288 protein-coding genes, 5 tRNA genes and 2 riboswitches (1 of these 295 only partly in view) are annotated in these 343388 nt (G+C 63.9%); of the genes, 203 read left to right on the top strand and 90 right to left on the bottom strand.

From position 1 onward, the window contains the following. The 19 genes from MRBLMU1_RS20855 to MRBLMU1_RS20765 form a co-directional block, all read left to right on the top strand. Window positions 1-1308, top strand: a 1308-nt coding sequence (locus MRBLMU1_RS20855) for a chemotaxis protein CheA (protein ID WP_363505102.1), incomplete at its 5' end; no start/stop codon positions are given. Between the two features lie 225 nt (window positions 1309-1533). Continuing rightward, entirely contained in the window at window positions 1534-2937 is a 1404-nt protein-coding gene (gene leuC, locus MRBLMU1_RS20850) for a 3-isopropylmalate dehydratase large subunit (RefSeq protein WP_363505099.1), read from the top strand. 32 nt (window positions 2938-2969) lie between these two features. Beyond that, window positions 2970-3095, top strand: coding sequence for an entericidin A/B family lipoprotein (locus MRBLMU1_RS20845; protein ID WP_008450980.1), 126 nt, complete (start codon window positions 2970-2972; stop codon window positions 3093-3095). A gap of 52 nt (window positions 3096-3147) precedes the next feature. After that, window positions 3148-3795 (top strand): 3-isopropylmalate dehydratase small subunit, encoded by a 648-nt coding sequence (gene leuD / locus MRBLMU1_RS20840; protein WP_363505095.1) that lies wholly within the window; start codon window positions 3148-3150, stop codon window positions 3793-3795. A gap of 14 nt (window positions 3796-3809) precedes the next feature. Then, window positions 3810-4880: a 3-isopropylmalate dehydrogenase gene (gene leuB, locus MRBLMU1_RS20835; RefSeq protein WP_363505092.1), complete on the top strand. Its 1071-nt coding sequence runs from the start codon at window positions 3810-3812 to the stop codon at window positions 4878-4880. Between the two features lie 19 nt (window positions 4881-4899). After that, window positions 4900-6027 (top strand): aspartate-semialdehyde dehydrogenase, encoded by a 1128-nt coding sequence (gene asd / locus MRBLMU1_RS20830; RefSeq protein WP_363505089.1) that lies wholly within the window; start codon window positions 4900-4902, stop codon window positions 6025-6027. Window positions 6028-6238: 211 nt separating this feature from the next. Further along, the gene (locus MRBLMU1_RS20825; RefSeq protein WP_363505086.1) at window positions 6239-9043 is read left to right on the top strand and encodes a FimV/HubP family polar landmark protein; all 2805 of its coding nucleotides are present in this window, start codon (window positions 6239-6241) and stop codon (window positions 9041-9043) included. 198 nt (window positions 9044-9241) lie between these two features. Next, window positions 9242-10045, top strand: coding sequence for a tRNA pseudouridine(38-40) synthase TruA (truA, locus tag MRBLMU1_RS20820; protein WP_315219280.1), 804 nt, complete (start codon window positions 9242-9244; stop codon window positions 10043-10045). Between the two features lie 14 nt (window positions 10046-10059). After that, window positions 10060-10752 carry a phosphoribosylanthranilate isomerase gene (locus MRBLMU1_RS20815; protein ID WP_363505082.1) on the top strand — a complete coding sequence of 231 codons (693 nt, stop codon included), beginning with the start codon at window positions 10060-10062 and terminating at the stop codon, window positions 10750-10752. Then, window positions 10736-11983, top strand: coding sequence for a tryptophan synthase subunit beta (gene trpB, locus MRBLMU1_RS20810; RefSeq protein WP_363505079.1), 1248 nt, complete (start codon window positions 10736-10738; stop codon window positions 11981-11983). The genes MRBLMU1_RS20815 and trpB overlap by 17 nt, the downstream gene beginning before the upstream one ends. Before the next feature lie 30 nt (window positions 11984-12013). Further along, a complete protein-coding gene (trpA, locus tag MRBLMU1_RS20805) occupies window positions 12014-12811 on the top strand; it encodes a tryptophan synthase subunit alpha (protein WP_363505076.1) in 798 nt (265 codons plus the stop codon). Window positions 12812-12918: 107 nt separating this feature from the next. Next, a complete protein-coding gene (locus MRBLMU1_RS20800; RefSeq protein WP_363505073.1) occupies window positions 12919-13188 on the top strand; it encodes a BrnT family toxin in 270 nt (89 codons plus the stop codon). An 8-nt stretch (window positions 13189-13196) separates the two neighbouring features. After that, complete coding sequence (locus MRBLMU1_RS20795) at window positions 13197-13460, top strand: hypothetical protein (protein WP_363505070.1); 264 nt, start codon at window positions 13197-13199, stop codon at window positions 13458-13460. A 108-nt stretch (window positions 13461-13568) separates the two neighbouring features. Then, window positions 13569-14441: an acetyl-CoA carboxylase, carboxyltransferase subunit beta gene (accD, locus tag MRBLMU1_RS20790; protein ID WP_090314808.1), complete on the top strand. Its 873-nt coding sequence runs from the start codon at window positions 13569-13571 to the stop codon at window positions 14439-14441. Window positions 14442-14529: 88 nt separating this feature from the next. After that, the gene (gene folC / locus MRBLMU1_RS20785) at window positions 14530-15819 is read left to right on the top strand and encodes a bifunctional tetrahydrofolate synthase/dihydrofolate synthase (protein ID WP_363505067.1); all 1290 of its coding nucleotides are present in this window, start codon (window positions 14530-14532) and stop codon (window positions 15817-15819) included. Window positions 15820-15841: 22 nt separating this feature from the next. Then, window positions 15842-16891 carry an SPOR domain-containing protein gene (locus MRBLMU1_RS20780; RefSeq protein WP_363505064.1) on the top strand — a complete coding sequence of 350 codons (1050 nt, stop codon included), beginning with the start codon at window positions 15842-15844 and terminating at the stop codon, window positions 16889-16891. A gap of 15 nt (window positions 16892-16906) precedes the next feature. Then, window positions 16907-17395 (top strand): CvpA family protein, encoded by a 489-nt coding sequence (locus tag MRBLMU1_RS20775; RefSeq protein WP_363505061.1) that lies wholly within the window; start codon window positions 16907-16909, stop codon window positions 17393-17395. Between the two features lie 65 nt (window positions 17396-17460). Next, window positions 17461-18987: an amidophosphoribosyltransferase gene (gene purF / locus MRBLMU1_RS20770; protein ID WP_363505059.1), complete on the top strand. Its 1527-nt coding sequence runs from the start codon at window positions 17461-17463 to the stop codon at window positions 18985-18987. A 55-nt stretch (window positions 18988-19042) separates the two neighbouring features. Then, complete coding sequence (locus MRBLMU1_RS20765; RefSeq protein WP_363505057.1) at window positions 19043-20287, top strand: cystathionine gamma-synthase family protein; 1245 nt, start codon at window positions 19043-19045, stop codon at window positions 20285-20287. A gap of 175 nt (window positions 20288-20462) precedes the next feature. Here MRBLMU1_RS20765 and lexA read toward each other — a convergent pair whose 3' ends face one another. After that, window positions 20463-21101, bottom strand: a complete 639-nt coding sequence (lexA, locus tag MRBLMU1_RS20760) for a transcriptional repressor LexA (RefSeq protein ID WP_209716483.1) — start codon at window positions 21099-21101, stop codon at window positions 20463-20465. A gap of 117 nt (window positions 21102-21218) precedes the next feature. Continuing rightward, complete coding sequence (locus tag MRBLMU1_RS20755) at window positions 21219-23921, bottom strand: DUF5695 domain-containing protein (protein WP_363505053.1); 2703 nt, start codon at window positions 23919-23921, stop codon at window positions 21219-21221. A 158-nt stretch (window positions 23922-24079) separates the two neighbouring features. Between MRBLMU1_RS20755 and rpsF the strand changes: the two genes are divergently transcribed. From rpsF to MRBLMU1_RS20710, 8 genes are all read left to right on the top strand, one after another. After that, window positions 24080-24472: a 30S ribosomal protein S6 gene (rpsF, locus tag MRBLMU1_RS20750; RefSeq protein ID WP_090314787.1), complete on the top strand. Its 393-nt coding sequence runs from the start codon at window positions 24080-24082 to the stop codon at window positions 24470-24472. Window positions 24473-24502: 30 nt separating this feature from the next. Continuing rightward, a complete protein-coding gene (gene priB, locus MRBLMU1_RS20745; protein ID WP_414646099.1) occupies window positions 24503-24808 on the top strand; it encodes a primosomal replication protein N in 306 nt (101 codons plus the stop codon). A 15-nt stretch (window positions 24809-24823) separates the two neighbouring features. Then, on the top strand, window positions 24824-25114 hold the full coding sequence (rpsR, locus tag MRBLMU1_RS20740; protein ID WP_019922639.1) for a 30S ribosomal protein S18: 291 nt from the start codon (window positions 24824-24826) through the stop codon (window positions 25112-25114). A 28-nt stretch (window positions 25115-25142) separates the two neighbouring features. After that, entirely contained in the window at window positions 25143-25595 is a 453-nt protein-coding gene (gene rplI / locus MRBLMU1_RS20735) for a 50S ribosomal protein L9 (protein WP_090314782.1), read from the top strand. A gap of 141 nt (window positions 25596-25736) precedes the next feature. Next, on the top strand, window positions 25737-27122 hold the full coding sequence (locus MRBLMU1_RS20730; protein WP_090314778.1) for a replicative DNA helicase: 1386 nt from the start codon (window positions 25737-25739) through the stop codon (window positions 27120-27122). 115 nt (window positions 27123-27237) lie between these two features. Beyond that, window positions 27238-27864, top strand: coding sequence for a DUF47 domain-containing protein (locus MRBLMU1_RS20725; RefSeq protein WP_315219292.1), 627 nt, complete (start codon window positions 27238-27240; stop codon window positions 27862-27864). A gap of 18 nt (window positions 27865-27882) precedes the next feature. Next, window positions 27883-28896 (top strand): inorganic phosphate transporter, encoded by a 1014-nt coding sequence (locus MRBLMU1_RS20720; RefSeq protein ID WP_363505047.1) that lies wholly within the window; start codon window positions 27883-27885, stop codon window positions 28894-28896. A 463-nt stretch (window positions 28897-29359) separates the two neighbouring features. Further along, complete coding sequence (locus MRBLMU1_RS20710) at window positions 29360-29749, top strand: hypothetical protein (protein ID WP_363505044.1); 390 nt, start codon at window positions 29360-29362, stop codon at window positions 29747-29749. A 134-nt stretch (window positions 29750-29883) separates the two neighbouring features. Here the strand turns inward: MRBLMU1_RS20710 and ycaO are convergent, their stop codons facing one another. After that, window positions 29884-31608, bottom strand: a complete 1725-nt coding sequence (gene ycaO / locus MRBLMU1_RS20705) for a 30S ribosomal protein S12 methylthiotransferase accessory factor YcaO (protein WP_363505041.1) — start codon at window positions 31606-31608, stop codon at window positions 29884-29886. A gap of 149 nt (window positions 31609-31757) precedes the next feature. On the opposite strand from ycaO, the gene MRBLMU1_RS20700 reads away from it, so the two are divergent. The 3 genes from MRBLMU1_RS20700 (at window position 31758) to MRBLMU1_RS20690 (ending at window position 33723) form a co-directional block, all read left to right on the top strand. After that, complete coding sequence (locus MRBLMU1_RS20700) at window positions 31758-32624, top strand: metallophosphoesterase (RefSeq protein ID WP_363505038.1); 867 nt, start codon at window positions 31758-31760, stop codon at window positions 32622-32624. Window positions 32625-32632: 8 nt separating this feature from the next. Beyond that, window positions 32633-33109 (top strand): GNAT family N-acetyltransferase, encoded by a 477-nt coding sequence (locus tag MRBLMU1_RS20695; protein WP_363505035.1) that lies wholly within the window; start codon window positions 32633-32635, stop codon window positions 33107-33109. Window positions 33110-33234: 125 nt separating this feature from the next. Beyond that, window positions 33235-33723 (top strand): cyanophycin synthetase family protein, encoded by a 489-nt coding sequence (locus MRBLMU1_RS20690; RefSeq protein ID WP_363505032.1) that lies wholly within the window; start codon window positions 33235-33237, stop codon window positions 33721-33723. A 77-nt stretch (window positions 33724-33800) separates the two neighbouring features. Here MRBLMU1_RS20690 and MRBLMU1_RS20685 read toward each other — a convergent pair whose 3' ends face one another. Continuing rightward, window positions 33801-34706, bottom strand: coding sequence for an MBL fold metallo-hydrolase (locus MRBLMU1_RS20685; protein ID WP_363505029.1), 906 nt, complete (start codon window positions 34704-34706; stop codon window positions 33801-33803). Window positions 34707-34950: 244 nt separating this feature from the next. On the opposite strand from MRBLMU1_RS20685, the gene MRBLMU1_RS20680 reads away from it, so the two are divergent. From MRBLMU1_RS20680 to MRBLMU1_RS20655, 6 genes are all read left to right on the top strand, one after another. Beyond that, the gene (locus MRBLMU1_RS20680; RefSeq protein WP_363505026.1) at window positions 34951-36579 is read left to right on the top strand and encodes a GAF and HD-GYP domain-containing protein; all 1629 of its coding nucleotides are present in this window, start codon (window positions 34951-34953) and stop codon (window positions 36577-36579) included. Window positions 36580-36651: 72 nt separating this feature from the next. After that, window positions 36652-38862 (top strand): CHASE2 domain-containing protein, encoded by a 2211-nt coding sequence (locus MRBLMU1_RS20675; RefSeq protein WP_414646102.1) that lies wholly within the window; start codon window positions 36652-36654, stop codon window positions 38860-38862. A gap of 270 nt (window positions 38863-39132) precedes the next feature. Further along, a complete protein-coding gene (locus MRBLMU1_RS20670; protein ID WP_363505020.1) occupies window positions 39133-45318 on the top strand; it encodes a YDG domain-containing protein in 6186 nt (2061 codons plus the stop codon). A gap of 169 nt (window positions 45319-45487) precedes the next feature. Next, entirely contained in the window at window positions 45488-47083 is a 1596-nt protein-coding gene (locus MRBLMU1_RS20665) for a ShlB/FhaC/HecB family hemolysin secretion/activation protein (protein ID WP_363505017.1), read from the top strand. Between the two features lie 19 nt (window positions 47084-47102). Continuing rightward, window positions 47103-50978: a filamentous hemagglutinin N-terminal domain-containing protein gene (locus MRBLMU1_RS20660; protein WP_363505014.1), complete on the top strand. Its 3876-nt coding sequence runs from the start codon at window positions 47103-47105 to the stop codon at window positions 50976-50978. Then, window positions 50947-51816, top strand: coding sequence for a FecR family protein (locus MRBLMU1_RS20655; RefSeq protein ID WP_414646098.1), 870 nt, complete (start codon window positions 50947-50949; stop codon window positions 51814-51816). The genes MRBLMU1_RS20660 and MRBLMU1_RS20655 overlap by 32 nt, the downstream gene beginning before the upstream one ends. Here the strand turns inward: MRBLMU1_RS20655 and MRBLMU1_RS20650 are convergent. The 6 genes from MRBLMU1_RS20650 to MRBLMU1_RS20625 all read right to left on the bottom strand — a co-directional run bounded on the left by MRBLMU1_RS20650 (window position 51813) and on the right by MRBLMU1_RS20625 (window position 58248). Continuing rightward, the gene (locus MRBLMU1_RS20650; RefSeq protein ID WP_363505011.1) at window positions 51813-53096 is read right to left on the bottom strand and encodes an MFS transporter; all 1284 of its coding nucleotides are present in this window, start codon (window positions 53094-53096) and stop codon (window positions 51813-51815) included. The two genes, MRBLMU1_RS20655 and MRBLMU1_RS20650, sit on opposite strands and share 4 nt — an antisense overlap. Beyond that, window positions 53093-54301, bottom strand: a complete 1209-nt coding sequence (locus MRBLMU1_RS20645; RefSeq protein WP_414646101.1) for an SLC13 family permease — start codon at window positions 54299-54301, stop codon at window positions 53093-53095. The genes MRBLMU1_RS20650 and MRBLMU1_RS20645 overlap by 4 nt, the downstream gene beginning before the upstream one ends. A gap of 31 nt (window positions 54302-54332) precedes the next feature. Then, window positions 54333-54926, bottom strand: coding sequence for a hypothetical protein (locus MRBLMU1_RS20640; protein ID WP_363505005.1), 594 nt, complete (start codon window positions 54924-54926; stop codon window positions 54333-54335). 139 nt (window positions 54927-55065) lie between these two features. Next, entirely contained in the window at window positions 55066-55419 is a 354-nt protein-coding gene (locus tag MRBLMU1_RS20635) for a hypothetical protein (protein ID WP_363505002.1), read from the bottom strand. A gap of 154 nt (window positions 55420-55573) precedes the next feature. Beyond that, a complete protein-coding gene (locus MRBLMU1_RS20630) occupies window positions 55574-56944 on the bottom strand; it encodes a sigma-54-dependent transcriptional regulator (RefSeq protein WP_363504999.1) in 1371 nt (456 codons plus the stop codon). Further along, window positions 56935-58248, bottom strand: coding sequence for a HAMP domain-containing sensor histidine kinase (locus tag MRBLMU1_RS20625; protein WP_363504996.1), 1314 nt, complete (start codon window positions 58246-58248; stop codon window positions 56935-56937). Before MRBLMU1_RS20625 ends, MRBLMU1_RS20630 begins: the two co-directional genes overlap by 10 nt. 165 nt (window positions 58249-58413) lie before the next feature. Here MRBLMU1_RS20625 and MRBLMU1_RS20620 point away from each other — a divergent pair, with 165 nt between their 5' ends. From MRBLMU1_RS20620 to MRBLMU1_RS20600, 5 genes are all read left to right on the top strand, one after another. Further along, the gene (locus tag MRBLMU1_RS20620; RefSeq protein WP_363504993.1) at window positions 58414-60660 is read left to right on the top strand and encodes a heavy metal translocating P-type ATPase; all 2247 of its coding nucleotides are present in this window, start codon (window positions 58414-58416) and stop codon (window positions 60658-60660) included. Continuing rightward, on the top strand, window positions 60657-61049 hold the full coding sequence (cueR, locus tag MRBLMU1_RS20615) for a Cu(I)-responsive transcriptional regulator (protein WP_363504990.1): 393 nt from the start codon (window positions 60657-60659) through the stop codon (window positions 61047-61049). Before MRBLMU1_RS20620 ends, cueR begins: the two co-directional genes overlap by 4 nt. Window positions 61050-61092: 43 nt before the next feature. After that, window positions 61093-61311, top strand: a riboswitch (cobalamin riboswitch). A 65-nt stretch (window positions 61312-61376) separates the two neighbouring features. Further along, the gene (locus MRBLMU1_RS20610) at window positions 61377-61973 is read left to right on the top strand and encodes a MotA/TolQ/ExbB proton channel family protein (RefSeq protein ID WP_363504987.1); all 597 of its coding nucleotides are present in this window, start codon (window positions 61377-61379) and stop codon (window positions 61971-61973) included. After that, window positions 61973-62308, top strand: a complete 336-nt coding sequence (locus MRBLMU1_RS20605; RefSeq protein WP_363504985.1) for a DUF2149 domain-containing protein — start codon at window positions 61973-61975, stop codon at window positions 62306-62308. Before MRBLMU1_RS20610 ends, MRBLMU1_RS20605 begins: the two co-directional genes overlap by 1 nt. Then, entirely contained in the window at window positions 62295-66398 is a 4104-nt protein-coding gene (locus tag MRBLMU1_RS20600; RefSeq protein WP_363504983.1) for a cobaltochelatase subunit CobN, read from the top strand. Before MRBLMU1_RS20605 ends, MRBLMU1_RS20600 begins: the two co-directional genes overlap by 14 nt. 98 nt (window positions 66399-66496) lie before the next feature. Here MRBLMU1_RS20600 and MRBLMU1_RS20595 read toward each other — a convergent pair whose 3' ends face one another. After that, the gene (locus MRBLMU1_RS20595; RefSeq protein WP_363504980.1) at window positions 66497-67258 is read right to left on the bottom strand and encodes a sulfite exporter TauE/SafE family protein; all 762 of its coding nucleotides are present in this window, start codon (window positions 67256-67258) and stop codon (window positions 66497-66499) included. Between the two features lie 136 nt (window positions 67259-67394). On the opposite strand from MRBLMU1_RS20595, the gene MRBLMU1_RS20590 reads away from it, so the two are divergent. Further along, window positions 67395-68114 carry a glutathione S-transferase gene (locus MRBLMU1_RS20590; RefSeq protein WP_363504977.1) on the top strand — a complete coding sequence of 240 codons (720 nt, stop codon included), beginning with the start codon at window positions 67395-67397 and terminating at the stop codon, window positions 68112-68114. A gap of 34 nt (window positions 68115-68148) precedes the next feature. On the opposite strand, the gene MRBLMU1_RS20585 is transcribed toward MRBLMU1_RS20590, so the two are convergent. From MRBLMU1_RS20585 to MRBLMU1_RS20550, 8 genes are all read right to left on the bottom strand, one after another. Further along, complete coding sequence (locus MRBLMU1_RS20585) at window positions 68149-70128, bottom strand: protease pro-enzyme activation domain-containing protein (protein WP_363504974.1); 1980 nt, start codon at window positions 70126-70128, stop codon at window positions 68149-68151. 291 nt (window positions 70129-70419) lie between these two features. After that, the gene (locus MRBLMU1_RS20580; RefSeq protein WP_363504971.1) at window positions 70420-70674 is read right to left on the bottom strand and encodes a hypothetical protein; all 255 of its coding nucleotides are present in this window, start codon (window positions 70672-70674) and stop codon (window positions 70420-70422) included. A gap of 257 nt (window positions 70675-70931) precedes the next feature. Next, window positions 70932-71132: a heavy-metal-associated domain-containing protein gene (locus MRBLMU1_RS20575; RefSeq protein ID WP_363505132.1), complete on the bottom strand. Its 201-nt coding sequence runs from the start codon at window positions 71130-71132 to the stop codon at window positions 70932-70934. A gap of 173 nt (window positions 71133-71305) precedes the next feature. Continuing rightward, window positions 71306-71590, bottom strand: a complete 285-nt coding sequence (locus MRBLMU1_RS20570; RefSeq protein WP_363504968.1) for a type II toxin-antitoxin system HicB family antitoxin — start codon at window positions 71588-71590, stop codon at window positions 71306-71308. Between the two features lie 208 nt (window positions 71591-71798). Further along, the gene (locus MRBLMU1_RS20565) at window positions 71799-73673 is read right to left on the bottom strand and encodes a PhoH family protein (protein ID WP_363504965.1); all 1875 of its coding nucleotides are present in this window, start codon (window positions 73671-73673) and stop codon (window positions 71799-71801) included. A gap of 283 nt (window positions 73674-73956) precedes the next feature. Next, window positions 73957-74445, bottom strand: coding sequence for a peroxiredoxin (locus tag MRBLMU1_RS20560; RefSeq protein ID WP_363504962.1), 489 nt, complete (start codon window positions 74443-74445; stop codon window positions 73957-73959). 70 nt (window positions 74446-74515) lie between these two features. Further along, window positions 74516-75475 (bottom strand): formyltransferase, encoded by a 960-nt coding sequence (locus MRBLMU1_RS20555; RefSeq protein WP_363504959.1) that lies wholly within the window; start codon window positions 75473-75475, stop codon window positions 74516-74518. Window positions 75476-75494: 19 nt separating this feature from the next. Then, window positions 75495-75887 (bottom strand): Mth938-like domain-containing protein, encoded by a 393-nt coding sequence (locus MRBLMU1_RS20550; protein ID WP_363504956.1) that lies wholly within the window; start codon window positions 75885-75887, stop codon window positions 75495-75497. A gap of 220 nt (window positions 75888-76107) precedes the next feature. Here MRBLMU1_RS20550 and MRBLMU1_RS20545 point away from each other — a divergent pair, with 220 nt between their 5' ends. Both MRBLMU1_RS20545 and MRBLMU1_RS20540 read left to right on the top strand, forming a co-directional pair. Beyond that, on the top strand, window positions 76108-77340 hold the full coding sequence (locus MRBLMU1_RS20545; protein WP_363504953.1) for a pyridoxal phosphate-dependent aminotransferase: 1233 nt from the start codon (window positions 76108-76110) through the stop codon (window positions 77338-77340). A 62-nt stretch (window positions 77341-77402) separates the two neighbouring features. Then, window positions 77403-78725, top strand: a complete 1323-nt coding sequence (locus tag MRBLMU1_RS20540) for a homoserine dehydrogenase (protein WP_363504950.1) — start codon at window positions 77403-77405, stop codon at window positions 78723-78725. A gap of 193 nt (window positions 78726-78918) precedes the next feature. On the opposite strand, the gene MRBLMU1_RS20535 is transcribed toward MRBLMU1_RS20540, so the two are convergent. The 10 genes from MRBLMU1_RS20535 to MRBLMU1_RS20490 all read right to left on the bottom strand — a co-directional run bounded on the left by MRBLMU1_RS20535 (window position 78919) and on the right by MRBLMU1_RS20490 (window position 86951). After that, the gene (locus MRBLMU1_RS20535; protein ID WP_090314725.1) at window positions 78919-79251 is read right to left on the bottom strand and encodes a BON domain-containing protein; all 333 of its coding nucleotides are present in this window, start codon (window positions 79249-79251) and stop codon (window positions 78919-78921) included. A gap of 206 nt (window positions 79252-79457) precedes the next feature. Further along, complete coding sequence (locus MRBLMU1_RS20530; protein WP_363504947.1) at window positions 79458-80906, bottom strand: sigma 54-interacting transcriptional regulator; 1449 nt, start codon at window positions 80904-80906, stop codon at window positions 79458-79460. Next, window positions 80903-81499 (bottom strand): hypothetical protein, encoded by a 597-nt coding sequence (locus MRBLMU1_RS20525; RefSeq protein ID WP_363504944.1) that lies wholly within the window; start codon window positions 81497-81499, stop codon window positions 80903-80905. Before MRBLMU1_RS20525 ends, MRBLMU1_RS20530 begins: the two co-directional genes overlap by 4 nt. Window positions 81500-81515: 16 nt before the next feature. Continuing rightward, the gene (locus tag MRBLMU1_RS20520; RefSeq protein WP_363504942.1) at window positions 81516-82934 is read right to left on the bottom strand and encodes a sensor histidine kinase; all 1419 of its coding nucleotides are present in this window, start codon (window positions 82932-82934) and stop codon (window positions 81516-81518) included. A gap of 109 nt (window positions 82935-83043) precedes the next feature. Then, the gene (locus MRBLMU1_RS20515; protein ID WP_363504939.1) at window positions 83044-83592 is read right to left on the bottom strand and encodes a GNAT family N-acetyltransferase; all 549 of its coding nucleotides are present in this window, start codon (window positions 83590-83592) and stop codon (window positions 83044-83046) included. A gap of 5 nt (window positions 83593-83597) precedes the next feature. Beyond that, window positions 83598-83939: a ribonuclease E inhibitor RraB gene (locus MRBLMU1_RS20510; RefSeq protein ID WP_363504936.1), complete on the bottom strand. Its 342-nt coding sequence runs from the start codon at window positions 83937-83939 to the stop codon at window positions 83598-83600. 10 nt (window positions 83940-83949) lie between these two features. Next, window positions 83950-84273, bottom strand: coding sequence for a nucleotidyltransferase domain-containing protein (locus tag MRBLMU1_RS20505; RefSeq protein ID WP_363504933.1), 324 nt, complete (start codon window positions 84271-84273; stop codon window positions 83950-83952). Then, on the bottom strand, window positions 84263-84673 hold the full coding sequence (locus tag MRBLMU1_RS20500; RefSeq protein WP_363504930.1) for a nucleotidyltransferase substrate binding protein: 411 nt from the start codon (window positions 84671-84673) through the stop codon (window positions 84263-84265). The genes MRBLMU1_RS20505 and MRBLMU1_RS20500 overlap by 11 nt, the downstream gene beginning before the upstream one ends. 70 nt (window positions 84674-84743) lie before the next feature. Next, window positions 84744-86228: a sensor histidine kinase gene (locus MRBLMU1_RS20495; protein ID WP_363504927.1), complete on the bottom strand. Its 1485-nt coding sequence runs from the start codon at window positions 86226-86228 to the stop codon at window positions 84744-84746. 21 nt (window positions 86229-86249) lie between these two features. After that, window positions 86250-86951 carry a response regulator gene (locus MRBLMU1_RS20490; protein ID WP_363504924.1) on the bottom strand — a complete coding sequence of 234 codons (702 nt, stop codon included), beginning with the start codon at window positions 86949-86951 and terminating at the stop codon, window positions 86250-86252. A 227-nt stretch (window positions 86952-87178) separates the two neighbouring features. On the opposite strand from MRBLMU1_RS20490, the gene MRBLMU1_RS20485 reads away from it, so the two are divergent. From MRBLMU1_RS20485 to MRBLMU1_RS20365, 25 genes are all read left to right on the top strand, one after another. After that, a complete protein-coding gene (locus tag MRBLMU1_RS20485) occupies window positions 87179-88246 on the top strand; it encodes a porin (RefSeq protein ID WP_363504921.1) in 1068 nt (355 codons plus the stop codon). 101 nt (window positions 88247-88347) lie between these two features. After that, entirely contained in the window at window positions 88348-89325 is a 978-nt protein-coding gene (locus MRBLMU1_RS20480; protein ID WP_363504919.1) for a Bug family tripartite tricarboxylate transporter substrate binding protein, read from the top strand. Between the two features lie 37 nt (window positions 89326-89362). Next, the gene (locus MRBLMU1_RS20475; RefSeq protein WP_363504916.1) at window positions 89363-90469 is read left to right on the top strand and encodes an ABC transporter substrate-binding protein; all 1107 of its coding nucleotides are present in this window, start codon (window positions 89363-89365) and stop codon (window positions 90467-90469) included. 131 nt (window positions 90470-90600) lie between these two features. Beyond that, complete coding sequence (locus MRBLMU1_RS20470; RefSeq protein WP_363504913.1) at window positions 90601-92376, top strand: ABC transporter permease; 1776 nt, start codon at window positions 90601-90603, stop codon at window positions 92374-92376. Window positions 92377-92404: 28 nt separating this feature from the next. Further along, the gene (locus tag MRBLMU1_RS20465; protein WP_363504910.1) at window positions 92405-93478 is read left to right on the top strand and encodes an ABC transporter ATP-binding protein; all 1074 of its coding nucleotides are present in this window, start codon (window positions 92405-92407) and stop codon (window positions 93476-93478) included. A gap of 288 nt (window positions 93479-93766) precedes the next feature. After that, a complete protein-coding gene (locus tag MRBLMU1_RS20460; protein WP_363504907.1) occupies window positions 93767-94516 on the top strand; it encodes a beta-ketoacyl synthase chain length factor in 750 nt (249 codons plus the stop codon). Beyond that, complete coding sequence (locus MRBLMU1_RS20455) at window positions 94509-95294, top strand: lysophospholipid acyltransferase family protein (RefSeq protein ID WP_363504904.1); 786 nt, start codon at window positions 94509-94511, stop codon at window positions 95292-95294. Before MRBLMU1_RS20460 ends, MRBLMU1_RS20455 begins: the two co-directional genes overlap by 8 nt. Beyond that, a complete protein-coding gene (locus MRBLMU1_RS20450; RefSeq protein WP_363504901.1) occupies window positions 95287-95541 on the top strand; it encodes a phosphopantetheine-binding protein in 255 nt (84 codons plus the stop codon). Before MRBLMU1_RS20455 ends, MRBLMU1_RS20450 begins: the two co-directional genes overlap by 8 nt. Window positions 95542-95552: 11 nt before the next feature. Continuing rightward, entirely contained in the window at window positions 95553-95822 is a 270-nt protein-coding gene (locus tag MRBLMU1_RS20445; protein WP_363504898.1) for an acyl carrier protein, read from the top strand. 5 nt (window positions 95823-95827) lie between these two features. Next, entirely contained in the window at window positions 95828-96373 is a 546-nt protein-coding gene (locus MRBLMU1_RS20440) for a hypothetical protein (RefSeq protein ID WP_363504895.1), read from the top strand. Continuing rightward, window positions 96366-98144: an AMP-binding protein gene (locus tag MRBLMU1_RS20435; RefSeq protein ID WP_363504892.1), complete on the top strand. Its 1779-nt coding sequence runs from the start codon at window positions 96366-96368 to the stop codon at window positions 98142-98144. Before MRBLMU1_RS20440 ends, MRBLMU1_RS20435 begins: the two co-directional genes overlap by 8 nt. After that, on the top strand, window positions 98137-98895 hold the full coding sequence (locus MRBLMU1_RS20430; RefSeq protein ID WP_363504889.1) for a glycosyltransferase family 2 protein: 759 nt from the start codon (window positions 98137-98139) through the stop codon (window positions 98893-98895). Before MRBLMU1_RS20435 ends, MRBLMU1_RS20430 begins: the two co-directional genes overlap by 8 nt. Further along, window positions 98892-99833: an acyltransferase gene (locus MRBLMU1_RS20425; protein WP_363504886.1), complete on the top strand. Its 942-nt coding sequence runs from the start codon at window positions 98892-98894 to the stop codon at window positions 99831-99833. The genes MRBLMU1_RS20430 and MRBLMU1_RS20425 overlap by 4 nt, the downstream gene beginning before the upstream one ends. Next, window positions 99820-101385 carry an HAL/PAL/TAL family ammonia-lyase gene (locus MRBLMU1_RS20420; protein WP_363504883.1) on the top strand — a complete coding sequence of 522 codons (1566 nt, stop codon included), beginning with the start codon at window positions 99820-99822 and terminating at the stop codon, window positions 101383-101385. Before MRBLMU1_RS20425 ends, MRBLMU1_RS20420 begins: the two co-directional genes overlap by 14 nt. Beyond that, entirely contained in the window at window positions 101378-101809 is a 432-nt protein-coding gene (locus MRBLMU1_RS20415) for an acyl-CoA thioesterase (RefSeq protein ID WP_363504880.1), read from the top strand. The genes MRBLMU1_RS20420 and MRBLMU1_RS20415 overlap by 8 nt, the downstream gene beginning before the upstream one ends. Continuing rightward, the gene (locus tag MRBLMU1_RS20410) at window positions 101806-102414 is read left to right on the top strand and encodes an outer membrane lipoprotein carrier protein LolA (protein ID WP_363504877.1); all 609 of its coding nucleotides are present in this window, start codon (window positions 101806-101808) and stop codon (window positions 102412-102414) included. Before MRBLMU1_RS20415 ends, MRBLMU1_RS20410 begins: the two co-directional genes overlap by 4 nt. Next, window positions 102411-104762 (top strand): MMPL family transporter, encoded by a 2352-nt coding sequence (locus tag MRBLMU1_RS20405; protein WP_363504874.1) that lies wholly within the window; start codon window positions 102411-102413, stop codon window positions 104760-104762. Before MRBLMU1_RS20410 ends, MRBLMU1_RS20405 begins: the two co-directional genes overlap by 4 nt. Continuing rightward, window positions 104755-106002: an NAD(P)/FAD-dependent oxidoreductase gene (locus tag MRBLMU1_RS20400; protein ID WP_414646097.1), complete on the top strand. Its 1248-nt coding sequence runs from the start codon at window positions 104755-104757 to the stop codon at window positions 106000-106002. The genes MRBLMU1_RS20405 and MRBLMU1_RS20400 overlap by 8 nt, the downstream gene beginning before the upstream one ends. Further along, the gene (locus tag MRBLMU1_RS20395) at window positions 105987-106565 is read left to right on the top strand and encodes a DUF3261 domain-containing protein (RefSeq protein WP_363504871.1); all 579 of its coding nucleotides are present in this window, start codon (window positions 105987-105989) and stop codon (window positions 106563-106565) included. The genes MRBLMU1_RS20400 and MRBLMU1_RS20395 overlap by 16 nt, the downstream gene beginning before the upstream one ends. Window positions 106566-106602: 37 nt before the next feature. Next, window positions 106603-107805, top strand: a complete 1203-nt coding sequence (locus MRBLMU1_RS20390) for a beta-ketoacyl-ACP synthase (RefSeq protein WP_363504868.1) — start codon at window positions 106603-106605, stop codon at window positions 107803-107805. Beyond that, a complete protein-coding gene (locus MRBLMU1_RS20385) occupies window positions 107802-108281 on the top strand; it encodes a hotdog family protein (protein WP_363504866.1) in 480 nt (159 codons plus the stop codon). The genes MRBLMU1_RS20390 and MRBLMU1_RS20385 overlap by 4 nt, the downstream gene beginning before the upstream one ends. Next, complete coding sequence (gene fabG / locus MRBLMU1_RS20380; protein WP_363504863.1) at window positions 108278-109015, top strand: 3-oxoacyl-ACP reductase FabG; 738 nt, start codon at window positions 108278-108280, stop codon at window positions 109013-109015. The genes MRBLMU1_RS20385 and fabG overlap by 4 nt, the downstream gene beginning before the upstream one ends. After that, window positions 109012-110244, top strand: coding sequence for a beta-ketoacyl-ACP synthase (locus MRBLMU1_RS20375; RefSeq protein WP_363504860.1), 1233 nt, complete (start codon window positions 109012-109014; stop codon window positions 110242-110244). Before fabG ends, MRBLMU1_RS20375 begins: the two co-directional genes overlap by 4 nt. 10 nt (window positions 110245-110254) lie before the next feature. Further along, window positions 110255-110701, top strand: a complete 447-nt coding sequence (locus tag MRBLMU1_RS20370) for an excinuclease ATPase subunit (RefSeq protein ID WP_363504857.1) — start codon at window positions 110255-110257, stop codon at window positions 110699-110701. A gap of 12 nt (window positions 110702-110713) precedes the next feature. Continuing rightward, window positions 110714-111322: a 4'-phosphopantetheinyl transferase family protein gene (locus MRBLMU1_RS20365; RefSeq protein ID WP_363504854.1), complete on the top strand. Its 609-nt coding sequence runs from the start codon at window positions 110714-110716 to the stop codon at window positions 111320-111322. Here MRBLMU1_RS20365 and MRBLMU1_RS20360 read toward each other — a convergent pair whose 3' ends face one another. Continuing rightward, the gene (locus MRBLMU1_RS20360) at window positions 111323-112090 is read right to left on the bottom strand and encodes a polysaccharide deacetylase family protein (RefSeq protein ID WP_363504851.1); all 768 of its coding nucleotides are present in this window, start codon (window positions 112088-112090) and stop codon (window positions 111323-111325) included. Window positions 112091-112300: 210 nt separating this feature from the next. Here MRBLMU1_RS20360 and MRBLMU1_RS20355 point away from each other — a divergent pair, with 210 nt between their 5' ends. The 5 genes from MRBLMU1_RS20355 (at window position 112301) to MRBLMU1_RS20335 (ending at window position 117288) form a co-directional block, all read left to right on the top strand. Next, window positions 112301-113023, top strand: coding sequence for a class I SAM-dependent methyltransferase (locus MRBLMU1_RS20355; protein WP_363504848.1), 723 nt, complete (start codon window positions 112301-112303; stop codon window positions 113021-113023). A 107-nt stretch (window positions 113024-113130) separates the two neighbouring features. Continuing rightward, a complete protein-coding gene (locus tag MRBLMU1_RS20350; RefSeq protein ID WP_363504845.1) occupies window positions 113131-113430 on the top strand; it encodes a hypothetical protein in 300 nt (99 codons plus the stop codon). Then, window positions 113420-113689: a hypothetical protein gene (locus MRBLMU1_RS20345; RefSeq protein ID WP_363504842.1), complete on the top strand. Its 270-nt coding sequence runs from the start codon at window positions 113420-113422 to the stop codon at window positions 113687-113689. Before MRBLMU1_RS20350 ends, MRBLMU1_RS20345 begins: the two co-directional genes overlap by 11 nt. Beyond that, window positions 113686-115257 (top strand): PepSY-associated TM helix domain-containing protein, encoded by a 1572-nt coding sequence (locus MRBLMU1_RS20340; protein ID WP_363504839.1) that lies wholly within the window; start codon window positions 113686-113688, stop codon window positions 115255-115257. Before MRBLMU1_RS20345 ends, MRBLMU1_RS20340 begins: the two co-directional genes overlap by 4 nt. Before the next feature lie 123 nt (window positions 115258-115380). Continuing rightward, window positions 115381-117288, top strand: coding sequence for an MFS transporter (locus MRBLMU1_RS20335; RefSeq protein ID WP_363504836.1), 1908 nt, complete (start codon window positions 115381-115383; stop codon window positions 117286-117288). A gap of 6 nt (window positions 117289-117294) precedes the next feature. On the opposite strand, the gene MRBLMU1_RS20330 is transcribed toward MRBLMU1_RS20335, so the two are convergent. Beyond that, window positions 117295-118245 carry an alpha/beta hydrolase gene (locus MRBLMU1_RS20330; RefSeq protein WP_363504833.1) on the bottom strand — a complete coding sequence of 317 codons (951 nt, stop codon included), beginning with the start codon at window positions 118243-118245 and terminating at the stop codon, window positions 117295-117297. A 44-nt stretch (window positions 118246-118289) separates the two neighbouring features. Further along, entirely contained in the window at window positions 118290-119063 is a 774-nt protein-coding gene (locus tag MRBLMU1_RS20325; RefSeq protein WP_363504830.1) for a MerR family transcriptional regulator, read from the bottom strand. A 204-nt stretch (window positions 119064-119267) separates the two neighbouring features. Between MRBLMU1_RS20325 and MRBLMU1_RS20320 the strand changes: the two genes are divergently transcribed. Continuing rightward, entirely contained in the window at window positions 119268-120032 is a 765-nt protein-coding gene (locus tag MRBLMU1_RS20320) for a hypothetical protein (RefSeq protein WP_363504827.1), read from the top strand. A gap of 23 nt (window positions 120033-120055) precedes the next feature. On the opposite strand, the gene MRBLMU1_RS20315 is transcribed toward MRBLMU1_RS20320, so the two are convergent. The 3 genes from MRBLMU1_RS20315 to MRBLMU1_RS20305 form a co-directional block, all read right to left on the bottom strand. After that, complete coding sequence (locus MRBLMU1_RS20315) at window positions 120056-121597, bottom strand: hybrid sensor histidine kinase/response regulator (RefSeq protein WP_363504824.1); 1542 nt, start codon at window positions 121595-121597, stop codon at window positions 120056-120058. Continuing rightward, a complete protein-coding gene (locus MRBLMU1_RS20310; protein WP_363504821.1) occupies window positions 121590-123098 on the bottom strand; it encodes an ATPase domain-containing protein in 1509 nt (502 codons plus the stop codon). Before MRBLMU1_RS20310 ends, MRBLMU1_RS20315 begins: the two co-directional genes overlap by 8 nt. A gap of 114 nt (window positions 123099-123212) precedes the next feature. Next, window positions 123213-125387 (bottom strand): diguanylate cyclase domain-containing protein, encoded by a 2175-nt coding sequence (locus MRBLMU1_RS20305; RefSeq protein WP_363504818.1) that lies wholly within the window; start codon window positions 125385-125387, stop codon window positions 123213-123215. 265 nt (window positions 125388-125652) lie between these two features. Between MRBLMU1_RS20305 and MRBLMU1_RS20300 the strand changes: the two genes are divergently transcribed. The 5 genes from MRBLMU1_RS20300 to MRBLMU1_RS20280 all read left to right on the top strand — a co-directional run bounded on the left by MRBLMU1_RS20300 (window position 125653) and on the right by MRBLMU1_RS20280 (window position 133045). Continuing rightward, window positions 125653-126864, top strand: a complete 1212-nt coding sequence (locus MRBLMU1_RS20300) for an efflux RND transporter periplasmic adaptor subunit (RefSeq protein WP_363504815.1) — start codon at window positions 125653-125655, stop codon at window positions 126862-126864. A 15-nt stretch (window positions 126865-126879) separates the two neighbouring features. After that, window positions 126880-130023 carry an efflux RND transporter permease subunit gene (locus MRBLMU1_RS20295; RefSeq protein ID WP_363504812.1) on the top strand — a complete coding sequence of 1048 codons (3144 nt, stop codon included), beginning with the start codon at window positions 126880-126882 and terminating at the stop codon, window positions 130021-130023. Window positions 130024-130034: 11 nt separating this feature from the next. Then, the gene (adeC, locus tag MRBLMU1_RS20290) at window positions 130035-131483 is read left to right on the top strand and encodes an AdeC/AdeK/OprM family multidrug efflux complex outer membrane factor (RefSeq protein WP_363504809.1); all 1449 of its coding nucleotides are present in this window, start codon (window positions 130035-130037) and stop codon (window positions 131481-131483) included. Window positions 131484-131627: 144 nt separating this feature from the next. Beyond that, window positions 131628-132239 carry a TetR/AcrR family transcriptional regulator gene (locus MRBLMU1_RS20285; protein WP_363504807.1) on the top strand — a complete coding sequence of 204 codons (612 nt, stop codon included), beginning with the start codon at window positions 131628-131630 and terminating at the stop codon, window positions 132237-132239. A 98-nt stretch (window positions 132240-132337) separates the two neighbouring features. Further along, entirely contained in the window at window positions 132338-133045 is a 708-nt protein-coding gene (locus MRBLMU1_RS20280) for a fumarylacetoacetate hydrolase family protein (RefSeq protein ID WP_363504804.1), read from the top strand. Between the two features lie 5 nt (window positions 133046-133050). Here MRBLMU1_RS20280 and MRBLMU1_RS20275 read toward each other — a convergent pair whose 3' ends face one another. Continuing rightward, window positions 133051-133887 (bottom strand): SIR2 family NAD-dependent protein deacylase, encoded by an 837-nt coding sequence (locus MRBLMU1_RS20275; RefSeq protein WP_363504801.1) that lies wholly within the window; start codon window positions 133885-133887, stop codon window positions 133051-133053. 100 nt (window positions 133888-133987) lie between these two features. On the opposite strand from MRBLMU1_RS20275, the gene MRBLMU1_RS20270 reads away from it, so the two are divergent. Together MRBLMU1_RS20270 and MRBLMU1_RS20265 are read left to right on the top strand one after the other, a co-directional pair. After that, a tRNA-Pro gene (locus MRBLMU1_RS20270) sits at window positions 133988-134064 on the top strand. Between the two features lie 208 nt (window positions 134065-134272). Beyond that, window positions 134273-134566, top strand: a complete 294-nt coding sequence (locus tag MRBLMU1_RS20265; protein WP_363504798.1) for a BPSL0067 family protein — start codon at window positions 134273-134275, stop codon at window positions 134564-134566. 796 nt (window positions 134567-135362) lie between these two features. On the opposite strand, the gene MRBLMU1_RS20260 is transcribed toward MRBLMU1_RS20265, so the two are convergent. The 3 genes from MRBLMU1_RS20260 to MRBLMU1_RS20250 all read right to left on the bottom strand — a co-directional run bounded on the left by MRBLMU1_RS20260 (window position 135363) and on the right by MRBLMU1_RS20250 (window position 140236). Next, window positions 135363-135830, bottom strand: a complete 468-nt coding sequence (locus tag MRBLMU1_RS20260; RefSeq protein ID WP_363504795.1) for a DUF1203 domain-containing protein — start codon at window positions 135828-135830, stop codon at window positions 135363-135365. A gap of 120 nt (window positions 135831-135950) precedes the next feature. Further along, the gene (locus MRBLMU1_RS20255; protein WP_363504793.1) at window positions 135951-138101 is read right to left on the bottom strand and encodes a hypothetical protein; all 2151 of its coding nucleotides are present in this window, start codon (window positions 138099-138101) and stop codon (window positions 135951-135953) included. A gap of 2 nt (window positions 138102-138103) precedes the next feature. Further along, the gene (locus MRBLMU1_RS20250; protein WP_363504790.1) at window positions 138104-140236 is read right to left on the bottom strand and encodes a hypothetical protein; all 2133 of its coding nucleotides are present in this window, start codon (window positions 140234-140236) and stop codon (window positions 138104-138106) included. Window positions 140237-140359: 123 nt separating this feature from the next. Next, a riboswitch (cobalamin riboswitch) is annotated at window positions 140360-140593 on the top strand. Window positions 140594-140759: 166 nt separating this feature from the next. Here MRBLMU1_RS20250 and MRBLMU1_RS20245 point away from each other — a divergent pair. The 9 genes from MRBLMU1_RS20245 (at window position 140760) to MRBLMU1_RS20205 (ending at window position 155126) form a co-directional block, all read left to right on the top strand. Beyond that, the gene (locus MRBLMU1_RS20245; RefSeq protein WP_363504787.1) at window positions 140760-142871 is read left to right on the top strand and encodes a TonB-dependent receptor; all 2112 of its coding nucleotides are present in this window, start codon (window positions 140760-140762) and stop codon (window positions 142869-142871) included. A 108-nt stretch (window positions 142872-142979) separates the two neighbouring features. After that, window positions 142980-143936: a cupin-like domain-containing protein gene (locus MRBLMU1_RS20240; RefSeq protein WP_363504784.1), complete on the top strand. Its 957-nt coding sequence runs from the start codon at window positions 142980-142982 to the stop codon at window positions 143934-143936. Window positions 143937-144053: 117 nt separating this feature from the next. Continuing rightward, on the top strand, window positions 144054-145322 hold the full coding sequence (locus MRBLMU1_RS20235; protein WP_414646096.1) for an ABC transporter substrate-binding protein: 1269 nt from the start codon (window positions 144054-144056) through the stop codon (window positions 145320-145322). A 74-nt stretch (window positions 145323-145396) separates the two neighbouring features. Next, a complete protein-coding gene (locus MRBLMU1_RS20230) occupies window positions 145397-146422 on the top strand; it encodes a LacI family DNA-binding transcriptional regulator (RefSeq protein WP_363504781.1) in 1026 nt (341 codons plus the stop codon). Window positions 146423-146502: 80 nt separating this feature from the next. Next, window positions 146503-147804, top strand: a complete 1302-nt coding sequence (locus MRBLMU1_RS20225; protein ID WP_363504778.1) for a glycoside hydrolase family 5 protein — start codon at window positions 146503-146505, stop codon at window positions 147802-147804. 6 nt (window positions 147805-147810) lie between these two features. Further along, entirely contained in the window at window positions 147811-149202 is a 1392-nt protein-coding gene (locus MRBLMU1_RS20220; RefSeq protein WP_363504775.1) for a GH1 family beta-glucosidase, read from the top strand. Window positions 149203-149218: 16 nt separating this feature from the next. Further along, window positions 149219-151762 carry a glycoside hydrolase family 3 protein gene (locus MRBLMU1_RS20215; protein WP_363504772.1) on the top strand — a complete coding sequence of 848 codons (2544 nt, stop codon included), beginning with the start codon at window positions 149219-149221 and terminating at the stop codon, window positions 151760-151762. A gap of 29 nt (window positions 151763-151791) precedes the next feature. Further along, entirely contained in the window at window positions 151792-153123 is a 1332-nt protein-coding gene (locus tag MRBLMU1_RS20210) for a sugar MFS transporter (protein WP_363504769.1), read from the top strand. 413 nt (window positions 153124-153536) lie between these two features. After that, entirely contained in the window at window positions 153537-155126 is a 1590-nt protein-coding gene (locus MRBLMU1_RS20205; RefSeq protein WP_363505123.1) for an oleate hydratase, read from the top strand. A gap of 52 nt (window positions 155127-155178) precedes the next feature. On the opposite strand, the gene MRBLMU1_RS20200 is transcribed toward MRBLMU1_RS20205, so the two are convergent. The 3 genes from MRBLMU1_RS20200 to MRBLMU1_RS20190 all read right to left on the bottom strand — a co-directional run bounded on the left by MRBLMU1_RS20200 (window position 155179) and on the right by MRBLMU1_RS20190 (window position 158637). Next, window positions 155179-155643, bottom strand: coding sequence for a hypothetical protein (locus MRBLMU1_RS20200; RefSeq protein WP_363504766.1), 465 nt, complete (start codon window positions 155641-155643; stop codon window positions 155179-155181). 226 nt (window positions 155644-155869) lie between these two features. Next, window positions 155870-156340: a DUF1854 domain-containing protein gene (locus MRBLMU1_RS20195; protein WP_363504763.1), complete on the bottom strand. Its 471-nt coding sequence runs from the start codon at window positions 156338-156340 to the stop codon at window positions 155870-155872. 23 nt (window positions 156341-156363) lie between these two features. Next, entirely contained in the window at window positions 156364-158637 is a 2274-nt protein-coding gene (locus MRBLMU1_RS20190; RefSeq protein WP_363504760.1) for an ABC transporter ATP-binding protein, read from the bottom strand. A gap of 345 nt (window positions 158638-158982) precedes the next feature. On the opposite strand from MRBLMU1_RS20190, the gene cphA (MRBLMU1_RS20185) reads away from it, so the two are divergent. The 7 genes from cphA (MRBLMU1_RS20185) to MRBLMU1_RS20155 all read left to right on the top strand — a co-directional run bounded on the left by cphA (MRBLMU1_RS20185) (window position 158983) and on the right by MRBLMU1_RS20155 (window position 168508). Further along, a complete protein-coding gene (gene cphA / locus MRBLMU1_RS20185) occupies window positions 158983-161148 on the top strand; it encodes a cyanophycin synthetase (protein ID WP_363504757.1) in 2166 nt (721 codons plus the stop codon). A 28-nt stretch (window positions 161149-161176) separates the two neighbouring features. Continuing rightward, window positions 161177-163747 (top strand): cyanophycin synthetase, encoded by a 2571-nt coding sequence (gene cphA / locus MRBLMU1_RS20180; RefSeq protein ID WP_363504754.1) that lies wholly within the window; start codon window positions 161177-161179, stop codon window positions 163745-163747. 102 nt (window positions 163748-163849) lie between these two features. Further along, window positions 163850-165313 carry a catalase gene (locus MRBLMU1_RS20175; RefSeq protein ID WP_363504751.1) on the top strand — a complete coding sequence of 488 codons (1464 nt, stop codon included), beginning with the start codon at window positions 163850-163852 and terminating at the stop codon, window positions 165311-165313. 111 nt (window positions 165314-165424) lie between these two features. After that, window positions 165425-166495, top strand: coding sequence for a patatin-like phospholipase family protein (locus tag MRBLMU1_RS20170; RefSeq protein ID WP_414646100.1), 1071 nt, complete (start codon window positions 165425-165427; stop codon window positions 166493-166495). A gap of 84 nt (window positions 166496-166579) precedes the next feature. Further along, entirely contained in the window at window positions 166580-167707 is a 1128-nt protein-coding gene (locus MRBLMU1_RS20165; protein ID WP_363504745.1) for a M14 family metallopeptidase, read from the top strand. Window positions 167708-167709: 2 nt separating this feature from the next. Further along, window positions 167710-168174: a CYTH domain-containing protein gene (locus MRBLMU1_RS20160; protein WP_363504742.1), complete on the top strand. Its 465-nt coding sequence runs from the start codon at window positions 167710-167712 to the stop codon at window positions 168172-168174. A gap of 28 nt (window positions 168175-168202) precedes the next feature. Further along, window positions 168203-168508: a hypothetical protein gene (locus MRBLMU1_RS20155; RefSeq protein WP_363504741.1), complete on the top strand. Its 306-nt coding sequence runs from the start codon at window positions 168203-168205 to the stop codon at window positions 168506-168508. A gap of 32 nt (window positions 168509-168540) precedes the next feature. On the opposite strand, the gene MRBLMU1_RS20150 is transcribed toward MRBLMU1_RS20155, so the two are convergent. Further along, entirely contained in the window at window positions 168541-169812 is a 1272-nt protein-coding gene (locus tag MRBLMU1_RS20150; protein ID WP_363504738.1) for a DUF2863 family protein, read from the bottom strand. 177 nt (window positions 169813-169989) lie between these two features. Beyond that, a complete protein-coding gene (locus tag MRBLMU1_RS20145) occupies window positions 169990-172044 on the bottom strand; it encodes a LamG-like jellyroll fold domain-containing protein (protein ID WP_363504735.1) in 2055 nt (684 codons plus the stop codon). Window positions 172045-172095: 51 nt separating this feature from the next. Between MRBLMU1_RS20145 and MRBLMU1_RS20140 the strand changes: the two genes are divergently transcribed. Then, window positions 172096-172242, top strand: a complete 147-nt coding sequence (locus tag MRBLMU1_RS20140) for a hypothetical protein (protein WP_363504732.1) — start codon at window positions 172096-172098, stop codon at window positions 172240-172242. Here the strand turns inward: MRBLMU1_RS20140 and acnA are convergent, their stop codons facing one another. The 4 genes from acnA to MRBLMU1_RS20120 form a co-directional block, all read right to left on the bottom strand. Next, entirely contained in the window at window positions 172243-174951 is a 2709-nt protein-coding gene (gene acnA / locus MRBLMU1_RS20135) for an aconitate hydratase AcnA (protein WP_363504729.1), read from the bottom strand. Window positions 174952-175051: 100 nt separating this feature from the next. After that, window positions 175052-175570 (bottom strand): hypothetical protein, encoded by a 519-nt coding sequence (locus MRBLMU1_RS20130; RefSeq protein WP_363504726.1) that lies wholly within the window; start codon window positions 175568-175570, stop codon window positions 175052-175054. After that, entirely contained in the window at window positions 175570-176568 is a 999-nt protein-coding gene (locus tag MRBLMU1_RS20125) for an HpcH/HpaI aldolase/citrate lyase family protein (protein ID WP_363504723.1), read from the bottom strand. The genes MRBLMU1_RS20130 and MRBLMU1_RS20125 overlap by 1 nt, the downstream gene beginning before the upstream one ends. Window positions 176569-176727: 159 nt before the next feature. After that, a complete protein-coding gene (locus MRBLMU1_RS20120; RefSeq protein ID WP_363504720.1) occupies window positions 176728-177717 on the bottom strand; it encodes a malate dehydrogenase in 990 nt (329 codons plus the stop codon). 240 nt (window positions 177718-177957) lie between these two features. On the opposite strand from MRBLMU1_RS20120, the gene MRBLMU1_RS20115 reads away from it, so the two are divergent. From MRBLMU1_RS20115 to gltA, 7 genes are all read left to right on the top strand, one after another. After that, window positions 177958-178821, top strand: coding sequence for a GntR family transcriptional regulator (locus tag MRBLMU1_RS20115; protein ID WP_363504717.1), 864 nt, complete (start codon window positions 177958-177960; stop codon window positions 178819-178821). A 269-nt stretch (window positions 178822-179090) separates the two neighbouring features. After that, window positions 179091-179513 carry a succinate dehydrogenase, cytochrome b556 subunit gene (gene sdhC / locus MRBLMU1_RS20110; protein WP_363504714.1) on the top strand — a complete coding sequence of 141 codons (423 nt, stop codon included), beginning with the start codon at window positions 179091-179093 and terminating at the stop codon, window positions 179511-179513. 1 nt (window position 179514) lies between these two features. Next, window positions 179515-179880: a succinate dehydrogenase, hydrophobic membrane anchor protein gene (gene sdhD, locus MRBLMU1_RS20105; protein ID WP_363504711.1), complete on the top strand. Its 366-nt coding sequence runs from the start codon at window positions 179515-179517 to the stop codon at window positions 179878-179880. A gap of 2 nt (window positions 179881-179882) precedes the next feature. Then, window positions 179883-181661: a succinate dehydrogenase flavoprotein subunit gene (sdhA, locus tag MRBLMU1_RS20100; protein ID WP_090314621.1), complete on the top strand. Its 1779-nt coding sequence runs from the start codon at window positions 179883-179885 to the stop codon at window positions 181659-181661. A gap of 9 nt (window positions 181662-181670) precedes the next feature. Further along, window positions 181671-182381 (top strand): succinate dehydrogenase iron-sulfur subunit, encoded by a 711-nt coding sequence (locus MRBLMU1_RS20095; RefSeq protein WP_090314620.1) that lies wholly within the window; start codon window positions 181671-181673, stop codon window positions 182379-182381. A gap of 94 nt (window positions 182382-182475) precedes the next feature. Next, on the top strand, window positions 182476-182757 hold the full coding sequence (locus tag MRBLMU1_RS20090) for a succinate dehydrogenase assembly factor 2 (protein WP_090314619.1): 282 nt from the start codon (window positions 182476-182478) through the stop codon (window positions 182755-182757). Between the two features lie 65 nt (window positions 182758-182822). Continuing rightward, window positions 182823-184124, top strand: coding sequence for a citrate synthase (gene gltA, locus MRBLMU1_RS20085; protein WP_363504706.1), 1302 nt, complete (start codon window positions 182823-182825; stop codon window positions 184122-184124). Window positions 184125-184182: 58 nt separating this feature from the next. Here gltA and MRBLMU1_RS20080 read toward each other — a convergent pair whose 3' ends face one another. The 8 genes from MRBLMU1_RS20080 to MRBLMU1_RS20045 all read right to left on the bottom strand — a co-directional run bounded on the left by MRBLMU1_RS20080 (window position 184183) and on the right by MRBLMU1_RS20045 (window position 190135). Further along, complete coding sequence (locus MRBLMU1_RS20080) at window positions 184183-184371, bottom strand: helix-turn-helix transcriptional regulator (protein WP_363504703.1); 189 nt, start codon at window positions 184369-184371, stop codon at window positions 184183-184185. Continuing rightward, window positions 184368-184787 (bottom strand): hypothetical protein, encoded by a 420-nt coding sequence (locus MRBLMU1_RS20075; protein ID WP_363504701.1) that lies wholly within the window; start codon window positions 184785-184787, stop codon window positions 184368-184370. Before MRBLMU1_RS20075 ends, MRBLMU1_RS20080 begins: the two co-directional genes overlap by 4 nt. 89 nt (window positions 184788-184876) lie before the next feature. After that, window positions 184877-185209, bottom strand: coding sequence for a PilZ domain-containing protein (locus MRBLMU1_RS20070; protein WP_363504698.1), 333 nt, complete (start codon window positions 185207-185209; stop codon window positions 184877-184879). A 122-nt stretch (window positions 185210-185331) separates the two neighbouring features. After that, the gene (locus MRBLMU1_RS20065) at window positions 185332-185739 is read right to left on the bottom strand and encodes a hypothetical protein (protein WP_315217650.1); all 408 of its coding nucleotides are present in this window, start codon (window positions 185737-185739) and stop codon (window positions 185332-185334) included. Window positions 185740-185880: 141 nt separating this feature from the next. After that, window positions 185881-187179, bottom strand: a complete 1299-nt coding sequence (locus MRBLMU1_RS20060; protein WP_363504695.1) for a nucleotide disphospho-sugar-binding domain-containing protein — start codon at window positions 187177-187179, stop codon at window positions 185881-185883. A 284-nt stretch (window positions 187180-187463) separates the two neighbouring features. Continuing rightward, window positions 187464-187844 carry a BlaI/MecI/CopY family transcriptional regulator gene (locus MRBLMU1_RS20055; protein WP_315217644.1) on the bottom strand — a complete coding sequence of 127 codons (381 nt, stop codon included), beginning with the start codon at window positions 187842-187844 and terminating at the stop codon, window positions 187464-187466. Between the two features lie 32 nt (window positions 187845-187876). After that, window positions 187877-189199, bottom strand: coding sequence for a leucine-rich repeat-containing protein kinase family protein (locus MRBLMU1_RS20050; protein ID WP_363504692.1), 1323 nt, complete (start codon window positions 189197-189199; stop codon window positions 187877-187879). A gap of 72 nt (window positions 189200-189271) precedes the next feature. Further along, on the bottom strand, window positions 189272-190135 hold the full coding sequence (locus MRBLMU1_RS20045; RefSeq protein WP_363504689.1) for an MBL fold metallo-hydrolase: 864 nt from the start codon (window positions 190133-190135) through the stop codon (window positions 189272-189274). 100 nt (window positions 190136-190235) lie between these two features. Here MRBLMU1_RS20045 and MRBLMU1_RS20040 point away from each other — a divergent pair, with 100 nt between their 5' ends. From MRBLMU1_RS20040 to MRBLMU1_RS20010, 7 genes are all read left to right on the top strand, one after another. Next, window positions 190236-191135 carry a LysR family transcriptional regulator gene (locus MRBLMU1_RS20040; RefSeq protein WP_363504686.1) on the top strand — a complete coding sequence of 300 codons (900 nt, stop codon included), beginning with the start codon at window positions 190236-190238 and terminating at the stop codon, window positions 191133-191135. Window positions 191136-191529: 394 nt separating this feature from the next. Beyond that, window positions 191530-194382, top strand: a complete 2853-nt coding sequence (locus MRBLMU1_RS20035) for a 2-oxoglutarate dehydrogenase E1 component (RefSeq protein ID WP_315217630.1) — start codon at window positions 191530-191532, stop codon at window positions 194380-194382. Between the two features lie 124 nt (window positions 194383-194506). Beyond that, window positions 194507-195766: a 2-oxoglutarate dehydrogenase complex dihydrolipoyllysine-residue succinyltransferase gene (odhB, locus tag MRBLMU1_RS20030; RefSeq protein ID WP_363504681.1), complete on the top strand. Its 1260-nt coding sequence runs from the start codon at window positions 194507-194509 to the stop codon at window positions 195764-195766. 68 nt (window positions 195767-195834) lie between these two features. Beyond that, window positions 195835-196167: a PspC domain-containing protein gene (locus tag MRBLMU1_RS20025; RefSeq protein ID WP_363504678.1), complete on the top strand. Its 333-nt coding sequence runs from the start codon at window positions 195835-195837 to the stop codon at window positions 196165-196167. Window positions 196168-196170: 3 nt separating this feature from the next. Further along, window positions 196171-197601 carry a dihydrolipoyl dehydrogenase gene (gene lpdA, locus MRBLMU1_RS20020; protein ID WP_363504675.1) on the top strand — a complete coding sequence of 477 codons (1431 nt, stop codon included), beginning with the start codon at window positions 196171-196173 and terminating at the stop codon, window positions 197599-197601. 77 nt (window positions 197602-197678) lie between these two features. After that, a complete protein-coding gene (zapE, locus tag MRBLMU1_RS20015) occupies window positions 197679-198776 on the top strand; it encodes a cell division protein ZapE (protein WP_363504672.1) in 1098 nt (365 codons plus the stop codon). A gap of 16 nt (window positions 198777-198792) precedes the next feature. After that, complete coding sequence (locus MRBLMU1_RS20010) at window positions 198793-199497, top strand: hypothetical protein (protein WP_363504669.1); 705 nt, start codon at window positions 198793-198795, stop codon at window positions 199495-199497. Between the two features lie 32 nt (window positions 199498-199529). Here the strand turns inward: MRBLMU1_RS20010 and MRBLMU1_RS20005 are convergent, their stop codons facing one another. Next, window positions 199530-200303: a PP2C family protein-serine/threonine phosphatase gene (locus MRBLMU1_RS20005; protein WP_363504666.1), complete on the bottom strand. Its 774-nt coding sequence runs from the start codon at window positions 200301-200303 to the stop codon at window positions 199530-199532. Between the two features lie 159 nt (window positions 200304-200462). Between MRBLMU1_RS20005 and MRBLMU1_RS20000 the strand changes: the two genes are divergently transcribed. The 11 genes from MRBLMU1_RS20000 to pbpC all read left to right on the top strand — a co-directional run bounded on the left by MRBLMU1_RS20000 (window position 200463) and on the right by pbpC (window position 218904). Next, on the top strand, window positions 200463-200663 hold the full coding sequence (locus MRBLMU1_RS20000) for a YdcH family protein (RefSeq protein WP_008450659.1): 201 nt from the start codon (window positions 200463-200465) through the stop codon (window positions 200661-200663). 37 nt (window positions 200664-200700) lie between these two features. Next, window positions 200701-202737 carry an ATP-dependent DNA helicase gene (locus MRBLMU1_RS19995; protein WP_363504662.1) on the top strand — a complete coding sequence of 679 codons (2037 nt, stop codon included), beginning with the start codon at window positions 200701-200703 and terminating at the stop codon, window positions 202735-202737. 409 nt (window positions 202738-203146) lie between these two features. Beyond that, complete coding sequence (locus tag MRBLMU1_RS19990; protein ID WP_363504659.1) at window positions 203147-203752, top strand: toll/interleukin-1 receptor domain-containing protein; 606 nt, start codon at window positions 203147-203149, stop codon at window positions 203750-203752. Window positions 203753-203761: 9 nt separating this feature from the next. Then, a complete protein-coding gene (locus MRBLMU1_RS19985) occupies window positions 203762-205741 on the top strand; it encodes a KGGVGR-motif variant AAA ATPase (RefSeq protein ID WP_414646095.1) in 1980 nt (659 codons plus the stop codon). 69 nt (window positions 205742-205810) lie between these two features. Further along, complete coding sequence (surE, locus tag MRBLMU1_RS19980) at window positions 205811-206548, top strand: 5'/3'-nucleotidase SurE (RefSeq protein ID WP_363504653.1); 738 nt, start codon at window positions 205811-205813, stop codon at window positions 206546-206548. After that, window positions 206545-207420, top strand: coding sequence for a protein-L-isoaspartate(D-aspartate) O-methyltransferase (locus MRBLMU1_RS19975; RefSeq protein WP_363504650.1), 876 nt, complete (start codon window positions 206545-206547; stop codon window positions 207418-207420). The genes surE and MRBLMU1_RS19975 overlap by 4 nt, the downstream gene beginning before the upstream one ends. A 55-nt stretch (window positions 207421-207475) precedes the next feature. Beyond that, window positions 207476-208441, top strand: a complete 966-nt coding sequence (locus tag MRBLMU1_RS19970; RefSeq protein WP_363504647.1) for a peptidoglycan DD-metalloendopeptidase family protein — start codon at window positions 207476-207478, stop codon at window positions 208439-208441. A gap of 7 nt (window positions 208442-208448) precedes the next feature. Beyond that, the gene (rpoS, locus tag MRBLMU1_RS19965) at window positions 208449-209471 is read left to right on the top strand and encodes an RNA polymerase sigma factor RpoS (RefSeq protein ID WP_363504644.1); all 1023 of its coding nucleotides are present in this window, start codon (window positions 208449-208451) and stop codon (window positions 209469-209471) included. A gap of 99 nt (window positions 209472-209570) precedes the next feature. After that, window positions 209571-210908 carry a 23S rRNA (uracil(1939)-C(5))-methyltransferase RlmD gene (gene rlmD / locus MRBLMU1_RS19960; protein ID WP_363504641.1) on the top strand — a complete coding sequence of 446 codons (1338 nt, stop codon included), beginning with the start codon at window positions 209571-209573 and terminating at the stop codon, window positions 210906-210908. A gap of 110 nt (window positions 210909-211018) precedes the next feature. Beyond that, window positions 211019-216781: an alpha-2-macroglobulin family protein gene (locus MRBLMU1_RS19955; RefSeq protein ID WP_363504638.1), complete on the top strand. Its 5763-nt coding sequence runs from the start codon at window positions 211019-211021 to the stop codon at window positions 216779-216781. Next, window positions 216778-218904: a penicillin-binding protein 1C gene (pbpC, locus tag MRBLMU1_RS19950; RefSeq protein ID WP_363504635.1), complete on the top strand. Its 2127-nt coding sequence runs from the start codon at window positions 216778-216780 to the stop codon at window positions 218902-218904. Before MRBLMU1_RS19955 ends, pbpC begins: the two co-directional genes overlap by 4 nt. Before the next feature lie 138 nt (window positions 218905-219042). Here the strand turns inward: pbpC and MRBLMU1_RS19945 are convergent, their stop codons facing one another. Beyond that, on the bottom strand, window positions 219043-219726 hold the full coding sequence (locus tag MRBLMU1_RS19945) for a Bax inhibitor-1/YccA family protein (RefSeq protein WP_363504632.1): 684 nt from the start codon (window positions 219724-219726) through the stop codon (window positions 219043-219045). Window positions 219727-220006: 280 nt separating this feature from the next. On the opposite strand from MRBLMU1_RS19945, the gene ndk reads away from it, so the two are divergent. The 13 genes from ndk (at window position 220007) to hflC (ending at window position 233434) form a co-directional block, all read left to right on the top strand. Then, a complete protein-coding gene (gene ndk, locus MRBLMU1_RS19940) occupies window positions 220007-220414 on the top strand; it encodes a nucleoside-diphosphate kinase (protein ID WP_090314593.1) in 408 nt (135 codons plus the stop codon). Window positions 220415-220499: 85 nt separating this feature from the next. Further along, window positions 220500-221672 (top strand): 23S rRNA (adenine(2503)-C(2))-methyltransferase RlmN, encoded by a 1173-nt coding sequence (gene rlmN / locus MRBLMU1_RS19935; protein WP_363504629.1) that lies wholly within the window; start codon window positions 220500-220502, stop codon window positions 221670-221672. After that, window positions 221672-222499, top strand: coding sequence for a type IV pilus biogenesis/stability protein PilW (gene pilW / locus MRBLMU1_RS19930; RefSeq protein ID WP_363504626.1), 828 nt, complete (start codon window positions 221672-221674; stop codon window positions 222497-222499). The genes rlmN and pilW overlap by 1 nt, the downstream gene beginning before the upstream one ends. 13 nt (window positions 222500-222512) lie before the next feature. After that, entirely contained in the window at window positions 222513-223541 is a 1029-nt protein-coding gene (locus tag MRBLMU1_RS19925) for a helix-turn-helix domain-containing protein (RefSeq protein WP_363504623.1), read from the top strand. Between the two features lie 39 nt (window positions 223542-223580). Then, on the top strand, window positions 223581-224852 hold the full coding sequence (gene ispG / locus MRBLMU1_RS19920) for a flavodoxin-dependent (E)-4-hydroxy-3-methylbut-2-enyl-diphosphate synthase (protein WP_363504620.1): 1272 nt from the start codon (window positions 223581-223583) through the stop codon (window positions 224850-224852). Window positions 224853-224864: 12 nt separating this feature from the next. After that, window positions 224865-226217, top strand: a complete 1353-nt coding sequence (hisS, locus tag MRBLMU1_RS19915) for a histidine--tRNA ligase (protein WP_363504617.1) — start codon at window positions 224865-224867, stop codon at window positions 226215-226217. A 58-nt stretch (window positions 226218-226275) separates the two neighbouring features. Further along, on the top strand, window positions 226276-226944 hold the full coding sequence (locus tag MRBLMU1_RS19910; protein WP_363504614.1) for a YfgM family protein: 669 nt from the start codon (window positions 226276-226278) through the stop codon (window positions 226942-226944). 61 nt (window positions 226945-227005) lie between these two features. Beyond that, the gene (gene bamB / locus MRBLMU1_RS19905; protein ID WP_363504611.1) at window positions 227006-228142 is read left to right on the top strand and encodes an outer membrane protein assembly factor BamB; all 1137 of its coding nucleotides are present in this window, start codon (window positions 227006-227008) and stop codon (window positions 228140-228142) included. A 4-nt stretch (window positions 228143-228146) separates the two neighbouring features. Further along, complete coding sequence (gene der / locus MRBLMU1_RS19900; RefSeq protein ID WP_315222098.1) at window positions 228147-229493, top strand: ribosome biogenesis GTPase Der; 1347 nt, start codon at window positions 228147-228149, stop codon at window positions 229491-229493. 202 nt (window positions 229494-229695) lie between these two features. Beyond that, window positions 229696-229932, top strand: a complete 237-nt coding sequence (gene hfq / locus MRBLMU1_RS19895; protein WP_008450615.1) for an RNA chaperone Hfq — start codon at window positions 229696-229698, stop codon at window positions 229930-229932. Window positions 229933-229974: 42 nt separating this feature from the next. After that, complete coding sequence (gene hflX, locus MRBLMU1_RS19890) at window positions 229975-231204, top strand: GTPase HflX (RefSeq protein WP_363504604.1); 1230 nt, start codon at window positions 229975-229977, stop codon at window positions 231202-231204. Window positions 231205-231221: 17 nt separating this feature from the next. Beyond that, window positions 231222-232517 carry an FtsH protease activity modulator HflK gene (hflK, locus tag MRBLMU1_RS19885; protein ID WP_363504601.1) on the top strand — a complete coding sequence of 432 codons (1296 nt, stop codon included), beginning with the start codon at window positions 231222-231224 and terminating at the stop codon, window positions 232515-232517. Then, window positions 232517-233434 carry a protease modulator HflC gene (gene hflC, locus MRBLMU1_RS19880; protein WP_315222105.1) on the top strand — a complete coding sequence of 306 codons (918 nt, stop codon included), beginning with the start codon at window positions 232517-232519 and terminating at the stop codon, window positions 233432-233434. Before hflK ends, hflC begins: the two co-directional genes overlap by 1 nt. Window positions 233435-233518: 84 nt before the next feature. Here hflC and MRBLMU1_RS19875 read toward each other — a convergent pair whose 3' ends face one another. Continuing rightward, window positions 233519-234265, bottom strand: coding sequence for a siderophore-interacting protein (locus MRBLMU1_RS19875; RefSeq protein WP_363504598.1), 747 nt, complete (start codon window positions 234263-234265; stop codon window positions 233519-233521). A 285-nt stretch (window positions 234266-234550) separates the two neighbouring features. Between MRBLMU1_RS19875 and MRBLMU1_RS19870 the strand changes: the two genes are divergently transcribed. From MRBLMU1_RS19870 to MRBLMU1_RS19855, 4 genes are read left to right on the top strand one after another with little or no spacing between them, the layout of a single operon-like run. Next, a complete protein-coding gene (locus MRBLMU1_RS19870; RefSeq protein ID WP_363504596.1) occupies window positions 234551-235711 on the top strand; it encodes an ATP phosphoribosyltransferase regulatory subunit in 1161 nt (386 codons plus the stop codon). Window positions 235712-235715: 4 nt separating this feature from the next. After that, entirely contained in the window at window positions 235716-237026 is a 1311-nt protein-coding gene (locus MRBLMU1_RS19865; RefSeq protein ID WP_363504593.1) for an adenylosuccinate synthase, read from the top strand. A 13-nt stretch (window positions 237027-237039) separates the two neighbouring features. After that, entirely contained in the window at window positions 237040-237585 is a 546-nt protein-coding gene (locus tag MRBLMU1_RS19860; protein WP_315222111.1) for a phosphoribosyltransferase, read from the top strand. A 53-nt stretch (window positions 237586-237638) separates the two neighbouring features. Continuing rightward, window positions 237639-238235 carry a MarC family protein gene (locus MRBLMU1_RS19855; protein WP_090314578.1) on the top strand — a complete coding sequence of 199 codons (597 nt, stop codon included), beginning with the start codon at window positions 237639-237641 and terminating at the stop codon, window positions 238233-238235. Window positions 238236-238238: 3 nt separating this feature from the next. Here MRBLMU1_RS19855 and MRBLMU1_RS19850 read toward each other — a convergent pair whose 3' ends face one another. Together MRBLMU1_RS19850 and MRBLMU1_RS19845 are read right to left on the bottom strand one after the other, a co-directional pair. Continuing rightward, a complete protein-coding gene (locus tag MRBLMU1_RS19850; protein WP_363504588.1) occupies window positions 238239-239009 on the bottom strand; it encodes a LytR/AlgR family response regulator transcription factor in 771 nt (256 codons plus the stop codon). Beyond that, window positions 238978-239838 (bottom strand): sensor histidine kinase, encoded by an 861-nt coding sequence (locus tag MRBLMU1_RS19845; RefSeq protein ID WP_363504585.1) that lies wholly within the window; start codon window positions 239836-239838, stop codon window positions 238978-238980. The genes MRBLMU1_RS19850 and MRBLMU1_RS19845 overlap by 32 nt, the downstream gene beginning before the upstream one ends. A 370-nt stretch (window positions 239839-240208) precedes the next feature. Here MRBLMU1_RS19845 and MRBLMU1_RS19840 point away from each other — a divergent pair, with 370 nt between their 5' ends. The 12 genes from MRBLMU1_RS19840 to MRBLMU1_RS19785 all read left to right on the top strand — a co-directional run bounded on the left by MRBLMU1_RS19840 (window position 240209) and on the right by MRBLMU1_RS19785 (window position 260177). Then, a complete protein-coding gene (locus MRBLMU1_RS19840; protein ID WP_363504582.1) occupies window positions 240209-241048 on the top strand; it encodes a DUF2306 domain-containing protein in 840 nt (279 codons plus the stop codon). 184 nt (window positions 241049-241232) lie between these two features. Next, window positions 241233-242231 (top strand): LacI family DNA-binding transcriptional regulator, encoded by a 999-nt coding sequence (locus tag MRBLMU1_RS19835; protein WP_363504580.1) that lies wholly within the window; start codon window positions 241233-241235, stop codon window positions 242229-242231. A gap of 127 nt (window positions 242232-242358) precedes the next feature. After that, a complete protein-coding gene (locus tag MRBLMU1_RS19830; RefSeq protein WP_363504577.1) occupies window positions 242359-245211 on the top strand; it encodes a TonB-dependent receptor in 2853 nt (950 codons plus the stop codon). A 14-nt stretch (window positions 245212-245225) separates the two neighbouring features. Beyond that, window positions 245226-246698, top strand: coding sequence for a glucoamylase family protein (locus tag MRBLMU1_RS19825; protein ID WP_363504574.1), 1473 nt, complete (start codon window positions 245226-245228; stop codon window positions 246696-246698). Beyond that, on the top strand, window positions 246695-247990 hold the full coding sequence (locus MRBLMU1_RS19820; RefSeq protein ID WP_363504571.1) for a sugar ABC transporter substrate-binding protein: 1296 nt from the start codon (window positions 246695-246697) through the stop codon (window positions 247988-247990). The genes MRBLMU1_RS19825 and MRBLMU1_RS19820 overlap by 4 nt, the downstream gene beginning before the upstream one ends. After that, complete coding sequence (locus MRBLMU1_RS19815) at window positions 247987-248862, top strand: carbohydrate ABC transporter permease (protein ID WP_363504568.1); 876 nt, start codon at window positions 247987-247989, stop codon at window positions 248860-248862. Before MRBLMU1_RS19820 ends, MRBLMU1_RS19815 begins: the two co-directional genes overlap by 4 nt. Next, window positions 248859-249689 (top strand): carbohydrate ABC transporter permease, encoded by an 831-nt coding sequence (locus MRBLMU1_RS19810; RefSeq protein ID WP_363504565.1) that lies wholly within the window; start codon window positions 248859-248861, stop codon window positions 249687-249689. The genes MRBLMU1_RS19815 and MRBLMU1_RS19810 overlap by 4 nt, the downstream gene beginning before the upstream one ends. After that, window positions 249686-252859 (top strand): discoidin domain-containing protein, encoded by a 3174-nt coding sequence (locus tag MRBLMU1_RS19805; RefSeq protein WP_363504562.1) that lies wholly within the window; start codon window positions 249686-249688, stop codon window positions 252857-252859. Before MRBLMU1_RS19810 ends, MRBLMU1_RS19805 begins: the two co-directional genes overlap by 4 nt. A 24-nt stretch (window positions 252860-252883) precedes the next feature. Further along, on the top strand, window positions 252884-254257 hold the full coding sequence (locus tag MRBLMU1_RS19800; RefSeq protein ID WP_363504559.1) for a GH1 family beta-glucosidase: 1374 nt from the start codon (window positions 252884-252886) through the stop codon (window positions 254255-254257). Further along, window positions 254250-258050, top strand: a complete 3801-nt coding sequence (locus MRBLMU1_RS19795; protein ID WP_363504556.1) for a GH36-type glycosyl hydrolase domain-containing protein — start codon at window positions 254250-254252, stop codon at window positions 258048-258050. The genes MRBLMU1_RS19800 and MRBLMU1_RS19795 overlap by 8 nt, the downstream gene beginning before the upstream one ends. A 9-nt stretch (window positions 258051-258059) precedes the next feature. Further along, the gene (locus MRBLMU1_RS19790; RefSeq protein WP_363504553.1) at window positions 258060-259157 is read left to right on the top strand and encodes an ABC transporter ATP-binding protein; all 1098 of its coding nucleotides are present in this window, start codon (window positions 258060-258062) and stop codon (window positions 259155-259157) included. A 72-nt stretch (window positions 259158-259229) separates the two neighbouring features. Beyond that, window positions 259230-260177, top strand: a complete 948-nt coding sequence (locus tag MRBLMU1_RS19785) for an alpha/beta hydrolase (protein WP_363504550.1) — start codon at window positions 259230-259232, stop codon at window positions 260175-260177. Window positions 260178-260183: 6 nt separating this feature from the next. On the opposite strand, the gene MRBLMU1_RS19780 is transcribed toward MRBLMU1_RS19785, so the two are convergent. Together MRBLMU1_RS19780 and uvrB are read right to left on the bottom strand one after the other, a co-directional pair. Then, the gene (locus MRBLMU1_RS19780) at window positions 260184-261206 is read right to left on the bottom strand and encodes a pirin family protein (RefSeq protein WP_363504547.1); all 1023 of its coding nucleotides are present in this window, start codon (window positions 261204-261206) and stop codon (window positions 260184-260186) included. Window positions 261207-261224: 18 nt separating this feature from the next. After that, window positions 261225-263306: an excinuclease ABC subunit UvrB gene (gene uvrB, locus MRBLMU1_RS19775; RefSeq protein WP_363504544.1), complete on the bottom strand. Its 2082-nt coding sequence runs from the start codon at window positions 263304-263306 to the stop codon at window positions 261225-261227. Window positions 263307-263420: 114 nt separating this feature from the next. Between uvrB and MRBLMU1_RS19770 the strand changes: the two genes are divergently transcribed. The 4 genes from MRBLMU1_RS19770 to MRBLMU1_RS19755 all read left to right on the top strand — a co-directional run bounded on the left by MRBLMU1_RS19770 (window position 263421) and on the right by MRBLMU1_RS19755 (window position 265766). After that, window positions 263421-264623, top strand: coding sequence for an amino acid aminotransferase (locus MRBLMU1_RS19770; RefSeq protein ID WP_315222147.1), 1203 nt, complete (start codon window positions 263421-263423; stop codon window positions 264621-264623). A 125-nt stretch (window positions 264624-264748) separates the two neighbouring features. After that, window positions 264749-264824, top strand: a tRNA-Asn gene (locus MRBLMU1_RS19765). A gap of 203 nt (window positions 264825-265027) precedes the next feature. Beyond that, entirely contained in the window at window positions 265028-265636 is a 609-nt protein-coding gene (locus MRBLMU1_RS19760; protein WP_363504541.1) for a choice-of-anchor C family PEP-CTERM protein, read from the top strand. A gap of 54 nt (window positions 265637-265690) precedes the next feature. Next, a tRNA-Asn gene (locus MRBLMU1_RS19755) sits at window positions 265691-265766 on the top strand. Between the two features lie 625 nt (window positions 265767-266391). Here the strand turns inward: MRBLMU1_RS19755 and MRBLMU1_RS19750 are convergent. Next, entirely contained in the window at window positions 266392-267210 is an 819-nt protein-coding gene (locus tag MRBLMU1_RS19750; protein ID WP_363504538.1) for a hypothetical protein, read from the bottom strand. Window positions 267211-267446: 236 nt separating this feature from the next. Between MRBLMU1_RS19750 and MRBLMU1_RS19745 the strand changes: the two genes are divergently transcribed. Beyond that, complete coding sequence (locus MRBLMU1_RS19745) at window positions 267447-267569, top strand: hypothetical protein (protein WP_363504536.1); 123 nt, start codon at window positions 267447-267449, stop codon at window positions 267567-267569. 162 nt (window positions 267570-267731) lie between these two features. Here MRBLMU1_RS19745 and MRBLMU1_RS19740 read toward each other — a convergent pair whose 3' ends face one another. Together MRBLMU1_RS19740 and MRBLMU1_RS19735 are read right to left on the bottom strand one after the other, a co-directional pair. Continuing rightward, window positions 267732-268103, bottom strand: a complete 372-nt coding sequence (locus MRBLMU1_RS19740; protein WP_363504533.1) for a hypothetical protein — start codon at window positions 268101-268103, stop codon at window positions 267732-267734. A 670-nt stretch (window positions 268104-268773) separates the two neighbouring features. Further along, the gene (locus MRBLMU1_RS19735; RefSeq protein ID WP_363504530.1) at window positions 268774-268935 is read right to left on the bottom strand and encodes a hypothetical protein; all 162 of its coding nucleotides are present in this window, start codon (window positions 268933-268935) and stop codon (window positions 268774-268776) included. Window positions 268936-269084: 149 nt separating this feature from the next. Here MRBLMU1_RS19735 and MRBLMU1_RS19730 point away from each other — a divergent pair, with 149 nt between their 5' ends. Both MRBLMU1_RS19730 and MRBLMU1_RS19725 read left to right on the top strand, forming a co-directional pair. Next, window positions 269085-269660, top strand: a complete 576-nt coding sequence (locus MRBLMU1_RS19730) for a hypothetical protein (protein ID WP_363504527.1) — start codon at window positions 269085-269087, stop codon at window positions 269658-269660. 646 nt (window positions 269661-270306) lie between these two features. Then, window positions 270307-271350: a hypothetical protein gene (locus tag MRBLMU1_RS19725; RefSeq protein WP_363504524.1), complete on the top strand. Its 1044-nt coding sequence runs from the start codon at window positions 270307-270309 to the stop codon at window positions 271348-271350. A 522-nt stretch (window positions 271351-271872) separates the two neighbouring features. On the opposite strand, the gene MRBLMU1_RS19720 is transcribed toward MRBLMU1_RS19725, so the two are convergent. Both MRBLMU1_RS19720 and MRBLMU1_RS19715 read right to left on the bottom strand, forming a co-directional pair. Next, complete coding sequence (locus MRBLMU1_RS19720; RefSeq protein ID WP_363504521.1) at window positions 271873-272502, bottom strand: hypothetical protein; 630 nt, start codon at window positions 272500-272502, stop codon at window positions 271873-271875. Between the two features lie 242 nt (window positions 272503-272744). Next, the gene (locus MRBLMU1_RS19715; RefSeq protein WP_363504518.1) at window positions 272745-273983 is read right to left on the bottom strand and encodes a hypothetical protein; all 1239 of its coding nucleotides are present in this window, start codon (window positions 273981-273983) and stop codon (window positions 272745-272747) included. Window positions 273984-274268: 285 nt separating this feature from the next. Between MRBLMU1_RS19715 and MRBLMU1_RS19710 the strand changes: the two genes are divergently transcribed. From MRBLMU1_RS19710 to MRBLMU1_RS19675, 8 genes are all read left to right on the top strand, one after another. Continuing rightward, window positions 274269-274793 (top strand): site-specific integrase, encoded by a 525-nt coding sequence (locus MRBLMU1_RS19710; RefSeq protein ID WP_363504515.1) that lies wholly within the window; start codon window positions 274269-274271, stop codon window positions 274791-274793. A 146-nt stretch (window positions 274794-274939) separates the two neighbouring features. Beyond that, window positions 274940-276538, top strand: coding sequence for a DUF6119 family protein (locus MRBLMU1_RS19705; protein WP_363504512.1), 1599 nt, complete (start codon window positions 274940-274942; stop codon window positions 276536-276538). A 32-nt stretch (window positions 276539-276570) separates the two neighbouring features. Then, a complete protein-coding gene (locus MRBLMU1_RS19700) occupies window positions 276571-276792 on the top strand; it encodes a hypothetical protein (RefSeq protein ID WP_363504509.1) in 222 nt (73 codons plus the stop codon). A 433-nt stretch (window positions 276793-277225) separates the two neighbouring features. After that, complete coding sequence (locus MRBLMU1_RS19695; protein WP_363504506.1) at window positions 277226-277825, top strand: hypothetical protein; 600 nt, start codon at window positions 277226-277228, stop codon at window positions 277823-277825. Continuing rightward, window positions 277822-278853, top strand: coding sequence for a sensor histidine kinase (locus MRBLMU1_RS19690; RefSeq protein WP_363504503.1), 1032 nt, complete (start codon window positions 277822-277824; stop codon window positions 278851-278853). Before MRBLMU1_RS19695 ends, MRBLMU1_RS19690 begins: the two co-directional genes overlap by 4 nt. Before the next feature lie 198 nt (window positions 278854-279051). Then, window positions 279052-279121, top strand: a tRNA-Asn gene (locus tag MRBLMU1_RS19685). A 110-nt stretch (window positions 279122-279231) separates the two neighbouring features. Beyond that, window positions 279232-279729, top strand: coding sequence for a hypothetical protein (locus tag MRBLMU1_RS19680; protein ID WP_363504500.1), 498 nt, complete (start codon window positions 279232-279234; stop codon window positions 279727-279729). Window positions 279730-279846: 117 nt separating this feature from the next. Next, a complete protein-coding gene (locus MRBLMU1_RS19675; protein WP_363504497.1) occupies window positions 279847-280050 on the top strand; it encodes a hypothetical protein in 204 nt (67 codons plus the stop codon). A gap of 108 nt (window positions 280051-280158) precedes the next feature. Here MRBLMU1_RS19675 and MRBLMU1_RS19670 read toward each other — a convergent pair whose 3' ends face one another. Then, window positions 280159-282759 carry a hypothetical protein gene (locus MRBLMU1_RS19670; RefSeq protein WP_363504494.1) on the bottom strand — a complete coding sequence of 867 codons (2601 nt, stop codon included), beginning with the start codon at window positions 282757-282759 and terminating at the stop codon, window positions 280159-280161. A 339-nt stretch (window positions 282760-283098) separates the two neighbouring features. Here MRBLMU1_RS19670 and MRBLMU1_RS19665 point away from each other — a divergent pair, with 339 nt between their 5' ends. Further along, on the top strand, window positions 283099-283797 hold the full coding sequence (locus MRBLMU1_RS19665) for a DUF3334 family protein (protein WP_363504491.1): 699 nt from the start codon (window positions 283099-283101) through the stop codon (window positions 283795-283797). A gap of 8 nt (window positions 283798-283805) precedes the next feature. Here the strand turns inward: MRBLMU1_RS19665 and MRBLMU1_RS19660 are convergent, their stop codons facing one another. After that, on the bottom strand, window positions 283806-285488 hold the full coding sequence (locus tag MRBLMU1_RS19660) for an ArnT family glycosyltransferase (protein ID WP_363504488.1): 1683 nt from the start codon (window positions 285486-285488) through the stop codon (window positions 283806-283808). 453 nt (window positions 285489-285941) lie between these two features. Between MRBLMU1_RS19660 and MRBLMU1_RS19655 the strand changes: the two genes are divergently transcribed. The 3 genes from MRBLMU1_RS19655 to MRBLMU1_RS19645 all read left to right on the top strand — a co-directional run bounded on the left by MRBLMU1_RS19655 (window position 285942) and on the right by MRBLMU1_RS19645 (window position 288864). Then, complete coding sequence (locus MRBLMU1_RS19655) at window positions 285942-288131, top strand: TonB-dependent receptor (RefSeq protein ID WP_363504485.1); 2190 nt, start codon at window positions 285942-285944, stop codon at window positions 288129-288131. A 56-nt stretch (window positions 288132-288187) separates the two neighbouring features. Next, window positions 288188-288263: transfer RNA gene (locus tag MRBLMU1_RS19650), tRNA-Asn, on the top strand. Window positions 288264-288408: 145 nt separating this feature from the next. Then, a complete protein-coding gene (locus tag MRBLMU1_RS19645; RefSeq protein WP_363504482.1) occupies window positions 288409-288864 on the top strand; it encodes an Hsp20/alpha crystallin family protein in 456 nt (151 codons plus the stop codon). A gap of 13 nt (window positions 288865-288877) precedes the next feature. On the opposite strand, the gene MRBLMU1_RS19640 is transcribed toward MRBLMU1_RS19645, so the two are convergent. After that, window positions 288878-289771, bottom strand: coding sequence for a hypothetical protein (locus tag MRBLMU1_RS19640; RefSeq protein ID WP_363504479.1), 894 nt, complete (start codon window positions 289769-289771; stop codon window positions 288878-288880). A gap of 128 nt (window positions 289772-289899) precedes the next feature. Here MRBLMU1_RS19640 and MRBLMU1_RS19635 point away from each other — a divergent pair, with 128 nt between their 5' ends. From MRBLMU1_RS19635 to MRBLMU1_RS19620, 4 genes are all read left to right on the top strand, one after another. After that, window positions 289900-290739 (top strand): M15 family metallopeptidase, encoded by an 840-nt coding sequence (locus MRBLMU1_RS19635; RefSeq protein ID WP_363504476.1) that lies wholly within the window; start codon window positions 289900-289902, stop codon window positions 290737-290739. 114 nt (window positions 290740-290853) lie between these two features. After that, a complete protein-coding gene (gene tssM / locus MRBLMU1_RS19630; RefSeq protein ID WP_363505120.1) occupies window positions 290854-294624 on the top strand; it encodes a type VI secretion system membrane subunit TssM in 3771 nt (1256 codons plus the stop codon). Beyond that, entirely contained in the window at window positions 294621-295589 is a 969-nt protein-coding gene (gene tagF / locus MRBLMU1_RS19625) for a type VI secretion system-associated protein TagF (protein ID WP_363504473.1), read from the top strand. Before tssM ends, tagF begins: the two co-directional genes overlap by 4 nt. Window positions 295590-295628: 39 nt before the next feature. Continuing rightward, window positions 295629-296417: an OmpA family protein gene (locus MRBLMU1_RS19620; protein WP_363504470.1), complete on the top strand. Its 789-nt coding sequence runs from the start codon at window positions 295629-295631 to the stop codon at window positions 296415-296417. A gap of 14 nt (window positions 296418-296431) precedes the next feature. Here the strand turns inward: MRBLMU1_RS19620 and MRBLMU1_RS19615 are convergent, their stop codons facing one another. Genes MRBLMU1_RS19615 through tssJ form a run of 3 tightly spaced genes read right to left on the bottom strand, consistent with a single transcriptional unit; the run spans window position 296432 to window position 299169 of the window. After that, complete coding sequence (locus tag MRBLMU1_RS19615) at window positions 296432-297214, bottom strand: DotU family type IV/VI secretion system protein (protein WP_363504467.1); 783 nt, start codon at window positions 297212-297214, stop codon at window positions 296432-296434. Further along, window positions 297211-298569 carry a type VI secretion system baseplate subunit TssK gene (gene tssK / locus MRBLMU1_RS19610; protein WP_363504464.1) on the bottom strand — a complete coding sequence of 453 codons (1359 nt, stop codon included), beginning with the start codon at window positions 298567-298569 and terminating at the stop codon, window positions 297211-297213. The genes MRBLMU1_RS19615 and tssK overlap by 4 nt, the downstream gene beginning before the upstream one ends. A 15-nt stretch (window positions 298570-298584) precedes the next feature. Further along, window positions 298585-299169, bottom strand: coding sequence for a type VI secretion system lipoprotein TssJ (tssJ, locus tag MRBLMU1_RS19605; protein WP_363504461.1), 585 nt, complete (start codon window positions 299167-299169; stop codon window positions 298585-298587). Window positions 299170-299337: 168 nt separating this feature from the next. On the opposite strand from tssJ, the gene MRBLMU1_RS19600 reads away from it, so the two are divergent. The 9 genes from MRBLMU1_RS19600 (at window position 299338) to MRBLMU1_RS19560 (ending at window position 309106) form a co-directional block, all read left to right on the top strand. Beyond that, a complete protein-coding gene (locus MRBLMU1_RS19600; protein ID WP_363504458.1) occupies window positions 299338-299931 on the top strand; it encodes a tetratricopeptide repeat protein in 594 nt (197 codons plus the stop codon). A gap of 36 nt (window positions 299932-299967) precedes the next feature. Further along, window positions 299968-300477, top strand: coding sequence for a type VI secretion system contractile sheath small subunit (gene tssB / locus MRBLMU1_RS19595; RefSeq protein WP_363504455.1), 510 nt, complete (start codon window positions 299968-299970; stop codon window positions 300475-300477). A 1-nt stretch (window position 300478) separates the two neighbouring features. Then, complete coding sequence (gene tssC / locus MRBLMU1_RS19590) at window positions 300479-301966, top strand: type VI secretion system contractile sheath large subunit (protein ID WP_363504452.1); 1488 nt, start codon at window positions 300479-300481, stop codon at window positions 301964-301966. Between the two features lie 33 nt (window positions 301967-301999). Then, on the top strand, window positions 302000-302491 hold the full coding sequence (locus tag MRBLMU1_RS19585; protein WP_363504449.1) for an Hcp family type VI secretion system effector: 492 nt from the start codon (window positions 302000-302002) through the stop codon (window positions 302489-302491). Between the two features lie 92 nt (window positions 302492-302583). Further along, window positions 302584-303054 (top strand): type VI secretion system baseplate subunit TssE, encoded by a 471-nt coding sequence (gene tssE / locus MRBLMU1_RS19580; protein WP_363504446.1) that lies wholly within the window; start codon window positions 302584-302586, stop codon window positions 303052-303054. A 2-nt stretch (window positions 303055-303056) separates the two neighbouring features. After that, a complete protein-coding gene (gene tssH, locus MRBLMU1_RS19575; protein WP_363504443.1) occupies window positions 303057-305684 on the top strand; it encodes a type VI secretion system ATPase TssH in 2628 nt (875 codons plus the stop codon). An 11-nt stretch (window positions 305685-305695) separates the two neighbouring features. Then, window positions 305696-306574: a type VI secretion system protein TssA gene (tssA, locus tag MRBLMU1_RS19570; protein ID WP_363504440.1), complete on the top strand. Its 879-nt coding sequence runs from the start codon at window positions 305696-305698 to the stop codon at window positions 306572-306574. 128 nt (window positions 306575-306702) lie between these two features. Beyond that, a complete protein-coding gene (locus MRBLMU1_RS19565) occupies window positions 306703-308436 on the top strand; it encodes a methyl-accepting chemotaxis protein (RefSeq protein ID WP_363504437.1) in 1734 nt (577 codons plus the stop codon). 31 nt (window positions 308437-308467) lie between these two features. Next, a complete protein-coding gene (locus tag MRBLMU1_RS19560) occupies window positions 308468-309106 on the top strand; it encodes a tRNA-uridine aminocarboxypropyltransferase (RefSeq protein WP_363504434.1) in 639 nt (212 codons plus the stop codon). Here the strand turns inward: MRBLMU1_RS19560 and MRBLMU1_RS19555 are convergent, their stop codons facing one another. Genes MRBLMU1_RS19555 through MRBLMU1_RS19545 form a run of 3 tightly spaced genes read right to left on the bottom strand, consistent with a single transcriptional unit; the run spans window position 309107 to window position 314459 of the window. After that, the gene (locus tag MRBLMU1_RS19555; RefSeq protein ID WP_363504431.1) at window positions 309107-311998 is read right to left on the bottom strand and encodes an Hsp70 family protein; all 2892 of its coding nucleotides are present in this window, start codon (window positions 311996-311998) and stop codon (window positions 309107-309109) included. It lies immediately after the preceding gene. Window positions 311999-312000: 2 nt separating this feature from the next. After that, entirely contained in the window at window positions 312001-313866 is a 1866-nt protein-coding gene (locus MRBLMU1_RS19550) for an Hsp70 family protein (RefSeq protein WP_363504428.1), read from the bottom strand. Further along, window positions 313863-314459, bottom strand: coding sequence for a DUF2760 domain-containing protein (locus MRBLMU1_RS19545; protein WP_363504425.1), 597 nt, complete (start codon window positions 314457-314459; stop codon window positions 313863-313865). The genes MRBLMU1_RS19550 and MRBLMU1_RS19545 overlap by 4 nt, the downstream gene beginning before the upstream one ends. Window positions 314460-314712: 253 nt before the next feature. On the opposite strand from MRBLMU1_RS19545, the gene MRBLMU1_RS19540 reads away from it, so the two are divergent. Further along, a complete protein-coding gene (locus MRBLMU1_RS19540; RefSeq protein ID WP_363504422.1) occupies window positions 314713-315867 on the top strand; it encodes a PA0069 family radical SAM protein in 1155 nt (384 codons plus the stop codon). On the opposite strand, the gene MRBLMU1_RS19535 is transcribed toward MRBLMU1_RS19540, so the two are convergent. Genes MRBLMU1_RS19535 through MRBLMU1_RS19525 form a run of 3 tightly spaced genes read right to left on the bottom strand, consistent with a single transcriptional unit; the run spans window position 315859 to window position 318027 of the window. Further along, window positions 315859-316470 carry a gamma-glutamylcyclotransferase gene (locus MRBLMU1_RS19535; RefSeq protein ID WP_363504419.1) on the bottom strand — a complete coding sequence of 204 codons (612 nt, stop codon included), beginning with the start codon at window positions 316468-316470 and terminating at the stop codon, window positions 315859-315861. The two genes, MRBLMU1_RS19540 and MRBLMU1_RS19535, sit on opposite strands and share 9 nt — an antisense overlap. A 57-nt stretch (window positions 316471-316527) precedes the next feature. Beyond that, the gene (locus MRBLMU1_RS19530) at window positions 316528-317055 is read right to left on the bottom strand and encodes an NAD(P)H-dependent oxidoreductase (protein ID WP_363504416.1); all 528 of its coding nucleotides are present in this window, start codon (window positions 317053-317055) and stop codon (window positions 316528-316530) included. Window positions 317056-317112: 57 nt separating this feature from the next. After that, a complete protein-coding gene (locus MRBLMU1_RS19525; protein ID WP_363504413.1) occupies window positions 317113-318027 on the bottom strand; it encodes a LysR family transcriptional regulator in 915 nt (304 codons plus the stop codon). Window positions 318028-318118: 91 nt separating this feature from the next. Between MRBLMU1_RS19525 and MRBLMU1_RS19520 the strand changes: the two genes are divergently transcribed. The 3 genes from MRBLMU1_RS19520 to maiA are packed head-to-tail and all read left to right on the top strand — an operon-like array spanning window position 318119 to window position 320324. Next, complete coding sequence (locus MRBLMU1_RS19520) at window positions 318119-318658, top strand: VOC family protein (protein WP_363504411.1); 540 nt, start codon at window positions 318119-318121, stop codon at window positions 318656-318658. Further along, window positions 318655-319680 (top strand): fumarylacetoacetate hydrolase family protein, encoded by a 1026-nt coding sequence (locus MRBLMU1_RS19515; RefSeq protein WP_363504408.1) that lies wholly within the window; start codon window positions 318655-318657, stop codon window positions 319678-319680. Before MRBLMU1_RS19520 ends, MRBLMU1_RS19515 begins: the two co-directional genes overlap by 4 nt. Next, complete coding sequence (gene maiA, locus MRBLMU1_RS19510) at window positions 319677-320324, top strand: maleylacetoacetate isomerase (RefSeq protein WP_363504405.1); 648 nt, start codon at window positions 319677-319679, stop codon at window positions 320322-320324. Before MRBLMU1_RS19515 ends, maiA begins: the two co-directional genes overlap by 4 nt. Before the next feature lie 69 nt (window positions 320325-320393). On the opposite strand, the gene MRBLMU1_RS19505 is transcribed toward maiA, so the two are convergent. From MRBLMU1_RS19505 to MRBLMU1_RS19490, 4 genes are read right to left on the bottom strand one after another with little or no spacing between them, the layout of a single operon-like run. Continuing rightward, window positions 320394-321560, bottom strand: a complete 1167-nt coding sequence (locus MRBLMU1_RS19505; protein WP_363504402.1) for an ABC transporter permease — start codon at window positions 321558-321560, stop codon at window positions 320394-320396. A 7-nt stretch (window positions 321561-321567) separates the two neighbouring features. Beyond that, window positions 321568-322725, bottom strand: a complete 1158-nt coding sequence (locus tag MRBLMU1_RS19500) for an ABC transporter permease (protein ID WP_363504399.1) — start codon at window positions 322723-322725, stop codon at window positions 321568-321570. A gap of 27 nt (window positions 322726-322752) precedes the next feature. Beyond that, entirely contained in the window at window positions 322753-323448 is a 696-nt protein-coding gene (locus tag MRBLMU1_RS19495; protein WP_363504396.1) for an ABC transporter ATP-binding protein, read from the bottom strand. Then, window positions 323445-324719 carry an efflux RND transporter periplasmic adaptor subunit gene (locus MRBLMU1_RS19490; protein WP_363504393.1) on the bottom strand — a complete coding sequence of 425 codons (1275 nt, stop codon included), beginning with the start codon at window positions 324717-324719 and terminating at the stop codon, window positions 323445-323447. The genes MRBLMU1_RS19495 and MRBLMU1_RS19490 overlap by 4 nt, the downstream gene beginning before the upstream one ends. 141 nt (window positions 324720-324860) lie before the next feature. On the opposite strand from MRBLMU1_RS19490, the gene MRBLMU1_RS19485 reads away from it, so the two are divergent. The 13 genes from MRBLMU1_RS19485 to MRBLMU1_RS19425 all read left to right on the top strand — a co-directional run bounded on the left by MRBLMU1_RS19485 (window position 324861) and on the right by MRBLMU1_RS19425 (window position 335535). Continuing rightward, window positions 324861-326207 (top strand): glucoamylase family protein, encoded by a 1347-nt coding sequence (locus MRBLMU1_RS19485; RefSeq protein WP_363504390.1) that lies wholly within the window; start codon window positions 324861-324863, stop codon window positions 326205-326207. Window positions 326208-326272: 65 nt separating this feature from the next. Then, window positions 326273-327052, top strand: a complete 780-nt coding sequence (locus MRBLMU1_RS19480; RefSeq protein ID WP_363504387.1) for a uracil-DNA glycosylase — start codon at window positions 326273-326275, stop codon at window positions 327050-327052. Between the two features lie 130 nt (window positions 327053-327182). Further along, the gene (iscR, locus tag MRBLMU1_RS19475; protein ID WP_090314522.1) at window positions 327183-327659 is read left to right on the top strand and encodes a Fe-S cluster assembly transcriptional regulator IscR; all 477 of its coding nucleotides are present in this window, start codon (window positions 327183-327185) and stop codon (window positions 327657-327659) included. 49 nt (window positions 327660-327708) lie between these two features. Further along, window positions 327709-328965: an IscS subfamily cysteine desulfurase gene (locus tag MRBLMU1_RS19470; RefSeq protein WP_363504384.1), complete on the top strand. Its 1257-nt coding sequence runs from the start codon at window positions 327709-327711 to the stop codon at window positions 328963-328965. A 24-nt stretch (window positions 328966-328989) separates the two neighbouring features. Further along, on the top strand, window positions 328990-329379 hold the full coding sequence (iscU, locus tag MRBLMU1_RS19465) for a Fe-S cluster assembly scaffold IscU (RefSeq protein ID WP_020702063.1): 390 nt from the start codon (window positions 328990-328992) through the stop codon (window positions 329377-329379). Between the two features lie 67 nt (window positions 329380-329446). Beyond that, the gene (gene iscA, locus MRBLMU1_RS19460) at window positions 329447-329770 is read left to right on the top strand and encodes an iron-sulfur cluster assembly protein IscA (protein WP_019920390.1); all 324 of its coding nucleotides are present in this window, start codon (window positions 329447-329449) and stop codon (window positions 329768-329770) included. A 5-nt stretch (window positions 329771-329775) separates the two neighbouring features. After that, window positions 329776-330294, top strand: coding sequence for a Fe-S protein assembly co-chaperone HscB (gene hscB / locus MRBLMU1_RS19455; protein ID WP_363504379.1), 519 nt, complete (start codon window positions 329776-329778; stop codon window positions 330292-330294). 115 nt (window positions 330295-330409) lie between these two features. Beyond that, a complete protein-coding gene (gene hscA / locus MRBLMU1_RS19450) occupies window positions 330410-332290 on the top strand; it encodes a Fe-S protein assembly chaperone HscA (RefSeq protein ID WP_363504376.1) in 1881 nt (626 codons plus the stop codon). 24 nt (window positions 332291-332314) lie between these two features. Beyond that, window positions 332315-332656 carry an ISC system 2Fe-2S type ferredoxin gene (gene fdx, locus MRBLMU1_RS19445; protein ID WP_090314518.1) on the top strand — a complete coding sequence of 114 codons (342 nt, stop codon included), beginning with the start codon at window positions 332315-332317 and terminating at the stop codon, window positions 332654-332656. Between the two features lies 1 nt (window position 332657). Continuing rightward, the gene (gene iscX, locus MRBLMU1_RS19440) at window positions 332658-332852 is read left to right on the top strand and encodes a Fe-S cluster assembly protein IscX (RefSeq protein ID WP_008450499.1); all 195 of its coding nucleotides are present in this window, start codon (window positions 332658-332660) and stop codon (window positions 332850-332852) included. Beyond that, entirely contained in the window at window positions 332839-333750 is a 912-nt protein-coding gene (locus MRBLMU1_RS19435) for a class I SAM-dependent methyltransferase (RefSeq protein WP_363504371.1), read from the top strand. The genes iscX and MRBLMU1_RS19435 overlap by 14 nt, the downstream gene beginning before the upstream one ends. Window positions 333751-333772: 22 nt before the next feature. Next, on the top strand, window positions 333773-334795 hold the full coding sequence (gene ltaE / locus MRBLMU1_RS19430) for a low-specificity L-threonine aldolase (RefSeq protein WP_363504368.1): 1023 nt from the start codon (window positions 333773-333775) through the stop codon (window positions 334793-334795). Next, entirely contained in the window at window positions 334792-335535 is a 744-nt protein-coding gene (locus MRBLMU1_RS19425) for an rRNA pseudouridine synthase (RefSeq protein ID WP_363504365.1), read from the top strand. The genes ltaE and MRBLMU1_RS19425 overlap by 4 nt, the downstream gene beginning before the upstream one ends. Window positions 335536-335542: 7 nt before the next feature. Here MRBLMU1_RS19425 and MRBLMU1_RS19420 read toward each other — a convergent pair whose 3' ends face one another. The 6 genes from MRBLMU1_RS19420 to MRBLMU1_RS19395 all read right to left on the bottom strand — a co-directional run bounded on the left by MRBLMU1_RS19420 (window position 335543) and on the right by MRBLMU1_RS19395 (window position 341184). Continuing rightward, window positions 335543-336574: a PEP-CTERM sorting domain-containing protein gene (locus MRBLMU1_RS19420; RefSeq protein WP_363504362.1), complete on the bottom strand. Its 1032-nt coding sequence runs from the start codon at window positions 336572-336574 to the stop codon at window positions 335543-335545. A gap of 151 nt (window positions 336575-336725) precedes the next feature. Further along, complete coding sequence (locus MRBLMU1_RS19415) at window positions 336726-338873, bottom strand: prolyl oligopeptidase family serine peptidase (protein ID WP_363504359.1); 2148 nt, start codon at window positions 338871-338873, stop codon at window positions 336726-336728. Window positions 338874-338923: 50 nt separating this feature from the next. After that, complete coding sequence (locus tag MRBLMU1_RS19410; protein WP_363504356.1) at window positions 338924-339451, bottom strand: RDD family protein; 528 nt, start codon at window positions 339449-339451, stop codon at window positions 338924-338926. Further along, window positions 339441-340130 (bottom strand): DUF3106 domain-containing protein, encoded by a 690-nt coding sequence (locus MRBLMU1_RS19405; protein ID WP_363504353.1) that lies wholly within the window; start codon window positions 340128-340130, stop codon window positions 339441-339443. Before MRBLMU1_RS19405 ends, MRBLMU1_RS19410 begins: the two co-directional genes overlap by 11 nt. Window positions 340131-340210: 80 nt before the next feature. Next, window positions 340211-340618, bottom strand: coding sequence for a DUF3619 family protein (locus tag MRBLMU1_RS19400; RefSeq protein ID WP_363504349.1), 408 nt, complete (start codon window positions 340616-340618; stop codon window positions 340211-340213). Next, on the bottom strand, window positions 340615-341184 hold the full coding sequence (locus tag MRBLMU1_RS19395) for an RNA polymerase sigma factor (RefSeq protein ID WP_090314509.1): 570 nt from the start codon (window positions 341182-341184) through the stop codon (window positions 340615-340617). Before MRBLMU1_RS19395 ends, MRBLMU1_RS19400 begins: the two co-directional genes overlap by 4 nt. Before the next feature lie 549 nt (window positions 341185-341733). Here MRBLMU1_RS19395 and MRBLMU1_RS19390 point away from each other — a divergent pair. Further along, window positions 341734-343388 carry the 5' portion of an acetolactate synthase 3 catalytic subunit gene (locus MRBLMU1_RS19390; RefSeq protein WP_363504345.1) on the top strand. It continues 97 nt past the right edge of the window, so the window shows 1655 of its 1752 coding nt (coding positions 1-1655); it begins with the start codon at window positions 341734-341736; its stop codon lies beyond the right edge, outside the window.

Here is a 343388-nt window from a genome sequence, read left to right as displayed (position 1 = left end):
GTGCCGGCCGCTGTCGCGGCACCGGCCGCCGCAGCCGCCGCGCCCGCCGCCGGCACGGCCGTGGCCGCCCCGGCCAAGCGCGACGCGCCCGAGAAACGCGAAGAGCGTCCGCATGCGGCCCCGGCCAAAGAAGAGTCGATCCGCGTCGATGCTGTTAAACTGGATGCCTTGCTGGAAGTGGCGGGCGAATCGGTGCAGGCCGCCAACCAGGCCGCCGTGCTGCTCGAGCGCCTGCTGCAATTCAAATTCGAGGGCCAGGCCCAGACCCTGATGGCCACCTTGGCGGAAACGCTGGAGCGGGCGTCGCGGTATTCGACCGAACTGCAGCGCGCCACCCTGGCGACGCGCATGCAACCGGTCGGGCGCCTGTTCCAGAAATTCCCGCGCCTGGTGCGCGAGCTGGCCAAGGACCTGGGCAAGGACGTCGAGCTGACCATCGAGGGCGCCGAGACCGAGGTCGACCGCGTGGTCGTCGACAGCCTGTACGATCCGCTGGTGCACATGCTGCGCAACTCGCTGGACCATGGCGTCGAGTCGCCGGAAGACCGCCTGGCGGCGGGCAAGCCGGCCAAGTCGTTCATCTCGCTCAAGGCATGGCAGGAAGCCAACAGCGTGATGATCGTGCTGCAGGACGACGGCAAGGGCATGGACCCGGTGGTGTTGCGCACCAAGGCCCAGCAGAAGGGGTTGATCAGCGAGTCGGCCAATTTGACCAACGACGAGTGCTTCCAGCTGGTGTTCCTGCCGGGCTTCTCGACCAAGGAAGTGGCGTCGAGCGTGTCCGGCCGCGGCGTCGGCATGGACGTGGTGAAGACCGCCGTGGAGAAGAACCGCGGCGCCATCCACATCGAATCGGCGCTGGGCAAGGGCACCAAGTTCGCCATCCGTCTGCCGATCGAGCTGTCGATCGTGCCGACCATGCTGGTGTCGACCTCGGGCGCCGCGCTGGCGCTGCCGATGGCCGTGGTGCAGCGCGTGGTCGAGTTGCCGGACGTGTTCATGGAAGTGGGCGGCGCCCCGGTCCTCAAGGACCAGGGCCGTCCGCTGCCGGTGCGCTCGCTGGCCGATTCGCTCGGCTACGAGAGCTGCCGCGAGAAGGTCGGTATTGTTGTCGCCGCGCCACAGCCGTATATTCTGGCGGTGGAAGCGGTCGACGGCACCGCCGACCTGGTCATCAAGCCGATGACCGCGATTACCGTCGAGGGCATCACCGGCACCGCGCGCTCGGCCGAGGGCGAACTGGTGCTAGTGGTGGGCCTATCGTTCCTGATGGACGGATGCAGGGGAAGTGTACGCATGGCGGCCTAGTCGAAAGATTAAGCCAACAACACAAAAGCCTGCGTCCACGCAGGCTTTTTTTTCGTTTGCTTTTTTATTTTCAATACCGAATTTTTAAAGGAGTCATAAAAAGTGTATCGGTAGGCGGAACCGCATCGGCTCACGAGGCCCGACAGCGGCGGTCGCTATCGCATTGCACAATATGGCATAATCGAAGTGGATCACTCACACAGGCAGCAGCAGTAAGCACACATCATGATGAAGACGCTTTACGACAAACTCTGGGAATCGCACGTGGTCAAGGCCGAGGAAGACGGCACCACCATCCTCTACATCGACCGCCACCTGGTGCACGAAGTGACCAGCCCGCAGGCCTTCGACGGCCTGCGCGCCGCCAACCGCCAGCCGTGGCGCCTGTCGGCCAACCTGGCCGTGGCCGACCACAACGTGCCGACCACCTCGCGCGCCGACGGCATCGCCGACCCGGTCTCGCGCCTGCAGGTCGAGACCCTGGACAAGAACGCCAAGTCCTACGGCCTGACCTATTTCAACATGAACGACAAGCGCCAGGGCATCGTCCACGTGATCGGGCCGGAGCAGGGCGCCACCTTGCCGGGCATGACGGTCGTCTGCGGCGACTCGCACACGTCGACCCACGGCGCCTTCGGCGCGCTGGCGCACGGCATCGGCACCTCCGAGGTCGAGCACGTGCTGGCCACGCAAACCCTGCTGCAAAAGAAATCCAAATCGATGCTGGTGCAGGTCGACGGCCCGCTGCCGGCCGGCGTCACCGCCAAGGACATCGTGCTGGCCATCATCGGCAAGATCGGCACCGCCGGCGGCACCGGCTACTGTATCGAGTTCGGCGGTTCGACCATCCGCGCGCTGTCGATGGAAGGCCGCATGACCGTCTGTAACATGGCGATCGAGGCCGGCGCGCGCGCCGGCATCATCGGCGTCGACGACACCACGATCAACTACGTCAAGGGCCGTCCGTTCTCGCCCGTCGGCCCGCACTGGGACCGCGCGGTCGCCTACTGGCGCACCCTGCACTCGGACGCCGGCGCCCGCTTCGACCTGGTCGTCACGCTCGACGCCGCCGACGTCAAGCCGCAGGTGACCTGGGGCACGTCGCCGGAGATGGTGACGTCGATCGACGGCCGCGTGCCGGACCCGGACCTGGAAAAGGACAGCGTCAAGCGCGACGCGATGGAAAAGGCGCTGGTCTACATGAACCTCAAGCCGAACACGGCGATCGAGGACATCCGCATCGACAAGGTCTTCATCGGCTCGTGCACCAACTCGCGCATCGAGGACTTGCGCGCGGCGGCCGCCGTGGTGCGCGGCAAGCAGCGCGCCTCCAACGTCAAACTGGCGATGGTGGTGCCGGGTTCCGGGCTGGTCAAGGACCAGGCCGAGCGCGAAGGCCTGGACCGCATCTTCAAGGACGCCGGTTTCGAATGGCGCGAGCCGGGCTGCTCGATGTGCCTGGCGATGAACGCCGACCGCCTGGAACCGGGCGAGCGCTGCGCCTCGACCTCCAACCGTAATTTCGAAGGACGCCAAGGACAGGGCGGACGCACCCATCTGGTGTCGCCCGCGATGGCCGCCGCCGCCGGTATCGCCGGCCACTTCGTCGACGTGCGCACGCTGCGCTGAATTTTTTTGATTGATACCACGAGTACACCAACATGAAAAAACTATTCGCCCTGTCCATCATCGCGCTGATCCTGACCGGCTGCAATACAGTCAACGGCTTCGGCAAGGACGTGAAAAAAGTCGGTGAGTCGCTGGAAGGCGCTTCGACCAAAAAATAACCGCAGTACGGCGGGCCGCGACGGTCCGCCGTCGCACAACCCGAACGAGATCATGGATAAATTTACGATATACGAAGGCCTGGTGGCCCCGCTCGACCGCGCCAACGTCGACACCGACGCCATCATTCCGAAGCAATTCCTGAAGTCCATCCATCGCACCGGCTTCGGCCCCAACCTGTTCGACGAGTGGCGCTATCTCGACCACGGCGAACCCGGCATGGACAACAGCAAACGCCCGCTCAACCCGGACTTCGTGCTCAACGAGCCGCGCTACCAGGGCGCCTCGATCCTGCTGACCCGTAAAAACTTCGGCTGCGGCTCCTCGCGCGAGCACGCGCCGTGGGCGCTCGACCAGTACGGCTTCCGCGCCATCATCGCGCCGTCGTTCGCCGACATCTTCTTCAACAACTGCTACAAGAGCGGCTTGCTGCCCATCGTGATTCCTGAAGCGCAGATCGATCATCTGTTCAACGAAGTCAAGGCCTTCCCCGGTTACCGTCTGGTGGTCGACCTTGAGCAGCAGCGCATTTCCACCAGCAATGGCAGCGTCTCCTATCCCTTCGAGATCGACGCCTTCCGCAAATACTGCCTGATGAACGGACTCGACGATATCGGCCTGACCCTGCGCCACGCCGACACCATCCGCGAATTCGAAGAGCGCCATCTGGCAAACCAACCCTGGTTGGCTAACGTCATCTAATCTCGAAAACTCACATGAAAATCGCAATCCTCCCGGGCGACGGTATCGGCCCGGAAATCGTCGCCCAAGCCGTCAAGGTCCTCAATGTGCTGGGCGAATCGTTCGAGCTGGAGACCGCCCCCGTCGGCGGCGCCGGCTACGCGGCCCACGGCCACCCGCTGCCGGAAGGCACGCTGGCGCTGGCCAAGTCGGCCGACGCGGTGCTGTTCGGCGCCGTCGGCGATTACCAGTACGACACGCTGGAACGCGCGCTGCGTCCCGAACAGGCCATCCTCGGCCTGCGCAAGAACCTGGGTCTGTTCGGCAACCTGCGTCCGGCCATCCTGTACCCGGAACTGGCCGGCGCCTCGACCTTGAAGCCTGAAGTCGTCTCCGGCCTGGACATCCTGATCGTGCGCGAACTGACCGGCGACATCTACTTCGGCCAGCCGCGCGGCGTGCGCGAGTGCCCGGACGGCCCGTTCAAGGGCCAGCGCGAAGGCTACGACACGATGCGCTACGCCGAAGGCGAGATCCGCCGCATCGCCCACGTGGCGTTCCAGGCCGCGCAAAAGCGCGGCAAGCGCCTGACCAGCGTCGACAAGGCCAACGTGCTGGAAACGTTCCAGTTCTGGAAGGACATCGTCACCGACGTCCACAAGGAATATCCGGACGTCGCGCTCGACCACATGTACGTCGACAACGCCGCCATGCAACTGGTGCGCGCGCCGAAGAAGTTCGACGTCATCGTCACCGGCAACATGTTCGGCGACATCCTGAGCGATTGCGCGGCGATGCTGACCGGTTCGATCGGCATGCTGCCGTCGGCCTCGCTGGACGCCAACAACAAGGGACTGTACGAGCCGTCGCACGGTTCGGCGCCTGACATCGCCGGCAAGGGCATCGCCAATCCGCTGGCGACGATCCTGTCGGCCGCGATGATGCTGCGCTACACCTTCAACAAGAACGAGCAGGCCGACCGCATCGAGACCGCCGTCAAGTCCGTGCTGGCGCAGGGCCTGCGCACCGCCGACATCTTCGAACCGGGCACCATCAAGGTGGGCACCGAGGAGATGGGCAACGCGGTCGTCAAGGCCCTGGCTTAAACTATTCAAAGGATAAAAAATGAAACTCGTAGGCTTGGTAGGTTGGCGCGGCATGGTCGGTTCGGTCCTGATGCAGCGCATGCAGGAAGAGGGCGATTTCGCCCACATCGAACCGGTGTTCTTCACGACGTCGAACCCGGGCGGCGACGCCCCGAAGATGGCGAAGAATGAAACCAAACTGAAAAGCGCGACCGACATCGACGAACTGAAAAAGTGCGAGATCATCATCTCGTGCCAGGGCGGCGACTACACCACCGAGGTGTTCCCGAAACTGCGCGCGGCCGGCTGGAACGGCTACTGGATCGACGCCGCGTCGACCCTGCGCATGGAGAAGGACGCCGTCATCGTGCTGGACCCGGTCAACCTGCACGTCATCAAGGACGCGCTGGGCAAGGGCGTGAAGAACTACATCGGCGGCAACTGCACCGTGTCGTGCATGCTGATGGGCCTGGGCGGACTGTTCCAGCACAACCTGGTCGAGTGGATGACGTCGATGACCTACCAGGCGGCATCGGGCGGCGGCGCGCAGCACATGCGCGAGCTGCTGACCCAGTTCGGCACGATCAACGCGTCGGTCAAGGCCCTGTTGGACGATCCGGCTTCGGCGATCCTGGAAATCGACCGCCAGGTGCTGGCGACGCAACATGGACTCTCCCCCGAGGAGACCAGGCAGTTCGGCGCGCCGCTGGCCGGCAACCTGATCCCTTGGATCGACAAGGACCTGGGCAACGGCCAGTCGAAGGAAGAGTGGAAGGGCGGCGCCGAGACCAACAAGATCCTCGGCCTGGGCGCGGACTTCGGCTCGAAGGCGATCCCGGTGGACGGCCTGTGCGTGCGCATCGGCGCCATGCGCAGCCATTCGCAGGCGTTGACCATCAAGCTGAAGAAGGACGTGCCGATCGACGAGATCCACGACATCATCGCCGCCAACAACCAGTGGGTCAAAGTGGTGCCGAACACGCGTGAAGCGTCGGTCAAGGACCTGTCGCCGGCGGCCGCCACCGGCAGCCTGACGATCCCGGTCGGCCGCCTGCGCAAGATGAGCATGGGCGACGATTATCTGTCGGCCTTCACCGTCGGCGACCAGTTGCTGTGGGGCGCGGCCGAACCGCTGCGCCGCATGCTGCGCATCGTGCTGGATAAATAAGCGCCACGCCATCGTGGTAGCAGAAGGGGTTTTCTCTATGTGCTCTCATAGGGAAAACCCCTTTTTTGGTTTAAATTAGGCACAGAGCTGACAACTCCTCATGTATCACTTGAGAAACGGCGTGCAAAGCTTGCATGCTCATGTGCATGGTGATATGTTGATATATCCGGGAAAGTAACATTTTCCCTCTGATAACCTACTGCCGCCCACTATGCCCTTCACCAATCGCACCAGCATCGTTTCGTTCGCGTTGAAAACACTCACCAGCGCGGTCGCCGGTGCGGTGTTGTTGTCCGCCGCCGCGAACGCCGCCGGACTCGGCAAGCTGACCGTCCTGTCCTCGCTGGGCCAGCCGTTGCGGGCGGAGATCGAACTGACCGCCGTCACCCCCGAGGAGGCCAGCGGCCTGGTTGCCCAGTTGGCCTCCGCCGACGCCTTCCGTACCGCCAACATCGATTTCAATCCGGCGCTGACGTCGCTGCGCTTCGAAGTGGAACAACGCAACGGCCGTCAACTGATCCGCGTCTCGTCCACCCAGCCGGTCAACGAACCCTTCGTCGACATGCTGCTGGAACTGAAGTGGAACGGCGGCCGCATGGTGCGCGAATACACCTTCCTGCTCGACCCGCCCGACATGCGCTCGGCCAATTCGCCGCAAGTGGCCGCGCCGGTCGATCTGAGCCGCCAGGCCAACGCTCCGGCCGCAAGCGCGAGCGCAAATCCGGCACCCGCGAGCCCGGCGCCGGCCAGGCCGCAGCCGGCCAAAAAGCCGACCGAGCAGTACACCGTCAAAAAAGGCGATACGCTCAGCCGCATCGCCAGCCAGGTCAAGCCGGGCGACATCTCGCTGGACATGATGCTGGTGGCGCTGTACCGCGCCAACCCGGAGGCGTTTTCCGGCAATAACATGAACCGCCTGAAGTCGGGCCAGATCCTGAAGGTGCCGGATTCGGACGCCGTCCGCTCCATCGTGCCCGAAGGCGAGGCGCGCGGCGTGGTGGTCGCGCACGCGGTCGATTTCAACGCCTACCGCGCCAAGCTGGCCGGCCAGGTCGCCAACAGCACGCCGGCCAAGGAAGCGGAGACGACGCAAAACGTCAAGGGCAAGATCACCGCCAAGGTCGAGGAAAAACCGAACGCCGTCAACGAGGCCAAGGACAAGCTGACCTTGTCCAAATCGACCGCCGCCGCGCCGGTCGCGGGCAAGACGGGCGTGGCGGCCGAAGAGAACATCGCCAAGCAAAAGCAGGTGGACGAAGCGGCCGCCCGCGTCAAGGAACTGGAAAAGAACGTCAATGACCTTGAAAAGCTGATGGCGGTAAAGAACAAGACGATCGCCGAAAAGCCGCCCGTGGCTGCAGCCCCGGCCACTCCGCCGGCCGCCGCGCCGGCGCCGGCCCCGGTCGCCGAGCAAACCCCGCCCAAGCCGAAGCGCACCTTGGCCGTGCCGCCGAGGAAGCCGGTCGAACCGAGCTGGTACGAAGTGATGATGGAGAACATCCAGCTGGTCGGCCTGGGCGTCGCCGCGTTGCTGGCACTGGTCTACGGCATCATCCTCGCGCGCCGCCGCAAGAGCAAGAAATTCGTCGTGGTGCCGGGCGAGATCGTCATGCCGCCCGATCCGACCACCCCGATACAGCCGTTCATCACCGAGGCTGGCGCCCAGAACGTCGACACCAACAACAGCGTATTCAACTCCAACTTCGCGCCATCGGCCAGCCAGCTCGACACCAACGAGGTCGATCCGGTGGCCGAGGCCGACGTCTACATCGCCTACGGCCGCGACGCGCAGGCCGAGGACATCCTCAAGGAAGCGCTGCGCACGCATCCCGAGCGCCATCCCGTGCGCCTCAAACTGCTGGAAATCTACGCCACCCGCAAGGATGCGCGCGCCTTCGAAAGCCAGGCCTCCGAGTTGTATTCGATGACGCGCGGCCAGGGCGATGAATGGGCGCAAGCGTCCGCCATGGGCCAGTCCATCGACCCGACCAATCCGCTGTATTCGGCCGCGCCCGACGGCGCCGGCGGCGCGGCCATGTCGGCCGCCGCCGTGCCGGTCGCGGCCGGCGCAGTGGCCGCCGCTGCCGCCGCCTCGGACTATTCGGCCACCGACTTCGGCAACGACTTTGGCACCGGTGACGATTTCGGCGCCGAGCGGCCGGCCGCGCCTGGCGCCGGCGGCCTCGATCTGGACCTGGGCCTGGATGCGGCGCCCGCCGCGCGCGACAACACGATGGACTTCGGCAGCGATCTGGGCGACATGGAAACGGCGCTGCCGCAACCGGCCGACGCGTCGGTGTCGCCGGCATCGGTGGCCGCGCAATCGGACAACCTGATGGACTTCGACCTGGGCGACATGAACTTCGAGCCGGTCGCCAGCGCCAAGGCGCCGATCGAGATGCCGGCGCCGGCGCGCGAGGAGCCGGCCGACGATCCGTTCGATCTGGCCTTCGATGCGCCTGCCGCATCGGCCCCGGCGGCCGCGCCGGCCGACGACCCGAGCATGGACTTCAGCCTGGATCTGCCGGAAGACACGGCCAAGGCGGCCGAGCCGGCGGAGCGCGTACCGGCGGCCAGCACCGATCCGCTGGACATGGACATCATGGGCTTCGACATTCCGGAAGTGCCGGCCTTGACCGAGCCGCCCAAGGCCGAGCCGAAGGCCATGGACTTCGACGAACCGCTCGAGTTGCCGGAAGACGCCGAATCGATCACGGCCGCCCCGGCGCCCGCGCCCGAGTTCGACCTGTCGGACATCAACCTCGACCTGGACAATGAATTCACCGGCGCGGCGGCGGGCGCGAAGGCGGAGCCAGCGGAGCCGGCGGCGACCCCGGCGCGCGACGATGCCATGTCGGCGCACCACATGGAGATGGACACCAAGCTCGATCTGGCCATCGCCTACCAGGAGATCGGCGACAAGGAAGGCGCGCGCGAGCTGCTGGACGAAGTGCTGCGCGGCGGCAGCGACGACCAGATCGCCAAGGCCAACGCCATGAAAGCGCAGCTGGGGTAGGCCACGGACCGTCGAGTAACGCGGAAACACGTAGGGCGGATTAGCGCAGCGTAATCGGCCATGCGTGCGTCTCGACGGCTCATGCATTGGCCGATTACGGCGTTCCGCCTAATCCGCCCTACGTGATCATGGCCCCGCCGAATCCCGCGACCGTCCCTACGATATAATGCCAGCCTCAAACATCACCTCGGGCAGCAATTGAAACGGATAGCAATCGGCGTCCAGTACGACGGCACCGCCTGGCACGGCTACCAGAAACAGGAAGACGGCCACACGGTCCAGGACAAGCTGGAACAGGCGCTGGAAAAATTCGCCACGGTGCGCCTGGCCACCACCTGCGCCGGCCGCACCGACACCGGCGTGCACGCGCTCGAACAAGTGGTCCACTTCGACACCGACCTGACCCGCGACGCCCATTCCTGGGTGCGCGGCGTCAACGCCTTCCTGCCGCCGTCGATCGCCGTGCGCTGGGCCAAGGAGCTGCCGGGCGACCCCACCGTCGACGACTTCTTCCACGCCCGCTTCAGCGCCCGCGCCCGCACCTACCACTACGTGCTGTACAACAACCCGACCCGCTCGCCGTTGCTGGAGGGACGCGCCGGCTTCTGCTTCCGCCCGCTCGACGTCGAATTGATGCGGCAAGCCGTCCAGCCGCTGCTCGGCTGGCACGACTTCACCGCCTTCCGCGCCGCGCAATGCCAAGCCAAGTCGCCGGTCAAGCTGATGCACGACATCCAGATCAAGCGCGTCGGCGAGCTGGTGGTGTTCACCATCACCGCCAACGCCTTCCTGCACCACATGGTGCGCAATCTGGTCGGTTCGCTGGTCTACATCGGCACCGGGCGCGAAAAGCCGGAGTGGCTGGGCCAACTACTGGAAACCAAAGACCGCCACGCCGCCGCGCCCACTTTCATGCCGGACGGCCTGTACCTGGCGAAGATCGACTACGACCCCAAATGGGAATTGCCGCTGGAGACGACCAGCGCCTTACCTTGGTTCTAAAGAGGAAACATCGCATGCCACGCACCCGTATCAAGATCTGCGGCCTGACCCGCGTGGAAGACGTCCAGGCCGTCGTGGCCGCGGGCGCCGATGCGATCGGTTTCGTGTTCTATCCGAAAAGCCCGCGCTACGTCACCCCGGAGCAAGCGGCCGCGCTGATCGCCGCCGTGCCGCCGTTCATCACCTGCACCGGCTTGTTCGTCAACGCCACGCCGGAGGAGGTGGCCGCCACCGTCAAGGTGGCGCCGATCGCGCTGATCCAGCTGCACGGCGACGAGACGATAGAAGAGTCGGCCGCCATCGCCGCCGCCTGCGGACGACAGTTCATGCGCGTGTTTCGCGTCAAACCCGACACCTCGCCGTCCGATTTGCTAGAATACGAACAACTATGCCGCGCCGCCAGTCCCCTGTTCACCAGTTTGTTGCTGGATACATATGTGGATGCCTACGGTGGCGCAGGAAAGGGTTTTGATTGGTCTCTCATTCCAAAAGATCTCGCGCCTCGGGTCGTTTTAAGTGGTGGCTTGAGCGTACACAACGCGACTGACGCGGTGGCCGGTGTACGCCCCTACGCCGTCGACATCAGCAGTGGTGTCGAAGCGTCCAAGGGGATCAAGGACGCCCGCAAGATCGCCGCCTTCGTCGCGGCGGTGCGGGCCGGAGATGACATGATTGAAAGCGAAACCCACCATGAAAGCACTACCTGAGATCGGCGCCGCCGCGCCCCTGTTCCACGCCAAGGATTACGACCTGCCCAACGCCAGCGGCCACTTCGGCCCGTACGGCGGCTCGTTCGTCGCCGAAACGCTGACCTACGCGCTGGCCGAGCTGAACGAGGCTTACGAGCGCTACAGCAAGGACCCCGAATTCCTCGAGGAATTCCGCTATGAGCTGAAGCATTTCGTCGGCCGTCCATCGCCGATCTACCACGCCAAGCGTTGGTCCGAGCAGGCCGGCGGCGCGCAGATCTACTTCAAGCGCGAAGACCTGAACCACACCGGCGCCCACAAGATCAACAACGTCATCGGCCAGGCCCTGCTGGCCAAGCGCATGGGCAAGCCGCGCGTCATCGCCGAGACCGGCGCCGGCCAGCACGGCGTCGCCACTGCCACCATCTGCGCCCGGTTCGGCCTCGAATGCGTGGTCTACATGGGCAGCGAGGACGTCAAGCGCCAGGCGCAGAACGTCTACCGCATGAAGCTGCTGGGCGCGACCGTCGTGCCTGTCGAGTCCGGCTCCAAGACGCTCAAGGACGCGCTCAACGAGGCGATGCGCGACTGGGTCACCAACATCGAGAACACCTTCTACATCATCGGCACCGTGGCCGGCCCGCATCCTTACCCGATGCTGGTGCGCGACTTCCAGTCGGTGATCGGCGAGGAGTGCCTGGTGCAGATGCCGGAGATGACCGGCCGCCAGCCGGACTACGTGCTGGCCTGCATTGGCGGCGGCTCGAACGCGATGGGGATTTTCTACCCGTACATCGACCAGAAACAGGTGCGCCTGATCGGCGTCGAGGCGGCCGGCGAGGGGCTGGACGGCGTCAAGCACGCGGCCTCGCTGACCAAGGGCTATCCGGGCGTGTTGCATGGCAACCGCACCTACCTGCTGCAGGACGAGAACGGCCAGATCATCGAGACGCATTCGGTCTCGGCCGGCCTGGATTATCCAGGCGTGGGCCCGGAGCACGCCTACCTGAAGGACATCGGCCGCGCCGAGTACGTCTCGATCACCGACGAGGAGGCGCTCAAGGCCTTCCACGATTGTTGTCACATCGAGGGCATCATCCCGGCGCTGGAATCGTCGCACGCGCTGGCGTACGCGGTGAAGCTGGCGGCGACCTTGCCGAAGGACCGGATCATCCTGGCCAACCTGTCCGGCCGTGGCGACAAGGACATGCATACCGTGGCGGAGCGGATGGGTTTGAACTTCAACTAATCCATATAACAACTCTACCAAGGAAAAGCCATGTCCAGAATCGCAGCAACCTTCGCCGCCCTGAAGGCGAACAATAAAACCGCGCTCGTCACCTTCATCACCGCCGGCGATCCCGGTCCCGAGCTGACCGTTCCACTGATGCACGCGCTGGTCGCGGGCGGCGCCGACATCCTCGAGCTCGGCGTGCCGTTCTCCGATCCGATGGCCGAAGGCCCGGTCATCCAGCGCGCCTGCGAGCGGGCGCTGGCGTTCGGCGTCGGCATCCGCGACGTGTTCGGCTACGTGGCGGAGTTCCGCAAGACCAACCAGACCACACCGGTGGTGCTGATGGGCTACGCGAACCCGATCGAGCGCATCGGCGCCGACGCCTTCATCGCCAAATCGAAGGAAGCGGGCGCCGACGGCGCCATCGTGGTCGACTATCCGCCCGAGGAGTGCGAGGAGTTCGCCGCCGCCATGCGCGCGGCCGAGCTCGATCTGATCTTCCTGCTGGCGCCGACCTCGACCGAGGAGCGCATCCGGCAGGTGGCCAAGGTCGGTGGTGGCTTCAGCTATTACGTCTCGCTCAAGGGCGTGACGGGCGCGGGCAACATCGACACGGTGCAGGTGGCCGAGCGTCTGAAGGAAATCCGCAAGCACGTGCAGTTGCCGATCGGCGTGGGCTTCGGCATCCGCGACGGCGCCACCGCGCGCGCGGTGGCCGAGGTGGCCGACGCGGTCGTCATCGGCAGTCGCATCGTCCAGGAGATCGAAAAGCACGGCAAGGAAGGTTCGGTCGCGGCCGTGCAAGCCTTCGTCAGCGGCATCCGCAGCGCCCTCGACGCCTGACCGGTCCTAGGCGACCGTAGCTCCCTCCGGCCGCTTGGCCGCCATCAAATTCCGACCGCTCACCTTGATACATAGTTAAGTACTGACTATGTTGAAGGGGAGCGGTCGTGCGCTTTGAATGGGATCAACGCAAGGCAAAAGACAATCTTCGTAAGCACGGGATTAGTTTTGAGGAAGCGCGCACCGTTTTTGATGACCCGCGTGTCGTCGTCATGGCCGATCTGGCGCATTCTGGTAGTGAGGATAGATTTTGGGCTATCGGACGGGCTGCTTCGTCAAGTATTTTGCTAGTTTGTTATTGTTATCGCGGCTCAGACCGGATCCGTATCTTCTCAGCTCGGAAAGCGACGAGGTCCGAGTCTAAACTTTATAGATGAGGCGAGACATGTGCGACGAAGATTTTGACATGAAAAATTGTGTTGTGGTCGATGCGCCTTGGGTAAAGGGGATAGGCAGGGACGTGCAGCTGAAGTTGTCCTATCGGGTCATCGAGTACTTCGGTGAAATTGGCGAGCGACTGGACCTGCCGCCGGAACGTATCATGGAGATTTACCTTCGTCACATTGCCGATACTGAGTTCAGTATCCCTATCCATACGCCCGCCGCCGACGACGAAACCGGGGCTACGGCAGTAGGGGATTCCCTCTAAATCCCGCCGAATTCCATGACGAAAGCTAAAAATTATTGTATTGCAATGTTCGACAGGCGTACAAGAAACGGCTACACTTCGGCCACAAGTTAGCTGCAAGGAGAATTTATGAGTTGGTTGGAAAAACTGCTGCCCCCAAGAATCCAGCGTTCCGACGTTGCCGCCCGCAAGACGATGCCGGAGGGCCTGTGGGTCAAATGCCCGTCGTGCGAAGCCGTCCTGTACCGCACCGATCTGGAATCGAACCTGCATGTTTGCCCCAAGTGCGACCACCACATGCGCATCCGCGCCCGCGAACGCCTCGACAGCCTGTTCGACGCCGGCGGACGTTATGAAATTGGCATGGATACCTTGCCGGTCGATACGCTGAAGTTCAAAGACAGCAAGAAATACCCCGACCGCCTCAAGCAGGCGATGGAAGCCACCGGCGAGACCGACGCCATGATCGTCATGGGCGGCGCCATCATGAGCATGCCCGTCGTCGTGGCCTGCTTCGAATTCGAATTCATGGGCGGCTCGATGGGCTCCGTGGTCGGCGAGCGCTTCGTGCGCGGCGCGCAAGTGGCCCTGGAACAGAAAGTGCCGTTCATCTGCATCACCGCCACCGGCGGCGCCCGCATGCAAGAGGGCCTGCTGTCGCTGATGCAAATGGCGAAAACCACCGCCATGTTGACCAAGTTGTCCGAGAAGAAGCTGCCGTTCATCAGCGTGCTGACCGATCCGACCATGGGCGGCGTGTCCGCCTCGTTCGCCTTCATGGGCGACGTCGTGATCGCCGAACCGAAGGCGCTGATCGGCTTCGCCGGCCCGCGCGTGATCGAAAACACCGTGCGCGAGAAGCTGCCCGAAGGTTTCCAGCGCTCCGAGTTCCTGGTCACTAAGGGCGCCGTCGACATGATCGTCGACCGCCGCAAGATGCGCGAAGAAATCGCCCGCCTGATGGCATTGTTGCAAAACCAGCCGGCCGAAGTTATCGCATAGTTAATATTGCAGCTTCAATGCCCGGCACGACGGCGCGCAATCGGATATCATCCGGCCTGCGCGCCGTTGCCATTTTCAGAGTCACATCATGTCGAACCTCCCAACCACTTTGCCCGCCTGGCTTGCGCTGCTTGAATCGCGCCACGCCGAAACCGTCATCAACATGGGCCTGGACCGCGTTCTCGCCGTCAAGGAACGCTTGCAGCTGAGCTTTAGCTGCCCGGTCATCATGGTGGCCGGCACCAACGGCAAGGGCTCGACCTGCGCCATGCTGGAATCGGTGCTGCTGCGCGCCGGCTACAAGGTCGGCCTGTACATCAAGCCGCACTTCCTCGACTTCAACGAGCGCGCGCGGATCAACGGCGACCTGGCCAGCGACGAGGTGCTGGTCGACGCCTTCAACACCGTCGAGGCCGCGCGCGGCGACACCCCGCTGACCTATTTCGAATTCACCACGCTGGCCATCATGAAGCTGCTGGCGGGCGCCGGCATGGATGTCGTCATCCTCGAGGTCGGCCTCGGCGGACGCCTGGACGCCGTTAACATAGTCGACGCCGACGTCGCCATCGTCACCAGCGTCGATATCGACCACACCGATTACCTGGGCGACACGCGCGAGAAGATCGGCTTCGAGAAGGCTGGCATCTTCCGCTCCGGCAAGACGGCGATCTGCTCCGATCCGGTGCCGCCGCAGTCGCTGATCGACCACGCCAACGCCATCGGCGCCGACCTGTGGCTGATGGGGCGCGATTTTAATTACTCCGGTGACAAGCAGCAGTGGAACTACGGCGGCCGCTCGCAACGCCGCAATTCGCTCGCCTATCCGAGCCTGCGCGGCGCCAACCAGATCCTCAACGCCAGCGCCGTGCTGGCCGCGCTGGAGGCGCTCAAGCTGGAATTGCCGGTCGGCGCGCAGGAAGTGCGCACCGGCCTGGTCACGGTGGAGCTGCCGGGCCGCTTCCAGGTGCTGCCGGGCCGTCCGACCGTGATCCTCGACGTCGCCCACAACCCGCACGCCGCGTCGGCGCTGAACCAGAACTTGGGCAATATGGGCTTCCACCCGTACACCTACGCCGTGTTCGGCTCCATGCACGACAAGGACATCGACGGCGTCATCGCCGCCATGTCCGAGCATGTCGACCACTGGTGCCTGACGAATCTGCCGTCGCCGCGCGCGGCCAGCGCGTCCGAACTGGCCGCCAAGGTGCAAATCGTGCAAGCCGAGAAACCGGAACGCACCATCAATATCTTCGACGATCCGGCCGCCGCCTATGCAAATGCGATGAGCCGGGCCGGGGAGAATGATAGAATTGTGGTCTTTGGATCTTTCCTCACGGTCGCAGGCGTCATGGCGGCGAGAAAATCCTCACTCCATTGAACGCACAGGACTGAAATCACGCATGGGCTTGTTCTCGAAATTCGGTAAAAACAAGCAAGAGACCGCCGGTCAGGACAGCGGCTATTACACCAGCGCGGATGATCAGGCCGCAGCCGAGCGCGCGCGCTCCAAGCGCGCGTCGTCGGCCGACGGTCCGGCCAAGTCGCGCCGCGCCAAGGATCGCGAGGCGGACGATCCGGTGTTGCCGGAAAAGAAACGCGCGCGCCGCCGCCTGGTCGGCGCCATCGCGCTGGCGCTGGCCGTCGCCGTCGGCTTGCCGATGGTGCTCGATTCCGAGCCGCGTCCGCTGGCGTCCGACATAGAAATCAAGATTCCGGCCAAGGATAAGCCGTCCGCCGCCGGCCGCGCGCCAGCCGCCGCCGTCCCCGCCAGTGCCGCCCTCGACAGCAAGGAAGAAATCGTCGACGACGTCAAGCCGGGCAAACCCGCTGTGGCTGCCGCCCCCGCGCCGTCCGCCGATGAGGTCATCAAGGCCGACAACGCCCGGCAGGAAGCCGAAGCCCAGGCCGATCTGAAGGCCGAGGCCAAGGCCAAGGCGGAAGCCAAGGCCGAGGCGCTGGCCAAGGCCAAGGCCGACCACGAGGCCAAGGCCCGGGCCGACACCGAGGCCAAGGCCAAGCTGGAAGCGGAGCGCAAGCGTGAAACCGAGCGCAAGCTGGCCGAGGCGAAGGCGGAAGCGAAGGCCAAGGCCGATGCCGAGCGCAAGCTGGCCGAAGCGAAAGCGGCGGCCAAACCGGCGCCGGACAAGTCATCCGAGGACGCCCGCGCGCTGGCCATCCTGGAAGGCAAGGGCGCGGCCAAGCCGGCCGCCGCCGCAGCCGAATCGGGCCAGAAATTCGTGCTGCAAGTGGCCGCGCTGAGCGACCAGGGCAAGGTGGACGAGCTGCGCAAGAAACTGAAGGAAGCCGGCATCAGCTCCTTCACGCAGAAAACGCCTTCCGGCGAGATCACCCGCGTGCGCGTGGGGCCGTTCACCAACAAGGAAGAGGCGGAAAAGGTGCGCGCGAAGCTGAGCGGCATGGGCCTGAGTGGCCGCCTGGAAACGATTTGATCCAGGCCGGCTGACGTGACGATTTTCGATTATCTGGTGATCTTCGTGATGGTCGCGTCGGTCATCATCAGCATGCTGCGCGGGCTGGTCAAGGAAGTGCTGTCGCTGGCCGGCTGGGTGGTCGCCTTCGTGGTCGCCAACGCCTACGCCGCCGCGCTCGCCGTGATGTTGCCGGTCGTGGTGCCCGGCGAGGTGTTGCGCCTGATCCTGGCCTTCATCGCCCTGTTCATCGGCGTGCGCATTTTGATGGGCCTGCTGGCCATGGCGCTGGGCGCCTTGCTCGACGCGGGCGGCCTCAGCTTGTTCGACCGGGCGCTCGGCGCCGTGTTCGGCGTCGGCCGCGGCCTTGTAATCGTGCTGACCGCCGTCATCTTGTGTGGGATGACATCGCTCCCACAACAGGATTTCTGGAAGGAAGCGTTGCTCAGCCCGTATGCCGAGACCGGCGCGCGGGTCGTCAAGACCTTCCTTCCCGCTGCGATGGCGCAGCATGTGAACTTTTGAATTTCTTGCATCACCGTTTTTAATCTGCGTCTTTAATCTGTATTACCCAGTCCAGGAGCACCATCATGTGTGGCATCGTCGGCGTCGTTTCCCATCAACCTGTCAATCAACTGCTGTATGACGCCTTGCTGCTGTTGCAGCACCGCGGCCAGGATGCAGCGGGTATCGCGACCAATCACAGCAGCATGTTCGCCATGCACAAGGCCAACGGCCTGGTGCGTGACGTTTTCCGCACCCGCAACATGCGCACCCTGCAAGGCAACTCGGGCATCGGCCACTGCCGCTATCCGACCGCCGGCTCGTCGAGCGAGGAAGAGGCGCAGCCGTTCTACGTCAACGCCCCGTTCGGCATCACCCTGGCGCACAACGGCAACCTGACCAACTGGGAACAGCTCAAGCAAGAGATGTTCAAGAACGACCGCCGCCACATCAACACCGACTCCGATTCGGAAGTGCTGTTGAACGTGCTGGCCCATGAAATCCATATGGCCACCACCGGCATCTCGATCGACGCCGACACCATCTTCGACGCCGTCACGGTGCTGCACCGCCGCGTGCGCGGTGGCTACGCCGCCGTCGCGCAGATCGCCGGCGTCGGCCTGCTGGCCTTCCGCGATCCGTTCGGCATCCGTCCGCTGTGCCTGGGCATCAACGAAACCGAGCAGGGCGCCGAGTACCTGGTCGCCTCCGAATCGGTGGCGCTCGAAGGCATGGGCTTCCGTTTCCTGCGCGACGTCGCGCCGGGCGAGTGCATCTTCGTCGACGCCGACATGCAGCTGCACAGCCGCCAGTGCGCCGACAATCCGTCGCTCAACCCGTGCGTGTTCGAGTTCGTCTACCTGGCCCGTCCCGACTCCGTCATCGACGGCGCCTCGGTCTACGCCACCCGCCTGAAAATGGGCGAGTACCTGGCCGAGAAGATCAAGCGCGAATTCAAGGACGGCGAGATCGACGTCGTCATGCCGATCCCGGACTCGTCGCGCCCGGCGGCGATCCAGCTGGCGCTGGCGCTCAACGTCGAATACCGCGAAGGCTTCATCAAGAACCGCTACATCGGCCGCACCTTCATCATGCCGGGCCAGGCCGCGCGCAAGAAATCGGTGCGCCAGAAACTGAACGCGATCGCCTCCGAGTTCAAGGACAAGGTCGTGCTGCTGGTCGATGACTCCATCGTGCGCGGTACCACCAGCCGCGAGATCGTGCAGATGGCGCGCGAAGCGGGCGCCAAGAAAGTGATCTTCGCCTCGGCCGCGCCGCCGGTGATCTACCCGAACGTGTACGGCATCGACATGCCGACCCGCGACGAGCTGATCGCCTACGGCCGCACCACCGAGGAAGTGTGCCGCGAAATCACCGCCGACCACTTGGTGTACCAGGACATCGAGTCGCTGAAGCGCGCCATCTCCGACGTCAATCCGGAGCTGAAGAACTTCGAAGCCTCGTGCTTCGACGGCATCTACGTGACCGGCGACGTGTCGAAGGAATACCTCGACAAGCTGGAGTACGCGCGCCACCACCCGAAGGCCAAGACCTCGCACGAGGACGCCGGCCGCTCGCAACTGAATCTGAATCTCGCGACCGCCGAAGGCTGATGTCGCGCCCGGTACGGTTCGCCGTACCGGGCTTTTTTTTTGACCATCCAAGCATATGAACGATAAGAAGAACTACGGTTTCACCACCACCATCCTGCACAACGATCGCCTGAAGGGCATCGAGCATGGTTCGCTGCACAAGCCGATCCACACCTCGGTCGCCTTCGGTTACGCCGACGCGCGCCAGCTGGCATCGGTGTTCCAGGGCAAGGAGCCGGGCTTCCGCTACGGCCGCCAAGGCAACCCGACCATCTCCGCGCTCGAGGACAAGGTCAACAAGATGGAGCAGGGCGTCGGCACCTTGTGCTTCGCCACCGGCATGGGCGCGATCGGCGCCGTGTTCCAGGCGCTGCTGCGCGCGGGCGACCACGTCGTCTCGTCGGCCTTCCTGTTCGGTAACACCAACAGCCTGTGGCAGACCACGATGGCGCAGGGCGTCGGCGTGTCGTTCGTCGACGCCACCGACGTTGCCAACGTCGAGGCCGCGATCACCGGGCAGACGCGCGTGGTGTTCGTCGAGACCATCGCCAATCCGCGCACGCAGGTGGCGGACCTCAAGCGCATCGGCGAGCTGTGCAAGGCGCGCGGCATCCTCTACATCGTCGACAACACGATGACCACGCCGTACCTGTTCCGGCCGAAATCGGTCGGGGCAGGGCTGGTGGTCAACGCGCTGACCAAATCGATCGGCGGCCACGGCAACGCGCTGGGCGGCAGCCTGACCGACACCGGCGAATACGACTGGACCCAATTCCCGAATATCTACGAGAACTACAAAAAGGCGGCGCCGCCGCAATGGGGACTGGCGCAGATCCGCGCCAAGGGCCTGCGCGACTTCGGCGCCTCGCTGGGGCCGGAGGCGGCGCACCACATCGCCGTCGGCGCCGAAACGCTGGCGCTGCGCATGGAGCGCACCAGCGGCAACGCGCTGGCGCTGGCCGAGATGCTGGAGGCCGACGAGCGCGTGGCGGCCGTCCACTATCCGGGGTTGACATCGCACCCGCAGCACGGCATCTCGAGCGAGCTGTTCCGTAGGCACGGCTCGCTGCTCAGTTTTGAATTGAAGGACGGGATAGACTGCTTCGACTTCCTGAACCGGCTCAAGCTGGCGATCCCGGCGTCGAACCTGGGCGACACGCGCACCCTGGTGATCCCGGTCGCGCACACGATCTTCTACGAGATGGGCGCCGAGCGGCGCGCCTCGATGGGGATTGCCGAATCGCTGATCCGCGTCTCGGTCGGCATCGAAGACACCGACGACCTGCTCGACGACTTCGCCTGCGCGCTGGAAGGCTGCTAAACCACGGAGACGTGTTAAACCACGGAGGCATGCTAAACCACGGAGACACGTAGGGCGGATTAGCGAAGCGTAATCCGCCATGCATGCTTCGTCGGCGGCTCATAGATGGCGGATTACGGCTTCGCCTAATCCGCCCTACGTGTCTCCACGTTGAATCATCTGCCTGGGGCCTGGCTTAGTGCCAGCTACGCATCAGGCCGACCGCCAGGCCTTCCAGCGCGAACTCGTCCGCCTCCGGGTCGACCTTGATGATCTTGAAGTCCGGATTCTCCGGCAGCAGCTCGACCAGGGTGCCGGTCTTGCGGTAGCGCTTGACCGTGACGTCGTTGCCGATCCGCGCGACGACGATCTGGCCGTTCTTGGCGCTGTCGACTTTCTTCACGGCCAGCAGGTCGCCGTCCATGATGCCGGCGTCGCGCATCGATTCGCCGCGCACCTTGAGCAGGTAATCGGGCTTGGACGAGAACATCGCCGGGTCGACGCTGTAGCTCGTCTCCAGGTTTTCTTGCGCCAGGATGGGCGAGCCGGCGGCCACGCGGCCGATCAACGGCAACGACATCATCAGCGACACCGGCACCTTCGGCGTGGCCGGTTCGGCGTGCACGCCCAGCAAACGGATGCCGCGCGAGGTGCCGGCGGCGATCTCGATGGCGCCCTTGCGCGCCAGCGCCTGCAAGTGCTCCTCGGCCGCGTTGGCGGATTTGAAGCCCAGTTCGTTGGCGATCTCGGCGCGCGTCGGCGGGAAGCCGGTGTTTTCGATGGCATCCTTGATCAGATTGAGAATTTGTTCCTGGCGTGCGGTGAGCTTGATCATGAGTGCGGTTGGGCCTGTGTATATAGACAGTCTGTATTTTTGTACAGTATGGCCCGCAATGCAAGGAAATTTGTTGTGTTCAGCGAAATAAAATGAAAAAAGTTCGTACAACCCCTGTCATCGTGGCTTCAGCAGCACGCGCGTGGTCGCCGCCGTCAGCGGAACCTGGTATCCGCCACGCTCGGCGACCAGGCCCTGCGGCTTGATTTTGCCGCCCGGGCTGTCGATCAGCAGCCTGGCCGCCGGCGTGGCGGCGGTGGCCGGCGCCAGCTCGAGCGTGATGGCGCGGCTTTTCGGATCGTAAGTGGCGCCGTCGATCTTGCCCGCCTCCAAAGTGATCCAGGCGCGCGCCGGCGCCACGAACAGGCGCGTGCGTGCGCTGTCCTTCGGCGTGATCCGCACCATGCCGTTCTTCTCCACTTGCAGGTTGCCGCCGAAGCCGAGCCAGCCGAAGGTCGGGTCCTTGACCACGTACGTGGCGCTGGCGTACGCGTGGCCGTAGAAGCCCATGCCGTAGTCGCCGCTGTAGGCGTCCCAGCGCATCATGTCCGGCCAGGCGTGGAAGGCGGCCGACGAGAAGCCGTCGCGGTCGATGTTGGTGATGCCGCCGAGCAGGCCGCCGTAGGCCACGCGCAGCAGGTGCAGGTCGGCCGGGTTGGCGCGGTAGGCGTCGAACAGCGGCACCGCGTTCAACGTCGAGCCGTAGTGGTGGATCTGGCGCTCGATGCGCGCGGTCTTGCCGCCGTACAGGAAGTCCCAGTAGCGGCGGGCGTTGCCGTTGTAGCCCCAGCTCGGGATCGCCGGGTCGTAGCCGAGGATCACCTCGCGCGTGATGTCGGCCTGCTTGCCGTAGCCGAAGTGGCGCATCCACGCGTAGACCTCGGCCTGGCCGGTCGAATCCCAGGCCATTTCGCTGCCGAACGGATAGGCCAGCGTGCGCCAGTGGTCGGCGCGCCGTTTCATCATGCCCTCCATGTCGGCCGCCTCGGCCGTCATGCCCTCGCGCTGCAGGTCTTTCAAAATATCGAGGAAGACGTCGCCCTCCATCAGGCCGAACTGCGCGTACTCGGGCGCGTCGCGCACCATCGCCACCGTGGTTTGGTAGGCGCGCTGCAAGTACCAGCGCCAGTCGTGCGCGGTGACCAGGCCGACGTGGTTGCGCGCCAGCCGGTACAGCACCCAGTGGCCGATGGCCACGTGCGGATAGTTGTAAGCGCGGCCGAGGTCGTCGGCGTCCTTCTTCGACCACGAGGCCCAGGTGCTCCAGTTGGTCTTCTGGTTGTAGTAGCCCGGGAAGGCTTTCGGGTCGTAGTAGAACAGGCTCTTGCGCACGGCGCCGGCCTGCGGGCCGTCGGCCACCTGCAATTTGCCGACGACGGTTTCATTGACCAGCCGTTCCAGCTTGGCCACCTCGGCGGCGTCCGGATTGTCGAGCTGCTTGCTCATCGCCGCGACCCAGCTGCCGCCGCCTCCCTCGTCGCTCATGCCGGAGATCCACACGCGCGGGTCGTCGGTGACGATGCGCTTGGCGTCGCGGTCGTAGGTGAGGATGGCCGGCGCGCGCTTGAACGGGTCTTTCTTGTCGTCGAACCATTGCTGCGTGGTGGAGAACTTGCCGAGGTCGGCCACCGCCTGCTCCAGCGGCTTGGTGACGAAATAGCTGACCGTCTGCACGCTGCCGTCGGCGTAGGTGATCGACAGGCGCGCCGGTCCCCAGCCGTTGCCGCGCACCGTGTAGCGCGCCCAGCCTTTGGCGCTCGACTTGAGCGGCGTGACGGCCAGCGCGTTCTCGGGCGAGCTGGTGATGCCGACCACTTTTTGCGGACTCTTGAGGAATAGTGTCGCCTCCAGGTCGGTCGGCACCACGTAGCCGGGGATGCCGACGGCGACCGGGCGCTTTTGCGCGATCAGGGCGGCCTCGATGGCGCGGATCGACGGCGCCGTGGCGAAGCGCACGCCGATGTCGCGCCGGGCGCCCGCTTCCAGGGTGATGCTGGTGGGCGTGTTCCACTGCTCGCCGGCATTCTTCCATTCGTTCTCGGCGTAGGCCTTGCTGGCGACGGTCCAGTCGTAAAAGCCTTCGGACGTTTGCGCGCGCGGGCTGCGGTCGGCCAGCGGACGCCACGCTTCGAGCGGCGTGCGCCCGTCCGGCGTGACGATCAGCGCCGGCCCCTGGCCGTTCAGGCGCGTCACCTGCACATAGCCGGCGTCGCGGCCGATATAAGGGTCGGCGAAACTGGCGCTGGCGTGGGCTTGCTCGAGGGTGCGGTCGGTGATGATGTTGTCGAACACCATCGGCATGCCGAGGCCGCCGATTTCCACCGGCGCATTGGAGTTGTTGATCAGCGTAAACCGCAGCACCAGCGCGCCGCCGTCGTTGAGCCAGCGTCGCTCCACCGTCAGCGGCAGGTCCTTGCCCAGGGTGGCGGTGATGTCGGCCGCCGCCAGGATCTTGCCGCCGGCCGGCAGCGGGCTGATCGGACGCCGCGCGGCGGACGAGGAGAATTCCTGCCAGGCCCCGGCGCCACCGCTGCGCACACGCAGGTTGAGGTCGCCTATGTGGGCGTAGCCGTCGTACTGGCGCTCGGCCTCCCTCGGGCCGGGCGTGAAGTCGAAGCCGGGATCGGCGATGGGATCGAGCCGCGCCAGGGTCTGGGTGTCGGTGCGCAGCGCCAGCAGGAACTGCTTGGTGCCGTACGCCTTGGTGGCGATGTCGGGATGGCTGGGTTTGGCGGCGGGGGCGGGCGCTTCGGCGGCGAGGGCGGAGGCCGCGATGAAGAGGGAAAACAGCAAAGGGGACAACGCACGGGTGGGTGGCATATCGGAATCCTGTTGGTTTTACAAGATGTTAGCATTGTCGCGGGGCCGCGAAGGGGTAGATTTTCGGCCAAAAAGCTGATATAGTCGCGGGCTTACCTCTTCCCACACCTGTCTTGACGCCAGGGTGGGCTATATTCACAGTCCTTAAGGGAGTTTGCATGCGTCACTATGAAATAGTATTTATCGTCCATCCGGACCAGAGCGAGCAAGTGCCCGCCATGATCGAACGTTACAAAACCACCGTAACGACCCGCGGCGGCGCCGTGCACCGTGTTGAAGATTGGGGCCGTCGTCAGATGGCTTACTCGATCCAGAAACTGGCTAAAGCACACTACATCTGCCTGAACATCGAATGCGACAACGAGACCCTGGTCGAGCTGGAAACCGCCTTCAAATTCAATGATGCCGTGCTGCGTCACCTGACCGTCAAGATGAAGAAAGCGGAAACCGCTCCTTCGCCGATGATGAAGTCGGTACAACGTGAAGATGCAGCGAAATCGCATCGCACCGAAGCCCCAGCAGCTCCTGTTGCCGCCGCTCCAGCGGCCTAATTGTTGCAAAACCGAGCTGACACAGCTCCAGTGAATCAAAGCCAATTCATTGCCTTGATCGCCGAACGGGACGCCTTGCGCTATACCCCGGCCGGCATGCCGATCGTGAACGCTGTACTCCAGCACCGGTCGCAGCAGATGGAGGCGGGCATAGCCCGGTTGAGCGAGTTTGAGATTTCCGCGGTCGCCGCGGGCGAGATCTCGGGCCGCTTCAGCCAGGCGCCACTGGGCGGGTTGTACCAGTTCACCGGTTTTATCAACAAGAAGACACGCAACAGCAAAAGCCTGGTGTTTCACATCATTGATTTTAGTGCTGTCCCAGACAGCTCAATTTAGATACAGGAGCCTCAAATGGCATTCGGTAAAAAGTTCGACAAAAACAAGCTCAAGCTTAAAGAAAAGCGCAAGCAACAAAATCCACTGTTCAAGCGCAAGAAGTTCTGCCGCTTCACCGCCGCTGGCGTTGAGCAGGTTGACTACAAAGACGTTGATACCCTGAAGGACTTCGTCCAGGAAAACGGCAAGATCATGCCAGCACGTCTGACCGGCACCAAGGCGCACTACCAGCGTCAAGTTGACACCGCCATCAAACGCGCCCGCTACCTCGCGCTGCTGCCTTACACCGATCTGCACCACGCTTAATTGCGTAGTCTAATCCTGGAGAAAAACTATGCAAATCATTCTGTTAGAAAAAGTCGTCAACCTGGGCAACCTGGGTGAAGTCGTTAAAGTTAAAGACGGTTACGCACGTAACTTCCTGATTCCGCAAAAAATGGCCCGTCGCGCTACCGCGTCGGCTGTTGCTGAATTCGAAGTCAAGCGCGCCGAACTGGAAAAAGCCGCTGCCGCCAAACTGGCCGCCGCTCAAGCCCAAGGCGAGAAACTGAACGGCATGACCGTGAACGTTTCGCAAAAAGCTGGCGTCGACGGCCGTCTGTTCGGCTCGGTCACCAACTTCGACATCGCTGAAGCGCTGACCAAAGCTGGTTTCGCTGTAGAAAAAGCTGCCGTGCGCATGCCTACCGGTCCTCTGAAGACCGTTGGCGAGCACCCTGTCAGCGTTGCTCTGCACACCGACGTGGTGGTCGAAGTGACCGTCGCCGTCGTCGGCGAAGCAGCCTAAATTACTTGCACGGGCAGTAATGCCTGTTGTGCTGGTAATAATGGCAAGATATGAAAAAAGCCGGGTTCGCCCGGCTTTTTTCTCGCCAATTTTTTCGCAGCATCGCCTTGGCGGCGGTACTAAGCAGGTATAATTCGCGCCATGAACACCCCCTCCGATCCGCAACTAGATTCACTCCGCGTCCCGCCGCATTCCATCGAAGCAGAACAGTCCGTCATTGGCGGTCTGCTGCGCGACAACCAGGCGTTCGACCGCATCGCGGACATGATGCATTCGGAGGACTTCTACCGTTATGACCACCGCATCATCTTCGAACAGATCGTCAAGATGATCAACGGCTCCAAGCCGGCCGACGTCATCACGGTATTCGAGACCTTGACGCAGATGGGCAAGGCCGAGGACGTCGGCGGCCTGGCCTACCTGAACGCGATGGCGCAGAACACGCCGTCGGCGGCCAACATCCGCCGCTACGCCGAGATCGTGCGCGACCGTTCCATCCTGCGCCAGCTGATCACCGTGGCCGACGAGATTTCCGGCCAGGCGTTCACGCCCCAGGGCAAGGAAGTCAAGCAGATGCTCGACGAGGCCGAGTCGAAGATCTTCGCCATCGCCGAGCAGGGCGCGCGCGGCGCGGCCGGCTGGCTGCCGGTGCAGCCGCTGCTGACCCAGGTGGTCGAGCGCATCGATGAATTGTATTCCCGCGACAACCAGTCCGAGATCACCGGCGTGCCGACCGGCTGGATCGACCTCGACCGTATGACCTCCGGCCTGCAGCCGGGCGACATGGTGGTCGTCGCCGGCCGCCCGTCGATGGGCAAGACCGCGTTCTCGATGAACATCGCCGAGAACGTCGCGGTCGAGGAGGGCCTGCCGGTGGCCGTGTTCTCGATGGAGATGGGCGGCGTGCAGCTGGCCATGCGTATGCTCGGCTCGGTCGGCCAGCTCGACCAGCACCGCCTGCGCACCGGTAAACTGAACGACGAGGATTGGCCGCGCCTGACGCACGCGATCCAGAAAATGAACGACGCCCAGGTGTACATCGACGAGACGCCGGCGCTGAACCCGATCGAGATGCGCGCCCGCGCGCGGCGCCTGTCGCGCCAGTGCGGCAAGCTCGGCCTGATCGTGGTCGACTACCTGCAGCTGATGACCGGCTCGACCCAGGGCGACAACCGCGCCTCCGAGATCTCGGAGATCTCGCGCTCGCTCAAGGGCCTGGCCAAGGAACTGCAGTGCCCGGTGATCGCGCTGTCGCAGCTGAACCGCTCGCTGGAGCAACGCCCCAACAAACGTCCCGTCATGTCCGACCTGCGCGAATCGGGCGCTATCGAGCAGGACGCGGACGTCATCATCTTCCTGTATCGCGACGAGGTCTACAACCCGGACTCGCCCGATAAGGGAACGGCCGAGATCATCATCGGTAAGCAGCGTAACGGCCCGATCGGCTCGGTGCGCCTGACCTGGATCGGCCAATACACCAAGTTCGGCAACTACGCCGGCAACCTGGCGCTGTACCAAGGCGACTAAGACCGGCAACACCACTGGGGCCGCCACAGCAAACAGGGCGGCCCATCATGACGCGGTCCGGGGCACCCGGACGGCGGTCTGTAGCAGTAATCACGACTATGAAACGGAGAAAGACATGTTTGGACGCTTGATGCCCACCGAGGGCAAATTTTTTGACCTGTTCAATCAACACGCCGACCTGTGCGTCAAAGGTGCAAAAGAGATGCTGGGGTTGATGTCCAACTTCGACGACCTGGAAAACCGCGTGCACGCCATCGAGAGCATCGAGAAACAGGCCGACAAGATCACCTACGCCACCGTCGACCTGTTGCACAAGACCTTCATCACGCCGATCGACCGCGACGACATCCACAAGCTCATCACGCGCCAGGACGACATCCTCGATCTGCTCGAAGACGCGGCCCAGACCGTCTCGCTGTACGACCTGCACTCGGTCACGCCGGAAGCCAAGCGCCTGGCCGAGCTGGTGCTCGCCTGCACCGAGAAGGTCAAGGAAGCCGTCTCGCTGCTGCACAACATGGACAACTCGCGCCAGATCGTCGCCATCTGCGAGGAGATCGACCGCCTCGAGTCGGACGCCGACCACGTGATGCGCGCCGCCATGTCCAAGCTGTTCCGCGACGAACCGGACGTGCGCAACCTGATCAAGATGAAGGCCATCTACGAGATTCTGGAAACGGTGACCGACCGCTGCGAGGATGTGGCCAACATCATCGAAGGCATCATCGTCGAAAACGCATAATTACAAAAAGAACAGTCCATGAATACCATAACAATGAGCATCTATGTGCTGGGCATCCTGATCGCCCTGGCCTTGGTGTTTGACTTCATGAACGGCTTCCATGACGCCGCCAACGCGATCGCCACCGTCGTCTCGACCGGTGTGCTCAAGCCGCAAACGGCGGTGGCGATGGCGGCGCTGTTCAATTTCGTCGCCATCTTCGTGTTCCACCAGTTGACCGTGGCCGCCACCGTCGGCAAGGGCACCATCGACCCGGCCGTGGTCGACCAGTACGTCATCTTCGGCGCGCTCGTCGGCGCCATCGTCTGGAACATCGTCACCTGGTATTACGGCATTCCGTCGTCGTCGTCGCACGCGCTGATCGGCGGCCTGGTCGGCGCCGCCGTCGCCAAGAGCGGCACCGGCGCGCTGATCTCGGCCGGCCTGATCAAGACGGTCGCCTTCATCGTGCTGTCGCCGCTGCTCGGCTTCGTGTTCGGCTCGCTGATGATGCTGCTGGTGTCGTGGGTGTTCGTGCGTTCGACGCCGCGCCGGGTCGACAAGTGGTTCCGCCGCCTGCAACTGGTGTCGGCCGCCTCGTACAGCCTCGGCCACGGCGGCAACGACGCGCAAAAAACCATCGGCATCATCTGGATGCTGCTGATCGCCGCCGGCTATTCGCAGTCGACCGACGCGATGCCGCCGCTGTGGGTGATCATCTCGTGCTACACGGCGATCTCGTTCGGCACCTTGTTCGGCGGCTGGCGCATCGTCAAGACCATGGGGCAGAAGATCACCAAGCTCAAACCGGTGGGCGGCTTCTGCGCCGAGACCGGCGGCGCGATCACGTTGTTCACCGCCACCGCGCTCGGCGTGCCGGTGTCGACCACGCACACCATCACTGGCGCCATCGTCGGCGTCGGCTCGGCGCAAAAGATGTCGGCGGTGCGCTGGGGCGTGGCCGGCAACATCGTCTGGGCGTGGATCTTCACCATTCCGGCGTCGGCCTTCGTCGCCGCGATCGCCTGGTGGGTCGGGCGGCATATCATGTAACGCGCAAGGGAGCCGAGGCTCCCTTTTTTATTGCACGCGGGAGTCCTTCGGCTCCGCCTTCCCTAGGAGTTGCCCCTCGCCGGGCGAATGCGTAGCTCGTCGCCGACCCGTTGAATGTCGAGATCGATGTCGGCGCGGCCGTAGGCGATTTCTGGCGGGATCGGGATCGCCTGGAAGTTACCGCTTCGGAAGGCCTTGGTGGTATGGCGGCGCAAAGCGGCAACATCATGCCCAGCGATGCGCCACCGACAGTGGGGCCTATAAAAGCGATTGTATCGGCGTTCTGCAGGCTAACCCGCAGCAGCAATTCGAAAATGGCCATCAGCCATGGAAATATCCATGTAAGAATTCGAAGTTCCATGATCTCTGCCGGGAAGTGGAAGTGGCTAATGTAGCCCTCTGGTGCACAGGCGGCTTGATTTAAGTTGCAGTAGAATCGGATAACATCCCGAATGGACAGAACATGCAAAAGATTGATTTCGGAGCGTTGATGCAGTTGGCGCAGGCGTCCGCCGCAGTAGGCTTGCCTTGTAGCTGCAACCAGGCATCGCTGGCGGCGTGGCAGGCGTTGCCGATGACCTTGGAGTTGGACCGCTTCGAGGACGTCGGCACGTTGATGGAAGATCCGTATGATGAACCGACCTTCGTCGAATTCCATCCGAACGGGACGCGCTACGAAAGCGCGGATGCGCCCATCGCGCCGCGTTACTATCCGTACAACCGCTGTACGGTGTCGCGTTGCATGAATTGCGGCCGCAACTACCTTCGCTATAACGAAGCCGGCGGCTATTTCACCGAGCTGCGCATCCGCGCGTTGCAGCCTGATTTGCTGGTGGACGCGGCAGCCCCGTAAACCACGTAGGGCGGATTAGGCGGGACGCCGTAATCGGCCATGCACGCGCCGCCGGTTACGCATGCATGGCCGATTACGCTGCGCTAATCCGCCCTACGTGATTTAGATGATGCTTGAGTTGTCGGTGGAGGGCTTTACACCGCGTCCGGCGCGAACAGCTTGTCGTAGGCCGCCAGCAGGCTCTGGTGCATGGCGCTGCCTTCGAAGTTCGGCCCCAGCGTCTCCAGGCCGAAGAAGCGCTCGGAGCCATCGAGCAGGGCCTTGGCCATCGCCAGGGTGTCGGCGCCGTACAGCAGCTCCAGCGAGCGGCGGAAGTTCTCCGGCTCCTCCAGCCTGACGATGCTTTCGATGCAGCGGTACACCAGGCGGCGTGGCTTGGGCAGGTCGCCGTAGTGGTGGATCCAGTTGCAGCCCTCCAGCACCGCCTCCTCGTCGCCCACCACCAACGCCAGCAAGGTTTTCAGTTCGCCGATGCGCAGCTGTTTCCACGGCGTGCCGGCCGGGACCGCCAGGCCGAGGATTTCCCACAGCGGCCGCTCGTCGTTCAGGTTCGAGGTCTGCAGCTCCACCAGCAAGGCGGTGCAATCCTGCGCGCTGAGCTCTTGCAGGCGCACCAGCAGCGGACGCAGCGCGTTGCCGACGCTGTTGTTTTCCCACTCCAGGTCCTCGACCGGATAGATTTCCGAGAAACCCGGCACCAGGATGCGGCAGCTGTAGGCGCCTTGCTCGTCGAAGTCGGCCACGTAGATGTCCTTGCCTTCGGCGTGGAGGGCGTCGACCAGCCACTGGTAGTCCTCACCGGTGGTGGTGCTGAAGTTCCAGTCGACGAAGGGATAGTCCGATGTGTCGCTCAGGAAGTCCCACGCGATCACGCCGCTCGAATCGACGAAGTGGGCCTCCAGGTTGTCGACGACGTCGATCTCGCCGGGGTCGAAGCTTGGCTCCGGGAAGCCCTCGAGCGCGTCCAGCGGGCGGCCCTGCAGCAGTTCCGTCATCGCCCGCTCCAGCGCGATCCCCAGGCGCGGGTGCGCGCCGTAGCTGGAGAGCACGCCCTGGTCCTTCGGGTGGATCAGGGTGACGTTCATGACCGGGTATTTGCCGCCCAGCGAGGCGTCCTTGACCAGCACGCCGAAACCGGCCGCGCGCAAGCCTGCGATGCCGGCCTCGATGGCGGGGAAGCGCGCGACGACATCGTCCGGCACCTCCGGCAGGCACAGGGCCTCGGCGATGACGCGGTACTTGATGGCGCGCTCGAAGATCTCCGACAGCGCCTGCACGCGCGCCTCGGTGACGGTGTTGCCGGCGGCCATGCCGTTGCTGACGTACAGGTTGCCGATGATGTTGACCGGGATGTAGGCGGTGGCGCCGTCGCGAAGGCGCTGGTAGGGCAGGGCGCAAATGCCGCGCTCGACGTTGCCCGAGTTGAGGTCGACCAGCACGCCGGCGTCGATGTCGCCCTCCGGATTGTAGAAGGCGTGCAGCTCGGGGTTGAGCATGTCGGACGGCCACGCGCCGTCGGCCGCCGGCGCGAACCATTTTTCCTGCGGATAGTGGACGAAGGGCGCATTGGCGCGCTGCGCGCCCAGGTGGTAGTGGGTCCAGAAGTAGTGGGTGGCGAGACGTTCGACGAACTCGGCGTAGGCGCTGGCGCGCGCGGCCAGCTCGGTGGTGCCCTTGCCGTTCGAGAAGAGCATCGGACAGTCGCCGTCCTTCATGTGCGCCGACCAGATGCCGTCGACCTCGTGCAGCGGCGGCGATTCGGTCAGCCGGAAGCCGCGCCCGGCCAGCTTGGCCTGCAGGGTGGCGATGGTGGTTTCGAGGGCGGCGTCTTTGCCGGGGATGTAGGTTTCAGTAGTCATTGAGCGATCTCGGAAGGGGAGGGGCGGACGGCGCGCGAGCTCTTGCCGCGCCAGCGAGGCTGAATGCTGGCTTCAAGCTTACCACCGCCGGGGCCGCGATGTCGCAAATGCGCTATGATGCCGCCTTTTCCAGATTCACTCAGGCATCAATGACATTACCTCCGGGCAAGACCCCGCGCGGCGGGCGCCACTCCCGGTTCCGGCGTTACACCGAAACGGTCATGAACGCCGCGTTGCTGGGTGGGCTGGTGGCGTCGCTGAGCTACCGTATCGGATTGCATGGCCGCCTGGGCGTGACCCGGTACAGCGTGGCGCTGGCGCCCGAGCGCCGCCTGCCGCGGCCGCTCAAGATCGCCTTCGCCTCCGACTTCCACGCCGGTCCGCCGACCCACGCCGGCATCTTCGCCGACCTGTTCGCGCGCATCGACGCCGAGCGGCCCGATGTGCTGCTGCTGGGCGGCGACTACGTGCACGGCCCGGCGCGCTACGCGGATGCGCTGTGCGCGGCGCTGGCGGCCTGCCGTCCGCCGCTGGGCAAGCTGGCCGTGTTCGGCAACCACGACCTGATCACCGACCACGGGCTGATCGAGCGCATGTTCGCGCGCGCCGGGGTGGAGATGCTGGTCAACCGCGCGCGCGCCTTGCCGGCGCCGTTCGACGGCGTGTCGGTGTGCGGCATGGACGATCCGTGGACCGGCGCGCCCGACGGCCACGCCACCTTCGCCGGCGCCGGCCCCACGCGGGTGCTGCTGATGCACGCGCCGGACGGCCTGCTGCGCCTCGACGGGCACCGCTTCGACGTCGGCTTCGCCGGCCACACCCACGGCGGACAAATCGCCACCGGCGACGGCACGCCGCTGGTGATGCCGCGCGGGCCGCTGTCGCGTCCCTATCATTATGGGCGCTTCCCGGTGCCCGGCAATGGCGAGCTGATCGTCAGTCGTGGCGTGGGGTGCAGCGGCATCCCGGTGCGCATCAACGCCGATCCGGAGCTGGTGATCTGCACTGTGCAATAATCCGTCGTATGAACAAACCGCTCCCAACCATATTGCTCACGCCCGAAGATCCCGGCGCCGCCGAGTGCATGGCGTTGATGGCGGAGTTGTCGACCGTGCTTGAGGAGATCACCGGCAGCAGCGGCAAGGCCTCGTTCGACGCCGACGACGTGCGCGGCCCGATGGCGTGCTTCGTCGTCGCGCGCGACGCCGCCGGCGTGGCGCAGGGCTGCGGCGCCTTCCGGCCGCTGGAGCCGGGCGTGGCCGAGATCAAGCGCATGTATGCGCGCCGCCACAGCAGCGGCATCGGCAGCGCCGTGCTGACCTATTTGGAGCGCGAGGCGGCGGGGCTGGGCTATCAGGCGATCTGGCTCGAGACGCGCCTGGTCAACCGCCGCGCGGTCGACTTCTACACGGCGCGTGGCTACGCGCGCATCGCCAACTACGGCAAGTACATCGGCAATCCGCTCGCTGTTTGCTTTGAGAAACAACTACCCGGAAGCTAACACGCGCGGCTTAGAAACACCTTACGTGTAAGTGTCGTCTTACAAGCGAATGCTCCGGGCTCCGCTTCCGTGCCGGCGCGATGGGGTTCAGAATGTGGCCTGTTTCATCAAAGGCTAGAAAAACCATGCGTATCATCGATCAGCGTTACCTCTCCAGCGACAACCGCTACTCCACCCAACCTTGCCTGCTCAGTATCCTCGAAGTTGACGACGCGTCGGCCACGCCGGCCGCGCTGGCGTCGCTCGACCAGCGTTTGCTGGCGATGCTGCCCGGCGTGCGCAGCCAGGCCGGTTTGGTCGGCATGCGCGGCGACGACGTGCCGCAGATCGTGCGCGTGGTGCAGCAGGTGGCGCTGGAATTGCGCCGCCTGGCGCTCAACGAAGTGACGGTGGGTTTCGTCGGCGTGGTGCCGCGCATGAAGGGGCGTTACCGGCTGGTGCTGCCGTATGCGGCCAAGAACGCCGCCGCGCCGGCGTTGCGCATCGCCACGCAAATGGTCAGCGCGTTGCGCGCCGGCCGCGCCTTCAATCTGCCGGCCGCCGTGGCCCGGTTGCGCGCGCTGGCGGACCGTCGTTTGACGGCACGCCCGGCGGTGGCCGCCGTCGCGGCATAGTTGCCGTCCCGGCGAATGTCATGGAACAGCGATAACCCTACGTGTCTCCCGGTGTTTCACATGCCCGTATCGGCCAATTACGACGTTCCGCCCAACTCGATCTCCATCCCCTCGTACGCCAGCAGGACCTTCAGCCCGCCGAGCAGCGACGCGTGGCGCGCCATCACATCGGCGAACACCGCCTCGAGCTCGTCGTCGCCGCGAGTCGGCTCGTGATGGGTGCAATATAGCGTCCCGGCGCCGGTGCGCAGCGCCAGCGCGAACGCCGAGTCGAACGTGCCATGTCCCCACCCGCGCTTGGCGGGATACTCCTCCCTCGTATACGAACAATCGACGATCAGCGCGTCGACGCCCATGGCCATGGCGTCGATGGCGGCGCTGCGCTCGCGCATCCAGCGCTCGTAGGCCGCGTGCTCCGGGTGGCCGGCCGGATGGATATTATAAAAAGGTTCATGGTCGCCGGTGAAGAACAGCGACTTGCCGTTGCAATCGATGCGGTAGCCCAGGTCGGTCACCGGATGGTTCATCACCACGTTGTTGACGGTGGCGTCGCCCACCCGCACCGGCTGGCCGACCGTCAGCGTGTGGTACTCGATGGTGGCGTCCATCTGCGTTTCGCTGACGGGAAAATAACTATTTTGCAATTGCACGCCCATCACGTGCTCGATGCCGTTGCCGGTGACCGGGTCGGTGACGCCGTGCAGGCGCACCCGGCTGTCGCGCACGAACAGCGGCGTGAAGAACGGCAGCCCGTGGATATGGTCCCAGTGGCTGTGGGTGATGAAAATGTTGGCGTGGATGGCGGTGGTTTTGTTTTGGATCAAGGATTGCGCGAGCGAAAACAGGCCCGTGCCGCCATCGATGATGATCAGCGTGTCATCATCGGTGCGCACTTCGATGCAGGTGGTGTTGCCGCCGTAGCGCGCGGTGCGTGGCCCCGGCGAGGGGATGGAGCCGCGCACGCCCCAAAATCTGAATTTCATGCTCTATCCCTAGTGATTTTTTTGTAATTTTCGCTCGTGCCGGGTGGTTTTTTCGCCCTTCCACCAACGGCCGATGATAGCTTTTTTTTCCCGCGCGGGGGCGAAACAGCACAAGAAACAGCACGGCGAAACGGCAATTGTGTCGCACGATACATTTCTCCATGTACAACAGCTTGCACTACGGCTACACTCGGCAATGCGTCGATGCCAGTCACTTCCCTTAAACGGTAACAAAAAAACAATCATGCAAGAGTTAAATCAAACGCAGATTGCCCAGCGCCTCGACCAGTTGACGGAACTCAGCGTTGAGCTGGGCGGCACCCACGACACCGATTCCCTGCTCGAGCGGATACTGATCGTCGCCAAGAGCATGACCAACGCCGACGGCGGCACCTTGTACCGTCCCAGCGCGGACAAGCGCTTCCTCGATTTCAATATCCTGTGGAACGACACCCTGGGCATCCGCCAGGGCGGCGCCAACGGCGAGCCGGTCAGCGCGCCGTCGATTCCGCTGTACGAGGCCGGCGGCGACAAGAACCTGGCGTCGGTGGCGGCGTACGCGGCCCATTTCGGCGTCTCGGTCAATATCGAGGACGTCTACAAGGCCGACGTCTTCAACTTCTCCGGCATGGTCGATTTCGACCGCCAGCGCAACTACCATTCGCAATCGTTCCTGACCGTGCCGATGAGCGACCACGAGGGCGAGCTGGTCGGCGTACTGCAATTGATCAACGCCATCGACGCCGAGACCGGCGCCATCCGCGCGTTCTCGCCGACCGACCAGCGCTTCATCGAGGCGCTGGCCGCGCAGGCGGCGGTGGCGCTGACGCACCAGCGCCTGATCCGCCAGCTCGAGGAGCTGCTCGAAGCGCTGGTCAACCTGATCAACATCGGCATCGACGAGAAGTCGCCCTACACCGGGCGCCATTGCCAGTTCGTGCCGGAGTTGACGATGATGCTGGCCGAGGCGGTGCACGCCACCGAGACCGGGCCGATGGCCGGCTTCCGCATGACCGACGCCGACCGCAAGGAACTGTGGCTGGCCGGCCTGCTGCACGATTGCGGCAAGATCACCACCCCGGTGCACGTGGTCGACAAGGCCACCAAGCTCGAGACGATCAGCGACCGCATCAACACCATCGACACCCGCTTCGAGGTGCTGCTGCGCGACGCCGAAATCGCCGCGCTCAAGCAGAAGCTGGCCGCCGGCGGCGACCCTGTCCGGCTGGCCGCGATCGACGCCGAGCTGGCGCGCCGCCAGGCCGACCTGCGCGAGGAGCGCGACTTCATCCGCTTCGCCAACGTCGGCGCCGAGGCCATGTCGGCCGAGCACCAGCAGCGCGTGCGCGGGATTGCCGCGCGCCGCTGGACCGGGCCGGACGGCGACGAGCGCGACTTCCTCGACGCCGACGAGGTGCTGAACCTGACCATCCGCTTCGGCACGCTGACCGAGGCCGAGCGCAAGATCATCAACAACCACATCGTGGTGACGATCCGCATGCTCGAGGCGCTGCCGTGGCCCAAGCACCTCAAGAACGTGCCGGAATACGCCGGCGGCCACCACGAGCGCATGGACGGCAAGGGCTATCCGCGCGGCCTGACCGGCGACCAGATGTCGGTGCAGGCGCGGCTGATGGCGATCGCCGACATCTTCGAGGCGCTCACCGCCAAGGACCGTCCCTATAAAAAGGGCAAGATGCTGTCGGAATCGCTGCGCATCCTCGGCCAGTTCTCGCTCAACGGCCACATCGATCCGGACCTGTTCGACATTTTCATCCGCAGCAAGATCTATCTGGAATTCGCGCGCCGGAACATGGACGAGAAGCAGATCGACGTCATCGACGAATCGCTGATTCCCGGCTACACGCCGTAAGGAGCGCCCGTGCCACAGTGGAGCCGTTGGGCCAAAACGCTGCTCAAGTCCGGTCCGCGCTGGCTGCTGGGGATGCTCATCACCGCGCTCGGCGCCACCTATGCGCTCGGTTTCTACGACAACGGCACCGTCGCCCGGCTCGACAGCCTGATCGCCGGCGAGCGCATGAAGCTGCAGGCGCCGGTGCTCGATCCGCGCATCGTTATCGTCGACATCGACGGCAAGGCGCTGACCGAATTCGGCCGTTTCCCGTGGAGCCGCGACATCCAGGCGCGGCTGGTTTCGCAACTGACCCGGCACTACCGGGTGGGCGCGGTCGGCTACGATATCTCCTTCCCCGAGCCGGACACCAGTTCCGGCTACGGCGTGCTGGAGCGGCTGTCGGCCGGCGAGCTGAAGGACGTGCCGGCGCTGCGCGAACGGCTCGAACAGTTGCGCCCGGCGATGGACTACGACGGCCTGTTCGCCGCCGCGCTGCAAGGCCAGCCGGTGGTGCTGGGCTTTAACCTGTCGCCGGACCAGGTCAAGGGCGCGCTGCCGGCGCCGCTGTTCACCGAACAGGATTTGAACGGCCGCGAACTGCTGGCCTATTCGGCCGACGGCTACGAGGCCAACGTGGCGCCGCTGGCGCGCGCCGCCGCCGGCGCCGGCAGCTTCTCGGTGGTCACCGATCCGGACGGCATCGTCCGCACCGCCGGCCTGATCCAGCAGGTCGGCGCCGATTACTACCCGTCGCTGTCCTTGGCCACGGCCGGCGTCTACCTGAAGGCGCGCGCCATCAAACCCTACCTCGACCGCCCGGTCGAGCGCATGTCGCAAAGCCAGCAGGACAGCGGCGGCTACGATTTCCTGTCGTTGTTCCTGCCCGGCGGCCAGCGCCTGATCCCGGTGGGCGAGGCGATGACGACGGTGATCCAGTTCCGCGGCGAGGGCGGGCCGCGCGGCGGCGCGTTCCGCTACGTGTCGGCGGCCGACGTGCTGGCCGGGCGCGCGCCGGCCGACTTGCTCAAGGGCGCGGTGGTGTTGATCGGCACCACCGCGCCCGGCCTGGTCGACCTGCGCGCCACGCCGGTCAATCCCGAGTTTCCCGGGGTCGAGATCCACGCCAACATCATCAAGTCCATCCTCGACGACCAGTTTAAGGCGCGCCCCTACTACGCCTTCATCCTGGAGGCCGGGCTGATTCTGCTGGCCGGCTTGTTGCTGACGTTCGCGCTGCCGGCGCTGGCGCCGTTGCAGGCCATCCTGCTGGGCGCGGTCGCGCTGGGCGCCAGCATCGGCTTCAACTATTACCTGTACAGCGAGCGCGACCTGCTGTTCAACCTGGCCATGCAGCTGATCGTCATCGCCGCCATCTTCGTGTTCAACGTGGCGTGGGGCTACTTCTTCGAGGTGCGCAAGGGCAGGGCGCTGGTGTCGCGCTTCGGCGAATACGTCGCCCCCGAGCTGGTGGCCGAGATGGCCGCCAATCCCGAGCAATACCATATGGACGGCGAAAGCCGCGAGCTGACGGTGCTGTTCGTCGACGTGCGCGGCTTCACCACCATCTCCGAGGGCCTGACGCCGAAGGCGCTGCGCGAATACATCAACCTGTACCTGACGGCGATGTCGGAGGACATCCGCGACAGCCACCGGGGCACGCTCGACAAATACATCGGCGACGCCGTCATGGCGTTCTGGGGCGCGCCGGTGGCCTTCGCCGACCACGCCCGCCGCGCCGTCGCCACCTCGCTGCTGATGCAGGCCAGCGCGCAGCGCCTCAACGACGACTTCATTGCGCGCGGCTGGCCGCCTTTGAAGATCGGCATCGGCCTGAACACCGGCCTGATGCACGTGGGCGACATGGGCTCCAAGATCCGCCGCGCCTATACCGTCATGGGCGACGCGGTCAACCTCGGCGCCCGGCTCGAGGGCATCACCAAGGTCTACGGCGTCGGCATCGCCGTCGGCGCGGCCACGCGCGCGGCGGCGCCGGAGTTCGCCTACCGCGAGCTGGACCTGGTGCGGGTCAAGGGCAAGCGCGAGCCGGTCGCCATCTTCGAGCCGCTGGCGCCGGCAAGCGAGCTGGACGCCGCCACGGCCGAGGGGCTGGCGCGCTGGCACGAGGCGCTGGCCGCCGTGCGGGCGCAACAGTGGGATAGAGCGATGTCAATAATTTCCCAATTGCATGATCTAGACCCCGGCAGCCGCCTGTATTCCTTATACACTGAACGCATCGCCTACTACCGCGCCCATCCACCTGGCGCCGACTGGGACGGCGTCACGACGTTCGAGACGAAGTAGTGTCAAATACGCAAAAATAATCGTTTGCAATGTTGAGCGCGGCGCGCCACAGAAAGCGAGAAATACATGCTTATTTGCAAAAAAAAGCTGGCGGCCGCGCCAAAGCCGACTAAACTTCACGTAATATTTGTTTCCACTGGGATATATCCCAAGGGCTCCGCGTGTCCGTGCCGCGCGAGGTTCACCGTGCCACCCATCCATAGAATACCCGCCCATGGCGCCGTCACCGGCGCGGTGGGCTGACGACCAGCCCCGATAGAGGAAGTCTTCATGACAGCAGATCTTGATTGCCAACGCCGACGCCAACCTCTGCGCGCCGGCTCACCGTTGCGGCGCAAGCTGCTGTCGGTGCTGGTGGCCACCTGCTACGGCGGCGCCCAGGCCGCCCCCGTCAATCCGACCGTGGTGGCGGGCCAGGCCAGCTTCAATTTCCAGGGCAAGACGTATTCGATCACCAACACGCCCAACGCCATCATCAACTGGCAGGGCTTTTCGCTCGGCGCCGACGAGGTGGCGCGCTTCATCCAGCAAAGCGCCGACAGCAAGGTCCTGAACCGCATCACCGGCCAGGACCCCAGCGTCATCCTCGGCTCGCTGCAATCGAACGGCAAGGTGTTCCTGATCAACCCGAACGGGGTGTTGTTCGGCGCCGGTTCGCGGGTCGACGTCAACGGCCTGGTCGCCTCCAGCCTGGCGATCTCCAACGCCGACTTCCTGGCCGGTAAAAACAACTTCGCCGGCGCCGCCGACGCGGGCAAGGTCGTCAACCAGGGCGCGATCACCACGCCCGCCGGCGGTCAGATCTTCCTGATCGCGCCGGCGGTGGAGAACAGCGGCATCCTCTCGTCGCCGAACGGCGACGTGGTGCTGGCGGCCGGACACAGCGTGCAATTGTTCGATACACGCGATCCCAACGTGCAGGTGGTGGTGTCGGCGCCGGCCGACCAGGCGCTCAACCTGGGCAGCATCGTCGCGCAGGGCGGGCGCGTCGGCGTCTACGGCGCACTGGTCAACCAGCGCGGCACGATCAACGCCGACAGCGCCGTCCTGGGCGCCAACGGCAAGATCCTGCTCAAGTCCAGCCGCACCACCTTGCTCGAGGCGGGCAGCACCACCAGCGCCCGTGGCACGGCCGATGGCAACCTCAACACCGGTGGCGACATCGTGCTGCTGGGCGCGCAGGTCGGCCTGACCGGCAACGCCGTGGTCGACGCCAGCGGCGGCGCCGGCGGCGGCACGGTGCTGGTCGGCGGCGATTATCAAGGGAAGAATACCGTGCTGCCGAACGCGCAGCAAACCTATGTCGGCAAGGACAGCGTGATCAAGGCCGACGCCACCGGCCGGGGCGACGGCGGCAAGGTCATCGTCTGGAGCGACCGGGCGACGCAGGTGTTCGGCGCCATTTCCGCGCGCGGCGGCGCGGCCGGCGGCAACGGCGGTTTCGTCGAAACGTCCGGCCATTACCTGGACATGCGGGGCCGGGTCGACACGCGCGCGCCGCTGGGCGCCACCGGCACCTTGCTGCTGGACCCGAGCGACATCTACATCGCCAGCGACATCGCCACGGCCACGGCCGCCGGCATGACGGCCGGCGCCACGCCGCCCAACAACGGCGGCACCTTCCTCGAAACGACGGCCGTGGCCGATTCGCTGCTGCTGACCGGGACGTTGCAGGGCGCGCTGGCGACCACGGACGTCACCGTCTCCACCGCCAACAGCGCCGGCACCGGCGGCGGCAAGATCAGCGTGCTCAGTCCCGTCACGTGGACGTCGGCGCACGGCCTGACCCTGAACGCCGACGCCGGCATCGAGCTGAAGGCGTCGATCGACGGCGCCAACGCGCCGCTGCGCCTGAACGCGGGCGGCGCCATCGTCCAGACCACCAGCCCGATCGACGGCCTGCACGCGGCCAGCCTGGGCGCCCTGGCCGCCGGCAATATCGTGATGGATAACACCGGCAACACCATCACCGGCGTGTCCAAGCTCGATTCGACCGGCGGCAGCGCGTCGCTGACGGCCGCCAGCGTCAACCTCGGCGCCAGTTCGGTGGCCAACACCGGCACCCTGTCGGTGACGGCGGCCAGCGGCGACATCACGCTCGGCCAGACGATGTCCATTTCCGGCGGCCTGACCTTGAACGCCGCGAACAACATCCTTGCACCGAACAGCCTGGAGGTCGGCGGCGCCTTTACGCTCGCCGGCGGCCATTGGTCGCAGACCGGCGCCTTGCCTCTGTTCATCGCGCACGATTTCCGGCTCGATGGCGGCACCTTCGTGCGCGCGACCGGCGGCAACGGCGGCGCGGCCACGCCGTATCTGCTCGACGACATCTATGGCCTGCAAGGCGCCGGCGGCCTGCCAGCGTCCACATGGTTCAGCCTGAACAAGGACATCGACGCCAGCGGCACGATCAACTGGAACGCGGGCCAGGGCTTCGCGCCGCTCGCCAGCACCGATTATCCTTATGCGGGCACCTTCAACGGCAACAACCACGCGATCACCGGCCTGGCCATCGACCGCGCCGGTTCCAACAACGTCGGCCTGTTCTCGCTGCTCGGTGGCGGCACCATCAAAAACCTCACCGTGGGCGGCAGCGTGCGCGGCAATACCAACGTCGGCGGCGTGGTCGGCAGCGCGGTCGCCGGTGCCGGCGGCATCATCGACAACGTCCACTCGTCCGCCAGCGTCACCGGCGTGACCAACGTGGGCGGCCTGGTGGGCGACAACGGCGCGGCGGTCAGCAATGCCGGCGCCAGCGGCGCCGTCACCGGCCTGGCCGGCGCCAACGCCGCCAACGTCGGCGGCCTGGCCGGGCGCAATATTGGCGCCATCAGCGCCTCGTCGGCCGGCGGCGACGTCAACACGACCGGCTTCGGCTATGCGGGCGGACTCGTCGGCAGCAACGCCAACGACGGCGCCCACGTCGGCGCCATCACGGCCTCGCACGCCAGCGGCAATGTGACCGCGACCGGCGAGATCGTCGGCGGCCTGGTGGGCGACAACAACGGCGGCGTCATCAGCATCGCCTATGCCACCGGCGACGTGCAGGGCGGGCGCAACGTCGGCGGCTTGGCCGGGCGCAACAATACGCTCAACGGGTTGGGCGGCACCATCGCCAACGTCTACGCCAGCGGCGACGTCAGCGGCAATCTGCTGGACTTCAGCCTGAACCACGCGAACATGGGCGGGCTGCTTGGCGAGCTGTTCTCCGGCACGGTCGCCAACGGCTACAGCAGCGGCGGCGTCGACGGCCACCTTTTCTCCGGCGGTGTCAGCGGCATGGTCGGAACGTTGGGCAGCGGCACGTTGAGCAACGGCTACTTCAACGCCGATGCCGCCGGCACCGCTTCGGACGCGGCCGGCACGGCGCTGACCGGGAAACAGAGCCAGCAGCAATCGAGCTACGTCGGCTTCGACTTTTCCACCGTCTGGCGCAACTACGACGGCCACACCCTGCCGATGCTGAAGAATTTCCTGACGTCGAAAACGATCGCCGTCAGCGGCGGCAGCGGCGTCACCAAAACCTATGACGGCGCCTCCGCCGCGTTCACCGGCAGCGCCACCGGCGTGGTCGCGGGCATCAACGGCACCCTGGGTTACGACGGCGCCGTCAACGTCGGCACCTACGACGTCGGCGGCTTGTGGTCGACCCAATACGACATCACCTACACCGGCACTAGCGCGCAACTGGTCATCCAGCCGCGCACGGTCACGGCCACCGTCACCGGCACCAAGACCTACGACGGCGTCGCCTACATGGAATTGCCGGCAACCTACACCTTCAGCAATCTGGTCGGCGGCGACACGCTGGGCATCTCCGGCCTGGTCAGTTTCAGCGACAAGAGAGCCGGCAGCGGCAAGGCGATGAGCGTGGCCAACCCCACCCTCACCAACAATGACCTCGGCAATTACGTTCTGGGCGGGGCCGTCAGCGGCAGCGGCAGCATCACCAAGGCGTCGCTGTCGCTGTCGGGCTTGAGCGCCTTGTCGCGCCAGTACGACGGCACCGTCGTGGCCCAGCTGGGCGGCAGCGCGTCGGTGGCCGGTATCAACGGCGACGACGTGGCGCTGGCCGGCGTGGTCAGCGGAACCGCGACCTTCAGCAACAAAAACGTCGGCACCGACAAACTGGTGACGGTCCACACCGGCGGCCTGAGCCTGACCGGCGCCGATGCCGCCAACTATGTGCTGGTCTCGCCGTCGGACCTGAGGGCCGACATCACGCCGGCCACGCTGACGGCGTCCGGCTTCACGGCCAACAACCGTGTCTACAACCTCGACTACGACAGCGCGACGGCCTCCTACGGCCGCCGCGCGACCTTGAACGGTGGCGTGCTGGGCGGCGTGATCGGCGGCGACCAGGTTTCCATCGGCGGCGCCAGCGCCAGCTTCGCCGACAAGAACGCCGGCACCGCCAAGAGCGTGACCGTCAACGGCGTCACCTTGAGCGGTGCCGACAGCGGCAACTATGTGGTGGGCAGCTTGCAGACCGGGCTGACGGCCGATATCACGCCGGCCGCCCTGACGCTGTCGCTGGCCGCGCGCGACTACAACAACAGCGCCGCCGGCACCCTGGCCGGCGCCACCTTGGGCGGGGTGTTGGTTACCGCCGGCGGCGCGACGGACGCCGTCGCGCTGGCCGCCAATGGCGCCACCGCGACCTACGCCGACAAGAACGCCGGCATCGACAAGGTGGTTACCCTGGGCGGGGCGGGCTTGTCCGGCGCCGACGCCGGCAATTACACGCTCGCGGCCGCCAAGGGCACGATCACGCCGCGCGCGCTGGCGACCTGGACGGCGACCGGCGGCGGCCTGTGGAGCGACGCCGGCAATTGGCAGGATGGCATCGCGCCGTCCGGCGCCAACGTGCTGGCGGCGGCGCTGAACAACGCCGGCGGCATCGTCACCTACGACAGCGGCGCCGGCGCCACCACGTTGACGTCGCTGCGCGCGGGCGGGCAGGGCCTGAGCCTGACCGGTGGCGCGCTGACCCTGACCGGCACCGGCGCCGACGCCTCCTACGCCAACGGCGGCGGCCTGATGCTGGGCGGCGGTGCGCTCGTGCTCAACGGCCACATGCAGATCAGCAATCTGGTGTTGAGCGGCGGCTTGCTGTCCGGCACCGGCGGCGCCACCCAGCTGGGCATAGCCGCCCTGTCGCAGAGCGGCGGCGCCATCGATATCGACGGTACGCTTACCGTCGGCAACGGTGGCGATGTCGCGATCGGCAACGCCCGCGCCAAGGCAGGCATCACCTTCAACGCCGCACAGGGCGCGATCACCCAGACCGGCGCGCTGGTCACCGACAGCCTGCATGCGTTCGCCGCCAACGGCATCGCGCTGACCGATGCCGGCAACCAGGTCGGCGCCTTCGAGGCGATCGTCAACGGCAGCGGTAGTATCGCGCTCAACAACACCGTGCCCAGCGGCGAGCTGGCGCTGGGCACCATGACCAGCGGCGGCAACATCGTCATCGACAACACCGGCGGCATCCACACCACCGGCGGCATCGCCGCCGCCGGCGGCCTGGTGTCGATCACCGCGCATAGCCCGATCACGGTCAACCACGCGATCAGCGCCGCCAACATCGTGCTCGACGCCAGCAGCGACATCAGGCTGGGCAACCATTCGGAGTTGAACGCCGGCGCGGCGATCAGCCTGACCGCCGGCCGCGACATCCAGTTGGGCGGCAAGCTGAGGGTGCCGTCCAGCGGGCGCATCACCGCCACCGCCGCCAGGGGCGATATCACGTCCCTGGCGGGGACCACCATCAACAGCGACGGCGGACCGGTGACGCTGACCACCGTGCAAGGCGCGATCAATGTGCCATCGAGCATATTTATCGGCCAGACGACGGCCACGCTGAACGACGGCGCCGCCGACGCGGCCGCCAAGGCCGCGGCCGATGCCGCCGCCAAGGCCGCCGCCGACGCGGCCGCCAAAGCCGCGGCCGACGCCGCAGCCAAAGCCGCCGCCGACGCCGCCGCCAAGGCAGCGGCCGACGCCGCCGCTCAAGCCGCCGCCGACGCCGCAGCCAAAGCCGCAGCCGACGCCGCAGCCAAAGCCGCGTCCGATGCCGCCGCCAAGGCGGCCGCCGACGCCGCAGCCAAAGCCGCGTCCGATGCCGCCGCCAAGGCGGATGCCGATGCAGCGGCTTTGGCGGCAGCGGACGCCGCCGCCAAGGCCGCCGCCGAAGCCGCCGCCGTGGTGGTGGCGACGCAGGGCCGTCCAGGCGAACCGGTGGGGCAGGCGCTCAACACCACGGTCAATGTGATCAACACCGTCGCGGCGACCACCGTCCAGCTCGGAGGGGGCGGGCGGAACGAGGACAAGACGCCGGACACCAAAAATCGCGCCACCGCGCCCGACAAGGACACGGAGCCGGCCGTCGGCGACGGCGGCACCGCCAAGGTCGTCGGTAAGGCCGACGTGGCCAAGAAAATGTATTGCAACTAGAGCGGCCCGAAATCCAACACCCGCGACGGCGATTTAACAGTTGATACTTGCAATTGGGCATCATTCTTGGGCCGAACATGTTAACATCGGAATAGTGAGTGAGCCTGGGCGTGTCGAACAATTAACATTCCCCCGCAGATGACAGCAACAAAAATCCGAAGAGCCGACGATGACCGATAGTTTTCCCCGCTTGCTAGCCAGCGCCATCCTTGCCTTGACCGTGTCCACGGCCTGGGCGGGGGAGCCCGCGAGCGACAGCGCCGCCATTCGTTTCGATATTTCCCGATTCGATGTCCGGGGCAATACGCTGCTGCCAGCGGGGCGGATCGAACAGTTGCTGGCGCCGTTCACGGGCAAAACGCGCGACTTCGGCGATGTCCAGCGCGCGCTCGAGGCGCTGGAGGGGGCCTACCACGCGCTGGGCTACAACGTCGTCACCATCGAGCTGCCCGAGCAGGAACTGAACCGTGGCGTGGTGCTGCTGCGCGTGGTGGAGACCAAAGTCGGCCGTGTCAGCGTCAAGAACAACCAGTACTTCGACGAGGCCAACATCCGCCGCAGCCTGCCCGCGCTACAGGAGGGCCGCACGCCGAATCTGACGGCCGTTTCGGCCAATCTGAAGCAAGGCAACGAGAATCCTTCGAAGCAGGTCACGCTCAAGCTGCAGGGCGGCGAAAAGGATGACGAAGTCGACGCCGTGCTGGAGGTCAAGGACCAGCCGGTCTGGAAGGCGATGGCCAACGTCGACAACACCGGCACCGAGCAGACCGGCAAGACCCATCTGGGCTTCATCCTGCAGAACGCCAACCTGTTCGGCCTCGACCACGTGGCCTCGCTGCAGTACACCACCTCGGCCGAGGAACCGGGCCGGGTCAAGGTCTACGGCGCCGGCTACCACATCCCGCTGTACGCGCTGGGCGATTCGCTGGACTTCTTCGCCAGCTATTCCAACGTCGACTCCGGCACCGTGTCGGCCGGGCTGTTCAACCTGGCCGTCAGCGGCCGGGGCGCCGTCTACGGCGCGCGCTACAACCAGTCGCTGGTCAAGCGCGGCGAGTATGACTCGCACCTGACCTACGGCGTCGACGTCAAGGCGTTCAAGAACAACGTCGAATTGGTGGGCCAGCAGCTGGGCAACCTCGGCAACGACGTCACCGTGCATCCGCTCAGCCTCGCCTACACCGGCAGCCTGCCGCTGAAATCGGGCGAGGTCGGCGGCCAGATCACTTTGCTGCGCAATATCTCCGGCGGCTCCAAGGGCGGCCAGCGCGACTTCACGCTGGCGCGCAGCGGCGCCAAGGCCGACTACACCGTGCTGCGCCTGGGCGGTAGCGTGACGCGGGCGCTGGTCAACGACTGGCAGCTGCGCGCCATCGCCAACGGCCAGTACACCCGCGACGCGCTGATCCCGGGCGAGCAGTTCGGCGCCGGCGGCGCCACCTCGGTGCGCGGCTTCATCGAGCGCGAAGTCTCCAACGACAGCGGCGTCGCCGTCAACCTGGAGGCCTACACCCCCAACCTGTGCGGCCGCCAGGCCTGGAACTGCCGCCTGCTCGGCTTCTTCGACAACGCCTACATCAAGCGCAACCATGCGCTGCCGGGCGAACTGGAAAGCACCTCCATCGGCAGCGCCGGCGTGGGCGCGCGCCTGGTGCTGTCGACCTACGTCAACCTGCAACTCGACTATGGCCACGTGCTGCGCGCCGGCGCCACCGGCCGCGCCGACGCCAACCGCTTGCACCTGCGTTTGGGTCTTGCTTACTGAACGCCCTGGAAAGACCACAATGAACAACCACCATACCCACTCCAGCCGCCATATCGGCCGCCAGCCGTCGTTCGCGAAGCTGCGCCGCAAGGCGTTGGCCGTGCTGGTGGCGGCCGCCTTCGGCAGCGCCCAGGCCAATCCGGTGGCGCCGACCGTGGTGCACGGCGCGGCGACCTTCAACCAGCAGGGCAACCTGTATTCGATCACCAACACGCCCAACACCATCATCGACTGGCGTAGTTTTTCGGTGAACGCGGGCGAGGTCACCCGCTTCATCCAGCAAAGCGCCGACAGCAAGGTCCTCAACCGCATCACCGGGCAGGACCCGAGCCGCATCCTGGGCGCGCTGCAGTCGAACGGCAAGGTGTTCCTGATCAATCCGAACGGTGTGCTGTTCGGCGCCGGTTCGCGGGTCGACGTCAACGGCCTGGTCGCCTCCAGCCTGGCGATTTCCAACGCCGACTTCCTGGCCGGTAAAAACAACTTCGCCGGCGCCGCCGACGCGGGCAAGGTCGTCAACCAGGGCACGCTCACCACGCCGGGTGGCGGCCAGATCTTCCTGATCGCGCCGGCGGTGGAGAACAGCGGCGTCATCTCGTCGCCGAACGGCGACGTGGTGCTGGCGGCCGGGCACAGCGTGCAACTTTTCGATTCCCGCGATCCGAACGTGCAGGTGGTGGTGTCGGCGCCGGCCGACCAGGCGCTCAACCTGGGCAGCATCGTCGCCCGGGGCGGGCGCGTCGGCGTCTACGGCGCGCTGGTCAACCAGCGCGGCACGATCAACGCCGATAGCGCCGTGCTCGGCGAACGCGGCCAGATCATCCTGAAGGCGGCCGGCACAGCCATGCTGGAGGCGGGCAGCGTCACCAGCGCGCGCGGCGCCAATGTCAACACCGGCGGCGACATCGCACTGCTGGGCGAGCGGGTCGGCCTGACCGGCAACGCCGTGGTCGACGCCAGCGGCGGCGCGGGCGGCGGCACGGTGCTGGTGGGCGGCGACTACCAGGGCAAGAACGCCGCGCTGCCGAACGCGCGGCAAACCTTCGTCGGGCGGGATGTGACGATCAGCGCCGACGCCGGCATCAACGGCGACGGCGGCAAGGTCGTCGTCTGGAGCGACGAGGCGACCCGCATGCACGGCGCCGTGTCGGCACATGGCGGCGCGCGGGGCGGCAATGGCGGCCTGATTGAAACCTCGGGCCATTATCTGGATGTGGCGGGCGCCCGCGTGGAAGCCGGCGCCGTGGCCGGCCAGGGCGGCAGGAACGGCACCTGGCTGCTCGATCCCTACGACATTTCCATCATCAAGGATTCCAACATCCCGACCCCGCTGTCGGATCTGACGCCGTTCGGCCAGGCCACCAGCGGCGTGACCGAGGTCGACTCCGGCGCGTTGAGCGGCGCCACCGCCAACGTGGTGCTGCAGGCGCGCCACGATATCACCTTCGGCGCGGCGGTCCACAATGCCAACAGCGGCGTCAGCCTGACGGCGCAGGCGGGCAACAACATCAACCTCAATGCCGAGCTGGCGATGACCGGCGACATCCGGCTGACGGCCAACGACAACGGCGCCGGTACCGCGAGCGGCAGCGGCGCCGTGACGATCGCCTCGCTGGGCAGCGCCACCACGCTCGACAGCCGTGGCCATGGCATCTCGCTGGCCGGCCGCGTCGTCAACGTCTACGGCAAGGTCGATGCCGGCGCCACCGGCAACCTGACGATCGAAGCGACCAGCGTGGCGATGGGCAGCAATGCCACCGTCACCGGCGGCGATATCGGTATCAAGGCTAGTACCCTGGAAATGGGCGGCGGCGCCCGCATCAGCGGGCAGGGCGGCGGGGCCAAAGTGCTGATCTCCTCGGACGGCGATGTCAACGTCGGCACCGGCGCGGCTGGCGGCAACGCGTTGGCGGTGAGCGAGGACACGCTCAAGAAGATCGACAACGCCGACGTCACCATCGCCAGCGCCAGCGCCGACGGGGTAGTCGCGGTGACCGGTTCGCTCGACTTGACCGGTTCGAGCGGCTACGTCCGCAATCTGACCCTGGGCTCGGGCCGCACCGGCAATGTGCTGATCGACGCCGCCACCCGGATCAACGGAACGCTGACCTTGGACGCGCTGGAAGTGAACGTCAACGCTGCGACCCGCGCCGATACGGTGGCGATCGCGGCCAACGCGCTGGACCTGAACGCCAACGTAACGGCCAATCTGGCCAGCGTCCGTCCGTCCGGCGGCGGCTATCATATCGAATTGGGCGGCACCTCCTGCGCCAACGCGGTCAACTGCCTGCTGGTCAGGGATATCCGCTATCTGAAGGTGCCGACCTTGGTGATCGGCAGCCAGGACGCGGAGCACAACGTGGCCGGCATTGCCGTCGCGGGAATCGCCACCACAGGTTCCCTGGCGGCGCAGCGGGACTCGGCCACCACCAGCATCGCGCTGCTGAGCAACGGCGGCGCCATCACGCAAACCGGCGCCATCAACGTGGAGAATCTGGCGGTCGCCAATGGCGGCGACATCACGTTGAACAACGCGGGCAATCGGGTGGTCAACCTGGCGGTGTCGCAACATGGCGCCGGTCATGACCTCGTGTTCAAGAACAGCTCCAGCACGGCCATCGCCACGATGGTCGGCGGCGATATGTATCAGATCAGCGGCATCGATACCGATGGCGACGTGACGCTGGACGCCGACGGCGCCATCACCACGGCCGGCGGTGTCCAAGGCACGCCCATCACCGCCAACCATCTGACGATGTACGCCACGGGCGGCATCGGCTCGACGGCGGCGCCATTGCTGACCAAGGTTTCGCAACTGTCGGCGGTCAATCGCGCGGGCGGCGGCAGCACGGCGGCTATCAACATCGCCAACGTCAACAACACCGCGCATGCGGATACGCTGACGGTGACGAAGGCGCAGCAGCTTTCCGTCGGCGGCGACAACAACGGTGCGATCACCATCGATAATACCGGTGCGATGCTGATCGCTGCGGCGCCGTGGCCGCTGCCGGACGATGGCTGGTATGGGGTGAGGACCAACACCGGCGCGATTACGCTGCAAACCCATAGCCCGTTGACGATCGAGGGGATGGTTAATTCCTACTCCGGCGATATCAGCCTGGTGGCGGGCGACAGCTATGATCTGAGCAATACGATGACTTTCGGTAATGGGGCCATCGTGACATCGGCGGGCGGTTCGGTGACGATGACGGCGACCAGTTTTGACCTGGCCGCCGGCAGCACGATCATTGGTTCGAACGGCAGCTATACGCAGATTACGCAGATGCCGCCGACGCCGACGCCAACGCCAACGCCAACGCCGACGCCAACGCCAACGCCAACGCCGACGCCAACGCCGACGCCAACGCCGACGCCGACGCCAACGCCAACGCCAACGCCAACGCCAACGCCAACGCCAACGCCAACACCGACGCCTACGCCTACGCCGACACCGACGCCTACGCCGACGCCAACGCCTACGCCTACGCCGACGCCGACGCCAACGCCGACGCCGACGCCGACGCCAACGCCAACGCCGATACCTACGCCGACGCCGACGCCGACGCCGACACCGACACCGACACCGACACCTACGCCAACACCGACACCTACGCCAACACCGGTGTCAGCCGATATCTGCACCATCGCGCCGAACTCCGCACTATGTCAGGTATTGTCGCCACCAAGTGCGAGCGAGCCGGCCAAGCCGGTGCAGCTGGCCAGCATAGAAGTGATCAAGACGGTCACGCGCGCCACGGCGTCCGCCCCGTCGCGCGGGGCCGACGACAAAACCGACGAACCATTGTCGAGCGAACCGAAGTCGCAAAGCAGCACCACCACCACCGAAAACACCGGAAAACAAAATGTCCCTGCCAAGAAAACCTACTGCAACTAGGCATGTTGCAACCAAGAGTCTGCTCCAGGGGCTGATGCTGCTGGTGCTGTGTAGCGTGGTCAGCGCCAGTTGGGCGGCGCAGGTGGCCGGCACCATCACGCAGCTCAGCGGTCCCTTGCTCGCCAAGAAAGCCGATGGCGCGGTGCGCGTGCTGTCGCTGCGCTCGGAAGTGGAGAGCGGCGACACGCTGATGACGGAGAAGAACACCTACGCGCTGGTCAAGTTCGTCGACAACAGCGAGATCACGCTCAAGCCGGGGACCACCTTCAAGGTCGAGAACTTCGCCTTCGACGCCGGCAAGCCCGACGGCGACCAGGCCTCGTTCAGCCTGGTCAAAGGGGGGCTGCGCTCGGTCACCGGCCTGCTGGGCAAGCGCAACAAGGAAAAGTTCTCGATGAAGACGCCGAGCGCCACCATCGGCATACGCGGCACCACTTTCATCGCCGATCTGGTCGAGCCGTCGGCCGAGGCGGTGGCCGCGCGCGAAGCGTATCTCATGGCCAGCACGGCGTCGCTGGACGCGCTGGCGCAGCCGCTGCAACCGCTGATGCTGGCGCAGGGACCGGTCTTGCCGCCGCCGTCGAGTCCCCAACTGCCGGCTGGTTTGTATGTCCAGGTTCTCGACGGCCTGATCAATGTCAGCAATACCGCCGGTGCGCAGCAGTTCAGTGCCGGCCAGTTTGGTTACACGCGTAGCACGTTGACGCCGCCGGTGATTATTCCGACCAACCCGGGGCTGAAGTTCTTGCCGCCACCTACGTTCGTCATCAACACGTCGGCGTCGGGCTCGGGCTCGGGCGCCCCCAAGGCGGCGACCGTCGACTGCGAAGTGCGCTAGCGCCCGCGGCCACCGCGCGGCACCGGCAGGAACGCCGCCAGCGCCGCCAGCGCGGCCGCGCCGTGCAGCAGATAGGTGACCGGATAGCCGTAGCGCGTCACCAGATAGCCGGCCACCACGTTGCTGGAGGCCGCGCCCAAACCCTGCACCATCATCACCGCCGCCAACGCCAGATTGAAATGGCCGCTGCCGCGCGTCAGCCGCTCGACCAGGAAAGGCGTCAGGATGCCGAGCAGGCCGACGCCCACGCCATCGAGCAGCTGCACCGGATAAATCATCGCGAAGTCCGAGAACGCCCACGCCAGCACTCCGCGTAGCGGCAAGCTGAGCATGGCCAGCATCACCGCCGCCCGTACCAAACCGCGCCTGATGATCCAGGGCGCAGCCAGCGCTGCGGCCAGCGCCGCCAATTGCGACACCATGGTGATCACCGCCGTGGTTTCGAACGGCTTTTGCATTTGCACCGCGAACTGCTGCGAGATCAGGCGCGCCAGCGGCGCGTTCCCGAAGTGGAACAGCAATAGCGACACGCTCAATAGCAGCAGCGGCAGGTTGCGATACAGCGTGCGCAGCGGCGGCGCCCTGCCGCCGCCTTGCGCGCCGGCGGCCTCGTGGCCGCCCTGCATGCCGCGCGCGGCCGCGTGATCGATCGTCCCCGGCGCGATCGCCAGCGTGGCGGCGATGGCGGCCACCGTGGTGACCAGCATCAGCGCCGCCACGCCGGGCAGTCCGAACCAGACACTGGCGGCCCAGGTGCCGCCCAGCAGCACGATGTTGCCCGCGTGGTTGTAGGCCTCGTTCTTGCCGAGCTGGGCGCCGAAACGGTCCGGCCCCACCACGCCCAGGGTGATGCCGACCAGCGCCGGCATGATCAGCACCCCGGCCACCGCCGCCAAAGCCTGGCTGACGAACACCACCGAGCGCTCCGGCCAGGCGATACACAGGAACGCGCCCAGCGTGATCAGCGCCACCGGCAGCACGATCATCGCCCGCTTGTGGCGGCTGCGATCGGCCAGCGCGCCGGCGGGCAGGCCTGCAAGGAGGCCGATCACGCCGCACGCCGTCGCCAGCAGGCCCAGGTCCATCGGGCGCCAGCCCTTGGTGCTCAGGTAGGCGTCCAGGAAGGGCCCGAGGCCGTCGCGCGCGTCGGCCAGGAAGAAATTCAGCAGCGCCAGCGCCATCAGGCTGGCACCCGCCGGCGCGGTCCCGGCGCTCGCGGCGTTCGCGACGCCTGCCGCGTTGCCGGCCGGGCGGGCGGACAGGGCGCCCGGCGCCGTCATGACCGCACCCACAGCAGCGCCAGGGCCGCGGCCAGACCGGCCGGCATCACCACCGCGCCCAGCGCCAGGAAGCGCCAGGCGCCCACCTGGATGCCCTCGCGCCTGAGCGCCGTCAGCCACAGGATCGTCGCCAACGATCCGCTCACCGACAGATTCGGCCCCAGGTCGATGCCGATCAGGGCCGCCGCGCGCAGTGTGCTGGAGGCGTCGACATGGTCCAGCGTCGCGGCGCCCAGCAGGCCGGCGGGGAGGTTGTTAAAGAGGTTGCAGGCGACGGCCAGCAGCGCGCCTGTGAGATTGCCGGCGTTGTCCGGCCAGCGCGCTTGCAGCGCCTGCAACTGCGCCGCCAGCGCCGCCACCACGCCGTGCTGCTGCAAGGCCTCGATCAGCACGAACAAGCCGGCCACCATCAGCAGCACGTCCCACGACAGCGCGCGCAGCGTCGCTGTCGGGACGACGCGCGTGCTGACGCTGACCAGCAATAGCGTCAGCACAGCCGCCGCCAGCGTGACGGGGCCAAGCGCCATGCCGCGCGCGGAAGCGGCCCCCAGCAGCAGCGCCGCGCCAGCCAGGGCGCCGACGGTGAGGCGGCCGGCCGTTGTCAGGCGCGGTACCTCGATATCGCGTCGGATCGCCGTTGTCAGCTCGCCGCGCAGCAGCAGATACAAGGCGACGCCGGTGGCGGCGATCGCGCCCAGCGACGGCAGCAGGAACAGCGACAGCCATTCTCCCAGTCCGGGCATCTGCTCGCCGAACATCACCAGGTTGGCGGGGTTGGAGACCGGCAGCACGAAGCTGGCGGCGTTGGCGACGAAGGCACAAATGAACAAATACGGCAGCGGAGGGGCGCCGACGGCGCGCGCCACCGCGTACACGGCCGGCGTCAGCACCACGGCGGTGGCGTCGTTCGACAGCAGCACCGTGACGACCGTGCCGGCCAAGTAGACCAGTAAAAACAGGCGGTGGCCGGAGCCGCCGGCGGCGCGCGCGGTATGCGCCGCCAGCCAGTCGAACACGCCGTGGCGGCGTCCCATCTCGGCCAGCAGCATCATGCCGGCCAAAAAGAGATACACGTCCCAGCCGCGCGCGGCGCCGGTGGCGATGCTTGCCGGATCGATCAGTTTGAGCAGTATCAGCGCCAGCACCGCCAGGGTCGCCCATACGGCTTCCGGCACGCGCCAGGGGCGCAGGACGATGCCCGCCATCGTCAAGCCGGTGATGATCCACAATGTATTTTCAGTCGACACGCGCAGGGTACTCCAATGACGGTTGATTGGCCGGCGCGGGGCCGGGTGATGCCGGTGGCGCTGGCCGCGCATGGGGCGTCGTGCGCGCCGTCGCCAAGTCGGCGCCGACCGCTATCGCTTCGAGGGCGCTGCCGGAGGCGCCACGCGTGCCGATGCCGGTGGCGGCGAATGGCTGTCCGGCCACCAGCCGCGCACGGACCAGGTCCGGGCGGAAGTAGATGATGTCGCCGTTGGCGAGGATAACGCCATTGGCTTCGCCGCGCGGCCCGCGCAGCACCACATCGATGGTGCCGGACGCCTCCAGCCTTTGCAGCGGCTGGCGCGCCATCGGCGGGATGGGCGCAGCCGGTGGCTCGTCGTCGATGCTGGCGCCCGAGGTCAGATTCATCAAGGCCATGGCGCGGATGACGCCATCGGCGACCACATGGCCGACGACGCGCACCCGCTGGCCCGGCGCGATGGCGGCGCCGATCCGCGCGCCGAGGTGTGGGGCGAAGAGAACCAGCGTGCCGTCGTTCAGCCGCAGGCCGTTCGGATCGCCGTACGGGGTGGTGAGATAGCGCGCGACCAAACCCTCTGCCACCGGCGCGGGGGCGGTGGCAGAGGGCCCGCGCAATGGGGGCGGTGGCGCCGCCCCGGCCTCGCCGAGGCAAAGGCCGGATAGGGCCACCGCCAGCGCCACTGCGGGTGCCAGCGAAGCCGATGACATTGGCACGATCGGGTTACTGCTGGCCGACCGGCGGTGGTGGCGGTGCTTGGGTTCCCGGCGCCGCCGGTGGCGGTGGCGGCGTATCGAGCGGCCGTTTGCCGGCAGCACCGCGCGGCTTGGGTGGCGGCACGGGCTTGGCGGCGTTGCCTCGGCGGGCCTCCGCCGGCGGGGGCGGCGGCGGCGGCGCGTCCGCGCCTGGCGGTGGCGGGACTGGCGATCCCGGTGGCGGTGCCGGAGGGGCAGGCGGTGGTGGTGCCGGTTGGCCCGCTGGTGGCGGTGGGGCTGGATCGGTTTGCGGCGGGGCGGCGGATGCGGCCGTGGCCAGTGACAGTGCGATCAACAGCATCGGGTATTTAAGAACATTCATGACTATCTCCTTGTGTGATGTCGAGGGGTGGTAGTCATGACTATGCAGATAGCGTGCCAAGCCTCCCAGCCCGCTGTTTACACAGGCGCGCACGCCGGGGTGTCCGCTGGTGTGACACCGGGGTGTCAATAGAACGGACAGCTGTCCGCCGCCGTTACTCCATCTGGTATTGCGCCAGCTTCCGGTACAACTGCTGGCGCGACAGCCCCAGGCGGCGCGCGGCCTCGCTGCGGTTGCCCGCCGCCGCGTCGAGCGCGCGGCGCAGCATCGCCAGCTCGACCTGCGCCAGCGCGCGTTCGAGCGTGCCGTCCCAGTCGATGTCCGTCGCGTTGGTGGTTGCTGTGCCGGGTGGTGCGCCGGCTGGGCGCGAGGCGCCCAGACCGAGGTGTTCGACCTCGATCAGGTCACCTTCGCTGAGGGCGATGGCGCGCTGCATCGTGTTACGCAGCTCGCGAACGTTGCCCGGCCACTCGTGCGCCTCCAGCGCGCGCAACGCCGGCTCGCTCAGACGTTTTCCGTGGCCGCCCGCCTGGCCGCGCAAGAAATGCGCGGCCAGCAGCGTGACGTCGCCCGCGCGGTCGCGCAGCGGCGGCAGCGTGATCGTGATGACCTGCAGCCGATACCACAGGTCGGCCCGGAACGTGCCGGCGGCCACCTCGGCCTCCAGGTCACGGTGGGTGGCGGCGACGATGCGCAAGTCGACCTGCTGGCTGTGGCGCGCCCCCAGCGGCGTCACTTCGCGCTCTTGCAGCACGCGCAGGATCTTGGCCTGGGTCGGGAGCGCCATGTCGCCGATCTCGTCGAGGAACAAGGTGCCGCCGTCGGCTTCGCGGAAGCGTCCGGGCCGATCGGCGGTGGCGCCGGAGAACGCGCCCTTGACATGGCCGAACAGTTCGCTCTCAAGCAGTTCGGCGGGGATCGCCGCGCAGTTGACAGCGACGAACGGCGCTGCCGCCCGGGCGCTGTTCTGATGCAGCGCCTGCGCCACCAGCTCTTTGCCGGTGCCGGTCTCGCCCAGCACCAGCACCGAGTTGGCGCTGTCGGCGACCAGGCCGATGCGCTTGAATATGGCCCGCATCTCCTCGCTGTTGCTCAGCATCTGTTCGCCGGCATGGATGCCGTCGTCCGCTGCCGGCGTGCCAGGCGCTTCGCGCGCCGCTTGGCGGCCGGCCTTGAGCGCTCGGCCCAGCGCCATGGTCAGCGCGTCGCGCCCGAGTGGCTTGGCCAGGTGGTCGAAAGCGCCCAGGCGCATCGCCTCGATGGTGTTGGAGCCGCTGGCGTAGGCCGTCAGCATCAAGCATGGCACACCCGGCGCGATGGACGGGGCCGCGCGCAGGAAGGCCAGTCCGTCGTCGCCGGGCAGGCGCAAATCGACGATGGCGGCGGCTATCCCGCCCTCGGCCAGGGCGCGCAGGCCGGCCTCGCAACTGGCGGCCAGGCGCACGCCGTGGCCCAGGTCCTCCAGCGTCTCGGCCAGGGTGGCGCGGAACGCCGCATCGTCGTCGACTATCAGGATCATGGCCATGGGAGCTCCAGTTCGATGCGGGTGCCGGCGGTGTGCCGGGCGTCCAGCGCCACGCGGCCGCCATGGGCCTGGACCACTTCGCGCACCACGGCCAGTCCCAGGCCGGTGCCGCCATCGCGGCCGGTGACTAACGGATCGAACAGCGTGGCGCGCAGCGCCGACGGGACGCCGCTGCCGTCGTCGGACACCCAGAGACGCAACAGCGCGCCGTCGCGCGCCGCGCCCACTTCGATGTGGCCTCCGGCGGCGGTGTGGGCCAGCGCATTCAATATCAGGTTGTCGATCACGCGCTCCATTTGCGCCGGGTCGAACAGCGCCGTGGCGCGCGCGGCGTCGTCGAGACCCGCTTGCAGGTCGAGGCCCAGCGTCACGCGGAGATCGGCGGCCGCTTCGGCATGCTGCTGGGCGCATTGCGCCAGCCAGTGCGCCAGCGCGACCGGCGCGCGTTGCGGATGGAAGGAGCGGGTCAACGCGAGCAGGCTTGCCACCAGCGTTTCGAGCCGCCGCACCTGCGCCAAGGTGGTGTGCAGGGCCGCCTCGGTGCGCGCCTGGCGCCGCTCCGGCGGTGCCGCCAGCGCGTTGTCCACCTTCATGCGGATGGTGCCGAGCGGATTGCGGATTTCGTGCGCCAGGCCGGCCGCCAGGCCGCCCAGCGCGGCCATGCGTTCGCTGGCCACCAGCAGCGCCGACAGGCGTTGCGCTTCGCGCCCCCAGCGCGTGAGCAGCAGGGCGAAGCCGGCGCCGGCCAGCACCAATGAGCCCAATAACAGGCTCAGGGCCAGGATCAGGTGTCTGAGCGCGCCGTCGGCGATGGTCGCCACCCGGGTCAGGGTCCAGCCGGCGACATTGGCGGCGACGGGACAGGCGCTGTAGACGACCGCCTCGCGCAGTCCCGGCCGCACCTCGTCGACGGCGGCGCCGGCCGCCAGCGCCTGCTCCGACAACGCCGCCAGCCGGGGCAGCTCGGCCGCCGGCACGTCGGTCTTGGCGCCGCTGCCGTCGTAGGTCGGGAAGGCGTAGGCAAACACGCCGCGCCGCCGCTCCCACAGGCCGCCCTCGACGCCGGCGTCCTCGCGCAGGGCCATGTCGACGACGGCGCGCGCCGTCGCGGCATCGCCGCTGGCGCCGACGTCGATGCGTTCGCCGCCGGCGCGCATGATCTGGCACAGCACGGCCGCGCGGGAGCGGGCCGCGGAAATCTGCCAATCGGCGCCCTGGCGGCCCAGCTGCAGCAGCAGCCAGACCAGCAGCACGACCATGGCCGCGATGGCGGTCCATAGCCACAGTAGATCGCGTTTTAACATTCCGCCCAGCGCCACATTGACCCTTTCGTGTCAGGTTGATATCTCGATTGTAGCGACAATCCGGCCGGTTTCTGTGCGCGAGCGGACGCGCGCGCCGAAAAAGTGCTTGACCTTCCAATCGTGGGATACTTGAAGCTAGTGTTAGTACCCGCCAATTGAAGGACCATGATGAATTCAACCGCTGAAAAATCAGTCTCGCAATCGATCAAGATCGAGGGCATGAGCTGCGCGTCCTGCGTCGGGCGCGTGGAGCGCGTGTTGGCCGCCGTGGAGGGCGTCAAACAGGTCAGCGTCAACCTGGCGACCGAGATGGCGCGCGTGGAGTCGGCGCTGCCGATCGATTTCGACGTGCTGCGACAGGCGGTCGACAAGGCCGGCTACCAGGCCAAGCCGCCGCCGGCCCCTTTCTCTCCCCCCGCCCCGGCGGTGGTCGCCCCGGGTGCCAGCGGCTACGCGGTGCTGCTGGCGGCGCTACTGTCGCTGCCGTTGCTGCTGCCGATGCTGCTCGAACTGGCCGGCGTCCACTGGATGCTCGACGGCCGTATTCAATTTTTGCTGGCGACCCCGGTGCAGTTCTGGCTCGGCGCGCGCTTTTATCGGGCCGGCTGGCTGGCCGCGCGTGCCCGCAGCGGCAATATGGATTTGCTGGTCGCGATCGGCACCAGCGCCGCCTACGGTTTGAGCATCTACCAACTGCTGACCGCCACCTCGGCCATGCCGCATCTGTATTTCGAGGCGTCCGCCGTCGTCATCACGCTGGTGTTGCTGGGTAAATGGCTGGAGGCGCGCGCCAAGCGGCAGACCACGTCCGCGATCCGCGCGCTGCAGGTGCTGCGGCCGGAATCGGCGCGCGTGCGGCGCGGCGACCAGGATATCGAGGTGCCGATCGCGCAAGTACTACCCGGAGAAATGGTGGTGGTGCGGCCCGGCGAACGCATCGCCGTCGACGGCGTGGTGGTGGAAGGCGCCAGCCACGTGGACGAAGCGCTGATCACCGGCGAAAGCCTGCCCGTGGCGCGCCATGCCGGCGACCGCGTGACCGGGGGCGCGATCAATGGTGAAGGCATGCTGCTGGTGCGCGTGACTGCGGTCGGCGCCGAAAGCACGCTGGCGCGCATCATCCGCCTGGTGGAGGACGCGCAGGCGGCCAAGGCACCGGTGCAGCATCTGGTGGACCGCGTCAGCGCGGTGTTCGTGCCGGTGGTGCTGGTCTTGGCGCTGCTGACATTGGTGGGCTGGTGGCTGGTGTCCGGCGATGGCGAGACCGCCATCATCAACGCGGTGGCGGTGCTGGTGATCGCCTGTCCGTGCGCACTCGGACTGGCCACGCCCGCCGCCATCATGGCCGGCACCGGCGTGGCCGCGCGCCACGGCATCCTGATCAAGGATGCGGAGGCGCTGGAGCTGGCGCACCGCATCACCACCGTGGCTTTCGATAAGACCGGCACGCTGACCGAAGGCAAACCATCGCTGGCGGTGTGCGAGCCGGCGCCCGGCGCCATCGACGAGGCGCGCCTGCTGCAACTGGCGGCGGCGGTGCAACGGGGCAGCGAGCACGCGCTGGCCCGCGCGGTGCAGCAAGCCGCCGGGGATAGCGCTGCCGGCGCGCCTTTCGTCCCCACCGTCGCCGGCGACATCACCGCCTTGCCCGGACGCGGCGTCGCCGCGACGGTCGACGGCATGCGGTTGCTCCTTGGGAGCACGCGCTTGATGGAGGAGCAGGGCGTCGCGCTCGCCGCGCTGGCGCCGCGCGCCGCCGAACTGGAACAGCAAGGCCTGACCGTCTCGTGGCTTGCCGCGCAGTCGCCGCAACCGGCGCGCTTACTCGGGCTGCTGGCCTTCGGCGACCTTGTCAAGCCGAACGCACGTGCCGCCGTCGAAGCGCTGCACGCTTTGAATATCGAGACCGTGCTGCTGACCGGTGACAACCAGGGCAGCGCCGATCACGTCGGCGCGTCACTCGGCATCCGGAGGGTAGTCGCCAACATGCTGCCGGCCGATAAAGCCGCCGCCATCGGCGCCATGAAGCGGCAGGACAAATGCATCGCCATGGTCGGCGACGGCATCAACGACGCGCCGGCGCTGGCCGCCGCCGATGTCGGCATCGCCATGTCCAGCGGCACCGACGTCGCTATGCACGCCGCCGGCATCACGCTGATGCGCGGCGACCCGGAGCTGGTGGCCGCGGCCATTTCGATCTCGCGCCGCAGCTACGGCAAAATCCGCCAGAATCTATTCTGGGCGTTTATCTATAACCTGGTCGGCATTCCGCTGGCCGCCTTCGGCCTGCTCAACCCCATGGTGGCTGGCGCCGCGATGGCGCTCAGTTCCGTCAGCGTGATCAGCAATGCGCTGCTGCTGCGCCGCTGGAAGCCCCAGGCGCGACCCGCTAGTGAAGGAGTGAAGGTATGAATATCGGACAAGCGGCCAGCGCCTCCGGCGTCTCGGCCAAGATGATCCGCTACTACGAGAGCATCACGCTGATTCCGCCGGGGCGGCGCAGCGAATCCGGCTACCGCATCTATAGCGAGAACGACCTGCATGCGCTGCGCTTCGTCAAGCGCGCCCGCACGCTGGGCTTCTCGCTGGACCAGATCCGGGAGTTGCTGTCGCTTTGGCAGAACAAGGAGCGTGCCAGCGCCGACGTGAAACACATCGCCCTCGGACACGTCGACGAGCTTAACCAGCGCATCGCCGAATTGACCGAAATGCGCGACACGCTGCAAACGCTGGCGCGCTGCTGCAAGGGCAATGACAGGCCGGATTGTCCTATTCTTCAAAGCCTGGCCGATCCAAAGTAGCCCGGGCTATCCGGTGTATCTGTCGGGGCGGGACGGAACCACGTATAATCGCCAGGTTTTGGTGCCCGCGCGTCCGTCTGGATGCGCAGTTAAACGGGAAACATGGCGCTGGCCCAGCCAGCCAACATGTGCTGCCCCCGCAACGGTAAACAAGCGTCGTCGTCGACGACCATCCGCCTCGCTGTGCCACTGTGCTTTTGCATGGGAAGGTCAGGCGGATTTGCTTGCGAGCCCGGATACCGGCCAAAGAGGTGGAAGCGCCCAGGCGCTTCCTTTCAATCCGCTCACGGGGAGGTGAGTGGCTTGCTTCTGTCGCTGGATCATTCAATGCCCAACCTGCCTGCCGACGCGGCCATCCGCTCAATCGAGACGCTGCTGTATTCCATTTCCAACGTGCTGTATCTGCCCGTGCTGCTGGGGATCGCCGCACTGACCTTGTACATGCTGGTGTGCTTCGGCACCTTCGGCGCCGAGTGGATCGAGCGACGGCGCGGCGTGCGCATGCTGGTGGCCACCGCGCGGCACGACATGGCGACCGTGCTGACGGCGCAAGAGGGCGAGCCGGGACTCGATGCGCGCCTCGAACGCGTGGTGCAGCGCGCCGACGCCGCCGGCGTGCGCCGCCTGGACGGCGTTCGCTTCGTGGTGCGGGTCGGTCCGGCGCTAGGTCTGATGGGCACCCTGATCCCGATGGGGATTTCGCTGGCCGGCCTGGCGCAGGGCAATCTGCCGAAGATGGCCGAATCGATGACCACCGCCTTCACCGCCACCGTGGTCGGTCTGGCATGCAGCGTGTGCGCCTATGTTCTGAGCCTGGTGCGCGAACACTGGCTGCGCAGCGACCTGACCGACATCGCCTACGCCGCCGAAACCATGCTGGCGACGCACGGACACAAGCCGCACCTGATCCGCGTGGAGGCCTGATGCGTTTTCTGAACCGCCACCGCTACAGCCGCATCGGCGAGCACACCGAGGACCCGTTGGCCGGCGTGGCCAACCTGTTCGACGCCAGCATCGTCTTCATCGTCGCGATGATGCTGGCGCTGTTCTCGGCCTGGAACATGATGGACCTGCTGGACCCGAATTCGGAAGTCACGATCGCCAAGAAGAGCGCGGACGGCCGCGTCGAGGTGCTGACCAAGAAAGGCGCCGAGATCACGGTGAGCCGCGTCAGCGACAAACCCTTGTCCGGCTCCGGCAAGCGCTTGGGCACCGCCTACCAACTGCCGGACGGGAAGGTCGTATATGTTCCGGAATAAGCGTTTTGGAACACTGGAAGTCGTCTTACTGCTGCTGATCTCCTTCTTCATCGTCGGCTATGTGCATTCGGCGCAGGCGCCGCGCACCCTGGCGCTGATGCTCGGTGACGTCGAGTCCCGGCCCGCGGTGCTGGCGGTGCGCGGTTTGCAGGCGGAGCTGAAGGCGCTCAATGTCGTTATCCGCATCATTCCCAACAACGGCATGACGCAGGCCGACCGCAATGCGTTGGCCAGCGCCGATGTGGCAATCGTCAACGCCAAGGGCAGGCTGGCGATGGCGGGACTCAAGGACGAACTGCAGGCGTTGAGGAAGTCGCGGCATCCGGTGTTCGCCGTCGGCGGCGCCATCGACGACAGTATCCGCGAGATGGGCGTACAGGACGACAAGGCCATCCAGCAGTATCACAGCGAGGGTGGCATCGAGAACATGGGCAACCTGCTGCGCTACATCTTGCGCCAGCATTTCGGTGCGACGCTGGCGGTGGCGCCGGTGCACGCGATGCCGGACGTCGGCCTGTACGACGTCGCGGCCAACCGCACCTACAGCAGCTACGAGCACTATTTGCAGGGTTATGCGAACTACAAGACCGGGGCGCCGTGGATCGCCGTGCCGTTCTACCGCGCCAGCCTGGTGGCGGGACAAACCCTGCCGCTGGCGGCCATCGTCTCGCGGCTCGAGGCGAGCGGTTATAACGTGCTGCCGGTGTTCGGCTATCCATACGACGTGCCGCTGCGCTTCCTGCTCGATGAAAACGGCAAGAGCCGCGTCGACCTGATCGTCGCGCTGGGGATGAAGGTCGGCGGCACCGCCAACACCGGTGCGCTGCTCGACAAGATCGGCGTCCCGGCGATCAACGCCATCACCCTGAGCCAGCACACGGCGGCGCAATGGCGGGAATCGAAGATCGGTCTCGATATCATCGAGCGCACCTGGCAGCTGGCCGGCGCCGAGATGGCCGGACTGATACAGCCGACGGTGGTCGCCAGCCGGGAGCGCATCAGCGATGCGCAGACCGGCCTGGCCTACGTCGAGGAGACGCCGATCGCCGAGCGCATCGAACGGCTCAACGAGCGCGTGGCGGCCTGGCTGGCCTTGCGCCAGAAAGCCAACGGCGACAAGCGCATCGCCATGATTTACTTCAACTACCCGCACGGTTCCGAGACCATCGGCGCGGCGTATCTGAACGTGCTGCCGGAGAGTTTGTGGCAAATCGTCCAGCGCCTGAAACGTGATGGCTATCAGACCGGCGACGCGCTGCCGGCGGGCGAGGCCGAGCTGCAAGGCGAGATCCAGCAGTGGGGGAATTACCCCGGCAAGTCCAAGGGCGACTACATGACCGGCCTGAAGCATCTGGCCGAAAGCGGTCAGGCGCTGCTGGTGCCGCTGGCCGACTATCAGGCATGGTTCACCAAACTGCCGCAAACGCTGCGCGATTCCATTCTGGCGTCGTGGGGCAAGCCGGAAAGCGCGCCGGTGCTGTGGCGCGACGCCAAGGGCGACTCGTTATTCGTCTACCCGGCGCGCCGCTTCGGCAACGTGCTGATGGCGCCGCAGCCCGGCCGCGCTTGGGAGCAGAACCTGGAAAAGCTGCACAACGAAGTGAGCATGCCGCCTAGCCACGAGTACATCGCCTTCTATCTGTGGCTGCAAAAAAGCTTCCAGGCCAACGCGGTCATGCACATCGGTACCCACGGCACGCAGGAATGGCTGACCGGTAAAGAAGCCGGCCTGTCCGAGGACGATCCGACCGAGGCGCTGATCGGCGCCATGCCGAATATTTATCCGTACGTGATGGACGACGTGGGCGAGGGCATACAGGCCAAACGGCGTGGCATGGCCACCATCATCGACCACATGACGCCACCATTCGATATCGCCGGCCTCAATCCCGACCTGCGCGAGCTTGGCGCGCTGCTCAACGACTACCGCGTGGCCGAGCAAAAAAGCCCGCTGCTGGCGCGTAGCCATCTGCTGGCGCTGAACCGCGTCGCGGCCAAAAGCGGCGTGTTGAAGGACATGAAAATGACCGAGCTCAAAACCGAGGCCGATATGGAGGCGCTGGAAGAGTATCTGGACGATACCGGCAACAAGCTGACGCCTTTCGGTCTGCATACCTTCGGCGTGGCGCCGACGGCGGAGCGGCGCAACGCCACGGCGCGCGCGGTGGTCAGCCTCGACACCGGCGCCACCGCCGAACAAAAGACCAAACGTATCGCGCTGCTGGAAAACGATATCGAGCGCAGCGCGGCGCTGGAGCTGGACCGCCTGATGGAGGCGCTGTCGGGCCGCTACATCCCGGCCGGCGCCAGCGCGGACCTGGTGCGCAATCCGGACGCGCTGCCGACCGGCCGCAATTTCTTCGGTCTCGATCCTTCGCGGATTCCCAGCAAGACCACCTACGAGGCGGGCGCCAAACTCGCGCGGCAACTGGTCGACGACTACCGCAAACGCCATGGGGTGTACCCGGACAAATTGAGCATGAACCTGTGGGGTGTGGAGACTTCGCGTCACGAGGGCATCATGGAGGCGCAGGCGATGGCGCTGATGGGCGTGCGTCCGACCTGGGATGAACGCGGCCGTGTGACCGGCGTCGAGGCGCTGACCCGCAAGGAACTGGGGCGTCCGCGCGTCGATGTCACGCTGATTTCGTCGGGCCTGTTCCGCGACCTGTTCGGCAATCTGCTGGCGTTGATGGACAAGGCGGCGCAGCTGGCGCAACAACAGGACGATCTGGGCGCGGCGGCCGACGCCGGCCCCTCGGGCAACGTGATGCAGGAGCATAGCCGCAAGACCGCCGCCGCGTTGCAGGCGAACGGCATCTCCGCCGACGAGGCGCGGCGCATGGCGTCGGTGCGCATTTTCGGCGTGCCGAGCGGCGCCTACGGCACGCAGATCGAAAAGCTGATTCCACTGACGAACGCGTGGAAGAACGAGAAGGAAGTGGCGGACGTGTTCATCAACCGCATGAGCCATCCTTTCGGCGCCGGCTACTGGGGCGACGACAAGGCCGATCCAGCACAGCGGCACGAGTTATTCAAGCAGGCCATCAGCGGCAGCAAGATCGCGCTGCACAGCCGCTCCAGCAATCTGTTCGCGACGCTGGACAACGACGACTTCTTCCAGTACCTGGGCGGCACCGCGATGGCGATCCGCAGCGTGGACGGCAAAACGCCGGAGGTGGTGGTGAGCGATCTGTCCAACCCGCGCAAGCCGGGCCACAAGACGCTGGAGCAGTACATGGGGCAGGAGATGCAGTCGCGCTATCTCAATCCCAAGTGGGCCGACAGCATGCTGAAGGAAGGTTATTCCGGCGCGCGCTACATCAACCGCGTGGTCGATTACCTGTGGGCCTGGCAGGTAACGGTGCCGGAAGTGGTCGACAGCAGCAAATGGCAGCGCATGTACGACACCTACGTGGCCGACCGCCATGGCCTGAAAGTGCGCGAGCGCTTCGCCGCCAGCGGCAACCTGCGCGCGTACCAGGCCGTGACCGACCGCATGCTGAGCGCCATCGAGCGTGGATATTGGCAGCCTGGCGACGCGGTGCGCGACAATCTCACGCGGCAGAACGCGCGGGCGATCAAGGAGGCGGGTGTGTCGTGCAGCGCCGACTCGTGCAGCAAGGCGACGTTGAAGATCGCGCCTGAATTCACCGGCCAGTTCGTGCCGAACGTCGGCTCCAACCCGGCGATCGCGCGCGGGGCGGCCGCCGCCGGCCGTGCCGGCGGCTCGGCGCCGTCGGCGCAACCGGCGGCTGCCGCTCCCGGGCAGCAGCAGGCCAACGACGCCGCGATGCAGGCCGCGCTGGCGGACCTGCAAGTGCTGCAAGCGAAGTCGCAAGAGCTGCAACCGGTGCCGGCGCCGCGCGCCAAAGCCAAGCCGGCCGACCCGGCGCCGGAATCGTTTGTGAAAACCGAGCCGGCGGATGCCAAGGTGAGCGGGTTTGAAATGCAGACGCTGGCCGATTTGAGTCCGGCGCAGAAGACGGTGGGCACGCTGGCCCTGCTGGCGCTGGCCGCCGGCTTGGTGGGCGCAGGCTATATCGGACGGCGCAAAAAGCTGAAGAAGCTGAATGGGATGCTGGATTAAGCTTGCATCTCTAGGACCTCCGGCGGCTCATCGATGGCGGATTACGGCGTTCCGCCTAATCCGCCAAACGCCGTCGGCGGCCAAAGCGTGCCACGGCATCAACGCACAAACATCCAAACCGTCAACGCCGCTCCGACCAGCACCACGAACCCCCGCATCACCTTCTCCGGCAAACGGTGAATCAACCACCCGCCGCACAAGCCGCCGGCGATGCCGCCCACGCACAGCGCCAGCGCCGCCGGCCAGCTGATCAAACCCGACGTCGCGAATATCATCGCCGCCACTGCGTTCATGGCCATCGCCAGCACGTTCTTGGTGGCCGCCGCCATGCGCACCTGCTGCCCCGCGACGGTCAGCGCCGCCAGCATCAAAAAACCGATGCCGCCCCCGAAGTAGCCGCCATAAATCGAGATGCAGCCCTGCGCCAGAACCAGCACCCAGCGCGGCATCCCGCTGGCCGCGTGCAGCGGCTTCTTGCGGAAGCTCCCCCAAGCGAACACGCTGGTGGCGAACAGCACCAGCCAGGGCACCAGCCTTTCGAAGAACGACGCCGGGGTATTCAACAGCAGCACCGCGCCGAATACACCGCCGATGGCGCTGATGATCAGCATCTGGCGGAACGTCAGCGGACCGACGTCGCCCACCAGCTTGCGCCCCGCATAGGCGGACGTGATCTGGCTCGGGAACAGCGCGATGGTCGACGTCATGTTGGCGGCCAGCGGATTCAATCCGGCCAGCAGCAGGGCGGGGAATGTGATGAACGAGCCGCCGCCTGCCAGCGCGTTTTGCACCCCGGCGAGGAATCCGGCGGCGGCGACCATCAGGACGATATGTATTTCAAGCGGTGGGACTGGCGGCATGGGCGGGACGCAGACATGGTTGATGTGGAAGCGGGCGGAACATTAGTTTCCGTTCGATTATAACCGTGGCCTGAAAAGCTTTCCGGGCGCCGCGATTGTGCGACGGGCGTGCGCCGGTGGTGCTACGATATTTCGCATGACGACACCATACCAACTCTATTACTGGGACGGCCTGCAGGGCCGTGGCGAATTCGTGCGGCTGGCGCTGGAGGAGGCGGCCATCCCCTACGACGATGTAGCGCGGCGCAAGAAGGGCATGCCGGCGTTGATGGCGAGCCTGGACGGTGACAAGGTCGATCATCCGTCGTTCGCGCCGCCGGTGCTGCGCGCGGGCGAGTTGCTGATCGGGCAGACGTCCAATATCCTGCTGTTTCTCGGCGCGCGGCATGGCCTGGCGCCACGGGCCGAGGCGGGGCGCTTGTGGGCCAACCAGCTGCAGCTGACCATCGCCGACATCGTCGCCGAGGCGCACGACACGCATCATCCCATCTCCACCAACAAGTACTACGAAGACCAGAAGAAGGAAGCGAAGGCGCGCGCGAAGGATTTCAGGGAGACGCGCATACCGAAGTTCCTGGACTATTTCGAGGGCGTGGTGCGGCGCAATCCGGGACGCGGCGGCTGGACCATCGGCTCGCGCCTGTCGTATGTCGATCTGTCGCTGTTCCAGCTGATCGAAGGCTTGCGCTATGCGTTCCCGAAGACGATGGCGAAGCTCGAGCCGTCTTATCCAGGCCTGGTTTCCTTGCGTGACAAGGTGGCGGCGCGTCCCAATATCGCCGCCTACCTTGGCTCGAAGCGCCGCATTCCCTTCAACGAGGACGGCATCTTCCGCCACTATCCCGAGTTGGAGTAGCGGCGGACGTCACACGCCAATCAAACCCCGTTGGTCACTTGTAGCTGGCCACCAGTGAGACCCCGCTCGACGCCTTGTAACCGTAGACCAGCACGTAGTACGTGCCGGCCGCCGGGGAGGCGATCGAGATGGTCTCGGTGGTGGTCGAACCGTCCGATTTTTGCAGGTATGAGCTGGTCGTCGGTTGCGATCCCAGTTTGACATAGAGGTCGGCGTCGCCGCTGCCGCCGGAGGTCTTGAACGTCAGGCTGGTGGCGCCGGAGGGCACGGCGAAGGTGTACACCTTGCTGCCGCCGGCGGCCACCGAGATGCCGGTCACCGCGACATTGTTGGCCAGCGCGTTCGACGCCGGCGGCGTGGTACCGCCGCTGCCGGCCATGACGCTGGCGAAGTTGGCCACGTTCAGGCTACCGTATCCGCTGGCATAGTCCCAGCCCGCCTTGGCGCTGTAGCCGCCGTTCTTGCCGGAGACGACATCGTGGAACATGCCTGGATTGGCTGCCGCGCGCGCGTACAGGTTGGACGACGGGAAGGGCAGCGAGTTGTTGTTCATCGACTGGACGCGCGCCCAGAAGCCGGTGAACAGCGGCGCGGCCAGGCTGGTGCCGCCGATTTGCTCGGTGGCGCCGTTGATCAGCACGAGCGCGCCGCTGGAAGGATCGGCGTCGAGCGCGATGTCCGGCGTGCCGCGTTTGGTGGAGGTGCCCAGCACGCCGGCGTTGACCTGCCAGCTCGGCGCCGCCTCGGTCAGGCTAGGCCCGCCGCCGGCGCCGCCGTCGGCGCTTTGCTGGCAGGTGGCGCTGCTGCTACAGGCCCACACGGTTTCGGAAGTCCATGTGGTCCCGGTGGTGTTAAGCAGCGTGCCGCCGACCGACACCACCCACGGCGACACCGACGGGTAGCTTTGCGAGGTGCTCGAGCCGCCGCACTCGTAGGAGCCGGAGTCGCCCGAGGAGACGGAGAACGTCTGGCCCTGCGCCACCGCAGCCTGGAAAATCTGGTCGTTGCTGGCCATGATGCCGGAGTTCTTGGCGCTGGTTTCGCATTCGCCCAGCGATACGTTGATGGTCTTGGCGACGTTGTCGCTGACGGCGCGGTTGTAGGTGTCGGTGAGGTCGGCGTCGCTGAGGGTGGTGGCCGTGTAGAGGATCATCTGTTTGATGGTGCCGCCGGCGGCGGCCAGGGCGTCCTGGGTGTCCATGTTCCATTCGCCGACGCCGGCGGTGTCGGTGCTGGCCGCGCCCACCGTCACCGTGCTGACGTTCACCGCCGGATAGCCGGCGCGGCTGGTGAAGGTGTTCAGGTCGGCGATGGTTTGCTTCATGCTGCCCTGGGTGATGATGCCGATGGTGGCGTTGACGGCGCTGGGCAGGCCGCTTGCGTTGTAGATCGCCGGGAAGTCGGTCGGGTTGTGGCCCGTGGTGGCCAGGGTCACGGCCGCCGGCTTGGCCAGCGTGTGGTACATGTGGATGGTTTGCAGGCCGTGGACGGCCATGACGGTGTCGCCGAGCGACTGCGGCACGGCGGCGTCGCTGACGTTGGCGAAGGCGGTGCGGCCGTTGACGTTGTAGTTGCGGAGCTCCGTGTTGAAGGCGGTTTTGACCGAGCCGGCGGTGCCGTCGCCGCTCACCAGCAGGCGGTTGTCGGAGACGGTGACATTGATAAAGCCGCTGCGCTTCAAGTGCTCGACCACCTTTTGCGCCTGGGCGGCGGTCGGCGCGTAGCGTTCCATGAACTGTTCCTTCGTCAGCGGCTGGCCTCCGCGTCCGGCGACGATATCGCCGGTCAGCGCGTCCAGATCGGCCTTGTTGCGCAGCTTGAGCGCGACCACGACGTGGGTCGCTATGCCGGCCTGCATCAGGGCTTGCTGCTGGGTCGTCGCGCCGCTGACGACGGGGGCCTTGGTGGCGGTGGGGACCCAGGCTTCGGCGTGCGCCAGGCCGCTGGTCGCGGTCAGCGCCAGTAAGGTGAGGGAGGCAATGGGCGACAGTTTCATTTGCTCTTTCAAGTTCATGTAGTTCTCCGATTTTTATCAACATGATGTGCGGCGCCGAAGGATCATCGGTGCCGCGCGCTTGCACCACCCCTGAAAGAACGGATGTGTTTTTTTCAGGGCGACACGATCCGTTGGCCGCTCCGGATGGAGTGGCCAAGGCGTGTCTATCTCAACGCGGACCGCCGGTGGGAGGCCGCGTCGCTATTGGGGATACAACGGGGGAGCTAATCCATGGCGGCCATCATGCGCGGGCGTGGCGGTGCTGTTGCAGGCGCGCGTGGTGAAGGCGTGGCAGGGCAGGGGAAGAGCTCAGATGGCGAAGACTGGTGGTGCGTGGGAAGGGGGTGTCAGGAAGGTGGCGGACTGCGTGTTGGAGCGGTACCGCGGCAGATGGGCGGGGTAGGTTTGGGCGGGCGATTCGGGTGTGACGGTCAGGTTGCCGGACGATGGTAGTAGCGGTGCGTCGATGACCAGTTGGCAGGTGGGGCAGTCCGAGTCGTCGTCGGCGATCGCGTGGTTGTGCACACCGATGGCGAACAACTGGACCAGGAAAACGGTCAGCACGATCAGCATCGCCGCCATCCGCTGGACGGATGGTCTGGACCTCGCGCTACTGGTGCTCTCGTCGAGTAACCGCATGCTGATGCATCCCTGTTGATGGGTGGCTTTTATAGCAACCATGGGAAAAGTATAGCAAGCGGTGTCGCGCACGATTGCTTTTTTCCTACATTTGCATCGTGGGTGTTGTTTTCGGGATAGGTGTTGCGTGGTCCGGCGGCGTGCTGCGCACGGGGTGTGCCGGACCAGCTGGGTGTGTTGAATCAGGCGGCGGCGGTGACCGGGTAGCCGGCGTCGGCGATGGCCGATTTCAACGGCGCCAGCGCGGTGGCGCTGTCGATTTTGACAGTCTTGGTGGCCAGGTCGACCTCGACCCTGGCGGCCGCGTCGATCGCCTGCACCGCCTTGGTCACCGCGCCCACGCAGTGACCGCAACTCATGTTTTCCACTTGTAGCTGATACATCGACTTCTCCTTCACGGTTTCGATGATCATACTGTATGCCTTCCAATCGTGGGAAGGTCAAGGGAAACGTCGTCGTATGGGGACGTCATGAGCCGCAGATGGGACTTGGCGGATTACGCTGCGCTAATCCGCCCTACGTGTTTTAGATGGATGCATGTTATTGCGGGCGAAAATCAGGTTTCCGGCGGATCGTCCAGCCTGGCCAGGTCGAGGCTGACCATGGCCCAGATGCCGTCGGCATAGTCGGGCTCGCGCGACAGGTGTTCCACTTCGGATGGTTTGATTTCGAACGATTTGCCCTGCTCGACCAGTTGGCCGACATGGCCGTAGATGGCCTTGGTGGCGTTGCTCATCGCTTTGTCCACCGTCTCGCCGGTGGTCACGCAGCCCGGGATGTCCGGGACCGTCACCCCGTATCGGCTGCCTTCACGCTTCTGGATCAGGATTGGAATGTCCATGGTCTTACCTCAGCTGTGGTCGGAAAGGCGGGCGAAATCAATGACTTGGATGTCAGTGTTATACAGGATGCCACAGGATTCAAGAACTTTCGTGGATGACCACGCTTACTTGTGCATAGGTTGGATGACGGAAACTGTTTACGGAAAAAAGAAGCCCCGCCGGCATCGCTGCGGGCGGGGCTAACAGGTACGTGTTTATTCTACTACATTACAGGACGTCGCTGGCGTGATCGGCCAGGCGCGAGCGTTCGCCGCGCGCCAGGGTCACGTGGCCGCTGTGCGACCAGCCCTTGAAGCGGTCGACCACGTAGGTCAGGCCGCTCGAACCCTCGGTCAGGTACGGCGTGTCGATCTGCGCGATGTTGCCCAGGCAGAGGATCTTAGTACCCGGACCGGCGCGCGTGACCAGGGTCTTGACTTGTTTCGGCGTCAAGTTCTGCGCCTCGTCGATGATCAGGAACTTGTTGACGAAGGTGCGGCCGCGCATGAAGTTGAGCGACTTGATCTTGATGCGCGAGCGGATCAGGTCCTGCGTCGCCGCGCGGCCCCACTCGCCGCCGTCCGAATCGGACTTGTTGAGCACTTCGAGGTTGTCGTCGAAGGCGCCCATCCACGGCGACATCTTCTCTTCCTCCGTGCCCGGCAGGAAACCGATGTCCTCGCCGACCGGCACCGTCACGCGGGTGACGATGATTTCGTTGTAGAGCTTGGTTTCCAGCACCTGCGCCAGGCCGGCCGCCAGCGCCAGCAGGGTCTTGCCGGTGCCGGCCTGGCCGAGCAGGGTGACGAAGTCGCATTCCGGATTCATCAGCAAGTTCAAGGCGAAGTTCTGCTCGCGGTTGCGGGCGGTGACACCCCACACATTGTTCTTGTTGTGGCTGAAGTCGCGCAGGGTTTGCAGCACGGCGGTCTTGCCGTTGATCTGCTTGACCTGGCCATAGAACGGCGCTTCGCCATTCTTCGGCTCCAGGAAGATGAACTGGTTGACCAGCAGCGACGGCACGAACGGACCGGTGACGCGGTAGAACGTCGCGCTCTGGCCGTTTTTATTTTCCTGCCACGATTCCAGGTCCTTGCCGTGCTTGGTCCAGAAGTCGTCCGGCAGCTGGACGATACCCGAGTACAGCAGGTCGGTATCTTCCATCACGTGGTCGTTGAAATAGTCCTCGGCCGGCAGGCCCAGCGCGCGCGCCTTGATGCGCATGTTGATGTCTTTCGACACCAGCACCACCGGACGGCCTTCCTGTTCGGCCTCCAGCGAGCGGACCACCGACAGGATCTGGTTGTCGGCCTTGCCGACCGGCAGGCCCACCGGCAGGTCGGCCGTTTGCATGCGGGTCTGGAAGTACAGGCGGCCCTTGGCGTCCTTGTTGCCCAGCTTGGACAGCGGGATGCCGTTCTCGATGGCGTCGTCGTCGGTGTTGGAGACCAGCGCGTCGAGGGTGCGCGACACCTGGCGGGCGTTGCGCGCCACCTCGGTCATGCCCTTCTTGTGGTTGTCCAATTCCTCCAACGTCATCATCGGCAGGTAGACGTCGTGCTCCTCGAAGCGGAACAGCGACGATGGATCGTGCATCAGCACGTTGGTGTCGAGCACGAACAGCTTGGTCGTGCCGGTCTGGTCGGCGTGACGGCTGGTCGACGACTTGATCGCCACTTCGTTGATCTTGTGCTTGGCCGGGTGTGGCGCCTCGGCGGTGATCGGGGTGACCTTGCCGCGCGCGGCCGGAGCCGGCTTGGCCTTGGCGACCGGCTTGGCGGCCACCGGTGCCGGGGCAGGTGCCGCCTGGGCGGCCTTTAACACGGTCGGCGCGGCCTTCAGCACAGCGGCCACGGCCTTCGACTTGGCGGTGGTTTTCGCTGGCGCCGGGGCGGCCGGGGCGACCTGGACGGCGACCGGCGCCGCCGCTTTGGATTTCGCTACGGGTACTGCTTTGACGGGCGCCGCTTTCTTCGGCGCGGGCGCCGGCGCTATCTCGGCGACCGCCGCAATGGCGGAAACCGGGCGCGGCCCTGTCGCTTTTGGATAATCTTTTGCCAACAGTAAAGTCGCTGGCTTACTAGGTAATTTTGGCAGTGGCATCAGGATCTCAATCGAAAAATAACTGGAGGAATCCGCCCATAGGCGAGCGCGCGTTTCCAGCGATGGAAACGTTCGTGCCCGATGGGGTGGATGCTGGGTGGAACAGGATAGTAGACTGCCGACGGGCGCGCATCTTGCCCGGAGAAAGTACCGCGTGGTGGCCGGCTGGCCACCATGTAGGGTGGGAAGAGTTACAGTGATGACTCAAAATGGTTAACAAAATGGCTGGATGCGCATGATTCTGCTACGGTTGAGCAACTCTGAAAGGCAACGCGCAAACCTGTTAAGCCTGACGCGCCACAAATTCCAGCACTTCATCGACGTGACCCGCTACCTTCACGCCTCTCCATTCTTTCACCAATTGACCAGTAGCGTCAATGACAAACGTGCTGCGCTCGACGCCCCGGACGGTCTTACCGTACATTTGCTTCATTTTCATGACGTTGAACTGCGCGCAGACCGCCTCGTCGGGGTCGGAAATGAGCTCGAAAGGCAGGCCCAGCTTGGCTTTGAAGCTTTCGTGCGAGCGCAGCGAATCGCGGCTGATGCCGTAGATTTCGGTGCCGGCGGCCTGGAATTGCTCGTACAGATCGCGGAACGCCATGTTCTCGGTGGTGCAGCCGGGGGTATTGTCTTTCGGGTAGAAAAACAGCACGGTATGGCGCGCTGGCCGGCCCGACAGCTGGAAAGTCTGGCCGCTGGTCATGGGGGCGGAAAAGTCGGTAACTACGGGTTGGCTATCAGCCACTGGTTTTCTCCTGGAGATGGACATCGACAATATGAGGGCGAGTTTTCACCCTTCAAGACGCCGCGCAAAGTAAATCTTGGCCTGTCAACCTGGCCTATGGCCGCGCCCGCAGGCGCGCCTGCAGCTGCTCGGCCGTGATGGGCTCGCCGTCGGCGGTCAGGCTGGAAATCGTCAGCATGCGGCCGTCGCCGCACACGCCAAAGATGCAATTATCCACTACGGTCAAGCCCGGTGGCAAACCGAGGGCGACGACGTTGCCGAAATTGCCGGACAAGCGGGCGCGCTCGATCACGTAACGGACGCCGGCGATGTCGGTGAACGCGCCGGGGTAGGGCGGCGCGGCGGCGCGGTGCAGGTTGTAGACCTGCCGCGCCGGCTGGCGCCAGTCGATGCGGCCGTCCTCGGGCGTGCGCGGACCGAGGCCGGCGTCCGGCGCGGCGCCGTCGTTGCGCAGGCGCGGCGCCGTGCCGTCCAGCAGCGACGGCAGCACGCGCCACAAGGTCTGCTCGGCCGCGACGGTGACCTTGACGGCCACGTCGAAGGCGGTGTCGTCGGGCAGGATCGGCACCTCCACCTGCGAGACGATGGCGCCGACTCCCGGCTCGGCCGTGATTTCGTGCAGGCTGGCGCCGGTGACGGTGGCGTCGTGCAGCACGGCCCACTCGACCGGCGCGCCGCCACGGAACTCCGGCAGCAGCGAGCCGTGCATGTTGTAGGCGGGTGCGATCGCGAGCACTTCCGCCGGCAGCGCGTGGCGGTAGTCAAAGCTGAACATCAGGTCGGGCATGGCGTCGCGGACCTGTTCTTGCAGCGCGGGCGACTCGGCGTCGTCGGCGGCGATGCAAGGGATGTGTTCTTCGCGGCACAGCGAGCGCACCGATTCGTCGTGGTTGTTTCCGCCCGGGTCGTCACCGTGGGTGACCACCAGCGCGACGTCGACGCCGCCGGCCAGCAGCACCTTCAGGCAGCGCACGCCAAGCTTGCGGTGCGCGAACACGACCGCGCGTTGACGGCGGTCGTGGTCGTTCGTATCGTCGGCGGCGTGGTCGTTCATGGCCGTGCGCCTAGCCGGCTCAGGCGCCCGCCTTGTCGGTGTTGTCGATGATTAGCGCCAGCGTGACCTTGCGGCCTTCGCCCATCAGGATGTTGTAGGTGCGGCAGGCGGCCTGGCTGTCCATGCACTCGACCCCGATGCGGCGCATCGTCAGCGCGGCCGTCAGGCGCGGGTGGATGAAGCGCTGTTTGGCGCCGGTGCCGAGGATGACGACGTCGGGCGCGTCGGCGCCGATGATGTCGAAATGTTCGGCGGTGATGGATTCGAAGGTCGGCGCGTGCCAGGCGCGCGGTTCCGATTCGGGCAGCACGATCAGGCTGTAGTTGTAGCGCTGGGCGTTGATCTCGACGCCGGTTTCATCGTAGCCGGTGACGGTTTGGTACTTTTTGGTGTCGCTTGCGTGGAGCTTCATGGTATTTGTGCGGTGGAGGACGTGCCGACGCGGTTCGTCGAATTTGGTGGTCTAAGTGGCATTGTAGCCTTTTTCAAGGCGCGGTTCGCCGTTTAGCCCTGCCAGAGGTTGATTAAACGGGTGGCTTTCGGCAGAATGGTTCTTTTCGCATTGCAGCACAGGCCGCCAGCGCGTTTTTGGCAGGCCACAGCGGTTTGCCTCACCAAGACAGGATTTTATTTTGCGACCGATTAATAAATCGAACAAACTGGCGGAAGTCTGCTACGAGATCCGCGGCCCGGTGCCGGAAAAAGCCCGGCAAATGGAAGAAGAAGGCCACAAGATCACGAAGTTGAATATCGGCAACCTCGCCGTGTTCGGTTTCGATCCCCCGGACGAGATCGTCCAGGATATGAAAATCAACCTGTCCAACGCGGCCGGCTACACCGATTCCAAGGGCATGTTCGCGCCGCGCAAGGCCGTCATGCACTACACGCAGGGCAAGAACATCGCCGGGGTGTCGATCGACGATATTTACCTGGGCAACGGCGCGTCCGAACTGATCGTCATGTCGATGAACGCGCTGCTCAACACCGGCGACGAGGTGCTGGTGCCGGCGCCCGATTATCCGTTGTGGACCGCCGCCGTGAGCCTGTCCGGCGGCACGCCGGTGCACTACATCTGCGACGAGCAGCAGGATTGGTTCCCGGACATTGAAGACATCCGCCGCAAAATCAACTCGAACACGCGCGCGATCGTCGTCATCAACCCGAACAACCCCACCGGCGCGCTGTACCCGGTCGAGCTGCTGCAGCAGATCATCGAGGTCGCGCGCCAGCACCAGCTGATCATCTACGCCGACGAGATCTACGACAAGGTGCTGTACGACGAGGCCGAGCACGTCTCCATCGCCTCGCTGGCCGACGACGTGCTGTTCGTCACCTTCAACGGCCTGTCGAAGAACTACCGCGCCTGCGGCTACCGTTCCGGCTGGATGGTGGTGTCGGGCGAGAAATCCCATGCGAAAGACTATATCGAGGGCCTCAACATGCTGGCCTCGATGCGCTTGTGCGCCAACGCACCGGGGCAGTTTGCGATCCAGACTGCGCTCGGCGGCTACCAGTCGATAAACGACCTGGTGGGACCGGGCGGGCGCCTCTTGAAGCAACGCGATCTGGCCTACAAGCTGCTGACCGATATCCCGGGCGTCACTTGTGTCAAGCCGAAAGCGGCGCTGTACATGTTCCCGCGCCTCGATCCGAAAATCTATCCGATTGCGGACGACCAGCAGTTCGCCTACGAACTGCTGGCAGAAACGAAAGTGCTGATCGTCCAGGGCAGCGGCTTCAACTGGATCGCGCCGGATCACTTCCGCGTCGTGTTCCTGCCGAACTCGGACGACATGACGGAAGCCTTTGGCCGTATCGCCAAATTCATGGAAGGCTACCGCAAACGCCACGGCGCCAGCTTCTAGACTGTTAAGTTTACAGCCAGCCTCCACGCTCCACCGAACCGCAGATCAATAGAAACGAATATATGAAACCCATCAAAGTAGGCTTGTTAGGCGTCGGCAACGTCGGCTCCGGAACGTTCAACGTGTTGGAACGCAACCAGGAAGAAATCCGCCGCCGCGCCGGCCGCGGCATCGAAGTGGTGGCCGTCTCGGCCCGCAACCTCGAGCGCGCCAAGGAGCGCACCGGCGGCAAGGTCAAAGTGGTCGCCAACCCGTTCGACATCGTCAACGACCCGGACATCGATATCGTCGTCGAGCTCATCGGCGGCTACGACGAGGCCAAGGCGCTGGTGCTGCAGGCCATCGCCAACGGTAAGCACGTGGTCACCGCCAACAAGGCGCTGCTGGCCGTGCACGGCAACGAAATCTTCGCCGCCGCGCAGGAAAAGGGCGTCATGGTCGCGTTCGAGGCGGCCGTGGCCGGTGGCATCCCCATCATCAAGGCGCTGCGCGAAGGCCTGACCGCCAACCGCATCGACTGGCTGGCCGGCATCATCAACGGCACCACGAACTTCATCCTGTCCGAGATGCGCGACAAGGGACTGGACTTCGCCACCGTACTCAAGCAGGCGCAGGAGCTGGGCTACGCCGAAGCCGACCCGACCTTCGATATCGAGGGCGTGGACGCGGCGCACAAGGCCACCATCATGTCGGCCATCGCCTTCGGCATTCCGGTGCAGTTCGACAAGGCGCACGTCGAGGGCATCTCGAAACTGAACGCGATCGACATCCGCTACGCCGAGCAACTGGGCTACCGCATCAAGCTGCTGGGCATCGCCAAGCGCGCCAAGGTCAACGGCGTCGAGGGCGTGGAACTGCGCGTGCATCCGACCCTGATCCCTAGCAAGCGCCTGATCGCCAATGTCGAAGGCGCCATGAACGCGGTGCTGGTGCAGGGCGACGCCGTCGGCGCCACCTTGTACTACGGCAAAGGCGCCGGCGCCGAACCGACCGCCTCGGCCGTGATCGCCGACCTGGTCGATATCACCCGCCTGGCCACGGCCGATCCGGAACACCGCGTGCCGCACCTGGCGTTCCAGCCTAACGCGATGACCAATATCGAGATTTTGCCGATGTCGGAAATCACCACCAGCTACTACCTGCGCATGAACGTCAGCGACCAGCCGGGCGTGCTGGCCGACCTGACCCGCATCCTGGCGGACGCGACGATCTCGATCGACGCCATGCTGCAAAAGGAACCGGCCGAGGGCGAGACCAAGACCGACATCATTTTCCTGACCCACCAGACGCAGGAAAAGAACGTGACGGCGGCCATCGCCAAAATGGAAGGCCTGTCGACCGTATGCGGTAATGTGACGAAGATTCGCCTGGAAAACCTGAGCTGATCGGCGCGAAGGGGAGGGACGCCCGGGATAATCGACCGATGTTGATTGTCTGGCAACTCTTCAGGCAAAAAAAGTCCGGGTAGCGTCTACGCACGCTACCCGGAAAAGGGTCAGTTACTAGGGTGTGTTGCGATACTACGGATACTTCTACTGCAAGGTTTTTACTGCGGGATACTCATTACTGCGGTACTGCTTACTTCGAAGCGACGGTCAGTTCGCTTTTTACTTCTTTAACGCCTGGGACGGCCGATGCCACCTGAATGGCCTTGGTGCCCACTTCAGTGCTTGGAACGGCGCCGCTCAGCACGACCACACCGTCGGTGGTGGTCACGCCAATTTGTTTTTGATCGGCCAGGGAGGCCTTGATCTTGCTGGTAATTGCATCGTCATTGGTGGCGGTGCCGGTCTTGGCGGCTCCAGCCATAGCACCTTCTTGCTGACCCGCGGCGAAGGCGGTACCAGTAGCTGCTGCGGCGGTGAGGGTAGCTGCGACCATCAGGCGGGCGATCAGGTTGGTAGTCATCATGATTTGCTTCCTTTTTCAAGTTTAGGTGAAACGTCTGTGACGTTACCCCATCCTTAGCAATCGGCGTGCCAGCTAATAAAAGCCGTTTAAAATCATGATCTTGCGCTGAAATTACCTGTAGAAAATTGTCAAATCGTGATGTTTACGTCCATATTCCACGAATTTTGTCGTGAAATGGCGACAAGCTATCGGCGCCATTTCATAAGTCATTGATTTTTAAGAGGATCGTCTTGTCGCTCGGAGGCGACAACGGTTGGGTCGGTGCGGAACAGGCTGGCGTCGAGGTCGTATTTCTGCAGCAGGCGGTAGAACTCGGTCCGATTGCGTTCGGCCAGGCGGGCGGCGTCGGCCACGTTGCCGTCGGTCAATTTCAGCAACTGGACCAGATAGTTGCGCTCGAAGCGCTGCTTGGCCTCGGTGTAGCTGAGCACTTCCAGCGACGGCACACGCAGCGCCCGCTGCACCAGCGACAAGGGAATCAGCGGCGCGGTCGCCAGCGCGCACACGTGTTCGACCACGTTGTATAGTTGCCGCACATTGCCCGGCCAGGAGGCCGTGGTCAGCGCTTCCAGCGCGTCGGGCGCGTAGCCGCGCACCGTCTTGCCGTACTTGGCCGCCAGGGTGTGCAGGAACTGGGTCGCCATCGGCGTGATGTCCTCGCGCCGCTGCGACAGCGGCGGCAAGGTCAAGGTGATGACGTTGAGCCGATAATACAGGTCCTCGCGGAACTGGCCCTCCAGCATGGCGGCGTCGAGGTCGCGGTGGGTGGCCGACAGGATGCGCACGTCGACCGGGCGGGGGATGTCCGAGCCCAGCTGGCGTACCACGCGCTCCTGCAGCACCCGCAGCAGCTTAACTTGCAGCAACAGTGGCATATCGCCGATCTCGTCGAGGAACAGGGTGCCGCCGTCGGCGGCCTGCACCAGGCCCTCGCGGCTGCTGACGGCGCCCGTGTAGGCGCCCTTGACGTGGCCGAACAGCTCCGATTCGAGCAGCGCCTCGGGAATCGCGCCGCAGTTGACGGCGATGAAGGGCGCCTTGGCGCGGCGGCTGGCGCGGTGGATGGCGGTGGCCAGCAGCTCCTTGCCAGTGCCGCTTTCGCCACGGATCAGGATGCTGGCGTCGGACGCCGCCACCAGCCGGGCCTCGGCCAGCAGCTCGTCCATGCGCTGGCTGCGGCTGATCAGGCCGGCGCGCCAGGCTTCGTCGCCGTTGGACGGGCTGGCCGCCGGCGCGGACAGGCTCAGCGCCTGGGCGATGCGGTCCAGCAGCAGCTTGGCGTCGAACGGCTTGGTCAGATAGGCGTAGGCGCCCAAGGTGGTGGCCTCGATCGCGTCCGGAATGGTGCCGTGGGCGGTCAGCAGGATGACGGGCAGGGCCGGATAGTTGTGGCGGATCTCCTGGAACAGCGACATGCCGTCGCGGTCCGGCAGGCGGATGTCGCTGATGACCAGACGAGGCAGCTCGATCGACATGCGCGCCAGCGCCGCCTCGGCGCTGCCGACGCCGGTGACCCGGTAGCCGTTGGCGGTCAGCCGCATCGATAGCAGGCGCAGCAGGTCGGCGTCGTCGTCCACGACCAATAAGTGAGCGCCCTTGCCGGCCGGGTTGCGGGCGGCGCCGGCGGCGGCCAATTGCTCGTCGGCCGCGTTCACTTGATGATCCCCTGCGGCGCGCTGGCCGCCGGCCGGACCGGCAAGGTGCGTTCGATGTTTTTCAAGCCCTCCACCATGTCGTTGAGCTGGTCGATGCGGCGCTGGTTGTCCTTTTGTTGCGCCGCCAGCCGGTCGACGTGCTCGGCGAGCCGGCGCGCCTCGGCGCAGTTGCTTGAGAACACCTGTGCCAGCGGCTTGAAGACGGCCGCCTCGCTGTCGTTGGAATTGCCGACGCCGTCGAACAGCGTCTGCGCGCGGGCCAGGTCGCCGCCGCCGCGCGTGAGCATCAGCACCATGCCCATTTGCATGGCCACGCGCGGGCTGCGCTGCTGCTGGTTCAGGCCGCTGAGTTCCTTGAGCAGTTCGCCCTGGCTCATGCGCCGCAGCGACTGGTGATAGCTCAGCAGCGGCCCGAGTTCGTCGAGCGGCGGCGGTGGCGGCGCCAGTTCCACCACCGGTGGCGGCGGTGGCGGCTCCGCCGCCGGCGCCGGCTTGGGCTGGATCTGGGCGCAGGCGGCCAGCACCAGGCATAGCAGCACGCACAGCAGGCGCGCCGGGGCGCGGGAGGGAGCGGATTTTGTGTAAGGCATCATATTAACCATCAGAACTTCAATAAGGTAGTTCAATTCGGAAACGGGCGCCCTGGTCGGAGGGCAACAGCTGCAACACGCCTTGGTGCGCGGCGATATATTCCTGCACGATCGACAGGCCGATGCCGTTGCCGCGACGCGCTCCGGGCGGCTGGCGTTGGCCCTGGTAAAACGGTTCGAAGATGCGCGCGGCGTCGTTCGGCGCCACGCCCGGCCCCTGGTCGGCGCAGTCGATCAGCAGCCGGTCGTTGCGTTCCTCCAGCTTGAAACTGATCACGCCGCCCTGCGGACTGAAACGCACGGCGTTCGACAGCAGGTTGCCGATCGCCACCCCCATCTTGTCGGCATCGACCGTGATCGGCCGCGCCTTGCCCTCGGTGTCGACGGTCAGCTTGGCCGCCTGCCACTGCAGGCGCTGGCTGTCGATGGCGTGCGCCAGCAGGGCCGACATGTCGGTCGGCTCCCGGTGCAGGTGGTGGGCGTCGAACGTGGCTTCGTTGTAGCGCAGCAGCGCCTCGATCTGCGACTGCAGCGCCGCCGTGTTTTGGTTCAGTATACCGGCGATTTCGCGCTGGTTGGGCGATAACGCGCCGGCCACGCCATCTTCCAGCAGGGCAACGCCTTCGCGCAGCGCCGCCAGCGGGGTCTTCAGTTCATGCGAGATGTGGCGCAGGAAACGGGACTTGTCCTCCTCCAGGTTCGACAGGCGCTGGCGCAGCCAGTTCAACTGCTGGCCGACGCGCTGCAGGTCGGCCGGGCCGCGCACCTCGACCGCCTCGTCGAAGCGGTTCTCGCCGAGCCGGTCGATCGCCGATTCGATCTGCGCCAGCGGACGCGACAGCCACAGGCCGAAGCCGCCCGCCAGCAGGGCGGCCACGACGATGGAGGCGATCACCTGCGCCTTGAGCACGGCGCGTCGCTGGTCGAGTTCGGCCAGCAGCGCGATGTTGCGCAGTTCGACCTCCTGTTTGACCTCCTCGGCCAATTGGGCGTTTATGCGCGGCAACAACGCCAGGACCTTCTCCAGCGCCTGCCGGCGGGCGCTGGTGCGCGCGCGGGTGGGCATTTGCAGGATGTCCCAGGCCTGCTCGCCGGCCTGGCGCCAGGTGTCGAAGGCGATATTGGGGGCGTGGGGCAGGCCGCGCTGGACGGCGTCGAGCGCGGCGCGCGCCTCGCGCCAGGCGTCGGCGTAGCGCATGCGGAAGGCGGGGTCGTCGAGCACCAGGTACTGGCGGGCGCTGCGCGTCATCGCCACGCTGCGCTCGGCCAGCTGCTGGGTGTTTTCGGTCAGCGCCAGCGCGTGGTGTCCGCTGTCGCGGCTGTGGAAGGCGAGACGGTCCAGCGTCCACAGCGCGTGCAGGGAGGCGGCACTCAGCAACACAGCGATCAACAGGAAGACGCCCAGCAGCAACTGGCGAAACGAGAGTTTCGAGAGCATCGATGGTCAGTTCAGGAGAAATGACTGAATGATAGGCGAAACCGCGTCCGAGGTGTGTTTAATTGGAAATATTGCGGGGTTGCGGGCGGTGCGCCCGCGCTCGGCCCGCCTAGGGGCGCGCGGTAGGCCCGGGTTGCTCTTCCAGGCCGCCGGGAGCCATATCGAAGGTGGCGACATCCGTGTCATACCAGCGCTCGATGCCTCTGAACCGCATGCCGATGCGCTCCATGACGGCCGACGAGGCCAGGTTTTCCTGGTGGCAGACCGCAAGCAGCCGGCCTGCGCCCAGCCGCTCGAAAGCGAAGCGCGCCATGGCCATCGCCGCCTCGGTAGCGTAGCCCTTACCCTGCTGGTCGGTGCGCAGGCGCCAGCCCAGCTCCAACGGATTGCGCGGGTCGCGTTCGATGTGTTGCACTGCGCCGGTGCCGACGATCTCGCCGCTGTCGCTGGCGATGAAGGCCCACCACGCATGCCCCAGCTCGGCCCACTTTGCCTTGTTGCGGGAGATGAAGGCGGCCGTATCTTCCGGCGTTTCCGGTCGCCCGGTGATGTAGCGCATCACCTCAGCATCACCGTTGATCGCGCGCAAGCCGTCGAAGTGGCGGTCGTCCACCGGCTCCAGCCGCAGGCGCGCGGTGGTGAGGATGTTCGATGGCATCGGCGTCACGCTGCCGGGCCGACGTCCATGCCGTCGTAGGATTCGAGGCCATGCTCTTCGGCGAATTGGTAGAACTGCTGGTTGCGCGCGTGCAAAGTATCGACCGTGTGCTTCTCGACCTTCTCGATGTGCAGCCACCATAGCGCCGGCGCGTCGCCATCGGGTTTGGAGTCGTAGATGCCGACGATCTGGTAGCCCTTGGCCTTCAATGGTGCTTGCACGGCCTCCAGCTTGGCCTTGTCCTGGTCGGCGAAAAAGTAGCCCCACAACAGCGGTTTGTTGCTGTCCCACGGGGCGTTCTGCTTCATGTCGGCGAATAGCTCGACCATTTCTTCTTTGGTGATCATCTGTGTCTTTCTAGCGGCGATAAAAGGAAACGCCAGCGCGTTGAATGTGGGATAACAGTTCTGGGTTGTCGATATGGTCGCGGATCGACAAGTCTATCTTATAGGGAAGTAAAAGGTCGTCCAGGTCGGTATCTATCCTCAGTAGCGCCGGCAACGTCAGGCCGGCGCCGACCAGGCAGAGATCGATATCCGATCCGGGTTTGAAGTTTCCCTTCGCCCGCGAGCCGTAAAGTATGACCTGCTCGACCTCCGGATGCGCGGCGAATACCTTGCCCATCGCGTCGATGACGTCGCGCCGGAGTCCAAACGATGGCGGGACCTTGTCAGTCGCCATCGGCCAGCCCGATCATTTTCTGCTCGAGTGCTTTGAACAGCGAAAAATAGTCGTCGAGAATCAGCCGGGATATTTCATCGGCCGTTTCCTTATTATAGGTATGCGCCGACTGGTTGCGGCTTTTGATCATGCCCATCCAACTATCGCCATCTTCAAGCAATCCCAGCTCGAATGCCTCACGTGTCGCATCGCGCGAGTCATGGATCGCGTGATGTCCCTGGTATTGCAGGTAGTCCTTCAAGACATTCCAGGCGAGCTCGTGTGTGAACTCGAAAGCCTTGATCAGGCCTTGCTGTTCAAGTTCGTTGAGCCGTCCGTGGTCGATGAACTTTTGCAGTTGCGACAGCGCGCGTCGGTAATTCGACAGGCCTTGCTGCCAGCGTATGTCCAACTCGCTCATGGCGTGCCCCTGTAAAACCGTAGTGGTGAAAGTCGGTGGTGTCATTTTACCGCTACCCGCCGCGCCGCGTTCAGGCGCGCGGAAAAGGGAAAAGCACCGCTACTTTCAGGCCCTTGCCGCCGGCCGCGTCGTCGAGCGCGATGGTGGCGCCGTGCAGGCCGGCGATGTCGCGCACGATGGCCAGACCGAGGCCGGCGCCGCCGGGGTTGCGCTCCAGCGTGGAGGCGGCCCGGTAAAACGGTGCGAACACGCGCTCGCGCTCCGCCGCCGCGATGCCAGGACCGCTGTCCTCGACCTCCAGCGCGACGCCATCTTCGCCTTCGGTCACGCGCAGCACCACCTGGCCGCCGGCGGGCGTGTAGCGCAGCGCGTTGTCGACCAGGTTGGCGATCATCTCGTGCAGCAGCAAGGCCTGGCCGCTAACGACGCACTCGCGCTCCGCCTCCAGCGACAGGTCGATGTTCTTGGCCACCGCCGCCATCGCCATCTCCAGCCCGACCTGGCGCGCGATCTCGCGCAGCGATACCGGCTCGGCCTGGGCCGCCGCGCCGTCGGCGTCGCCGCCATGCTCGATGCGCGCCAGTGTCAGCAACCGGTTGGCCAGGTTGACGGTGGAGTCGGTGGTGGCGGCGATGCTGTGGACGATGTGACGCAGCGCCGCCTTGGTTTCCTCGGGCGGCACGCCGGCCCGGTCGCATTCGCGCAGCGCCAGTTCGGCCTGCGTCTTGAGCACCGTCAGCGGCGTGCGCAGTTGGTGCGAGGCGTCGGCGATGAAGCGGCGCTGGCTGCTGATCAACAGCTGCAGCCGCGAGCGGGAACTGTTCATCGCCGCCACCAGCGGCCGCACCTCCTTGTGCACCAGCGCCGGATCGACGTCCGATGAATCGTTCAGACTGCGCGTCTCGACCGCGATCTTCAGCCGCATCAGCGGCTGCAGCACCAGCCGCACCGCGAACCACACCAGCAGCGCGAGCGCCAGCAGCAGCAAGGCCTGCCAGGTCAGGGTGTCGAACAATATCTGGTTCGACAGGCCGCGGCGCGCCTCCAGCGTTTCGCCGACCTGGATCAGCGCGATGCCGCGCATCGAGTCGTCGTACACGGGCTGCAGCAGCGCGGCGATGCGCACCGGCTGGCCGTTGTAGTTGGCGTGATAGAAGCGCACCAGCGCCGGATAGGCCTCCGAGCGCGGCACGTTGGCCGGCACCGCCGGCAGGTCGCCGTAGCCGGACACCGTCTCGCCGTTGATGCCGGTGACCTTGTAGTAGATGCGCCCCAGGGTGTCGGTCTCGAAGCTGTCCAGCGCCACGTAGGGCACGTCGGCCACCACCTTGCCGCCGACGATGGAGACGCGTTCGGCCAGCGCCCGCGTGGACGCCAGCAGCGAGCGGTCGTAGGCGACATCGGCCGCGTCCAGCGCGTTGTGGTAGACCGAAACGGTATTGAGCGCGACCAGTGCCAGCAAGGGCCCCAGCAGCCAGCGCAGCAGCTGGCCGCGCAGGCTGCCCAGCGTGGCGCCGGGGCCGAAGCGTTCGGCGAGCCTGGTCAGTATCGGCATCGGTATTGAGCTCCGCGCGCGTCAGTCGGCGGCGAGCGCCGGACGCGGTTGCAGCAGGTAGCCGATGCCGCGCAAGGTGGTGATGATGGCGGCGTCCGGCGCGGCGATGTCGAGCTTTTTGCGCACCCGATGGATATACAGCTCGATGGCGTCGATGTTGGCGTCGTCGGCCAGCGCGAACACTTCGTCGAACAGCTTTTCCTTCGAGACGGCGCGGCCGGCGCGCGTGATCAAGGTTTCGAGCACCGCGTGCTCGCGCGGCGTCAGCGCCAGCGCGTTGCCGGCGTAGGTGAACATGCGCGTGACGGTGTCGAAACTGAGCGCGCCGCAGTGGTGCACCAGCGCCTCGTTGCCCACGCTGCGGCGCAGCAGCGCCTTGACGCGCGCCTCCAGCTCCGCCAGTTCGAACGGCTTGGCGAGATAGTCGTCGGCGCCCAGGTTCAGGCCCTGCACGCGTTCCTCCAGGCCGCCGCGCGCGGTGAGGATCAGCACCGGCGTCTGGCCGCGCGGCGCGGCGCGCGCGCGCAGGCGCTTGAGCACCTCCAGGCCGTCCATGCGCGGCAAGGTCAGGTCCAGGATCAGCAGCGCGTAATCCTGCGTGTGCAGCAGCGCGTCGGCGTCGGCGCCGTTGTCCGCGCATTCGACGGTGAGGTGGGCGTCGCGCAGCGCTTTGGCCAGCCAGTGCGATAGCTCGGTGTGGTCTTCAACTAACAGTATGCGCATAAATTCTTGCCATGGCGGAAAAAAAAGTTCAGTGTAAGGCCAGAATCATCGTCGCCCGCGCGTTAAAAGGGAAGGCCCATCGGCTTTGTGGTGCGAGGACGACAGGAAACACCCTTCCTGCGGCAGTGAAAGGTAAGTGAAAGGTAATTGAAAGGAAGCGACTCCTATAGTGGCACCCTGATAGCAAATATCAGGCATCACAAATAACTATATCCTCTGGAGACACAATGAAAAAATCCCCAATTAGCCTTGCCATCTTGGCATTGGCAGCCGCCGCCGGCGGCGCCGCGCAGGCCCAATCGAATGTGCAAGTCTATGGTTTGCTGGACGTCGGCGTCGAAAATGCCAATAACTCGAGCGCCACCGGCGGTAGCAACACCCGCGTGATTTCGGGCGGTATGAACACTTCGCGCTGGGGCATCCGGGGCACCGAAGATCTGGGCGGCGGCCTCAAAGCCGTCTTCAATCTGGAAGGCGGGATCTTGATGGACACCGGCGCCCAGGACGGCGCGCTGTTCCGCCGCCAGGCCTACGTGGGCCTGGAAGGCGCCTTCGGCCGCGTGGTCGTCGGCCGTTCGTTCACCAGTGTCTACGACACGGTGATCGGCTACGATCCGATGGGCTTCGCGCCGTACTACTCGTGGGCGACCTCGGGGCCGGCCACCGGTCCAAGCAAATACGGCTTCACCACCGGTTACGACAATCTGATCAAGTACGCGGGCACCTTCGGTAACTTCCGCTTCGGCGCCAACTACGCCGCCGGCGAGCAGACCACCGGCGTGGCCGATAGCGCCAAGATGGGCGCGACCGTCGCCTACAAGTTCGGCCCGGCCAACGTGATGGCCACCTATGAGCGCAACAACGGCAACACCGTGGCGGCCACCGGCAACCGCGATGAAAACACCGTGTGGCACATCGGCGCCAACTACGAAACCGGACCGTTGAAATTCTGGGCCGTCCTGCGCGACTACAACCTGACCGCCGGCCGCGCGGCGACCGCCGACGTCGAAGCGACCACCACCTGGGGCGGCGTGGCGTACAAGCCAAACGAGGTGACCACCATCACCGGCGCGGTCTACCACGTCGATGTCAAGAACGTCGCCGCCAACACCGACGCCGATCCGACCATGTACGTGCTGCGCTACCGCTACGCGCTGTCCAAGCGCACCGACGTCCATATCTCGGGCGCGTACGCCAAGGCCAAGCACGGCCAGCTCACCGGCCTGTCGCGCGACGACGCCGGCTTCGCCAACAGCCAGCGCGGTATCACCGTCGGCATGCAGCACCGCTTCTAAGCCGCTTCGCAACGAAGACCGGGCCGCGTCGATATTTTTCTGAAAGTCGATGCGGCCTGAAAGCGCTTTGAAAGCTTCACCGCTCTAAGATAACTACAAAGATGACTAAAGTTTTGCAGGCTTTGATTGCCGCGCTGTTTTTACTGTGCACGGTGGCGCGGGCGGCAAGCGTGGAGTGCATCGTGCCTTCCAAACCGGGTGGCGCGATGGACCTCACATGCAAGCTGGCGCAAAAAGGCCTGCAGGGCTTGCGCGACGCGCCCAAGCCGCCGCCGTCGGAGATGCGGATCACCTATCTGCCGGGCGGTATCGGCGCGGTGGCCTGGCATTCGCTGGTGTCGCAGCGGCGCCGCGCGGAACCGAACACGCTGGTGGCTTTTTCGGGCGGCTCGCTGCTCAATCTGGCGCAGGGCAAGTTCGGCAAGGCCACCGCGAACGATGTGCGCTGGGTCGCCGCGCTGGGAACGGATTACGGCATGATCGCGGTGCGCGCCGATTCGCCCTACAAGACGCTGACGGAACTGCTGGCGGCGTTGAAGAAGAATCCGCAGAAGGTGCTGATCGGCGTCTCCGGCACCATCGGCAGCCAGGACTGGCTGAAGATGGCGATGGTGTTCAAGACCGCCGGGCTGGATCCTAAGGTGTTGCGCTTCGTGGCGCTGGAGGGCGGCGGCGAGGCCTTCACGGCGATGCATGCGAATTACGTGCAGGTGGTGTCCGGCGACGCCAGCGAGGCCACGCTTTACGCGGCCAGCGGCAACACCCGCGTGCTGGCGGTGCTGTCGGACAAGCGCCTGCCGGGTGTGCTGGCCAACGTGCCGACCGCGCGCGAGCAGGGGATCGATGTGGTGTGGCCGATCATCCGCGGTTTGTGGATGGGCCCACAGGTGCCGGATGCGGATTACCGGCAGTGGGTGGCGGCCTTTGATCGCGTGCTGGCCGATCCGCAGTTCGCGCAGATGCGCGCGGCGTCGGGGTTGTACCCGTTCGGGCTGACCGGCGATGCGCTGAAAGCTTATGTAACAAAGGCCGTAGACGATTACGGCAGGCACGCCGCCGAACTCGGTCTGGTGCGCTGATCACAAAAAAAATATTAAAACAATTGGAGACTAAAAAATGATGTTCAAGACCTCAGTGGCCGCCGCATGCGCGTCCCTCTCGATCGCGCTGCTCGCAACCTCCACCGCCGCCCTGGCGCAAGTGCCGGCCGGCTATCCCGCCGACTACCAGAAGATCATCGACGGCGCCAAGAAAGAGGGCAAACTGGTGGTCTACGGCGCCACCGACAGCAAGGCCACGGCGCCGCTGATCAAGGATTTCAGCGCCCAGTTCCCGGGCATCACCGTCGAATACAACGACATGAATTCGACCGAGGTGTATAACCGCTTCATCTCCGAAGTGGCGGCCGGCGGCAACACCGCCGACGCGGTCTGGTCGTCGGCGATGGACCTGCAGATGCGCCTGGCCTCGGACGGCTACGCGATGAAGTACAAGTCGGTCGAGGCGCCAAAGCTGCCGGCATGGTCGATGTGGGATGACCAGGCCTACGGCACCACCTTCGAGCCGGCCGCCATCGTCTACAACAAGCGCCTGGTCGACGCCAAGGAAGTGCCGCAGACGCACGCCGATTTCGCCAAGCTGATACAGACGCCGAAGTTCAAGGACAAGGTCACCACCTACGACATCGAGAAGTCCGGCGTCGGCTTCATGTTCATGACGCAGGACGCGCGCGAAAATCCGAAGTTCCTCGACATGCTCAACGCCTTCGGCGTCGCCAAGGTGCGCGTGCAGTCGTCGACCGGGACGATGCTCGAGCGGATCTCCTCCGGCGAGAACCTGATCGGCTATAACGTGGTCGGTTCCTATGCGCTGGTGCGCGCCAAGACCGATCCCTCGCTCGGCGTGATCCTGCCGAAGGACTACACGCTGGTGATGTCGCGCGTGCTGTTCATCAGCAAGAGCGCGAAGAACCCCAACGCCGCCAAGCTGTGGCTCGACTACATGCTGTCCCACCGCGGCCAGACCATCATCGCCAACGACTCCAAGCTGTTCGCGATCCGCGCCGACGTCACCGGCGAGACCACCTCGGCGGACCTGATCAAGCAAATCGGCAAGGACAACGTCAAGCCGGTGCCGGTGCATCCGATGGTGCTGCAGTTCCTCGGGCCGGCCAAGCGCATGGCCTTCCTGAAGCAGTGGAAAGAATCGGCCGGCAAGAAGTAATCGCCTGACTTAAAGCGTCACCTTAGGTCCACCGAACCCCGAGCCGACGCGGGGTCGTACCCAGGCGGGTACGACCCCTGCCCGGACCTGCGGGTTGGGTGCCCGCACGCGTTCGTAAAAACGGAATTCCTATGCAAACTATGACTCTATCCGGCTCCGGCCGGCGCAGCCTGAACTGGCCGCGCGGCGTGGTGGTGGTGCTCGCCTCCATCGCCATCTTCCTGCCGCTGTTCCTGATCTTCTACCAAAGCTTTTTGAGCGCGCCGTTCTTCATGCCGGTCAAGGAGCTGGGCCTCGACGCCTACCGCTTCATCTTCGACGACCCCGATTTCACGATGGCGTTCAAGAACGCCTTCTTCCTGGCCACCGGCCTGGCCGCCATCGCCGTGCCGCTGGGCGGCATGTTGGCCTTCCTGATGATCCGCACAGACCTGCCGGCCAAGGGCTTCATCGCGCCGCTGCTGCTGGTGCCGATCTTCGTATCGCCGATGGTGATGGGCTTCGGCTACGTCGTCTCGATGGGCCCCGTCGGCTTCTATTCGCTGTGGGCCAAGGACATCCTCGGCCTGATCCCGTGGAATATCTACTCGTTCACCAGCATCGTGGTGATCGCCGGCCTGACCCACGTGCCGCATGTCTACCTGTACGCCTCGTCCGCGCTGAAAAGCCTGGGCTCGGACGTGGAGGAGGCGGCACGCGTCTCCGGCGCCTCGCCGCTGCAGGTGATGTTCAACGTCTCGCTGCCGATGATCACGCCGGCGCTGGCGTATGCCGGCGTGCTGGTATTCTTCCTCGGCTTCGAGGTGTTCGGCCTGGTGCTGGTGCTGGGGGACCCGGAAGGGCACATGGTGCTGGCCACCTATCTGTACAAACTGACCAACAAACTGGGCACGCCGTCGTACCACCTGATGGCCGCCGTCGCCGTCTGCCTGGTGATGGTGACGATGCCGCTGGTGATGGTGCAGCGCCACCTGCTCAAGTCGGCCAACAAATTCGTCTCGATCAAGGGCAAGGGCGCGCGCTCGAAACCGATGCCGCTCGGCCGCTGGAAGTGGCTGGCCTTCGCGCTGATCTTCGCCTGGCTGATGTTCACCATCATCATGCCGCTGTCGGGCATCGTGCTGCGCTCCTTCGTCCAGTACTGGGGCGAGGGCGTCAAGCTGGCCGAGGTGCTGACGTTGCAGCACTTCCGCGAGATCTTCGAGCAGCCGGCGCTGGTGCGCGGCATTGTCAACACGGTGCTGATCGGCGTGATCGGCGGCGCGCTGGCGGTGATCTGCTACAGCGCCATCGCGCTGGCGATGCACCGCAAGCCGGACGCCATCACCCGCTTCCTCGACTACAGCGTGCTGGTGCCGCGCGCCGTGCCCGGCCTGCTGGCCGGCCTGTCGTTCCTGTGGGTGTTCCTGTTTGTGCCCAGCTGGCTCGATGGCGCCTTGAAGGGCATGGACAATGGCGTGGCGCTGTGGCTGAGCGAGCATGCGATCCCGATGCTGCGCTCCGTGCGCTCGACCATCTTCGCCCTGTGGCTGGCGTATTCGGTGGTGTGGCTGGCCTACGGCATGCGCCTGATCTCGACCGCGCTGCTGCAGGTGGGCCCGGAGCTGGAGGAGGCGGCGCGCGCCGTCGGCGCCAGGCGCGGGCAGGTCACCCGCGACGTCACGCTGCCGCTGGTCAAATACGGCCTGCTGGGCGCCTGGCTGATGGTGTTCCTGATCTTCGAACGCGAATATTCGACCGGCGTGTACCTGCTCACGCCGGGCACGGAGGTGATCGGCGCGATGATCGTGTCGCTGTGGGCGACCGGCTCCACCGATCTGGTGGCGGCGCTATCGTTCATCAATATTTCGCTGGTGGCCATCGGCCTGGGCATCGCCTTGCGCTTCGGCGTGAAGCTCCACAATTAATTCAAATAATATGAAACGAGACATCGCCATGAACGAACTAACCGTCAACGACCTGCACCTGGACTACGGCACCGGCGCCCATGCCAATCAAATTTTGAAGGGCGTGTCGATGCACCTGCAAAAGGGCGAAGTGGTGGCGCTGCTCGGGCCTTCCGGCAGCGGCAAGACCACCCTGCTGCGCGCCGTCGCCGGCCTGGAAAGCGCCAAGCAGGGCACGATCGCCATCGGCGAGCGCACCGTCTACGACGGCTCGAAGAACTTCGAGATGCCGGCCGAGCACCGCAACCTCGGCCTGGTGTTCCAGTCGTACGCGCTGTGGCCGCACAAGACGGTGTTCGAGAACGTCGCCTATGGCCTGAAGCTGCGCAAGATGGGCGCCAGCGACATCAAGGACAAAGTGGCCGACGTGCTGAAAAACCTGGGCCTGGGCCATCTGGCCGATCGCTATCCGCACCAGCTGTCCGGCGGCCAGCAGCAGCGCGTGGCGATCGCCCGCGCGCTGGTCTACAACCCGCCGGTTATCCTGCTCGACGAACCGCTGTCGAACCTGGACGCCAAACTGCGCGAGGAGGCGCGCGCCTTCCTGCGCGAGTTGATCGTGCGACTGGGCCTGTCGGCGCTGATGGTGACCCACGACCAGGCCGAGGCGATGGCGATCTCGGACCGCATCCTGCTGCTCAATAACGGCAAGATCGAGCAGCAAGGCACGCCGCAAAGCATGTACGAAACGCCGGAGACGCTGTTCACCGCCGAGTTCATGGGCAGTAACAACCGCCTGCCGGCCAAGGTGGTGCAGCGGGATGGCGCCCTGGTGAGGCTCGACGTCAACGGCGCCACCGTGACCGGCACCGCCCGCGGCGCCGGCGGCGGCGAGCCGTCGACCATCATCCGCGTCGAGGAAGTGAAAATCAGCCCGACGCCGGTGGATAACGCCATCGAGCTGCCGCTGCTGACCTGCATGTATCTGGGCGACCGCTTCGAATGCCTGTTCAAGAGTCCCGCCGGGGGCGCCGAGTTCGGCCTGCGCGCCTATTCCAAATATAAGCTGGAAGCGGGCAAGTACTGGCTGCAGTTGCCTGTCGACAAGCTTTGGGTGTTCTGAACCGCCAATCCAGAGTAATTTTGTCAATGAAGGGACGAGGATCGCAGTGATGCGGCCTCGTCTTTTTTCTTTTCAGAATCAACAGTGTGACATTTAGCGAGAAATTTATCGCCGAGTTGCACAAAAGTAGAGCTCAATCAGCAAAATAGTTGCCGTGAATCTATTTTTTCGGCGGATTGCCCGTGGCTGTCGTTTATAATTTTAAAAGTACGTCGGCTGGCATTTCCGCGGCATGTGAGCGCGAGTTCGTACCTTCTTCTACCTCAGAACTCTGGATTATTTGTTAACATGCGCACACATGGCGTCACCTTTTCAATCGTCAGTCACGCTGCCTGGGCGCCCGGCCTGACCACGCCCGAGGCGTGGGCGCAGTGGGCGCGCGCGCCGCACCGCATCGTCGCCGGCGAGGAACCCGGCGTCAAGGCGATGCCCGCGATGCTGCGGCGGCGGGCGGGATTTTTGGGGAAGATGGCGCTGGAGGTGGCCTACCGCTGCCTCGATGGACGAGGCGACGGCGCTGGCGACATTCCCACGGTTTTTTGTTCGCGCCACGGCGAAGTGTCGCGCGCGCTCGAGCTATTGAGCGATCTGGCGCGCGGCGAGGCATTGTCGCCGACGGCGTTCAGCATGTCGGTGCACAACGCGACGGCGGGCCTGTTGACCATCGCGCGCGGCGACCGCGCCAACCACATCGCGCTGGCCGCCGGCGCGGCGACGATCGAACATGCGGTGATCGAAGCGTGCGGCCTGCTGGCCGACGGCGCGGAGACGGTGCTGCTGGTGGCTTCCGATTGCCAGCTGCCTGAATTGTTTTTGCCGTTCCAGGAGTGCGAGGAGCAGCCGCACGCGTGGGCATGGCTGATGACGGCCCCCGCCGCCGACGGCGACGCCATCTCCTTGCGCTGGAGCGCGAGCGACGACGCGCCATCGTCCGGCATGCCGGGCGGCCTGGCGGTGGCGGCCTTTCATCTGGGCGGGGCAAGCCGGATGGAGCGCTGCGATGGCCGCATGCGCTGGAGCTGGAGCCGCGATGCTTGATGCGGCGCTGGCCCGGCTGTCGCTGTACTGGCGGGTGTTCGCCACAGGGTTGAGTTTTGCGGTGTTTGGTGTTGGCGGACTGCTGATGCGCATCGTGCTGTTTCCGGCGCTGAACCTGGTGGTGCGGCGCAAGGAGCGTCGCGTGGCGGCGGCGCGCGAGCTGATACGGCTGGCGTTTCGCACCTATGTGGACATGATGCGCGCGTTGGGCGTGCTGCGCTACGAGGTGCGCGGCCTGGAAAAGCTGGAGCGCGGCGGTCTGCTGATACTGGCGAACCATCCGACGCTGATCGATACCGTGTTTTTGATGGCCTTCGTGAGGAACGCCGACTGCATCGTCAAGGGCGCGCTGTGGAACAACCCATTCACGCGCGGGCCGGTGCGGGCGGCGGGCTACATCAACAACGAGGGCGGGGCGGCGCTGGTGGACGATTGCATCGCCTCCCTGCGGCGCGGTAATAACCTGATCGTGTTCCCAGAGGGGACGCGCACGCCGGCCGATGGCGTCATCAGCATGAAGCGCGGCGCGGCCAACATCGCGGTGCGCGGCGGGCGGGCCATGACGCCGGTGCTGATCCGCTGCGAGCCGCTCACGCTGGGCAAGGGCGAGAAGTGGTGGCGAGTGCCGCCACGGCGGGTATTGATACGGATAGACGTCCAGGATGACCTGGCGATCGAGACGTTTACGGGCGGCGGCGCCAGCGAAGTGATGGCCGCGCGCCAGTTGACGGAATTTTTACAAGACTATTTTACCGGGAAGTACCAACGCCATGCTTGAACTGGAAGTGAAAGAACTGATCATCGAAGTGCTGCAGCTGGAAGATATCACGCCGGACGATATCGATAGCGCCGCGCCGTTGTTTGTCGAAGGCCTCGGACTCGATTCGATCGACGCGCTGGAACTGGGCGTCGCGTTGCAGAAGAAGTACGGCATTTCGCTGTCGGCCGATTCGGAGGACACGCGCCGCCATTTCGCGTCGGTGGCCGCGCTGGCGGCGATGATCGAGACCCATAGAAAGAAATAAGGGAGCAGGACATGATAGCTTTGAATGACATGAGCAGGGACCAGCTGCAAGCCTGGGTGATCGATCTGTTGGCCGAGATGTTCGAACTCGATAAAGCGGGACTGACCGCCGATTCGAACCTGTACGCCGATCTCGATATCGACAGCATCGACGCGGTCGACCTGGCCGTCAAGCTGAAGCAACTGACCGGCAAGCGTTTGCAGCCGGAGGTGTTCAAGACCATCCGCACCATCGGCGACGTGGTCGACGCGCTGGCCGGCATGACGGAGCAGGCGGCTTAATCGCGATGCCGATGACTGTATTGACGGCGGCGTTGACGCTGCTGTATCCGTTGGCGATCTGGCTGGGACATGGACAAGTGGAGCCGCGCTGGCTGGCCGGCTTGCTGCTGCTGGCGGTGGCCACGCGCCTGCCCGCGCTGAAGTTGAGCGGTGTCGCGCGCTGGTCGGTCGCGGGCGGCCTGGTGTTGGTCGCCTGCGCGATCTGGAGCAACCTGCTGCTGCCGTTGAAGCTTTACCCGGTGCTGGTGAGCGCCGCGCTGCTGGCGGGCTTCGCCTGGAGCCTGACGACGCCGATGTCCGCCGTCGAGCGCATGGCGCGCCTGCGCGGCGAGGACTTTCCGCCGCCGGCGCAAGCGTATATGCGCTCGGTCACGCAGGTGTGGTGCGTCTTTTTCGTGATCAACGGCGTGATCGCGCTGGCGACCGCGCTGTGGGCCTCCGAGGCCGTGTGGTCGCTGTACACGGGCGTGATTTCGTACGCCCTGATGGCGATCCTGTTCGGCGCCGAGTATCTGGTGCGGATGCGTTTCAAGCGGCTGCACCATGTCTGACCGCATCGAGCATTTGTTCGCCGCGATGCGCGCGCGGCCGGCCGCCGGCATCGTCGGCTGGCTGGCGGGCGAGGGCGTCACCAATGAACAGTTCCTGGCGCGCGCGCGCGCGTGGCACGCGCTGCTGCGCGGCCGCCAGGGGCGCGACTACGCGCTGTACCTGGAAGACAGCATCGAATTCGGCGCTGCCCTGCTGGGCGCCTGGCACGCCGGTAAAACCATCTGGCTGAGCGCCGATACGCTGGAGGCCACGTGCGCCTCGCTGCGCGCCTCGGTCGACGGCTTCCTCGGCGAGTTCCCGGCGCAGCTGGAGCCGTTGCGGCCATCGCCGCTTGCGGACGACGGCGGCGACATGGGCGGCGCGCTCGATCCCAACCTCCCCGCGTTGGTGGTGTTCACCTCCGGCAGCACCGGCGCCGCCCAGGCGATTCCGAAGAAACTGTCGCAAATGGCGAACGAGGTCGAAACGCTCGATCTGCTGTTCGGCGCGGCGGCGGGCGATGCGGCAATCCTGGCGACGGTGTCGCACCAGCACATCTACGGCCTGCTGTTCAAGGTCCTGTGGCCGCTGACGTCCGGCCGCGCCATCCACGCCCTCAGCATCGCCTTCCCGGAGGCGTTGGCGCCTGCGATGGCGGCCGGCCCGTGCGTGCTGGTCGCCAGCCCGGCGCATCTGAAGCGCTTGCCGGATCACCTGGATTGGCGCGGGGCCAGGCATATGCTGCGCGGCGTCTTCTCCTCCGGCGGTCCGCTGGCGCCGGAGACCGCGTTCGCGATGGGCGGGCTGCTGGGCAAGGTTCCGGTGGAAGTCTATGGCAGCTCGGAGACCGGCGGCGTGGCCTGGCGCCAGCGCAGCGCCGGCGCCGATGATTCCTGGCTGCCGTTTCCGACGGTGGCATGGCGCCTCGGCGAGGACGACGGACTGGAAGTGCGCTCGCCGCACCTGCCCGACGACGAGTGGCTGGCCCTGGCCGACCGCGCCGAACGGGCCACCCGCGACGGCGAGCCGCGCTTCCTGTTGCGTGGACGCAGCGACCGCATCGTTAAAATCGAGGAAAAACGCATCTCGCTGAGCGCCATGGAGGCGACGCTGACCGGCACCGGTCTGGCAGCCGAGGCGCGCGTCGTCCTGTGCGATCCGGGCGCCGGCGAACGCCAGCGGGTAGCCGCCTTCGTCGTGCCCACCGCCGCCGGCCGCGCGCTGCTGGCGGCCGGCGGCAAGACCGCGCTTAACGCCCGCTTGCGCACCGCGCTCACGGCGACGGTGGAACTGGTGGCCTTGCCGCGCCGCTGGCGCTATCTGGACCAGATGCCCGCCAACGCGCAGGGCAAAACCACCATGGCGGCCTTGCTGGCGCTGCTGGACAAGGATGACGCGAGCACGGGTGCGGCTGGCGCCGGCGTCGACAATCGTCCGCGCCTGCCGCGCGTGCGCGAGCTGGAACGCACGGGCGACCGCGTGCTGCTGGAAGTGACGGCGCCGTCGAACCTCTATTATTTCGACGGCCACTTCGACGTCGCGCCTATCCTGCCGGGTGTCGTGCAGGTCGACTGGGCGATCCATTACGGCCGCCAGTACTTTCCTTTGCCGGCCATCTTCAAGGGCATCAACGCGCTCAAGTTCCAACAGGTGATACAGCCGGCGCAGCCGGTGCGTCTTGAACTGCTGCATGACGCGGCCAAGGGCAGCCTGCAATTCCGCTACGCGTCCGACGCCGGACAGCACTCCAGCGGCCGCGTCGTGCTGCTGGCGGGGAGTGGTGATGTCTAAGCCGTCGCGGTTCAACCCTTGCATCGTGGTCCCGGTGTACAACCACGAACACGCCATCGGCGCGGTGCTGGCCGGCCTGCTGCGCCACGACACGCCATGCATGCTGGTCGACGACGGCAGCAGCGCGGCCTGCGCCGCCGTGCTGGACGCGCTGGCGCTGGCCAACCCGGACCGGGTGACGCTGGTGCGGCTGGCGGCAAACCAGGGCAAGGGCGCGGCGGTGCTCAGCGGATTTCGCCGCGCGGCGGAGCTGGGCTTCAGCCACGTGCTGCAAATCGACGCCGACGGCCAGCACCGGACCGACGACGTACCCAAGTTCCTTGAGCAAGCGCGCGTTCACCCGGATGCCATCATCGCCGGCCATCCGGTCTACGACGAATCGGTGCCGAAGGCGCGCCTGTACGGCCGCTACGCCACCCACATCTGGGTCTGGATCAATACGCTGTCGTTCGACATCAAGGATTCGATGTGCGGCTTCCGCGTCTATCCGGTGGCGCCGGTCAACGCGCTGGCGGCGCGCCACGCCATCGGCGTACGTATGAACTTCGACACCGACATCCTGGTGCGGCTGTTCTGGGACGGCCTGCAAGTGGTCAATTTTCCGACCCGCGTGTCCTATCCGGCGGACGGCGTGTCGCACTTCCGCGTCTGGCGCGACAATGTGCTGATCACGTGGATGCACACGGCGCTGTTCTTCGGCATGCTGCCGCGCATACCCAAGCTGCTGGCGCGGAAGTGGCGGACACCGTGAGCGCGCGCAGTCTGCACTGGGCCGCGATCAACGAAATCAGTTTTGTCGCCGGCATGCGTTTCCTGTTCTGGATCTGCCGCGTTTTCGGCCGCTGGCCGTTCCGCGTGGTGCTGTATCCGGTGCTGGCGTGGTACGTGCTCACCAAGCCGCTGCCGCGCGGCGCCTCGCGCGATTACCTGCGGCGCATGGAGCGTTTCAGCGGCCGCGCGCAGCCCGGCGTGATGCGCCACTTCGCCGCCTTCGGCGAGAGCATCCTGGACAAAATGCTGTTGTGGGGCGGCTTGTTCGACGTCGACAGCGTCGAGCTGCACGGCGGGGAGCTGATCACCGACGCCGTGGCGCAAGGGCGGGGCGGCCTGATGATCTGCGCCCACCTGGGTAATCTGGAGCTGTGCCGCGTGCTGTCGCGCCAGCGCCACGACATCAAGCTCACGGTGCTGGTGCACACCAAGCACGCCCAAGCCTTCAACGAGATGCTGGGCAACCTCAATCCCGCCAGCCAGCTCAATCTGATGCAGGTGACGGACATGTCGCCGGCCACCGCGATGCTGCTGTCCGAGCGCGTGGCGCGGGGCGAATTCGTCGTCATCGCCGGCGACCGCGTTCCCGTCTCGCACAATCCGCGCGTGGCGGTGGCGGACTTCCTCGGCGCGCCGGCCGCCTTCCCGGTCGGTCCTTATGTGTTGGCCAGTATTTTGCAATGCCCGGTTTACCTGCTGTTCTCGATGCGCCGGGGCGCGCGTTCGGACGTGTATTTCGAACGTTTCCGCGACGCCGTGCGCATCCCGCGCAAGGAGCGCGACGCCGCGCTGGCGCAGCTGGCCGGCGACTACGCCAAACGGCTGGAGCACCACTGCGTGCGGGCGCCGCTGCAATGGTTTAATTTTTACGATTTTTGGCATTTACCCGAATTGGAGCGTTCCGATGTACCCCGCTGACACAGCCCGACCGAATACCGCCGCGCGCACCGTGTGCTTCGATCAGCAGCGCCTGACGATCGAAGACATCGTCGATATCGCGCAAGGACGGGCCGCCGCCGCGCTGTCCGACGACCCCGCGTTCCGCGCCGCCATCGCGCGCGGCGCCGATTTCCTCGAGCGGTTGCTGCGCGAGGACGGCACCATCTATGGCGTCACCACCGGCTATGGCGACTCCTGCACCGTCACCGTGCCACCGGAACTGGTGGCCGAACTGCCGCACCACCTGTACACCTATCACGGCGTCGGCCTGGGCGAGTACTTCACGCCGCAGCAGACGCGCGCCATCCTTGCCTCGCGCCTGGCGTCGCTGAGCAAAGGCTATTCCGGCGTCAGCGTCGAACTGCTGCTGCAGATCACACGTCTGCTGGACGCAGGTCTGCTGCCGCTGATTCCGTCCGAGGGCTCGGTCGGCGCCAGCGGCGACCTGACCCCGCTGTCGTACCTGGCGGCGGTGCTGTGCGGCGAGCGCGAGGTGTGGCGCGACGGCGTGCAAGTGCCGGCCGCGCAGGCGCTGCGCGAAGCGGGCATCACGCCGCTGAAACTGCGTCCGAAGGAGGGGCTGGCGATCATGAACGGCACCGCCGTCATGACCGCGTTGGCCTGCATGGCTTACGACCGCGCCGACTATCTGGTCAAGCTGACCACCCGCATCACGGCGATGGCGTCGTTCGCGATGGACGGCAACGCCCACCACTTCGACGAGGTGCTGTTCTCGGTCAAGCCGCACGGGGGCATGCAGCAGGTGGCGGCATGGCTGCGCGGAGACCTGCCGACCGACCAGTGGGAACGCAACGGCAAGCGCCTGCAGGACCGCTACTCGATCCGCTGCGCGCCGCACGTGATCGGCGTGCTGGCCGACGCGATGCCGTTCTTCCGCACCTCGATCGAGAATGAACTCAATAGCGCCAACGACAATCCGTTGATCGACGCCGAGAACGAACGTGTGCTGCATGGCGGCCATTTTTACGGCGGCCATATCGCCTTCGCCATGGACGGCATGAAGAACGCCGTCGCCAACCTGGCCGACCTGCTGGACCGCCAGATGGCGCTGCTGGTCGACAGCCGCTACAACCACGGCCTGCCTGCCAACCTGTCCGGCGCCACCGGCCCGCGCGCGGCGATCAACCACGGCCTCAAGGCGCTGCAGATCAGCGCCTCGGCGTGGACCGCCGAAGCGCTCAAGCTGACCATGCCGGCGTCGGTGTTCTCGCGTTCGACCGAATGCCACAACCAGGACAAGGTCAGCATGGGCACCATCGCCGCGCGCGACTGCCTGCGCGTGCTGGAATTGACGGAGCAGGTGGTCGCCGCGCTGCTGATCACCGTGCGCCAGGGTGTCTGGCTGCGCTGCCAGGCCAGCCCCGAGCTGCGGCCGCACGCCGCGCTGGCGGTGATGCAGGAGGCGCTGGCCGCCGATATCAAGGCGGTCGAGGAAGACCGCCGCCTGGAACCGGACCTGCGCCTGCTGCTGGAGAGGATCCGCGCCAAGTCATGGAATCTGTATGCGTAAGGCCAAGGAAAGCCGCTGGTTCGCGGAAGTCGAGATGCAGGTGCAGTTCTTCGACCTGGACCCGATGGAAATCGTCTGGCACGGCCGCTACGTCAAGTACCTGGAAGTCGTGCGCTGCGCTTTGCTGGACAAGATAGACTACAACTACCCGCAGATGAAGGCCTCGGGCTATGCGTGGCCGGTGATCGACATGCAGTTGCGTTACGTCGGCTCGGCAACCTTCGGCCAGAAGCTCAAGCTGCGCGCCGATATCGTCGAATGGGAAAACCGTTTGAAGATCGATTATCTGATCACCGACGCGGAAACCGGCAAGCGTCTCAACCGCGCCACCACCACCATGGTCGCCGTCGATATCGCCACCAAGGAGATGTGCTTCGTGTCGCCGCCGGTGCTGTTCGAAAAACTGGGAATCGAGCCTGTATGAATAAAGTGAAAACCGTTTTGCTGGCGGCCGCGCTGGCGATGTTCAATCCCGCGCAGGCCGCCGCGCCGGTCGCGAAGATCCAGGCCATGCTGGCCAAGCCGCCCATCATGTGCGGCCGCTTCGACCAAACCAAGCAGCTGGCCGGCATGAAAAAGCCGCTCGCCTCCAACGGCCGCTTTTGCGTCGTCGCCGGCAAGGGCGTGATGTGGCGCACCTTGCAGCCTTTCCCGAGCACCTTGCGGCTGACGCGCGATGAAATCGTCAACTACCAGGGCGACCGCGTCGCCATGCGCCTGGACGCCAAAACCGAGCCGACCGTCCGCATGATCAACAACGTGCTGTTCTCGCTGCTGTCCGGCGACCTGGGACAACTCGAATCGCTGTTCGAAGTCGATGGCACGGTCGACGCCACCAGCTGGAACGTCGCGCTCAAGGCGCGCCAGGCGGCGCTGGAAAAGGCCATCGGCACCATCAAGCTCGATGGCGGCGCCTACGTCAAGAACATCGTCATGAGCGAGGCGGGCGGCGACAAGACCAGCATCGTCTTCTCCGCCATCCAGACCGGCGAGACGGCGATGACCAAGGAAGAGGCGGCGCTGTTTTGACGCGTACACGACAACTCGCGCTGCTATGGGCGGTGGTGGTGTGCCTGCTGCTTGGGCATAACGCCTATCTGTGGCTGGTGCAGCGCATCGTACCCAACACCGACATCATGGCGCTGTTGCCGGTGCAGGAGCGCGACCCGGTGCTGCAGCAGTCGTTTTCGCACATGGTGGACGCCGCGCAGCAGCGCGTGATCGTGCTGGTCGGCGCCGCCGACTGGGAGGACGCCAAGCGCGCGGCCGACGCCTACAATGCCGTCCTGGCGCCGCGCAAGGACTTGTTCGAGGCCACACGGATCGACGACAAAACGCAGGGCGACTGGCTGTCGCTGTTCCAGCGCCATAGCCTGACTTTGCTGACGGCGCAGCAGGAGGCGCAGTTACGCGCGCAGCCGTCGCAGTTCTGGCTAGAGACGGCGTTGAGCAAATTATATAGCCCCTTCGGCGGACCGAAACTGGGCTCGTGGCAGCAGGATCCTTTCGGCCTGTTCGCCGGCTGGGTGCAGGAGCGCGCGCAGGAGACGCCGGTGCGCCCGCGCGACGGCCATCTGTTCGTCGCCGGCGCGGGGCGCCAATACGCGCTGCTGCCATTGACGCTCAAGGTGCCCGCGCTGTCGATGACCGCGCAGGAGACCGTGCTGCCGTTGCTCAAGCAGGCCGCCGACGCCGCCCGCAAGGCCGCGCCGCAGATGGAGCTGATCCAGGCGGGCGTGATCCTTCACGCCGCCGAAGCCAGCGCGCAGGCCAGCGGCGAGGTGTCGACCATCGGCATCGGCTCGCTGCTGGGCATCATCCTGCTGATGTGGTTTGCCTTCCATTCGTTCAAGCCCATTTCGCTGATCATGCTGTCGATCGGCATCGGCTTCCTCGGCGCCTTGTCGGTGTGCTGGCTGATGTTCGGCCAGATCCATTTACTGACGCTGGTGTTCGGCGCCAGCCTGATAGGCGTGGCGCAGGATTACGGCATCTACTTCCTGTCCAACCGCTTGTCGGCCGACGAAAAACTCGACTCGCCGGCTTTGTTGAAACGCCTGCTGCCGGGACTTGGACTGACCTTGCTGGCGGCGGTGATCGGCTACATGGGATTGGCGTTGACGCCGTTCCCCGGCTTGCGCCAGATGGCGGTATTCTCGGCGCTTGGCCTGGTCTTCGCCTGGTTGACGGTGGTGTTCTGGTTCCCGGCGCTGATCGGCGGCCGCTCGCTCAAGGCCGGCGCCCTGGTGCGCGTGTACGGCGGCGCGTTGCGGCGCTGGCCTTTGCTGCGCCTGAACCGCGCCACCCTCGGGGCGGCGGTGGTTTTCGTGCTGGCGGCGGGCTACGGCATCAGCCGCCTGGGCGCCAACGATGACATCCGCCTGCTGCAAAATCCACCCAAGCACCTGATCGACGATCAGATCAAGTTGAGTAAGCTGACCGACGCGCCGACGCCGGTGCAGTACTTCCTGGTGCGCGGCGCCTCCGCCGAAGAGGTGCTGCAACGCGAGGAGGCGCTCAAGGCGAAGCTGGACAAGTTGATCGCCGGCGGCGGCTTCACAGGCTATCAGGCGGTGTCGAACTGGGTGCCGTCGGCGCGCGCGCAGGCCGCGCGCCGCGCGCTGATCGAACAGAAGCTGTTGGGCGACGACGGCCCGCTGCGAGGATTGGCCGAACAGACGGGCGAGGACGCGCGGTGGATCGCCGCCACCCGCGCCGGATTGCTGGCGGCCGGCACGCCGCTGACGCCGGAGGATTTCCTGAAGTCGCCGGCCAGCGAGCCGTCGCGCCACCTGTGGCTGGGCCAGACCGGCGGCGTCCACGCCAGCATCGTCGCGCTGCGCGGCCTTGGCAGGGCGGCGGTGCCGGAAGTGATGCGGGCGGCCGACGGCTTGCAGGGCGTGCAGTGGGTCGACAAGGTGGCGGAGATTTCCTCGGTGCTGGGACGCTACCGCGAGAACATGAGCTGGGTGGTGCTGGGCGCTTACGCGCTGGTGTTTGCGCTGCTGTTCCCGCGCTATCGCGGCCGCACCTGGCGTGTGCTGGCGCCGACCGCGCTGGCCAGCGTCGCGACCCTGGCGATCCTGGGCTTCGCCTCGCAAAATCTGCAGCTGTTCCATGTGCTGGCCCTGTTGTTGTTGCTGGGCGTGGGCGTCGACTACGGCATCTTCATGCAGGAGCGGCCCGACAATCGCGGCAACGCGGCATGGATGGCGGTCGGAATGTCGGCATCGAGTACGTTTTTGTCGTTCGGGCTACTGGGCTTGAGCAAAACCCCGGCGTTGCAGGCCTTCGGCCTGACCATGCTGCTGGGGATCGCGCTGGCCTGGCTGATCGTTCCCTGTTTTGGCACCATCAAAGAAAGCAAGTATGACTGACGCACTGACTATCGAAACCGTGGAAATTCTGATCGTCGGCGCCGGCCCGGCCGGTTCCGTCGCCGCCGCGCTGCTGCGCCAGCAGGGGCGCCAGGTGCTGGTGATCGAGCGCGAGGAATTTCCACGCTTCTCGATCGGCGAAAGCCTGCTGCCGCAAAGTATGGCCTATCTCGAACAGGCGGGCATGCTGCGGGCGGTGGTGGAGGCGGGCTTCCAGTTCAAGAACGGCGCCGCGTTCATGCGTGACGGCCAGTATACCGACTTCGATTTCCGCGACAAACATTCGGAAGGCTGGGGCACCACCTACCAAGTGCAGCGTGCCCACTTCGATCATATCCTGGCGAAGGAGGCGGCGCGCTTCGGCGCCGAAGTGCGCCACCGCCACGAGGTGCTCAACATCGAACTGGGTGTCGATGGCGCGCCGGCGCTGGTGACCGTCAAGAATCCGGACGGGGAACAGTATCAGGTTCGCGCGGGTTTCATTCTGGACGCCAGCGGCTTTGGCCGCATTCTGCCGCGTATTCTGAAACTGGAGACGCCGTCCAACTTCCCGGTGCGCGGCGCCATCTTCACGCATGTCGAAGACGGCATACGCGGGGGCTTCGACCGCAACAAGATTCGCGTGACGGTGCATCCGAAACACGACGACGTCTGGTTCTGGACCATTCCGTTCGCCGGCGGCCGCTGCTCGCAGGGCGTGGTGGCCGAGACCAGCTTCCTGGACCGCTACGAAGGCACGCCGACCGAGCGGCTGCAGGCCATCCTGGCGGAGGACCCGTCGCTGAGCGCCTTGCTGGCCGACGCCAAGTGGGACACGCCGGCGCGCCAGATCGTCGGCTATTCCGCCAACGTGGAAAAACTGTGGGGGCCGGGCTACGCGCTGCTGGGCAACGCCGGCGAGTTCCTCGATCCGGTGTTCTCGTCGGGCGTGACCATCGCCTTCAAGTCGGCCAGCCTGGCCGCCGCGGCGCTGCAGCGCCAGTTCGCCGGCGAGGCGGTCGACTGGCAGGCCGACTTCGGCGCGCCGCTGCGCAAGGGCGTGGACACGTTCCGCGTCTTTGTCGAGTCGTGGTATGCGGGCGGCTTCCAGAAAGTGATCTTCCACCAGAACCAGCAGCCCGAGGTCAAGCGCATGATCTCCGCCATCCTGGCCGGTTACGCCTGGGATCTGAGTAATCCGTACGTCAAGGAGACGCCGCGCAGGCTCGCCGCCCTGGAGGCCCTATGCACGCCGCAATGATCTGGCACGGGATTCGCCAAGGTCGGCATCTGGCGGTGCTGGCCATCTTTGCGTTGATGGCCGGCTGCGCCACCGCGCCCCCGCCGCAGGCGCGCTTGGGCCTGAAGCTGCCGCCGGCCGCGCTGGGGACGTCGATCAGTGTCCAGCAGCATTTGAAGGTGGAGCGGGCCGGCCGCACCGACGATCTGGATGTGGCGTTGCAGGTGGAACCGGACGCGATCGACGTGGTTGGCCTGGCGTTCGGCCAGCGGGTACTGACCATGCGCTACGACGGCAAGGAACTGACCTCCTGGCGCCACATGATGCTGCCCTCGCAAGTGCGTCCCGAGGACGTGTTGGAGGACATGCAACTGACCCTGTGGCCGGCCGAATCGATCGCCACCGCGCTGCCTGCGGGCTGGCGCATCGCCGAGCAGGAGTTGACGCGCACCTTGTATCTGGAAAATGAGCCTATCATGCGGATTGTCTATAGCGGCAAGCCGCGCTGGAGCGGCACCGTGGTGTTGGAGAATCTGCGTTATCGCTATAAGCTGACGATAGAGTTCGCGCAGGAAGGCCAATGAGCCCACTGAGCGCAGCTACACTGACCGAGACGGAAGCATGTTGAATTTTTATCTGAACGCTTGCGGTATCATCTGCGCGCTTGGCGACAGCCATGCGCAGGTCAAGGCGCGTCTGTACGCCGGCGAGAGCGGCGTGGCGATGACAGGCGACTGGTCGCCGGGCCGCGAGCTGCCGCTGGGCCGCGTGCTTACCGCGCTGCCGTCGGTCGATCATTTACCCGCGCGTAAGCGCAGCCGCAACAATGCGCTGGCGCTGGCCGCGCTGGCGCAGATCCGGCCGGCCGTGGAGGCGGCGGTCGCGCGCTACGGCGCCGATCGTGTCGGTGTGGTGATCGGCACCAGCACCTCCGGCATCGGCGAGACCGAGGAGGCGATACGCGACTACTGCGCCGATGGCGTCCTGCCGCCGCACTTCGTCTACGATCCACAGGAAATGGGTTCGCCCGCCGTCATGCTGGCGCATGAACTGGGCCTGGCCGGCCCCGCCTACGTGCATTCGAGCGCCTGTTCGTCGAGCGCCAAGGCGATGGCCAGCGCGGCGCGCCTGATCAAGATGGGACTATGCGACGCCGTGCTCACCGGCGGCGTCGATTCGCTGTGCACTTTCACGGTGGCCGGTTTCGCATCATTGGAATCGGTCAGCAACGAACAGTGCAACCCGATGAGCGTCAACCGCCATGGCATCAACATCGGCGAGGCCGGCGCGCTGTTCCTGATGAGTGCCGATGCCGGCGATGCCGGGGAGGCCGGCGCGGTGGCCTTGCTGGGCTGGGGCGAGTCGTCGGACGGCCATCACATGTCGGCGCCCGATCCGGCCGGCGTGGGCGCGCGGCTGGCGATGACGCAGGCGCTGGAACGCGCCGGCATCGACGCCGCGCAGATCGATTACGTCAACATGCACGGCACGGCGACGCCGCAAAACGACGCGATGGAGTCGCGTGTGATCGAGTCGCTGTTCGGCCTTGAAGTGCCGGTCAGCTCGACCAAGCCGTTCACCGGCCATACCCTGGGCGCGGCTGCGGCGCTTGAAGCGGCGCTGTGCTGGCTGGCGATGCAGGACGATAATCCGCAGGGCAGGCTGCCGCCGCATCTGTGGGACGGCGCCGCCGATCCCGCCCTGCCGGCGCTCAACCTGGTGCCGCCCGGCGCGGCGCTTGGCCGTCCCTTGCGCCGTGTGCTGAGCAGCTCTTTTGCTTTCGGCGGCTCCAACGCGGCGCTGGTGCTGGGGAGGGCGGCATGATGGCGGGCGCGATGCCCGACGTCGCTACGCTGGTGCCGCATTCCGGCCAGATGGTGCTGCTCGAACGCGTGGTCAGCGCCGACGAGGACAATCTGTGCGCGGAGGTGCGCATCCATGCCGGCAGCGTGCTGGCGACCGAACAGGGCGTGGGCTCGTGGGTCGGCATCGAATACATGGCGCAGGCGATCGCCGCGCACGCGGGCTGGCTGGCGCGGCAACGCGGCGACGCCGTCAAGGTCGGATTCCTGCTTGGCTCGCGAAAGTACGATGCCAGCGTGCCGTATTTCGCGCCCGGCAGCGTGCTGCTGGTGCATGTGCACCGCGTGCTGCAGGCGGAGAATGGCCTGGGCGCCTTCGATTGCCGGATCGTGTCGGCCGGTGCCGATGCCGGTGCCGCCAGCCTGGCCACGGCGACGGTGACTGTTTTCCAGCCCGATAATGTCAATCAATTTCTCAAAGATGGAAACGTAGCATGAATCAGAACAAGTCCATGAGCGTGCTGGTGACGGGATCTTCCCGCGGTATCGGCAAGGCGATCGCGCTGCGCCTGGCGCGCGACGGTTACGACGTGGTGCTCCACTGCCGCAGCCAGCGCGCCGAAGCCGACGCGGTGGCGCAGGAGATCGAGCGGATGGGCCGCGCCGCGCGCGTGCTGCAGTTCGACATCGGCGACCGCACCGCCACCGCCGCCGCGCTGGAGGCGGACATCGAACAACACGGCTGCTACTACGGCGTGGTGTGCAACGCCGGCGTGGCCCGCGACAACGCCTTCCCGGCCATGTCCGGCGAGGACTGGGACATCGTGCTGCAAACGAACCTGGACGGTTTCTACAACGTCCTCAATCCGTTGGTGATGCCGCTGGTGCAGCGGCGCAAGCCGGGCCGCATCGTCACCCTGGCATCGGTGTCGGGCCTGATCGGCAATCGCGGCCAGGTCAATTACAGCGCGGCCAAGGCGGGCATCATCGGCGCCACCAAGGCGCTGGCGCTGGAGCTGGCCAAGCGCGCCATCACCGTCAACTGCGTCGCGCCCGGCTTGATCGAGACCGATATGATCGGCGACGTGCCGATGGAGGAGGCGCTCAAGCTGATACCGGCTCGCCGCGTCGGCAAACCGGAGGAGGTGGCGGCCGCCGTCAGCTTCCTGATCGGCGAGGAGGCGGGCTACATCACGCGCCAGGTCATCTCCGTCAATGGCGGGTTGGCATGAGCCGCCGCGTCGCCGTTACCGGCATGGCAGGCATCAGCCCGATCGGCAACGACTGGGCCGCCGTTCGCCAGCGCCTGGGCGAGTTCCGCAACGCCGTCGTGCACATGGACGACTGGTCCGATTACGAAGGCTTGAACACGCGCCTCGGCGCGCCGGCCGCACCGTTCGAACTGACCGAGCGCTATAACCGCAAGGCCATCCGCAGCATGGGCCGCGTGGCGCTGATGGCGACGCGCGCCACCGAGCTGGCGCTGGCCGACGCCGGCCTGCTCGATCATCCGCTGCTCAAGGGCGGCGACCTGGGGGTGTCGTTCGGCTCCTCGGCCGGCACGCCGAGCGCCATCGGCGACTTCGGCCGCATGATGGAGGAGCGCACCACCAAGGGCATCAACGCCACCACCTACATCAAGATGATGTCGCACACGGCGCCGGTCAACATCGGCGTCTTCTTCGGCATCACCGGACGCGTGATCACCACCTCCAGCGCCTGCACCTCCGGCAGCCAGGGTATCGGCTACGCCTACGAGGCTATCCGCGCCGGCAAGCAAGTGGCGATGGTGGCCGGCGGCGCCGAGGAGCTGTGCGCGACCGAGGCGGCGGTGTTCGACACGCTGTTCGCCACCAGCACCCGCAACGACGCCGGCCACACGACACCGCGTCCGTTCGACGCCGGCCGCGACGGCCTGGTGATCGGCGAAGGCGCCGGCTGCCTGATACTCGAGGATATGGACCATGCGCAGGCGCGCGGCGCGGCGATCCACGCTGAACTGGTGGGCTTCGGGACCAACAGCGACGGCTGCCACGTTACGCAGCCGAATGCGGCGACGATGCAAAAGGCGATGCAACTTGCGCTGAGCGACGCCGGCTTGCAGCCGTCGGACATCGGTTACATCAACGCCCACGGCACCGGCACGCAGCAGGGCGACATCGCCGAATCGCAGGCGACGCTGGCGGTGTTCGGCGACAGGACGCCGATCAGTTCACTGAAAAGCTATATGGGCCACACCCTGGGCGCGTGCGGCGCGCTGGAGGCGTGGATCAGCATCGAGATGATGCGCGAGGGCTGGTTCGCCCCCACCATCAACCTGGAACAGGTCGACGCCGAGTGCGCGCGGCTCGACTACATCGCCGGCGAAGGGCGCGCGCTGCAATGCGAGTACGTGATGTCGAATAACTTCGCCTTCGGCGGCATCAACACTTCTCTGATTTTTAAACGTTACGTTAAATAGGAAGACGACAATGAAAAAAACCATCGTTACCGCAGCCATGCTGGCTGTTTCGCTGACCGCCTCGTTCTCCGCCTCGGCCGAAGACAAGATGATCAAGTTCCCGATCGCCGGCGCCATGGCCGTGAACGACGCGCAGCAGCGCCTGGGCGACTCGGTGAAGTTCTATTTCGCCGACCAGCAAACGCCCAAGGTGGCAAGCAAAATCACCTCCGACAAGACCAGCCAGCGTACCAACGGCTTCGGCAAGTCCGCCGAAAAAGCCTGCAACTGGGTGTTCCTGTCCGCCATGCTGGCCTTGCAGAAGCGCGCCACCGAAGTCGGCGCGGACGCGGTGATCAACATTGTCAGCAATTTCAAGGACCAGGAATTCGCCAGCCAGACCGAGTACGAGTGCGCGGACGGCGCCATCATGGCCGGCGTCGCGCTGAAGGGCGACTTCGTCAAGCTGGCCAAGTGATATCGGGCGCCCATGAGTAAGGCGGCGCTGTGGATGGTGGACGCGGACGCGGTGGTCGATGCGGACCTGCTGCGGTTCCGCGACTGGCTGTCGGCGGGCGAGTTGGCGCGCTATCAGCGCTTTGTCCGCGCGCAGCGGCTGCGCCAGTTCGTGGTGGGCCGCGTGTTGCTGCGCAAGGCGCTGGGCAGCTTGCTGAACGTCGAGGCGCGGGAGATCCAGCTGGAGGAGCAGGTCGGCAAGGCGCCGCTGTTGGTGTCGCCCGTCGTCAAGGGCGGCATGCCCGGTTTCAGCATCGCGCATAGCGGGCGCTGGGTCGCCTGCGCGGTGAGCGCACAGACCGCCCTCGGGCTGGATATCGAGATGCGCGACGCCGGACGCGATCTGGCCGCCCTGGCCGCGCAGACGTTCGACGCGCGCGAGATGGCGCGCTGGGAGGGATTGCCCGAGGCGAGGCGCATCGACGGGTTTTACCGGATGTGGAGCGAGAAGGAAGCGCGTTTCAAGCTGGGGGAGGGCGTTGGCGGACATTATGTCGCCGTGCCGCATGATGAATTGTCGGTGGTGGTGTGCAGCGAATCGCCGCTGGACGAGCCGCCCAGGATAGAAGTCGTCAGCCTGTGATCATTGCCACAGCCAGTTCCACAACCCCGGCAACTGCGGCTTGGCGTTCGGGTTGCTGACGGTGCTGGCCAGCGCTGCGCGTTCCAGTTCGTCGTGGTCGTCGTAGAACGGTTTGGCCGCGAGCGGCACGTCAAGCTCACGCGCGACGTCGATCAGAATGTCCAGGTATTCCTGGATGTGGCGCGAGGTGTAGGTGTTCACGTCGTGGAAGGTGACGACGATCGGCGTGCTGCCGTCGACCACCGGCATGGCGCCCGCCGCCCAGCGCTTGCGCGTCTCGGCCAGGTGCTTCAGCATGTTCGAACGTTTGTGCCAGCTGAAGTTGATGCCGTAGATTTTGCCGTCGTTGGCATTGAGGTCGGTCAGCAGCATGCGCATGCCGTGCTGGCGGTACGACTCCAGCGTCTCGGCGTCGTAGGCCCAGAACGGCGGCCGTACCAGCTTGGGCGCGACGCCGGTGATGCCGGTCAGGTCATTGACACCTTTTTGCATCGATTCGTCCAGCGTCTGTTTGCTCATGAAGCGGTGGTTCGAGTGGAACAGCGTGGCGGTGTGCAGCGCGACGACGTGGCCTTCATCGTGTTCGCGCTTGATCAGCGCGCGGCCGATGTCGGTGCCGCCGCCGTGCCAGGCGCGGGTCTGGGTGAAGAACACGGCCTTGATGTTGTCCTGCAGCGGATTGCTGGCCAGCGTCTCGAGGATATGCACGGTGGGATTGCCGCTGTCGGCGGCGGCGGGACCATCGTCGAAGGTGAGCAGGAAACGCACAGGAGCCGGCACCGGCGCGGGCAAGACTGCGGACGTGTCCTGGCCCGCGGCGGTTGCGCTCAATAGTAGCAATGACAATGTTGCAAGCAGCAGGCGGGGACGAAGGACTAACACGGGGCTTAACGAACGACGAGGGATGGATATTGTACGTGAATTCACGTTGTCGCCGCGCACCCGTAATTTTATTAAACCAACGTAGATGAAGATCTTATGAGCGCCAATTTCGATGTAATGCAGCCGTCCGGCGATCCCCATGTGCCGGAGACGGCGTTCGGCAAATGGTTCCTGCGCACCGAGACCTGGACCGTCCATGTGCTGGAGCGCGCGCTGGTGGATCTGGAGCGCATGATGCCGGCCGGGCGGCGCGGCTACGACGTGGTGGCCGACGTGGGCTGCGGCTTTGGCCGCTCGCTGGGCAAGCTGCACCAGCGCTTCGCGCCCAAGCGCTTGATCGGCATGGACATCGATCCCGAGATGCTGCGGGAATCGGCCAAGGAGATGGCGGCGTTGGATATTCCGGCAGACTTCATTTGCTGTTCCAGCTCGAACATCAAGCTGGAAGACAATTCGGTCGACCTGCTGTTCTGCCATCAGACCTTTCATCACCTGATCGACCAGGAGCGGGCGATCCACGAGTTCTTCCGCGTGCTCAAACCGGGCGGCGTGCTGCTGTTCGCCGAATCGACCAGGCGCTATATCCACTCGTGGATCATCCGCCTGCTGTTCCGCCATCCGATGGATGTGCAGAAGACCGCGCCCGAGTATCTGGCGATGGTGCGCGCGGCCGGCTTTTCGGTGCCGGATAGTTCGGTGTCGTACCCGTTCCTGTGGTGGAGCCGCGAGGACCTCGGTATTCTGGAGACCGCGTTGCGCATCAAACCGAAGGCGGTGCGCGAGGAGACGTTGATCAATCTGGTCGGCGTCAAACCGTAGCATTCCCGGCCCTATCAATGCCAAATCGATAAATTTTACTTGGAATGCAAATCATTCTCATTTAATATCTGTCGTTTATGGGCCGGCAGGCGAAGGGAATGGATGCGGTGAACTGGATCAGCATCGTCGTGGCGGCGTTGGCCGCCCTGTGTTTATATTTGGCCTCGCCGCACCAGGCCCTGTGGCCGGCCGCGCTGGCGCGCCGGTATTTTCTGCGCTGGCTGTCCGCGCCCCTGGCCACCGGCGCCATCGCGGCCGCGGTGCGGGACTATGGCCTCTGGTGCGGCGTGTGCATCGCGCTGTCTGGGTTCATGACGGCGCTGGTCGTGCTGCCTTACGCCGACGCCTGGCTGCGTCGCCGTGGTTCGAGAACGCCGGCCAAACCGGGAGCGCGCCATGTGGGGTAAATCGACGGCCGCCGCCTTCCTCGGATTGCCGCTGGCGGTGGTCGTGGTCGGCATCCTTGCGCTGCTCAGCCGGGACCAGGCGCGCACCACGCTGCCATGGTTGCTGCTGTTCGTCCTGTTCTGGATAGGCGCGATGACGATCGCCTTCCTGTTCCGCACCGGCCTGCGCGCCTGGTTGTGGATGGGCGGCGCCACCTTGCTCGGCTACGCCGTGCTGCACTTGTCGAAGGCCGGCGGCCTGTTGAGGATCGCCGGATGAAATCATCGACGCTGCGCACCTTCATTTCGGTCCACACGTGGGTGGGACTGGTGGCGGGCTTCGGTCTGTTCATCGCTTTCTACGCCGGCTCCATCACCTTGTTCCACTCCGAGCTACACGCGTGGCAGACACCCGTCCCGCAAGTCGCGCCAGCGGCGGCCCGGTTGCAGCCGCAGGCGCTGGTCGACGCGGTGCTCGCCGCGCATCCGGAAGCGGGCAAGATGTTTTACGTGAACCTGCCGTCGGCCTATGAGCCGGAGCTGGTGCTGACCGCCGGCGAACGCCATTTCCGCCTCGACGCCGCCGGCAAGCTTGAGGAGTTCGAGGAGCGCTCGCACCTGATGGACTTCATCTACCGCCTGCATTACTCGGCGGGGCTGCCGGACCGCTTCGGCCTGTACACGCTGGGCGCGGTGTGCGTGTTGTACGGGCTGGCACTGGTGAGCGGCGTGATTATCTATGCGCCCGGCTTCTTCAAGGACCTGTTCGCGCTCAGGATAGGCAAGAACCTCAAGCGGATGTGGCAGGACGCGCACAACGCCATCGGCATCCTGTCGCTGCCGTTCCACATCATGTATGCGTGGAGCAGCGCGATCCTGGGGCTGGGACTGATCCTGCTGGCGCCTTTCCAGTACCTGGTCTTCGACGGCAAGCTGCTTAATCTGGTGGCGGCCGATATCAACGCCGCCGCGCCGCCCACCGCCGCTGGCGTGGCCGCGCCGCTGCTGCCGGTCGCGCAGGTGCTGGTGGTAGCCGAGCGCGCGGCGCCGGGCATGGAGGTCAAGCGCCTGTTCTACCTGGAGGCCGGCGACGCCAACGCGCAGGTGCAGGTGATCGGCGACGTGCGCCAGAACACCGTGTCGAGCAATTCGGCGGTGGTGCTCAACGCCAGCACCGGCCAGGTGCAGCGGGTGCTGGTGCCGGAGAATTTCAGTCCCGGCATGCGCTTCCTGCGCAGTTTGCAGGCGCTCCATTTCGGCCACTTCGGCCACGCGGCGGTGCAGTGGATGTACTTCGTCCTCGGCATCGCCGGCGCCTTCCTGTTCTACAGCGGGAACCTGCTGTGGATCGAGGCGCGCCGTAAGCGTCTTAGCCTGGTGCAGCCGCGCAGCGGGCGGCTGATGGCGCAGGCCACGCTGGGCGTGTGCCTCGGTTGCGTGGCGGGTGTCTCCGCCATGTTCGTGATTAACAAGCTGGCGCCGGCGGCGCCGGGGCAGCTGCCGTTGTGGGAGTCGCGCGGCTACTACGCGGTGTTCTGGCTGGCGCTGGCGTGGGCCTTCGCCCGGCCGCCCGCGCGCGCTGCGTATGAGCTGCTGACCGCGTGCGCCGCGCTGACCGTGGCCATTCCGTTGTCGCACTGGATGGCCACCGGCCTCAATCCGCTGCTGGCGCTGATGCGCGGCGACGGCGTCACCGTCGGCGTGGCGGTGGTGGCACTACTGGCCGCCGCCTTGTACTGGAAGATGGCGCGCGCGGTGCTGCGGCGCGGCGTGCACGGCGATCCGCACAGCGTCTGGTCGCTGCGCGCGCCGCCGGCCAAACAAGACGCGGCGCGGCACGCGGCGTAGGTGCGCCTGCTGTTTGATCTGGCTCACCACTAACTTCCATATCCGCATGCCGGGGCGGGCCGGCATGCGGTTATAATCCGCTCAATCTTTCCGGAATTTCCAGATAGCAAGGATTCGCACGATATGAGCCAGCCCAATCAGTTTTCCCTGTTGACGCAACGCCGCTTCGCGCCGTTCTTCTGGACCCAGTTCCTCGGAGCGTTCAACGACAATCTATTCAAGACCGCGCTGATCGTCATCATCACCTTCGATGCGCTCAGCTGGACCACGCTGTCGCCGTCCACGGTCACCAACCTGATCCCCGGGCTGTTCATCCTGCCCTTCGTGGTGTTTTCCGCCACCGCCGGCCAGCTGGCCGACAAATTCGACAAGGCCCGCCTGACGCGCTTCATCAAGTGGCTGGAGCTGGCCATCATGCTGGTGGCGGGCGTGGGCTGGATGACGCACACCCTGTGGCTGTTGGTGCTGGGCGTGGTCGGCATGGGCATCCATTCGACGCTGTTCGGCCCCGTCAAGTACGCCTACCTGCCGCAGCAGCTCAAACCGGAGGAACTCATCGGCGGCAACGGCGTGACCGAGATGGGCACCTTCGTCGGCATCCTGCTGGGCGAGATCCTCGGCGCCATCCTGGTGGTGCAGCAGCCCCACGGCATCATGCTGGAGGCGGCGGGCACCATCTTCTTCGCGGCCCTCGGTTTGATCGCCGCCTACCGCATTCCCAGCTCGCCGGCGCCGGCGCCCGACCTGAAGATCAACTGGAACTTCGTCGGCGAATCGATCCGCAATATCAATTTCTCGCGCAAGAACCGCACCGTGTTCCTGTCCATGCTGGGCAACTCGTGGTTCTGGTTCTACGGCGCGCTGGTGCTGTCGCAGTTCCCGGTGTTCGCCAAGGACTACCTGCACGGCGACCATAGCGCCTTCGTGCTGCTGCTGACAGTGTTCTCGCTGGGCGTGGGCAGCGGTTCGCTGCTGTGCGAGCGCCTGTCCGGCCGCAAGGTGGAAATCGGCCTGGTGCCGTTCGGCGCCATCGGCCTGACGATCTTCGGCGTCGACCTGTACTTCGCCAGCCTGGCCTACGGCAGCGGCGTGGCCGCGTTGACGGCCGGCCCGCACCTGGACGCGATCGCGCTGCTGGCGCAGCATGGCATGTGGCGCATCCTGTTCGACATCCTGATGATAGGCCTGTTCGGCGGCCTGTTCATCGTGCCGCTGTTCGCGCTGATCCAGACCCGCTGCGACCCGGAACACATTTCGCGCACCATCGCCGGCATGAACATCCTGAACGCGCTGTTCATGGTGGCGGCGGCCGGCCTGGCCATCGTGCTGCTGGGGCAGGGCTTCACGATCCCGCAGCTGTTCCTGGTGACGGCGCTGCTCAACGCGCTGGTGGCGATCTATATCTTCTCGCTGGTGCCGGAGTTCCTGATGCGCTTCCTGGCCTGGTTGCTGATCCACACCGTGCACCGCGTGCGCACCATCGACGCCGAGCGCATTCCGGCCGAAGGGGCGGCGGTATTGGTGTGTAACCATGTGAGCTACGTCGACGCCATCGTCATCGGCGCGGCCAGCCCTCGGCCGATCCGCTTCGTGATGGATCACCGCATTTTCAAGCTGCCGCTGTTGGGGTGGATCTTCCGCACGGCGCGCGCGATTCCGATCGCGCCGGCCAAGGAGGACCCGTGGCTGATGGAGAAGGCGTACATCGATATCGCGCAGGCGCTGCACGAAGGGGATCTGGTGTGTATCTTCCCGGAGGGGCGGTTGACGCACGACGGCGAGATCAACCAGTTCAAGGGCGGTATCGCGAAGATCATCGAGCGCTCCAAGGTGCCCGTGATTCCGATGGCGCTGCGCGGGCTGTGGGGGCATCTGCTTAGTCGCAATGGCGAGAATGTGTTCCAGCGGGCCTTCCGCAACGGACTGCGTTCGCGCTTGGCGCTGGCGGTGGGTTTGCCGGTGCCGCCGCAGGAGGTGACGCCGGAGGGCTTGCAGAAGCAGGTGCTCGATTTGCGCGGGGATTGGAAGTAAGGTGGATTAACCCGGCGCAGGCAACCGGCGCGACCAGCCTGCGATGGCGTCGGCGACCGCCGTGTCGCTTTCCGTGTCCAACATCATCGATTGCATCGGCGGCAGGCCCGCCGGTGTCGTTTTATAGAAGTGGTTCAGCGTCGGGAAGAGGGCCACTTCTGTCGGTAGCCCGCCGCGCCCCGCGCGCAGCGCCTCGGCATGCTCCGGCGGCACCGAAGCGTCCCGCCCTCCCTGGACGATCAACACCGGCTGCCGCACCTTCGCCAGCGCCGCCACCGGGTCGACCCGGTCGGCGCTGCGCAGATAGGCGTGTCCCATCGCCGGCATCGTCGCCAGCATCGCCGTCCGCGGATCGCGCGCCGCCTCGGGAGGCAGTGGAACACCGGCGCGAATCGCCGCCACCGCGCGGTCGAACAGCGTCATGTCCGGCGCCATCGCCGCGATCTGCGCCCGCATGACGGCGAAGATCGGCAACGCCGGGCCGGACAAACCGACCACGCCATCGACCATCCGCCCGTCCGCGCCGCCGGCCAGCAGCGAGGCCACCACCGCGCCCTCGCTATGGCCGGCGACGATGACGGGCCGCGCGCCAACGCTCCCGCGCAGCAGCGCCAGGCCGGCGCCGGCGACCGCCACCCGCGTCAGGAAATCCACATGGGAAGCGGCCAGCATGGCATCGATCGTCTGCGATCCGGTGCCCGGTCCGATCTTGGCCATCCGCAGCACGGCGAAGCCGCGCGCGCTCAAATGCCTCGCCAGATCCGCATACGCATGCGGGCGCATATTCATCGTCGGATAGTTTCCGTCGACGTCGCTGAACAGCGAGCCGGGCACGATCAGCACCGCGCCGGCGGCGTCGCCCTCGGACGGACTGAATCGGCATGCGATCTTCACGCCGGCGACGGTGACGGAAACGTCTCGTTCTTTCGGCGCGGCGCCCGCGCTGTGGTTCGACATGGTCGTTGCTCCTATCAGTGGAAGTGCCAGGAAGTCCCGGCGCTTCACGCTCGCCCCGCGCCGAGTACCCGTTGTGCATAGACAGCCATCGCCTCTGCCAGGAAAGGCGCCAGCCCGGGATGAAGCGCATCGTACATGTCACGGAACTCGGTATGGTCGATGTAGAGCGCGCCCAGCGCCGCGTAGGCATCCGCATCCGGTCGCCATGACCGGCTTACCCATCGATAGTGGCGCGCGGTCTCCACTTGGGCGTCGTCAGAGTCGGGCGGGAGGCCGCGCCCGATCAGCGTCACGAAGCTGGCGTGGATCGCGTCGATTTCCGCCTTGAAGTCGATCATGCCGGCGGGGGAGAGCGCCGCGTGCGCGTCGCGCGATTGCCGGATCGCGTCGGCGGCGGGATCGCCGTAACGGTCCGCCAGCTCGGCCTCCCACGCGGCCTGTTTTTCCGGCGAGACGCCGTCGAACAGGCGTTGCGCGTTCAAGGGTTTGCCGGAGTCGATCAATGCCAGCGTGCGGTCGATGGTCCTGGCCAGGTCGCGGCGGCGCCCGATCTCCGCTTCCACGCGCTGGCGCAGCTCGAGCAGCGCGGCGCGGGTGTTGAAGGCGGGATCGTCGAGCATGCGGCGGATCTCGGCCAGCGCGACGCCCAGTTCGCGGTAGAACAGGATGCGCTGCAGGCGCAGCAGCTCCTGCTGGCCGTAGTAACGATAGCCGTTCGGCCCGATCTCCGGTTTCAGCAGTCCGATCTCGTCGTAATGATGCAGCGCCCGCACGCTGATGCCCGACGCCTTGGCGACCTGTTTGACTGTCTGTTTCATTTGCTCCCTCCATGACACCCCGATTGTGCGGGATGACGCCGCGTGAGGGTCAACAAAAATCCGCCATTACCAAAAAACGGCCATGCTAGAGGTTATAAATTGTAACTTACTAGTCGTTACAAATTACTGATTCAAATTGACAAGTTTTCTTTAGACTGCACGTCGGCGCCTCACGAGGGCGCCTTCTAAAACCAGGGGAAAATAATGTTCAAGAAAACCAGAATCATGTCCATGCTGGCGCTGTCCGGCATGCTTGCCGTGTCGACGTTGACCGCCTGCGGCGGCGGTACCGATGTCATCGTCGGTCCGGCCAAACCGGCCGAGCCGGTGGCGCCGCCCAAGCCTGTCGCCTCGGTCATCACCGTCGATTTCAACGCCGGCATCGATGGCTGGAGCGCCGATGTCGCCGACTTCACCGCCGAGACCAAGCCGGTCGACGTGGCCGCCGCGTGGAAGGATCTGCCGGCGCCGCTGACGGGCAAGGGCTACTACCTGATCTCGACCAACAAGAGCGACGACGTGATGACCTTCGTTAAACGCCAGGTCGCGGGCTTCGTGCCGGGTGCGAAGTACGCGGTGACGTTCGCGATGCGCTACGCCACCGACGCGGGCACCGGTTGCATGGGCGTCGGCGGCTCGCGCGGCGAGAGCATGTGGATGGTGGTCGCGGCCAGCGCCGACGAGCCGAAAGTGGTCAAGCAGGCCAACGATGAACTGCGCCTGAACCTCGATCGCGGCAACCAGGCCGAATCGGGACGCCAGGGCAAGGTGATCGGCCTGCAGGGCGGCGAGGGCCTCGGCTGCAACGGCGGCAAGTGGGCCACGCAGGAACGCAAGTCGGACGAGGCGGTCGAACTGCAGGCCGACAAGGACGGCAAGTTCTGGATCGTGCTGGGCACCGATTCGGGCTTCGAATCGACCAACGCCCTGTATCTGCAAGGCGCGACGATCAACGTCAAGCCGCTGTAACCAGCCGTTGTGACCAAGCCCGGTCAGCGCGCCGCCTGTACTTGTTCGCGGTTTTGGCGCGCGCCGGCCAGGCGGATGATTTGCTCCAGCTCCACCGGCTTGACCAGGTGGTGGTCGAAGCCCGCTTCCACCGTGCGGCGGCGGGCGTCGCTCTGGCCCCAGCCGGTCAGGGCCAGCATCAGGATGCGCTCGGCGCCGGGGCGCTGGCGGATCGCCCGCGCCGTCTCGTAACCGTCCATGCCGGGCATGCCCAGATCCATGATGATCATGTCCGGCTGGCTCTCGGCGCTCAGCGCCACGGCCGCCGCGCCGTCGTAGACGGCGCGCACGTCGAAACCGTCGATCTCCAGCAGCGCCGCCAGCGAATCGGCGGCGTCGGTGTTGTCGTCGACCACCAGCACCTTCATCTTGCGTCCGTCCGCGGCGGCCGGGGAGGCCAGCGGCACCGGCTCGCGCGCGCCGCTGTCGTTGACGACCGGCAGATTGATGATGAACTCGCTGCCCTTGCCGGCCCCCTCGCTGTAGGCGTCGACGGTGCCGCCGTGCATTTCGGCGAACTGGCGCGACAGGCTCAATCCTATCCCCAACCCGCTGGAGAACTGGCCCACCACGGTATTGCTTTGTTCGAACATGCGGAAGATGCGCTGGATCGCCTCGGGCTCCAGGCCGATGCCGCTGTCGCGCAGCGAGACCGTCAGGTTGTTGCGATCGACCACGGCGCGCACCACCACGTTGCCGCCCTGCGGCGTGAATTTGATCGCGTTCGACAGGATGTTGGCGAAGATCTGCACCACGCGCGCGTAGTCGGCGTTGAGCATGATCTCGCTGGCGGGCAGCTGCCAGGCCACGTGGATGCGCTTGGCGCTGGCCGCCTGCGCGCACAGTTCGCTGACATGGTTCATCACCGACGCCAGCGTGACGAGCTGGCGCTGCAGCTTGATCTTGCCGCTGGTGATGCGGGCGACGTCGAGCAGGTCGTCCACCAGGCGCGTCAGCAGGCGCACCTGGCGCTCGACCATGTCGCGGATGCGCGCCACCGGCGCCGCGTCCGGATACAGGTGCGTGAGCAGCGAGACCGAGGTGCGGATCGGCGCCAGCGGGTTGCGCAGCTCGTGGCCCAGGCTGGCGAGGAATTCGTCCTTGCGGCGCGCCACCTCGCGCACCTGGTATTGCTTGTTGCGTGCCCGCAACGTCGAATGCAGCGCGGTGATCAAGGTCAGCGTGCGCACCGGCCGTTCGATGAGGTTCAGGTTGCCCAGGCCCGCCACCGCGTGGCGCACCGTCTGCGAATCGGCGCCGCGATGGGTCAGCAGCACGATCGGCAGGTCCGACCAGTCGGGCTGGCGCGCCACCCAGTCCTGCAGCAGCTTGAAGCCGCCCGGACCCAGCGCCTCCTCCACCGTCAGCACCGCGCCGGCGCCCAGTTCCAGCTGCGCGGCCAGGTCGGCCAGGGTCGCGCAGACGTGGCTGTCGATGTGCGCCATCGCCAGCACCTTGGCCGCCAGCGGCCCGTCCTGGCCGAGCGGCGCGTGGATCAGGATGCGCGTTTCCATCGGGTCAGCCATGGGCGACGTCGACAGCATGGTCCTGGCCGTCGACGTCGCCGGTGTAGGTCGGCACGCCGGTCAGGATGCCGTGGAAATTCTTCAGCACCGCGCCGACCTTGATGCCGCCGCGCGTGACCTGGAAGCGGCGGATCGTGCGCTCGTGCGCGCTGCCGCGCTTCTTGAACACGGAGATTGCCTGCTGCACCTCGCCGGCCGCCTCGAAGTAGCGCAGCATGATGACGTTGTCGGCGATGTAGCTGGCGTCGACCGAGGTGGTCATGCCGGTGCCGATCATGCCCTGCTGGACGCCGACGATGATGCTGACCACGCCGCGCTGGCCCAGATAGGTCAGCAGCTCGTGCAGGTAGATGGTCAGGAAGCGCTCGTCGGGCACCGCGTTCAGGTAGCCGTTCAGGCTGTCGATGACGACGATGCGCACGCCGCGCTCGACCGCCTCGACGATCGCGTGCGCGAACTGGCCCGGCGCCAGCTCGGCCGGGTCGATCTGCTGCACCGTCAGCAGGCCCTTGTCGATGGCGCCGCTCAAGTCCATGCCCAGGTTGGCGCAGCGGTTGAGCATGTTGTTGCGCGCCTCCTCGAACAGGAACATCGCGCTGGCCTCGCCGCGCTGTGCCGCCGCATGGATGAACTGCGCCGCCAGCGACGATTTGCCGGTGCCCGGCGGGCCGGAGATCAGCGTGCTCATGCCTTCCTCGAGGCCGCCGCCGATCAGCTGGTCCAGTTCCGGCAGGCCGCTCGAGAGCTGCCGGCGCAGGCTCTCGACGCGCGTGCCCGCCGCCACCAGGCGCGGATAGACGTGCAGGCCGCCCCGGACGATCTTGTAGTCGTGGGCGCCGCCGTGGAAGGCGATGCCGCGGTACTTGACCACCCGCACGCGGCGCCGCTCGGCGCCGTAGGCCTGGTCGGCCAGCTCCAGGGTCAGCACGGCGTGCGCCACGCTGCGCACCTGCAGGTCGGTCGACAGGGCGGTGCGGTCGTCGAGGAAGATGGTGGTGCAGGAGCGGCTGGTCAGGTACTGCTTGAGCGCGAGTACCTGGCGCCGGTAGCGCAGCGGGCTTTCGGCCAGCAGCTGCAGCTCGGACAAGGAATCGAGCACCACGCGGCGCGGCTTGTATTTTTCGATCGCCGCGACGATGCGCTGGGTGGTGCTGCCCAGTTCGATCTCGGACGGATGGAAGATGGTGTACTGCTGGTCCGGATCGAGCGCGTTCTCGTTGGGGATGATCTCCTCGACCTCGATGCCGTTCATGTCCCAGCCGTGCGACTCGGCCACGCTGCGCAGCTCGACCGCCGTCTCCGCCAAGGTGATGTAGAGCACGGTCTCGCCGTGGCGCGCGCCCTCGTTGAGGAATTGCAGCGCCAACGTGGTCTTGCCGGTGCCCGGCTCGCCTTCGACCAGGTAGAGGCGGTCGCGGGTCAGGCCGCCGGCCAGGACTTCGTCCAGGCCGGGCACGCCGGTGGCGAGAAAAAGATTGGTGACGCTGTTTTGTGCTTCCATGTCCGAATCCAGTGCCTTGAGGTGCTTTAAATATTACCGGAAACGGGAAAAGATGGGTTTTCGATATGAAAGATGCGTACGCTAGCGAACAAAGCGTGGCGCGGCTGGCCGGAACTAACGGCGCGCCAGCCGCTGCGCGCCCTGCTGCTTGTTGACGTACATGGCGCGGTCGGCGCGGCCGAGTAGCATTTCGATATCCTGCGGATCGTCCGGGTGGTAGACGGCGATGCCGATGCTGGCGCCCAGCTGCACCGTGACGGTCTTGAGCGGATACGGACGGCGCAGCAGCGCGAGCAGCTTGTCGGCCGCCTCGCGGGCGTCGGATTCGCAGTGCAGCATCTCGACGATGACGACGAATTCGTCGCCGGCCAGGCGGCCGACGGTGTCGGTCTTGCGCACCGCCCCGCGCACCCGCGCGGCGAACTGGCGCAGCAGCTCGTCGCCTTCGTCGTGGCCGTAGCGGTCGTTGACCTGCTTGAAGCGGTCGAGGTCGAGGAAGTAGACGGCGCAGCACTGGCGCAGGCGGTTGGCGCGCTGCAGCGCCTCGGTCAAAGTCTGTAATAACGCGCGCCGGTTGGGCAGGCCGGTGAGGGTGTCGCGCAGCGCCATCTGCTCCATCGACGCGAACAGTTTTTTGCGCTCGCTGATGTCGTGCAGGAAGGCGATGAACAGGTGGCCGCTGCCGCGCGGCACGTACGCCAGCGAGATCTCGACCGGCAGCTCCTGGCAATCGCGGTTGTGCAGGGTCAGCTCGACGCGGCGGTTGAGCACGGCCGCCTCGCCGGCCGCGCCGACGCCCCCGCTGGCGCCGGCCTCGGCCAGTTGGCGCATGTCGCGCTCGTAGGCGCGGCGCAGCAGCGGCGGCAGCACCATCGCCGCCAGCGGCTGGCCGATCACCTCGGCGCGCGTCCAGCCCAGCAGCTTTTCGGCCTGCCGGTTCCAGTCCAGCACCACGCCGCCCGGATCGAGCGCGATGAAGGCGTCGTGCGCGTTGTCGAGGATGGCGCGCAGTTCGGCCGCGCGCTCGTGCAGCAGCCGCTGCGTGCTGTGCTCCTGGGCCAGCGCGCGCTCCAGCTGCAGCGCCTTGCGGGCGATCTCGCGGGTGCGTTCGCCCACTGTCGACTCGAGCTTTTCGTTGAGCGCGCGCAGCGCGGCCAGGTGGGACTGTTCGTTGTCGAGCATGCGGGCCAGCGCGCTCGACAGCACCTGCACCTCGTGGAAACTGTCGACCCGCACGATTTCCGGCAGGCCGGTGGCGCCGGCCGGCGCCGCCGAGCGCAGCTCGAGGTTGCGGCTGAGCGCGTTGAGCGGACGGGTGTAGCGGCGTCCGACGACGACGGCGGCCGCCGCCATCGCCACCCCGAGGATGGCGCCGAGCAGCAGGATGCGGCGCTCCAGCGCGCGCGCCGAGGCCAGCGCCACGTCCTCCGGCTGGCGCGCGATCACCGACCATTCGAGGGTGGCCGCGTCGCCCGCCGTGCCCGTCCGCGAGTAGCCGCTCAGGTAGCTGCGGCCGTCGGCCCAGGTTTCCCTGACCGCGCCGGTGGCGCCGGTGCGCGACAGTGTCAGGCTCTCGCTGGCCAGCTTGCGCTCCTCCATGCCCTTGGGCCCGAGGATGATGGTGCCGTCGGCGCGCACCACGAAGATGTCGGCCGCGTAGGCCTGGTCGGCCGGCGCCACGATGGTTTGCGCCATGCGCCGCGCCCAGCCCCAGCTCATGTGGACGCACAGCACGCCGCGCGGGCGCCCGTCGGCGCCGGTCACCGGCCCGGCGGCGTCGACGAAGCGCCACGGGTCCGCGCTGGCCGGCAATTTCTTGCCGAGCAGGGTGGCGGGGTGGAAGTCGCCGGCGAACAGCTTGTCGCGTCCGCCCTTGAACCAGTCGCGCGCGCCGACGTCGGCGCCTTCGAGCATGCCCTGGGTGGCGGCGTAGACGCGCCCGTCGGGCGCGGCCAGGCCGATCCAGGCGTAGTCGGGGAAGGCTTTTTGCACGCTCTCGAGCACCGCGCGCACTTCGGCCGGCGAGCTGGCGTCGCGCACCTGGGGCAGGTCGGTCAGCAGCTGGACGTCGCCGGTGGCTTTCTGCACCACGCGGTTGAGGGCGTCGCGCGTCTGCCACGACAGCTGTTGCAGGCGCTGGCCGGCCTCGCGCTCGGCGTAGTGGAAGGCGAAATGGTCGACCAGGATCAGCAGCGAGAGCACGGTCAGCAACACCGTGGCGCTGACACCCGCCGTCACCAGGGTGGTGAGCCGGGGGCGAGCCGTGCGGTGGATAGGCTGCGTGGTCATGACGACAGGTCCTTCGGCCTTGTTTCAGACCTGAAAGATAACTGAAAGAAAGTAATTTTATTGTAGCACCCGACAGTCGGGATAATTCCGTTGTTATAGACAAATTCCTTGTGTGCAACCACAAACCGCCAGCACTCGGGTCCCCGGATGTTTTCTTAAATGCCCCTTAAAGTTGCCACACGAAATTAAATGCCAGCTTGACATAATTAGAATGATCGTTCATTCTATGGTTTGTGCTCATAATTTCTACAGAAAGTCCCAAGCCATGGAAGCTCTTTTCTGCAAACCGTCCCTGCGGACGGCCGGGGCAGCAGCCCTGATCACCGCAACCGTGCTGGTAGCCGGTTGCTCCAAATCCACGACCGTAGCACCTCAAGCGCAGGTGGCGGAAGTGGGCGTTTTTAAGGTGGCGCCGCAAGCGCTGCAGATCACGACCGAACTGCCGGGCCGCACCGCCGCCTTCCAGGTGGCCGAAGTGCGCCCGCAGGTCAACGGACTGATACAAAAACGCCTGTTCGTCGAGGGCGCCGACGTCAAGGCCGGCACCGCCCTCTATCAAATCGACCCGTCGCTGTACCAAGCCAGCGTGAATTCGGCCAAGGCGGCCCTGGCCAAGGCCAAGGCCAACCTGATGACCAGCGGCCCGAAAGTCTCCCGTTATAAGGAGCTGGTCGCCATCGAAGGCGTCAGCCGCCAGGACTACGAGGACGCCGTCGCCGCCGACGCCCAGGCCAAGGCCGATGTGGAATCGGCCGCCGCCGCGCTGGAAGAGGCGCAGATCAATTTGAAATACACCCACGTCTACGCGCCGATCAGCGGCCGTATCAGCCGCTCGACGGTGACCCCGGGCGCGCTGGTGACCGCCAACCAGACCGACGCCCTGACCACCGTGCAGCAGCTCGACCCGATCTACGTCGACATCACGCAATCGAGCGAAGACCTGCTGCGCCTCAAGCGCGACATGGAAAGCGGCAGCCTGAAACAATCGGGCCAGGCCAAGGTGACCCTGATGCTGGCCGACGGCACCAAGTACGCCCAGGAAGGCAAGCTGCAGTTCTCCGGCGTCTCGGTCGACACCAGCACCGGCAACGTCGTGCTGCGCGCCTTGTTCCCGAATCCTAAGAACGACCTGTTGCCGGGGATGTTCGTGCGCGCGGTGGTGGAAGCCGGCGTCGACGAGCAGGCGATCGCTGTGCCGCAGCAGGGCGTGAGCCGCAACCAGAAGGGCCAGGCCACCGCGCTGGTGCTCAACCCGCAGGGCAAGGTCGAACAGCGCGTGCTGGTCACCACCGGCACCCAGGGCGACAAATGGCTGGTCAAGTCCGGCCTGGCCGCCGGCGACCTGCTGATCGTCGAGGGTCTGCAAAAAGTCAAACCGGGCGCGCCGGCCAAGGTGGCCGCCGCCGCCCCCGCCGCCGCTCCGGGCGCTCCCGCCGCCGCAGCCGCCGCCACTCCCGCCGCCAAAAGCGCGCACTAAGACGGGAGCCAGCTTATGTCACGCTTCTTTATTGACCGCCCCATCTTCGCTTGGGTGATCGCCATTGTGATCATGCTCGGCGGGGTACTCGCGATCATGGGACTGCCGATCGCGCAGTACCCAAGCATCGCGCCACCATCGATCTCGATCTCCGGTTCCTACCCTGGCGCCTCGGCTAAAACCGTGGAGGACGCCGTCACCCAGGTCATCGAACAAAAGATGAAGGGTATCGACGGCCTGCGCTACATGAATTCGTCGAGCGATTCGACCGGCGGCATCAGCATCACGCTGACCTTCCGCAGCGGCACCAATCCCGACATCGCGCAGGTGCAGGTGCAGAACAAGCTGCAACTGGCCACACCGCTGCTGCCGGCCGCCGTCACCCAACAGGGCCTGGTGGTCAGCAAGGCCACCAAGAACTTCATGATGGTGCTCGGCTTCATCTCCGAGGACGGCAGCATGAAGCAGGCCGACCTGGGCGACTACGTTGCCGCCAACGTCATCGATCCGATCAGCCGCGTCGAAGGCGTGGGCGACGTCACCGCCTTCGGTTCGCAGTACGCCATGCGCATCTGGCTCGACCCGGCCAAGCTGCAAAGCTATCAACTGACGCCGGCCGACGTCACCACCGCTATCACCGCGCAAAACACCGAGGTCTCCGCCGGTGAACTGGGCGGCCTGCCGGCCGCCAAGGGCCAGCAGCTCAACGCCACCGTGTCGGCGCAGAGCCGTTTGCAAACGGCCGAGCAGTTCGGCGCGATCCTGCTCAAGACCTCGTCCAGCGGCGCCACCGTGCACCTGCGCGACGTCGCCCGCATGGAACTGGGCAGCGAGAACTACGCCGTCCTGTCGCGGTACAACGGCAACGCCGCCACCGGTATGGCCATCAAGCTGGCCACCGGCGCCAACGCGCTCGATACCGCCACCGCCGTCAAGGCCAAGGTCGCGGAACTGGAAAAACTGTTCCCGGCCGGGATGAAGGCCGTCGTCGCCTTCGACACCACGCCGTTCGTCAAGATCTCGATCGAGGAAGTCGTCAAGACCCTGGTCGAGGCGATCGTGCTGGTGTTCCTGGTGATGTACCTGTTCTTGCAGAATTTCCGCGCCACCCTGATCCCGACCATGGCCGTGCCGGTCGTGCTGCTGGGGACCTTCGCCATCCTGTCCGTGCTCGGATATTCGATCAATACACTCACCATGTTCGCGGTGGTGCTGGCGATCGGCCTGCTGGTCGATGACGCCATCGTGGTGGTGGAAAACGTCGAGCGGGTGATGACCGAGGAGGGCTTGTCGCCGCTCGAGGCGACGCGCAAATCGATGACGCAAATTAGCGGCGCGCTGGTCGGCATCGCCATGGTGCTGTCGGCGGTGTTCGTGCCGATGGCCTTCTTCGGCGGCTCCACCGGTGTGATTTACCGCCAGTTCTCGATCACGATCGTCTCGGCGATGGTGCTGTCGGTGATCGTGGCGATGGTGTTCACGCCGGCGCTGTGCGCCACCCTGCTCAAGCCCGTGCCGAAGGGCCACACGGCGATCAATACCGGTTTCTTCGGCTGGTTCAACCGCACTTTTGAAAAGAGCAGCCATAAGTACGAAGGCTTCGTCGGCAAGATCCTGAACCGTGGTGGCCGTTCGCTGGTGGTGTACGCGCTGATCCTCGGCGTGCTGGCCTTCGTGTTCATGCGCCTGCCGACCTCCTTCCTGCCGGAAGAGGACCAGGGCGTGCTGTTCACGCAGATCCAGCTGCCGACCGGCGCCACCCAGGAGCGCACGCTCAAGGTGATCGAAAAGGTCGAACAGCACTTCATGAACAACGAGAAGGAATCCGTGGCATCGGTGTTCGCGGTGGCCGGCTTCAGCTTCGCCGGTAACGGCCAGAACACCGGCATCGCCTTCGTCCGCATGAAGGACTGGTCGGAGCGCAAGGGCGCCGACCACGCCGTCAACGCCATCGTCGGCCGCGCCATGGGCGCGTTCTCGCAGATCAAGGACGCGATGGTGTTCGCCTTCGCCCCGCCTGCGGTGCTGGAGCTGGGTAACGCCTCCGGCTTCGATTTGCAGTTGCAGGACACCGGCGGCGTCGGTCACGAGGCCTTGATGGCCGCGCGTAACCAGATGCTGGGCATGGCCTCGCAGAGCAAGGTGCTGGTCGGCGTCCGTCCGAACGGCCAGGAAGACACGCCGCAGTACAAGATCACCGTCGACCAGCAAAAGGCGATCGCGCTGGGCCTGACCGTGGCCAACGTCAACCAAGTGCTTAGTAACGCCTGGGGCAGCGCCTACGTCAACGACTTCGTCGACCGTGGCCGCGTGAAGAAGGTGTACCTGCAGGGCCAGGCCGAATCGCGCATGGCGCCGGAAGACCTGAAGAAATGGTTCGTCCGTAACGCCGACGGCGAGATGGTGCCTTTCTCGGCCTTCTCGACCGGCGAGTGGATTTACGCCTCGCCGCGCCTGGAGCGCTACAACGGCCTGTCGTCAAGCGAGATCCTGGGCGCCCCGGCGCCGGGCCAAAGCTCGGGCACGGCGATGGCCGAAATCGAAGCCCTGGCGGCGAAGCTGCCGCCGGGTATCGGCTACGAGTGGACCGGCCTGTCGCTCGAAGAGCGCGACTCCGGCTCGCAAACCGTGGCGCTGTACGGCATCTCGATCCTGATCGTGTTCCTGTGCCTGGCCGCGCTGTATGAAAGCTGGTCGATTCCGTTCTCGGTGCTGCTGATCGTGCCGCTGGGCGTGGTCGGTGCGGTGCTGGCGACGTTCCTGTTCAAATTGTCGAACGACGTGTACTTCCAGGTCGGTCTGTTGACCGTGGTCGGCCTGGCGGCGAAGAACGCGATTCTGATCGTGGAATTCGCCAAGGACCTGCAGGAGCAGGGCGTCGAACTGCGTGAGGCGACCTTGCAGGCGGTGCGCCAGCGTCTGCGTCCGATTTTGATGACGTCGATCGCTTTCGGTCTGGGCGTGCTGCCGCTGGCCATCAGCAGCGGCGCCGGTTCGGGCAGCCAGAACGCCATCGGTATCGGTGTGCTGGGCGGGATGCTGACGTCTACGTTCCTGGGCATCTTCTTCGTACCGCTGTTCTTTGTGCTGGTGCGCGGCTTCTTCAGCAAGAAGAAGGTCACGCCACCGGCGCCAACCTCGCACGTGGAGGCGCATTAACCATGAAAACCATGCATAAGTCTTTAATCACCATGGCCGCGCTGGCGCTGCTGGCCGGTTGCAGCCTGGCGCCGGTGTACGAGCGTCCGGCCGCCCCGGTGGGGCAGGCCTGGCCCGCCGGCGAAGCGTACAAGGGCGTGCCGCCTGCGGCCGCCGACGCCAAGCCTGTGTCGGAAATCCAGTGGCGCGAGTACTTCTCCGACGAGCGCCTGCGCAAAGTCATCGAGCTGGCGCTGGCCAACAACCGCGATCTGCGCGTCTCGGTGCTCAACATCGAGCGCGCCCGCGCCGAGTACAACATCCAGACGGCGGCGCTGCTGCCGAAGGTGAACGCGGGCGTCAGCCAGAGCGCCACCCGCACGCCGGCCAACATGACCGGCACCGGCGACGCGGCCATCACGCGCCAATACAGCGGCGGGCTGTCGATGCCGTCGTATGAGCTGGACTTCTTCGGCAAGGTGCGCAATGCCTCCGAGGCGGGATTGCAGACCTACCTAGGCACCGAGGAAGCGCGCCGTACGCAGCAAATCAGCCTGGTGGCCGAAGTGGCCAACGCCTATCTGACCCTGACGGCCGACCAGCAGCGTTTGAAGCTGGCGGCGGAAACCTTGAGCAGCCAGCAGATCACCTATGATCTGAGCCGCAAGCGCTTCGAGAACGGTGTCACTTCCGGCGTCGACATGTACGACGCCGAGACCAGCGTACAGGCCGCGCGCAACGATGTCGCTACCTACACCGCGCAGGTGGCGCTGGACCAGAACGCGCTGAACCTGCTGGTGGGCGGCGCCGTGCCGGCCGACCTGCTGCCGGCCGACGAACTCAATCCGGTCACGCAACTGGCCGCCATCCCGTCCGGACTGCCGTCCGACCTGCTGCGCAACCGTCCGGACGTGCAGCAGGCCGAGCGCACGCTGCGCGCCGCCAACGCCAATATCGGCGTGGCGCGCGCCGCCTTCTTCCCCAGCATTTCGCTGACGGCGTCGGGCGGCAGCGCGAGCCGCAACCTGTCCGGATTGTTCAAGTCCGGGTCGGGCACGTGGAGCTTCGCGCCGCAGATCAACCTGCCGATCTTCGACGGCGGCGTCAATCGCGCCAATCTGAGCATCGCCAAGACCGACCGCGACATCTATGTGGCGCAGTACGAGAAGGCGATTCAGGTCGCCTTCCGCGAGGTGGCCGACGCGCTGGCCACGCGTGGCACCATCGATGAGCGCCTGGCGTCGCAGCAGGCGCTGGTGGACGCTGCCGAGAAGAGCTTCAAGATCAACGATGCCCGCTACCGCAAGGGCGCCGACACGTATCTGAACGCGCTGGTCTCGCAGCGCGCGCTGTATTCGGCCCAGCAGGGCTTGATCAGCACGCGCCTGAACCAGACCAGCAACGCCGTCACCTTGTACAAGGTGCTCGGCGGCGGCTGGCAACCTGAGGTTGCTCAACAGGGCAACCCGCCGCGCGGCTAGACTTCACAGGCGGGCGGTGGGCGCGGCGGCCGTGATACACGGCTGTTGCGCGCCCGCCGCATCGACCCAAGGGTGGATTGACAAACCCGGTCGGCACCGCCACAGTTCCGCCCCAAGGCATAGAGAGATACCCAAGGACATGACATGACTACCCCCGCAAAACGACGCACCGACCCGGAACGTGCGCAGAACCGCCGCAACCAGGTGCTGGAGGCGGCGGCCGTGTGCTTCGCGCGCAGTGGCTTTCACGGCGCCAGCATGTCCGAGATTTCCAAGCAGGCCGGCATGAGCGCCGGCCATATCTACAATTATTTCGACAGCAAGGACGCCATCATCATGGCGATCGTCGAACGCGAGAGCGAGTACGTCACCGGGCTGCTGGTCGACCTGCAAACGCGCGACGATCCATTGCAGGCCATGATCGACGACGCGCGCCGTCATATTGACGAGACGCTCGATCCGCAGCCGTGGCACGTGCCGCTGGAGATGTACGCGGAGGCGTCGCGCAATCCGGTGATCGCCGCCAAACTGCGCGTGCACGAGGAAAACTCGCGCACCCAACTGCGCCTGCTGGTCAAGGCGGGACGCGAGCGCCGCAACCTGCCGGTGGACGATAAGACGCTCGACGGCCGCATCGACACCATCATTTCGTACTTCCAGGGCTTGCCCATCCGCGCGCTGAACCGGCCCGATATGAACCGCGACGGCCTGACGGAAGCCTTCCGCGTCGCGATGACCGCGCTGTTGATGACCTGATTCGGCTGAACGAATTTGTCTCGTAGTGTTTCCGGCCGAGCAGGCCGGTTTTTGTTGTTGTACCATGTCTGATCTCCCATTCCAGCCATCGGAGCATCATGACTTCCTACGTTATTCCCGCCCACGACATCGTCGGCCTGCCGGTCGCCGGCACCGCGGACCTGTTCCCCGTTCGCCGCGTCTACTGCGTCGGCCGCAACTACGCCGCCCACGCGCGCGAGATGGGTTACGACCCGGATCGCGAACCGCCATTCTTCTTCTGCAAACCAAATGACGCCCAGGCGCTGGTGCCGGTCGCGCCGGGGCAGGTGGTGGAGCTGCCGTATCCGCAGGTGACGAACAACCTGCACTACGAGTGCGAACTGGTGGTCGCCATCGGCAAGGGCGGCAGCGACATCGCCGTGGAAGACGCGGCACAGCACATCTTCGGCTATGCGGTGGGCCTGGACATGACGCGCCGCGATTTGCAGTTCAAGATGCGCGACGCCGGACGGCCTTGGGAAATCGGTAAAGCCTTCGACTACTCCGCGCCGATCGGCGTGATCCACCGCGCCGCCGAAGCGGGCGACATCGGCCACGCCGCGATCCAGCTGGACGTCGATGGCGTGACCAAGCAGTCCGCCACCATCGACCATCTGATCTGGTCGATCAGCGAAACCATCGCCAATTTGTCGACCTTGTTCGCGCTGGCGCCGGGCGATCTGATTTTCAGCGGCACGCCGGAAGGCGTGGGCGCCGTGGTACGCGGCCAGACCCTGACCGGCAAGGTCGACGGCCTGTCCGGCATTGTCGTCAAATTGGTGTAAATCGTTTAGAGCAGGGCGTCGATGGCGGTAAGGCCGGCCAGGGCGCCCATCGGCAGGCCGACGTCGCGCGCCCCGGCCACCTGCGGCTCGCGTGGATTGATGCGTATCATGCGGCCGCCGTGCTGCTGGATCACGCGCTGGCCGAAGTGGCGTACCGACGGTATCGCCACGCCGGCGCCCAGCTCCACGACCAGCGGCCTTCGCGCCTTTTCCAGCAATGCGTGCAAGCGCGCCTCCTGCATCGCCGAGCGGCGCTCATTCCATCCCCAGTCGCCGAACATCAGGATGTTCGGCCGCGCCAGCGCGCCGCAGCGGGGGCAGGTCGGCGCCGGGTTCAGTAGCCGGCAGGCGTCGTTGTCGACCACCGGTAGAAAATCGTCGGCGCTCCAGATATCGCCGTTGCAGGGCGTCAGGCATTGCAGGTGATGGATGGAGCCGTGGCATTCGTCGATCCGCTGCGGGTCGAAACCGGCTCGCTGGAATTGGCCATCGACGTTGCTGGTGAAAACGCCATAGCCGTGGTCCATGCGTTCGCCCCATTCCTTGAGCATCGCGAAGCCGGCATGCGGCGCGGTGTCTCGATACAGTTTGAGGCGATGGCCGTAGAAGCCCCAGGCCAGCGACGGATCGGTGCGGAAGGTGTCCGGCGAGGCGACGCTGGTGAATTCCATCCGCGCGCGGGCGAGGGCGGGGTAGGCTTGCCAGAAGCCCTGGTTGCCGCGAAAATCCGGCAAACCCGAGTCGACGCCGATGCCGGCGCCGGCGGCGATGACCAGCAGATCGGCATCGGAGACCAGGGCGGCGGCTTGTTCTAGCAGGTGGTTGGGTGAGGATTCGGACATGGCGGATATCTTAGCCCCGCGCGGGAGGGAATTCTATTCCACTGTGGCGCAAAGCAAACATGACAAATACTTAAAGCGGCTGCTATAATTGCGAATTCGTCGGGGCGTAGCGCAGCCTGGTAGCGTACGTGCATGGGGTGCACGGGGTCGGAGGTTCGAATCCTCTCGCCCCGACCAATAGAATCAAAGACTTAAGCCAATCTTCGGATTGGCTTTTTTCTTGCACGTGAAAATTACCCCTACGTTGACCCCTAGAGATTCGCGGCCTTCAGTGACACGCCTTGCCTGATCTCCCGCAAATGCGCCGGCGCCCAAGCTTGATCCTGTCCAGCGGCCCAGCCCCCCAGCGGCCCAACAATGAGGCTTCTCATTGTCCGGAGGGGCTATGCCGCACATCTATAATGACGTTCAAAAACTGGAAGGTAAGCCGGTTGTGGGTAACGGCGACTGCGTTGCGCTGGTGCAGGCGCTGACCGACGTCGGATGGACGGGAAGCTGGCGCCCATGGGTGCGGGTCATCGATGCCGGGTACATCAGAGTCGGCACCGTTATAGCTACGTTCGACAAGAACGGGCGATATCCCAATAAGCCGACGGGCAACCATGCCGGGTTTTTTCTCGGGATGGGGCCGTTCGATAGCAGGACTGGCTGCCCGGAGTACATCGTTGTCATGGAGTAGTGGAAGGGCCTGGCTGTAATAAAGCAGCGCGCAATCTATAAAAAGGGGCGCTTGGCCCATATCCCTGGAGGCTTAAGTGACTCAAACGTCTACGATAATTTTTGGGTTGTGCAGTAGCGTCTTGTTGCTGGCATCGCATGCCACCGATGTATGCGCGGGTGATGTACCGAATTTCCACTGGCGGACGAGCCTGTGAAACGCGCCTGAAGCGGGCGCGCGGGCGACTAGTCGCGGCCAGCATCTGGTGCGGGTAGCTGTGTCGGCGCCGGCTACTCTGGCGGCGATGTTTATTTTTCTCGCTCTCTCCAGAGGGAGGGCGAGAACTCTCGGTTCGGGTCCTCGTCCAGCTCTTCCGCTCGCTGGCAGTATTGGCAATTTCTGTGCGAGCGGTCGGCGTATGACCAATTGTGCCAACCAACGAAGCATAAGAACTTGCGCAGCGGGAGTGATGTGGCGGAGGCGTGAACGTCTAGCACGTTATTTCCAGGAAGTGCGCTCGTTGAACGCTTGCTTTCATTATATGAAAATTGACAGTTAGAAATCTATCCAATTGCCACTATTTTTCTATGAGCCGAGTCGACGCCGCGACGTCAGCCCAATAAAAGCAAGGCCGGTAAAGAGCAGGGCGAGGGTTTTTACTTCGAGCACGGCTGTGATAGAGGCTCCGACCCACCCCGTTGGAAGCGGAAAATGACTGGATCAATGTCGTAACGTTCGTGGACGGATGGTCCCAGAAAAACTGGATTTCCCCTGTCTGACTGGATTCAACAAGGGGGGCACGATACGGAGAGGGGTGTCACACGCGGTCGATCCGGCCGGCGTAGCAACCCTGCTTGGCGTTGTGGACATGGATATAGCTGACGTCAGGATTTGCAAACAGTTTGACGATGATGGTCTCTATCGCGGTGCCCTGCACGACGTCAGCGGCCAGCATCATGCCGCTGGCATCATAGCCACGCAGCGACAGCAGCCGGATACGCATCGATTGGGGGATTTGATTGACGGCGTCGTAAGCCTTCGTGGCGGCTTCCCGCACGAAAATAGCGTGGGAAGCGCGGTATGGCGTCATCGCTGGCTGACAGACATGATTCAGCAGCAGCACCGTCTCGCCGACTTCCGCTTCCACCATCTCGATACGGTCGGGGAAACCTGGCTTTGCATCGACCACATAACGTTTGATGCCGAGACCTTCCAGTTCCGCGTCCGGCAAGCCGACGTAAGGTTGGAATGCTGACGGCGAAAGGCCGGTGATGCGAAAATTCATGACGGTCTCCTTTATAGTCGGAGCCGACATTAAACCGCTGGCGGAGCGCATAAACTATCCGGTTCTTGCTCTGACATCGACCCTTGGCAACCCGGCATCCGATCCGAATGCCTTCACGGCTTAATCGTCCGACGTGGCCAACTTGGCGGGCTCATCGCCGCGCCGGCAGTTGCGCAGGCCGCTGTTCGTGGCGGCGGCATAGCAGTAACCCGCGCCGCTCGCCCGCCCGTGGGTGTCGATGGCGCCGACGAACACCTCGCCATCGGCGGCCGGCCATACATAGCGGCCGTACAGCCATTTTCCGCGCATGGCCACAGGCTTGAACTTCGGCGTGAAGCTGCCTTCGCCATGCGGTTCGCCGTTCAGAAACTCGCCTTCATACCGGCCGGTGGGTCCCGTCAGGACGCCGCGGCCGGCGGGCTTGCCCAGCGCGACGTCGCCGACGTAGCTGGCGGCGGCCGCGCCGACGTAGCTGGCGGCGGCCGCGCCGCGCGGGTAGCGCAGCGTGCCTTGGCCGCTTGCCACGCCCGCGCTGAACTGGCCTTCGTACTCGCCGCCCCGCTCACTGACCAGCTTGCCGGTCAGCGGCAGGCCGTCGCGGAATGTTCCTTCGAAGTAGCTGCCGTTGACCCGCTCCAGCTTGCCGCCTCCGTCCGGCTTCAGGCCGTTCACCCCGCCCACGTAGCGCGAACCGTTTTTGTAGGCGAGTCCGTCCGGCGTGAGGGTCGGCTTCGCATTGCGCACATCGTTGAGCAGTTCCAGATTGTCGAGCAGGAGCGCGTCTTCGCTATAGCCACCGTCGTTGGCGAAGATGACCGCGTTGCGCAGCGCCGTCAAGCCTTCTTCCGGATGATTGGAGCGCAGCGCCAACGCGGCCAGTCCGCGGAATATTGCCGGGGTCCGCAGGTAAATCGAGGCGGTGTCGAATCCGGCGATGCCTTCTTCCAGTGGTTCGCTGTCGGGCAGGCTGAGATATACCCGGCCGAGGCCGCTGTAGGTGGCGGGGTAGCCGGGATCGGCTTTGACGGCGAGGCGGAATTGAGCGCGCGCCTGGAGTAGAAGCGCCTGCCAACCCGGCAAGCCGCTGGCGCGCATGGCTTCGGCATTGCCGAGTATTGCTTCACCCAGCATCGCCAACACCTGTGCATTGCCGGGGAAGCGCTGGCTCAGCGCGACGAGTGCCGCGCCGTTGTACCCCTTGGGCGAGAAGATGAGCTGGTCGATATTCGCGTCGGCGCTAGTGGGATTGTATTGCAGGTTCTTCGCCACCGCCGCATCGATGGTGTCACGCGGCACCGCGACACGCGTCAGCACGAAGGCAAGGGCTGCCGCGACACGGGGCTGGTCGAGCGCGCCGGCCCGGATTTCCACGGGTGGAAACATGAATGGCCCTTCGGTGGTGGTGAACACGCGTGCGCTCAGGTTGTGGCGCACATACTGGGAGATGTACGAGTCCAGATCTTCGTAGCTGCGCTTGAACGCCAGCCGGGCGGCGCGGTCCTGGCCGATGCCGAGGTTATACAGTCGCACATAGTGCGCCAGCTGGGCGCGCAGTTCCGGCGAGGAGTTGAAATAGTGGATGACGAAACCGGCGCGGGAATAAAATCTGGAGAGCTCCTCCTTGTTCGACCGATTGGTCTTGAGGAAATCCAGTTTGGTTGTGTTGAACAGTTTGGCGGTGTCGATGCTGATGCGGCCCTTGGCGTCGTAAAGGCCTCTAATACGGTGTTGCAGCCCGTCGAGATCGCCGACGCTGACGGAGGTGTTGTTGTAGCGTATGGTCGAAAAATACTCGGCCATGCCTTCGGTGCACCACAGCGGATAGGCCACCGTCTGTTGTGTCATGCGGACCAGGAAGTGGTGGTATTCGTGCAACAACGTCGCGCGGGCGGTGGTCGGCGTGTCGCCGTCGCCGATGTAGCCCAGGACGTTGGCCATCGCCGCGTGGCCGCGCAGGGAGCTGTTGAATATGCCTCCGTAGTTTTCAGACAGCCCGACTTTCACAAAGAATTTCGCGTCGCCCACGGCCAGGACGGTCAGCGGCGTGACCGTTTCGAGCGCGTCGACGCCCAGGGCGCGCAAACTGAAATGGCGCATGCGCTCCAGATCGGTGACCATTCGGCTGGCGGTGTCGGTGCTCTCGTCGGTCACCACGCGAAAGTGCTTGCTTTCGGCCTGCACCCACGATGTGCGATACAGCGCGTCGAGATCGGCGCCAAACGCGGGCAGGCTGCACAGCGCCAGAATGAGTGTGTTCAGAAAAATTCGCATGGTTATTCGTCCGACGTTGGAGGTTGGGCGGGCTCGTTGCCGCGCCGGCACTGGTGCAGTTCGCTGTTTGTGGCGGCAACGTAGCAGTAGCCCGCGCCGCTCGCCCGACCGTTCGCATCGATGGCGCCGACAAACACTTCGCCATCGGCGGCCGGCCACACGTAGCGGCCGTACAGCCACTTGCCGCGCATGGCCACGGGCTTGGCTGCCGGCGTGAAGCTGCCTTCGCCGTGCGGTTCGCCGTTCAAAAAGCCGCCCTCGTAGCGGCCGGTCGGGCCGGTCATCACGCCGCGTCCGGATGGCTTGCCCAGCGCGACGCCGCCCGCGTAGCTGGTGGCCGGCGCCTCCTTCGGATAGCGCAGCGCGCCTTCTCCGCCGGCGATGCCGGCGATGAACTGGCCTTCGTATTCGCCGCCGCGCGCGCTGACCAGCTTGCCGGTCAGCGGCAGGCCGTCGCGGAACGTCCCTTCGATATAGCTGCCGTTGATGCGCTCCAGCTTGCCTGGCCCATCGGGTTTCAGGCCGCTCACCTGGCCCACATAGCGCGTGCCGCTTTTATAGCTCAGCCCGTCCGCCGTGGGCGCGGGCGCGGCGTTGCGCATGTCGTTGAGCAGCTCCAGATTGTCGAGCATGAGCGCGTCCTCGCTGTAGCCGTCCGTCTTGGCGAAGGTGACGGCGCGGCGCAGCGCCGGGATCGCCAGGTCGGTGTTGCCGGTGCGCAGTGCCAGCGTGGCGACGCCGCGGAAATTGTCCGGCGTCGGCTGGAAAATCGAGGCGGTGTCGAATCCTGTGATGCCGTCGTCGAGCGGTTCGCCGTCGGGGAGGAGGAGGTACACCCGGCCGAGGCCGCGATAAGTGGCCGCATAGCTGAAGTCGGCCTTGGTGGCGAGGCGGAATTGCTCGCGCGCCTTGAGCAACTGTGCTTGCCATCCCGGCAGGCCGCTGGCGCGCAGCGCTTCGGCGTGGTTGAGCCACGTGTTCCCCAGCATGTCGAGCAGCGGCGCATTGCCGGGGAAGCGCTCGACCAGCGGCGTCACTTTCGACATAGCGTATCCCTTGGGCGAGAAACGCAACCGGTCGATGTGGGCCTGGGCGCTGTCGGGATTGTCTTGCAGATTTTTTGCCACCACCGCTTCGATGGTGTCGCCCGGCATCCCGACGCGGGTTAGCACGGTGGCCAGCGCGGCCGTGACACGCGGCTGGTCCAGCGTTTGCACCCGGATGTCCACCGGCGGGAATTTGAACGGCCCGTCGGTGGCCGTGAAGATGCGCACACTCATGCGCCGCAGCAGATACTTGGCGATGTCCTTGTCCAGTTCGGCGTAGCTGCGCTTGAAGGCGAGCCGGGCGGCGCGGTCCTGGCCGATGCCGAGGTTGTACAGTCGCAGGTAGTGCGCCAACTGGGCGCGCAGTTCCGGCGACGAATTGAAATAGTGCACGGCGAAGCCGGCCCGTGCATAAAACGCGTTGAGCTCCATTTTGTTGGTGCGGGTGGTCTTGAGGTAGTCGAGCTTGGTGGTGTTGAACAAGGCGGCGCTGTCGATGCTGATGGCGCCGCTGGCGCTGAACAGACCGCCGGCGCGGCTGTTCGTTTCGTCGATGTCGCCGACGCTGACCGAGGTATTGTCGTACCGGAAGGTGGCGAAATACTCCGCCATGCCCTCGTCGCACCACATCGGATAGGCCACGGTCTGCTCCGTCATGCGGATCAGGAAGTGATGGTATTCGTGCAGCAAGACGGTGCGGGCGAAGGTGGGGATGTTGCTGTCGCCGACGTAGCCTTTGACGTTGGCGATCGCCGCGAAGCCTTCCAGGTCGTAGGAGAACACACCGCCGTAGCTTTCCGGCAGACCCAGTTTGTCGAACAGATTGGCGTTGCCGATGGCCAGCACGGTCAGCGGTCCGACGGTATCGAGCGCGTCGATGCCTAGTGCTCGCGAGCTGAAATGACGCATGTGCTCGAGGTCGTTGATCATCAGGCGGGCGGTTTCGGGGTCCTGATCTGTCACCACCCGGAAATGTTTGGTTTCCGCTTGTACCCATTTCGCGCGGAAGAGGGCGTCGATGTTGGCGCCGAAGGCGGGGGCGCTGCACAACGCCGAGGCCAATGCGAGCACGCGCAAAATATTTAACATAAAAACATTGTAAGAATAAAAATTTCTTTATAGTAACAGTAGGCGGTGCTAAATGAAAGGCGGTCAGGCTCTGTCGTCACTAAGCGGTTGATGAGCTGAAGTTGCCATAGTGACCAGCCCGTCGTATCATGGCGGCGTTTTGGTGCTCGCGGCCAGGTTCCTGGCCGCAGTTAAACGGGAAACACGCGCTGGCATGCCGGCGGTAAACGTGTGCTGTCCCCGCAACGGTAAAACAGGCGCCCGCGTTCCCACGGAACGCGCGGCTGGTTGTCTCTGAAGTCCACTGTGCGTCGAGCATGGGAAGGCGAGGCGATCCGACCTGTTAGCCCGGATACCGGCCAAGACGGATGGAAGCAAGCGGCCGGGAGGTGTCGTGTTTTGCGGAGGATGCGGGATCGGCGCCACGGCGCCGGCTTGCGATTTCGTCCGATCGTCGTTGATGGCGCTCGCTTCTTTTTTCACGGTGTGCGGGGATGCGCGCCGTTCAAAAAAAGACCGCCAGCGGTCGTGACAGAAAGTCCTCATGAAGAACAAGAAATCCCCCCAGCCCCAATGGAAGCTGCGCCTGCTTCCGTCCATGCTCCTGCTGGCCGCGCCGGCCTTCGCCAACGATGCCGCCGACACCAGCGCCGACGGCAGCCAGGCCGCGCCGCAGCAGGTACGCGTGTCGGCCAGCCTGATTCCGCTTGGCGTGGCCGATTCCGCCAACCAGGGGACGGTGACGGCCAAGCAGCTGGAAAACCGTCCCTTGCTGCGCACCGGCGAGCTGCTCGAAGCGGTGCCGGGGCTGATCGTGACCCAGCACGCCGGCGACGGCAAGGCCAACCAGTATTTCGCGCGCGGGTTCAATCTCGATCACGGCACCGACTTCCGCACCTCGGTGATGGGCATGCCGGTGAACCTGCCGACCAATGCGCATGGCCAGGGCTATTCGGACCTGAACTTCCTGATACCGGAGCTGGTGAGCACCATCCAATACAAAAAAGGCACGTACTACGCGGAGGAGGGCGACTTCTCGGCGGCCGGCGCGGCGGCCTTCGACTATGTGCGGCGGATGGAGCAGGGTTTGCTGAGCGTGGAGGCTGGCCAGAACCGCTTTACGCGCGTGCTGGTGGCGAATTCGACGCCGCTGGCCGCCGGCACGCTGCTGTATGCGATCGAGCGCGCGGGCCAGGACGGTCCGTGGGATACGCCGGAGGACTACAAGCGCGTGAACGGCGTGCTGTCGTACAGTTTGCGCAGCGGCGACGACGATGTGCGGTTGACCGCGATGGGCATGCATTCGTCGTGGAATTCGACCGACCAGGTGCCGCGCCGCGCGCTGGACAGCGGCTTGATCGGCCGCTATGGCGCGCTCGATCCCAGCGACGGCGGCGAGACGTCGCGTTACAGCGCCTCCGGCGAGTGGACGCGCCAGTATGCCGACGGCTACGGCAAGGTCGCCGCTTATCTGATCAAGTCGCGCCTGGACCTGTTCAGCAATTTCACCTACGTGCTTGACGATCCCGAACACGGCGACCAGTACCACCAGGCCGAGAGCCGCCAGATACTGGGCCTGAACGCGGAGCGCGCCTGGCAGAACAAGCTCGGTCCCTTCGCCTCGGAGACGGTGGTCGGCGCGCAGCTGCGCCAGGACCGTTTGTCGCCGGTCGGACTGTATCTGACCGAGGCGCGCCAGCGCCTGTCGACCGTGCGCGAGGACGAGGTCAAGGAGCGTGCCGCCGCCGTGTACCTGTCCAGCAGCATCGCCTGGGCGCCCTGGCTGCGCACCGTGGCCGGCATTCGGTCGGACCGCTATTCGTTCGACGTCGACAGCAACACCGCTGCTAACTCGGGCAAGGTCGACGCGTCCATCACCAGCCCCAAATTCAGCGCCGTTTTCACGCCTGGTAAAAACGCCGAGGTGTATCTGAATTGGGGACGCGGCTTCCACAGCAACGACGCGCGCGGCGTCACCGGTACGGTCGATCCCAAAACCGGCCTGGCGGTCGATGCCGATGGCGCGCCGATCGAACGCGCCACGCCGCTGGTCAAGGCCACTGGCAAGGAGGCGGGGCTGCGCCTGGTCGGGCTGGTGCCCGGCCTGCAAACGACGCTCGCGGCATGGCGGCTCGATCTCGATTCGGAGCTCATTTTTATCGGCGACGCGGGCAGCACCGAGGCGGGGCGTCCGAGCCGCCGCCACGGCATCGAGCTGGCCAATTTCTACACGCCGGCCAAGGATTGGATCATCGACGCCAACCTGGCATGGTCGCATGCGCGCTTCACCGATAACGATCCGGCGGGGAATTTCATTCCGGGTTCGATCAACCGCACGGCCTCGGTCGGGGTGTCCGGGGAATCCGGCCCGTGGTCGGGCGGCGTCCGATTGCGGTATTTCGGCCAGCGCGCGCTGGTGGAGGATGACTCCGTGCGCTCGCCGTCTTCCACGCTGGTCAACATGAAGCTTGGGTATAAGCTGGCGGCCAACCTCAAGCTCACTTTGGAGGTGCTTAATCTGCTGGATCGCAAGGTAAGCGACATCGATTACTATTACGAGTCGCGCTTGCCCGGCGAGGCGGCGCCGGTGGCCGATATCCATACCCATCCCGGCGAAATGCGCACCTTGCGCGCCGGTCTGGCCTGGCGGTTCTAACGTCCGCGATCGTCTTGCCGGGTTTATGATCCGATCATACTAGCGCGGTTTAAACGGCATGCGTTATGCTGCGCGGCTTGTGAGTGATCGGAATTCAAGGTAAGGCATATGTCAAAAGAGAAAAATCCGACGGCCGGCGGCCCAGTGGCGCCACCGACGCGGACCGCCCCGCGCTCGCCGCCGCCGTTGCAGGCTTCGCGGCCTGCTTCGCCGGAGGAGGCGGCCGCCAAAAAACAGGCGCGCGAGCAAAGGGATGCGCAGGTTCGCGGCGTCACATCCATCCAGAAAATGCGTGACGCGATACGGAGCGCCGCACGCGCGCTGCCTGAAATTTCCGAGGTGCCGCGCTTGCGCGCGCTCGATGCGGCGGCGTTCCGCGCGCGCGCCGCGCAGGGCCTGCCATTCCTGATCACCGGTATCGTCAACCGCTGGCCGCTTTGCGCGCTGACGCCGCAAACGCTGCGCGATCGCTACAGCGAGGTGCAAGTGCGCGCGCGGGTAGGGGACTACATCAACACCGCCTTCGCGGCGGACCGCGCGATGCGGGATATGTCGATGGGGGAGTATCTCGACCTGGTCGCCGTCGAAACACAGGACCTGCCGCCTTACCTGGGCAATCTGGAGCTGCGCGAATTAAACAACATGTGCCACTGGCCGACTTATTTCGACAAAATGGGGCCGCCCCGTTTCTGGATCGGTCCGGCCCGCACGGTGACGCCGCTGCATTGCGACTACGACGATAATATCTTCGCGCAGATTTGGGGCACCAAGCGGATTTTCCTGTCGCCGCCCCATCACGACGAGTTCCTGTACCCGAACGAGGCCAACGCCATCCTGTTTGGTTCCCCGTTCGATCCCGAGGCGCCCGATTTCGACCGTTTTCCCTTGGCGCGCCAAGCGACCATGATCGAGTGCGTCGTCAATCCCGGCGACATGTTGTACGTGCCGGCCGGCTGGTACCACCAGGTCCGCGCGCTGACGTTCTCGCTATCCTCGAACCGGTGGGCCAGGTCGATGCCGTTCGCCTTGAATGGCGACGCGTCCCTGCGGCGCAGCGACGGCTGACAAACGCCGAATACGTTGACACTCAAAATAATTGGGTGATATATTCGTGTTCGTGAATTGGTAACGTTTCCAATCGCGAGCGGCGCGCCGGGCCACTTCGGCGTTCAAGGAGACTGGATGTTCAAGCAAAGAGGGGCACTGGCACGCGCGCGGGCCACCGGCGTGGCGACTTTGATGGCGGCGGGCTTGTTGGCGCCGACGGCGTCCGTCGCTGCGGCGGCCGGACCGAAGGCGGAAGTGATGCACTGGTGGACCTCGAGCAGCGAGTCGGCCGCCGTGCGCAAATTCGCCGACGCCTATCGCGCCGCCGGCGGCGTCTGGGCCGATACGGCGATCGCCGGCGCCGACCAGGCCAAGTCGGTGGCGATCAACCGCATCGTCGGCGGCAACCCGCCGACGGCCGCCCAGTTCAACACCACCAAACAGTTCCGCGACCTGATCGACCAGGGCTCGCTCAACAACGTCGACGACATCGCGCTGCGCGACAAATGGGACCAGCTGATGCCGGCGCCGATCCTGGACGTCATCAAGGTCAACGGACATTTTTACGCGGCGCCGGTCGACATCCACATGTCGACCTGGATCTGGTACTCGAAGCCCGCGTTCAAAAAGGCCGGCATCGCCAAGGAGCCGGCCACGCCGGACGAACTGTTCGCGGCGCTCGACAAGCTCAAGGCGGCCGGCGTGGTCGGCCTGGCGCACGGCGGCCAGCCGTGGCAGGAGAACATCCTGTTCCAGGCCATGCTGGCCAACATCGGCGGCAAGGCGCTGTACCTGTCGGTGCTGCGCGACCGATCGCCGCAGGCGATCAATTCCGAGGCGTTTAAAAAAGTCCTGCTGGCCTTCAAGCGGCTGCAGACCTATGTCGATCCCGGCTCGCCGAACCGTAACTGGAACGATGCCACCGCCATGGTGGTCAGCGGCAAGGCCGGGGTGCAGATCATGGGCGACTGGGCCAAGGGCGAATTCGCGGCCGCCAAACAAACCCCCGGCAAGGACTTCGGCTGCATCGCCGGTCTTGGTCCGAATGTGCCGTATTTAATACAGGGCGATGCCTTCGTTTTCCCGAAAACGAAGAATCCGGAGACGGTCAAGGCGCAAAAGCTGCTGGCGACGACGATGCTGGCGCCAGCCGCGCAACTGGAATTCAACAAGCTGAAAGGCTCGCTGCCCATCCTGAGCAACGCCGACACCTCGTCGATGGACTTGTGCGCGCAGGCCGGCATGGCCATCATGAAGGACAAGTCGCGCCAGGTGGGCATGATCGAGGTGCACCTGACGCCGGACCAGAACGGCGCGCTGCAGGACGTGCTGACGACTTACTGGAACACCCGCATGCCGGTCGAGAAGGCGCAGAAGAGCATCGTGGCCGCGCTGGCGGACTGAATCCGCCCGCTTGTCACCGTCCGGGGCGATGCGGTATGCTGACCGCCGCATAGACTCAACGGATGAGGGAACTCGTGGCAACAATCAAAGACGTCGCCCGGCTGGCGGGAGTGGGGTTGGGCACCGCCTCGCGCGTGGTCAGCGGCAGGGGATCGGTGTCCAAGGCGACGCTCGAGAAGGTGCAAAAGGCAATCGTGGAGCTGGATTTCCGGCCCTCGCACGCGGCGCGCTCGCTGCTGTCCGGCAGTTCGCAGATGATTGGCGTCTACATCCCTTACTTGAGCGGGACGTTTTATACGCCGATCCTGCAGTCGATCTACACGGCGCTGCGGGCGTCGGGGCTGAACATGGTGGTCGCCTTCGGCGTCGGCGACGGCAACGAGCGGCAGCAGGCGATCGACGGCGTGAATTTTTTGATCGAGCGTGGCAGCGATGGTTTGCTCGTCATGAGCAATTCGCTGGAGGACGGGGACTTCGCGGCGCTGGGACCTTTCCAGTCGCGGGTGGCGGTGATCAACCACCGCTACGCCGGCATCGCCGAGCAGTGCTTCACGGTCGACCACAAGGCCGGCGGACGGCTGGCTGCGCGCACGCTGCTGGACAAGAAGCACCGCAAGATCGCCGTCATCGCCGGACGCGCTAGCGCGCCGGACAACCAGGAGCGTCTCGCCGGCTTCATGGCGGAGCTCGACGAGGCGGGCATCGATAGCGGCAAGCTGTGGGTAGCGGACGGTAACTTCACGCCCGAAGGGGGCTGGGAATGCGCCGAGCGGCTGCTGGCGTCGGGCCGGGAGTTCACGGCCGTGTTTTGCGCCAACGATGAAATGGCGGTCGGCGCCTTGTCGTGCTTCCAGCAGGCGGGCGTCGCGGTGCCGGAGCAGGTGTCGGTGCTGGGGTATGACGACACGCACAGCGCGGAATTCACGGCGCCGCGTCTGACCAGCGTTCACATACCGTGGAGCGAGATGACCTTGAACGGGTTGAATTACCTGCTGAACCGGTGCTACGAGACGGACCGCCCGGTCAAGCGAAAATACAAGCTGCACGTGACGGAGCGCGCCTCGCTGGCGAAAGTCCTTTCACGCAAAAGCACTAAATAACGGAGTGCGCGCTGGCCGCGCGCTCTTTTTTTGTAGTATATTGGAAACGATTCCAATCCATGGAGGCGAAGGCGATGCCGATGAACAGATTACTGAGATGTGCCGGATTCGCGGCGGCGTTGATGACAGCGGCGCAGCCTTTCGTCTTCGCTCAAAGCGTATCGCCGGCGCTGCCGATGCTGCACACGGAGGGCACGCGCTGGCTGGCGGCGGACGGCAGCGCCCCGGCGCTGCGGGGCGTCAATCTGGGAAACTACCTGATCCAGGAGTTCTGGATGATGGGGCAGGGCAGCGCCGGCATCGACGACCAGTGCAAGCTGGAGGCGGTGCTCGACAGACGCTTCGGCTATGCGGAGCGCGAGCGTTTGTACGCGCTGTTTCGCGACAACTGGATCAAGCCGCGCGACTGGGACATGCTGCCCAAGCTGAATCTGAATCTGGTGCGCCTGCCGTTCATCTACAGCGTGGTGGAGGACGAAAGGAATCCGCGCCACCTGCGTGCCGACGCGTGGCGCTATCTGGACAACGCCATCGACGAGGCGGAAAAACGCGGCATCTACGTCGTACTGGACCTGCACGGCGCCGTCGGCAGCCAGGGCTGGGAACACCACAGCGGCTGCGCCGGCAAAAACAAGTACTGGGACACGCCGGAGTTCCAGGAGCGCACCATCTGGCTATGGCAGCAGATCGCGGCGCGCTACAAAGACCGTGGCGCGGTCGCCGGCTACAGCGTGCTTAATGAACCCTGGGGCACGACGCCGGAGAACATGGCCGGCGTGGTGGGGGCCTTGTACAAAGCGATCCGCGCGGTCGATACCAACCACGTGATCATCCTGCCGGGCCATGTCAAGAATGGCATCGATTCGTATGGCAAGCCTTCGGACAAAGGCATGAGCAACGTCGCCTTCGAGATGCACCCGTATCCTGGCCACTTCGGCTGGGGCAAGCCGGGACTGGCGGTGCACCGGGGCTGGCTGCAATGCAGCGGCAGCGGCGACACGGTCTGCGCCTGGAAGGAGCGGTTGGCCGGCCTCGACACCGCGTTCTTCATCGGCGAGTTCCAGCCGTGGGCCTTCATGGGCGCGGACGCTGGCGGCCAGGTCACGCGCGTGACCTACGACACCTACGTCGCCAACGGCTGGGCGTCCACCGCCTGGTCCTACAAACTGGTGACCAACAAGGGCGGGCAGGGCAAGGGCACATGGGGCATGGTGGCCAACGCGCCGGGAGCGAGAATTCCCAAGCTCGATTTCAACAAAGCCTCGCTGGAGGAGATCGAAAACCTGTTCCGCCTGTTCGGTAGCGTGCCGTATGAACCGCAGCAAACCGTCATCAAGTGGATGAACGCCAAAGTACCGCCCACCCCTTTCGCAAAACAATAACTTACGATGACCATGACCTTTACCGACTTGACGAAGGCGATAAGCCGCTCGGATTTCGCAGACGACTTCCTGTGGGGCGTGTCGACGTCCGCCTACCAGATCGAAGGCGCCGCCGACGCCGGCGGCCGCGTGCCGTCGATCTGGGACACCTTCAGCGCGACACCGGGCAAGGTGCGCGACGGTTCCACCGGCGCGGTCGCCTGCGATCACTATCACCGCTGGGAGGAGGACCTGGATCTGGCGCGGGCCATGGGACTGAACTCCTACCGTTTTTCGATCGCATGGACGCGCATCTTCAACGGTGTGGACGAACAGCCGAATCCCGAAGGGCTGGCGTTCTATTCGCGCCTGGTCGACGGCATGCTGGCGCGCGGCCTGCAGCCCTGGTGCACGCTGTACCACTGGGACCTGCCGCAGTATCTGCAGGACCAGGGCGGCTGGGCGCAACGCGCCACCATCGATTCCTATCTGCGATACGTGGACGTGATGACCAGGCACCTGGGCGGCCGCGTCAAGCATTGGATCACCCACAACGAGCCGTGGTGCACGGCCATGCATGGCAACTGGGACGGCATGCACGCCCCCGGCAACAGAAGCCTTCCGCTGGCGCTTCAGGTCTGCCACAACGTGCTGGTGTCGCACGGCCTGGCCGTGCCGGTCATCCGCGCCAACGTCCCGGATGCGAAGGTGGGTATCGCTTTGAGCCTGCACCCGATCAAGCCGGCATCCGACAGCGCCGCAGACCGGGAGGCGGTGGTGCGCCACGACGTGCTGCGCAACCGCTGGTTCCTGGATACGCTGTATGGCCGCAGCTATCCCGAGCTGGCGCTGCGGCTGGTGGGCGAGGACGCGCCGGTGGTGGTGCCCGGCGATATGGAAGCCATCGCCGTCCCCTGCGACTTCCTCGGCGTGAACTACTACTTCCCGGAAGTGGTCACCGACGCGCCCGACCAGTACCCGCTACGCACCGCCATCGTTCATCCACAGGACCGCCAGCGCACCGACTTTGGTTGGGAGGTGTCGCCGCAAGGACTGGTCGATTTGCTGGCGCGTGTGGCGCGCGAGTACCCTGCCGGCGATTTGTATGTGACCGAGAACGGTTCATCCTACGACGACCACGTGACCGCCGATGGCGCTGTCAACGATACAGCCCGGCGCGATTACCTGATCCGCCATCTGGTGGCCGTGCGCGACGCGATCGCCGCCGGCGCCAATATCAAAGGCTATTTCGCCTGGAGTTTGCTGGATAACTTCGAATGGTCGGAGGGCTATCTGCGCCGCTTCGGCCTGACCTATGTCGACTATCCGACGCAGCGCCGCATCGTCAAACAAAGCGGCCATTGGTACAGCGCCTTCGTGCGCGGTCAGAACCAAATAAATCAATCACGGAATCAATAACGGAGACTCGCACCGAATGAAGACACGCCACAACCACATCCTGCGCCGCGCCGTCCTGGCTTCCATGCTGGCGCTGGGCGCGCACGCCATCGCCGCCGCTCCGGTTCCGGCTTCAACCCCGCTCACCGACTGGCCACACATCACCAGCGCCGTCAAGCAGGACAAGGCGATGGAGGCGCGGATCGCCGGCATCGTCGCGGGCATGACCTTGGCGCAAAAGATCGGCCAGATGACGCAGCCCGAAATCAAGTTCATCACGCCCGCACAGGTGCGCGAGTTCTACATCGGTTCCGTCCTCAATGGCGGCGGCAGTTGGCCGCAGGGGAACAAGTACGCCACCGCCGCCGACTGGGTCAAGCTGGCGGACGCCTACTACGACGCCTCGATGGGCACCGACATGAAGGTCAAGGTGCCGGTCATCTGGGGCATCGACGCAATGCACGGCAACAGCAATATGTATGGCGCCACGCTGTTCCCGCACAATATCGGTCTCGGTGCGGCGCGCGACAAAAAGCTGGTCGAGCAGATGGCGCGCTCGGTCGCCAGGGCCGTGCGCGCCACCGGCATCGACTGGGTGTTCGCGCCGACGCTGGCGGTGGTGCGCGACGATCGCTGGGGGCGCGCTTACGAGAGCTTCTCGGAGGATCCCGCCATCGTCAAGGATTACGCGGGCGCCTACGTCAAGGGACTGCAGGGCGACTTGAAAGGCGACGGCACCGTGGTCGCCACCGCCAAGCACTTCGTCGGCGACGGCGGCACGGCCGAGGGCAAGGATCGCGGCGTCAACCAAGTCACCAAGGCCGACATGATCAACATCCACGCGCTGGGCTATTATCCCGCGCTGGAAGCGGGCGTGCAGACGGTCATGGCCTCTTTCAATAGCTGGAACGATCTCGAAGGCGGAGTCGATCAGGGAAAAATGCACGGCAGTAAAGCGCTGCTGACCGACGCGCTGAAAACCAAAATGGGCTTCGATGGCCTGATCGTCAGCGACTGGAACGGCATCGCCGAGGTGCCGGGCTGCGCCGAGGACAGCTGCCCGCAGTCGATCAATGCCGGTATCGATGTCATCATGGTGCCGGAGCGCTGGAAGACCTTCATCGCGAACACCATCGCCCAGGTGGAGAAGGGCGAGATCCCCATGGCGCGCATCGACGACGCGGTGACCCGCATCCTGCGCGTGAAGCTGCGCGCCGGCCTGTTCGACGGCAGGAAGCCGTCGCAGAACCGCTACGCCGGCAAACAGGAAGCCTTGCAGGACCGCGCGCTGGCGCGCCGGGCGGTCCGCGAATCGCTGGTGCTGTTGAAGAATAACGGCGGTGTGCTGCCGCTGGCGCGCGGCAAAAAAATCCTCGTGGTCGGCAAGAGCGCCGACAGCATGGCCAACCAGGCGGGCGGCTGGTCGCTGACTTGGCAGGGCACGGACAACAAGAACAGCGACTATCCGATCGGCGACACCATCCTGGCCGGCATACGCGATGCCGCTGGCAAGGACAACGTCACTTTCAGCGAAAACGCCAGCGGCGTCGATGTCGGCAAGTTCGACGCCGTCATCGCCGTCATCGGCGAAACGCCGTACGCTGAGGGCGACGGCGACATCGGTCCATCGGGCACGCTGCGCCTGTCCGGACGCCATCCGGAGGATCTGGCCGTGCTGCGGGCGGTGGCGGGCAAGGGCAAGCCGGTGGTGACTGTGCTGGTGACCGGCCGCCCGTTGTACGCCAACGACATCCTCAACCTGTCGGACAGCTTCGTTTCGGCCTGGCTGCCGGGAACCGAGGGCAAGGGCGTGTCCGATGTCCTGTTCCGCAGGGCGGACGGCAAGGTAAACGCGGACTTCCGTGGCAAGCTGTCGTTCTCGTGGCCGAAGTCGGCGTGCCAGTCGCCGCTCAATGTCGGCGACGCCGGCTACGATCCGCTGTTCAAATACGGTTTTGGCCTGACCTATGCCTCCACGGCCGCCCAGGCGACCCTGCCGGTGCTCGACGCGAGCTTCGCGCCGGGCGGCTGCGGCAAGAGCACGGCCATGCCGGTGTATAGCCCCGCCGACCGCGCCACCTATGGACTCTATGTGGAAAGCGGCGGCCAGAGGACCGCGCTGGGCGCGGACCTGAACGCGGTGTTCAATCTGCCCACGGTGAAGGTCGAGACGGCGCAGGTCAACACACAACAGGATGCAAAAAGGCTAAGTTGGTCCGGTCCTGCTAAACTGTCGGCGCAATCCGGCAAGGCCATGCCGATTCCCGCGATCGCCGGCACCGACGGCGCGCTGCAATTCGACACCATCGTCACCGGCGCCCCACAAGGGAAGGTCGGCATCTGGATGGAAAACGTGGAACTCGACGCCAGCGCCGCGTTCCAGCGCATGGCCGGCAAGGGCAAGCAGACGGTGAAGATACCGCTGTCGTGCTTCGGCGCCAAAGGACTGAAACCCGACGCGTTGTCCACGCCGTTCGCCGTATCGGCGGACGGTCCGTTCGCGGCCACCTTCGCCAACATCCAGATAGTTGGTGGCGCGGCCAAGGACAAGGACGCGTCGGCGTGCGGGGATTTTAAGTAAAAACATAAAATACAAGAGAAAGAGCAAGCATGGAACCACTATCGAAAGCTGCCGGAGTGCCGGACAGCCCGTCGCAGGCCAAGGGCAACACCGGCCCCCTCATCATCATCACGATCCTGTTCTTCATGTGGGGTCTGCTGACGGCGTTGAACGATGTCCTGATCCCGCACCTTAAGTCGATTTACACGCTGACCTATGTGCAGGCCATGCTGGTGCAGTTCTGCTTCTTCGGCGCCTACTTCATCGTCTCGCTGCCGGCCGGCGCGTTGATCAAGCGGATCGGCTACCAGAACGGCGCCGTCGCCGGCCTGACCATCGCCGCCGCCGGTTGCGCGCTGTTCTACCCGGCGTCGACCAGCGGCTACGCGCTGTTCCTGTTGGCTTTCTTCATTCTGGCGGGCGGCATCACCATCCTGCAGGTGGCGGCCAATCCCTACGTGACGATCCTGGGCGACCCGCAGACGGCGTCGAGCCGCCTGACCTTGACCCAGGCCTTCAACTCGCTGGGCACCACAGTGGCGCCGACCCTGGGCGGCATGCTGATTTTGGCAGGAGGGGTGATGAGCACCGCCGATCTGGCCAAGCTGCCGGCCGATCAGGTGGCCGCTTACTACGCCGGCCAGGCGGCCAGCGTGCAAGGTCCGTATCTGGCGCTGGCCGGCGCCTTGCTCGTGCTGGCGATCCTGTTTGCGATGGCGCGCCTGCCCAAGATCGTCGACGCCGAACAACCGGCCGCCCAGGCGGTTGACGGTGGCGGCTGGAAGCAGGTGCTGCAGCATCGTCATCTGGTACTTGGCGTGCTCGGTATCTTCCTGTATGTGGGCGCGGAAGTTTGCGTCGGCAGCTTCCTGATTAACTTCATCGGCGAACCTCATATCGCCGGCCTGCCGGAACACCAGGCGGCGCCCTACGTCAGCTACTTCTGGGGCGGCGCGATGCTGGGCCGTTTCATCGGCTTCGCCGTCATGCGCTACGTCAGCCCGGGCAAGACCTTGGCCTTCAACTCGGCCGCCGCGTTCTCGCTGCTGATGGTGGCGATTTTCGGCGATGGGCATATCGCGATGTGGGCGCTGCTGGGCGTTGGCCTGTTCAATTCCATCATGTTCCCGACCATTTTCTCGATGGCGCTGAACAAACTGGGACCGCTGACGGGGCAGGGCTCCGGCCTGCTGTGCATGGCGATCGTCGGCGGCGCGCTGGTGCCGTTCGCGCAGGGCTTCCTGGCCGATCACGTCAACCTGCAGATCTCGTTCGTGGTGCCTGCGGCGTGCTATGTCTTCGTACTGTATTTCGGGTTGAAGTATGCCGGCATGTATGCGGATGGCGGCGCGGACAAACCGGCCGCGCGCGCCGGACACTGACCGGATTGATGGAATCCCGGCGCGGCAATCGCTCCGGGCCCGGTACTGTTCCGTACCCATAGAAACACGTGGGGCGGATTAGCGGGCGAGGCCCGCTAACCGCCCCGGGGCCCATCGAGGGAACGCCCTACCTGCCGGCAGGGCTCAAGAGCGCAGCGTAATCGGCCATGCATGCGTCTCGACTGCTCATGGCGTGGCCGATTACGGCGTTCCGCCTAATCCGCCCTACGTGTTTTCGTGTTTTTGTGTTTGCTTTCATACTCCGCCGGCGCGATCCACACCGCCACCGAGGCCAACCCTCGAATTTAGCGGGCTTTCTTTTTCGCTATTTTGATCTGGCGCATGGATATGCGTCTTAGAGGGTTTCCTCTCGCGTGCGGCTTGTGCCAGCGAACTATGATGGTCTCATCTCAATCGCAAGAAAGGATGTAGACATGAGTACCATCAAGGCATATCTGGTCGGCGGCGGTATCGGCTCGCTGTCGGCGGCCGCTTTCATGATCCGCGACGCGGGCGTCTCCGGCAGCAATATCACCATCTTCGAGGCGATGCCGCTGGTCGGCGGCAGTCTCGATGGCGGTGGCGATGCGGAGCGCGGCTACACGCTGCGCGGCGGCCGCATGTTCACCACCGATAACTACGAATGTACCTGGGACCTGTTCAAGAGCATTCCGTCTCTGGAGCATCCGGGGCAGACCGTGTACGACGAGACCATCGCCTTCAACGAGATGCACAAATCGCATTCGCAGGCGCGGCTGGTGGACCGCAACCGCTTCAGGGTCGATGTGACGTCGATGGGGTTTTCGATGCAGGACCGCGCCGAGTTGCTGGCCCTGACCGAAGCGGACGAGGAAAAGCTGGGCGACAGCGCGATCACCGACTGGCTGTCGCCGGAGTTCTTCGAGACCAAATTCTGGTACATGTGGGCCACCACGTTCGCTTTCCAGCCGTGGCACAGCGCGGTGGAGTTCAAGCGCTATCTGCATCGCTTCATGATGGAGTTCTCGCGCATCGAAACGCTGGCCGGCGTCAAGCGCACCGTCTACAACCAGTACGATTCGCTGGTGCGGCCTTTGCAGCACTGGCTGCAGGAGCAGGGCGTGCGCATCGTCAGGAACTGCAAGGTCGACGACCTCGATATCATGGAGGAGGGCGGGGTGCTGACCGTGACGGCGCTGCGCTGCACGCGCGAGGGCGTGGCGGAAACGATCGCGGTGGCACCACAGGATCTGGTGTTCTTCCAGAACGGATCGATGACCGACGCCTCAAGTTACGGCACCATGCATAGCGCGCCGCCCAAGCTGGACAAACGTGACAGCCAGGGCTGGGCGCTGTGGGAGAAGCTGGCGGTGGATCGTCCGCAGTTCGGCAATCCGGCCGCTTTCAATTCCAGCATTCCGGAATCGTGGTGGGAGTCGTTCACGGTGACGTTGAAGGACCCGAGGTTTTTCGATCGCATGGAGCGCTTCACCGGCAACGTGGCCGGAACGGGCGGACTGGTGACGTTCAAGGATTCCAACTGGCTGCTGTCGGTGGTGCTGGCGCACCAGCCGCACTTCGCCGGCCAGCCGCAAGGCGTGCAGGTGTTCTGGGGCTACTCGCTGCACCCGGACCGCATCGGCAACTTCGTCGCCAAGCCGATGGCCGATTGCACCGGCGAGGAGATCCTGCGCGAGTTGTGCGGACATCTGAACTTCGACATGGAGGTGATGGAAACAGCCAACTGCATCCCGTGCCGCATGCCGTACATCACCAGCATGTTCATGCCGCGTTTGCGCAGCGACCGTCCGTTGCCCGTCCCGCCGAATTCGCGCAACCTGGCCTTTGTCAGCCAGTTCGTCGAGGTGGCGGAGGACGTGGTGTTCACGGTCGAGTACTCGGTGCGGGCTGCGCAGATGGCGGTGTACCAGCTACTCGACGTCAAGCGCGAGGTGCCGCCGGTCAGTCATCACGACCAGTCGGCCAGGGTCAAGTTCGATGCGCTGATCAAGGCGTTCACGTAGCCTGAATGGCTCAGCCCGTGTAGAAATGGTGGACCTGACCCTGGAGTTGCTGTCAGGCCAGGGCACCCATCAGCTTTTGTATCGGACTTAAGGGAAGTAGCGCTTCCGCCGCGTCGATTTCCAGCACGACGTCGTTGTAGGCGACGGGGCGCAGCGGCTCGATTTCCGCCGTGTCCGAAAGCCGCGCTTCGTCCAGCATCTGCTGAAGCGTAGCGGCGTCCACCGAGTTGACCTTGGCCAGCAATGTGCCGTACTTGCGCACGTCGGCCTCGTTGGCCGCGATCTTGTCCGCCGGGCGCAGCGCCAGATTGATGCAGCCGAAAATCGCGAACACGCCCAGCAGCCATGCCGACGGCACCGGCAGTTGTGCGGCGAGAGTTGCGACGGCGCTACTGCCGGCAAGTAAGCTGATAAAGGTCAGCCAGGTTTGCAGTCGCCGGTAGAAGCGGGCCGTTCGTTGGCAGAGCCGTTGCGCATAGCGCAGGTTGAATTGCAAATCGTTCTTGGTCTCATCCATGGCTATTTCCCTTTTTGCTTGGGACGTGGCACGGGCTCCGGCATCGGCGGCGGCGCGGGCTTGCGCGACTTGCGCTTCCGCTTCGGGGCCGGGCGTGGCGGCTGGTGCGACTTCGGGTCGAGAAATTTCATTGTATGCCTTTCCGCAGCCGCCACCGGCGCACGATTACATCATGCAAGGGGTGATGGCGGCGCATTGAGGCAGGTCAGTAACAAACCCCGGGGTTTTACAGGAAGCGGTCGAGGATTTTCTTGCCGTGCTTGTCGAGCTCGCGCACGTCGCGGATCAGGTAGTGGATGCCGTGGATGTCGGAGATCAGCAGCGTGTCCACCGTCAGCCGGCGGATGTCTTCTTCGCCGCGCAGGACGAATTCGGTGTCGCCACGGTCCGTTTCCACCGTCCATGTGCATGGCGTGGCGAAGCCGGAGACGTTGACGATGCGCGAGATCTCCGGCATGAATTCACGACCCGCCAACTCCTCGCGCACGAGGTCGCCGATTTCCTTCGGCAGGTCCTCGATGCGGTCGATCCATGCCACTTCCTTGCCGTCGCCGCTGACCAGCGCGATGCCGTCCTCCGGCGCCTGCACCGGGAACGCGCGCACCGCCGCCACGCCTTCGTGCACGTCGCCTTCGCCGGTCGTCAGCACCAGCCGGCCGAAGGGATTGCGTACCAGTTCAAATTTTGTCGTCGTCATGTGTGTCTCGGTTGCTTCCCTTGTTATTCCTTGCCGCCGCTGTCGTCCATGTCGGTGTCGACATTGCGGGCTTGCGCCTGATACAGGCGGTAGTAGGCGCCTTCGCGCGCCATCAGCACATCGTGCGAGCCTTCCTCGACCACCACGCCGCGATCCAGCACCACCAGGCGGTCGGCCTTCTGCAAGGTCGACAGGCGGTGGGCGATGGCGATCGTCGTGCGGCCTTTCACCAGGTTTTCCAGCGCGCGCTGGATTTCTTTTTCGGTCTCGGAGTCGACCGACGACGTGGCTTCGTCGAGGATCAGGATCTTCGGATCGATCAGCAGCGCGCGGGCGATCGAGATGCGTTGACGCTCGCCGCCGGACAGGCCTTGTCCGCGCTCGCCGACCATCGAGTCGTACCCCTGCGGCAGGCGCAGGATGAATTCGTGCGCGTGCGCGGCGCGGGCCGCGATGATGATTTCCTCGCGCGTCGCATCCGGTTTGCCGTAGGCGAGATTTTCGGCGATGGTGCCGAAGAACAGGAACGGCTCCTGCAGCACCAGGCCGATGTTGCGGCGGTAATCCGACACCGCGAACGAGCGGATGTCGACGCCGTCGAGCATGATGGCGCCTTCCGAAACGTCGTAGAAACGGCAGATCAAATTGACCAGCGTCGATTTGCCGGAGCCGGAGTGGCCGACCAGGCCGACCATTTCGCCGGCCTTGATATCGAGGCTGATGCCGCGGTTGACGGCGCGGTTACCGTAGCGGAAGCCGACTTCGCGCAAGGTGATGTTGCCGTCGACCTTGGCCAGCTTGACTGGATTGGCCGGCTCCGGCACCGACGAGACGTGATCGAGGATGTCGAAGATGCGCTTGGCGGCCGACGCCGACTTCTGCGTGACCGAGACGATGCGGCTCATCGAATCCAAACGGCCGTAGAAGCGGCTGGAGTAGGCGATGAACGCCGACAGCACACCGACGGTGATGTGGCCTTTCGATACCTGGTAAATGCCGAACACCCAGATCACCAGCAGACCGAGTTCGGTGAGGAACGATACCGTCGGCGAGAACAGCGACCAGATTTTATTGAGCTTGTCGTTGACCGCCAGGTTGTGCTGGTTGGCGGTGCGGAAGCGCGCCGCTTCGCGCGATTCCTGCGCGAAGGCTTTGACCACGCGGATGCCGGGGATGGTGTCGGCCAGCACGTTGGTCACCTCGCCCCATACGCGGTCGATCTTTTCAAAGCCCATGCGCAGGCGGTCGCGCACCACGTGGATCAACCAGGCGATGAAGGGCAGCGGCAGCAAGGTGAAGATCGCCAGCCACGGGTCGATCGAGAACAGGATCACGCCGGTCATGATGATCATCAGGCAGTCGGACGCGAAGTCGAGCAGGTGCAGCGACAGGAACACGCAGATCCTGTCGCTTTCGCTGCCGATGCGCGACATCAGGTCGCCCGTGCGTTTGCCGCCGAAGTATTCCAGCGACAGGCGCAGAAGGTGGTCGTAGGTTTCGGTGCGCAGGTCGGCGCCGATGCGCTCCGATACCAGCGCCAGCACGTAGGTCTTGGCCCAGCCCAGTATCCACGCCATGACCGCCGCGCCCACGAGGCCGGACATGTACAGCGCGACCATCGAGGTGTCGACCGGTTTGCCGTTCTGGTACGGGATCAGCACATTGTCCATCAACGGGATGGTCAGGTAGGGCGGGATCATGTGCGCGCCGGTGCTAAGCAACATCAGCGAGAATCCCAGCGCGAGCTGGAATTTGTACGGCCGGGCGAAGCGCCACAGGCGGAACAGGGTCCACGTCGACGGCGGCGTGTAGATTACTTTCGTGCAGACCGGGCATTCCTCCTGGTCCGGTTCCAGCGGCGCCTTGCAGCTCGGGCAGATGCTCTTTTCTTCGACGATGACCGGCACGCCGGTGGCGTGGCTGTCGAGGTGCGCCGAGAAGGCCTCCACCAGGCGGATGGCGTTGAGGTTCTGGCCCAGCGTGAAGCGCCAGGCCGCGAGGCGTCCGCCGCCGCCGATCAGTTCCAGGTGGCCGACGCCGGCGTGGTCGTGGTGCTTCAGGGTCAGGTCGTGCGAAAACGGCCACGATTGCCATTGATCCTGGCCCGGCGCGCGCGCCAGCAGGCGCGTGGCGGTGACGACGATGACACCCTTGGCGAAACGAAGTTGCTGATCCAGGTCAACCTCCAGGGCACTTACAACGTTTTCCTCTTTGGAAAGCTGTGCCTGTATCTCGGAGCGCCAGCGTTCAGGAAGCTCGCCGAGGCTGGAGACGTTGGAAAGTTGTTGGGTTGTCATCGTGCGGCTTACTCCGGTCGAAAAAATGGTGAAACTAGCATCGGTACTCTACAACAATCGCTTTGCCAATAAGGTGTTGCGGCTGGTATAAGTAATTATTTGCGGTATTCTGTCGTTGCTTAACAGTGGATTCGAAGATTTGAGTCGAATCAATAAAAGCGCAAAAAAGCACCGGGCTTTTGTACTGGCGGCAAGTATAACGCACAGACATCGGGGCCGGTGGACGTGATGAACTTGGTCAAGCTACGGGGTGGGCCAAACAGGATTTGGCGGCAAGCGGTGGTACGGGTTTAAAATACGGCGCAGGCTGGCCACGGCTGATAACAAAGATACAAGAATAGAAACATGACCAAGAAGAAAGACATTGAAGTCCTCCGCGTAACCCATTTGCGCGGTCCCAACATTTGGACCTATCGCCCGGTGATCGAGGCGTGGTTGGATATTGGCGAACTGGAAAAATACCCGTCGAATTTGTTGCCTGGCTTGTATGAGCGCCTCACCGCGATCCTGCCCGGCCTGACCGTCCACCGCTGCGGCGTGGGCGAGGTCGGCGGCTTCCTCGAACGGCTGCGCGACGGCACTTACGCCGGCCACATCCTCGAACACGTGGTGCTGGAGTTGCAGAACCTGGCCGGCATGAAGACCGGCTTCGGCAAGACGCGCCAGATCGGCGAGGACACCGGCTTGTACAAGATGGCGTTCCGCACCCGCCAGGAGCAGGTCGGCCGCGCCGCGCTGGAGGCGGGCCGCGAGCTGCTGATGGCGATGATCGAGGACCGTCCCTACGACCTGGCCGCCAAGGTGGCCGAGCTGACCGACATGGTCGAGTCGCTGTGCCTGGGGCCGAGCACCGCCAACATCGTCGATGCCGCCACCGACCGCAAAATCCCGTCGATCCGTCTGACCGACGGCAACCTGGTGCAGCTTGGCCACGGTGCCGCGCAGCGCCGCATCTGGACCGCCGAAACCGAACAGACCAGCGCCATCGCCGAAGGCATCGCCAGCGACAAGGACCTGACCAAAAGCCTGCTGGCCTCGTGCGGCGTGCCGGTGCCGCAGGGAGAGCTGGTCACCAGCGCCGAAGCGGCGTGGGAAGCGGCCGAGGACATCGGCGTGCCGGTGGTGCTCAAGCCGTACGACGGCAACCATGGACGCGGCGTCTCGCTCAACCTGATGACCCGTGACGACGTGGTGGCCGCCTATGAACTGGCGGCGCGCAAGGGCGGCAGCAAGAGCGTCATCGTCGAGCGCTTCATCCCCGGCGACGAACACCGCCTGCTGGTGGTCGGCAAGCGCCTGATCGCCGCCGCCGCCGGCGAGTCGCTGTGGGTCAGCGGCGACGGCAAGTCGAACATTCTCGAATTGTGCAATACGCAGATCAACACCGATCCGCGCCGTGGCGAAGTCGAGGACGCGCCGCTGGGCGTGGTCAAGCCGCACGAATCGGGCGAGATCATTCTGGAGCTGGCGCGCCAGGGCATGACCTGGCAATCGGTGCCGCTGGACGGCCAGAAGGTGCTGATCCAGCCGAACGGCAACGTCGCCACCGATGTCACCGACAAGGTGCACCCGCAGGTGGCCGCGATGGCGACGCTGGCGGCGCGCGTGGTCGGCCTCGATATCGCCGGCATCGACCTGGTGGCGGCCGACATTTCACGTCCGCTGCACGAGCAGGGCGGCGCCATCATCGAAGTCAACGCCAGCCCCGGCCTGCTGGCGCACCTGAAGCCGGCCAACGGCGAGCCGCGCAACGTCGGCGAGGCGATCGTCGACCACCTGTTCGCGCAGGACGAGAGCGGCCGCATGCCGATCGTCGGCATCACCGGCAAGCACGGGACGACGATGGCTTCGCGCCTGATCGCCTGGCTGCTGCAAATCAGCGGCAAGAAGGTCGGACTGACCTGCGACGACGGCCTGTTCGTCAACGGCCGCCTGCTGCCGCGCGACGGCTTCAGCGACTGGGAAACCGGCGAGCGCCTGCTGCTGAACAAAAACGTCGAGGCGGCGGTGTTCGAATCGAACGCGCGCATGATCCTGACCGAGGGCCTGGCCTACGACAAGTGCGCGGTCGGCGTGGTCACCGACGTCAGCGGCTTCGAGGAGCTGGGCGAGTTCTATATCGACAGCGCCGACAAATTGTATGGCGTGCTGCGCACCCAGGTCGACGTGATCCTGCCGAGCGGCGTGGCTGTGCTCAACGCCGCCGACGCGCAGGTGGTGGACATGGCCCGCCTGTGCGATGGCGAAGTGATTTTCTACGGTGTCGACGAGCACCTGGCGGCCATCGCCGGGCATCGCCAGGACAGCGAGCGCGTGGTGTTCCAGCGCGCGGATTGCATCGTCATGGCCCAGGGACACGACGAGGTGGCGAGCCTGCCGCTGTCGCCGCTGGTGCCGCCGGAAGCCGTGCTGGCCGCGATCGCCGCCGGCTGGGCGCTGGGACTGACGCCGGATCTGATCGGCGCCGGCCTGCGCACCTTCGATGCCAATCCGAAGCGCACCCATCACTGATAACTTCACTGAAAGAACACGAAGATTTATGGAAGTTAAACGCACCCGCGCCCTCCGCGGCCCCAATCTCTGGAGCCACCACACGGCGGTCGAAGTCATCGTCTCCTGTCCGCCTGAAGAGCAGTCGATCGCGCTGCTGCCAGGTTTCGAGCAGCGCCTGCACGCGCGCTTCCCGGCCATCGGCGCGCTGCGCACGACCGGCCGTGCCGACGCCGTGCCGCTGGCCCGCGTGCTGGAGGTGGCGACCCTGAGCCTGCAGGCGCAAGCCGGCTGCCCGGTCACCTTCAGCCGCACCAGCGCCACGCTGGAAGAGGGCATCTACCAGACCGTGGTCGAATACAGCGAGGAGGCGGTGGGACGCCTGGCCGTGACCTTGGCCGAAAACCTGATCAACGCCGCGCTGGCCGACACCCCGTTCGACCTGACCGGCGCGCTGAACGAACTGCGCGACCTCGATGAGGACGTGCGCCTTGGCCCGAGCACCGGCGCCATCGTCAGCGCCGCCGTCGCGCGCGACATCCCGATCCGCCGCCTGACCGAGGGCAGCATGGTGATGTTCGGCTGGGGCTCGAAGCAGCGCCGCATCCAGGCCGCCGAAATGGACAGCACCAGCGCCATCGGCGAATCGATCGCGCAGGACAAGGAACTGACCAAGAAGCTGCTGCACGCGGCCGGCGTGCCCGTGCCCATCGGCCGCTCGGTCGAGGATATCGAGGACGCCTGGGCCGCCGCGCTGGAGATCGGCCTGCCGGTGGTGGTCAAGCCCAAGGACGGCAACCAGGGCAAGGGCGTCACCGTCAACGTGATGACCAAGGAACAGCTGGCGCAGGCCTTCAACACCGCACGCGAATTCCGCGACGACATCATGGTCGAGCGCTACCTGCCTGGCCACGATTTCCGCCTGCTCGTCATCGGCAACAAGCTGATCGCCGCCGCGCGCCGCGATCCGCCGCAAGTGGTCGGCGACGGCACCCACACCGTGCGTGAGCTGGTCAACATCGTCAACGCCGATCCGCGCCGAGGCAGTGGCCATTCGACCTCGCTGACCAAGATCCGCTTCGACGACATCGCCCTGGCGCGCCTGGCGCTGCAGGACCTGGACGCCGATTCCGTGCCGGCCAAGGGCCAGCGCGTCATCCTGCGCAACAACGCCAACCTGTCGACCGGCGGCACCGCCACCGACGTCACCGACGACGTGCATCCGGAAGTGGCGGCGCGCGCGGTCGAGGCGGCGCAGATGATCGGCCTCGATATCTGCGGCGTCGACGTGGTCTGCGAAGGCGTGCTGCAACCGTTCGACAACCAGCGCGGCGGCGTGGTCGAAGTGAACGCCGCCCCCGGCCTGCGCATGCACATCGCGCCGTCGTACGGCAAGGGCCGCGCGGTCGGCGAGGCGATCGTCAACACCATGTTCGCGCCCGGCGAGAACGGCCGCATTCCGGTAGTCGCCGTCACCGGCACCAACGGCAAGACCACCACCGTGCGCCTGATCGCGCATCTGCTGACCGCCAGCGGCCTGCGCACCGGCATGACCAACACCGACGGCGTCTACATTGAAGGCCGCCAGACCGACAGCGGCGACTGCAGCGGTCCGCGCAGCGCCCGCAACGTGCTGCTCCATCCTGATGTGGACGCGGCGGTGTTCGAGACCGCGCGCGGCGGTGTGCTGCGTGAAGGCCTGGCCTTCGACCGTTGCCAGGTGGCCGTGGTCACCAACATCGGCAGCGGCGACCACCTCGGTTTGAACTACATCACCACGGTCGAAGACCTGGCGGTGCTCAAGCGCGTGATCGTGCAGAACGTCTCCGAAAGCGGCTTCGCGGTGCTCAACGCGGTCGATCCGATCGTCGCCGGCATGGCGGCCACCTGCCGTGGCAAGGTGATCTTCTTCGGCGCCGATCGCGGCCATCCGGTGATCGCCACGCACCGCGCGCAGGGCAGCCGCACCGTGTACGTCGAGGACGGCCATATCGTCGCGGCGGAGGGCAAGGAATTGAACAAGATCGCGCTGTCGCAGGTGCCGATCACCCGTAACGGCGCCATCGGCTTCCAGGTGGAGAACGTGATGGCCTCCGTGGCCGCCGCGTGGGGCGTCGGCATCAGCTGGGACGCGATCCGCCTCGGCCTGAAAACCTTCGCCAACGATTCGGACAACGCGCCGGGCCGTTTCAACGTGTTCGATTACAAGGGCGCGACCCTGATCGCCGACTACGGCCACAATCCGGACGCGATTCTGGCGCTGGTGCAGGCGGTGGAAACCATGCCGGCCAAGCGCCGCGCGGTGGTGATCTCGGGGGCCGGCGACCGCCGCGACCAGGACATCACCCAGCAGACCGAGATCCTCGGCCGCGCCTTCGACGATGTGATCCTGTACGAAGACCAGTGCCAGCGCGGGCGGGTCGACGGCGAGGTGGTGGCGTTGCTGCGTTCGGGCCTGAACGGCGCGCCGCGCACCTCGCACGTGCAGGAGATCTACGGCGAGTTCCTGGCCATCGACACGGCGCTGGCGCGCCTGGGCGAGGGCGATTTGTGCCTGATCCTGATCGACCAGGTGGAAGACGCGCTGGCGCACATCGCCAAGCGCATCGCGGAGGTTTAACAGCTTATTGCCTTTGGCTATCAAATCCATAGTTATTTATAGTTTTGAGCTATGGATTTGCCTCGTTACAATAGTCCCATACTATCAACGAGGAGCCAAAGCATGAGCCAGCCACCTATCACCACCGCGTCGGGCATTCCGGTCGCCGACAACCAGAACTCGGTCAGCGCCGGCCGGCGCGGCCCCTTGCTGCTGCAGGACTTCCACCTGATCGAGAAGCTGCAGCACTTCAACCGCGAGCGCATTCCGGAGCGCGTGGTCCACGCCAAGGGTTCGGGCGCCTATGGCACCTTCACCGTCACCCACGACATCACCAGATTCACCAAGGCCAAGCTGTTCTCGGCCATCGGCAAGCAGACCGAAACCTTCGTGCGCTTCTCCACCGTCGGCGGCGAAAAGGGCAGCGCCGACACCGAGCGCGATCCGCGCGGCTTCGCCATGCGCTTCTACACCGAAGAGGGCAATTGGGACCTGGTCGGCAACAACACGCCGATGTTCTTCATCAAGGACGGCATCAAGTTCCCGGACTTCATCCACACGCAAAAGCGCGATCCGCAGACCAATCTGAAATCGCCGACGATGATGTTCGACTTCTGGAGTAAGACGCCGGAAAGCCTGCACCAAGTGACGATGCTGTTCTCGGACCGTGGCACGCCGGACGGCTACCGCCACATGGACGGTTTCGGCAGCCACACCTTCAGCTTGATCAACGAGGCCGGCGAGCGTGTGTACTGCAAATGGCACCTGAAGACCAAGCAAGGCATCAAGAACCTGCCGGCATCCGAGGCGAGCCGCCTGGCCGGTGAAGACCCCGACTACGCGCAGCGCGACCTGTTCGGCGCCATCGCCGCCGGCGATTTCCCGCAGTGGGAAGTGAAGCTGCAGGTGGCCACCGAGGCCGAACTGGCCGCGTGGGAAGCGCGCACCGGCTGGAATCCGTTCGACCTGACCAAGGTGTGGCCGCACAAGGACTTCCCGCTGATCCCCGTCGGCCTGTTCGAGTTGAACCGCAATCCGCTGAACTACCACGCGGAAGTGGAGCAGGCGGCGTTGTCGCCGTCGAACGTGGTGCCGGGCCTGGGCTACTCGCCGGACAAGATGCTGCAGGCGCGCCTGTTCGCCTACCACGACGCCCAGTTGTACCGCGTCGGCACCAACCACCAGCACCTGCCGGTGAACGCGCCGCGCTGCCCGGTCCACAACCAGCAGCGCGACGGAACGATGGCGATCGCCAACGGCGGCTCGGCGCAGAACTACCAGCCGGTCGAATCGGGCGGCAGCGATCCGCAGGGCCTGGGCCATGGAGAACCGGCGCTGGCGCTGGACGGCGGCGCGGCACGCTACGACGGTCGCGGCAAGGAGGACGATTACACGCAGGCCGGTAATCTGTTCCGTTTGCTGCCGACCGAGGAAAAGCTCAACCTGTTCAACAACATCGCCGGTCCGTTGAGCCAGGTGAACGCCGAGATCATCGCCCGCCAGCTGGGCCACTTCGACCAGGCCGATCCGGCCTACGGCGCCGGCGTGCGCGCCGCGCTCAAGGCCAGGGGCGTCAACCTGGCGTGATGCGGGGCGCGGATGGCGGATTGGCGGGCAAGGCCCGCCAATCCGCCATACAATGATGCTATTGACTCGCCGCCGGAGGTTTTTTTGACACACCATGCCGATACCCTCGCCATCCCCGGGCAAACCGTGCTTGTGCTGCAGGGCGGCGGCGCTTTGGGCGCCTACCAGGTCGGCGTCTACCAGGCCATGCATGAAGCGGGGATCGAGCCGGACTGGGTGATCGGCACTTCCATCGGCGCCATCAACGGCGCCATCATCGCCGGCAGTCCACCCGGGCAGCGGCTCGAGCGGCTGCGCCAGTTCTGGCACCGCATGGAGCGCAACGCGCTGGGCTTCACCGCCATGCCGCGCAGCCTGGCCAACGCCGTCACGATGGGGCAGGGCATCCCCGCCTTTTTCGAACCGAATCCCGCCGCGTGGTGGAATCCCGAGGCCCATGTGGGCATCGAGCACGCGTCCTTCTATCAAACCACGCCGCTGCGCGCCACGCTCGACGCGCTGGTCGATTTCGACATCCTCAACAACGGCACCATGCGCATGACGGTTGGCGCGGTCAACGCCCGCAACGGCGCGATGCGCTACTTCGACACGCGGCACGAGACGCTGGGCGCGGTCCACGTGATGGCGTCGGGCGCGTTGCCGCCGGCGTTTCCGGCGGTACGCATCGACGGCGAACCGTATTGGGATGGCGGCATCTATTCGAACACGCCGATCGAGGCGGTGCTCGACGACGAGCCGCGCCGCGATTCGGTGATCTTCTCGGTGCAGGTGTGGAACCCGGACGGCAGCGAGCCGCAAAGCGTGATGCAGGTGCTCGACAAGCAAAAGGAAATCCAGTACGCCAGCCGCGCCAGCCATATCGAGCAGCAGCGCAAGCTGCACCGGCTGCGCCACGTGATCCGCCAGCTGGCGCTGCAGCTACCCAAGTCGGCGGCCGGCACGCCGGAAATGCGCGAACTGGCGCAATGGGGTTGCGGCACCACCATGCACGTCGTGTCGCTCAAGGCGCCGCGCCTGGGTAACGAGGACCATACCAAGGACATCGACTTTAGCGCGGCCGGCATCCGCGCGCGCTGGCAGGCCGGCTACGAGGATGCCGCGCGCATGATCGCGCTGCAACCGTGGCAGCGGCCGGTCGATCCGATTGAGGGCGTCGCCATTCACGAGCTGCCGCCGCCGTAGCCGGCGGCTTGCTTGCCGCTACCACGTGAGCAAGTCGCCCCGGCTGGTAAAATAGCGTCATCGGTATTCACTTATTGGATCGACATGACCATCAAAATCAGCCAGAACTTCGACTCCGGCGCCATCGAGGTGCTGCGCGCCGACAGCGCCGCCACCATCGAACTGAATCTGCGCAAGGACTCGCACGCGGATATCCACCAGTGGTTCCACTTCCGCCTGCAGGGCGCGCGCGGCCAGCAGGTCACGATGCGCTTCCTCAACGCCGGCCAGGCCACCTACCCCAAGGGCTACGAGAACTACCAGGCCGTGGCCAGCTACGACAGCGAGAACTGGTTCCGCGTGCCGACCAGCTTCGACGGCGCCGTCATGACGATCCGCCACACGCCGGACCTGGACAGCGTCTACTACGCCTACTTCGAGCCGTATTCGTTCGAGCGCCATCTGCGCCTGCTGGGCGAAGTGGCTGAGAATCCATCGGCGCGCGTGCTCGACCTGGGCAGCACGGTCGATGGCCGCGACATGAACCTGGTCGTCATCGGCAAGCCGGAAGCGGAAAAGAAAATCTGGTTCATCGCGCGCCAGCATCCGGGGGAGTCGATGGCCGAGTGGTTCATCGAGGGCCTGATCGATACGCTGCTGGACGATTCGAACCCGATCGCGCGCAAGCTGCTGCAACGCTGCGTGTTCTACATCGTGCCGAACATGAATCCGGACGGTTCGGTGCGTGGCAACCTGCGCACCAACGCCGCCGGCGCCAACCTCAATCGCGAGTGGATGACGCCATCGGTGGAGCGCAGCCCGGAAGTGCTGTATGTGAAGCAGAAGATGCACGAGACGGGCATCGACATGTTCTTCGACATCCACGGCGACGAGGCGCTGCCGTACAACTTCGTGGCCGGTAACGAGATGCTGGAGAACTTCAGCGACGAGCGCCGCGTCAAGCAGCAGGCCTTCATCGACCGCTATAAAAACGCCAGCCCGGACTTCCAGGACAAGGTCGGCTACGCGGCCAGCAAGTACAAGGAAGACATGCTGACGCTGGCGTCCAAATACGTCGGCCACCACTTCGGCTGTCTGGCGCTGACGTTGGAGATGCCGTTCAAGGACAACGCCGATCTGCCCGATCCGCACGTGGGCTGGAACGGCTCGCGCAGCGCGGCGCTGGGCGCGGCGATCCTGCAACCGATCCTGCTGTCGCTGGACGATTACTGATCGTGGGCGTCGAGATCGAGCGCAAGTTCCTGGTGCGCGGCGACGCGTGGAAAAGCCTTGGCGAGCCGGTGTTTTTTCGCCAGGGCTATCTGTCGTCGCACAAGGAGCGGGTGGTGCGGGTGCGCATCGAGGGCGACCGGGCGGTGATGACGATCAAGGGCCGCAACGTCGGCGCCACGCGCGGGGAGTGGGAGTATCCGATCCCGATGGCCGATGCGGCCGAGCTGCTCGACGGTTTGTGCGAGCAGCCGCTGATCGAAAAATACCGCCGCCGCATCGACTTCGCCGGCAATGTGTGGGAGGTCGATGAGTTCCTCGGCGCCAATGCCGGGCTGGTGGTGGCGGAGATCGAGCTGGGCTCGGAGGATCAGGTGTTCGACAAGCCGGAGTGGGTGGCCGACGAAGTCACGGATGACCTGCGCTATCTCAATTCCAGCCTGATTAAGCACCCATATTCGGCTTGGTAGCCGGCGGATTTTGGTCTAAGCTAATGGGATGGATAACGAGCGATTCTCAGCGCTTGAGGCGCACTACAACGCGATCTTGCCAACGTTAGCAACGAAGGCGGACATCGAGATGTTGCGTGCCGAAATGCAGAAGATGTCGGCCGACACACATAAGTGGATGGTCGCCAGTCTCATCGGTTTGTTTATCGGTTTCGGCGGTTTGGGAATAACACTGGTACAGATCCTGCAACCCGCGGCGGCGCTGCTGCAGCCACCTTCGCAGCCACAACACTTGCAGCCTGCTCCGCCCGTTATCATTTATTTGCCTCAGCCGCAGTCGGCACCGCCAAAATAACAAAGCCCCGCGAGGGGCTTTGTTATTGTAACTTAATGGAAATGCTCGGTGCCGCTGGGCGCGTCTTCCGGCATCTCGGCGTGCGCCAGTTCGCCGACCGGGTCGGCGAACAGCGGCGCGCCGCAGTCGTCGCAGAACTCGGCCACATAGCGCTCGGCGTGCTTCTTGATCTGCGTGATGCCGGCCGCGTTCAGGTGCGCGACGATCTCTTCCACCGGCGTCACCGGCTTCTGCACCACACCGCCCGGACCGCCTTGCAGCGGACCTTCCGGCGGCGTGCCTTCCTCGTCCTCCTGGCCGTACAGCGGCCACACCACGCCGTAGATCACGTCCGGCGTCGAGCGCTGCGTGAACGCCACGCGGTACTCGTCGATCTGGCCGTCGGCGTTTTCCTCGCCGAAGCCGGCGATCACCGCGCGCAACTCCGACGGTTCGACCGCCAAGGTGTGCGTCAGGTAGTGCACGGCGGCGCGGATCGACACCGGACGGATCAACTTGTCCGCCTCGCGGCAGGCCATGTAGTAGGCCTCAGGCAGCAGCAGCTCGATGCCGCAGCCCGGCAGCAGACGGGTGACCGTCGGCGTGACCTGCTCGCGCCATTGCTCCAGCGCGGTGGCGCGCTCGTTGGCGAAGTTGCCCTGGTTGGAAGGCATCTGCCAGCGGAACAGCGGGGCGCCGGCCGGGGCCACGACCGCCACCAGCAGGTAGCGCGTGTCGGCCAGGAACGGCGCCGTCTCCGGCACCTTGGTGTCGGCCTTGAGCACCGTGCCCTTGATCGCGGCCTGCGCCAGCTTGTGCACCTTGCCGTAGGTCTCGACGTGGCTGCGCGGCAGTTGGTCGATCGAGAACAAGGTCGGCGACATCGCCATGCGCGTGCCGTCGGCCAGCAGGTGGGCGCTGAAATGCGTCGACAGCGTTTGCAGGATGTCGGTCGGGATCGCGCCCGAGGCGATCGAGAAGCGGGTCCACGCCAGGATGGGCGCGGCCACCAGCAGCACGTCGTATTGCTTGGCCACGCCGTCGGCGGTGTCGATGGTGATGCTGCTCGATTCGCTGACCGCTTCGACGCCATCCATCAGCACGTCGTAGGCGTTCAAGTCTTCCTTGAACAGCGCGTTGAGCGTGGCGTCGATGGTGTCCTGGTGGCCGGTCTTGAGGAGTTTCTGGAGCTGTGCATCGAGGTTGTGTTCCCACGACCGCTCTTCAAGCCGGCTGGCCGCCTGACCAACCGCTTGGGCGTAGGTGACGAGACGCTGGCTTTCGACAGACAATTTATGGGATGAATCTTTAGATGGACGACGCATAGCGCAATAAGAGTCTTATAAAAAGTGAAAAAAGCGGATCAGTCATGCAGATGATAACCCTTATGACACGTATTGTAGTTGATTCGCTCAGCTAACCCTTATTAGTTCGGGACTGGGGGGCGTAAATCAAGTCCGCGCGGGGCTGGCAGCGCGCGCGGACGGTCGGGCGCCGATCCGTCAAGCGATCGCCAAGGCCGCGACCTGCGCGGTCGTCATGGCGCCGTTGTAGATGCGGAAATCATCCACCTTGCCGTTGAAGTAGGGATCGGCCGGATACTGCGAGCGGCCGAGCCAGTTGCTCTCGGTGCTACCCAGGCGGAACGGCGCGCGCGTCATCGCGGTGTTGGTGCCGACCGCGCTGCCGTTCACATACAAGGTGGCGGTCGATCCCGACAAGGTGACCGCCACGTGCACCCACTGGCCGGTCGCCAGCGGCGCCGGCGCCGACACCGTCTGGCTGCCGTAGCCACCGTTGTTGGAGATGGTGAAAGCGAGGCCGCCACGGAAGGCGCGCGGCGTCATGAACAGGTATTGGTTCATGCCGGTGCCGAAGTCGAACACCCGTTCCCAGTCGCGCGCGGCGTTCCAGTACACCTTGACGGCGATGGTGAAGTCGGCCAGGTCGGCGGCGACGCCGGCCGGCAGCGCGACGTACTGGTCGACGCCGTTGAAGCTCAACGCCCCCAGCCGGGTCAGCAAGGTCAACGCCGTGTCCGCTTTTACTTCATTGGACGGCGCGCTCTCGCCCGTCGGCGTGGCCGCCGTGACGACATAATAGTAAGCGCCGGCGGCCATGCCGCTGTCGGTGAAGGTCAGCAGGTCGGTAATGCCGCTGGCGACGGTGGTGTACGGGCCGCCGGCCGTGGTGGCGCGTTTGACCGTGTAACCGGTGGCGTAGGCCGAGCCCCACCACGACAGCTCGACCTTGCCGCCGACCAGGCGCGCGGTCAGCCCGCTGGGCGCGGCGCCGGCGGCGATCGGATCGCGGGTGAAGGTCAAGGTGCCGAGGCCGAGCTGGTCGCCGTTGCCGCCGTCGCCCTCGACCCCTATCTTTTTCGTCATCAAGGTGACGTAGGGCGCCGCTAGGCCGAGCCGGTTGACGTAGTGGTTGCGCACCATTTCCCATACCACTCGCGTGGCCGGCAGGCCGGCCGGGGAGATGCCCAGGCCGGTGCCGTGCCGGTTGGTGTAGGGATCGAAGGGCATGGACGTGTAGTACAGGTTGTTGTTGGCGTCGGCCAGGTTGGACTTGGCCACGTACTCGGCGCCGGCCAGGAAGCGGTTGTTGTCGTAGCCGTAGAGGTCGTCGCCCTGGTTCCACGCCATCTCGCAGAAGACGCCGGCCAGGCCGATGCCCAGCGTGCTGTGCCCCTGGTCGCGCGAACTTTCCTGCCATTGACCGAGATGGCCCGGATGGATGAAGCGCACCGCCTGGTTGGAGGCGCCGTTGCCGGCGCCGGTTTTGTAGTAGTCAACCGCTTCGTTGTAGAGGTCTTCGCGGTCGCACAGCACACCGATGGCCAGGATCGAGGCCAGGTTGCACTGGTCCCAGTTGGCCCAGTAGTTGGTGATGTCGGCGCCGTTGTGCTGCGTCAGGAACTGGTGGTTCATCGGATAGAACACGGTCAGCATCATGTTCTGGAAGCGCGCCAGGTCGGCCGGCGCCCAGCCCTCGTAGGTGCGCATGATCTCGGCGGCATTGGCGAACTGGTAGCCGTAGATGCCGGCGGCCAGGAAGCGGTCGGCGTTGCCGGTGATGGCGGTCAGCCTGGCCGACCATTCGTTCAGGTATTGGATCGCCTTGTTGGCGTAGGCGACGTCGTTGGTGACTTTCCAGCGCACCGCGATCTGGTAGGCGCGGGCGGTGTCGATATACAGCTGGGCGAAGTTTTGGCCGTCGCCGCCGCGCACGACGGTGGTCAGCGGACGCGGATCGTTGCCCAGGTGCGAACGGCCAGTGGTAAGCAGCGCGTTCCAGCCGTCGAGCCAGGGTTGCGCGCCGGCGGCGACCTTGGCGCGCATGCGGTCGAAGTCGGCCTCGGTGTGCAACAGGCCGGGATGCTTGAAGACGCGGGCCGCCTGCTGGCCGACCACGGTGCCGCCCGCCAGCAGGCGGGGCGTCCCGGCGGATGGTTCGGCGGTGTCGGCCGAGCCGCCGCCGCAACCGGCCAGCGCGAGGGGGCCAAGGGCCGCCAGACTGAGCGAGCCTGCACAAAAATTTCTACGTTCCAATGCAATTTCCGGCTTCTTCGACATGTTCACCTTTCAGCTCCGGGAGCTCAAATGTTAAAAATAGTCCATCGGGAAGCCGATTATGCGACAAGTAATTTCGATGTGGAAATGTTTTCAATTGTGCGGGATGAAAAAAAACACCCCGCCGCCGAAGCGGGCAGGGTGTTTTTCCGGTATGAAACTAGTTTAAGTGCTTGATTATGCAGCGAGCAGCTGGCGCAGCACGAATGGCAGAATACCGCCGTGCTTGTAGTAATCGACTTCGATCGGGGTGTCGATACGCAGCAACACTTTGACTTCCTGGCTCGAGCCGTCGGCGCGATGGATCACCAAGGTGGCCAGCTGTTGCGGCTTGATCTCGCCTTCCAGGCCCTTCAGGTCGTAGGTTTCCTTGCCGGTGATGCCCAGGGTTTCGACGCTGTCGGTGCCGATGAATTGCAGCGGCAGCACGCCCATGCCGACCAGGTTGGAGCGGTGGATGCGTTCGAACGAACGCACGATCACGGCCTTCACGCCCAGCAGCTGGGTGCCCTTGGCCGCCCAGTCGCGCGACGAGCCGGTGCCGTACTCTTCGCCGCCGAACACCATGGTCGGCGTGCCTTCGGCGACGTACTTCATCGCCGCGTCGTAGATCGACAGCTGTTCGCCCGATGGCTGGTGGATCGTGATGCCGCCCTCGACCGCCGAACCGTCCGCTTTTGGCGGGATCATCTTGTTCTTGATACGCACGTTGGCGAAGGTGCCGCGCATCATGATCTCGTGGTTACCGCGACGCGAGCCGTACGAGTTGAAGTCCGCCTTGAGCACGCCGTTGGCCAGCAGCCATTTGCCCGCCGGGCCGTCTTCCTTGATGGAGCCGGCAGGGGAGATGTGGTCGGTGGTGATCGAGTCGCCGAACACGCCCAGCGCGCGCGCGCCTTCGATGCCGGTGGCGACCGCTTTCGGGGTCATCTCGAAGCCGTCGAAGAACGGTGGCTCGGCGATGTAGGTCGACGCCGGCCAGTTGTACACTTGGCCTTCGGTGGTCGACACGTGTTCCCACAGCTTGCCCGGGTTGCCCTTGACGTCGGCGTAGTTGGTCTTGAACACTTTCGAGTTCATCGCGAACTTCATCAGCTTGGCGATCTCTTTCGAGGTCGGCCAGATGTCGCCCAGGTACACGTCCTTGCCGTTGGTGCCCTTGCCGACCGGTTGGGTCATCAGGTCGACGGTCATGTTGCCGGCGATGGCGTAGGCCACGACCAGCGGTGGCGAGGCCAGGAAGTTCGAACGGATGTTCGGGTGGATCCGCGCTTCGAAGTTGCGGTTACCGGACAGCACGGCCGAGGCGACGATGTCGTTCGCGGTGATGGTGGCGTTCAGTTCCGGGGTCAGGTCGCCGGCGTTGCCGATGCAGGTGGTGCAGCCGTAGGCGGTCACGCCGAAGCCCAGTTGCTCCAGGTATGGCAGCAGGCCGGCGGCGGTCAGGTACTCGGTGACCACGCGCGAGCCGGGGGCCAGCGACGACTTGATGTGCGGGGCGACCGTCAGGCCGGCTTCGACGGCCTTCTTGGCCAGCAGGCCGGCGGCCAGCAGCACGCTCGGGTTCGAGGTGTTGGTGCACGAGGTGATCGCGGCGATCAGCACGTCGCCGTTCTTGACGTTCACGCCGTTGCTGGTGGTGTAGGTCTTCGACAGGTCGTCCGGCTTTTTGTTGAAGCCGTTTTCGGTGGTCGGTTTCGAGAACAGTTCGGTGAAGTTGTTTTTCACGTTGCCGATTTCGATACGGTCCTGTGGACGCTTGGGGCCGGCCAGCGAAGGGGTGACGCTCGTCAGGTTCAGTTCCACCACGCGGGTGTAGTCGATCTCGCCGGCTTTCGATACGCCGTACATGCCCTGCGCCTTGAAATAGGCGGCGAAGGCGTCGATTTCCGCCTTGGTGCGGCCGGTGCCTTCGAAGTATTCGATGGTGGCGTCGTCGACCGGGAAGAAGCCCATCGTCGCGCCGTATTCAGGCGCCATGTTGGCGATGGTGGCGCGGTCGGTGACCGACAGGGTCTCGGTGCCTTCGCCGAAGAACTCGACGAACTTGCCGACGACTTTCTCTTTGCGCAGCAGTTCGGTGATGGTCAGCACCAGGTCGGTCGCGGTGCAGCCTTCGCGCAGCACGCCGGTCAGGTTGACGCCGATCACGTCCGGGGTCAGGAAATAGACCGGCTGGCCCAGCATGCCGGCTTCCGCCTCGATGCCGCCCACGCCCCAGCCGACCACGCCGATGCCGTTGATCATGGTGGTGTGCGAGTCGGTGCCGACCAGCGAATCAGGGTAGTACACGCCGGCAGCATCCTTGTGCACGCCGCGCGCCAGGTATTCCAGGTTGACCTGGTGGACGATGCCGAAGCCCGGCGGCACCACGCCGAAGGTGTCGAACGCTTGCATGCCCCATTTCATGAACTGGTAGCGCTCGTTGTTGCGCGAGAATTCCAGCTTCATGTTCAGGTCCAGCGCGCCCGGCTCGCGGAAGTGGTCGATGGTGACCGAGTGGTCGACCACCAGGTCGACAGGGACCAGCGGTTCGATCTTCTTGGCGTTGATACCCATCTTGTAGGCGACGTTGCGCATCGCGGCCAGGTCGGCCAGCAGCGGCACGCCGGTGAAGTCCTGCAGCACCACGCGGGCGACGACGAACGGGATCTCGTCGGTGCGCTCGCCGGTCGGGCTCCAGTTGGCCAGCTGCTTGATGTGTTCTTCGGTGACTTTTTTGCCGTCGCAGTTGCGCAGCACGGATTCCAGCACAACGCGGATCGATACCGGCAGGCGGGAGATTTTGGCGCCCAGGCTCTTCTCCAGTGCAGGCAGCGAATAGAACTTCGCCTTCTTGCCCGAAATGTTGAAATCCTTAAGCGTGTTCAGAGTGTTGCGGGACATGACCTCTCCTTCAGTGGGTATCGTCTATTTGTTGAAGTACTACGTTGTGCAAGCGCCCGTGGCGGCGCGCCCGTTTTGGAACCGTCGTGTTGAAACCGTATTACTGGATCGTGATCTTGGTGCTGGTCGGCTCGGCCTCGGAGGTCGTGACCGGCTTCAATTGTTCGGCGTTGCGGCATTCGTTGGCCAACTGGCGGTTCAATTTGGAATCGAGCAGCATGCCCTTGGCTGGAATGCCGATCCAGATCAGGCCGTACAATTTGTTTTCGAAGCGCTGGGCGCCGGTGGTCGTGCCCACGCGCGTCAGGCGGTGCAGGCGCTTCTTCCAGCGCAGCGCGATGTGCGACTCGTCGGTGGTGTTGGCGTAGATCGTGATCTTGTTGCCCAGTTCGCAATCGAACTCGGTCACGGCCGAATCGGTGACGACCGGCTCGTCGGCTTCCTCGTCGGGGCCTTTCGGTACGGCTTCCTCCACCGGCTTGGCGGCCTTCTTGGTGGACTTCTTCACCGTCTTTTTGACCGGGGTTTTGGTGGGTTCCGCTGCGGCGTGGGCGCCGGCGGCCAGGGACAGCGAAGCCAGCGCGAGGCTGCAGGCCATGAATAGTTTCGAGATCGACATCAGTTTGTTTCCAGTGGGTGGTCGGCGGGGTTCATCAGCGCGGCCACCGACTCGGGCAAGCTCAGCCCGGCCAGTTTGGCGCGCTGTAAAACGGTCCAATAATATCGGTAGCTGGCGCGGTCGTGCAAGCGCCCGTTCTGTGCGATCGGCCCCCATTGCACGGCAGCCGCCTCGAGCAGGATGGCGGCCGCCTCGTTCACCTCGGACAGGCGCGGCGTGAAGGTCTTGATGATCGGCTTGATCTGGTTCGGGTGGATGCTCCACATGCGCGTGTAGCCGAATTCGGCGGCGGCGCGCTGGGCGTCGTTGGCGGCGACGGCCGTGTCCTTGATCTCGGTGGTGACGTTATGCGACGGCACCTTGCCGTGCGCGTGGCAGGCGGCCGAGATTTCCAGCTTGGCGCGCACCACCAGCGGGTGCGTGAACTGGCCCGGCGTGCGCATGGCCGCGCCGGGGATGGCGCCGTAGTGCGACGAGATGAAGTCCATGATGCCGAACGACAGGCACTGCACCTGCGGAATGGCGGCGATGTCGTAGGCCTGGCGCAGCGCGCCGTGGGTTTCGATCAGCACGTGGACCGGTAAATCGGCGCGGCCGGCCTTGGCCGCGTGCCGGTTGATCAGCGCGATGGCGTCGACGACTTCCTGCGCGCCGTTGACTTTCGGCAGCACCAGGTAGGCCAGGCGCTGGGCGGCGGCGCAGATGATCTCGACGTCCTGGGCGAAGAACGGGCTGCCGACATCGTGCACGCGGGCGCCGATGCGGTTGAATTTGTTGTCGTCGGAGCTCAGCAGCTCGGCCACCAGGCGCGCGTGGGCGGCCTCGTTGCCGGCGCTGGCGCCGTCCTCGCAGTCGAGCGTGATGTCGAACAGCGGGCCAAGTTCTTGTTGCAGAGCGATCGATTTGCGCATCAGCTTTTCGGAGCCGGCGTAGTGGTCGCAGGCCGGCAGCAGCAGCGGCTGGCGATTGCCCTGGAATAAAACCTCGGATGGGTGCATGCGGGTGTGGTCTGGAATGGCGGTTGGCTGGATGGCTGGCGTTTCGGGTGTGGCGGGTAGGGCCGACAAGGGCGGAACAGACGCCGCGCTGCTCTCGGCAGCGCGGCGGGTGCGGCGGATCGGTGGTTTAACCGGTTCCACTTGGCGCGGGAAGGAAGATTACGGCAGCAGGTGCTTGACGCCTTCGCGTTCTTCGGTCAGTTCCTTCAAGGTCAGGTTGATGCGCTCTTGCGAGAAGGCGTCGATTTCCAGGCCCTGGACGATTTTGTATTCGCCGTTTTCGGTGGTGACAGGGAAGCCGAACATGGTGCCTTCAGGGATGCCGTACGAACCATCCGACGGAACGCCCATGGTGGTCCACTTGCCGTTGGTGCCCAGCATCCAGTCGTGGACGTGGTCGATGGCGGCGTTGGCGGCCGACGCGGCCGACGACAGGCCGCGCGCTTCGATGATGGCGGCGCCGCGCTTGCCGACGGTCGGCAGGAACACGTTGGCGTTCCATTCCTGGTCGTTGATCAGGTCCTTGACGGCCTTGCCGCCGACGGTGGCGAAGCGGTAGTCGGCGTACATCGTTGGCGAGTGGTTGCCCCACACGGTCAGCTTCTCGATGTCCTTCACGGCGGTGCCGGTCTTGGCGGCCACTTGCGACAGCGCGCGGTTGTGGTCCAGGCGCAGCATGGCGGTGAAGTTCTTGGCCGGCAGCGACGGCGCCGATTTCATGGCGATGTAGGCGTTGGTGTTGGCAGGGTTGCCGACCACCAGCACTTTGACGTTGCGCGAAGCGACGGCGTCCAGCGCCTTGCCTTGCACGGTGAAGATCTGGGCGTTCGCTTCCAGCAGGTCTTTGCGTTCCATGCCAGGGCCGCGCGGACGGGCGCCGACCAGCACGGCGACATCGACGTCCTTGAAGGCGGTCAGCGGGTCGGAGTGGGCGGTCATCTCGGTCAGCAGCGGGAAGGCGCAGTCGTCGATTTCCATCATGACGCCCTTGAGGGCCTTTTGTGCTTTTTCGTCAGCGATTTCCAGCAGTTGCAGGATGACCGGCTGGTCTTTGCCGAGCATGTCGCCGTTGGCGATGCGGAACAGCAGAGCGTAACCGATTTGACCGGCGGCGCCGGTGACAGCAACACGCATTGGGGTTTTAGCCATGATGAATCTCCAAAGTGGGAATGAAAACGTTCTTGAGCCGCGTTCTTAAACTGGACCGCGCCGGCCCGGGAAAACCTAATCCATAATGATACTGCAAATCCACAGCATATAAGCGCATGGCTGCGGAGTGTAGGCGCGTAACTAGCTTCTGTCAATCCTATCTTATGTCTTATATAAGACAGATAAGTTGTTGCCGGTTTTGCTGGACGGAAGCGGTCGTTTGTGGTGAAATCTCGGTCTATGAATCCCGTCCCGCCCAATCCGAACAGCAGCAGCCCAGCCTCAAGTGCCGGTGGCGCAGCAGGATCGTCGGCGGGTTCGGCGGCCTCGTCGCCAGCCGCGCCGTCGCCGGCGACGACCGGCGCGCCGGGGCTTCCGGCCGGCAGCTCGCCGACATTCTCCCCACTTTACCAGCAAATCAAGGCGCTGATAACTCAGAGCCTGCAATCGGGGGAGTGGAAACCGGGCGAGCTGATCCCCAGCGAGGTCGAGCTGGCCAACCGCTTCAAGGTCAGCCAGGGCACGGTGCGCAAGGCCATCGACGAGCTGGCCGCCGAGAACCTGGTCATGCGCAAGCAGGGCAAGGGCACCTTCGTCGCCACCCACCACGAGGCGCGCGCCCATTTCCGCTTCCTCAAGCTGATGCCCGACGAGGGCGTGCCACACTATCCTGAAAGTAAGTTCATCGAAGTCAAGCGCATGCGCGCGCCCGCCGACGTGGCGCGCCTGCTCGACCTGAAGTCCGGCGACGCCGTCATCTTCATCAAGCGCGTGCAGTCGTTCGACAGCGTGCCCACCATCGTCGAGGAGATGTGGCTGCCCGGCGTGACGTTCAAGGGATTGACCGCCGAGCGGCTGGTCGAATACAAGGGCCCGATGTACGGACTGTTCGAGTCCGAATTCGGCACCCGCATGATCCGGGCGACCGAGAAGATCCGCGCCGTGTGCGCCGACGCCGGCGTGGCCGCGCTGCTGCACATCGCCATCGACACGCCGCTGCTGGCGTCGGAGCGGGTGTCGTTCACCTACGGCGACAAGCCGGTGGAGTTGCGCCGGGGACAGTATCTGACCGAACGCCACCACTATCACAACGAACTGAATTGACTGGTGAGCTGAACCGAATCGAACCCAACGGGTGGAGCAGGAGACCCTGGCATGCGGAACAGCGCGTCAGGTAGCGTACAACAAACCGTGCGTCACACGGCGGTAGCATTGTTGCGCTGATAATACGTTGAGCTGCGGAAAGCGGCCGCCGGACAGTGTTGCAAAACACTATTTTAGTTATATGTAACAATAGATATTGGTTATCGGCGCGGAAATCGGCGAAAATCGCGGTCTAACCAATTTTTGTTTAAGCCTGAGGAGGTCTTGTTATGTCAGAAGCCGTAAGGGAAGTCCCTAAAAAAGAACGGCGGGAATTCCGTAATATCCATATTACCGAAATCCTCAACTATCGCCAGCCCCTGGCCGCCATCGTCTCCATCCTGCACCGCATCAGCGGTGTTCTGATGTGTCTGTTGCTGCCATTCGTGCTGTATTTGCTGCAAGAGAGCCTGCGTTCCGAGATTTCCTTCGCGCACTATCAAGGCTTCATCACCTACCCGCTGGTCAAGCTGATCATCCTGGCGCTGTGCTGGGGCTACTTCCACCACTTCTGCGCCGGCGTCCGCCACCTGGTGATGGATACCCACATCGGCCTGGACAAGGATTCGGCGCGCCGCTCGTCGGCCACCGTGCTGGTCATCAGCGTGACATTGACCGTGCTGGTCGCCCTGAAACTGTTTGGAGTGTTCTGATATGGCTAACAATAACATCGGCCCGAAGCGCATGGTTGTCGGCGCCCACTACGGCATGAAAGACTGGCTGGCCCAGCGCGTGACCGCCGTCATGATGGTGCTCTACACCGCCATCCTGCTGGTGTCGTTCCTGACCGGGCAGAATTTCACCTATGAAGGCTGGGCCGCGCTGTTCGCCCAGCAATGGTTCAAACTGATTTCCGCCGTGACCTTGTTCGGCCTGTTCTATCACGCCTGGGTCGGCATGCGCGACGTCTGGATGGACTACGTCAAAGCCGTCGGCGTTCGCCTGACCCTGCAAATCGCCACGATGCTGTGGTTGATCGCTTGTGCCGTATGGTCGGTACAGATACTCTGGAGTGTGTAATCGTGGCAGCTATTAAAACTGGAATTCCAACCCGCCGCTTTGACGCGGTAATCGTCGGCGCCGGCGGCTCCGGCATGCGCGCCTCGCTGCAACTGGCCGAGGCCGGCCTGAACGTCGCCGTGCTGTCCAAAGTCTTCCCGACCCGCTCGCACACCGTGGCGGCGCAGGGCGGCATCGGCGCCTCGCTGGGCAACATGGCCGAGGACAACTGGTTCTGGCACATGTTCGACACCGTCAAGGGCGGCGACTACCTGGGCGACCAGGACGCGATCGAATTCATGTGCCGCGAAGCACCGAAGGTCGTCTACGAGCTGGAACACTTCGGCATGCCGTTCGACCGCAATCCCGACGGCACCATCTACCAGCGTCCGTTCGGCGGCCACACCGCCAACTTCGGTGAAAAAGCCGTGCAGCGCGCCTGCGCCGCGGCCGACCGCACCGGCCACGCGCTGCTGCACACCCTGTACCAGCGCAATGTCCGCGCCCGCACCCACTTCTTCGTCGAATGGATGGCGCTCGACATCATCCGCGACGCCGAAGGCGACGTCGTCGGCGTGGTGGCCCTGGAAATGGAAACCGGCGAAACGATGATCCTGGAAGCGAAGACCACCATCTTCGCCACCGGCGGCGCCGGCCGCATCTTCGCCGCGTCGACCAACGCCTTCATCAACACCGGCGACGGCATGGGCATGGCCGCGCGCGCCGGCCTGCCGCTGCAGGACATGGAGTTCTGGCAGTTCCACCCGACCGGCGTGGCCGGCGCTGGTGTCCTCATCACCGAGGGCGTGCGCGGCGAGGGCGGTATCCTGATCAACTCCGAAGGCGAACGTTTCATGGAGCGCTACGCGCCGACCTTGAAAGATCTGGCGCCGCGCGACTTCGTCTCGCGCTCGATGGACCAGGAGATCAAGGAAGGCCGCGGCTGCGGTCCGAACAAGGACCACGTGATGCTGGACCTGCGCCACATCGGCGCCGAGACCATCGCCAAGCGCCTGCCGTCGATCCTGGAAATCGGCCACAAGTTCGCCAACGTCGACGCCACCAAGGAACCGATTCCTGTCGTGCCGACGATTCACTACCAGATGGGCGGTATTCCAACCAACATCCACGGCCAGGTCGTCACGCCCAACGGCGACGGCACGCAGAAGATCGTCAACGGCCTGTACGCGATCGGCGAATGCGCCTGCGTCTCGGTGCACGGCGCCAACCGCCTGGGCACCAACTCGCTGCTCGACCTGGTGGTGTTCGGCCGCGCGGCCGGCAACCACGTGGTCGCGTCGAACCTGAAGCAGAAGGAAAACAAGCCGCTGCCGAAGGACGCCTCCGACTACGCGATGGACCGCCTGAACAAACTGGAAACGTCGACCGGTTCGGAACGTGTGCAGAACGTCGCCAACGACATCCGCGCCACGATGCAGAAGTACTGCGGCGTGTTCCGTACCGAAGAGATGATGACCCAGGGCGCCAAGGAAATCATGGTGCTCGACGAGCGCCGCAAGCACGTCTCGTTCAAGGACAAATCCAAGGTGTTCAACACCGCGCGCGTCGAAGCGCTGGAGCTGGACAACCTGATCGAAACGGCCAAGGCGACGATCACGTCGGCCGTGGCCCGCAAGGAATCGCGCGGCGCCCACGCCCACAACGATTTCCCGCAGCGCGACGACGACAACTGGATGAAGCACACCCTGTGGTACTCGGAAGGCAACCGCCTGGATTACAAGGCGGTCGTGACCAAGCCATTGACGGTTGATACCTTCAAACCGAAACCACGTACTTTCTAAGGCTAGAACATGGCACGCACTCTCAAACTGAAAATTTACCGTTACGATCCGGACCAGGACGCCAAGCCGTACATGCAGGACGTGACGGTCGAGCTGAAGGACACCGACAAGATGCTGCTCGACGCGCTGCAGCGCATCAAGTCCGACGTCGACGATTCGCTGGCCCTGCGCCGCTCGTGCCGCGAAGGCGTGTGCGGTTCGGACGCGATGAACATCAACGGCAAGAACGGCCTGGCCTGCACCACCAACCTGAACGAGTTGACCGAGCCTATCGTGCTGCGTCCGCTGCCAGGCCTGCCGGTGATCCGCGACCTGATCGTCGACATGACCCAGTTCTTCAAGCAGTACGATTCGATCAAGCCTTACCTGATCAACGACTCGATCCGTCCCGAAAAGGAACGCCTGCAGTCGCCGACCGAGCGCGAAGAGCTCGACGGCCTGTACGAGTGCATCCTGTGCGCGTGCTGCTCGACGTCGTGCCCGTCGTTCTGGTGGAATCCGGACAAGTTCGTCGGCCCGGCCGGCCTGCTGCAAGCCTACCGCTTCATCGCCGACTCGCGCGACGAGGCGACCGGCGCGCGTCTGGACAACCTGGAAGACCCGTACCGTCTGTTCCGTTGCCACTCGATCATGAACTGCGTCGACGTTTGCCCTAAGGGTTTGAACCCGAACAAGGCGATCGGCAAGATCAAAGAGCTGATGGTACGCCGCGCGATCTAAGTCATCGCATTGGCGGGCGGCGGCAGCGTCGCCCGTTTCGTTTTAGTAGTAGCGCTCCAGCACGATTGGCGCGCGCAGTGTAAAGTAGTGACCCATGACTGAACCGAACCAATCTGCGCATCAGTCGGACCCAGCCAATAGAGCGCGCCTGCGCTGGCGCTCACGCCGGGGTCTGCTGGAAAACGACATCATCCTCACCCGTTTTCTCGATGCGCATGAAACCGAATTGACCGACGAGGAAGTGGACGCGTTCACGCGGCTCCTCGATTTGTCGGACAATGCCCTGATGGATCTGGTACTGGCCCGTAAAGAGCCGGAAGGCGAGGTCGATCTGCCGCACGTGCATGCATTGCTGCAACGACTAAGACTGGCCTGAGACTACGAAGGCAACCAGAATTTTCGCGTTTTATTTACCTTCATCTCCCTAAAAAGGAAGAGTCCATGAATATCTCTGACAACAAAGCCACCCTGTCGTTCTCCGATGGCAGCCCATCGGTGGACTTCCCGATCTACAAGGGCACCGTGGGCCCCGACGTGATCGACATCCGCAAGCTGTACGCCGGCACCGGCAAGTTCACCTACGATCCAGGCTTCATGTCGACCGCCGCCTGCAACTCGACGATCACCTACATCGACGGCGACAAGGGCGAGCTGCTGTACCGCGGCTACCCGATCGAACAGCTGGCCGTGAACGCCGACTTCATGGAATCTTGCTACCTGCTGCTGAACGGCGAACTGCCGAACAGCGTGCAGAAGGACGAGTTCGTTGAAACCGTGACCAAGCACACCATGGTCCACGAGCAAATGCAATTCTTCTTCCGCGGCTTCCGCCGCGACGCCCACCCGATGTCGGTGCTGGTCGGCACCGTCGGCGCGCTGGCGTCGTTCTACCACGACTCGCTCGACATCAACGACGCCAAGCAGCGTGAAATCTCGGCCATCCGCCTGATCGCCAAAATGCCGACCCTGGTCGCCATGGCGTACAAGTACTCGATGGGCCAGCCGTTCATGTATCCGCGCAACGACCTGTCGTACAGCGCCAACTTCATGCGCATGATGTTCGGCAACCCGTGCGAAGAATACAAAGTCAACGACGTGCTGGTGCGCGCCCTCGACCGTATCCTGATCCTGCACGCGGACCACGAGCAGAACGCATCGACCTCGACCGTCCGTCTGGCCGGTTCGTCGGGCGCCAACCCGTTCGCGTGTATCGCCGCCGGTATCGCCTGCCTGTGGGGCCCTGCCCACGGCGGCGCCAACGAAGCCGCGCTGACCATGCTCAAGGAAATCGGCACCGTCGAGAACATTCCTAAGTTCATCGAGCAGGTCAAGGACAAGAACTCCGGCGTCAAGCTGATGGGCTTCGGTCACCGCGTGTACAAGAACTTCGACCCGCGCGCCAAGCTGATGCGCGAGACCTGCTACGAGGTGCTGGAAGAGCTGGGCCTGCAGGACGACCCGCTGTTCAAGCTGGCGATGGAACTGGAAAAGATCGCGCTGAACGACGAATACTTCGTCTCGCGCAAGCTGTACCCGAACGTCGACTTCTACTCGGGCATCGTGCAATCGGCGCTGGGCATTCCGGTGTCGCTGTTCACCGGTATCTTCGCCATGGCCCGCACCATCGGCTGGATCGCCCAGTGGAACGAAATGATCGCCGATCCGGAACAGAAAATCGGCCGTCCACGCCAGCTGTTCGTCGGTTCGACCACCCGCGACGTCAAGCCGCTGGATCAGCGTTAATCTTCGGGTTTCGCAGCAAACAAAAAAACGGGCTTCGGCCCGTTTTTTTTCGTCCGTGTCACGGCGTGAAGATGGTTTCGATCGTCTTGTCGAACAGCCGGGCGATCGCGAAGGCCAGCGGCAGGCTCGGGTCGTAGCGGCCGGTTTCGATGGCGTTGACGGTCTGGCGCGACACCGCGAGCTGGTCGGCCAGGTAGGCTTGGCTCCAGCCGCGCTCGGCCCGCAGTTCGCGGATCGTATTGTTCATCGCCACGTCTTCCAGCAGCGTAACAGCCCGATGATCAGCCACGAACAGCCCATGACGCCCCACACGTAGAACATGCTCAGGCGCGGATAGCCGGCGTTTTCCATGAAGCCGTAGGTGAAAGTCACGGCGGCGGTCAATGCCGCCGCCAGCGCGAACGTCTCCAGCATGACGATGCGCTGGTATTCGTCCATCCGCCCGACCTGGCGCGCGATCGCCCAGATCATCAGCGCAAAACCGATCATCGGACACGTCAGAACGGCGGTCTTGAGCGGCCCCGTCTCCATCGCCTGGCCATAGATGATCGAAAGGACGAGCAGGGCGATGTAGATGGCTATGCCGCCGAACAGCTCGCGCAGATAGGCGGCCCCGGCCTTGCGTTCGGCTGCGGAAAACTTTGGTTCGGCTTGAGTGCGCATCGCTTCCTCCGTGTGTAAAGTATGCTTTACATCTTAGGGCGAGAGAAATTCGATGTCAAGCAAACTTTACATGGTGGTTGGCGCGGCTGTTAGGCGGGCTCTTTGAGCAGTTGGCGGATGACGTCGACGCTGCCGTGGTCGAGTCGGAGGAATTGGACGCCGGTCTTGTAGCCCAACTCGGCGTCCGGGTCGCTGTAGACCACCTGGCCCATCGCCAGCACCTTGTGGGCGCCATCGCTCAATTGCACCTGGAACGACACCGCGCAGTATTGCGCCAGCCGGATCTGGCTGGACGTTTGAAGGCTGACGCCGCCCTGCGACAGGTCCAGCGTGTGGGCCGGAAGGCTGGTTTCGTCGGTCATCGTCAGCGTGGCAGCATGACGGACTTGGTGGCGGCGCGTGACTCGTGCTTTCTGACTCATGGCGCGGACCTCGAATAGTGTAATGTCAACAAGACTATCAGAATTGCGTCCTGGACAGCAAGTTCTTCTCGGCAACTGTGCGCCTTGGGGCTATATCTGTGCGGAATTCCCCGGAGTGGTTCTTATTTCAGTTTGCGCCGGTCCGGTCGCACCACCAGCAGCCACCAGCACAGCACACCCAACGTCAGTTGTGGCAGGTTGAACAGGAATTTGCCAAGGGTGGCGTCGCGCCGCTGCGGCCATGCCGCGTCGGCGGTCTCGACAATTATATTGGTGTGATACAGGCACAGTCCCAGCAGGATCAGCGCGGCCACGCCCCACAGCACCGGCAGGCTGGTGACGCGATGGCGCAGCACGGCCGCGACCGGATAGGCCAGCACGCAGGCGAACACATACGCGAACAGATTGGGCATCAAGTTGGCCAGGTTGGCGTGCGGCAGCACAACGGGCACGGCGCAGATCGCCACGGCGAGCATGACGGCGATGACGGGGTGCGGGTGTTCGGGCCAGGAGTTGAAGCGGCTGATCATTGTGGCGGGCGCGGAAGGAAAAGGGCTCCATTGTAGGGGAAAGGAGCGCGCGGTGCGCCATCGGGCAACTTCGCGGGAACCTGTTGAAATGTCGGCGTTAAAGCGAAACAAGCCTTGCGGTTCTCGCCGCAAGGCCTGTTTTTAGGCGTCGTGGTTTCGCACGGCGCGTTGCAGGAGGTTAAGCAGGTTGGCTTCGGCATCGTGGGCCTCGTACTCGGCCGCCAACGCGTGCGCCTTCTTGCGATAGCTTGGATCGCGCAACGCCGTGCCTATCGCCTCGCGCAACTGTTCGACGGAAGGCGCCTCGGTGCGCAGGTCGATCCCGACTCCGCACCAGGCGATGCGCGCGTTGACATCCTGTTTATCCTCCGTGGTGCCGGCCGCGACCACTGGCACGCCGTTGCTCAGCGCCTGCGTGACCGCGCCATAACCGCCGTTGGTGACCAGCAAGTCGATGTGCGGCATCAGCGCGCCGAACGGGAGGAATTCGGCAGCCAGCGCGTTGTCCGGCAGCGGCCCCGGAATTTCCGTCACGGGCTTGCGGCCGGTGGCGACCAGGACGATCAAATCGTCGCGGTCGGCCAGCGCCGCCAGCGTTGGACCGATCAGTTGCCCCAGGTCGTGATTGGCGACCGTGCCCTGGGTGACCAGCACCAGTTTCCGGCCGTCGGCGACGGCGGCCGCCAGCTCGGGCGTGAGGGGATCGCCGGCGGGGATCGGCAAGGCGCCGATGAAATGCAGGTTGGGTGGCAGCACCATGCAAGGAAATTCGAAGCCGGGCACCGAGGGCTGCAGGAAGAGGTCGGGCAAGCTTGTCATCGCCTCGATATAGGGCATCGGCAGCGGGGACGCGCCCAGGCTTTCCAGGATGGCGTCGACATGCAGGCGCGCCGGATTCAGTACCAGCGTGTCGACCTCGTCGGCGATGCTTCGGTAGGTAGCCACCGTGTCGGCGTCGGTGGCGGGCGGCAAGCCGAGCCCGATGGGCGCGCCGTCCTCGCGGCGGGTCAGCAGGCAGTTGACGCCCAGTCCGACAATGGCCGGGCGGCGCGGGCGCGCGCCCAGCAGGAAGGGCAGGCAGCCGCCATACATGATGTCGGACACGATCAGCTCGGCCGGGAATTCCTGCAGCAGCGTCTCGAGGCCGGAGAACTGCGCCGCGATCGTATTGATAAAAAGGTGCTTCAAATCGAAGGCGAGCATCGGCAAGCCCGGCGCCAGGTTTTTGCGGTCGGCGAAGCGGGTATCGATATCGGACAGGTCCATGTCCGCCCCAAAGGGCAGCGGTGCGAAGCGGGCGCCGGTGGCCTCCACCTTGGCGCGGAAAACGCTGCCGGTAGTGACCAGCACGTCATGCCCGTGATAGACCATGATGCGGGCGACCGCGAGGATGGGGTTCAGGTGGCCCGAGGCCGGCGTCGCGGCCAGGATAATGCGCATGTGTATTCCTTTAAAAGTGCGCGGCGCTTCCCCGCATGCCCGGAGGCGATGGGTGTGTTGCGGCCTTGCGGGCGCGTCGCAAAAAACGAGTGGAACGCTTGCTAAATTTTGGCTAAAAATGAGCAGCGAGTCGGGTTGACCGATAGTTACGGTTATCCATAGCCAGCTTTATTGGCAGGCACGCCAAGCGCGCTTCAGATAAGGTCGGCTGTATGTATGTACGCGAGCGCGTGGGATTTGGACGCGGGGAGGCCGATGAATGGAGCGAGGCGGCGGGGGGATTTCTATTTTTCCTGATCCAGCAATGCCTGGATTTCCGCGCGTTCTTTCTTGCTGACGTGGCCACCGCGCAGGGCGGCCAGCACCAGCGCCTTGCCGGAACCGGAGAAGGCTTTCTGGATCAGGTCCTTCAGCAGGTTGGTCTGAATCGAGTCCTGCTCCTGCGCGGGCGCGTAGATGTGGGCGCGCTGGCTTTCGTCGCGCGTCAGCAGGCCTTTGGTGTGCATCACTTGCAGCAGACGCAGCACGGTGGCGTAGTTCATGTCCGGCCGCGTTTCGAGCGCGGCGGCGTGCACCTGCTTGGCGGTGGCCGGGCCAAGCGCGAACAGCAGGCGCAACATCTCCAGCTCGGAGGCGGTCGGTTTGGGTGGGGCTACGGTGGTCATGGATGTAGAATAAAATATCTAGAACGTCTTGTCTAGTCCTGTTTGAGCGTGCGGAGCCGCGCTTCGATCTCGGCGAACAGCGGGCGCGCCGCGCGGTCGGCATGCAGGCAGGCGTCGCGCAACTGGCGAAGCAGTGCCAATGCGGGCCCTGCCGCCGCCGGGGCGTCGCAGCGCTCGGCCAGCTCGTCCAGCAGGAAGCCGAAGGCGCGCACTTCGAGCCGTTGCAGCGGCGCGGCTTCGGACGACGCGGGATCGTAGAACGATGCTGCGCCGAAGTCGCCCAGCAAGGTTCGGCCCCGTCCGCAATGCATGATGTTGTGTCCGTACAGGTCGCCGTGCATGATGCCGCGCTGGTGCAGGCGGGCGGCGGCGGAGGCGATGCCGTGGGCGATTTCCAGCGTGGACGCGAGGTCGAAGCGCTTGTCCGCGTCGTAGACGTCACGCGTGCAGCTCTCCAGGCTTGGCGGACCGGCCAGGTTGATGAATTCTGGATCGATCAGCGACATCACGAGACCATGCGCGCCATCAGGATGGCGCTCCAGGTGGCCCAGCACCGGGATCAGGTTCGGATGCGCGCCGGCGCCGATGCAGGCGGCCATTTCGCACAGCGGCGAGCCGTCGCTGGTCATGGCGCCTTTGAACAGCTTGACGGCGACGTCTTCCGTCGCGCCGTCGTGCCGGTAGCCGGCGCGGTGGATCACTCCCGATGCGCCTTCGCCCAGCTTTTGTTTTAACGCCAGCTGTTCCCAGCCGATGGCGGCGGACGGTGTGCCTGTCATCGCCGATTCACGCTCCGCGCAGAACGGATTGCCGGCGTAGGCCAGCCAGGTCAGCCGGGGCAGGGCGGGCAGCCATGCGGGAAACTCGGTCAACTGGTTGGCGGCGATGCGCAGCAGTTCGAGCCGGTGCAGTTGCGCCATGGTGGCGGGCAGCGCGCGAAGGCGGTTACCGGCCAGCATCAGCTTTTGCAGCGCCGGACGTTGTCCCAGCTCGGCGGGTAGTTCCTCGATCAGATTGTCCGTCAGCACCAGCCAGCGCAATTGCGCCGGTAGCGACGCCGGCGGGACCGTACTTATCCGATTGGCCTTGAAGCCGACCATCGTCAGGGCGGGGCAGGCGCCCAGCACCGCCGGCAGTTCGGTGAACTGGTTGTCGGAACAGAAGATGATGCGCAGCTTGTGCAGGCGCGGCAGATCGTCGGGCAGCGACGACAGCGCATTGCCGGACAGGTCGAGGATTTCCAGCGACTCGGCCAGATCGAAGATTTCGCGCGGGAATTCGGTGAGGCCGCCGCGCATTTGCAGGCGCCGGACGCCGGTGAGGGCGCCAGCGCGCAACTGCTCTAGGGTATGCATGTCAGGTGGCGGTGAAGGTCAATGTTGAAGTTTATCACCTCCCCGCCGCTCGTCGAGGGCGCTAGCCCCGGCTTACCACTTCATTTCACCCTTGGCCACTTTGGCTCCGGTGTCGAGCCCGCCAGTCAGGCCGGCGTCCGGGTACAGTTCCTTCATGCGGGCGATCAGCGCGGCCGAGTTGGCGGCCTTGGCGGTTTCGGCTTCAAAACGGACCAGATAGTCGCGGGTGAAGGCGACGCTGTCCGGCGTCAGCGGTGCGCCAACTTTGAAGTGGCCCGGCACGACAGTCGCCGGCTTCAGCGAGGCGATGTGGTCCAGCGTGGCCAGCCAGTTCTTGCGCGACTCGGCGCTTTGCGTATCGGCGGTCCACACGTGCAGGCCGTTGAAGACCACCACGCCGCCGGCGATCGCCTTGATCGACGGAATCCAGACATAGCTGCGGTCCGGCGTCGCGCCGTTCAGGCCTTCGATCTTCAGTGTTTCGCCTTCGAGCTTGATGGTGTCGCCTTGCAGCGGCTGCGGCACGATGATGCTCTTGGGCGCGTTGTCTTTCAGAATAGGCGACCAGTAGGCGACTTTGGCGTCTTTCTTCTTTTCAATGCCGGCGATGGTTTGCGGCGTGGCGACGATCTTGGCGTCCGGGAAGGCGGCGTGGATCACGTCGAGGCCGAAGTAGAAATCCGGATCGCTATGGCTGACGTAGACGGTGGTCAGGCGCTTGCCGCTGGCGCGGATCTTTTCGACCAGCTTGAGCGCTTCGCCGCGCGAGAACTGGGCGTCGATCAGCACCGCGTCCTTGGCGCCGGTCACCAGCACCGACGCGACCGGGAAAATGGCGGCTTCGCCAGGATTGAAAACGTCGAGTTTCAGCGGCGCGGCGCCGGCGCCGCCAACGGTTGCGGCCAGGGCTGCGGACATCAATGTGTGTTTGATCATGATCGGCTTTCGTAATAGGTGGGAGTGAGTCCATCATAAATTTCTTTGTTCGGCGGAAAAACAGGTTAATCTGGGCTTGTTAATTGCATGGATCGAGCTAATGGACCGTATCACCGCCGCAAAAGTCTTCGTCGCCATCACCGAGCGCGGCAGCATGATCGCCGCCGCCGACGCGCTCGACATGTCGCGCGCGATGGTCACGCGCTATCTGGCCGAGATGGAGGAGTGGGCCGGCGCCCGGCTGCTGCACCGGAGCACGCGCCGGCTAAGTCTGACCGATGCGGGCGACGTCACGCTGGGCCGCTGCCGCAAGCTGCTGGAGTTGGCCGGCGCGATGGAAGTGGCGGCCGCCGAGGACGATATGCCGAAAGGGCTGTTGCGGATTACCTGCTCGCCATCGCTGGCGCATGCCGAACTGGCGAGGGCGGTGACCGCCTTCCTCAAGCGCTTCCCCCGCACTTCGGTCGATCTGCAGGGCAGCAACCGGGCGGTGAACCTGGTCGAGCAGCGCATCGATTTGGCGTTGCGCATCACGAATGCGTTGGAGCCGAACCTGATCGCGCGGCAGTTGGGATATTGCGATTCGGTGGTGTGCGCGGCGCCGTCGTATGTGGCGGAACGCGGCGCGCCGCAGCGGGTCGAGGATCTGGCGGTCCACAATTGTCTGGCTTACACGTATTTCGGACAAAGCCTCTGGCAGTTCACGCGCAAGGACGGCGAGGAGGTGACGGTGCCGGTTAGCGGCAATTTGTCGGCCAATGACGACCATATACTGCTAAAAGCGGTAGTGGAGGGGGCGGGCATTGCCTTGCAGCCGTTGTACAGCGCCGGGCCGCTGATCGCGCAGGGGCGGCTGGTGGCGTTGCTTCCAGACTACAAAACGCAGCGGATGGGGATTTACGGGATATATACGTCGCGTCAGCACATGTCACCGGCGCTGCGGGCGATGCTGGATTTCTTGCTGGAGTGGTTCTCTCGGACTAGCCTCGGATCCACGTAGGGCGGATTAGCGAAGCGTAATCGGCCAATGCGTGCTTCGCTAGCGGCTTATGGATGGCCGATTACGGCGTTCCGCCTAATCCGCCCTACGTGTATCCGTGGTTCCCGGGGTTCGTTGGTACTGGCGACGTTCGCAGTTGGGAATATGTAAATATTGCTTGCGGCGCAGCCCGCCGTGCGACTTAGGTGAAAATTAATAGTGGCGGTCTCGGTACATAAATGGTTGTTGCGCTACAATACCGGTGCTATCCTGAATGACCGTTTTTTGAACCACTGAAGAACTTTAGCCCTTCCCCACAACTTGATGTGCAATCCGCTAACCGGTCAGGCCGTGTCGCGGAAGGTTAGACTAACCCGCTAATTCCTCGCGAAGCGCGAAGAAAGGTGAGCAGCAAATGCAACAATATACGTCCAACTCCTACCTGTTTGGTGGGAACGCTCCGTACGTCGAAGAACTGTACGAGGCGTATCTCAACAATCCAGGTTCCGTGCCAGATAACTGGCGCTCGTACTTCGATGCCATGCAGCATGTGCCGGCCGTCGATGGCACCAACAAGCCAGACGTCGCTCACGCCTCCGTCATCGCCTCCTTCGCGGAACGCGCTAAATCCGGTCCTATCCGTACCGTCGTGGCCTCGGCCGACGCCGAAATGGGCCGCAAGCGTGTTGCAGCTACGCAACTGATCGCCGCCTACCGCTACTTGGGTTCCCGCTGGGCCAATCTGGACCCGCTGCAACGCCAGGAACGTCCGGCCATCAACGAGCTGGAGCCTAGCTTCTACGGCTTCACCGATGCGGACATGGATACCGTCTTCAACATCAGCAACACCTATTTCGGCCCTGAGACCGCGACCCTGCGCGACCTGCTGAACTACCTGCGCGATACCTACACCCGTTCGATCGGCGCAGAGTACATGTACATCTCCGATCCGACCGAAAAGCGCTGGCTGCAAGAGCGCCTGGAGTCGATCCGTTCGACCCCGAATTTCACGGCGGAAAAGAAAAAGCACATCCTGGAGCGTCTGACCGCGGCCGAAGGCCTGGAACGCTACCTGCACACCAAGTACGTCGGCCAGAAGCGTTTCTCGCTCGAAGGCGGCGAGACCTTCATCGCGTCGATCGATGAGATCATCCAGCGCGCCGGCGAAAAAGGCGTGCAAGAGATCGTGATCGGCATGGCCCACCGCGGCCGCCTGAACGTGCTGGTCAACACCCTCGGCAAGGCGCCTAAAGAGCTGTTCGAAGAATTCGAAGGCAAGCACGGCGACGACCTGCCGGCCGGCGACGTCAAATACCACCAAGGTTTCTCGTCCGACATCTCGACCCAGGGCGGTCCGGTCCACCTGTCGCTGGCGTTCAACCCGTCGCACCTGGAGATCGTCAACCCGGTCGTCGAAGGTTCGGTCAAGGCCCGCATGGATCGCCGCGGCGACCACCTGGGCAAGCAAGTGCTGCCGATTCTGGTGCACGGCGACGCCGCCTTCGCAGGCCAGGGCGTGGTCATGGAAACGCTGAATCTGGCGCAGACCCGTGGCTACGGCACGGGCGGCACGGTGCACATCGTCATCAACAACCAGATCGGTTTCACCACCTCCGACCCGCGCGACGCCCGTTCGACCATCTACTGCTCGGACGTCGTCAAGATGATCGAGGCGCCGGTGCTGCACGTGAACGCCGACGATCCTGAAGCCGTGGTGTTGGCTTCGCAGATCGCGATGGACTACCGCCTCGAGTTCCAAAAAGACATCGTTGTCGACATCATTTGCTACCGCAAACTGGGCCACAACGAGCAAGACACGCCAGCGCTGACCCAGCCGCTGATGTACAAGAAGATCGGCCAGCACCCAGGCACCCGCAAGCTGTACGCGGACAAGCTGGTCGCCCAGACCGTGATTCCAGCCGACGGCGGCGAACAAATGCAAGCCGCCTACCGCGACGCGATGGACGCCGGCAAGCACACCGTCGATCCGGTGATCTCGAACTTCAAGAACAAGTACGCCGTCGATTGGCTGCCGTTCCTGAACCGCAAGTGGACCGACTCGGCCGACACCGCCGTGCCGATGACCGAACTGAAACGCCTGGCCACCCGCATCACCACGGTGCCGGACGGCTTCAAAGTGCACTCGCTGGTCGAGAAAGTACTGGGCGACCGCGCCACCATGGGTCGCGGCGAACTGAACCTGGACTGGGGCATGGGCGAACACCTGGCCTACGCGTCGCTGGTCGCTTCGGGCTACGCAGTGCGCCTGACCGGTCAGGATGCCGGCCGCGGCACCTTCGTGCACCGCCACGCCGTGCTGCACGACCAGAACCGCGAGCGTTGGGACGCGGGCACCTACGTGCCGCTGCAGAACATCGCCGAAGGCCAGGCGCCGTTCACCGTGATCGACTCCGTGCTGTCCGAAGAGGCGGTGCTGGGCTTCGAATACGGTTACTCGACCGCCGAGCCGAACACCCTGACGATCTGGGAAGCCCAGTTCGGCGACTTCGTCAACGGCGCGCAAGTGGTCATCGACCAGTTCATCAGCTCCGGCGAAGTGAAGTGGGGCCGCGCTTCGGGCCTGGTCATGATGCTGCCGCACGGTTACGAAGGCCAGGGTCCCGAGCACTCGTCCGCGCGTCCTGAACGTTTCCTGCAGCTGTGCGCGGACAACAACATGCAAGTCGTGCAGCCGACCACCGCCGCGCAGATCTTCCACGTGCTGCGTCGCCAGATGGTGCGCCAGTTCCGCAAGCCGCTGGTCATCCTGACTCCGAAATCGCTGCTGCGTAACAAGGAAGCGGGCTCGTCGCTGAACGAACTGGCCAAGGGCGCCTTCCAGACCGTCATCGGCGAAGTCGACGAGAAAATCGACGCCAAGAAGGTCAAACGCGTCGTCGCCTGCTCGGGCAAGGTCTACTACGACCTGGTCAACGCACGCAAAACGCGCGGCCAGACCGACACCGCCATCATCCGTGTCGAACAGCTGTATCCGTTCCCGCACAAGTCGTTCGCCGCCGAACTGAAGAAGTTCCCGAACCTGACCGAAGTGGTGTGGGCGCAGGACGAGCCGCAGAATCAGGGCCCATGGTTCCAGATTCAGCACAACATCTTCGAGAGCATGGACGCCGGCCAGCGCCTGGCATACGCCGGTCGTCCGGCGTCGGCATCGCCGGCCGTCGGTTACTACGACAAGCACTATGCCCAGCAAAAAGACCTGCTGGAAACGGCGTTCTCGAAGCTCAAAGGTTTCATCCTGACGAAATAAGCGTTAAGGGGCCGCGCGCTGGGTGCGGCCTCTCCTTACCTCACATAACTTACGGAGCGCCTCCTTGCTCGTTGTGAAAACAACCTTGGGCGGCGCCGCAATAACAAATATACGGAGTTTTACAATGGCACAAATCGAAGTCAAAGTTCCTCAATTGTCGGAATCGGTCGCTGAAGCAACCATGCTGACGTGGCATAAAAAAGTGGGCGACACCGTTGCCCGCGACGAAAACCTGATCGATATCGAAACCGACAAAGTCGTTTTGGAACTGCCCGCGCCCGCAGCCGGCGTGCTGGTCAAGATCATCAAGGGCGACGGTAGCACCGTCGTCGCCGACGAACTGATCGCCGTGATCGACACCGACGCCGCCGCGGCCGCCGCCGCTCCTGTCGCCGCCGCAGCACCAGCTCCAGCCGCCGCACCTGCGCCAGCCGCCGCTCCAGCAGCCGCGACCGGTGGCAGCAAGGGCGATGTCGCCATGCCTGCAGCCGCCAAGATCCTGTCCGAAAAAGGCCTGAGCGCTGGCGATGTCGCCGGTTCGGGCAAAGACGGCCGCGTGACCAAGGGCGACGCCCTGGCCGCTTCCGCACCAGCCGCCACCCCGGCCGTCGCGCCACTGGCCGCGCCAGCCGCCAAGCCAGCGCTGCAGCAAATCGCTTCGCCGACCGTCGCCAGCCTGGGCGAGCGTCCGGAAGAGCGCGTGCCGATGAGCCGTCTGCGCGCCCGTATCGCCGAGCGTCTGCTGCAATCGCAATCGACCAACGCCATCCTGACCACGTTCAATGAAGTAAACATGGCACCAGTGATGGAACTGCGCAACAAGTACAAGGACAAGTTCGAGAAAGAGCACGGCGTCAAGCTGGGCTTCATGTCGTTCTTCGTCAAGGCCGCCGTCGCCGCCCTGAAAAAGTACCCGATCATCAACGCCTCGGTTGACGGCAACGACATCATCTACCACGGCTACTTCGATATCGGTATCGCCGTCGGTTCGCCACGCGGCCTGGTGGTGCCTATCCTGCGCAACGCCGACCAGATGTCGATCGCCGACATCGAGAAGAAAATCGGTGAATTCGGCGCCAAGGCCAAAGAAGGCAAGCTGACCCTGGACGACCTGACCGGCGGCACGTTCTCGATCTCGAACGGCGGCACCTTCGGCTCCATGCTGTCGACCCCGATCATCAACCCGCCACAATCGGCCATCCTGGGCGTGCACGCGACCAAGGACCGCGCTGTTGTCGAAAACGGCCAGATCGTGATCCGTCCGATGAACTACCTGGCGATGTCCTACGACCACCGCATCATCGACGGCCGCGAAGCCGTCCTGGGCCTGGTCGCCATGAAAGAAGCGCTGGAAGATCCGGCACGTCTGCTGCTGGACCTGTAAGGCACCGCCTTCGATACGCCAGTCGTACCCCGGGACCGTTCGGTTCCGGGGAACTCAGAGGACACTCAATGAGCGTTGCTGAAGAAATCAAGCGTTTGCACGAACTGCACCAGGCCGGCGCCCTGTCGGACGCCGAATTCGCCGCCGCCAAGGCGCGCCTGCTGGACAGCGAGCCCTACAAGCCGGGCGACAACATCGGCGAAGACATCACCCGCCTGCGCCGCTCGCGCACCGACCGCTGGCTGGGCGGCGTCTGCGGCGGTCTCGGCCGCGTCTCCGGCATCGAGCCGTGGATCTGGCGCCTGCTGTTCGTGATGTTCGTGCTGACCTTTGGTTTCGGCCTGGCGATCTACATTCTGTTATGGATTTTCGTTCCAGACGAAGAACTGATTGGAAAATAAAAAATGAGTAAACAATTTGACGTAGTAGTCATCGGCGCCGGTCCCGGCGGTTATATCGCCGCCATCCGCGCCGCACAGCTGGGTTTCTCCGTTGCTTGCGTCGACGCATGGGAAAATGAAAAAGGCGGTCCCGCACCGGGCGGCACCTGCACCAACGTCGGTTGCATCCCGTCCAAAGCGCTGCTGCAATCGTCGGAGCACTTCGAGCACGCCGGCCACGCGTTCAAGGACCACGGCATCGATGTCGCCGGCCTGTCGCTGAACCTGCCGCAAATGCTCAAGCGCAAAGACCAGGTCGTCAAGCAGAACAACGACGGCATCCTGTTCCTGTTCAAGAAAAACAAGGTCACCTTCTTCCACGGCCGTGCTTCGTTCGCCGGCGCCGCCACCGCTGAAGGCTACCCGCTGACGATCTCGGCCCCGGCCAACGAGACCATCAACGCCAAGCAAGTCATCATCGCCACCGGTTCCAACGCGCGCGAACTGCCGGGCGCGCCGTTCGACGAGCAACTGATCCTGTCGAACACCGGCGCGCTGGCGATCCAGGGCGTTCCAGCCAAGCTGGGCGTGATCGGCGCCGGCGTGATCGGCCTGGAAATGGGCTCCGTATGGCGCCGCCTGGGTTCGGAAGTGACCGTGCTCGAAGGCCTGCCGGTGTTCCTGGGCGCGGTCGACGAGCAGATCGCCAAGGAAGCCGGCAAGCTGTTCGCCAAGCAAGGCCTGTCGATCAACCTCGGTTGCAAGATCGGCGCGATCACCAAGGGCGACAACAATGTCACCGTGGTGTACGAGAACGCCAAGGGCGAATCCATCACCTCCGTGTTCGACAAGCTGATCGTCTCGATCGGCCGCACCCCGAACACCAATGGCCTGGCCGCCGACAAAGTCGGCCTGTCGCTGGACGAGCGTGGCTTCGTGGCCGTCGACGACGACTGCAAAACCAATCTGCCGGGCGTGTGGGCGATCGGTGACGTGGTGCGCGGCCCGATGCTGGCGCACAAGGCGGAAGAAGAGGGCGTTGCCGTTGCCGAGCGCATGGCCGGCCAGCACGGCCACACCAACTTCAACACCATTCCTTGGGTTATCTACACCTCGCCGGAAATCGCGTGGGTCGGTCAGACCGAGCAGCAGTTGAAGGCCTCGGGCGTCGCCTACAAGGCCGGCACCTTCCCGTTCCTGGCGAACGGGCGCGCACGCGCGCTGGGCGACACCTCGGGCATGGTCAAGTTCCTGGCCGATGCGACCACCGACGAAATCCTCGGCGTGCACATCATCGGACCGATGGCGTCGGAGCTGATCTCGGAAGCGGTCGTGGCGATGGAGTTCAAGGCCTCGGCCGAAGACATCGCACGCATCTGCCACGCGCACCCGTCGCTGTCGGAAGCGACCAAGGAAGCCGCGCTGGCAATTGACAAGCGCACCCTGAACTTCTAAGCCGTACCTACAGGCGGACTGCGGGCGGACTGCGGTCCGCCCGTTTTTGTTTGCGCCGCCCATACAGAATCGAACACATGAACGTCGAAGAGTTTTATCAGCAAGCGCTGGAACAGCGCAATTTCAAGGCCGACGCGGCACAGCGCCGCGCCGTCGACCGTCTGCAGCAATGCTACGACGAATGGGTCGCGTACAAGGGCCAGCGCTCGAGCACGTTCAAGCGCCTGATCAACCGTCCCGAGGTGCCGAAGGGCGTCTACATGTGGGGAGGGGTGGGGCGCGGCAAGTCGTTCCTGATGGATAGCTTCTATTCGGTGGTGCCGCTGGTGCGCAAGACCCGCCTGCACTTCCACGAGTTCATGCGCGGCGTGCATCGCCAGTTGGACGAGCTGACCGGCGTCGCCAATCCGCTCGACGAGGTAGCCAAGCGCATCGCCAAGAAATACCGTTTGATCTGCTTCGACGAATTCCACATCTCCGACGTGGCCGACGCGATGATCATGTACAACCTGCTGAAGGCGCTGTTCGACAACGGCGTGTCCTTCATCATGACGTCGAACTACGATCCGAAACTGCTGTACCCGGACGGCCTGCACCGCGACCGCATCCTGCCGACCATCGAATTGCTGTACGAGAAGCTCGATGTGATGAACATCGACGCCGGCATCGACTATCGCGGCCGCGCGCTGGAGCAGGTCGATTCCTACTACACGCCGATCAACGCCGAGACCGACCGGAAGTTGCGCGACGCTTACACCAGCATCGCCGAGACGGCCGACGAGGACCCGGTGGTGCGCATCGAGGCGCGCGAGATCCGCGCCCTGCGCCGCGCCGGCTCCATCATCTGGTTCGATTTCCACACCTTGTGCGGCGGGCCGCGCTCGCAGAACGACTACCTGGAAATCGCCAGCCGCTTCCATACCGTGATATTGTCCGGGATTCCGATGATGTCGGCGTCGATGTCGTCGGAGGCGCGCCGCTTCACGTGGCTGATCGATGTTTTCTACGACCAGGGCGTGAAGTTGCTGATGTCGGCCGAGGTCGAGCCGGAGGAGTTGTACACCACCGGCACCTTGGCCAACGAATTTCACCGCACGGTGTCGCGCATCGTCGAGATGCAGTCGCGCGAGTACATGGATAAAGAACAGCGGGCCGCAGCCGGTTCGCTGGCCTGAGGTAACGGGAAAAAATATGAGAGCAAGTTTGAAACCGCTGGGCGACATGATCGCCATCGCCGTGCTGGCCGCCGTGGCGGCCGTGGCCTCGGCGCAGGAGGCGACGTCGGTGGCGCCGCCATCGCATTCGGTGGAGGAGGCCGACGCCACCCTGGCCAAAGTGGCCAGGGAACGCGACGCCGTCAACGCCGAGTACGCGGCCCGCGAGGCGGTGTGCAACGAAAAATTCTTCGTCAATAACTGCCTGGACAAGGCCAAGGAACAGCGCCGCGCCGCGCTGGCCAACCTGCGCGTGCTGGAGGTCGAAGCAGAGCATTTCAAGCGCGCCGATTCGGTGGCGCGCCGCGATGCCGACCTGGCCGAGCGCGTGCGCAAGGACGAGGAAGAGCTGGCCCGGCGCGAGGCCTTGCCGCCCAAGCCGGTCAAGGACGTGGAGAACATGCCCGCGCCCACGCCGCCCAAGGGCAGGCGCGTGGCCGAGCGCGAGGCCGACCATGCCGCCAAAATGAAACGCGAGGCGGCCGCGACGGCGGCCGACGCCGACAAGCGCGCCGCCAACGTGGCCCGCTTCGAGCAGAAGAAGATCGACGCCGAGCGGCGTCAGGCCGAAGTCGCCAAGCGGGTGGCGGAGACCGAGCGCAAGGTGGCCGCCAAGGTCGCGGCCGAGAAGAAGAAGGCCGCGGCGGCGGCAGCGGCAGCCGCCGCCGCCGCGAAGAAGTAGTAAGGGGAGCGCCGCCCCGGCTTACCGGTGTTTCAACGGTTGGCGGGCGGGGCGGGCGCCACCAACTTGATGATCGCCATTGTGCAATTGTCGCCCTTGCCCTGCGCGCGCTCGGCGGCCTTGCCGATCAACCGTTCCGCCGCCTGGCGCGGCGTGTTGCGGGCCACCGCCGCCGCCAGTTCCTGGTCGGTGAACCACTGCCACAATCCGTCCGAACACAGCAAAAAAGAATCGCCCGGCTGCAAACCTTCATGCGTGCCCAGCGTCACGAACGGCGCCTTGAAACTGTTCCCCAGCATGTTGCTGAGCAGCTTGGAGTTGCGATGCTTCTTCGCCGCCGCGGGCGGCACCTTGTCGTTCTGCACCAGATGCTCGATGTACGCGTCGTCGTTGCTGCGCGCGACGCTGGTTTCGCCGCTAAAACGGTACACGCGCGTTTCGCCCACATGCGCCCAGACCGCTTGACCGGCCGGGGTGAGCACCAGCATGGCGAGCGCGCTGTGCGGTTCGGCGCTGGCGGCGATCGGGTTCATCTTGATGACTTGATGGGCTTCCAGCACTATCGCGGCGAGCAACTCCTTCAGTCGGGGAAGGCTGGGCACGTCGCCGACGCGGAACTCATCGAACATATGCCTGCCCGTCAGCAGCGCCTGGTCCGAGCCGATGGCGCTGTGGTTGCCGTCGGCCAGCACCGCCAGCACGTAGCCGGGCGCGTTCGGCGACGTGAACAGGGCCACGCGATCGTTTTGCTGCGGCCGGTTGCCGATATGCTGGGCTGTGCCGGCTTCTATTTTATAGGCGCTCATATGGTTGACACTGTATCCTGAACGGCGGGTGAGCGGCGATATTGATCATTGTGTTGGCGGCGGGGCCGCCGTAGATTAAACTATGCACCGTGTCGCAGTTTGTTTGCAATGCGTGTGTTGTTTCGGCGAAACTTTTTGTGTGGGTAGAGACCTAGAAATATGACTGATGTACAAGATATCCAGCGTCGTCTGATCGAACTCGACGTCGAACACCGCGATCTGGACGCGGTGATCGATATGCTCACCCTGGACGGACACCACGATCAGCTGCAACTGCGTCGCCTGAAAAAGCGCAAGCTGCAGCTGAAAGACCACATCACCTTGCTGAAAATGCAATTAGTGCCGGACGTGCCGGCTTAACGTCCCGGCTTCAGCTTCCGCCTCAACTAAGTATATTTTGACCGAACACCTCCCAACGCCCGCCGACGCCACTCCCGCCGTCGTCGGCGCGACCCCAGACCTGCCCCCCGGCAAATACGATTCCGAGGTCGAGCGCCTGTTCGGCGCCGGCGGACCGTTGGGTCCGGCTGTTGGCGACTTCAAGCCGCGCCGCTCGCAGACGGAAATGGCCAAGGCGGTCGCGGCCGCGATTGCCAGCCAGACCACCTTGATCGCCGAGGCGGGCACGGGCACGGGCAAGACCTTCGCCTACCTGGTGCCGGCGCTGCTGTGGGGCGGCAAGACGATCGTCTCGACCGGCACCAAGAACTTGCAGGACCAGCTGTTCCTGCGCGATATCCCGACCGTGCGCGCCGCGTTGCAGGCGCCGGTGTCGGTCGCGCTGCTCAAGGGCCGCTCGAATTACGTCTGCCATTATCACCTGGAACGCACCTTGCAGAACGGCCGCATGACCTCGCGCGACGACGTCGGCCACCTGCGCGAGATTTCGCGTTTCCTGAAAATGACCAGCTCCGGCGACAAGGCCGAGCTCGCGCGCGTGCCGGAAAACGCGCTGATCTGGAACCTGGTGACGTCCACGCGCGACAATTGCATGGGCGCCGAGTGCCAGTATTACCAGGACTGTTTCGTCATGAAGGCGCGCAAGGAAGCGCAGCAGGCCGACGTGGTCGTGGTCAACCACCACCTGTTCTTCGCCGACGTCGCGCTCAAGGATTCCGGCATCGCCGAGCTGCTGCCGTCGGCCAATACCATCATTTTCGATGAGGCGCACCAGCTGCCCGACACCGCCACCTTGTTCTTCGGCGATACCTTTTCGACTTCGCAGATCCTGGAATTGTGCCGCGACGTGCTGGCCGAGGGCTTGTCGAACGCGCGCGACGGCGCCGATTGGGGCAAGGTCGTCACGGTGGTGGAGAAGGCCGCGCGCGACCTCCGGTTGACATTCCCACAAGATATCGTGCGCCTGTCGCTGCCGCAGATCGCGCCATCGAGCGACTTTTTCCCGGCCTTGCAGACGCTGAAGGACGAGTTGGACGGCATGCTGGCCGTGCTCGAGACGCAAGCGGCCCGCGCCGAAACCCTGGAACAGTGCCGCCAGCGCGGCATCGAACTGGCGCAAAAATTGGCTTCTTGGAAATTCGATCCGAAGGCGCGCGTCGAAAAAGGCGAGGAGGCGGTGTTCTGGGTCGAGGCCTACGCGTCCTCCCTGCAGCTGCATAAAACGCCTTTGTCGATCGCGCCGATCTTCAACGGCCAGCGCGAAGGCGTGCCGCGCAGCTGGATTTTCACGTCGGCGACCTTGGCGGTGAAGAATGATTTCAGCCATTTTTCCGAGCAAATGGGGCTGACGGACGAGCCATCGAAGACTTGGCCGAGTCCGTTTAATTACGAAGAGCAAGGCCTTTTATATGTGCCGCAAGGTTTGCCCGACCCGAATTCCATCGGTTATACCGATGCGGTGCTGGATCTGGCGCTGCCGGTGATCGAGGCGGCGGGCGGGAAAACTTTCCTTTTGTGCACGACTTTGCGCGCCGTGAAGCGCGCCGCCGAGCGCCTGCGCGACGAATTCGAGAAGCGCGGCCTACCGTATCCGCTGTTCATCCAGGGTGACAAGGGCCGCACCGAGTTGTTGGACCAGTTCCGCAAGGCGGGAAATGGCGTGCTCATCGGCAGCCAGAGTTTCTGGGAAGGCGTCGACGTGCGCGGCGACGCGCTGTCCTTGGTGATTATCGACAAGCTGCCGTTCGCGCCGCCGGACGATCCTGTGCTGGCGGCGCGCATCGAGGTCATGGAAAAGCAGGGCAAGAACGGCTTCATGCACCATACCTTGCCGGAAGCGATCATCAATTTGAAGCAGGGCGCCGGCCGCCTGATCCGTGACGAAGGCGATCGCGGCGTGCTGATGTTGTGCGACCCGCGCGTCATTTCCAAGCCCTACGGCAAGCGGATTTGGCAGAGTCTGCCGTCCTTCAAACGCACCCGCGAACAGGCGGACGCGGTGGCGTTCTTCCAGAACAAACGTCCGGATCAGTAACTTTTAGTATGTCATTTCCCGCGCGAGGCGGTTCCGCCACGCGCGCCGGGCCGCTCCCGCATGCCTGGCAAGACTCGTCCTGAGCTTGCCTATTGCAATAACCCCACCCGGCACTTCCTTTTTATCACCCAGCCTATGTCGCTCGAGTTTAGACCGTGGGCGAGCATTTTTCGTGGAAATCGTGCCAAAAATTAGCGTGTTTTAGCCAAAATTTGGCTTTATGGCTAATTGTCCGGGCAAGATGGCGGGTGTTTGCTTGCCTAAAACTATCTCCGGGGGCGCACAGCTATCGGAGCGGACGCGACTAAGTTTCATATCGCACTCGTTTGCGTTGGCGCAAAGTGACCGATGAGCGGGTTGTTAGAGTTGGTAAGCGCTGCTCCCCTAAGGAGCAGGATCGGAGGAGGCCATGACTATCCGCCACGGCTGTTTTTTCAGCTATGCACACGGCCAGCATGCATACATGAGCAAATTCAAAAACGATTTGATTGATGCTCTGAAATGTTATCTGGAACCCCACTTCGACAACGAAAACGAATTGTTTGTCGACAGTGAGCAACTCGGCGGAGGCGACGACCTGGACGAGAAAATTGCCAGGGCGATGTGTGAAAGCGTTTGCATGATTGTTATTTATACACCGAAGTACGAAGCCCACGCCTACACCCGGCGTGAGTTTGCAGCGATGCAACTAATTGAGAACGAGCGTAAGAAATGGTACACGCTGCCCAGCCACCTGATCATCCCGGTCATCATGACGCGGCACCCGTCGGGGTTGCCGCCGCAGATTTCCGGGCCGGGCATGTACGTCGATTTTTCGCGGTACACGCTGGCGAGCGGCGACTTGAAGACCAACCCGGATTTTCTACCCGATATAGAAAAGATCGTCCTCCGCATCGCCGAGCACTACCACTACCTGAAACACTGCACGCCGCCCGAGCATGACTGTGGCCGTTTTGTCATGCCGGACATTCCGGCCGAGTGGCGCGCCATCCCTCCTCCCCACTTCCCTCGCTAAAGGTTTGTTATGGAAACCACATCATTGTCTTTGCCACCGCTCACAGCCAACGGCGAAGTGGTTACTTTCTATTCTTACAAGGGTGGGACGGGGCGCACGATGGCCTTGTCCAATCTGGCGGTGTTGTTGGCAAGACAGCAAAACGCGACCACCCCGGTATTGATGATCGATTGGGACATGGAAGCGCCCGGCCTGCATCACTACTTCGAGCACAGCGAGGAGCGAGCGGGCGTGCTCGAATTGTTCGAAGCCTGCCGGGAGCAGCTGCATCGGCGCCGCAAGGGGGCCGACGTGCTCGACGACGAGGAACTGGCGCACGAGGTGCTGGCCGCGGTGGGATGGGAGCAGTACGTCAGCCGGGTCGACCAGAGCAGCCAGCTATATCTGATGCGCGCCGGCCGTTTCGACGACAGCTACGGCGAGCGGCTGGCCGCCATGCACTGGGACGAGCTGTTCGACCGCTGCCCGGCGCTGTTCCGTTGCTTCGCCGACAAGCTGGCGCGCCACTTCCGTTACGTGCTGGTCGATTCGCGCACCGGCCGCACCGACACCGCCGGCATCTGCACCACCTTGCTGCCGCGCAAACTGGTGGTGGTGTTCACGCCCAACCGCCAAAGCCTGGAAGGAGTGCAGGCGTTGGTTACCCGCGCCACGGCGTACCGGCGCAGCCACGAGGACGAACAACGGCCGCTGGTCGTCTACCCGCTGCCGTCGCGCATCGAAATGGGCGACAGCACCCAGCGGGCCCAATGGCGGCGCGGCGACCCGCAGCATAATATAGTGGGCTACCAGCCCATCTTCGAGCGGCTGATGCGCGATTGCTATGGCATGCAGCAAGTGTCGCTGGACAGCTATTTCGACGAGGTCCAGCTACAGCAGACCCGCACCTTCGCCTACGGCGAGCAACTGGCGGTGCGGATGGACCAGGGCGGCGACCGCTTTTCGCTGACGCGCACCTTCGAGGCTTTCCTCGACTGGCTCGGGCCCGGTTATTTCCCGTGGCAGTCCAGCCGCGAGATCCATCTGCTGTCGGCCATCGAGGAGGCGCGCCAGGCGCTGGGCGAGGGCGGCGCGCGCGCCTTGTCGCAGCCGCTGGCGCGCGACCTCAACCTGCTGGGCGAGCTGTATCGCCGCGAAGGCAGGCTGCGCCAGGCGCTGGCCTGTCTGGAGGAAAGCCTGACGTTGCGACAGCGGGGCATGGGCGAAGACCATGTCGACACGCTGATCAGCAAGAGCAACCTGGCCGGTGTGCTGCGCCAGCAGGGGCGGCTGGACGAGGCGCAGTTCCTGGAGGAGTGCGTCGTCGAGGCGCGCGAGCGCCTGCTGGGGCCGGAGCACCTCGACACGCTCGCCGCGCGCGCCAACCTGGCCGCCACCTTGGCCGAGCAGGGCAAGGGCGCCGAGGCGCTGGGCATCCAGGACGGCGTGCTGGACGCCTACCTGCGCATGCTCGGCTCCGAGCATCTGCTGACCCTGTCCTGCAAGGCGGCCCGCGCCGACCTGTTGTTCCAGCGCGGCGACATCGACCAGGCCCGGCGCGAGCAGGAGCAGGTGCTGGCCAAGCGCAAGCGCTTGCTGGGCGCCGAGCACGCCGACACCTTGCGCAGCAAGACCGCGCTGGCCTGCACCCTGCTGGCGCAGAACGAGCAGGAGGCCGCCCGCGTGCTGTTCGACAAGGTCCTGCAGGCGCAGCTGCGCCGGCTGGGACCGGATCACGCGGACACCCGCAAGACGCTGGAGTTGCTCGGCCACGCGCAACCGGGCCGCTACGGCGCGGAGCCCGGTTCGTCGCCGGGGGCGGGGCGGGACGACTGCGCGCCGGTGCGCGAATTGCACCAGGACGCGGCGATGGACGACTACGACGACGCGCTGGGGTTGGCGCCACACCCACGCGCGCCCTTGTCCGTCAACAGCCCGCGCCCGCGCCCCGGCGACGACCTGTTGACGCTCGACGAGCAGCTCGCCAGCGGCCGGCCAGCGTCGCGTTAGCGTAAATTTATCTGGTTGCGACCCGGTCCGGGCGCGCAGTCCGGGCGTTGCTTCAGGTAAAATCTCTGTATGAGAATCCTGATCAGTAATGACGACGGTTACCTGGCCCCGGGCATCAACGCCCTGGCCGACGCGCTGGCGCCCATCGCCGACATCGTCGTCGTGGCGCCGGACAGCAACCGGTCCGGCTCGTCCAATTCGCTGTCGCTGGACCGGCCGCTGTCGGTGCAGCGGGCCGCCAATGGTTTCTATTTTGTTAATGGTACGCCGACCGATTGCGTGCACGTGGCGCTTACCGGCGTACTCGACTACCGGCCCGACCTGGTCGTCTCCGGCATCAACAACGGCCCCAACATGGGCGACGACACGCTGTATTCCGGCACCGTGGCGGCCGCCACCGAGGCCTATCTGTTCGGCATCCCCGCCATTGCCTTTTCCCAGGGCGCGTTCGGCTGGGAGCATATCGATGACGCCGCCCGTCACGCGCGCGACATCATCGAGCGCTATTATGAAACCCTGCCGCGCCCGTATCTGCTCAACGTCAACATCCCCAACCGGCCCTACGCGCAACTGACCCAGGTGGTCGCCACCCGGCTGGGCAAGCGCCACCAGTCGGAACCGGTGATCCGGTCGCAAGATCCGCGCGGCAGGGAAATTTTCTGGATCGGTCCGCCCGGCGCGACCAGGGACGCCGGCGAGGGCACCGACTTTTTTGCCTGCGCCAACGGCCGCACCTCGATCACGCCGCTGCAGGTCGATCTGACCCATAAAACGCAACTCGCGGCACTGGAAAAGGGCCTGGCATGAGCGACAAACCCCGTACCTTTCCGCTGCCGCTGTCGTCGGTAGTGGACAAGGGCGCGAAAAAGACCACCCTGTTCGCGCCGGTGGCCACGCCGCAGACGGCGACCCAGAACGCGGCCCGCCACGTGCCGCCGCAGCACGGTTATCCGGGGCCGCGCCCGGTGGCGGTGCCGTCCAAGGCCCACAGTTACGCGATGGAGCGGGCCCAGCCGGTGGTGGCGCCGGCCCCGCGCCAGAACCCGCTGGTGTCGGACGCGGTGCGCCGCGCCATGGTGCAGCGGGTGGCCAGGCAGGGCGTCAAGGACAACGTCGTGCTCGGCGCGCTGGAAAGCGTGCCGCGCCACATGTTCATGGAGGAGGCGCTGGCCTCCCAGGCCTACATCGACGCCTCGCTGCCGATCGGCCACCAGCAGACCATTTCCCAGCCCTATATCGTCGCCCGCATGATCGAGGTGATGCGCAACGGCGGCCAGCTTAAACGGGTGCTCGAGATCGGCACCGGCTGCGGCTACCAGGCGGCGGTGTTGGCAAGAGTGGCGCAAGAGGTTTATTCTATCGAGCGCATCAAGCCTCTGCATGAGCTCGCCAAGCACAATTTGCGGCCCCTGCGTGTGCCGAATCTACGCTTGCATTACGGAGATGGTATGCTTGGCCTGCCGCAAGCGGCGCCGTTCGATGGCATTATCCTGGCCGCGGCCGGTTTGGAGGTGCCGCAAGCCTTGCTCGAACAGCTGGCCATCGGTGGCCGGCTGGTGGCGCCGGTCGGCGCCCGCGCGCAGCGTCTGGAACTGATTACACGCATCGGCAAGAAGGAATGGACCAGCGAAACGCTGGAAGATTGCCATTTCGTCCCGTTGCGTCCGGGCACGGTGTGATCGTCCACCTGTCCGCATTGCGCTCGTACGCATCAAACTGAAATTTAAGATGAGAATGACAACTAAAAGTAATGTGCTCGTATTGAGCTTGGTGCTCGCTTTCCTGAGCGCCTGCAGCACCACCCCGAACCAGGCCCCGGTGATCGACCGTCCGGTGTCGACCCCGCCAGTGAAATCCGCCACGCCGAGCGAATCGGCGCAAGCGTCGCGCGACGAGCGCGGCCTGTACACGGTCAAAAAGGGCGATACCTTGATCCGCATCGCGCTCGAATACGGCCAGAACTACCGCGATCTGGTGGCTTGGAACAATCTGGCCAACCCGAACGACATCAAGGTCGACCAGGTGCTGCGCGTGTTGCCGCCTGACGCCGCCGGCAACGGCAGTGGCGTGGAGACGGCCGCCGTCGTCATGCCGCCGAGCGACAAGACGCCGCCGCCGGCGCCGGTGGTCAAGAAGACCGGTCCGAAAGGCGAGAAGCGTCCGTACACCGACGCCACCTTGGCCGAGCTGCAACGCGCCGACAATGGCAAGGAGGTCGCGGCCAACGGCGCGGCGGCCCCGGCCACGCCGGCGGCACCCGCCGCGCCGCCGGTGGCGCGTCCGCCGGCCGCGCCCGCGGCCCCGGCGGCAGCTGCGTCCGCCGCCGACGATGAGAAACTGAGCTGGATGTGGCCGTCCGAGGGCAAGGTCATCGCCACCTTCGACGAGGGCAAGAACAAGGGCGTCGACATCGCCGGCAAGGCCGGCCAGCATGTCGTGGCGGCCGGCGCCGGAAAAGTCATGTATGCCGGTAGCGGCATCCGTGGTTATGGTAATCTCGTTATTGTGAAGCACAGTAATAGCTTGTTGTCGGCCTACGCCCATAACCGTACCATCGTGGTCAAGGAAGGCCAGAGCGTGACCAAGGGACAAATGATTGCCGAGATGGGCGATTCGGACGCCGACTCCGTCAAGCTGCACTTTGAGATCAGGCAGCAAGGCAAACCGGTGGACCCGTCCAAATTCCTGCCTAACCGCTAGCTGAGCCATGAAACATACGCCGCACGACCCAATGGATGACGACTCGGCCCCGGAAGATTTCCAGGACGAGTCGAACGATGATGTAGTCATCGACGCCATTGACGGTGCGGACGGCGCGGAGGACGGCGGGCACCTGCCCGGAGCGCCGGCGGTGCTCGAGGTCGACGAACTGAAAAAGGTGCTGGCGGCCGAACTGTCGACCGACACCACCCAGCACTACCTGAACCAGATCGGCACCCGGCCGTTGCTGACGGCGCCGCAGGAGGTGCATTACGCCACCCTGGCCAAGGCCGGCGACTTCAGCGCCCGCCAGACCATGATCGAGCACAATCTGCGGCTCGTGGTCTCCATCGCCAAGCACTACATCAACCGTGGCGTGGTGCTGCTCGACATGATCGAGGAGGGCAACATCGGCCTGATGCGCGCGATCGACAAGTTCGAGCCCGAGCGCGGTTTCCGCTTTTCGACCTATGCCACCTGGTGGATACGCCAGAGCATCGAGCGCGCCATCATGAACCAGGCCCGCACGGTGCGCCTGCCGGTGCACATGGTGCGCGAACTGAATCAAATCCTGCGCGGCAAATACCATCTGGAAGCCCAGCACCACAACGGCAAGGACGCCACCGCCGAGGACATCGCCGAGCTGGTCGGCCGCCCGGTGGAGGAGGTGCAGGACATCCTGGCGCTGTCCGAGCACGCCACCTCGCTCGACGCCCCGCTCGACAACGATCCCCAGTCGTCGCTGATGGACATGCTGCCCGGCGACAGCGAAGACAGTCCCGATGCCCGCGCCGAGCACCACGAAATGACGGTGCTGATGCGCGACTGGCTCACCAAGCTGCCCGACAAGCAACGCATCGTCATCATGCGCCGTTTCGGCCTCGACAACGATGACCCGGCCACCCTGGAAACCCTGGCCGAGGAAATGGGCGTCACCCGCGAGCGCGTGCGCCAGATCCAGCAGGAGGCGCTGGTCAAACTCAAACGGGCCATGGCCGCGCGCGGCGTGGTGCGCGACTCCCTGCTTTAGCCACTCCGCCTTCTGCTATCATACTGGCCCCGGCATGCCCCCGGCCCCCGCTTGACCGGGCGCCCGGCGCCAGCCATTCTTTCTTTAAAATTAAATTTTATGCAAGATATTATCCTCGACATCAAATCGCTCGACATGGACGCCCGTGGCGTCGGCCATTTGCACAATGAAGACGGCTCGCAGGGCAAGGTGGTGTTTGTCGAGGGCGCGCTGCCGGGGGAAAAGGTCAGCTTTTACACCTTTAAAAAGAAGAAGAACTGGGAAATGGCGCGCATGACCGCGCTGCATCGCGAGTCGCCGATGCGGGTCACGCCCAAGTGCAAGCATTTCGACTACTGCGGCGGCTGCTCGATGCAGCATCTGGAGCCGACCGCGCAGGTGGCCATCAAGCAGCGCGTGCTGGAGGACAACCTGCGCCACATCGGCAAGGTCAAGCCGCTGACGGTGATGCGGCCGATGTACGGCCCGACCTGGGGCTACCGCTACCGTGCGCGGCTGTCGGTGCGCCACGTGGTCAAGAAGGGCACGGTGCTGGTCGGCTTCCACGAGAAGAAGTCGGTGTTCGTGGCCGATATCGACAGTTGCGAGATCCTGCCGCGCCACGTGTCGGACCTGCTGCTGCCGCTGCGCGCACTGATCGGCTCGCTGTCCTTGTACGACCAGGTGCCGCAAATCGAAGTGGCGATCGGCGAGGGAGTCACCGCGCTGGTGCTGCGCATCATGGCGCCGCTGACCAAGGACGACGAGGTTAAATTGAAAGCCTTCGCCGACCTGCACACGATCCAATTCTGGCTGCAGACCAAAGGGCCGGAGACGGCCGCGCCATTCTACCCGCTGGACCACGACCTGCATTACCTGCTGCCGGAATTCGGCATCAAGATGCCGTTCAAGCCGGTCGACTTCACGCAGGTCAACCACTACATCAACCGCGTGCTGGTGGGTAAGGCGCTGCGCCTGCTGGAAGTGCAGCCGCAAGACCGCGTCGCCGATCTGTTCTGCGGCCTGGGCAACTTCACCTTGCCGCTGGCGACGCAGGCGCGCGAGGTGGTCGGCATCGAGGGCAGCACCACGTTGTCGGAGCGGGCGCTGGACAACGCCAAGGCCAACGGGCTGTCGGACAAGACCACGTTCTACACGCGCAACCTGTTCGAGGTGACGGCCGACGATCTGATCGCGCTCGGCAAGTTTGACCGCATGCTGATCGACCCGCCGCGCGATGGCGCCATGGCGCTGAGCGAGGCGTTGGTGGCGTTGAGCGCAACGCGCGCGGACCTGCTGCCGAAGCGGATCGTGTATGTGTCTTGCAGCCCGTCGACCCTGGCGCGCGACGCCGGCATCCTGGTCAACGCCGGCTACGTGCTCGACAAGGCGGGCGTGGTCAACATGTTCCCGCACACCTCGCACGTGGAATCGATGGCGGTGTTCAATCTGGGGTGATTGCCGGGACGGTAATGAGCTTTGTATCGTAATGTTTATTTTGTAATGTTATTGACTTTGCCGCAGGCGTTTGCAACACTGGACTGACCCACATAGCATCCGGAGTTGGCATGCGCCTTCTGTCCCGTCTCATCGGCCTCGCCGCGTTCTGCGGCCTGCCGCTCGCCGTTTTCGCCCAAACCACCATCACCTCGTTTTCGCCCACCGGCACCGTCAAAGGCGTGCGCCAGGTGGTGGCGCGCTTCAGCGCGCCCATGGTTCCGCTGGGCGACATGCGCCTGGCCGACCCCTTCACCGTCGACTGCCCCGAGCAGGGTAAGGGACGCTGGATCGACGGCCAAAACTGGAGCTACGATTTCGACAGGGACCTGCCGGCCGGCGTGGCCTGCCGCTTCACCGCCAGGAGCGACGTCAAGGACCTGAGCGGCAAGCCGCTGGCCGGCGAACGCGCCTTCGGCTTCGACACCGGCGGCCCGGCCATCGTCGAATCGCTGCCGTATGAAGGCAGCAACCGCATCGACGAGCAGCAGATCTTCGTGCTCGGTCTCGACGCCCCCGCCAGCGACGCCACCATCGCCGCCAACGCCTGGTGCCGCGCCGACGGCGTGCACGAAAAAATCGGCGTGCGCATCCTCGCCGGCGCCGAGCGCCAGAAGATACTCGATCTGCGCAAGGACTTCGCCAACCGCTATCTGTCGCTGTACTTCAAGGCGCGCGGCGTGGTGTGGCGCGCCACGACGACGGTGCGCAGCAACCGGATCGAGAAGCTGCCGATCGTGGTGCTGCAATGCCAGCGGCCTTTGCCGGCGGAGGCCAACGTGGCGCTGGTCTGGGGCGCCGGCATCGCCGCCGACAGCGGCATCGTCACCGGCCAGGCGCAAACGCTGGCATTCAAGACGCGGCCGGACTTCACTGCCAAACTGAGTTGCGAAAGGCTGGCCGTCAAGGGCGGCTGCATTCCGTTCCTGCCGCTGCGATTGCAGTTCTCCGCACCGGTGCGCACGGCCGATGCGATGGCGGTCAGGGTGACGGCGCCCAACGGCAAAGTCTTCAAGCCGAAACTGGAAAAATACGATGCCAAGGCGGAGGATGTGGCGCACCTGACCATTCCGGGACCGTTCCCGGAAAACGCCAAATTGCTGCTGTCGCTGCCGCCCTCGCTGAAGGACGACGCCGGCCGGCCGTTGATCAATCAGCGGCGCTTCCCGATGGCGGTGCAGACCGCCGCGCAGCCGCCGCTGGTCAAGTTCCCGGCGCGCTTCGGCATCATCGAATCCAAAGGCGACCGCCTGCTGCCGGTCACCGTGCGGAATATCGAGGCCAACGTGGCCGGGCTGAAAACCGCGATCGAAGGCGCGTCCCTGCGGGTCAACGACGCCGGCACGCAGGAGCAGCAGGACCAGCAGATCATCGACTGGCTCAAGCGCATGAGTTATCGCGGCAGCTGGCAGCCGAATGAACTGGGTGGCGAGGCGTTGTACAAGCCGCTGCTGGCCGGCGGTGGAGCCGCCGCGACCCAGCGCTTCACCATGCCCAAGCCGGGCGGCCGGCAAGCGTTCGAGGTGGTCGGCATCCCGCTGCGCAAGCCGGGCTTTTACGTGGTCGAGCTGGCCAGCCCGAAACTGGGCGCGGCCTTGTCCGGCAAGCGCGAAACGGCCTACGTCAGTTCGGCCGCGCTGGTGACCAATCTGGTGGCGCACTTCAAGCGCGGCGCGCAGTCGTCGCTGGTGTGGGTGACGTCGCTCGACAAGGGCAAGCCGGTGGCACAGGCGCAGGTGTCCGTGCGCGACTGCGCCGGCAAGCAGGTGTGGCAGGGCGTCACCAACGGCGACGGCGTCGCGCGCATTGCGCAGGAGCTGGCCGAGAGCGCGTGCGAGCCGCGCGGCGGCTTCTTTGTCAGCGCGCGCAGCGGCGGCGACATGACGTTTACCTTGTCCGATTGGGATCGCGGCATCGAGAACTGGCGCTTCAACCTGCCGACCGAAGGTGAGGGGGCAGACAACGTCATCGCCGCCACGGTATTCGACCGCACCTTGCTGCGCGCCGGCGAGACGGTGCACATGAAGCACTTCCTGCGCCGCCACGTGGAGCAGGGGATCGCGCTGGTCGGCGCGAACGACGCGCCGCGCAAGCAGCGGCCCGCCTACGACACCAACCAGCTGACGGCCGAGCAGCGCAAGGCGCAGCCGTCGAGCATTTTCCTGGTCCACGAGGGCAGCGAGCAGCGCTACGAGTTGCCGATCGCCTGGAGCGCCAACGCCACCGCCGCCAACGACTGGGCGATTCCGGCCGACGCCAAGCAGGGCTGGTATCAGGTGATGCTGGGCGGCCGCGTGGCCGGGCGCTTCCGGGTCGAGCAGTTCCGCGTGCCGACCATGAAGGCCCTGCTGCAAGGACCGAAGGCGCCGGCGGTGCAGGCCACGTCGGTCGACCTGGACGTGCAACTGAGCTACCTGTCCGGCGGTGGCGCCGGCGGGGCGCCGGTGCAACTGCGCACGGTGGTGCAGGACAAGCAGGTCGGCTTCGAGGATTACGAGAACTTCACCTTCAGCAGCGGCGACGTCAAGCTCGGCGTGGAGCGCCAGTCGGGCGCCTTCGATGAGGACGAGGGCGTCTTCGTCGACGGCGGCGAGGATGCCACCGAAGGCGCCGCCACCGGCTTCAAGACGCGCAATCTGACCTTGGACAAGGCCGGCGGCACCCGCGTCACGCTCGACCAGCTGCCCGCCGTCACGGTTCCGCACGAGCTGATGGCGGAGATGTCCTATCAGGACGCCAACGGCGAGACCTTGTCGGTGGCCACCCGCATTCCCCTGTGGCCGTCGAACTACGTGATCGGCATCCAGCCCGACGGCTGGGTGATGAGCAAGGACGCGCTCAAGTTCCAGGTGGTGGTGCTCGACCTGCAGGGCAAGCCGGTGGCCGACGCGCCGGTGTCGGTGGACTTCTTCCAGCGGCAGTCGTACGCGCACCGGCGGCGCTTGATCGGCGGCTTTTACGCCTACGAGAACAGCAGCGAAGTCAAAGCCATGGGCGCCGCCTGCGAAGGCCGGACCGACACCAAGGGGCTGCTGATTTGCCAGGTCAAGGCGCCCGCCTCGGGCAACCTGATCCTGCGCGCGCAAACCCGCGACGGCGGACAGCATGTGGCCATGACCCACCGCGAAATGTGGGTGGCCGACGGCGACGACTGGTGGTTCAGCGCCACCGACAACGACCGCATCGACCTGCTGCCGGAGAAGAAGCGTTACGAACCGGGCGACACCGCCAGCTTCCAGGTGCGCATGCCGTTCCGCGAGGCGACCGCGCTGGTGACGGTGGAGCGCGAAGGCGTGATCGACACGTATGTGCGGCCGCTGACCGCGAGCGAGCCGGTGTTCACGATCCCGGTCAAGAAGGCTTACGCGCCCAACGTCTACGTGTCGGCGCTGGTGGTGCGCGGCCGCGTGGCGAGCGTGCAGCCGACCGCGCTGGTCGATTTGGGCAAGCCGGCCTACAAGCTGGGGATCGCGCCGCTGCGCGTGGGCTGGTCCGCCAATGAGCTGAAGGTGCAGGTGACTGCCGACAAGCAGGTCTACAAGGTGCGCGACAAGGCCAGTGTCAAGGTCAAGGTGACGCGCGCCGATGGTTCGGCGCCGCCGGCCGGCGCCGAGGTGGCGCTGGCGGCGGTCGATGTCGGCCTGCTGGAGTTGATGCCGAACGCCAGCTGGGACCTGCTGGAGACGATGATGCAGCAGCGCAGCCTGCAGGTGCAGACCGCGACCGCGCAGATGCAGGTGGTCGGCAAGCGCCACTTCGGCCGCAAGGCCGTGCCGCACGGCGGCGGCGGCGGCGGCAAGGGCGGCGGCAGGGAACTGTTCGACACGCTGCTGTTCTGGAAGGCGCGCGTGACGCTCGACGCCAACGGCGAAGCCTCGGTGGAGGTGCCGATCAACGATTCGCTGACGGCTTTCCGCATCGTCGCCATCGCCAACGCGCAGGCCGATTTGTTCGGCACCGGCCGCACGGAGGTGCGCAGCTCGCAGGATCTGATCCTGCTATCCGGCCTGCCGGCGGTGGTGCGCGAGGGCGACCGCTTCCGCGCCGGTTTCACCTTGCGCAATACGACCGATGCCGCCGTCAAGGTCACGCTGGGCGCGAGCGCCGCCGGCAAGGCGCTGGCGCGGCAGCAGGTGGCGCTGGAGGCCGGGGAGGCGCGGGAAGTGGGCTGGGATTATGAGGTGCCGCTGGGCGCCTCGTCGCTGGCGTGGGACGTCAGCGCAAGCATTGCTGGCGTAGATGATGCTCCGGCCTCGCGCGACCGCTTGAAGGTCAAGCAGAAAGTCGTGGCGGCGGTGCCGCTGCGTACCACGCAGGCGACCCTGCTCCAGCTGGAGCGCAAGCAGAGCATCCCGGTCAAGCTGCCGGAGGACGCCTTGCCGGGCCGTGGCGGCGTGCAGACGCAATTCGCCACCACCCTGGGCGGCGATATGCCGGGTGTGCGCGACTACATGGCCGCCTATCCTTACCGCTGCTTCGAGCAGGTGGCGTCGCGCGCGATCGCGCTGCACGATCCTTCCATGTGGCAGTCGGCGCTGGAGATCTTGCCCGCGCACTTGGATGCGAATGGCCTCGTCAAGTATTTCGCGAGCATGCAGTCGGGCAGCGATAGCCTGACCGCCTATGTGCTGTCCGCTTCCGACGAAGCCGGCTACGACATCCCGCCGGAGCTGAAAGCGCGCATGGAGTCCGGCTTGCTGGCCTTCGTGCAGGGCAAAGTGGTGCTGCAGTCGGCCCTGCCGACGGCCGATCTGGCGGTGCGCAAGATCGCCGCGCTGGAGGCGCTGTCGCGCTCCAACGGCATCAACGCCAGCGAGCTCGAATCGTTCACGATCGCGCCGAATCTGTGGCCCACGTCGGCCGTCATCGACTGGTATCTGATCCTGCGGCGCTCGGACAAGCTGCCGCAGCGCGTCCAGCGGCTGGCCAGTGCGGAGCAGATTTTGCGTTCGCGCCTGAACCTCCAGGGCACGACGATGGGCTTTTCGACCGAACGCACCGACGATTGGTGGTGGCTGATGGCGTCCGCCGACAGCAACGCCAACCGGCTGCTGCTGGCGATGGCCGACAATCCCGCCTGGCGCGACGACATGGGCCGGCTGGCGCGCGGCGCGCTGGGACGGCAACGCGCCGGCCGCTGGGGCACGACGGTGGCCAATGCCTGGGGCGTGCTGGCGCTGGACCGCTTCGCGCAAAAGTTCGAGAGCCAGAAGGTGACGGGCACCGCCAGCGCTACCCTGGGACAGGCCAGCAAGAGCATCGCCTTCGGCGGCGACGCCAGCGGCGGCAAAGCCATGCTGCCGTGGCCGCGCGGCGGCAGCGGCAACCTGGAACTGGATCACGCCGGCGCCGGCAAGCCGTGGGTGACCTTGCAGACCATCGCGGCGTTGCCGCTCAAGGCGCCGCTGTCGAGCGGCTACAAGATCGCCAAGACCATCACGCCGGTCGAGCAGGCGGTCAAGGGCGTGTGGTCGCGCGGCGATGTCTATCGGGTGCGGCTGGATCTGGAGGCGCAATCGGACATGACCTGGGTGGTGGTGGACGATCCGATCCCGGCCAGCGCCACGGTGCTCGGCTCGGGATTGGGCCGCGATTCGGCGCTGCTGGACGCGGGCAACCGCCGCACCGGCTGGGTCGAACCGGCGTTCGAGGAGCGCACGTTCGAGGGCTTCCATTCGTTCTATCAGTTCGTACCGAAAGGCAAGTGGAGCGTCGAGTACACGGTGCGGCTGAATAACGCGGGCCAGTTCAATCTGCCGCCGACCCGCGTCGAAGCGATGTACAGCCCGGAGATGTTCGGCGAGTCGCCTAACGCGCCGTTGAGGGTGAAATGAGATCGATCTTGTTTGTCATGCTGGCGCTGGCCGGCGCCGCCCACGCCGCCGGTCCGCAGGCGCAGGAGGTGCCGACACCGGAACAGGTGCGCGCCGGCTACCGCTCGTCCGAGGCGGCGCTGCTGGACCGCCACGGCGAGCCGGTGCAGTCGCTGCGCATCGACATGGCGGTGCGCCGGCTGCCCTGGGTGGAGTTGAAGGACATCTCTCCCGCGCTGCCGGGGGCGATTTTGCAGGCGGAGGACCAGCGCTTCTATCAACACGATGGCGTCGACTGGAGCGCCGCCGCCAAGGCGGCCTGGGATAACCTGTTCCGTGACCGGCCGCGCGGGGCGTCGACCATCACCATGCAATTGGCCGCGCTGCTGCATCCCGATCTGCGGCCGAGCGCAAAGGGCCGCAGCTGGGGCCAGAAGTGGGATCAGATCAAGGCCGCGCGCCAGCTCGACGCCACCTGGAGCAAGCAGCAGATCATCGAGGCGTACCTGAACCTGGTGTCCTATCGCGGCGAGCTGCAAGGCGTCGGCGCGGCGTCGCGCATCCTGTTCGGCAAGGCGCCCTCTGGCCTGAACCAGTCCGAATCGGTGATACTCGCCAGCCTGCTGCGCGGGCCGTCGGCCTCGCCCAAGATCGTCTCCCAGCGCGCCTGCGCGTTGGGGCGCGAGTTGAAAATGCCCGCGACTTGCAGCGATATCGAGCTGCGCATCCTGGTCGCGTTGGGGCGTCCGCAGCTGGCTGTCGATTTGCCGCCCGCGCCGCAGGTCGCGCAGCAACTGCTGACCGGTGGCGGACAATCGGTCCGCAGCACCCTGGACGGGGAGTTGCAGCGGTATGCGCAGACCGTCCTGCGCCAGCAGTTGATGTCGCTGCAAGGGCGTAACGTCCACGATGGCGCCGTGGTGGTGCTCGACAACGCCAGCGGCGACATCCTCGCCTATGTCGGCAATGCCGGCGACGGCGAGGTCGATGGCGTGGCGGCGCTGCGGCAGGCCGGGTCCACGCTGAAACCATTTTTGTACGAGCTGGCGATCGAGCGCAAGCTGATCACCGCCGCCTCGCTGATGGACGACACGGCGATCGATATCTCCACGCCGTCCGGCCTGTACGTTCCGCAGAATTACGACAAGGATTTCAAGGGCTATGTCAGCGTCAGGACCAGCCTTGCCAGTTCGTTGAACGTGCCGGCGGTGCGCACCTTGGTGATGACGGGATTGGAGCGCTTCCACGAGCGGCTGCGCGACGTGGGCCTGAGCAGCTTGACGCAATCGGCCGATTACTATGGCTACTCGCTGGCGTTGGGTTCCGCCGAGGTGTCGCTGCTGGAGTTGAGCAATGCCTACCGCGTGCTGGCCAATGGCGGCATGGCGGGGCCGGCGCGGTTGTCGTTGGCCGCCGCGCCGGGAGAGGCGCCGCGCCGCGTGCTCGATCAGCGCGCCAGCTTCATCGTCGGCGATATCTTGGCCGATCGGGGCGCGCGCAGCCTGACCTTCGGCCTGAAGAACGAACTGGCGACGACCTTCTGGAGCGCCGTCAAAACCGGCACCAGCAAGGACATGCGCGATAACTGGTGTGTCGGTTACACGGACCGCTACACGGTCGGGGTCTGGGTCGGCAATTTCGACGGCCAGCCGATGTGGGATGTGTCCGGGGTGACGGGGGCGGCGCCGGTGTGGCGGGATGTCGTCGACTATTTGCATCGCGGCCGGCCGAGCGGGGCGCCGAAAGCGCCGCCCGGGGTGGCGCGCCAGCAGATCGTCTATCAACCGGCGCTGGAGACGGCGCGCGGCGAGTGGTTCCTGGCCGGGACCGAAAGTCCGGTCATCGCGCTGGTCGGCGATGCTGGGAGGGCGCCGAAGATACTCTATCCGGGCGATACGGGGATTATCGCGCTCGATCCGGATATCCCGAAGAGTATCGAGCGGGTGTTTTTCCACGCGCAGGGCGGGCGAGGGCTGCGATGGCGGCTGGACGGCACGGCGCTGGGCGGGGCGGACAGGGATTACGCTTGGCATCCGGTGGCGGGACAGCATGAGCTGGCGCTGGTGGATGGCGAGGACAAGGTCGTCGCCAGCAGCCGCTTCCAGGTGCGAGGCAACGCCGAGTCAAACCCATCACCGTTTTAACGACATGCCGGCGATGCGTCTTTGGGGTCGTACCCCTTGGGGTACGACCCCGATTGGCCGTGCGGGTTTGCCTGGCTGCCAGGACCAATAAAAAAGCCGGCGCGAGGCCGGCTTTCTGGATGCTACCAACTAACGATCTTAATCGCGGCTGCCGCCGGCGATACCCAGCAGCGACAACAGGCTGGTGAAGATGTTGTACACGTCGAGGTACAAACGCAGCGTGGCGCTGATGTAGTTGGTCTCGCCGCCGTTGATGATCTGCTGCACGTCATACAGGATGTACGCGGAGAAGATCGCGATCGCCACTACCGAGATGACGATGCCCAGTGCCGGGATGTTCAGGAAGATGTTGGCAAGCGACGCCAAAATCAGCACGATGACACCGGCGAACAGCCACGTGGCCATGCCCGAGAAATCACGCTTGGAGACCGTGGCGATCGATGCCAGCACCGCGAACACCGAGGCCGTGCCACCGAAGGCCGCCATGATCAGGAAGCCGCCGTTGGAGAAGCCCAGGATGCGCGACAGCAGAGGCGTCAACATCAGACCCATGAAGAACGTGAAGCCCAGCAGCAGGGCCACGCCCATGCCGGAATCCTTGTTCTTTTCAATCGCCCAGATGAAACCGAAGGCGCCGGCCAGGAACACCAGTGCCATCAGGCCGCCGCCCAGCGGCAGGTGCAGGGACACGCCCAGCGCCGCGCCAAACACGGTCGGTATCATCGACAACGCGAGCAGCCAGTACGTGTTGCGCAGCACGTTGTGCTGTACGGCACGACGACTGCCTGCCGACAGATCGTAAGTTTTTTCCATATTAATCATAGTGCCTCCCTCAAAGTGATTCGGTTTACCGCTTGTTAAAAGCATAGCACGTACCAGCCGAAATACCCAAAAACATGTACCAAAAGCACTTAATCCGGGCTTAAACGCTCGCAACCCCGTCAAAACCGGGAGTTTTCGCCCCGAAACGGGGCATTCGCCTGGCCGCTTGCAGCCTTATCTGGTGCCCTTGCTCGGAATATGGGGTGTTCTATGGTAAAATCAAAGGTTGATTGAGCTATCAATTTTGTTTTAAACCTTTCTTTTTATTGGAGTTTTTCAAATGGCAATCGAACGCACCCTGTCGATCATCAAACCAGACGCAGTTGCAAAAAACGTTATCGGCCAAATCTACAGCCGTTTCGAAGGCGCTGGCCTGAAGATCGTTGCTGCTCAAATGAAGCAGCTGTCGCGTGAAGAGGCTGAAGGTTTCTACGCCGCGCACAAAGAGCGCGGCTTCTTCAAAGACCTGGTCGATTTCATGGTCTCGGGCCCAGTCATGATCCAGGCACTGGAAGGCGAAAACGCCGTCCTGAAAAACCGCGAACTGATGGGCGCCACCGATCCTAAGAAGGCTGAAAAAGGCACCATCCGTGCTGACTTCGCCGACTCGATCGACGCCAACGCCGTTCACGGTTCCGACGCTGTCGAAGCCGCTGCAGTTGAAATTGCCTACTTCTTCGGCAAGTAATTCGCGGTAAGTAATTCGTGCAATACCCCCGTTTCCGCCCCCGCGCGGGAACGGAGTTTTTTTTAGAACTGTTTTGAACCTGACTATGAACGCACCTCACACCAACTTGCTGGACTTCGATCCCGCGCAGCTCATCGCTTATTGCGCCGAGTTGGGGGAGAAGCCGTTCCGCGCCAAGCAACTGCAACGCTGGATCCATCAATTCGGGGCGTCGGACTTCGACGCCATGACTGATCTGGCCAAGTCGCTGCGCGACAAACTGAAAACCCGAGCCCACGTCACGGCGCCGGCCATCATCAGCGACCACACGTCCACCGACGGCACGCGCAAATGGCTGGTCGACGTCGGCAACGGCAACGCGGTCGAAACCGTGTTCATCCCGGAAGAAAACCGTGGCACCCTGTGCATTTCCACCCAGGCCGGCTGCGCCGTCAACTGCCGTTTCTGCTCGACCGGCAAGCAGGGCTTTTCCCGCAACCTGACCGTCGGCGAGATCATCGGCCAGCTGTGGATGGCCGAGTTCGAACTGCGCCGCACCAAGGGCATCGAGCCGGGGCCGAAGGGCGAGCGCCAGATCACCAACGTCGTCATGATGGGCATGGGCGAGCCGCTGCTGAACTTCGAGCCGACCGCCACCGCCCTCAAGCTGATGCTCGACGATAACGCCTACGGCCTGTCGCGCCGCCGCGTGACCCTGTCGACCTCCGGCGTCGTGCCGATGATGGACAAGCTGTCGCAGGAAGTGCCGGTGGCGCTGGCCGTGTCGCTGCACGCGTCCAACGACGAGCTGCGCAACAGCCTGATCCCGCTGAACAAAAAGTATCCGCTCAAGGAGCTGATGGCCGCCTGCAAGCGCTATCTGGAATTCGCCCCGCGCGACTTCATCACCTTCGAATACTGCATGCTCGACGGCGTCAACGACTCCGACGAGAACGCCCGTGAACTGATCGCGCTGGTGCAGGACCGCCAGTTCGGCGTCAACTGCAAGTTCAACCTGATTCCGTTCAATCCGTTCCCGGAGTCCGGCCTGCTGCGCTCGAAAAATCCGCGCATCAAGGCCTTCGCCCAGATCCTGGTCGACGCCGGCATCGTCACCACCATCCGCAAGACGCGCGGCGACGATATCGACGCCGCCTGCGGCCAGTTGGCCGGCGAGGTCCAGGACCGCACCAAGGTGGCGCAGCGGATGGAAAAGATGGCCGAGTACCAGCAAAAGTTCGGCGCCAATTTCGGCAAGATCGTGGAGATCACTTCCTGATGACGCTCCTGGCGCAGCGTAGCCGGCGGCTCGTCGCGCTCGGGTTGATCCCGGCGCTGGCGGGGACGTTGGCCGGTTGCGCCTCGGCGCCGGAACCCGGCAACAGCGGCAAGGCCGAGCTGACCACGGCGTCGGACCAGACCAGCGCCCAGCGCAAGGTCGAGATCCGCATGCAGCTGGCGGTCGGTTATTACGAGCAGGGCCAGTATCCGTTCGCGCTCGACGAGGTCAAGATGGCGTTGTTGGCCGATCCGCAGTACGCCGACGCCTACGGCATGCGCGGCCTGATTTATCAGGCCATGGGGGAGAACGGCCTGGCCGAGGATAACTTTGTCCGCGCGCGCAAACTTGCGCCGGGCAATCCGGATCTGGCCAACAATTATGGTTCTTTCCTGTGCCAGAACGGCCGGGTGGCGGAGGCGATGCCGCTGTTCGACGCCGCGCTGGGCAACCGCGGCTACCGTTCGCCGGCGTCGGCCGCGAACAACGCCGGGTCGTGCGCGTTGAAGACCAAGGATTACGCCAGCGCGGAGCGTTATCTGCTGCAAGCCTTGCAGTTGACGCCCGACCTGCCGGCCACCAACGCCAATCTGGCGCGGGTATATTTTGAAAAGCGCGATTATGTGCGCGCCAATTTCTTCATTACCCGTCTGAACAAGGTGGCAAAGATGGAGAGCCTGACGGCCGATGTGCTGTGGCTCGGGATTAAGGTGCAGCATAAGGTGGGCGATAAGGGGGCTGAAGCTGGTTGGGCGACGCAATTGCGCCGCCACCACCCCGGCTCGACCGAATATGCTGCTTATCAACGTGGGGCGTTTGATGAGTGAGACAGGGATACCAATGAATTCAGAGTGGGCAGAACCGCCGAAAAAAGACCAGGGCAGCAGCAGCCTGGCCACGCCCGGAGCACAACTGGCCGCCCAGCGCGAAGCGATGGGCATGTCGGTGGAACAGATCGCGGACCAGCTGAAGCTGGCGCCGCGCCAGGTCGTCGCGCTCGAAGCGGGCGATTACGCCTCCTTGCCGAATATGGCGGTGGTGCGTGGGTTCGTCCGCGCCTACGCCAAGGTCGTCAAGCTGGACCCCACGCCGCTGGTGGCGATGATCGAGGTGATCTCGCCGACCAGCCCCGAGGCCGCGCCGCCGCGCAGGGAGCGGGCCGCCGAGTTTTCGGAGTCGCGCTTCCCGCTGATGACCGACCGTTCGTCCGGCCGTGGCGGCTGGATGGTGGGCGCCGTCGTGGTGGCCGCCGCCTTGATCGGCGGGGGCGTGTACGCCTACCAGAGCGGGTTGATTTCGACCTCGATGTTCGAGCGCGCCAGCGGTGACGGCGCCTCCAGCGCCAGCGCCGTGACCGAGCTGCCCAAGCCGATCGATTCGACCATGCCGCTGGAGACCACCCTGGTCAAGCCGGGCCAGGAAACGGCGCCGCTGCAGTCGCCGAACGTGCCGCTGATTTCGGTGCCGCCGCCAGGCACGAGCACCAACCCGGCCGACGCCGCGAGCGCGCCTGCGGCCGCGGGCGCACCCGCCGCGCCAGCCGCACCAGCCGCCGCGACGACCACCGCGCCGACGACCGCCGCGCCGGCAGCGCAGGTGTTGCCGCCTGCGGCCGCTCCGGCAGCGGCCACCGGCACCCAGCTGGTGCTGGAAGTGACGAGCGATTCGTGGGTGGAGATTCGCCGGCCCGGCACCAAGCCGCTGATTTCGCGCCTGGTCAAGGCGGGCAGCACCGAGACCTTCGATATCAAGGACCCGGCGCTGCTGATCATCGGCAAACCGGACGGCGTGAAGGCGACCCTGGGCGGCGCGCCGCTGGCGCTGCCACCGGTTGCCGGCGGCACGATCTCCCGCGTCAATATCAAGTAAGTTAAAACAAGTTAAACCAGCCAGCACGAGCAAACAGCCATGTCTTCTACGCAAACAGCTATTCCTTCGGGACCGTCGAATCGCCGCGCCAGCCGCAGCGTGCTGGTCGCGCACGGCCAGCGCAAGATCTGGGTCGGCGGCGACGCCCCCGTGGTGGTGCAGTCGATGACCAACACCGACACCGCCAACGCGATCGAGACGGCGATCCAGATCCGCGACCTGGCGCGCGCCGGTTCGGAGCTGGTGCGCCTGACGGTGGACCGTCCGGAGGCCGCCGAGGCGGTGCCGTACATCCGCGAACAGTTGGACAAGATGGAAATCGACGTGCCGCTGGTGGGCGACTTCCACTACAACGGCCACACGCTGCTGAACGACTATCCGGAGTGCGCCAAGGCGCTGTCGAAGTACCGCATCAACCCGGGCAACGTCGGCAAGGGCGCCAAGCGCGATACCCAGTTCGCGCAGATGATCGAAGTGGCCGCGCGCTACGACAAGCCGGTGCGCATCGGCGTCAACTGGGGCAGCCTGGATCAGGCGCTGCTGGCGCGCATCATGGACGAAAACGCCGGCCGCGCCGAGCCGTGGAGCGCGCAGGCGGTGATGTACGAGGCGCTGATCACCTCCGCCATCGAGAACGCCGTGCGCGCCGAGGAACTGGGCCTGGGCCGCGACAAGATCATCCTGTCGTGTAAAGTCTCCGGCGTGCAGGACCTGATCGCCGTCTACCGCGAGCTGGCCAAGCGCTGCGACTATCCTCTGCACCTGGGCCTGACCGAGGCCGGCATGGGCAGCAAGGGCATCGTCGCCTCGACGGCGGCGCTGTCGGTGCTGCTGCAAGAGGGCATCGGCGACACCATCCGCATTTCGCTGACGCCGGAGCCGGGCGGCGACCGCACCAAGGAGGTGGTGGTTGGCCAGGAGATTTTGCAGACCATGGGCCTGCGCAAATTCACGCCGATGGTGATCGCCTGCCCGGGTTGCGGCCGCACCACCTCGACCACGTTCCAGGAACTGGCCGACAACATCCAGACCTATCTGCGCGAGCAGATGCCGGAGTGGAAAAAGACCTATCCGGGCGTGGAGGCGATGAACGTGGCCGTCATGGGCTGCATCGTCAACGGTCCGGGCGAATCGAAGCACGCCAACATCGGCATCAGTTTGCCGGGCACCGGCGAATCGCCGGCGGCGCCGGTGTTCGTCGACGGCGCCAAGTTCGCGACCCTGCGCGGTGAGCGCATCGTCGAGGAATTCCAGGAAATCGTATTGAACTACGTGAAGAACAACTACGGCAAACAAGCCGCCGAAGCATAAGAAGAAATCGAAATGTCCGAAAACAAAAAAGCTGAAAAGATCACCGCCGTCAAAGGCATGAACGATATCCTGCCGACCGATTCGCATCTGTGGCAGCTGTTTGAAAACACCGCGCAATCGGTCGTGCAAAGCTACGGATTCCAGCAGATCCGCACGCCGATCGTCGAAGACACCGCGCTGTTCAAGCGCGCCATCGGCGCCGTGACCGACATCGTTGAAAAGGAAATGTACTCGTTCACCGATTCGATGAACGGCGACGAGCTGACCCTGCGCCCCGAAGGCACGGCCGGCGCGGTGCGCGCGGTGATCGAGCACAATCTGGTGTACGAAGGCCCGAAACGCCTGTGGTACACCGGTCCGATGTTCCGCCACGAGCGTCCGCAGCGCGGCCGCTATCGCCAGTTCTACCAGTTCGGCTGCGAGGCCGTCGGCTTCAACGGCCCGGACGTGGACGCGGAACTGATCATGATGTGCCGCCGCCTGTGGGATGACCTGGGCCTGGAAAACATCCGCCTCGAACTGAACTCGATCGGCGACGCCGAAGAGCGCGCGCGCCACCGCGTCGACCTGATCGCCTACCTGGAAAAGCACGAGGATATCCTCGACGCCGAAGCCAAGCGCCGCCTGCACAGCAACCCGCTGCGCATCCTGGACACCAAGAATCCGGCGATGCAGGAGATGGTCAACGGCGCGCCCAAGCTGATGGAGTACCTGGGCGAGGAATCGCTGGCACACTTCAACGGCGTGCGCAAGATCCTCGACCATAACAACATCCCGTACGTGATCAACAACCGCCTGGTGCGCGGCCTCGATTACTACAACCGCACCGTGTTCGAATGGGTCACCGACGCACTGGGCTCGCAGGGCACCGTGTGCGCCGGCGGCCGTTACGATCCGCTGATCGCCTCGTTCGGCGGCAAGCCGACACCGGCCGTCGGTTTCGCCATGGGCATCGAACGCCTGCTGGAACTGATGAAGGAAGCCGGCGAGCCGGAACAACCGAACCAGTGCGACGTCTACCTGGTGCACCAGGGCGAGGCCGCCCAGCTGCAAGCGTTCGTGCTGGGCGAGCGTATCCGCGACGCGGGCCTCGATGTCGTCATGCACGCCTCGACCGCCAACGGTCCCGGCAGCTTCAAGACGCAGATGAAAAAGGCCGACGGCAGCGGCGCCTCGTTCGCCGTCATCATCGGCGAGGACGAAGTGGCCAACCACACCGCCACCGTCAAGGCGATGCGCGCGGAGGAGGGCGACATGCAGCAATCGACGGTGCCGTTCGACGACGTCGTCGACTTCCTGGTCGACCAGATCACCGGCAGCGGCGATCACCACCATCACGTGCACGACGAGCATTGCAATCACTAAGCTAACACCGAGCCGTTTTTTTTAACGCATTCATTAATCCTCTAGCAGACGAACTGACATGGCATACGATCTCGAAGAACAAGAACAACTCGCTACCCTTAAAGCCTGGTGGGAAAAATACGGCAACCTGACCTCGTGGGTGCTGATCGCCGGCCTGGCCGCCTATTCCGGTTGGGCGGGTTGGAACTACTACCAGCGCAACCAGTCGAACCAGGCCTCGGCGCTGTACGAGGAACTGCAAACGGCCGTGCAAGCCAAGGACAACGCCAAGGTGCTGCGCGCCGCCGGCGACATGGAATCGAAATTCGGCAGCACCACCTACGCGCCGATGGCCGCGCTGGTGGCCGCCAAGAGCAGCTTCGACGCCAACGACGTCAAGTCGGCCAAGGCGCAGCTGCAGTGGGCGATCGACCATGGCGGCGACGAGTTCAAGGCCCTGGCCAAGATCCGCCTGGCCGGCATCCTGCTGGACGAAAAAGCCTATGACGACGCGCTGAAGGCGTTGTCCGGCGACGTGGCTCCGCAATTCGCCGGCGCCGTCGCCGACCGCAAGGGCGACATCCTGGCCGCGCAGAACAAGATCGCCGAAGCCCGCGCCGCCTACCAGGCCGCGCTCGACGCGACCGACAAGAAGAACCCTGGCCGCCAGCTGATCCAGCTGAAGTTTGAAGCCATCGGCGGCTCCGTGCCGGCCGATGCCGCCAAAGACGCCAAAAGCCCCGCCTAAATAACGTCACGCCGCAAGGGCGCCACGGCGCCCGCTTAGCTCTCCAGATCAAGGTTAAAAAATGCGTATTACCGAAAAAGTTATTGCTGCAAGTGTGTTCGCGATGTTGGCCGGTTGTTCCTTGTTTGGCTCGAAAGACACCAAGAACCAGCCGGCGCCGCTGGTGGAGCTCAAGGGCGGCATGGTGCCCAAGACCGTTTGGAAGTACTCGATGAACAAGGCCGGCACCGCCGTCTTCACGCCGGCGCTGGCGGGCGAGAGCCTGTACGTGGCCGACGGCGACGGCGTGCTGGCGCGCCTGAACGCGGCCACCGGCAAGGAAGCCTGGCGCGTCAAGACCGGCGTCGACCTGACCGCCGGCGTGGGTAGCGATGGTGAAGTGGTCGTCGTCGGCGGCAAAAAAGGCGTGATCCTGGCCTACGACGCCAACGGCAAGGAACTGTGGAAGGGCCAGGCCAGCAGCGAAGTGCTGTCCTCCCCGGTGGTGGGCGGCGGTGTGGTGGTGGTGCGCAGCGTCGACAACCTGATCACCGCGTACGACGCCAAGACCGGCGTCAAAAAATGGAGCGTGGCGCGCACCACGCCGGCCCTGACCCTGCGCAACGCGCCGGGCATGGTGATCAACGGCCCCAACGTGTACGTCGCCCAGCCGGGCGGCAAGCTGCTGGTGCTGGCCCTGGCCGGCGGCCTGCAGCGCTTCGAACTGGTGGTGGGCGAGCCGCGCGGCGCGACCGAGCTGGAACGGGTCACCGACATCGCCGGCGCCCCGGTGATCTTCGAAAAAGATGTTTGCGCCGTGTCGTACCAGGGCCGCGTGGCCTGCTTCGACGCCACCACCGGCGCGCCGCACTGGAGCAAGCCGACTTCGTCCGACGTGGGCGTGGCGGTGGACCAGCGTTTCGTATTCGTCTCCGACGACAAAGGCGAAGTTGCAGCCTACAGCCGCGAAAGCGGCGGCAACGCCTGGAAGAACGACAAGATGTCGTATCGCCGCCTGTCGACCCCCGTGTCGTTCGGCCGCGCTGTGGCCGTCGGCGACTACCAGGGTTACGTCCACTTCCTGTCGCGGGAAGATGGTTCGTACATAGGTCGTGCCGCGACCGACGGAAGCCCGATCCAATCGGACCCCGTCATCGCCGGCTCGAATTTGATTTTTCAAACCCAATCAGGGACAGTGACCGCTCTCGCGGTCGAGTAATACAATGAAGCCGGTAATCGCACTAGTGGGTCGACCCAATGTAGGGAAATCGACCTTGTTTAATCGTCTGACCCGCTCGCGCGATGCGCTGGTGGCGGACTTGCCTGGGTTGACGCGAGATCGTCACTATGGCGAGGGCCGTGTCGGCGAACGTCCCTTCCTCGTCATCGACACGGGCGGCTTCGAGCCGGTCGCCAAGGAAGGCATCATGCATCAGATGGCCAAGCAGACCAAGCAGGCCGTGGCCGAAGCCGACATCGTCGTCTTCTTGGTCGACGGCCGCCAGGGCCTGACGCCGCATGACAAAACCATCACCGACTTCCTGCGTAAAAGCGGCCGTCCGGTCATGCTCGTCGTGAACAAGTCCGAGGGCATGCGCTACACCGCCGTCGTCGCCGACTTCTACGAGCTGGGACTGGGCGAGCCGTACTCGATCTCGTCGGCCCACGGCGACGGCGTCGCCGACCTGGTGGAGGAGGCGCTGAACCTGGCCTTCGCCCAGCGTCCGGAAGACCCGGAGGAGCTCGACAAGGCCGACCACGGCATCAAGATCGCGCTGGTGGGCCGTCCGAACGTGGGCAAGTCGACCCTGATCAACACCCTGGTCGGCGAAGAGCGCGTCATCGCTTTCGACATGCCAGGCACCACCCGCGACTCGATCGAGATTCCGTTCGAGCGCGAAGGCAAGCAGTACACGCTGATCGACACGGCCGGTATCCGCCGCCGCGGCAAGGTGTTCGAGGCGATCGAGAAGTTCTCGGTCGTCAAGACGCTGCAGTCGATCTCGGAGGCCAACGTGGTCGTGCTGATGCTCGACGCCCAGCAGGACATCTCCGAGCAGGACGCCCACATCGCCGGCTTCGTGCTGGAGACGGGCCGCGCGCTGGTGATCGCCGTCAACAAGTGGGACGGCTTGCGCACCGATGAGCGCGACGAGATCAAGATCGACATCGACCGCAAGCTCGACTTCTTGTCGTTCGCCAAGATGCACTTCATCTCGGCCTTGAAATCGCAGGGCATCGGCCCGCTGATGAAGTCGGTCGACGCGGCCTACGCCGCCGCCACGGCCAACCTGTCGACGCCGAAGCTGACCCGCGCCCTGATCGAGGCGGTGGAAAAGCAGGAGCCGCGCCGCAAGGGTTCGATCCGTCCGAAGCTGCGCTACGCGCACCAGGGCGGTATGAATCCACCGGTGATCGTTATCCACGGCAACGCTTTGGACGCCGTCGGCGAGCCCTACAAGCGTTACCTGGAAAAACATTTCCGCGACACGTTCCAGCTGGTGGGCACGCCTTTGCGCATCGAGCTGCGCACCGGTAAAAACCCGTTCTCCAAGACGCCGGCCAAATAAGAAAAAAATAAGGGAATTTTGGCTTTTTTGTACGGGACTCCCCTGCAAAAATTGTCAAAACAGGTTACAGTGGCTTAGAAGCACCATTCCCGGCGTGGCGAGCGGTGTTTCAGCGGAAATCATTTGACTTTCGCTGGGCCACGTACTTGAAATTAAGCGTTTCGCCTCCAATTCCAACACAACAACATAAAATGGAGCTGTTATGAGCAACAAAGGGCAACTGTTACAAGACCCATTCCTCAATGCCTTGCGCAAAGAGCATGTTCCTGTCTCGATCTATCTGGTCAACGGCATCAAGCTGCAGGGCCATATTGAATCGTTCGACCAGTACGTCGTACTGCTGCGCAACACCGTGACCCAGATGGTCTACAAACACGCCATCTCCACGGTAGTGCCGGCACGCGCCGTCAATCTCAACATTGAATCCGAAGCGGAATAAGCGCTTGCATCTCGGCTTCTTCCCAACTTGCCTGACCGTCTTATGCGCGCAGCTCTAGTCGGTATCGATTTCGGTCAGGGCGACTTTGCCGCCAGCGTCGAGGAACTGCAACTGCTGGCCCGTTCAGCAGGCGCGGAGCCTGTCACGACGATCACGGCAAAGCGTTCATCTCCTGACGCGGCGTATTTCGTTGGCAGCGGCAAGGCCGACGAAATCGGTCTCGCCGTGCTCGATCACGCCATCGAAATCGTCATCTTCAACCACGCGCTGTCGCCCGCCCAGCAACGCAACCTGGAAAAGCGCCTGCAGATCCGGGTGCTCGACCGTACCAGCCTGATACTCGACATTTTCGCCCAGCGCGCCGCCTCCCACGAGGGCAAGCTGCAGGTGGAACTGGCGCAGCTGCAGCATCTGGCCACGCGCCTGATCCGCGGCTGGACCCACCTTGAACGGCAAAAGGGCGGTATCGGCTTGCGCGGTCCGGGTGAAACGCAGCTTGAAACCGACCGCCGTTTGATCGGCGAGCGGGTCAAAGCGCTGCGCGCGCGTCTCGGCAAGCTGCGCAAGCAGCACGAGACGCAGCGCCGCTCGCGCGGACGCAGCCAGACGTTCTCGGTGTCGCTGGTCGGCTATACCAATGCCGGCAAATCGACCTTGTTCAACGCGGTCACCAAGGCCGGCGTCTACGTCGCCGACCAGTTGTTCGCCACGCTGGACACGACCTCGCGCCGCGTCTACATGGGGCAGGAAGTGGGCAACGTGGTGTTCTCGGACACGGTCGGTTTCGTGCGCGAGCTGCCGCACCAGCTGGTGGCGGCGTTCCGCGCCACGCTGGAGGAGACCATCCACGCCGATTTGCTGCTGCACGTCGTCGACGCCTCGTCGCCGGTGCGCATGGAGCAGATCGAGCAGGTCAACCTGGTGCTCAAGGAGATCGGCGCCGATCATATTCCGCAGATTCTGGTGTGGAACAAGATCGACGCGGCCGGCCTGGAGCCGTCTGTGGAAAGGGATGAATATGCTAAAATTTCCCGCGTTTTCCTCAGCGCGCGCACCGGCCAGGGCGTCGATCTGCTGCGCGAGGCGGTGGTCGAATGGGCCAAGGCGGCACCCGGCGCAAGGCTGAACCAGGCCTACCCGACAGGCGACATGGAAGAATTCGAAGAAGCGGATCGAGCGGACGACTGGGAGGCAGCCGATGGCGACGCCCACCAGGTCTCCGACTCCGAAGCAGATAGCAGTCCCACCCCTAATCACGTTGGATCACACTGATGCGTGTCTCCTCAATTATGAAACGTCTTGGCCTCAAGCCGTCGCTGAACGATCCCCGCTGGGGCTCGGACAAGAAGGACGGCGAGCCGCAAGCGAACGAAGGCAAAAAGCCCGGCGAAGGACCTCCCGACATGGAGCAGCTGTGGCGCGATTTCAATCAGCGCCTCAATAGCTTCTTCGGCCAGAAGAAAGGTCCCGAGGGTCCCAATAACGGCGGTCCCGCCGGTCCAGGCGGGCCGCGTCCCGACATGGCCGGCATGCGCGCCACGGCCGGCGCCATCGGCGTCGTCGCCGCGCTGATCTGGCTCGCCAGCGGTTCCTTCATCGTGCAGGAGGGCCAGACCGGTATCGTCTACACCTTCGGTAAAGTGAGCCACACCACCGGTTCCGGTTTCAACTGGCGCTGGCCGTATCCGTTCCAGAGCGACGAAACGGTCAAGGTATCGCAGATGCGGATGGTCGAAATCGGCTACCGCGGCAACGTCAAGAACAAGCAGGCGCGCGAATCGCTGATGCTGACCGACGATGAAAACATCATCGACATGCAGTTCGCCGTGCAGTTCAAACTGAAGGATCCCGTGGCCTGGCTGATGAACAACCGCGACGAGGAGGACACCGTGCGCCAGGTGGCCGAGACCTCGATCCGCGAAATCGTCGGCAAGAACAAGATGGACTTCGTGCTGTACGAGGGCCGCGACAAGGTGGCCTACGAGACGCAGCAGCTGATGCAGCTGATCCTCGACCGCTATGCCTCCGGCGTGCTGATTTCGAACGTGACCCTGCAGGCGGTGCAACCGCCGGAGCAGGTGCAAGTCGCCTTCGACGACGCCGTCAAGGCCGGCCAGGATCTGGAACGCCAGAAGAATGAAGGCCAGGCTTACGCCAACGACGTGATTCCGAAGGCGCGCGGTTACGCTTCGCGCCTGCTGCAGGAGGCCGAAGCCTATCGTTCGATGGTCACCGAGAACGCCACCGGTAACGCCGCCCGCTTCAAACAGGTGCTGACCGAGTACCAGAAGGCGCCGGGCGTGACGCGCGACCGCATGTATCTGGAAACGATGCAGCAGATTTATTCGAGCGCCAGCAAGGTGATGGTCGACGCCAAGAGCGGCAGCAACCTGCTGTATCTGCCGTTGGACAAGCTGATCGCCCAGGTGGCGGCGACCGACGCGTCGGCGGCCCAGGCCAAGGCGGCGCAGGCTTCGCCACCGCCGGTGGCAACCTTGCCGTCGGAGATCATGCCATCGGTTGAAGTAACCCGCCAGCGCGATTCGCGCTCGCGAGATTCCGGACGTGACCGGGAGGGTCGTTAATGAATCGCATAGCCAGTTCCCTCATTGCTGTTTTCGTCGTGCTGCTGTTGCTGTCGTCGATGGTGTTCGTGGTCGACCAGCGCAAGTACGCGATCGTCTTCGCGCTGGGTCAGATCAAGGAAGTGATACGCGAGCCGGGGCTGCATTTCAAACTGCCGCCGCCGTTCCAGAATGTGCTGTATCTGGATAACCGCATCCTGACCATTGAATCGGCCGACGCCGAGCGCTTCATCACCGCCGAGAAGATGAACATCCTGGTCGACAGCTTCGTCAAGTGGCGCATCGGCCGCAACGAAGGCCAGGCCAAGCTGTACTACGTCACCTTCGGCGGCGACGAGACCCGCGCGCGCGACCGCATGTCGGTCATCGTCAAGGCAGCGCTGAACGAGGAAATCACCAAGCACACCGTGAGCGAAGTCATTTCGGGCAAGCGCGGCAAGGTGATGGAGGCGATCCGCACCAAGGTGGTTCAGGAAGCCGCGCAGATCGGCGTCGAGATCATCGACGTGCGCCTGAAGCGCGTCGAATACGTCGAGCAGATCAACAACTCGGTGTACGACCGCATGAAGGCCGAGCGCCTGCGCGTGGCCAACGAACTGCGTTCGACCGGTTCGGCCGAATCGGAGAAGATCCGCGCCGACGCCGACCGCCAGCGCGCCGTGATCCTGGCCGAGGCCTATCGCGAAGCGGAAACGATGCGCGGCGAGGGCGACGCCAAGGCGTCGGCCATCTACGCCGAGGCGTTCGGCCGCAATCCGGAGTTCTACAAGTTCTACCGCAGCCTGGAAGCCTACCGCGCCACGTTCAAGAATCACGGCGACGTGATGGTGATGGATTCGAGCTCGGACTTCTTCAAGTACTTCAAGAGCTCGGGCACCGGCGGCGCGCCGTCGGCGCCGGCCGCGCCGAAGAAGTAAGCCGGCGACGGCAAAAAGAAGGGCGGATACCTGCGGGTATCCGCCCTTTTTGCATTCGCGGTCCGTTTTAAAGCGGTTAAGCGTTTAATCGAGCCCGGTTTTGCCGGGCGCCCAATACGCTTTGCTCTGGCGCCGGCCGGCGGCCAGGTTTTCGCGCTTCAGCACTTTGCCCATGTGCTGGATGGCGCCCGCGCGGCCGGTCAGGACGACGTCCGCCTCCGGGTGCGCCCGCAACAGCGCCGTCATGCGCGCTTCCAGTTCGGTGAAATGGCCGTCGTTCTCAAGGCGGGCACAGAGCGCGGCCCCTTGCATGTCCAGCCGTTCCATCACGGGCGCGGTGTCGCCGGGCCGCGAGACTTCGAACAGTCCCAGCACGGCTGGCGCGGCCGCCTGGTCGGCCAGCGCCGCCGCCAGGCCCAGTGAGGTCTCGTCGCCGAACACGATGACGGTCGATTGCGGCCGCGCCAGGCGCACCGACTTGCGCGGGCCGAAGACGACGCAGTCTTCGCCCTTGCGCAGCGCGCGCGCCCATTGGGCGCCAGGGCCGCCTGCGGCATGCAGGTAGGCCAGGATGCGGGTGCGTCCGCCGTCGGCGTCCCAGCCCATCGGCGTGTAAGTGCGCTGGGTCCAGCCGCCCAGCTGGATCTGGATCTTGTCCCCGGGCGTCCAGGCGGCATCGCGCAACGTCTCGCCGCCCAGCGTGACGATGCGGAAGGCGTCGCCGACATCCTCGATCTCCAGCACCCGCGCGCTGCGCGTGAACAGCTTTAATAGCGCCGATTCCAGCAGGCCGGCGCGGTTTTTCAGGGGAGGGATGGCGGGGTCGTTCATTGCAAGTGCTCCGTGTGGTTGTCGAGGTGGATCGGGGAAGGGGCGCGCGCGGCGCGAATATCGTATCGATACCGATGTAGACGTATCAGCGGCCGGATTTATTATGGGCGCGCGCCGCGGCCATGCCGGTCGCCCGCCGCGGGAGCTCCCGGCCCTCCGGCGGGCGGCGATTTTTTCCCGCCCATCGGTCATTTCGCGTAAAATATCAGGTTCGGCCCGCCGCTTTTATGGCAGCGCCACGTTCGCCGCATTATTCGTTTTTTAATTTTTCCGTATCAGTTTCCCATGCCGAATTGGCTTTTGCCCGAGAACATCGCCGACGTTTTGCCGTCGGAAGCCCGCAAGATCGAAGAGTTGCGTCGTCTGATGCTGGATAATTTCCGTCTGTACGGTTATGAACTGGTCATGCCGCCGCTGCTCGAGTACGTCGAATCGCTGCTGGCCGGCGCCGGCAAGGACACCGATCTGCGCACCTTCAAGCTGGTCGACCAGATTTCCGGCCGCATGCTGGGCATCCGCGCCGACATGACGACGCAGGTGGCGCGTATCGACGCCCATCTGTTGAACCGCGACTCGGTCACGCGCCTGTGCTACGTCGGCAGCGTGCTGCACACCCGTCCTTCGGGCCTGCACACCACCCGCGAGCCGCTGCAGATCGGCGCCGAGATTTACGGCCACGCCGGCCTGGAAGCCGACGCCGAGATCCTCGAGCTGTCGCTGGCCTCCCTGGCGCTGGCCGGTTTCAACGAGGTGCGGCTGGACCTGGCCCACGCCGGCGTGCTGCGCGTGATCCTCGACGGCGACGCCAACGCGGCCAGGGACGAGGCGGCCCTGTACGCGCTGCTGCGCTCCAAGGACGTGCCGGGCCTGCAGGCGATCACCGCCAACTACGCGCCGCAGGTGCGCGAGGCCTTGCTGGCGCTGCCGAACCTGTACGGCGACGTCGAAGTATTGAAGAAGGCGCGCGAGACGCTGCCCGACTTGCCGGGCATGGCCAAGGCGCTGGCCGAACTGGCCGCGCTGGCCGCGTCCGCGCTGGGCCGCGCCGAAGTGGCGATCGACCTGGCCGACCTGCGCGGCTACCAGTACGAAAGCGGCGCGATGTTCGCGCTGTATGTGCCAGGCTTGCCGAACGCGGTGGCGCGCGGCGGCCGTTACGATCACGTAGGCGAAGCCTTCGGCCGGGCGCGTCCCGCCACCGGCTTCTCGCTCGACCTGCGCGAGCTGGCGCGCCTGTTGCCGACCGCGGAGCGCAAGCAGTCGATCCGCGCTCCATGGGGCAACGCGCCGGAATTGAAGGAAAAAATCGCCGAGCTGCGCAAGTCCGGCGAAGTCGTGATCCAAAGTATGCCGGGTCACAGCAACGAGCTGGACGAGTTCGAGTGCGACCGCGCTCTGGTACTCGACGATAGTGGTAGCAACTGGATTCTTAAAAACTTAGGTTAGTGTGATGTCAAAGAAAAACGCAAAGAACGTCGTCGTCATCGGTACCCAGTGGGGCGATGAGGGCAAGGGCAAGATCGTCGACTGGTTGACCGATCATGCACAAGGTGTGGTCCGCTTCCAGGGCGGCCACAACGCCGGCCATACGCTGGTCATCGGCGGCGTCAAGACCGCGCTGCAGCTGATCCCGTCGGGCATCATGCGTCCGGGCGTGGCCTGCTACATCGGTAACGGTGTGGTGGTGTCGGTGCCGGACGTGCTGCGCGAAATCGACAAGCTGGAAAAAGTCGGGGTCGAAGTCGCGTCGCGCCTGAAGGTGTCGGACGCCGCTCCCGTGATCCTGCCGTACCACGCCGCGCTGGACCTGGCCCGTGAAGCCGCCCGTGGCGAAGCCAAAATCGGCACCACCGGCAAGGGCATCGGCCCGGCCTACGAAGACAAGGTGGCGCGCCGCGCCATCCGCGTCGCCGACCTGCTGAACGAAAAGCGCTTCGCCGAAAAGCTGGCCGAGAACCTCGACTACCACAACTTCGTGCTGGAGCACTACCTCAAGGCCCCGCGCATCGAATACCAGAAGACCCTGGACGACGCGCTGGCCTACGTGCCGCGCCTGCGCCCGATGGTGACCGACGTTTCGAGCGCGCTGTACGCCGCGCACAAGGCCGGCGCCAACCTGCTGTTCGAAGGCGCGCAAGGCTCGCTGCTGGACGTCGACCACGGCACCTATCCGTTCGTCACCTCGTCGAACTGCGTGGCCGGCAACGCCGCCGCCGGCTCCGGCGTCGGTCCGAACATGCTGCACTACATCATGGGCATCACCAAGGCCTACACCACCCGCGTCGGTTCCGGCCCGTTCCCTTCGGAGCTGCCGACCGATGCAGGCGTCGGCCACCACTTGGCGCAAGTGGGCCACGAGTTCGGCACCGTCACGGGCCGCGCGCGCCGCTGCGGCTGGTTCGACGCCGCGCTGCTGCGCCGCTCGGTCCAGATCAACGGCGTCACCGGCATGTGCCTGACCAAGCTGGATGTATTGGACGGCCTGGAATCGCTCAAGCTGTGCACCGGCTACACCATCGACGGCGTGGCCGTCGACATCTTCCCGTCGGGCGCCGAGGAAGCCGCGCGCTGCGTGCCGGTCTACGAAGAGATGCCGGGTTGGACCGAAAGCACCGTCGGCGCGAAATCGCTGGCCGCGCTGCCGGCCACCGCGCGCGCTTACATCAAACGTATCGAAGAGTTGGTCGGCGTGCCGGTCGACATGGTATCGACCGGTCCGGATCGTGAAGAAACGATCGTTCTGCGTCATCCGTTCGAGTAATCAAGGAATCATCATGAGCGAACCGCAATCGAACGAAAAACACCTGTGGGTATCCTGGGACGAATACCACCGCCTGATCGAGCGCCTCGCGCTGAAGGTCCATGAATCGGGCTGGAAGTTCGACATGGTCCTGTGCCTGGCGCGCGGCGGCGTGCGTCCGGGCGACGTCTTCTCGCGAATCTTCGACGTGCCGCTGGCGATCCTCTCGACCAGCAGCTATCGTGAAGAAGCGGGCACCGTGCGCGGTGACCTGGACATCGCCAAGTACATGACGATGACCAAGGGCCCGTTGAGCGGCAAGATCCTGCTGGTGGACGACCTGGCCGATTCCGGCGTCACCCTGATCAAGGTGATGAAGCATTTGAAGGACAACTTCGAAGGCGTCACCGATGTGAAATCGGCCGTGATCTGGACCAAGGGCAGCTCGGCCTTCAAGCCGGACTACCAGATGGAGGAACTGCCGCACAATCCGTGGATCCACCAGCCGTTCGAGGACTACGACGGTCTGCGTCCGCATCAACTGGCGGCATGGATCAAAAAAGGCGAAGCGGCTCAATAAGCTGTTCGACCAAGGGAGCTTCGGCTCCCTTTTTTATTCAATAAAAAAAACACATGACTCAAGACTTCTTCCAGACCTTCATTTTGCTGGTTCTCGTGACCGACCCTTTCGGCAACGTGCCGCTGTTCGCCAGCGTGCTCAATCCGGTGCCGCCGGCGCGCCGTTCGCGCATCGTGATTCGCGAATGCGCGATCGCGTTCGTGCTGCTGTTGATTTTCATGTTCTTCGGGCGGCACTTCCTGGCGGCGCTGCATTTGTCGGAAGTGGCGCTGCGCATCGGCGGCGCCGTGATCCTGCTGCTGATTTCTATTCGCATGATCTTCCCGCATCCGGACGGCGTGTTGGGTCGCACCGATGGCGGAGAGCCGTTCATCGTGCCGCTGGCGATTCCTGCATTGGCCGGGCCGTCGGCCCTGGCCACGGTGCTGCTGTTTTCCAGCGAGAGCACCGGCGAGGTGATGGTGCACGTGGCGGCGCTGGCGGCGGTGGCGGTGGTGTGGCTGCTGGTGTTCCTCAGCGCCGAGCGCTTGCAGAAGGTGCTCGGTCCGCAGGTGATGACGGCGTTCGAGCGCCTGATGGGCCTGATCCTGACGGCGATGTCGGTCGAGATGCTGTTGAGCGGTATTCGGGAATTCGTCAAGACCCTGTAAATCCTACATCTGCCGGAAGTGGTGCAGGTAGCTGCGACTGACCGGCAGCACCTCGCCACGTCCGCGCAGCTTCAGGTCCGCCGTCTCATTGACACCCCGGACCACTTCCGCGACATGCGCGAGGTTGACGATCACCGAGCGGTGCGTCTGCACGAAGCGCTCCGGGTCGAGCTGCTCCGCCAGCTCCCGGATACTCTTGCGTATCAGCGCCTCGCCTTCCTCCCACACCACCAGCGTGTATTTCTCCTCGGCCTTCAGATAGCACACCTGCTCGACCGGAATCAGCCTCACGCTCGTCCCCACCGACGCCTTGATCCACTGCAGCCAGCGCCGCGCTTCGACGCGCTGCCCCAGCCGCCCGGCCAACTGGTCCAGCATCGCATCGAGCGCGGCGCCCCCCGGCAAAGGCCCATCCAACTGCCGGCGCAGGCGCTGCACGGTGTCCGCCAGGCGCGCCGGATCGATTGGCTTGACCAGATAGTCGACCGCGCCGTGCTCGAAGGCCTGCAACGCGTACTGCTCATACGCGGTGACAAACACAAGATGCGCGCGCCGGCCCAGCGCGCGTGCCGCCTCGATGCCGCTCATGCCCGGCATGTGGATGTCCAAAAACACCACCTGCGGCTGGTGTAGCTCGAACAGTTCAAGCGCCTCGCTGCCGTTGCGGGCGTCGTCCAGCACGCGCAGCTCCGGCCACAGCGTGGCAAGGTGGCTGCGCAGGCGTTCGCGCAGCAGCGGCTCGTCATCGGCGATCAGGGCTGTTGGCTGCTTCACGTTTTTCTCCAGGCTGAAAATGCAGTTCGATCCGCATGCCATGCGGCGTTTCCTCATGCAGATCAAGGCGCGCATCGGCGCCGTAAAAGCCATGCAGGCGGCTGCGCAGGTTGGACAGGCCGGTGCCCGGCTGCGCCGTCTCCGACATGCCGACGCCGCTGTCGGCGACCCACAGCACCACCTTGCCGTCGGCGGTGTCGTAACGTCCGCCGACGTCGATATGTCCTCCGGAAGGGGACGGATCGATGCCGTGGCGGACCGCGTTTTCGACCAAGGTCAATAACGCCATGGCGGGAAACCGCATCGACTCCAGCGCCGGCAAGCTGGCGACGGAAAATCGCAGCCGGTCCGGCATGCGCATGTGCATCAGCTCCAGATAGGCGCGCACCAGTTGCAGTTCGGTGCCGAGGGTGGCGTCGGCGTCGCCCAGGCGCGGCATGGCCGCGCGCAGGTAGGCGATCAGGTGGCGCAGCACCGGCCCGGCGTTCGGCGAACCGGCGGCCACCAGCGCTTCGACATTGGCCAGGGTGTTGAACAGGAAGTGCGGTTCGATCTGCGCCTGCAGCAGCCGCAGGCGGGCGTCGACCAGTTCGCGCTCGAGCGTGTTCTTTTCGAGTTCGACCTGCAGCCGGTCGGCCCGCTCGCGCTCCCTGCGTTCGGCGCGCATGGCCACCAGCGAGAAGGTCACCCCGAAGATCACGCCCAATACCACCATCATGACGTAGCCGGACAGTGTTTTAATATCGCTCAGATAGGTGACGAAGTGGCGGCCTTGGGTGCCTATCGCGGTCAGCAACGCCGCCAACGGCGCGGCCAGGACCACCGCCATTAGCCGCGCTTTGCCGGTCGATAACCACCGTGGCCGCAGCCGGTCCGCCGACGAATACGCGAACAAAAGCACAGCGCCGATAAATCCGATATGTCCGAACACGGTGGGATACGGCGTGCGGCTCATTTTGTGCAAAAGCCACGACAGCAACAACGTGAACACGGCGACCACGAGCGCCTGCCGCGCGGTCGGCAAGAACCTGGCTGGGCGGGGAAGGGGAGCGTTCGGCGTCATCGCCTAACGATAACCGCTCGCAGGTCGTCGTTCAAGCCCTAAAAACCGCCGTTGGTCGCATCGATCGCGCCGGCGCGTTGGTGGGCGGTTGAAGGCTGGCTATCTTGATGGCTACATAACAGCCGGGGAGCAAACCATGACGTCCGCACTTTCCATCGATTCCACGCCGCCGCGCAGGCGCACGGCCGACGCCTGGGCGGCGCTCGCGCTGACCGCCGCCGCGCGATTCTGGTTCGTCGCCACAGTCGCGGGGCAGCTGGTGTTCGCCGCGTACATCGTGTCGCTTTACGGCGGCGCCGCCGTCGACGGCAATTTGAATGGCTGGAACAAGGTCATGACGCACGGCTTCGTGCGCGCCGACCTGGCGGGAAATATCGTCACCGCCGTCCACCTGCTGCTGGCGGCGGTGATCATGGGCGGCGGAACGCTGCAGCTGATACCTCAACTACGTGCGCGCGCGCCGTCCTTCCATCGCTGGAACGGGCGGCTCTACCTCGCCGGCGCCGTCGTGGCGGCGTTGAGCGGCTTGTATATGATGTGGTTCCGGGGTGCCGTCGGCGACATGGTGCAGCACCTCGGCACCAGTCTCAACTCGGTGCTGGTCGTCGCGTGCGCCGGCATGACGTTGCGGCGCGCGCTATCGCGCGACTTCGCCGCGCACCGGCGTTGGGCGCTGCGGCTGTTCCTGTGCGTGAGCGGCGTGTGGTTCTTCCGCGTGGGCTTGATGTTCTGGCTCGCCGTGAACGGTGGTCCGGCGGGCTTCGATATCAACACCTTCACCGGGCCGTTTCTGAGCTTCCTGTCGTTCGCCCAGTATCTGCTGCCGCTTGCGATGCTTGAACTGTATCTGCGCTGTGGTGCCGGCGGCGGGGCGGTTGCGCGCGGCGGCACCGCGTTGCTGTTGGTGGCGCTGACGCTGGCGATGACGGTCGGCATCTCGGTGGCAACCATGGGTATGTGGTTGCCGAGGATGTGACGGGGCGTTCACCTCGTCCTTCGGGCGCGTGAACAGAAAAGTTGTGGAAAAGTCTTTACAGTGCGCAGCGAACGCGAGTAGACTTTTCAAAACACCAATGTAACCGGTTACATTCGCATCAAAGTAATCGGTTATATTTTTTAACGCAAATGTAACCGGTTACATTTTCCTGAAGGCAGCAAGAATGGCGATAACGATCAAGGACGTGGCGCAAGAGGCTGGCGTGTCGGTGGCGTCGGTGTCGCGCGCGCTCAACGGCCACGCCAGCATCACCGACGACACCCGCAAACACATTCTGGCGGTGGTCAAGCGGATGCGCTACATGCCGCACGTCGGCGCCCGCAGCCTGACCACCAGCTTCACCAACACCATCGGCGTGCTGCTGCCGGACCTGTACGGCGAGTTCTTCTCCGAGATCATTCGCGGCATCGACGTCGCCGCGCGCGCCCGTGGCCTGCACCTGATGGTATCGAGCTTGCACGGCGACGCCGATGAAGTGGCGTTGTCGATCCGCGCCATGCGCGGCCGCGTCGACGGCCTGCTGGTGATGTCGCCGCACGTGGACGCGGCGCTGCTGTCCGATAACCTGCCCGAAGACCTGCCGATCGTTTTGATGAGCACCGCCGCCGGCGGCACGCAGTACGCCTCCATCTCGTTCGATAACTACAGCGGCGCCTACGCGATGGTGGCGCACCTGGTGGGGCAGGGCTATGGGCGCATCGCCTTCCTCGCCGGCCCGGCCGGCAACTTCGAGGCGCAGGAGCGGCTGCGCGGCTACCACGCGGCGTTGGCCGCGCTGGCGCCGCAGGCGGTGGCGCAAGTGTTTGAAGGCGACTTCTCCGAAGAGTCGGGGCAGCGCGTCGGCAAGGCGCTGGCGCTTGCGGCCGACCGCCCGGACGCGCTGTTCGCGGCCAACGACATGATGGCCATAGGCGCGCTGCTGGAGCTGCGCCAGCAAGGCCTGGAGCTGCCGCGCGATATCGCGCTGGCCGGCTTCGATGATATTCGTATTGCGCGGTACGTCAGTCCGGCACTGACGACCGTTCGAGTCCCGATCGTCGATCTGGGTGTGCAGGCGTTGGAGCGCCTGCATGCGCAAATCGGCCAACCCGGGAGCATGCCGGCCACCGCGCAGACACTGGCCGCCGAATTGGTGATACGCGCATCGACCGGAGGCATCTGAATCATCCACTGAACCACGTAGGGCGGATTAGCGAAGCGTAATCGGCCAAACACCAGCGGCACCAGCAGCACCCGTTTCATGCCTTAGTAGTACAACAAAAAAGTACACAAAAAAACAGGAGACAACCATGAACAACACCCAACGGCACACGCCGTCCCTACGCCTGTCCGCAATGGCCGCAGCATTCGCCGCAGCACTGCTGACAGCCATCCCGGCGCACGCGCAACTGAGCAGCGCCACCATCCAGGGCCAGGTCACCAGCGGCACCGCACCGTCGGCCGGCAGCGCCGTCACCGCCACCAACCAGTTGAACGGCTATGTCTACAACACCGTCACGCGCGCCGACGGCAGTTACGTGCTGACCGGCGTCGCCCCCGGCACCTACCAGATCAAGGTCGGTGAACAGAAGTCCGAACTGGTGACGGTCAGCGTCGGCCAGACCAGCCAGGTCAACCTGGCGTTGCAAGGCGGCGTGCAGCAGGTGGTGATCACCGGTTCCGCGTCGCGTCGCGATGTCGCCGGCTCGGAGGTCGGCACCTCCGTCTCGCGTGAACAGATCGAGAAGCTGCCGCAGGTCACCCGCAACTTTCTGTCCTTCGCCGATCTGGCGCCGGGCGTGCGCTTCAGCGTCGACAACAGCGGCAACGTCAAGCTGCAGTCCGGGTCGCAGAACCAGGACAACGTCAATGTCTTCATCGACGGCGTCAGCCAGAAGAACAACATCCTGCGCGGCGGCGTATCCGGCCTGGATACAAGCCGTGGCAATCCGTTCCCGCAGTCCGCGATCGCCGAGTACAAGGTGATCGCGCAGAACTACAAGGCCGAATTCGACCAGGTGTCGAGCGCCGCGATCACCGCGATCACCAAATCCGGCGGCAACGAGCTGCATGGCGACGCGTTCTGGGATCACACAGGCACCAATCTCACGGCCAAGGATCCGTTCCAGAAGGAGTCGGAAGAACGGGGTGTCGGTCGTCCGAAATCGTCGCAGGACCAATATGGCATGACCTTGGGCGGTCCGATCAAGCAGGACGTCGCGCACTTCTTCCTGGCGTACGAGGGCAAGAAGATCGACAGCCCGCGCCAGGTGATCGCCCAACGCACCGATCTGCTGCCCAACGCCGGCATCGTTCCGTCGCTGTTGTCGCAGCAGGGTTCGGCCGTATCGAAGTTCAAGGAAGACCTGTTCCTGTTGAAGGTGGATGCACAGATCGCGAAGAACCAGCGTGTGGAAGCGACCGCGCGCATCCGGCGCGAGACCGACATGATCCCGGAGGATTTAAAACTGAGCGTGCCGGAGAACTCGGTCAATCGCAGCAACGACGAGGACCGGCTGGACTTCAAGCATGAGTGGAGCAATGATAACTTCCTCAACGAGGCCCGCATCGGCTACGAGAAGTACAGCTGGAACCCGCATTCGAACGCAAACACGCCCTACATTAAATACCAGGTCTCGCCCAGCAATACGGACAACAACGTCGTCGACGTGATCATCGTCGGCGGATCGCCGAACAACCAGTTCCGCGAACAAAGCGGGTTGCTGTTCCAGGACGACCTGACCTACACTGGCAAGAGCGGACACACGATGAAGGCCGGCTTCAAAGTCAAGCACATCACCTACGACTTGTCGGGCACTGCTCTCGCCGTCGATAAGCGTATCGAGCGGATTGACACCGTTACAGGCCTGCCGAGTTTAATCCGCGTCGAAACGGCGATACCTCCCAGTGGCGTGGAGTTCTCCAACAACCAGTACGGCATCTACTTCCAGGACGACTGGCAGGCCAGCGAGAAGTTGTTGCTCAATCTCGGCATGCGCTATGACTACGAGGACAATATGCTGAACGACAGCTATGCGACGCCCGCCGACCGCGTGGCGCTGTTCGGCCAGCAGGACCCGAGGGCCGGCGCTCCCGCCGGACAGACCTACGCACAGTCCCTGGCCAAGGGCGGTATCAATATCGCCGACTACATCAGCACCGGCAATAGCCGCAAGCCGTTCAAGAAGGCCTTTGCGCCACGCCTTGGACTTTCATACGACATCAATGGAGACCGCGCCTCGGTACTGTTCGCCGGCTGGGGCAGGGCATACGACCGCACCATCGCCAACCATGCGTTGGATGAAGCGCAGAAAAATGCGCAGGCCAGGGGTGAAATCTGGATGATCAAGAACGATCACAAGATGGCTTATACCGACCAATGGAGCTTTGGGCTGCGCCAGGCGCTGGGTATCTGGAACGGCGAGGCGGGCTATACCAATTCGCGCAGCCGTAACCAATTCAACTGGTTCGGCGGCAATCGCGATCCGCAAGGGGGCTGGGGCGACGCCAGCCCGATCGATCCGTACTGGGGATCTGTGTCCGGCTACGGTACGCTGGTATTGGGAGACTTCGTCTCGCAGGCCAAGACCGAGTCGGCGTATCTGAAGATGGATAAGCCGTATAGCAAGTCTTCGACTTGGAGCTTGGGCGCGACCTACACCTACAGCCGCGGCGAGACCACCAACAAGGAGTGGACGAACGACATCTTCAACTGGACCCATGGCCGCTACGCCTCCGCATGGAATCCGTCGACCGACGTTGAACGTCACCGCCTGGTCGTGGCGGGCGTATCCGATGGCTGGTTGCCGTGGGGGCTGATGTTGTCCGGGAAGGTGACCGTCGGTTCGGGCCTGCCCTACCGTATGACCAATTGCTCGACCGGCTTCACGCAATGCGTGTCCGCTAAAGGCGATGGCGACGCCTTCCACCAGGTGGATGTGGGACTGTCGAAGGAGGTCGGGTTCCGCTTCGGCCGCGTGTCTCTGCGCGCTGACGTGCTCAATCTGTTCAACAGCATTAATTACGGCGGCTACGATGGCTGGGTCGGTGGTCCGGGCAATCCGCAGAATCGTCTCGGTGGCGACAACAGTAACCTCGGCAAGCCGAATTCGATGGGCGGCCAGATGCGCACACTGAAGTTCAGCGCGCGCTACGCGTTCTAAGGAGGCCCGTGTTCATGACCGTATTTTCCAAGCCTCGCGCCCTGCACGCCGCCGCCAGCCTGGCGATCGCCGTTTCCGCCTTGTTCGCCGGCGCAGGCGTCGCGCAGGCGCGCGATGCCGCGCTCCCGCCGATGTTCGACGATCTGCAGCGCCGTACCTTCGACTTTTTCTGGGAAACAGCCAACCCGGCCAATGGCCTGGTGCCGGACCGCTATCCGACGCCGTCGTTCTCCAGCGTGGCGGCGGTCGGTTTCGGCCTGACCGCGTATCCAATTGGCGTCGAGCGCGGCTACGTCACGCGCCAGCAGGCGCGCGACCGCGTGCTGGCTACCTTGCGCTTCTTCCGCAACGCGCCCCAGGGCGACGCCAAAGGCACGTCCACCAGCGGCTACAAGGGTTTCTTCTATCATTTCCTCGATATGAAGACCGGCCTGCGGCACGATAAGGTCGAGCTGTCGACCGTCGACACGGCACTGTTCCTGGCCGGCGCGCTGTTCTGCCAATCTTATTTCGACGGCGACGATCCGGCCGAGAAGGAGATCCGCAAGCTGGCGGCCGAGATCTACGAGCGCGTCGACTGGACCTGGGCGCAGGCGCGCAAACCTTCGATCGCGCTGGGCTGGCATCCCGAATCCGGCTTCATACCCTACGATTGGAAAGGCTACAACGAGGCGATGCTGGTCTACGTGCTGGCGCTGGGATCGCCGACGCATCCGGTGCAGCCCGATGCCTGGAAGGCCTGGACCAGCACCTACGGGAACAGCCTGGAAGGCAAGGGAGACAAGGAGTATCTCGGCTATCCGTCGCTGTTCATCCACCAGTACAGTCATGTGTGGATCGACTTCCGGGGCATCCGCGACGAGTACATGGGCAAACGCGGGTACGACTATTTCGAGAACAGCCGCCGCGCCACCTATGCGCAGCAGGCTTACGCGATCGCCAATCCGCTGCGTTGCAAGGGTTACGGCGCCAATGTCTGGGGCATCACCGCCAGTGACGGCCCGGTGGACAAGACGCTCGATTATGGCGGCATCAAGCTGCCATTCCGAACCTACACGGCGCGCGGCATCGGCGGCCTGAAACACTACGACGATTGCACGCTGGCGCCGACGGCGGCCGCGTCGTCGCTGCCGTTCGCGCCGGAGATCGTGGTGCCGGCGGTGCTGGAGATGAAGAAGCGCTACGGCGACTGGATCTATGGCCGCTACGGCTTCCTGGATGCCTTCAATCCAAGCTTCGACTATGACATCCCCGTCTCGCAAGGACGTACGATCAAAGGCAAGGGCTGGGTCGACAATGACTATCTCGGCATCGACCAGGGTCCGATCATCGCCATGACGGAAAACTATCGCAGCGATTTCGTGTGGCGCGTGATGCGGAACCACCCTGTGATCCGGCGCGGACTGGAACGTGCGGGCTTCACAGGTGGTTGGTTGCGGCAGCCGGAGAAGGCCAAGCCGGCGGCAGAGATGGCGCCCGCCCAATGATGCGAGACTTGTCACCGCGCCGGCACTTTTCGCGCGCGATGCCGACGCTGTTGTTATTGCTGGCCTGCGGCCTGCTGGCATCGTGCGCGCCCCGCAAGGAGCAGGGCGTGGTGCTCAAGTTCTGGGCCATGGGGCGAGAGGGCGAGGTGGTCACCGCGTTGATGCCGGAGTTCGAACGCACCCACCCGGGCGTACGGGTCGAAGTCCAGCAACTGCCGTGGACCGCCGCGCACGAAAAGCTGCTGACAGCATTCGCCGGCGACGTCATGCCCGACATTTTCCAGCTTGGGAATACGTGGGTGCCGGAGTTCGCGGTGTTGGGCGCGCTGCTGCCGCTCGACGCGCAAGTCGCCGCCTCGAAGCTGGTGACACCAGCCGACTACTTCCCCGGCATATGGGATACCAACATCGTCGACGGCAAGCTGTGGGGGGCGCCGTGGTATATCGACACCCGCGTGTTGTTCTACCGGCGCGACATGCTGGCGCAAGCCGGTTACGCCAAGCCGCCGCAGACCTGGGCCGAATGGATGAAGGCGATGAGCGCCATCAAGCGCCGTGTCGGGCCGGACAACTACGCGATCCTGCTGCCGAGCGAAGAATTCGAGCCGCTGCTAGCGCTGGCCCTGCAGAACGACGAGCCGTTGCTGCGTGACGGCGGCCGGTATGGCAATTTCCGCAGCGCCGGTTTCCGCCGCAGCCTGCAACTGTACGCCGACATGTACGCGCAGAAGCTGGCCCCGATGAACCGCATCACCAACGTCTATCACGAATTCGGCATGGGCTACGTGTCCTTCTACATTTCCGGGCCCTGGAATATGGGCGAGTTCAAACGCCGTCTACCGGCCGACCAGCAGGAGAACTGGATGACGGCGATCTTGCCCGGGCCTTCCGGTCCCGCGGCTTCGATCGCCGGCGGTTCCAGTCTGGCGCTGTCGGCGTCGTCCAAACACCCGCGCGAAGCCTGGCAACTGATCGAATACCTGTCCCGCACCGATACGGCGGCGCGCTTCCACGAGTTGACGGGCGATCTGCCGCCGCGCCGCAGCAACTGGAACGCGCCCCGTCTTGCCAACGATGTCTATGCCCAGGCGTTCCGGCAGCAGTTCGAACGCGTGAAGCCGGCCCCCAAGGTGCCCGAGTGGGAACGCATCGCCACCGAAATGCGGCTGGTGGCCGAGCGCGTTACGCACGGCGAGCTGACGGTCGATGAGGCGGTGGTGGCGCTGGACGCGAAGGCGGACCATATCCTGGAAAAGCGCCGCTGGATGCTGGCGCGGAAGGAGGGGCGATGAACTCGCGCCGCGCCGCCTGGTGCTTCGCCGGTCCCGCGCTGCTGGTGATCGGCGTGTTCTTCTTCCTGCCGGTGCTGGCCGCGCTGGTGATGAGCCTTACCGACTTCGATATCTACGGGCTGGCGAATCTGGACAATCTGCGCTTCGTCGGACTGCGCAACTACGCCGAGCTGCTGCAAACGCCGCTGTTCTGGCAGGCGCTGGGCAATACGCTGTATTTCGTCGTGGTTGGCGTGCCACTGTCGATCGCCGCATCGCTCGGCGCGGCCTTGCTGCTCAATTCCCGTCTCACCTGGTTCAAGGGCCTGTTCCGCACCGCCTTCTTTGCACCGGTGGTGACGTCGCTGGTGGCGGTGGCGGTGATCTGGCGCTACCTGCTGCACACGCGCTACGGCATGATCAATCACGGCCTCGATCAATTGGGCATATCGCCGGTGGATTGGCTGAACGATCCCGATTGGGCGATGCCGGCGATTATCCTGTTCGCGGTCTGGAAAAACTTCGGCTACAACATGATCATCTTCCTCGCCGGCCTGCAAAGCATTCCGGACGATCTGTACGAAGCGGCGGGGCTGGACGGCGCCGGTGTATGGGGCCAGTTCCGCTTCATCACCTGGCCGATGCTCGGACCGACGATGCTGATGGTGAGTATCCTGAGCATGTCGGGCTACTTCCAGCTGTTCGCCGAACCGTATGTGATGACGCAGGGCGGGCCGGTGCAGAGCACCGTCAGCGTGCTGTATTTCATGTACGAGCAGGGGTTCAAGTGGTGGAACCTGGGTGCGGCGTCGGCGGTGGCCTTCGTGCTGTTCGCGATCATGTTTGGCGTCACGCTGCTGCAACTGCGCTTTGCCAAAGGAGCGGACGCATGATCGCCTTCTCCTGGAAACCGCGCGCGTTGGCGCTCAATGGCTTGATGCTCGTGGCCGGCGCGCTGACCTTGTTCCCGCTGCTATGGATGCTGTCGGTGTCGTTGATGGAACCTGGCGAATCAAGCGCGTTCCCTCTGCCGCTGGTGCCGCGCGCCGCGACCCTGCACAACTACCGCGAATTGTTCAGCCATGCCGGCATCGGCCAGTATCTGCTCAATAGTTTGCTGCTGTCGTGCGCCGCGACGGTGTTGTCGCTGCTGTTCAACGTCAGCGCGGGATACGCCTTCGCCAAGCTCCGGTTCCGGGGACGCGACCGGATTTTCAAGGTCATGCTCGGCGCGCTGGTGATCCCCAGCCAGGTGGCGATGCTGCCGCTGTTCCTGTTGCTGAAGTATCTGGGTCTGGTCAACACCTACGGCGCGGTGCTGGTCCCGGCGATGGCTGGCATCTTCGGCATCTTCCTGGTGCGGCAGTACGCGCTGACGATACCGGATGCGCTGCTGGAGGCGGCGCGCATGGACGGCGCCAGCGAATTCCGTATCTTCCGCGTGATCGTGCTGCCGCTGCTTACGCCGATCCTGGTCACGCTTGGAATCTTCACCTTCCTCGGCACGTGGAACGACTTCATGTGGCCGTTGATCGTGCTGACCGATAAAGACCTTTATACCTTGCCGGTGGCGTTGGCATCGCTGTCGCGCGAACACGTCCAGGATAACGAGTTGATGATGGCCGGCTCGGTGCTGACCATTCTGCCGGTGCTGCTGTTGTTCCTCGGTTTGCAGCGGTACTATATCCAGGGCCTGCTGGTGGGGAGCGTAAAAGGATGAAGCTCATACATATGCTGGCTGCGGGCCTGGTCGCCGCGTTGATGTCGACGGCTATCGCGGCGGAGCCGCCGCGGGTGCTGGATGACTTTTCGTCTGTCGACGCGTGGCAGGCGCAGGCCTCCGATGGCGTGCGTGCCGCCGCCAGCGGCACCGATGGCGGCCTGCGGCTGGATTTCGATTTCGCCGGCAAAGGTGGTTACGCCTTCGTGCGCCGGGCGCTGCCGCTGGACCTGCCGGAAAATTACGAGATCTCGTTTTACGTGCGCGCCGACGCGCCTGTTAATCATTTCGAGTTCAAGATGACCGACGCCAGTGGCGATAATGTCTGGTGGTTCCCACAGCAGAATTACATCTTCCCCAAAGAGTGGCAACTGGTGCGCATCAAGAAGCGTCAGGTATTGTTCGCATGGGGACCGACGAAGGATCGCGTGCTCAAACATGCGGACCGCATCGAGTTTGTCGTCAGCGCCGGCAGCGGCGGTGGCAAAGGTTCGATCTATCTTAAGCAGCTGACAATACGCGCGCTGCCGCCGGTCCCGGATACCTGGCCGAAGCCGGTCGCGCAGGCGTCGTCACGAATGCCTGGCGGAGCAGCCGCGCTGGCGGTCGATGGCGATGCCGGTACGGCGTGGATCGGAAAGAAGATTAAAAGTGCGCCGCAGCGGCTGACGATCGATCTTGGCGTGGAGCGCGAGTTCGGCGGCCTTGTGCTGCACTGGCAAGGCCGCCGCTACGCGAGCAGCTACGATATCGAACTCTCGTCCGATGGCAGCCGGTGGCGGTTGGTGCGCCGTGTCGTCGCAGGCAACGGCGGTGACGATCCGTTGCGATTGGCGGAGTCCGAAGCGCGCTATATCCGGCTGGTGCTGCGCGATGGCCCGTCCGCGGCTTACGCGCTGGCGCAAGTCGATCTGAAGGATCTGGCCTGGGGAGCGACACCGAACCAGTTTATCGAAGGCGTTGCACGGACCGCTCAGCGGGGGCTGTATCCACGGGGCTTCTCCGGCCAGCAGTCTTACTGGACGCTGGTGGGCGTCGATGGCGGCGGCGACCACAGCGCGCTTATTTCCGAGGATGGCGCACTGGAGGCGAAGCAGGGAGGTTTTTCCATCGAACCATTTGTGCGTGACGGAGAGCGGTTAGTCACGTGGGCCGATGTGAAGGTGAGCCAGAGTTTGAGGGACGGTTATCTGCCCGTACCGTCGGTACTATGGCGGCATCCGGATTGGACGATGTCCGTTACCGCCGCCGCCGATGGCACCCCCGCTTCATCGCGACTGCTGGCGAAGTACGAGTTGAAAAACCTCGGCGCGACCGCGCGGCGCATGCAATTGGTTCTGGCGGTGCGCCCGTTCCAGGTCAACGCCCCGCGCCAGTTCCTCAATACACCTGGCGGCTTCAGTGCCATTAACGATCTGCGCTGGGATGGCAACGCGATCACCGTAAACGGCGATAGCAAGATCTATCCTTTGCAAGTGCCAGACGGCGTGGCCTTGTCATCGGTCGACGGCGGCCTGCTGCCCATCGCCCATCGCGGCGCATCCGGCGCGTTTGCGGCGCGGAGCCTGCATGACGCAACAGGCATGGCCTCGGCGGCGCTGACTTATGACGTCACGCTGCCGCCGTATGGCAGCGCTGTGATCGGTACCGTGCTGCCGATGGCAGGCGGCTCGGCGGGGTTCGCCATTCCTCCGTCCGACCGCAACGCCGCCGCATGGCTGTCCGGCCGACAGGATGCGGTATCGGCCGAGTGGCGCGGCAAACTGAATCGGGTCACGCTCAAGGTGCCGGAAGCGGGCCGGCACATGGCCGACACGCTGCGCTCGTCGCTGGCGCACATGCTGATGACGCGCGAAGGCGCGTCGCTGCAACCTGGCACTCGCTCCTACCGACGCTCCTGGATACGCGATGGCGCGATGATGTCGGAGGCGCTACTGCGACTCGGACAGGCCGACATCGCGGCCGAGTACCTGCGCTGGTATGCGCCGTACCAGTTCGATAACGGAAAAGTACCATGCTGCGTCGACCGCCGTGGCGCCGATCCGGTGCCGGAAAACGATAGCCATGGCCAGTTGATCTTCCTCGCGGCGGAACTGCACCGCTACACGCAGGACAAGACCGCGCTTGCCGAAGCCTGGCCGCGTATCGACGCCGCCGTGCGCTACATGGAAACCTTGCGTCAATCCGAGCGTGTCGAGGCAAACCGAACGCCGGAGCGCCGTGCGTTTTATGGTCTGATGCCGGCCTCGATCAGCCACGAGGGATATTCGGAAAAGCCGATGCATTCGTACTGGGATGATTTTTGGGCCATGCGGGGCTACAAGGACGCGGTCCATATCGCCGCGGCGCTGGGCAAAACCGATGACGAACGGCGCCTGGCGGTGGCGCGCGACGAGTTCCGGCGCGACCTCTATGCATCACTGGACGCCGCCACCGCCGTCCACGGCATCGACTACCTTCCCGGCGCGGCGGAACTGGGCGACTTCGATCCCACGTCGTCGACCATTGCGCTCACGCCCGGCGGCGAGCAGCAGTTCCTGCCGCCGGCGATGCTGAAGGCCACCTACGATAAATACTGGGACTTCTTCCTGGCTCGCCGCGACGGCCGCAAGGCTTGGGAGGACTACACGCCCTATGAACTACGCAATGTCAGCGCCTTCGTGCGCCTGGGTTGGCGCGAACGGGCGGCCAAGCTGCTGGATTACTTCTACACCGACCAGCGTCCGGCCAAATGGAACCAGTGGGCCGAAGTCGTCGGCCGCGACATGCGCCAGCCGCGCTTTGTCGGCGACATGCCGCACGGCTGGATATCGTCCGACTACATCCGCGCGGCGCTCGACTCGTTCGCCTACGAGCGCGAGTCGGATCAAGCGTTGTTGCTGGCAGAAGGCGTGCCGGTGGATTGGCTGCGCGGAGAGGGAATCGGCCTTCACGGACTGCGCACGCCGTATGGTCCGATCAGCTACAAGCTGGCCGCTGCCAATGGCACGCTCTCCTTGAATGTCGAGACCATGCAACGTACGCCTCCCGGAGGGGTGGTCTTTACCTGGCCGTGGCACACGGCGCCCGGCGCGGCCACGCTAAATGGCAAACAGGTGGCATGGCAAAACCGGCAGATCAGGATCGATAGCCTGCCGGCGGTACTGAAAATTAATGGCGCACCGTTATAACTTCGAGATCACAAGGATCATCAAATGAGCAAATCCATCCAGTTTCCCGCCGACTTCCTGTGGGGCAGCGCGACGTCGGCGTATCAGATCGAAGGCTCGCCGCTGGCCGACGGCGCCGGGCCGAGCATCTGGCAGCGCTTCTGCGCGGTGCCGGGCAATGTGCGCGACGGCGACAACGGCGACGTCGCCTGCGACCATTACAACCGCTATAAGGAGGACGTCGCGCTGATGGTGAAGCTCGGGCTGAAAGCCTATCGCTTCAGCGTTTCGTGGAGCCGCATCCTGCCGCAAGGGCGGGGCGCCGTGAATCAGGCAGGTCTGGATTTCTACAGCCGCCTGATCGACGAGCTGCTCGCCAATGGCATCGAGCCTATGCTCACGCTGTACCACTGGGATTTGCCCGCCGCGCTGGACGACCGGGGCGGCTGGCTCAATCCCGACATCGCCGACTGGTTCACCGACTATGCGCGCATACTGTTCCAGGCCTTCGATGGGCGGGTCAAGTCGTGGGCCACGCTCAACGAGCCATGGGTGGTCACCGACGGTGGGTACATGCATGGCACCCTGGCGCCGGGCCATCGCAGTGTGCACGAGGCGGCGCTGGCCAGTCATAACCTGATGCGCGCGCACGGCAGCGCCGTCAAGGCTTATCGGGAGGTGGGGAAGCATCAAATCGGTATCGTCGTCAACATCGAACCTAAATATCCGGCCAGCCAGTCGCAGGCCGATCTCGACGCCACGCGGCGCGCCGATGCCTACATGAACCGCCAGTACCTCGATCCGATCTTCCTGGGCGCCTATCCGCCGGAGCTCAAGCAGATGTTCGGCGACGCCTGGCCGGACTGGCCCGCCGCCGACTTCGAGTTGATCGGCCAGAAGCTGGACTTCGTCGGCATCAACTACTACACCCGCAGCGTGGTGCGCGATGAGCCCTCCAACTGGCCGCTGAAAGTGGCGCCGGTCCGTCAGACCCAGGCGACCTACACCGAGACAGGGTGGGAGGTGTTCCCGCAGGGGCTGACGGATACGCTGGTCAATTTCAAACGCCTGTACGGCGACACGCCGCTGTATGTGATGGAAAACGGCTCGGCGTTCTATGACCCGCCGCAGGCCGAGGGCGGGCGGGTGCACGATCCGCTGCGCGTTGATTGCCTGCGCAAGAATATGGGCGCCATCAGCGCCGCGCTGGAAGCGGGCGTCGACCTGCGCGGCTACATGGTATGGTCGCTGCTGGACAATCTGGAGTGGTCGCTGGGCTTTTCCAAGCGCTTCGGCATCATCCACGTTAATTTTGAAACGCAGCAGCGCACGTTGAAAGACAGCGCAATGCTGTATGCCGATATCGTCGCCAGCAATGGTTCCTGCCTCAATCAAGCCGCCGGAAAGCATCATGAATAATCGTTTAGAAAACACCTTTGCGCGTGAAACGCGGCTGCTCTCCAACGGCAGCTTCACCACGTTGATCACCGGCGCCGGCATGGGTTTCAGCCAGGTCGGCGATATGGCCCTGTCGCGCTGGAGCGGCGACCGCGTCGAGGACGGCGAGGGCTATTTTGTCTATCTGCGCGACACCGTCAGCGGCGATGTCTGGTCGCTGGGCTTGCAGCCCGGCGGCCCGGGGGACGCGGTCAGGACCTCCGGCGGCGAGGCTGGAAGCTTCTGGATTGGCGTATCGGCGCACGGCATCGCGGCGCATATGGAGATCGCCGTCGATCCCGCGCGGGACCTCGAACTGCGCAGCGTGGTGCTCAAGAACACCGGCTCTACCGAGCGCCATATCGAGGTGACCAGCTATCTGGAAGTGGTGTTGAATCGACAGGCGGATGAAGCCTCTCATCCGGCTTTCTCCAAATTGTTCGTGCAGACCGAGCACGACGCCGCCACAGGCGCCTTGCTGGCACGGCGCAGACCGCGCGGCGAGGGCGATGCGGCGCTGTGGATGGTGCATGTCGCCGCCGGTGGCGACGCCGCCGGCTTTGAGACCGATCGCACGCGCTTTGTCGGACGCGGACGCGAGTTGCGCTCGCCGGCCGGCATGGACGGAGAACTTTCCGGCACGGCCGGAAATGTGCTCGATCCAGCGTTTAGCTTGCGCCGCGCGGTAACGCTGGCGCCCGGGACGCACGCCAGCGTGGCATTTATCCTGGGCGCGGCGGGCAGTCGCGAGCACGCGCTCGCGTTAGCCGCCGGCCTGGAACCGACAGATCGTGCGCCGATCAATGCCGCCCGCGCCGCCCAGCAGGCGCTGGAGCAGCGATTGGGTTTGAGTCCGGACGAGGCGAGTTATTTGCAGCGGTTGGCGGGTGCGATGCTGTATGGCGAGCCGGCGGTACGCGCACCGCGCCATACCGCGCGTGAGGTCGAGGCTTCCGCCGATATTGGTTCCGTTCTTTCTTCCCACGCTCTTCCGGCCGGGCCGTTGGCCGTCCTGTGGGTCGATGGCGCGGACGATGCCAACGCGCGTTTGCTGCTGCGTGCCCGCGCTTATTGGGCCGCGCACGGCTGGATGGTCGATCTTTTACTGCTAGATCGTGACGGCTCTTACAAGGATGCGGAAGGCGTCCATGTGCGCAAACCTGAAAAGTTCAAAAAGCAGGATCTCGCGTTGATTGAAATGACCGCGCTATTGGTTGTTCGCGGCCGGATGCCGGTGCTGGATACCGACGTCGGCGCGGCCGCCTCCCAGCCGCCGGCCATGGGTACTGCGCAACAGGATGGACCGGAGACGGTGCCTGGCCGCGCCGTGCTGCATCACTTCAATGGTTATGGCGGGTTTACCGATGCCGGCGACGAGTATGTGATTCGCATGGATTGGAACGCGACCGATGGACTGCGCCGCCCGCCGCTGGCCTGGACCAACGCGATATCGAACGAGGGATTCGGCTTCTTGGTCAGCGAAAGTGGCGCCGGCTACACCTGGAGCCGCAACAGCCGCATATACCGCTTGACGCCATGGTCCAACGATCCGATACGCGATCCGCACGGCGAGGCGCTGTATCTGCGCGACGAGGACACTGGCCAGTACTGGTCACCGGTGCCCGGTCCGGCCCCGGCGCGCGCGGGATACGAGGCGGCGCATGGCTTCGGTTATACGCGCTTCAATCATTTTAGCCATGGCCTGGAACAGGAAACGGTGATGTTCGTGCCGCGCCATGATCCGGTCAAGATCGTGCGCGTGCGCGTGACCAACCGCGACGCGGTTGTGCGCCGCCTGTCGCTGTTCTCGTACCAGCGGCTGGTGCTGGGCGGTACGCCGGCCGATAGCAGCCGGTTCGTCATCACCGAGTGGGATGCATCCGGCGCGCTGCTGGCGACCAATCCTCTCGCTGGCCAGTTCGCGGACGGCGTCACGTTTACTGCCGCTTTGCCGGGCGATGGCGCGGCGGTGCATCACAGCGCCGACCGTGAGGCGTTCATCGGCCGGCACGGCGACCTTGCCAAGCCTGCCGCGCTGGCCGCCGCTCAATTGAATGGCGCCACCGGCGCGGGCCTCGATCCATGCGCCGCGTTCCAGACGACGCATGAACTGGCGCCGGGAGCGACCCTGGAATGGGTTGTGCTGCTGGGCGAGACGCAGGAACGCGCGGCGGCGCTTGACCTGGTGCGGCGCTACGCAGCCCCCGGCGCGGTGCAGCGGGCGCTCGACGAGATCACCGCTTTCTGGCGCCACACCGTCGGCGCCGTGCAGGTACGCACGCCGGTGCCGGCCATCGATTTGATGCAGAACGGCTGGCTGGCCTACCAGAACCTCAGTTGCCGTATCTGGGGACGTTCGGCGTTCTACCAGTCCGGCGGCGCGTTGGGTTACCGCGACCAGTTGCAGGATTCGAGCGCGATGATCTACGCGCGTCCCGACTTGACACGCCAGCAGATCCGCATCCATGCGGCGCACCAGTTTGTCGAAGGCGATGTGCTGCACTGGTGGCATACGGCGCCGCTGGAACGCGGGCTGCGCACGCGCTTCTCCGACGATCTTCTGTGGCTGCCGTACGTCGCGGCCTTCTACATCAAGACCACCGGCGACTGGAGCGTGCTCGACGAAGTCGAACCATTCCTGACGGCGCCGTTGCTGGAGGAGGGCGAGGACGAGGTCTATTTGAAGCCGTCGCTGTCTGGTGAAAGCGCAGACGTCTACGAGCATTGCTGCCGCGCGCTGGACCGCTCGCTGACGCAGGGCGCCCACGGCCTGCCGCTGATGGGCACCGGCGACTGGAACGACGGCATGAACCGCGTGGGCCGCGAAGGACGCGGCGAAAGCGTATGGATGGGATTTTTCCTGTCGCGCATCATCAAGGATTTCCTGCCGATCTGCGAGCGGCGTGGCGATACCGCGCGCATCGCCATTTACAGCGCGTATCACGATCATCTGGACCAGGCGCTGAACGATGGCGGCTGGGACGGCGAATGGTATCGCCGCGCCTATTACGACAACGGCGCCGTCATCGGCTCCAAGGACAGCGACGAGTGTCAGATCGATGCGCTGGCGCAGGCCTGGGCCGTGATCTCCGAGGCGGCGCCGCCGGCAAGGGCGGCGCAGGCGCTGGACGCGCTGGAGCAGCGGTTGGTGTCCGAGCAGGATGGCCTGATACGGCTGCTGACGCCTGCTTTCGTCAATACGCCCAACGATCCGGGATACATCAAGGGCTATGTGGCGGGCGTGCGCGAAAACGGCGGCCAGTACACCCATGCGGCGTGCTGGGTGGTGCGGGCGATGGCCGAAGCGGGACGCCGCGACCGCGCCGCGCCGCTGCTGGAGATGCTCAGCCCAGTGACCCACGCGCGCGACATGGCGGCGGTGGGGGTGTATCAGGTCGAGCCGTATGTCATCGCGGCCGATGTCTACGGCGAGGCGCCGCATGTGGGGCGCGGCGGCTGGACCTGGTACACGGGATCGTCCGGCTGGATGTATCGGGTGGGGCTGGAGTCCGTACTGGGCTTCAGCATCGAAGGCGGCGACACGATCGTAATGGCGCCGCGCATCCCGGACGATTGGCCCGGGTTCAGCATCCTCCATCAGTTGCCCGATGGCGGCGGCAGCTACGAGATCAAGGTGCTCAATCCCGGCCATAGCGCCAAGGATGTCGTATCGGTTACCCTTGACGGCACGGCGCTCGCGGCCGACGACGGCGTGGCGCGCATTCCGCTGCTGCGCGATGGCGCGGTCCATCGCGTCGAACTGGTTTTGGGCTGAGGGGAAGTCATGGCAGGAGTAGACATTCGCGGCATACGCAAGGGTTTCGGCCAGCAGCCTATCCTGCGCGGCATTGACCTGAGCATCGCCGACGGCGAGTTCGTGGTGTTCGTGGGGCCATCCGGTTGCGGAAAATCGACCTTGTTGCGCACGATCTGCGGCCTGGAAGACGCGGACGAAGGCACGGTGACCATCGGCGGCCGCAACATGACGCACGTGACACCCGCCGCGCGCGGCATCGCGATGGTGTTTCAAAGCTATGCGCTGTATCCGCACATGACGGTGTTCGACAACATGGGCTTCGCGCTGAAAATGGCGGGACTGTCGCGCGATGAGATCCGCGTCAAGGTGGAACAGGCGGCGGCGACGTTGCGCATCGAGCCGCTGTTGCAGCGCAAGCCCAAGGAGCTGTCGGGCGGGCAGCGCCAGCGGGTGGCGATCGGCCGCGCGATCGTGCGCCAGCCGGAGGTGTTCCTGTTCGACGAACCGCTGTCCAATCTCGACGCGTCGCTGCGGGTGCAGATGCGCATCGAGCTGAAAAACCTGCACCGCACCTTGGGCAGCACGATGATCTACGTGACGCACGACCAGGTGGAGGCGATGACCTTGGCCGACCGCATCGTGGTGCTGCGAGGCGGGCGTGTGGAACAGGTCGGCGCGCCGCTGGAGCTGTATCAGCGGCCGGCCAATATGTTCGTCGCCGGCTTCCTCGGTTCGCCGGCGATGAACTTCCTGACCGGCGTGGTGGAGCTGCTGGCCGGGCAGGCGATGGCGGTGCGGCTGTCCGGCGGCGCGCTGGTGCCGATCGGCGCGCGCGACGGACTGGTTCCCGGATCGCCGGTGTCGCTGGGCGTGCGCGCCGAGCACATGGCGCTGGCGCCGCACGATCCGGCCGGCGGCGGTGCCGCCGGTATTCCGGTCACGGTGCAGGCGGCGGAATTGCTCGGCGACGCCAGCTACATTTATCTGACACCCGACGATGGCGCGACCCAGTTGATCGCAAGGGTGGACGCCGAAGCGCGCTGGCAGGGCGGCCAGACGGCGGTCATTCGCGTCGAGGCGGCGCGCTGGCACGTCTTCGACGCGGACGGACTAGCCGTTTATTGAGCGTGCAGCGGGCGACTTCGCTGGCGCTGTCCGGTATCATAGGCCTTACCGATACCGATCAGGGAGTTGCGAATGCGCTGTAAATTTTTGCTGTCATTGCTGGTGCTGTCCTGTGCCGCCCATGCTGGCAGCTATACCGAACGTTCCGTTACACAGACCGTCCCGGGCGGAGCGTTGTACGGCACCGAGCTGGTACCGGAGGGCGGCGCCAAAGTGCCGGTGGTGCTGCTGCATTCGGGCTCCGGCCCGACGGACCGCGATGGCAACAGCGCGCCGGCTTCCTTGCTGAATAACTCCCTGCGCATGCTGGCCGAAGCGCTCGCGCAGCAGGGCATCGCGACGGTGCGCTACGACAAGCGCGGGGTCGCCTCCAGCGCCGGCGCGGCGAAGGAGGAATCCGATCTGCGCCTGGATACGTACATCGATGACGCCGTGGTCTGGATGCGCCAACTGCGCGCCGACCAGCGTTTCTCCCGTGTGGTGATGGCGGGGCACAGCGAGGGAGCGCTGATCGCCCTGGTGGCTTGCCAGCGCGCCAAGGCCGATGGCTGCGTGTCGATCTCCGGCGCCGGCCACCCGCTGGCCGACATCCTGCGCGACCAGCTAAAACCCAAGCTCCCGCCCGCGCTGGCCGGCGCGAACGAACGCATACTGGTCGCGCTGGAGCAGGGCAAGCAGGTCGAGGATGTGCCGCCGGAGCTGATGATGCTGTACCGGCCATCGGTCCAGCCGTATTTGATCTCGTCCTTCAAGACCGATCCGCGCAAGGCGATCGCCGCGCTGAAAATGCCGGTGCTGATCGTGCAGGGAACGACCGACATCCAGGTCTCGGTGAAAGAGGCACAGGCGCTATCGGCCGCCGCGCCGGCGGCCAAGCTGGTGACCATCGAGGGTATGAATCACGTGCTGAAAATGGTTCCCGCCGATCCTGCGCGGCAAATGGCATCGTACAGCGACGCCAGCCTGCCGCTGGCCCCGCAGTTAAGCGAGGCCGTCGCGGCCTTTGTCAAACAGCGCTGACGGGGCCTAGCCCCCGCGCCGTTCGACCTTGCCATCGGTGTGGCGGGCGAAGCGCGTGGGGTCGGCGCCGTGCACCGGGGCGCCATCCGGCCACGGCCAGCCACCGAAGCCGGTCTGCCGGTAGTCGGCGTGGGCCTGGCGGATCTCCTGCTCGCTGTTCATCACGAACGGGCCCGATTGCACCACCGGTTCGCCGATCGGCCGTCCTTGCAGGACCAGGAACTGCGCCTTGCCGGCGGCGCCATTCACCAGCGGCAGGGGCGTGTCGGTGCGCACGTCGTTGACGCTGCGCGACGCCAGCGGCTGGCCGCCAAGGCTGGCGCCTTCGCCATCGAAATAATACAGCGCCCGTTTGGTGCCGGCGCCGCGCGCCGGCGGCAGGATCCACTGCGCTCCGGGCTCCATCGTTATTACCCAGATCGCGACGTCGCTGTCCTCGGCGGCGGCCCAGGAATCCGGCGGCGGGGGCAGGGCGTCGACACCGCCCACGCGACCGGCAACGCAGACCACTTCCGTGCGTGCGCCGGTGGCGTCGGTGACGGTTTCGCGGGGAACGTCCTCGGACCACAGCATGGTGAAGTGCGGCTCGGCGAACTTGCTGCGGGCCGGCAGGTTGAGCCAGATCTGGAACAGTTCGAGCGGATTGCCGTCCTCCGTCTTCAGCAGCGGGAACATCTCCGAGTGGACGATGCCGCGTCCAGCCGTCAGCCACTGCACATCGCCGGCGCCGAAGCGCGCGGCCGCGCCCAGCGAATCGGCGTGATCGATCACACCATGGCGCACGATGGTCACCGTCTCGAAGCCTCGGTGCGGGTGGCCGGGAAAGCCCGGCACCTGTTCGCCGTGGTACATATTCCAGCCGTCGATATTCATGAAGTCCTGGCCGAGGCGGCGCCCCGCCAGGGACGTGGCCGGACCGAATTTGCCGTCGCCCTTGGGGTAGTTGTCCACGTGGTGGACGCAAAACAGGAACGGGTCCATGGTCGCCCACGGGAAGCCCAGCGGGCCGCTGCTTAAAATCGGATTCATCGTCGCTCTTTGTATTGGTCAGGCCGGGGTGGGCGGCGTGTCCGCGCCCGGGGCGCCGAACAGCTGCTGCTTGAGTCCATGCAGCTGGTCGCGCACCTGCGCGGCTTTTTCGAACTCCAGGTTCTTGGCGTGATCGAGCATGGCCTTCTCCAGGCGCTTGATCTCCTTGCTGATCTGCTTCTCGCTCATCGACTCGTACTTGGCCGCCTCCTGCGCCACCTGCAGGTTCTCGCGCGCGTCCTGCGGGCTGTAGACGCCGTCGATCATGTCCTTGATGATCTTGCTCACACCGCGCGGTATGATGCCGTTGGCGGCGTTGAAGGCGATCTGCTTGGCGCGCCGGCGCTCGGTCTCGCCGATGGCGCGCTCCATCGAATCGGTCATGCGGTCCGCGTACAGCAGCGCCACGCCGTTGAGGTTACGCGCGGCGCGGCCGATGGTCTGGATCAGCGAGCGTTCGGAGCGCAGGAAGCCTTCCTTGTCGGCGTCCAGGATCGCCACCAGCGAGACCTCCGGCAAGTCGAGGCCCTCACGCAGCAGGTTGATCCCGACCAGCACGTCGAAGGTACCGATGCGCAGGTCGCGCAGCAGTTCGACCCGTTCCACCGTTTCGATATCGCTGTGCAGGTAGCGCACCTTGATGCCATGGTCGCTCAGGTATTCGGTTAGCTGCTCGGACATGCGCTTGGTCAGCGTGGTCACCAGCACGCGCTCGTTCTTGGCGACGCGGTCGGTGATCTCGGACATCAGGTCCTCCACCTGCGAACGGGCGGGGCGCACGATGATCAGCGGATCGACCAGGCCGGTCGGCCGCACCACCTGCTCGACCACCTGGTCGGCGTGCGAGTTTTCGTAGTCGGCCGGCGTGGCGGAGACGAATATCGTCTGCCGCATCTTCTGCTCGAATTCCTCGAATTTCAACGGCCGGTTGTCCAGCGCCGACGGCAGCCGGAAACCGTAGTCCACCAAGTTGGTCTTGCGCGAGCGGTCGCCGTTGTACATGGCGCTCAGCTGCCCGATCAACACGTGCGACTCGTCGAGGAACATCAGCGCGTCCTTCGGCAGGTAGTCGACCAGGGTCGGCGGCGGTTCGCCCGGCATGGCGCCGCTCAGGTGGCGCGAGTAGTTCTCGATACCCTTGGTGAAGCCGATTTCGGCCATCATCTCCAGATCGAAGCGGGTGCGCTGCTCGAGGCGCTGTTCCTCAATGAGCTTGTTCTCCTTGCGGAAGAACTCCAGGCGGTCGCGCAGTTCGAGCTTGATCGTTTCGATCGCCCGCAGCACGGTCGATCGCGGCGTGACGTAGTGCGAGCCGGGATAGACGGTGAAGCGCGGGATCTTCTGCTTGACGCGGCCTGTCAGCGGGTCGAACAGCTGGATCGATTCCAGCTCGTCGCCGAACATGTCGAGGCGCACCGCCAGCTCCGCATTCTCGGCCGGGAAGATGTCGAGCGTGTCGCCGCGCACGCGGAACGTGCCGCGGCCGAAATCGACCTCGTTGCGCGTGTACTGCATCTGGATCAGGCGCGCGATGATGTCGCGCTGCGAGACGCGGTCCTTCTGGCGCAAGGTCAGGATCATCTGGTGGTATTCGTTGGGATTCCCGATACCGTAGATGGCCGACACGGTGGCGACGATGACGACGTCGCGCCGCTCCATCAGCGACTTGGTGCACGACAGGCGCATCTGCTCGATGTGCTCATTGATGGACGAATCCTTTTCGATGAACAGGTCGCGCTGCGGCACGTAGGCTTCCGGCTGATAGTAATCGTAGTACGAGACGAAGTACTCGACCGCGTTCTCGGGGAAGAACTCGCGGAACTCCGAGTACAGCTGCGCGGCCAGCGTTTTATTCGGCGCGAACACGATCGCCGGACGGCCCTTGCGGGCGATAACGTTGGCCATCGTGTACGTCTTGCCGGAGCCGGTCACGCCGAGCAGCGTCTGGAAGAACAGGCCGTCGTCGATGCCTTCGCACAGCTTGTCGATCGCCACCGGCTGGTCGCCGGCGGGCGGGAAGGGCTGGTGCAACTTGAACGGCGAATCCGGGAAGGTAACAACCGTTGCCTTGGGGGTATCTACTACTGGTAATTCAGCCATCGTGGTCCGACCTTTGTTAGAATAATGGCCTGCCAGCGGCCTGAAGTAGTTTTTTGAGGGGCGCTGTCTACGTTCATCCGCTGCGAAACGCTTCCAATCGAATCCAATCTTATCATGACGAATCCTAGCTTGTTCAGCGCCATCGACATGGCACCACGCGACCCGATCCTGGGTATCACCGAAGCCTTCAACGCCGACCAAAACCCAGCCAAAATCAATCTGGGCGTCGGCGTTTATTATGACGACAACGGCAAAGTGCCTCTGCTGTCTTGCGTACAGAAGGCGGAAGAAATCCTGATCGCGACGCCAGCGCCGCGCACCTACCTGCCGATCGAAGGCTTGGCTGCCTACGACAAGGCGGTGCAAGAGCTGGTATTTGGCGCCGACAGCGCGGTAATTCAAGAGAAACGTGCGGTCACCGTGCAAGCGATCGGCGGCACCGGCGCGCTGAAGATCGGCGCCGACTTCCTCAAGCGCTTCGCGCCCGATTCGCAAGTCTACATCAGCGATCCAAGCTGGGAGAACCACCGCGCGCTGTTCGAAAGCGCCGGCTTCACCGTCAATAACTACGCCTACTACGATCCTGCCACCCACGGCGTCGATTTCGCCGGCATGCTGGCCGCGTTGAAGGCCATGCCGCGTGGCTCCATCGTGCTGCTGCACGCGTGCTGCCACAACCCGACCGGCGCCGATCTGACCTCGGCCCAGTGGGATGAGGTCATCGCGGCCGTCACCGGCGGCGGCCTGGTGCCGTTCCTCGACATGGCGTACCAGGGCTTCGGCGCCGGTATCGCCGAAGACGGCGCCGTGGTGCGCCGCTTCGCCGACGCCGGCGGCCCGCTGCTGGTGTCGAACTCGTTCTCGAAATCGTTCTCGCTGTACGGCGAGCGCGTCGGCGCGCTGAGCGTGGTCGCCGCCAGCGGCGAGGAGGCGAGCCGTCTGATGTCGCAGTTGAAGCGCGTCGTGCGCACCAACTACTCCAACCCGCCTGTGCACGGCGGCAAGGTCGTCGCCACCGTGCTGACCACGCCGGAACTGCGTCAGATGTGGGAAGACGAGCTGGCCGGCATGCGCGTGCGCATCAAGGAAATGCGCGAAGCCTTCGTCGAGAAGCTGAAGGCCAAGGCGCCCGCCCACGATTTCGCCTTCGTGCGCGACCAGGTTGGCATGTTCTCGTACTCGGGCCTGACCAAGGCGCAGGTCGAGCAGCTGCGCGGGCAGTCGATCTACGCGGTCGACACCGGCCGCATTTGCGTGGCGGCGTTGAATTCGCGCAATATCGACATCGTTATTGACGCCATCGCCAAAGTGCTCTAAACTCTTGCTTCTTCGGGTTGAGCAGTTGCTTGATCCGGAAGGCAGCACGGTATGTTGTTGGAAGTTGCGCTGATGGAAATCTTTCTTGATGGCGCGAACGAAACAGTATAAAATGTTGCCTCTAATCCCTGATAGCTCAGTTGGTAGAGCGACGGACTGTTAATCCGCAGGTCCCTGGTTCGAGTCCAGGTCGGGGAGCCAGAATTTAAAAGCCTCATGTGTGCTTGCAACGCTTAAGATCGTTGCGATGCCACATGGGGCTTTTTTCATTCGCATGGCCGTTCATGTCGCATCCATTTTGTTTCTAAAATGTAATTCTTGATGTTTGCTTGTTATGGCGTATAGTTATCGAGTTGATACTAAGAAATTCTCGTTTAATCTAGATAACTATAACGGGGTGTGAAATGTCCAGAATAAAAGCCTTAGCCGCCATCGCAGCCTTCGCCGTTCTCAGCCCCGCAGCGCAGGCGTCGGTCGAGCTGATTCACAACGGCGGCTTCGAGTCCGCCGGCGGCTTCAGCGGCGGTTTCGAAACCATCGGCTCCGGCCTGGACGGCTGGACCATCGGCGGTACGGTCGACTTGATCAACACCTATTGGACGCCGGCGTCAGGCAGCTACAGCCTCGACTTGAATGGCGGCGGGGCGGGATCGATCTCGCAATCGTTCGCCACGGTCGTGGGGCAGACATACAACGTCAGCTTCAGCCTGGCCGGCAATCCCGTCGGCGGCGGCGACAAGTTCTTCTACGCTAGCGTGACCGCGCCGATTACCTACACTTTCGATATCGACGGCAAGACACTCAGCAATATGGGCTGGGTCAGGAAGAGCTTCAGCTTTGTCGCCGTATCGGACACGAGCACGTTGAGCTTTGTGGGTGATCCTTATCATAGTTACTATGGCGCCGCGTTGGATGATATCTCGGTGATGGCCGCAGTGCCGGAGCCCGCGACGTATGGCATGTTGCTGGTCGGATTGGCGATGGCGGGTGGCTTGGCGCGTCGGCGAAAATAGTTGTTTTTTGGACTGGGCAAATCAAAGATGCGCGGCTATAATTCTGGCCTCAATTCCCTGATAGCTCAGTCGGTAGAGCGACGGACTGTTAATCCGCAGGTCCCTGGTTCGAGTCCAGGTCGGGGAGCCACCGATTCGTAGTATCTCAAAAACCCAGCCCTAACCCGGTTGGGTTTTTGCGTTTAGGGCCAGTTTATTTGAGCGTAGTAGCCCCAGGTGAGGCTGTTAGGACGTGAGGATGAGCTACCCCTTAGTCCGGGCTCGCGCCGCACAGGCGGCCACTCTGCAGGCCGGTCGATGGTGGCTGGGACGCGAGCTCGGGGCGACGGAACTGATGCAGCGGGCCGGCAGGTCAACTCGGTAAGTTACTCTTTTAGGACTGCGTCCTCGAATTCCTGCGAGTCTACAAACGAGCCTAATTTCGCGCTGGAGAGTTCTAATGCCTTGCTGAAGCGGTCTCTATTGTGATTGCTGGATTAGTCATCTTGAGGTTTACGAGGTGGCACTTTCAGGAATACTACTCTAGTCCTCGACGACATCGAGAACTGGTCGGCGCGGGATAACTCTCGATGCAAATTGTTGTGCTGAATTGGCGATCTGCTGAGGCGGGGGGGGCGGGGGGGGGCGGGAATTTTGCGGCGTAACTCCAATGCCGCGTACATGAACCAAGTTTAAATGCATTCGATTGCGTTCGAACTGTCGAATATACAGAGCTCGGTATATCCCTCGTTTTTGAGTGTACAGAAGGAAATTTTTTAATTATCTCTGCGAATTTGCGATGCCGAGAATGATTTTTCGCTGCTGACACTGCCATTAATGATGTCTCGGACGACCAGCTGATCACTGGTAACTTGATATTCCAATTTGCTGTCCCTGGGATCGAAACCGTACCATCGGGCGCCAGCAATAGAATCGTCCAACGTAAGAATTAGGCCCAGATGGAGTTTGCAGCGGTAGCTCATGGCCTTGCCGTCGGTCTGGCGGGTGTATTTCACTTGCACTTGGCCGCCGTTCACTGTCGCGGACATGATGCCAGTATCCCTACCATAAACCAAGGATAGGCCTGCTTTACAAATCTGGCTGAGGCTGAATTGGCCAGTTTCAGGTGGTGCGAAATTGGATGGTGTTGGAGGGGATTTCGGCTGAGTGGCGACGCACATGGCTAGGGAATGTTTCTGACCAGCCGCTGAATCAATAAGCTGTGCCGATGCAATGGCAATCCCAGTTTCTCGTAGCCGTGCTTGGAGTGCATCGGTGCAATACATCCGCTGCCACTTTTCCGTGATCGCTAGGTTCTTTTCATAGGCATACTTGTCTCCATCGTTGCCGATGGACGTTAACATCGCGGGGGTGTTGGTGAAGAACTGTGTCACGTAGGACAGCGGAGTCTCCAGTGTTTGAATCGGCGCGGAATGGCCATGAATTTCGGGCTTGTGCTGTTTTACTAACTCGGTAGCGAAGCGATCAAGCACAGCCGAAGGTGTGATCTTCTTGGTCGGGGCGGCCTCTTTTCCGCATGCAGTCAGCGCGGCAACGAGGCAGAGACGCGTAATCGGATGGTGGTAATTTCTCATCGGTGCGTAGTCCTTAATTTGCAAACCCTTAGGAATAGTGGGAAAGGAGTTCTAGGGCCGCTGGTTTTCAGAAAGTGAATAAATCAGCATTTTCCTAGCGCGTATGGGAAATTCGAACAATATTAGGTACCAATTAATTTTCGGTGGGAATTTGTGAGATTTGGTCAAGTTCCGTTCGGCTATGATAATGCTATCTATCAACACTTAGTTGTAGGTTTTCCGCGAAGGACGCGCTTATGAAATTTCTTGCTCAGCTGGCGCTATTTGGCATAGGCGCGTATTTCCTCATTTCTGCCATAGGTTTCGGATGGCTGCTTTTTGGGTTGTTGATTCTTGTTCTTGTCGGTTTGGCGAAGTAACCATAATTTTGAGGAAAACAATATCCTGTGCGCGACGCGACGCGACGCGTCGCTTAGCGTAGTAGTCATGGTATGGCTAGTTATCTCCGCACTAGCCGATTGCCCGTCACGTCGCGATACTTGGTATAAAGAAGAAAATTACTTTAGTTCTCTGTGCTAAAACTACGATCTGCTCATTAAAATTGCGAGGGGAATCTTAAAAAAATCGGAAACAGCTTCGCTGAACGATTTAGACGGGAAATCGACAATTTCCTTCCCTCGTTTTTGTCGAATTTTGTTGGCTAATTCATGAATATCATTAACTTCTTTTCCATGCAGTAGCTTGCCATTCATTCCTCCCATCATTCCGGCAGAATCAATCGCGTCTAAGTCAACGAAGTAAGCCTTTTTTTGATCCAAATTCATATAAAGTATCTGTTTTTGTATTGAATCTTTCACAGTGTATTCATTTTCCGCATTCCAATCGAAGTCGATGAAAGCCATAAAAGAACAAAAAGCAAAATAAATAAAGAACGCAGTGAATATTTTTTTCATAATTTATTTTAAAATAATTTAGGTATCATCTGAAAATAAAGAATGGTTCGACACTTTATGATCAGATGCCCTCCCTTAGAGACATTTATCAACGATAGCAGATTTTTCCATAGGGAAAAATCACACATTGTCACATGGCATCTCATTGGCTAACCCACCGTCATCGGTAGGCACTCTGCGGGTGAGCTACCCCTTAGACTGGGCTCGGGTGGCACAGCGGGGCACTCTGCAGGCCGGTCGATGGTGGACTGGGACGCGAGGGCAGGGCTACCGAACTCGTGCAGCGGTTGGTTGGGGATAGGCTCGGCGGCGAGTGCGTTTATTTGCGCATAGCGGGCCATGGTGGAGCCGCCGGGGTGTGGGGTTAGCCCCTACGATTGGCCTTGCGTCGGGCTAGTTCGTGTAAAGGCACGGTTGTCTGGGTAGTGTGATGATGGCGAGTCAGTATGCTACCCAAAATATCTTCCGGTTTCAGAGCGGACATCGCGTAGTAGCACCAAGCTTTGCAGCCTTATTGATGCCGCAGTGCGTAAAACATCATAGAATTTCATCAGCTCCCCGGTCACTTTCTCATAACTAGAGTTGTGCGTTGCCGTGAAAGCGCATCCAGTAAAAAGCAGCCGGGGCCGAGCATGTCGCGGTGTGCTAGCTCGGAGTCGGCGTTTTGCCGCTAGGGGAGTTGCTGGCGGGCGTAGTGCAGGAAGATGCCCGGCTGCGAAATGATCACGCTTTGCAGGCCGATCTTGACGAAGGGCGGCGAGGTGCTCGCTGGTGCTGCTTCACGGCGGGGCTCGCAGAAATGGCAGCTGTCAACACAACGATGGGGAACCACATACGTGCTCCCGTCAGTCTGGCTTGTTTTTCAAATTATACCCAGAATGTCCCGGTGCTCCGTGGCGGATAAAACTTGCTGAAATTATCACTCTATGGCATGTTGATGTTTTAAAATCGTCAATAATCTAGCTAAGGCGGAGGGTCCGAATGAATCGCACCGTGTTCTCGATCATACTTGTGCTTTTATTGTCGACAGTTTCCTTTACTGCTGGATCATTCTTTTTGACCGCTGCGCTTAGAAACCCACCCGAGGTTCGGTCATGTACTGATCAGACAACTAGGCAGGCCTATTCGCGAGATGAAAGCAAAGAGTTCTGGGCGTGTCGTAAGGCACTGGCCGATACATTTCAAAAGTATGACTACGCCGAGTCAAAAGACCTCGCGAAGTCATTCTTGACAATTCTGGTTGCTGTCTTTGTCGCATCGATCACCTTTTCCGAAAAAATTGCTGGCATTGCTATTGCCGGAATCTGGACCAAGACCTTCATGATCACATGCTGGGTTGCGCTTCTCGTCGCTATCGTGTTCTGTGGCTGTGGGCTTGCGCTAATGAGCATTGCCGTTGGATGGGCGGCACATTCCCCACATACCAACTTTTTCCTGTTTGAATTTGATGCAGCAAGATTGTTCGTGATGAGTGGACTCTTTTTCGGCGGCGGCTTGGCCGCCATGCTCGCCACTGGAATTATTTCGTTTATACACCCGCCCTCACCACGACAGTGAAGGTAGCACCAGTGCCGATATAGTACGTAGGTTTGGGCCCATAAGTGTGCTGTCTGGGATAGCCACAGAGGTCTATCGCTGTGTTCCTAAGCAGGACGTCAAGTAGTCAGTTAGTGCAATAGGCGTACGCCTTAGTTTCAAGTTGGCCTTCTCACCATTTGGTGGGCGGGCCATTTTTTTGTCCCATGAAAGGAGTGTTATGAGCATACCCACCACCAAGCATGTCAACTTCACGATCATCGTAAACTGGAACCGCGCCAGTTGCAGTATGTACAGGCCTTGGCACAGCCGAATCCCCGCTCCTTACCTCATCAGTTTACCTCGGGTTGCCTGACCGGTAGTTTTGAAAATCCTGATAATTTTTGGTGGTGCTTAAAAATGACCGCTGAAAATGAACTGCGCGCTTACACTTGGCGAGTGTGGAAGAGGTAGCCTGATTGCCTGCTAAGCAAGTAGCCTTCAGAACTTTTAATCCGCAGGTCCCTGATTCGAGTCCATGCGGGGGGAGTCGGAATTGAGGAAAGCCCAGTCTTCGGATTGGACTCTTTGCGGTTCTAGGGTTAGTTATCTTGCATAAAGATATAGTTATTTTTTGCAATATTTAGTGTATAATTGGATTGTTAATAATCTAGCAAATTGAAAATTTATGAATGATCTTCTGCATCTACAAAGCCATCCGAATGGTCATTCGCTGGTGATCCCAGTCGATCCCGAGTCTTTAGGGAGTTTTATTAGTGGACTTTTGGGACGCCCTCAGACAATAGAAAAGAGGATATTTGGCGAATTTGATTTAAACAAGGCACATCTCATCGATCTTTTTTGCTTGGTTGATCAGCGGATTAGCCAGCAAAATAAAGGGCAGCTCATTCAATTTAGCCTGAATATTATTTATTCTGATGATTCATCAGTTCTCCTTAACGGCCTTTCTGATTTCGAGTCGTACCGAGATGTTAATGATAAAATTTCGGTGGCTGCCGAGCTTGCATGGACCTATCTTATAAAATTCGAAGATAAGCAGACCGCTGAAAAACAGTCAATCGAACTTTCTATAAATACAGCTCGAAAAGAATCGATGTTTTCTGATGCCTCAATAAACCTTCTCTTTCCATCCATCCGCTACCTTCGCAATTCATTCCACCTGCGTATCCAACACACTGCGAGGACGTGGGGCACGGACATCGAGCATTTGATAACAGGAAAGCTTAATACGTTCGTAAAAAAGGAACATTGGCTCCCAAGAATAATTCATACATACAACGGTCTTGTTGGTCTTGCATTGGCCCTGATTTTTCTTGGCCTTGCTATTTACGGTATTTATGCGGTTTCTGCGCCATTCTCACTGACTCATTCCGAGGCGGCAAAATATGCCCAAGCGCTTACAATGGATCAGAAACTAAATTATTTAATAGACGAAATTTCCTCTCCAAGTTGGAAACGCATAGAAAGCTTGCGACTAACATTTGGTTTTGTGGCGTTTTTACTGTCCGTGGTAGTCGGCATAGTCGCGGCTGCGCTTGCAAACAATCCACCCAAAAGCTATCTTGCTTTATCGAGTGCAGCCGAAGCTGAACGAGAGGAATTCATCAAAGCTCGGAAACTTGACTGGATGTATTTTATCGTCTCAGCTGTTGTATCCACATCTGCAGGCGTAGCTTCCCGCTATATATATAGGGTCTTTTTTGAAAGCTAATGAAGCGGTTGCCCCTGTTTCATACTCCGAGAGTATAATTTGGGAAAGCCCAAACCTTCGAACGGATTGGCCTGGCAAAAAAAATAAGTTGTTTCTTCCCTGCGGTAAGGGTTGTGCTTACATCCGGATTTACTACCCTCAAAGTGGCAAGCAAACCGACATCGTCGTATAGTTTTGTTGCGAAGCCATACAGCATTGAGTCAGTAATCCACCTTGTCCTCGGGGTGCACAGGCGGCCACTCTGCGGGACGTCGACGGTGGGTTGGAACGCGAGTGCAGAGCGACCGACTCATGCTGCGGCCGGGTGGGGGGGGGGTGGGCACGGCGGCAAGTACGTTTATTTGCGCATAGTGGGCCGTGGTGAAGCCGTCGGGGCGAGGGGATGACCTACCCCTACCGCTGAGCTAGTGTAGAACATGAGGGCAGGGCAAGGCCTAGGCTGGAAGGCCGTCTGCCAGCCCCTTCATGCAGGACGGGACGCCGAGGACAGCGACCGAACTCGCGTGAGTAGCGCATTGCACTTTAGGCGACTTGGTGTAATTCGTTTGAGCACCCATTGAATAGATACACTTGAGCAAAATTTCCAGCTTCAATTCCCCCCGTTTCATCGACCGCCTCGTAGAGTAACTTCCACCAACCACGACCTCTCAGGCGCATATCCTCAAAAGCGACCAGTAGGACGGTTCCTGATGCATATTTCTTTTGTAGCTTTTTCTGCACACATGTATTTATCGATGCCCCCAATGTTTTTATTGGCGCGTAATAATCTTGGGCCTCCATAGTTGCAATGATCTTCTTCGTCTTCTTGTCCATTTCAATTGGACCAGCTCCAGGGGCAAAGCCCTGCTGAGCCATCAGAGCGGATCGTAACGCTTCTTTCTCGCCATAACCCGCGAAAGTCACTTGTACGTCGAAGTCTCTGACTAGATAACCGGACAGCCAAATATGCCCGTCGGCCCGACCGCTGTTTTCGTAGGCCTCGATATCTACTGCGAGCCCCGGCTGCTTGAGTTGGAGCGCTAGCCGAGAAAGAGGATATAACTCTTCAATCAATCGTTTTACCGTGCGAGGACGGTTGTGATATTGCTCTGTCGAAAGCGCTTCGATTCGCTTCTCGATGGATAAAGCAAATTCAAATGCGGTAGTTTTCATCGGTTGGTGGTAAGAATGTTGTTCTTGGCGGGGGAGGAGACTGTGCCGTCCATTGGCATTACTCCACTTAGCCTTGTGCCAATCGTACAATGGAAGCCCGCGTTCTTGATTAAGTTCCTCGTGGCGGAGTCCTGCTCGAAGCGTTTCTAAAAGCGCTTGCCCAAGGCTCATGGTAAAAATAATGATAAGTTTGTTGAACTCTATTCGCTCGAACCTTTATTGCTATTCGGTTATATGAGACGTCACTTGCGCTGGGTGGGCACGTCAAATGCCATAACAGTGATGTACAACTCGCGATTCCGGTCATCTCGACTGGCAAACAAGTATCGAAAAACGGTGTCTGTTGATCCTTGCATATCTTTTTTGTATTGTGGATGCGCTCGGACCGTCTCTGGGATTGCTGCCAATACTTTTGAGAAGTCGCGGTTACGATTGAAAATAACCACTGCGGTCTTTGTATCTCTCCAAGAACTATAGCCAAGCAACTGATCTATTGTCGAAGATAGCATCTTTGGTCCAGACCAAAACTTGCACTCTGCAATAAATATATTGCGCCCCTCTGATCGAATCAGGATGTCGGTCTTACCCTCGTAATTGAAGGTTTCTCCAGTGGCTTGACCCTGATAGTGCCCATTGAGCTGAACAAGAAAGTGTGAGCGCAAGGCTTCTTCGTCTACCTCATAGAACGCCGAGGGACTAAGTTCCATCACTTGAGTCATTCCATGCATGACTCCAAGAATATGCTCGTAGTCCGTTTCACCTATTGCTGGTTCTGGCTTGTAGGACGCAGAGCTTGCAGTCGGCATTACCGGAGTGATCTTCTTTCGGACCTCGGGCGGTAAATATGTTTTTGGCGCATCCTGACGTTCTTTCATCCTAAACCCAAGGGCTGCAACGGTATTACGATTTGTGAGCAGCTTGTTTCGTCGAGCCTCAATTGTGCTACGAGCTTCTCCTGTAAGTTGACTGTTCAATCCACTAACATTACTGCGAAGATTTTTCAGATATGACTGTATTTCTTCTACAGTCCGTTCAATCTGAGTTCGTACCTGCGACGCATCGAGGGTTGTACCTGATATTGAAAAAGTCAGCATGCTCCCCCGAACGCTAGCCCGAGGAGGACTTAAAGTATATGGGTTCGGCTGAATCTTGAAGGCTTCCGCCTCGCCAGTGAACGGAATCTCCACCTCTATTTCGGAGCCCGTGATATAGAACGGCCCACTTCTGTCGCTGATGTATCTATCGGGGTCTCTACTAACGTCGATCTGCTTTTCTCGTTGGTCAACCACTAAATTTTCATCATCAAGCACGGGCACATCAATGCTGTATTTCTTAGAGAAATAAGCTGCCAGATCTTCCATCGATGTATTCAGCAGTCGGTCCGGATCGACCTTCTCAATCTCAGCAGCCATTTGCTGGCGCTGATTCCGATCGACCGAGTGCCAATCGACTCCCACAAATAGGTAGTCCTCACGAGCCACGTGCCCCTCCTCTCAGTTCCTAAAAATCATATGGACAGTCTCGCTGAAAGACAAAATTCCTGCTGCAAGCCTCGTGACCAGAGGTAATTAGCCGGTTTCCGTTGTTGACAGGATAGCATGTTGCATGACGAGAATATACGCAGATTGTCACAGTCCAATGCTGATGGCCCTTTTTCGATTACTGTGACCAGGCTCGCGTTCGACTGCATTACTTCCCAGAGATCCCGAACCAGGGCCTGAGCTGCGCGCTCTGCTGGGTCCAGGCGAGGGGGCACCGGCTGCGGCGTGAGGGGCGTTTATTTGTGCATAGAAAGCCGTGGTGATGCCGTTGGGGGTGGGGAAGGCGAACCCCTAGTGCTGGGTTCGCACTGCACAGTCGGGCACTCTGCAAGCCGGTCGCCGGCGACCAACTCCAAGTCTAAGCGGGTGCGCGCGATCCCCTTGAATGACCATGCAATCGAAGTATTGGATCGCTTGGGCACGGAGGGGAAGTCGGCTCACCTGTTCATCAACCTTAAGACCGGCGAGCGGTTGACGGCTGTGAATAAAGTCTGGGGGCGATTGCGGGTGAAGGCCGGTCTGCCGCATCTCAGGCTGCATGATCTTCGACATCAGTTCGCTTCGTTCTTGGTCAACGCCGGTCACACCATCTACGAGGTCCAAAAGATCCTTGGACACTCGGACAAGGTTACTGAACGATACGCGCACTTGTCATTGAAGACGCTGGAGAAGGCCTCAGGAAGCGCGTCCAATGCGTTGATGGGGGCTGGTCGTGGAGTTGTTGTGCCCGAGGATTTGGAAGCGGCATAGGGGGGGGCGGGCGGACCTGTATTGGCCGCCTGTTACTTTATTGTATTCGTTGCATAGTGATAATTTGTGTATTTTTCGATTGGGCAAGATGCTATCCTGACCACATCTGTTAATTTTTGAGATTTATGTTAGTCACGAGGGGCGTCATGCACAATACTTACAACATATATAAAATTCGCCATGAACGATTAAATGATCTCAAACAAAAGTTGGACGCTGTCGGCCTTGTAGAGCAGAAAACGTTGAAGTCTAAAGACTACTCCATGACATTTTACTTCTCTGAAAAAGTGGAAGGAAATCCCATTTGGTGGTGGCAAACGTACCAGGATTTTTTCAAGGATGGAATTGAGGAACCTAAGAACTATTTTTATTTTGGCGTGCTACTTTGCTCAGATGCCAAGAACGCGGAACGGATATACGCCGTTAGCTTAGGTAAAGCTCATTTTTATTTAGCTAAATTTATTAATGCCGATTTCGGTATTAATTTGGCGGTTCGTATGGCAGACGAGAATACAATTCTTTTAAAGAAGAGCCGATATTTTGCGGGTTCGAAACGACAAGACGTTTCGTCGTACGAAAGATTTCAAAAGGATAGTTATGAGCCAGGGGAATCGGTCGATCATTTAAAACTGAAGGCCTCGGATAAGGAAATATGGGGAAAGAAAAATATAATTTTTGCTGACTCCATTCAAATGGATATGGACATTCATCCGTTGAATCTATCATCTGTTTTCGAGCAAATTGATGCGCATGCGGTAAAGGATGAGATAATTCAGCTGCCAAAACTTGAGCAGGTGGAAAGTGAATTGGGTGGCGAGTTAGATGGCTTATTGCTCGCCTCTCTGAGGGATGAAAATGGGAAAGTAAATGTTGAGGAATTTACCGTTCATGGAGTAGCCATTTGCTTCAGCTTTCATGATTACGAATATAGATTGTCTGCGAAAAAGTCGGGGCAAGATAAATATCATAAAAAAAATATTGGGAATGTACTGGAAATTTCTGCTATTCGGGAATTTCTTGAAGAGTACACGGATGTAGTTGATGTCAATTCGATTCGGGTACAATTTCATAATGATGAACTTGGTAGCTTTAGCAAAGGACTGAAGGAGGTTCTGGATCTTCCTGTGCTTCATGATAATTCGCACTATTTTCTAAAAAATGGGGAATGGTACAAGTTTAATCAGATTTTCATGGATTATCTTAAGCGGTCGCTTGAGAACATTGAGTTGATTAAAACCGTCGCTTTGAGTGAGAAAGATTACCTCGCGTGGAAAACTGAGAAGGAAAGGAAAATTTTAGCCGAAGAGGAAGTTGATGATAAAGTGCTATATCGAGAAAGCTATTTCAATAAAAAACTATGTGTTGACCATGGCTATACATTGCTGGATCGGCAATTGACGCAAATACAGTCCTTGAGTGAAGGTAGGCAAAAATATAAAGTGGAGATCGCGGATCTATATAAAAATGAAGAGATAATTTCTGTTAAAATATCCGAGGCAAATCATGATCTTATTTATAATATCGAGCAATCCAAAGATTCGGTTGAGTTGATAATGAGAAATGCTATTGAGTTCGAACATCAACTAACTTCGGCAGGATTGTGGTTTGTGTTCGAGGGTGACGTCGAAAAAATTACAGATTTCAATTCGGTTCAGTTTTTATTGGCAATAGAAGCTTGGCGAAAATTGGTGCAAAGCTTTAATCTTAAGCCGAAAATTTACATCTCGAAACATGACCTTGCATAGAATTCTAAAAGCTGAAATTTTGAGAGGTTGAGATGAGCTCGGGCAAATACTACATTCACAATGACTATATTTATGGCCCTAAGATGCCTGGACAGTTTTACATTCGCAACGGATATATTTATGGTCCGCAGCATAGTGGTGAATACTATATCCAAGGCGGTTACATCTATGGACCTAAGAAGAGTGGGGAATTTTACATTGCTAATAACTATATTTATGGACCGGATGATGAGCTACCTTGGCTGGAAAATTGATAAACATTAGCTTGCGCACGCTGTCGGCCATACCATCTACGAGGTTCAAAAGATCTTGGGCACTTGGGCACGAAGGTGACTAAACGGTAGTACTTGTCGCTGAAGGCGCTGCAGTCGCTGCAGGGGCTGCTAACAGTGCGTCGGTGGCGGGGTGGGGGCGGGCCAGGCGGTGGTCGGGGTGCAGGAGATGCCAGACGTGTCGGATGCGGCGTAGGAGGCGGGGCGGGCGCTTGTATTGGCCGCCCACAGTGACTGCCCGTGGTGCCCATGAGCCGAGAAAAATTAGCGTTGGTTTAATTGTGCAATTACCACTTCGCAAGTTCTAGTGTTTCAGGTAAGTAACATGATATCCTTGGCAATGAATAATTCCGATCGCATAGCGTTTCTGTTTAAAATGCATTTTAATCCGACAACACAAAAGAGATAAATCGTTATGTCTGAAATTACATTAGATACATCCGAAAAAATTATTTCAGCTATCGCTGGTATTATTGCCATCGGAAGTGCGCTTTTCTGGTTCTTTCGTCGGCGTACAAATGATGAAAATGTTGTCTCTGCCTCACCTGTTACGAACAATGCAAACCAGACGGTAACGGTGAATGTCGCTACTGAATCATCGCCAAACGACCGTCCCGGAGCTTTTGATATTATGGAGCTCAAACGGAAGACGCATATCCTGTTTGTTGATGATGATCGAGGTTTTAAAATTGTTGGTGTGCTTAAAAAAATGGGATGGGAAAATACAAAGCTCGTTACCGATATATCTTCGCTAGAACAAGGACAGCTTTTAGCGGCGGATGTTATATTCGTTGATATACAAGGCGTTGGACGCGCTATGCAATATAGTGATGAAGGTCTCGGACTGTCGCTAGCAATCAAGCGACGCCATCCTATAAAAAAAGTAATTATCTATTCAGCTGAAGAAAATGGTGCGCGTTTTCACGAAGCGTTACAAGAAGCAGATTATTCCCTTCCTAAGACGGCGGAGCCAATCCGATTTGAGGACACTATTGTAAAGGTGTTGACTAAGTGAGCGCATCAACTCTAGTTACTATATGGAGCTCTAACCGTACGGAGCCCCTTCTGAGCCAGATTCCGGAATCCATAGTAAATAAGTTACTTGAGCAACTACCAGCTGCCGGTACGATCGTTACTTTTATTGATGGCAAGAGGTGTCGGATGCTTCGAAAAAGTTTAGGAGACTATAGCGCAATTGCATTCTCTGATAATTTAGATCAAGTCAAGAGTAAAAAAACGCTTGAAGCTGAGGTTGCGGTCTTTTTGGCGGCAGCGCCAGCGATATATGCTGCTTTAGAGCGTGCCGAGCGAAGAACTCGGAGATTGCTTCATAATTTAAAGTCGCTGACAGCTAAGACTTCTCAGGAAATATTTTATATTGCTCAGCAGAATCGGCTGCTAGGTAATCCTAGAGAAATTATTCCATATCTTTCCTCTGAGATTAGAGACGATGTCGAGGGCACGGCCAAAGCTTTGCTCGAAATATTAAAGCATCAAGCAGCTCAGAAGGCTGAGTATACTGCTTTTGATCGTCTCTCTGGAGTGATTCAACAAGGAAAATTTGAACTACATGATGTACACAGAGTGTTGATGAATGTTTTCTATTTATTTTTTGGCGAATTTGTTGAAAAAAAAGTACGTGTCGATGTCGGGGCGACTCAAGTTCAAGCTTGGTTTGATTACGATTCAATACATGTATGTATATATTACGTCGTGGAAAATGCAGTAAAATATACTCGGCATAATAGTGATCTTTCTGTCTCTGTAATAAAGAATAGTGATGGATTGGTCGATATTAGATTTTCTATGGAAAGTCTTTCTATCAAACCAGATGAGAAGGAGAGGATCTTTGAAGAGGAGTATTCAGGTGCGAATGCCAAAAATGCGAAGCTGAGTGGAGCTGGGATTGGTCTTTATCTAGCTAGATCTATGGCAAAGATGAACGCAGGAAGTCTCAATGTTCATCCCGGTCCACCGCTTGGTGGTTCTCAATATTCTAGAAATACATTTGTGCTAACATTGCCCGCGAGGAAGCTGCCATAATCGTCTCTGCGGCGTTTCAATTTGGCGTTTCGACAGTCTCGGCGCCTGTTCGGTGTTCGGCAGCGCTAAGCCTTTGACTTGCATCAACTTTTCGCCAGCGATGCCACGGCAGCAGCCATACTGTCTCGGTATTAGATCGGTCCTTGAGGGCCACGGCGGCAGAGGCTGAAAAACCCGTTGCGTTTCTTCGACTTGGTGCCCATAGGCTTCGGGGAGCCTCGTTCTGTTAATCCGCAGGTCCCTGGTTCGAGTCCAGGTCGGGGAGCCAGAATTCAGCAAGATCAAAAAGCCCAACCTTTACCGGTTGGGCTTTTTGCTTTCAGAGTCCGGGTTATTGGCGTACATTGGCCCCACGGCTGAGATAAATGGAGGGTTTCAATGCGGGGTTTATGTGGTCTTAAGCGTGCGATTGCTGTTGTCGTACTGTCGGCCATTTCTTATACAAGCTTCGCTCAGACTTTATGGCGGGAAAATAGTTACGGAATGAGTTTGGACGAGGTGAAAAAGGCCAACCCGGCGGCGATTGTGCCAGCTAAGCCTGCAGGTTTAGGGACGGGAGCGATCGGGCTGCTTGAGCTCCCAGGCGTCGAGTTGGCCGGAATCCCGTTCACCGCCCGTTTCTTCTTTATTGATGGAAAGCTGCAACAGGTTACGCTGGAGCTTGGCGGGGGCTATACGAGTGCCGAGGTTGGGCTCATCCACAATCAGCTGGATGCCGCGCTCACCAAAAAATACGGTGAACACGCGAGGCGCCCATGGGGGAATATGCTAAATACCATCTCTTGGCAGCCCGGCCACATCGGCGTCACCCTGTTCTCTATGGAACTAGAGGGCAAAGCGCAGCTTCGCGTCTCGTATCACCCACCCAAATCCTAGGTTGCCTAGGGCTCGAGTTGGATACTGTCTTCTTCGCCCGCTGGGTTGGGTAACGAACAGTGGCCGTCGTGGCAACGCTGTACTGTTGATGCTCACTCCTCGAGAGCAGGTGCCGATATGAAAAATCCATTCATGAGTATGTTCCTCAGTCAAGCCAACCGCGTTGCAAATCAGGTTGCGGGCTCGGCCAGGGCCCAGGCCACAGCCGCAGTCAAACGTGAGACGGCAAAGAATACGGCCCAGATGACCAAGGTTTGGACGGATGCCTTTTTCCCGCTTGCTCAGCCGCCGAAACGCAAGAAGCGCCGGGCTTCCAAATAAGTCGTTGCGGGCGGGATGCCGTCGTCGGCCCACGCGGGCGCCGTCGACGGCTGGTCGATGGCGGATTACGCTTCGCTAATCCGCCCTACGTGGTTTAGATGTAGTGAGTCACCAGACCGTGTTCGCCCAGTCGTTCCACACCTTCAGTCGCGTCGGCTCGGCGCCCATTTGCGTGGCTTTCCAGATGCCGTATTGCTCCGTCTGCTCTGTGGTGGTTTGATACAGCGCGTTCGACGTCATGAAGCGCCCGCCGTTGCTGTACGTGCCCAGCGGTGTTTTCACCTGATCCAGGCAGTACCGGAAGCCGGCGACGTTTTCCGGCTCGCCCAGCTGTGTGTTGGCCGGGTCGCAGCGCCGCCAGGCGCCGATCGGCTGCTGCGTGTACAGCGTGTTGAACTGCTGGATCGCGCCGTTGACTGTCTTCAAATACAGCCCCGCCTGCAATTCGTCGAGGAACCGATACTTCGACGGATTGACGCCGTCGCGGTTTGCGTTGTCGAGGAAGTTGGCCACCGTCAGGTGCTTGGCGATTTGTCCGCGTCCGTAACGCCCCCGGTTGTTGACCAGACTCGGTTCGTTCGGGTCGTACAGCGGAATGTCATTATTGACGTATTGCGCCGATTTGATGCGCGCCTGGAGCAGACGCACGTAGTGGCTGCTTTGCAGCGCGCGCGCCGCAGCCGAGTCCGATCCGACCTTGTTGGCGATGTATTCGTCGAACGCGGTCAGGTAGGGCCAGTCCATCGGGAAATTGACCCAGTCGCTCTGGCCGCCCGGGTTGACCGTCATCTGCAACTGATACCACTGGTTGCTGCGGTAGTACGAGGCGACGATGTTGTCCGCCTCCCACGCGGTATACCACTCGCGCGAGATCTGCCCGGAGGCGTTCTTGTCTTCCTGGTAGACCATGTGCGGCGCGAGGAAGAACAGGCTGACGGTGTTGAACGGCCAGCCGTGCGCTTCGCCCCGGCCTTTCCAGGCGCCGGTGGTCTTGTCCTTATCGCCGATAAACCAGGTCTGGTTGCCTTCGAGCGAATAGTCCTGCGCCAGTTCCCATTGCTTGACCGTGTTCCAGTGCAGCATGCTGGCGACCGCGCGCTCGATGAAGGCGTTGGTGGTGAAGGCGCCGGGCTTGCCCGCCGCCATCGTGGCGTTGGACGCCAGCGATTGCAGGTGCGCGGCGCCCGTTTGCGCGCCGTAGGTGCCGGACTGCGCGATGTGATTGCCGCGTCCGCCGCCGAGGAAGGTGTAGGCATCCCAGCCGGTGACGTTGAACATGGCGTTGATCTGCACGCGCAAATCCGGAATCAGATGGCTCCAGTCGGCCATGTTGCCGTTCGGGTTTTTATGCTGCTTGAACCACTCGATCAGATCGAGATAACGCCTGTTCGGATTCTGCAGGCCGTTGGTCGGATGCTGGATGCCGTTGGTGAAGCCGCTGCCGTCGGCCTGCGTCGGCCAGACGTCGAGCGGGTGGATGGTCGGCAGCCAAGCGTTCCAGTCGGGGAACTGCATCGGGATCGCGGTTTCGCGCACGTTCATGGTCGCGTTCGGATTCATGATGCCGTCGACATCGGCCTGCGTCACCGACAACGGCGCATCCAAGGGCGTGCCGAACAATGCCTTGACCGCGTCCGACGGCGTGTTCAGCACCGCTTCCAGGCCGGCCCCGGCGGCCCAGCGCGTGGCGCAATCGGCGCTGTTGCAATCGAGGCCGGGACCGGGCTGGTACGGCGGATTCCAGGGCCGCGCCTGGCCGACATAGGCGACGTCCTTCAGCGACAAGCGCAGGAAGGCGGCGATCTGCTTGCCCTGCGTTTCGCTCAGGCCGTGGAAGCGGCTGCGCTGGACGATGGCGTTGTTCGAGTAGTTGAAATACTGCAGGTCGCGGCCGTTGTCGGCGTGGCACGAGGCGCAGGCCGCCTGCAGGGTGCGCGTGACGATGGCCGATTTGGTGATGGTGCCGTGGGCGTACCACAGCGCCTTGCCGGCGGTGGCGTCCGCCGCCGTGATGGCGCTGGTGTCGCGCTCGCTGATCGGGTCGAAGCGCGCGGTCGGGGTGGTGTCGAGCTGGACGGCGCCGGCGTTTTGCAACTGCAGGTTCAGCACGCGGTAGCCGTTCGATTCGCCGTCGGTGCCATTGAAGCGGAACTGGATGCGGTTGTATTGTGGCAGCGCCACAAGGCGCGCCTTGGCGGCGGCGTCGAGCGTAAAGGTGATGCGGGTGGTGTAGAAGCCGCCGTTGACGCCGCCATGCAGCCGCTCGTCGTCGGCCAGGGTCATGGTGGCGTCGGTGACGTCGGTCCATGGCACGGCGCCCTCGTCGGCGGCGCCGGCGCCGCCGAGGAAGCGGAGGCTGGCCTTGATCCGGGTCGGCGGGGCGGTGGTGGCCTCGAACTCGGGCGCGCCGTAGAAGCCGCAGCGGTGGCATTGGAACCACAGCTGGTTCACGCCCGAAAGCTTGTCCGCCGCGACGCCGAGCCGGGCTTCGGCGACCACCGGTTCGGCCGGGGCGCCGTTGCCGAGTACTTCGAGCGGCAGCGTCAGGACGGCGGCGGGGGCGGCGTTGACGCTGCGGAAGGAGGCGAGGGAGGCGGTCTTGTTATGTTGCGGGGTGTCGTTGCCGGAGCCGCAGGCGGCTAGCAGGGCGGCGATGGTCAGTGCGCAGGCGGCCTTCATGCCGCGCCGGTCTGGTCGAAAATCAATCATGCGTTTCCCCTGGGGCGAGTGGGTGAAATTGCTAAAGAGACACCATTGTGCAAACGGTATCGCCCCTGGATGCTACTGTGATCCCCGGCCCGGTTCCTCCCCCATTGGTCCGGGTTGCGGCTTCGGGGTTTTGCATTTTGGCACTGAAATTTGACGTAAATGTGTGAATCAGGTGGACGGGAATCTTGCGCCTCGGCATACTCAATAGTATTGATTTTATTTCGGCTACGGAATGGAAAGATGAGGTCGCCCGCTTGCTGAGCGAGGTGGCCATGTTTCGTTTGGCGCTGAACCATGAAACAGCGCCGTCATCGATAAAAAGTAAATAGAGGTTGCCCCATGAGCGAAGAAAAGGATGTTGTGTACGGTACAGAAGATTTGTTGATAAGTTTGTGTAATTCGGTGACCCGGGTGCTGAATGTCGCCACGCAAAGCAAAGTGAATTATTCCGGGATGGTGCAAAGGATTACCAAGACCGGCCTGAAGCCCGATATCGGTTGCTTCGTGATGTTCGATGGCGGCTTCACCGGCCTGGTGGTGCTGAACTTCGCCGCCGACACGGCGATGGAGATCTACGAGCGCTACATGCTGCACATGGGCATGCCCAAGTCCGAGCTGGCCAGTTCGCACACGTCGGACGAGGTGTCCAACATCATGGGCGAGCTGATGAACCAGATCGTCGGCGACTTCACCGGCAAGGTGCGGCGCGAACTACAGACCAACATCACGCAGAACCAGCCGAAGATGCTGGTACTGACCAAGCAGGTGATGCTGAGCGTCGACACGCCGCTGGACCGTCCGGAAATGCGCCGCGTGACGTTCTACACCGAAAAGAGCAACATCTTCTACCTGGAGCTGGCCATCGACCGCACCGAATTCATCCGGCTGCACGATTTCGATGCGAGCGAGGTGACCGATCCGGACGCGCTGATGGACCAGGAGCGCGGCAATCAGGGCGCGGCCGCTTCCGCGGCGGACGCTGCGGCGTCGGCGGAGGACGAGGCCCAGGACGCGCTGCTCAAGTCGCTGGGCATGTAACAGGCGGCTTACCGGCCGGTTGGGTTGGACAGGGCGGCGCCCTTGGCGGGGATGCCCAACTGGCGGACGGCGCCGATGTTGGCATGGGCGTCGCCGGTGAACGCGTAGACTTCGGTGACGCCTGCGCGGTGGCGGTGGGGCAGCGACATTACGCGACGGAACGGCGCCCCCGGCAGCTGCAATGCGGCCGCCAGTTGCGCGCTGTGCGGGAAGGGCGTTTCATGGCCCAGCCGCACCAGCACGACATAGCGTGCGCCCAGCCGCGACAGCTCATCGAGCACCTGTTGCGGGTGCCGGTATTTGAGCGCGTAGCGCGTGCCCATGAAATCGGACGCGGCCAGCAGCTTGGAGGCACGCACCGCGTAGTGGCGCAGCGCCGGATCGCGCACCGCCAGCTCGGCGATCAGCGCGCCTTCCGCGCCGCTGGTGCCGTCGATGATCCAGACCGCCGGCGCCACCGTCGGCGCCAGCGCCGGCAGGTCGGCCGCGCGCATGTCCACTTTGGGGCCGTGCCCGGCCAAATGGGCGACGCCGGGCGCCAGCATGGCCAGCATCAGCAGGGCGCCCGCGGCCAGCACCACCCGGTCGCGCGCCGGTGGCGCCATCGCCGCGCGCCGCGCCAGCCAGCCACGCAGCGCGTTGGCGACGTGGAGCACGCCCAAGGCAGCCAGTGCCGTGTAGGCGGGCAGCGCCGGCGCCAGATAGCGGTCGTCGATGGCGACAGGCACCAGCGATTGCAGCGTCAGCGTCGCCAGCACCAGGCTGATGGCGATGCTGACGGCCGCCCAGCGCAGCGGCGCTTCCCGGCGCCGCCGGAACTCCACAACGACGGCGATCAGCGCCAACAGCGCGCCCACGTAGCCGAGGTTGCGCAGCAGCGTGTGCAGGTTGGCCGTGAGCGCCAGCCAGCCGTAGCGCAACCCGGCCTGATAGTTAAAGCCGTCCGCCGCGATCGACGAAGTCAGCCAGTACCACGGCACAACGACCAGCCCGGCGGCCAGCGCCGCCAGATAGAGATGCGGCAGCGCCAGCAGCCGCCAGCCGCGCGTGAGCAGCATGTGGAACAGCGGCACCAGCACGATCAGCCAGCCATTGCCCTTGATGAGCACCGCGCCCGCGCACAATGCCGCGAACACGGCGGCGCGGGCCAGCCCCGGGCGCCGCGTGTAGGCCAGCCAGGCGATGGCGGCGGCGCCGCAGCACGCGGTCAGGGCCTGGTCCAGCATGAAGAAGGCCTGGCCCTCCACCGCCAGCGGCGTTAGCGCGTAGATGGCGCAGCCGGCCAGCGCGACGCGGCGGTCCGCCAGCCACGCCAGTGCGCCGCCCAGCTCGGCGGCGGGCAACGCGCCGACCAGCAGGTTGATGGCGAAGGCCGCTTGCGGCGTCGCCGGCAGCACCAGCAAAAGCAAGCCCAGCAAGCCGTAGTAGGCCGGCGGCCAGTGACCGATGGAGATCTTGGGATAGTGCAGGTAGTACTCGACCGCATACGCCATTGGGTTTGTGCCGGCGTGGTCATGCAGGTAGCTGCTGACGAACACGCCGTTGAGGAAGTGGGCCGGCTCGTCCGCGCCCGAGAAGCCGGCCTGATAGGCCCACAGGTGCGCCAGCACCAGCGCGCCCGCCAGCAGGGCCAGCGCGTAGCCACCGAGCGCGATCCACGCCATGTTGCGATGCTGATGCCGGGTCATCATTGCCGTCCGTTTGTGTGCCAGCTTTCGTTGATCATATCGCAGCGGGGGCAAACGGGGCGATGAGGTGGCCCGAGGACCGCCAGGGCGCGTGAAATGTGGTTTTTTTCATACACTTGCCACGGCAAATCCCTCCGCCGGCGAGGTTGGATGGCGGAACGGCAAGATTGTGATTCCGATCAAGAAGCGGCGGCCGCGCCGGGGCGCCGTGCCCACTATTATTCAGTCGGCTCACATCTTGAACCAAATTTCTAACACTTAATTCCATTTCATATATATACGGCTTGCAATACATGGTATCAATGAAAGAAAATACCGCCTTTCTTACGGACGGTGCATTCTAGACATCCACCGGTTGTCGTCACGGCCCCATCAGAGGACCGGACGCGTCACGAAAAGAGAGAACAGGAGACGCTGTTTTTTACTCTTTGCATTACATTTAAATCGGGAAATTGAATGATCAAATTGTCTAAGATGCACAAGCGCCTGCTGGCGTTGAGCGCCGTTATGCCTATCGGTTCCGCCTTCGCGCAAAGCGCCGCGACCGACGCGCAACTGGAAACCGTTGTCGTGACGGCCCAGCGCCGCGCCGAGAACATCAAGGATGTGCCGGTGTCGGTCACCCTGCTGAAGGACGAGAAGCTCGACGTGCTGCTGTCCGGCGGCCAGGACATCCGCCTGCTGGCCGGTAAAGTGGCCTCGCTGAACGTCGAATCGTCGAACGGCCGCACCTTCCCGCGCTTCTACATCCGCGGCTACGGCAACACCGACTTCAGCACCTTCGCCTCGCAACCGGTGTCGCTGGTGTATGACGACGTGGTGCAGGAAAACGGCATCCTCAAAGGTTTCCCGATGTTCGACATGGCCGGCGTGGAAGTGCTGCGCGGCCCGCAGGGCACCTTGTTCGGCCGTAACACCCCGGCCGGCGTGGTCAAGTTCGAATCGGCCCGCCCGAACCTGAAACAGGTCGAGGGCTACTACAGCCTGTCGTGGGCCTCGCACAACACCGTCAACCTCGAAGCGGCCGCCAACGTGCCGCTGTCGAGCGAGTGGGCGATGCGCGTATCGACGCTGCGCCAGCACCGCGACGACTTCGTCGACAACACCTTCACCGGCGCCAAAGATTCGCTGGAAGGCTACAACGAACACGCCGAGCGCGTGCAGTTCCTGTACAGCCCGAGCACGACCTTCAACGCCCTGTTCAACGTGCACGCGCGTTCGACCAGCGGCAGCGCGCGCCTGTTCCGCGCCAACATCATCAAGAAGGGCACCAACGACTTCGCCGATGGCTACAACTTCAACCAGATCAGCACCAACGGCCAGAACGGCCAGGAACTGAGCACCAACGGCGCCAACGCCCGCCTGACCTGGGACCTCGGTTCGGTCAAGCTGTTCTCGATCACCGGCTATGAAGGCGTGGACAACTACTACAGCCGTGGCGACATCGACGGCGGCACGCCGGCCGGCCCTGGCTTCATTCCGTTCCAGGTTGAAACCGGTGGCGGGCTGAGCGGCCTGCACCAGTACAGCCAGGAATTCCGCGTCGAATCGAAGAACGCGGGCCCGCTGAACTGGCAGACCGGCGTTTACTACTTCAAGGAAAGCGCCGACGGCTTCAGCAACAACTACAACAGCACCACCGGCGCGCAAACGTCGCACCTGGCCAGCCACCAGACCAACAAGGCCGCTGCCGTGTTCGGCTCGGTGACCTACGACCTGGCCCAGGACCTGATCCTGCGCGGCGGCCTGCGCTACACCAACGACAAGAAGGACTTCTACACCGTGGAAGCCCAGAACGTCGTGCTGGCCGGCCCGCAGTCGGTCGACGAGAGCAAGAGCAAAGCCAGCTGGGATCTGAGCCTGACCTACAAGATCAACCCGGATGTGAGCTCGTACGCCCGCGTGGCGACCGGCTTCCGCGCGCCGAGTATCGCCGCCGCCTCGGCGTCGGTGCCGATCACCGTGGCCGACGCCGAAACCATCACCTCGTACGAAGCCGGCGTCAAGGCCGACCTGTTCAACCGCCGTGCGCGCGCCTCGCTCAGCGTCTACAACTACGAAGTGAAGAACCAGCAGTTGACCGTGGTTGGTGGTAACTCCAACGTCACCCGACTGATCAACGCCGCCAAGACCGCCGGTCGCGGCGTCGAGGCGGACTTCGAGGCGTTCATCACGCCGGCGTTCAAGGTCTCGGCTGGCGGTTCGTACAACTTCACCAAGATCAAGGACCCGAGCCTGTCCGTGGCCAAGTGCGGTTCGTGCACCGTGACCGATCCGCTCAACGCGGCCGGCCGCGTCGACATCAACGGCAACCCGCTGCCGCAGGCGCCGAAGTACATCCTGAACGCGACCGCGCGCTACAACTGGGCGCTGGAGAACGGCAACCTGTTCGTGCTGACCGACTGGTCGTATCGCAGCAAGATCAACTTCTTCCTGTACGAAGCCAAGGAATTTACCGGCAAGTCCATGGTTGAAGGCGGCCTGCGCGTCGGCTACAACTGGGATGGCGGCAAGTACGAAGTGGCCGCTTTCGCGCGCAACATCACCGACACCCAGCGCATCATCGGCGCCATCGACTTCAACAACCTGACCGGCATGGTCAACGAGCCGCGTCAGTTCGGTGTGCAGTTCAAGGGCGGTTTCTGATTTTTGCCCGCTAGCCTAGACAGCTAGAAATTGGCCGTATATAATGCGGCCTCTTTTCCCTGATAGCTCAGTTGGTAGAGCGACGGACTGTTAATCCGCAGGTCCCTGGTTCGAGTCCAGGTCGGGGAGCCAGAATTTAAAAGCCTCATGTGTGCTTGCAACGCTCAAAATCGTTGCAATGCCACATGGGGCTTTTTCCATTTGACGCAGATCAAACGCGGCGCCGGAGCGCTTCCTACCATATTGGTTTGTTCAACCACTATCCAAGGAGGATATTATGGCTAACAGTCTGATGCGTCTCGATCCCTTCCGCGACATTGCCCGCTTCGATCCCTTCCGCGATATGGATGAGTTGTTCCGTGACTTCTCGCCGCCCGTGTGGCGCCAGGAGCAGAACCCGCGCATGCGCATGGACGTGACCGAGACGGACAAGGAGTACACCGTCAAGGCCGAGATTCCCGGCGTGCAGAAGGCGGACATCAAGGTCGCCATCAATGGCAACCAGGTCTCGCTGACGGCGGAAATCAAGGAGGAGAAGAGTGCGGACGCTGGCGGCGCCGGCGGTAGCGGTACCTTGCGCAGCGAGCGCTACTACGGCCAGGTGCATCGCAGCTTTACGTTGCCGCAGGAGGTCGATGACGACCAGGCCGGTGCGCGTTATGAGAACGGCGTGCTGACGTTGACGTTGCCGAAAAAAGTCGGCACCGGCGGCAAGCAGCTGGCGATTCAATAACGCCCGTCCGGTGTCAATTGGCCGGCGCGCGGCAGGTGGCGTCCGATTCCCAGCGCCCGGAGCAGATGCGCGAGCGGCACAGCATGCCTTCGATGAGGCCGAGCTGCTTGCAGCGCGCCAGCAGGTCCGTCGTGCTGTCGCCATCGCGCCGCTCGACGATATCGCGGCTGCGCTCCGGCGCCACGACGGCGGGCTTGCCGGCGTGCGCGACGAGGGCGGTGAGCAGGGCGACGTCGGTGTCGTTGGCGGGCGCCGCCGCCTTGTCGCGTGATGCCGCAGTCGCGGCCGGGGTGGCGCGCGCTGTTGCGGCGCTGGCGGTTTTGATGCTGCTGTTGTATTTGCCGACGGCGCCGTTGCTGGCAGAGGCCGACGCGGCGCGCGCCGTCTCGACGGGCAATGTCGCCGGTCCGGGCGTTGGCGTGCCGGCCACGGAATCCGGCGGCGTGTAGCCGGTCGGCCCGATCGCGCGCGGCCCCGTCATTGCTTGAGTCTCAGTCCTGTTTTGCATCCGCTGCGCCGCCGGATCGTTGACGATCGCTGCCGGCAGTTCAGCCGGCTCTATGATCACTTCCCCGGGTTCCAGTAGGGCTCTTTCCAATCGCGTGCTCGCCTGTATATGCTCGTCCTTTCGCTCATGCCGCGGCGATGTGCGCGTGCTGCCGTAGCTTGCCTTGAAACCGCTTGGCGAGGCGCTTTTTTCATGCATCAGCCAGGCGATGCCGCACATCGCCAACAGCAGCAGGCCCAGACCCAAGGTCCAGCCGTCGATCGCCCATCTGGCGGCGCGCGCCGGCTTGGAGGCGGGCAGTCGCGCGCCGTGTTCCAGATGCGCGAGGATGCGCTTGGCGCCGTCCGTCTGTGCGCCCGGCGCTCCCATCAAGTCCGGCTTGCGTTTCGATGTGTCCACAATATTCCCTTCGAATTTGATCTGGTCTTTCACGCCGATCGCTGATCGGGCCTACGATGAAACGTTATTGACCCGGTCGCTTGCCAGTGTCCATCCGGCCGCCAGACCCTGCTTTGACGGAGCGCACCATGTTTCTCTTTTCTGTGTTGATGTTTTTCGTGTTCGCGTGTGTTGGCGCCTGGCTGCTGCTGTTTCCGGCGGGACGCGACTTGATGACGCAGTCGGCCAGCGCGATCGGGCGCCGTCTTGAGCAGCGTTTGCGGCGCGATTACCAACAAGGCACGCAAAAGGCGGCGGCGCTGGGACGCGGCGCGCGCGGCGGCGTCGGCAGCGCAGTGCGATTCGTGCAGCGGCGCTATCCGTTGATACTGGCCGCGTCGGTGTTGATGACGGTGCCGCCGCTGCTGGCGCTGATGCTCAGTGGGCGCGACATGCTGGGCGGGTATGACGGCGGCGGCCATGTCACCAATGACCAGGTGGCCGATCTGCTTAAGGGCGAGCAACTGGCGACGCCGGCGCCATTGCCGCCGCTGACGTTTACGACCGCCGAAGTGACCCTGGTGCGGCCCATGCTCGACAGCGCCAACCGCAACTGGCAATTGCTCGACCCGGACTTTTCCCGCCGCATGCTGCTGGTGTTTCGGCTCATGAAGGAGCGCCACGGCTACGACATGGCGATCCTGGAAGGCTACCGCAGCCCGGAGCGGCAGAACTCGCTGGCGGCGGCCGGTTCCAATGTCACCAACGCCAAGGCCTTCCAGAGCTATCACCAGTTCGGGCTGGCGGCCGACTGCGCGTTCCTGCGTGACGGCAAGCTGGTGATCTCTGAGAAAGATCCGTGGGCGATGCGCGGCTACCGCCTGTACGGCGAGGTTGCCGAATCGGTCGGCCTGACCTGGGGTGGACGCTGGACGATGATGGATTTCGGCCACACGGAACTGCGTGTTCCCGGCACCGTGCGCAAATAGAACAGGGCGCGGCCATCATTGTGCCCGCTCAAGAATTCGAGTCATGATTGGTGGCAACATTGATCGGTCCGCCTTCCTTTCAAGCGCTGTCGTCTAAGCCCTGACCGAACCATGATGCGAAAAATTTGGCACTTCCTGACCGATAGCCGTCACCTGACGATTTTTGGTTTGGCCGCGATGGCGGCGATATTCTATTTAGGCGCGCAAGTGCTGGAGCTGGCGCTGATCTGGGCACTGGGCGCGACCGCCGTGATGCTGGCGCTGGCGGGCCTGGTCTGGCTGTGGCGACGGTCGGCCGCCAAGCGGGATTCCGAGAAGCTGGCCGATGCCATCGGCACCAAGACCGCCACCGAGGAGCCGCCGAAGGACCAGGCGGGCGCCGAGGTCAAGGCCATCCGCGAGAGCCTGCTGAAGGCCATCGAAACCATCAAGGGCTCCAAGCTGGGCATCGTCTCCGGCACGCGCGCGTTGTACGAACTGCCGTGGTATATGATCATCGGGAATCCGGCCGCCGGCAAAAGCACGGCGATCACTAACTCAGGCTTGCAGTTTCCTTTCGCCGACGGCAAGGTGGTGCAGGGCGTCGGCGGCACCCGCAACTGCGACTGGTTCTTCACGCCGGACGGCATCCTGCTCGACACGGCCGGCCGCTACTCGGTCATGGACGAACACCGCGCCGAGTGGTTCGGCTTTCTAGATTTGCTGAAGAAGTACCGCCGCCGCGCGCCGATCAACGGCATCCTGATCGCCGTCAGCATCGCGGAGCTGCGCGGGGATGATCCGGAGGCCGGCATCAAGCTCGCGCTCAGTTTGCGCAAGCGGGTGCAGGACCTGATCGAGCGGCTGGAGGTGTTCGCGCCGGTGTACGTGGTGTTCACCAAGGCCGATCTGATCGCCGGCTTTGGCGAGTTTTTCGCCAAGGCCGAACGCTCGGAGCGCGAGCGCGTGTGGGGCGCGACCATGCCGTACAAGCGCAAGGCGACCAGCCAGCAGTTGATGGCGTTCTTCGACCAGAGTTTCGCGGAGCTGTGCGACGGCTTGAAGGAGCTTAGCCTGGCCAATATGAGCCAGCAGCGCCGCGAACGCATGGAGCCCGGCGTGTTCACCTTCCCGCTGGAGTTCGCGACGATCAGGGCGCCGTTGCGGGCGTTTCTGGCCACGCTGTTCGAGGAAAATCCATTCCAGTTCAAACCCGTGTTTCGCGGTTTTTATTTCACCAGCGCGCTGCAGGAGGGCATGCCGGTCAGCGAGCAATCGCAAAGGGTGGCCAAACGCTTCGCGCTGTCGGTGCCGGATGCGCCGGCCGTCGCCGGAGCGGGGCAGTCGGGCTTCTTCCTGCAGAATCTATTCCGCAAGGTGATCTTCGCCGACAAGGACCTGGTGTCCCAGTACGCCAGCAAGCATAAGGTGCGGCTGACGTATGCCGCCTTCTTCGGCGCGGTGCTGCTACTGGGCGCGTCGTTGGGCGGGTGGAGCTGGTCCTATCTGGGCAATCGCCAGTTGGTCAGCAATGTGCAGGCCGACCTGGATAAGGTGATCAAGCTGCAGGACAAGCGGCTCGATTTGCAGTCGCGGCTCGAGGCACTGGAGATCCTGCAGGACCGCATCGAGCAACTGGACAAGTATCGCGACGAGCGGCCATGGTCGCTGCGCATGGGCCTTTACCAAGGCGGGCTGCTGGAGCGGAAGCTGCGCGAGGAATACTTCTCCGGCGTGCGGGAGGTGATGATCAAGCCGGTCGTCGCCAATCTGGAGACGCTGCTGTCCGAGATGAACGCACGCGCCGACGAACTGCAGGCGCCGGGCGCGGCCCCCGCGCAGCCTGTGGGCGAAACCGCCGCCGCTCCCGTGGCCCCGGTCGGCCGCCAGTTCCAGCAAGCCTCCCCCGCCAACGTGGAAGACGCCTACAACGCCCTGAAAAGCTACTTGATGCTGGTCGATAAATCGCATGCGGAGCCCAGCCACCTGAACGACCAGTTGACCCGCCACTGGCGCGTGTGGCTCGAGAACCACCGGGGCGCGATGCCGCGCGAGCAGATGATCCACAGCGCCGAACGGCTGATGACCTTCTACTTGGCGCAGATCGCCGATCCGTCGTGGCCGCGCGTGGAGCCCAAGCTGGCGCTGATCGACCAGGCGCGCGAGAATCTTAAACGCGTGGTGCGCGGCATGCCGGCGCGCGAACGCGTCTACGCCGACATCCGTGCCCGCGCCAATACCCGCTTCCCGGCGATGACGGTGGCGCGCATGGTCGGCGAGCAGGACCAGGCGCTGGTCACCGGCAGTCACGCGATCGCCGGCGCCTACACGCGCGAGGCATGGGAGAAGTATGTGCAGGGCGCCTTCCGAGAGGCGGCCACGCGCGAATTGCAAAGCGCGGACTGGGTGCTGAAGACCGCCGCGCGCGACGACCTGACGCTGGAAGGCAGCCCGGAACAAATCGAGAAGGGCCTGACCGATTTGTACAAGGCCGACTACGCGCGCGAATGGCAGAAATTCGTGCAAGGGGTGACCATCGCGAATCTGAACGGCTTCGATGCCGCCGTCGTCGCCATGAACCGCTTGGGCGATCCGCAATCGTCGCCGATATCGAAGCTGCTCACCACCATCTACCAGCAGACATCGTGGGACAACCCGGCGGTGATGAGCACCGAGATGAAAGAGGCGCAATCGGGCTTCGTCAATTGGGTCAAGAACACCGTGATGCGGCGCGGGTCGTCGCAGATCAACGTCAACGTGCAGCTGGACCAGACCCGCGCCGACAGGCCGATGGGACCTATCGGCCGCGAATTCGCCGGCGTCGGCAAGCTGGTTGCCGCCAAGGACAAGGATGCGTCGCTGATGCGCGCCTACATGGACACCTTGTCCAAGTTGCGCAGCCGTTTGAATCAGTTGAAGAACCAGGGCGATCCCGGTCCCGGCGCGCGCCAGTTCATGCAGCAGACGCTCGAAGGCACCGGCTCCGAGCTGGCCGACGCGCTGCGCTACGTCGACGAGCAAATGTTGACCGGGATGAGCGACTCGCAGAAACAGGCGATCCGTCCCATCCTGGTGCGGCCGCTGATGCAGACCTTCGCGGTGCTGATCGGACCCGCCGAGGCGGAGATCAACAAGACCTGGCTGGCACAGGTTTATGAACCGTTCCAGCAATCGCTGGCCAACAAATATCCGTTCTCGCCCAATGCACGCATCGAAGCCGCCAGCACCGAGATCGCCCAGTTCTTCGGCCCCGACGGGTTGATCGCGAAATTCGCCACGACCGCGATGGGACCTTTGGTGCTGCGTCGTGGCGACGTGCTGGCGCCGCGCACCTGGGCCGACATGGGTATCAAGCTGGCGCCGCAGACGGTGGCGCGCTTCCCCGGCTGGATAGCGCCGGTCGGCGCCGGCGGCGTCGCCGCGGCATCGGCCTCCGCGCAAACCGTGTTCCAGCTCCAGCCGATGCCGGCACCGGGCACCCTGGAATACACGGTCGATATCGACGGCCAGCAGATCCGCTACCGCAACACGCCGGCGCAATGGACCAATATGGTCCACCCCGGCCCCCAGGGCGGGGCTGGCGCGCGCATCACGGCGGTGTCGTTCGACGGCCGCAGCGTCGAAGTGTTCAACGAGCCCGGGCAGTTCGGCCTTAAACGCATGATCGACGCGGCGGCCAAGCAAAAGCGCGAAGGCGGCGTGTTCGAGCTGCGCTGGACCAACGGCGGCATCGCCGTCGCCATGGGCCTGAAGATCATCAGTAGCCCGGAAAGCAGTGGCAACGCCAGCGCCCCGCAGGAGCAGGGCTTCCGAGGCATGCGTCTGCCGGAAACCATCGTCGGCGCCCCCGCCGCCCCAATCACCCCCGCCGCCACCGCGATCGCCACCATCGGAGCGCCACAATGAAACGCCTCCCACAGAATGTACGTATCGGCTACTTCGGCAAGCTTCCCTCCCGGGGCGACTTTATCAAGGCCACCAATAATCTGGCGCTGGCCAATCTGCTTGACGGCTGGCTGGCGGAGGTGATGAATCTGTTAAGCACCGATCCGCGCTGGAAGATCAACTACGACGCGATGCGCCCGTTGCAGTTCGCCTTCGTCGGCACGCGCAGCCGACGCGCGATAGCCGGCCATCTGGCGGCCAGCAGCGACGCCTCGTTGCGGCGCTATCCGTTTTTGAGCATGACCGCCATCGAGGTCGAGTCGCCACGCACCTTCCTGGCACTGAGCCCCGTGGTATTGGCGCCGCTGTGGAACGAGCTGGAACGACTGGCCGCCGATGTGCTGGACGCGGAAGACCCCGACCCCGCGCTGCAGGCATTGGCGGCCACCACCTTCGATATCGAACCTGGGGCGGCGGAGCACGAAATCGCGTTCGTCGATTTCCTCGACCGTCACAACATCGCCAGCCTGGAGGCGATGCTGGGCCGCGACTCCGCGCGCCGCATGATACTGGCCGTCGGGCTGCTACTTCAGCCGGTGCGGCGCAGCACCGAGGCGCGCCTGGAAAAGAGCTTGGCGCTGCCGTTGCCGCAGTCTGCGCGTCAGCGCTATCTGGTCGCGGCGTTCTGGCTGGATCTGATCGCGCCGTTCCTGCACCAGGCGGATTTCGAACTGTGTGTGTTCGTTGCCGATATCCGCGAGCAGCCGTCGCTGGTGATCGGTTTTGGCGGCGCCGCTCCCGAAACACTGCAGGCCATCATCGATCCGGCATGCGCCGCCGACCATCAGATCAACTTCGATTATGCCGGCTGGGTCGATGAATTGATCGCAATTGACGCGCGGGTGCAGAAGCTGTCGGCCTATCTGGAGCAGGGCCAGTTGTCGCTGCGCTCCGTGCAGGCGCTGTTCCACGAGACTTTCGTCTGATTTCCTACACTTCGATTCCATCCAAAGAGGAGCTTTTCGATGCGCCAGCGGACCATCTGGCCGGCGGTGATGCCGGCATTGTTATCGACATCGATCTACTGTGCGGCGCAGACTCCCGCTCCAGCGACGCCCCGTCCCGGCCAGGTGCTGGTCAGCGGCTCGGTGCCGGACGAGGCCAGCAAGGCAGCCATGCTCGCCCGCGTGCGGGAGCTGTATGGCGCCGATCGCGTGGTCGACCAGGTGTCGATCGCGCCGGTGTCGCTGCCGCCCAACTGGAACGGCTACGTGCAAAAGCTGATCGGCCCCAATCTGAAGTTGATCAGCAAGGGGGAAATCAAGATCGACGGCACCAACGTCACCCTGCGCGGCGAGGTTGCCAACGAGGCGCAGCGTCAGCAGATCGCGAGCGACTTCGCCACCAGCCTCAATCCCAGCTACACGGTCAACAACGGCCTGCGCGTGAGCGCGGCCGAACAAAACCTGCTCGACGAGACGCTGGCCAAGCGCATCATCGAGTTCGAGAGCGGCAAGGCGACGCTGACCGACTCCGGCAAAGGCATCCTGGACGAGATGGCGGCGGCGATGCGGAAGGTGAAAGGTAAAAAGGTGGAGGTCATAGGGCACACCGACAACGTCGGTCTGCGCGACAGCAATCTGGCCTTGAGCCACGCGCGCGCGCAGGCGGTGCGCAGCTACCTGGCCGACAGGGGTATCAGCCAGGATATGGTGATGGTTTCGGGGCAGGGGCCGGATCGTCCGGTGGCCGAGAACAGCACTGCCGACGGCCGCGCGCGCAACCGTCGTATCGAATTCCGCATCGCCCAGTAAAAAACGCTGCCCGGTCAGGGCAGCGTGATCGTCACATACGCCGGCCGCGGCGCCAGCTTGACCAGATCCGAGTAGCCCGCCAGCGTATTCTGCGTGTCGTGCGACAGCGAAGACTCCAATCCAATGTAGGCCGCCAGGCCGATCACCGCGAACAGCGCGCACAGTGCCCACAACGGCGTATTGCTGCGCAGTTTATTGACGATTTGGTCCGGCCGTTCGGCCTGCGGCGCGAAGCCCTTGCTCTTGCCTTGGATGTGTGCGATCTCGTCGCCCAGGCGTGCGGTCATGTAGGCCAGCTTGTCGGCGGCGTCCAGCGCGTACTTGCCGCGAAAGCCGATCAGCAAACACATATGGAACACCTGCAGCGCCGGCAGCCGCGCGCCACCGGTGGTGCGCAGGGCTTCCAGACGGTCGAAGAAGTGTTCTCCGGCCAATTGGTCGCCGAAGATCACCAGTTGCAGCGGACGGCGCTCCCACGCGAAGCGCATCGGGAACTGCGACCCCAGTATGATCTCGTCGAGCGCGGCGCAGAAGGCGTACTTGGCGTCGTCGATATCCTCGCCTTGCGCGCGCAGCTTGCGGGCCTCGCTGTCGAATTCCGCCAGGTAGGCGGTAATGGTGTCCAGGAAGGCCGCTTCGCCCGGCGGGGCGCTGCCGTTCTTCAGCATGAACAGCAGGTAGAAGCCTTCCTGCAGCAGGTCGAGCAGGGTTTGCACATGGCCGTAGCCCGGCTGGATCTGCCGGCGCTGGCCGCCCATCAGCGTAGGGATCGCGCGGCGTTCGACTTGGGGCGTCATGCTGTCACCGCGATCAGGTTGATGCGCAGGTCGCGTATGCCGCTCGGTACATAGATCGAGATCGACTGCGCCTTGAGCATTTGTTCATACAACATGCCTTTGCTTTCCAGCGCAAAGTAGTAGGTATCCGGTTGAACCGGAATCGCCGCCGGCACCTGCGGCGCGTGGGTGATCTTCACCCCCGGCATGGCCGTCAGCACGCACTTCTCCACGTCGTCCGGCGCGCCGGCCTTGACGCGCAGCGGCACGATCTCCACCAGCTCCAGCGCGGACAGCGAGGCGCTGACCGCCAGATAGAGCGTTGTGCGTTGATCGATTTTCCCGGAATCGAGCTTGCCCAGATGGTAGCTCGGCTTCTCTTCCGCCAGCGCGATGGAGAAGTACTTGGTCGAGATCACGGTATCGAGCAAATCGCGGATGATGTCATCGAGGCCGGAGAAGCACGACGCCATGTCGTCATGCCTGTAGCAGGGCAGGTGAACCAGCGAATACTGCTTCGAGTAGGTCATCAGGGCGCCGGCCAGTGCAAGCAGGGATTCGAACAGGCGCTCGGGATGCAGCTGGGGATTGCGCACGTAGTGCATCAACGACGCGGCCGATGTGCTGACCGTGTGCAGCAGCCAGAACGAGGAGACGTCGCCGGAACGGAATTCTATGACGTTGCGGCTGGGCTCACGCATGTGGCCCTGCAAAGACTGTACCTTGGCTTGTAACGCGTCCATCAGACGGTCCAGCATCGCCTTCAGCGCCGGCGTGCTGGCGATCGACAGGCCGGGCGGGATGAAGCTCGGATCGGGTTCGAAGCCGCCTGTGACCAGACGTCGCAGGCGTATCACCGGCACGCAGTCGTAGGCGCCAAGCGGTTCCTGGTCGGACACCAGCCGTACCGATTTTTTCAGATAGCAGACCTCCGCGCTGACGGCTCGTGTGTACAGATCCGGCGTTTCACTGGTCGACTGGCGATAGCGGGCACCGGCCTGCTGTTCGTCTTTTTGCGGGCCGTTCGGCGTCGCGTTGCCGCCGCCGGGAGCCAACGCGGGCAGTGCGGCGTACCAGGTGACTTCCTGCAGGTTTGGGGGCAGGGTGGACAGATCGATCGCCACCGGCAGCGGTTCGCTCGACGGCGCGTCGGCGATCTCGCCATCCTGGAAGATGATGGACAGCGCTTGCAGGCGCAAGCGATCGGCCTTCAGCGCGTCGTGATCCCACTCGATGCGCCGCACGCCCCACAGGTAGGGATGCAGCGCCTGCGCGGTCTGGTGCAGCCGTGCCTCGTGATACTGGTCCTGCTGCTGGAAGTGCTGTGGACGCAGGAACACGCCTTCGCCCCACAGGACCTTGGATGGAATGCTCATGTTGACTCCTTCAGGTTATTGGCAGCGCACTGCCGCCAGAGGCTTGCCGGTTTCATTGACGGCCGTTGTTGCGTGGGCGCCCGCGCCCACGCTCATCGCGCAGGCATGCAAGCCAACGGTGATGCCGGATTTTTCCGCGTCTGCCGCGACGAACGATAGGCGCCATCGCTGCTCGGCCGGCGCCTGAAACAACGCGACGACGCCGATGAAGTACGCCTCCCGCGTGACTTTCTCGACCACCTCGTAACGCTGGCCGGGAATCAGCATCACCTCTTTGACATCCAGCAGATCGTTACCGAGTAGTTCGCGTTCGGTTTGCGCATTGAGAAAAGCGTTGAAGTTCATTTGCTGGAAGGCGGCGGTCTGACGCAGCTTGTAGATCCGCGTCGCCAACGCCATGGGCTGCACTGCCTTGCCGGCGTTGAGGTTCTGCGCCGCGTGCAGCCGGATCGCCACATTGCGCGGCGGCTTTTGCGCGTCGGGCAGCTCCGGCGGCTTTTGGGCGCCGGCGATTTGGAGTGCCGCGCCGGCGATGGAACCGGCCGCGCAGCCTTGTAGGGCAAGCATTCCCGCTATCACGATCATAGTTGTTCCGTTCATGTTTTCTCCAGACGATCCATGCATTAGAACGAAAGCCGCAGGGATCGAATTTGCGGCGGCGCAAGCAATTTTGAAGGGGAGGGAAAATTGATTAGACGCAACTAGTTATGCCAGCGGTTCATGAATAATGGCTCTCTCGTATCTGGTTTCGCAAACAAGGAGAGAGTGATGAACATCGCAAGAACATGGTTGCCCTGCGTGGCGGGTCTGATCCTGTTGTCGGGCTGTGCGACTGACGGCGACATGGTCCGCAACAAAAAGCCGCAGGCTTCCACGCTGGAGCAGGCGCTGACCGAGGCCGGTACCGCGCTGGCCGCCGGCGAAGGCGATAAGGCACAGGGCATCCTGAAAACCGCCGCCACCAACTACCCCGCCGAGAAGGCGCCGTGGCTGCATATGGCGCAAATCAAATTCGACCGCGCCAGCTACGGCGAGGCGATCACCAATGCGCTGGAAGCGCTGCAGCGCGATCCGAACGACAAGCTTGGGAACAGCATCGTCGCCGTCAGCGGCCTGCGTCTGTCGACCAAGGCGTTGTCGGACCTGAGCCGGCAAAACAATTTGAACGGCTCGCTGCGTTCGGAAGCGCAGGAACTGGCCAAACTGCTGCGCGGAAGCCTGGGTGAGGACGTGTTGGTGCCATCGTCCGCCTCGCGCAAAGCTCCTCCCGCCAAGAAAAGCACAGTCGTCGCGCCCGCGAAGGGCAACGGCCCGACCAACAGCCAGACCAACAGCAGCGATCCTTTCGGCGGCTTGAAGTAAGCCGCTTTCCTTGTTCCCCTTTTTGATGGAGTTTGTATGGCAAATGGTGACAGTGTCCAAAAGCGCCTGAACAAAATGCGTCCACCACGCGTGCAGATGACGTATGACGTGGAGATCGGCGACGCGATGGAAAACAAGGAGTTGCCGTTCGTGGTCGGCGTGGTCGGAGATTTCGGCGGCAACTCGGAGGTGGAGAAGAAGCGTCTGAAGGACCGCAAGTTCGTCGGCATCGATAGTGATAACTTCGACGAAGTCCTGAGCGGCGTGGAGCCGGTCGCGCGCTTCAAGGTGCCGAACCAGCTGGCCGGCGACGACACCAGCTTTAATGTGGAACTGCACTTCAAGGCGATGTCGGACTTCCGGCCGGAAGCCGTGGTGCGCCAGGTCGAACCGCTCAGCCGCCTGTTGGAAGCGCGCGGCAAGCTGGCGGACTTGCGCAATAAACTGGCCGGCAACGACAAGCTGGAGGACATCCTGAGCGAGGTCCTGAGCAGCACCGACAAACTGGCGAAGCTGAAATCGGCCAAGCCGGCGAAGGGAGACTGACATGTCGGCACAAATCAACCAACTGCAGGACGCCGCCGTCACGACCGAAGACGCCAACCTGCTGGACCAGATCGTCGAGCAAAGCAAAGTCGCCAAGTCGACGGTGGAACACGAACGCGCCAAAGATCTCATCTCGGAGCTGGTCAGCCAGGTCCTGGACGGAACGGTGGTCATGTCCAACAACCTGTCGGCGACGCTCGATGCCCGCGTCGCGGAGCTGGACCGGCTCATCTCCAGCCAGTTGAGTGCCATCATGCACGCGCCGGCGTTCCAGAAGCTCGAGCAAAGCTGGACCGGCCTGCACTACCTGGTCAAGAATTCCGCCACCGGCCAGGGTCTGAAAATCCGCATGCTCAACGCCACCAAGCGGGAACTGGTCAAGGACTTCCAATCCGCGCTGGAATTCGACCAGAGCTCGATGTTCAAGAAGGTCTACGAAGAGGAATTCGGCACCTTCGGTGGCGCGCCCTACGCGGCGCTGCTGGGAGATTTCGAAATCTCGCGCCAGCCGGAAGACATGTACTTCGTCGAGCAGATGTCTCACGTGGCGGCGGCATCGCACGCGCCGTTCATCGCCTCCGCCTCGCCCGAGTTGTTCGGGTTGGAGAGCTACGGCGATCTGGGCAAACCGCGCGACCTGTCCAAGGTGTTCGACACCGTGGAATACGCCAAGTGGAAGGCCTTCCGCGAATCGGAAGACTCACGATACGTCGGCCTGGCGTTGCCGCGCTTCCTGGGGCGCCTGCCATTCAATCCGGTGGACGGCACCACGGTCGAGGGCTTCAACTTCGTCGAGGAAGTGGACGGTACCGATCATCAGAAGTACCTGTGGTGTAACGCCGCCTACGCCTTCGGCGCCAAGCTGACCAAGGCCTTCGACGATTTCGGCTGGTGCGCGGCGATACGCGGCGTCGAAGGCGGTGGCCTAGTGGATGACCTGCCCACGCATACCTTCAAGACCGACGACGGCGAGGTGGCGCTCAAGTGTCCGACCGAGGTGGCCATCACCGACCGCCGCGAGAAGGAACTGAGCGATCTGGGATTCATCTCGCTGGTGCACTGCAAGAACACCTCTTACGCCGCGTTCTTCGGCGCCCAGTCGGCGCAGAAGGCGAAGAAATACAGCTCGGAGGCAGCCAACGCCAACGCTGTGTTGTCGTCGCAGCTGCAGTACATCTTCGCCGTGTCGCGTATTGCCCACTACATGAAAGCCATGATGCGCGACAAAGTCGGCAGCTTTGCCTCGGCCTCGAACGTCGAGGATTTCCTCAACCGCTGGCTGATGCGATACGTTCTGCTGGACGACAACGCCAGCCAGGAACAAAAGGCGCAGTTCCCGTTGCGCGAGGCGTCGGTCCAGGTGCACGAGGTGCAAGGACGTCCCGGAGTCTATCGCGCCGTCTCCTTCCTGCGGCCGCACTTCCAGCTCGACGAGCTGTCCGTTTCCCTCCGACTGGTCGCGGAGCTTCCGCAGTCGACCAATAGCTAATTTTTTCACCACAACCTGAGACTGGAGCATGCAATGGCAATCGACGTCTATCTTCACATTGAGGGCATCAAAGGCGAGTCGACCGACGACCGCCACAAGGATTGGATCGAGTGTAAATCGGTCACTTTCGGCGTCGACCAGCCGAAATCGGCCACCGCGTCCACCGGTGGCGGCCATACGGCCGAGCGCTGCGAACACCGCGATATCGTTTTTTCAAAACTGGCCGACCTGTCCACGCCGATACTGCTGCAGACCTGTTCCGCCGGCCGCACCATCCCGAAGGCCCGGATGGAATTCATGCGGGCGGACGCCCAGGGCGAGCGCGTTAAGTACTTCGAGATCGAAATCGAAAATGTGCTCATTGGCGCCGTGTCGCCGGCGGTGCACGAAGGCGACATCCTGACCGAGGAAGTCGCTCTGAAATTCTCCAAGATCAAGTGGCGCTACACGCAGCAGAAAATCAGTGGCGGCTCCGGCGGCAACACCTCCGGCGGCTGGGATTTGGCCAGCAACCGCGTGGTCTGACGATCCCCCCAGCGCCCGCCGTTTCGCGTTGCGGCGGTGCGCTTTTTTGGGCCAGGCCGGCCTGGCCTGGCCTTTTTTTATGAGGGTACCCGATGAACGGCTTTACACCTGGCCTGCTTGACCGCCTGCTTGGCGAGCAAAGCGCCTGCCGTCCCGGCCACGGCATGACGTTGGAACAACTGAAGGATTCCGTCGCGCGCGACCTGGAAGACCTGCTCAACACGCGCTGCGCGCTGTCCGACGAGTTGTTGGAGGCCTACCCCGAGTGCGCCGGTTCCATCGTCAACTACGGATTGATCGACTTCGCCGGCATGTGCCTTAGCAGCAGCGAGGATCGCGCCCGCATTTGCGCCGCGCTGAAAACGGCGATCGAACGCCACGAACCGCGTCTGCGCAATGTGCAGGCATGGCTGGAACGCGAAGGCGGCTCCATCAACCGCGTCAGCTTCGCCATCAGCGCCACGCTGGCCGGCCTGCCGATGACGGAGTCGGTCAACTTCGACGCGGTGCTGCAACCCTCATCCCTGCATTACTCAATCAACCGCAGCGCCCGCGGAGCCTAAACATGAATCTGAATCTGAAGACACTGATCGGCAAACTGAATGACACCACGCGCCTGGCTGCCACACGCGCCGCCAGCATCTGCGTGGCGCTTGGCCAGTATGAAGTGGAGGTCGAGCACCTGTTCTTGGCCCTGCTCGAGCAGGAACGCTGCGACGTGGTGCTGATCGCGCGCCAATGCGGCGTCAGTATCGACACGTTGGAGGCTGACCTGCATCTTGAGGTCAGCCAATTCAAGACGGGTAGCACCCGCACGCCCGTGTTTTCGCGTCATTTGCCGCTGCTGCTGGAGAACGCGTGGCTGATCGCCTCGCTGGCGACGCCGCAACCGGACAGTATCCGCAGCGCGCATCTGCTGGTAGCGTTGTTGACCGACCCGGAACTGTTGCAAATCGCGCATCGCGCCTCCCCGGCGTTTGCCAGGATTCCGATCGATGAAGTTAAACACCGGCTGGATAACTATACCAATGGATCTCAGGAGGAAACGACCGCCGCCTCCGCGGCCGACGGCGAACCGCTTGTGGCGCCGGTTACCGATGCGGCGCGCCAGGCCGGCCTCCGCACCCCGGCCCTCGACCAGTACACCACCAGCCTGACGCGCGTCGCCAGCGAAGGTAAGCTGGATCCGGTGATAGGCCGCGAGACCGAAGTGCGCCAGATGATCGATATTCTGCTTCGCCGCCGGCAGAATAATCCCATCCTCACCGGCGAGGCCGGCGTGGGCAAGACGGCGGTGGTGGAGGGCCTGGCCTTGCGGATCGCCGCCGGTGACGTGCCGGCCGTGCTGCGCGGCGTGGAAATCCGCACGCTGGACATGGGCCTGTTGCAGGCCGGCGCCAGCGTCAAAGGCGAGTTTGAAAACCGTCTGAAGAACGTCATCGACGAAGTCAAGCAAAGTCCGCACGGCATCATCCTGTTCATCGACGAGGCGCACACGATGATAGGCGCCGGCGGCGCGGCCGGGCAGAACGATGCCGCCAACCTGCTCAAGCCGGCCCTGGCACGGGGCGAGCTGCGCACCATCGCCGCCACCACCTGGAGCGAATACAAAAAGTACTTCGAGAAGGACGCAGCACTGGCGCGGCGCTTCCAGGTCGTGAAGGTCGAGGAACCTAGCGAGGAAATTGCCAGCGCCATGCTGCGCGCGATGACGCCACTGATGGAAACGCACTTCGGCATCCGCATCCGTGACGAAGCGGTGACCGAGGCCGTCCGGCTGTCGCATCGCTATATCAGCGGCCGCCAGCTGCCCGACAAAGCCGTCAGCGTGCTCGATACGGCCTGCGCCCGCGTCGCGCTGGGGCAGAGCGGCATGCCCGCCTTGCTGGAGTCGGCGGCAAAGGGCATGGAGCGCATCGACGCCGAGATCAACGCTTTGCAGCGGGAGGAGGGCGGCGAAAAGAGTGCCGATGCGGCGCGTTGCCAGCGTCTGCAGCAGCTGACCGAAGCCCGCGCGGCGCTGGCCGGGGAGCATGCGAAGAATGGGGATCGTTGGCAGCGCGAGCAGTCGATTGTCGCGGCGATCGCACGTCTGCGCGCCGGCGGTGATGGCGCCGGGGAAATCGGCGCGCTGAAACAGGAGCTGGCGGCGCTGCAGGGCGAGACGCCGATGGTGCCGGTGGAAGTCGATGCCGCCACTGTCGCCGCCATCGTCTCCGGCTGGACCGGCATCCCGCTGGGGAAAATGGTCAAGGATGAAATCCGCACCGTGCTCAAACTACAGGACGCGCTGGAAGCGCGCATCCTCGGCCAGCCCACCGCCATCGCCGCCGTGGCGCAGCGCGTGCGCACCGCGCGCGCCAACCTGGACGATCCAAACAAACCGAAGGGCGTATTCATGTTCGTCGGCCCCTCGGGCGTCGGCAAAACGGAAACCGCTTTGGCGCTGGCCGATCTGCTGTACGGCGGCGAGCGCAAGCTCCTGACGATCAACATGAGTGAATACCAGGAGGCGCACAGCGTCTCCGGTCTCAAAGGTTCGCCGCCCGGCTACGTCGGCTATGGCCAGGGCGGTGTGCTGACTGAGGCGGTGCGCCGCAATCCGTATAGCGTAGTGCTGCTCGACGAGATCGAAAAAGCCCATCCCGACGTGACCGAGTTGTTCTTCCAGGTCTTCGACAAGGGCGTGATGGACGATGCGGAAGGGCGCGAGATCGACTTCCGCAACACCATCATCATCGCCACCTCCAACGCCGGTTCCGCGGCCGTCATGCAGGCGTGCCTGAACAAAGAGACGCCGCCGACGGTGGATGAGCTGGAGCTGCTGCTGCGGCCACAACTCGTCAAACACTTCAAACCGGCCTTCCTCGGGCGGCTCAAGGTGGTGCCGTACTACCCGATCCCCGACCAGGTACTGGTGCGCATCATCGCGCTGAAACTGGACCGCATCGGCCAGCGCATCCGTGACCAGCACCACGCGGAGTTCAGCTATGACGAGGCGCTGGTCGAAGCGGTGCTGGCGCGCTGCACGGAAGTCGATTCCGGCGCCCGCAATGTCGACCATATCCTCAACGGCAGCCTGCTGCCGGAGATCGCCGAGGCGGTGCTGGAAAAGATGGCGCAGGGCGCGGCGATCGCCAGGATCAAGGTCGGCGCCAGCAAGCAGGGGCAGTTTAAATACACCATCAAATAGCGGGAGCCACCATGTTCAGCATCGCACAACTGCTACTGCCAATCAGCGCGGACCAGATCTGCGGCGAGGACCTGTCCTTCAGCAGCGAAGTGGACGCCATCGCGCACGCGCGCACCTACGACGATCCGACGCTCGATCAGGGCGAGTGGGTCTCGGTGCTGAAGGAGGCCGACTGGCAGTTTGTCGGCAGCCGCTGCGCCGCCATGATCGAAACCAGAACCAAGGATCTGCGACTGGCCGTCTGGCTGGCGGAAGCCCACGCCAAGACGCGTGGCCTGCGCGGCCTGGGCGACGGTTACGCCGTGCTGTCCGGCCTGTGCGAGCATTACTGGGAAGGCCTGTATCCGCTGGCCGACGACGGCGACTACGACCAACGTATCGGTAATTTGTACTGGCTGCTCACGCGCACCTTGGTACTGGTCAGGGAGATGCAACTGGATGACGGCGCGGCACTGCTACCGGATGCCGAATACTGCCTCGCCATGCTTTGTGAACTGGAGCGCGTGGTCGACCGGCGTCTGGGCGCCGAAGGTCCCGGTTTCAGCGCCGCCAAAGACGCTTTGCAAGCCGTGATAGCCGCCGTCGCGCCTGTCGGCAGCCCCGCAGCGATGTCGATGGGTGGTGACGCCGCGTCGGGCGGTGCCGGCCAAGGTGCTTTGGCTGCGCTGGGCGGGGCGGTGCAAAACCGCGCCCAGGCCCTGTCGCAATTGCGTCTTGTGGCCGATTTTTTCCGCCGCACCGAGCCCCATAGCCCGGTGGCCTATCTTGCCGATAAAGCCGCAAGCTGGGGCGACATGCCGCTGCACGTCTGGCTGCGCGCCGTCATCAAAGACCCGGGCGCCATCGCCGGCCTCGAAGAATTGTTGGGTTCCCAGTCGGGTGGCGAGTGACCACGGCGCGTATTTTCAACACATAGTTGTTGCAGCGCAACGCTTAATATTGCTCTCAGTGCTACAGATTCTGGCGAACAGTGCTAGCATGGGTCAGACATTCCTGATCCTTTCGCTAGGGGTTCGCCATGAACAACCTGAAAATCGGCACGCGGCTCGGCTTCGGCTTCTCGCTCATCCTGCTGTTACTGACCACGATGACCATCATCGGCATCATGCGCCTCAGTAGCGCCAGCGCGATGACGGACCATATGATCGACGTGAAAATCCGCGATCAGCGGCTGATCGCGGAGTGGGGCAAGATCATCGAGGTCAACGCCGCGCGCACCACGGGCGCTTGGATGGTGGCCGATCCGGCGGATCAGAAAAATCTGGAAACGCTGATGGCCGGTTCGTCCGGGCGCGCGACCAAGATCCAGGACCAGATCGGCGCCACGATCGAGGACGAGGCGCTCAAGCCGTTGTTCAAGCAGGTGCTGGATACGCGTAAAGCCTACACCGACGTGCGCAAGGCCGTCTTTGCCGCCAAGGCCAAGGGCGACCTCGAATTGGGCAAAAAACTCTACGAAGGCGATCTGGCGCAAACCCGTACCAGCTATCTCGCGGCGCTGCAAGCGTTCTCCGAGCGGCAGGCCGACTTGCTCGACGCCGCCGCTGTCGAGATCCGCGAGCAATACACCAGCGGTCGCACCTTGCTCGTGATGCTGGGCCTTGCCGCCATCGTCATGGGTGTCTTTGCCGCCTGGTGGATCACCCGCACGATCACAAAACCGATCAACGAGGCGGTGAAGGTCGCCGAAACCGTGTCGTCCGGCGATTTGACCAGCGAGATCAGGGTTCACAGCAAGGACGAAACCGGGCAACTGATGAACGCCCTGAAGATCATGAACTCGAACCTGGTCACCATCGTCGGTCAGGTACGCAACGGCACCGACCTGATGGCCACCGCGTCCACCGAGATCGCCGCCGGCAATCAGGACCTGTCATCACGCACGGAGGAGCAAGCCAGTTCCCTGGAGGAGACGGCATCGTCGATGGAGGAACTGACGTCGACGGTGAAGTTCAACGCGGAGAACGCGCGGGAGGCCAACGCGCTGGCCATCAGCGCCGCGCAGATCGCCAGCCGTGGCGGCGCCGTGGTGGGCGAGGTGGTGAACACCATGGGTTCCATCAACGACTCGTCGCGCAAAATTGTGGAGATCATCTCGGTCATCGACGGCATCGCGTTCCAGACCAATATCCTCGCGTTGAACGCGGCGGTGGAAGCCGCGCGCGCCGGCGAGCAGGGACGCGGCTTCGCGGTGGTCGCCTCGGAGGTGCGCAATCTGGCGCAGCGCTCGGCGTCGGCCGCCAAGGACATCAAGAGCCTGATCCACGATTCGGTCGAGAAGGTTTCGCAGGGCTCGGACCTGGTCAACAAGGCCGGCGAAACCATGAGCGAGATCGTCACCAGCATCAACCGCGTGACCCAGATCATGACGCAGATCAGCCACGCCAGCGAAGAGCAGAGCATCGGCATCGCCCAGGTCAACGACGCCATCACCCAGATGGACCAAGTGACGCAGCAGAACGCGGCGCTGGTCGAACAGGCTGCCGCAGCGGCGGAATCGATGCAGGAGCAGTCGGCCAAGCTGGCCGACGTGGTGAGCGTGTTCAAGCTCGATGGCTTGCAGTTGCCCGCGCCGGTGGCCGAGTCCAGCACCCGGAGTGCTCCGCGCGCGCCGACACGTCCGGCACTGCCGCCGCGCCGTGCCGCCCCCACCGCTGTCGCCGCCGTTTCCGCGCCTGCCCGCAAGCCGGCGCCCGATAACACGCGCAAGGCGGTCACCACCAACGACGCGGACGGCTGGGAAGAGTTCTAAGCGAGGCGGCGCTTCGGTACAATGACGGTCTATGACCAGTATCGACGCCGCACCATCCAAGCCGCGCAGCCCCCGTGCGCAATGCCCTGCGTGTCTGCGGCCGCTGCAAACATGCATCTGCCGCTGGGTGGCATCCGTATCGAACCAGGTGGAAGTGCTGATCCTGCAGCATCCGATGGAGGTCGCCAACGCCAAGGGCAGCGCGCGCCTGCTGCATCTGAGTTTGTCCAACAGCCGGCTGGAATGCGGAGAAGCGCTCGAACCGGATCGGCTGGGCGAACTGCTTTCCGGGGATCGCCGCAACGTGCTGCTATATCCGGAGACGATGGAAGACAAATCACTGGGCCTCGCCACACCGCAGGTATTCGATCAGGATTGGCTCGGTGAGCCGCAGCGATTGCGGCTGGTGGTACTCGACGGGACCTGGCGCAAGAGCCGCAAGATGCTGTATCTGAATCCGCCGCTGCAAGCACTGCCCCGGCTACCGCTGCGCGACACGCCGCCGTCGCACTACCTGATACGCAAGGCGCATTTGCCGGATCAGCTATCGACGCTGGAGGCCACCGCGTACGCGCTGGCGCAACTGGAAAACGACCCGCACAAATTCAATCCGCTGATCGAGGCCTTCGACGGTTTCGTCGCCCAACAGGCCAGCTACGTACGCCCCTGATCAGGCGATCAGCTTCAAGCCGGGCGGCAGCGACTCGCCCAGCATACGTTTTTCGTCGGCCTGATCGAGTTGCACCACTTCGCGCACCATCGCGCTCCAGTTGGCCGGAGCGCCGATCGCGCCTAGACGCCGCAGTATCTCGGCGCGCAAGGTGTCGTCGAAGTCGCGCGAACGGTCGCCCGTCATGCGCGCCAGATGGGCCGCCGCGAAGCCGGCCGGCTCCACCTTCTTCCAGTCCAGCGCCAGTATCCTGGACAGCCACTGCTCGACGACCTCGCGCTCGACGACATCGTGCGCGCTGCCGTGGAAGGGCTGGCGAGCGCCGACGCGGCTCAATCCCCACAGGAAGCGCGCCTGCGCCGCTTCCGCCTTGCCGGCGTCCGCCGCGCCGGCGCGGGTTTTGTTGGCGCCTGCCTTTGCGGCCGCGCGGGTTGCCGCGTCGAGCTGCGACAGCATCCATGCGCCGATTTCAGCCTTGTAGTTGCCGGGTATGCGTTCGAGCGACGCGCCCAGGCGCAGCATGTCCTCCTCGCTGCCGCTGACCAGCGTTTGCGGGCGCCGGCCGCGCTCCTGCGCGTCCGCCTGGACGTTGAATGCGAAATCGTCGAGCACCCGCAACTGCGCCTCCACGCTTAAGCCGCCGGCCACGCGCCGCCACAAGGTCCACCACTCGGCGCAGACCTGGCTGTCCTTGTGGTGCTGTGCGCCGGCGTCGAACATCGCCCACAATTGTTCGATGCGCCACTCGTCGAGCGGGTGGCCGAATCCGGGACGCAGGCAGTAGCCGCTCAGATTGAGCCACGCGCGCTCGTGTTCCGACGACCGGCGGCGGCCCTTGGCGCGTTCGATCAGCGCGTCGAACAGGCGTCGCAGCAGCGGCGTGGTCCAGCTTTCGCGGCCGCCCAACAGGTGTTCGAGTTGCGCGCGCAGTTGTTTGACTTCCTTGACGTCGACCTGCTGCGCGCGGCTGCCGAAGATACGGTCTATCTTGTCGATGGCCGCGTTCAGGCCCGCCGGCATCGGCGCGTCCCGGGGGACGTTCGTGCCCACGTCGTCGGCCTCCGCGATGCCGGTGTCGCCGCGCAGCTGGAATTCCAGCAGCCAGCGCTGCGCGTCTTCGATCGCCACGCAATGCACTTCCAGCGTACCGACTTCGCTCAGCGTGGTGGCCAGTTGCACCGGGATCTCCTTGCGGGCGTCGGCGGCGCCGCTGTCGCGCAGCACGGTGGCTATCGGCGGCAACTGGACGTAATCGTCCGGCTGGAGTTCGACCAGTTCCCCGGCCTGCGGCGGCGTGGCGTCCGACGTCGACGACGCCAGATGGAAACGCACAGGCCGGCCAAGCCGCAAGGCGAAGGTGCGCTCGGCCAGCAGGATTTCGCGGTTCTCCGCGCTGCCGCGCGGCAGGATGCAGACGGCGCGGCGCGGCCTGTCGGCACGTTGTTCATCGTCCAATAGCAGGAAGTAGCTACGCGGCGAGCCGCCGCCGATGACCGGCGCCTGGCCGGTTTGTCCCAGCGCGTAGGCGACGCCGCCGCGCGCGACGGCGACATCGGGATCGTCGTTGTTCAGAACCCGCAGCGGTATGCCGCGCCAATTGGAGAGTGCTTCTTCCAGGCGTCGCGCCAGGGCGTCGGCGCGGAAAACGCCGCCGTTCAGCAGCAGCGTATCCGGAACCGGTATCGTCGCATGATCGTCGGCCGGCAGGCCCAATGCCTCGCGCGCCGCCGCCGCATGCTGGCGCAGGAAGCCCGCCAGATGGCGGGTGATGGCGGCGTCGCTGGCGTAAGGCAGGCCGAATTCGATGATCGCGCCGCGTCCGCGCGTGGCGGGTTCGCGCGACGGGTTCGATGGGAAGAAACCGTCCACCACCAGCGCGGCCACTTCGTCGCGCGTCAGCTCGGCCGAGCGGGATCCGCCGATCAGGCGCGAGCCGGAGCCGAGCAAGGTGACCGTGGCGCGTTCCGGCGCGTCCGCAGCCAGCAGCAGCTCCTTCGCCGCGCGGCAGCGCTCCGCCAGTTGCGCCAGGCGGCTGGAGGACAGGCGCGGCGGCGGAGCGCCGCCACCCTGGGCTGCCGCCATGCGCGTCTCGACCATATGCGCCAGCGCCAGATCCATATTGTCGCCGCCGAGGATCAGGTGATTGCCGACGCCGATGCGGCTGATCTCCGGCTGGCCGTCAACCATCGCGACCTTGATCAAACTGAAGTCGGTGGTGCCGCCGCCGACGTCGCACACCAGCAGCAGGCGCGTTTCGGCCAGATCGGCGGCTAGCGTCGCGCGCTGGCGGTACAGCCAATCGTAGAAGGCCGCCTGCGGCTCCTCCAGCAAGCGCAGGCCGGCCAGGCCGGCCATGCGCGCCGCTTCGAGCGTCAGCGCCCGCGCCCCTTCGTCAAAGGAGGCGGGAATCGTCAGAATGAGCTGCTGCCGTTCCAGCGGATGCGAAGGAAAGCGGGTATTCCACGCGGAGCGCAGATGCGCAAGATAGGAGGCACTGGCGGCCACCGGCGACACCTTGGCCACATCGGCTTCGGAGCCCCATGGCAGGATCGCCGCCGTGCGGTCCACGTTCGGATGCGACAGCCAGCTTTTGGCGCTGGAGACCAGACGCCCCGGCACCTGCGCGCCGAGTTTGCGCGCCAGACGGCCGATCACCACTTGCCGCAAACCGGCCACGTCGTCCTGCCCCCATGGCAGTTGCAACTCGCCTTCGGCCAGCTCGCCCTCGGCGGGGTGGTAGCGCACCGACGGCAGCAGCGCGCCGGCGCCCACCTCGCCCGGCGCCACCAGCTGTTCTATGTCGAACAGCTGGATGTCGGCTTTGCCGGGTGCCGAATAGGCCAGCACCGTATTGGTGGTGCCAAGGTCGATGCTGACGATGTATTGGCTCATGCTCAGGCGGCGGCGCTTTCGGTGGCGCCTGAGCGCACGTCGAACTCCACTTTCCAGCGCTGGCCGTCGTTGGCCACGGCCAGCAATTCGAGCGTGCCCGATTCGGTCGCCATCGCATGCAATCGCACCTGCACCACATCGCCGGCCTGACGGCCTTCAGGCGACAGCGTGGCCTGGATCTCGTTCAACTCGATCAGTTCCTCCGGGCCCCAGAAGTCCAGCAGGTCGCCGATCTGGTCCTGGCGGCGCACCGAGGAGCCGAAGAAACGGAACTGCACCGGCTCCCCGACGACCAGGCCGAACTCCTGGTTCGGCAGTTCGATCTCACTGCCTTCCTCCATGCCGAACGGCGCCACGCACAGCGCCTGGATCGGCGGTTCCATGCCGGGGATGGCCGGCATCGACGACTCGATCGCCACGTAGTAGGCGCGCGCCGTGCCGCCGCGAATCCGCACGCCGCTGCCGCGACGCACGTAGCTGTAATATGCCGCGCCGCGCGCGACCGCCAGATCCAGGTCGGCGCCGCCGAGCATGCGGGCCGGCTCCGCGCCTTCCATGTACAGCCAGTCATTGAGGGTGCCCATGACGCGCTGCGCCAGCAGCTCGGACTTGAACACGCCGCCGTTGAACAGCACCGCCGTCGGATGCAGGAAGGTGGCATCGGTACTGTGCTTGCCGGCGTAGCCTTCCAGTTCGCTGGTGGCGCCGACCTGGCGAGCCAGGAACGCGGCCAGGTGGCGCGTGATGCCCGCGTCCTGCGCATACGGCAGGCCAAGCTGCGTCAGGCCCGCGCGCGTGCGCACGGCTGGACGCGCCGCCGCGTCCACCGCCGGGAAGAAGCCGTCGAGAATGAAGGTCGTCACTTCATCGCGCGTCAGCTCGGTGCGGATCGAACCGCCGATCAGCTTCGAGCCACGGCTCGGCACCACGATAGGCCAGGTCCCGACGGTCGCATCGGCCAGCAGCTTTTCCTTGGCCGTGCGGCAGCCGTAGGTCAGCGCGCGCATCTGCCAAGGATCGAGCTGGGTGCCGTTGGCGGCCAGCTTGCGCGCCACCAGATGCGCCAGGGCCAGGTCCATGTTGTCGCCGCCGAGCAGAATGTGATCGCCGACCGCGATGCGGTGCGGCTCCAGGACGCCGTCGCGTTCCAGCACGGCGATCAGCGAGAAGTCGCTGGTGCCGCCGCCGACGTCCACCACCAGAATGATGTCGCCCGGCTTGACCTCTTTGCGCCAGCGGCCTTCGCTGCCCTGGATCCAGCTGTACAGGGCGGCCTGCGGCTCTTCCAGCAAGGTGAGATTGGTGTAGCCGGCGGCGCGCGCCGCGTCGGCCGTCAGTTCGCGCGCGCCTGGATCGAAGGACGCTGGAATCGTCACCGTCACCGCCTGTTCGCCGAACGGCGCCTCCGGGTGCGCCTGTTCCCACGCCTGGCGCAGGTGCGACAGGTAGCGGGTCGACGCCTCCAGCGGCGAGACGCGCGTCACTTCCTCCGGCGCGTCGTTCGGCAGCAGGGCGCTGCGGCGGTCCACACCCGGATGGCTCAACCAGCTCTTGGCGCTGGAGACCAGGCGGATAGGGGTGGTGGCGCCACGGCTGCGCGCCATTTCGCCGGCCACGCCGGTTTGTTCGGCCGCAGACTGCTGCCACGGCAGGCTCAAATCGCCCGGCGCCAGTTCGTCGGCGTGCGGCAGATACAGGAAGGACGGCAGCAGCGGCAGGTCTTCCACCGTGCCCGGCGCCGTCAACTGCGGAATCGCCAGCACGCCTTGCTGGGTTTTCTCGCCGTCGCTGGTGGCCAGGTCGACATAGGAAAGGGCGCTATGGGTGGTGCCAAGGTCGATGCCGATGGCGTAGCGTGGGTCGCTCATAATTCCACCTCCGCCGGGGCCAGGATCGCCGCGTCGTGCGCTTCGGCCAGTTTCGGCAGGCGCACGTTCGATGCGCGCCAGCCGCGATGGCTCAACGCGCCGCGGAACGGCGCCTTGCCGACGACGTTGCCGGTCAGGCGCACGGCGCTGGCGTCGAAGCCTTCCTCCAGCACCACGCGGCTGCCTTCGGCCTCGCTGCGAATGGCCTCGATGGTGAAGTGCTCGCGCAGCACCTTGCCGCAGCCTTCGTGCACCACGCGCGCGGCGGCGCCGATGTCGGCGTCCGAATAGGCGCTCAGGTTTTCCTGGGTGAAGTCGATCAGGCGCGCCTCGCGCTGGAACAGGCCGAGCAGCTGAAGCGCTGCATCCGGCGTGGCGACGCGCAGCGTGACCGGCGCCGGAGCCGGAACGGGCGCCGGTGCGGGGGCTGGCGCCGGAGCGGCAACCGGCGCGGCGGACGGCTGCGGTTCGCCGGCGGCGATGCGCGCCAGGCGGGCGGCGTATTCGGCATCGGACAGCGCGCGGAAGAAGGCGCCGATGGCGATCGATATCCGGCTAAAAAAAGACGGCAACGGTTGAGTCGAATTGTTCATGTTTAGCTCGCGTAGAGTGAGCCGGGCCGCTGTCTGGGGCGGCAGCCTGGCGGAATGTGGGGTGGGGACGCGCGTGGCGCGGGGAAAGTCTTTCCCCCGGAAGCCCCGCATGATACCAGTTCAGGCGCGGGCGCCAAAGACGCGAAGGCCGCACCTTTGATTTTTCGCTTGATATGGCCATTTGGAGCGCTTAGAATACTGGATATATATACAGTATTGGCGATCCCGCCCGCTGCCCCACGTTGAGCCCCCCATGAACCATGACGAAAACAACCAAGAGCACGTGATGCTGCCGCCTCCTTCTCTGAAGGCGCAAAAGGGGCGTGGCGCGGTATCGAACCTGCAGGGGCGCTTCGAGGTCAACGCGCGTGAAGCCTATGACGACGGCTGGGAGCGCGAGGAAGAGGAGGCGTCGCCGTGGAAAACCCAGGTCACCGACGAGTATTGCAAGTCGATCCTGAGCCGCAACGCTTCGCCGGACCTGCCGTTCAGCGTCTCGCTGAACCCGTATCGCGGTTGCGAGCATGGCTGTATCTACTGCTTCGCCCGTCCCACGCACAGCTATCTTGGCCTGTCGCCCGGCATGGACTTCGAGAGCAAGATTTTCGCCAAGGTCAACGCGCCGGAAATGCTGCGGCGGGAACTGGCCAAGGCTGGCTACGAGCCCGAATCGATCGCGCTCGGCGTCAATACGGACGCCTACCAGCCCTGCGAGCGCGAGCGCAAACTCACGCGCCGCGTGCTGGAGGTGCTGCAGGAATGCCAGCACCCGGTCGGCCTGATCACCAAATCGTCGCTGATCGAGCGGGATATCGACATCCTCGCGGCGATGGCCGCCAAGCGGCAGGCCGGCGTCGCCATCACGCTGACGACCCTGGACCCGGCCATCTCGCGCACCCTTGAACCGCGCGCGGCGGCCCCGGCGCGCCGTCTGCGCACGATCCGCACCTTGACCGACGCCGGCATTCCGGTGGCCGTCAGCGTCGCGCCCATCATCCCGTTCGTCACCGAGCCGGATATCGAACGCTTGCTGGAGGCGGTCAGGGAAGCCGGCGCCGTCACCGCCCACTACACGGTGCTGCGGCTGCCATGGGAGGTGGCGCCGTTGTTCCAGCAATGGCTGCAGGCGCACTTCCCCGAGCGGGCGCAGCGCGTGATGAACCGCGTGCGTGAAATGCGCGGCGGCAAAGACTACGACAGCACGTTCGGCTCCCGCATGAAGGGCGAGGGCGTGTGGGCGGAACTGATACGGCAACGCTTCAAGATCGCCACCGAGCGCCTGGGACTGTCGGGCAAGGGCAGCCGCTTCCACAGCATGGACGCGTCGCAGTTCACCCGGCCGCTGGTGGTGCCGCCGCTGGGCGCGCGCGCCAAGCCGGCCGATGAGGGGCAGCTGGATTTATTCTGACGGAACTGTCGAGGGAGGGGTGTTCAACGCGGCCAGGTGCCGTTCGATCTCGAAGACGTGCTGGTCGTGGCGGCCCAGTTCGCGCAGGGCGTGCGCCAGATGATTGAGGTAGTCGCTGTTCGGGCCGCTGGGGCCGGCGGAGCGGGCGATGTGCCGCGCGATCTCCTGCTCGGACGCTTCGCCGAGGAAGGCCGTGTTGTCCGGCGTCGCGATATAGACCAGGCCGACGGCGCTGTCGCTGCCGTCGCCGTCATCGAACGCGTCGTCGAACGTGATAGTCGTCGCCAGCCGTAGATAGCCGTTTTTCTCGCGGTGGTCGAGATGGGCGAAGACTTCCGGCGTGACCAGGTAAGCCATGCCATGGCAAATGGCGCCGGCTTCCTCGATGATGGTGACCACGCGACCCGGTGCCTCCGGTGTGCCGCGATGGTCGTGCGAGCCTTGCCAAAAGCGGCGCGTCCAGTTGGCGATGCTGGCCGGACGGCGTTGCAGGTAGGGGAAGTCTGCCTTGTAGATCAGTGAGCCGTAGCCGAACAGCCAAACGCTGTGGTGGCCGTCGAACTGGTCCATCATCTGGTTGATGGCGATGGTGTCTGCTGTCATGATCGCTTCTGGTTTCGGCGTGTTTCCGGTTCGCTTGGTGTTTGTCAGGCTTGGTGGTCAGTTCATGTCCACGCGGGCGATGTCCAGGTGCCTGACGCCGATGGATTTGAACGCCGCCGTCAATTGACCTTCGTAGTTATGCATCAGTTCGGCCTGTTGCGGATCGTCCGCGCCCCAGCCGGACGTCACCAGCATCACGCGCTGCGAGTCGGACTGGGTTGCCATGTCCCCGTGCAGGTGCAGCAAGCGGTCCAGCCAGGCTTTCAGGGTCGATGGCGTGAAGTAGTTGTGCATCGGCGCGCCGACCACGACGATGTTGGCGTCGACGAATTCTTGCAGTAGCGACGCACTCAGCAGCGATTCCGCCCGCAGCTCCGCGTGCATGGGAATGGCGCTGTTCCATTGCTTGCGCATCACCTGCAGCAGCGGCGCGCTGACGTGCGATAACGGCGAGGCGGCAAGGTCGCGGTAATTCACGCTGGCACCCTCGTGCGCCGACGCCAGCCGTGCCACGGCGGCGGCGGTATGTTGGCGCGATCGCGAACTGTCACCCAGCGCGCAGGAGTCGATATGCAGAATATTCATATACCGAAGCATACACACGCCGCATGGGCTGCGGTAGTGGGAAAAATGTAAGATATGTTAACCGAGCGGAACGTTCCACTCGTGCGCCGCGACGTAATCCCGCAGGAAAGCGACGAAACTCTCGGCCGCCGGCGACAGCGCCCGGGCGTTGCGCGTGTAGACAAAAAAACGACGCGTGAGCTCGGGATCGACCAGTTGCCGCATCCGCAATCCATACAGCGCCACCATTTTTTCCGCGTACGGCAGGCAGACCGTGATGCCCAGCCGCGCGTGCACCATCGCCAGCGCGGTGGTCATGAAGGTCACCTCGTTATACGGGCTGAGCGACAGCTCGCGGAACGACACATGCATATCGCGCAGCAGCCGCTCGGTGAACTGCCCCTGTAAGGAAATGAACGGGAAATCGTTGATGTCGGCCCAGGTGATGCGTTCGCGCGACTCCAGCGCATGCCCGGCAGGAAACACGACCACGAACGGCATTTCGAACAATTGCTGCGCCTCGATCTCGACGTTGGCGTCGCGCTCCGGGCCGATGCCGAAGTCCGCCTCGCCGCTGAACACGCGCGCCGACACCTGTTCGACCGGGCTGTCGGCCAGCCGCACCTGCACGTCCGGATAGCGGGCGGAATAGGCGGCGATAGCCTCGGGCAGCAAGGTACATGACAGCATCTGCGGCGCGGCGATGCGCACGATGCCCTGCTTGAGCGCCTTGCGGCTGGTGATGTCGGCCATCGCGCGGTCCAGATCCTGCAGCATCTTCTCGAACAACGGCGTCAGTTCGCGTCCCAGCTCCGACAACTGCGTCTTGCGCGTGGTACGCTCGACAACACGCACGCCGAGCATCTGTTCGAGCTCCTTGATCTGGCCGCTGAGCGCCGATTGCGTCAGGTTGAGGTGATCCGCCGCCAGGGTGAAGCTGCCGGTTTTGGCCACCGCGACCAGTGCCCGCATTTGCCGCAAACTTGGATTCATGGGAAAACCTGATAAATGGCGGGAAAAATACTGTTTGTATGATATCTGAGATTCGCATCTAATGTCGTAAGAATAGAATTGGAGGCAAACTATGAAAATCAAACAAATCCACCACGTCGCGTACCGCTGCCGCGACGCCAAGGAAACCGTCGAGTGGTACGTCAAGCACCTGAACATGGACTTCGTGCTGGCCATTGCCGAGGATGAAGTACCGTCGACCAAAGCGCCGGACCCGTATATGCACGTCTTCCTTGACGCCGGCCACGGCAACGTGCTGGCGTTCTTCGAGCTGCCGACGCAGGCGCCGATGGACCGCGACCACAATACGCCGGCCTGGGTGCAGCACCTGGCGATGGAGGTCGACAGCATGGACGACCTGCTGGCCGCCAAGGAGCGGCTGATCGCCGGCGGCATCGACGTCATCGGGCCGGTCAACCACACCATCTTCAAATCGATCTACTTCTTCGACCCCAACGGCCACCGACTCGAATTGGCGGTCAACACCGGCACCCCCGACATGATGCAAAAACTCGACGCCGTCAAATGGGAAATGCTCGAGGAGTGGTCCAAAACGCGCAAGGCGCCGAAGCATGCGGCCTGGATGCACGCGCCGGCGGGAGATCAGGCATGAAGCTCGCCACCTTAAAAGACGACAGCCGCGATGGCCGGCTGGTCGTGGTCAGCCGCGACCTGTCGCAATATCAGCTGGTGCCGAAAATCTCGGCCACGCTGCAGCATGCGCTGGACCATTGGGATCTGGTCAAGGATCGGTTGCAAGCGGTGTACACGCTGCTCAACGCGGGCGACTCGGTCGACGCCAAGCCGTTCGACCAGCAAGCCTGCCATTCGCCGCTGCCGCGCGCCTATCAATGGGCGGACGGCTCGGCCTACATCAATCACGTTGAACTGGTGCGCAAGGCGCGCAACGCCGAAGTGCCGGCGTCGTTCTACACCGACCCGCTGATGTACCAGGGCGGCTCGGACAGTTTTATCGGCCCGCGCGATCCGATCTATGCGCTGTCGGAGGAGTGGGGCATCGATCTGGAGGCCGAGGTGGCCGTCGTCACCGGCGACGTGCCGATGGGCGTGAGCGTGGACGATGCCGGCAAGGCGATCCGGCTGGTCATGCTGGTCAACGACGTCTCGCTGCGCAACCTGATTCCGAACGAACTGGCCAAGGGCTTCGGCTTCTTCCAGTCCAAAGCGGCCAGCGCGTTTTCGCCGGTGGCGGTCACGCCGGACGAATTGGGCCATGACTGGACCGACAGCAAACTGCATCTGCCGCTGCTGGTCGACATCAACGACAAGCCATTCGGCAAACCGAATGCGGGCGAAGACATGACCTTCAACTTCGCGCAGCTCGTCGCGCACGCCGCCGCCACGCGGGAGCTGGCGGCCGGCACCATCATCGGCTCCGGCACCGTCTCCAACAAGCAGGGCGGGCTCAATGGGTCGAGTATCGCCAACGGCGGCGTGGGATATTGCTGCCTGGCCGAGGTACGCATGTACGAAACCATCGAAACCGGCAAGCCGCAGACGGACTACCTGAAATTCGGCGACAGCGTGCGGATCGAGATGCGGAACGCGCAGGGCGCCAGCATCTTCGGCGTGATCGAGCAGACCGTCGCGCATTATGGGGAGCGCCGCCGATGAAGCTTTACACCTACTTCCGCAGTTCCGCCGCCTATCGGGTGCGGATCGCGCTCAATCTCAAGGGGCTGGATTACGAGGCGCAGCCGGTGCATCTGCTGCGCGATGGCGGCCAGCATCTGGCGGACGCTTATCGGGCGGTCAATCCGTCCACGCTGCTGCCCACGCTGGTGGACGACGACGGCGCCGTCATCGGCCAGTCGCTGGCGATACTTGAATATCTGGAGGAGACGCGGCCGCAAACCCCGTTGCTGCCGGCCGATCCGGCGGGCCGGGCCCGCGTGCGTGCGCTGGCGTTGACGGTGGTGGCCGATACGCATCCGCTGGGGAATCTGCGGGTGCTGAAGTACATCAAGGGAGAGATGGGGTTGAGCGAGGAGGTCAAGCTGGAGTGGCATCGGCATTGGTTGCGCAGCGGACTGGAGACCCTGGAGGCGTTGCTGGCCGGTGATGCGCGCACGGGTGTCTATTCGCATGGGGATACGCCGACGTTCGCCGACTGCTGTTTGGTGCCGCAGGTGTTCAACGCGCAGCGGTTCGAGGTTGATACGGCGCCGTATCCGACGGTCATGCGGATCAACGCCGCTTGCGCCGCGCTGCCGGCGTTTCAGCAAGCGCACCCGTCGCAGCAACCCGACGCCGAGTAGTACGTCGGGCAAGGCGGGATGGCGTGATCGGCCATGTGTGCGCCGCCAACGACGCATGCATGGCCGCCCTCAAGCCGCCCGCAACGCATCCACAATCTTCATGCGCGCCGCCCTCAGCGCCGGCAGCACCCCTCCAATAAACCCCATCACCAGCGAAAACACCAGCGTCTTCACCACGATATCCACCGTCAGCCGAAACCCGAACGCCAACTCCGAGAACGACTGAAAATTCGTGGTCGAGAACGAGATGAATCGCATCAGCGACGCGCATCCCAGCCCCAGCACGCCGCCCACCACCGCCAGCAGCATCGACTCCGCCAAAAACGCCGCCAGAATATTCCGCCGCTGAAACCCCAGCGCCCGCAACGTGCCGATCTCGCCAACCCGGTTGGCGACCGACGCATACATGGTGATCGTCGCCCCGATCATCGCCCCGATCGAAAAGATCACCGACAAAATCAACCCCAGCACGTTGATGAAGGTCGACAGCGCCTTCGACTGGTCCGCATAAAAAGTCTGCTCACGCTTGGCGTCGAGGGTCAAGCGCTGATCGCCCTCGATATCCTTCTTGAAGCCGTCGAACAGCGACGTGCCGGCCAGCCGCAGCACGACCGCCGAGTAGGCGACCCGCCGGAAGGCCGGCATCAACTGATCGGCGTCGCCCCACACTTCCGAATCGAAGCCGCTGTTCCCCGCGTCGAACAACCCCACGACCGTCCATTCGCGCTGGCCGAAGCGCAGCGTCTCGCCAATGCCGGCGCCGGAGAAGCGGCGCGCGATGCTGGCGCCGGCGATGATCTCCGACGCGCCCGGCCGGAACATGCGCCCGGCCGTCAGCCTCACTTGTGGCCGCAGCACCTGCCCACGCGGGCCTATGCCCCGGATAATGACGTTCGACGGTTTTGCCGAACCGCGCTTGTTGAGCGAGATGAGCACCACTGTCTCCTTGGACAGCAAGGGCTGGCCGTCGGCGCCCAGCGCGATGGAAGGGTGGCTGGAGACGATACTGGCCTGCGTCCGTTCCACGCTGCTCTGCACCTCGGTGTCGGCGCTGCGCCGTATCAGCACCACGTTGTCGTACTCGCCGGTGGTCACCAGCGTGTTGCGCAAGCCCTCATCGAGCATCAGCACCGTCGCGAACACGAACACCACCAGCGCGAGTCCGGCGGCGGTCAGCGCCGTGGTCAGGCGCCGCGCCCATAAATTGCGGGCGACGTAGAAGAGCGGGATCTTCATCGCATTGTCATCCTATGCTCCGCAATCCCTCGACGATGTTGACGCGGGTCGCCCGCAAGGTTGGCGCGATGGCCGCGACCAAGCCGACGGCCAGCGCGGCCAGTATCTGCTGGATCACCGTCAACCGTGTGACTTCAAAGACGGGAAACATCGTTCCCATCACCGTGCCGAGGAAAGCCGCGAATGGAAACAGGATGACGATACCAAGCGCCGCGCCGAACAGCGACAGCAACAGCGATTCGCCCAGGATCATCGCGGAGAGGAAGCCGGGGCCGAAGCCCAGCGCCTTGAGCGTGGCGTATTCGCCCAAGCGTTCGCGCGCGCTCATGGCCATCGTGTTGGCCATCACCGCCGCGATGATCACGATCACGACGAACGACACCACGCGGATCGCCATCACGATCGCCTCCGACATCGAAACGAAACCGAGCTGGAACGCTTTCTCCGTTTCGGTCAGCGTCTCGGCCAGCGAATTGCTGAATTCCCTGTCGATCGCCGCCGAGACGGTGGCGGCGTTTTCCGGCTCGTCGATGCGCACCACGTACACGCCGATCTGGTTGGCGCGGCGGGGCATGGTCTTCTTGAGCGACTCGTTGACGTAATCCCAGTGCAGAAACAGGGTGGCCGTATTGGTCGTGCTTTGCCTGCCGTCGAAGATGCCGCGCACGACCAGTTCCCAGTCGCCGGGATAGATGGTGCCTTTGAGCGGGATGATGTCGCCGACCTTGAACCCGAATTGGTCCGCCAGCTTGCGGCCGACAATGGCGCCCTTGCGGTCGCGCAGGAAGGCCCCGCGCTGGTCGGGCGGCAGCAGGTAGTCGGGGTAGATGTCCAGATAGCTGGCGCCGGAGATGGCAAACTGCGCGAAGAAGTTTTTCGGGTCTTTATAGGTCCCCTGGAACCAGTTGGCGTAGCCGACCCCGGTCACGCCGGGAGCCGCGCGGATGCGCGCCTCGTAGGATAGCGGCAGCGGAAACACCAGCGATGTCTTGTTCCGGGTGACCAGCGTGGTGTTGGAGGCGCCTTCCGCGCCGGCGTACCAGGCGTCGATGACCGTTTGCAGCAGGCCGAAGGCGAAGATCGCCACCACCAGGCCGAGTATCGTCAACGACGTGCGCAGCTTGTGGCGCAAGGCGTTTTTGACGATTAGTCGCAGAGTGTACATGGCGGGGTCCGGGCGTTCAGTTTCAGCTCACGCGCGCTGCGGCTCGTCGGTGAGCAGTTCGCCTTTTTCAAGGTGCACCACGTTACGGGCCTGCGCCGCCGCCTGGGCGTCGTGTGTGACCATGATGATGGTCTTGCCCAACTGCTGGTTCAGTTGCTGGAGCAGCGCCAGGATCTCGGCGGCAGATTGGCGGTCGAGGTCACCGGTCGGCTCGTCGGCCACGATCAATGTCGGATCGCTGACGATGGCGCGGGCGATCGCCACGCGCTGTTGCTGGCCGCCGGACAGCTCGTTCGGCGTGTGGTCCATGCGGTCGGCCAGGTTGACCATCTCCAGGGTCAGCGCCACCCTTTCGCGCCGCTCGCGCCGCGACAAGGGCGTGAGCAACAGCGGCAGCTCGACGTTCTCGAACGCGGTCAGCACCGGCATCAGGTTATAGAACTGGAAGATGAAACCGACGTTGGCGGCACGCCATCCGGCCAGCTCCGTTTCGCCCATGCCGGCGATATCCAGGCCGGCGATCCGCAGCACGCCGCTATCGGGCTTGTCGATGCCGGCGATCAGATTGAGCAGCGTGCTTTTACCGGAGCCGGAGGGGCCCATCAGCGCGGTGAAGGCGCCGGCCGGTATCGACAGGCTGATATCGCGCAGCACCTCCACCACCTGATCGCCACGGCGATAGGACTTGACCAGGTGTTCGATCAGTACCAGCGGCTCGGTCATTTCTTCGCCAATTTGACGGCCTGGCCGTCCTGCAACGCGTCGTCCGGCGCCAGCACGACCCTGTCGCCCGGCTTCAGGCCTTTGACTTCGACCAGCTCGCCGATCTTGCGGCCCTGGGTAACCGGCACCCGTTTGACCCTGGCGCCATCGGCGTCGAGCAGGAATACAAACTGCGCCGACGGCGTGCCGCCGCGCGTGACGATCGCCGCCGGCTGCACGGCGGTTACCGGTTGCTTATCCTGGGGCGGCACGGCCTGCGAGAGGAAGGCGACTTTGGCGCTCATATCCGGGAGCACGCGCGGATCGCGCTCCTCGAATCGCACCTTGACCAGCAAGGTCGCCTTGCTGCGGTCCATGGTCGGCACCATGCGCGACACCGTGCCGGCAAGGCGCAGCTCCGGGAACGCGTCGAGCAGGATTTCCACCGGCTGGCCGACGCGGATCTTGCTCAGGTTCGATTCGGAGACATCCGCCTCCACCTCCAGCGTGTCCATGTCGGCGATGGTGACCACCGCCCCCTTGCTGTCGGCGGCGGAGGAAAAGGGCGTGATGTTGTCGCCGACATTGGCGCTCTTGGTCAGGATCACGCCGTCGAAGGGTGCGCGGATCACCGTCTGGTCCACCGCCACCTGCGCCGCCTGCGCGTTGGCGCGGGCCGCCGCAATGGCGGCCTGATAGCCGGAGATGCTGGCCTTGGCCTTGTTCAGGCGCGCCTGCGCCGTGTCGTAGGCCGAGGCGGCGATGAATTTCTGGTTCAACAGCTCGGCCGCGCGCTGGAAGGCCGATTGCGCGTCATGTAACTCGGCCTGGCCCTGTTCCAGATTGGCCTGCGCGACCTTGACGTTGGCCTGCGCCTGTCCCAGCGCCGCCGCGACGTCGCGGCTTTCCAGCCGCGCGATCACCTCGTCCTTCTTCACGTGCGAGCCTTCCAGCACGCCCAGCCACTCCAGCCGGCCGGTGGCCTTGGATGACAGCGCGGCCTTGCGCTGCGCCACCACGTAGCCGGTGGCGTTGAGGAGCGTGTAATTTTGCGCCGGGTAGGTCTGCGCGACCGCGACCACCTCCACGGCGGGCTTGCCGGCGAGCACGCTCATGGCGAAGGCGCCCACCAGTGCCAGGGCCAGCACCAGCAGCACCATCCTGCCCCAGCGACGGCGCCTGGGACGCGCTCCGGCCGCCGGCGCCTTGGCCTCGCGGTCGATTTTGAGACGGGAAATATCGGGAGTCGCCAATTGGTAGCCTCGGGTTCGCTCGGATTCACTCAGGTTCATCAGTCGGCCGTTGCCAACTTCGCCATCAAATAGTGCGGCAAACGCGTTTGAATCGCAAGCGGCAGGCGTATCTGTGTGTTCAGGTACATACTGCAAGCTACTGCTGTGACAGCATGACCTTTTTCAATTGTTCGGACTTTTATGACCACAATGCCGCGCGCCGAGCGCCCGCCTGCCACCATCGACGCGGCCACGCTCGCCCTGCTGAACGAGTTGCAGAAGGACTCGTTCGACTACTTCGTCAACGAGGTCAATCCCGCCAATGGCCTGATCCGCGACAAGACCGCCGAGGTGTGGCCGGCCAGCATCGCCGCCGTCGGCATGGCGCTGACCGCTTACCCGATCGGCGTCGAGCAGGGTTTCATGGCGCGCGCCGACGCCGTGGTCCGCACCTTGACCACCTTGCGGTTCTTCGCCAACAGCGAACAGAGCGAATCACCCCGCGCCACCGGTTACAAAGGGTTCTATTACCACTTCATCGACATGGGCAGCGGCGCGCGCGCGTGGAAATGCGAGCTGTCCAGCATCGACACCGCGCTGTTGATCGCAGGCATGCTGACAGCGGCCCAATATTTCACCGAGGATACGCCCGACGAAAATGAGATCCGCGCGCTGGCCGACATGCTGTATCGCCGTGTCGACTGGCAATGGATGCGCGGGCGGAACAATCTGGTTTGCCACGGCTGGACCCCCGAAAGCGGCTTTCTGCGCTGGCACTGGGAAGGCTATGACGAAGCGCTGATCCTGTACGTGCTGGCGCTGGGCTCGCCTACTTTTCCGGTGGGACGGGACAGCTACGACGCCTGGTGCCGGAGCTATGAGTGGAAGACGGTGTACGGCATCGACTATCTGTACGCGGGGCCGCTGTTCATCCATCAGATGTCGCATGTGTGGCTGGATCTGCGCGGCATCCGGGATGACTTCATGCGCGAGCACGACTCGGACTACTTCGAAAATAGCCGGCGCGCGACGTATGTGCAGCAAAAGTACGCGATCGAAAACCCCATGGGTTTCCCGGAGTACGGTGCGCTATGCTGGGGCATCACGGCCAGCGACGGGCCGGGGCCGGCCACGCGCAGGATCGACGGCGTGCAGCGCAAATTCTGGGACTATGTCGGGCGGGGCGTGCCGTACGGTCCGGATGACGGCACCCTGGCGCCGTGGGCGGTGGCCGCGTCGCTGCCGTTCGCGCCGGAAATCGTCATGCCCAGCATCATCCACTATCAGGACATGCAGCTGTGCGAGGCGAATCCTTACGGGTTCAAAGCGTCGTTCTCGACGGTGTTCTCGCACGGACGGGTAGCCTGCCGACACTGGGTGTCGCCATACCACTTCGGCATCAACGAGGGGCCGACAGTGATCATGGTGGAAAACTATCTGCACGATTTCCCATGGAATATCATGCGCCGCAACACTTACCTGCAAACAGGCCTGCGCCGCGCCGGATTCGCCGGGGGCTGGCTGGATGGCGAGACCCGAACGTCCTGATCGCATTCGGGTCGGATGGTTGGACGAGGAGGTACAATCTCGCCTTTCCCCTGTATCTAATTAGCATGACGATCCCCGTTTCCATCCTTGATGCGCTGTCGCGCGCCGACGCCTCGTGGCGTCCGCTGCTGATCGAAGGCCTCGATGCCATGCAGGCCGCCACGCCCGGCTACCTCGCCCAACTCGCCGACGACATCTACCTGCCGACCGAACAGCGCCTGTTCGCCGCTTTCGCGCTGCCGCTCGGCGAAGTGCGCTATGTATTAGTGGGGGAGGGGCCTTACCCGCGCGAAGACAGTGCGACCGGCGTCTGCTTCATGGACGGCGCCGTCGGCAGCCTGTGGTCGAACGAAGAGGGCGGCGGCTTGTCCAAGCCTGTCAACAAAGCCACCTCGCTGCGCAACTTCATGAAGATGCTGCTGGTGGCCGACGGCCAACTCACCCTGGCCGATACCGGCGGCGCGGCGATGGCGGCGATTTCGACCCTTGCCCGCAGCGGCGGCGGCACCCATATTCAAACACTGGCCGAGATGCAGCAAAAGCTGACCGAGCAAGGTTTCCTGCTGTTGAACGCCTCGCTGGTGTTCCGCAGCCACGTACCGCCGGTCAAGGACGCTAAAGCCTGGCTGCCGTTCTTCGAGACGGTCATGGGCGGCCTGGCGGCCCAGGCCCAGCAAAAGCCGACCATGATTCTATGGGGGAAAATCGCCGAATTGCTGAAAAAGTTGCCGGTAATGAAAGAATTTCCGCAGATCACGGCCGAGCATCCGTACAACCTGAGTTTCATCGGCAATCCGGACATGCACGCGCTGTTCCAGCCGATGCGCTTGCTAAAAGGCAAGTGAGGTGGAAGTGGCCAAGGGGCCTCCCGGCAAACTTTCATAAAGTTTGGTATACTTGACTAAATCGATCAACTAATCAGGCTTTAACTGAGCAGTCGGGTCGATATTTTAACCTAGCTGAACCGAGGTAGTGATGCGTCTGACCACCAAAGGCCGTTTTGCTGTGACTGCGATGATCGATCTGGCTTTGCGCCAAGGCAAAGGCCCGGTCACGCTCTCAGGCATCAGCCAGCGTCAGGCGATCTCGCTGTCGTATCTGGAACAGCTGTTCGGCAAGCTGCGCCGCCACGAGATCGTCGAATCGATCCGCGGCCCGGGCGGCGGCTACAGCCTGGCGCGCCGGGCCGACAAGGTCACGGTGGCCGATATCATCATCGCCGTCGACGAGCCGCTGGACGCGACCCAATGCGGCGGCAAGGAGAATTGCCACGGCGCCGACGCCGCCAGCGGCGTGCGCTGCATGACCCACGAACTGTGGGCCACGCTGAACGAAAAGATGGTTGATTATCTGGATTCCGTTTCGCTGCAGGATCTGGTCGATCAACAGAAGCAAAAGAATGCTGAACAAAACGTGGTTGTCATGCACCGCAACCACGCCGCGCTGGGTTGAGCGCTTTAGCGCTTTGGCTTAAATACATACAGAAAACCGGAGTTACCAGATGAACGCCCCAGAAAAAAACCTCGCCGCCGTGAAGTTCCAGACCGCCCCGCATTTCCCGATCTACATGGACTACTCGGCCACCACGCCGATCGATCCGCGCGTCGCCGACGCCATGATTCCCTACCTGCGCGAGCAGTTCGGCAATCCGGCCTCGCGCAGCCACATGTACGGCTGGACGGCTGAGAAGGCGGTCGAGGAGGCGCGCGGCCACGTCGCCGCCCTGGTCAACGCCGACCCGCGCGAAATCATCTGGACCTCCGGCGCCACCGAGTCGAACAACCTGGCCATCAAGGGCGCGGCGCAGTTCTACAAGACCAAGGGCAAGCACATCATCACCGTCAAGACCGAGCACAAGGCGGTGCTGGACACGGTGCGCGAACTGGAACGCGTCGGCTTCGAGGCGACCTACCTGGAACCGCAGGACAACGGCCTGATCACCATCGAGCAATTGACCGCCGCGATCCGCCCGGACACGATCCTGGTGTCGGTCATGCTGGTCAACAACGAAATCGGCGTGATCCAGCCGATCGACGAGATCGGCGCGCTGTGCCGCTCGAAGGGCATCATCTTCCACTGCGACGCCGCCCAGGCGACCGGCAAGGTCGTCATCGACCTGCAAAAAACCAAGGTCGACCTGATGACCTTCACCGCCCACAAGACCTACGGTCCGAAAGGCATCGGCGCGCTGTACGTCTGCCGCAAGCCGCGCGTGCGCATCGAAGCGCAGATGCACGGCGGCGGTCACGAGCGCGGCCTGCGTTCGGGCACCTTGCCGACCCATCAGATCGTCGGCATGGGCGAAGCGTTCCGCCTGGCCAAGGTCGAGATGGACAGCGAGATCGCCCGCATCAAGGCGCTGCGCGACCGCCTGGCCAACGGCCTGCAAGAGATCGAAGAGACCTACATCAACGGCGACATGGAGCACCGCGTGCCGCACAACCTGAACGTCAGCTTCAACTACGTCGAGGGCGAATCGCTGATCATGGCCGTCAAGGACCTGGCCGTGTCGTCGGGCTCGGCCTGCACCTCGGCCTCGCTGGAACCGTCGTACGTGCTGCGCGCGCTGGGCCGCAGCGACGAGCTGGCGCACAGCTCCATCCGTTTCACCATCGGCCGTTTCACGACGGAAGAGGATATCGACTTCGCCATCGACTTGATGAAGTCCAAGGTACACAAACTGCGTGAACTGTCGCCGCTGTGGGACATGTTCAAAGAAGGCATCGACATCAGCTCGATCCAATGGGCAGCCCACTAATCTTAAAGATACAGGAGCATCAAAATGGCTTACTCGGAAAAAGTGTTGGACCACTACGAAAATCCACGCAACGTCGGCGCCTTCGAAAAGGGCGATGACAGCGTCGGCACCGGCATGGTCGGCGCGCCGGCCTGCGGCGACGTCATGAAACTGCAAATCAAGGTTGGCGCCGATGGCCTGATCGAAGACGCGAAATTCAAGACCTACGGCTGCGGTTCGGCCATCGCATCGAGCTCGCTGGTGACCGAATGGGTCAAGGGCAAAACCTTGGATCAGGCGCTGGCCATCAAGAACACCCAGATCGCCGAAGAACTGGCGCTGCCGCCGGTGAAGATCCACTGCTCGATCCTGGCGGAAGACGCGATCAAGGCGGCTGTTCTGGATTACCAGACCAAGCACCCGGTAGCGGCGTAAATCTGCTTCACAGCACTGTCTTACAGCGGCGCGCGGGCGAAAGTCCGGCGCCGGTACGGAGAATCACATGGCAATCACCCTGACCGAAAAAGCAGCTAAGCACATCAACCGCTACATCGAGCGTCGCGGCAAGGGCGTCGGCTTGCGTTTTGGCGTGCGCACCACCGGCTGTTCGGGCCTGGCCTACAAGCTTGAATATGTCGACGAAGTGGCGGACGAGGACAGCGTCTTCGAATCGCACGGCGTCAAAGTGTTCGTCGATCCGAAAAGCCTGCCGTACATCGACGGCACGGAGCTCGATTTCGCGCGCGAGGGGCTCAACGAAGGCTTCAAGTTCCACAACCCGAACGAAAAAGACGCATGCGGTTGCGGCGAGAGCTTCCGCATCTGATAGACATGCAAAATCACTTTGAGCTGTTCAATTTGCCGCAGCGGTTCGCCGTCGACGCGGGGGCGCTGGACAGCGCCTACCGCGACGTGCAAAGCCGAGTCCACCCCGACAAATTCGTCAACGCGACCGACGCCGAAAAGCGCGTCGCCATGCAGTGGGCCACACGCGCCAACGAAGCCTATCAAACGCTGAAAAATCCGCAGAAGCGCGCGCAATACATGTGCGAGCTGCACGGCGTCGATTTACAGACCGAGTCCAACACGGCGATGCCGATGGCCTTCCTGATGCAGCAGATGGAATGGCGCGAAGAACTTGGCGACGCCCGCGCCGGCAAGGACGCCGACGCGCTCGAAGCGCTCGACAAGCAACTGCGCGCCGCCCGCAAGGAGCGCCTGGCCGAGATCGAACGACAGATCGACGCCGACGACTACGAGCAAGCCGCGCAAGGCGTGCGCGCGCTGATGTTCCTCGAAAAATTCAAAGACGAAATAGAACACAGCTTCACCGCGATCGAAGACAACTAACAAAACTCCGGGGTCAAGTCTGACATTCGGACACGAGCTCTGCCTTAAGACGGCCCTAGCGCCGAGGCCGTGTCCGAATGACAGACTTGACCCCCGGATTAAAGGCTTGAATCACATGGCACTTCTGCAAATTTCCGAACCGGGTATGTCGACCGCGCCGCACCAGCATCGGCTGGCGGTGGGGATCGATCTGGGCACCACCAATTCGCTGGTCGCCACCGTGCGCAACAGCATTCCAGAAGTGCTGAACGATGAGGATGGCCGGCCGCTGCTGCCGTCCGTGGTGCGCTATCTGCCGAACGGCCACGCCAACATCGGCTACAAGGCGCAGGCCGCGCAGACCACCGATCCGAAAAACACCATCGTCTCCGTCAAGCGGTTCATGGGGCGCGGCCTGGCCGATATCGCCTACGCCGAAAACATGCCCTACGATTTCCAGGACACGCCCGGCATGGTGCAGCTGAAAACGATCGCCGGCATCAAGAGCCCCGTTGAAATCTCCGCGCAGATCCTGGCCACGCTGCGCCAGCGCGCCGAGGATTCGCTGGGCGACGATCTGGTCGGCGCGGTCATCACCGTGCCCGCGTACTTCGACGACGCCCAGCGCCAGGCCACCAAGGACGCGGCGCAACTGGCCGGCATCAACGTGCTGCGCCTGCTGAGCGAGCCGACGGCCGCCGCCATCGCCTACGGCCTCGATAACGGCTCCGAGGGCATCTACGCCGTCTACGATCTTGGCGGAGGCACCTTCGATATCTCGATCCTCAAATTGAGCAAGGGCGTGTTCGAAGTACTGTCCACCGGCGGCGACTCCGCGCTCGGCGGCGACGATTTCGACCACCGCCTGTTCTGCTACATCCACCAGCAGGAGAAGCTGGCGCCGCTGTCCGACGAGGATACCGCCATCCTGATGGTCAAGGCGCGCGAAGCCAAGGAGCTGCTGTCGACCAAGAACGAAGTGACCGTCGACGCGATCCTGAATTCGGGCGAAGAAGTGCATCTGAAAATCACCGCCGAGACCTTCCAGGAGATCACCAAGCACCTGATCGCCAAGACCATGAGCGCCATCAAGAAGGCGCTGCGCGACGCCAGCGTCGATGCCGACGATGTCGACGGTGTCGTCATGGTCGGCGGCGCGACGCGCATGCCGCACGTGCAGCGCGCCGTCAGCGAGTACTTCCACACGATCCCGCACGCGAACATCGATCCGGACAAGGTCGTCGCGCTGGGCGCGGCGGTGCAGGCCAATCTGTTGGCCGGCAACCGCGCGCCGGGCGACGACTGGCTGCTGCTGGACGTGATTCCGCTGTCGCTCGGTATCGAGACGATGGGCGGCCTGGTCGAGAAGATCATTCCGCGCAATTCGACCATCCCTTGCGCACGCGCGCAGGAGTTCACCACGTTTAAAGACGGCCAGACGGCGCTGGCGGTGCACGTGCTGCAGGGCGAGCGCGAGCTGGTCTCCGACTGCCGTTCGCTGGCGCGCTTCGAGCTGCGCGGCATTCCGCCGATGGTCGCCGGCGCCGCGCGCATCCGCATCACCTACCAGGTCGACGCCGACGGCCTGCTGTCGGTCTCGGCGCGCGAACTGCGCTCCGGCGTCGAGGCGTCGATCACCGTCAAGCCGGCCTATGGCCTGGGCGACGACGACGTCGCGCGCATGCTGCAGGATTCGTACAAGTCGGCCGATGTCGACATGGTCGCCCGCGCGCTGCGCGAAGAGCAGGTCGAGGCCGAGCGCATCATCCTGGCCACGCAGTCGGCGCTGGACGAAGACGCCGGCCTGCTGTCGGACGAGGAACGCGTATCGGTCGACGTCCTGATGAACAAGGTGCGCGACGTGATCGCCCAATCGCAGACCGGCGCCGCCGACCACGTCGCCGTCAAGGCCGCCGTCGAGGCGCTGGCCCACGGCACCGAAGAATTCGCGTCGCGCCGCATGGATCGCAGCGTGCGCAGCGCACTGGCCGGCAAGACGCTCGACCAGGTAGTTTAAGAACCCATAAGACAGAGGTATCAAGTGCCACAAATCGTATTCCTGCCCCACGCAAAACTGTGCCCGGACGGCGCCGTCGTCGAAGCCGAAGTCGGTAAAACCCTGTGCGACATCATGCTGGAAAATGATATCCACATCGAGCACGCGTGCGAGAAGTCCTGCGCCTGCACCACCTGCCACGTGCTGGTGCGCGAGGGCTTCAATTCGCTGAGCGAAGCCAGCGAAACCGAGGAAGACCTGCTGGACAAGGCCTGGGGCCTGGAGGCCGTGTCGCGCCTGTCGTGCCAGGCCGTCGTGGCCGAGGAAGACCTGGTCGTCGAAATCCCGAAATACACCATCAACCACGCCAGCGAAGGCGGACACTGATATGAAGTGGACGGACATCACCGCGATCGCGGAAGCGCTCTACGATAAGCATCCGGACATCGATCCGCTGACTATCCGCTTCACCGATCTGCACAACTGGATCGTCGATCTCGAGGAGTTCGACGACGACCACACGCGCGGTGGTGAAAAAGTTCTCGAAGCGGTACAGCAGGCGTGGATCGATGAAGCCAAGTAAGCCGACCAAGCCAGCCAAGGCCGCGCCGGCCAAAATCGGCGCCATTGTCACCGGCGCCGACAACATGCCGGAGATCCGCGAAGGCCAGACCGTCGCGTTGCTGCAGGAGCTGCACATCCTGACCCGCGACGGCAAGATGAACCAGGACAGCCGCCGCAAGCTCAAACAGGTCTACCACCTGTACCAGTTCATCGAGCCGCTGTTGAAGGAAGTGCTGGCCGAGAAGGGCCAAGTGTCGCTGGTCGACCACGGCGCCGGCAAGTCCTACCTTGGCTTCATCATTTACGACCTGTTCTTCAAGGCGCTGAACGACGGCTCCCATATCTACGGCATCGAAACCCGCGAAGAGCTGGTGTCGCGCTCGCAGGAGCTGGCCAAGCAGTTCAACTTCCCGGGCATGTCGTTCCTGCCGCTGTCGGTGGCCGAATCGACCGAATCGAAGCTGCTGCCGGACCAAATCGACATCGTCACCGCGCTCCACGCCTGCAACACCGCCACCGACGACGCCATCCACTTCGCGTTGAAGAAGAAGGCCAAGTACATGGTGCTGGTGCCTTGCTGCCAGGCGGAAGTCGCGTCGGTGCTGAAGAAGAACAAGGGCCAGTCGCTGGGCAAGTCGGCGCTCACTGAAATCTGGCGCCACCCGATCCACACCCGCGAATTCGGCAGCCAGATCACCAACGTGCTGCGCTGCCTGCAACTGGAGGCGCACGGCTACCAGGTCAACGTGACCGAGTTGGTGGGCTGGGAGCACTCGATGAAGAATGAGCTGATCATCGCCACTTACAAAAATCTGCCGCGTCAGCGCCCGTCCGAGCGCTTGCGCGAGGTGCTTGAAACGGTCGGTTTGGAAGAAATGGGCAACCGCTTCTTCACCGAACAACTGGAAAAACAGTAGAAAACGAAAGGGTGACGGAACGATGAGTGATCTGAAAGAAAATTGGTTGGATCTTCGCAGCGACACCGTCACCCGCCCCAGCGCGGCGATGCGTGCGGCGATGAACGCGGCCGATGTCGGCGACGACGTCTACGGCGACGACCCCACCGTCAACCGCCTGCAGGAATACGCCGCCGATTTGTTCGGCTACGAGGCGGCCCTGTTCGCGCCTTCGGGCACGCAGAGCAATCTGCTTGCGCTGCTGGCCCATTGCGGTCGCGGCGACGAGTACCTGGTCGGGCAGGAAGCGCACACCTACAAGTACGAAGGCGGCGGCGCGGCGGTGCTGGGCAGTATCCAGCCGCAACCCATCATCAACCAGGCCGACGGCAGCCTGGCGCTGGCCGACATCGCGGCGTACATCAAGCCCGACGACATCCACTTCGCGCGCACCAAGCTGCTGGCGCTGGAGAACACCATCGGCGGCCGCGTGCTGCCGCTCGAATACCTCCAGCAGGCGACCACGCTGGCCCATGAACGCGGCCTGGCCACGCATATGGACGGCGCGCGCATCTGCAATGCGGCGGTCAAGCTGGGCGTGAGCCCGCGCGCGGCGGTGGCGGGCTTCGATTCGGTCTCGGTCTGTTTGTCCAAGGGCCTGGGCGCGCCGGTCGGCTCCATCCTGTGCGGCAGCAAGCCGCTGATCAAGGAAGCCACGCGTTGGCGCAAGATGCTCGGCGGCGGCATGCGCCAGGCCGGCATCATCGCCGCCGGCGGTTTGTACGCGCTGGAGCACAATATCCCCCGCCTGGCCGAGGACCATGACAACGCCGCCTACTTCGCCGCCGAGCTGTCCAAACTCAAAGGTATCCAGGTCAGCGCGCCGCAGACCAACATCTTCTACGTCGATATCCCGGCCGATGCCTGCCGGGGTCTGAGCGACGTATTGCAACTGACCCGCATCCGCGTGTCGATGTCGCCGCGCCTGCGCATCGTCACGCACATGGATGCGTCGCGCGACGATATCGATCGCGCCATTACCGTTTTTGGGGATTTTTTCGGATGACCGACAGCACCACAGATAACAGCCTTCGTCTGGCCAAGCGCCTGGCCGAGATACTTCCATGCTCGCGCCGCGAGGCCGAACTCTATATCGAGGGCGGTTACGTCAGCGTCGACGGCGTGTTGGTGGAGGAGGCCGGCGCGCGCGTGACCCTGGAGCAGAAGATCGAGCTGGCGCCCGACGCCACGTTGCTGGAAATCGTGCCGGTCACGATCCTGCTGCACAAGCCCGCCGGCGCCAACGGCGGCGTGGGCAAGGACGGTTCGCCGGCCATGCATCTGCTGAACGCCGAATCGCTGACACGCAGCGCGCCCGGCCAGCGCTTCCTCAAGCGCCACCTGGTCAACCTGACGTTGACCACGCCGCTCGAGACCAAGGCCAGCGGCCTGCTGGTGTTTACGCAGGACTTCCGGGTCAGCCGCAAGCTGGTGGACGAGCAGGCGAAGATCGAACAGGAGATCATCGTCGAAGTCACCGGCAACATCATGGAAAACGGCCTGGCGCTACTCAACCACGGGCTGCCGTTCAACGGCAAACCGCTGGCGCCGAACAAGGTGAGCTGGCAGAACGAGAACCGTCTGCGCTTCGCGGTGAAAAATCCCAAGCCGGGCCAGATTGAACACGTGTGCAAACTGGTCGGCCTGGGTGTGGTGTCGATGAAGCGCATCCGCGTCGGCCGCATCGCGATGGCCAGCCTGCCGGTGGGCGAGTGGCGCTACCTGCAGGATCACGAGCGCTTCTAAACGTAGCTTACGCCTTCGTCGCGGCGCGGCGGCGACGCGCCATGACGCCCAACAGGCCAAGGCCGCCGGCCATCATCGCATAGGTCGATGGTTCAGGCACCGCCGAGACGTTGGACAGCAGCAGCGTGCCGCAGTCCGACCCACGGCAGGCGAGGACGGCGATCTGGTTGTTTTCGTTGATGCCGATCGCTTCCGAGATATTCCAGCCGTCCAACCCTGTCACCAGGGAGTTGATGTTGTACATCACGCCACTTTGCCACAGGAAGCCCACGCCGAAGCCGTCGCCGCCGACCACGATGCCGGCGTTGTTGACGTCCCTGGCGGTGATTGCGAAGCCGTCCAAAGCGGTCGTCACGCCATTGGCGTAGAGGTAAGAATGGCTGGCCTGCGTCGAATAGTCGCGCGAGGTGATCACGGTGTGGCCGTTGTCGCTGATGGCGACCGCCTGGGCGGTGGTGCTACCGTCGTTCGGGAAGGTGCCCGACAGGTTGGTCGTGCCGTTGTTCGAGAAGACCAGGGCTTCGTTGAGCGTCTGGCCCGCGCTGCCGGCGATCTGGCCATTATTGTTGATCGCGTAAGCGGCGCTTTGGTTGGCGTTGGTTGGCGTCAAACTGGTGGCGGTTCCATTCGAATACACAAAGCCTTGGACGCCGGCGTCCGTCGTCACATTGCCGGTGATCTGGCCGGCGTTGTTGATCCCGGTCGCCTTGCTGTTCGTCGGGCCGATGTTGGTGTAGACGCCGTTGGAATAGCTGAACGCCTGGTTGCCGCCATACTGTCCGACGATCTGGCCGACGTCGTTGATGCCATAGGCGAAACTTCTGCCCGATGGCGAACCCAGATAGCTCAAGCCGCTCCCGTTGTACAGAACCGCTTGCGTGGCGTCATAGCCAACCACCTGGCCGAGATTGTTGATGGCGGTAGCGGAGAAGCCGCCGAGATAAGTCATGCTGAACTGCGGCGCCGTGCCGGCCAGGGCCGGCAGTGTCGCGGCGCTCAGGATCAGCGAGGCGATGAATTTAATTTTGGTAGAGATCAAGGCAGTTCCTTCCAAGGGAGGGTTGTGGAGCCGCGTGCCGCGGGACGGTGCGCAGAGGTAGTTAAAGCAGATAGCGCGTAGCCACCTTGTCAATATTTTAATTCAAATATTGCAACTACCACAACCCTGTTCGATTGAAAGTTCCCTTACTTTATTTGCCGTCGCCGCCGCCCGTTTGCGACAAGATGAAGGCATAGGTATCGGCCGCCTCGGCATCCTGCTGGGCGCGGGTCGAGCCCATGCCGTGGCCGGCGTCGAAGTCCACGCGCAGCAGCACCGGCTTGCCGCTGGCCGTCGCGGCCTGCAGCCGCGCCGCCATCTTGGCCGGATGGAACGGCGCCACGCGCGGATCGGTCACGCCGGTCGTCAGCAGCACCGCCGGATACTTGGTGCCGTCGACCACCTGCTGGTAGCTGTCGATGCTCTTGAGCGCCTTGAAGCCGGCCGGGTCGGAGATCGCGCCCCATTCAGGCTCCTCGGCGTAGCCGTTCTGCTCGGCGACGTAGCGCAGCGGATTGTGCCAGCCCACGCCCGACACCACCGCCGCGAACAGGTCCGGACGTTCCTCCATCGCGCGGCCCATCGGGATGCCGCCGGCCGAGCGGCCGCCGATCGCCAGGTGCGCCGGCGCCGTGTACTTCTTGGCCACCAGGTCCTCGCTGACGGCGATCAGGTCGCGCCAGGTGTTGGGCTTGTTTTCCAGCTTGCCGGCGCGATGCCATTCGCGGCCGAATTCGCCGCCGCCGCGCACGTTGGCGTAGCCGATGATGGCGCCCTGGTCGGCCAGCGCCAGCGCGCGGCCGGCGAACGATGGCGTATAGGCGGCCGCGCCGTAGCTGCCGTAGGCGGAGATAAAGGCCGGATTCTGACCGTCCATCTTCAGGCCCTTTTTGTAGATCAGGCTGTACGGAATTTGCGTGCCGTCCTTGGCCGTGGCGTAGCGGCGCTCGGTCGTGTAGCCGCTGGTGTCGATGGCCGGCTTCGGCGTGATGCCGGTGTCGGCCACCTTGCCGTCGGCGCCCACGGCCCAGATGCCGGCCGGTTCGAGCCAGCCGGACAGGATCGTCAAGGCGCCCGCCGCGTCGGTACTCGCCTCGATCGAACGCAGCGTGCCATCGAAGGGCAGGGCGATGTCGCTCAGCTTGCCGTCGTTGCCAAGGCGTTGCAGGCGGCTGCTGCCGCCGTCCATCGAGCGGATGTACAAGCCGTCTTGTGCGCGTGCCGTGCCTTCGAGCACCAGCTTCGACTCGGCCACCGCCTCGGTCGCCGTCGCCAGCGACGGCGCCTTGGCCGATGTTTTCAGCAGGCGCCCGCGTGGATGGTCCTTGGTCGACATCAGGTACAGGTCGTCGCCGTGCAGTTCGACGCCAGTGACTTCGTCGTCGAAATCGGCGACTTTGGTCCACTTCGCCTTGCCCTTGAAAACATCGGCGACCGGCGCGACGTAGATGCGCTGCTCGGGCCGCACGTCGATCAGCATCAGTACCGCGTAATTGGAGCGCGCGGCCGTGGCGATGTATGGCGCCTGGATCTTTTCGTACTTGATCGCCGGGTCGCGATCGCGCTGCATCAGAATCGGGTCCTTGGCCGGATTGGCGCCCAGTTTATGGAAGCGCACGCGCGAATCAAGGTAGCGCTCCGGCGTGTTGACCTTGCCGGTCATCTGGTTGTAGAAGAAGCCGGAACCGTCTTCCAGCCAATTGGGATTGGCGCCTTGCGTGTCGGCGATGCGCTCCTTCAACAGGGCGCCGGTGCGCACGTCCATGATCTGTAGCACCGAATCCTCGCTGCCATCCTTGGAGACACCGTAGACCAGCTTGCTGCCGTCGGGAGAGGGCTGCCACCAGTCGAGCGAATAGTGGCTGGTCTTGGTGTCGAGCTTGGTCGGATCGACCAGCACGCGGTCCCTGCCCTGGGCGTCGCGCACGAACAGCTTGAAGTTGTTGGCGCCGGCCGGGCGCTGCTGGTAGAAGATGCTGCCACCAGCCTTTTGTACGTGCGCCGGAGCAGCGCTATCGCCCGATAGTTGCTCGATGCGTTTGAGCAGCGCATCGCGCTTGGGCAGCGCGTCGAGCACCCCGCGCGCGTGCGCGTTCTGTTGTTTCAGGAAGGGCAGCCAGTCGGGGTCCTTGTCGTTCTCCATCCAGCGGTAGCGGTCGACGATGGCCTCGCCGAAGTAGGTGTCGGTGACGGGCACGACCTTGGCGACGGGGGCGGGTGGAACGGGCTTTTGCGCCAGGGCGGCGGTAGCGGTCAGGGCAAGGGCGGCCCCGTACATCAGGCGGACTAGCTTGGTCATCTTATCTCCTAGTGGCGGAACGCCTATTCTGCCACAGAAGATTGTGAAAATTACACCGCCGGCGCGGTCTTCTTTTTCTTTTCGGGTGGCGGCAGCTGCACCAGCCGCGTGCCGCTCAGTTTGTCGTGCAAGAACTGGCGGTCCTTGTCGAGGAAGGCCGTCAGCGACCACAGCAGAATGCCGGCGCCGACCGCGCCCAGCGCGTGCCAGCGGTGCAGGTCCAGCGCCAGGCTGACGACCAGCGCCGGCAGCACCCACATCCAGCTCAGCAGATAACGCACGGCGGCGGCCCGGGCCGACACGTGCGCGTGGCCGGGACGGACCAGCTTGAGGCGCCAGGTTTTCATCGCCAGGGTCTGGCCGTCGCGGCTCCACTGGTGGACGAAATAGACGCCCAGCACAATGAAGGCCAGCGCCTGGCGCATGTGCTCGACCAGCGGCGCGTGGCTGGCGCCGGTGATCATTTCAAAAATCAGGAAGGGGAGGAACAGCACCGCGAACCCCAGCAGGCATTCGTAGACCATCGAAATCAAGCGACGCTTGATGGTCGGCAGGGTCGGCGAAAGGCTATTTTGCATTGTCGGCGGCCGGCGCCGGCGGCGCGGTCACTGGTGCGGCGGGTGCGGTGGGCGCGGCGGCGGGCGCCGGCGCGGGGGCGGGCGACGGGATCACCGGCGCGATGTTCGACGCGTTCGGCAACGGCCCGCCGGTGGCCGGATCGATCCACGGCGGATGGGCCGTCGCGGCCGGGGCGGGGGTGACGGTGGCGGTGCCGGTGGTCGGCGCGCTCGGCTTGATCGGCGCCGGCAGCTTCATCTTGCTCTGCGAAGGCGTCGGCAGGTTGGCCAATTGCTTCTTGCTTGGCGACTTGGCCGCCAGTTCCTTCTTCTGCTCGTCGGACAGCTGCTGGTAGGATTCCCACTGGGTCGATTTTTGCGACGGGTCGAGTTTTTGCGCGCGCGCGAAGTTCTGCCGCACCTGGCGGCGCTCCTCCGGCGTCATCCTGACCCACTCGCGCATGCGCTCCTGCACACGGACCTGTTCGTCGGGCTTCATCGACGCGTAGCGCTTGCCGATGCCCAGCCACTTTTGTTTGCGGATGGGTTCCATCGCGTCCCACTCGCCGGCCAGCGGCTCGAGCGCCTGCTGTTGCGCCGGCGTCAGGTCTTTCCAGAGGATTTTTTCAGGCGGAATGTCGCCCTTGTTCACAGTCGTGGGGCCAGAGGCGAGCACGGGCGTACCGGACTGGTTGCCCATCCATACCGCTCCGGCCGCTGCTACCGCTACCACCGCCGCCGCAGCAGCGCCCCATTTTGCCCGACCGCTTAATGCCATGCTTATTGCTCGCTCTGGGTCAGATACGCGTTAAAACCGTGGTCCAGGTAGGCGGACAGCGGCAATTCATCGGACAGGACGGCGGCATCGAGCTCGGCCAGGTCGGCGATGCGCTGCTGTTGCTCGTATTGGTAGATGCCGGCCAGGCCGGCGACCAGCACCAGCATCGGCACGGCCACGCCCATGCGGCCCAGCCAGCCGAAGCCCTGCGACAGGAAGCCGCCGGAGGTGGCCATCTCGGTCTTGGCGACGCGCACGCTCAGCGGCACCTCGACGTGGGCCTTTTTGCGGGCCAGCGCCATCTTGCGCGCCTGCGCCAGCCGGTCCGTGGTCGACGCGGGCAAATCGTCCAGCCGCTCGTTGAGCGCGTGACGCACCTTGTAGGCGAAGTTCAGTTCATCGGTATTCATAGTTTAATTCCCTTGGCTTTGAGCGACTCGGCGAGAGTGTGTGTTGCGCGTGAGCAATGCGTCTTCACGCTCCCTTCGGAACATCCCATTGCTTCGGCTGTTTCAGCCACGTCCATGTCCTGCCAATAACGCATAAGGAAGGCTTCTCGTTGACGTGCCGGAAGCTTTTGTACCTCCGCATCGATGAGCGCGAGCATTTGCTGGCGTTCGACCTTGTCGGCGCTCGATTCGGAGGCCTCGGTGCCTTCCTCGGCCGCGTACGATTCCAGTATATCAAAGTCGTCGCCGCCTTCCCCCGACGGCGCCATGCCCGAGAACAAGCTGACCCACGTGTTGCGGACCTTTTCGCGGCGGAAGTAATCGAGGATGGTGGTCTGCAGGATGCGCTGGAACAGCATCGGCAGCTCGGCGGCCGGCTTGTCGCCGTATTTCTCGGCGAGCTTGATCATCGCGTCCTGCACGATGTCCAGGGCCGATTCGTCCTTGCGTACCGCGTAGACGGCTTGTTTGAAGGCGCGCCGCTCGACGTTTTCGAGAAAGTCGGATAATTCTTTGTCTGTGGCCATGCGTTGGGTGAGGTACTGCCGGGATCACCGGCGATAGGCGCATAATTGCTGCTGATTGTTGTTGATATTGCTAGCTGGCGGCGATTTGCGAACTGAGCGCATGCTAGCAAAAATCGGCAATCCTTGCACCGTTTTACATCAAAACCCCGGATTTTTGCATCCATAAAGGGCTTTTTGCCCGCTTTTTCTCATTTATTCCTTGCTCAAACCGGTGCGCAAGGTGTACCGTATGGGACGCTTTGAACACCCCGAAGCTTTATGGTCTTGTCGCAGCAGGCACACAACGCCGCCATCGACACGACGCGCTTTCATATGTAGGCAGTTTGCTCTAACCCGTGCCACAAGCGCGAGAGGTACGCACAACCGCTACAGAAGGATCCGGCAGAACGATATTTGCGTTGAGCGCCGCTTTGCACGTCACTACGGTTGGCGGAAGAGGCGGGCGTGACCGCATGACAAAGGGAAGCTGGGCAACGCTGTAGGGGCAGGCATACTTCGCGAGGGAAGAGCATCCGATCAATCTCCAATGGACCTTGAAAGGAATGTTTCATGAACACCGAAGCATCGTCACAACAATCTGGTGGCCAAAACGGCCAACTCACCGGCGCGGAAATACTCGTGCGCTGCCTGGCGGAAGAGGGCGTGGAACACGTCTTCGGCTATCCCGGCGGAGCCGTCCTGTATATCTACGACGCCATCTTCAAGCAAGACAAATTCCAACACGTGCTGGTGCGTCACGAGCAGGCCGCGGTCCACGCCGCCGATGCGTACTCGCGCAGTTCGAACAAGGTTGGCGTCGCGCTGGTCACGTCCGGTCCGGGTGTCACCAATGCCGTCACCGGCCTTTCCACCGCTTACATGGATTCCATCCCCATGGTCGTGATCTCGGGCCAGGTGCCCAGCCACGCCATCGGCCAGGATGCCTTCCAGGAATGCGACACGGTCGGCATCACCCGCCCCGTGGTCAAGCACAATTTCCTCGTCAAAGACGTCAAGGATTTGGCGGAAACCGTCAAGAAAGCCTTCTTCATCGCCCGCACCGGCCGTCCCGGCCCCGTGCTGGTCGACATTCCGAAGGATATCTCGATGCACAAGACGACGTTCTCGTACCCGAAAGAGGTCGAGATGCGTTCGTACAAACCGGTCGACAAGGGCCACGCTGGCCAGATCCGCAAGGCCGTCCAACTGCTGTTGCAAGCCGAACGCCCGATGATCTACACCGGCGGCGGCGTGATCCTGGCCAACGCCTCGCCCGAGCTGAACAAGCTCGTCGACAAGCTCGGCTTCCCGGTCACCAACACCCTGATGGGCCTGGGCGCCTACAAGGCCTCGAGCGAGCACTTCGTCGGCATGCCCGGCATGCACGGCACCTACGAAGCGAACATGGCGATGCAGCACTGCGACGTCCTGATCGCCATCGGCGCCCGCTTCGACGACCGCGTCATCGGCAACCCGAAGCACTTCGCCTCGCACCCGCGCAAGATCATCCACGTCGACATCGATCCGTCGTCGATCTCCAAGCGTGTCAAGGTCGACATCCCGATCGTCGGCAACGTCAAGGACGTGCTGATCGAATTCCTGGCGCAGCTCGACGCGACCGACGCCAAGCCGAACGCGCCCGCCGTCAAGGACTGGTGGAAGCAGATCAACGAATGGCGCGGCAAAGAGTGTCTGAAATTCTCGACGTCGGACCTGGTCATCAAACCGCAATCGGTGGTGCAAAAGCTGTGGGAAGTGACCAAGGGCGACGCCTTCATCACCTCCGACGTCGGCCAGCACCAGATGTGGGCCGCGCAGTACTATCCGTTCGACAAGCCTAAGCGCTGGGTCAACTCGGGCGGCCTGGGCACGATGGGCGTGGGCCTGCCGTACGCCATGGGCGTGCAGATGGCCAACCCGGACGCCACCGTCGCCTGCATCACCGGCGAAGGCTCGATCCAGATGTGCATCCAGGAGCTCGCCACCTGCAAGCAATACCATCTGACGCCGAAGATCATCATGTTGAACAACCGCTTCCTGGGCATGGTGCGCCAGTGGCAGCAGATCGACTACGGTTCGCGCTACTCCGAGTCCTACATGGATTCGCTGCCGAACTTCGAGAAGCTGGCCGAGGCCTACGGCCACGTCGGCATGCGCATCGAGAAGCCGGGCGACGTCGACGGCGCGCTGCGCGACGCGTTCGGCATGAAGGACAAGCTGGTGTT

The sequence above is a fragment of the Burkholderia sp. LMU1-1-1.1 genome (genome assembly GCF_040675865.1).
In the GTDB taxonomy this organism is placed as follows: Bacteria; Pseudomonadota; Gammaproteobacteria; order Burkholderiales; family Burkholderiaceae_D; genus Rugamonas.
Note: the sequence above shows the minus strand (reverse complement) of the source record. Positions and strands in the feature narration are given on the sequence as shown.

Coding starts and splice junctions, on each gene's coding strand:
- iscX (WP_008450499.1), top strand. CDS start 332,658: ATGAAGTGGACGGACATCACCGCGATCGCGGAAGCGCTCTACGATAAG.
- MRBLMU1_RS20115 (WP_363504717.1), top strand. CDS start 177,958: ATGAATCCCGTCCCGCCCAATCCGAACAGCAGCAGCCCAGCCTCAAGT.
- MRBLMU1_RS19830 (WP_363504577.1), top strand. CDS start 242,359: ATGAACAACACCCAACGGCACACGCCGTCCCTACGCCTGTCCGCAATG.
- MRBLMU1_RS20610 (WP_363504987.1), top strand. CDS start 61,377: ATGCCCAACCTGCCTGCCGACGCGGCCATCCGCTCAATCGAGACGCTG.
- MRBLMU1_RS20340 (WP_363504839.1), top strand. CDS start 113,686: ATGAAATCATCGACGCTGCGCACCTTCATTTCGGTCCACACGTGGGTG.
- MRBLMU1_RS20505 (WP_363504933.1), bottom strand. CDS start 84,273: ATGGCGACTGACAAGGTCCCGCCATCGTTTGGACTCCGGCGCGACGTC.
- tssJ (WP_363504461.1), bottom strand. CDS start 299,169: ATGAACGGAACAACTATGATCGTGATAGCGGGAATGCTTGCCCTACAA.
- MRBLMU1_RS20500 (WP_363504930.1), bottom strand. CDS start 84,673: ATGAGCGAGTTGGACATACGCTGGCAGCAAGGCCTGTCGAATTACCGA.
- MRBLMU1_RS19820 (WP_363504571.1), top strand. CDS start 246,695: ATGATGCGAGACTTGTCACCGCGCCGGCACTTTTCGCGCGCGATGCCG.
- MRBLMU1_RS19620 (WP_363504470.1), top strand. CDS start 295,629: ATGCGCCAGCGGACCATCTGGCCGGCGGTGATGCCGGCATTGTTATCG.
- MRBLMU1_RS20700 (WP_363505038.1), top strand. CDS start 31,758: ATGACATTACCTCCGGGCAAGACCCCGCGCGGCGGGCGCCACTCCCGG.
- MRBLMU1_RS20720 (WP_363505047.1), top strand. CDS start 27,883: ATGAATACCATAACAATGAGCATCTATGTGCTGGGCATCCTGATCGCC.
- MRBLMU1_RS20490 (WP_363504924.1), bottom strand. CDS start 86,951: ATGCGCATACTGTTAGTTGAAGACCACACCGAGCTATCGCACTGGCTG.
- MRBLMU1_RS20495 (WP_363504927.1), bottom strand. CDS start 86,228: ATGCCGATACTGACCAGGCTCGCCGAACGCTTCGGCCCCGGCGCCACG.
- MRBLMU1_RS20120 (WP_363504720.1), bottom strand. CDS start 177,717: ATGGCTAAAACCCCAATGCGTGTTGCTGTCACCGGCGCCGCCGGTCAA.
- MRBLMU1_RS19540 (WP_363504422.1), top strand. CDS start 314,713: ATGAACCATGACGAAAACAACCAAGAGCACGTGATGCTGCCGCCTCCT.
- MRBLMU1_RS20175 (WP_363504751.1), top strand. CDS start 163,850: ATGAGCCAGCCACCTATCACCACCGCGTCGGGCATTCCGGTCGCCGAC.
- MRBLMU1_RS20795 (WP_363505070.1), top strand. CDS start 13,197: ATGTGCGACGAAGATTTTGACATGAAAAATTGTGTTGTGGTCGATGCG.
- MRBLMU1_RS20080 (WP_363504703.1), bottom strand. CDS start 184,371: ATGAACAATACGATCCGCGAACTGCGGGCCGAGCGCGGCTGGAGCCAA.
- MRBLMU1_RS20730 (WP_090314778.1), top strand. CDS start 25,737: ATGAACACCCCCTCCGATCCGCAACTAGATTCACTCCGCGTCCCGCCG.
- MRBLMU1_RS20125 (WP_363504723.1), bottom strand. CDS start 176,568: ATGCACCCATCCGAGGTTTTATTCCAGGGCAATCGCCAGCCGCTGCTG.
- MRBLMU1_RS20130 (WP_363504726.1), bottom strand. CDS start 175,570: ATGTCGATCTCGAAACTATTCATGGCCTGCAGCCTCGCGCTGGCTTCG.
- MRBLMU1_RS20685 (WP_363505029.1), bottom strand. CDS start 34,706: ATGAAATTCAGATTTTGGGGCGTGCGCGGCTCCATCCCCTCGCCGGGG.
- MRBLMU1_RS19970 (WP_363504647.1), top strand. CDS start 207,476: ATGACAACTAAAAGTAATGTGCTCGTATTGAGCTTGGTGCTCGCTTTC.
- MRBLMU1_RS20540 (WP_363504950.1), top strand. CDS start 77,403: ATGAAACCCATCAAAGTAGGCTTGTTAGGCGTCGGCAACGTCGGCTCC.
- MRBLMU1_RS20025 (WP_363504678.1), top strand. CDS start 195,835: ATGAGCGTTGCTGAAGAAATCAAGCGTTTGCACGAACTGCACCAGGCC.
- MRBLMU1_RS19785 (WP_363504550.1), top strand. CDS start 259,230: ATGCGCTGTAAATTTTTGCTGTCATTGCTGGTGCTGTCCTGTGCCGCC.
- tssH (WP_363504443.1), top strand. CDS start 303,057: ATGAATCTGAATCTGAAGACACTGATCGGCAAACTGAATGACACCACG.
- MRBLMU1_RS19745 (WP_363504536.1), top strand. CDS start 267,447: ATGAAATTTCTTGCTCAGCTGGCGCTATTTGGCATAGGCGCGTATTTC.
- leuB (WP_363505092.1), top strand. CDS start 3,810: ATGAAAATCGCAATCCTCCCGGGCGACGGTATCGGCCCGGAAATCGTC.
- MRBLMU1_RS19425 (WP_363504365.1), top strand. CDS start 334,792: ATGACCGACAGCACCACAGATAACAGCCTTCGTCTGGCCAAGCGCCTG.
- MRBLMU1_RS20010 (WP_363504669.1), top strand. CDS start 198,793: ATGAGAGCAAGTTTGAAACCGCTGGGCGACATGATCGCCATCGCCGTG.
- MRBLMU1_RS19545 (WP_363504425.1), bottom strand. CDS start 314,459: ATGAACAATTCGACTCAACCGTTGCCGTCTTTTTTTAGCCGGATATCG.
- hfq (WP_008450615.1), top strand. CDS start 229,696: ATGAGCAACAAAGGGCAACTGTTACAAGACCCATTCCTCAATGCCTTG.
- MRBLMU1_RS20200 (WP_363504766.1), bottom strand. CDS start 155,643: ATGGATGAGACCAAGAACGATTTGCAATTCAACCTGCGCTATGCGCAA.
- MRBLMU1_RS20220 (WP_363504775.1), top strand. CDS start 147,811: ATGACCATGACCTTTACCGACTTGACGAAGGCGATAAGCCGCTCGGAT.
- MRBLMU1_RS20630 (WP_363504999.1), bottom strand. CDS start 56,944: ATGGCCATGATCCTGATAGTCGACGACGATGCGGCGTTCCGCGCCACC.
- MRBLMU1_RS20005 (WP_363504666.1), bottom strand. CDS start 200,303: ATGAGCGCCTATAAAATAGAAGCCGGCACAGCCCAGCATATCGGCAAC.
- MRBLMU1_RS20450 (WP_363504901.1), top strand. CDS start 95,287: ATGCTTGAACTGGAAGTGAAAGAACTGATCATCGAAGTGCTGCAGCTG.
- MRBLMU1_RS19870 (WP_363504596.1), top strand. CDS start 234,551: ATGCCGAATTGGCTTTTGCCCGAGAACATCGCCGACGTTTTGCCGTCG.
- MRBLMU1_RS19495 (WP_363504396.1), bottom strand. CDS start 323,448: ATGACCGAGCCGCTGGTACTGATCGAACACCTGGTCAAGTCCTATCGC.
- MRBLMU1_RS19695 (WP_363504506.1), top strand. CDS start 277,226: ATGTCTGAAATTACATTAGATACATCCGAAAAAATTATTTCAGCTATC.
- MRBLMU1_RS20285 (WP_363504807.1), top strand. CDS start 131,628: ATGACTACCCCCGCAAAACGACGCACCGACCCGGAACGTGCGCAGAAC.
- MRBLMU1_RS20075 (WP_363504701.1), bottom strand. CDS start 184,787: ATGCGCACTCAAGCCGAACCAAAGTTTTCCGCAGCCGAACGCAAGGCC.
- MRBLMU1_RS19805 (WP_363504562.1), top strand. CDS start 249,686: ATGAAGCTCATACATATGCTGGCTGCGGGCCTGGTCGCCGCGTTGATG.
- trpA (WP_363505076.1), top strand. CDS start 12,014: ATGTCCAGAATCGCAGCAACCTTCGCCGCCCTGAAGGCGAACAATAAA.
- MRBLMU1_RS19945 (WP_363504632.1), bottom strand. CDS start 219,726: ATGATTAATATGGAAAAAACTTACGATCTGTCGGCAGGCAGTCGTCGT.
- MRBLMU1_RS19810 (WP_363504565.1), top strand. CDS start 248,859: ATGATCGCCTTCTCCTGGAAACCGCGCGCGTTGGCGCTCAATGGCTTG.
- MRBLMU1_RS19800 (WP_363504559.1), top strand. CDS start 252,884: ATGAGCAAATCCATCCAGTTTCCCGCCGACTTCCTGTGGGGCAGCGCG.
- MRBLMU1_RS19730 (WP_363504527.1), top strand. CDS start 269,085: ATGAATCGCACCGTGTTCTCGATCATACTTGTGCTTTTATTGTCGACA.
- MRBLMU1_RS20260 (WP_363504795.1), bottom strand. CDS start 135,830: ATGAATTTTCGCATCACCGGCCTTTCGCCGTCAGCATTCCAACCTTAC.
- MRBLMU1_RS19490 (WP_363504393.1), bottom strand. CDS start 324,719: ATGAACCTGAGTGAATCCGAGCGAACCCGAGGCTACCAATTGGCGACT.
- MRBLMU1_RS20655 (WP_414646098.1), top strand. CDS start 50,947: ATGTCCCTGCCAAGAAAACCTACTGCAACTAGGCATGTTGCAACCAAG.
- MRBLMU1_RS20190 (WP_363504760.1), bottom strand. CDS start 158,637: ATGACAACCCAACAACTTTCCAACGTCTCCAGCCTCGGCGAGCTTCCT.
- MRBLMU1_RS19530 (WP_363504416.1), bottom strand. CDS start 317,055: ATGAATATTCTGCATATCGACTCCTGCGCGCTGGGTGACAGTTCGCGA.
- MRBLMU1_RS19910 (WP_363504614.1), top strand. CDS start 226,276: ATGGCATACGATCTCGAAGAACAAGAACAACTCGCTACCCTTAAAGCC.
- hflX (WP_363504604.1), top strand. CDS start 229,975: ATGCGCGCAGCTCTAGTCGGTATCGATTTCGGTCAGGGCGACTTTGCC.
- MRBLMU1_RS20680 (WP_363505026.1), top strand. CDS start 34,951: ATGCAAGAGTTAAATCAAACGCAGATTGCCCAGCGCCTCGACCAGTTG.
- MRBLMU1_RS20455 (WP_363504904.1), top strand. CDS start 94,509: ATGCTTGATGCGGCGCTGGCCCGGCTGTCGCTGTACTGGCGGGTGTTC.
- MRBLMU1_RS19855 (WP_090314578.1), top strand. CDS start 237,639: ATGACTCAAGACTTCTTCCAGACCTTCATTTTGCTGGTTCTCGTGACC.
- folC (WP_363505067.1), top strand. CDS start 14,530: ATGTCGAACCTCCCAACCACTTTGCCCGCCTGGCTTGCGCTGCTTGAA.
- MRBLMU1_RS20355 (WP_363504848.1), top strand. CDS start 112,301: ATGAGCGCCAATTTCGATGTAATGCAGCCGTCCGGCGATCCCCATGTG.
- MRBLMU1_RS20310 (WP_363504821.1), bottom strand. CDS start 123,098: ATGGAAGCACAAAACAGCGTCACCAATCTTTTTCTCGCCACCGGCGTG.
- MRBLMU1_RS19480 (WP_363504387.1), top strand. CDS start 326,273: ATGACGATCCCCGTTTCCATCCTTGATGCGCTGTCGCGCGCCGACGCC.
- MRBLMU1_RS20050 (WP_363504692.1), bottom strand. CDS start 189,199: ATGCATACCCTAGAGCAGTTGCGCGCTGGCGCCCTCACCGGCGTCCGG.
- MRBLMU1_RS19415 (WP_363504359.1), bottom strand. CDS start 338,873: ATGACCAAGCTAGTCCGCCTGATGTACGGGGCCGCCCTTGCCCTGACC.
- MRBLMU1_RS20485 (WP_363504921.1), top strand. CDS start 87,179: ATGAAAAAATCCCCAATTAGCCTTGCCATCTTGGCATTGGCAGCCGCC.
- MRBLMU1_RS19780 (WP_363504547.1), bottom strand. CDS start 261,206: ATGAATCCGATTTTAAGCAGCGGCCCGCTGGGCTTCCCGTGGGCGACC.
- MRBLMU1_RS19565 (WP_363504437.1), top strand. CDS start 306,703: ATGAACAACCTGAAAATCGGCACGCGGCTCGGCTTCGGCTTCTCGCTC.
- hflC (WP_315222105.1), top strand. CDS start 232,517: ATGAATCGCATAGCCAGTTCCCTCATTGCTGTTTTCGTCGTGCTGCTG.
- MRBLMU1_RS20475 (WP_363504916.1), top strand. CDS start 89,363: ATGATGTTCAAGACCTCAGTGGCCGCCGCATGCGCGTCCCTCTCGATC.
- MRBLMU1_RS20225 (WP_363504778.1), top strand. CDS start 146,503: ATGAACAGATTACTGAGATGTGCCGGATTCGCGGCGGCGTTGATGACA.
- cphA (WP_363504754.1), top strand. CDS start 161,177: ATGGAAGTTAAACGCACCCGCGCCCTCCGCGGCCCCAATCTCTGGAGC.
- MRBLMU1_RS20150 (WP_363504738.1), bottom strand. CDS start 169,812: ATGCGTCGTCCATCTAAAGATTCATCCCATAAATTGTCTGTCGAAAGC.
- gltA (WP_363504706.1), top strand. CDS start 182,823: ATGAATATCTCTGACAACAAAGCCACCCTGTCGTTCTCCGATGGCAGC.
- MRBLMU1_RS19435 (WP_363504371.1), top strand. CDS start 332,839: ATGAAGCCAAGTAAGCCGACCAAGCCAGCCAAGGCCGCGCCGGCCAAA.
- MRBLMU1_RS20515 (WP_363504939.1), bottom strand. CDS start 83,592: ATGCCATCGAACATCCTCACCACCGCGCGCCTGCGGCTGGAGCCGGTG.
- MRBLMU1_RS20375 (WP_363504860.1), top strand. CDS start 109,012: ATGAGCCGCCGCGTCGCCGTTACCGGCATGGCAGGCATCAGCCCGATC.
- MRBLMU1_RS20520 (WP_363504942.1), bottom strand. CDS start 82,934: ATGCTCTCGAAACTCTCGTTTCGCCAGTTGCTGCTGGGCGTCTTCCTG.
- hscB (WP_363504379.1), top strand. CDS start 329,776: ATGCAAAATCACTTTGAGCTGTTCAATTTGCCGCAGCGGTTCGCCGTC.
- rplI (WP_090314782.1), top strand. CDS start 25,143: ATGCAAATCATTCTGTTAGAAAAAGTCGTCAACCTGGGCAACCTGGGT.
- MRBLMU1_RS19655 (WP_363504485.1), top strand. CDS start 285,942: ATGATCAAATTGTCTAAGATGCACAAGCGCCTGCTGGCGTTGAGCGCC.
- MRBLMU1_RS19400 (WP_363504349.1), bottom strand. CDS start 340,618: ATGAATACCGATGAACTGAACTTCGCCTACAAGGTGCGTCACGCGCTC.
- MRBLMU1_RS20140 (WP_363504732.1), top strand. CDS start 172,096: ATGTTAAAAATAGTCCATCGGGAAGCCGATTATGCGACAAGTAATTTC.
- MRBLMU1_RS20035 (WP_315217630.1), top strand. CDS start 191,530: ATGCAACAATATACGTCCAACTCCTACCTGTTTGGTGGGAACGCTCCG.
- tssC (WP_363504452.1), top strand. CDS start 300,479: ATGTCGGCACAAATCAACCAACTGCAGGACGCCGCCGTCACGACCGAA.
- MRBLMU1_RS20665 (WP_363505017.1), top strand. CDS start 45,488: ATGACCGATAGTTTTCCCCGCTTGCTAGCCAGCGCCATCCTTGCCTTG.
- MRBLMU1_RS20825 (WP_363505086.1), top strand. CDS start 6,239: ATGCCCTTCACCAATCGCACCAGCATCGTTTCGTTCGCGTTGAAAACA.
- MRBLMU1_RS19405 (WP_363504353.1), bottom strand. CDS start 340,130: ATGGGCAACCAGTCCGGTACGCCCGTGCTCGCCTCTGGCCCCACGACT.
- MRBLMU1_RS20400 (WP_414646097.1), top strand. CDS start 104,755: ATGACTGACGCACTGACTATCGAAACCGTGGAAATTCTGATCGTCGGC.
- MRBLMU1_RS19535 (WP_363504419.1), bottom strand. CDS start 316,470: ATGACAGCAGACACCATCGCCATCAACCAGATGATGGACCAGTTCGAC.
- lpdA (WP_363504675.1), top strand. CDS start 196,171: ATGAGTAAACAATTTGACGTAGTAGTCATCGGCGCCGGTCCCGGCGGT.
- MRBLMU1_RS20600 (WP_363504983.1), top strand. CDS start 62,295: ATGTTCCGGAATAAGCGTTTTGGAACACTGGAAGTCGTCTTACTGCTG.
- MRBLMU1_RS20385 (WP_363504866.1), top strand. CDS start 107,802: ATGATGGCGGGCGCGATGCCCGACGTCGCTACGCTGGTGCCGCATTCC.
- MRBLMU1_RS20390 (WP_363504868.1), top strand. CDS start 106,603: ATGTTGAATTTTTATCTGAACGCTTGCGGTATCATCTGCGCGCTTGGC.
- iscA (WP_019920390.1), top strand. CDS start 329,447: ATGGCAATCACCCTGACCGAAAAAGCAGCTAAGCACATCAACCGCTAC.
- MRBLMU1_RS20410 (WP_363504877.1), top strand. CDS start 101,806: ATGAATAAAGTGAAAACCGTTTTGCTGGCGGCCGCGCTGGCGATGTTC.
- MRBLMU1_RS20215 (WP_363504772.1), top strand. CDS start 149,219: ATGAAGACACGCCACAACCACATCCTGCGCCGCGCCGTCCTGGCTTCC.
- MRBLMU1_RS19600 (WP_363504458.1), top strand. CDS start 299,338: ATGAACATCGCAAGAACATGGTTGCCCTGCGTGGCGGGTCTGATCCTG.
- MRBLMU1_RS20305 (WP_363504818.1), bottom strand. CDS start 125,387: ATGACCACGCAGCCTATCCACCGCACGGCTCGCCCCCGGCTCACCACC.
- MRBLMU1_RS19815 (WP_363504568.1), top strand. CDS start 247,987: ATGAACTCGCGCCGCGCCGCCTGGTGCTTCGCCGGTCCCGCGCTGCTG.
- MRBLMU1_RS19485 (WP_363504390.1), top strand. CDS start 324,861: ATGACCACAATGCCGCGCGCCGAGCGCCCGCCTGCCACCATCGACGCG.
- MRBLMU1_RS20565 (WP_363504965.1), bottom strand. CDS start 73,673: ATGCCACTGCCAAAATTACCTAGTAAGCCAGCGACTTTACTGTTGGCA.
- MRBLMU1_RS20550 (WP_363504956.1), bottom strand. CDS start 75,887: ATGAAGCTCCACGCAAGCGACACCAAAAAGTACCAAACCGTCACCGGC.
- MRBLMU1_RS20535 (WP_090314725.1), bottom strand. CDS start 79,251: ATGATGACTACCAACCTGATCGCCCGCCTGATGGTCGCAGCTACCCTC.
- tssB (WP_363504455.1), top strand. CDS start 299,968: ATGGCAAATGGTGACAGTGTCCAAAAGCGCCTGAACAAAATGCGTCCA.
- zapE (WP_363504672.1), top strand. CDS start 197,679: ATGAACGTCGAAGAGTTTTATCAGCAAGCGCTGGAACAGCGCAATTTC.
- tssM (WP_363505120.1), top strand. CDS start 290,854: ATGCGAAAAATTTGGCACTTCCTGACCGATAGCCGTCACCTGACGATT.
- sdhC (WP_363504714.1), top strand. CDS start 179,091: ATGTCAGAAGCCGTAAGGGAAGTCCCTAAAAAAGAACGGCGGGAATTC.
- MRBLMU1_RS19860 (WP_315222111.1), top strand. CDS start 237,040: ATGAGCGAACCGCAATCGAACGAAAAACACCTGTGGGTATCCTGGGAC.
- MRBLMU1_RS20275 (WP_363504801.1), bottom strand. CDS start 133,887: ATGTCCGAATCCTCACCCAACCACCTGCTAGAACAAGCCGCCGCCCTG.
- rpsR (WP_019922639.1), top strand. CDS start 24,824: ATGGCATTCGGTAAAAAGTTCGACAAAAACAAGCTCAAGCTTAAAGAA.
- MRBLMU1_RS20240 (WP_363504784.1), top strand. CDS start 142,980: ATGTCAAAAGAGAAAAATCCGACGGCCGGCGGCCCAGTGGCGCCACCG.
- MRBLMU1_RS19520 (WP_363504411.1), top strand. CDS start 318,119: ATGAAAATCAAACAAATCCACCACGTCGCGTACCGCTGCCGCGACGCC.
- MRBLMU1_RS20090 (WP_090314619.1), top strand. CDS start 182,476: ATGACTGAACCGAACCAATCTGCGCATCAGTCGGACCCAGCCAATAGA.
- cueR (WP_363504990.1), top strand. CDS start 60,657: ATGAATATCGGACAAGCGGCCAGCGCCTCCGGCGTCTCGGCCAAGATG.
- rpoS (WP_363504644.1), top strand. CDS start 208,449: ATGAAACATACGCCGCACGACCCAATGGATGACGACTCGGCCCCGGAA.
- MRBLMU1_RS19550 (WP_363504428.1), bottom strand. CDS start 313,866: ATGAGCGACCCACGCTACGCCATCGGCATCGACCTTGGCACCACCCAT.
- cphA (WP_363504757.1), top strand. CDS start 158,983: ATGACCAAGAAGAAAGACATTGAAGTCCTCCGCGTAACCCATTTGCGC.
- MRBLMU1_RS19680 (WP_363504500.1), top strand. CDS start 279,232: ATGCGGGGTTTATGTGGTCTTAAGCGTGCGATTGCTGTTGTCGTACTG.
- MRBLMU1_RS20040 (WP_363504686.1), top strand. CDS start 190,236: ATGGACCGTATCACCGCCGCAAAAGTCTTCGTCGCCATCACCGAGCGC.
- MRBLMU1_RS19585 (WP_363504449.1), top strand. CDS start 302,000: ATGGCAATCGACGTCTATCTTCACATTGAGGGCATCAAAGGCGAGTCG.
- MRBLMU1_RS19760 (WP_363504541.1), top strand. CDS start 265,028: ATGTCCAGAATAAAAGCCTTAGCCGCCATCGCAGCCTTCGCCGTTCTC.
- MRBLMU1_RS20255 (WP_363504793.1), bottom strand. CDS start 138,101: ATGCGAATTTTTCTGAACACACTCATTCTGGCGCTGTGCAGCCTGCCC.
- fabG (WP_363504863.1), top strand. CDS start 108,278: ATGAATCAGAACAAGTCCATGAGCGTGCTGGTGACGGGATCTTCCCGC.
- rlmD (WP_363504641.1), top strand. CDS start 209,571: ATGCAAGATATTATCCTCGACATCAAATCGCTCGACATGGACGCCCGT.
- MRBLMU1_RS20315 (WP_363504824.1), bottom strand. CDS start 121,597: ATGGCTGACCCGATGGAAACGCGCATCCTGATCCACGCGCCGCTCGGC.
- MRBLMU1_RS20060 (WP_363504695.1), bottom strand. CDS start 187,179: ATGCGCATTATCCTGGCCGCGACGCCGGCCTCGGGCCACCTGAACCCC.
- MRBLMU1_RS19790 (WP_363504553.1), top strand. CDS start 258,060: ATGGCAGGAGTAGACATTCGCGGCATACGCAAGGGTTTCGGCCAGCAG.
- tssK (WP_363504464.1), bottom strand. CDS start 298,569: ATGAGCATTCCATCCAAGGTCCTGTGGGGCGAAGGCGTGTTCCTGCGT.
- MRBLMU1_RS19770 (WP_315222147.1), top strand. CDS start 263,421: ATGACGAATCCTAGCTTGTTCAGCGCCATCGACATGGCACCACGCGAC.
- iscR (WP_090314522.1), top strand. CDS start 327,183: ATGCGTCTGACCACCAAAGGCCGTTTTGCTGTGACTGCGATGATCGAT.
- MRBLMU1_RS19660 (WP_363504488.1), bottom strand. CDS start 285,488: ATGATGACCCGGCATCAGCATCGCAACATGGCGTGGATCGCGCTCGGT.
- accD (WP_090314808.1), top strand. CDS start 13,569: ATGAGTTGGTTGGAAAAACTGCTGCCCCCAAGAATCCAGCGTTCCGAC.
- MRBLMU1_RS20330 (WP_363504833.1), bottom strand. CDS start 118,245: ATGTCGAACCACAGCGCGGGCGCCGCGCCGAAAGAACGAGACGTTTCC.
- MRBLMU1_RS20460 (WP_363504907.1), top strand. CDS start 93,767: ATGCGCACACATGGCGTCACCTTTTCAATCGTCAGTCACGCTGCCTGG.
- MRBLMU1_RS19955 (WP_363504638.1), top strand. CDS start 211,019: ATGCGCCTTCTGTCCCGTCTCATCGGCCTCGCCGCGTTCTGCGGCCTG.
- pilW (WP_363504626.1), top strand. CDS start 221,672: ATGACGCTCCTGGCGCAGCGTAGCCGGCGGCTCGTCGCGCTCGGGTTG.
- MRBLMU1_RS20415 (WP_363504880.1), top strand. CDS start 101,378: ATGCGTAAGGCCAAGGAAAGCCGCTGGTTCGCGGAAGTCGAGATGCAG.
- MRBLMU1_RS20635 (WP_363505002.1), bottom strand. CDS start 55,419: ATGAATGTTCTTAAATACCCGATGCTGTTGATCGCACTGTCACTGGCC.
- MRBLMU1_RS20765 (WP_363505057.1), top strand. CDS start 19,043: ATGAACGATAAGAAGAACTACGGTTTCACCACCACCATCCTGCACAAC.
- MRBLMU1_RS19665 (WP_363504491.1), top strand. CDS start 283,099: ATGAGCGAAGAAAAGGATGTTGTGTACGGTACAGAAGATTTGTTGATA.
- maiA (WP_363504405.1), top strand. CDS start 319,677: ATGAAGCTTTACACCTACTTCCGCAGTTCCGCCGCCTATCGGGTGCGG.
- purF (WP_363505059.1), top strand. CDS start 17,461: ATGTGTGGCATCGTCGGCGTCGTTTCCCATCAACCTGTCAATCAACTG.
- MRBLMU1_RS19725 (WP_363504524.1), top strand. CDS start 270,307: ATGAATGATCTTCTGCATCTACAAAGCCATCCGAATGGTCATTCGCTG.
- MRBLMU1_RS20560 (WP_363504962.1), bottom strand. CDS start 74,445: ATGTCCATCTCCAGGAGAAAACCAGTGGCTGATAGCCAACCCGTAGTT.
- MRBLMU1_RS19705 (WP_363504512.1), top strand. CDS start 274,940: ATGCACAATACTTACAACATATATAAAATTCGCCATGAACGATTAAAT.
- MRBLMU1_RS20235 (WP_414646096.1), top strand. CDS start 144,054: ATGTTCAAGCAAAGAGGGGCACTGGCACGCGCGCGGGCCACCGGCGTG.
- pbpC (WP_363504635.1), top strand. CDS start 216,778: ATGAGATCGATCTTGTTTGTCATGCTGGCGCTGGCCGGCGCCGCCCAC.
- MRBLMU1_RS20675 (WP_414646102.1), top strand. CDS start 36,652: ATGCTCATCACCGCGCTCGGCGCCACCTATGCGCTCGGTTTCTACGAC.
- MRBLMU1_RS19700 (WP_363504509.1), top strand. CDS start 276,571: ATGAGCTCGGGCAAATACTACATTCACAATGACTATATTTATGGCCCT.
- MRBLMU1_RS20365 (WP_363504854.1), top strand. CDS start 110,714: ATGAGTAAGGCGGCGCTGTGGATGGTGGACGCGGACGCGGTGGTCGAT.
- rlmN (WP_363504629.1), top strand. CDS start 220,500: ATGAACGCACCTCACACCAACTTGCTGGACTTCGATCCCGCGCAGCTC.
- MRBLMU1_RS19560 (WP_363504434.1), top strand. CDS start 308,468: ATGACCAGTATCGACGCCGCACCATCCAAGCCGCGCAGCCCCCGTGCG.
- MRBLMU1_RS20280 (WP_363504804.1), top strand. CDS start 132,338: ATGACTTCCTACGTTATTCCCGCCCACGACATCGTCGGCCTGCCGGTC.
- MRBLMU1_RS20435 (WP_363504892.1), top strand. CDS start 96,366: ATGTCTGACCGCATCGAGCATTTGTTCGCCGCGATGCGCGCGCGGCCG.
- uvrB (WP_363504544.1), bottom strand. CDS start 263,306: ATGGCTGAATTACCAGTAGTAGATACCCCCAAGGCAACGGTTGTTACC.
- asd (WP_363505089.1), top strand. CDS start 4,900: ATGAAACTCGTAGGCTTGGTAGGTTGGCGCGGCATGGTCGGTTCGGTC.
- MRBLMU1_RS20670 (WP_363505020.1), top strand. CDS start 39,133: ATGACAGCAGATCTTGATTGCCAACGCCGACGCCAACCTCTGCGCGCC.
- MRBLMU1_RS20165 (WP_363504745.1), top strand. CDS start 166,580: ATGACCATCAAAATCAGCCAGAACTTCGACTCCGGCGCCATCGAGGTG.
- MRBLMU1_RS20065 (WP_315217650.1), bottom strand. CDS start 185,739: ATGATCAGCCGCTTCAACTCCTGGCCCGAACACCCGCACCCCGTCATC.
- MRBLMU1_RS20620 (WP_363504993.1), top strand. CDS start 58,414: ATGATGAATTCAACCGCTGAAAAATCAGTCTCGCAATCGATCAAGATC.
- MRBLMU1_RS20250 (WP_363504790.1), bottom strand. CDS start 140,236: ATGTTAAATATTTTGCGCGTGCTCGCATTGGCCTCGGCGTTGTGCAGC.
- MRBLMU1_RS20445 (WP_363504898.1), top strand. CDS start 95,553: ATGATAGCTTTGAATGACATGAGCAGGGACCAGCTGCAAGCCTGGGTG.
- lexA (WP_209716483.1), bottom strand. CDS start 21,101: ATGATCAAGCTCACCGCACGCCAGGAACAAATTCTCAATCTGATCAAG.
- tagF (WP_363504473.1), top strand. CDS start 294,621: ATGAAACGCCTCCCACAGAATGTACGTATCGGCTACTTCGGCAAGCTT.
- MRBLMU1_RS20690 (WP_363505032.1), top strand. CDS start 33,235: ATGCGTATCATCGATCAGCGTTACCTCTCCAGCGACAACCGCTACTCC.
- MRBLMU1_RS20265 (WP_363504798.1), top strand. CDS start 134,273: ATGCCGCACATCTATAATGACGTTCAAAAACTGGAAGGTAAGCCGGTT.
- MRBLMU1_RS20650 (WP_363505011.1), bottom strand. CDS start 53,096: ATGACGGCGCCGGGCGCCCTGTCCGCCCGCCCGGCCGGCAACGCGGCA.
- MRBLMU1_RS19410 (WP_363504356.1), bottom strand. CDS start 339,451: ATGCAAAATAGCCTTTCGCCGACCCTGCCGACCATCAAGCGTCGCTTG.
- MRBLMU1_RS19515 (WP_363504408.1), top strand. CDS start 318,655: ATGAAGCTCGCCACCTTAAAAGACGACAGCCGCGATGGCCGGCTGGTC.
- MRBLMU1_RS19635 (WP_363504476.1), top strand. CDS start 289,900: ATGTTTCTCTTTTCTGTGTTGATGTTTTTCGTGTTCGCGTGTGTTGGC.
- MRBLMU1_RS20440 (WP_363504895.1), top strand. CDS start 95,828: ATGCCGATGACTGTATTGACGGCGGCGTTGACGCTGCTGTATCCGTTG.
- MRBLMU1_RS20590 (WP_363504977.1), top strand. CDS start 67,395: ATGACGACACCATACCAACTCTATTACTGGGACGGCCTGCAGGGCCGT.
- MRBLMU1_RS19825 (WP_363504574.1), top strand. CDS start 245,226: ATGACCGTATTTTCCAAGCCTCGCGCCCTGCACGCCGCCGCCAGCCTG.
- bamB (WP_363504611.1), top strand. CDS start 227,006: ATGCGTATTACCGAAAAAGTTATTGCTGCAAGTGTGTTCGCGATGTTG.
- rpsF (WP_090314787.1), top strand. CDS start 24,080: ATGCGTCACTATGAAATAGTATTTATCGTCCATCCGGACCAGAGCGAG.
- MRBLMU1_RS19985 (WP_414646095.1), top strand. CDS start 203,762: ATGGAAACCACATCATTGTCTTTGCCACCGCTCACAGCCAACGGCGAA.
- MRBLMU1_RS19795 (WP_363504556.1), top strand. CDS start 254,250: ATGAATAATCGTTTAGAAAACACCTTTGCGCGTGAAACGCGGCTGCTC.
- der (WP_315222098.1), top strand. CDS start 228,147: ATGAAGCCGGTAATCGCACTAGTGGGTCGACCCAATGTAGGGAAATCG.
- MRBLMU1_RS20335 (WP_363504836.1), top strand. CDS start 115,381: ATGAGCCAGCCCAATCAGTTTTCCCTGTTGACGCAACGCCGCTTCGCG.
- MRBLMU1_RS20195 (WP_363504763.1), bottom strand. CDS start 156,340: ATGACGACGACAAAATTTGAACTGGTACGCAATCCCTTCGGCCGGCTG.
- MRBLMU1_RS19840 (WP_363504582.1), top strand. CDS start 240,209: ATGACGTCCGCACTTTCCATCGATTCCACGCCGCCGCGCAGGCGCACG.
- MRBLMU1_RS19720 (WP_363504521.1), bottom strand. CDS start 272,502: ATGAAAACTACCGCATTTGAATTTGCTTTATCCATCGAGAAGCGAATC.
- MRBLMU1_RS20595 (WP_363504980.1), bottom strand. CDS start 67,258: ATGCCGCCAGTCCCACCGCTTGAAATACATATCGTCCTGATGGTCGCC.
- MRBLMU1_RS19555 (WP_363504431.1), bottom strand. CDS start 311,998: ATGAGCCAATACATCGTCAGCATCGACCTTGGCACCACCAATACGGTG.
- MRBLMU1_RS20045 (WP_363504689.1), bottom strand. CDS start 190,135: ATGATCAAACACACATTGATGTCCGCAGCCCTGGCCGCAACCGTTGGC.
- MRBLMU1_RS20695 (WP_363505035.1), top strand. CDS start 32,633: ATGAACAAACCGCTCCCAACCATATTGCTCACGCCCGAAGATCCCGGC.
- hisS (WP_363504617.1), top strand. CDS start 224,865: ATGTCCGAAAACAAAAAAGCTGAAAAGATCACCGCCGTCAAAGGCATG.
- MRBLMU1_RS19835 (WP_363504580.1), top strand. CDS start 241,233: ATGGCGATAACGATCAAGGACGTGGCGCAAGAGGCTGGCGTGTCGGTG.
- leuC (WP_363505099.1), top strand. CDS start 1,534: ATGATGAAGACGCTTTACGACAAACTCTGGGAATCGCACGTGGTCAAG.
- leuD (WP_363505095.1), top strand. CDS start 3,148: ATGGATAAATTTACGATATACGAAGGCCTGGTGGCCCCGCTCGACCGC.
- MRBLMU1_RS20155 (WP_363504741.1), top strand. CDS start 168,203: ATGGATAACGAGCGATTCTCAGCGCTTGAGGCGCACTACAACGCGATC.
- MRBLMU1_RS20370 (WP_363504857.1), top strand. CDS start 110,255: ATGAAAAAAACCATCGTTACCGCAGCCATGCTGGCTGTTTCGCTGACC.
- hscA (WP_363504376.1), top strand. CDS start 330,410: ATGGCACTTCTGCAAATTTCCGAACCGGGTATGTCGACCGCGCCGCAC.
- MRBLMU1_RS19470 (WP_363504384.1), top strand. CDS start 327,709: ATGAACGCCCCAGAAAAAAACCTCGCCGCCGTGAAGTTCCAGACCGCC.
- MRBLMU1_RS20645 (WP_414646101.1), bottom strand. CDS start 54,301: ATGGCGGGCATCGTCCTGCGCCCCTGGCGCGTGCCGGAAGCCGTATGG.
- iscU (WP_020702063.1), top strand. CDS start 328,990: ATGGCTTACTCGGAAAAAGTGTTGGACCACTACGAAAATCCACGCAAC.
- MRBLMU1_RS20070 (WP_363504698.1), bottom strand. CDS start 185,209: ATGAGTCAGAAAGCACGAGTCACGCGCCGCCACCAAGTCCGTCATGCT.
- ispG (WP_363504620.1), top strand. CDS start 223,581: ATGTCTTCTACGCAAACAGCTATTCCTTCGGGACCGTCGAATCGCCGC.
- MRBLMU1_RS20660 (WP_363505014.1), top strand. CDS start 47,103: ATGAACAACCACCATACCCACTCCAGCCGCCATATCGGCCGCCAGCCG.
- ndk (WP_090314593.1), top strand. CDS start 220,007: ATGGCAATCGAACGCACCCTGTCGATCATCAAACCAGACGCAGTTGCA.
- MRBLMU1_RS20055 (WP_315217644.1), bottom strand. CDS start 187,844: ATGACCACCGTAGCCCCACCCAAACCGACCGCCTCCGAGCTGGAGATG.
- MRBLMU1_RS19975 (WP_363504650.1), top strand. CDS start 206,545: ATGAGCGACAAACCCCGTACCTTTCCGCTGCCGCTGTCGTCGGTAGTG.
- MRBLMU1_RS19990 (WP_363504659.1), top strand. CDS start 203,147: ATGACTATCCGCCACGGCTGTTTTTTCAGCTATGCACACGGCCAGCAT.
- MRBLMU1_RS20300 (WP_363504815.1), top strand. CDS start 125,653: ATGGAAGCTCTTTTCTGCAAACCGTCCCTGCGGACGGCCGGGGCAGCA.
- MRBLMU1_RS20430 (WP_363504889.1), top strand. CDS start 98,137: ATGTCTAAGCCGTCGCGGTTCAACCCTTGCATCGTGGTCCCGGTGTAC.
- hflK (WP_363504601.1), top strand. CDS start 231,222: ATGAAACGTCTTGGCCTCAAGCCGTCGCTGAACGATCCCCGCTGGGGC.
- MRBLMU1_RS20625 (WP_363504996.1), bottom strand. CDS start 58,248: ATGTTAAAACGCGATCTACTGTGGCTATGGACCGCCATCGCGGCCATG.
- MRBLMU1_RS20575 (WP_363505132.1), bottom strand. CDS start 71,132: ATGTATCAGCTACAAGTGGAAAACATGAGTTGCGGTCACTGCGTGGGC.
- MRBLMU1_RS20605 (WP_363504985.1), top strand. CDS start 61,973: ATGCGTTTTCTGAACCGCCACCGCTACAGCCGCATCGGCGAGCACACC.
- MRBLMU1_RS20210 (WP_363504769.1), top strand. CDS start 151,792: ATGGAACCACTATCGAAAGCTGCCGGAGTGCCGGACAGCCCGTCGCAG.
- MRBLMU1_RS19500 (WP_363504399.1), bottom strand. CDS start 322,725: ATGTACACTCTGCGACTAATCGTCAAAAACGCCTTGCGCCACAAGCTG.
- tssE (WP_363504446.1), top strand. CDS start 302,584: ATGAACGGCTTTACACCTGGCCTGCTTGACCGCCTGCTTGGCGAGCAA.
- MRBLMU1_RS20555 (WP_363504959.1), bottom strand. CDS start 75,475: ATGAACGACCACGCCGCCGACGATACGAACGACCACGACCGCCGTCAA.
- MRBLMU1_RS20095 (WP_090314620.1), top strand. CDS start 181,671: ATGGCACGCACTCTCAAACTGAAAATTTACCGTTACGATCCGGACCAG.
- ltaE (WP_363504368.1), top strand. CDS start 333,773: ATGAGTGATCTGAAAGAAAATTGGTTGGATCTTCGCAGCGACACCGTC.
- MRBLMU1_RS19670 (WP_363504494.1), bottom strand. CDS start 282,759: ATGATTGATTTTCGACCAGACCGGCGCGGCATGAAGGCCGCCTGCGCA.
- MRBLMU1_RS19525 (WP_363504413.1), bottom strand. CDS start 318,027: ATGAATCCAAGTTTGCGGCAAATGCGGGCACTGGTCGCGGTGGCCAAA.
- MRBLMU1_RS19675 (WP_363504497.1), top strand. CDS start 279,847: ATGAAAAATCCATTCATGAGTATGTTCCTCAGTCAAGCCAACCGCGTT.
- MRBLMU1_RS20245 (WP_363504787.1), top strand. CDS start 140,760: ATGAAGAACAAGAAATCCCCCCAGCCCCAATGGAAGCTGCGCCTGCTT.
- trpB (WP_363505079.1), top strand. CDS start 10,736: ATGAAAGCACTACCTGAGATCGGCGCCGCCGCGCCCCTGTTCCACGCC.
- MRBLMU1_RS20320 (WP_363504827.1), top strand. CDS start 119,268: ATGTTCAAGAAAACCAGAATCATGTCCATGCTGGCGCTGTCCGGCATG.
- MRBLMU1_RS20345 (WP_363504842.1), top strand. CDS start 113,420: ATGTGGGGTAAATCGACGGCCGCCGCCTTCCTCGGATTGCCGCTGGCG.
- MRBLMU1_RS20725 (WP_315219292.1), top strand. CDS start 27,238: ATGTTTGGACGCTTGATGCCCACCGAGGGCAAATTTTTTGACCTGTTC.
- MRBLMU1_RS20465 (WP_363504910.1), top strand. CDS start 92,405: ATGAACGAACTAACCGTCAACGACCTGCACCTGGACTACGGCACCGGC.
- ycaO (WP_363505041.1), bottom strand. CDS start 31,608: ATGACTACTGAAACCTACATCCCCGGCAAAGACGCCGCCCTCGAAACC.
- surE (WP_363504653.1), top strand. CDS start 205,811: ATGAGAATCCTGATCAGTAATGACGACGGTTACCTGGCCCCGGGCATC.
- MRBLMU1_RS20000 (WP_008450659.1), top strand. CDS start 200,463: ATGACTGATGTACAAGATATCCAGCGTCGTCTGATCGAACTCGACGTC.
- MRBLMU1_RS19875 (WP_363504598.1), bottom strand. CDS start 234,265: ATGAACGACCCCGCCATCCCTCCCCTGAAAAACCGCGCCGGCCTGCTG.
- MRBLMU1_RS19615 (WP_363504467.1), bottom strand. CDS start 297,214: ATGACGCCCCAAGTCGAACGCCGCGCGATCCCTACGCTGATGGGCGGC.
- odhB (WP_363504681.1), top strand. CDS start 194,507: ATGGCACAAATCGAAGTCAAAGTTCCTCAATTGTCGGAATCGGTCGCT.
- MRBLMU1_RS20295 (WP_363504812.1), top strand. CDS start 126,880: ATGTCACGCTTCTTTATTGACCGCCCCATCTTCGCTTGGGTGATCGCC.
- MRBLMU1_RS19865 (WP_363504593.1), top strand. CDS start 235,716: ATGTCAAAGAAAAACGCAAAGAACGTCGTCGTCATCGGTACCCAGTGG.
- MRBLMU1_RS19505 (WP_363504402.1), bottom strand. CDS start 321,560: ATGAAGATCCCGCTCTTCTACGTCGCCCGCAATTTATGGGCGCGGCGC.
- tssA (WP_363504440.1), top strand. CDS start 305,696: ATGTTCAGCATCGCACAACTGCTACTGCCAATCAGCGCGGACCAGATC.
- MRBLMU1_RS19395 (WP_090314509.1), bottom strand. CDS start 341,184: ATGGCCACAGACAAAGAATTATCCGACTTTCTCGAAAACGTCGAGCGG.
- MRBLMU1_RS20480 (WP_363504919.1), top strand. CDS start 88,348: ATGACTAAAGTTTTGCAGGCTTTGATTGCCGCGCTGTTTTTACTGTGC.
- MRBLMU1_RS20585 (WP_363504974.1), bottom strand. CDS start 70,128: ATGAACTTGAAAGAGCAAATGAAACTGTCGCCCATTGCCTCCCTCACC.
- MRBLMU1_RS20325 (WP_363504830.1), bottom strand. CDS start 119,063: ATGAAACAGACAGTCAAACAGGTCGCCAAGGCGTCGGGCATCAGCGTG.
- MRBLMU1_RS20470 (WP_363504913.1), top strand. CDS start 90,601: ATGCAAACTATGACTCTATCCGGCTCCGGCCGGCGCAGCCTGAACTGG.
- MRBLMU1_RS20710 (WP_363505044.1), top strand. CDS start 29,360: ATGCAAAAGATTGATTTCGGAGCGTTGATGCAGTTGGCGCAGGCGTCC.
- acnA (WP_363504729.1), bottom strand. CDS start 174,951: ATGTCCCGCAACACTCTGAACACGCTTAAGGATTTCAACATTTCGGGC.
- MRBLMU1_RS19645 (WP_363504482.1), top strand. CDS start 288,409: ATGGCTAACAGTCTGATGCGTCTCGATCCCTTCCGCGACATTGCCCGC.
- MRBLMU1_RS20395 (WP_363504871.1), top strand. CDS start 105,987: ATGCACGCCGCAATGATCTGGCACGGGATTCGCCAAGGTCGGCATCTG.
- MRBLMU1_RS19750 (WP_363504538.1), bottom strand. CDS start 267,210: ATGAGAAATTACCACCATCCGATTACGCGTCTCTGCCTCGTTGCCGCG.
- adeC (WP_363504809.1), top strand. CDS start 130,035: ATGCATAAGTCTTTAATCACCATGGCCGCGCTGGCGCTGCTGGCCGGT.
- MRBLMU1_RS19925 (WP_363504623.1), top strand. CDS start 222,513: ATGAATTCAGAGTGGGCAGAACCGCCGAAAAAAGACCAGGGCAGCAGC.
- MRBLMU1_RS20420 (WP_363504883.1), top strand. CDS start 99,820: ATGTACCCCGCTGACACAGCCCGACCGAATACCGCCGCGCGCACCGTG.
- MRBLMU1_RS20845 (WP_008450980.1), top strand. CDS start 2,970: ATGAAAAAACTATTCGCCCTGTCCATCATCGCGCTGATCCTGACCGGC.
- MRBLMU1_RS19740 (WP_363504533.1), bottom strand. CDS start 268,103: ATGAAAAAAATATTCACTGCGTTCTTTATTTATTTTGCTTTTTGTTCT.
- MRBLMU1_RS19845 (WP_363504585.1), bottom strand. CDS start 239,838: ATGGCGGTGGTCCTGGCCGCGCCGTTGGCGGCGTTGCTGACCGCGATA.
- MRBLMU1_RS20780 (WP_363505064.1), top strand. CDS start 15,842: ATGGGCTTGTTCTCGAAATTCGGTAAAAACAAGCAAGAGACCGCCGGT.
- MRBLMU1_RS20755 (WP_363505053.1), bottom strand. CDS start 23,921: ATGCCACCCACCCGTGCGTTGTCCCCTTTGCTGTTTTCCCTCTTCATC.
- MRBLMU1_RS20570 (WP_363504968.1), bottom strand. CDS start 71,590: ATGGACATTCCAATCCTGATCCAGAAGCGTGAAGGCAGCCGATACGGG.
- MRBLMU1_RS20525 (WP_363504944.1), bottom strand. CDS start 81,499: ATGATGCCTTACACAAAATCCGCTCCCTCCCGCGCCCCGGCGCGCCTG.
- MRBLMU1_RS20815 (WP_363505082.1), top strand. CDS start 10,060: ATGCCACGCACCCGTATCAAGATCTGCGGCCTGACCCGCGTGGAAGAC.
- sdhD (WP_363504711.1), top strand. CDS start 179,515: ATGGCTAACAATAACATCGGCCCGAAGCGCATGGTTGTCGGCGCCCAC.
- MRBLMU1_RS20510 (WP_363504936.1), bottom strand. CDS start 83,939: ATGATCACCAAAGAAGAAATGGTCGAGCTATTCGCCGACATGAAGCAG.